Consider the following 461,373-nt stretch of genomic DNA (forward strand, 5'->3'; position numbering starts at 1 on the left):
CAAGCAACTGCACGACTGGGCGCAACAGCGTGACAGGGCTCACTGGAAGATATCGGTCAACGTCAGCGCGCGCCAGATCCATGGCGATGACTTTGTCGACCAGGTCAAGGCGGTGCTGCTGCGCACCGGCGCACCCGCACAGAAGTTGATGCTGGAGCTCACCGAGAGCCTGCTGGTCACCAACATCGAGGCCACCATCGCCAAGATGACGGCCATCAAGGCCCTGGGCGTGAGCTTCTCGCTGGATGACTTCGGCACGGGCTTTTCATCGTTGTCCTACCTCAAGCGCTTGCCGCTGGACGAGCTCAAGATCGACCGCAGCTTTGTGCGCGACATCCTGATCGATCCCAATGACACGGCGATCGCACGGATGGTGGTGGCACTGGGCAACAGCCTGGGCCTGGCGGTGATCGCAGAAGGGGTGGAGACGGCCGCCCAGCGCGATGCACTGGCCTCGCTGGGCTGCCTGCGGTACCAGGGCTACTACTTCAGCAAGCCGCTGCCGCTCGCGCAGCTGGAGGCCCTGGAAACCGGTCGGGTGTGAACCAGCGGCACGGGGCTCACGCCCAACGGCTGCCCAGCCAGTAGGCCAGCACGATGGCCGCCAGCACCAGACCCAACCAGCCCAGCATCAGGCGCCGCCACAGCGCGGGCGCATGGCGCAGCTCCATGAAGTCCAGGATGACCAGCAGGCCCTTGCCGCCGGCGAGCGCGAACATCAGCAGCACCGCCCCCATGCCAGCACGGCCGGCCAGGCCGCTTTCACCCAGGCCGAAGGTGATGAGCGTGGCCACCACCAGGGCCAGCCAGATGCGGTTGATCTTGTTGTTCAGCATGGCTTGGGCCTGTTTTCAGCGCATCACATAGACCAGCGGGAACAGGACGATCCACAGCAGGTCGACCATGTGCCAGAAGGCCGCGCCGGTTTCCAGCGAGTGGCTGTCATGCCGCCCGTAAGCCCCCTGCCGCGTGCGCACCAGCAGGATCGCCAGGATCACCATGCCCGCCACCACATGCAGGAAGTGGAAGGCCGTGAGCATGAAGTACAGCATGTAGAAGTCGTTGGTCGACAGGTCGATGCCGGCCTGGATCTTGGCTGCGAACTCGCTGACCTTCATGAACACGAAGCCGCTGCCACACAGCAGCGAACCGATCAACCATCGTGCGCCCTGCTGGCTGTCGTCACGGCGCACGGCCTGCACCGCACGGGCCACGCACCAGCTGCCAGAGATCAGCAACAAGGTGTTGAGCACGCCCGAGTGCAGATCCAGCGTGCGCTGGGACTCATTGAACAAGGCCACGTGCCGCGCCCGCGTGAAGGCATACGCCAGGAAGAGGATGCCGAAGGTGAGCAGCTCGGCCAGGATCACCAACCAGATGGCCAGATCGCCCACCAGACGGGGCTCTTGGGGAACATCGTGTGCAAGCGCGGGTGGCGTGGCGGCCAGCATGGGCAAGGTGAGGGCAAACGGCTAAGGTCACATCCTAGCGCGCCGTGGCGCCTCGGTGGGGCAAGCCCATCCCCGTGAAGGGGCTGCGCCTTGCGCCCGCCCATGCAGATGTGCTCAGCCCTCGCGGGCAAGCTGCACAAAGGCCTGCAGGTAGTCGATGTCGGCATCGGCCTCGCGCCAGCCCAGGTAGATCTGCTTGGCAATGCCCTTGCGCCCCAGTTTCACCGGCGTGATGGGCATGCTGCGCGCATAGTCCTGCACCAGCCAGCGCGGCAAGGCGGCCACGCCACGGCCACTGGCCACCATCTGCAACATGATGTCGGTGGTCTCGATGGTCTTGTGGCGCCGGGGCGCAATGCCCGCGGGCGTGAGGAACTGGTTGAACACGTCCAGCCGGTCGGTCGCCACCGGGTAGGTGATCAGCACCTCGTCGGCCAGTTGCCTGGGCTCGACGTGACGCACGCCTTGCAAAGGGTGCCCCGGCCCTACCACCAGCACCTGCTCGTAATCGAACACCGCTTCAAAACACAGGCCGGGCTTGTACAGCGGGTCGGGCGTCACCAGCAGATCGATCTCGTAGGCGAACAGCGCCCCGATGCCGCCAAACTGGAACTTCTGCTTGACGTCCACATCCACATCGGGCCATTGCGCCAGATACGGTGAAACGACCTTGAGCAGCCATTGATAACAAGGGTGGCACTCCATGCCGATGCGCAAGGTGCCGCGCTCGCCTTGCGCAAACTGATGCAGGCGATCCTGGGCTTGCTCCAGTTGCGGCAGCACACGGTTGGCCACGGCCAGCAGGTACTGCCCGGCTTGCGTGAGGCGCAGGCTGCGGCCCTCGCGCAACCAGATGTCGGTGCCCAGTTGCTGCTCCAGCTTGCGCATGGTGTGGCTCAGTGCGGACTGGGTCAGGCACAGCACCTCGGCAGCAGCCGTCAAAGAGCCTTGGCGGTCCACCTCGCGGACGATGTTCAGGTGGATGCGTTCAATCATGGCAAATCATGAATGAAATTAATGGATTTCTGAATTAATACCATTTTACTTCATGAGTCTCGATCCATACCATCGCCTTCGTTTTGAACAAGATCCACAGAAAGACGAAGCATGGTCACGACACACAACCTGGGTTTTCCTCGCATCGGCGCCAAGCGTGAACTCAAGTTCGCGCTGGAGGCCTACTGGAAGGGGCAAACCTCACGCGAGGACTTGCTCGCCGTCGGCGCACGATTGCGCCAGCAGCACTGGCAGGCGCAAAGCGGCCTGAGCCAGGTGCCCGTGGGTGACTTCGCTTTTTACGACCAGGTGCTCGACATGAGCTTCACCCTGGGCAACCTGCCCGAACGGGTGCAGGGCTTCCATGGCGACGCGCTGGACAACGCGTTTCGCGTGGCGCGTGGCCGCACGGCCGGGCACAGTGAATGCTGCGGTGGCAGCGGCGTGCAGGCCGGCGAGATGACCAAGTGGTTCGACACCAACTACCACTACATCGTGCCCGAGTTCGCGGCCGACACCACCTTCAAGCTGGATGCCTCGCGCCTGCTGGCGCAGCTTGATGAAGCCCGCAGCCAAGGTGTCAAGGCCCGGCCCGTGTTGATCGGCCCGGTCACCTACCTGTGGCTGGGCAAGGCCAAGGATGCATCCAACAAGCTGGCCCTGCTGGAGCGCTTGCTGCCCGTCTACGCCGAGCTGCTGGACCAGCTGGCCGCACATGGCGCCGAGTGGGTGCAGATCGACGAGCCGGTACTGGTGACCGAACTGGACACCGATTGGCGCCACGCCCTGAGCCTGGCCTACCACCAGCTCAAGGCCTGCCGCGTCAAGCTGCTGCTGACCACCTACTTCGGGCCCTTGGGCGACAACCTGCACCTGGCCTGCACGCTGCCTGTGGCCGGCCTGCACCTGGACGCCATCCACGCACGCGAAGAGCTGATGCCAGTACTGAACCTGCTGCCCTCGCACAAGGTGCTGTCGCTGGGCGTGATCAACGGGCGCAACATCTGGCGCACCGACTTGCAAGCCACGCTGGCTTGGCTGGAGCGTGTGCATGCGAGGCTGGGGGATCGCCTGTGGCTGGCGCCTTCGTGCTCGCTGCTGCATGTACCGGTGGATCTGAACAACGAGCAGCAACTGGACACCGAGCTGCGCTCGTGGCTGGCCTTTGCCTTGCAAAAGCTCGATGAGCTGCGCTGCCTGGCCAAGGCCTTGACCCATGGCCGCGAAGCCGTCAAGGACGAGCTGGCGGCCAACGCCGCGGCCATGGCTTCACGCCACGCCTCACCGCGTGTGCACAAGCCCGCCGTGCAGGCCGCCTTGGCCCGCATCACGCCGGAACTCGGCCGCCGCCACAGCCCCTATGCCGCACGTGCCCGCCAGCAAGCGGCCTTGCTGAAGCTGCCGCCCTACCCGACCACCACCATCGGCTCCTTCCCGCAAACGCCGGAGATCCGCCAGGCGCGCAGCCAGTACAAGGCTGGTGCGCTGGATGAAGCCGGCTACCAGGCCGCCATGCACGCCGAGATCGCCCGCAGCGTCAAGGAGCAGGAAGACCTGGGCCTGGATGTGCTGGTGCACGGCGAAGCCGAGCGCAATGACATGGTCGAGTACTTCGGCGAGCAGCTGGAGGGCTACGCCTTCAGCCAGTTTGGCTGGGTGCAGTCCTATGGCTCGCGCTGCGTGAAACCGCCCATCCTGTTTGGCGACATCAGCCGACCCCAGGCCATGACCGTGGCCTGGACGCGCTATGCGCAATCGCTCACCACCAAGCTCATGAAAGGCATGCTGACCGGCCCGGTGACCATGCTGAACTGGTCTTTCGTGCGCGACGACCAGCCACGCGCCGACACCTGCCTGCAACTGGCCCTGGCCATCCGCCAGGAGGTGCTGGACCTGGAGCAGGCCGGCGTGCGCGTCATCCAGATCGACGAGGCCGCCTTGCGCGAGGGCCTGCCGCTGCGCCGCTCGCAATGGCAGACCTATCTGGACTGGGCGGTGCAGGCCTTCCGCATCTCGGCCAATGGCGTGCAGGACGATACCCAGATCCACACGCACATGTGCTATTCGGAGTTCAATGACATCATCGCGGCCATTGCCGACATGGACGCCGACGTGATCACCATCGAGACCTCGCGCTCGGACATGGAGCTGCTCGATGCCTTCGAGCATTTCCACTACCCCAACGAGATCGGGCCCGGTGTGTACGACATCCACTCGCCCAACATCCCCACGCAGGCGCACATCGTGCAGCTGATGCGCAAGGCCGCCGAGCGCATCCCGGCCGAGCGGCTGTGGGTGAACCCGGATTGCGGGCTCAAGACACGCCAGTGGGCCGAGGTGATCCCGGCGCTGCGCAACATGGTGGAGGCGGCCCGCACGCTGCGCGCAGCCTGATGAAGTCGGCGATCAGGCCTGCAGCGGGATGGGCGCCACCTTGCGTGGCGTCTCACTGAGCCGCACCGTGTGGCGCCCGGCCTGTTTGGCCTGGTACATGGCACCATCGGCCTGCCTGAGGCAGTCGTCTTCGGTGCCCGGCTCGCCCAGGAACAGCGCCACGCCGATGCTGGCACTGCAGTGGTGGCTGATGGCCTCATGCGCCCCATCGGGCCTGAGCAGGCACAGGTTGTAAGGCTCTGACAGCGTGGCCAGGATCTTGTCGGCCACGCTCAGGGCATGGGTGCGGGCGGCATCCTCGCCCACGCCCAGGTCACCCAGGATCACCACGAATTCATCACCACCAAACCGGGCCACAGTGTCGGACTCGCGCACCAGACCCTTGAGGCGGTGCGCCACCTCGGCCAGCAACAGGTCGCCCGCGTCGTGCCCATGGCGGTCATTGAGCGGCTTGAAGTTATCCAGATCCAGGAACATCAAGGCGCCATATTGGCCAGTGCGTTTGTGGCGCGCCATGGCCAGGCCCAGGCGGTCCATCAGCAGGCGGCGATTGGGCAGCCCGGTGAGCGCGTCGTGGTAGGCGAACTGCCGCACGCGTTCTTCCATCTGAACACGGTCGGTGATGTCGTTGAGGAAGTTCAGCGTGGCGGGCTGGCCTTCCCATTCGAAGCTCGTGCCGCTCAGCTCGAACCAGCGCACCCCATGCTCGTGCGTCAGCACACGTATGGGGTACTTGAAGTCGCCTTCGACGCCAGCCAGGCGTTTGCGCCGGTTGCGCACCACCAGCTCGCAGTCGTCCTCGTGGACGAAGTCCAGGAAGGACCGGCCCAGGATCACGTTTTCGGGGTAACCGGCCAGCTCGCACAGCTTGGGGTTGGCAAAGCGGATGAGATCGCCCTGCACCACGCAGATGCCTTCGTTGGCCGAGTTGATCAGGCAGCGGTAGCGCGCCTCGCTTTGCTTGAGCTCCAGCGCCTCTCGGCTGCGTTCGATGGCGATGCTGGCCAGCGCGGCCGATTGCTCGATGACCCGGATGTCGGACACCGAGGGCGTCTGGGGCTCGCGGTGGTAGATGCCGAAGGTGCCCAGCACCTTGCCCCCTGATGACAGGATGGGTTGCGACCAGCAGGCACCCAGGCGCGCACGCGCGGCCAGGTCCTTGTAGGCGGCCCAGTAGGGGTGGTGTGCGATGTCTTCGACCACCACCCGCTGGCCCGTGAACGCGGCCGTGCCGCAAGAGCCCACGCCCTCGCCGACCTCCAGGCCGTTGATGGCCGCACTGTAGAAGTCGGGCAGGCTGGGCGACACGCTCTCACCCAGGTGGCGGCCTTGCCGGTCCAGCAGCACCACGCTGCACAACATGCCCGGGTTCAAGCGCTCGATGCCCTGCACCATCGCCATCAACACCTGGCGCAAGGGCAGGCCACTGGTGAGCAACTCCAGCACATGGCTGCGGAACTGCTCGGCCTCGCGCTCGCGCTGCAGCGCCTGCTCGGCGTGCTCCTGGTTCATCATCACCAGGCCGATGGCCAGCATCAGCAAGCCGATCAGCGAGATCACGAAGGTGGCACTTTGCACGGGGTGGGATGCCCCCACCGACGGGATGTCAACCGTGCCCAGGACCAGGCCCTGCACACGAAACAACATGACCCCCAGGGCCATGAACAGGCCCGTCGCCAGGATGTATTGCCCGCGCCCCGGTGTGCGGCGCCGGTGCTGCCACAAGGCCACCAGCAGGATCAGCGACTGGGCGCTGACGGTCAGGCCGGCCAGCATGAAGCGCGCGCGTTGATCGTGCAGGAGCACGCTGAAGCCCACCGCGCTCCAGAGCACCGGCAGCCACATCAGCCATCGAACAGGCTGGCGCGCCTGGAACCGGTACAAGCCCTCACCGAACAGCGAAAACGCGGCGGCGATGGCCACATTGGCCACCACGATCGACAGGACGTCAGGTACCTGGCCGCGCAGGCTGTACAGCGCATAACCCAGGCCATGCAGGGCCAGGGCCGTCGACCACAGCAGCAGATCAGGGTGGCGCCGATACGCGATCACGGCGATGGCCGCACCCGTGACGGCGCTGACCACCATGATCATCAGGAGCATCGTCGGGGTGTGAAGGGCCATGTGCAAGAAGGGAAGGGATCAGCCCATTTCGGCATTTTGGCGCCAGGACTAAAGCCAGATAAGCACGAACAAACACCGTTTTGAGCGGCGACTGCGCCACGACCGCCCTGACTAAAGTTCGGCTTCCCGTGATGCGCCATCCTGCATGGTGCAACGGTGTTCAAACCGCCCTTTCGAGGAGAGCCCCATGCCGAACCCACGCCTGACCGCCCCGCGCGCCGTCCTGAGCGCCACCGCCCTTGGTGGCCTGATGGCCGGCATGGTGGCCCTGTCGGCTCAGGCGGGCGAGTCCTACGTGAGCGTGGGCCTGCCGGGTGTGGTGGCCGGTTACGCGATCACCGTCAACGAGAAGCTGGGCCTGCGCGCCGATGCCGGCACCATGGGCAATGTGCGGCGCACGCATTCCGTCTCGGGCGTGGGCTTTGACACCAAGGCGCAATACAACCGCTTCGGCCTGTTTGCCGACTATTTCCCCTTTGGTGGGCGCTTTCGGCTCACCGGCGGGCTGACCTTCAACAAGGCCCAGCTGGATCTGAACTCGCGCTTTGATGGCAGTTCGTCCATCAACATCAACGGGCAGACCATCACCCCCTCGGCCGCTGACTATTTCAACCTGCAGATGAAGTTCCCTTCGACCATGCCCTACGTGGGCCTGGGCTGGGGCCACCAGCCGCGCGCAGCCGGCATGGGCTTCATCGCGGACCTGGGCGTGTCGATCGGGCGGGCCAAGCTCAACACCGACACCAACATCGTGGGCAAGACCTACAGCGGCTACACCGTGACCCAGGCGGACGTGGACGCCAAGACCGCCGAGATCCACGACGCGGTCGGGCACATCACCTTCCTGCCCAGCGCCAACATCGGCCTGAACTACCGCTACTGATTGTTTTTTTGAGGCTTGGTCGCTGCCGCAGGTCGCCTCGGCAGGGCAAACGCAAGTCCTGGGCCAGTGCCCCGAATGCCGGTACCGTTTCACGACGGTGTCGGCATTTGTCTTTGTGCGTGCACGCGCCTCTTGCCACCTGGGTACAGATGTTGACAATCGGACATGCTGCAGCTCCTCGAGCCCCCATGACCGACCTTCTCTCCACGCGCCTGCTGACCCGTCTGGCCCTGTTGCTGGGCCTGTTGCTCCTGGGCTTTGCCGGCCTGTTTGGCTGGCACTCGTGGCAGGCGACCCGGATGGAGCAGCTCCGCCAGATGCAATCGGTCCTGCATATTTCCGAAACGGCGCTGGACCGTTATTTCACCCAGGTGGAAGCCGGTCTCGCAGGGCTCGCGCAGGATCTGGTCACCCCCAAGGGCCTGCAGCACGGCAAGGAGGCTCAGCAGCTGTTGCTGCGCTTCCACGGGCTCCACCCCGAAACCCTGGCCGTCCACCTGGTGGCACCCGATGGGCAGTTGCTGGCCACCTCGCCCCCACAGCCCGCCCCCCTGCCCTCGCTGACCAATGAGCCGGCGTTCCGGCATTTCCTCGGCAACCTGAAGGCGTCCACCCACATGGACCTGGGGCGCCCCGTGCAAGGGGCCGTGACCCAGGCGTGGGTGTTCCCGATTCGCTATGTGCTGCGCGACGACCAGGGGCAGGTTCTGGGCTTCATCGTGTCGGCCATGCCGGTGGACTTCATGCAGGCCTTCTGGCGCGGCGCGCCCGTGACCCCCAACGCCACCATCGGCCTGCTGCGTGACGACCGCTACCTGCTCACCCGTTACCCGATTCCCGCCAGTGCGCCGCTGGACACCGTGTATGGCGAACCCCGGGATGGCGCCTTGACACGCCACCTGTTGCAGAACCAGTTCCCCGCAGACGGCAAGGTGGAAGGGTTCAACCAGCTGGCAGGCGGCCGGTTCAGCAATGTGTTCAAGCGCATGGCGCACTTCCCGGTCACCGTGTTCGTGGCCATGCCGGTGGCCGACATCCAGCGCCTGTGGTGGCAACAGGCGCGCGTGCCCTTTGCCCTGGTGGGCCTGCTGTTTCTCGGCGGCTTTGGGGGCTACCGCTACACGCTCAGGCGCCAGCGCCAGTGGAGCGCCGAGACCCAACGCGCGGCGCAAATCCTCCAGGAGGCGGAAGCGGAGCAGCGCTTCCTCATCGACCACCTGATGGCCGGGGTGGTGGTGCATGCCCCGGATGGCAAGGTGCTGCGCAGCAACCCCCAGGCCTGCCGGCTGCTGGGCCTGAGCGAGGCGCAGATGCAGGGCCGTGCCGCCATCGACCCGGCCTGGTGCTTCCTGCACGAAGACGGCACGACCATGGCGATCGACGAGTACCCGGTTGCGCAGGTCATCCGCTCAGGAGAAGCGCTCAGTGACTTGGTGGCGGGCGTGCGACAGCCAGGCCAGCAGGAGCCCGAATGGGTGCTGTGCAACGCCTACCCCGAATTCACGGCCGACCATGCCTTGCGACAGGTGGTGGTGACCTTTGTCGACATCACGGCCCGCAAACGCATGGCCCAGACGCTGGCCCGCAGCGAGAACCGCTACCGCATGCTGTACGAAAACAGCATGAACGGCGTGATGATCTCCGTGCTCGATGGCCCCATCCTCGCCGCCAACCCGGCCGCCTGCGCCATCTTCGGTCTCAGTGAAGCGGAACTCTGCCAGCGCCAGCGTCGCGATCTGACCGACGAACAGGACCCCCGGGTGGCCGCCTTGATGCAACAGCGCAGGCAAAACGGCCATGCGCAAGGCGAGGTCACCATGCGGCGCGGCGATGGCAGCACCTTCGACGCGGAAGTCTCCACCGTGACCTACTCGGACGCCTCGGGCGAGACCCTGTCCAGCGTGGTGGTGCGTGACATCACCGATCGCCGGCGCGCCGAAGCCGCGCTGGTGGCCAAGGACCTGGCCGAGCGGGCCAACCTGGCCAAGAGCGAGTTCGTGGCCCGCATGAGCCACGAGCTGCGCACCCCGCTCAATGCCATCCTGGGCTTTTCGCAGATCCTGCAACTCGACCGGCAGCAGCCGCTGGCGGGCCGGCAACGCGAATGGCTGCAGCACATCATGCAGGCGGGCAACCACCTGCTGGCCCTCATCGATGACTTGCTGGACGTGTCGCGCCTGGAGTCCGGCAGCCTCAAGATCCAGCCCAGCGATGTGGACGCCTGTGACGTGGCCCGCGAGGCGGTGCGCGAGACCCGGGTGCAGGCGGCCGCCGCCAGCGTGATCCTGAGCATCGACCTGCCTGAAACCCCACTGCCCTGCATCCGCGGGGACCGCACGCGGCTCAAGCAGGTGCTGCTCAACCTGATCTCCAACGCCATCAAGTACAACCGGCCGGGCGGCCTGGTCAGCGTGCGGGCCGAAGTCAAGGGCCCCCTGCTGGGCCTGATCGTGCAGGACTCCGGGCTGGGCATGAGCCCGCAGCAGCTCGCCCAGTTGTTCGAGCCCTTCAATCGACTCGGGCGCGAGCAATCGGCCATCGAAGGCACCGGCATCGGCCTGGTCATCACGCGCAGCCTGATCGAACTGATGGGCGGGCAGCTCAGCGTGCAAAGCCAGGAAGGCCTGGGCAGCGCCTTCCGCATCGACCTGCCCCTGAGCGAGGTGCCTGTTGATGCCGAACCGGTGCCCCCCGCAGATGCCGCCCCCGCCTTACCTGACACCACAGGCCAGCCCGCCGAAACGGCCTCCGAAGCGCACGCCGCCACGCCCCCGAGCACACGCGTGCTCTACATCGACGACGAGGCCGCCAACCGCGCCTTGTTGCTGGCTTATGGGCAGCTGCGCCCCGACCTGCAGCTGAGCGTGAACGAAGACGGCCTTGGCGGCCTGGAGCAGGCCAGGCAGATGCGCCCTCATGTGCTGCTGATCGACATGATGATGCCCGGCCTGGATGGCCTGCGCGTCCTGCAGCGGGTGCGCGCCGACCCGCTGCTGTGCCACACCCCGTGCGTGGCCGTGTCCGCCAACGCGATGCAGACGCAGATCGACGAGGCGCTGGAGGCCGGCTTTGACGGCTACCTCACCAAACCGCTGGCCGCGGACGATCTGTTCCGCGAGATCGACCGCATCGTGCAAAACCGCATCACCGGCGGGCAGGCCCGGCAAGCCACTTGATCCACCGCTTGATACGCCTCAAGCCCGGTACGGTTATCACGTGATCCCGCGCGTACAAATGGCGATGATGGTTCTGTGTTCACAGCCAGCATCACCCCATGGGCCAGGAGATCAGCACGACCCGATTCAGCGAGCAGGATCTGCGCCGGTTCAGCCTGCGTCTGGCTGAAGAAACCCGCCTGGCGCAGGACACGTATGCACGAGCTGGTTTTGCCAACGAGGGCCGCACCGCCGGCTTCGAGCTGGAGGCCTGGCTGCTGGACCGCCACTTCTACCCCATCCCCTGCAACCAGGCCTTCCTGGCACGCATGGCCGACCCGCAAGTGGTGGCCGAGCTCTCGCGCTTCAACATCGAGCTCAATGGCGAGCCGCAGCCGCTGAGCGGCCTGGCCCTGTCCCGGCTGGAGCGCGGCCTGGGCCAGACCTGGGCACGTTGCCTGCAAACGGCACACGAAGAAGAAGCCACGGCGGTGGCCATCGGGACGCTGCCCACGCTGCGCGAAGCCGACCTGAACCTGTCGACCATGACGCCGTCGAAGCGCTATGTGGCGCTCAACCAGCAGGTGTTCAAGGCGCGCCAGGGGCGCCCGATCACGCTGGACATCGCCTCGCCCGCGCCTGGTGGGCCCCACCTGCGCACCCACCATGCCGACGTCATGCTGGAGGCCGCCACGACCTCGTTCCAGGTTCACCTGCAGGTGCCGGCCACGCAGATCAGCCGGCACATGAACGCCTCCATGATCCTCAGCGGCCCCTTGATCGCGCTGTCGGCCAACTCGCCCTTCCTGTTCGGGCACAGCCTGTGGCACGAGACGCGCGTGCCGCTGTTCGAGCAGGCCGTGGACTGCGGCAGCGAGGCGCCTGCATCAGGCCAGCCTGAACCTGGCACACAGGCACCCGGCCGACGCGTCGGCTTTGGCGAGGCCTATCTGGGCGATGACCCCACCGCCTACTTTGCCGACCACGCCCGCCGCTACCCGGTGCTCTTGCCCATCTGCAGCGATGCCCCTGCCAGCGCCTTCGCCCACTTGCGGCTGCACAACGGCACGGTGTGGAGCTGGAACCGGCTGCTGATCGGCTTCGATGCGCAGCGCCAGCCCCATCTGCGCATCGAGCAACGCGTGATGCCAGCCGGCCCCAGCCTCATCGACATGATCGCCAACGCCGCCTTCTATTACGGTGCGGTGCACATGCTGGCCACCGCCGCCACGCCGCCGGAGGCAACCTTGCCTTTCGAGCAGGCGCGCGACAACTTCTACCGCGCGGCGCGCGAAGGCCTGGATGCCCCGCTGCATGGGCTAGATGGCCGCACGCGTTGCGCCGCCGACATCCTGCTCGACCTGCTGCCGCTGGCCCGGGAAGGCCTGCAGCAACAAGGCCTGGCCGCACCCGACATCGACCGCTATCTGGACGTGCTGGCCGTGCGCCTGCGCACCCGCCGCAATGGCGCGGCCTGGCAGCTGGCCCACCACGCCCGGCATGGCGACCTGTTCAAACTCACCGCCGATTACGTGGCCAACCAGCGCAGCGGCATGCCTGTGCATGAATGGCCTCTTTAAGCTCATGAAACTCACCCGCCTCACCGCCCTGCCCGATGGTTTCCTGGAGGCCACCGCGCGCGACCTGCACCAGCTCATCGACGGCCCCACCCTGGTCCACCTGCCCGGCCGGCGCACGCCCGAGCTCTTCGTGTCCGTGCTGCTGCATGGCAACGAGGACGTGGGCCTGGTCGCCATCCAGCAGGTGCTCAAGGCCCATGCCGGGCGTGAACTGCCGCGTGCCATGAGCCTGTTCATCGGCAATGTCTCGGCCGCGCAGACGGGCCTGCGGCGCCTGGACACCCAGCCCGACTACAACCGCATCTGGCCGGGCACCGTGCTGCATGCGGGCACGCCGGAGGCCGCGCTGGCGCAGGAGGTGCAGCGCATCATGGTGCACCGCGGCCTGTTCGCCAGCATCGACATCCACAACAACACCGGCCTGAACCCGCACTACAGCGTGGTCTGCCAGCTCGATGCCGCCACGCTGCACCTGGCCTTGCTGCTGACGCGCACGGTGGTGTGGTTCCGCGGGCCGCAGGGTTCGCAGACGGCGGCCTTTGCACCGCTGTGCCCCTCTGTGGCGGTGGAGTGCGGCAAGCCCGGCAACCCGGCCAATGAAGCCGAGGCGGCCCGCTTCATCGACGCCTGCCTGCATCTGGCCGCCTTCCCCGAGCAGGGCGTGCGCGAGACCGACATCGACCTGTACCACACCGTGGCGCTGGTCAAGGTGCCCGCCGAGGTGGACTTCGGCTTTGGCACACCGCAGCGCCCGCTCAACCTGCTGCCCCAGCTCGACCACCTCAACTTCGTGGAGTTGGAGGCCGGCGCAGCCTTTGGCCAGACCACGCTGCCCATGCCGCTGGATGTGCGTGACGAAGCCGGCCAGGATGTGGCCCACACCTTCTTCGACACACGCGACGGCACGCTGCGCCTCAAGCGCCCCGCCATGCCCGCCATGCTCACCCTGGACGACAAGGTCGTGCGGCAGGACTGCCTGTGCTACCTGATGGACCGGGTGCCGTTTGATCAGGTGCAACCATGAGGGCCTTGCATCCAGCCCCGCGCGACCAGCGTATGAAGAGGGTTGCCCTCTTGTCGAACGCTTTTGCATGTCCCCGACCCGCTTTGTGCTCATCAGCCGCTGGCGCCTGCATTGCCCCGCGCCGCAGGTGTGGGCTTTGCTCACCCACCTGGAAGGCTGGCCGCAATGGTGGCCGCATGTGCGCGAGGTGAACATCATCAAGCGCTCGCTCCCAGGCCAGACGGGCACGCACGCACAGCTCACCTGGCAGACCGCACTGGGCTACCAGTTGACCATTGACGCGCTCAACACCCGAACGGAGCGCCACCCCGATGGCCATGGCGAAATCGAGGGCCAGTCCAACGGCGACCTGCGCGGGCATGGCCTGTGGCTGATCGACCCTGTCTCGCCCGATGTGGTGGACGTGACCTACCGCTATCAGGTTGAGCTCACCCGCCCGTGGATGCGCCGCTTTGCCCCCGTGCTGCGCGGCCTGTTTGCGTGGAACCACTTCACGGTGATGCGCGCAGGCGCCATCGGCATGGCCAGGCGCTTGCGCTGCGAAGTCTCGGAGATCGCCAACTGGCGAGGCGGCACGGCCTGATCAGGCCAGACCAGCCTGCTGGCTCAACCCGGGCGGCGCACGCTGGGGTCCACCACCGCCGGGTCAATGGCGCCGTGGAAGTACAGCACGCAGCCCACATCCGACTGCAACGCGCCGTGGCCCGTGCCACTGGGTGCGAACTGGAAATCGCCTTCGCGCAGCAGCACATCCCCCAGGAAGAGGTCGCCGGCCACCATCAGGCATTCTTCACCATGGCCATGGCCGTGTGCCGGCACGCTGGCACCGGGCTCGAACTGCACCAGCATGGAGATGCGCTCACCCTCGGCGTACAAAGGCTTGATCTGCACGCCCCGGCGCAAAGGCTCCCAGGCCATGTCGTTGGCGCGCGCCAGGTGCGGCGCCGCGGTGTGCCCGAAGGCTTGCGCGCCCGGCTCGATGCAGCGCCAGTACAGGCGGGCACCGGCGCTGGCCTGCAGGTGCAAGGGCTGGTCGTGCGCCATCAACAGGTAGTCGTGCGGGTGCAGGGCCTGCCCATTGACGAAGACCTCGCCCTGCAGCACCAGGCATTCATGCGCCTGGCCACCGGCGGGCACATGCCACTCGGCAGGCGACTGCCATTGCAGCAGGCTGCTGTGGGCCTGGGCATCGGCATGCAGCGAGCGCTGCTGCAGGCCAGGCGTCAAGCTCACCCACGTGCCATCGTGTACCCGCGTGGTGACGAAGGCGCGGTTGGCTTCGGCACTGCGGGCCACACGCGCCAGCAGCCGCTCACGCAAGCGCGCTTCCTGATGGGCCGCTGGCTCGATCGGGCTGAGCGCCGTGGCCAAAGCGGGAGCCAGGCCAAGCGCGGCCAGTGGCGCCACACCGGGCAGGGTCTGGGGCTCCAGCTCCGCCGGGTCGATCACGGCATGGCCGGCGTTGTCGGACATGATGGACGAGGGTGTCAAGGGTTTCATGTCGTGGTCCTCACACCGCATCATACGGATTGGCCACGTGGTCGCAGCCTGGGGTCAACCACTTGCGCAGGACCGTCAAGGCGCGTCGGATGTGGGACTTGACCGTGCCCAGCGGCAGGCCGGTCTGCCCGGCGATTTCTTCATGCGTCAGGCCTTTGAAAAAGGCCAGGGCCACGAGCTGACGCGGCACGGCCTCCAGCTGGCGCAAGGCACCGTGCAGTTGTTCGTTGCTTTGCACGGACTCCAGCAAGTCGTGCGGGTTATCGGCGTGTTCCGTGTGCAGGCGCTGCGCATCCAGCGCATCACCCAGGGCATCGGCAGACACGGTGTCGGCCTGCGCACGGGTGCGGGCGCGCACGGCGTCCAGCGCGCGGCTGCGGGCAATGGTCAAGACCCAGGCCAGGGCTGTGCCACGCTGGGGGTCAAACCGCGGGGCCTGCCGCCACACTTGCCAGAAGGTGTCTTCGGCCACCTCTTCGGCCAGGGCGGGGTTGCTCAGGATGCGCAAGGCCAGGCCGTAGACGCGGCCGATCGTGGCGCGGTACAGGTCGGCCAGCGCGGCCTCGTCCTGGCGCACCACGCGCGCCAGCCACACCTGAAGCTGCACCTCGTTGGCCGTCGGAGGGGGGCGCAAGGGGCTGAGGTCCGGGCCTGACTCAGGCAGGGCCTCGTCCGGCGCCTCGTCCAGGCACGCGTCGAGGGGGTCCACGCAGGCGTTCAGATCGGAAAGATCGGTCATGGAAGGGTCCCGACAAAGCTGGGCTTGGGCAGGGCGGGTTCGGCCAGTCTGGATTGAATCATGGGCGCGCCTGGCTGTGTGTGGCAAATGCCTCCACTGCTTACGTTCATCGAGAACAGCTGGATGCGGGCAGACCCTTTGCCACACAGGGTCTTATCACCTGACGAGAGAACGCCCCCTCGCTCAACCCGGCACCCAGCCCAAGCTCACGTCAGCCACGCGCTGGTAAAGCCACAACAGGGCCAGCACGGCGATGGCCAGCGAGCCCGGCAGGACCACGGCCTGGCGGTACAAAGCCGTGCGGCGCAAGATGAAGGCCAGTGGCAGCACCGCCGCCACCAGCATCAACTGCCCCAGCTCCACCCCGAGGTTGAAGCCCAGCAGCGGCCAGGCCAGGTCCTGGCGAGACAAGCCCAGGTCCTGCATGGCGCCCGCAAAACCGAAACCATGGACCAGGCCGAAACCGAACACCACGATCCAGCGCGGCGCGCGCAACAGCGGCCAGAGGTTGTCCAGCGCGGCCACCAGCACGCTGAGCGCAATGAGGGATTCAACCCAGCGCGAAGGGGGCGACACCACGCCGAACGCTGCCAGGGCGAGCGTCAGCGAATGGGCCAGCGTGAAGGCCGTGACCAGACGCAGGACTTCACCCAGTGCGCTGCGCCATTGCTCGCGCGGCAACCAGGCATGCGGCCCGACCGCAGGGTCACGGGCATCCGCGCGGCGCCAGACCGACACCAGCAGCAAGGACACGAGAAAGAGGATGTGGTCCATGCCCGCGGCGATGTGCTCGATGCCATCGTGCACGTAGCGCAGCAGGAGGGCGCCATGGGACTCGGTTGAGGACTCGGCTGAAGACTCGGTTGCGGATTCAATAGCGGCGTCGGTTGGGCGTGCCGCTGGCGGCGCGGCCTGGGGCCTGGCTGGCGACCTGCCCCCCGCTTGAGCCGCGTCCGCACGCGACGAAGCGGCAACCAGCAAGGCAGCATCCGCGGGCCCAGGCGAAGGTGCCCCGCCCTGCAGGCCCGTCCAGCGCAGATGGTGCTGCGGGCGTGTCACGCCCAGCACCACGCTGCTGAGCTCGCGTGCCGTGGCCATGCCCGCGCCCTGCATGCGCCAGCGCACGATGCCGCGGTGCGTGGGGTCGGTCAGGGCAAAGAGGCTGTAGTCCACATTCACATCGGCCCAGGGCTGCCCGGCTGACAAGGGGCATTGAACGGCCCAGTTGAACACCGCGTACTGGCCATCCGTGTGCTCGATCACCGCTGGGGGCTGGTCGCTGTGGGCCACCATGTCGCAAGCCACGCCGGCATGCGTGAGGCGCAGGTGCGGGCGCACGTAAGCGCGCATGTCGGCCCAGCGGGTGCGCACCTCGCCCCAGGTGAGCCGGCCGTCCTCGTTGGCATCGAGGTAGAGCTCGCCATCCAGGTCGCGCAAGGCCACGTGCCAGCTCAGCTCGACCAGGCCACCATCTCGCGCGGTCAGGCTCAGGTAGCTGTCGCTGGGTTTGTGGGCCCAGGCGGTGCTGGCGCTGCAGACCAGCGCGCACAGCATGGCCTGCATGACCGTGCGCCCGTGCTTGAACCATGACTTGGCGAAAGATGTCACAACCAGGCCTCCAGGCGTTTGTCGGCCCAGCCCCAACGGCGCATGAAGGCGCGTGCGGCATCGGCGGCTTCAGGCTGGCCAGCCGCCTGGGCGGCTTCCAGCAGGATGCGGGCATCCGCGGGTTCTTTCTGCACCTGCCAGTTCAGCTGGGCCAGCTTCAAGGCTTCGGCGGGGCGCTTGAGCAGGTGCAGCGTGAAGCGCGCCTCCTCGCGCCGGTGCACGCTGTCACCCCGCTCATGCGCTGCGGCAAAACGGGCACGCAAGGCCTGCACGCTGCGGCCCAACTCGGCATCACCCGTGGCGGCATAAGCCTGGGCCAGGCGCAGCAGCAAGGCATCGTTGCGCTCGTGCCCCTTGAGCAGGGTCACCACGGCTGCGGCTCGCCCTTGGTCCAGCAGCAGGTCGGCGTAGGCACCTTGTGCGTAGACATCGTCCTCACTGGCCAGCACGCTCTGGTAAAGCGCGGCGGCCTGATCCGGCTGGCCTTGACGCTGGGCCAGCTCGGCGCGGATGAGGTTGATGTAACCCGACAGCTCGCGCGGCGCACGCACCACCAGCACGGCCAGGCCACGCTGGGCCACATCGGCCTCGCCGCGCAGGCTGCGCAACTCCAGGGCGCAGGCCTGGGCATGCCAGGGTGCACCGGCGGCTTGCAGCGCCGAGCAGGCGCGCTGGGCTTCGTCGTACTGGCCCGTCACCTGCAGCACGGAGGCCAGCGTCAACCAGGCTTGTGCCAGGTCCGGGCGGGCCTGCACCAGGGCCCGCAGATCACGCAGGGCCGCATCGAAGTCATGCGTGCTTTGCAAGATGGTGGCGCGCAGCAGGCGCACGTCATCAGGCGGGTCGGGCTGTGACCACCATGGCGCCAAGGCCGCCTGAGCCTGGCCCAGCCAGCGAGGGTCCCCATCCTGGCGGGCCCAGCGCAAGGCCTGCCAGGCCACTTGCGTGGCCAGCTTGACATCTGCGGGGTGAGCCCGGGCCTGGGCGCGCAAGGCCCGCCAGGCCTTCTCTTGCTCGGACAAGGGCCGCTCGCGCAGCACCTCGACCACCTCGCTGTCCTGCACGGGCACACGGGGTTGCGCGGCTTGGGCAGGCAAGGGCCCAACCGTGCCGCACAAGGCAAGCAGCAGTGGGGCCGTGGCCAGCCGGCTTGCCCGTATCACCCAAGCCCTGCGCATGCTGCCCTCCCTTTGCATGGGCTCAGACCGGCTCGGCCGTGTCGTCCGTGGCCAGTGAGGCCGGCACAGGCAAAGGCTCCAGCGTGTCGGTCGTGGCCGGCGGGGTCGAAGCCAGGCTGCTGGTGTAGCTGGTGGCAACGGCCGCATCGGTGGCCGCTGCAGGGGCCACTTGCACGGTGGGGTCCGCACTGGCACTGGCACCCGCCTGGGCGTCGTGCCCACCACCGCCGCAGGCGGACAGCAGGATCACACCCAGCGCGGCGCAGGCCACACGCAGTCTGCTCAAGCTTGATCGGACTTGCATGCTGGTCTCCTTACTGCTTGGGCGTCGAACCGGAGTTCGGCGTGTTCAGGTAAGGAAAGCGCGACAGGAAGGGCACCTGCGCCTGGTCCACCCCATCGTGCACATTGGCCGCATTGGGCAAGCCGTTGGTGCCCGTGGCCTTGGCCGTGGCTGTCAGCGAAGCCGTCGTGCAGTTCGAGGTGAGCGTGCCCACCTTGGGCACCACCACGGAGCTCAGCCCCAGGTCCACGCTTTCATTGATGGCGCACAAGCCGCCCACCATGGCCACCAGCGCGATGTCGACCACATCGTCCTTGGGCCGACGACCATTGGGGAAGCCTGCCAAGTCGCTGGCACCCGCCACCGAGCCCGCCGCCAGGATGGAGCCGGCCGCGCCCAGGCGGTTCTGGCCACCTTCGGCGACTGGTGCCACGGCCGTGTTCAGGCGCAGCTCATCGGCCGCGGCCGTCAGGTTGGCCGGGCGGTTCAAGCCATTGATGCCGGTGAGGAAAGCCGAGACCAGGTCCGTGCGAGGCAAGTTGGTGGGCGCCAGGCCGGCGGTGTCATTGACCAGCACCAGGCCCAGCAAGGCCGGCAAGGTCGGGTTGGTCACGTACGTGGCGAACTGCAGGTCGTCCTTGGGCTTGGAGGCGTTGAACTTGTCCTTGTCGCGCAGGCCGATCACCACTTCGTTGACCAGCGGGTTGCCCAGACGCGAGACTTGCACCCAGGCACCGCCCTCCTTGTCGGATGTCTGGTGCCCGGCTTGGGGTGCGCCATCGAGCAGACGCGCCTGGCGCATGCTGGCCGTGGTCCACGCGCCGATGACGGGGTCGCTGCCCGAGGTCAGGCAGGACTTGTGCACCTCCAGCGCCAGTGTGGTCACGTTCTTGTCCTGGATGGAGTTGGCCGCGAAGGCGTTCTTCAGATCCGGGTTGAGGATCTGTGCCGGCGTGGCGTTGACCAGGTCGAAGATCGGGCCCAGGTTGACGGCGAAGCCATCCTGACGCTGCCCCACGAAGACCTTGGCCGGCATGCTGCAACCGGGGATGGTGACGGTGTGGATGTGCTGCTGGGCGTAGCTCTCGTACGCGGCGCTGTTGCCCAGGGTCTTGTCGCCAATGTAGTCCACCGGCTTCTCGAAGGTGGTGGTGCTGGTGCCGGCCTTGGTCAGCATACCCACGGTGCCTTTGCGCCGGTCACCGCGCACCACTTTCACGGAGTAGGTCTCGGCCACATTGAGGTGCGGGTCGGCCACGATGCTGACGGCACCCGCCTGTGTCAGCGGGATCGCGACACTGGCATTGCCGATCGGCAGCTCGACACCCTTGCCACCATTGGCCAGCGTGTTGTTGAAGCGGAACTGGAAGGTGATGTCCTCCATCGCGTCGCCGTTGTTGTCCACATGGATCTCATACAGCGCGTTGGGGTCCATCTTGAAGTAGTTGGGCCCGCCGTACGCATCCTGTAGTGGCTGGTAGTTGGCGATGAGCGTGACATAACCCGATCGGCCGGGCTCGTAGCTCATGAACATGTAGAAATCGGTGCCATCCACCTTGGGGGCGGTGGCAATGAAAGGCGCTTCACGGTGGCTGGAGGCCAGGGCGTCCAGGCTGGTGAGCCCGGCACAGGCGGCCAGGGTGCAGACAAACAGCCGGCGCAAGGCCGGTCGACGGGCGTGTGGCATGAGAGGCTCCTGAAGGTGCGAAGAAGAAGGTCAGGTGTCGCGACCTGTTCACTACGCACACGCGCCGCGGATGGATGCAGCCTTGTGACCCGCGTGGCGGCACGAACTAAACTGAAGCCCCTCGCCGCTGCTTACCGCCGCTTACCGCCGACTACGCCCGATGTCTTCCTCCCCCGCCAAGGTTCACCTCGCCTGCCAGCACCCCACCCGCCGCCAAGCCCTGGCCGCCTTGACCGCCTTGGCCGGCTCGGTCGCAGCAGGGCGTGCGCAGGCCTGGGGTGAGCCCCCTGCCGTGTCGATCAAAGGGCCCTTGCTCGACGGCCAGGCGTTTGCCAGCGAGGCCCTCAAAGGCCAGGTGCTGCTGGTGAACTTCTGGGCCTCGTGGTGCCCGCTGTGCCGTGCCGAGATGCCGGAGATCGAGGCCTATTACCGCGCCCACCGCGCGCAAGGGCTGACGGTGCTGGCGCTCAGCATGGACGAGCCTGAAGACGAAGCCAAGGTGCGCGAACTGGCCAAGGGCTGGAGCTTCCCCGTGGCCATGATGCAGCAGATCAAGCTCAGCGGCTTCGACCGCATCTGGCGCATGCCCGTGTCGGCCGTGATCGACCGCCAGGGCAAGCTGGTGCGGCAGGACTGGTTCGTGCAGACCGGGCTCAACGCGGCCCTGCTGGATGCCGTCATCAAGCCCTTGTTGTGAGGGCTCGCCTCAATAGTTGTAGTGCGCGCCCAGCGAGAAGCTGCTGCGCGGCTCGATCTGCAGGCCGTTGACGCGCTGGTACACCGGCACCTGGAAGAAGCCATACAGCTTGAACTGCTGGGTGATGTTCACGGTGGCTCCGGGGCTCAGGTAGACCAGCGTGGCGCCCGAGTTGGCCACATCGGCGTTGTCGCCAGATTCACGTTGTTCGATGCGCGCATTGAGCTGCAACTGCGGCACCACCATGCCCGCTGACACATAACGCACCCCGGCCGACAGGTTCATACCCAAACCGGGCTTGAACTCGTCCTTGGCCGTGACAGGCACTTGCAGCAGGCCTTGCGCGAAGTAATCAAAGTGCTGGTTGAGCGGGCCGAAGCGGTACAGGCCCAGCAAGAGGTCGGTCGAGCCGGTGCCCGGCTGCAGGCCACGGTCCAGCGCCTCGCCGGCCTGCGGGCCGCCATTGAAGCGCTCGCTCGTCTTGCCTGTGGGCAGCTTCAGGCCGAACTGCACGCCCCAGTTGCGCTCGGGCGAAAAACCCTGGTAGCGGCCCAGCACGCGCGCATCCCCCCAGGCGCTGGAGCGCGAGGTGGACACGTCTGTGTCGCCGTCCACGATGGTCTCGTGGTAACGGTTGATGTAGGGCAGTTGCAGGCTGATGCCCCAGTCGGCATTGAGGCCGTAATCCAGCGTCAGGGTCGTGTTGCGGTTGGCGGTCTTTTGCTGGATCTCCTGGTCGGCCGGGTAACTCACCTGCGCCGCATCAAAACGGCCTGTGCCCGTGCGCAACTCATCCTGCTTGAAGTAGTCGTAACGCAGGTCCACGCTCAGGCCGGTGCGCGTGGTCAGGCCCTGGCTGGCCCAGTCGGCGTTCAGGGTACAGCCGCAGCTGGAACAAGCCAGCGCCAGGGAAGGGCAGGCGGCCAGCAAGGCCATCGCAGCGTTCAGCGGGAAACGGGATTTCATAGGGTGCTTGGGCAGACATCAGCGAAGCGGCGATGTTACCCGCCCACCCTGCGCCATCCTCGCTCATCCTTGATCTATGGGGCTTGATTCGTTGCCGTTCTGCTGCGACGATGAAAACTTGACCCGCATCACGTCAAGCACCATGACGACCAAACCAGGAGAAGGCCCCATGAACCCGCCCACCACAGAGGGCCAGGACCTGCCCGACGAGGACAGCGAAGCCACGGTCATCGTGCCGGCCTCGCAACAGGCGCGCTACTTTGCAGCTGCGGCCGCCACCACCAAGGCAGCCGAGCCTGTACCGGCTTCACCCGCCGGGCAGCCCCAGGAGCCCGCATCGGGCAGTCATGGCCATACCCTGCCCGGCACCCTGCCACCCGGCTCCCTGCCAGGCACCACGCAGCACCAGGGCGACCTGGTCACCCGCCAGGTGGGCCGCTACGAAGTGCGTGACTGCCTGGGCCGCGGCGGCATGGCCACCGTCTACCGCGCACACGACCCCGGCATCGGGCGCGATGTGGCCCTCAAGTTCCTGCATGCCTCGCTGTGCGCCGACACCGACTGCCGTGAGCGCTTCCTGCGCGAAGCACGCGCGGCCGGCGGCCTGTCTCACCCCAATATCGTGATCGTGCACGACGTGGGCGAAATCGAAGACCGCCCCTACATGGCCATGGAGCTGCTGGATGGTGCCTCGCTGGCCGACATCCTCAGTGAAGGCAAGGCCCTGCCCATCCGCGACACCGTGGTCATGGGCATCCAGCTGGCCCGCGCGCTGGACTACGCACACAAACACGGCATCGTCCACCGCGACATCAAGCCCGGCAACATCGTGCGCCTGAAAGACGACCACACCATCAAGGTGACCGACTTCGGCATCGCCCACGTCGAGAACACCAAGGGCGAGCAGCACACGCGTTCGGGCGAGGTGCTGGGCACGCCGCAATACATGTCACCCGAGCAGACCGTGGGCGGCAAGATCGACGGGCGGTCCGACCTGTTCTCGGCCGGCGTGGTGCTCTACCAGATGCTCACGGGGCAGCGGCCGTTCCAGGGCGACAGCATCGTGTCCATCGCATTGAAGATCGCCAAGGACCAACCCGCCCCGCTGGACAAGCTGCGCCCCGACGTGCCCACCGCCCTGCGCCGCATCGTGGACCGCTGCATGGCCAAGCCGCCCGAGCAACGCTTCCAGTCCGGCAAGGAGCTGGCCGATGCGCTGGTCAAGGTGCTCGCCGAGATCGACGAGGCCGCGCTGGCCCGCAACCGCCCGCGCATCATCCCGCTGCGCGTGAAATGGGCGCTGACCATGGGCCTGATCGTGGCCGTGGTCATGGGCCTGACCGCCACGGTCACCACCAAGCGGCAATACACCGCCATGCTCAATCAGGTGACCGACAACGGCGCCGCCCTGTCGCGCTTCATCGCCGCGCAGAACGCCTTGGCCGTGCTGTCCGATGACTGGGTGTCGGTGGACGTGGCCCTGCAGGAGATCATGAAGACCAAGGACTTCGACAGCGTCACCGTCATCGACCGCGCCGGCATGGTGCGGGCAGCCAGCAACGGCGCACTGGTGGGCAAGGCCTACCAGCCGCCGGCCAGCGAAGCCCTGGGCGAGAAGGCCGGGCAGATCAAGACCTGGCGTTACACCATGCCAGGCAAGGGCAGCACCGCCATTGGCTTTGAAGCACCCATCACCTTTGCGGGCAAGAGCCTGGGGCGCGTCGTGCTGGGCCTGCCCGAGGCCCCGCTGACGCAGGTGGCGCGCCTGTCCATGACGCTGATGGCCGTGTTGGTGCTCGTCACTGTGCTGGCCGTGGCCCTGGCCATGTACTTCGTGGCCAACTGGTTTGCCCGCCCGATCAAGCTGGTGGCCGAATCCATGGAGCAGATCGCCAAGGGTCGTTTCGACCACCGCATCGCCGAGCACCGCAAGGACGAGTTTGGCGAGCTGTACGTGTCCTTCGACCAGATGGCCCAGGCCCTGCAAGACCGAGCCGCCGGCGCCGCGGCCACCACCATGCCACCGCACAAGGCTGCGGCCTGAACCAGTGAGGTTGCACATGGGGCGCTTCGCTCAGGCCTTGCGCAGCATGCGGATCACGCTGAGCATGCTGGCGCTGGCGGTGCTGGCCTCGTGTGCCCATGCACCCCCGTCCGGCACCGCCACATCCACGGCGGGCGCGGCCACACCAGGCAAGGTGCTGGGCCGCAGCGACAAGCTGGTGATCTACCAGCGCGCCCCGGGCGAAACGCTGCGCCAGGTCGCGGCCCGCTTTCTGGGCTCGCCCGAACGCGACTGGGAGATCGAGGATTTCAACCGGTCCTTCAACCCATCTTTCAACCCACAGCCCACGCCCCCCGATGGGCCACAAGCCCAGCAGACACTGGTGATCCCGCTCACGCAACGCAACCCCTTGGGCGTGTACAGCGACCGCTACCAGACCGTCCCCATCCTCTGCTACCACCGCTTTGGCCGCACCAGCAACGGCAAGATGACGGTCTCGGCCACGGCCTTCGCAAACCAGCTGGACTGGCTGGTTCGCAACCGCTATCACGTGCTCAAGCTGGCCGACCTGCGGGCCTGGCTGGACGGCCAGCGCGCCCTGCCCCTGCGCTCTGTGGTCATCACGGCCGACGATGGCTATGCGTCCTTCTACCACCATGCCTTCCCGCTGCTCAAGCAATACGGCCCGCCGGCCACCTTGTTCGTCTACACCGATTTCATCGGCGCGGGCGATGCGGTCGACTGGGCGGAGCTGCAGGAGATGAGCCGATCGGGCCTCATCGATGTGGCGGCCCACTCGCGCACGCACCGCAACCTGATCGAGCGCGCCAGCAATGAAAGCGACGAGGCCTACCAGCAGGTGCTGCTCAACGAAATCCGCACACCGCAAACGCTGCTGTCGCAAAAACTCGGCATCCCCATCGAGCACTTTGCCTACCCCTATGGCGATGCCAACGAGGCCGTGCTCACCATCATGGCGCGCCAGCGCTACCGGCTCGCGGCCACCGTGAACCCTGGCGGCAACGCCTTCTTCTCCGATCCGCTGATGCTGCGTCGAACCATGATCTACGGCGACATGAGCCTGGACGACTTCAAAGCGCGCCTGCAGATCAGCCGCCCGACGGTAGGACGATGATGGTGCGCACGATCGGCGCCTCGCGCTCGGCACGACCCTGGCCCTTGGCTATGGACCAGGCCGTGGCATGGAGCCTGGTCGCCTCGCTGCTCTTGCTGAGTGCCTGCGCCAGTGTGTCGCCTTCCAGCGGCACACTCACCGCCGGGCAACCCGCCACACCCTTTGAGCAACAACAACTGGTGCAGGCGCGCGCGCAGGCTGCACAAGGGCACCTGGCCGAAGCCGCCACCCACTGGGAGGTGCTCAGCGTGCTGCGCCCCAACGAGCCCAGCTACGCCCGACAACTGGCCCAGGTGCGCGCCCAGATCGAACGCGAAGCCAGCACCGAACTGGCAGCAGCCAGGGCGGCCCGCCAACGCGGCGCCATCGATGAAGCCAGCCAGCATGACCTGGCGGTGCTGGCCTTGCAGCCGGACAACGAAGCCGCTGCCGACGCGCTGCGCGCCATCGAGCGCGAGCACAACAAGCGCGAGCATCTGGGGCGCTATGCCCGAGTGACCCTGGGCAGCCGTTCGAACAAGGACAGCCTGCAGACGGGCGGCCAGGCAGCCACCGCCTTGTCGGCCCAACGCAATGACCTGGAGCACGCCGCCTTGCTGGCGGGCCAGGGTGAATTCGATGACGCCATCAGCCTGCTGAACCAGCGCCTGAAGGCCCGCCCGCAAGACGCCGCAGCCAAGGAGCAACTGGCCGACATCTACTTTGCCCAGGCCGAAGCCCTGGCGCCACGTGACAAGGAAGGGGCCATCGCGGCATTGAGGAAGTGCCTGCAATTGCAGCCCCGCTACGCCGCGGCCCGCAGCCGCCTGGCGCAGCTCACTGCAAAGCCTTGACCTTTTCCTTCAAGGCGATGGCCTTTTGCCGCTCCAGCCGGGCGGTGTCATTGCCCGGGTCCAGCTCCAGCACCTTGCTCCAGTTGGCGATGGCACCATCCAGATCCTGGCGTGCCAGCGAGGCCCGCGCCTTCTGGGTGTGTTGCTCGATCAACTTCTTGCGTTGCGCCTCGGCCTTGGCTTTGGCCGCCGCAGCCGTGTCCACCGACGGGGCGGGCTCGGCCACGGCAGGCGCAGGCACTGGGGCGGGCACGGACGCCGCCGCAGCCGGTGCGGGTGCCGGGGGGGCCACGGGCACAATGGGAGCAGCAGGCACCACCACCGGCGCAGGTGCCGCCGCAGCGGGTGGTGCCTGCCGGGCCGGCCTGGGCGCCGGCTTGGCCACCGGGCGGGCCGGTTCGCGCTCCTCCACCGCAGGCGCGCGGCCTGGCACCCGGATCACCTGCCCACCTGCCAGCTGTTTCGGCACCTTGATGTCGTTGTAGCGCGCCAGGCCGTAGAACAGGTAGATGTCACCCATGTAGTGCCCGGCGATCCTCGACAGGGACTCGCCCGGCTTGACCGTATAGCTGAAGGATTCGCGCCCGAACAGGGTCAGGGGGTCCAGGTTCAGCTGCCGCAGCAGGCTCAAAGCCAGCTTGTTGTTCGGGTCCAGGCCCATGGCCTTGCGCAACAAGGCACGGGCCTCGTCCTCATGGCCATCCTCCAGTTCCTCGACCGCGGCCTGGGCCTCCTTCTGGGCCTGCACCTGCGCAGCTGCGCTGGGCGGGGCACTGGGCGCGGCGGGCTCAGGCGGCCCCATCTGCGCCCCGGCGGGCGGCGCCTGCAACACCGGCTCGGCCGCCGGTTTGTGAGACGCGCAGGCAACGACCAGCCCGGCCAGACCGATGACGGCGGCCCGTGCTCCCCAGGCCCGCCAGATTGATGGAGTTGCTTGCATAGTGCTGTCCATTTTGCAGCGATTCCGTCAAATTCATGCGCTACGCTTTGAGCGCGATCAGATGGTCGCCTGCAAAAAAGCCTTGACCTTCCCCCCGTGTCAGGGTTCATAGTAGCCAAATACCTTCGATCCGACACCTCTGTTGCACCACGCCATGCCGTTTCGCCCCAGCCTTCACCACCAGCGCCGCTTCTGCGGCCTGATGCTGTTGCTGTGGCTGTTCGCGGTGCTCAGTGGCACGGTCAACGCCTGCGTGCTGGCACAAACCGCCCAGCCCGCCCACCATGAACATGCAGGGCACGCGCTTGCCCATGACGCCGTCGCGGGCATGGCCCACGAGCATGCGGATGACGCGGTGGACGAGCACGCGGATGAGCATGCGGCTGACCACGCAGATGCGCAGGCGGCCCACCACCACGCCGACGCGCACCTGGCGTGCCACAAGTTCTGCCAGGACGAAGCCCGCACCCTGCCCCCCAACAAGCACCTGGATGGCGCCGACTTCACGCCCATCCTGCTGCTGTACGGCAGCCCCCTGCTGCCCGAGGTGACGGCCCCCCAGCCTGTCGCCCAAGCGCCGCAACGGCCCCCCGCCCACGGCCCGCCCCTGGTCATACGCCTTCTGCGTCTGGCCCTATGACACCACCCGGCAACTGATCTGGTGCGAGTTCGTTCGCGCCAGCGGTTGCCTTTTGCATGGCTCCTCGCGGTCTGACCGCGACCGGGGCCATTCGCCGTGCCCCTGGTGCCCCTCCCGTCCTGCTGATGCCCGCATGCCCTGCCGTGCGCTCCACCGCCTCGCCATCATGAGCAACCGCCCGTTGAACCCCCTACCGCGCCAGACTGCCCGGCTGTGGTGGCCCCTGCTGACCCTGCTGTTGACCCTGGGTGGCCAGCGCGCGCACGCCCAGGATGCGCCCTCCAACGTGACCAGTGCGCAAGCCACCGACCTGGCCAGTGCCCTGAGCCGGGCCAGCGCACGCGACCCCCAGGCCGCCCAGTTGAGCGCACGACTGAACCAGGCCCAGGCCGCGCTCGACATCGCGCACAACCTCACCCCCGGCCCCGCCGCCGTGTCGCTCAACCACCTGAGCGACCGCCTGCAACGTGACCAGGGCCGCCGCGAGTGGGAGGTCGAGCTCGCCACCCCGCTGTGGCTGCCGGGCCAGCAAGGCGCCAGCCAGCGCCAGGCCGAACGCGCCCTGGCTGAGCTGCAAGCCCGCCTGGCCCTGCGCCAGCTGGAACTGGCCGGCGAGCTGCGCAACAGCTGGTGGCAACTCGCGTCAGCCCGCGCCGCACGCGAACTGGCCCAGCAACGCCTGCAAACCGCCACCGCCCTGGAACAAACCGTGCAGCGCCGCTACCAAAGCGGCGACGTGGCCCGCGTGGACGCCAACCTCGCCCGCACCGAACGCCTGAGCGCGCAAGCCGAGGCGCTGGAGGCGGACACCACCTTGCTGCAAGCGCAGCAGGCCTACAGCGGCCTCACCGGCCTGCCCCCGCCAACGGCCCTGCCACCCGAAGCCGCGCCCACCCTGCCCTCAGCCGGCCAAACTGCCCCCGAAACCCGCGCTGATCACCCCCAATGGCTCGCCCTGCAAAGCGCCGTGGCACTGGCCAACAGCCGGCTGGCCCTGGTGGACAGCAGCCGCCGTGACGCGCCCGAACTGGCGCTGCGCTGGACCACACAACGCAGCGACGCCTTCAGCCCGTCTGATCAGGCCATCGGCGTCAAACTCACCGTGCCACTGTCATCGGGCGACCGCGTGCGCCAGGAGAGCGCTGGCGCGCGCGCCGACCTGGCTCAAGCCGAACGTGAGCTGGCCATGCTCGGCACCCAGCTGGACCAAGCCCTGCAACGCGCCAGGAGCGAACTGGCCACCGCCCAGACCCAGCTCGAGCTGGCCACCACGCGCTGCGAGCTGACCACAGACAACCTGAAGCTCGCCCAACGCGCCTTCGACCTGGGCGAGCAAGACCTGCCCACCCTGCTGCGCGCCCGCAGCGCCGACCACGAGGCGCAAGCCTGGCTCACCCGCCAGCGCATCGCCTACCAGGCCGCCGTGTCGCACCTTCAACAAGCCCGAGGCCTGCTGCCGCAACCGGCCACCGCCGAGCCCGCCCAGGCACAGCCCACCCCGTCTCAGCCGAACACGCCTCAACCATGAAGCCCCTTGCACACACGCCCTCCACCGCCATCGCGGCGCCCACCCTGCGCATGTGGCCGCATCCTGGCTGGCCCGCCCAGGCTGCGCTGCTGGCCCTGATCGTGGCCCTGAGCCTGACCTTGACCAGTGCCCCAGCCTGGTCCCATGGCGGCGAAGACCACGGTGATGCGCCCGCCCTCAGCACACCCACCCAGCAAGCCCCCCGTGCCAGTGCCCAGACCGACAGCTTCGAGCTGGTGGCCGTGCTGAACCAGGGCGATGCACCTCAAGCCCCCACCTTGACCATCTACCTGGACAAGGTCGACACCAACGAGCCTGTGGACCAGGCCAGCATCGACGTGGAAAGCGGGGCATTCAAGGCCAGCGCCAAGCCCGTGGCGCCCGGTGTCTACAGCGTGCCCGCCGCCGCGCTGGCCAAGCCCGGCCGCTACCCGCTGACCTTCACCGTGCAAAGCGCCGATAACGCCGACCTGCTGGATGCCACGCTGGTCACCACGCCGCATGGGGCCACGGCAGGCCATGAAGCCGATGAAGCCCATGACCACGCCCCCCAGGCCAGCGCCCTCTCCGCCCTCCGCGCACGCTGGCCCTGGCTGGCTGCTGGCGCCACCTTGCTGATTGCAGCCGCGTGGCTGGGTCGCCGACTGAAAGAAAGCCGCACATGAACAAGCTGCGCCCCCGCCCCCACCAAACTGGTGCCCTGGCCTTGCTCGCCCTGGCCGCTTTCATCTGGACGCCGCTCGCCCAAGCCCACGGCGACGAGCCCCACGACGATCAGCCCCCACCCAGGGCCGCCGCCCCTTTATCGAATGCCGCGTTGAAAGACAGCACCGCCCCGCAACGCCTGCCCGATGGCAGCCTGTGGGTGCCCAAACCCGCCCAGCACCAGCTCGGCCTGCGCACCCAAGCCGCCCAGGTGCAGCGCCATGCCATCGCGCTCGAACTCAATGGCAAGGTGCTGCCCGACCCCAATGCCGGCGGCCGTGTGCAAGCCACCCAGGCCGGCCGCATCGAAGCCGGCCCATCAGGCCTGCCCATGCTGGGCGCCACCGTGCGCAAAGGCCAGGTGCTGGCTTATCTGCGGCCCGTCGCCAGCAGCCTGGAGCGCGGCAACCAGCAAGCCACCCTGGCTGACCTGGAGGCGCAATACGCCGTGGCCGAGCGCAAGCTGGCCCGTTATGCGCAGCTGGAAGGCAGCATCCCGCAAAAGGACATCGATGCCGCCCGCATCGAGCGCGACGCCTTGCGCCAACGCCGCGAGGCCGTGCGCAACAGCGTCAGCCAACCCGAAGCGCTGACCGCACCGGTCAACGGCGTGCTCGCGGCCAGCCACGTGGTGCTCGGCCAGGTGGTCGACGCCCGCGAGCTGCTGTTCGACATCGTCGACCCCACGCGCCTGATGGTCGAAGCCCTGGTCTACGACCCCGCGCAGACCACAGGCCTGAGCGAGGCCAGTGCCGTGGTACCCGGCGGCGAGGTCGCCCTGCGCTTTGCCGGCGGCGGCCAGCAATTGCGTGACCAGGCCATGCCCGTGCTGTTTCGCGTGATGCGCAGCACCGCCCCGCTGGCCGTGGGCCAGACGCTGGCCATCACGGCACGCGGCCAGCAGACCGTGGAAGGTGTGGCCATCCCGCGCAGTGCCCTGGTACGCCGCCCCAGTGGCGACACCATCGTGTGGCGCCATGACGCACCCGAACGTTTTAGCGCACGCGTGGTCCGTTTCGTGCCGCTGGATGCCGAGCGCGTGGTAGTGACCCAAGGCCTGCAAGCCCATGACCGCGTCGTGACCCAGGGCGCCAGCCTGCTGGCCCAGGTGCGTTGAGCATTGAGGACACCCCATGTTTGACGCCCTCATCCACACCAGCCTGCGCCAGCGCCTGATCGTGCTGGCCCTGGCCTTGCTGCTGGTGCTCTACGGCAGCTTCACGGCCAGCCAGATGCCCGTTGACGTCTTTCCGGACCTCAACAAACCCACCGTCACGCTGATGACCGAAGCCGGCGGCATGGCCCCGGAAGAAGTCGAGCAACTCGTCACCCTGCCGATTGAGACCAGCCTCAACGGCATGCCCGGCGTGACACGGGTGCGCTCGGTCTCGGGCATTGGCCTGTCTGTGATCAACGTCGAGTTCGACTGGGGCTCGGACATCTACCTCAACCGCCAGCAGGTCAACGAACGGCTCGGCCTGGTGCGCGAGCAACTGCCCGCCGGCATCACGCCGCAACTGGGCCCCATCTCGTCCATCATGGGCGAGGTCCTGCTGATCGCCCTGCCCGCCGACCCGGCCAAGCTCAGCCCGATGCAGGCACGCGAGTACGCCGACTGGGTCATGCGCCCACGCTTGCTGACCGTGCCCGGCGTGGCCCAGGTCATCCCCATTGGCGGCGAGGTGCGCCAGTACCGCGTCGAGGTCAAGCCCGAGCAGCTGCGTGCCCTGGGCATCCAGCGCGAACAGGTGACCGCTGCGCTGCAGGCTTTTGGCACCAACACCAGCGGTGGCTTCCTGCCCTCGCAAGGCCGCGAATACCTGGTGCGCCAGCTGGGCCACACCAGCCGCATCGAAGACCTGCAACGCGTCGTGGTGGGCTCGCACAATGGCCAGCCCATCTTGCTGATGCAGGTGGCCGACGTGCGCATCGCCGCCGCCACCAAACGCGGCGATGCCAGCTACCAGGGCAAGCCCGCCGTGATCCTGTCGGTGCAAAAGCAACCCGGCGCCGACAGCGTGCGCGTCACACACGATGTCGAGCAGGCTTTGAAGGACCTGGCCCGCTCGCGCCCTGCCGGCGTGGCCGAGCCGCGCTTCCTGTTCAAGCAGGCCGACTTCATCACCCACTCGGTCAACAACGTGGAAGAAGCCTTGCGCGATGGCGCCGTGCTGGTGGCCATCGTGCTGTTCATGTTCCTGCTCAATGTGCGCACCACGCTGATCTCGCTGAGTGCGATCCCGCTGTCGCTGCTGGTCACCGCGCTGGTCTTCCACTTCATGGGCCTGTCGATCAACACCATGACGCTGGGCGGCCTGGCCATTGCCATTGGCGAGCTGGTGGACGACGCGGTGGTGGGCGTGGAAAACGTGCTGCGCCGCCTGCAGCTCAACCGCCAGGCCACCGAGCCCAAGCCCGTGGCCGAGGTGATCGCGCAAGCCACGCTGGAAGTGCGCTCGGCCATCGTCTACGCCACGCTGATCATCGTGCTGGTGTTCGTGCCGCTGTTCGCGCTGCCGGGCATCGAGGGGCGCTTCTTCTCGCCGCTGGGCGTGGCCTACATCGTGTCCATCCTGGCCAGCATGCTGGTGTCGCTCACGGTCACACCCGTGCTGGCGTATTACCTCTTGCCCAAGCTGCTCAAAGGGCCAGGCCAGGACACCCACGACACGCCACTCGTGCGCCAGCTCAAGCGCCTCAACACCCGCGTGCTGCACTGGGCCTTTGCGCATGGCCGCACGCTGCTGGCCTTGTCCGCCCTGGCCGCCATCACGGCCGTGGCCTCGCTGGCCTGGATGCCGCGCGCCTTTCTGCCGCCTTTCAACGAAGGCACGCTGACCATCAGCCTGCTGCTCAACCCCGGCACCTCGCTGGCCGAATCCGATCAGGTTGGCACCCTGGCCGAGCAGTTGATCGCCAGCGTGCCCGAGGTCGTGCAAGTGGGCCGCCGCACCGGCCGTGCCGAGCAGGACGAACACGCAGAAGGTGTGCATTCTTCCGAGATCGAAGCGGACCTCAAGCACTCTGATCGTTCACGCGAGCAGATCATGGCCGACCTGCGCGCCCGCCTGGCCGCGCTGCCTGCCGTGGTCAGCATTGGCCAGCCCATCTCGCACCGGCTGGATCACCTGCTCTCTGGCGTGCGCGCGCAGATCGCGCTGAAGGTCTATGGCGATGACCTGGACACCTTGCGTGGCCTGGCCGCCGATCTGCAAGCCCGCCTGCAAGCCGTGCCGGGCCTGACGGACCTACAAACCGAAAAGCAGGTGCTGATCCCGCAACTCAAGATCCGCATCGACTACGACGCGGCCTCGCGCCTGGGTGTGGCGCCCGGGCCCTTGCTGCGCGCGCTGCAAGAGCTGATCGAGGGTGAGCGCATCGGGCAGATCACACAAGGCGCGCGCCGCTTCGACCTGGTGATGCGCCTGCCCGATGCAGGGCGTGAAGCCAGCAGGCTGGATCAGTTGCTGATCGAGACGCCCACCGGCCACGTACCCCTGTCGCAACTGGCCAGTGTGGAAGAGGGCGACGGCCCCAACCAGATCAGCCGCGAGAACGCACGCCGGCGCATCGTGGTCTCGGCCAACACGAACGGGCGCGACCTGTCTGCCGTGGTGGCCGACATCCGCGCGGTCCTGGCCGCACAGCATCTGCCTGAGGGCTACAGCACCGCGCTGGAAGGCCAGTTCCAGGCGCAGGAGCAGGCCTCACAGCGCATGCGCTGGCTGAGCCTGATCTCGCTGAGCCTGATCTTCATGGTGCTCTACAGCCGTTACCGCTCGGCGGTGCTGGCCGCCATCATCATGGCCAACATCCCGCTGGCCCTGGTGGGCAGCGTGATCGCCTTGTGGTGGTCCGGCCAGCCCTTGTCGGTGGCCGCACTGGTGGGCTTCATCACGCTCACGGGTGTGGCCACCCGCAACGGCATCCTCAAGGTCAGCCATTACATCAACCTGTGCCGTGACGAAGGCGAAACCTTTGGCCAGGCCCTGATCGTGCGCGGCTCGCTGGAACGCCTCACCCCGGTGTGGATGACGGCCCTGGTGGCGGCCTTTGCCTTGTTGCCGCTGTTGATGTCAGCCAATGCGCCGGGCAAAGAGATCCTGCACCCGGTCGCCGTGGTGATCTTCGGCGGCCTGATCAGCGCCACGCTGCTGGACACGGTGCTCACGCCGGTGATGTTCTGGCTGTGGGGGCGCCAACCCCTTGAGCGCTTGCTGCAGGCTCGTCAGGACGAGGCCTTCTGACGCCTGCTTCTCAACGCCTTTGTCACCTCACCTTGTTCAACAGGAGAACCACGATGACCTCATCGACCGCACGCGCACAGCAACCACAGCACGCACCGCGCCGCCAGTGGCTGGCCCACGCCCTGATCGGCCTGACCGGACTGCTGGGCCTGATCGCCCACACCCCCAGCCTGGCGCATGACGACGCCTACCTCGACACCCTCACCGCCCCGCATGGTGGGCAGATCCGCATGGCGGGCATGTGGCACCTGGAGCTGGTGCTGGACAAGACCGCCAAGGGCGACAAGCCGCAGGCAGTGGACGTGTACGTGACCGACCATGCCGGCACCAAGCAGGAGGTGAAGGGCGCCGTGGGCTCGGCCACGCTGCTGTCGGCGGGGCACAAGCTCACCGTGCCGCTCAAGCCCGTGGGGGACAACCACCTGCATGGCGAAGCGCCTTACACCGCCAGCCCCGACCTCAAGGCCATCGTGAGCGTGACCATGCCCGGCGAGGATGCGCAGCAGGCGCGCTTCACGCCGCTGGCACCGCGCGCCAAGTAACGGCGAGCGTGAGCTGAGCGCTCAAGCCGAGCGCTTGAGCCAGGGCCGCACCATGCCCTCCTGCATCACCGAGGCCACCAGCTGGCCCTCGCGTGTGTAGAAGCGGCCCTGGCACAAGCCACGTGCACCGCCCGCGCTGGGTGAGTCAAAGACATACAGCAGCCAGTCATCGAGGCGGAAGTCTCGGTGGAACCACATGGCGTGGTCCAGGCTGGCCATGCGCACCTCGCCCTTGAACAGGCTCAGGCCGTGCGGCGCAATGGCCGCGAGCAGCAAGCCGTGGTCGGAACCATAAGCCAGCAGGGCGCGGTGCACGCTGGGGTCGTCCGGCAAGCCGGCCATGGCGCGCACCCAGATGGCGGTGGGGCCTTCGCGCTTGGGTGGGTTCAACAGGTCCACGGGCTCGACGGGGCGGTACTCCAGCCCGCGTGGCGCCAGGGTCTTGTCATGGAAATAAGGCGGCAGATGCGGGATGAGCGCCTGGCGCAATGCATGTTCGCTTTGCAGCCCCTCGGGGCCGGCCACCTGCGGCATGGGCGCCTGGTGCTCGATGCCATCGGACACGGTCTGGAACGAGGCGTTCATCTCGAAGATGATGTTCTCGCCCTGGCGCGCCACCACGCGGCGCATGCTGAAGCTGCGGCCATCGCGCACGCGGGTCACTTCATAGTCGATCGGGGCGTGTTCACCGGGCAGCAGGAAGTAGCCATGCAGCGAATGCACAGGCCGATCCGGCGCCACGGTCAGGTAAGCCGCACGCAAGGCTTGTCCCAAAACCTGACCACCAAACACCGCGGGCGTGCCGATGTTGTCGCTCTGGGCGCGGAAGTGATCCCCGCCCACGGCATCCAGTTGCATCAAGGCCAGCAGTTGGTCAACTTGTTGACGATCGTGGGTGGAATCGGTCATGGGCACAGCAAACAAGGAAGACAGACACAGCCTGGCAGTATGCAGGCATTGCCCATGCCGTCTGCGATGTCGTCATCCTCGGCCCCATGAAAAAAGGCCGGGGCATGCCCGGCCTTTTGGCGCAAACCAGCGAAGGCTTACTTGCTGGCAGCAGGTGCAGCAGCTTCAGTCTTGGCAGCAGCCTTGGCCTTGTGGTGCTTGACCTTGTGGTGCTTGGCAGCAGGAGCCGAAGCAGCAGCCGGGGCGCTGGCAGCGGCAGCAGGTGCCTGAGCGAAGGAAGCGGCAGCGAACAGACCCAGAGCGGCGGCGATGATGAGCGACTTTTTCATGATGAACCTTTCAGTACAGAACCAGTTTGGTGGTTTGGAAGTGGCTGATGTGTTCAGCCATGGTTCCTTAACGGGGCCTTGGCACCACCGGTTGACAGGCTGCCAAAAAGATTTCGCCGCCTCGGGTTCGGTCAACGAGCCCGGTCCCGCAGGGCCTCCAGCGCATCCAGCGCCAGGCGCACCCGCGGTGGCACCAGGCGTGACGAAGGCATGACCGCGCTGATGGGCATGGGCGCAGGGCGGCACGCTGGCAGAACCTCGACCAGCTGGCCAGACGCCAGTTCATCGCGCGCCATGTAATCGGGGATCTGCGCCAGGCCCAAGCCCCCTACCGCGGCGGCCACCATGCCCTCACCATCGTTGACCAGGGCCCGGGGCTCCGGGTGCAGCTCCACCTGCCTTCGCGCTTGCCGCAATTGCCAGGGCCGGTTGCGCCCCGACGAGGGCTGGCGAAACAGGACAGTCGCGTGCCCCGACACCTCTTCGATGCGCGATGGCGTGCCGTGTTGTTCAAGATAGTGGGGGCTGGCCACCACGATGAGTTGCTGCGAATCGATGCGCCGGGCGATCAACGTGGAGTCGCGCAGGCTGCCTGCCCGGATGGCCAGGTCCAGCCCATCGCGCACGATGTCCGAGTAGCTGTCCTGCAGGCGCACATCGAGTTGCAGCGTGGGGTGTTCGCTCACCAGGCGGGCCAGCAAGGGCAGGACAAAACGGCGGCCATAGGTGATGGGCACATCGATGCGCAAGGTGCCCGTGGGCTGGGCACGCGCGCCTGCGGCTTCGGCTTGCAGATCGTCCACCTCGGCCAGCACACGCTCGCAACGCTTGAACAGGCGCTCGCCGTCCGGCGTCAGGGTGACGCGCCGCGTGGTGCGGTGAAACAGCTTCACGCCCAAGCCTTCTTCCAGCCGGGCCACGCTCTTGGCAATGGTGGAAGGTGAGCTGCCCAGGTCACGCGCGGCCTCGGCAAAGCTGCTGCGGCGCGCGGTTTGCGCAAAGGCCAGGAATTGCTGCAGTCCGCTGCTCATGGTGTGCCCCCAATTGATTGCCGAATATTTGTCGGCAATGTTATGACACTGAAGCCTCTTCTCATCAAGGCCCGCCATCCAGATACTGCGTGCAGTCCCAGGCGCCTTTGGACATTCATCCACCCGACACGGAGTCACCATGAAAGTCAACGACGATGCCCGCCCGAAGGCGAGCCCCCTTCCCGGTATTGCCCACATCACCCTGGCCAGCCATGTTGATGGCCTGAGCGAGTTGTCCGTCTGGCGCCAGAGCATGAGCCCCGGCGCCGCCACGCCGCCCCACCACCATGATTGCGACGAGGTGGTGCTGTGCCTGGCCGGTTGGGGCGAGGTCCACAGCGATGGCCAGGTGCAACGCTTTGGGGCCGATGCCACCCTGGTCCTGCCCGCCGGGCGCGATCACCAGATCTTCAACGTCGGCCCCACGCCGCTGGAAACCATCGGCATCCTGGCCGCCACCCCGGTGGTGACGCGCCAGCCCGATGGCGTCGAGCTGGCGCTGCCTTGGGTCAGTTGAAGCAGCCAGGAGAACCGATCATGAAACATCGCGCTTTCTGGCTGGCACTGGGCCTCACGGCCAGCCTCTCTGCCGGCCTGGTGTGCCCACCGGCCCACGCCACCGAGACGACGCCGCTGGCTCGGGGCGCCTACCTGGTCAACGGCATCGGCTGTGCCGACTGCCACACCCCGCTCAAGATGGGCGCGCAAGGGCCCGAGCCTGATTTCTCACGCGGCCTGTCCGGCCATCCGCAAGACATGAAGCTGGCGCCGCCACCCAAGGCGCGCGGCGGCTGGCTGTGGGGTGGTTCGGCCACGAACACGGCTTTCCATGGGCCCTGGGGCATCAGTTATGCCGCCAACCTCACACCGGACAAGGAGACCGGCCTGGGCGCCTGGACGGCCGAGCAGTTCGTGGCCGCCATCCGCCAAGGCAAGCACGCGGGCTCAGGGCGCCCGATTGCACCGCCCATGCCCTGGCAATCCTTTGCCCGGCTGGACGACAACGATCTGCGTGCCATCTATGCCTACCTCATGGCACAACAGCCCGTGCACAACCTGGTGCCCGAGCCCAGCCCGCCGGCGCCGCATGGACCGATTGGGCCGCGTGGCGCGCGTGATGGCACACCTGCGCGCCTCAAGTGACCGTGACCCGCGTCCCGCTGCTGGGCGCGGGGTGTACCGCTTGATCGGGCTTGTGGGGCAGCACCTTGTTGTCCAGCAACAAGGCTTCGAAGTCCACCGAAGGCAGGGGCTTGGCGAACAGGAAGCCCTGCTGCTGCGCACACCCATGCGCCAGCAGGAACGTGGACTGCCCCATGGTCTCGACGCCTTCGGCCACCACCTGCAGGCCAAAGGCCCGGCCCAGCGCGATGACGGACACCGCGATGGCCCCATCGCGCCCACCCCGCCAGGCATCGGTCACGAAGGAACGGTCGATCTTCAACTCGTCGATCGGGAAGCGCTTGAGATAACCCAGCGATGAATACCCCGTGCCGAAGTCGTCGAGCGACACGCGAAAGCCCAGCTCGCGCAATTCCTGCAGGCGCGCCACAGCCCGCTCCACATCGGACATCAGCAGCGACTCGGTCACCTCCAGCACCAGGCAGGATGGGTCCAGGCGGTATTGCTTGAGCAGCGCCTCCAGCTGCGCCCGCAGGCCATCGTCGGCAAAGCTCGGGCTCGACAGGTTGACGGACACGGGCACCATGCGCAGGCCCATGTCGGCGCGCCGGCGCAGGTCGGCGCAAGCGGTCTCGAGCACCCAGTCGGTCAGCGGCAGGATCAGGCCGGACTCTTCGGCCAGGGGGATGAACTCACCCGGCGAGACCATGCCGCGCTCCGGGTGCTGCCAGCGTACCAGCGCTTCGGCCCCCGTGATCAGGCCACTGCCCGCATCCACCTTGGCCTGGTAATGCAGGCGCAACTGGCCATCGGTGATGGCATGGCGCAAGTCGGTTTCACGTGCCAGGCGTGCACTGGCCCGCACGTTCATGGCCTCGTCAAAGAAGCGGTGCTGGGCACGGCCTGCGGACTTGGCAGCATAAGCGGCCTGCTCCGCGCAGCGCGTGAGGCCTTCCGCGTCGGTTGCATCACGCGGGTACAGGGCGATGCCGATGCTGGCAGTCAGCACCAGCTCGCGGTCCTCGAAGGCAATCGGCTCGGCGATGGCCTGCAACAGGCGATCGGCCACCAGCGCGGCCTGCTTGTCATCGGCGATGTCGACCAGCAAGAGCGTGAAGGCATTGGCCCCCACACGCGACACCATCGATTCCTGGCTGGGCGCACGCGCGTCCATGGCCAGGTCCGAGGTGCGAATTGACGCCTTCAGGCGCCCGGAGATCAGGCGCAGCACGCTGTCGCCCTGGGCGTACCCAATGGCGTCGTTCACGCTCTTGAAGCGGTCCATGTCGATGTACAACATGGCGCAACCCGCGCTCAAGCGGGCCGAGCGGTCGAGCGTGGGGCCCACCATCTCGCTGAAGAACTGGCGGTTGGGCAAGCCGGTGAGCACGTCGTAATGCGCCAGGCGCTTGATGCGCTCTTCGGCTTCCACGCGGTCGGTGATGTCCTGCGTGATGCCTTCCACCGACACCTGACGCCCGTTGTGGTCGATGACGGCCGCGGCCTGCTCGAACACGGTGCGCACCTCGCCGTCAAAGCGGCGGATGGCGAAGGTCAGCTGATAGGGCTCGCCTTCGACCAGGGCGGCCAGGCGCAGCGCGCGCACAGTCTCACGATCCGTATCGGCGATGAGGGCCAGGAAATCATCAGGGCGCGCCTGCATCACAACCTCAGGCGGCGCCGCCAGCACGCGGGCCAGCTCGGGCGAGCAGACAAAACGCTGCCCATCGGCGCCCCACTCCCAGCTGCCCATGTTGGCGATGTGGTGCGCGCGCTCCAGGCGTTCGCGGCTGCGGGTGGCCGACTCGATGGCCACACCCGCACGCAAGGAGTAACGCACACGGTGTGTCAGCAGCGTCCAGTTGATGGGCTTGGAGATGAAGTCGGTGGCACCGGCTTCATACGCGAGCTCGACGGAGGCACTGTCATTGAGGCCCGTGAGCATGAGCACCGGCACGCGGCTGCCATAGCGCGTCTGGCGCAGGCGCTTGCAGACCTCGTAACCATCGAGGTGCGGCATCATCACATCGAGCAACAGCAGGTCAAACGGAGCCTGCTCGATCAGGGCCAGGCCCTGCACGCCGTCTTCAGCCTCGTTGACATCAAAGCCGGCGTGGCGCAGGGTGTGGGCGGCCATGCCCCGCAACAGCGGGTCGTCATCGATGATGAGCAGGCGAGGGCCGGTGTCATCCAGTTTCAGCATGATCGCACCGCGCTTTCTGGCAGGAGGGCATGGGGTCGTCCGAGCATCGTGCACAGCCTTTCGTATTCCATGTCGAACCGGCTCGGCCAGCGCGACATATCAGGGTTGCCTTTTCTCAGCTGCAGTTCGGCATCGGCCGCGCAGGCAGCCATGGCCATGGCCCCGACAGACGCGCTGGAGGACTTCAGGCTGTGCGCCGTGCGTTGCACCGTCTGGGCATCCCCGCTGGAAGCCGCCGACAGGATCGTGCCCAGCAGCGTCGGCAGGGACTTGAAGTACAGGTCCAGCACGACCTGGCCATACGCGGGCTGGGAGCCATCGGCCACCATGGGCAAGGCCGCCAGCACCGAGGCGTCGAACACCTTGGGGGCGGCGCCTGGCTGGCAGCAGGGGCCGGCATCAGCGTGAGGCGGGCAGACGTGCTGGCCTGTGCGCGGGCGTCGGCCCCATCGCTCAATGGCCAGGGCAAGGTGGTCGATGTCCACCGGCTTGGTCAGGAAATCATTCATGCCCACCGCCAGGCAGGCATCGCGGTCCACGGCAAAGGCCTGGGCCGTCAGCGCGATGATGGGGACGCCGATGCCACCGGGGCCGGCTTCACCCGCGCGCAGGCGGCGCGTGGTTTCCAGGCCGTCCATGTCGTGCATGCGGCAGTCCATCACCACGACGTCGTAATGTGCGTCGCGCACGGCATTCAGCGCGGCCAGGCCGCTGTCCACCGCGTTCACCTGGTGCCCGAAATAATTCAATATCTGACAGACCACGTCGCGGTTCACGACCTCGTCTTCGACAACCAGCACGTGAAGCGGCGCCTGCTGCATAGATCCCCCCACTCCCATTTGGACAAATCTGAATCTCAGTATTCGGCACGACAGGCACCGGACTTGAGATATTGGCCATGATGCAACGGGCTGCGTGGGGATGATTCACGCCAGACCGGCGATCGAGGTATTAGGAACGGCTGAATCAGCGCATAAAAAATACCCAGGCGGCATATATGACTGAATTCAATTTTCGGGTTTGGCCGAAATACCGAATGGCAGGCCAGCAGGCCCGCCCCCTCCTGAATCGCCAGTGACACAGGGGGCTTGCTTTATCCAACATTTCAACTATCATTGAATCATGGAAGAACAAGACGTCATCAAGTCCCTGGCCGCCCTGGCCCAAGCCGTGCGCCTGCGCGTGTTCCGTGCGCTGGTGGTGGCCGGGTTCGACGGCCTCACGCCCAGCGCCTTGTCCGAACAGCTGGCGGTACCCGCTACCTCGCTGTCGTTTCACCTCAAGGAGTTGATGCACGCCGGCCTGGTCTCGCAAGAGCGTGACGGCCGCCACCTGATCTACCGCGCGTCGTTCGAGCACATGAACGGCTTGCTGCACTACCTCACCGAGCACTGCTGCCAGGGGCAGGCGTGCTCACCCACCGACACCACCGCCAGCCACACGCGTGGCTGCACGACCTGCTGAAGGAGACCCACCATGAAGCGCTTTCACGTCCATGTGCATGTTGATGACCTGGCCCGCAACATCGACTTCTACTCGAAGATGTTCGGCACCGCACCGGCACGCGTCGAAACCGACTACGCCAAGTGGATGCTGGACGACCCGGCCGTCAACTTCGCCATCTCCACACGCGGCCACGGCCACACCGGTGTGGACCACCTGGGCATCCAGGTCGACAACGACGCGGACCTGCTGGCGCTGAAGACGCAAGCCCAGGCGGCAGACCTCTCCTTGATCGACGAAGGGGCGACCACCTGCTGCTATGCGCGCAGCGACAAGCACTGGGTGATCGACCCGCAGGGCCTGCCCTGGGAGCACTTCCAGACGCTGGGCAGCATCCCCGTGTTCCGTGAAGAAGCGCCTGCAGGCCAGGTCGCCGTGGGCGCCACCGTCGAGGCCGAGCAAGCGGCGCAAGCCAATGCCTGCTGCACACCCAAGGTCAGCGGCAAGCCCATTGGCATCCCGGTCAAATCCACGCCCTCCAAATGCTGCTGAGCCCTCGCATGACCACCCATGTTCTGATCCTGTGCACGCACAACTCGGCCCGCAGCGTGCTCTCCGAAGGCATGCTCAACCATCTGGCGGCCAAGCTGGGCAAAGACGTCAAGGCGCACAGTGCGGGCAGCGCGCCCAGTGGTCGCCTCAACCCCTTTGCCATCGAAGCCTTGAACAAGGCCGGCATCGACACGTCGGCCTACCGCAGCAAAAGCTGGGACGAGTTCACCACGCCCGACGCACCGCCCCTGTCCATCGTCATCACGGTGTGCGACAGCGCGGCAGCCGAGGCCTGCCCGGTGTTCTTCGGTGGCCAGGGGCAGCCCGTCAAGGTGCACTGGGGCTACCCCGATCCGTCCAACGCCGAAGGCGGGGACGAAGGCAAGCGTCGGGCGTTCGAGCTGACGCGCCAGGCCATTGGCTACAAGCTGCTGCAGCTGCTGGCCTTGCCACTGGCCACCATGGATCGGGATGCCTTGCTGGCAGCCCTCAATGACATCGCCCGCTCCTGAGGACATTGCCCGATGAATACCGCCACCGCCATGGCGCCGCTCAAGCCGGCCCCAGCCCCCATGAGCGTCTTCGAACGCTACCTGACCGTCTGGGTCTTCCTGTGCATCGTGGCCGGCATCGCGCTGGGCCAGGTGCTGCCTGGCGTCTTTCAGGCCATCGGCCACATGGAAGTCGCCAAGGTCAACCTGCCGGTGGGCTTGCTCATCTGGGTGATGATCATCCCCATGCTGGTCAAGGTGGACTTCGGCAGCCTGTCCCAGGTCAAGCAGCACTGGCGGGGCATTGGCGTCACCTTGTTTGTCAACTGGGCTGTCAAACCGTTTTCGATGGCGCTGCTGGGCTGGCTCTTCGTGCGCCAGCTGTTTGCGCCTTACCTGCCTGCCGGGCAGCTCGACAGCTACATCGCCGGCCTGATCCTGCTGGCCGCCGCGCCGTGCACGGCCATGGTGTTCGTGTGGAGCCGGCTGACCGGTGGCAACCCGCTGTTCACGTTGTCGCAAGTGGCGCTGAACGACACCATCATGGTGTTTGCGTTTGCCCCCATCGTGGCGCTGCTGCTGGGCTTGTCGTCCATCGTCGTGCCGTGGGACACCCTGGTGACCTCGGTCGTGCTGTACATCGTGATCCCGGTGGCCCTGGCGCAAGCGATGCGCAAGGTCTTGCTCCAGCGCGGCCAGGCTGCTTTTGATGCCGCACTCGCGAGGATCGGCCCGTGGTCCATCACCGCCTTGCTGGCCACCCTCGTGCTGCTGTTTGCCTTCCAGGGTGAGGCCATCATCAAGCAGCCACTGGTGATCGCCATGCTGGCCGTGCCCATCCTCATCCAGGTCTTCTTCAACTCGGCGCTGGCTTACTGGCTCAACCGCCGCCTGGGCGAAACGCATGACGTGGCCTGCCCCTCGGCCCTGATCGGCGCCAGCAACTTCTTCGAGCTGGCCGTGGCGGCGGCCATCAGCCTGTTTGGATTCGAGTCGGGCGCGGCGCTCGCCACCGTGGTCGGTGTGCTGATCGAAGTGCCCGTGATGCTGCTGGTCGTCCGCGTGGTCAACCAGAGCAAGGGCTGGTACAAGCAAGGACAATGCAAGGCATGAACTCCGTCACCATCTATCACAACCCGAAGTGCGGCACCTCCCGCAACACCCTGGCCCTGATCCGCAATGCGGGCATCGAACCCCTGGTGGTTCACTACCTGGACACGCCGCCCACGCGTGCGCAACTGGTCCAGCTGATCACAGCCTGCGGCCTGTCGGTGCGTGAAGTGCTGCGCAGCAAGGGCGAGGTCTATGAGGAACTCAAGCTGGATGACAGCAAGTGGACCGACGACGAGCTGCTGGACTTCATGGTCGCGCACCCGATCCTGATCAACCGGCCCATCGTGGTCACGCCCCAGGGCACGCGCCTGTGCCGCCCCTCCGAGCTGGTGCTCGACATCCTGCCGCAAGCGCAGCAAGGCCCCTTCACCAAAGAAGACGGCGAAGTGGTGATTGACGCGCAAGGCCGCCGCCTTGTCTGAACAGGCCGACATGCCGGCATCGCCAGAACAGCCTTGCCTGATGGCCGCATGGCACGCGCATGAGCGCGAGCTGAGGCGCTGGCTGATCGGCCATGTAGAAGACCCGCACACGGCGCAAGACCTGCTGCAAGACATCTTCATGAAGGCCTTGCGCCAAGGGCAGGGCTTTTGCGACATCACCAATGCACGCGCCTGGCTGTACGAGGTCGCGCGTAACACCGTGACCGACCACATGCGTCGTCGCCGGGCATGGGTTGAATTGCCCGATGACCTGCCTGCCGCCGAAGACAACCCGATGCCCGCGGTGGACAGCCTGGCTTCCTGCCTGCCCCGCGTGCTGGGTGAATTGAGCGCCGAAGACCGCGAGGCCATCACCGAATGCGACCTCAAGGGCATGAGCCAGGAAGACTACGCCCGCAAGCTGGGCCTGAGCTTGCCGGGTGCCAAGTCACGCATCCAGAGGGCCCGCAAGCGGCTGCGGGCGCAATTGACGCTGTCTTGCCAGGTGACACTTGATCCGCAGGGCCAGGTTTGCTGCTTTGTGCCCCGCGCTTGACGCCAGCGCGTGCCATACCTGCATCTTTTTGATGGCAGTGGCGTCTCCTTGATTGACAGGCTTGACCTGCCGCCCCAGAGGAACACACTGCTGTCATGAACACCACCACCTCCCCCGCCGCCGCCCAGACGACGCCCTTGCTTCGCTGGCTTCTCGGCCTGGCCGTGGTGGCGCCCTTGTGGTTCTGGGCTTACGCGCACCTCACCGACCTGGCCGACGCCGTTCTGAGCCTGATCGGCCTGACGCGCCAGACGGCCCTGGGTGAAGCCTTGCATTTCTTCTTTTACGACACGCCCAAGGTCTTGCTCTTGCTCACGGGCATCGTGTTTGTGATGGGCATCGTGCAGACCTTTTTTGCGCCCGAGCGCACCCGTGCCTTGCTGGCGGGCAAGCGGACCGGTGTGGGCAATGTGCTGGCGGCCCTGCTGGGCATCGTCACCCCGTTTTGCTCCTGCTCGGCCGTGCCCTTGTTCATTGGCCTGCTCTCGGCTGGCGTGCCGCTGGGCGTGACCTTCTCATTTCTGATCTCGGCGCCCATGGTCAATGAGGTGGCCCTGGCGCTCCTGTTCGGCATGTTTGGCTGGAAGGTGGCGGGGCTCTACCTTGGAATGGGCCTGCTGGTGGCCATCGTCGCGGGCCTGGTGATCGGCAGGCTGCGCATGGAGCGCCACCTGGAAGACTGGGTACAGGTCATCGCCCGGGGTGAAGCCGTGCATGTGCAGGCAGAGCGCCTGAACTGGGTGCAACGCTTTGAAGCGGGTTGGCGCCATGTGCGCGAGATCGTCGGCAAGGTCTGGCCCTATGTGATCGCTGGCATTGCACTGGGCGCGGGCATCCACGGTTATGTGCCGCAAGACTTCATGGCATCCATCATGGGGCGCGAAGCCTGGTGGTCGGTGCCGGTGGCCGTGCTCCTGGGTGTGCCCATGTACACCAATGCCGCCGGCATCATCCCCATCGTCGAAGCCCTGATCGGCAAGGGGGCCGCCCTGGGCACCGTGCTGGCTTTCATGATGAGCGTGATCGCCCTGTCTGCGCCAGAAATGATCATCTTGCGCAAGGCGCTCAAGCCACGCCTGATCGCCACCTTTGCGGGCATCGTGGCCGCTGGCATTTTGCTGGTGGGTTACGTGTTCAATCTCGTTCTGTAAAGCCATCTCCCATTGATTCAAGGGCAACATCATGAAAGACATCAAGGTTCTGGGCTCGGGCTGCGCCAACTGCAAGACCACCATCGCACTGATCGAACAAGTCGCTCAGGAAAAGCGCGTTGAGATCAAGATGGACAAGGTGCAGGACATGCAGGCCATCATCGGTTACGGCGTCATGTCCACCCCAGGGGTGGTGGTGGATGGCAAGGTGGTGCATGCCGGTGGCGTGCCCAGTCGGGACAAGATAGCGCAGTGGTTGGCATGAACGCAGCTCGCCAGCCCGTGAGCGCGACATCACTGAGCACCGCCGAAGCGCTCAACCTGGGCTGCTACTGCCGCACGCTCAACCCGATGCGGCTTCAACAGGAGCTGGAGGCCGACAGCAGCCTGGCTGGCATGACACTGGACACCACCACATCTTTGAGCGAGCATGGCTTGCACGCATCAAGACACCCCAGCCTGGCGCGCTCGCCAGCATCTGCATCCACATTGATTCGTTTGGTGTTTGACCTACACAAGGAGTGAACATGAGCCAGCCTGAAGTCGTCATCTGCAACCCTGTCCGCACCGCCATCGGCACCTATGGCGGCAGCCTCAAAGACGTGCTGGCCCCTGATCTGGGCGCCGCCGTCATCCGTGAAAGCCTCAAACGCTCGGGCTTGCCCGCCGACCAGATCGAATCGCTCATCATGGGCAACGTCATCCAGGCAGGCGTGAAGATGAACCCCGCGCGGCAGGCCGGCATCGGTGCGGGTCTGCCCGTCGAGGTGCCTGCCATGACCGTGAACCGCGTGTGCGGCTCTGGCGCCCAGGCCATTGCCAGTGCGGCCCTGGAGATCTGGTCGGGCATGAGCCAGGTCGCCATCGCTGGCGGCATGGAGAACATGGACCGCGCCCCCTACCTGCTGCCGCAAGGGCGCTGGGGCGCGCGCATGGGCGATGTCACGCTGCTCGACAGCATGCTCTACGACGGCCTGAACGACGCCTTCAGCGGCAAGCATTCTGGCTGGCACACCGAGGACCTGGTGGCACTGAAGGCCATCAGCCGAGAGGATCAGGACCGTTGGGCCTTGCGCTCGCAGCAGCGCTTCTCGGTCGCCCAGGCTGAAGGCAAGTTCGACGCCGAAATCGTGACGATCGAAGTGCCGGGTCGCAAGGGCCCCACGCTCTTTGCCCGCGATGAGCACAACCGCCCCGAGACCACGGCCGAATCGCTGACCAAACTCAAGCCCGCCTTCCGCAAAGAAGGCACGATCACGGCGGGCAATGCGCCTGGCCTCAACACCGGGGCGGCGGCCATGATCGTGGCCGAGCGCAAATGGGCCGACAGCCATGGCTTGAAGCCCATGGCACGCCTGGTGAGTTACGGCGTGGGCGCCGTTGAGCCAGGCATGTTCGGGTTGGGGCCCGTGCCGGCCGTGCGACAAGCGCTGGCGCGAGCCAAGTGGGCCGTGGGTGATGTGCAGCGTGTCGAGATCAACGAGGCCTTTGCGGCCATCGCCCTGGCTTGCCTGCGCGAACTGGGCCTGCCCGAAGACAGGGTCAATGTGGAGGGCGGCGCCATTGCGCACGGCCATCCGATTGGCGCCTCTGGCGCGGTGCTGACCACGCGCTTGCTGCATTCGATGCAACGCGATGGGCTCCAACGCGGCGTGGTGACCCTGTGCATCGGGGGCGGTCAAGGCATTGCCCTGGCACTTGAAATGATCTGATGGATTGGGCGCATCTTTTTGCCATGGTCTGCGTCTCCTTTCATGAGACCAAACTCAATGGAGCCAGATCATGTGCATGGGATACGCCAAAGACATCGCGGCCTGGGCCTGCCAAGGGGAGTTGAACCGACGTGAGGCGGCCTTGCTCGCTTGGGGTGAGACCTGGCTTGCGCAAAGGCTTGATCCCGCCGAACAGGGGCCACAGGCAGGGCCAGCGCGTGGTGATTCGGGCGCGCCAGCGCAGGTTCGTGACATGGCGCCGACCCGCGCCATCGCCCTGCCAAACCGGTAGGCTGCCTTGGGGTGGGCGTGGCGCCGCTCATTGCGGTTTGCGGACGCAGGTGCCCGACGGGCTGGGTAAACTGGCTCGCGGTGAATCGGCGTTCAAACCAAGGAGCATCTTCATGGCCATCAACGTGCCGGACTTTCTGAACCATCCAACCCGGCACCTGTTCTTCACCGGCAAGGGCGGCGTGGGCAAGACCTCGCTGTCGACTGCCACGGCCATTGCCCTGGCCGACTCGGGCCTGCGCGTGCTGCTGGTCAGCACCGACGCCGCCTCCAACCTTGATGAGATGCTGGGCGCCCCCTTGCGCAACACGCCCACGCCCGTGCCTGGTGTGCCGGGCCTGTCGATGCTCAACATCGACCCGGACGTGGCGGCCGAGACCTATCGCCAACGTGTCATCGCGCAAATGGCCGGCAGCAGCACCGAGGATGAACGCGCCACCGTGCGCGAGCAGTTGTCGGGTGCCTGCACCACCGAGATCGCCTCGTTCGACGAGTTCTCCAACCTGCTGGCCGGTGGCGCGGGGGACTACGACCACATCGTGTTCGACACGGCCCCGACCGGCCACACCCTGCGCCTGCTGAGCCTGCCCAAGGCCTGGAGCGGCTTCCTCAAGGGCAATGACCGCGGCGCCTCCTGCCTGGGCCCCCATTCCGGCTTGAAGATGCAGGAGGCCCGATCAAGGCGCCCTGGCCGAAGCGGCCCGCACCAGCGCCGAGCTGCGCACCCTGGGCCTGGGCAACCAGCACCTGGCCGTCAACGGCGTGTTCCAAGCCAGCAACCCGCATGACGATGTGGCCCGTGCCCTTGAATCGCTGGGCGCGCAGGCCATGGCCCACATGCCCGAGGCCCTCCGGGCCTTGCCGCAACATCGCGTGCCGCTGCGCCCCTTCGACACGGTCGGCCTGCCTGCCCTGCGCGCGCTCTTGTCGGATCAACCCACGCCCGCGGACCTGATACCCGCGCCGCAGGTCGATGCGCCCCTGTCGGCGGAGCGGCTGGACAAACTGGTAGACGAGCTGGCCGCAACCGGCAAGGGCCTGATCATGGTGATGGGCAAAGGCGGCGTCGGCAAGACCACGATCGCAGCAGCCCTGGCCATTGGCCTGGTGCGGCGCGGCCTGGCCGTGCACCTGAGCACGACCGACCCGGCGGCCCACCTGGCCATGACGCTCGATGGGCAACTGCCCGGCCTGAGCGTGGACCGCATCGACCCCAAGGTCGAGACCCAGCGCTACATCGACAAGATCATGGCCGCCAAAGGCAGCCAGCTCGATGAGCAGGAGAAGGCCCTGATGCTGGAGGACCTGCAATCGCCCTGCACCGAAGAGGTCGCCGTCTTCCACGCGTTTTCCAAGACCGTGGCCTCGGCCCGCAGTGCCTTCGTGGTGCTGGACACCGCGCCGACCGGCCACTCGCTGCTGCTGATGGACGCCACCGGGGCTTACCACCGCCAGATGGTGCGCGCTTTCGAGAGCCAGGCCACCACGCACATCGTCACGCCGCTGATGCGCCTGCAAGACCCGGACTACACCCGCATCGTGCTGGTCACGCTGCCCGAGACCACGCCGGCTTCACAAGCCGCGGCCTTGCAGGATGACCTGCGGCGTGCGCACATCGAGCCTTATGCCTGGGTGGTCAACAAATCGATCCTGGCCACCGGCACGCAAGACCCCACCCTGCTGGCCAGGCTGGAGGGCGAGCGCCGCCAGATGGCCCGCATCGCCTCTGGCCTGGCCCAGCGCACCTTCGTGCTGCCCTGGACACCACAGCCGCCCGTAGGCGTGGCGGCGCTCACGCACCTGCTGGACACCTGAAGCGCCCCGTCAGTTCAACACATAGCCCACGGGCTGCGGCACGGCCGGCAGCTCGCGGTCGCCCAGCATTTCCAGCAAGGCCGCTTCGATGTTGATGGCCATGGCGTCCAGCGCCAGGTCATTGGGCATGGTGCCAAAGGGCTCTTCGATCTCGTCGCTCAGGGCTTCGATGGCAAAGAAGGTATAGGCCACGAAACACACCATGAGCGGGGTCATGATGCCGATGGCATCCAGCAGGCCGAAGGGCAGCATCAGGCAATAGATGTAGACCGTGCGGTGCAGGATGACCGAATACGTGAAAGGCAGCGGCGTGTAGGCGATGCGTTCGCAACCGCCGTAGGCATCGTTGAGGCCTGCAAGCGAGCGATCCAGCTCGGCGGCCAGGATGGGCGACAGCTCGCCCGACTCGCGCTGCTGGCGCAACTGGTCCGCCAGCCAAGTCATGATCTGCAGCGGCGGCGAACGGCGGCCTGCCACTTGAGGCAGCAGCGATGCGGGCAGGAGGCGACGCATGTCCGCCTGGTTGTCCGAATTGCGCAGCTGGTGCCGCACCGCATGCACGAATGCGGCCACGCCCATCACGAAGGGCCGCGGGTCACCACCGGCAAACGACAGGCGCTGGCGGGCGGCATTGCGGCTGTCGGTCAGCAGCTTGCCCCACAGCTTGCGGGCCTCCCAGTAGCGGTCGTAGCTGGCGTTGTTGCGAAAGCCCAGGAAGATCGCCAGGGCCACGCCCACCAGCGAAAACGGCACCGTGGTCAGCGTGATCTTGCGGTGCAACAGCTCGCCGTGGAAGATCACCACGATGAGCGACACCAAGGCCGTGACACCCAGTTGCGGCAGGATCTTGTTGAGGACCGAACCACGCCACACGAACAACATGCGCAGCCAATTGGGGCGGGGACGAACGATCACTCAGCAGCTCCGGGGCGGGGCAGCGCCCCAAATCGAGTCGTCATTCTGGCATGGCTGGTCACACAAGGCCCCGCAATGTAAAGAAATGCGATCCTCATGCGGGCGCCAGTCAGTGTCACAAGACCTACTTACGGGCTTCCTAGAGTGATCGGGTACAGGACTCCCCCTGGAACACTTCACCCCATCAGCAGGTGCCCCATGACACTGAAACACGCTTTTGTCTCGACCTCGTTGGCTGCCGCATGCCTGGTTTCAACCCAGGTGCAAGCCGCCGAAGGCGCGGTTCCCCATGGCATCCCTCACCTCGACCACGTCTTTGTGGTGGTGATGGAGAACCACGGCTACAGCCAGCTCCTGAACAACCCCAACGCCCCCTTCATCAATGCCTACGCGAAGTCGGCCAACCTGGCCAGCAACTACTTTGCGGTCGGGCACCCGAGCCTCACCAACTACCTGGAGATCGTGGGCGGCTCCAACTTCGGCGTGCAAAGCGACAACTTCCCTGACTGGCACAACAGCAACTGCGTCCCCAACCTGATCTCGGGCCAGGCCAATACCGACAACCCGGCCAGCGGCAAGGTCTGCCCGATCACAGGCATGGGCTCGGACGCCGCCACCCCGGCACTGGACACCACGAACGAAGTGCAAGGCGGCCCGGGTGAAGCCAATATCGATGGCATCCGGTCGGTCCCGGCTGACCACCGCACGGTGGGCATGACCATCGCGGATCAACTGGTGCGCACCGGCCAGAGCTGGAAGAGCTACCAGGAGAGCCTGCCGCCCCAAGGTGCCGATACCGTGAACATCAGCGACGGCTACTTCACCAACAACACGGACTTCAGCAAGATCAAGCCCACCTTGAGCCCTGCCTTGTCTCAAAGTGATGTGGTGGCGCTGTATGCCGCCAAGCACAACCCCTTTGCCTACTTCCAGAGCGTGCAGGAAGGCCGTGAGCCGCACAACAGCCTGCGCAACACGGTGGGCTTCGATGGGGCAAAGGGCCTGTACGCAGACCTGGCTTCGGGCCATGTCCCTTCGCTGTCGTTCATCGCGCCCAACCAGTGCAATGACCAGCATGGCCGCGGCAACGCCGGCGCCTTCTGCAACTACGACCCCAGTGACAATGGCTCGCAGGCAGGCCTGAACCCCGCCCTGATCCAACGTGGTGATCAGACCGTCCAGCAAATCGTCTCGGCCATCAAGCACTCGCCCACATGGCGGTCGGGCCGCAATGCCATCGTGGTGGTCTGGGACGAAAACGACTACAGCACCGCCCCCAACACCAACCAGGTCATGCTGATCGTCGACACCAACTACGGTGCGCACAAGGTGAACAGCAGCAAGAGCTACACCCACTTCTCCCTGCTGCGCACGCTGGAAGCGGGTTTCAACCTGCCTTGCCTGAACCACGCATGCGACAAGGCCTCGGAGACCATGTCCGACCTGTTCGCGGAAGGGCGGTATCCGTTCACGATGGACGACGAGCAGTGACTTGACTGATGGATGGCGCTTGCCGGCCCCTGCGCATTTCGCTACAACAGCGCATGGAGAGCCATATGGACATCGTGAGCGCCATCCGTCAGTTCAACCAGGGGCGAGAGCCCGAGCGCTTGCAGTTGAAGTACCGCAAGATGCGCAGCGACCCCTTCAGTTTTCTGAGGGGCTCGTGTCACCTCTTTTATGAACAGCTCCCCAGGTCCGGGGTCTTCAAGAACGCGCCACCGGTCTGGTCGTGTGGCGACCTGCACCTGGAGAACTTCGGCAGCTACAAGGGTGACAACCGGCTCGCCTATTTCGACGTCAACGATTTCGACGAGGGCATCCTGGCCCCCGCCAGCTGGGATGTCGTGCGCATGTTGACCAGCCTGCGCGTTGGCGCGCACAGCATCGGCCTGAAACAACAGGATGCGCAAGCGCTGTGTGACGCCTTCCTCGCTGGTTATGGCGGCGCGCTTGCACAAGGCAAGGCTTATTGGGTCGAGCACCGGACGGCGCACGGCCTGATCCGGCATCTGCTGGACAGCCTGCAGGACCGGCAGCGCAAGGACTGGCTGGACGCCCGCACCGAGTTCAAAGGCGGCAACAAAAGCCGAGTGCGCCGCCTGAAGGTGGATGGCCAGAAGGCTTTGCCCGTGTCGGACGCGCAGCGCAACAGCGTGATGAATTTCATGGCCGGCTTTGCGAAGCAACAAGACAAGCCCGGCTTCTTCAAGGTGCTGGATGTGGCCCGGCGTGTGGCCGGCACAGGCAGCCTGGGCGTGAACCGCTACGTGGTGCTGGTGCAGGGCAAGGGCGCACCAGATGGCCATTACCTGCTGGATCTCAAGGCTGCACAAGCCTCTTCACTGGCAGGCCGGGTGAAGCTCAAACAGCCTAGATGGGCCTCCGAGGCGCACCGCATTGTGGAAGTGCAGCGGCGTGTTCAAGCGGTGTCGATGGCCTTCCTGCAAGCCGTCGAGATGGACGGCAGGCCTTATGTGCTCAGGGGCTTGCAGCCCGTGGAAGACCGCGTGAGCCTGAACGGCGCCCGGCAGCCTCGCGCGGAGATTGCGCATGTCATCCATGGCATGGGCAAGCTGGTGGCCTGGGGGCAGTTGCGCAGCGGCGGGCGGCAGGGCTCGGCCACCGCGGACGAACTGATCGACTTCGCCCAGGGCAAGAAGTGGCAGCCAAAGTTGCTGGAGGCAGCCGACACCTGTGCGCGCCAGACCCTGGCGGACGCCGCCACCTTTGCCCAGGCGTTTGACGATGGCGCGTTTCGCTGAGGCCCGCCTGCGTCAGGTCTGATCAAAGTGCAACCGGGGCGCGGCACCGGCAGAAGGCGCCGCCAACTGCCCGATCACGGCCGCCTCGGCAAACCCTGCACCGCGAAACTCGGCCAGCACCGCGTCCACCGCGTCGAGCTGGCAGCTCACCAGCAGGCCACCGCTGGTCTGCGGGTCAGAGGCCAGGGCCTGCATCCACGCGGGCGCTTCGGCGGGCCAAGCCACCTCGGCCCCATAGGCCGCCCAGTTGCGCGCCGAGGCCCCAGTGACGATGCCTTCGCGGGCAAACGTCACCGCCTCCTCGATCAAGGGCAACTGATCCAGCGCGACCTGGGCATCCAGGCGCGAGCCACGGCAGATTTCCAGCAGGTGCCCCGCCAGGCCGAAGCCCGTGACATCGGTCATCGCGTGCACGCCGCTCAAGGCGCCCAGCGCGATGCCCACGCGGTTGAGCTGGGTCGTGTGACGCAACATCTGCGCATAACCCTGCTCGGTCAGCAGGCCCTTCTTGAGCGCAGCCGACAGGATGCCCACGCCCAGCGGCTTGCCCAGCACCAGCACATCACCGGCCTGGCCATCGGCATTGCGGTGCACGCGGTCGGGGTGCACCAGGCCCAGCGCCACCAGGCCATAGATCGGCTCCAGCAGGTCGATGGAGTGGCCGCCCGCGATCGGGATGCCCGCATCGCGACAGACCTCGGCACCACCGGCGAGGATCTGGCCGATCACCTCGGGCGGCAGCTTCGCAATGGGCATGCCCACCAGGGCCAGCGCCATGATGGGCGTGCCACCCATGGCGTAAATGTCGGACAACGCATTGGTAGCCGCGATGCGGCCGAAGTCACGCGGGTCATCGACGATGGGCGTGAAGAAATCGGTCGTGGCCACCAGGGCCTGCGTGTCATTGAGGCGGTACACCGCCGCGTCGTCGCTGGTCTCCAGGCCCACCATCAGCTCTGGGGGCACGAGGCCTTGTGGCGCACGTGACAGAATCTCGGCCAGCAAGCCCGGCGCGATCTTGCAACCGCAGCCGCCGCCGTGCGAAAACTGAGTAAGGGCAATGGAAGTCATGGTGCAACAGAAGTTCAAGGCGATTGTGCCAGTCGGGGCGGCCCGATGAGCACTCGCGGCCCGATCCAGGTGGCCGATCGCCATCTGTTTGACTGCATCATCGATGCCCGCTCGCCTGCCGAGTTTGCGCTCGACCACATCCCCGGGGCCATCAACTGCCCTGTGCTGGATGACGATGAGCGCCGCATCGTGGGCACCATCTACAAGCAGCAAGGCGCGTTCGAGGCACGCCGCGTGGGTGGCGCCATGGTGGCGGCCAACCTGGCCAAACACCTGCAAGGCCGCTTCGCCCACATGCCACACGACTGGAAGCCACTGGTCTATTGCTGGCGCGGTGGGCTGCGCAGCGGCTCCATGGTGGCCTGGTGGCGCCTGGTGGGCTGGGATGCGCAACAGCTGGCCGGCGGCTACAAACGCTGGCGCCAGCATGTGATCGCCGTGCTCGACGCCCTGTGCCCGCAACTGCCCTTGCGCGTGGTGTGCGGCGCCACCGGCAGCGCCAAGACCCGGGTGCTGCACGCCCTGGCCGAACAAGGCGCCCAGGTGCTGGACCTGGAAGGCCTGGCCTGCCACAAAGGCTCCTTGCTGGGTGCCGTGCCCGGTGTGGACCAGCCTTCGCAAAAGGCCTTCGAGACGCAACTGGCCACCGTGCTCGAAAGCTTTGACCTGAGCCAGCCCGTGTTCGTGGAGGCCGAGAGCCGCAAGATCGGCCGCATCTCGCTGCCCACGAGCCTGATCGAGCGCATGCGCGCCAGCCCCTGCCTGGAGATCGCCGCGCCTGCCGAAGCCCGCCAGGCCTTCCTGCTGCGCGACTACGCCTACCTGGGCGACGATGGCGACACCCTGGCCCAGCGCCTGGATGCGCTGCGCCCCCTGCATGGCAAGGACACCATCGCCCGCTGGCAGGACTGGGCGCGGCACGCCCAGCTGGCCCCCTTGTTCGCCGAGCTGGCCGAGTTGCACTACGACCCGCTGTATGCCCGCTCGCAGGCCGCCCACTTCCACCAATGGGCGCAACGCCAGGCCGTGCACACCGATGCGCTGGACGAGCCCGCGATCGCACAACTGGCCCGGCGTCTGCGGGCGCTGGTCTGACATGACGCACGCATCCGTTCCCACCGTGCCCACGGTCCAGTTGTCGCACGTCAGCCGCCACTGGGGTGGCCAGCCTGTGCTCGACGACATCAACCTGCGTTTGGGTCCGGGCGAGCGCATCGCCCTGATCGGCCCCAGCGGCGCGGGCAAATCCACCTTGATCAGGCTGATCGCCGGTGCCCTGCGCGCCACATCGGGCCAGATCGACATCGATGGCCGCCCCCTGGCAGGCATGAGCTGGCGCGCCCTGCAACGCTACCGGTCCGGCTGCCGCATCGTGGAGCAACAGAACCTGCTGGTGCCGCAAGCCAGCGTGCACCGCAACGTGGTGTCCGGCCTGCTGCCCACCTGGCCCTGGTACAAGACCCTGCAAGCCGCCTTGATGCCCGTCGAGGTGGCGCGCGTGGCCACGCTGCTGCAATCGCTGGGCATGGCCGATCACCAGTGGGACAAGGCCGGCGAGCTCAGCGGCGGGCAGATGCAGCGTGTCGCCATTGCGCGGGCGCTGATCGCCAACCCCGGCTTGCTGCTGGCCGACGAACCCACCGCCTCGCTGGACCCGCACACCGCCAAGGCCGTGACCCGGCTCATCGTCGAGCAGGCCCGCCACCGCGCCATGTCGCTGGTGTTCTGCACACACTGGTTCGACATCGTGCGGCAGGACTGCACCCGCGTGATCGGCCTGCGTGCCGGCCACGTGCTGTTTGATTGCGCCCCCGCAGACGTCACCGAGGACCGGCTGGCGCAGCTGTATGCCGGCAGCCATGAGCGACTCTGAGCAAGCCCCCTCGCCCGCATCTACGCGGGCCGGCCAGGCCTGGCGCGCCGAGCGCCACGCCCACTGGCGCCGGTACGCGCTGTGGCTGCTCATCGGCCTGTCGGGCTGGCTGTGCCTGGCCCTCACGGGCGCCCAACCCACCAAGCTGTTCGACCAGGACGGCCTGCGCAATGCGGGCGAGATCCTCACCGGCATGGCCCACCCGGATGTCTCGCGCGACTTCCTGGCCCGCGTGTTCGAGCTGTCGGTCGAGAGCCTGCTGATCGGCATCCTCGGCACGGTGATGGCCGTGGTGCTGGGCATCAGCCTGGCCTTCTTCGCCATCCGCGTGCCGGAGCTGCCCGACCCGCCGCGCCGCGCGCCAGCCTGGGTGCGCCATAGCCTCGCGCTCACACGCTGGCTGGCGCGCCTGCTGTTGAGCGTGCTGCGCGCCATCCCCGAGATCGTGTGGGCCTACCTCTTCGTGCGCCTCATCGGCCTGGGCCCGGGCGCGGCCGTGCTGGCCATCGGGCTCACCGTGGGCGGCAACATCGGCAAGCTGTATGCCGAACTGGCCGAGGCCGTCGAGCCGCGCTCGCTGCAGGCCTTGCGCGCCGCGGGCGCTTCGCGCTGGGCCATCTTCCTGCACGCCGTGCTGCCCCAGGTCAGCCGGCAGTGGACGGGCTACGCGCTCTTCTGCCTGGAGTGCAACATCCGCATCGGCACCATCCTGGGCGTGGTGGGCGCGGGCGGCCTGGGCAGTGAAATCGCGCTGAGCCTGCGCTACTTCCAGTACGACAAGCTGGCCACCACCCTGCTGGCCGTGCTGGCCTTCGTGGTGGCGCTGGAGCTGGTCAGCGCGCAGCTGCGCCGGCGTGATGTGCGCTGGTCGCTGAGCCTGGCCGTCATCGGCGCGGCCTGGGCCCTGCACCAGCTGGACATCCCCTGGGCCGACCTGCTGAACAGCCAGGCCCCACCGCTGCTCAGCTTCGACCACCTGGTGCTGGACGCTGCCTTCATGCAGACCGTGGCCACCCAGATCGGCGAGACCCTGATGATGGCCTGGGTCGCCACCCTGGTCTCGGCCGGCCTGGCTTTCATACTGGCCCCCATGGCCGCTTCGCACCTGATGACGGGCAGCTACCTGATTGATCCGCCGCGCACCGCCGCCCTGTCTCGCACCTGGCGCCAGGTGCTGAAGTGGGCCAGCCGTGCCGTGCTGCAAGGCACCCGCGTGATCCCCGAGCTGACGCTGGCGCTCGTGTTCGTGGTGTGGGTGGGTGGCGGCCCGCTGGCCGGCATCATGGCCATCGCGGTGCACAACATCGGCGTCATGGGGCGCCTGTTTGCCGACGTGTTCGAAGAGGTCGAAGCCGGCCCGCCTGCCGTGATGCAGGCCCAGGGCGCCGGCACCCTGGCCACCTTCCTCTTTGGCGTGCTGCCGCAGGTGCAGGCGCGCCTGGCCGCTTTCACGCTCTACCGCTTCGAGGTGAACGTGCGCGCCACCGCCATGGTCGGCTTCGTGGGCGCAGGCGGCATCGGTGACGCGCTCAACACCGCCATCAGCCTGTTCCACATGCAGGACCTCAGCCTGCTGCTGCTGACCATGCTGGCACTCGTGGCCATCGTGGATGCGCTGGGCGACAAGGTCCGTGCCCGTATCCTGTCTGCACCACGATCCGCCCCCTTTTCCAAGCCGCTGCTGGTGCTTGACGTTTGAGCCCATTCAAGCGCGTCACCCCCTCACCCCCTCCACCCCACCAAACCAAGGACACCACCTCATGACCACCTCCCGCCTGATCCGCCGCGCCATCTTGCTCAGCCCCCTGCTCGCCCTGGCCACACAGGCCGTGCATGCGGAAGACGTCATCCGCGTCTCGGGCATCCCCGATGAAAACCCCACCGAACTGGCGCGCAAGTACCAGCCGCTGGTCGAGCACCTGCAAAAGCACCTGGGCGTCAAGGTCGTGTACGTGCCGGTGATCGACTACGGTGCGGCCGTGTCCGCCCTGGGCGCCGGCAAGATCGACTTTGCCTGGCTGGGCGGCTTCACCTTCGTGCAGGCCAAGGTGATGTCGGGCGCCAAGCCCGTGGTCATGCGCGACATCGACCGCGAGTTCCACAGCGTGTTCATCGCCAACACGGCCGCGGGCATCAACAAGCCTGAAGACATGCGCGGCAAGAGCTTCGCCTTCGGCGCCAAGAGCTCGACCTCGGGCCACCTTTTCCCGCGCTACTTCCTGAGCACGCAATTCAAGATCGATGCCGACAAGGACTTTGCCGGCGCCCCCATCTACAGCGGCGCGCATGACGCCACCGTGAAGATGGTGGAATCGGGCAAGGTGCAGTCCGGTGCGCTGAACATCGAGGTCTGGCAGCGCCTGGTGGCCGGTGACAAGTTCGACAAGAACAAGGTCAAGGCCATCTGGACCACGCCCGCCTTTGTGGACTACGTGTGGGCCGCCCGCAAGGACCTGCCCCCCGCCACCGTGCAGAAGTTCGCCCAGGCCTTCCTGAGCCTGGATGCGAGCAAGCCCGAAGACAAGGCCGTGCTGGACCTGCAAGGCGCGAAAAAGTTCGTGCCCGCCAAGGCGGAGGACTTCACCGTGATCGAGCAAGTTGGCCGCTCGACCGGTTTGCTGAAGTAAATCAAAGTCTTGCGCTGGCAGGCCCTTGCAGCGCCGCCAAAACCGCCGCAAGATGGCGGTATCGGTGTTGCGGCAGGAGGGCCATGCCATGAAAGCGCACAAGCAAGTTGAGAAGGTCAACCCCGCGTTCTCTGCGGCCGGCACCATGGTGGCCGACGCCATGCTGTTCTGGGCCGACCAGTTCATGGCCCAGCAACGCCTGGCCGGTGCCATGCTGGACTCGTACATGCAATGGGGCAAGGAAGTGGAAGCCGGGCTGGCGGAGATGATGATGCTGCCCGGTAGCCAGGACATGCACATCACGCCCGATTCGGCCGGGGTGGCCTTGAGTTCAATCGACCCCTCCCCCAAGGGGATCGTGGACGCCTTCGCGGGCACGGCCAATGCCATGTTCCAGGCCTGGGCCAACGCCATCGAACACGAGGTGCAGGACGCCCAGGGCCAGGCGCCCGAACCCGCCCAGCGGCATTGACCGCCCTCCCGTTTGCAGAGATCATGTGAGCGCGCCGCCTGGCGCGCGGGCATCACGATCAGGAGGCTGCGATGAGCGAACGTCTGAGCGTTGGGGAAATCTGCACGCGTGAGGTGACCATCGCCTTTCGCGACACCGATCTGGTCGCTGCGGCCAGGCTGATGCGCGAGGCGCATGTCGGCGCGCTGGTCGTGGTCGACGAGATGCCGGGCAAACGCATGGTGGCCGGCCTCATCACCGACCGTGACATCGTCACCGCCGTCATCGCACCGGGGCTGGACCCGCGCACCCTCAATGTCGAGGATGTGATGACCGAGCCCGTGCTGACCATGGACGAGGACGACTCCCTGATCGACCTGTTGCGCATGATGCGCGACAAGGGCGTGCGCCGCGTGCCCGTGCTGGGCGCGCAACGCGAACTGGTCGGCCTGGTGACGCTGGACGACGCCCTGGAGATCCTGGCCGAAGAGCTCGACTTGCTGGTCGGCGCCATCGGCAGCGAGGCCCGGCGCGAACGCATGAGGCGGCCCGCCGCTTGAGCAGCACGCCCGCGCGCAAGGGCCCCCTTCGCGCCCCTTACGCGCCGCCGCGCTCGACCGCCAGCCCTTGCTGCTGCCACATCAGCATGCCGCCGCGCATATTGGCCACGCGCTGAAAGCCGCCCTGGCGCAGGATCACCGTGGCCTGGCCCGAGCGCATGCCGGCATGGCACACCGTGATCACCGGCTTGTCCTGCGGGATCTCGGCCAGCCGGCCCTTCAGCTCGCTCAGCGGCAGGATCCGTGCCCCCGGGATGCGACCCAGGCGCTCGTCCACTTCCTCGGGCTGGCGCACATCCAGGATCAGCACCTCGCCCAGGTGCTCGGACACCCACTCCGGCTCGATCTCGATCAAGCCCGCATACGTCTGGCGCACCGGCCCCCAGTCCGCCAGCTTGGGCACCTGGCCATCCTGCGTCCGCCCCGAGCGCAAGTTGGCCGGCAAGGCCACCGCCAGTTGCTTGGGGTGCGGCAGGTGCAGGTTCTCCATGAAGCCCACGAAGTCGCGTTCCTCCGCCTGCCCGCCAATGCGCGGGTTGTGCGCACGCTCCTCGCTCACGGACGACATGGTGCGCCCGTTGTAGTCATGCCCAGGCAGGACCATGCAGTCATCCGGCAGCGAAAAAATCTGCTCGGTGATGGAGTGGTAAAGCGTGCGGGCATTGCCCTGCTGGAAGTCGCAACGGCCCGCCCCGCGGATCAGCAGGCAGTCACCCGTGAAGGCCATGCGCTGGTCATCGCTCACAAAGGTCAGGCAGCCATCGGTGTGCCCGGGCGTGGCGCGCACCTCCAGGTGGCGCTGGCCGAACGCGACGCGGTCACCGTGATCCAGCAAGAGCGTGGCACCTTGCAAGGCCTCGCCATAGCGCTTCGAGATGCCGATCTGGCAGCCGGTGGCCTGCTGCATCAGCCAGGCCCCGGTGACGTGGTCGGCGTGGCAATGCGTATCCAGCGCGGCGACCAGCTGGAGCCCGAGCTCCTCGATGAGTGCCAGATCCCGCAGGTGCTGCTCGAAAACGGTGTCGATGATCACGGCCTGCCGAGTGGCCGGGCAGGCCAGCAGGTACGTGTACGTGGATGATGCGGCGTCAAACAGTTGGCGAAAGATCAGCTTGCCGAACATGGGGCTCTCCAATGGCGATACCCGCCATTGTGCGGCTGGCCTGTGCCCCTGGTCTATGCTGCCGCCATGAGCCAACTCAAGTCCCTGTTGATCATCTACCACTCCCAGACCGGTGGCACCCACCAGATGGCCGAGGCGGCCCGTGCAGGCGCCGAGACCGAACCGGGTGTGACCGTGCGCCTGCTGCATGCCGCGCTGGCCGGCCCCGACGAGGTGCTGGCCGCAGACGGCTTCATCTTCGCCACACCGGAGAACCTGGCCGCCATCAGCGGGCAGCTCAAGGATTTTTTTGACCGCAGCTACTACGCTGCGCTGGACCGCATCAACGGCCGCCCTTATGCCAGCCTGATCTGCGCCGGCAGCGACGGGCACAACGCGGCCCGCCAGATCGAGCGCATCGCAACTGGCTGGCGACTCAAGCCCATCGCCGAGCCGCTGATCGTGTGCACGCACGCGCAGACCACGCAGGCCATCCTGGCGCCCAAGCACATCGATGCCGATGAGCTGGAACGCTGTCAGGCGCTGGGCGAGGCCATGGCGGCGGGCCTGGTGCTGGGGGTGTTCTGAGCAGGCGGGCCTGAGCCTGCGGGCAGGCAGCCCGACCGTCAACCCAACAAGTGCGGCCCGATGATCAGCCACAGGGCGGTCGCCGCCAGCATCATGGCGAACGCCGTGCGCATGGGCCGCTCGGGCAAGCGGTGAGCCAGGGCCACGCCCGCCGACACGGTCAGCACACCGCCCAGGGCCATGGGCACGCCGAGTGTCCAGTCCACGCGCTGAGCCTGCGCATACGTGGCCAGGGCCACCACCGAACTGGGCGCCACCAGGGCCAGGGACAGGCCCTGCGCCGTGGTCTGGCGCTGGCCCAACCAGCCCGACAGCAAGGGCCCGGCCAGCAGACCACCACCGATGCCCAGCAGGCCCATGCTGCTGCCGCCGACCATGCCCACCAGGGGCAGCACGCGCAGGTCCAGGCGCTGCTCCTGTGGCGGGGTCGACTGCCGCGCCGTGCTCAACAAACGCAAGGCCAACAGCCCCATGAACCCGCTGAACAGCCAGCGCAACATGTGCGGGTCCATGCGCGTGGCCACGCGGGCAATCAACCAGGTCGTCAAGGTGGCCGACACCCCGATGGCCGCCATGGCACGCCAGGGCATGGGGTGGCGTTGCTGGTAGCGCCACCAGCCCACCAGCAGATTGGGCACCATCAGCACCAGGGCCGTGCCCTGCGCAAAAGGCTGGTCCATGCCAAAACCCAGCACGAACATCGGCACGGCCACGATGCCCCCGCCAATGCCAAACAACCCGCCCAGAAAACCCAGGCCGGCGCCCATCAGCAAAGCGGTGAACAAGTGGATTGCAAGCAGCATGAGGTGGCATCATATTGATGCGACAAATCAGCGCAATCAGCAAGCTCGCACTCCGTTATTGCGATCAACGCACGAATGAACACCCTTGCCGATCTCGCCTTCTTCGTGGTCCTGGCCCGCCAGCCCAGCCTGGCGGCGGCGGCCCAGGAGCTGGGCATCACCCCACCCAATGTCAGCCGGCGCCTGGCCGCGCTGGAAAAGCGCCTCGGCCTGCGCCTGCTCAACCGCACCACCCGCCGCCTGAGCCTCACGGCCGAAGGGCAGCGCTACCTGCAGGAAGGCGAGCAGATCCTGCAGGACCTGGAAGGGCTGGAAGCCTCGCTGGTGGCGGACCGCAAGGCCCCCAAAGGCCTGCTCAAGCTCAACGCCACCTTCGGCTTTGGCCGTCGCCACCTGGCCCCGCTGATCTCCGACTTCGCCCTGCGCTACCCAGAGGTCGAGGTGATCCTGGAATTGACGGACCGCCCGCTGGACCTGATCGACCACGCCATCGACGTCGGCATCCAGTTCGGCCCGCCGCCCGATGCACGTGTGCTGGCACGCCGCATCGCACGCAACCGCCGCCTGCTGTGCGCCTCGCCCGCCTACCTGGCCGAGGCCGGTGTGCCCGTCACCCCGCAGGACCTGAGCCGGCACCGCTGCATCGTCATCCGCGAGAACACCGCGGCCTTCAACAACTGGCAACTCGTCAATGGGCCAGACAAAGTGATGGTGAAAGTGCGCGGCCCCTTGAGCAGCAACCATGGCGAGATCGCCGTGGACTGGGCCCTGGCCGGCCATGGCATCGTGCTGCGCTCGGAATGGGACGTGGCCGGCTACCTGCGCAGCGGCCGCCTGCAACGCGTGCTGGCACCCTGGGCGGGCGACATGGCCGACATCCACGCCGTGTATCCCCAGCGGCACCATTTGTCCGCCAAGGTGCGCGTGTTCCTGGACTTCCTGGTCGAGCGCTTTGCCGACTTCCGCGATGACCAGGCCGCCATGCCGGACGCATCAGCAGCCCCACGCTGGTAGCGCGGGCCAGACAGCGCGACTCAGACCTCCAGCGTGTAGACGTCTGCCGCCTGACGCTCCTGGGTGCTGTGGCCTTGCAAGGCCGCATCCCACTCCGGGCCGTTGGCGCTTTTGACGGGCTGGAGGCCCTGGATCATCTGCGCCACCTCGGGCACCCCGCCATCGTACTCATCGACCTGATGGCGCGTGGCGAGAAACAGCCGCGACACCGCCGCCCCGCCAGAGTCGATGACGACCACATAACGCACAGGCTGGCGCTGAGGCCGCTCAATGTGGCCTTGGGGTTTTTCAATGCCGTAGGTCTGGCTCATGGGTTGATGGTGCCACGCCCACCTGCAGACAGGGAGGTTTCCCCCTGCTGGCTTGATGAGTTTGCCCCCGGTAAAACAGCGCGCTGCGAGTCAAGCAAATTAGCAAAGCTAATAAGCCTAACATATTAGCCAAATCAATTATTGCAAAATATTGCTTTTACTAATACAGTAACTTTATTGAAATAGCTAATACGACCATCACCTGAGAGGACTGAGATGGAGCGAGTCATCAGCCAGGCAGAGCAGCTCTCCGCCATCATCAAAACGATGCGCAAGGATCAAGGCTTGGGTCAGGCCGAGGCCGCCAGCCTGCTGGCCCTGACCCAAGGGCGTTACTCGCAGCTGGAAAACGACATCGGCAAACTCACCCTGGAGCGAGCCCTCGTGCTGCTGCGCCAGCTGGGCCTGGAGCTCGTGGTGCGCGAACGCCCCGCATCGACCAGCCCCATGGGCGACGCGATCAAGGCCACACCACGTGTTGGCGAGGCGATCAAGGCATGGCCGCGCATGGGCCCGCTCACCCCGCAGAAGGGTGCCGCCCAGGCCGCAGCCAAACCCGCGGCTCCAGCACAACCCAAGCAGAAGGCCTTGCCGCCAGGCCAACGCAAGCCAGGCAAAGGGGCGTGGTGATGCATCAAGACCACCGCCGCCACGGCCTGAACGTCTGGATGAACGGCGAACACGTTGCCCACTGGCTGCCGGGCTTGCACGCCCCATCGCAACTGCGCTACGAGGACAGCTGGCTGGCCAGCGACCGGGCTCGCCCGCTGTCGCTCTCATTGCCCCTGCCGCTGAGCCCTGGCCATCAGCGCGCCCACCACGCGGGGGCAAAGGTCGAAAACTATTTCGAAAACCTGCTGCCAGACAACCCCACCATCCGTGATCGGCTGAAAGAGCGGTTTCGCGTGCGCAACACCAGCGCATTCAGCCTGTTGAGCGAGATTGGCCGCGATTGTGTCGGCGCCATCCAGTTGCTGCCCCTTGAGCAGCAACCAGCAGACCCGGCCGACATCCAGGCACAGCCCTTGTCAGAGGGCGACATTGAACGCATCTTGCTCGACACCGTGTCCGCGCCAGGGCCAGGTGCCAGGGATGAGATCGACGAGTTCCGCATCTCGATTGCCGGCGCCCAGGAAAAAACCGCGCTGCTGTGGCACCAGGGCCGTTGGTGCCGGCCCATGGGCTCGACGCCCACCACGCACATCCTCAAGCTGCCGCTGGGCATCATCGGCGGCAACCAGCGTGACATGCGTGAATCCGTCGAGAACGAATGGCTGTGCGCCCAGATCATGGGCGCCTTCGGCATCGAGATGCCCTACTGCGAGATCGCCACCTTCGGGCAACAGAAGGTGCTGGTCGTCGAACGCTTTGACCGCCGCTGGGACGAGGGCGCCCTGCTGAGGCTGCCCCAGGAAGACTGCTGCCAGGCACTCGGCCTGCCGCCGCACAAGAAGTACGAAGCCGACGGTGGCCCCGGCATGGAGGCCATCGCCGGGCTGCTGGCCACCTCTGACGACGGCATGGACGCGGTCGGCGTGTTCCTGCGCGCCCAGGTGATCTTCTACCTGCTGGCCGCCACGGACGGCCACGCCAAGAACTTCAGCATCCGCCTGCTGCCTGGTGGCCGCTACCAGCTCACGCCCCTGTATGACGTGCTGTCGATCTGGCCCATCGTGGGCAAAGGCCCCCGGCATGTGCCATACCAGAACGTCAAGCTGGCCATGGGGTTCAAGGCCAGCAAAGGCACCAAGCGCGAGCTCGACAGGATCATGCCCAGGCACATGGCTGCCACGGCCAAGGCCTGCGGCTACCCCGCACTGTCCGAGGACATCACCGCGATCATGGACGTCTTCGATGAGCGCATGGACGGCGTAGGCCGGGCCCTGCCGCCCGGCTTCCCGCAACGGATCTACGACAGCATCCGCAAAGGCATGCGCACCATGCGCGATCGCTACCGCAACACGGCCTGATCGCGCCTGGCCTGGCCTTGGTCTGCCAGATCAGATGACCGTGCCGATGTCGTTCTGCACGATGACATCCAGTGCGCGCTCCACGATGGCCGCGATCGTCATCGACGGGTTGCAGGCACAAGTGGCACCAGGCATCAGCGCGCCATCGAGCACATACAGCCCGCGCTGGCCCTTGACGCGCCCTTCCGTGTCGCACACCACGCCCATGCAAGCGCCGCCCAGCGAGTGCCAGGTGGAGTTGACCAGGCTGTTGGTGTTGATCAGCGTGTCGTCCGGCCCCACGATGGTTCTGAGGCGATCCTTGATGCGCGCGGCCACCGCTGCATCACCCTTGGAAGGCCAGGTCAGCTCGACCTTGTCGGTGAGGTAGTTGTAGACGAACTTGCCGCGGCCATCGCTCATGCCGTAGCCCACCAGCATGGTGGCGTGCGTGTCTGACGAGGAGGTCGGCACCGCGCTGCCCACCGGCAACAGCGCCGACGACATCGCATCGGTGCCCGAGGCACTGGTGCCTTTGGAAGAAGGCGGCAGCGAAGCCTGGATCACCGTGTTGGCGGGCAGGCCCGGCGTCGCCCATTCCTTGCTGCCAAAGACCACCGGCCCGCCTTGCAAGGCACCGAAGGTCTCGGTCTTGCTCGACCACACGTAGATCTGGTCGCCGTTGGTGCCATAGCCCTCGCCCACACCGGCCGGCAGGCCCGGAATGTCGCCACGCGCCTTGGCACGCACCAGCAGCTTGGAGGTGTTGACCGTCCCTGCGGACAGGATCAGCGTCCTGGTGGTGATGACCTTGCGCTCCAGCACGGTGCCGGTTTCATCGGTGCGATCGGCGTACACCACCCATTGCCCATTGGAGGCGCGCACGATGCGGGTCACGTTGTGCTGCGCGGCCACCGTGGCATTGCCCGTGGCGATGGCCTGCGCCAGGTAGGTCACGTCCACCGAGTGCTTGCCGCCGTTGTTCACGCCCAGCGAGGCGTCGCCATTGGTGTACGAGGCCTTCATCTCGCCGCGCAGCTCGGCCAGTGCGTAGTTCCAGTCGATCGGCATCGGGATCTTTTCCAGATTGAAGCCGGCGGCCTGCACCTTCTGCGCGAACACGCGCGGCGCCTTGTAGTTCGGGCTGTTGATGAGCTCGTCTGGCGCGGTGGCCACTTGCAGCATCTGCGCCACCCGCGGGTAGTAGATGCTGCGCATCGGCTCCCAGTCGATCTGCGGGAAGCAGGCCTTGAACAGGCTTTCCGTGGGCTGCAGCGTCATGCCCTGGTAGATGAGCGAGCCACCGCCCACGCAGGCCGGGGTGACGGCGACGATGCCCTTGCCCATGACGGGCTCCAGCAGACCCACATACGGGTTGAGGCCAATGCGCTTGCCATTGACCTCGGGCCAGATGCTGTAGAACAGGTCGCGCTTGTCCAGCGTCGTGGCATGCGGGAAGGTCTCGGCATTGGGGCCGGTGGGCCACCACTTGCCGCGCTCCAGCACCAGCACCTTGATACCCGCCTGCGCCAGCCGCAAGGCTGACACACCGCCACCAAAGCCCGAGCCAATGATCACCACACGCTCTTGCGAATGGGTGGTGGGGATCGCGGCCTGCGCGGCACCAGGCAGGGCGGCCCCGACGGTGGCGCCTGCGCTGGCAACGGTGGCGGCACTGCTGCCAAGGAATTTGCGTCGGGTCATGCGGCTCATGCGGGTCTCCTCAAAGATCAAAGTGATGCAAACAAAAATGCCTGGTGGACGAAGTCCATTCAGTCGCATTCTTGTCAGCCGATCACCTCGCTTCAATAGCAGGACTGACCAAGCTATTAACTGGCAAGACCCAAATCAGGGAAAGTCCTGGGCTCGTCAAACAGCGCGCGCATCGCCACAGCGCCACTGTCGAGTTGGTCAACATGCAGGAGACCGAGACGGCCCGCCACCGTCAGGTCTGTTCGATCGCGCCCGCCCCCCGCAATCCAGTGGCACATAGTTGACATTGTCAACCATGCCATCGACAATGGTGACACCGTCAACCTTGAACCGCTTGTTCGTGCGCTGCACGACCGATTTGGCGAATTTTGAGCTGACTGGTGGGCCGTTCTGAGCGTCTAAGGAATCGCAGCATGAGTGGGACTGTCATTGCCGCCCCTGGGTCTGGGCAGCGCATGCGAATTGCGCTGGTCGAAAACAATCTGGCCCTCCGGGAGCAGCTTGGGCGAGCCATCGCCGAGAACGGCCGGTTTGAACTCTGGTTCGAAACGAGCAGCGCGGTAAGCGCGATGGAATGGACTCAGACCTGCTCTGTCGACAATTGGCCAGAGATCTGGCTGGTCGGCCTCCATCTGCAGGACGGGCGTGGCCTGTCAGTGATCCGTCATGCCATTGGCTATAGAGCCGACACGCTCGCATTGGTCATTTCGGCATCGCTTGACGAGCAGGCCATCGTCGACGCGGTCCAGGCTGGTGCGACGGGCTTCATCCAGACGGGCATGGGCGACAAGCAGTTCGCGAAAGACCTCGAACACGCCGTTGATGGCAACGTCCCCCTGTCACCCAAGATCGCCACGCGCTTTCTCAGCTCGTTCCGGCGCGCCATCACCACTGGCGGACACGCGGCGGCTTTGGATGCGGCCATGCCACTCAGGAAGGCCTCGTCAACGCAGGGCGACAATGCGCCCCCTCAGTTGACCGCACGCGAGAAGGCCATCCTGGACTGGCTGTCGAGAGGCTGTACGTATGGGGGCGCCGCTCAGCGCCTGCATATATCCGTGAACACCGTCAGGCACTGCATACGAGGCATCTATACCAAGCTGGGCGTCCACTCCAAGACGGATGCCATTGAAGAGGCCTGCAAGAGAAGGTGGCTGCAAGCGTCATGAAGCCGTGTCCTCAACCAGCATCACAGACCGCGCTGCGGCATGGCGGGGATGCCACGCATCGATTCGGGCGCGGAGGCTAGGCTGTGAGGCCAAGGCGCTTTTTGATGCCACCCCGAGATGCAGCCAGGAGCTGCTCGGCCAGCGCGGCATGAGGCACGGCTCGAGACAAAGCCACGGCGCCCACCATTTCGGATACGACCGAGGCCGCCAGTGTTTCAGCGTCGGTTTGCCCCATGGCCATCAGCACCTCCGCGATGGCATCGACGAGGCGGGCCACGCCCGCTTCGAATCGCTTGCGCGCCAACAGCGGCAGACGGGCCACGTCCCCCGACAAGCTGACCAGCGGACAGCCCTTGTCACGGCGATCACGGTGGCGTGTGCTGAGGTACAACTCGATGTACTGGCCCATCCCTTCTGCCGGCGTCACGCCCTCGAAGCACTTTCGAAAGGTCTCATAGCGCTCATCGAACATGTGGTCAATGGCCTCGGCAATCAATTCATCCTTCGATTTGAAGTGCGCGTAAAAGCCACCGTGTGTCAGCCCCACCTTGGACATCAGGCCAGCCACGCCGATTTTGTCTGGCCCGTGCAAGCGGATGGCATCGGCCGCGGCCTTGACCACCTTGTCATGCGTGCGTTGTTTGTGTTCAGCTCCGTATCGCATGCTTCGCTCGTGTCCCAAGAAGTGGTCTTCATCATATCAATTGAGCAACCACCACCTCGAAGTTCGCGGGGCATCAAAAAGGAGGCTGAAAAGCGCCACGACATCGGTCGATCGGCCCAGCCAGGAATGGGCATCCCTGGTTCATGCGTCGTGTGCACTTTTTTTGCCGAGATAGTATGATGATCATAATTCAATATAACGGGTGCAGGCCATGCCAGCAAAGCCCCCAGTCGTGATGAGCACACTTTCACAAATCATTCAGTCATTCTCTGTGGCGGAGGGTTTCAACACGCCCCCCAACTGGCGCCAGGGCCGCACGATCTATGGCGGCCTCTCTGTTGCGCTGGCACTCCAGGCTGCCCTGCAGGCTGGCCCGGCTGATCTGCCACCACTCAAATCTGCGCAGATTCTTTTTGTGGGCCCTGGCGTTGATGGCCTCAGCTTCAAGGCGCAGGTCTTGCGGCAAGGCAAGTCGGCCACCATGATCGCCGTGGATGGGATGGAAGACGACAAGCTCATGCTGCGGGTGTGCTTCCTGTTCGCCCACCCGCGCGACAGTGCGGTGCAGCACGACCTGAGCGCCCACCCCGTCGTCAAGCCGCCCGCTGGTTGCCCCCGCCTTCAGGAGACCGCGCAGACCCCCAGTCACCTGAGCAATTTCGAAATCCGGTGGGCCGGCCCGAATCTCCCCGTCTCGGGCAGCGAGCACCCTGAGTTCCTGGCGTGGGTTCGCCACCATGATGCTTCGAGCGTAGACCCCGCCGTTGCATTGCTCGCCTTGGGAGACTGCCTGCCGCCCGGTGCCATGGCCTGCTTCAAGTCCTTTGCGCCCATCAGTTCCATCACCTGGAATCTGGATCTGGCCATGCCCGCCCCTTCCGGTGATTGGTTCTTGCTGCGCTCGACCAGCCAACGTGCGCGTAACGGCTACTCATTCCAGACCATGGACATGTGGGACGCACACGACCAACTGATATTGGCTGGCAGCCAGACCGTGGCCATCTTCGCCTAGCTGTGCCCGGTCTGCGGTGACGCAGCAAGACGCCGACGGCCGCCTGAATCGCCACCACCATTCAAGGATCGCCCATGCCGCACTCACCGCAAGCACCGTCGAGTCACCCCCCGCTGTGGCGCCGCATGGTTCAACATGTGAAAGCCCTTCTTGCCGCTAGCGCAGACACCATGATCGACGTGGACGAGGGGCCTTACGCCAGCCTGGAAAGACGCGTCCGCGCCCTGGAAGCCGCGCAAAGGCAGGTACGCCGCGAAACGACCGCAAAGCCCGACACAGACGCCGCGTCGGGCTGAGCAGCGCCTTCTGCATTGCCCCTATCAGGACTCGATTGGTCAGCGTGGTGAAACCCGACTCAAAGGGCTTCACCAGATGGGGGGGGCGTGCTGGTCGGACATGACGCTCACGCCATGACAGGGTGGATGACCAGTCCTGGCGCTTCAAGCAAAGCGACATAAGGCCTCATCTCGCGCCACGAGTTGACACTGTCAACACAAATGAGCAAAATTGTAGACAGTGTCAACCTACGCCACTTGTCTACCTGTATGAAGAAGGTGCCAGACCGTTGTCTGCGTGACTTCCTTGCTGCGTTGCATGTGGCGCTCGATCGGTATGCCGCACAGGCATGGCGCTGCCGAAATAAGCAGCCGAGCGAGCATCTGTACTGCAGAAGGAATCGCGAATGAACAGCCCCGCCTGTGTAGAAGCCAAGGCAGATCGGCGCCTGCGCGTTGCGCTGATTGAGGATGAACTGGAAGTGCGGCACAGGTTGGCCAAGGCCATCTCCGCGACAGACCGCTTCGAACTCTGGTTTGAATCGGGCTCGGTGAGAGGCGCACAGGAATGGATATCGTCATGTCCCTTTTCACAGTGGCCTGACGTCTGGCTGGTGGACATCGGGCTACCCGATGGCTCCGGCTTGACCGTGATCAAGGAGGTGATGTTCGCGCAGCCGAGCTCCCTCGCGCTGGTGATGTCGCCCATTGCCGATGATGCGTCCATCATCGCGGCCATTCGAGCAGGCGCGATGGGGTTTGTGAACAAGCACGCCGGCGACGCGCGGCTGCTGGAGCACCTGGAACAAGCAGCTGATGGTGGCGCCCTGATCCCCCCTCATATCGCGGGTCGTCTGCTTGACTGCTTCAAGCGAAGCATGTCGGGCGACACGACCGTTACAGCGCATGGGTCGAGCACCTTGACCACACCGGATCTCTGGGGCCAGGCGAATGCTGGTGCCACGCTGACCATCAGAGAGAAAGCCGTGCTGGATGGGTTGGCGCACGGTTATGGCTATGAGGAGGCCGCGCAACGACTTCAGATTTCCCTGAACACCTTGCGCAACCACGTGCGTGGCATCTACACAAAGCTGGGTGTTCACTCGAAGGTCGACGCCATCAACGAGGCGCGCAAACGGCGCTGGCTGGAACCGACCTAGATCCATGCCGCATGCCGGCTTCGAGCACGACCCGCTTCGTCATCCGGCCGCGTCACCGCGGTCGTCAATGCCTATTGAATGAAGGCACGCATCGCGCCCTGTGGAGCCACTCGAAAAGGGGGACATGAGCATGCCACGCATACGACCCGATGCGCGGCAAGACAAGCCTGGGCACCATGACATCACTGCAGATGCAATGAGGCCAACAGCCCCAAGCACTGCAAGTCACTCAACCACCTTGACCTTCAAAGGAAGACACATGCGATACACGTCGTTCAAACCACTCCTCGCTGCGTTTGCAGCTGCACTGAGCTGCGCAGCACATGCGTCCGGCCCTGCTTATACCTTCACCGATGGCAGCGGCATCCTGACCTTCACGTCGAACTCGCTGGCCGCCCTCAATACAGCTGGCGTGACGGTGACGGCCGCTGCACCCGCCTCCTTCGATGGCAGCAAGATCACGATGACATCCGACGATGCGCACGTGGTCTGGAACGACAAGTTCGACATCCAGTCGATGACGGGCTACGGTGGTTTCACGCTGACATCGTCCACCACCAAGGGCGCGCAGGTCGTGCTGACCAACATCCAGCTGGACCCCACTGCGGCCATTGTCTATGCCGACGCGGTCACCTCGTCCTTCTCGAACTCCTTCGGGGCATACCAAGGCAAGACCATCTCGCACATGGCCCTGTTCTCGGGCAACCTGGTCGGCAGCAGCAACATCGTGGCCTCTGGCGGGAACGTGAACACGGCCATCCAGAACCTCGCGCTGTCCAGCGTGTCCATCCCTGAACTCGGCAACGCGCTGGGTGTCCCGACCTTTATCCAGCAGGCCCTGTTCCCCAGCATCAACTTCGGTCAGATTGCTTTGGTAGGCACGTTCAAACCCACGGTGGCCGTGCCTGAACCATCGACCTATGCCTTGATGGGCATCGGCCTCGTGGGCTTGACCTTGACCCAACGTCGGCGCGCACGCAAGTAACGCCCCCCTGCTCTTTCTGTTCTCGACTCCACTTTATTTGGCCGCTTCGCGCGGCCGCTTTTTTTCGAGGTGACGCATGGCTCGTTCTATCCGCCCCGCAGCACTGCTGGTTCTCACGGCCGCCACTTTCCATATTCAGGCCTGGTCCACGCCTTTGACATTGAACACAAGCTGGCTTGACGCCAACGCCATGTTGTACATGAGCAGAGACGTCCAACAAGCCTTGGCCGTATCGGGCATTGAGGTGTCTGCCAGCGGCAAGGCCACCGAAGTCGGGACGGGTGTGTTCAATTTGCAGGTGACCCAAAGCACCATGGACATCAAGCTCCTGCCACCCGCGCTCAGCCTTCTGGGCGCAGAGGTGGCCGGTTCATCCCTGGACTTCTACAACACGCTGTCGCACACCAAAGCCAGCCTGGCCAACTTGGGGATCGACTTCAACACGCATATCGTGAGCGGGGACATCATCAGTGCGGCGGGCACAAGCCGAGCCGACTTGCTCACCTTCTCGGTCACGCAACCCCTGACCTTCAGCCTGAAAGATGGCATCTCGTTCAGACTGGGCCTGGGCGACATCCATTTCACACAGGATGCGGCCCAGCGGTTTGCCACCGCGATGAGCCTGCCTGACTTCATGGTGCCGGTGCTCACGCAGATTGACTTCGGCACCATCGACAACAAAGTTGTCCCATGGTTCAGGACGCCCGTCGCGGCTGTGCCCGAGCCGACCACAGCTTGCATGCTGCTCATCGGCTGCGCGGGCATCGCCGCCACCATCGGCCGGCGAAAGCATGCGCTTGGCATGGCCACGGGCAAGGCAGGGAGCGTCTGATGTCGAGGCTGCGTCACCTTGCGTTGCTGGCAACACTGACCTGCCTCGGCGCAGGCACCACGCGTGCGGAGACCATCGAAGAGGCGCTCGCGGGGATCAGCCTCAAACCCACACGCACCCTGTATTGGCGAGCGGGCTACACCACCTTGAAGCCCAATAACCACAACAAGGACGTCAAAGAGGTCGGCCCCCGCGTCGTCCAGTATGGCGATGAGTTCACGCCGGGCCTGGATCCGCAATACGCCCAAGCGTTGCAGCTTCTTTCCAATGGCATCCGTGCCGACCACCCCGACGCCTATGCGGGTCAGGGTCTTGGCATACCGGACGGTTTGAGCGTCAAGGCGCGGCGCACCAGTGGCTTCACAGTCACCATGGGCCACTACCTCAGCGACGATCACAAGTGGGCCGTTGAGGCTTACGTGCTGGGCCAACCCTTCCAGATCGCCGCATACGGAACCGGACGCATCGGTGGGCAAGGCAGTGACGGCGTCGACCTGGGCCGCGTCATCACGACCAAGGCCCTTGGGCCGATTGCGTACCTCAAATACACGGCCGGCCATGCGGACGCCTGGCTTCGGCCATCCATTGGCGTCGGGGGGTACTACATCGCCTTCTTCGATACGCGCGCGTCCAGGACGCTGGAGGACTACTCCGGGGGCGATACCCGCGTTCACATCAAGAACGCGTATGGCCCGGCCAGCTTCATTGGAGCCGATCTCAAGATGCCGGAAGGCTGGACCTTGAACGCGACCTTGGGCTATCTGTGGCTCAAGACGGAAGCCACGTCGACCACGCAGACCGATCCCGCCAAGATCGCGGTCAGCCCCGCGTTGACGCAATCTGCCAAGGACCTCGGCCCCAATACGCTGACGGCCATTCAAATCATCAACGGCACGACCTTCAACACGGCCAACCTCGTCCCGGCCATCACGGCACAGCTGGCGTCTGCACGCACGCCACCAGGTCAGACACCCACACTGGGAAGCTATACACGCTCCATCGTCACCCAACTCAATCCGTGGCTTCTCACGGTGAGCATCGGGCGCGACTTCTAGCGGCGCCAAGCTCCTGCGGTGTGGGGTGCCTGCCCATGCGTTCAGATCGAGTGAATGGGCCGATAATGTCGGCAACGGGCCATGCCCATGTTCAGCCCCTCGACCAACTGGGGCCCAAGCTCGAATCGACGCACATGACACGCCACACTGATGACGAGTTGACCATCAAGGCCGCCTGCCTTCAGGCAGCACGAGAGGCCATCGCTGAAGAGGGTGTCGAGAAGCTGAGCCTGAGAGAGGTTGCCAGGCGGATAGGCGTCTCCCATCAGGCGCCTTACAAGCACTTCCCTTCGCGCGACCACCTGCTGGCCGAAGTGATTCGGCTGTGCTTTCAGGATTTCTCAGCCTATCTGGACAACAGGGAACTGGGCCCAGACCCCCGCCAGAATCTGGACAACCTGGGAACGCGTTATCTTGAATTTGCGCTGGATAGGCCTCTGGAGTACCGGCTCATGTTCAACACGCCCTGGCCTGCGCCTGCCGAGGAGGTGGGCCTGGTACGAGACGCACAGCACACGCTGGATATCCTTCGACGTAATCTCAAGGACATCTATGGGGATGGCAAAGGAACACGCGTCAAGATCGACCTGGACGCCATGATGATCTGGTCTGTCATGCATGGCCTGGCATCCATTCTGCAATCCAATGTGGTGCAACATCTCGACATGCCGGCTTCCACCAAAGCCAAGGTACCCGCTCACATTTTCGATCGGGTCCGCGCCATCATCGGCCAACAGATGTGACCAGGCCCCTTCAAGGCGGGCCTTGTCTTCACCACGGCTGACAGCACGACCGACGTCACGCGTTGGATCATGGTCTTACTGCTTCGGTGACGGGTTGACCTTGAACCAGGCTGAATACAGCGCGGGCACCACCACCAGCGTCAAGGCGGTGGCGACCACCAGGCCGCCCATGATGGCGATCGCCATGGGCCCCCAAAAGACGCTGCGGGTCAAAGGGATCATGGCCAGGATGGCGGCTGCCGACGTCAACACGACCGGTCGTGCGCGTCGCACGGTGGCCTCGACGATGGCGGTCACCGCGGCCACACCTTCCTTGATGTCCTGATCGATCTGGTCCACCAGAATGACCGCGTTGCGCATGATCATGCCGCCCAGCGCGATGACACCCAGCAGGGCCACAAAGCCAAATGGCGCATGAAAGACCAGCAAGGCCGGCACCACGCCGATCAGGCCAAGCGGGGCCGTCAGGAACACGAGCCACATCCGCGCAAAGCTCTGCAGTTGCACCATCAGGAAGAAGAGCGTGGTGAGGAACATGATCGGGAAGATGGCGAACAAGGCCGTATTGGCTTTGTCGCTTTCCTCCACGGAGCCGCCCACTTCAATGCGGTAGCCCAGCGGCAGCTGCGCCCGAATCTCAGCCAGCATGGGCTCGATGTGCCCCGACGCGTAGGGCGCCTGCACCCCATCGGCCACGTCGGCGCGCACCGTGATCGTGGTCTCTCTGTTGCGACGCTGCAGGACGGGGTCCTCAAAGTCGGCCTTCACCTCGGCCACCTGGCTGAGCGAAACGGATTGCCCATTGGCCGCTACCAGCTGAATGTCCTTGAGGCGCTCCAGCGTCCGGCGTTCGGTGGGCTCGGCACGAACCACGATATCGACCAACTCCTCACCACGGCGCATCTGCGTGACGGGTGCCCCTTGCAGCGTGGCCTGGACAATCTGTGCGACGTCCGTGCTGGACAAGCCCAGTCGGGCGAGCTTGACCTGGTCGACCACGACGCGCTGAACACGCACCTTCTCGGACCAGTCCAGCTGCACATCGCGGACCAGATCGCTTTGCGCCACGCGTGCACGAACCTTTTCGGCGATCACGCGCACGGTGTCAGTGTCAGGCCCGACCACGCGGAACTGCACGGGAAAACCAACCGGTGGGCCGAACTCCAGGCGAACCACCCGGCCGCGCAGGGTCGGGAACTGCTCGTTGGACTCAAAGAGCTTGAGCAAGCGATGGCGCACGGCTTCCCGCGCATCCAGGTCGCGTGTGAGCACGACCACCTGCGCATAAGCCGGGTTGGGCAACTCGGGCGACAGCGACAGGTAAAAGCGAGGGCTGCCCGCGCCGGTGTAGGCCGTGAAGTGACGGATGTCCGCGTCCTTGGCCAGGATGGCTTCGAGCTTGCGCACTTCAGCCTCGGTGGCCGCAAACGACGCACCTTCCCGCAGGCGCAACTCCACCAGCAGTTCCGGACGAGATGCTGTCGGGAAGAACTGCTGCTGAACCAGGCCCATGGCCGCCGCTGCGCCCAGAAAAGCCGCCAAGGTGGCCAGCAGGACTTTCCAGCGATGGGCAACCGCCGTGAGCACCCATCGACGCAGCCGCGCATACACAGGCCCGTCATACAGCGCGTGATGGGCATGCCCCTTTTGATCCGGCAGCAGCTTGAAACCGAGATAGGGCGTGAACAGCACCGCCACCACCCAGGAGACGATCAAGGCCAGGCCCACGATCCAGAAGATGCCGCCTGCATACTCGCCTGCGACCGACTTGGCAAAACCCACGGGCATGAAGCCCGCCACGGTCACCAGCGTCCCTGTCAGCATGGGGAAGGCGGTGGAGGTGTAGGCGTGGGTGGCCGCGCGCCAGCGATCCCAGCCCTGCTCCATCTTCACGACCATCATCTCGACCGCGATGATCGCGTCATCGACCAGCAAGCCCAGCGCAATGATCAGGGCGCCCAGCGAGATGCGGTCCAGGCTCCAGTCCATGGCGTACATGACGATGGCCACCAAACCCAGCACCAATGGGATCGACGCGGCCACCACGATGCCCGTTCGCCAGCCCAGAAAGACGAAGCAAACAGCCAGCACAATGGTCAAGGCCTCCAGGAAGGCGCGCTCGAACTCCCAGACGGAAGCGTGCACCACGCTGGGCTGATCCGCGTACTGCTTGACCGTCACGCCCAGCGGCAACTCCTTGCGAACCTCGGCCAGCTTCTTTTCAAGGGCGTCGCCAAACTTCTGGATGTTGGCGTTGCGAACCATCGTGACGCCGATGGCCAGGGCCGGCTGCCCCTGATGACGGATGGTGAAACCGGGGGGATCTTCGTAGCCCGCGCTCACGCTGGCCACATCACCCAGTCGAACGATCCGGTTGCCCACGTTCAGGCGCACGTCCTGCACGTCCTCCAGGCGCTGGAAGCCGCCGCTGACCAGCACGTGCACACGGTCATCGGCCGTTTCCTGAAAGCCTGCCGGCGTGACACGATTTTGTTTGCTGAGCGCGTCAATGAGCAGTTGCGGCGAGACGCCCAATGCAGCAAGGCGCTGGCTCGAAAAAGTGACGAAGACCTGAGCCTTCTGCTTGCCCAGCACATTGACTTTGGCCGCCTCGGGCACCGTTTGCAGGCGCCGCTTGACGAGCTCGGTGACTTCCTGCAATTCAGCCGGACTCAGGTCTTTCGATTGGACGGCGTACAAGGTGGTGTACACGTCGGTGTACTCATCATTGAAGAAGGGGCCCAGGATGCCTGCGGGCAGTTGGCCACGGATGTCGCCCACCTTCTTGCGCGCCATGTACCAGACGGCATCCAGCTCGGCCTTGGACAAGCGCCCCTTCATGGCCACGGTCACCCCACCGTAACCCTGTCGCGCAAAGCTTCGGATGTTGTCAACGCCGCCAATGTCCTGAATCGCTTGCTCGATCGGGTTGATGACGTGGTCGTTGACCTCACGCGTGGTCGCCCCTGGCCAGGCCACCACAATGGTCATGACCGGTACGTTGAACTGAGGGTCTTCCGATTGCCCCAGCTTGAAGAAGGCGACCACACCGCTGAGCAAGGTCGCCGCGATCAGGAAGAGAATCATCGAAGAATGGCGCAGCGACCAATCCGAGAGGTTGAACGAGCGCATCAACGTTCTCCTGCTCGCGGTGTATTCAGATCCAGGTGTGTGCCCGTTCTTTCGCGCGCGACGACATGGGCGCCGTCCGTCAGCAAGTGCGCGCCGACCGACACCACCTGTGTCCCGGCCGTGATACCGGCGACGATGACACCATCCGTGGTGTAGGCCTGCACCACGACCTTCTGGCGCTGGACTTGATCCTGATGCGCACTCAAGCGCCAGACGAATGCATCGCCCTCACGCTTGACCACCGCACCAGAAGGCACGGCCACGGCCGATGCGGGCGAGCTGATGTCCCAGCGCACCTCTGCGGCCTGGCCCCAGTGCATCTTCGAGCGCCACGCGTCTTGCATGGCCTTCAGCGTGTAACGCACGCGCACCTGGTGAGCAGGCCCGGAAGCCACAGGCGAGACCTCTCGCACCTCCAGCGGCATGGCGGGCAGGCTCGGTTGGCCGGGGATGACCAACACGGCACGAGTTTGCGCCACGCTGGAGGCCAACTCCTGGGGCAGGAAGACCTCTGCCTCGATCTCACCGGCCCGTGCCAGGCTCAGCAAGGGCTGCCCTTCCGGCAACACCTGGCCCACGTCTGCGAGCACCTGCGTGACCACACCGTCGAACGGTGCCTTGAGCAGGGCATGGTCGACCCTGTTGCGCGCCAGCTGCTCGGCCTGACGCAAGGCATCAAGCCGCGCCTGCATGGCCCTGACTCGGGTGCCTTGACGCTCCAGCTCCGCGGAGGGCACGGAGCCATCCGCACTCAGACGCGCCAACCTGGCCTCATCCAGACGAAACTGCTGAAGCTCCGCCTCGGCAGCCACCACTTGTTGCCGGGCTGATTGCGAACCCGTCATGAGGTCGTCCTGGGCGAGTTGCCCCAGCGTCTGGCCGGCGCGCACGTGCTGGCCGACTTCAACCAGACGCAACGCGACGCGCCCACCCGCCTGGAAGCCGATCAGGCTTTCCACGCGAGGCTGCAACAAGGCGGGAAAGACCCTGGCAGCCTGCTGGGCCAAGGGTTGTGCCGCGCTGGTCCAGACCAAGGGCCTGGTCGGCTCTTCCTTGTCCTGATGCGAGCAGGCTGAAGTGAGCGCGATCGCGGGAATCATCCATCCCAACTGAACAGCACGAAGTAGAGAGTGATTCATGGCTGAGCCCCTTTCTGATCAATCGCTTCGGCGGAAGCGGTCGCGGCCCGCCAGCCGCCGCCAAGCGCCACTTGCGCCTGAATGTGAGAGAGCTGAAGCGCCTCCAGCGATTCAGCCTGGCCCAGGCTGGCCGACAGGTAGGCCTGCTCCAGCTGCAAAGCGTCGAGCAAGGCGATCTGCCCCTCGCGAAGGAGGTGTGCGCCCCTTTGGGCAGCTTGCTGGCGCTCTTGAGCAGCACGTGCCAACTCGCTGGTTCGTGCGCGCGCCTGTTCCAGGTCGGACAAGGCCGACTCCACGTCATCGACGGCCTGCCGGACGGCCTGTTCGTAACGCAGCTCTGCACGTTGAGCCTGGGCGGACTGCGCCTTGATGCCGGCGTCTATGCGACCGGCATTGAACAGCGGCAGCGCAAAGAGCAGCGAGGTCTGATGAAAGCCAACGGGCGCCAGATCCATGCCGTTGAGCCGCAGGTCTTCGCGCCCCGTGAGCAGGCTCAGGAAGAAGCGCGGCAGCTTGTCCGCCTTGGCGGAATCCAGGCGGCCGTATTCAGCCTGCCACGTGGCCTTGGCAGCCATGATGTCGGGGCGGCGCCCCAGCAGCTCCACCGGCTGCCCCGCTGGCGCAGACGGGGGCAAGCTCATGCTTGACGCACGCGCGCGCTCGGCCGCCAACATCTGCCTGACCTCATCGGGGAACAGGCCTGTCAACCTGGCCAGATGCGAACAGGTGACGGCCTGCAGCGTGAGCAGGCCATGGCGTTGCGCCCTCATTTGCGCCAGTTGCGCATTGGCCTCCGTGACAGCCAGGATCGATGATTCGCCTTCATCGAACCGATGCCCGTTGATGGCGAGGATCTTCTCCTGTTTCGCCATGAGCTCGTCCAGCAAGGCCAGGCGTCGCGAAGCACCCTGGTTCAAGACGTATTGCCGGGTGACTTCGCCAATGAGCATCAGGCGGGCACCGGCGACGCCGGCTTCGCTCGCCTGGACGTCGTGTTGCGCCGCCGAGGCGAGTGCACGATTTCGGCCGAACACATCGATGTCCCAGTCCAGCCCGATCGACACCTGCCCCATTCGCGTGTCAGGCAACCCCTGCTTCACCGGTGCAGGCAAGCCTGAGCGCTTGTTGAGATAGCCCGCATTGGCCGTGACCGAGGGCGCCAACAGGGCCTCGTTGGCCTGCAAGCCTGCCCTTGCTTCCTGTACCCGCGTCAACGCGATACGGACATCCGTGCTGGATTGAAGCCCGGCCATGACCAACTTGTCCAGGACCGGACCACCCACATCGTTCCACCAGGCGCGTTCCTCGTAGGCGCCACCTGTGGCCATGCGCGCCTGCACCGGTGCCATGCGCGCGTCGGACAACAACGGTGACACGGCATCCGTGGGTGCAGTATGCGTACAGGCCGCGAGAGATAAAAGCACGCTGCCTTGCAGGCAACGCAGCAAAGGCGTCCATGTCATGACTGACCCCGATCCATCTTGTCTGAGGGGTTTGAAAAGCGGGGCGCCTTGACGGCTGCATGCGGCGCCACGGCCAGTGCCATGCTGCGCATCACGCTACCCATGATGTAGACGCGCAAGCTGCGCGGCGCCATCGCCAACGACCAACCGAGCACCTTGGACACCCAGCCTGGCCGAACCGTGGCCTGAATGCCCAATGCCATGAGGCTTTCTTGCGCCACCACATCGGGCTCGATGGCGACCTGCATGCGCATGTTGGCGCGCTTGGAAAAGCCCGTGCGAACAGGCCCTGGCGCACAGGCCAGCACGTCGATGCCGAACAGACGCCACTCCCATCGAAGCGCCTCGGCCAGAGACTGAACATAGGCCTTGGTGGCGGCGTAATTGGCTGAGAGCGGCACACCTTGAAAGCCCAGCACGGAGCCAAACAGGATCATCGCGCCGCCGCCTCTCGCCTTGAAACAGTGCCCGTAGTACCAGGCCTGCTCAAGCACGGCCTTGCAGTTGACGTCCACCATCTCCATTTCTTCGACCAGACCCTGCGTCAGGAATCGCCCCGAGGAGCCGTACCCGGCTGCCGCGACCAGCAGGCCGACGTCGAGATCCTGGGTGGCCTCAAACAGAGGCAAGTTGCCCTGGGGGCTGGACAGATCGCTGGCGACGACACGCGTCTTGATGCCGTGCTCCTGCTGCAACCTGGTAGCAAGCCCTTCCAGGGCCTCACTGCGACGCCCCAACAGCACCAGGTTCAAGCCCAGTTCCGCCAGCTGCCATGCGAAGGCATGGCCAATGCCGCTGGACGCGCCAGTGATGACCGCCCACGGGCCCCAGATTCGAATCTTCGCCTTGTTCATGGGGCACACCCTCGACGCAAGTTGACAACGTCAACCATTGTGATCAAAGGTGTTGACAGTGTCAACCCCTGTCCTGCGCGAGACGATGCCCTCGTTCCTGCATGGACGGCAAAGTGTTTTGGATTGTGGAAGGTGGCGTAACGCTCGGGCTTGCGTTCGATGCTCGCCCCAAGGAAAAGCTGCTTAGGCGCTGGTGCGCTCCACCATGATGGTCACAGCACGGTCCGAACCGCCAGGCAAGCTATAGCGAGCGATACGCTGCAACACAGAAAGCAACTTGGGAACGAAGTAGCCCACGTTGTAGGGCACGTTGTACTTCTTGCAAACCGCTTGAACCTGGGGCGCGATCTCCTTGTAGCGGTGCGCAGGCAGATCAGGAAAGAGGTGATGCTCGACCTGGTGGCTCAAGTTGCCACTCAGGAAGTGCATGAGCTTTCCGCCCTTGATGTTGCTGGAGCCCAGGATCTGGCGCAGATACCACTGGCCACGCGTCTCGTTCACGATCGCATCGCGGCTGAACGTGTAGATCTCATCGGTGAAATGCCCGCAGAAGATGATGGCCCACGCCCACACATTGCGAATCAGGTTGGCCACGACATTGCCCCACAACACGGCCAGGGCCACGTCGCGCCCGGCGCCAAAGAGGCTGCCGACTACCAGCCCCACCAGAGGCCACATCACGTAGTCCTTGCCGATCTGGCGCGCCATCTTCTTGCGCACGAGTGTCCACTGGGGTTGCAGATCCGACCACTTCCTTCGGCCAATGACCACCTTGTCGATCTGCATGTCATGGATGGCCACCAGCCACTCGAAGAGGCCGGCCAGCACCGCGGTCAAGGGCAACTGGAAGGGATGCAGCCAGCTCCAGCGCAGGTCTGCGCTCAGGCGCAACAAGCCGTAGCCGAAGTCCCTGTCTTTACCAATCACATTCGTGAACTGGTGATGCAGGTAATTGTGTGAATGTCGCCATTCTTCCTTCGGGCAGGTGTTGTCCCAGTCGTAAACATCACCATGGAAGCGTGGGTCATTCATCCAGTTGAACTGGCCGTGCATGACGTTGTGACCCAGCTCCATGTTCTCGACGATTTTGCTGAGGCCCAGCAGGCAGGCGCCCAAGAGCCAGGTGGGCGGAAACCAGCCAAACATCAGCAGGGCACGCCCCAGCGTTTCCGTGATGCGCACAAAGTGGAGCACGCGTGTGATGTAGCGGGCGTCTTCAGCCCCTACGCGAGCGCGCGCCTCGTCGGCGATGCCCGTCAGCGCTTGCTCGAAGGCATGGAGTTCCGCCATGCTGCGCGGGCCCATGATCATGGTTCTGGTCGACCTCATCGCCTGTCTTTCTGGATGGTCGATCGCGCAGGAAGGGTATTCAGGCCCTTAAAAGGCGACCCGATAGAGCAGATAAATCCCTGCCAGCGCAAGGCCGCCGTGCATGAGCGCCAACACCAATGGGCGTGACTTGGGCCGCAGCACACGGAACATCACGACCCCGCCACACCACGCCATGCCCAGCACGCCCGCCGCCCACCATGTGGCCGATGAAATGGGCGAGGTGGATTGCGACACGGCGTAAGCCAGGACAGCCAAGGCGGAGAGCCCCAACAGGCCGTGGCCTGAACCGAACCAGCGCGGGTATCGCTTGTTCAGGACGATGAGCGTGGTGAAAAGCAAGCCACCGCCGGCACCGGCGGCGAACATGGCGAAAGCGATTTGCAACATTGACATGGGGTATCCGTTGAACATTGAAAGGAAGCGAGTGAGGTCACCAAGGTCAATTGGCGCTCACCGAGTCTGGAAAGAACTTGCGCATGAGCGCAGCACGCTTGCCACCCAGAAAGTTGATGCGCTTCGTGTCACCGTTCACGGCCTGAATCAGCCGGCGGTCCATGACGGCAAACCAGGCTGGCGGCACCAAAGCCAGGATGAACATGGCGAAGTAACCAGCGGGCAAAGTCGGCAGATCCGGGAAGTTGCGAAGCGACTGGTAGCTGCGTGTGGGGTTCGCGTGGTGATCAGAATGCCGCTGCAAGTGAAACATGACCAGATTGGAGACAATGTGGTTGCTGTTCCAAGAATGATGTGGCTCGCAACGCTCGTAGCGCCCGCCGGGCACCTTCTGGCGCGTCAGCCCGTAGTGCTCGACATAGTTGGCGAGTGTCAGCTGGAAGGCCCCCCACAAGGCGACGACAGCAAGGACCGGCACCATCGACCCACCGTAAACGTAGATCAGCGTGCCGTACACCACGGCGGTGACCAACCACCCCTGGAGGATCTCGTTCCCCCAGCTCCAGGCCGACTTGCCCATGCGGGCCAGGCGCTCCTCTTCCAGGTCCCATGCGCGAAAGAAGCAACCCGGCAACTCGCGGAATGCAAATCTGTAAACGCTCTCGCCCATCTGTGACGAGGCCGGATCCTCAGGCGTGGCAACATGCCGGTGGTGCCCGCGATTGTGTTCAATGGAGAAGTGACCGTATGCGCACAGCGCAGAGTTGATCAGGCCGACTTTGCGCGGGAGCCATTCTTTTTTGTGCCCAAGCTCATGGCTCACCGTCAGCGTAAGCCCCATGACCGTGCCGGTGCTCAAGGCAGTGACCAGCCACTCGTACCACCTGACGTCATGCGTGGCGAGGAACATCGCGTTGAAGATGGTGACGCCCCACAGCACAGGCACGATCATGTACACGACGAATCTGTAGTAGCGATCTTGCTCAAGCCTCGGGACTGCTGCCTCAGGAGGGTTGTTCGTGTCCTCGCCCAAGAAGTAGTCACCAAGCGGGATCATCACGTAGATCATCAGCGGCGCGACAAAGTACCAAAACGAGCTTTGGTAACCCCATGTGGAGGCCAAGGGGCCGATGCATGGTGAAAGCGCCCCCAGCATCGCAAAGGTCCAAAGCGCCTTCTTGCGATCACGGTATGAGTCGGCATCCAGATGAGTCGCTAAAGTGTTCATGGCCTGATTGCTCCATTGATGAGAAACACACTGACGACCTATCGCCATCCGGTATCGCTCGGGCTGAACCGTGTTAACCGTGCCAAGCGCCGTGCGCGCAGTGTGTTGCCTAATTACATTACTGAACTGTACAGTAAAGATAAACGGAAGCGGCTAGTATTGACCCTATGGCACCAGATCGCAGCACGCCACATGCTTGACCCCATCACCCCAGCCCCACGCCGTGGGCGCCCTCGCAGCAATGCCCGCGTACAGCGCGTGCTGGAGGCGGCGACGGCGCAATTTCTGAAACACGGCTACGAGCGGACCAGCATGGAGTCCGTCGCCCAGGAAGCGGGCGTGTCCAAGGTGACCGTCTACAGCTACTACCCTTCCAAGGACGATCTCTTTGCCGCCGTGGTCAGCACGCTCAGCGACCTTGTCGCGGGCGTCAGCGTCAGCGAAGAACTTGATCCGAACAAGCCCAGAGAGGCCCTGACGAAACTGGGGAGCCAGTTCTTGTTTCTGATGCGCAATGAGCAAGTGGTTGCCCAGCAGCGGGTGCTCTTCACCCTGGCTGGCCAGCAGAACACCGCCTGCAGGACTTTTTATGAGCAAGGGCCTCAGCGCGTCATCACGGGCGTCGCGTCGTATCTGCGATCTGCACATCAAGCGCAATCGCTGCACGTCACCGACCCCGTCACCGCCGCAGAACAGTTCCTGTCCATGCTGCTGGGCGCGCAGAACTTCAAGGTCTTGCTCGGCATCGCGGATCATGCCCCTGAGACCGAGCGAAAGCACATCGCCGCCTGCGTGGAGACGATGTTGCAGGCCTTCAGGGCTCACCGCGCGTCATGAGGTGCGCGTGAGCCCCGTGGACGGCCCCTGGGGATCAAGCACCTCGAATGTCATCTGACCGTGCTGGTTCAATCGGTCAATCAGCTTGTCCGAGAAGATGCTGGCCGTGGTCCAGAAGCCGCCGGGCTTGTCGGCCTTGCTGATGTCCTGCGCCAGGCAAATGCCCGATTCAGCCAGCATGCGCGACGTGGCATAACAAGCCGGGTCACCCTGGCCTGCCAGACGCACCCTGACGGTCTCGCCCTTGGCAGTCTCACCCGTCAGGCGCACATCAAAGCTGCACTTTTTGAGTGAGGCCAGGTTCGAGCCTTGACCGGGCTTGGGCACCAGGAAGCGTTGCAGCAAAGACCTGGTCCAGCTTGCAGCGGCCAGCGCAACGAAGGTGAACATGAACGCTGTCACGACATACGCCCCGACAAGACCCCACACACTGCGGCCGACCAGGATGGCCTCGTCGTATTTGAATTCGGCGCCATAGCGCTTGCCCAACAGCGCATGGCTGCGGTGCACCACGCGCGTGTTGATGGCCGCCATGACAAAGGCCGCCGTCCATTGCTTGAAGTCCTTGTCAAACATGGGCAGGTAAGCCTCGTTCTGGCTTTGCGTCAACCCATGGCCAGGCGGGCACAGCAGGTAGGGGTCGGACAGGGCTTGCCGATAGGTTTTGTCCTGCGCCGCCTTGCCGATGCCATCAAGGAGTGTGGCGTAAGTGCCGCCGGGCGGATTGCCGCGTGCATGGAACACGCGCAGCCGCACCTGCGTGCAGGGCGCGTTGAATAGACGCTGAGACGCTTGCTGCAGAAAGTGCACACCCATGTCGGATGGGATCGAATCAAAACCACAGAAATTGACCAGCCTGGCGCCTGTGCGCTGCGCCGTCTTTTCGTGGCGCTTCATCATCTCGGCCACCCACACGGTTTCACCGGTGATGTCGCAGTAGTCGGTGCCCGTTTCGGCGCAGGCCTGGATCAGCTTGTCACCGTACAGCGAAAAGGGGCCGGCTGTGGTGATGACCACCTTGGTCTGCTCACACATGCGCTTGAGCTGATCAAGGTCTTCGGCATCGGCCATCAAGACGGGGACATCAGCCGCGGAAGGCACACAACGGTCTTTGAGCGCCTGCAGCTTCGATGCCGAGCGCCCGGCCATGGCCCAGTTGACCGATCGCCCGACACCATGCACCTCCAGCATGTGCTGGACGACCAGCTTGCCGACGAAACTGGTGGCGCCAAAAATGACAATGTCAAATGGTTTCATGGTGTTGGATCAAGATCGAGCTTGCTGGAAAGACGGCGCAGCGCTGAGACGAGGTTGGACCTGTGACGAGGTGCCGGCATCCGTTGATCCTGCCTTGGCTTGCTTCGCCCTGAGCCGCATGAACAAAGGCAGCAGCGTGGACGCACAACGGCGACGTGGCCCTTCCTTCTGACCCGCACACGCACACACAGCACGGGTCCCGCCCATCCTAAGGACAGGTGCTTTGCCTTGCTCGCCAATCCCATACCGCAAGCGCCAAGCTGCAGTCAATAGTGGGGCGCGAGCGACAAGCAGCGGCTCAGGCCCTGGCTAAGCTTGGCGTGTACCCGACGGTTGCCCCGTCAGGGAGTGCAACAAGCGGCGCTCTGACTCGGACAGGCCGGCGGCATCGGCCAAGGCATCTTCATCCAGGACCTCAAGCGCCCCGACGCTCACACGGATGATCCCTCTCGATTGCAGGGTCATGAGCACCTTGTTGGCCGTCTGTCGAGACATGGACAACATCAGCGCCAGATTGGACTGATTGATGCCCAGGCGCACCCGCCCATCGCGGGTCACACCGCCAGCCGTGCGCATCATCCACACCAGGCGCCGGGCCAGGCGCCCCTCAGGTGGCAACACGGCCAGGTCCTCCAGCCCCAGGAAGGCCAGACGGGTCTTCAATGCCATCAAGCGACCAAAGAATCGCCAGTAGCGAGGCTGCGCCTCCAGCAACGCTTCGAGCTTCTCCCGGCCAATATGCAGCAGGGTTGCCGCCGTGTCTGCGGCCGTATCGTGCGTGCGGGGCAATTGATCAAACAAGGCAATTTCACCGAACCAGGTGGGCGCCTCCAGGAAGGACAGCACCGATTCCTTGCCAGCTTCCGTGACACTGGCCACGCGCAGCACGCCCGTCAGCACCGCATAGAGGCCATCCCAAGGATCACCCCGAAAGTACAGATGCTGCCCGGGGAGCAAGGTCTTGACGGCCCCCTGCGCCACCAGCCAGCTGGCCAAGTCCGCAGGCAGGCTGGCAAACCATGCATCGGCACGCAAGCTGTTCAGTTCATCGGGTGTCAGGTCCGCCATGGATGCCGTTCTTGTAAAGTGACCAGCCAAGCCAGGGGGATCACATGATCACTTTGCCGGCCGGGCACGGGATGGGGCATCGCCCTTCCTGCGGGGGCGAGGGGCCGCCTCAGGCTGACCAAGCTCAGCCAGCAGGGCATGGCGGCAGGCCGTCAGGATTTCGTCGGCCAGCGGCGAGTCGTCGGGGCAGGCCCTGGACATGACGATGGCGCCCACGGCGTGCGCCAACACATCGAGGCTCTTCGCCCGTGCTTGAGCGGGATCGGCGCCAGCGAGGCTGCCCTGTTGGCTCAAGTCGGCCACCAGGCTCTCGATGCCGCTCACAAAAGCGGCCCGGACATGGTCTGGCTGCCGCGCCGCATCACCACCCAAGGCGGCCATCGTGCAACCGGTCGCGCGGCCATCGCGGTGCGCTCGGGACACGTACTGCTGGACGAACGACACCGGGTCCACCCCGTCAGCCAGCGCGACCGTCTGACCGATGCCGCACGCGGTCGCCTCTGCGATCAGATCCGTCTTGGAGCCGAACTGCTTGTAGAAGCCGCCATGGGTGAAGCCGGCGGCGGCCATCAAGTCGGCCACACCAACGCCATCGAAGCCACGCTCGCGAAACAGCTGGGAAGCAGTTTCAACAACGTGCGCCCGGTTCGCCTGCGCCTGCGCCTTGGTGACTTTCATGCTCGTTCGCGGTGGATTTCGCGCTTTCCTGGCTGGCGATCATACATTGATTACAACCATCATCAAAGTCTTGACTTTTTTGATTATGTACGTAATCATTATTCACATCGACCAAACGGCATCCCCTGCCAAGGAGCAATTCGACATGAGCCACCTTCCTGCCGTCCTCATCACAGGCGCATCCAGCGGCATCGGCGCCGTTTACGCAGATCGCTTTGCGCAGCGCGGCCACGACCTCGTGCTGGTTGCACGCGACAAGACCCGCCTCGACGCCATCGCCGCACGCTTGCGCTCAAGCTACGGTGTGGCCGTCGACGTGCGCCAGGCCGACCTGACGCTTCAGCCGGACCTCGCTTCTGTCGAGGCACTGCTGCGCGAAGACGCCCGCATCGGGATCCTCATCAACAACGCCGGCATCGCGCAGTCCGGCGATTTCCTTCAGCAAAACGGGCAGCGCATCGAGCAACTGATCGCGCTCAACGTCACCGCACCCACACGCCTGGCCGCGGCCATGGCCCCGCGGCTCGCCCAGGCCGGCACAGGCGCCATCGTGAACCTCGGTTCGGTCGTGGGGCTGGCCCCTGAGCTCGGCATGTCGGTCTATGGCGCCAGCAAGTCCTTCGTCCTGTTCCTGTCGCAGGGGCTGAGCCTGGAGCTGGGCCCCAAGGGCGTCTACGTGCAGGCCGTGCTGCCGGCGGCCACGCGCACGGAAATCTGGGAGCGCTCGGGCGTGGACGTCAACACGCTCCCCGAAGTCATGGAGGTGGACGAACTCGTCGACGCGGCCCTGATCGGGTTCGATCGCCGCGAACTGGTCACGATCCCGCCTCTCCACGTGGCCGAGCGCTGGGACGCGCTCAATGGCGCGCGCCAAGGCTTGCTGTCAGACGTCCGCCAGGCGCACGCGGCTGAGCGTTATCGCCTGCCAGCCTGACACGCCACCGCGCACGCGTATCACATCAGGAAACCGCCAAGATGATCACCCCCATCACCCACATCACCGCGCCCACGCGCTTCCTTGAAGTCGACGGTGTGCAGCTGGCCTACCGCCGCTGGGGCAACACCGATTCCTCGCAACCGCCCTTGCTGTTCCTGCAGCACTTTCGTGGTGGCATGGACCACTGGGACCCATTGATGACGGACGGGCTCGCAGAGGACCGCGAGGTCATCCTGTACAACGGGCGTGGCATCTCCTCCTCAGGCGGTCAACCGCGCACGCGCATCGAAGACATGGCGGACGACGCAGCCGCCTTCGTCCGCGCGCTGGGGCTCAAGCAGGTTGACGTCCTGGGCTTTTCGCTGGGTGGCTTCCAGGCCCTGGACATGACCTGGCGGCACCCTGCGCTGGTGCGCAAGCTGATGCTGCTGGGCACAGGCCCTCGTGGCGGCGACCCCGACATGGAATCACGCGTGTTGAGCACGGCCGTCAATCCCGTGCCGACGTTCGATGACTTCCTCTACCTGTTCTTTGGGCGATCTGCGCAGGCCGAACAGGCCGCCAGAGCGTTCTGGGACAGGCGGCATCTGCGTGCCGATCAAGATCCGCCCTCTTCGCCCGAAGTGGCGAATGCCCAGATCGAGGCCAACATGCTGTACCTGCCTCGGCTGTCCGAGGACGATCCCTTCGCCTACCTGCGCGGTATCCACCAGCCCACGTTCATCCTCAATGGCGTGAACGACGTGATGATCCCCACGATCAATTCGTTCTACATGGCGCGCAACCTGCCCAACGCGCAGTTGTTCATCTACCCGGACGCAGGCCATGCGGCGCAGTTCCAGTACCCGCAACGGTTTCTGCAACACGTGCGTCAGTTCTTGAAGGAGTGACACGCGATGACCGGCACCACCCTGACCGCTGACTTCTCTACCCCCTGAGGTTGCCCCCATGCTCAAGTTCAAATTTTTGTTGTGGGCGTTTGCCCAGATGCTGAAGCGACAAGTCAAGAAGAACCCGGACTTCGCGCGCTACATCCAGGCCAAACGACTGGTCTTTCAGATCCGCACAGCATCAGGATCCGGCCGCTACTTTGTCATTGAAGAGGGCGCCATCCGCAGTCATGCCGGGCTGACGGCGAACCCCCAGTTCACGCTGTGCTTCAAAGATGCCGGGGCCGGTTTCGCCACCCTGTCAGCAAAGGACAGCCAGGCCGCCTTCCTCCAGAGCCTGGCCAGCAAAGACTTGACCATCAGCGGTGACTTCCGAGAAGTGATGTGGTTCCAAGGTCTGACGGCCTTTCTGCAGCCACCCAAGGTCATCCAGCCCTACAACCGCACTGCATTCTGAACACACCATGAAAGCACTGACATTCAAACGCTACGGCAAGTCCCCCGACGTCGGGTTCACAGACGTGCCCACGCCCACTCTCCAGCCCGATGAGATGCTGGTGCAGGTTCACGCGGTGGGCCTGAACCCGATCGACAACATGATTCTCACGGGGATGTTCAAGCCCGTGCTCAAGTTCCAGTTGCCGGCCACGATCGGCAGCGACGTCGCCGGTGTGGTGACCAAGGTCGGCAGCCGTGTCACCCGCTTCAAGCCAGGCGATGCGATCTTCGCCAGCGTCTTCGACCTCGAACGCGGCACCCTCGCCGAATTCGCGACGGTACCTGAAAGCGCGGCCGCCTTGAAACCCGCCAATCTGGACTTTGTTCAGGCTGCGTCCATCCCCATGGTGGCACTCACCGCCTGGCAGGCCTTGAAGGACAGGGCTGGCCTGCGTGCTGGTCAGAAGGTCTTCATCCCCGCGGGCGCGGGCGGCATTGGCACGATGGCGATCCAGCTGGCAAAGCACTTTGGCGCACGGGTGGGCACCACGACCAGCACGGGCAACGTGCCACTGGTCAGCGGCCTGGGTGCGCAAGAGGTCATCGACTATCGGAAGCAGGCGTTCGAAAAGGTCCTCGAGGGTTATGACGTGGTGCTCGGCACGCTGCGCGACGAAGAGATCGAGAAAGCCATCAAGATTCTCAAGCCGGGCGGCAAGCTCGTCTCGCTCGTCGGCCCATTGGACGCTGCCTTCGCGCGAGCCCGGGGCATGAACTTCTTCTTTGCCTTCGTGTTCAGCTTGATGAGCCGCAAGGTCTCCCGCCTGGCAAGCCAGCAAGGGGCGACCTACTCCTTCTTCTTCGTGCAGGCGAACGGCGCGCAGCTCGCGCAGATCGGCGACTTGCTGGCGTCGGAACGCATCCGCCCCGTGATTGACAAGGTGTTCCCGTTCGACAAGGCCAAAGAGGCCCTGGCCTATCTGGCCGAAGGCCGGGCAAAGGGCAAGGTGGTGGTGCAGGTCAAGCCCTAGCGCGCGTGAAGATCGTGGGAAGCGTTGGCCACGGCCTTCTACAATCGCAGGCATGCCATCGAACGCCCATGCTGACGCTGCCGCAAGCCACAAGCGAGGCAAAGGCCGCCCGCCGCGCAACGCCACCGAAACAGAACTCATGCGCCGCCAGATCCTGCAAGGGGCGGCGCAAGTCTTTGCCGACCATGGCTCACACGGTGTGTCCGTGGAGTTGATCACGCAGGCGTGCGAGATTTCCCGTCCCACCTTCTACCGCTATTTCAAGAATACCGATGAGGTGCTGGAGCTGATCCTCAAGGAGGCCAACGATCGCTTGATCTCCTTGGTGGTCACCGCCATTCGCGAGGCCGATGGCCCTATGCAGAAGGTGGAGGCGGGCCTGCAGGCCTGGCGAGCCTGGGGCGAGCAAACGGGCCCGGTGGTGCGCGCCATTTTTGCCGAGATGCAAGATGTCAGGTCACCGGCGTACGCGCACCGCCAGCGTGTGCTGGAGGCCATCGCGGCCGAGCTGAACCAGATGGCCGTCGGGCTGGGCCGCGCATCGTTTGATCCGCTCCAGATCGAGTCCTTTGTGATCGGGGTCGAGTACCTGGGCTACCGCTTCCACTTTGGCCCGGAGGCGCCAACAGAAGCCCTTTGGCAGCGCACGCGCCAGGCCATGCTGCGCCTGGCCATCGGTCTGCTTGGTGGCTCGCTGGAATGGGCGCACGCCCCGCAACTGGCAGGGGTGCTGGGCATCACGCTGGATTGAGGCTGGCCCGAGTCAGCCAGGACCTGGCCTCACCAGGACACCGCCTCATTTCGAGGGCGACGTGAGCACAAAAGGGAACACCAGGTGCTTGAGCAAGGGCGCATCCACAAACGTCATGCCCAGGATGCAGCCGTCATCCATGCGCCGGAGTTCATCGGTCACCCAGCACCAAGGTGCACGTGCGTCCGCCGGATAGTTCAGCACCAGCGTGTCGATGCCATCCAGGCGCGAGGGCGCACGATCCAGGGTCATGGGAAATCGAAGCTCGATGCCCGCCTTCGCCTGAAACTGGTTGGCCGCGCGCCCTTCCCCCAGGAATTGTTTGCCCATCCAGCCGCCAAAGCCGGTCATGCGCATGATGGGCCCGCTGCCCAGGCGAAACCACCAGGGGCCAGCGGGTACGCCCGCGTAAAAGCCCTTGAGTTCGGCCGCGGCCACGGGTCGCCCCTGGCGAAAAGCCTGCTTGAGCCCAGCAATGCCGCGTTGCGACAAGTCGGTGTGGAACTGCATGGTTGTCGTCCTCTTATTTTACGTTACACTAATGTAATGATTAATGTTTGGCCGCGCAAGCCATGACGCCCTGTGCTTCGTGGCATGCGTCACGCCTGGCGCGTGATCCCAGCACCACCTCATGACCCAAGGCGACAACACATGGCAGAGCCAACATTGAACGTGACCGTGATCGGCGGCGGCCTCATTGGCGCCTCCTGGGTCGCCTTGTTCCTGGCCCACGGGCATCACGTTTGCGTCCATGACGTGGCACCGGACGTGGCCGACCGCGTGCGCGCCGAGCTGCACCGCATCCAGCCCATGATGGCGCAATTGGGGATGCCGATCTCACCGCATGCGCCCACCCTGACGTTCGAGGCCGACCTTGGCCGCAGTGTCGAGAAGGCCGATGTGGTGCAGGAGTGCGGTCCCGAGCGGCTGGCATTCAAGCAATCGCTCTGGGCGCGTGTGGAGGCGCATTGCAAGGCAGACGCCCTGTTGCTGTCTTCCAGCTCCGGCATCACGGCCAGCATGCAGTCGCGCAAGATGAAGACGCCGCAGCGCATGCTGGTGGGGCACCCGTTCAACCCCCCTCACCTCATCCCCTTGGTAGAAGTGGTGCCAGGCTGCAAGACCAGTCAAACGGCTGTCACGCGTGCGCGTGACTTCTACCTCTCCTTGGGCAAGCAGGCTGTTGTGCTCAACAAGGAGATCCCGGGCTTCGTGGCCAACCGCATCCAGGCCGCGGTGATCCGCGAAAGCGTGTCGCTGGTCAAGCAGGGGGTGGTGTCGGTTGAAGATCTGGACGTGGCGGTGCAGTCCTCACTGGGCTTGCGCTGGGCCACAGGCGGCCCCTTTCTGTCTGCCCATCTAGGCGGGGGCGCGGGGGGCATCCGGGCGTTCTGGCGACAGTTTGCCGGAGGCTTGCAACTGCTGTGGCTGCACATGCGCCTGCGCCCCGTCCTGCTTACCACCAGGACGCAGGCTGATCTGGCTGACGAAGTCCTGAAACGATACGGTGGGCAGTCGATTGATCAACTGGCCTCGCTGCGCGACCAGCAGCAGATCGCGCTCTTGCAGACCTTGCAGGCCCCTCACACCAACGAGAACACCCTCCCATGACACGTCCACATCTTGATGACATCGTGCTGATCACCGGCTGCAGTTCGGGCATCGGCAAGGCACTGGCACTGGCTTTTCATCGGCAGGGACACAAGGTGGTGGCCACGGCGAGGCGCCTGCAAGCCATGCAGGACCTGGCCGAGGCGGGCATCCGCACACTGGCGCTGGACGTCACCCAGGCATCGGACATCCAGCGGGTGCTGGACCAGTTGCGGGACGCCGGGTGCACGGTAGGCACGCTGGTCAACAACGCGGGCTACGGTGCCATGGGCCCCTTGCTGGATCTGCCGCACGCCGAATGGCAAAAGCAGTTTGATGTCAACGTTTTTGCCCCCATGGCGCTGACCCGCGCCGTGGTCTCCGAGATGATCAAGCGGCGCAGCGGCCAGATCGTGAACATCAGCAGCGTCTCCGGTGTCATGCCCACCCCGTTTGCAGGTGCCTATTGCGCCAGCAAGGCCGCCTTGAATGCCGCCACGGATTCGCTGCGCATGGAGCTTCGCCCCTTCGGCATCAGCGTGGTGACGGTTCAGCCTGGTGGCATCGAGTCGGCCTTTGGCGAACGTGCGGCAGACCAGGTCAGCATGGCACCCGATTCGCCCTACCAGCCCATCCGCGCAGGCGTGTTGTCTCGTGCCAATGAGAGCCAGGCGGGCGCCACACCGGCCGACGTCTTTGCCAGCGCCTTGGTGGCCCAGCTTGATCGGCCCTACCCACCTGCCGTGATCAGGCTGGGCCAGAAGAGCACCTTGATGCCGCTGATGAGGTGGTTGCTGCCCATCGCCTGGATCGATCGCATCCTCAGCAAGCGCTTCTCGCTGAACCGCCTGCGCTGACACCCCAAGGTTGACAACATGAATCGACGAACATGGTTGCGTCGCACCGCAGGTGCGTCTGCCGGCCTGGTGGCGGCCGGCACGCTGGGCTCGCTCGCGCACATCTGGGTCTTGCGAGGCGCCGATGCCGAAGGGCTGACGCCCGCGGGCAAGGCCGTCCTGACGCACATGTCGCGTGGTGTGCTGGCGGGCTTTCTGGCCAGCCATGCGTCAGATCGCGAGCGCATCCTGCATCAAGCCATGAACAGCATTGCTGCGGGCGCCGCCCGGCTCCCCAAGCTGGTGAAGCTGCAACTGGGGGGGCTGCTGGCTGCCGTCGACAGCCCAGCCAGCCGCTACCTGCTGACGGGTGTCTCCCACGCCTGGGACAAGTTGAGCGATGCCGAGGTGGCCCAGGCACTGGATCGCATGCGCCTGTCTTCCGACCTCCCCACCTTGGTGGCCTACAAGGCCTTGCGCAATCTGGTGTGCCTGCAGGTGTTCTCTGACCGGGACCTGCAGGCCATGACCACCTACCCTGGCCCCCTCGACATCTGATCCGCCATGAGCAAGCTACCCGACCCCTTCGTTCAAGGCCTGGCCAGTGGCTGGAAGGTCCATGACGCGCGCACCATCTCGTCCCCCACGCTCACCTGCGATGTCGTCATCATTGGCTCAGGCGCAGGCGGTGGCATCACGGCAGAGATGCTGACGCAGGCAGGCCTGGACGTGCTCATCGTGGAAGAAGGCCCGCTCAAGACCAGCACCGACTTCCGTCAAAACGAGGCCGAGGCCTATGCCACGCTTTACCAGGAGGGGGGCGCCCGCCAGTCGATGGACCGTGCCATCTCCATCTTGCAGGGACGATGCGTTGGCGGCTCCACGGTGGTGAACTACACGACCAGCTTTCGCACGCCGGCCGACACCCTGGCCCATTGGCGCGATGAACTGGGCCTGAAGGACATCACGTCGCCCGCGCTGCAGGACAGCTTTGCCCACGTGGAGCAGCGCCTGCACATCACGCCGTGGGACGTACCGCTCAACCGCAACAACAGCTTGCTGGAAGAAGGCCTCAAAGCCTCTGGGCGCCAGGCACACCGTATTCAACGCAACGTCAAGGGGTGCTGGAACCTGGGCTCTTGCGGCATGGGCTGCCCCACCAACGCCAAGCAGTCCATGCTGGTCACCACCCTGCCCGCCGCCTTGCAAGGCGGCGCGCGGCTGGTGCACAACCTGCGCGCGGAACGCTTCGAGTATGGCCAGGGCAAGGTGCAGCGCCTCATCGCCCAGCCGGTGGCCTTGTCGGGGGACCCGGCCGGCACACCGATCACGATCCAGGCCAGACACTATGTGCTGGCCGCCGGCGGCATCAACGCACCGGCGCTGCTGCTGCGCTCCGACACGCCTGATGGCCCCGGCCTGATCGGGCGCCGAACCTTTCTGCACCCCGTTGCCTTCTCGGCCGCGCGCTTTGACGAGAAGGTCGAACCCTGGGCCGGCGCGCCGCAGACGGTGTACACCGATGACTTCGTGCGTCGTTCGGCCTTGAACCCCGGCATCGGTTTCAAGATCGAGGCCATCCCCTTGCATCCGGGCCTGGCGTCCGTTCTTTTTGGCGGTGTCGGCCAGGCCCTGCTCCAACGCTTCCAGGGCTATGGCCACACACAGATGCTGCACGGCTTGCTGCGCGACGGCTTCGAGCCGGAGTCGCAAGGCGGGCGCGTGCACCTCAACCTGGATGGCTCGGCCCTGCTGCATTACCCTTTGACCGATCACGTGAAAGCGGGTTTCAAGCGCGCCTGGCAAGCCATGGCCGACATCCAGTTTGCGTCGGGGGCCCGCGAGGTGCTGCCCCTGCACGAACAGGCCAGGCCTTACACCAGTCGCGCGGAGGCCAGGCAGGCCATCCCGTCACTCAGCGATGTCTCGCACCACCTGGGCGCCGGCTCAGCGCATGTCATGGGGGGATGCCCCATGGGCGCCACGCCAGACAAGGGCGTGGTGGATCAACTGGGCCGGCACTGGACCATCGGCAACCTGTCCATCCACGACGGCTCGGTGCTGCCGACCAGCGTGGGCGCCAATCCGCAGTTGAGCATTTACGGTTTGGCGCATCGCTTCTCCGTCGGCCTGGTGCAGCGACTCACGCAGCACGGCTAGGCATCTTTCCTTGAGGCCGCCGTTGCCCCCTGCAGGGCACCCACGCACACCTCGATCAGCGCTTGCCGGTCGACCATCGCGCCGCGGTCCAGCCAATCCAGGACAGCCTGGACAAGGAATGCCAGCCAGGCACGGACGGCCAGATAACTCAGCGAATGGGGTTCACCCCCCTCTCCCATCCCCGCCAGGATGCGCTTCGCCTGCAAGTCCAGGTTGCGGTTGACCACGTCCTGAACGGTTGGCTCCAGGCTGGCCGCACTGCGGAAGATGGCCCGATACATGTGCGGGTGGCTTTCGACATAGTCGAAATAGGCCTCCAGGCTGGCCTGCAATTGCGCCCTCGGTGGCAACGACGGATCGGGCTGCGTCGCGTTCAGGATCTCGTCATAACCGCCCTGGACGATGGCCGCAAAAAAGACCCGCTTGCTGGGGAAGTAGTGATACAGCAAGCCCCGTGACACGCCCGCCTGTTGGGCGATCTGGTCAATCTGAACGTCGTCGTAAGCCTTGGTGCCGAACACGGCAGCCCCGACAGCCAGCAAGTGGGCCCGGCGGGCATCGGGCTCCAGGCGCGGCCCGACGCCCCCCTTTGGCTGGTCTTGCATTGCCACGCACACCCCTTATTTGACACGTAGTCAATAGTGTATTCACAATCGCACTATTGAACATACGTTCAACAGCAATTGAACTTTGCAGAAAAGGAAACGGCATGCCCCACATCAAGGACACCCTGCGGCGTGTGTTCATCACCACGTGCATGCTGACCAGAACGACCGAACTGGCCACACGACGCTTGGGAACGGGCTTTTTTCTGCCCGCGCTGTTCGTGCTGCGCTATGCGTCCATGGGTGGACTGGACCCGACACGCTTTGCGGCGCAACTCAAGGGCGTGCGCTCCTTCAGGGATGAAGCCTGGTGCGCATACTGGAATGCATTGGCGCGGCAAGAACTGGACGCCATCACGACCGTGTTGCCCGGCTTTGATGCAAGCGCGCCGGACTGGAACGCGCTGCGTGAAGCACTGGCCCCCTTGGGCAAACGGGTGGTGGCCTTGATGACCTTGAGCGAGGCCGATGACATGCACGCCTCCCCAGCGAGTGAGCGTGCCATGACGGCCCTGCGGCACCTGATCAAGGCCATCACCTACTACCAGGTCAGTGCGTTCCCGGGCGGGTCTGCGGCCCGCATGGAGGCCTACGCGCTATCGCGATCGCTTTTCAACGAGTTGACATGCATCGTGGGCCCGCTGGTGGGCATCGTGATCGAGAAGCGCCGCATCGAGGTGGACGGTGACGTCATCGAGGGCTACTTGATGACGCCCAGCGGAACCCAACGCCACCCACTGGCCATCATCACCAACGGCCTGGAAGGCACGGCTCAAGAGCTGGCGATACCCTTGCTCAAGTACCACGACTCGGGCATGGCGGTGTTCGTCATGGAGATGCCCGGCACCTACGCCTACCGCAAGCCCATGACCCCGGCCTCCGAGGCCGTCTATCACGCCGTGATCGACCATCTGTCTCGCGACCCCCGCATCGATTCACAACGCATGGGTTTCGTTGGCGTGAGCTTCGGTGCGTATTGGGCGGCACGGATGGCAGGCACCAACCCGCATTTGCGATGCGCGGTGGCTTGCGGCGCGCCCACTCATCATTCTTTCCAGATCAAGGGCGCGATCGGGATGCCCGACATCATCATCAAGGCGCTGCTGAACACCACCGGCGCCAAGACGCTGATGAGCCTCGGCCTGAAGCTGCAAGCCCTGTCGCTGCACCACTTCTACCGTCAAATCAAGATCCCCTTGCTGGTCATCAATGGTGACCGCGACACCCTGCTCAGCACCCAGGACTCCATTGACCTGGCGTCTGGTGCCGTGCAAGGCACGCTCAAGCTCTACCCCAATGACGACCATTGCGCCATGGCGCATTACAGGGAATGGCTGGACTTGTCACAGGCGTGGTTGCGCCAGCAGTTGGTGCCGGGTGCGGGCTGAAAAGTGCATTGCGAAGGGGGGCAGCCAGCCCTTGAATGTTGAGCGCTGGCCAGACTCAATCTCGCAGCGCCATGGCGCGCAGCAGCGCGTCGATCTGCCCGAATGCATCCTGTTGCCACTGTTCAGGCGTGCGGTCCCCCAGCGCATGCGTGTCCTGGACGAAGCGCCGCACACAGGTCGGACCGTATCCATCGAAGGTGTCGAACTTCTCGGCGATGTGCCGAAAGCCGCGTTCACCACTTGCATGTTCGAGCAACGCCCGACACTCCTGCGCCAGCGCCTCGATCCCGTCGGGGTAGTTGCGCACGCAGTAGTAGATGTCGTAGGCGTCCTTCTGCTTGTAACGCCCTGCCAGCGCATGGCCCTTCATCGCAAGCAAAGCGGGTATGGAGCACACCGCGATCTCCACACGGTTCGTCCCCCCGTCCGGCATCGGCCCGGCCACCGCCACGAGTTGATAGAACCGCATCGCCAGATCAGCGCCGTCGGCCCGTTGCACGGCGAAGTCGCGGATCAATGGTGGATCGTTCTTGACGATATCGGCATCGCGCGGCATCAAGAAATCGACCACCACATCGATCGCTTCTCCGCCATCTTGCGCGGAAACCTGGCGAACCAGCTGGAAGCGCCGAAGCCCTTCGCGCTGGGCGTATCCATGCCCTTGAAGCGCGCCGATCAAGGTGGCGTATTCGCCATCGCCGAGTGCTTGTGCGTCCAGCCCGACGTCCACGTCGAGCGTGCCGACATGGGGCATGTCTTCGTTGGCCAGCAGCAGCCAGGGGACTGCGCCTCCGATGATGGTGAACTTGCCCTTGAAGCTGCCAAGGATCTGGCCGATCTCGATCAGCACGGACTTGACGGCTACGGTCGTGCGGTCGTCGTACTCTGCCGCTGACTGCGGCTCCTGCGGGGGTGCTATTGGGGCCATGAGAGTCGTTCCTGTCGCAGGTGATCCGCGGCCTCGGCGCCGCGTTCACCCGCAATGGAGAGGTCGAGGTAGGTTTGAACCGGGCTCGTACAGACCGCGCCTGGCGCAGGTTCAACGGTGTCGGCGAGCAGTCCCGAGTCCTTCGGCACGGTGATGATCACGTTCTCGCCCTTCGAGCTGGGTGAGAGCTTCAGTGCTGCCTGAAGCTTGCGCAAGCCTTCGTCGTCGGCGAAGAAGTAGTGCGTTCCGGTGCGAGCGTAAGGAGAAAGCCACTGCGCCGCCGAAAACGATGCGAAGGCTGCACGCCCGGGACCGCTGTCGGCGCGCAGCGCGCTTCGAGCTGCGGTTTCGAGTGTGCTGCCATGCAGCGGCGTGTAGAAGCCCAGCCTCTCGCCTGTTGGCGTGGTGTAGCTGTCTCGCCATGCGTCCAGCAGTGCATTGGGCGCTGAGAGAACCAGGCCATCGCCTGATGTGTGCGCCCATTCCCGATCAATCAAGCCGGTGCGCACATTGCTCACGTGTCCAAGGCTGACTCCAGAGGTTTCCGATAACTCGGTGACACGCCATGCACGGCCGGGCTCACGCAGCATGGCGCGCAGTACCTGAGCAGATTTCGGCCGAAATAACGACTTGAGTTCGCGTTGTTGGGCTGCAGGCTTGTCAGCCACCATGCGCTCGATGAACACGCCGCCGAAGGCGATCCGGGCGTTTCCCGCCAAGTCGAGATAACCAACGCCCTTCTCTTCGCACAACTGCCTCACTGCAGGTGAGATGTAGGGCGCGATGAAGACCGGTGTTGCCCGAGGGGCTCGGTGCGCAACGTAGTTCAGCAGTTCCAGCAGCGCGGACCGCGCGTACCGCGGTTGCCCGTTCGACTTGTACTCGCAGACGAGCTGGTGCGGCCGACCGTCCACGAGCAGTTGAACGATCAAGTCCGGCGCCCAATCGCTGGACACGGCTTCGGTGTCGATGCCTTTCACCTGAAGGATCGGAATCTTCTCAAGCAGTCCACGCAGGGCCTCACCAGCATGAGTTTCTGCGTTTTTCATTGGATTAGCATCTTTCAGCATGCGCTGAAAATAGCACAATTTCTGAAATTCATCAGCGCAATTTCACTCCAATGGTTAATTTCAGCGTCCGCTGAAACCATGCCTGAAATTGAAACTCCATGGACCGAGATCGGTCCCTCGAATGTCTCTTCGGGGTCGTCAGCGCGAGTTCGCCGCTTTCAGATGCAGCCATCCGGAGACACAGGCGTAACTGCTTGGCATGCCGATATGGATGGCCGCCAACCAATGTCAGGCTACAGGGTAGACCAGCCTTACGCCAGCAGAGGCCATCCAGTTCAGCGATTGGTCGGCACCGACGTTCAGCGTCGAACCTCATGCGAGCTGCAAGCAGCCTGGGCCGGAGCAGCACGTTTGCCTGGGATACAAAGCCCACAGAGTGCTACGCTCCCAACAGTCGTTTCAATTCAAGGCGTTTTGCGCCCATGTCTTGAATTTTGAAACCTTGTTATCCGACACCTTGAAGCCATGTTCCAACGCCTCACCATCCCCGTCACATCCTTCGAGCAAAACTGCTCCCTGGTCTGGTGCACCGACACCAAGGAGGCCGCGCTGATCGACCCGGGCGGGGACGCCGGCACGCTGCTCGAAGCCGTCGAAGCGCGTGGCCTGACGCTCAAGGCCTTGTGGCTGACCCACGCGCACATCGACCACGCGGGCGCCACAGGGCACCTGGCCAACACCCTGGGCCTGCCCATCATCGGGCCGCACACCGGGGACCAGTTCTGGATCGACGCCCTGCCCCAGCAAAGCCAGATGTTCGGCTTCCCGCAGGCCGAGCCTTTCACGCCCACGCAATGGCTCAAGGAGGGCGACACGGTGCAGATCGGTCTGTGCAAGCTGCAGGTGCTGCACTGCCCGGGCCACACGCCCGGCCACGTGGTGTTCTATGAGCCCAGCACGCGCCATGCTTTTGTGGGCGATGTGCTGTTTGCCGGCAGCATTGGCCGCACGGATTTCCCTGGCGGCAACCACGCCGATCTGATCAACGCGATCAAGACCAAGCTGCTGCCCCTGGGCGACGACATCACCTTCACGCCCGGGCACGGCCCGGAGAGCACCTTCGGCGAAGAGCGCGTGGGCAACCCTTATCTGTGATCAGGCCCGTGCCCCGACTCAACGGGGCGAGTCCGCCACGCCCCAATAGGCCAGGGGCTCGGTGCTCAGGTGCGCCGCGCCGATCTTGCGGGGTGCATCAAAGCGGTGATCCGGCTTGGGTGCCCGCTCGTACAGGGGCATGACCTTGGGCAGGTTGGCCTGGATCTCTTCGATGCGGGTCGAGCTCGACGGGTGGGTGGACATCCACTGCGGTGGCGCGCCCTTGGCCGCCGCCGACATCTTCTGCCACAGGCTGATGCCGGCACGCGGGTCGTAGCCGGCGCGCGCGGCCAGCTCCATGCCCACCAGGTCCGCTTCGGACTCGTTGCCACGGCTGAACTTCAGGGTCAGCAACTGGCCGCCCATGTTGAGCAGCGCATCCCCCATATTGCCCAGGCCGAACAGGCTGGAGATCAAGCCCGCGCCCATGCGGGTGGCCGAGGTCTTGCCCATCTGCTCGCGGGCGTGCTCGCGCAAGGCGTGTGCCATCTCGTGCCCCATCACCATGGCCACTTCGTCATCCGTGAGCTTGAGCTGGTCCAGGATGCCGGTGTAGAAGGCGATCTTGCCGCCGGGCATGCAGAAGGCGTTGAGCTCTTTGGAGTTGAGCACGATGACCTGCCAGCGCCACTGCCGGGCACGCGGGTTCCAATCCATCGCGAAGGGGATGATGCGGCTGGCGATGGCACGCAGCCTGAGCACCTGCGGGTGGTTGTCAGGCAGCAGTGCGCCTTGCGACCTGGCCTCGGTGGCCAGTTGCAGGTATTGCTGCTGGGCCGCCGCCTCCACCTGCTCGGCGGGCACCAGGCGCGCCAGCACGGACGTGCCCCGCTCGACGTCCACGCCTTCGCGGGCCATGGCCACCGGCGCCACGGCCGCCAGCGACAGCACGCAGGCCGACACGAGGCGCGAGACCTGGCCACGGGCCATTCGATTCAAACCAGACAGACTCATCACAACACCAGGGAAAGAGATAAGGGCTTAACGCAGCCCGGCCTTGTCCAGCATACGCCGGACGGATGGCAACAGCACATAAGCTGGGAACGACAACCAGAAAGTCAAGAAGAAGAACACGGCGTAGCCCATCTGCTCCACGCCCAGCCCCCCGGCCCAGCCCGCCACCGCCCGCGAAAACGCGAAGATGGACGAGAGGATGGCGTACTCGGTGGTGGCCCGCTCCTTGTCGACGATGCCCATCAGGAAGGCCATGAAGGCGCCGGTGCCCAGGCCGCTGGTGAAGCTCTCCAGGCCACTGGCGCCATAAACCGCGACCTGATAGTGAATGCTCACTTGCATGCCAGGCTCGGTGTGGGGCACATACCAGGCCGCCGCCGCATACGCCAGGTTGGACAGCGCCTGGGCCAGGCCCAGCACCCACAGGCCCTTGAAGATGCCGACACGGTCCACATACCAGCCGCCCACCAGGCCGCCGGCAATCGACAGGCCCAGGCCCACGTTCACGCTGACCAGGCCGATCTGGGCGGGGGTGAAGCCCGCGTCCACCCAGAAGGGTTTGACCATGAAGCCCATGGCGGCATCACCCAGCTTGAACAGCAGGATGAACAGCAACACGGGCAACATGCCCGGCCGGGCGAGCAAGCCCACCCAGGCGCCAAACACGGGGCCGTCGGCCATGGCATGGGCCTGCGGGCCGTGCGCCGCCCGCACCATCATCCCGGCCCCGGCAAACATCAGCCCGACGGGCACGGCCCCCTTGAACCACCAGGTGCCGCTGACGGCCTGCACGGCCCCCCAGCCCACGGCCTTGGCGATCGGGCCCAGCACGGGCCACAGCAGGCCGGCCAGCACCAGCCCCAGAGCAAACAGCCACAGGGGTTGCTCGCGCACGGCCGCCCACTCGCGCGCCGAGGCGCCTTCGACCCGCGCCACGCGCAGCGGCTGGGCCGGCGCCATCAGGATGGATGCGCCGTTGATCAGCATGAGCACGGCGCCCAGGCCATAGGCCGCCGCCCAGTTGGGGTGCCCGGGCTCGCCCAGGCTGCCCGCCACCACCAGCAAGCCGCCCGCTGCCAGCATGCCCACGCGGTAAAAGCCGATGCGCAGGCCGTTGGCCACGCCGTACTGCCCCTTGGACAAGAGCTCGATCGTGTAGCCGTCGGTGGCGATGTCATTGGTCGCCGACAACATGGTGAACGCGGCCAGCAAGGCCCAGGGCCAGGTGGCGCCCTGCCCCAGCGCCTGCGGGTGCAGCGCCAGCGTGGCCAGCACCAGCGCCATGCCGCCATTGGCGCCGGCGATCCACCAGCGGTGCCCGCGCCAGGCGTCGATCAGCGGCGCCCACAGGAATTTCACCGTCCAGGCCAGGCCCAGCAGGCTGAGCAGGCCGATCTCGGCCGGGCCCACGCCCGCCTGGCGCAGGTTGACCGGAAACAGGTCATAAAACAGGCCCAGCGGCAGCCCTTCCGAGAAGTACAGCAGGGCCACCCAGGCCATCAGGGCGCGGGGGCTGGACAGGGGCGACAAGGGTGATGGAGCCGAAGGTTGCATCCCGGGATTGTAGGAAGCCCCTGACAAGGCCATTAAAGGGCCGGCGAAGGCGGACTTTTTACGCCTTTACCGGACACGGCCAGCGAGATGATCCAGCTAGCTTCGGCACGCAGTTTGTCGCCGTCGCTTTGCGCTGTTCGCCCAGGAGGCCTCATGAACTTTCGTACCCGGATCCGTGCCCTGCCCCTCAGCGCCGCCGCCGTGTTTGTCATTGGCGTGTCGGTCAGCTTCTTTGTGGGCGAGCGCACCTCCAGCGTGCTGGCCCACCTGCACGAGGTCGACAACCCGCACATGGCTTATGTGACCGCCATCGACCGCAGCACCGAACAACTGCGCCTGACCTTGCAGACAGCCGCGGCCGAAGGCGACAGCGAGCGCCTCAAGGAAACCGATGCCATGGTGGCCTCGGCCCGCGAAGCCCTGGCCGGCATGCAGAAGTTGCCCGAGAAAGCCGCCACGGCCAAGGAGCTGGACGGTGTTTTCGACGCTTACCAGAGCGCGGCCATCGGGGCCACGCGCGCCCTGGTCAGCAAGCAGAACCCGGGTGAGCAACTGGGCAAGATGCAAAGCGCGCAAGCCGATCTGCAAAAGCTGCTGGCGCAACACAAACAAGCCGCCAAGGCCGCCATTGAAGAGGCCCAGGCCAGCGCGACGCAAGGCGTCAACAACAACCTGTGGGTGACCGTGCTGACTGGCGTACTGGTACTGACGGTGCTGGGCGTGGCCTCGCAGGCCATCGTCACCTCGGTGTGGCGCGACCTGGGTGGCGAGCCCGCCGACCTGCGCGACCTGGTGGGCCGCATCGCCGAGGGCGACCTGAACCTGGAACTGCAGCACAACCCCAAGGACACCCGCTCGCTCAAGGCCTCGGTAATCACGATGACGCACCGCTTGCGCGACACCATCGGTGTGATCCGCCACGCGACGGACTCGATCAGCACGGCCTCATCCGAGATCGCATCGGGCAACCAGGATTTGTCGCAGCGCACGGAGCACACCGCCTCCAACCTGCAGCAGACCGCCAGCTCGATGACCGACCTGACCAACACCGTGCGCCAGAGCGCCGATGCAGCCCGTCAGGCCAACCAGATGGCCACTGGTGCGGCCACGGCGGCGCACCGCGGTGAAGAGATCGTGTCGCAGGTGGTGGCCAACATGGCCGAGATCAACGACGCCAGCCGCAAGATCAACGACATCATCACCGTGATCGATGGCATCGCCTTCCAGACCAACATCCTGGCGCTGAACGCGGCGGTGGAAGCCGCCCGCGCCGGTGAGCAAGGCCGAGGCTTTGCCGTGGTCGCTGGCGAGGTGCGCACCCTGGCCCAGCGCAGCGCCCAAGCAGCCAAGGAGATCAAGACGCTGATCCATTCTTCAAGCGAGAAGGTGGAGTCGGGCTCGAAGCTGGTGCAGGACGCGGGCCAATCGATGAGCGAGATCCTGGGCAGCGTGCAGCGGGTGTCGGACATCATCGGCGAGATCACCGCCGCGGCGGGCGAGCAGAGCCAGGGCATCGGGCACGTGAACCAGTCAGTCAACCAGCTGGACCAGATGACGCAGCAAAACGCGGCGCTGGTGGAGCAGTCGGCAGCCGCAGCGGAAAGCCTCAAGGACCAGGCGGCCAAGCTGGCGCAAGCCGTGGCCGCGTTCAAGCTGGGCCAGACGCAGGCCGGGGCCATGGGCCATGACACCCGTGTGCTCAAGGCCACACCGGTGATCAAGGCGAGGCCTGTGGCCAGCGTCACGCCGGTCAAGCCTGTGGCGGTGGCGGCAGTTGCGACGGTTACGCCGGCTCCGCGGGTGAGCTTGCCCGCGCCGGTTGTGGCCGCTGCGCCCCCCAAGTCGGACGACGATTGGGAAACGTTCTGAATGCGACACCTTTTGGGCTACCCTAACGCCTTCTTGCAGCCCGCCTGCAACATCGCGTTATCAAGCCCATGCCCGCCACTGCTGCCAGCACCTCCCCACCGCTGAAGTTCGCCGCCAACCTTTCGTGGCTCTACACCGACCTGCCCTTCCTGGACCGGTTCGAGGCGGCGGCACGTGATGGCTTCCAAGGCGTGGAATGCCTCTTCCCCCACGAACACCCGCAAGCCGAAGTGGCCGCCCGCCTGCGCGACACCGGCCTGCAACTGGTGCTGTTCAACGCCGCGCCCGGCAACTGGGCCGAGGGCGAACGCGGCCTGGCCAGCCTGGACGGCCGCGAGCCCGAGTTCCAGGCCAGCATCCTGTCCGCCCTGGATCTGGCCGGTGAGCTGAACTGCCCACGCATCCACGTCATGGCCGGCCTGTGCACCGCCGAGCAACGCGATGCCGCCTGGGCCCGCTATACCCAGCGCCTGCAATGGGCCGCCCACCAGGCCCAGTCCCACGGCCGCACGTTGATGATCGAGCCCATCAACCCGCGTGACATGCCCGGTTACCTGCTCACGCACCAGGCCCACGCCCACAAGCTGGTCCAGGCCATCGGCTCACCCCACCTGCAGGTGCAGATGGACCTTTACCACTGCCAGATCGTGGAAGGCGACGTGACCATGAGCTTGCGCGGCTACCTGCCCACGGGCCGCGTGGGCCACCTGCAGATCGCCGCCGTGCCCGATCGCGGTGAGCCTGATCAAGGCGAGCTGAACTACCCCTGGGTCTTTGACGAACTGCGCCGACTCAACTGGCAAGGCTGGATCGGCTGCGAATACCGCCCACGCGCGAGCACCACCGCTGGCCTGGGCTGGCTGCACGCCGCCAGCCACTGACGCCCCGCCTCACACCACTCCAAGCAACCCAGCGAGCCCCATCCATGAGCGCCTCCACCGCCTTCCCCGCCACCGTTCGCACCCGTGACGGGCTGGACCTCGTCACCCAACACTGGCCCCTGGCCGCCGGGCAGCTCAGCCACGGCGTGGCGGTGATCGTGCACGGCCTGGGTGAGCACTGCTTGCGTTATGCCCACGTGGCCGCCTACCTCAACGAACACGGCTGGGCCGCTGTCGGTTATGACCACCGCGGCCACGGCCGCTCGCCCGGCTCGCGTGGTGGCCTGAAACAAGGTGACGACTTCCTGCACGACCTGGCCCACGTGGTGGACGCCACCCGCGCCGCCTACCCCGGCCAGCGCCTGATCATCGTCGGACACAGCCTGGGCGGCGCCATCGCCGGGCGCTTCGTGGCCGCCCTGGCCCAACCCGCCGAAGCCGCGGCCTGGTCGCGCCCGGTGGATGCCCTGGTGCTGTCCTCACCCGCGCTGGACGTGCCCATCAGCGCCATCCAGAAGGGCCTGCTGGCCACCGTGGGCAAGCTCACGCCCGACGTGCCCGTGGGCAACGGCCTCAAGCCCGAATGGGTGTGCAACAACCCAGCCACGGTCAAGGCCTACATGGCCGACCCGCTGGTGCATGACCGCATCACCGGCCGCCTGACCATGTTCATCCTGGCCGCCGGCGAGAACGTGCGCGCCCGTGCGCCGCAATGGGCGGTGCCCACCCTCATCATGTGGGGCGGGCAGGACCGCTGCGTCAAACCCGAAGGCTCGGTGGCCTTTGCCACCACGGCGCCCAGCGCGCTGGTGAGCAGCCAGCCCTTCCCCACGCTGTCGCACGAAATCTTCAATGAAGTCGAGCAGGCCGAGGTGCTCGCGGTGATGGGCGATTGGCTGGGCCGCGTTTTTGGGGGATGATCGCAGTCTTTGCTGTTTTCCGTTAGATCGACATCATGGCGCTCAAAGCCACCATCTTCAAAGCCCAGCTGCAGCTGGCCGACATGGACCGCAACGTCTATGGCGACATCGCCGTGACCATCGCGCGGCACCCCTCCGAAGCCGACGAGCGCATGATGATCCGCGTGCTGGCCCTGGCCCTGAACTGGCCGGCCGACACCAAGGAAGGCACGCTGGAACTCGCCAAGGACATGTGGGAGCCGGACGAGCCCGCGCTGTGGCACAAGAGCTTCTCGGACGAGATCCTGCACTGGGTTGAAGTGGGCCAGCCTGATGACAAGCGCATCATGAAAGCCTGCGGCCGCGCCCGCCAGGTCAGCGTCTACGCCTTCCAGAGCAGCACCAACGTCTGGTGGAACAACATCGCCACCAAGCTCACACGGCCTCAGAACCTCACCGTCTGGCAGATCCCCACCGAACAAAGCCAGGCCCTGGCAACGCTGGCCAAGCGCAGCATGCAGCTGCAGTTCACCGTGCAGGATGGCACCGCCTGGATCAACGATGGCGAGCAGACCGTCGAGGTCACGCCCCTCAAGCTGATGGGGCCTCAGTGACCTCTTTGGCGGCCTGCTCGGATGGGGATGCAACCGCCGCTGCGGCGCCCTCCGCAGTCAGCTCGGCATCCCGCAGCGCGCGGCGCAACACCTTGCCGATGGCCGTCTTGGGCAGGTCCTGCGTGAACACCACCACGCGCGGGCGCTTGTAGCCCGTGAGCACCTGCGCGCAGTACTCGCGCACGGCCTGCTCGGTCAGGCCCGGCCGCTCGGGCACGATGTAGAGCTTGACGGCTTCGCCCGAGTGTTCATCGGGGATGCCGATGGCCGCGCACTCGCGCACACCGGGCATCAGCGAGACCATGTCCTCGATCTCGTTGGGGTACACATTGAAGCCCGAGACCTTGATCATGTCCTTCTTGCGGTCGATGAGCTTGATGTAGCCGCGCTCGTCCATCACGCAGATGTCGCCGGTGCGCATGAAGCCATCGGGCGTCATGACCTTGGCGGTTTCATCGGGCCGCTGCCAGTAACCCGCCATGACCTGCGGCCCCCGCACGGCCAGCTCGCCTGCCGCCCCCGTTGGCAACTCGCGCCCCGCGTCGTCCAGGATGACGACATCGGTTGAGGGCAAGGGCAGGCCGATGGTGCCCGTGAAAGTGGGTTGCTGGCCGGGGTTGCAGGTCACGCCCGCGGTGGTCTCGGACAGGCCATACCCCTCGCAGATGACCAGCCCGGTGCGGTCACGCCAGAGCTTGGCCGTGGCCTGCTGCACCGCCATGCCGCCCCCCACCGCCTGGCGCATCGCGCTCCAGTCCACCATGTTGAAATCGGGGTGGCGGGCCATGGCCGCAAACAGCGTGTTGACGGCCGGGAAGCTGTGAAAGCGCTGCCCCGCCAGGGCCCGGAACAAGGCCGGCAGGTCGCGCGGGTTGGGGATCAGGATGTTGCAGGCGCCCAGGCGCAGGCCCAGCATCAGGTTCACTGAAAAACCGAAGATGTGATAGAGCGGCAAGGCCGCCACGAAGGTGAACTGCTCGCGCTGCGACACCTGCTTGAACAGGTGCTCATTCCAGGCCTCGGCCAGGAGCATGGCCGCGATCACGTTGCGATGCAGCAGCATCGCACCCTTGCTCACACCCGTGGTGCCGCCGGTGTACTGCAGCACGGCCACATCGTCCGGCCCCGGTGAAGCAGGCCGGAAGGTTTGCCGGCTGCCCCGGTGCAGCGCCTTGTTGAAGCGCACGGCGCCCGGCAGCGCATAAGCAGGCACCAGCTTGCGCACATGGCGCACCACCAGGTTGACCAGGCCGCCCTTGAGCGGCCCCAGCATGTCCCCCAGGCCCGTGATCACGATGTGGCGCACAGGCGTGGCAGCCAACACCGCCTGCAGGGTGTGGGCGAAGTTCTCCAGGATGACGATGGCCTTGGCACCCGAATCCTTGAGCTGGTGCTCCAGCTCGCGCGGCGTGTACAGCGGGTTGACGTTGACCACAACGAAGCCCGCCCGCAGGATGGCCGCCACCGCCACGGGGTACTGCGGCACATTGGGCAGCATCACGGCCACCCGGTCCCCCGGCTGCAGCCCCAGGCCTTGCAGGTAGGCCGCCAGGTAACGCGAGGCCACGCCGATGTCGGCGAACGTCCAGGCCTGGTCCATGAAACGGTAGGCCGGCAGACATGCGTGCTGCTTCAAACCCTCGTCGAGCAATTCGACCAGGGAACGGTAGGCCGAGGTGTCGATCGTGTGAGGGACGCCCGCCGGATAGTGCCTCAGCCAGATCTTGTCCATAACCTGTTGATGTGTTGAGGTTTTTCGAAATCAAGCACGACCTTGACAACATCACCAGCACAATGTGCGGCGCGGCCGGGCAGACAGGTTCTGGCCACATCCTGACACTGATCCGAACGGACCTCTACCGGGGTTCCCTGGGGTTGAAATGTCGGCGCGACATCAGACGAATTTCTTCTGGCAGGCCAGCGCCACGGCGGCCAGCACGGCCACCACGCACAGGGCCCAGTAGTAATCCAGACACGCCATCAGGGTGGCCTGCTGCGCCATCAGGCTGGACAGATTCGCCAGCGCCTCCGGCAGCGGGTTGGCGCCCAGGGCCATCGGGTCCACCACCCCGTTGCCATACAGGGGGCTCAAGGCGGCGGTGCTTTCGGCCAGGCGCTCGTAATGCAGGGTGCCCCGCATCTGCAACACCACGGTGGCCATGGACACGCCGCTGGCATTGGCCACCTCGCGCAGGGCGTTCTTGACCTGGTAGGCGTGCGAGAACACTTTCTCGTCCACATGCCGGAAGGTGCCCATGGCCGCCGTGCCCTGCGCCACGGCCAGGAACACCCCGCTGTTGAGCAACAAGGGCCAGAACAAGGCCTCTTGCGTGACCTCGCCCGTCATGCCGCTCATCCACCAGCCGTGCACGAACAGCACGGCCAGCGCAAACCACAGGTAGTGCTTGAGCTGGGCGTGGCGCTGTGCCAGCCGGAAGTGGACCAGCATGGTCAACAAGCCGAACAAGGAGGTGGCGCTCAAGAGCCAGCCGCTGGAGGTGACCGTGAAGCCCAGCCCCTGGACCAGGAAGACCGGCGTCATGTAGCTGCTCACCGCGCTCACGAGGTAACAAAAGAAGTAGACGGACAAGCCCACCAGGAAGCGCGCATCCACGAAGTGGCGGTAGGGGATCAGCCCATCGTGGCGCGACCAGTCATGCCAGATGAAGGCGCCCAACGCGAGCATGGCGACGATGGCCAGCTCCCACAGGCCGAAGGCGCCGCTGAACACGTCGTACTGGACGCGCTCCAGCGCAAACTGCAGCAGGAAGATCCCCGCCACCAGCACCAGCGTGCCGCCGGCATGCACCTGGCCGGGGTTGTCGTGCTCGACGGGCTCGTGATCGGGCATCGCGTACTCGACCAGCCAGGCCACCACGGCCGTCAGGGGCACCATGACCAGGAACACGGCGCGCCAGCCCCAGGCATCCAGCAGGTGGGCAGCCAGCAGCGGGGCCAGGCTGGCGCCCAGGAAGATGCCCACCGCAAAACGCTGCAAGGCCCCCAGGCGCGCCGCGCCCCGGTAGTGGTTGACCTGCACGCGCCCGCCAGTGAAAAAGGCCGAGCCGCCCACGGCCTGCACCATGCGCCCGGCGATGTACATGGGCACGTCATTGGCCAGGCCGGTCATCAAGGCGCCCAGGGCGAACACCAGCAAGGAAAAGCGGATGAAGCGCCGGTAACCCCAGCGCTGCACCAGCACCCGGTGCTTGAACAACATCACCACGGCCACGCCGGCATACGCGGCGGCGGCCAGGCTGAACTCCTCGGGCGCGGCCTCGATGCCGCCCATGATGTAGCGCGACGAAAACGAGGCCATCACGCTTTGCAGGTACTCCAGGAAGACCAGCGCCGTCACCGAGAGCAAATGGGCCTGGCGCTGGCGGGGCGGGATGTCGTTCATGGGGCACTGGGAGTCGGTTGCGCCTGATTTTCCGGCGCCCCCTAAAATCAATCCAATCGATTGATTTGATTCCACTCATGCCTGACATCGATATCAGCTACGCCGCGCTGCGCAAACTGGACCTGAACCTGCTGGTGGCCTTTGACGCCATGCTGCAAGAGCGCCACGTCGGGCGGGCTGCGGCCAGGCTGTTCATTGGCCAGCCGGCGATGAGCCATGCCCTGGCACGCCTGCGCGCGGTGCTGGACGACGAGCTGTTCGTGCGCACCGGCCAGGGCATGGTGCCCACCGCTCGGGCCCTGGCCCTGGGCCCGCGTGTGCGCGCCTGGCTGGGCGAGGGGGCGGGCCTGTTGCTGAAGCACGAGGGCTTTGACCCGGGCGCCGCCGAGGGCCTGGTGCGGCTGTCCATCCCCGACGGGCTGGAAGGCCTGATCCTGCCGCGCCTGATGGCCACGCTGCGCGCCCAGGCCCCCGGCATCCGCCTGCGCACGCAACTGCTGGAGGTGGAGCAGCTGCAGCGCGCGCTCGATGACGACGAGCTGGATCTGGCCATCGTGGGGGTGGACCTGCCCTGGCGCAGCTGGCACCAACGCGTGCACCTGCTGCGTTGCGGTTTCCACTACATCCATTCACCCGAGCAGATCAGCCTGCCGCGCTCGGCCGGCCTGGCGCATCTGGCCCGGCTGGACCACGTGGTCAGCAGCCACCGCGGCGAGGCCGCCAGCGTGGTGGACCAGTGCTTTGCGGCGCAAGGCCTGAGCCGGCGCGTGGTGGCCTCGCTCGCCAGCATGACGGCCATCCTGCACACGCTCAAGCAAGCGCCGCTGGTGTCCATCCAGCCGGCCCTGTATGCCGAGCTGTTCCAGGTGCCCGGGCTGGTCACGCGCCCCCTGCGCACCGACCCGCCCCTGCAGATTCCCATCGACATGGCCTGGCACAAGCGCAACGACCAGCAGCCCCTGCACCACTACGTGCGCGCGCAGATCATGTCGATCACAAAGCACTGATTACCCCCTCATTTCTCATCACCAGGTGAAGACCCTTTCCGTGAAGATGATTTGACTGGGCGGCCATTTACCGCCCAGCAGCCGCCCGGAGATCCAGCATTTCTCAGGCGGAGATGCGATCCCCTTGGCACCAAGCAGTCCTTTCACCAACGGGTTCTCATGATGTTCAATTGGTTCAGACAATTCAGCGTCGCATCGCGGCTGCGGGCCATGGCCCTGCTGGCCGTGGCGGGCGTGATCGGCGTGGCCTGCGCGCTGATGTGGTCCAGCTACACACAACAACTCGCCGCCCGGCAGACCGCCGTGCGACAGGCCGTGGAGGTCGCGTACTCGATGCTGCAGTCGGTGCATGCACGGCAGGAAGCTGGCGAGCTCACCGAGCTGCAGGCGCAAAAGACGGCGCTGGCCGCGCTGGACAAGCTGCGCTACAGCGGCAGCGAATACTTCTGGGTCAACGACATGGGCCCGCGCATCATCCACCACCCCATCAAGCCCCAGCTCGACGGGCAGGACGCCAGCAACATCAAGGACCCCAATGGCGTCTACCTGTTCAAGGCCTTTGTGGACACGGTGCGCACGCAGGGCGAAGGCTTTGTGCGCTACCAGTGGCCCAAGCCGGGCATGGACCAGCCGCAGGACAAGGTCTCTTACGTCAAGGGTTTTGCGCCCTGGGGTTGGGTGCTGGGCTCGGGCCTGTACCTCGATGACGTGGAGGCGGCCTTCAAGGCACAGGCGTTCAAGGCCATCGGCATGGTGCTGCTCACGGCCCTGATGCTGTGGGGGCTGATCGAGATCACCGCGCGCGACCTGAGCAGAGGCGTGCAGGTGGCCGTCAAGCGCGCCGAAGCGATCGCAGCAGGCGACCTGGCCACCGGTCAATCGCCCCACATGCTGGCGCGGGGCCGCGACGAGATCGCCCGCCTGCTCAAGGCCATGCAGCACATGTGCGAAGGCCTGGGCCGCACGGTGGGCGAGGTGCGCAACAGCGTGGACAACGTGGCCATGGCCAGCCAGCAGATCGCGGCGGGCAACATCGACCTGAGCGTGCGCACCGAACAGGCCTCGGCGCGGCTGCAGCACACGGCCTCGTCGATGGAGCAGTTCTCCAGCACGGTGCAGCACAACGCGCAGTCATCGACCTCGGCACAGGAGATGGCGGCCGAAGCCTCCAGCCAGGCCCAGCGCGGCGGCGAGGTGGTGTCTCAGGTGGTGCACACGATGGAAGCGATTCATGCCAGCGCGCGCAAGATTTCCGACATCATCGGTGTGATCGATGGCATCGCCTTCCAGACCAACATCCTGGCCTTGAATGCCGCTGTGGAAGCCGCCCGTGCGGGTGAGCAGGGTCGCGGCTTTGCCGTGGTGGCCGGCGAGGTGCGCACCCTGGCGCAACGCAGCGCCCAGGCGGCCCGCGAGATCAAGTCACTCATTCAGGCTTCGACCGAACAGGTCGAGTCTGGCGCCAGCCTGGTGCAGGATGCCGGGCAGACCATGCAGTCCATCGTGGCCTCGGTCGAGAAGGTGGCCTCGCTGATCCATGAGATCGCGCACGCCACCACCGAGCAGACACAAGGCGTGAGCACCATCCACACGGCCGTGTCCGAGCTGGACCAGATGACGCAGCAGAACGCCTCGCTGGTGGAAGAGTCTGCGGCGGCAGCAGGCAGCCTGAAGGACCAGGCCGATGCGCTGGCCCAGGTCGTCAGCCGCTTCAGGGTGGCGGGCGCGTTCTAAGGCCCGCGCCTGGCTTACAACACGGCTGCCAGGGCCTCGGCCACGCGGTCCACGTTGTTGTTGTTCAGGCCGGCCACGCACATGCGGCCCGAGCGCAGCACGTACACACCGTGCTGCTCGCGCAGGATGTCGGCCTGCTCGGCGCTCAGGCCGGTGTAGCTGAACATGCCGCGCTGCTTGATGAAGTAGCTGAAGTCGCGGCCAGGCACGCGCTGCACCAGGCCGTCATACAGGCGCTGGCGCATCAGCTGGATGCGGCTGCGCATGGCGCCCAGCTCATCGGCCCACAGCTTGTGCAGGGCCGGTGTCTGCAGCACACGGGCCACGATCTGGCCACCGTGCGTGGGCGGGCTCGAATAGTTGCGGCGCACCGCCGACATCAACTGGCCAAACACGCGGCCGGCCTGGTCCTTGTCCGGGCAGACCACGCTCAGGCCGCCCACGCGCTCGCCGTACAGCGAGAAGCTCTTGGAAAACGAGTTGGCCACGAAGAAGGGCACGCCGGCATCGGCCAGGGCGCGGATGGCGTGGGCGTCTTCGTCGATGCCGTCACCAAAGCCCTGGTAGGCGATATCCAGATACGGCAGCAGCTGGCGGTCACGCAGCACGGGGATCAGCTCGGCCCATTGCGCCACGCTCAGGTCCACGCCAGTGGGGTTGTGGCAGCAGGCATGCAGCAGCACGATGCTGTGCTTGGGCAGCGCCTTGATCGTGTCCAGCATGGCGTCAAACAGCAGGCCGCCTGTGGCCGGGTCGTAATACGGGTAGGTGTTGACCACGAAGCCCGCGCCTTCGAACATGGCGCGGTGGTTGTCCCAGGTGGGGTCGCTCACCCACACCTGCGAATCAGGGAAGTAGCGCTTGAGGAAATCGCCGCCCACCTTCAGGCCACCCGAGCCACCCAGGGTCTGCAAGGTGGCGATGCGGCCGCTCTTGACGGCTTCATGGTCGGCGCCGAACAGCAGGTGCTGCACGGCCTCACGGTAGTTTGCCGCACCCGCCATGGGCTGGTAGGGCTTGGGGCCGATGGTGGCCAGCATGGCGGACTCGGCCTCGCGCACGGCGGCCATCACGGGCAGGCGGCCTTCTTCGTCGAAGTAGATGCCGATGCTCAGGTTGATCTTGCCCTGACGGGGGTCTTTCTGGAAGTCCTCGTTGAGCGTGAGGATGGGGTCGCCTGGGTAGGCATCAACGTGCTTGAACATGGGTCGCCTTGTGGGGAATGCAGGTAAGTGCAGAGGGATGGACCGCATTATCGCCACGCCCCGGCCCCGTCCGGATTCCTGAATCACGAAAAAGCGCCCAAACGCCCTTGTTCATGGCAGATCGCGATCGGGCGCTTCGCGGCATCGTGTGTGCTGCCGCTGGCCTGCGCCTGGAGCTTTCTCATGCACACACCATTTCGCCCTGTTCAACCCTCTTTTTCTCTGACCCAACGTGCAGTCTGGCGTGGTCTGGCAACCGCCTCCCTGGCGGCCGTTTCCTTGCTGAGCGCCTGTGGCGGCGGCGGGGGCGGTGGGGGTGGCAGCGAGGCGGCCGGCAGCGCCAACGCCGGCTCGGTGGCGACCTCGCCCTGGCCTTTCCCCATCGGCATGTCCGTGGGTTCGCCTGCCGCGCTGGCCAACAGCAGTGCCGTGGTCAGTGGGGCCATGGGCGTGGACAACCTGGGCCTGCACACCGCCATGACCACCCAGCAAGCCGTGGTGGCCAGCCAGGCCGACGCCGTGGCCACCGGCCGCCTGGGCCTGTCGGGCTCCGGCCTGGTCAACGTGGCGGCGCTGTTTGACACCTCGGCGCGCAGCCATGCCGCCTGTTATGGCCAGACCGTGGCCTACCTCAACCATGACAACGCCAGCGGCACCAACGGCACGCTGCCGCTGGGTGAAGTCGCCATCTGGCGCGACACCGACCCCAGCACCAGCCAGGCCTGCGCCGCGGCTGAACTGGCTGCCCAGACCCAGGGCGTGAGCGCCCAGGCGCACCAGGCCACGCTGCTGATGGCCGCCCTGCGCCAGGCTGTGGCCGCCGACACCAACGTGCTGCTGCCTGCAGCGGGCTCGTCGGTCGATCTGAGCAGCAAGGCCAGCACCTTGCTGACGCCCCTGCTGAGTGGCGCCAGCGTGCAGGCTGCCAGCGTGGCCCTGAACACGGATAGCAGCGAATACACCTACCGCCTGGTCTTGCAACGTGGCAGCGGCGCCAGCGCCCAGACGCTGGAGATCACCGTGCTGCACACGCCGGCCGATACCGATGCCCACTATGCGGGCGTGCTGCGCCTGGCCTTGTCCTACCTGAGCACGGATGCCAGCATCGGCTGCGTGGACCAGACAGACAGCAGCGCGCGCTACAAGGTCGCCCGCCTGGTCTCGCTGGGCTACAACCGCCAGGACCAATGGCTGAGCCTGCGCCTGCGCGCCGGGCAATACTGCGGCAACGGCAGCAGCAACACCAACCAGTTCGAGGAGCTGGCCGCCACCGCCATGTCTGGTGAGCTGGACCCGGCCGTGTTCCTGGCCAGCAACCTGCGCGGCAGCACGCTGGGCTGGCGCCAAGGCTTCATGCGCATGGCCAATGACGTGCTCGTGTCGGCCCAGACCAGTGACTTTGCCTACGCCTGGCAAGACCTGCCCCTGAGCGGCCTGAGCCGCGCACGCATGTTCGCGGGCCACGGCACCCTGGACACCAGCACCCAGGCCCGCACGCTGGCGCTGTTCCATGGCTACACCGACGACATCAGCAACACGGACGGCACCATGCGCGGCATGGTCTGCAACTGGAGCGGCCCCGGCGCCACCAAGACCGTGCAGAACGCCTACCAGTACCAGCAGTTGACCCTGGGCAGCAGCGCCACGGACTGGGCACTGGGCACCTCGCGAGTGCACTACGCGCCGACCAACAGCTGCAGCGCCAGCAGCACCATGCGCTTTGATGCCAATGGGGACGGCAGCCTGGGCAGCAGCGAAGGCCAGAGCTTCAGCTCGGACCTGGCGGTGCCCTCTGGCAGCAACGATGTGCACGACGAGCTGATCCAGCAGGGCTACCTGTCGCCCGTGTTGTTGATGTGACGCCGTGCCTGCCGGCTGCGCAAAATATCTTTACGCACCGGCGTATCAAAACGTAACGATCCTGTATCGGGCATTCATCACAGCCCGGTCACAAGCTCGGTCTGCTGCCTCAGGACACGCCAGACAGCACAACGGCCCGCCCTCCAATGGCGGGCCGTTTCAATCCGATACAACCATAAAAAGGCTGCCTCACGATAGTTCGTTCGTACCCGATCGAACCGGGCCATGAGCCCACCACCGCATGAGGACAACCATGAAAAGCAGTACCCCCCTCTTCAAGCTCTCGGCCCTGGCCGTTGCCGTGGTCACCACGCTCACGCTCGTTGCCTGTGGCGGCGGCGGAGGCTCCAGCAGCAGCGCCAGTTCCGGTGGCACAGCGGGCACCAGCAGCTACAGCGGCTCGATCAGCGGCCTGGGCTCGATTGTCGTGAACGGGGTGCGTTTCAGCACAACGGGCGCCACGACAGCCGACGAAGACAACCCTGATCAGCCCTTCACCAAGGCCTTTGGCCTGGGTACCACCGTGACGGTGACCGGTACGGTCAACAGCGACGGCGTCACCGGCACGGCCACCTCGGTCGTGGTGCATGGCGGCGTGCGTGGCCAGGTGACGGCGGTCGACGCGGTCAACAACACCTTCACCGTGGCGGGTCAGACCATCACCGTGGACAACAACACCGTGTTCGATGGCACGACGGCGGGCTTCGGCCTGAGCACCCTGGTGGCCAACACGACCTTCGTCGAGGTCTATGGCGTGTACGACAGCGCCACCGGCACCGTGAAGGCCTCTCGCGTGGAAGAGGAAACCAATGCGGGCGTGGCCGCACTGGGCTTTGCGGTGAAGGGCCTGATCAGCAACATCGATACCAGCGCCCACACATTCGACCTGACGCTGCGTTCCGGTGTCGTGGCCCACGTGTCCTACACCTCGGACGCCAACGTCAAGCCCACCGGCACCACGCTGGTCAATGGCGCCGACGTGCGCATCCTGATGGACCAGGCCAATGCCAATGCCCTGGCAGCCGCCAGCAGTGGCACCGTCAACGTGACGGCCACCAAGGTGCTGGTCAAGCGCAACAAGCAGGCGGATGGCTCGGTCGCCAAGCTGCAAGGCGCCATCCTCACCATCAGCGGCGATCGCAACACCTGGACCATCGGCGACGCCACCATCGACGTGTCGCAAAGCCCCGAACTGGAAGGCGTGAACCTCGCCACCATTACCGCAGGCACGGTGGTGAAGGTCAAGGGCACCTTCGTCAATGGCGTGCTGGTGGCCAGGTCAATCGAGTCCGACGGCTTCGAACGCAGCCAGGCTGACGGCGGCGTCAAGCTGTATGGTGCCGTCAGCGCCGTGGACAGCACCAGCACCCCCAACACCTTCGTGGTGCAAGGCGTGACCGTGACGATGGGCGGCAGCACGATCGGCAGCCTGCCCGTGGCGGGCACCTATGTGGAAGTCCTCGCGCGCCCCGACAGCAATGGCGTGTTGACGGCCGTGCGCATCGGCACCCAGACCGGTGGCGAAGCACCGCGCAGCTTCGAGCTGTTCGGCACCGCCCCCTGCACGGCTGGCCAGTCCGACCTGGCGGGCACGTTCACGCTGGCCCTGCGCGATGGCAGCCTGCCGGTGGACGGCAGCACGGCCACCTTCGACGTGGGCAGCCAGGTCGACATGACGGCCTCCAACACCACCGAGATGTGCGTGCTGGAAGTCAAGGGCTCGATGACCACGGTCAACAACGTGAAGACGCTCAAGGCCTCGGTGATCGAGGTGCTCAAGCGCGCTGCCAGCGTCTCCTTGCGCTGAACCGCGTCACGCTGGATGCAAGGCCGCCTTCGGGCGGCCTTTTTCTTGCCGGCCGCGCCGAGCCTTTCAAGCTGTGGAATAGTGCGAGCTTCACCGATCACACTCGCCTGGAGCCCCCACATGAAGACCAAAGCCGCAGTCGCCTGGAAAGCCGGCGCCCCTTTGACCATTGAAGAACTCGATCTGCAAGGCCCGCGTGAAGGCGAAGTGCTCGTCGAGATCAAGGCCACCGGCATCTGCCACACCGATTACTACACCCTCTCCGGCGCCGACCCTGAAGGCCTGTTCCCCGCCGTGCTCGGCCACGAAGGCGCCGGCGTGGTGGTCGATGTGGGCCCGGGCGTCAAATCCCTGCGCAAGAACGACCACGTCATCCCGCTGTACACGCCCGAATGCCGCGAGTGCAAGTTCTGCCTGAGCCGCAAGACCAACCTGTGCCAGAAGATCCGCGCCACGCAGGGCAAGGGCCTGATGCCCGATGGCAGCTCGCGCTTCTCGCTCAACGGCCAGCCCATCCTGCACTACATGGGCACCTCCACCTTCAGCAACTACATCGTGGTGCCCGAGATCGCCCTGGCCAAGGTGCGTGAAGACGCCCCCTTCGAGACCATCTGCTACATCGGCTGCGGCGTGACCACCGGCGTGGGCGCCGTGCTGTTCACCGCCAAGGTCGAGGCGGGCGCCAACGTGGTCGTGTTCGGCCTGGGCGGCATCGGCCTGAACGTGATCCAGGGCGCCAAGATGGTGGGCGCCGACAAGATCATCGGCGTGGACCTGAACCCGGACCGCGAAGCCATGGGCCGCGCGTTCGGCATGACCCACTTCCTCAACCCCAAGGACATCGAGGCCGCCGGCGGCAACATCGTGGACGCCATCGTGCAGCTGACCGATGGCGGCGCCGACTACAGCTTCGAGTGCATCGGCAACACCAAGGTGATGCGCCAGGCCCTGGAGTGCACGCACAAGGGCTGGGGCCGCTCCATCATCATCGGCGTGGCCGAGGCCGGTGCCGAGATCGCCACGCGCCCCTTCCAGCTGGTCACCGGCCGCAAGTGGGAAGGCTCAGCCTTCGGTGGCGCACGCGGCCGCACCGACGTGCCCAAGATCGTGGACTGGTACATGGACGGCAAGCTCAAGATCGACAGCCTGATCACGCACAAGCTGCGCCTGGACCAGATCAACGAGGGCTTTGACCTGATGAAGCGCGGCGAATCGATCCGCTCTGTTGTGGTGTATTGACCCACCCCCTACGCGCTGCGCGCGCCCCCTCAAGGGGGCAACGCCAGCAGCCCGGCCAAGCCGGATCTGCGGCGTTCGCTTGGTTGAACCTGTCGTTGAAGGACCGTACATGACTCTGGAACTGATCAGCGCGCACGGCTGCTTTGGCGGCGTGCAGCGCTTTTATCGCCACGCCTCGGCGGCCATCGGCCTGCCCATGCAGTTCGGCGTGTACCTGCCGCCGCAGGCCCTGGAGCCTGGCGCCAAGGTGCCCGTGCTGTTCTACCTCGCGGGCCTGACCTGCAACGAAGAGACGTTCGCCATCAAGGCCGGCGCACAAGCGCACGCGGCGCGGCTGGGCCTGGCCATCGTCACGCCCGACACCAGCCCGCGCGGCGCCGAGATCGAAGGCGAAGCCGATGAATGGGACTTCGGCGTGGGCGCGGGCTTCTACCTCAACGCCACCCAAGCCCCATGGGACGCCAACTGGCAGATGGAAACCTACATCACGCAGGAGCTGCACGCGCTGGTCGAGCACCACCTGCCGGTGGACATGGACCGTGTGGGCATCTTCGGCCACTCGATGGGTGGCCACGGCGCCTTGACGCTGGCCCTGCGCAACCCCGGCCTGTACCGCTCGGTATCGGCCTTTGCGCCCATTGCCGCGCCCTCACAGTGCCCTTGGGGCCACAAGGCCTTCACCGGCTACCTGGGGCCCGACCGCGGCCCATGGAGCGCACACGACGCCAGCGCGCTGATGATCGAGTACCCCATGCCGCCGTATCCAGAAGGCATCCTCATCGACCAGGGCCTGGCCGACAAGTTCCTGCCCACGCAGCTGCACCCCGAGCAGTTCGAAGCGGCCTGCGCCCAGATCGGCCAGCCGCTCACCCTGCGTCGCCACGAGGGTTATGACCACGGCTATTACTTCATCCAGAGCTTCGTGGCCGACCACCTGGCCCACCACGCCCGCTGCCTGGCTTGATCGGGCGCCAATCTCAGAAGCGCAGGCCGATCGAGGCCCAGACGCGCGGCTGGCGGTCCACCGTGTCGGACTGCGGGGCGCCGCCGCGATCACGCCAGGCCAGGCTGACATCCACACTCCAGCGGCCTTGTGAGGCACGCACGCCGATGCCGGCGCCGCTGATGCTGCGGCCACGGTCGCCATCGGCCCAGGGATGGCGGTTGATCGTGACGCCGCCGGCATCGTAGAAGACATAGGGCACGGCCGGGCCCACGGTGTAGCGGGCTTCGAGCTGGGCCAGCCAGCCCTCGTCGCCAAAGCCTTCACCACCGGGGTAGGCGCGCACACCTGATACGCCGCCCACGCCAAAGTCTTCCGAAGAGTCGAGGTTCTTGCCCGCCCACTGCGCCGACACACGGCCATACAGGCTCAGGTTCGGCAGCGCCGTGGCCTGCACCCGGGCGAGGTCCAGGTTCCATTTGTCAAAGCTGCCGCGGCCATGGGCCGTCACGGCATCGCTGGCCTGCAAGGCGGCATCCAGGTGCAAGCGGCCGTTCGCATAAGCCAGGCTGCCATAACTGAGGCCACCGCCGCCCAGGCCATCACGCACGTCGAACTGCATCGAGATGGGCAGGGACTGGCTTTGTTTGTCGTTGTGCATATCGGCCGCGCCTTGCTGGTCCTTCAAGGACTTGTACTGGTAGCTGAGCCCCACGGTGACATTGGCCTGCTGCGAGCGCAGCCAGGGGTAGGTCACGCCCACGGACGTGATGTCGGCCGAGCCGGTGGCCTCCAGGGCGGCGAACTGCTGGCCCAGCTCGTAGTAGGTGTGCGCATGGCTGATCTGCCCGCGCAAGCCGGAGGTGCCCAGCGGCAGGCTGTAGCCCAGCTGGCCCAGCCATTGCCCGGCATCGCTGTAGGTGCTGCGCAGCGTGAACTGGTCGCCGAACAGGAAGGGGCTGTCGAACTGCAGGTTCAGCCGTGCGCGGTACTCGCCCGTGTAGCGGTTGCCCTGGTTGTCCAGGCCGACCTCGCCCGACCAGCGCCGCTCGGTGGAGACCGGCACGACCAGGTCGCCCGTCCCGACGCTCTGGCCCGGGCGCATGATCGGCGCCGCCACCAGGCCGGGCTGGTCGGACAGGATGAGCGTGGCGCGCTCCAGCGAGGCCGCGTCGATCACGGCGCCAGGCTGCAGAGCACGGAGGAAGCCTTGCGCGGCCGCCGCCAGACGGGCATCACCCGTGGCGCGGATCTGGCCATAACGACCTTCGACGATCGCGATGGTGACTTGCCCATCGGCCAGCGCTTGAGCCGGCAGGTAGGCGCGCGCAAAGGGGTAGCCCTGGCCGCGGTAGTACGCCGAGATGCGCTGCGCCAGCGCTTGCAGCCCGGCCAGGTCATAACGTTGCCCCCGCACCTCGCCCAGCACGCTGGACAACTGCTCGCTGGTGAAAACCGTGTGCCCTTCGAAGCGCACGGCCTCCAGGACCACGGTCTGGCCACCGGGCAAGGCCGCATCGGGGGCGGGCGGCGTGATCGTCAGCCCTTGGGCAGGGCGAGGCGGCGTGGGTGCGGCACGTTCCTGCTGAAGCAGGCGGCCCGCGTCGGGCAGGGTCTGAGCCTGTGCGCTCAAGGCGGCCGTGGCCAGAGCCAAGAACCAGGTGCAAGGACGGATGGCGATCATGACAAAGCTCTCTGCGTGATGGTGGCAAACGGGCAGGTGCCCCGTGGATCAGGACGAACTGGTCCGAACCGGTCAGCGGCGGGGCGTCGGCAAGGCGGCGTACGCGGCGGGTTGCCGGATGCCGCCGTTGACGACAAACACGCGCATGAAGCCCTGGCGATCGGGGCCCGCGCCCGCTGCCGATGAAGCAAGCGACGCGGACGGATCCTCGGCGACCACGTCGACGAAGGTCAGGCCCTGGCTGCCTTGGGAGCCGTTGTCGCGCCGCATCCCGCCCGCACTGCCCAGTTGCGTGGTCGAGCCTGGCGTCCCCACCGCGGTGCCGGCCTCGGGCAGGCTCGGTGGCATCGGCGTGTTCAGCGCCTGCACGACGGGCCAGCGCCAGGCTTCGGTCACCGCAGCGCCTGCGGGGGTGTTGGCGTCCACGCCCACCGTGCGGATGAGGAAGGTGCCGCCTACAAAGCTGATCTCATAGTTGTCGTTGAGCGCGCTGGTCAAGGTGCCTTGCGTGATGGCGTAAGAGCCCGCGCCTTCGCCGGGCTCGCGCACCAGCGCCCCCACCAGGCTGTCGCCCGTCAGCAAGCCACATGGGCCGCTGGCGGCACCACAGTCGCTCGTGTAGCCCAGCACCGGGTCCGCCTGGCCCAGCAGCTTGCTCTGGTTCTGTGCCCCCACCGAGACGGGGCGGCGCGAGATCGTCAGCGTGCCGTTGCTGGCCGTGACGACGTAGTTGCTGTTGCTCAGCGCCGAGGCGTCGATGGTGTAGCTGCCCACGTTCTCGCCGGCCGTGCGCGTCAGGGCCCCGCTCAGGCTGTCACCGGACAGCAAGCCACCACTGGTCACCGTGTAGCTCAGGCCCGGGTCGCTGTCGCCGTACACCTTGGACTGGTTGTCCGCCGTGATGCTGATCGGCCGCGCATCGATCGTCAGCGTGCCGTTGCTGGCCGTGACGACGTAGTTGCGGTTGTTCAGCGCCGAAGCGTCGATGGTGTAGCTGCCCACATTCTCGCCGGCCGTGCGCGTCAGGGCCCCGCTCAGGCTGTCACCGGACAGCAAGCCACCACTGGTCACCGTGTAGCTCAGGCCCGGGTCGCTGTCGCCGTACACCTTGGACTGGTTGTCTGCCGTGATGCTGATCGGCCGCGCATCGATCGTCAGGCCATTTGGTGCCGTGCGTGTGCCGCTCAGGTCATAGCCGTTCTGGGTGGAGTACAGCGCCAGGGTATAGGTGCCGGCATCCACGGCGTTGCCCGCTGTGCCGCCCAACAGGATCTTGCTGGCGTCCGCGCTGCCGCTGACGGTGTAGCCCGCGCCACCGCTGTAGACCTGCTGGTCGTAGGTCTTCGTCGCATCGCTCACGGAGCTCACGGTCAAGGGCGTCAGGAAGGCGCGCAACAGCGGGTAGCTGTCACCTTCGTACAGGCGCCAGACCTTGCCGGTGCCGCCCGCATCGTCGATGTCCCAGCCGGTGAAGGTGGCGAGCTGGCGCATCTCTGCGGCCGTCTTGCCCGTGCCCCCGAACGACGTCGCGGGGCCGGCCGTCTCGTTGTTCCAGAAGCTGTTGATCACCGGGGCGCTGGCGTCCAGCGAGCTGCCGCCCACCAGCGCCTTGCCCGCCGAGGTACCGGTCACGGGGCTGACGCTGTAGCTGTTCTCAATGCTGCTGAGGTACTGGTGTGCCCCGACCAGCCCACCCACTTGCCCGGCATTACCCTGAAGGCTGTGCACCGTGCCCGACGAATAGCTGTTGAGGATCTGGCTGTGATCCAGATTCAGGCCCACGAGCCCACCCATGATGTTGCCCCCCGTGACCGAGGCGCTCGAGTACGAGCCACTGATGACGCTGTATTGCTCGTTGCGCGCGATCAGCCCGCCCACATACAGGCTGGTGCCCGGCCCGGTGACCGAGCCCTCCGCGTACGCATTGCTCACCGTGCCCTGCACGTTGAAGCCGATCAGCCCACCCAGCCAGTTGGAGCCGTTGACCCCGACGACGTTGCCGGAGAAGTAGCTGTTGCTCACCGTGGTGCCATTGGCATAGCCGATCAGCCCGCCGCAGTAGTTGCCGCAGGTGACCGACGCGGTGCTCAACCCGAGGTTGCTGATGGCCGCATTCGTCGTTTGGGCGAACAGCCCGCCAGCGAAGTTCTGAGCCAGGTAGACCGACAGGTTGCTGACCACATGCCCCTGCCCGTCGAGGGTGCCGGTGAAGTTATCCATGGGCGCGAAGCTGCCCGCGAAGTTACCCGAGGCATTGGCCCCGGTTCCGCGCCACAGCTCGCTCTGGTTGTTCAGGTCGCCACTGAAGCTCACGTCCTGACGCAGCTTGTAGCTCGCCCCCTGGTCCAGCGTCATCAGTTGCAGCTGGTGGGCATTGCCGATGCTGTGGGCCCACTCCATGCGCAGGAAGGGGCGGGTCTGCCCTTCGCGGATGTACCAGGTTTGGCCGAAATCAAAGCCGCTGTAGCTGGCCTGACTGTAGGCATCGATGCTGCCGGTGCTGCTGTGCAGGCCCGTGGCTGTCGACACGCCCGAGCCACCGCTGGCCAGCGTCGTGCTGTCGATGTCCCAGTAGCTGTCCGTGATCACACCGCCGTTGGCCCCGACCAGGCCGCCTCGGTTGTTGTTGAACACATTCATGTTGCCCGTGGCATAACTGCGCGCGATGCTGCCGACGTTGACGCCCACGAGCCCGCCGAAATTGTCCTGGCTGGCGTACTCGCTCAGGCTCACGGTGCTGTAGGCATCGGCGATCGCCCCCTCGTTGACCCCGACCAGGCCGCCCAGGCGGTTGCCGCCTCGCACCGTGCCGCTGGCGTAGCTCTCCTGCACGGTGCCGGTGGCGAAGTTGTCGCCGGCCAGGGCGCCCGCATGGGTGCCGCCGCTCACGTCCGCGCGCTCGACGTAGCTGCGGCTCACGAGGCCGCCGTTGGCGCCGACCAGTGCCCCCACCCGTGCGTTACCCCGGATGGTCGCATTCTCGAGCCCCACGTGACGGATGCTCGCCGCCGATGAGGTCGCCCCGAACAGGCCCACCCAGGACTGACTTGGCCGTGCGATCGTCAGGCCGCTGATCACATGCCCCAGCCCGTCGAACTGGCCCGAGAACGCCACCGTCCCATCACCCACGGGCGAAAAGCCGCCGGACCAGCCGGAAGTCGCGCTGGCGTCGATATCGGCCCCCAGCACATAGCGCCCACCCAGATCGCCCTGCATGCCCTGCAGATCGGCGCCGGTGGTCGAGCCCTGCGCCCCCAGGCCCGTGATGACCTGCCAGCTGTTCAGGCTGCCATCGCTGCCCAGCCGGGTCAGGAAGTTGGCCCCCGCCTGCAGGTTGATGCGCCCGCCGCCCAGCGTGTAGTAGGCCGTGTTGCCCGCCGCGACGCCGCCCTGGCCATACGCCAGTTCGAGCTGCCCGTTGGCATGGCTGGCCGTGATGTCCGCGTTGATGCCGATGTGGCGGTAGGCCGACAAGGTCAGGCGGGTGGCCGCCCCCCAGCTGATCGCATCGTTGACAAAGATGTCGCCGTTGCCCGAGGCGTTGCCCGCGCCGCAGCTGGCGTTGCTGCAGTTGACGCCGCCACCGGTTGTCTCGATGGTGACATTGGCGTTGGCCAGTGCGGCCGACAGCGCCGCGCCGGTGATGTCGCCCCCACTGGCTGCGATGGTGAAGTCATAGGGGTCGATCAGCCACTGGCCCGCTTTCACCACGGCGCCATCGGCCACCTTGACCCTGGCGGCGCTGGTTTCGACGAAGCCGCCCGAGCCCCCCTGCGGGGCCGAAGCATCGAGCCGGCCCGCGACACGCACCACGCCGTGCTGCATGTCGCCCATGAGCACGATCTCGCCCTTCTCGCCCGTGGCCAGGGTGCGCGCCTCGGTGATGCCGGTGTGGTTGATCACGCTGGAGGCCAGATCGCCTGCGGCCTTGGCGGTCAGGTACACGGTGCCGCCATCGGCCCGGATGCCGCCGCCCTGCTCGATGACGGCTTGCAGGCTGCCCTCCTCGACCTCGATCTTCACCGGCCCGCCCAGATCCAGGCGCACCGTGCGGCCTGCGGCCATGAACACATGCCCTTGCGGCGCCACGATCTGGCCGGTGTTCTCGACGCGTGCCGCAATGAGGGCGACCGTGCCGCCCTTGGCCACCTGGAGCTGGCCTTCGTTGCGCACGGTGGCGGTGCTGCTGCCGCTGAAGCGATAGCGACCCGCCATGAAATCCTCGGTCGACAGGTTCAGCGTGGAGGCCAGCAGGCCGCCGGTATTGACCTGCGCCGTCGGGCTGAACAGCACGCCGTTGGGGTTCACCAGGAACACCCGGCCATTCGCGTCCAGCGCCCCCTGGATGACGGAGACATTGGCGCCCAGCACCCGGTTGAGCGCCACCGCCGTGGATGAGGGTTGCACAAACCGGACGCGTTGCCCGGCCCCGATGTCAAAGCTCTGCCAGTCGGCCGCCATGGACGCGCTGCGCTGCTGCACGGTCAGCGTCGAACCGGATTGGCTGATGCTGCCTTCGCCCGCCGTGATGATGCCGCCTGTGGGCAGCGCACCGGCCTGCACCGTGGCACTGGCCAGCACGAGCGGCGCGGCCAGCACGCCCTCCCCGCAGCGTTTGCCGCTTGCACGCGCGCACTCGGCGACGACAACAAAGGCTTGGCGGACGTCACTCCAGACGTGGCGATAGGCACGGTTCATGGCTTCCCCGAAATGTCAATGATCCGGTTGGAGACTAAAACCCTGCAAGGCCGCGAAGCGGCCGTAATTACGGGGCGCGACGGCCTGTTATCGCGGCATGGTCACGAGGCCAATCGAAAAACGGATACCGCCTGCACCAGTTGTTGCGCCTGCAGCTTGAGGCTTTCGGCCGCCGCCGCGCTCTCTTCCACCAGCGCGGCGTTCTGCTGCGTGGTCTGGTCCATCTGGCTGACCGCCTCGCTGACCTGCGACACGCCCGAGCTTTGCTCGGTGCTGGCGCTGCTGATCTCGCCCACGATGTCGTTGACGCGGCGGATGGCGGTCACCACCTCCTGCATGGTGGCACCGGCCTGGTCCACCAGGGCCGAACCCCGCTCGACGCGCTCCACGCTGGCGTTGATCAGCGACTTGATCTCCTTGGCGGCCTCGGCGGAGCGTTGCGCCAGGTTGCGCACCTCACCAGCCACCACGGCAAAGCCGCGCCCCTGCTCGCCCGCACGGGCGGCTTCCACCGCCGCATTCAAGGCCAGGATGTTGGTCTGGAAGGCGATGCCGTCGATCACGGTGATGATGTCCGAGATCTTGCGCGAGCTCTCGTTGATGTCCTTCATGGTCTCGACCACCTGGCTCACCACCTCGCCACCCTGCACCGCCACCGTCGACGCCCCATTGGCCAGTTGGCTGGCCTGCCGCGCGCTGTCAGCGTTCTGGTTGACGGTCGAGCCCAACTGCTCCATGGAGGCCGCAGTCTGCTGCAGCGCCGAGGCCTGCTCCTCCGTGCGCTGGCTCAAATCCTGGTTGCCCTGGGCAATCTGCGCGCTGGCCGTGGCCACGCTCTCGGCGCCCTGGCGCACCCCGCCGACCATCTGCACCAGGTTGTCCCGCATGTCAGACAAGGCCTGCAGCAACAAGCCGACCTCATCACGGCCACCGGTCGAAAGGCGGGCGCTCAGGTCCCCATCGGCGATGCGGCGCGCCACCTCGGCGGCGGCCACCATGGGCCGCGTCACCATGCGGGTGATCCACACAGCCAGGAAGCTCGCCAGCGCCACCACGCCCAGCACCATGGCCACCACCCAGGCGCGTGCCTGCACATAAGTGGCATGCGCTTGCGTCGTGGCGGCACTGGCCCCCTTGCTGTTCAAGGCCAGCAAGTCGTCGCTGGCCGCCAGCAAGGCCCGGAAGGCCACGCGCGACTGCTGCCGGTAGAACTGCTGGGCCTCGGCCTGTTTGGCCGCCCCCTGGTTGGACAAGGCGATCAACTGCTCATGCGCCTGCAGGTACGCCGCCTCCCTGGCCTTCAGCGACTCATACAGCTGGCGTTCTTGCGGCGACTCGATCGTCGGCTCATATTGGCGCGTCAACTCCGCGATGCGCGCCATGGTCCTGGCCAACTCCTGCTCCTCGCCGCGCCGCTCATCGGCGCTCAGTGCCATCAGATGCAGCGCTTCATTGCGGCGGTACTGGTTGACCATGCTCTTCAAGTCACCCAGCATCTGCAGGCTGGGCACCCAGTTGCTGGCCATCTCTTCCGTATTCGCATTGATGCGCGACAGCTGCGCCACGGCAAAACCGCCCACCAGGGCCGTCAGCAAGACCACCACGGCAAAGGCCGCGCCCAGCTTCTTGCCCAGCTTGATGTCAGACAGGTCCATGAGACTCCTCGTTACTTCAAAACACTCGCTGTCGTGTTTTCGGAAAGACCTGATCACACTTAAGGGTAATTTGTTGCCAATGCAGCGAATAACTCCTTTCGCACCCACCCCTAGAAGCATCACCACGGCTCGACACCCCCCGCCCCTTGCGGTAGAACCCGGTTCATCACATGGTGAAAAGGAGCGCGCGATGGGGGCCAGATGGCTGTGGGTGGCTCTGCTGACGAGCCTGATGCTGACGCCGCCGGTGCACGCCCAGACCTGCGCGCAAAAAGCCGAACTGCTCAGCAGCGCCGAGGTCTACCGCGATCTGCCCCGCTACGTGACCGGCCTGGGCTGGCAGGGCGCACGCACCGACCGCCTGCCCGCCAACAGCGTGGTCTGGGTCTGCCAGGACCGTGCGGTGGACTTCGGCTTCTCTAGCAAGACCTGGTCACAGGTCGGCTACCGGGCCCCGCGCCCCACCGACCCCTGGCGTTTTGGCTGGATCCTCAAGGAGCAATGGCGCCCGGTGGCACGCAAGCCGACGCGGCAATCCCTGGCAGCAGGCGGGATCCAGCTCGCGGCCTACCCGGCCAGGCCAGGCAACACGAACAGCGCGCCCACCAAGGCCACGCCCACCGAGGTACCACCCGAGGTGCCTCCCCATGCGCCAGCTGACACGCCGCCTGATGTAGCGCCCGATGCGCCGCCTGACGCACCACCGAACCAGCCCCCCGGCACGGCCAGCACGGACAACGCCGACACGCCGCCCACCCTGCCTGCCAGCAAATCCGGCAGCGGTGCCGTGCTCGACACCCCACCCGAGAGCGCCAGCCTGGGCGAGCAGATCGTGCTGTACGGCCCCCTGTTCCTGGCGATGCTGCTGGGCATGCTGGCCAAGGCCCTGTTCGACCTGCTGGACGACAGCAAGCCCTCCTGGCGCGAACACCTGCGCCACGGCGCCATGGCCATCGTGATCTCGCCCATCGTGTTCCTGGGCTTCATCACCGCCGGCCAGTTCAACAGCTCCTCACAGACCTTCCTGGTGCTGGCGCTGTTTGCCTTCCAGAACGGCTTTTTCTGGCAGACCGTGCTCAAGCGCAACCCGCCCGCGCCCGAGCAACCCGCCTGATCCGGCACCGGTTGACGGCCGCCTCCGGGGGCCATGCTGGTGGTCGCTCTTTGCAGCTTCTTTACACAAGGGCCAGACGTGGCGGCGTATGCTCGCTTTCTCCTGCATCGCTCCTGGTTGACTCATGATCAAGCATGTCATTCGCGGCGTGGCCCTGGTGGGCGCCTGTGTGCTGTCCTTCCTGTTGTGGACGGCCTTTCACATCCCCAACACCCAGGACATCGACATCGCCAACGCCCTGGCCGACGAGGTCAGCACCCACTATGGGCAATTCCACCCCCGCCCGGAGGTGAACAAGACCAGCCTGGGCAAGGTGCTGTACCCCCACCCCGGCCCCGGCGGCACGCCCACCTTCGTGATCTACGAAGTCACCGACCCCATCGAGCGCGCCAGCATCGTGGCGGCCACGCGCCAGGCCCTGGGCAAGGCCCACGCCCGCACCGCCACCCTGAAGTTCTACGAACGCCAGAACGTGACGCACTTTGAAGGCGGCGGCATCCGCCGTGGCCCCGAGCACCTGCTGGAAACCGACATGGTCACCGCTGGCTGAGCCGGTTGACGCCAGGCCTCACATCAAGGCAAAGCGCCGGCGCAACCAGCGCGTGAGCAGCGTGGTCAAGGCCAGGTAACCCACCAGGATGGCCGCGAGCGCTGGCCAGTAGCCCCAAGGCAGCGCCACCAGGCCCAATGAAGACGCCAGCGGCGAATACGGCAACACCACACCCAGCGCACACACGCCCAGCGTCGTGCCCAGCAAGGCCTTGCTCGCACGGCTTTGCACAAAGGGCAGGCGCCCGGTGCGGATGATGTGGATGATCAGCGTCTGCGACAGCAGCGACTCCACGAACCAGCCCGTGTGGAACAGCGCCGCCTGCTCGGGCGCCTGCGCCTTGAACACATAGAACATCAGCGCAAACGTGGCGTAGTCGAACACCGAACTGATGGGCCCCACCAGCACCATGAAGCGGGCGATGTTGCCGATCTCCCAGCGGCGCGGCTGCATCAGCTCTTCACGGTCCACCTCGTCACTGGGAATGGCCGACTGCGAGATGTCGTACAGCAGGTTGTTGGTCAGCACCTGGATCGGCGCCATCGGCAGGAAGGGCAACCACGCGCTCGCCCCCAGCACGCTGAACATGTTGCCGAAGTTGGAGCTGGCGCCCATGCGGATGTACTTGAGCAGGTTGCCAAACACCTTGCGGCCCTCGATCACCCCGTCGTTGAGCACCATCAGGCTCTTCTTGAGCAGGATGATGTCGGCCGACTCCTTGGCGATGTCCACCGCCGTGTCCACCGACACGCCCACATCGGCCGCCTTCAGTGCCGGCCCGTCGTTGATGCCATCGCCCAGGTAACCCACCACATGGCCACGTGCGCGCAAGGCCCCGATCACACGGGCCTTCTGCGCGGGGGACAACTTGGCAAACACCCGCGTCTGGTTGACTGCCTGCTGCAGTTGCGGGTCATCCATGGCCTCGATCTCGGCGCCCAGCAGCGTGTGCTCCACAGGCAGCGCCACCTCGCGGCAAATCTTGTTGGTGACGATCTCGTTGTCGCCTGTCAGGATCTTCACCGTCACCCCATGGCGGGACAAGGCCGACAAGGCTTCGCGCACGCCCTCCTTGGGTGGGTCCAGAAAGGCGATGAAGCCCAGCAGCACCAGATCGGCCTCGTCGGCCACGCTCACGGGTGGCTGGCCTTCGGGCAGCGGTTTGTAGGCAATGGCGATCACGCGAAAGCCATCTTCATTGAGCGCACGGCTGGTGGCCTGCACACGCGCGAGGTGGCTGTCGTCCAGCGCAAAGCGCAAGCCACTGGACTCTGCCTGCGTGCAGGCGGCAAACACCTCTTCCACAGCCCCCTTGCAGATCAGCAGGCGCTGGCCCTGGCCTTCCACCACCACGGACATGCGCCGGCGCTGGAAGTCGAACGGGATCTCGTCGACCTTCTGATACTGCCCCTGCTCATGCAACTTTTCATGCACCTCGGTGTACTTGAGCACGGCCTGGTCCAGCTGGCTGCGCAGCCCCGACTGGTAGTAGCTGTTGAGGTAGGCGAAGTCCAGCACCCAGTCGCTGGGCTGGCCATCCAGGTCCACGTACTTTTCCAGGATGATGCGGTCCTGCGTGAGCGTGCCGGTCTTGTCGGTGCACAACACGTCCATCGCACCGAAGTTCTGGATGGCCTGCAGGCGCTTGACGATCACCTTCTTGCGCGACATGGTCAGCGCGCCCTTGGCCAGGTTCACCGTGACCAGCATGGGCAGCATCTCGGGCGTCAGGCCCACGGCCACGGCGGTGGCGAACAACAAGGCCTCCAGCCAGTCGCCCTTGGTCAGGCCGTTGATCACGAACACCAGCGGCACCATCACGGCCATGAAGCGCAGCATCAACCAGGTGAAGCGGTTCAGGCCGGTGTCAAAGCTGCTGGGGCCGCGCTCGCCCGTCATGGCCTGCGCGATGCCACCGAACACAGCACGCGCGCCGGTGTGCACCACCACGGCCGTGGCCGAGCCGCTGGCCACGTGGGTGCCCATGTAGCAGGCATTGCGCAGCGCCATGGCGTCCACGCCGGGTGACTCGACCAGCGCGTATTTCTCCACCGGCAGGGACTCGCCCGTCAAGGCCGCCTCGTTGACGAAGAAGTCGCGGGCGCTGAGCAGCAGCACATCCGCGGGGATCAGGTCACCGGCGGACAGGTGCACCACGTCGCCAGGCACCAGCTGCGCGATGGGCAGCTCCTGCAGCCCCCCGACCTGCGTCCCAACGGCATTTGCGTTGCCGCTGGTGCTGGCCTCCTGATGCCGCAACACGGTGGCGGTGGTGTGCACCATGGCGCGCAAAGCCGCGGCCGCGCGGTCAGAGCGGCGCTCCTGCACAAAGCCCAGGCTGATGCTGAGCACCACCATCAGGAAGATGATGATGGCCGATTCGCTGTTGCCCGTCAGCAGCGACACCAATGACAGGCCGAACAACAGGAAGTTCAGCGGGTTGGCGACCTTGTGCAGCAACTGCACCAGCAGGCTGCGTGTGCCGGGCGGGCTGGCCTGGTTGGGGCCGAACTGGGCCAGTCTCTGCCTGGCCTGCACCGGGCTCAGGCCCTCTACGCGCGTGTCCAGCGCCGCCAGCACCTGCTCGGCAGGCAAGGCAGCCAGTGCGCTCAGGCCTGGCCCCGTTTCAACAGGTGTCGCGGCGGCATGGTTCATGGCGGGCATCATGGCCCATTCTCATGCCTGGGCCGTGACACCCGGCCGTCACCCGGTTCAGTTGATGGTCAGCTTCTTGCCATTGGAAGCGGCCTTCTTGGGCAAGGTCAGCTCCAGCACACCGTTGTTGAACGAAGCGCTGGCCTTGCTCTCATCGATGTCGTGCGCCAGCTGGAAGGAGCGCGACACCTGGCCGTAATAGCGCTCGGAACGCAGCACACGCTCACCTTCCTTGACTTCCTTTTCCTGCTTGACCTCGCTGCTGATCGACACCTGGTTGCCTTCGATCTCGACGTGGATGTCTTCCTTCTTGGCACCGGGCATTTCCGCGTGCACGAGGTAGGCGCCCTCCTGCTCCTTCACGTCCATCTTGATCTGCTGCGGCGGCACGTTGGAGGGCAGGTCCATCGGCTTGACGAAGAAGCCGCGGAACAGTTCATCCATGGGGTTGTAACGGCTGATTTGGCTCATGACGATCTCCTGCAAGTGGGTTGGTATCGGGGCATGCACATGCCGATGAGGCCTAGATAAGTGGCGGGCTCATTTTTTCAAGAGCCCGCCCGACCCCGCCTTGACCTTGATCAAGGTCGATCAGCCAAGGCCCCTGACGCACAATCCAGGGCATTGCCAATTGCCTTGATGCCTGATGCCCTTTGCCACCGCCCAGGACGGTACCCGCCTGTACTACGACACCCTGGGCGACGGCCCGCCACTGGTCTTGATCAGCGGGCAGGCTTTCGACCACCACATGTGGGACGGTGTGCGCGAGGACTTCGCCGCGCACTGGCAGGTCATCGTGTACGACCAGCGGGGCACGGGCCAAAGCGACAAACCCAGGCAGGCCGCGTGGTCGACACGCGGCTTTGCGCACGATGTGATCAGCATCCTCGATGAACTGGGCGTCGCCCGGGCCCATGCCTATATGGCTTTTCCATGGGCGGGCGCATCGCGCAATGGCTGGGCATCGACCACGCGGCACGCGTGGGGGCACTGGTCCTGGGCGCCACCACGCCCGGCAACGCCCATGGCGTGCCGCGCTCACCCGAAGCCGATGCCGTGCTGCTCAGCGGCAACCAGACGGCGATGATGGACCTGCTGGTGCCACCCGACTGGCGCGCACAACACCCCGAGTGGCTCGCGATGATGGCCCACCGCGCCCACCACCCGATGCCCGGGCACGCGCAGCGCCTGCACTATCTGGCCAGCGAAGGGCACGATGCCTGGGCGCACTTGCCCGCCATCCAGGCGCCCACGCTGGTCATCCACGGGGATGCCGATGACATCAACCCCAGCGCCAACGGGGCCTTGCTCGCCCAACGGATCTCGGGCGCGCAGTTGCATCTGCTACCTGGCGCCCGGCACGGCTACTTCTGGCAAGCGCGGGCCGAGGCCAGTCAGGTCGTGATCGACTTCCTGAAAACCAAGGCGCCGCAGCCCTTTTCGGTGGTTTGAATGGTGCTCGGGGGCGCTATCGTCACCCCATGCAACAGCCAGAACGGACCGCAGGATCAGCCCTACCCGGCATGGGTGGAGCCCTGGTCCTGTCCATCCTGGCGCATGCGCTGGTGCTGGCCGGCTGGTTGTATGGCCAGCGCGCCCACGAGGCCCCCTCCAGCGTGGGGCAGAGGCGCGGCAGCCTGACTGTCACGCTGCTCGCGCCCGTGCCACCCTCGGCCAGACCGGCGCAGGCGACAGTGGCCGCCGACCTGCCAACGAGCCACCGCACCGCCAGGGCACAAGCACCCACCACGCATCACGCCGTCTCGCAGCAAACCGCCGCACGGCAGCTCCCCACACCGGCCTTACCCACACCCCTTGCCCCAACACCGGAGGCGCCCGCCGCCCCCTCGCCCGAGGCAATCGTGCCAGCCCTTGCCCAGGCCAACGCCGATGCGGCCTCCGCGCCTTCGGCAACCGCCCCTCCAGCCACCAGGGCCACGGCAGCGACATCAGCCGAACAGCCTGGTGCGCGTTTTGCCAACCTGTTTGCCCCCATCATCAGCCGCCCGCTGGGACACGGGCGCTGGAACGCGCCACAACCCCTGGTGCCCGCGCAGGCGGAGGCCGCCATGCAGCGGGAGCAGGCCATCCAGGGCACCCGCCAGGCGCTGACCAGCCGCGTCGAGGCCTTGAGGGCTCAACTGAGGGCCACCGCACTGACGGGCGCCTGCCAGATCCAGGTGTCGCTTGAGCGACAGGTCGCGCAACTCGATTGCACCGATGCCGGCGACCGGCAAAGGCTGGCGAGCCTTCTGCAGGGCATCGTCACCCTGCAAGCCGCGGCCACGGGTCTCGCCTATGACGCGTGCCTGAAGGTCTCCGCCACGGACATCCAATGGGCCACCTGCCCCACAGGCGAATCTGCCTCATGAAAAACGGCCCCGAAGGGCCGCTTGAACATACCCGCAGGGGCTGCTTTACTGCACGATGCCGTCGATCACCGATGGCTTGGTGCTGGCAGGCGTCGCTTCGGTACCCAGCGCGGTGCGGGCGTTGACATCCACCAAGGCACTGGTCGGCAGCGTCAGGCCGCTGGCGGCCGTCAAGGTCAGCGTATTGGACACCGTGCCGCAATTGACCTTGCCCAGGCGCAGTTCGCGCTCCAGGTACTTCACGTAGAAAGTGCTGGGCGTGCTGTCGGTGACCGAGGTGCCATCGATCATGTCGAAGGCCGGCACCCAACGTGCCGAGGGGCCACACTGCGTGGGCAGGTTCGTGTCGGGGCTCACGCAACTGCCTGGGATGCCCTGCAACTCACCAAAGCCGCTGAATTGCAGCTGCACCTTGTTGCCGTTGTAGTTGTCGGCCTGCGCGCCCTTGATGTTGTTCAGGCCACCCGTGTTGCCGGGCGTGTGCACGGCATTGAGCGTCAGCACCTTGGGTGGGTCGATCGTCACGCCGGCAGCGCCGAAGAACTTGTTCCACTGGTTCGGGCCGGTCTCCCATTGGTAGATGGTGCTGGCCTGCTCGATCAGGGACGAGCAATAGAAGTTGCCAGACGGATTGGCCACGCCGTTCGAATCGCACTTCACGCTGCTCAGATCGGCATCGGCCACCATGGAGCCGCTGTTGAGGCCCCACTGGTTGGCGCCCATGCCCGCCTTGCTGGCCACGGAGGCATCCGCATCGGCCGTGCCGTCATTGAGCATGCCCGCGTGGTAGGTGTAGGTGTAGCTGTTGGCACTGGGGCCCCAGGCGCCACTGTCCTTGAACGGTGCGCTGGCCAGCGTGGCCACGGGCGGGCTGCCCACGTCACTGACCAGGTTGCTGCCGGTCTTGGGGCACATGGTCACGCAGTTGAGCCCGATGTCGGCGGCGCCGGGGTCCACCACCTCGCGGGTACGGTAAGACACCGTGTCGGTCCCCACGAAGGCATGGCCCGTGGGCACGTTGATGCCGCCGTTGCCCCCACCCGATGGGAAGAAGATGGGCAGTGACATCACATGGTTGGCCGACAAGGCCGCTGCGTCCAGTGCAACCGGCGTGAACAAGGCGTGTGGCGCGCAACCGTTCTGGTCGCATTGCTGGTAGCCGATCGCGTTGAGCTGGCTACCGTCCCACTGCAATTCGTAAGACGTGTTGGCGGGCGCGGGGGTGCTGTTGGCATCGATCACACCGATCGCATTGGGCGACCAGTACATCATCGACACGTTCTTGAAGTCATCAAGCGTGCCATCGTGGCGCGTGAGCTTCCACAACTTGCCACCCTTTTGCACCGGCGTGATGGCCACATCCGACTCGCCCACGCGGCGCGTCAGGCTGCCGTGGCCGAGTGCGATTTCCGACATGGCCGAGTCAGGCAGCCACAGGCCCCAGAAACTCCAGAAGCCGTAGTAGGTGTCGCTGCCGTTCACGTACTTCACGGGGAAGCCGGGGTTGCCGATGTCCAGGCGGCTGCCGTCGCTGTTGTACGTGCCATAGCGCCAGGTGGACGAATGGCCATTGAGCTTGTTGCGGTCGAAGCAGACATCGGCGTTGCTGTCTTCCTTGCGGCGGAAGTTCGCCGAGTCAAAAGCGAACAGGTAGCTGTAGGCGCTGCCGTTTTCAGAACCGCTGATGGCGCCCGATCCCGCATCATTGGCCGGGTCGCTTTGCAACTTCAACTGCGTCAACGAGGGGCCGCCACCGCCGCCACCGTTGGACTCTTCCTGGTAGAAGCTCAGCCCGCTGGCATCCGACTTCAAGGAGCCTTTGAACATGCAGGTGCCAGGCATGCCCTCGGGCTCGCCGCAAAAGTACATCGAGAACAAGCCATTGGGGTTGGTGTCCGACTTGCCCGCCGTGGCCACCACGTAGGCGTAGATGGTCATCTTCTGGGGTGAGCCACCGTTTTCCTGCTCGTCATGCAACCAGGCCTTGATGATCAGCGGGTCATCCACCGATGCCTGGGTGGACTCCACCACGCTGGACATGTAGTTGGTGGCGTTCGAGGCGCCGGCACTGGTGCTGGTGGACTTGCTGCTGTCACCGCGGCCCTCGCACTTGCCCTGGTCGATCAGGGCCACATACGGCCCCTGGTTGACCATCGCATCACCCCGCATGCTGCCGATGATGCACATGATCATGTTGACGGTGCCAATGCGGTCACCCACCCTGTCCTGCACCCAGGTGTTCTGCTTGTCGGTGACATAAGCACCACTGCTGGGTGGCGTGGCGGCCGCGATCTGGGCCGCACCAGCGGCCAGCAGGCTCAAGGCAAAGGGCGCGCCCTTGCGAAATAGCGTCATGGTGAACTCCCTGGATCAGTGCGCGGAAACCACCTGCACCGAGGAGGGCAGGGTGATGTTGGAGGTGGTCACGGTTGCGCCGCCCCCACCGCCGGAAGACGCCGAAGTGTCGCCACCACCGCCACCACCGCATGCCGACAACAACACGGCTGTCAGAACCACCCCCAGACCCAGGAAAAAACGACGCATAAACCCTCCAGGCGCGGACACGCGCAACCAATCGTTCTGGCTATTTCGTCCAGACGTTTGTCCGCTTTAGTGGGTGCCACCGAATTGGCACGGTCGTTCGTGAACTACGGGCGTAATCCCCTGCAGGTGGCTTGCCTCAACGCTGCCCCACCCCGAAGCTGCGCGTCCAACTGATGTCCAGCACCCGGCTGTTGAGCCCGGCATGCTGGCCCCGGATGCGGCCCGCCCCCAGCTGCCACTCGCTGCCCGGGTCAAGCGACAGGCCCAGGTAGGCCATGCCCTGCGCCACCGCGCCGCCCTGGTTGGCGACACCACCGCCGCCAGCGGCACCCGCCAGCAACTCGGCCGACAGGCGCCAGCCTGAGTCGCTCAGGTCGGTCTGCACCCCGGCCCCCGCCAGCCCCACGGAATAGGCGCCAGCCTGGCCAGCCACCGCGCTGTGCGCCTGCCCGGTCACGTAGACATTCGACCCCACCAGGCGCTTGAGCTTGATGCCCACGGTGTCCAGATCCAGTTGGCGCCCATCCTTGCGCGCGGCTTTGCGCACGTGCTGCACGCTGCCCGACCAGGCCAGGCCGACCACGGGCGCGTCCTGGGGTGCGCCTGGGTGGTCCAGCTGCAGGCCCACTTGCCACTGGGCGTAACGGGCGTTGTAGGCACCGCTGCCGGAACGCACGGCCCCGGCTTCGAAGCCGACAAAGGCATCGCGCCCCAGCTCCCAGCGCAGCACCCCGGCCGCCTTGCCAAGCGTGCCGCCGCCGGTTTCCACCGCGCCGCCCCCGCCCAGCCCCAGGGCCACGCGGGCCCCCAGGTACAGATCGCTCAAACCGATGGCCGAAGCCGAGGTTTCCCAACCGCCCGTTCCCAGGATCTCCATGTAGCCGTCGGCCCCGCCATGCGTGGCGGCCGCTGTCTCGACACCCCAATACATATTGGGCCCCAGGCGGCGCTCCGCACGCACGCCCACCAGCCGCACCGTGCTGGCCGGCACGCTCTGGCGCGCCCTCACATGCAGCTGCGCGCTGTCCAGCATCAGCCGGTCAAAACCCAGGCCGGTGTGCTCGGCGGTGGACAGCTTGTGGCCCACCTCGCCCACATCAAAGTAGCGGAAGCGCCCGTCCCAGCTGAGCACCAGCCCGATCTGGCGGCTGCTGATGCGCCCACTGGGCATGTTCACGCTGGACACGCTCAGCCCGGTCTGCACACCGCCCCAGTCATACGACAGGCTGGCCGAGGGCATCAGCATCAAGCCGCCGCCAACCGGCGCGCCACCACCACCGCCACCGCCCATCAGCAAACCCAGTTGCGCCACCCAGTTGTCGGTGGAATGCCAGCGCCGTGCCACCTGAGCACCGAGCACGAAGAAGCCGCCGCGCTGCCCCGTGGCCGCCCCCACCACCGCCGGCCCGACCCACCAGTCATAGGCGGGCTCGAACAGGAGGCTGGTCGTGACCAGGCCCAGCCGCTCGCGGCCTCCACCCGCCCTGTCGATGTGGGCGGGATCGAGCCGCATCTCCAGCGACATCTTCAGCTGCTCGGTTTGCGCGCACGCGGCACCGGCCGCCAGCAACAAGGACAAGGACAAGGCGGTGAGCCTGGAGGCAGAACAAGGCATCGTGATCAAGGGCCGTGTCTCAGGTTGTCGATGGCGGGGCGGACCTGGGCACCCACCAGGCCATCAGCACAGCCGACAACCCCGCGCACGCCGCCCCGAATTCAAAGGCCGCGGTGGCCGACCAACCCTGGTAGAGCCAGCCGAAACACCAGGAGGCGGGCAGCAGCATGATGCCCGCGGCCAGGTTGAACCAGCCGTAGGCCGTGCCCTGTTGCCCCGGCTCGGCCAGGTCGGCCACCAGGGCCTTTTCCACGCCTTCGGTGGCGGCCAGGAACAGGCCGTACAAGGCGAACAACAGCCACAGGGACCAGTCCGCGCGCGCCTGCCAGGCCAGTGCCAGGTAGACCAGGCCATACGCCGCGTACCCCCCTACCAGCAGGCGGTGACGCCCGACCTTGTCCGACCAGGCTGACAGCGGAGCCGCCCCCAGCATGGCCACCACCGACACCAGGCCCCACAACAAGGGCACGTGCGCCTGGGCCACGCCCAGCTCGCGGGCGCGCAGCAGCAGGAACATATTGGACGAATTGCCCAGCGTGAACAGCGCCACCACCAGCAGGTAACGTTTGAACCCGCCAGACAGCCCCCGCCAGTGCCAGCTGCGGCGGCTGGGCGCCGGGCGCCCGTCTGGCGCCTCTTTCAGGCCAAACGTCATGACCAGGCAGATCAGGGCGGGCAACAGGGCCCAGGCAAACACCTGCTGCAAAGGCATGCCGGCACCCAGCATCGCGGCCGCCACCAGCGGGCCGATCACGGCGCCCGCGTTGTCCAGCGCCCGCTGTACCCCAAAGGCCAGCCCGCGGTGTTCGGCCACCACGCTGCCAGCCAACAGCGCATCACGCGGTGAGGTGCGCAAGCCCTTGCCAATGCGGTCGCTCAAGCGGATGAGCAGCACCCACAACCAGCTGCCGGCCAGGGCCAGCAAGGGTCGCCCGAAACCGGCCAGGCCGTAACCCACCATCACCCAGGGCCTGGCGCGCCGGGTGCGGTCCACCAGCACGCCCGAAAACAGCTTGAGCAGGGCCGCCGTGGCTTCGGCCAGCCCTTCGATCAGCCCCAGCGCACGCGGCCCGGCCATCAGCACCGAAGCCAGGTACAGCGGCACCAGCGGGTAGACCATGTCGCTGGCACTGTCGTTGACCAGCGAGATCAGCCCGATCAACCAGACCGTGCGTGGCAGCTTGAACAGGGCGGCCCACATGCGCGGGGGTCAGCTCGCGGCCAGCGCTTTGTCGATGTCGGCCATCAAGGCCTTGGGCGTGTCGGTGGGGGCATAACGCCCGAGCACCCGGCCATCACGGCCGATGAGGAACTTGGTGAAGTTCCATTTGATGGACTTGGTGCCCAGGATGCCCGGCGCTTCCTTGACCAGGTACTGGTAGAGCGGGTGGGCGTTGGGGCCGTTGACGTCGATCTTGGCCATCATCGGGAAGCTCACCCCGTAGTTGAGCTGGCAGAAGGACGCGATCTCGCTGTTGTCGCCCGGGTCCTGCCCGCCAAACTGGTTGCACGGGAAGCCCACGACGGCCAGGCCCTTGGGGCCCAGCTCCTTCCACAACTTTTCCAGGCCTTCGAACTGCGGCGTGAAACCGCACTTGCTGGCCGTGTTGACGATCAGCAGCACCTTGCCCCGGTACTGATCCAGCTTCACGGCTTCACCGGTGATGGTCTGCGCTTCAAAGTCGTAAACAGAGGTCATGTCAGAAAGGCCCAGGTTGGAGGATGCGGCAGGTTAGCGCAAGGCGCGTCCGTCGGCCCGCCAGGGGTCAACGGGAAATCAGCGCACCGGCCGCTTCACCCGCAGGCTGCAGCGGCCCCAGCGGGTTGGACTGGCGCTCCGTCTGCTTGATCTGAGGCTCGCCACCATAGTTGCGAAACAGCACCACGCCATCGCGCACGACCACCAGGCCCTGGAAACGCCAGCCGGTGATCTCGGTGCGGCGGCGGAAGTTGAGGAAGTCGGCCCAGAAGCTGCCCTCGCGGTGGCTGACCTGGCGCCCGAAACTGAACTCATACGCGCGACAGGCCTGGCGCGATTCGATGCAATCGCGGATGCCAGGGTCCAGCATGTCCAGCGGCACACTGGGGTTGGGGGCCAGGCGGGCAATCACCTCCGGATACGGGATCTGGCGCACATTGGCCGTGTCGTGCACGTCAAAGCCCAGGTCTTTGAGCTGACTGGTGGTGGTCTGATACGGCTTGACCCGCTCGATGGCATCACGGGCGTCCTCAAAGCTGCCAAAACCCGACAACACGTCGGTGCTGCCACGCGGCAACAAACTGCTACAGGCGGTGAGCAGCAGCATCAGGATCGACAAAAGGCAAACGCGCAAACTGGCCATGGCACCCATCTACAAATGACCGACACGGCGACCCACGCCATGCATGGGGCAATGTAGCGCATGGGGCCGCCATCTTGCCCGTGCGGGGCCCCGGGCGGCATTCCGCTTAATGCGTCGTGCAAGTCACAACGGCCGAGTAAACACCGAGCGAAACACGTGGTCAAATCGGTCAGAAGTCCCTACACTGGAACGCCCCAGGCGCTGAAATCCGGTTGGTTGTGGTCTTCGGCGCAGGCTTGTTTAAAGCCCATGAAAGCTGTCAAGACGATGGGCCACAAACAGAGGAGCACGCCATGCCAGACATCCGCTCTGCGTCCCCTGACGACACACCTACCCCACCCCCTGCCGGACTGGCCGACTCGGCCACATGGCGCCCCGCCAACGTACGCCGCTCACTACCCGTGGGCGTTTCCGACACCATGGCCGACGACGCACAACGCCTTCTCGACGAACTCCAGCTCCGCCACGACGCATTCGAACAACAAGGCCAGGTGATGCGCCAGTTGCAGGCTGCCCTGCAACGCGCCCAGGCCACCAACCAGGAACTGGCCCTGGTGGCCGACCGCGTCACCGACGCCATCCTGATCTGCGACGCGCAACGCTGCATCAGCTGGGTCAACCCGGCTTTCACCCGCCTGACCGGTTTCGCGCTGACCGAATGCCACGGGCAGTTGCCCGAAGAGCTGCTCAGCGGCCCGCACACCGACCCGGCCACCATCACCCGCATCAACCAGGTGCTGGCGCAAGGCGGCAGCATCGAGAAGCTGGAGGTCTGCCACCACCGCAAGGATGGCGAGCCCTTCTGGGTGGCGCGCTCGGTGCAGCCCGTGCACGGGCCTGAGGGCCAGATCAACCGCTACATCGAGGTGCTGACCGACATCAGCGACAAGCGCCGCGCCGATGTGGAACACGCCAAGCGCCTGGAAGCCGAAGTGGCCCTGGCCACCAAGGTCGAGTTCCTCTCGCGCATGAGCCACAGCATGCGTTCGCCGCTCAACGCCATCCTGGGCTTCACGCAGTTGCTCGACATGGCCGATGACTCGCAACTGCCCGAGGCGCAACGCCGCCAGATCGGCCACATCCACACCGCCGGGCAGCAACTGCTGTCGCTGCTGGACCAGGCCCTGGAGTACGCCAAGCTGGACGACAAGCCCCTTGGCATCCGCCCGCAGCGCGTCGAGTTGTCGGTGCTGCTGCGCGAAGTGCGCGCTGCCCTGGAAGACGACGCCCTGGCGCACGACATCACCGTGGTGGTGGACAGCCAGTGCCCGGCCGTCTGGGCCGACCCGCAGCACACCCGCGCCATCTTGATGAACCTGATGAGCAATGCCATCAAGTTCAGCCCGCAGGGCTCCACCATCTGGCTGCAAGGCCGCGTGGGCCAGGAAGAGCGCGTGGGCATCATCGAGGTGCGTGACCAGGGCTTTGGCATCGAGCAAAACGACCTGCCGCGCCTGTTCCAGCCCTTCACACGCCTGGACACCGCACCGGGCAAGCCCTCGGGCAACGGCCTGGGTCTGGCCGTGTCGCAACGCCTGGCCGAGCTGATGCACGGCCGCATCGACGTGACCAGCACCCTGGGCAAGGGCAGCGTGTTTGCTTTGCGCCTGCCACTGGCCGAGGGCCCGGGCAGCCTGCGCTCCAACGTGAACCGGGGCAGCAATGAACCCGCCGTGATGCTGCCGCCGCTGCGTGTGGTGCACATCGAGGACAACGCCTTGAACCGCAGCCTGGTGGAAGCCATGTTCGCGGCCTACCCGCAGGTGCGGCTGTATTCGGCCGAAACAGCGGCCGAAGGGCTGGCCAGCATCGAGGCCACGCACCCGGATGTGGCGCTGGTGGACATCAACTTGCCGGATGGCTCAGGGCTGGACTTGTGCCGGCGCCTGCGCACGCAGCCCGACTTCAAGAAACTGCCGCTGATCGCACTTAGCGCGGATGCCCTGCCTGACCACATTGCCAAGGCGCTGCAGACGGGCTTCAGCCATTACCTGGTCAAACCGCTGCAGATCAACCGGTTGTTGCAGATCCTGGCGGCACTGCCGAGTGCGCAGGCTTCAGGGCCGACGCGTTGAGCGCACTGGGCTGATGCTGGTCCGCGTGGGTGGAGGCGCAAACCTCAACCCGCCCCCAGCCGCTCCGCCGTCCAGCGCAAGAGATCCAGCCACATCTGCCGGATCTCCGCTTCCTGAGGCGTGCGCAAGGCACTGGGCAGCTCGATGGTCACCACCGGCACCTTCTTGTGCACCCCGCCATAGTTACCCAGGCTGCCCGGGAAGATGCCGACCTGATCCAGGTACAGCCGCCCCAGGCGCTGAGGGGGCACCGTCGGGCCGTCAAAGTCCAGCACCCCATAGGGCGCATGCACCGACACGATCAGGTTGGGCTTCCAGCGCTCCATCTCGTCGAACAACCACTTCGACTCCGGCTCAGACAAGGGCTTGGGCCCCGGGTAGCGGCGCGGGTCCTTTTGCGTGCGCTGGTTCCAGTAGACCGGCGCCTCCTTGTCCCAGTTGGGCGTGGGGAAGTTGCGGTTGAGGTCCACCCCACGGGCGTTGGTGCGCGTGGGCCTGTCCAGCAGCATGCCGTCCGGGTTCATCAAGGGCACAAAACGCCAGTGGATGTTGGAAGGCGTCTCCGTGGCGGCCTTGATCCAGTGCATCACCAGCGAGGTGGACGAGAGTTCGTCCCCATGGATACCGCCGATCACCAGCACGCGCAAATGCGCGTTGGCCGAGATCACGTCACGCTGAAACAAGGGGCGCCCCTGCGCCGACCTGGCGTTGATGGGGACCAACTGGGCCTTGGCGCACACCGCAGCAGGCAGATTGGGCAGACGCCGCGTCATGTCCTGGCAGAACGCCTGCGGCGTCGCGTGCACCGGCACCATCTTGGCCGGCGGCCTGGAGGGCGCCTTGACCGAGGTCATCGCCCAGGCGGGCGCAGGCGACATGAGCGGCATCACCGCGCACAAGCCCGCCAGCCACCAAGCGGGCTGCCGGGCCGATCGCCACACGGCGCGCGCTCGCGCACCCTTCACAAGTCGGGAAAACATGCCGTCCAAACCAGGGAAATCACAAGGCTGCATAAGCTGCCTATCATGCCCTGAAACGGGGCGTGCCCCGCGTGAACAGCGCCTCAACGCGCCAGGGATTTCAACGCTTGCTTGATCCCGTCGCTCACCGACACATCCGCCGGCAGGGCCTTGAGCGCCAGTTGCGCCTCCTTGTCGGAGTAACCCAGCGCGATCAAGGCCTGCAGGATGTCGGCCTGGTTGTCGCTGGTGGCGGCAAAACCCGGCGTGGCCAGCACCGGTGCCAGCTTGCCCTTGAGTTCGAGCAGCAGGCGCTCGGCGGTTTTTTTGCCGATGCCTGGCACCTTGACCAGGCGGCTGGTGTCCTGCGCGGCCACGGCCTGGGCCAGCTCGTTGGAGTTCAGGCCTGAGAGCAGCGCCAGCGCGATGCGCGGGCCCACGCCGCTGATCTTGATCAGCTCGCGGAAGGACTCGCGCTCCATGGCCGTGAGGAAGCCATACAGCAGCTGCGCGTCCTCGCGCACGATGAACTGGGTCAGCAAGGTGACCTTGGCGCCCAGCTCAGGCAGGTTGTAGAAGGTGCTCATGGGCACCTGCACTTCGTAGCCGACGCCATTGACGTCGACCAGCACAAAGGGCGGCTGCTTCTCGGCGAGCAGCCCCGTCAGACGAGCGATCATGAACAGCTACTCAGCGACGGAACAGCCCCAGGCGCTGCGCTTCCAGTGCGGCTTCGGCGCGCGAAGACACATTGAGCTTGCGGTAGATCTGCTTCACATAGTCGGCAATCGTGTGGCGCGACAGGTTCAGCTGCTGGCCGATCTCGGGCAGCGTGAAGCCCTTGGCCACGCGCAGCAGCACCTCGTTTTCACGGTCGGTGAGCTGCACGTGCGGCGTCACCGTGTCAGGCTGGATCGGTTGCTGGCGCGCTTGCGCGGTGAAGTACTGGATCACGCGGCGCGCGATCGAGGGCGACAGCGGCGGCTCGCCCTGGCTGATGCGGTGCAGCTGCTCGGCCAGTTGCTCGCGCGACTGCTCTTTGAGCAGGTAGCCGAAAGCCCCTGCCTGCAGTGCAGGGAAGAGGTGGTCGTCATCGTCATGGATGGTCACCACCACGGACTGCACATCGGGCTGCTTTTCGCGCAAGGCCTGCACCACCTCGACGCCGGAGCCATCAGGCAGCCCCAGATCGACCATGGCCACGTCAAAGCGCACGGCGTTGACCAGCTCCAGTGCGTCATGGATGCGCGAAGCTTCGCTGATCTGCGCGCCTGGAAACACCTGAAGCGCCAGGGTCTTGAGCCAGACGCGGATTTCGGGCAGGTCTTCAAGTAAGAGGATTTGCTTCATGGTGGACGGGCCTCACTTCAAATAGGGATGCTGGGATCAATGTCCACGTGCAATATGCCGCATGCTAGCAGTGCCGGGGCTTCCCGGCAGCGCAGCAGGCAACACTTGTTGCATGGTGGCGATTTCAAGCGGCAGCGTCAGCCGGATCACGGTGCCAAAGCCCGGACCGGATTCCACCAGACACTGCCCACTCAACTGTTTGGCACGGTGCTTCATGCTGGTCATGCCGTGGCCGCGATCCAGGCGGCCATCAAGCTCCAGCGGGATGCCCTTGCCGTTGTCCTGGATGACGAGCACGAAGTCGTGGTGCTCCAGGTGCACCTCGGCTGAGATGACCACGTGCGACGCACCGCTGTGCTTGATCACGTTGCTGACGGCTTCCCTCAGGATACGCGTGGTCTGCACATAAGTCCGTGACGAAAGTGGTTCTTCGATCACATCGTTGGGGTTGCGCCATTCGCATTCGATGCCGGCCTGGCCCAGGCGGGACACCACCTCGGCACGCCAGTCAGCCAGCGCATCGGACAACACCATGGGCTTGCCCGTGAGGCCGCGCACCGACAGGCGCATCTCTTCCAGCGCCTCGCGTGCGAGCGTCGAGATGCGGTCGTTGTCGGACGTGTGCACGATGGTCAGCAGCTTGGCGCCCAGGTCGTCGTGCAGGTCGGCGGCGATGCGCTTGCGCTCCTTCTCGGCGATCTGCTCGACGCGCAGCTCGGCAATCTGGTTGAAGTTGCGCTCGATCTCGCCGGAGATCTCCTGCACGCGGCGCTCCAGCTGCTTGCGCGCGCCTTCGGCGGTCTGCAGGGCCTTGGCATACACCTGGATCAGGCGCACGGCCACCGCGGCGTACAGCAGCGGCATCACGAAGTGGGTCACGTGCACGCCCCACATCTTGACCAGCCCGCTCTGGAAGCTCAGCTCGATGCCCAGCACGGCCGCCACCACACCCAGCGCGGCACTCATCAGCCAGAACTCGGTGCGGCGGTTCTTGCCCGCCACCCACAGGAAGAAGCCGATGGTGATGAACAGCTCGATGGCAAACAGCACGTACCAGATGCGCGCGCCGATGAACAGCCGGTCCGTGCCCATCAACAGCAGGCTCACGGGCAGCAGCACACATTGCGCCCACAGCACGGCATTGAGCTGGCGGCGGCGCGCCCCACGGTTGACCGCGCCCATGCTCTGCCCGGCATAACCCAGCAGGAACTTGATGGCGCAGGCCGTCATGGGTGCGAACATCATCGCGATCAGCACCTCGACGCCGGCATTGGGGATGAGCACCTCGCTGAGCCACATGCGCCCGGTCATCATCGACCAGCCGATGGTCAGCAGACCAAAGTACAGCAGGTAATCCAGGCGGCGCACCCAGGCCAGGCCCAGCGCAAAAATGCCCAGCACGGCCAGGATGCCACCCAGCACCTGCGAGACGGTGGTCGTCCAGAACTCCTGCTGCTCATACAGCTCGCGGATTTCTTGCAGCGGCCCGATGCGCACGGCGCTCAGCCCACCCGCGCGCTGGCGCGCCGTCACCCGGTTGATCGGGTAGCCCACCACCTTGAGGTCCAGTTCATTGCCATGCTCGCGCAGCAGGTGCGAAGGCAGGGTCACCACGTGCGAACGGTAGCAGTTGCGCGCATACGGCTCACTCATGCGCCCACCGCGGTACAGCAACTGCCCGTTGAGGAAGACCTCGACATTGGAGCAGGCCCGCTCGATCTGCACGGCCATGATCTGGTCCGGCCCCGGCAGCGTGCCCGTGTCGAAGTTGAAGCGGTACCAGATCGCGCCCTGGTAACCCGGCTGGCTCTTGGACCACTCGTCCGGCAGCGTCATCAACTGCCCGGCCTGCCCGGCGGGGAAGCGCGAGGCGTTGCTGCGCACGGCCCAGGCCTGGTCCAGCGATTGCACCTCGTTGTCGGCCGACATGGCCGCCACGATGGTCGAGGGATGGCTCAGGCGCACGGTTTCGCGGTTGAGCGCCACCATGACATAGGCCACCACCACGGCCAGCACCAGGCCGAGGCCCAACAACAGCCACAAACGGCGCACCTGGGCCGCCTGCACGCCCACCGAGCCGGAGGGCACACCCTCGGAACCGGTATCGGTATCAGCAGACCTCGACCTTTGGGCCCAGGATTGCCACCAGCGATGCAACTTGCTCAAGGAAGACTCCAAAGCCCATCGCGCACACCATGTGCGCGAAGACCTGGCGATTTTCGCAAGATATGTCACATGGTGAAGCCTCCGGCAGGAGACAATTTGCATGCTTTCTCTCCATTCCGGGGCTTTCATGCAACTGCGGCACAGCTTTTCTCCCCCTGACAACACCCGCCTGGCCCACTTGTGCGGCCCGCTGGACGAACACCTGCGCACCATCGAGGCGGCCTTCGGCGTGACCATGACGCGGCGTGGCGAGCAATTCCGCATCGAAGGCGCACGCGGCGTGCCCCAGCAGGTGGTCGAGTTGCTGGATTCGCTGTACGCGCGCAGCGCCAAGCCCATCAGCGCCGAGCTGGTGCAGCTGGCCATCACCTCCAGCCTGGCGGCCCAGCAGCGCGCCCGCCACCCTCAAGCGGCCGGCGCGGAGCACGCAGAGCCCCTGCCCGACGAAGAAGCCGACGGCCCCACCCTGCACACCCGCCGTGCCGACCTGCATGGCCGCACGCCCAACCAGGTGCAGTACCTGCGCCAGATCCTGTCGCACGACCTGAGCTTCGGCATCGGCCCAGCCGGCACCGGCAAGACCTTCCTGGCGGTGGCCTGCGCGGTCGATGCCCTGGAGCGCAGCGCCGTGCAGCGCATCGTGCTGACTCGCCCGGCGGTGGAGGCCGGTGAACGCCTGGGCTTCCTGCCCGGGGACCTGACCCAGAAGGTGGACCCGTACCTGCGCCCACTGTACGACGCGCTGTATGACCTGATGGGTTTTGACCGCGTCACCAAGGCCTTCGAGAAAGGCCTCATCGAGATCGCCCCGCTGGCCTTCATGCGCGGGCGCACGCTCAACCACGCCTTCGTGATCCTGGACGAAGCCCAGAACACCACGCCCGAGCAGATGAAGATGTTCCTCACCCGCATCGGCTTTGGCGCGCGCGCCGTGGTGACCGGTGACGTGAGCCAGATCGACCTGCCCCGTGGCGCCAAAAGCGGCCTGATCGACGCCGAACGCATCCTCAAGCGGGTCAAGGGCGTGGCCTTCACGCGCTTCACCTCGGCCGACGTGGTGCGCCACCCGCTGGTGGCCCGCATCGTGGAGGCCTACGATGCAGCCCAGTCTGCCGAACCCGACCCGGGCAGCACCAGCCGCCAAGGCCGCCCAGGCACCAAGCCCCCGACCGAACCTTCTGCCGACGACCACGCATGAAACCGACCCTGAGCCTGAGCCTGCAATTTGCCGACAAGCGCCACCGCGACACCCTGCCCCGCCACAAGGTGGCCCGCTGGCTCAAGGCGGCGCTGGACACCGATGCCGAGTTCGCCGTGCGCCTGGTGGACGAAGAAGAGGGCCGCGCCCTCAACAAGGACTTCCGCAAGAAGGACTACGCCACCAATGTGCTGACCTTCGATTACGCACAGGAGCCCGTGGTCATGGCCGACCTCATCATCTGCGCACCGGTGATCGAGCGCGAAGCCGATGAACAGGGCAAGACACTGGAGGCCCACTACGCCCACATGCTGGTGCACGGTGCCCTGCACGCGCAGGGTTGGGACCACATGAAGAAGAAGGAGGCCGAAGCCATGGAGGCACGTGAACGCGAGATCATGGCCGCCCTGGGCTTCGACGACCCGTATGGCGACTGACACCCCACCGCTGCCGCAGCCCCTGCCTCCCATCGACCCCGAGGACGTCAACCGGCACATGCGTCGGGTGGTCGACCACCTGCCGTCCATGCTGGCCTACTGGGACAAGGAGCTGCGCTGCCGCTTCGCCAACAAGGCCTACAAGACCTGGTTCGGCCTGTCACCCGAGCAGATCATCGGCATCCACATGCCCGACCTGCTCGGCCCGCGCCTGTTCCCCCTCAACGAGCGCTACGTCCGCGGTGTGCTGGGCGGCCAGGAACAGGTCTTCGAACGCGTGGTGCCGGGCCCCGACGGCGTGCAGCGCCACAGCCTGGCGCACTACATCCCCGACATCGTCGATGGCGTGGTGCAAGGTTTCATGGTGCAGGTCACCGAGATCACGCACATCAAGGCCGTGGAGATGGCCTTGCGCGACAGCGAGGCCTTCCTGGACCGCACGGGGCGCGTCGCCTGCGTGGGCGGCTGGGAGGTCGACCTGCTCACCAGCACGCACAAGTGGTCGGACCAGGTTTGCCGCATTTACGAGGTGCCGCTGGGGCATCAGCCCTCCCGCACGGAGGCGATGGCGTTTGTCGCGCCGGAGGCCCGCGAGGAAGCGAGCAAGCTGGTCGAGCACACCATCGCCACCGGCCAGCCCTGGGACACGGTGCTGCCCGTGATCACGGCCAAAGGGCGCCCGATCTGGGTGCGCAGCTTCGGTGAGGTCGCGTACACGGATGGCAAACCCGTGCGGTTGTTTGGCGCCGTACAGGACATCACCGAGTTGCGCCAGCGCGAGGCCGAGCTGCACCAGGAGCAGACGCTGCGCAAGCGCATCGAGCAGCAGGTGCAGGAGCTCGACCGCCTGCTCAAGGAGCGCAGCGAGATGCTGGATGTGCTGGCCCATGAGGTCAGGCAGCCGCTGAACAATGCTTCAGCCGCCCTGCAAAGCGCACAGGCGGCGCTGGCGGCCGTGAGCGACCACGCCGCCGCACAACGTGTCACTCGGGCCCAGAACGTGATGCGCCAGGTGATGGCCAACATCGACAACACCCTGGCGGTGGCCGCCCTGCTGGCACGCGCCACCCCGGCCAGTTGCCAGGACACCGACATCGACACGCTGCTGGCCGTGGCCATCGCCGACATGCCCCTCGAGCAACAGGCCCGCGTCCACATCGTCCGCGAGACCAGCACGCGCACCGCCATGATGGACATGAGCCTGATGCGGCTGGCGCTGCGCAACCTGCTGTCCAACGCCTTGAAGTTCAGCCCGGCCGACAGACCGGTCACGATCCGGATCAGCGACTCGGACGAGCCACTGGCCCTGGTCATCGATGTGAAAGACGAAGGCCCCGGGGTGGAGGCCACCGTGCTGCCGGCCTTGTTTGAACGGGGCGCGCACGGCCACCACGCCCACCAGACCGGCCACGGCCTGGGGCTGTACATCGTCAAGCGGGTGATGGAGTTGCACGGCGGCCAGGTCAGCCTGCTCGACAACGGGCCGCAAGGTGCGACCCTGCGCCTGATGCTGATCCAGACGCCCGGGCACTGAGGCCGAGCGGGCTCAGCCGGCCAGGCTGCGTCAGACCGCCGTCAGGGGCGCGCGGAACACATAACCGACGCGCGAGCGGGACTGCAGGGGCACCAGCAGCGGTGTGGCACGCTCGATGCGCCGGCGCAGGCGGTAGATGGTGGCGTTGAGGCCGTCGGAGGCGTCCTGGTCATCGGGGCGGCCGATGCGCTGGCGCAAGGTCTCGCGGCTGACGACTTCACCTTGCGCTTCGATGAAGCACTCCATGAGCGCCTGGTCGATGTCGCTGAGGTCAACCCGTGCGCCATCAGGCGCCACGAGCTGGCCGGTGCGGCGCTCCAGGCGCCACTCGCCCTGGGTGTGGCTGATGGCGCCCACGCGCCGGTGCACGGCCTTGATGGCCAGCACCACCTGCTCGAACTGAACAGGCTTGGTCAGGTACATGTCGGCGCCGGCGCTGATGACGTCCTTGAAGACATCGGGCGCCAGGCGGCCCGACACCACCAGCAGGCCGGCACTGGTACGGCGGCGCAGCAACTTGATGAGGTCCACCCCGTCGATGCCCGGCAGCATCAGGTCCACCAGGTAGAACTGGTAGCCGTAGGGATCGGCGTGCACCAACAGGTCGTTGCTGTCGGAAAAGACGTCGACACGCACGCCCTGCTCCTGAAGGTACTGCGCCAGGAACTCTGCGTACTCCTTGTCGTCGTCAATCAGAGCAAGTGATTTGGGAAGCATGACTGCATGGAAATAGCTGATCCATGGGATTAAAGCACAGGCTTATTCACCAGAAAGTCGCAATATTCACGACAAATACCCCGCCAATAATGGCTTTCAACACAAAGCGCCAAGTCAATCACTTATTACTATCGGCAATCTTTTGTCACCGCGCCAGACACAGTTGTAGCCAAAACCGTGCGAAATGCACCATGCATGGCCGTTGGCATTGGGGTTTTACAAGCCGCCAGACGCGCCATATTGCACGCAGCTTGAAATATTGCTGAAAAGCGGCAATCAGCCCTTCAAGACCCTCGCGCTTTTGACGAATAGCACCTACGCCTATTCGCAGGAGCATCAATATGGGACTGACAGCTGCGGCGGTCGCACCAGTCGGTGAGGACAAATCGCACACGTCACCCTTGTGGCAAGGGCTGTCCATCGCCACACTGGGAACGCTGAGTATTCACCTGTCACTGGCCACGCCTTCCATGGCCTGGCCCATCACGCTGGTCTTTGCCGCACTCAGCTTGCTGTTGTGCGGCGCTTTGCCTGGCATGAAGCGGCGCGTGCGCCGCGAGGCGGCCAGCCCGTCGCAGGCCGCGGCGTCGGCACCCGATGCACCCGTCAAGGCCTTGTGCACGGCCGTGCTGCCGATCTGGTCACGGCAAATGCATGCCGCGCGTCAGCAACTGACGCATGCGATGGACGTGCTGACGCAGCGCTTTGCGGGCATGTCGCAGCGCCTGTGCTCCACCATCGACCAGTCCACCCAAGGCGGCCAGGACGGCGACCTGGTGCAGGCCCTGTCGGACGCGCAAAGCCAGCTGACCGGCCTGCTGCACGACCTGCGCGCCGCGCTGGAGCTACGCGGCCAGTTGCTGCACGAGGTGGTGGCCGTCACCCAGTTTGTCGGCCAGTTGCAGGACATGGCCACCGAGGTGGGCGCCATCGCCCGCCAGACCAATCTGCTGTCCATCAACGCGGCCATCGAGGCCGCTCGCGCGGGTGAAAGTGGCCGCGGTTTCGCCGTGGTGGCCAAGGAGGTGCGCCTGCTGTCGCACGAGTCGGGCCAGACGGGTGAGCGCATCAGCCAGGTCATCGGCCAGGTCAGCGAGGCCATCAACCGCGCCCGCAACAGCTACGACACGTTCACCGAGCACGACAAGGCCCTGATGGGCAAGGCCAGCACGACCATCGAAGGCGTCGTGCAGCGCATCAATGCCACCGCCAGCGATGTGATCGCCAGCACGCAAAGCCTGATGCAGGAAAGCCAGACCATCCGAGAAGAGATCAACGAGGTGCTGGTGGCCGTGCAGTCCCAGGACCGCATCAGCCAGATGCTGCAGCACACCTGCGCGAACCAGGAGCTGCTGCTGACGGCGATCAACACGGGGCGTGACCTGCGCGCCACCGAGTGGCTGGATCAGCTGCGCGCGACCTACACCACCCCTGAAGAGCAGGCCGCGCACGACGGCCGTCCCATCGAGCTACCGCAATTGATGAGCGCCGCCAGTGCGGCCGACGATTCCACCACTTTCTTTTAAAGGGATGTCCAGATCATGAGCAAAACCATTCTTGTTGTGGATGACTCCTCGTCGCTGCGCACGGCCGTGCGCATCGCCCTGACCGGCGCGGGCTTCGATGTGGTCGAGGCCGAAGACGGCAAACAGGCCCTGACCAAGCTGGACGGCCGCAAGTACCACCTGGTCATCAGCGACGTGAACATGCCCAATCTGGACGGCTTCGGCTTTGTCACGGCGATGAAGCAGATGGCGGCCTACAAGTACACCCCGGTGGTGATGCTGACCACCGAGACCGGCGACGACAAGAAGGAAAAGGGCAAGGCCGCTGGCGCCAAGGCCTGGATCGTCAAGCCCTTCATGCCGCCTCAGCTGCTGAGCGTGGTCTCCAAGCTGGTGATGCCATGAGCGCGCCGCTGAAGATCGAGGGCGAGCTCACGGTGTTCACCGTGCACGAGCTCAAGACCCGCCTGCTGGCCGCCCTGGGCGAAGGGCAAGCGCTGCAGATTGACCTGGGTGGCGTGTCGGAAGTCGATGGCGCGGGCATCCAGCTGCTGCTGGCCGCGCAACGCGAGGCACGCAAGCACGGCTCGGCCATCACGCTGCTGGCCGCCCCACCCCAGGTCGAAGAGGCGCTGAAGCTGACCGACCTGACCCATGAGTTTGACGCCTGCGGCGCCGAGCAGCTGGAGCACACAGCATGAAAATGGACGAAGCCCTGCAGGCCTTCATCACCGAAAGCCGCGAACTGCTGGAACGCATGGAAGAGGCCTTGCTGCACATCGAGCAGCAACCCGATGATGCGGAAACCATCAACGCGATCTTCCGCGCGGCCCACACGATCAAAGGCTCGGCCGGCATCTTCGGCCTCAACGACATCGTGGCCTTCACGCATGTGGCCGAGAACGTGCTCGATGACGTGCGCAAAGGGCGCATCCGCTTTGATGGCGCGCTGGCCAACCTCTTCCTGGCGGTGGCCGACCACATCCACGCGCTGGTCGAGCTCATCGCCAATGAGCTGGAGGCCGACGAGGCCTGCACCCGCGCGGGCGCCAGCCTGACGGCGCGCATGGAAGCCGTGCTGCGCGCCGCCGGCTCCCCCGGCGCGAGCGCCCACCAGCCAGAGGCCACGCCCGCTGCCCCGCATGACGCGCCAGCACAGGCTGCAGGCGCCGAGCCCGGTCGTGTCGACACCGACAACTGGCACATCTCGATCCGCTTTGGCCGCGACACCATGCGCGAGGGCTTCGACCCCTTGAGCTTCGTGCGCTTCCTGACCACGCTGGGCGAGATCGTGCACATCGTCACCCTGGTGGAGAACGTGCCGCCGCTGTCCGAGCTGGACCCCGATGAATGCCACCTGGGCTTCGAGATCGGCTTTCGCAGCCAGGCCGACAAGGCCAGCATCGAAGGCGCCTTCGAGTTCGTGCGCGAGGACAGCCAGATCCGCATCCTGCCGCCGCGCAGCCGGATCAGCGAGTACACCGACCTGATCGCCGCGCTGCCCGAGTCCGACCTGCGCCTGGGCGAGATCCTGATCCGCTGCGGCACGCTGACCCGTGCCGAGCTGGACGCAGCCCTGGATGAACAGACCGTGTCCGGCCACGAAGGCCGCCCCGTCGAGCCGCTGGGCCAGATGCTGATCGAGCGCGCGCAGGTGCACCCCGATGTGGTGGACGCCGCCCTGGTCAAGCAAAGCAAGGCGCGTGAATCCCGCCAGAGCGACACCAACCTGTTGCGCGTGGACGCAGCCAAGCTGGACCACCTGATCGACCTGGTCGGTGAGCTGATCATCGCGGGCGCCGGTGCCCACCTGATCGCGCGCAAGCACAAGATCAAGGACCTCACGCAAGCCACCTCGGCCGTCAGCCGCCTGATGGAAGAGGTGCGCGACTCGGCCCTGAACCTGCGCATGGTGCAGATCGCTGGCACCTTCAACCGCTTCCAGCGTGTGGTGCGTGACGTCAGCCAGGAACTGAACAAGGACATCGCCCTGAAGATCAGCGGCGCCGAGACCGAACTCGACAAGACCGTGGTGGAAAAGCTGGCCGACCCGCTGACCCACCTGGTGCGCAACGCCATGGACCATGGCATCGAATCGGCCGAGCGTCGTGCAGCAGCAGGCAAGCCTGCCCAAGGCACGGTCAGCCTGCATGCGCAGCACGAGGCCGGCCAGGTGGTCATCGAAGTCAGCGACGACGGGGGTGGCCTGGCCAAGGAACGCATCCTCAAGAAGGGCATCGAGCGTGGCCTGGTGGCCCCGGACGCGGTGCTCAGCGACAAGGACATCTTCAACCTGGTGTTCCAGCCGGGCTTCTCCACGGCCGAACAGGTCAGCAACCTCTCGGGCCGCGGTGTGGGCATGGACGTGGTCAAGCGCAGCATCAATGCCTTGCGCGGCACCATCGACCTGCGCAGCACCGAGGGCGTGGGCACCACCGTGTGCATCCGCCTGCCGCTGACGCTGGCCATCATCGACGGCTTCTTGCTGGGTGTGGGCAAGTCCTCTTACGTGGTGCCTTTGAGCATGGTGGTGGAGTGCATCGAGATGTCGCGCCAGCAAGCCACCGACAAGGACTGGCTGGACCTGCGCGGCGAGGTGCTGCCCCTGGTGCGCCTGCGCGAGCTGTACGAGATCGAAGGCGAGCCCGGCCGCCGCCAGAACGTGGTGGTGGTGCAAGGTGGTGGCAAGCGCGTGGGCCTGGTCGTGGACCAGCTCATGGGCGAGTTGCAGACCGTCATCAAGCCGCTGGGCAAAGTGTTCCAGCACGTGCGCGGCGTGGGCGGCTTCACCATCCTGGGCAGTGGCGCCGTGGCGCTGCTGCTCGACGTGCCCAACCTGGTCAACCAGGTCACCCAACAGAGCGAGGCGGGGTTCCACCCCAGGCAGCTGCCCGCTCGTCGAGCGGCCCTGCAAGACGCTGAATAAGCCAGCGCGCCACCCGATGCCCTTTGGTTCGAAGGGCTGCCCACACATTGCATCCCTGTCCATAGGATTGAAACCATGAGGTCGCTGACCGTCGCCCAAAAGTTTGTTCTGCTTGTGCTGTCTGCCCTGATCGGCATTGCGGCCCTGTCCGGCGTGGCCATCTTGCAAATGCAGAAGGTGTATGACGCAGCCAGCTTCGGCACGGTCAACACCGTACCCGCCTTCAAGGCGCTGGACAAGGCCAATGATGTCCTCACGACCATCCGCCTGCGCAGCTGGCAGATGATGGCCTACACCGACAAGAGCCGCGTGGAGCAGGCCAACCAGGACATCAGCGCCATGGTGCCGAAGTTCGATGCGGCCATGAAGGAGTACGAGGCCACGCTGGCCAACGACAAGGACAAGGCACTCTTTGAGGCCGACAAGGCCGCCATGCGTGACTACCTGTCGGCCCGCGATGAACTGGCCGCACTGGCACTGGCAGGCAAGCGCGAAGAAGCCATGGGGGTGGCCGTCGCGAAACGCGCCATCTTCAACCGTGTGGCCGAAGTCATCAACGAACATCGCCAGTTCAATGCGGACCTGGGCCAGGCCGGTGCCGATGAGGCCGTCAAGATCCAGCACGTGGCGTTCAACACCGCGTTGGCGGTGTCCACGCTCACCCTGGTGGTGATCAGCGTGATCGGCTTCGTCATTGCACGCAGCCTGATCAAGCAACTGGGGGGCGAGCCTGCCTATGCGGCCGACGTGGTGAGCCGCATCGCCCAGGGTGACCTGTCGGTGCAGGTGCAGGTCAAGCCGGGCGACAGCAGCAGCATGCTGGCCGCCATCAAGGGCATGGCCGAACGCCTGTCGCAGATCATCGGCGAGGTCCGCTCGTCGTCGGACGCGCTGTCAGCCGCCGCAGAGCAGGTGTCATCCACCGCACAGAGCATCAGCATGGGCGCCAGCCAGCAAGCCGCGAGTGTGGAAGAGACCTCGTCGGCGATGGAAGAGATGGCCAGCTCTGTGCAGCAGAACGCCGAGAACGCCCGCGTCACCGAAGGCATGTCCAGCAAGGCTTCCAAGGAAGCGGTGGACGGCGGCCAGGCCGTGAAGGAAACCGTGCAGGCCATGAAGCTGATCGCCGACAAGATCACCATCGTGGACGACATTGCCTACCAGACCAACCTGCTGGCCTTGAATGCGGCCATTGAAGCGGCCCGTGCCGGTGAACATGGCAAGGGCTTTGCCGTGGTGGCCGACGAGGTGCGCAAGCTGGCCGAGCGCAGCCAGGAGGCTGCACAGGAGATCGGCCAGGTCGCCAAGAACAGCGTGCACCTGGCCGAGCGCGCGGGGCAACTGCTCGACACCATTGTGCCCTCGATCGCCAAGACCTCGGACCTGGTGCAGGAGATCGCCTCGGCCTCCGATGAACAGTCCTCGGGCATCGGCCAGATCAACACCGCCATCACCCAGCTGTCGCAACTCACGCAGGAAAACTCCAGCGCCTCGGAAGAGCTGGCAGCCACAGCCGAAGAGATGAGCGGCCAGGCCGAGCAGCTGCAGGAGCTGATGACCTTCTTCACCACCTCTGCATCCGCTTCGCACGCCAGCCACGCGCAGCAGGCCATTGTTCGCGCCACGCAGACGGCACGCCTGGCATCGCAGAGCAGATCCCGCCACAGCAACCACCACCATCGCAACGGGCGCGTCCTGGAAGGCGCCCCCGCCGACCCGCAGGAGTTCGTCAGATTCGACGGCTGATGCCGTCTTCGTCAAGCAGCATCTCAGCAGTCCCCAGCACGAGCACGGCGGGCCTTCAGGCCCAGGGCATTTCCGGGCTCCCCAAACGGTGTGAAACCAGCCACAAGGCCAACACACCCGATCAACGAGCATCACAACTGGAAGGGCTTTCGTCATGAGCCAACTCTCACTCAAAGCCAAGCTGATCAGCTTGCTGTCCATGGCCTTGCTGTCGCTGGCCATCGTGGGCGCCATCGGCTGGTTCGGGCTGGTCGGGACGTCCAATGCGCTGGCCGAGGTCGGCAAGGTCCGCCTGCCATCGGTGCTGGGCCTGGAGATGGTCAATGAAGGCTCGGCCTCCATCCTGGCCAGCACCCGCCGCGTGGCCTTCTACGAAAACGACTTCCACGCGCAGGACAAGTTTGCCGCCGAGATCAAGGAAAAGGCCGACATCTGGAAGCGCGTCAACGAGGGCTGGAAGCTGTATGAACCCTTGCCGCAAACGGCCGAGGAAGAGCAGCTCTGGAAGCTGTACATCAAGCAGTTCGAAGACTGGAAGGCCGCTGAAGCCAAGGTGGACGACACCATGGCCGCACTGAGCACCAACACCGACGAGAAGCGTCAGAAGGAGCTGTTCGTCGACTTCTACAAGCGCGCCAACGCCGTGGAAGGCCTCTACAAGGCCAGCAACGACACGCTGGACAAGATCGTGGCGCTGAACGTGAGGGTGGGCGATGAGGCGGTCAAGGATGGTGACCACGAGGTCGCCTCCGCCAAGGCCAAGATGGTGGGCGGCGGTGTGGCCATGCTGGTGGCCTTGTTGCTGGCCGGCGCCTGGATCACACGCAGCATCCTCAAGCAGCTGGGCGGTGAACCCGCTTACGTGAGCGACATCGTCAACCGCGTGGCAGACGGCGACCTGACCGTCGAGGTGCAGCTGGCCGCCAACGACGAGACCAGCATGCTGGCTGCGATCAAGCGCATGCGGGACCGCCTGTCGCAGATCATCGGTGATGTGCGCACCTCGTCGGACGCGCTGTCCGTGGCGGCCGAGCAGGTTTCGGCCACGGCGCAGAGCATCAGCCAGGGCGCCAGCGAGCAGGCCTCCAGTGTGGAAGAGACATCGGCTTCGATCGAGCAGATGACCAGCTCGGTGCAGCAGAACGCCGAGAACGCCAAGGTCACCGAAGGCATGTCCAGCAAGGCTTCCAAGGAAGCCGACGAGGGCGGGCAAGCCGTCAAGGACACGGTGGTGGCCATGAAGACGATTGCCGACAAGATCGGCATCGTGGATGACATCGCCTACCAGACCAATCTGCTGGCTTTGAACGCCGCCATCGAAGCGGCCCGCGCCGGCGAGCACGGCAAGGGCTTTGCGGTGGTGGCCGACGAGGTGCGCAAGCTGGCCGAGCGCAGCCAGGAAGCCGCACAGGAGATTGGCGAGGTCGCCAAGTCCAGCGTGGCGCTGGCCGAGCGCGCGGGTGTGCTGCTCGACGCCATCGTGCCCACGATCGCCAAGACATCGGACCTGGTGCAGGAAATCGCCTCGGCATCCGATGAACAGTCGTCGGGCATTGGCCAGATCAACACCGCGGTGACCCAGCTGTCGCAGCTCACGCAAGAGAACTCCAGTTCATCGGAAGAGCTGGCGGCCACGGCCGAAGAGATGAGCAGCCAGGCCGAGCAACTGCAAGAGCTGATGGGCTACTTCAAGACCGACACACACCACAGCAGTGGCGCAGCGGCGGCGCACACGATCAAGCGCGTCGCCCGTTCGGCCGCTGTGTCAGCGCCACAGGCGCGCCCGCCGCGCACGGGCAAACGCAAGCACGACAACGCCCCCGTGAACACCCAAGATTTCGTCAAGTTCGAGGACTGATGCCATGAGCCAAGCCACCCTGACCCCCACCACCAAGCCTGGCATGGTCAGCCAGTACCTGATCTTCAGCCTGGGCGGCGAGCTTTTCGCCGTGGGCACCTTGCGCGTGCGAGAGATCATCGAGTACGGCAACCTGACCTCCGTCCCGATGATGCCGTCCTTCATCCGCGGCGTGATCAACCTGCGCGGCGCCGTGGTGCCCGTGATCGACCTCAACGCCCGCTTCGGGCGTGCCCGCACAGAAACCTCGCGGCGCACCTGCATCGTGATCCTGGAGGTGCAGTCTGAAGAAGACACGCATGTGCTGGGCATCGTGGTGGACGCCGTCAGCGCCGTGCGCCAGATCGACAGCGCCCACATCGAACCGCCGCCCAGCTTCGGCACGCGCATCCGCGCCGATTTCATCGACGGCATGGCCAAGGTCAACAACAACTTCGTGATCCTGCTGGACCTGGGCAAGGTGCTGTCGGTCGACGAGATCTCGATGCTCAATGGCATGGGCGCCGGCCACGAGCCGCAACACAGCGACGCGTGAGGGCCGCATGACACCGACCTTGACCGACAAGGAGTTCAAGAGCTTCAGCCAGATGATGTTCGACATGGCGGGCATCAACCTCACCGAGGCCAAGAAGCCGCTGGTGAGCGGGCGCCTGGCCAAGCGCCTGGCGCAGCACGCGCTGGACAGTTATGGCGATTACTTCAAGCTGATCCAGGCCGACAAGGGCGAACGCCAGATGGCCCTGGACTTGTTGACCACCAACGAGACCTACTTCTTTCGCGAGCCCAAGCACTTCGAGTTCCTGGCGCACACCGTGGCCCCGGCCATGCGCACACAGTCGCCCCTGCGGGTCTGGTGCGGCGCCAGCTCGACCGGTGAAGAGCCCTACACCATCGCCATGACGCTGGCCGAGTCACTGGGCCACATGCGTTTCGACATCCTGGCCTCCGACATCAGCTCGCGTGTACTGCAAACGGCGCAACAGGCGCTCTACCCGATGGAGGATGCCGAGAACATCCCGCGTGCCCTGCGTGCCAAGTACTGCCTCAAGGGCGTGGGCAGCCAGCAAGGCCGCTTCATGATAGACAAGCCCATTCGCGAACGGGTGCGCTTCGAGTCCATCAACCTGTGCGCGCCGCTGCCGGATCTGGGCAGCTTCGACATCATCTTCCTGCGCAACGTGATGATCTACTTCACGATGGAAACCAAGCGCCAGGTGGTGGCCCGCCTGCTGCCGCTGTTGCGCCCGGGCGGCTACTTCTTCATCAGCCATTCGGAGAGCCTGCATGGCGTCACCGACCAGCTGCAACTGGTCAAGCCCTCGATCTACTTCAAGCGCCAGGAGTGAGCCTGCTCATCACATGACGCGCACGGCGCGAACAAATCACTCAAGAAGCCTGACGGGCTGCCGTCCATCGGCGGCCCGTTTCTGCTTTTAAAGCCCTGTTTGCGACGTGGATGTGCATTAGTCGTCAAGGGGCGCTTGTGCCACATCAAGCCGCCCCATTTTTGTGCCGAAGACCTTCACACGCCTACCCGTATGGGTTTCCCTCACGCACAAGAAGTCCCTGGAAGGAAAGTCGACATGAAGTCTTTGACCGTTGCCCAGAAGTTCATCCTGCTTGTTCTGTCCGCCGTGATCGGCATTGCCGTGCTGGCGGGTGTCGCCAGGGTCCAGATGAACAAGGTGTATGACGGCGCCAACTATGCCAACGTCAATGTGGTGCCCAGCCTGCTCTTGATTGCAGAGGCCTCGGACGCGTCCGCCAACATCCGCGTGCGCACGTGGCGCCGCATTGCCGATAGCGACCCGGCGCACAACGTCGAGAACGACAAGGTGGTCGCGGCCAGCCTGGCCAAGGTCGAAGACACCTTGAAAAAGTACGAAGCGCTCCTGGCCGACGACAAGGACAAGGCTTTGCTGGCTGCTGATCGCGCAGCGGTGGCTGACTTCATGACCGTTCGCGCGACGGCCGTCAAGCTGGACGATGAAGGCAAGAATGCCGCTGCCGTGGAACACCTGAACGCCAACCAGGCCGCCATTGCCAAGATGATCGCCGTCTTCGACGAGCACCGGCAGTACAACAAGGAAATCGGTACGCGGGCAGCCGATGAGGCCGCCGCCACCCAGCAAGCGGCCAACACCATCTCGCTGGCCGTCTCGGCCGCCACCCTGGCCGTCATCACCCTGATCGGCTGGACCATCGCCCGCAGCCTGATCAAGCAACTCGGTGGTGAACCCGCTTATGCCGCCGATGTGGTGAGCCGCGTGGCGCAGGGCGACCTGACCGTGAAGGTCGAGGTCAAGCCCGGCGACAGCACCAGCATGCTGGCGGCCATCAAGGGCATGACCGAGCGCCTGTCGCAGATCATTGGCGATGTGCGCAGCTCGTCCAACGCGCTGTCGGCCGCGGCCGAGCAGGTGTCGGCCACCGCGCAGAGCATCAGCCAGGGCGCCGCCGAGCAGGCCTCCAGCGTGGAAGAAACCTCCGCCACGATCGAACAGGCCGCCAGCTCGGTTCAACAGAACGCCGAGAACGCCCAGGTGACCGAAGGCCTGTCCAGCAAGGCCGCCAAGGAAGCCGTGGAAGGTGGCCAGGCTGTCAAGGACACCGTGGTGGCCATGAAGACGATTGCCGACAAGATCAGCATCGTCGACGACATCGCCTACCAGACCAACCTGCTGGCGCTCAATGCCGCCATCGAAGCCGCCCGTGCGGGCGAGCACGGCAAGGGCTTTGCCGTCGTGGCCGACGAGGTGCGCAAGCTGGCCGAACGCAGCCAGGAGGCCGCACAAGAGATCGGCGAGGTGGCCAAGTCCAGCGTGTCGCTGGCCGAACGCGCCGGGCAGCTGCTGGACACCATCGTGCCCTCGATCGCCAAGACCTCGGACCTGGTGCAGGAAATCGCCTCGGCGTCCAATGAGCAGGCCACCGGCATCAACCAGATCAACACGGCCGTGACCCAGTTGTCACAACTTACACAAGAAAACTCCAGCTCCTCTGAAGAACTGGCCGCAACAGCCGAAGAAATGAGCGGGCAGGCCGAGCAATTGCAGGAACTGATGAACTTCTTCACCACCGAAACCCTCCAGCGACCTGCCGCGGCTGTCGCGACACAGGCGTTCGCGCGCATGGCCCGGCCTGCCGCGGGCCGGCAGGTGCCAGGCAAGCGCAAACATGACCCGGCCCCCGTCGTGAACGCCCAAGAGTTCGTCAAGTTCGAGGACTGAGGCCATGAGCACTGCCACCCTTTCTCCGGTCGCCACCCCCCACAGCACGCCAGCCACCGGCGCGAAGTCGGGCATGGTCAGCCAGTACCTGATCTTTGGTCTCGGCAACGAGCAATTTGCCGTGGGCACCCTGCGCGTGCGCGAGATCATCGAATACGGCAACCTCACCGCCGTGCCGATGATGCCGGCCTTCATCCGCGGCGTGATCAACCTGCGTGGCGCCGTCGTGCCCGTGATCGACCTCAACGCCCGCTTTGGCCGCGCGCGCACCGAAACGTCCCGGCGCACCTGCATCGTGATACTGGAAGTGCAGGTCGAGGACCAAACCCAGGTGCTGGGCATCATCGTGGACGCGGTCAGCGCGGTGCGCCAGATCGACGCGGCCCACATCGAACCCACCCCCAGCTTTGGCACGCGCATCCGGGCGGATTTCATCAGCGGCATGGCCAAGGTCAACAACGGCTTCGTGATCCTGCTGGAGCTGGGCAAAGTCCTGTCTGTTGACGAGATCTCGGCGCTCCACGGCATGTCACCATCCGAAAAAGACTCCCCTGCAGACGGACCATGAACAAACCCATCCGTGTCCTGATCGTTGATGACTCGGCCGTTGTGCGGCAGGTGTTGACGCAACGCCTGGCCGCCGACCGTGCCATCGAGGTCATGGGCACGGCGGCCGACCCGGTCTTTGCCATGGACAAGATGGCCAAGGAGTGGCCGGACGTGATCGTGCTGGATGTGGAGATGCCGCGCATGGACGGGCTGACCTTCCTGCGCAAGATCATGGCCGAGCGCCCCACGCCGGTGGTGATCTGCTCGACGCTGACCACCAAAGGCGCCGAGACCACCATGCAGGCCATGGGCGCCGGTGCCGTGAGCATCGTGGCCAAGCCCAAGGCCAACCTCAAGCAGTACCTGCTGGAAGAGTCCGACGACCTGGTGGCCGTGGTCAAGGCCGCGGCGCAGGCGCGCGTGCGGCGCATGGCCGGTGGCCCCAAGCTGGCGCCCGCACCCGCCAAGTTATCGGCCGATGCCATCCTGCCTTCGGCCACGGGCAGCCAGCGCGCGATGAGCGAAACCACCGACCGAGTGGTGGCCCTGGGCACCTCCACCGGCGGCACACAGGCCCTGGAGGCCGTGCTCAGCGCCCTGCCGGTGGACAGCCCCGGCCTGGTCATCGTGCAGCACATGCCCGAGGCCTTCACCGCGGCCTTTGCGCAGCGCCTCAACACGGTGTGCGACATCGAAGTGCGCGAAGCCGTGCACGGCGACCGCGTGCACACCGGCCTGGCCCTGATCGCCCCTGGTGGGCGCCACCTGGTGCTGGAGCGCAATGGCGCACAGTACCGTGTGGCCGTGGTCGATGGCCCGCCTGTGAGCCGCCACCGCCCCTCGGTGGACGTGCTGTTTCGCTCCGTGGCGCGCGCCGCTGGCCGCAATGCCCTGGGCGTGATCATGACCGGCATGGGCGATGACGGCGCCCGCGGCCTCAAGGAAATGCGCGAGGCCGGTGCCCGCACCCTGGGCCAGGACGAAGAAAGCTGCGTGGTCTACGGCATGCCCAAGGAAGCCATGAAGCTCGGTGGGGTGGAGCGCGAACTGCCGCTGCACGCCATCCCGGCCGCCATCGTCAACGGCCGCTGACCCCTCTCCTCTATCCCTCTCTTTGTCGAAAGCTGCCCCGTGCGCAAGAACCTGCCCGTGACCGATGTGGAGCGCCATCTGGAAGATGGGCAATACATCGTCTCCAAGACGGACCTCAAAGGCCGCATCACCTACATCAACCGCCCCTTCATGGAGATCAGCGGCTTTGATGAGAACGACCTGCTGGGCAAGGCCCACAACGTCATCCGCCACCCGGACATGCCCCCCGAGGCCTTTGCCGACCTGTGGCAGACGCTGCAGCGCGGCAAGCCCTGGCGCGGCATGGTCAAGAACCGTTGCAAGAACGGCGACTTCTACTGGGTCGAAGCCAATGCCAACCCGATCTGGGAGGGCGATGAGATCGTGGGCTACATGTCCTTGCGCACCAAGGCTTCACGCGCGCAGGTGGAAGAGGCGGAACAGGTGTACCGCGAAATGCGTGAAGGACGCGCCAAGGGCCTGACCATCAAGGAAGGCAGCGTGGTTCGTGCGGGCCTGCCGGGCTGGCTGATCCGCCTGGGCCAGCCGAGCCTGCAGGCGCGCATCTTCGCCCTGTTCGGCCTGCTGGCGCTGTGCCTGCTGGGCCTCTACACCAGGACGACGGCCGTGCCTCAACCAGCATGGCTGGGCGCCGGACTGGCTGCCACGCTGTACCTGGGCTACCTGGTGCGCTCGGCCATCTTCCGCCCGCTGGAGCAAGCCGTGCGCGTCTGCCAGGTGGTCGCTGCCGGTGATGTGCGCCTGCAGCGCATCGACAACTGGCACACGGAAACGGGCCGCCTGCTGCACGCGGTGCACACCATGACGGGCAACGTGGCCAGCATCGTGGCCGATGTGCACCAGGCCTCGGCCTCACTGTCGCTGGCCGCGTCCGACGTGGCCCGCACGGCCCAGAGCCTCAGCACGGCCACGGCCGAGCAGACACAAGGCGTGGCCGCCACCAGCAGCTCGATCGAGCAGATCCGTGCGGCCATCGAGCAGAACGCCGCCAACGCGCAGCAGACCGACAGCGTGGCCGCGCAATCATCGGCCGATGCCGCCCAAGGCGGTGAAGCCGTCAAGGACACGGTGAACGCGATGAAGCGCATCGCCGACTCGATCAGCATCATCGACGACATCGCCTACCGCACCAACCTGCTGGCGCTCAACGCCGCATTGGAAGCCGCCCGCGCCGGCGAGCACGGCAAGGGCTTTGGCGTGGTGGCCGACGAGGTGCGCAAGCTGGCCGAACGCGCACAGGAAGCGGCCATGGAGATCAGCCAGGTGGCCGACAGCAGCGTGAACCTGGCCGAGCACGCCGGCAAGCTGCTGGGCGACATCGTGCCGGCCATCCAGCAGACCTCCACCCTGGTTCAAGCGATCGCGACCAGCTCGGCCGAGCAATCGCAAGGCGTGACGCAGCTCAACACCGTCATCGTGCGGCTGCACGAGATCGCCGGGCAGAACAACGCGACGTCGCAGAAGCTGGCCAGCACCGCCGACACCATGAACGCCCAGTCCGCCCAGCTGGGGAACCTGCTGGGTTTCTTCAAGGCGGCCTGAGTTCAGGCTGCCTGCAAGCCGCTCAAGAAGCCCGTGTTGCCTTCATGCAGGCAACGTGGCTTGTACGCGCTCACGCGCTTGGCGATCGCCGCGATGTGGTCGGGCGTGGTGCCACAGCAGCCCCCTGCGATGTTGAGGAAGCCCGACTTGGCAAACTCCTCGACCAGGCCGCCGGTGATCTCGGGCGTTTCATCAAAGCCCGTGTCGCTCATCGGGTTGGGCAGGCCGGCGTTGGGGTAGCAGCTGATGAAGGTGTCGCCCGCGATCTTGGCGAGTTCCTCGATGTAGGGGCGCATCAGCGTGGCACCCAGGGCGCAGTTCAGGCCGATGGCCAGCGGGTGGGCGTGGCGCACCGAGTGCCAGAAGGCGCTCACCGTCTGGCCCGAGAGGATGCGGCCGGAGGCGTCCGTCACCGTGCCGGAGATGATGATGGGCAGGCGCTCACCGGTGTCTTCGAACAGCTGGTCCACCGCGAAGATGGCGGCCTTGGCGTTGAGCGTGTCGAAGATGGTCTCGATCAGGATGACGTCGCAGCCGCCTTCCAGCAAGGCCTTGGCCTGCTCGTAGTAGGCCTGGCGCAGGGTGTCGAAATCGACGTTGCGGGCACCGGGGTCGTTCACGTCCGGGCTGATGCTGGCCGTCTTGGGGGTCGGGCCAATGGCGCCGGCCACGAAGCGGGGCTTGTCGGGCGTGCTGTACTTGTCGCAGGCGGCGCGGGCCAGTTTGGCGGCGGCCACGTTCATCTCGTAGGCCAGCTCGGGCAGGTCGTAGTCTTCCTGGGCCACGGTGGTGGCGCCAAAGGTATTGGTCTCGATCAGGTCGGCCCCGGCCTTGAGGTAGTTCTCGTGGATCTCGCTGATCACCTCGGGCTTGGTCAGCTGCAGCAGTTCGTTGTTGCCCTTGAGGTCCTTGCCGTGCTCGGCAAAGCGCGTGCCCCGGTAATCGGCCTCGCCCAGCTTGTAGCGCTGGATCATGGTGCCCATGGCGCCGTCCAGCACCACGATGCGCTGGCGCATGATCTCTGGCAGCTGGGCTGCGCGGGTGTAGGGGCGGCGGGCGACGGGCGCGAGGGTGGCGGGGGTGTTCATCCCGCCATTTTAAGGACTTGCCGGGATCATGTCTGGATCCTGCCGACCTGACGTATAACCACCCCATGAACAAGGACCACCTGGACAAGCCCTTGCGTGGCTGGCGCCTGCGCCTGTACACCATCATCTTCGAGGCCGATACCCGCGAAGGGCGGGCCTTTGACAAGACCCTGATCGCCCTGATCCTGCTGAGCGTGGGCGTGGTCACGCTCGACAGCGTGGCCCGCATCCAGGCGCGCTGGGGCCTGGCCTTCGACGTGCTGGAGTGGGTCTTCACCGGCCTGTTCACGCTGGAGTACCTGCTGCGCCTGCTGTGCGTGCGCCGCCCGCTGGCCTACGCCCTGAGCTTCTTCGGGCTGATCGACCTGCTGTCCATCCTGCCCACCTACTTCGCGCTGTTGATGCCCGAAGCCAGCGCCCTCATGGACGTGCGCATCCTGCGCCTGCTGCGCATCTTCCGGGTGCTCAAGCTGGGCAGCTATGTCGCCGAGTACACGGCCCTGGCCGTGGCGCTGCGGGCCAGCCGCCGCAAGATCATGGTCTTTCTGACCTTCGTGATGATGGTGGTGCTCATCATGGGCACGGTGATGTACGTGGTCGAGGGCTCGGCCAATGGCTTCACCAGCATCCCCACGGCCATGTACTGGGCTGTGACCACCATGACCACGGTGGGCTTTGGCGACATCACCCCCAGGACGGACTTCGGGCGCTTGATATCGGCCTTGATGATGCTGCTGGGCTGGAGCGTGCTGGCCGTGCCCACCGGCATCGTGACGGCCGAGATGGCGGCGCAGCGCGAGCATGGCGGGGCGCGCCCCACCACCCGCACCTGCCCGCACTGCCTGACCGAAGGCCACACCGCCGAGGCCCAGTTCTGCTGGCACTGCGGCGCCGCCCTGCCCCCTTATCAACAAGACCAGGACCTCTGAGCCCATGCCCCATGACGTCAGCCTGATCTCGACCATCGCCACCGGCTTCGGCCTGGCCCTGGTGATGGGCCTCATCGCCACGCGCCTGCGCATGCCGCCGCTGGTGGGCTACCTGATGGCCGGCGTGGTGATCGGGCCGACCACACCGGGCTTCGTGGCCGATGTGCACCTGGCCGCGCAACTGGCCGAGATCGGCGTGATGCTGCTGATGTTCGGCGTGGGCCTGCACTTCTCGGTGGCCGACCTGCTGGCCGTGCGGCGCATCGCCATCCCCGGGGCGGTCGTGCAGATCCTGGTGGCCGTGGCCCTGGGCGCTGTCACGGCGCATGCCTGGGGCTGGGCCTGGGGCGGCGCGCTGGTGTTCGGCCTGTGCCTGTCGGTGGCCAGCACCGTGGTGCTGCTGCGGGCACTGGAGGCACGCGGCCTGATCGACTCGGTCAACGGTCGCATCGCGGTGGGCTGGCTGGTGGTGGAAGACCTGGTCATGGTGCTGGTGCTGGTGCTGCTGCCGGCCTTTGCCGCCATGATGCAACCGGGCTCGACTGCGGCCACAGCAACGGGCCAAGCCGCGGCCTCACCCCAGGCCCCGGCGCTTTGGCTGACCATTGCGATCACACTGGCCAAGGTCATGGGTTTTGTCGCCACCATGCTGCTGGTGGGCCGCAAGGTCTTCCCCAAGGTGCTGTGGTGGGTGGCCAGCTCGGGCTCGCGCGAGCTGTTCACGCTGTGCGTGGTGGCCACCGCCGTGGGCGTGGCTTTTGGGGCGGCCAAGCTGTTCGATGTGTCCTTCGCGCTGGGTGCTTTTTTTGCCGGCATGATGATGCAGGCCTCGCCCTTCAGCCACCGCGCCGCCGACGAATCCCTGCCCTTGCGTGACGCCTTCGCCGTGCTGTTCTTCGTGTCCGTGGGCATGCTGTTCGACCCCTCCGTGCTGTGGCAGTCACCGGGCAAGCTGCTGCTGACGGTGACCATCATCCTGGTGGGCAAGACGCTGGCCGCCGTGGGCCTGGTGCTGCTGTTCCGTTACCCGCTCAACACCGCGCTCACCGTGGGCGCCAGCCTGGCGCAGATCGGCGAGTTTTCTTTCATCCTGGCCGGCCTGGGCGTGTCGCTGGGCCTGCTGCAAAAGGAAGGGCAGGACCTGATCCTGGCCGGCGCCCTGGTGTCGATCGCCGTCAACAGCGCGCTCTTCGGGGCGCTGGAGCCCGCGCTGAACTGGATCCGTGAACGCTCGGCCTTCGCGCGCCGGCTGGAAGCGCGCGACGACCCACTGGCGCAATTGCCCACCACGGTGGACCCGGCCCGCCTGACCGGCCAGGTGGTGCTGGTGGGCTACGGCAGCATCGGCCAGCAGATCGCCGAGCGCCTGCAAGCCGAGCAGGTGCACTTCGTCGTGGCCGAAGAAAACCGCGACACGGTGGACAAGCTGCGCCAGGCCCATGTGGCCGCCGTGACTGGCGACCTGCGCGACCCGGCCACCCTGATCCAGGCCCACATCGCGCGGGCGGCGGCCCTGATCATCACCACACCCGACAGCCTGCTGATCCGGCAGCTGGTGGACATGAGCCGCCAGCTCAATGACACGGTGCGCATCCTGGTGCACGCGGCCAGCGAAGAAGAAGCGCGCCTGCTGCGCCAGGACCTCGCCATCGAGGCCTTCGTGCAGGAGCAGGAACTGGCGCACGGCATGAGCCGGCAGGTGCTGGCCGCGCTGCAACCGGCATCTGCCCCGCCCCCTGAACACACCCCCTGAACACACCCACTGAACACACGCACTGATCCCCCCCACGATGGAGCACCACGTCCCCCTGCCCTTCCTGCGCGAAACCCTGTTGTTCCTCACGCTCACGGGCATCCTCATCCCGCTGCTGCAGCGCTTTCGCATCAACCAGGTCATCGGCTTCCTGTGCATCGGCGTGGTGGTGGGGCCTTTCGGCGTGGGCAGCCTGGTGGACAGCTGGCCCTGGTTGTCCTGGGTCACCATCCCCCGGCGGCAAGGCGTGCAGGCACTGGCCGAGCTGGGTGTCATCTTCCTGATGTTCCTCATCGGGCTGGAGCTGTCGCTGCAGCGCGTGTGGGCCATGCGGCGCTGGGTGTTCGGCACGGGCAATGCGCAGGTGCTGCTCAGTGCGGCAGCCATTGGCTCGCTGGCCTGGGCCTTTGGCAACAGCCTGGAGGTGTCGCTGGTGCTGGGCCTGGTGCTGTCGCTGTCGTCCACCGCCGTGGTCATGCAACTGTTGTCGCAACAGCGCACGCTGGCCACGCCCATGGGGCAGGCCTGCTTTGCCGTGCTGATGATGCAGGACTTCGCCGTGGTGCCCCTGCTGATCATCGTGGACCTGCTGGCCAAGGACAACTCACACGGGATGTTTGCGCAACTGGCCACCACGGCAGCCTTGTCGGTGGCGGTGGTGGGGGTGATCCTGGTGGCGGGCCGCAAGCTGATCGCACCCTTGTTTCGCACCTTTGCGCAGCAACGCCAGTCCGAGGTCTTCATGGCCTTGACGCTGCTGGTGACGCTCAGCATCGCCGGTGCCACAGCTGCTGCGGGCCTGTCCATGGCGCTGGGCGCCTTCCTGGCGGGCCTGCTGCTGGCCGAGACCGAATACCGCCATGAGGTGGAGGTGACCATCGAGCCCTTCAAAGGCCTGCTCATGGGCCTGTTCTTCATGTCGGTGGGCATGGGCATTGATGTGCGCGAGATCCTGCGTGACCCGGTGTGGATCGCGTCATCGGTGCTGGGCCTGCTGCTCATCAAGGCGCTGATCGCCGCTGGCCTGCTCAAGCTCAGCGGCCTGAGCTGGGGCCAGGCGCTGGAGGGCGGCACCCTGCTGGGGCAAGGCGGCGAGTTCGCCTTCATCGTCATCGGCTCGGCCTTGAGCACGGGCCTGCTGGCGCCAAACACGGGCCAGTTCATGCTGCTGGTCGTCAGCCTGAGCCTGCTGGTGACGCCCTTGTTCGCGCGGCTGGGCCAGCACGGGGGCCAACGCTGGGATGCGGCCCGGCGCCCCCAAGCCACGGCCGGCAGCCACAGCCTGGCCATCCCGGACACCAGCGGCCACGTGGTGGTGATCGGCTTTGGCCGGGTCGGGCTGCTGCTGGGCCAGGTGTTTGCGCAACAACACGTACCCTACCTGGCGCTGGAGCACAACGTCGAGCGCGTGGGGCGGCTGCGGGCGCAAGGCCTGCCCATCTACTTCGGCAACGCGGCCCGCCCGGAGCTGCTGCACAAGCTGGGCCTGGACAAGGCTGCCAGCCTGGTCGTGACCATGGACGAGCCCGCCGCCGCGCGGCGCGTGGTGCACAACGCGCGCCAGCAATACCCCAAGCTGAAGATCTTCGCGCGCTCGCATGACGAGCGGCATGCACGGGAGCTGCTGCAAGCCGGCGCCACCGTCGTGGTGCCCGAGATGCTGGAAGCCGGCCTGCTGCTGACCGCCCATGCGCTCACTTCCCTGGGCCTGCCCGATGGCGATGTGCATGCCATCGTGGCGGCAGAACGCCAGCGCCGTGCGGACTACGCGGTGTGAGGCTCAGCCCTGGTCGGCCGGGTCGCCCTGGTTGAACAGCGAGGCGCGAAAGCCTGCACGCCGGGCCGGCACCTGGTCACCTGCCAACCAGGTCCGCAGCTGCGCCGCCGGCATGGGCCTGGCAAACAGATAACCCTGCATCTGGTCGCAGCCCCAGCGCATCAACAAAGTCTGCTCGGCTTCGGACGCCACACCCACCGCCACCACCGCCCTGTCCAGGGCATGGGCCAGCTGGATGGCCGCCCGCACGATGGCACGGGCGTCGTCATCCTCATCGAGGCCTTGCACCAGGCTGCGGTCGATCTTCAGGCGATGCACCGGCCATTTGCGCAGGTGGCTCAGGTTGGCGTAACCGGTGCCGAACGCATCGATGGACAGCTGCACGCCGATCTGCGCGAGCTGCGCGAAGATGCGCCCTGATGCCTTGGCATCCTCCATCGCGGCGGACTCGCTCACCTCGAAGCTGATCAGCTCGGGCGGCACAGCGTGGGTGCTCAGCGCAGCCTGGATGCCCGCCACCAGATCCGGCTGGCGCAGCTGGTGTGCCGACAGGTTGAGGGCCACCTGCATGCGCAAGCCCGCATCCAGCCAGGCACGCACCTGGCGGCAGGCCTCGTCCATCACCCAGTCGCCCAGGGCCGCGATGAGGCCGAAGCGCTCGGCGATCGGGATGAACTCGGCCGGCTCCAGCAAGCCACGCTCGGGGTGCAACCAGCGCACCAGGGTTTCTGCACCCGTGACCTGGCCGGTGCGCCCATCGATCTGCGCCTGGTAGTACAGGGCCAGGCCCTCACGCGTTTCAATCGCGCTGCGCAGGTCACGGTGCAGATCGAAGGTGCGATCGGCGTCCTGGTCCATGCGGGCTTCGTAGAAGCAATGCATATTGCCCCCGGCCCGTTTGGCCGCCATCATCGCGGCGTCCGCGCGGGCAATCAGCTTGGCGCGGGGGCCATGCTCCGGGTAGAGCACGATGCCGATCGAGCACGACAGGCGCACGTCCTGGCCATCGACCTGATAAGGCTGTTGCAGCTTGTGGCGGACGCGGTCGGCCACCAGGGCGGCCGAGGCACTGTCCGGGTCGCCATCGAGCAGCATCAGGAACTCGTCGCCGCCCAGGCGGGCCACGGTGTCGGTGGCGCGGCCCATGCTGGCCAGGCGCTGGCCGACTTCGCGCAACAGCGTGTCACCACAGGCATGGCCAAAGGCCTCGTTGATGGGCCGAAAGCCATCCAGGTCAATGTAGAGCAGCGCCAGGCGGCGCTTGCGGGCCTCGGCACGCATCGCGGCGGCGGCCAGCTGGTCCTCCAGCAAGAGCCGCGTGGCCAGGCCGGTGACCGGGTCTTGCACATCCGGCGTCAGCCGCACGGGCAGGTCCACCACGGGCGGCGCGCGGGTGCTGCCTTGCTCATCGAGCGCGCGGTCACGCTCGCGCGAGGCCAGCCAGGCCCGCAGCACCGACATGATCATGGCCACACCCAGCAGGGCAATCAGCAACCACCACCAGGGCGACAGGGAACTGGGCGCCGCACTCATACTGAACGGGCCAGCTCCTGCTCACCGCAGACATGCCAGTCTTCTTCGTCCACGGCGGCGTGCACGGGCGCCGGGTGCGAGGGCTGCACCTGCACACCGTGCTGCAGCAACCAGACCAGCAGGGCCGACTCGGGCATGGGCAGGGCATACAGGAAGCCTTGCAGCTCATCGCATTGCAACCGGGTCAAGATCGCGGCCTGGTCCAGCGTTTCCACGCCTTCGGCCACCACTTCCAGCCCGAGCGCATGCGACAGGTTCACCACGGCCGCCACGATGGCCTGGGCGTCCAGGCTGGAGGCCAGGTCCTTCACAAAGCTGCGATCGATCTTGAGCTGACGGGCCGGCAGGCGGCGCAGGTAGCTCAGGCTGGAGTAACCCGTTCCGAAGTCGTCGATGGACAGGCGCACCCCGATGGCATCGAGCATGTCGAACACGCGCAGCGAGGCGTCGATGTCGTCCATGGCCGTGGACTCGGTGATCTCCATGATCAGCATGCGGGCGGGCACGCGGTGGCGCTTGAGCGCGTCACGCACGCGCAGCTCCAGATCAGGTTGCCGCAACTGGTGCGCCGACAGGTTGATGGCCACCGGCACGTTGAGCCCGGCGTCATGCCACATGCGGATGTGTCGGCAGGCCTCGTTGAGCACCCACAGGCCCAGCTCGCCGATCAGGCCAAAACGTTCGGCCACGGGGATGAAGTCCACCGGGCTGACCATGCCGCGTTGCGGATGCATCCAGCGCAGCAGGGCCTCCACGCCGGCCAGGGTCTTGTCTCGGGCATACAGCTTGGGCTGGAAGTAAAGCTGCAATTCGTTGCGGGCAATGGCGTGGCGCAGGTCGCGCTGCATCTCGACTTGCTCGGCGCCGGTGCGGTCCATGCCGCGCTCGTACAGGCAGTGCACGCCGCCACCGGCCTTGCGGGCGGTCAGCATGGCGTCCAGCGAATGAGCGAGCAACTGGTCTGCGTTGTTGCTGGCCGGGAAGCAGGCGATGCCGATGGAGCAGCTCAACACCACATCCTGATCGCGGATCAGGCAAGGCTCGTGGATGGCCTCGCTCAGACGCTGGGCCAGATGGGCCATCACATGCTCGTCCGACAGGTCGTTGCACAGCAGGAGGTATTCGTCCGTGTCCGACCTGGCCAGCACATCGCCTTCGCGCACCAGGCTCTTGAGCCGCCCGGCGAGATGGCGCACGATGGCGTCGCCCATGTCCTGGCCATAACCCTCGACGTGGGACTTGAAGCCGTCGAGGCTCAGCCGGAACACGCACAGCGACTTCACGTCGCGGCCGTGGTCTTCGAGCAGGGTGCGCAGGTGCTTCTCGAAGCCCTGGCGGTTGAACAAGCCGGTGGACGGGTCCTGCTGGGCGGCTTCTTCCAATGCGGCCTGGGCCTGTTGCAGCGAGGCCTTCAAGGCCTCCTGGCGGCGCATGGCGCGGTCGTCCAGCACCGTGCCCCAGTGCACCACGGCCAGCAACAGCAAGACGGGTGCAGTCAACAGGAACTGCAGGTAGTCGCCCGACATCTGGTCCCCGGTGACGCTGACGGCGCCGACCGGCACGTTCACACCGGCAATCAGCAGCATCTGCCCGCCACGCAGCAAGAGGGCGACGAGGGCCGCCACCGCCAGCGTGCGCCCATGGCCGAGAGGCGCGTTGAGCGCATGGCGGATCAGCACCGACCCGATTGCGCTGGCCAGCAACATCACGGCCACCGCCGCGCCCACGTAACGCGGGTCCCACTGCAACGAGGGCTTGAGCACCACGGACGAGACGACGATGAGGTTCAGCAGGCAGATGGCCGCACAGATGACCAGGCCGCCCATCACGCGCATGTGCAAGGCCAGCCTGGCCTGGCCATACATGCGGATGGCGCCCGCGGCCAGCACGACGGCAGGCAGCCAGGCCGCCAGCACGATGGCACGCGCGTAGCCCACCTGCATGGGCAGCTTCAGGGCGATCAAGCCCAGCAGGCACTCGGCCCAGATGGCGGTGCCCACGCTGAGCGCGCCGCCCAGCAACCAGGTGAAGGCGGTTTCCCTGTCATGGGCACGCGCGCGGCGTACCACCAGGCTTTGCAAATAGAGCGCGTACACCGCGATCACGCAGGCTGCCAGCAGCAGCACCGCGTCGTAGTGCGGCTCCATCCATGGTTGTGACATGCGCATTTCCCCTGAAAGGCCTCCCTTGGCAGGCAGACCTCGCGCCAGACCCGATCAAACTTTTTGACGTAATCGGTTTTCGGCGCGGATGGGGATGCACTTGAGCCCGTTCAGGCTCGCCAGCCGTGCAATGTGTTCAATGCATCACGACTGGTTGCTGCGCCATGCCGGCGAAGCGTTCCAGATAGGCATCGAATTCTTCGACGCTGGGCGAGGTTTCGATCAAGGCTTCGACGCCTTCCTTGAAGGATTCGGCCAGCGCCCCTTCAATGAAGAGTTCCTTGCGGGCGAACTTGTCCACGATTTCATAGCCGCCCCGCTTGAGGCTGGCTGCCGGGTCCACCGACAGCAGAACTTCCGTGGCCGGCAGCTCGATCTGGACGACCGCATAGCTGTCCGAGTTGTAAAGCATGTGCATGAACGATACTCCGTGGTCCTTCAGGCTTGCCTTGTAGATAAGGTCAATTGCTTGGACCTCAAGGCCATCATGACTTGTCCATCGGTGCCGTCATCCCCCAACTTGAGGGTCAGCCAGTCCATGAGCGGCGCGCACGTGCCTTTGTGCACAAGCACCCCCTCATTTAAGTGGGGTGCAGGTACGGCATGCCCCTACGCCCCCAGGGGAATCGACTTGAGCGATCCGGCTGGGGAGCCGCCTACCCCCTACGGAGGGATGAGGATCGTGTCGGTTCCCTCTACATTTTTGTATCGTGCTGTCACACGGTTCGAGGGAGAGGGACAACACATGGTTCGCGCCAGCTGGCGACGGGCCCATACACAACATCACAGGGTTTGCGCAGCCCCGCCTTCGTGGCGGGGTTTTTTTTGCCTGCTGCCAGGCGGTCTCAGCTCATCACCCGGCGCTTGAGCCAGCGCATCAGGCTGCCCAGCACCGGCAGCTTCTCGTACAGCTCTTCGGCGGCATCCCAGTAGTCGCGGTGCTCGACCACCAGGCCCTGGGCATCAAACTGCAGGCGCGTGGCACCGTGGATCAGCTGCCAGTTCGGCTGCCCTTTGAAACGGAAGCGGAAGTCCCAGGTCAGGAAGGCCTGCTGCCCTTGCGCCATGCGCTCCTTGACCACGAAATGCGGCAGGTCCAGCGTGCGGAACATGTGCTGGAAGATGGCTTCGATGGCCAGGAGGCCCTGCACCTCGTTGAACGGGTCCTTGAAGTGGGCCTCGCGTGCATAGAAACGCGCCAGTTCCGGCAGGCCCTGTTCCTGCAGATTCTCGAAAAAGGCCACGAACAGCGGCATGGCCTGATGGGCCACGTCGGTACGGCTGGAAGGCATGGGGGTCACGCTCATGGTGGTCTCCTTCAGCTCATTGGCCGGTGACCCGGCGCACCGCAGGGAAGTACAGCGCATGGGGCAGGTGCCGCAGCAGCTTGAGCCACAGCGTGAAGCGCCGCGGGAAATGGATCTCGAAGGCGCCCGCCTCCCAGCCGGCGATCATTTCCTGCGCGGCCTGCTCGGGGGTCAACAAGGCCGGCATGCTGAAGTCATTGTGCGCCGTCATGGGCGTGGCCACAAAGCCCGGGTTGATGACCGAGATACCGATGCCTTGGGGGTGCAGGTCCAGATACAGCGTTTCGGCCAGCGAGTTGAGCGCGGCCTTGGTCGGCCCGTAGGCCAAGGCCTTGGGCAAGCCCCGAAAGCCCGCCACGCTGGCCACCAGGCTGAGGTGGCCACCACGCTGCGCCAGCAGGATGGGCAGCACGGTGTCCAGCACGTGCAGCGCGCCGTCGTAGTTGATGTGCTGGTGGCGCATGGCCTCGTGCAGGTCGAACTCCTGCGCGCGCATGGCCTTGTAGTAGCCGGCGCAGTACAGCACCATGTCCAGCCGGCCCTGCCGCGCGAGCTCGCGCACACGCTGGCCGGCCAGCCTGACTGAATGGGCGTCCACCACATCCAGGGCGACCGCCGCACTGCCCGGGTGTTGGGCCACGAAGGCCTGCAAGGCCGCTTCGTTTCGGGCCGAGACGATGACCTGCGCGCCCAGCGCATGCAGCTTCGACGCCGTGGCGCGACCGATGCCGGTGGACGCGCCGATCAACCAGACCGTGTGGCCAGACCATTGGGTGACAGGAGGATTGAGAGACATGATGCGGACCCGGCTCGTTTGCTCAAGGCTTGCTGAAACTCAGGGTGACTTCACCCAGCGTGAAACCGAACTTGCTCATCACGGCCTTGTTGAGCATGGTGCGGCCGTCCATGAGGTACATCCAGTCGTTGAACTGCACCTCATAGGTCTTGCCATCAACGGGCAGGCGCAGCGTGTAGTGCCAGTTCAGCGCATTGCCGGCCACCTCGCCCACCGCGTCGCCCACCACGTCGTCCGCCTGACCGCGCCAGCGGCCCTGGCCCAGGTCGGTGAGGCGCCACACGCGGCGCTGCTTGCTGCCATCGCTGTAGTTGAAGTCTTCTTCCAGCACGCCATTGCCGCCTTGCCAGCGGCCCACCATTTGCACGGTGAAGCGCTTGACCACCCGTCCCGACCGGTCCGTGAAGATGCCGTGTGCGGTCAAGGGGCCGTTGAAGTACTCGCGCAGATCCAGCCGGGGCTGCTCCTTGGCGTAGTCAGCCGGCACGGGCCCACCCGCGCACCCCGCCAGCGAACAAGCCAGCAAGGTGGTGAACATGGTGGTGAGATGGGGTCGTGCGGTGGTCATGGGTGACGCGTCCTTTTCAAGCAAACACCAGTTGGTTGCGCCACCGCCAGCACCAGGCCAGCGACAGCAGTTTGAACAGGCAAGGCAAGGCCCCATACACCAGCGTGAGGGACAACAAGGCCTGCGCATCACGGGCACCCGGCACGTAACCCAGGTACTGCAGCGCCGGCAAGGCCAGGCCGGCGGCCAGGGCCAGGTTGAGCTTGGTGGCCCATTGCCACCAGCCGGCGTACACGCCCTCGGCCTGCTCCGCGTGCCCGGCCTGCTGCACCACGCCCGTCAACAAGGTGCCTGGTGCGGTGAGATCGGCGCCCAGTGCCCAGCCACTGCAGGCACAGATCAGCAGGTAGGCCATCACATCGCCTGCCCCCAGGCCCAACACGCCCGCGAAGCTCAGCACGCTCAGGGCCATGCCCAATGACCAGGCCCGCATGGGCCCCAGGCGCGCCACCGCCTTCGCCCACCAGGGCATGCTCACGGCCGCCATGAGGAAGTAGACGCCGAGGCACGCTGCCGTCCAGGCCTGGGCCTGCAGGCGGTCCTGGATGAAGAACAAGACCAGGGTGGCCGGAATGGCACTGGCCACGCCATTGAGCAGGAACAAGCCCAGCAGTCTGCGGAAGGCCGCGCCTTGCCAGGGCAGGCGCAGGTCTTGCCCGCTGAGCTGCGACCCGCCAGCCTGCGACTGCGCCGATGGCCTGGGCCCCTTCACGAGGCCGCCCACACCGAGCAGCAAGCTCAGGAACAAGGCCAGCGCCGTCCAGCCAAGGCCAGCCTGCACGGCCAGCAGGTTGGCCAGCACCACGCCCAGCAGCCCAAAGCCCTCGCGCCAGGCCACGATGCGTGCGCGCTGGGCCACGTTGCCGCCCAAGCGGCTGCCCCAGGCCAGGTACAGCACACTGCCCAGGCTGTAGGCCAGAAAGGTCCACATCATGGTGGCGGCGCACCACCACAACAAGGCCGCCTCACCGCGTATCAAGGGAAAGAACAGCGCCGCAAAGCCCAGCGACAGCACGGCGGCCATCACCCACATGGCGCGCGCGGCCCGAGCCGGTTGATTCAGCAGCCGGTCGACCCAACGGCCAATCAAAGGGTCGACCAGGGCATCGGCCAGGCGCGCGCCCAGCAGCACCGCACCCAGCAGCCCCAGCGGCACCCCCAAGGTCTGCCCGTAGTGGGCAGGCAGCACCACATACAAAGGCAAGGCCACAAAGGCCAGCGGCAAGCCCAGCAGGCCATAACGCGCACAGGCGGCGTGGGGCAGGTCGGCTTGGTTCATGATGATGAGGGCGCCAGGTCGGCCGCTCAGCGCGGCTTGCGCAAGGTGTACTGAACCACGTTGGTGTTGCCCATGTCGAACGCGGCTTCGCAGTACGCCAGGTAGAACTCCCAGATGCGCTGGAAGCGCTCGTCGAAGCCCAGGCCCTGGATCTGGCGGATGTGGCGATGGAAATCAGCGCGCCAGCGGCGCAGGGTCTCGGCGTAATCGGGCCCGAAGGCCATCGCGTTGACGACTTCCAGACCGGCACGCTGCGCTTCTTCGCGGAAGGCCTTGTCGCTGGGCAGCAGGCCGCCGGGGAAGATGTACTGCTGGATGAAGTCGGTGGACTTCACATAGCGATCAAACAGGTCGTCGTGGATGGTGATGGTCTGCAGGCAGGCCTGGCCACCGGGTTTGAGGCAACGCTTGATGGTGTCGAAGTAACCCGCCCAGTATTCGCGGCCCACGGCCTCGAACATCTCGATGGACACGATGGCATCAAAGGGCTCTTCGCGGATGTCGCGGTAGTCCTGCAGGCGCAGATCGGCCCGATCGGACAAGCCGGCCTTGGCCATGCGTTCCATCGCCCAGGTCAGTTGCTCGGTGGACAAGGTCACGCCCGTGACATGCGCGCCGTGTTCGGCTGCCGCGATCTCGGCCAGGCCACCCCAGCCGCAGCCGATCTCCAGTACACGCTGGCCAGACCGGTCAGCGGACACCCCGGCTTCATTCAATGCACGCTTGACCTTGGCGCGCTGCGCATCGACCATGCTGCGGCTGTGATCGCCCTCGAACCAGGCGCTGGAATAGCTCATGGTCGGGTCCAGCCAGAGGCGGTAGAAGGCATTGCCCAGGTCATAGTGGGCCTGGATGTTCTTGCGGCTGTTGGCCTTGGAGTTGTGGTTGAGCAGGTGGCGGATGCGGTAGAGCAGGCGCCCCCACCAGTTGCCGTAGATCGCGTCTTCGATCTGGTTGCGGTTGGCGATGAAGAGCTTGAGCAAGGCCGTCAAATCTGACGTGGACCAGTCGCCGTTGATGTAGCCCTCGGCAAAGCCGATGTCACCGGACTTCATGGCCGCTGTGCACACCTGCCAGTTGTGCAGGTGCAGGGTGGCACGCGGCGTCTGGCCGCCTGACTCCAGGGCATGCCCGAAGCGCGCGGTGCTGCCATCGGGGTATTGCACATCCAGCGAGCCGACCTGCAGCCGCTGCAGCAAGCGCAGGGCCAGCCGGGCAGCCGCCGGTGCGTGCTCAGGCAGGTGCAAGCCGGAGGATGAAGATGATGAGATCGTCATGCGGTTCATGGTGTGGTGCGGGCACGTGGGCCGGTGGCGAACTGGGTGGGCGGCTCGGGCTTGCTGAAAAACGGCACGCGCTTGAGCCACAGTTGCAGCGCCTGCCAATGGATGCGCGCCAGCACGCCGAAGGTCATGAGCGGCCAGCCCCAGAAGGCTTTGCGCGCGCTGCCCGCATCCAGTGTCTGCAATACGCCGCTGATGGCGGTCTGGATCAAAGGGCCGCCTTCGTCGTCGTGGTCCACGCGCGCGATCAGGCGCTGCGCGGTGCGCATGAAGCGAAAGCGGTAGCGCCCCTGCGTGTCGCAGAACGGCGAGACGTGGAAGACCTTGTCGGATTCGATCTCGCGCCCCCAACCCAGTTGCGCGCCGCTGAGCACGTAACAGTGGCGTTCGCCAAAGGTGTTGTTGACCTCAGCGACGATGGCATGCAAGTGGCCATCGGGCCGGTGCACGTACCAGAAGCTCACCGGCTTGAAGGCATAACCCATCACGCGCGGGTAGGTCTGCAACCAGACCTCGCCCTCGGCCAGATCGGCTTGCCACAGGCCCTGCGCGTGCAACAGGCCATCCAGCCAGACCAGCGCGTTGCCGCCCCCGTCACCATGGTCGGCATCATGAAAGCTCAAGGCACCACGCTGGTTGCGGCGCACGATGGCCTGCGGCTCGCGGGCCAGCGCGCGCATGGGCAGGAGCCAGAAGTAGTTGCCGTAACGAAAGGCATGGCGAGCGGGCTTGAGCCGCGTGTGGCGCACCTCGCCAAAGCCGATCAGGGCGCGCGGGCTCATGCCGCCATCTCCTGGCCGGCCTGGCCGTGCTGGCGCAGGTAGTCGGCCGCCAGGTCACCCGCGTCGGCAGGCAACAAGATGCCTTGACGCGCCAGCATGGCAGACGCCGCGGCCAGGCCGGACTTGAGGCCGTCTTCATGGAAGCCGTAGCCGGCCCAGGCCCCCGCGAACCAGATGTGCCGGCGGCCCTGGATCGTGTGCAGTTGCCCCTGCGCCTCGATGGCGGCCTGGTCGAAGATGGGGTGGGCGTAATCGAATTCGGCCAGCACTTGGTCACGCGCCGGCTCGCGCAGCGGGTTGAGCGACACCACCACGGGCTGAGACCAGGGCACGGGCTGCAATCGGTTGATGAGGTAGTGCAGGCACACGGCACGGTCTTCCTGGTCGGGCCTGGCCGCACGTTCGTAGTTCCAGGCCGCCCACGCCAGGCGCTTGCCGGGCAGCATGGCCTCGTCGGTGTGCAGCACGGCGCGGTTGTGGTGGTAGCGAATGGCCCCCAGCACCTGCTGCTCTGCCGGTGTGGCGCCCGTGCCCAGCAAGGCCAGCGCCTGATCGGAGTGCGTGGCCAGCACGACGTCGTCGAACCGCTCGGCGCCCACCGCGCTGTGCACCATCACGCCGGCGCTGCCCTCATCGCCCAGCGGGATCAGGCCGTGTACGGGGGTGTTGAGACGCGCATCCGGCAAGGCGGCCATGAGGCGGCGCACGTACTCGCGCGAGCCACCGGCCACGGTGTACCACTGGGGGCGGTTCGCCACTTGAAGCAGGCCATGGTTGTGGCAGAAGCGGATCAGCGTGGCCATGGGGAAACGCATCATCTGCTGCACGGGGCAGGACCAGATGCAGGCCACCATGGGCAGCAGGTAGCCCTCGCGAAACGCGTCGCTGAAGCCTTCACGCTGCAGGAAGTCGCCAATGGGTTCGCGCAACTGCGCTTCAGAACCCGCCAGGGCCAGGCGCGTCGTGAGCGCGTTGAAACGCACCAGGTCGGCCAGCATGCGCCAGAAGGGGCGCGAGATCAGGTTGCGCCGCTGGGCGAACACGCTGTTGAGGCTGGAGCCGCACCACTGCAGGCCCGCCGGCAAGCCCGACAGCCCTTGCGCCTGGGCCGGCACCTGCACCGAAAACGACATCTCGGACTTGGCCGTGGGCACGTCCAGCTCGGCAAACAGGCGGATGAGCTGCGGGTAGGTGCGCTCGTTGAACACCAGGAAGCCCGTGTCCACGCCATGCGTGACGGGCTGGCCCTGCGCATCAGGCAAGGTCACGTCCACCGTGTTGGCATGGCCCCCAAAGTGCCCGCCCGCCTCGAACAAGGTCACGTGGCGCTCACCCGGCGAGGTGGCCAGCCTGTAGGCGGCGCCCAGGCCGGCGATACCCGCTCCGATCACGGCAATGCGTTTCATGCGCAACTCCTGTCGAGGGCCGACCGGTGTTCACGCTGCGGGCCATCGTGGCCGTGGCCAATCAGGGTGAAGCGCCGGTCAAGTGCCGATCAAGTCAAAAAATACCGAACAGTTCATACTGTAACTCATCAGTCACTTTTTTGCAGCCAGCTGCTTTTCAATGTCCTCGATGAGATCACGGTCATCCGGCGAGGTCATGCTGCTGTAGGCCTTGACGGCCTGCCCGTCGCGCCCGATCAGGTACTTGTAGAAGTTCCACTTGGGGCGGGTGCCGGTGGCCTTGCGCAGCTCGGCGTGCAGCGGGTTGGCCTCATCGCCCACCACATGGCTCTTGGCGAACATGGGGAATTTCACGCCATAGGTGTTGGCGCAGAAATCGGCGATCTCCTTGGCGGTGCCGGGCTCCTGGCTGCCAAAGTCATTGGAAGGGAAGCCCAGCACGACCAGGCCCTGGTCCTTGTATTTGGCGTACAGCGCTTCGAGGCCCTTGTACTGCTTGGTGAAGCCGCAGTAGCTCGCCGTGTTGACCACCAGCAGCACCTGGCCGCTGTACTGGCAAAGGGATTGCGGCTTCTCGTCTTGCAGGCGCGGGAAGGTCTTGTTGAGCAAGGCCGGGCAGGCGGCGGCTGGCGCAGGTACAGACGCTGCAGCCGTGGGCATCGCTTGAGCCGGCTGGGCGGCAGGCGCACACTGGACGTTCAGGGAGACACCGCCCAGGCACAAGGGCAGCAGCAGTGACAGACGGCAAAGTGGCATCGGCAAACGAGGGCTCATGGGGTTTCCTTCAGCAATGGCGCAATGCGCGCAGTGTGCACCCAGCTCAATACGCCTGTGGCGACAAAGCCGATGCACGCGCCGCATAAAAACCGGGCCTGTCATGGGTTTGACTGCATCCATTCGCTCAAACGTCACGAAACTACATTAGGCTGTCGCCGACCTGCCGCGTGGCGCCCTCCAGGTGAGGCCACTCGTCCCAGGTCCGCGGTTCATTGATCTGGAGAACGCCATGCTTTACCCCGAACTGTTCAAGCAACTCGAAGCCGTCCGCTGGAACATGGACACCGACATCCCCTGGGATCGCTTCGACGCCAGCCAGCTCAGTGACGAGCAGGCCCAGACGATCAAGATGAACGCCATCACGGAATGGGCCGCCTTGCCCGCCACCGAGATGTTCCTGCGCGACAACCGCGATGACAGCGACTTCTCTGCCTTCATGAGCGTGTGGTTCTTCGAGGAACAGAAGCACTCGCTGGTGCTGATGGAGTACCTGCGCCGCTTCCGCCCGGACCTGGTCCCCACCGAAGAAGAACTGCACGAGGTGCGTTTCGAGTTCGACCCGGCCCCGGCGCTGGAGACCCTGATGCTGCACTTCTGCGGCGAGGTGCGCCTGCACCACTGGTACCGCCGCGCGGCCGAATGGCACACCGAGCCGGTGATCAAGGCCATCTACGAGACCCTGTCGCGCGACGAGGCCCGCCATGGCGGCGCCTACCTGCGTTACATGAAGAAGGCGCTGAACCGCTTTGGCGACGAGGCGCGTGCGGCCTTCACCAAGGTGGGCGTGCTGATGGCCAGTGCGCGCCGCACGGCCCAGGCCCTGCACCCGACCAATCTGCATGTGAGCAGCAAGCTGTTTCCGCGCGACACCATCCAGTCGCGGCTGCCCAATCCGGAATGGCTGGAGACCTGGCTGGACAAGCAGATCCAGTTTGATGCGGTGTGGGAAGGCAAGGTGGTGGAGCGCATCCTGTTCAACCTCAGCTCGCTGATGGACCGCAGCTTTGCCAGCGTGCAGGAGCTCAACCGCTTCCGCAAGGAGATGGTCCGGGCGCTGGACAATGCCAAAGCGGTGCACGGCTGAGCACCGTCAACGCCCGCAAGCCAGCTGCACCAAACCGCACAGCCAGCAGGGCAGTTGAGCACGCTTTAGACTGGCGCTCCTGAGGCTGGTTTGCGCCACCCCAAGATCTAGGGGCCAAGCGAGGCACTTCTCTTGCTTTCTTGCTACAGCCCGCCAGGAAATACTCAGGTACGCGGGTGTGTGCACTCCACCACGGCCAAGCCGCCGGCATCGAGCCGCGGGGTTGACAGGGCCAGGAGGGGCGCGCAACCTATGACTGCGGTCTAACCTTGATTTCCGGTTAAGCCCCTACATCTGAGCACCGCTCATTTGATCAGGCCCCGGGGGAGCACCCTCTATGAACCGTATGGCAGGTTTCCAAAGCCAAGGCCTCGCGCAAGGCGGGTCTCAGGCAGCCAAGGCCGCACAGGTGAATGGCGAGATTCGCTACGTCACTGGCGTCAAGACCCATGCCCGCATTGGATGCGTGGATGGTCTGGCGGTGGCCATCGTCGAGGAGGGCGCGCCTTATCTGGCGGTCTGGCAAGATTTGATGGCCTGGAGAGCGCGCCTTCAGATCCCCAGTGGCAAGCTGCTTTTTACTCAACGAAATTCGTCTGCCTTGAGCGATGAGGCGCTGGACCAACTGGCCAGTTGTGCCGTCAGTGTCGCTGATGCCGGCACCCGCAAGCCTGAAGAGGTTCAAGCCGAGTTGCTTGATGAGTTTGCTCAAAGGCAGGCCAAGGCCATGAAGGTCTTCAAACGGGCCTGATCAACACCTGGCCTTTTCCCGCCAGGCAGAAAACTGCTTTCTCCCGAACGCCTCTTCGGACAAAATAGTTCGCAAGAGAGCGAATTCATCGGGGGACAGCATGCCAAACCAGGCTCTGGGCTTACATCGCGTGGCACCACGGGTCTACGACCTGACGGGGACACGCACTGGCAGCATTCGTGACCAGCTGCTTCGAGCCGGCCTGGTTGCCAACGGCCTGATCGACACCAACGAAATCTCAAGTGCGGACCACCTGCTGGTGATTGGTGCAGGGGCCGCCGGCATGTGCGCAGCCATGAACGCCGCGTACTGGGGCGTCCACGTGACCGTTGTTGAACTTGATCAGGTCCCCTTCGCCACCTTCTTTCGCGCACGCTGGCGTCGCGTTGACCCCTGCGAATACGACTGGCCTCATCCGCACTGTCAGCAAGGGCTGTTCCCGCAATCGAACGGCTGGTTTCCTTTGCCTCAGACCACAGGAACCGGCGCGGACCTCGCCCACTCCTGGACGCACTTGTGGCAACAGTGGCAAGCACTGTATGACGGCAAGGGCAAACGTGGTCACATTGAACTGTTGACCTCGCTTGATGGTCGCCCCATGGTGAACCCGGCCAACCACCGCTATCCAGCCGGGGCGAATCACGTCGAGGTGAGTGCGCCGTGGCAGACGGGGGACACCCCCTCCGTGCGCCCGTTCGGGGCCATCATCAACGCGGCCGGCTTCGGCGTGGAGTGCACGGACAGCGATGGGCAATGCCCCGACCCTTGGAATGGCTTCCAAGGCCCCGCGTTCTGGAAAGACGACGACCAGATTCCCAACGACCCCAAGGAACACATTCCCCACACCAATGTCGTCATTTCAGGTGGCGGCGACGGTGCCATGCAGGACTTCCAGCGCGTCGTGACAGGTCATTTCGGCCTGACCTTGCTCAAGGCGTTGCAAGACGCCATCGACCATCACCGCCCAGGCTTTCAGCTTGATGCCGATGGCCTGATCCGCAGCCTATTGAGTGCAGAAGAATCGGCCCGACGCATGCACGCATGGCAACGTCAGGCCCACCCCGCCAAACAGATGACGGCGGCATGGCACGCGGCCTTCGAGCAAGCCATCGTCCCCCACATCAAGCGCCTGGGCCAGGCCGCGCTGGACGCGGTCGCCCATGATGTCTTGCGTGGCAGCCTGAAAAATGGTCAGTTGAAAGTGACATGGGCACACCGGCTGAGCACGCCCGAGTACGCTTATGCACTCAACCGTTTTCTCTGCCTGGTGCTCAATACCCTGTGTAGCGAAGCTTCATCAAACATGATCAAGCACAGCGTGCAGCTACTGCCTCGGCACGAGATCACGGCCATCTCGCCCAGTGCCAAGGCAAACCATCATCCTTGCGTCAGCGCCAAAGGCTGCATTGGTGTCCTGCATGACGTGACCCTGACCTCGCACACAGGCTTGCCCCACCCCATCAAGGACGTCGATCTGATCATCGTGCGCCATGGCGCCGATCGCAGCACGACACCCGGCCGAGGCCCCTATGCACCAGAACAGATGACCCCCTATGACATCCCCGTCTGAACGCCGGGACTCATGCTGTCTGGCCAAAAAATACGGGCCTGGCGCCAAAGCTCACCAGGCCCGTACCCGTCTGACCCCCCGGTCAGTCTCAAAACATCGATCGGCTCATCAAGCCACCTGCGACCAGGGCTGCACCAGCGCCTGCCCCGCAAACAGCGGGTGGGCCTGCGCCTCGGCCAGCGTGAGCACCGGCGTCACACAGGCATCGGCCTGCTCGAAGCGTTCGGCCCAATAGGCCAGGGGCTGGGACGCGACCAGCGCGGCCACGTCCTGGCGCAGCGCCACGCAATCGGGCGAGCCCGGCAACTGGCCGCGTTGCCAGTGGCGGTTCACCCAGTCCGGCCGCTCGAACACCTCGCACGCGGCCTTCCAGAACTTGAACTCCAGCGAGCCCACCGCCAAATGGCGGCCGTCGGCCGTGGCGTACAGGTTGTAGCAAGGCAGCACGCCATTGAGCAGGTCTTCACCGGCGCGCGGCATGCGCCCGCCCAGCATCGGTGCCAGCAAGGCTCCGGTGGACTTGGGCATCACCAGGTGCGCATGCAGGCCATGGGTCATGCTCACGTCGATGTGGCGCCCCTGCCCCCGCTTGCCAGCGTCGTACACCGCCGACAGGATGGCGATGCAGGCCATGGACGAGCCCGCGGCCAGATCCCCCCACTGCACATTGGACAAGGCCAGCTCGCCCGTGGGCGCCCTCACCTGGTCCAGCACACCGGAAACCGCCATGAAGTTCAGGTCATGGCCAGCGCGTTGTGCCCATGCCCCTTGCTGACCATAGCCCGTGATGGACACCATGACCAGCTTCGGGTTGATGAGCTTGAGCGCCTCCCAGTCCAGGCCCATGGCCTTGAGCACGCCAGGCCGGAAGCTGTCGACCATCACGTCCGCCGTCGCGATCCAGTCGCGCAGCTGATTCAAGTCAGCGGCGTTCTTGAAGTCGATCTTGCGGCACTCTTTGCCATGGTTGAGCGCCTCGAACAGGCTGCCCAGCGGGCGGGCGGGGTCGCCTTCCGGCGGCTCCACCTTGATGATCTCGGCACCCAGGTCGGCCAGCATGCGCGTGCCAAAAGGCCCTGGCAGGTTGCGCGTGAGGTCGATCACGCGCAGGCCTGACAGGAGGCCAGACAGCGGTCCGGCCTCAACGCTCACAGCTTGTCCTCGAAGCGGCCGCCCTCGGCGGCCATCTTCACCACGATGGCAGCGGGCTCGAAGCGCGGGCCATATTGCTTGGCCAGCTCACGTGCACGCTCGACGAACTGCTTGGGGCCCACCGCATTGATGAACTGCAGTGCACCGCCCTGGTTGGGCGCGAAGCCCCAGCCGAAGATCGAGCCGATGTTGGTATCAGCCACGGAGCGCACCACGTTTTCTTCATAGCAGCGTGCGGCTTCATTGGCCTGGGCGTACAGCATGCGGTCCACCAGCTCTTGCTGAGAGGGCTGCACGGCCTTGGGCGGGTAGACCTCGGTGAGGCCCGGCCACAGGCTCTTGTCCTTGCCGCTGTAGTCGTAGAAGCCCTTGGAGGCCTTCTTGCCGATGCGGTTGAGCTCGCCACCCACCTTCTGCACCACGGCAAAGCCGGGGTGGATGGCTGGCAACGGGCCGCCTTCGGCGATCAGGTCCTTCTTGGTGGTTTCGGCGATGTACAGCGACAGGCTCAGCGAGACCTCATCCTGCAGGGCCAGCGGCGGCATCGGCATGCCGGCCTTCAGGCCAGCGACCTCGATGGAACGCGGGTGGATGCCCTCGCCCAGCATGGCCATGCCTTCCATGATGTAGGTCGTGAACACGCGCGAGGTGTAGAAACCGCGCTTGTCATTGACCACGATCGGGGTCTTGCCGATCTGCAGCACGTAGTCAAAGCCGCGTGCCAGCGTCTCGTCGCTCGTGTCCTTGCCCACGATGATCTCGACCAGCGGCATCTTGTCCACGGGCGAGAAGAAGTGCAAGCCGATGAAATTGGCAGGGCGGGAAGAGGCCTTGGCCAGGCCGGTGATGGGCAGCGTCGAGGTGTTCGATGCATACACGGCCGTCGCGGGGATCACGGCCTCGGTCTTCTGCGTGCAGACGGCCTTGATCTCGCGGTCTTCGAACACGGCTTCGATCACCAGGTCGCAACCTTCCAGGTCGTCATAAGACGTGGTCGGCTTGATGCGGGCCAGCAGCGCATCGCGCTTGTCGGGCGTGCTGCGACCACGGGCCACGGCCTTGTCCAGCAGGCCTTGCGAATAGGCCTTGCCCTTTTCGGCGTTGTCGATGGTCGTGTCCAGCAGCACCACGTCGATGCCAACCTTGGCCGACACATAGGCAATGCCCGCGCCCATCATGCCGGCACCCAGGATGCCCAGCTTCTTGACCTTGGACTCGGCCGGGCCCTTGGGGCGCGACTGGCCCTTCTTGATGGCGTTGAGCTGGTGCCACAAGGTGTTGATCATGTTCTTGCTGGTCTGCGACACGACGCAGGCCGCGAAGTAACGCGACTCCACTTGCGAAGCGGCATCGAAGTCCAGCAGGCAGCCTTCGAACAGGCAGCTCATGATGTGCGTGAGCGCAGGGTAGTTGCCGTGCGCCTTGGCGTTGGCCATCGAAGGCGCAATCGCCAGCACCTGCACCACGGCCGGGCTCTTGCTGTCGCCACCGGGGATGCGGAAGCCCTTGGTGTCCCAAGGTGCAGAAGGCTTGGGGTTGGCCGCACACCAGGCCTTGGCCTTGGCCAGCAGCTCGTCGCGCGTGGTGGCCAGATCGGTGATCAGGCCCATTTCCTTGGCCTTGGCCGCGGTCAGTTCCTTGCCTTGGGTGATCAGGTCCATGGCTTTCTGGATGCCGATCAGGCGGGGCACACGTTGCGTGCCGCCGCCACCGGGCAGCAGGCCCAGCTTGACTTCAGGCAGACCGAACTTGGCCTTGGGGTCGTCCAGCGCGATGCGGGCGTGGCAGGCCAGGGCCAGCTCCAGGCCGCCGCCAAGTGCCGTGCCGTTCAGCGCAGCGACCACAGGCTTGCCGCACTTTTCCATGCGGCGCATCATGCCCTTGAGGTCTTCGCACAGCTTGAAGGCTTCTTCGGCGCTGGTGATCTGCGTGAGCTGGTCGATGTCGGCGCCCACGATGAAGGTGGACTTGCCGGAGGTGATGACCAGGCCCTTGAGCGAGGCGTCGGTTTCCAGCTTGTTGACCAGCTCGGCGAACGGCTCGACCAGCGTGGGGTTGAGCACGTTCATGGCCCGGCCGGGCATGTCGATGGTGACGAGGCCGATGCCGTTGGCGTCAACGTCAAAGGTGAAGGCTTGGTTAGTCATGTTTGTGGCCTCCTGATCAGACGCGTTCGATGATGGTGGCGATGCCCATGCCGGCACCGATGCACAGGGTGGCCAAAGCGGTGGCCTTGCCGGTGCGCTCCAGTTCGTCCAGGGCCGTGCCCAGGATGATGGCGCCCGTGGCACCCAGCGGGTGGCCCATGGCGATGGCACCACCGTTGACGTTCACGCGGTCCAGCGAGATGCCCAGGTCCTTGGCGGTCTTCATGGGCACGGTGGCAAAGGCCTCGTTGATTTCCCACAGGTCGATGTCGCCCGGGGTCATGCCCAGCTTGTTGAGCGCCTTCTGGCAGGCCGGCGTCGGGCCGGTCAGCATGATGGTCGGCTCGGAGCCGATCACCGCGCACATGCGCACCTTGGCGCGGGGCTTCAGGCCCGCCTTGATGCCGGCTTCCTTGCTGCCCAGCAGCACCAGCGCGGCACCGTCCACGATGCCCGACGAGTTGCCGGCGTGGTGCGTGTGGATGATCTTCTCGATGGTGGTGTACTTGTCCAGCGCGGTGCCGTCAAAGCCCATGGTGCCCATCATCTCGAACGAGGGCATCAGCTTGGACAGCGTCTCGACCGAAGTACCGGGGCGCACGGTTTCATCGCGGTCCAGCATGACCATGCCGTTGATGTCCTTCACGGGCACGACGGACTTGGCAAAGCGGCCTTCGGCTTGCGCCACAGCGGCACGGCGGTGCGACTCGGCGGCGAACGCGTCCAGGTCCGTGCGGCTGAAGCCTTCCAGCGTGGCGATCAGGTCGGCGCTGATGCCTTGCGGCACGAAGGCGGTGCCACTGTTGATACGGGGGTCCATGACCCAGGCGCCACCGTCAGAGCCCATGGGCCAGCGGCTCATGGATTCCACGCCACCGGCCACGATCATGTCTTCCATGCCCGAGCCAATGCGTTGTGCCGCCTGGTTGATGGCTTCCAGACCGGAGGCGCAGAAGCGCGACAGCGTCACGCCCGAGACGGTCTCGGCCCAGCCGGCGTCCAGGATGGCGGTGCGCGCGATGTCGGCACCTTGCTCGCCCACCGGCGTCACGCAGCCCAGCACCAGGTCATCGACCAGGCGGGTGTCCAGCTTGTTGCGCTCGGCCAGCGCTTGCAGCAGCGTGCGCAGCAGCCACACGGGCGTAGCCTGGTGCAGGCTGCCGTCTTTCTTGCCCTTGCCGCGCGGGGTGCGCACGGTATCAAAAATGTAGGCTTCGGTCATGAGAAGCTCCTTCTATGTATTGAATCGATTACTCGGTGTATCGGGCGTGTGCAGCCGCCTGAGCGAGCGGGAGTGAGCCTGCGTTGAGAAGCGCAGCCGTACTAGCGGTACGGCGAGCATCGCCAACGCGGGATCGCCCCGCGCAGCTGGCGGATGCGCCGCCACTCACAGGAAGCGGCTTGCCAGCTCCTTCATGATTTCGTTGGTGCCGCCATAGATGCGCTGCACACGCGAATCGGCCCACAGGCGGGCAATCGGGTATTCCTTCATGTAGCCATAGCCACCGAAGAGCTGCAGGCATTCGTCGACCAGCTTGCACTGGTTGTCGGTGATCCAGTACTTGATCAGCGCCGCGCGGTCCACGCCCAGCTCACCCTTGAGGTGCGCCACCATGGCCGCGTCCACCAGGGCACGCGAAGCCAGCAACAGGGCCTGGCACTCGGCCAGCTTGAAGCGGGTGTTCTGGAACGAGAAAATGGGCTTGCCAAAAGCCTTGCGCTCCTTCGTGTACTCCAGCGTGATCTTCATGGCGTATTCCATGGCGGCGATACCGGCCAGCGCGACCAGCATGCGTTCCTGCGGCAGTTCCTGCATCAGCTGGAAGAAGCCCATGCCTTCGTTCTCGCCGATCAGGTTGTGCTTGCTCACCACAACATCGTCAAAGAACAGCTCGGAGGTGTCTTGCGCCTCCATGCCGATCTTGTCGAGGTTGCGGCCACGGCGGAAGCCGGGGGCCTCGTCGGTCTCGACCACGAACAGGGAGATGCCTTGCGCGCCCTTGTCCTTGTCGGTCTTGCACACGACGATGATCAGGTTGGCCAGTTGACCGTTGGTGATGAAGGTCTTGCTGCCGTTGATCTTGTAGGTCTGGCCGTCTTCGGACTTCAAAGCCAGCGTGCGCACGCCTTGCAGGTCAGAGCCCGTGCCGGGTTCGGTCATGGCGATGGCGCCAATCAGTTCGCCCGTGGCCAGCTTGGGCAGCCAGCGCTTCTTCTGCTCTTCGGTGCCGTAATGCAGGATGTAAGGGGCGACGATGCCCGAGTGCAGCGAACCACCGAAACCACCGATGCCGGCTTCACCTTGGGCCAGCACCAGTGCGGCTTCGTGGCCGAAGTCGCCACCGCCACCACCGTACTGCTCGGGCATCGAAGCGCACAGGAAACCATTGGCGCCCGCGTCTTCCCAGGCCTGGCGGTCCATCATGCCCTGGGCACGCCAGGCTTCATCCTTGGGTTGCCACTGCTCGGTCATGAAGCGTTTGGCAGAGTCGAACACCATCTGGTGCTCTTCGGTCATCCATGCGGGCGCGAAATTCTGAATAGCCATTTGGCAAAGTCTCCTCGGTACACACAAAACGACGACTACGTCACATCTCATGACCTTTCATGATCGGTAATTTAAATTACCGTCAGTAGAAACCCGCGGAATGGGCATCTTCGGCGACAGGTTTGGGGCTTTTGTCGCCCTTGCACCCTCTGTGAGATGACGCATGCGTCAACCAGCGAATCTTGGCGTCACGCCGCTCAGTTGGCAAGCGGATTTGGTCAATTGGCGCCATCCTGGCTGCATTTGGTAATATGGATTTCCATACCGGAATGCCCCCTTCCCGACACCGCCCATGCCCTCGTCCACCGCCCGCCGCCACCAGCCCAGCACCGTCGATGACCGCCGCGCGGCGCTCAGCACCATGCGCGCCGACACGCTGGGCCGCATCGAAAAAGCCGTGCTGGAGCTGTTCTCCAACCAGGATTTCCATGAAGTGAGCCTGCTGGACGTGGCCAAGGCCGCCAACGTGTCGCTGCAGACCATCTACAAGTACTTCGGCAGCAAGGAGGTGCTGGTCTACGCCATGCTGGACGTGATGCTGGGCCGCCTGGCCGAGCGCATGCTCGACCACCTGCAAGGCATCGACGACGCGCGCGAGCGCCTGCGCAAGACCTTCTGGGTCACGCTGGACTACATGGACAAGCACCCCGCCGTGATGATGTTGCTGTTCACCGCGGTGCCCGTGTCCAAGCACAAGAACATCCGCATCTATGAAAGCCCCGAGTTGATGACCGCCTTCCTGGGCGTGTTCAAGGACGGGCAGGCGCGTGGCGTGCTCAACAAGCAGGTCTCGCACAAGATCCTGCTGGACGTGTTCATGGGCATCATCGGCCGCGTAGTGCTGATGCACATCGTGCGTGGCGAAAAGCGCCCGCTGATCGACCAGTTCGACGAGTTGTTCCACATCGTGTGGCGGGCGATGTCGGCAGATTGAGGCCCTCTGGATTACCCCAGCCCATTGATGCACAACTGTGCAAGGACTAACCCGGGGTTCGCGTGAGAGCGCAAAAGTGCCGCACGGGCCGGCAATACCTTCATCGACCACGAACGAATACTGAACGGTATCCGATCACACACAAAGGACGATGACGATGACCATGCCAAAGACAAGCCCCGCTTCTGCTGCCATCTTGCTGCTTGGCCTGGCCGGCACCCTCCACGGCGCCAGCGCCCAACAGGCCTACCCCATGGCCAGCGCCGCCGTGCAACCGGTCAATGACAGCTTCTATGTCGCGCCTTCGGCGGCGGTGCTGGCTGGTGCGCAACCCGGCACCGTGCTGCGGTACCGCGCGATCCCCAACACCACGTACTCGGCCCGCGTCAACGCGGCCTACCAGTTGATGTACCGCTCGACCGACAGCCATGGCGTGCCCGTGGCCGCCGTCACCACGGTGCTGATCCCCAAGACTGCACCGGCCACAGGCCGCAAGCTGCTGTCCTACCAGGCCATGTACGACAGCCTGCAACTCAACTGCACGCCCTCGGGCCTGACCGTCAGTGGCAAGCTGTTCGAGAAGGGCTATGTGAACACCGCGCTGGACCAGGGCGTACTGGTAGTCATGAGCGACTATGAGGGCCTGCAATCGCAATGGATGGCCGGACTCAACACCGCGCACAGCGTGCTGGATGGCATCCGTGCCGCCGAGCGGTTCAGCCAGAGCGGCCTGAGCAGCGCCACACCGGTGGCCCTGATGGGTTACTCGGGCGGCGGGCATGCCACGGCATGGGCCAATGAAGTCGCGCTCGAGTACGCACCCGAATTGAACATCGTGGGGGCGGCCATGGGTGGCCTGCCGGTCAAGCCACTCAACGTGGCCAGGAAGGTGGACGGCACCCTGTTTGCGGGCGTCTACTTTGGCGCGGTGCTGGGCTTGTCACGAGCCAACCCCCAGATCAATCCCATTGACTACGCCACCCCTGCCGGGCTGACCATGCTCAAGGACATGGCCAACCGCTGCCTGCTGGGCACCCTGGAGGGGCAACCCGAGATGCTCACGCCTTACATCTTCAAAAAGGGCAGCCAGTACCTGAAGGACCCCAACTTCCTGGATCTGCCTGAAATGCAGGCCATTGGGGCGGCCAACAACCTGGGCAACCGCCTGCCCAAAGCCCCGATGTACATCTTCGAAGGCGTGCTCGATGAAGTCATGCCGCTTGCCGACGTCGATCAGCTGGTCAAGACCTACTGCGAGCAAGGCCAGAAGGTGCAGTACAAGCGCGTCCCCTTGGGCGATCACATCAGCCTGGCACTCTCGCCCAGCGCCTCCATGAACTACGTGCTCGATCGCCTCAACGGCAAGGCCGCCCCCAATACCTGCAACTGAGCTGCAGCGCCCGCTGTCTCGCGCGTGTTGCGCCCCATGTCACCGTGGGGCGCTAAGCTTGCGCGATGTACCTCTCTCTTCAGGCTTGCCGCGCCCTGGCTGCGCTCATGGTGGTGTGCCTCCACGTGGGTGCCACGCTCAATCGCGATACCTATCTGGGGCCGGCCGCTGACCTGTTCCGGCAACTGAGCTCGTTCGGCGACGCCGGCGTGTCCTTCTTCTTCGTGCTCAGTGGCTTCATCGTCACGCGGGTGCACCTGCCCGACTTCAACCAGCCCGCGCGCCTCCCGGCCTACCTGCTCAAGCGCGTGGCGCGCATCTACCCGATGTACTGGCTGGTGTTTGCGATGACCTGCCTGTCCATCTGGCTGCTGCCCACCTCGCGCAACCCCCTGCCCGCTGATGCCGCCACGCTGATCAAGGCCTTGCTGCTGATCCCGCAAGACCCCGCCGTGGTGGGCGGCACCGGTGCCCCGGTGGTGTTCGTCGCCTGGACGCTGCAGTATGAGATGGTGTTCTACCTCGCCATGGCGCTGGCGCTGATCCAGCGCTGGTTGCTGCTGTTGCCACTGGGCCTGATCCTGCTCAACAGCCTGACCCATTCCGCCGGCGATCACTTCATTCGGAACTTTCTTTCCAACGACCACATTTATCTGTTCGTCATGGGTGCGGGGCTGGCCATGCTGGGCAGCCGGTCATGGCGGCTGTCTGCCACGCAGGCCCGCATGGCCATCACCGCCGCCGCGCTGGCCTTCGTCGCCCTGGCTGCCTGGGAGGACCTGACCTTTCCGGCCAACAACCGCGGCCTGAGCGTGCTGCTGTTTGGTGGCATCAGCACCGTGGGCGTCCTGGGGCTTACCCATCTGGAAGACGCGGGCTGGCGCCCTCGCCCCGACCACCTGCTGGTCCGACTGGGCCATGCCTCCTACACGCTCTACCTCATCCATGTGGCCGTCATGTCGGTGCTGGGCAAGATGGTCTCGTTGCTGGCACAGCATGCAAGACCCTTCGGGCCGGCCGCAGCCACGACCTCGGCGATACTGATCGTCGCAGCTTGCGCCTTGGTCGCCCTGGTTGTTCACCGCCATGTCGAACAACCCATCATGCGAAAGCTGAATCAGGCCATCTCCCGCTGGACGGACACCACTGCTCACAGGACCTAAGCCATGCCCGCATTGCGCACCATCGTTTACGTGAGTTCTGCCACCCACAAGCTGAACGAAGCGGAAATGGAGGCGCTGCTGATGGACGCCCGGGAGCACAACCAGCGCCACGGCATCACCGGCATCCTGTTGTATGGCGAGGGCAACTTCATGCAGTGCATCGAAGGCCTGCCCGATGGTGTCGAATTGATCTACGCGCGCATCTGCGCCAGCCGGCAACACCGCGACGTGATCAAGTTGATGGACGAGCCCACCGTTGAACGCTGCTTTCCTGACTGGTACATGGGCGTGGCGCCGGCGTCGCACTCGGCGCAGCTCCAGCTCTCGTCCGCACAGTGGCAGCGCCTGAGCCACGAGGCCGGCACGACAGCGCCGCCGGGCATGCAGTTGCTGCAACGCTTCTGGCAGAAACTGGCACGCTGAATCTGCGTGCCACACCGGCCTGGCCGATGCGCAGCGCTTAGGGGCGGCCGCCCCTGTTCGCCGCGTCATGGGCTGCGTCACGGGCTGCGGCTTCGCGCAGCTTGTCCTTCTTGCTCTTGCGCTTGCCCTTGATGCCCCCATTGGGGTCCAGGCCCTTGGGGCCGGTGGGCTCGCCCTGCTCGTCCACGGGTGCCGTGTCGGTGGGCTCGAAACCGGGGATCTGCTCGCGCGGCACACGCTGGCCCTGGCGGTTTTCGATCAGGCGGAAATGGCTTTCAGCCTGTGGTGTGACAAAGCTCACTGCCAGGCCGCTGGCCCCCGCCCGGCCCGTGCGGCCGATGCGGTGGATGTAGTCGGCCGGGGCGCGGGGCAGGTCGAAGTTGACCACCACGGGCAGGTCGGCAATGTGGATGCCGCGCGCAGCCACATCGGTGGCCACCACCACCTGCAGCTCGCCGGCCTTGAAGGCATCGAGCACCTGCTTGCGTGCGCCCTGGCTGAGGTCACCATGAAAAGCCGCCGAGTGAATGCCGGCGCGGTGCAGCTTGTGCGCCACCAGTTCGGTGCCGTATTTGGTGGCGGCAAACACCAGCACGCGTGACCATTGATCCTGCTTGATCAAGGTCTTGAGCAATTGCGCCCGCTTGTCGGCATCGACCTCGATGGCGCGCTGCGTGATGTCGGGGGCGTGCTCGGGCGCATCGGGCACCTCGATGAGCACGGGGTCTTGCAGCAGGGTGTGCGCCAGCTCCTGCACATCCTCGGGGAAGGTGGCCGAGAAGAACAGGTTCTGGCGCTGCGCGGGCAGCATCTCCAGGATCTGCGAGAGCTCGTCGGCAAAGCCCATGTCGAGCAGGCGATCGGCTTCGTCCAGCACGAGTGCGCCCACGCTGGTCAGACTCAGCGCGTTGTGGTCGATGAGGTCGAGCAAGCGGCCAGGCGTGGCCACGACGATGTCGGCACCGCCCCGCAAGCTCATCATCTGCGGGTTGATGGACACGCCCCCAAAAGCAACGACGGTCTTGATGCCACCAGGCAGGTCGTGGGCCAGGTCACGCATCACCTCGCCCACCTGCATGGCCAGCTCGCGCGTGGGCACGAGCACCAGCACACGCAGGCGGCGGCTCGGGCCTTGACGCTCGTTGAGCAGGTGGTGCAGCACCGGCAGGGCAAAGGCCGCGGTCTTGCCCGAGCCGGTCTGTGCGAGGCCCAATACATCGTGCCCTTGCAGGATGGCGGGGATGGCCGCCTCCTGGATGGGTGTGGGCGTTTCGAAACCCCGATCAGCGGCGATGCGAACGAGGCTGGCCTTCAGGCCCAATGCAGCAAATGACATCGGCGCAGTGTAAGCGGCCTGGGCGGCCTGGTCTCACACCGGCGCGATATGAAAAATCAGACCCAGATGTCGTGTTCGTCGTAGCAGGTCAGCTCTTCTTCCACGGCATCCTGCGCAGCCCAGCCCAGCTTGGGCCAGCCACCGGCGTGCATGCAGGCACCGAAGAGTTGATCAGGTTGGGCGCATTGGGATGGGTTCATGGTGTGGACTCCTTGGAAGTGGCTCAAACAGACCTGAACATCAGGTGGATTCATGGTGCCGCCGGGTGCGCGTGCCGTGTGCAGGGCAATCCCGATACAAAGGTGCACACCACCGCCGGACGTGAGCCAGATCACGTTTGACGGGCCCCTTGAACACGGGGTGGTAGCCCGGCAGGCATGGGTGATCTCCCTCGGTGTGGGCTGGCGCGGCCTCACGCCCTGCAGCATCCCTGCTGGCCTTGGGCTTTTTTTTGCGCCCCGCCCGCCGATAACGGTGCAAACGCTCTTGGTGAAGTCATGTCAAACAGCGAAAAATCCTGCCCCATACCCATGCCGATCAACGAGGAACAGCGCCTGCAGTCCGTGCGCGCTTACGAGATCCTCGACACCCCGCCCGAGGTGGAGTTCGATGCGCTGACCCGCATCGCTGCCCACACCTTCAACACGCCCATGGCCGTGGTGGCCTTGATGGACACGGATCGGCTCTGGTTCAAGTCCCGCATCGGGCTGGATGTGCCGCAACTGGATCGCCAGATCGCTTTTTGTTCACACACCATCGTGCACCCCGAGGCGGTGCTGGTGATGCCCGACTTGAAGCAGGACCCGCGCTTTGAAGAACACGTGCTGGTGCGCAATGCGCCCAAGCTGCGTTTTTATGCGGGCGCGCCCATCGTGGACGCGCGTGGCCTGGTGCTGGGCACCATGGCGGTGCTGGACACGCAGCCCCGACCGTTCAGCGTGGAGCAGCAACTGGCTTTGCAGGACCTGGCCACGCTGGTCATGACCGCGCTGGACAGCCGCAAGCGCGCGCTGCAGCTGGCGCACATGGCGATGACGGATCACTTGACGGGCTTGAGCAACCGCGTCCAATTCGACCGGGCGCTGGAAGCCGAGATGGCACACGCGATGCGCAATGGCGAGCCGTTCACGGTGCTGTGCATGGACCTCGATGGCTTCAAGGAAGTCAACGATGGCTTCGGGCACGCGGCGGGCGACGAGGTGCTCTGCGAGGTGTCGCGGCGCCTGGCGCAGCAGGTGCGTGTGGGGGATGTGCTGGCGCGTTTTGGTGGCGATGAGTTCGGCATCGTGATGCGCCATGGCGCGAAGGATTCGGCTCAGGTGCTGGCCAAGCGCATCGTGCGGGCGGTGTCGGCGCCGATCACGCTGTCCACGGGTGATGAGATTGGCGTGGGCATTTCGGTGGGCATGGCGGCTTACTCCGATGAGGTGGAGTCGGTGCGCAAGTTGCTGGCGCAGGCGGATCAGGCGCTGTATCAGGCCAAGAAGCAGAACGAGAAGCGCTGGAAGATGTTTGTGGGGATTCGCTGAGTAGGCTTTTGCCTCTTTGGCTTTTGGCTTGCTTGCGTTGGGCTGAGCGTTTTGTCGGTGCAGCGCGAGGCGGGGGCTGAGCCAGCATCCGTCCAGGCTTCATGTTGGTGGCCCCGCACAGCGGGGCTGCCTTGCGATGCTCGTGTCAAGGTGGGGCCCTCTAACTCGCTACGCGGCTACGCCGCTGCGCTCAAACAGATCGGGCCAGTCAGTTGAACGAAGCGCGCTGCGCGCGCCCCCCTCGCCCCTGCGCTTCTCAGCACCAACAAGGCGCCCGGCCAGATGCCGGCTCAGCCCTTTTCCCGCCTCGCTGGTGGCATGCACAGATCGCTAGGTCGAGTGAAGGCGCGAGTCAGGTTTCAACGCTTCAACGTCTCAAGCCTCAACGCAGCATTGCTGTTGCTGTTGCTGTTGCTGTTGCTGTTGCTGTTGCCGTTGCCGTTGCCGTTGCCGTTGCCGTTGCTGCAACGAGCATGGCTTTACTTCGCTGCCACCCATCACGATGCGGCGCCAACACCCGTGGCGGCAAGCAAGCGGGGCGACAAAAGGCTGAGAAGGCATACGGCGGGGCGCCTTGTTGACGCCGAGACGCGCAGGGGCGAGGTGGGCGCGCGCAGCGCGCTTCGTTCAACTGACTGGCCCGATATGTTTGAGCGCAGCGGCGCAGCCGCGTAGCGAGTTAGAGGGCCCCACCTCGTCACGAGCATCGCAGGGCAGTCCTGCCAAAGGCAGGACCGTCAACAATGAAGCCCGGCCGCATGCCTTCTCAGCCGCGCCCCGCGCTCTCCGTTCAAGGCTTCTTACGCACCACGAACCGCGCCAAGAACGAGAGCCTCAAACCCCACTCTCTTCCATCGTCATCGTCGGCGACCACACGCCCTCATCGAAGTCGTTGTCACCTTCCTGCAGCCTCAGCCAGCTGATCAACTGCGAGTGGTTCATGGGCCGAGAGTACAGATCACCCTGCATCATCTGGCAACCCGCCTGACGCAGCCAGACCACCTGGTCCACGTTCTCCACACCTTCGGCCACGCTCTTGATCCCCATGCGCTTGGCCAGCGAAATCATCAGCTCCAGCAAGGCCGGGTCGAAGTTGGGCTTGGTGATGGCTGCCACGAACACACGGTCGATCTTGAGCTTGTCCACCTTCAGGTCCAGCAGGCGCCCCAGCGATGAATAGCCTGTGCCAAAGTCGTCAATGGCCAGACGGAAGCCCATCTCGGACAGACGCTTGAGCGTGGCCGTTTCCTTGGCCGCCTGCCCCACCATCGCCGTGCTCTCCGTGATCTCGAACTCCAGGTCCGTCGGGCTCAGGCCGTGGCGCTTGAGCGCCTCCTGCACTTCGTCCACGAAGGCCGGGTCGGCCAGTTGGCGCAGCGACAGGTTCACGCTCACATAAGGCAGCGCCAGGCGCTGTGCGCGCAAGGCCACCAGGTCGGCGCACACCAGGTCGATGATCATCTTGCCCAAGGGCACGATCAGGCCGGTCTGCTCGGCAATCGAGATGAACTCGTCCGGTGACACCAACCCGCGCTTGGGGTGGCGCCAGCGCACCAGCGACTCCACTCCGCGGATGCTGTCAAACGCATCCACCTGAGGCTGGTAGACCATGAACATCTCGCGGTTCTCGATCGCCTTGCTCAGGTCGATCTGAATCTGGGCCCGGCTGCGCGAGGCCGCGTCCATGGCCTCCTCGAAGAACATCATGCGGCCACGCCCGCCACGCTTGGCTTCGTACATGGCCAGGTCGGCACGGTGCAGGATGTCGCCCACGGCCAGCTCGCCACGCTTGAGCATGAAGGCGCCAATGCTCAAACCGACCGAGTCGGTCAGGCCGCCCATTTGAATGGGCTTGGACACCTGCTCGATCAGCACGCGCCCCATCTGCTGGATGGTGGCCTGGGTCGATGCATCGGTCAGCAACGCGGCAAACTCGTCACCACCCAGGCGGCCGATCAAGGCGCCATTGCCCAGGGTGTAGCGCAGCCGACCGGCCACGGCCTTGAGCACCAGGTCCCCGGCGATGTGGCCATGCGTGTCGTTGATGGCCTTGAAGCGGTCCAGGTCAAAGTACATCAGGCAGCCATCAGCCTCGCCGGACGCCGTGGCCGCACCTGTTTCGTTGTGGCGCTTGACCGCAGCTTCGAAAGCCACGCGGTTGAGCAAGCCGGTGAGCGGGTCGCGCTCTGCGCCCGCAGCCAGCGGGGCGGCCGGCGAGCCGGGTTTGCCGTTGCCACTTCCACTGCTACTCCCTGCGGCCTGGGGTGCAGCCTGTTTGCCGCGCCACGCCAGCAGCACACCGGCGCCCAGCACCAGGGTCACGCCCAGGTCCAGCAGGGCCGACCACAAATAGGGTTGCAGGTCATACCCGACCTTCAGGGTGTCGCCAATGTTCACGCGCGAGGGCACGGCCACGCACAAGGCCGGCCAGGCCAGCCCGGACTCACAAGGCGCGGCGCCAGCACGCGAGTAGGCCATGCGGCACTGCGGGCCCTGGCACAGCGCCAGTGACAACACGCCATTGCGGGGCGTGAAAACCGTGGCCAGCGAAGCCTGCAGGCCAATGGGCAGCGGGCCAGAAGGTGGCACCGCCGTTGCGGGCTGCTGCTCGATCAGCGCCAGGGCGGCTGCACCTTCGATCTCGCCATGAGCGCGGGCATCGCTCACACGAAAGAAGAGTTGCAGCGCGCACAACAAAAGCACAGCCGCCAGTACAACGCGGGCCGGCGTCAGCCATGCCCCGCTGGGTTGTACCTCGCCCTTGACGGATGCCTGAGAGGTGTTGGAAACGGATGCCATACGACCTTATCGGCAGGTCGCCGGCCGAGATTTAGGGGCGCCGATCCCTTAGCCGCGCGCGTGACGGATGTCACACCAAGGCGTCCACCTGGAACACGCTGACCGCCTGCGCCAGCCGCGCCGCCTGGTGCTTCATGCTGTCGGCCGCTGCCGCCGCTTCCTCGACCAGCGCGGCATTTTGCTGCGTGACCTGGTCGAGCTGTGCCACCGCCTGCCCCACCTGCGAAATGCCGGTGGACTGCTCCTGGCTGGCCAGGCTGATCTGTGCCATCAGTTCCTCCACACGCTTGACCTCGGCGACGATGTCATCCATGGTCTTGCCCGCCTGCGTGACCAGGCCGGCACCTTGTTCGACCTTGTCCACGCTGCAGCCGATCAGCTGCTTGATCTCCTTGGCGGCCTGGCCACTGCGTTGTGCCAGGGTGCGCACCTCGCCGGCCACCACGGCAAAACCCCGCCCTTGCTCGCCGGCACGGGCCGCCTCCACGGCCGCGTTCAAGGCCAGGATATTGGTCTGAAAGGCGATGCTGTCGATCACGCCGATGATGTCGTAGATCTGACGCGAGCTGTTGGAGATGTCGTTCATGGTGAGCACCACGTCGCCCACGGCCTTGCCGCCCTGGCGCGCCACCGCCGCCGTGCGCGCCACCAGGTCATTGGCCTGGGATGCGGCCGACGCGTTCTGCGCCACGATGGAGGTCAATTGCTCCATGGATGCGGCCGTCTGCTGCAGATTGGAGGCCTGCTCTTCCGTGCGCTGGCTGAGGTCGGCGTTGCCCATGGCGATCTGCGACGACGCGGTGCTGACCGACTCCACCCCGGTGCGCACTTCGCTGACCACCTGACGCAGCTGCGCCACCATTTCACCCAGGGCATGCTGCAGGCGCGCCACCTCGTCCTGGCCCTCTGACTGGATCTGCACCGTCAGGTTGCCTGCCGCGACCTGGCTGGCCACATCCACCGCCTGCTGCAGTGGCTGCACGATGGCACGCGTGATCGTCCAGCACAGCAGTCCAGCCAGGCCCATGGCCCCGGCCAGCAGCAAGCCAGATGTCAACATGCCACGGCGATACAGCGCGCCCACATCCGCCCCATCGGCCTGGGCCATTTTGTCGTTGTAGCTGGCCAGGGCCTTGAGCGAGGCCGCCACGCGGTCAAAGGACTGGAGGCCTTGCGTGCTGACCCAGGCCTGGGTCTTGCCCATGCTGCCCGTCTGCGCGATGGCCACCCCTTCGTCAGACACCTTCACGTAGTCGGCCCAGTCCCGCATGGCCTGCTCGTACAGGGCGCGTTCCTTGTCGTCGGCGATCGAATCCGCGTAACTCTTGCGGTACTTCTCGAACTCGTCCTTGCTCTTTTGCAGCCTGGCGACGGCGGCGGGCAATTCGTCGGGCATGGTGATGGACACGCGGTAATCGCGGGTGCGCATGCGGGTGGCGGCCTCGGCCATCAACAGGCTGTCGCGCACGCCGGCCAGACGGATGTCGATCAGGGTACGTGTCTTCTCGTGGACATGGGCGCCGCCAAGGGCCGCGTTGAGCGCCAGCGCCCCCATCAGCACCAGCACCACGCAAAAAGCCATCGTCAGCTTGCCACGCACGGAAAACTGCCTGAGAAACGTCGTCTTCATACCGAGCCCTTTCGTGAAAACACAGCGCACGAACCAGGCTGCCGGCGCAGATGCCGCGGTGTTCGTGATGCGCTCAGTATCGGGATTCCCGGACGCTGGTGAACACCAGGATAGCGGGCATTTGCACGCTTAATTTACTTGTAAACATACACATAAGCTTATGCGTAAGATTTATGATGGACCCCTATGGCCACCCAACGCATAAATCAGCGCACGCGCACCGCCACCCCCAGCAGGGTCCGGCGCGGCAATGTGGCAGACCAACAAGCCTTGCGACAGGCTGCGCTGGATGCGGCGATGAAGCTGTTCCAGACCCAGGGCCTGACGGGTGTCACCATGCGGGCCGTGGCCACGGAGGTGGGCGTGTCGGCCATGGCGCTGTACCGCTACTTCCCCAACAAGGCCGGGCTGCTGCGTGGGCTGTGGGAGTTCGCCATCACCGAGTTGCATGGCGTCATCAACGCCGCCATCAACCAACCGGGCCTCACGGCGCGGCAACGCCTGCGTGCAGGTGTGGACGCTTTCCTGGGCTACTACGAAGCCCGGCCTGATTACTACCGCCTGATCTTCATGACCGAGCAGACCTATGTCGAATCGGTCGAATCAAAGTGGAGCGAGGCCCCAATCTACCAGGAGGTCATGCAGACCTCGCAAGCCCTGACCCGGGACGTGGCCCAGGAAATCGGCGGCGACCCGAGCCGTGCGCGCCTGGCCAGCGACCTGCGTTTCGCCTTGAGCACAGGCTACCTGCATGCGCGCCTGATCAACATCCGCTACCCGTGGGAAAGTCTGGATGCGCTGCGCGCGCAGGCCGTCGAGCAGATCGCCACGGCGGCGGAGAACTGTCTGCTGGCGAAGAGCTGAGCCCCTTTAATTGCCCTTGCGCTTGTCTTCCAGCGTCTTGCGGCTGCGCGCATTGATCATGCGCAACTCGGCCAGCGAGGCGTCGATCTGCGCGCGCTTGGCCTCCAGCTCGGCAATGGCCTTGTCGGTCTTCTCGACCACATATGTCAGCTGCTGGATGCGGCCTTCGCCGTGCTGGCCGTACATGTCCAGGTAATGCTTGATCTCGGACAGCGGCGAGCCCAGTGACTTGGCGCGCAGGATGCGCTTGAGGCGCGCCCGGTCGATCTTGCTGTAGACCCGCGTGCCGTTGATGCGGCGCGGCGCCAGCAGGCCCTTGGTCTCGTAGAAACGCAGCGCGCGCGGCGACACGCCATAACGCTCGCAGACCTCGGCGATGCCCATCAGCGAATCAGCGGCATGCTCGTCTTCGTCCGCCTCGAACGCCCAGCTGGGCACCGGCCCGGTGTCGTCACCGTACTCGTCCAGCATTTCTTCTTGGGGTTTGGCTTTCACTTGGGACACGGCAGCACCAGCAGGCTAGATAAGGGAGGGGAGGAGCCGGACACGACACGTGCCTGACCACAGGCCGCATTATCGCCGAACGCTGACGTTTGTCATAGGGGATTCACCCATGCATCATTCAGTTGACGTTAACGTCAAGCAGGATTACATTGCGTGCACTGGCCTCATGGCCGACGTGTCCAAGGATCTGACCCAAGATGCCCGCTCTGCGCACTGCCCTCAACACCAAATCCGAGTCTTACCGCGCCGCCGTGGCGCGCATGACCGAGCGCCTGGACCAGGTACGCGCCCTCGAAAAACAGGTGCGCGACGGCTCCGCCGACAAGCGCGACAAATTCGAAAAACGCGGCCAGTTGCTGCCGCGTGAACGCGTGGCCCGCCTGCTCGACCGCGACTCGCCCTTCCTCGAGCTCAGCACCCTCGCCGGCTTGGGCATGCACGACGACGACGGCAAGAAGAGCGTGCTGGGCGGCGGCACCATCATCGGCATTGGCCTGGTGGCTGGCAAGCGCTGCCTGGTCACCGCCAGCGACAGCGCGCTCAAGGGCGGCACCATCTCGCCCATGGGCCTCAAGAAGGGCCTGCGCGCCCAAGAGATCGCCCGCGACAACAAGCTGCCCCTGATCTGCCTGGTGGAATCGGGCGGCGCCAACCTGATGTACCAGGCCGAGATCTTCGTGGACGGCGGCAAGAGCTTCGCCAACCAGGCGCGCCTCTCGGCCATGGGCATCCCGCAGATCGCCGTGGTGCATGGTTCGTCCACCGCGGGTGGCGCCTACCTGCCCGGCCTGTCCGACTACGTGATCCTGGTGAAGGGCCGCTCCAGCATCTACCTGGCTGGCCCCCCGCTCGTGAAGGCCGCCATCGGCGAAGACGCCACCGACGAGGACCTGGGTGGCGCCGAGATGCACGCCAGCGTGACCGGCCTGGGCGAGTACCTGTCGGACAACGACGCACACGCCATCGCCATGTGCCGCGACCTGCTGGACAAGCTGCAATGGGACACGGTCGAGGTTGAGGGCCGCAAGCCCGTCATCGCCCCGCTGTTCAACGAAGAAGAACTGCTGGGCTGCGTGCCGGCCGATGACCGCGAGCCCTTTGACAGCCGCGAGGTCATCGCCCGCATCGTCGACGGCTCGGACTTCCTCGAATTCAAGGCCAACTACGGCAGCGAGACCCTGTGCGGCCACGCCCGCATCAACGGCCACCTGGTCGGCATCCTGGGCAACAACGGCCCCATCCAGCCGCAAGGCTCGACCAAGGCCGCGCAGTTCATCCAGCTGTGTGATCAATCGGGCACGCCGCTGGTCTTCCTGCAGAACACGACCGGCTACATGGTGGGCTCGGCCGCTGAACACGGCGGCGCCATCAAGCATGGCTCCAAGATGATCCAGGCCGTGGCCAACGCCCGTGTGCCCAAGTTCACCATCACGCTCAATGGCTCATTCGGCGCCGGCAACTACGGCATGTGCGGCCGCGGTTTCGACCCGCGCTTCATCTTCAGCTGGCCTTCTGCCCGCACCGCCGTGATGGGTGGCGCGCAAGCCGCCAAGGTGATGGAGATCGTCACGCGCGGCAAGATGGAACGCGCCGGCATGCCGGTGAACGACGCCATGCTCGAAGGCATGTCCGCCGAGATCCGCAAGCGCCTGGATGCCGAATCCAACGTGCTGTTCGGCACCGCCCGCCTGTGGGACGACGGTGTCATCGACCCGCGCGACACCCGCCGTGTGCTGGCCCTGTGCCTGGACATGGCCCTCGAAGCCGACAAGCGCCAGCTGCGCGGCAACACCTTTGGCGTGGCGCGCCTGTAAGGCCGCCGCGCACCCACACCAGACACCACATCACACCATCGCCCCGCCGCGACAGACCCGAGGAGACCACCATGCAATTCACCGCTGAACACAAGCAGATCGCCGAAACCGTCAAGCGCTTTTGCGAAGCCGAGATCAACCCCTACGTGAAGGAATGGGAAGCCGCCGAGACCTTCCCCGCCCATGAAGTCTTCAAGAAGATGGGCAACCTGGGCCTGCTGGGCGTGAAGTACGACACCGAGTACGGTGGCCTGGGCCTGGACTTCTCCTACTCGATGGTGGTGGCCGAAGAGCTGGGCGCCATCCCCTGCGGCGGCGTGCCCATGGCCATTGGCGTGCAGACCGACATGTGCACCCCCGCCCTGCACCGCTTCGGCTCGCACGAGCTGAAGAAGGAATACCTGGCCCCGGCCATCGCCGGCGACATGGTCGGTTGCATCGGCGTGTCGGAAACCGGTGGCGGCTCCGACGTGGCCGCGCTCAAGACCTCGGCCCGCGTGGAAGGCGATGACTACGTCATCAACGGCTCCAAGATGTGGATCACCAATGCCACGCAAGCGGACTGGTGCTGCCTGCTGGCCAACACGTCCGACGGCCCGGTGCACAGCAACAAGTCCATGATCATCGTGCCGATGGATGCCAAGGGCATCACCACGCAGAAGATCAAGAAGATCGGCATGAACTCGTCGGACACGGCGCAGATCTTCTTCGACAACGTGCGCGTGCCCCGTCGCAACCTGGTCGGCACCGAAGGCGCCGGCTTCATGATGCAGATGATCCAGTTCCAGGAAGAGCGCCTGTACGGTGCGGCCAACTCCCTGAAGATGCTCGACAAGCTGATCGACCTGACCATCGAGTACTGCAAGGAACGCCACACCTTCGGCCAGCCCCTGATCAACAACCAGGTCATCCACTTCCGCCTGGCCGAGCTGCGCACCGAAGTCGAGCTGCTGCGCTCGCTGGTCTACCGTGCCGTCGACGGGTATGTGCAAGGCCAGGACGTGACCCGCATGGCCTCGATGGCCAAGCTCAAGTGCGGCCGTCTGATCCGCGAAGTGGCCGACAGCTGCCTGCAGTACTGGGGCGGCATGGGCTTCACGTATGACAACCCCATCTCGCAGGCTTACCGCGATGGCCGCCTGGTCTCCATCGGTGGCGGCGCCGACGAAATCATGCTGGGCATCATCTGCAAGTTCGAGGGCACGCTGCCCAAGAAGGTCCGCAAGTAATCAGCCAGGGCGCCATACGCGATGACCACCTCCACCATCCAGGTCCAGCTCGACAAGGGCATCTGCACCATCACGCTCAATCGGCCTGAAGTGCGCAATGCCATGTCCCTGACCATGATCAACGAGTTGCTGACCACGCTGCGTCAGGCCGAAGAAGACGCCAGCGTGCGCGTCATCGTGCTGCGCGGCGCAGGCGGCCACTTCTGTGCCGGCGGCGACATCGGCGACATGGCCCAGGCCCGCATGAAGCTGGCCGCCGTGCAGGCCGAAGAAGCCAAGACCGGCGTGAAGGCATCGGGCCCCAGCCCGGTGGCCCAGGTCAACGCACAATTCGGGCGCCTGTGCCTGGCCTTTGCGCGCACCACACTGCCCGTGGTCACCGTGCTGGAAGGCACCGTGATGGGCGGTGGCTTCGGCCTGGCCTGCGTGTCCGACGTCACCCTGGCGCTGGACAACGTGAGCTTTCGCCTGCCCGAAACTTCGCTGGGCATCATCCCCGCGCAGATCGCACCCTTCCTGGTCGAGCGCCTGGGTTATGCCGAAGCCAAGCGCCTGTCGGTCACTGGGGCCAAGATCAATGCGCAAGACGCCCTGACCATCCGCCTGGTGCACGAAGTGCATGGCAGCGCAGACGCGCTCAACGACGCCCTGGCCAACACCATCGCCAGCATCATGGCCTGCGGCCCGCAAGCCATCGCCACCACCAAGAACCTGCTGGCCCGTGCGCGCAGCACGCCCGCAGAAGACCTCATCGACGATGCGGCCGAGTTGTTCGCACAAGCCGTGCTCAGCGACGAAGGCCAGGAAGGCACCAGCGCTTTCATGCAAAAGCGCAAGCCCTCGTGGGTACAGACATGAACCACCCCCTACGCGCTTCGCGCGCCCCCTCAAGGGGGCAACACCAATGGACCGGCGAAGCCGGATCCATGGTGTTCGCTGGATGAGAACGAGTACTGGCAAGTTCACTGCGAAACATCATGTTGAAAAAAATCCTGATTGCGAACCGCGGCGAGATCGCCTGCCGCGTGATCCGCACGGCCCGCAAGCTGGGCTACCGCACCGTGGCCGTGTTCAGCGAAGCCGATGCGCAGGCCCCGCACGTCAGCCTGGCTGACGAAGCCGTGTGCATCGGCCCCGCGCCCGCCGCCGAGTCCTACCTCAAGGTCGACGCCTTGCTGGAGGCCTGCCGCAAGACCGGCGCCAACGCCATCCACCCCGGCTACGGCTTCCTGTCGGAAAACGCGGGCTTTGCACAAGCCTGTGCGGATGCCGGCGTGATCTTCATCGGCCCCTCGCCTGAAGCCATCCGCGTGATGGGCGACAAGGCCGGTGCCAAGAAGGAAATGATCCGCGCCGGCGTGCCCACCGCACCGGGCTACCTGGGCGCCGACCAGAACGACGAGACCCTGATCGCCGAAGGCAAACGCCTGGGCTTCCCGCTGCTGGTCAAGGCCGTGAGCGGCGGTGGTGGCCGTGGCATGCGCCTGGTGCATCAGGCCGACGAACTGCAGCAGGCCATCACCAGCGCCCGCCGCGAAGCCCAAAGCGCCTTTGGCGACGGCACGCTGATGCTGGAGCGCCTGGTGCTCGACGGCCGCCACATCGAGATCCAGGTCTTCGCCGACAGCCATGGCAACGCCGTCTACATCGGCGAGCGCGACTGCACGGCCCAGCGCCGCCGCCAGAAGGTGATTGAAGAATCGCCCTCGCCCGTGGTCAGCCCCGCCATGCGCGAAGCCATGGGCCGCGACGCGGTGCTGGCCGCCAAGGCCATCAACTACTGCGGCGCCGGCACCATCGAGTACATCGTCGACCAGGACCTGAACTACTACTTCCTGGAGATGAACACCCGCCTGCAGGTGGAGCACCCGGTCACCGAAATGATCTCGGGCCTCGATCTGGTCGAGTGGCAACTGCGCGTGGCCGCCGGCCAGCCGCTGCCCTTGAAGCAGGAAGAGATCAAGCTGCAAGGCCACGCCATCGAAGCGCGCCTGTACACCGAAGACCCGTATGCCGGCTTTGCACCGCAGACCGGTGACATCGCCTGGTGGCGCCCCACCCAGGCCCTGTACGACGGCGTGCGCATCGACGACGGCATCGTCGAAGGCGGCACCGTGACGCCACACTACGACCCCATGGTGGCCAAGCTCATCGTGCACGGCCGTGACCGTGACGACGCCATCCGCCGCCTGATCACCACGCTGGACGATGCGCCGCTGCTGGGCCTCAAGCACAACGCGCGCTTCCTGCGTGACCTGATCGACCACCCACGCTTCCGTGCCGGCACGATGACGACCACGCTCATCGACCAATGGCAGACCGACAACGAAGCCATCCTGCAGCGCCCCGTCGCCACGGATGAAGCCTGGCTCGTGGCCGCCGCCGTGATCGCCGCACGCACCCAGCACAAGGCGGTGGGCACCCACGCTCCTGCCCTGCGTGCCGACAGCGTCAGTGGCTTTGATGTGCCCCTGGCTTGCGATGGCGCCAAACGCACGCTGCGTGTGCAGGGCCAGCGCAATGGCCGCTTCCTGGTCAGCCTCACGCCCACCGATACGCCACACGATCTGCGCCTGATCAACCACGACACGAGCGCGCGTGGCGGCGTGCTGCGCTATGAGCTCGACGGCGTGCAGCGCAGCCTGCTGGCCGTGTGGTGCGAAGGCTCGGCCGGCGACGAACTGCACGTGGTGCAACAAGCTTCGACCTTCGTGTTCAACGAGGTCTCGGCCTGGCCTGATGCCGGCAATGCGGCGGACCCCAGCCGTGCGCTGTCCCCAGTGGCCGGCACCGTGGCCCAGGTCCTGGTCAAGGCCGGTGACACCGTGGTGGCCGACCAGCCACTGCTGAGCATCGAAGCCATGAAGATGGAAATGTGGTTGTCCGCCCAGGCCCCGGGCGTGATCAAGGCCGTGTACGTGCAAGCGGGCGAACAAGTGCAGGCCAAGACCCTGCTGATCGACATCGAACTCACAACGAAGGAATCGTGATCATGGACAAGGCCATTCTGACCTGCGCCCTCACCGGCGTGCTCACCGACCCGGCGCAACACCCCGTGCCGGTCACGGCTGCCCAGATGGCGGCCGCCGCGCGCGAAGCCTTCGATGCCGGCGCATCCATCATGCACGTGCACCTGCGCCGCCAGGAACCCGGCATGGGCCGCTTCCCCAGCTGGGACCCGGCCGTGGCCGCCGAGATCGACACGGCCATCCGTGCCGCCTGCCCCGGCGTCATCATCAACCTGACCACGGGTGTGGTGGGCCCGGACATCTCCGGCCCGGCCGCCTGCATCCGCGCCGTGCGCCCCGAGATTGCCGCCTGCAACGCCGGCAGCCTGAACTACCTGAAGATCAAAGAGAACGGCCAGTGGGCATGGCCCCCGATGCTGTTCGACAACCAGGTCGACAAGGTCAAGGCCATGATCGACGTCATGAACGAAACCGGCACGCGCCCCGAGTTCGAATGCTTCGACGTGGGCATCGTGCGCTCGGTGGAGATGTACCAGAAGGCCGGCATGGCCGACTACCTGGAGTACAACTTCGTGATGGGCGTGGCCTCGGGCATGCCGGTGGATGCCGACCTGCTCAAGCTGCTGGTGAAGTACCGCAAGCAAGGCACGACTTGGCAGACCACCTTGATCGGCCGCGAAGAGATCTGGGCCGTGCACCAGGCCACGGCAGACCTGGGCGGCATGCTGCGCACCGGCGTGGAAGACACCTTCTACCTGCCAGGTGGCGAGCGCACATCGGGCAATGGCCAGCTGATCGAAGCCCTGGCACAGTGCGCGCGCAATGCGGGGCGTGAGGTGGCATCACCCGCTGAAGCCCGTCAGATGCTGGGCTTGAAGCCTGCGGCGGAGCATGGCGTGAAGGCTTGAGTCAAAGCCTACTACGCCACACTCGCGCTGGCTACGCGACGTTGCCAGCGCACACCACTCACGCCCAAGGCACCGTTTCGACCATGAAGGGTACCGTTGCGGCCTGGGTAATTTGGAACGGATATCTGGCGAAGGTATTGCTTTTTGGCATCACCTTAGCTGCGTCCGTTGGATAAAAAACCAGGCCGTTGAACGTCAACAGAAATGATCCAGTCGTGATGCCATTTGCATCGACGCTCGTGCTCATTCCCGACAGGACGACATTGCCGCTTGACCTCATCTCGTAGTCGAGATGGAATGATCGGCTATCCAGGTCGTTGGGGTTGACCATCACTTGCCCCAACGTCAATCCGGCCCCTGGCGCAAACGTAGAAGGGGCCAAGCCAAGAGCGACGTTAATCAGCTTGAGATGAATCAGGCGAGTCCATTTGATGCCGGTCGTGTCGAGAACCGTATTCTGCAGACTCACCCACATGGTCGATCCGTTCAAGACGGCCTGTCTTCCCGCATCTGGCGCAATGGAGGGGCCACCAAAATCGGCAGTGAAGATGTTGTCTATGGAGCTGGTAGCCGTTGGATACGGCGAGAACAGCGCTTGCGGACTGGTTGTGGTTCCTTGAGCGTAGGCGCGCCCATCGGTGCCACCTTGCCCACTGGAACCGGCGGTACTCGCGGGCGAGTCGCCGCCGCCACCGCATCCAGCCAGCGGCAGCAAGGTCAAGGCCGGTGCACCAATGACGATCGATCGTCTGATTTTGTCCATGAATTCCTCCAATTCGTTTAGTTCGAAGCTGCGATGTGTCCTGGATCAGGCGCGGCGTGGCAACTGCCTGCCCATGGCCGCTTGCATCAAGACGTCACTCATGTCCCCACCAGGAGTCCAGCCGATAAATCCCAATGACCAGCCGTAGGCGTGATATGCCCACGAAAAGTGGTACTTCTGCGCCACGCAAAGGATGTCCTGAATGTAGGCTGCACGCGACTTCTCCATGTCATCGCCCGATGTCGCCGAGAAAAACGACGCGATGGCGATAGGCGCATAGTAGGGATAGAAAGGACTTGCCGTGTCCCTGGCCGCTCTATAGAAACCCTGCGCAATGGCCTGATTTGGCGCCTTGTATTCGACCCAGTACCGGTCGGCCTGGATCTGAACCTTGGCCTTGGTCACGAAGAATGCCTCTGTTCCGGGCTCTCCTGCCGAGATGGTCATCAGCACATCGTTCGTAAAGTTTGATGCGGCCCACTTCCTGGGGTCCGGATCCGTTGGAGGTGTACGGGTGGCGGGTACAGCAAACCCCATCGCGTAGTCTTCGGCACGGATCACGGGACAATCTGCAACGCCTCGCTTGGTCGGTGTCTTGCCGTTCGTAGGTGGCACTGGAGGCAGCGGAATACCTGTTACGCCCGACAGTGAGGGTCGCCCAAAACTCCAGCGATTGATGTTATCGAAATACGCCCGCACATACGTACCGTCTGGCCCCTGGAATACATCGAATTCCGTGATCCATCTGGACCTGGGATGCAAGGAAACGTCGGCCCACTGAGGCAGGTATTTCCTTTGCTCCGCCGCATCACTCGTCACCGATGCGGCGAGGAACTTCTGATTGTCTACCCAGACCAACTTGACTCTGTCAGGATTTGGCGGACTCACCGACTCGAGTACGGGTTGAACAAACGAAAACTCGCCAACAAAAATGGGCTGCACGTTGCCGCCTGCCTGAGCGGCAGCTTGTAGTGCGATAGGCTCCCGCCATTGCGTGGCCACGTCGTCCATGTTGTTCATGGGTTCGACCTTTCCACCCCAGTCTTCGCAGATCACGTTTGCTGAGTCGTCAACCCAATTGCCGGCCGAGTCCCAATTGCGAGCGATACGCCTGAGGGAGCCTGAAGGGTAAGTCCACCCCAATGCCGGCCACAGCCCCGCACTGACGCCTTGAGACGTGATGCTGATGGATTGATAGGCATGAAATTGATAGACGATCCAGCCGCTTGCCCCGGCCGATGACACCTGGCTGCTCCAGCGTGACATGCCCAGTGCACTGTCATACAGGTAGGTGGGACTGCCGCCCGTCGTGGATGGTGCATTGAACAGCTTGATGTGCAAGGGCTCACCGGTCGGGCAGCAGATGACGATTGGTGTGGGACTGACCAAAGACGTCAAACTGAGCTCTTGCGTGCGAATGCCATCGATGATCTTCTGTGCAATCTGCGGCCAGCCATAGATGGCCTCACGAGCCCGCTTGATACTCAACACCACTCCCGCAGGCGCAGGCGTCTTGATGGGCGGCTCATTGAGCGGATCTATGCCGATCAGAGCGACTTCAGCACCGAACTCCTGGATGCATTGCTTCCAGAAGCCGACCAGTGTGTCGCAATTAGCTTGGGTGCTTGCATTACTGACTTCGCCATAGGTCACGAGGTCCGTGCCCCCGGGATAACCGCACACCAGAATGACGCCCATATTCAGAGCTTCACAGGTCTTCAGAATGCCTCGAACACGATCGCGGTATGCATAAATGGTTTGGAGATCATCGATGGCGTTAACCAGATTGATGTCTGCAGACGGACTCCAACCCTTGTCCTTGATCAGCGCGATGTTGTTGAAATCTGGCGTCTCTCCGCCCAGCCACAGCCGTATAGCGTTGTAGCTTTGCTTGTTGGCGAGATTGGCCAAGGTGCGATGCGCAAAGTTGTACGTCGACGTATCTCCTGTAAAAGCATTGACGAGCGGCACCGACTGATCGGGTTTTGCGATTTCAAGATGGACGTTTGCCCCTGCGACCTTGCCATTCATCCAGGCGGTCCAGGCGTTGGTTCTGTTAAGTGGATTTGCAGGCATATTGCCCTCCGTGATTTTTAATAAATAGAGTCGCGCAGACACGACCGCGCAATGTCGTGGCGCGTGCTGTAACGAGCAGGCGTCGCCTCCCCCTTCCCGGCTTACTTGTTGTGCCCGCATGATGGCACTGCGTAGCTCCTCGATCGGAGGTGGCCTACGTTACAGTGTGAAACAACACTGATCAAAATGTTCACCACTGCGACAGTAAGTCCACAGGCCTGCATATAGACACAGTTCGTCCGCAATCGCACCGGGTTATATAGGCTGCTCAGGCAACCATTTGAAGGCTGAGACGCATCTCCTTACCCACGCTTACGGACGTGCTGCCCGCCCCGATCAACACTGCCCTCCCTTGAATCCCTTCATGCAGCAGGAGCAGCAAGATGAACGACGTTCGCCCCGTGATTTACGCCGGCCACGATTCCGTGATCGTGCGCCTGCCGGTCGGCCTGCGCCTGGTGCGCGCCATCATTTCCCGCGAGGCGCTCGAAACCCGCTTCCAGGCCGGGCACAACCGGCAGGACTGGGTCGACACCTACCTGGCCAATGCAAGTCAGATCGAAGCCGTGGTGCAGGACAAGATCGCCAAAGCCTGCCCCGAACCCATCGTCGTCTCCAAATACGACTTCTGATGCGCCACGGCCACTCAGCTCACCCCCATCACCTGCGCTGAATACGCTTCGGCCGCCATCACCGGGTCGCCCGTGCGTTCGTAAGCATTCAGCCAGGTCTCGTAGTGCCCCATCTCGGTGTGCTGCCAGGGGTGGAACCCGGGCTTGTAGTACGACAGGTAATAGCCCAGTGCCGGCAGGAAGACGCCACCGGGCTTGTACAACCACCAGGCGCCTTTGAGCAGCATCTTCGCGCGCTGCAAGAAGCCGAATCCATCGTCCTTGAGCAGGCGGTTGACCATGAACCAGTTGCCGATCGGGTACTCGATGCTGAAATAGATCAGCCCCGCAATGCGCGTGAAGTAGTTCGCCTTGGCCACCTTGGTCAGCACATCGAAGCAGACGGCCTTGTGCTCCACCTCTTCGATCGAATGCCAGGTGTAGACCGCCCGCATGCGCGTATCGAAAGGCTTGATGATGTCGGGCCGCTCCATGAAGGTCGTGCACATCATGGCCGTCATGTGTTCGGCTGCCGCCGTGTAAGACAGGTTGAAGGCCTTGGACCACGTCGACAGCTGCCACTTGAACTTGGCATCCAGAAAGCGCTGCGTCCAGCCCACGTTCAGGCCTTGGCCTTCCAGCATGGCGTTGAACTCGGTGTGCACCATGCCGTGCTGCGCTTCCTGGCGCGTGAAGTCCTTGACCTCCTGCAGCAGGTGCGGGTCCGCGATCTGGTCTCGGTAGGCGCGCACGGTGCTGATGAAGTAGCGCTCGCCGATCGGGAAGGTCAGCGACATCGCGTCGAAAAAGCGCGTCTTGAACGGGTCGCCGCCATTCCAGAAACGCGGGATGCCGCTGCCCAGCTTGAAATCGAGCTTCTCTCGCGGCTGGATCGGGCGAACTTGTGGGTCTTGTGTCATGGGCTTGTCTCCTCGGTGGATCGCAGGGGCGATTGCATACAGACTGGCTTGATCCGTGCCGCCAAAGCTGTGCCTGACAGGCCAATTCGGCGAGCTGTCGCATTAGGTTCCCGGCGAGGGCTGTTGGCGCGAGGTGACACTTCACGCAGGCCCGCCCAAGCCACACAAATCCTCAGCATGGGCTTGAGGCCGGCTGATATGCTGGCGCGCATGGGAAAGCCTGCGCGTCAAGACGGGGCGTCATCGCTCACACCTTCCATTGCCAGCGACTCGTTCAAGTTGCTGCTCAGCAGCGGCTGCCTACTGGCAGGTATCACGCACATGGCCTTTGGCTTGCTGTTCTACCAGGCCAAGGTGCTGCCCATGGCCCAGGTCAACATTGCCAGCGTGCTGACCTATCTGCTGGCGGCCTTGCTGCTGCGCCACAACAAGGTGGCCCTGGCCATGTTCATGATGATCGCGGAGGTGGCGGCACACGCCATCCTGGCCGTGATCGCCGTCGGTTGGGAGAGCGGCTTTCATTACTACCTGCTCATCGTCATCCCGGTCTTCCTGGCCAACCAGCTCAACAAGTGGCCCTTCAAGATCGGCTTTGCCACCTTGATCGGCGGCGCCTACGTCGCACTGGACTGGTACTGGCGCAAGGCCGCGCCCGCCTACCAGATGGACCTGGGCACACTGGCCTACCTGCACCGCTTCAACCTGGTCACCACGATCGCCATCCTCAGCGGGCTGACGGTGCTGTACGTGCACCTCATCACCCAGGCTGAAGAACGCCTGCACGAGCTGGCCACCACCGACAGCCTCACCGGCCTGATGAACCGACGCAGCATGCTGGCCGCGCTGGAGCACGAACAGGCCGTGCGTCAACGCCAGCCCCACGACACCTGCGTGCTGCTGGTCGACATCGACCACTTCAAGAAGCTCAACGACACCTTTGGCCACAACATGGGTGACTGGGCCCTCAAGGCCGTGGCCGACGTGCTCGAATCCGGCGTGAGGGAGATGGACTTCGTGGCCCGCTGGGGCGGCGAGGAGTTCCTCATCGTGCTGCCCTTCGCGAACAAGGCGACCGCCCTGCCGGTGGCAGAACGCCTGCGCCTGGCCATCTCCGAGCTGCGCTTCCCGTCCTCGGGGCACGCCTTGCGCGTGAGCGCCACCCTGGGGCTGGCCGAGCTGCGTGCTGACGAGCGGGTCGACCAGGCCATCCAGCGCGCCGATGCGGCGCTCTACAAAGGCAAGGACGAGGGCCGCAACCAGGTGGTGGTCAGCGCAGGTTGATCCTGCGATGCAGAGACTAGGGGCTTCCCCCGCCCCTCACATCGGGTAACGAACAGGGTCTGTCCTCCCCCTCTCAAGCGGGAGGGCCCGCAAAATACGCCTGTCCCATAATGCCCGGCATTCATTCAAGGCCAGGGTTCGCATGTCTTCCTCACTCGCCCACGAAGGGGCGGATAGCCCTATTCCGCCCACGCCCGCCTCACCGCAGCCGCCCCAACCCTGGAAAGCGCTGTGCCTGCTGGCACGCCTGCACCACATCGCCGCCGACCCTGAATCGCTGGTGCACACGCGCGGCCTGAGCCCCAACGTGCCGGCCACCGACGACGAGCTGCTGGGCGCCGCCAAGGAACTAGGCCTCAAGGCCAAGATCAGCCGCACCGCCGTTGACCGCCTCTCGCTGGCCCCTCTGCCTGCCCTGGCTCGCCTGCATGGTGTGGGCGAACAGGCAGACGGCAGCACCCGCTGGGTCCTGCTGGCCCAATGCGATGGCCAACGCGTGCTGTTCCAGGACCCGAACGCCGAAGGCGGCGGGCGTCCCACCATCGAGCCCATCGAGGTCTTCACCCAACAATGGGCCCCATCTGGTACGGGCGAGCTGCTGCTGGCCACCAGCCGTGCCAGCCTGGCCGGTGCGCTGGCCAAGTTCGACTTCACCTGGTTCATCCCCAGCATCGTCAAGCACCGCAAGCTGCTGGGCGAGGTGCTGATGGTCTCGCTGTTCCTGCAGATCTTTGCGCTGGTCAGCCCGCTGTTCTTCCAGGTCGTGATGGACAAGGTGCTGGTGCACCGCGGCCTGACCACGCTGGACGTGCTGGTCATGGGCCTCACGGTGGTCGTCATCTTCGAGAGCCTGCTCACCGGCTTACGCGCCTATGTGTTCAGCCACACCACCAGCCGCATGGACGTGGAACTCGGCGCGCGCCTGTTCCGGCACCTGGTGCAACTGCCGCTGGCCTACTTCCAGGCCCGCCGTGTGGGCGACTCGGTGGCCCGCGTGCGCGAGCTGGAAAACATCCGCAGCTTCCTCACCGGCCAGGCGCTCACGCTGGTGCTCGATGTGGTCTTCTCGGTGCTGTTCATCGGCGTGATGCTGCTCTACAGCGTGCCGCTCACGCTCATCGTGCTGATCAGCCTGCCGCTGTACGCCGCACTGATCCTGGGCGTGGTGCCCGTGCTGCGCGGGCGCTTGAACGAGAAGTTCGCGCGCGGCGCCGAGAACCAGGCCATGCTGGTGGAGACCATCACCGGCATCCAGACCGTGAAGGCCAATGCCCTGGAGCCCGCCATGGCCCGCCGCTGGGACAACCAGCTCGCCGCCTACGTGTCCGCCAGCTTCAAGACGCAGACCCTGGCCACCTGGGCCAACGAAGGCATCAACCTGATCGGCAAGCTCATCAACGCCGCCACGCTGTGGTTCGGCGCCAAGCTGGTGATGGACCATGAGCTGTCGGTGGGCCAGTTCGTGGCCTTCAACATGTTCGCCGGGCGTGTGTCCCAACCCATCATGCGCATGGCCCAGATGTGGACCGAGTTCCAGCAGACCGGCATCGCCATGGAGCGCCTGGGCGACATCCTCAACACCCGCACCGAGGTGCCCCCGAGCACCGCTGCGCAACTGCCGCCCATCAAGGGCCGCATCACGCTGGACAAGGTCACCTTCCGCTACCGGCCCGAGGCCGCGCCCGTGCTGCATGACGTGGGTTTCGACATCCGCCCCGGCGAAATCATCGGCATCGTGGGCCGCTCGGGCTCGGGCAAGAGCACGCTGACCAAACTGGTGCAGCGCCTGTACACGCCCGAGCAAGGCCGCGTGCTGATCGACGGCATCGACATCAGCCTGGTGGACGCCGCCCAGTTGCGCCGCCAGATCGGCGTCGTGCTGCAAGACAACTTCCTGTTCAACCGCAGCGTGCGCGAGAACATCGCCATTGCCGACCCGGCCGCGCCCATCGAAGCCGTGATGCACGCCGCCCGCCTGGCTGGCGCGCACGACTTCATCAGCGAACTGCCCGAGGGCTACGACACCATCGTGGGCGAGCAGGGCTCGTCGCTGTCGGGTGGGCAGCGCCAGCGCGTGGCCATTGCCCGCGCCCTGTTCACCAACCCGCGCGTGCTGATCTTCGACGAGGCCACCTCGGCGCTCGACTACGAATCTGAGGCCATCATCCAGCGCAACATGGCCGCCATCTGCAAGGGCCGCACCGTGATCATCATTGCCCACCGCCTGAGCGCCGTGCGCCACGCCCACCGCATCGTCGCCATGGAGCGTGGCCGCATCGTCGAAGCCGGCCCGCATGACGAGCTGGTGCAGCGCCCCAAGGGCCTGTACGCCTACCTGTGGCGCATGCAGCAAGGCAGCCAGCCGCTCGATGGCCCACATGATGGTCCACGCGCAGGCCATGCAGGCGCGCCGCCAACCGCTGCGCAAGCTGGCCCGATGCCCGGGGTGGAGGGCCAACCATGAGCCACGCCGCCAACCAGGCCACTGCGCCACGCCACCCGCTGGCCGACCTGCTGCGTCACTACAAGGCCGTGTTCCAGGCCGCCTGGCAGCACCGCCACGAACTGGCCGGCCCGGCCCGCCTGGCCGATGAGGCCGCCTTCCTGCCCGCGGCCTTGAGCCTGCAGGCCACACCGCCCCACCCCGCACCACGGCGCGCCATCTGGGCCATCTGCGCCCTGTTCACCATCACGCTGACCTGGGCCTGCTTCGGTCAGGTCGACATCGTGGCCGTGGCACCTGGCCGCATCGTCGTGAGTGAGGGCACCAAGCTCATCCAGCCGCTGGAAGCCAGCGTGGTCAAAACCATCCGCGTGCAAGACGGTGACAAGGTCAAGGCCGGCCAGGTGCTGATCGAACTCGACCCCACCGCCGCCGCCGCTGACAACACCCGCGTGATGCAGGAGCGAGCCGGCGCCTTGTCTGAAGCCTGGCGCACACAGGCGCTGCTCGATGCGCTGGACAAGCACCACAAACATCACGGCAAGCCCCCGGTGCTGCCCGCCGAAGCCCAGGGCCCCGGCAGTGGCCTGGACGAGACCGAACTGCGCCTGGCCCGCAACCAGCTGGACGCCGAATGGCAGAACATCCAGGCCCAGCAAGCCAAGTTGCAAGCCGACATCGACACCAAGAAGGCCGACCTGGAAACCGTGCGCGAGCAAGTCGCCAAGCTCAAGGCCACCCTGCCCATGGCGCAAAAGCGTGAAGACGACTTCGCCAAGCTGGCCAAGGAAGGCTTCGTGGCCCAGCACGCTGGTGAGGACCGCACCCGCGCCCGCGTCGAGATGGAGCAGGACCTGGCCGCCTACCGCGCCCGCCGTGAAGAAACCAAGGCCGAGATCACCCAGGCCGAACAGACCTTGCTCGCCTTCAGGGCCGACACGCTCAAGACCCTGAACGAACGCCACGCCAAGGCCGACCTGCAAGCCCGCCAGCTGGTGGCCGAAGGCGCCAAGGCCAGCCAGCGCGAAAAGCTCACCACGCTCACCGCCCCGGTGGACGGCACCGTGCAGCAGCTCGCCATCCACACCACGGGCGGCGTCGTCACGCCCGCGCAAGTGCTGCTGGTGGTCGTCCCCGACCAGGCGCAAGTCACGGCCGAAGTCACCCTGGAGAACAAGGACGTGGGCTTCGTCACCCTCGGGCAGGAAGCCGAGATCAAGCTCGAGACCTTCCCCTACACACGCTACGGCACCGTGCCCGCCAAGGTCACCACCATCACGGCCGACGCGGTGATGCAGGATCCGGATCCGGCCAAGGCCGCCGCACAGCAGGACAAGGAAGGCGAAAAAGCCCCGCCTCCCGGAGGCGCCGTCTTCCCCGCCACGCTCACGCTGGCGCAGCACACCATCAACGTGGACGGCAAACCCATCCGCCTGACACCCGGCATGAACGTCACCGCCGAGATCAAGACTGGCAAGCGCCGCGTGATCGAGTACCTGCTCAGCCCGGTGCAGAGTTACGCCAAGGAAAGCTTGCGGGAGAGGTAATTTAATGGGCCTACATGCAACGCAAGCAGCGCACCTTATTGAGCGCCTACAATATTCCAAAAATATTGCGGAACTTAATTTACAGGCCCCACCAAAAACCAACCCTCAACACATTAAAGAAAATGATCGCCACCCTTCTAGCGGCAACTAGGCACACATCATTAATCATAGCAGCGCTATTATGCGCGTGCACAGATAAGCAACCAAGGATGACTGACACAACAATATTCACGCTATCAGGAAGAGGTGTCGAGCAGAAGTTGGAAATACCCACACCCTATCTTGAAGACAAAAAAGAAGTAGAAAACCACTATGTAGTCCTTACCTGCCTCTACCCTTCCATGAAGCCTGCTGGCGAACTGCATTCATCTCCGCAGAAGGAACACATTCGAATTACGATAAAACGAGCAGAAAAAATCTCATCCGCCGATCTTTTTCTACGAGAATACACACGATTGAAAGATTCCCCAAAACCAATAAAAACCAAATACATTGGCTCAGATGGCGAATTTGATATATACAAAACACCTATTTCACGCACCTCACCAGAGGCTTCAACAACATATATAAAGAAAAATGCTGATGGCAGCTTGATTATAATGGAAGACCCAGGCAATTGGTCGGGAAGTTACCATGTGAGTCATCGATTAAGCGAGGAAATAGAGATCGAATACCAATTCGACAAGGAATTGAAACCCCACTTCAATGAAGTTGACTCCGCCGTTATAAAACTCACAAAATCATTCATACCACGACAAGAAATCAAACCAAGCCCCTAACAGCAAGCTCAGCACCTGAAAAAACAGGTCGCCGCATTTCTATTAAAAACCTCAGGAGGATGCCCATGACAGACAATGTAATAGATCTGACCATACCGCAATATCAAGATCTTCAGAATTTGCAGGCAGAAGGCAAATATGCGGAAGCATATCAATACATGAGAGATATTGTCCGCGATGCACAAACACATACAGACACATTGGATAGAGCAGTTGAGTTGCAGAGATTGGAGAACTGGTTAGATCGGGCGGGCAGCATTAATGGAAATGATGGTTCATGGTCAAGTGAATTCGTACGCGGGGCCACAGAGGCAATTAGTGAGCGCCTAGGCAAACCCTTGTCTGAGAATGAATTCCAATCCGCCTCCGACAAATTAGCAAGAGACGTCATCCAGGATGTTCTGAATGGAAATGGGATCCCATCCGCCAAGGAGATCATTGCAAAAGATGTGCAATCTGCAGTACGAGATCTCCAGTTACCCCCATGGGCATGGGCGGGTACATGGGGCGATATATTTCCGCCACCTCTTGGATTGGGCAAGGATTACCAAACACTACCGACCGAGAGTTGGCGAGAGTGGGCTAAAGCTTGGGCAGAGACGTTCACTGCCAATATGGCGGGCATCGGACGAACGCTCAACCATCTAGTTACAGATTGGTGGCAAAACGCCGTATCTTGGCGCCCCCGCGACCCCCTCGCCATCGATCTCGCAGGCGACGGGATCAAGACGGTCGCCATCAACCCCAACGCCCCGATCCTCTTCGACCACAACGGCGATGGCGCCAAATCCGCCACGGGTTGGCTGGATGGCAGTGATGCTTGGCTGGTTCGTGACGTCAACGGCAACAGCACCATCGACGCGGGGTTGGAATTGTTTGGTATTGACACTGACATCACCGTCAACGGCGTTACCCGCAAGGCCACAAATGGCTTTGAGGCGCTGGCAGCGCTTGACGGAAACGGCGACAACGTCTTCAATGCCAACGATGCTGCCTTCACGCAAGTGCGCCTGTGGCAAGACTTGAACCAAAACGGCGTATCCGATGCCGGCGAACTCAGCACGCTAACTGATAAAGGCATCGTCAGCATCGCGCTAAATTTCACCTCGACCAATACCAACCTGGGTAACGGCAACACGGTAACGGGCAAGGCCGTGGTCACCCGCACCACCGGCACCAGCGAAATTGACAGTGTGTCCGTGGCCGCAGACAGCGCTGCGTACAACCTGAACCTGGCGGACAACCCGTTCTACAGTTCCTTTACCACCCCGATCGCGCTGACCAGCACCGCCATCGCCTTGCCCGAAATGCATGGCAGCGGTGCAGTGCGGGATTTGCGCGAAGCCATGAGCCTGGGAACCAATCAAGCAGCCACACTGGCCACGACCGTCACGCAGTTCGCTGCAGCCACGACGCGCGACGCCCAGATGGCCATAGTTGATCAACTGGTGCAGCAATGGGGGGCCACCGCTGCATTGACGACCAGCAGCCCCTTCGTACCAGGCGCCGCCGATGAATTCACGCTGGTCAACCCGAGCGACCCACAGGCTCAGAAAATTCAGACCTTTGCAAAGCAGAACCCAGCGCTGTATCACAAGATCATTGCGCTGGAGCAGTTCAACGGCACCACCGGTCTGGCGCAGTTGATCACGCGCTGGGGAAGCACCTTGCCTACTCAGGTTGTTTCTTCAATGGAGAGCGCTTACGCAGCCTTGCGCGAGTCAACCTACGGGGCGCTGGCTTTGCAAACGCGGTTGAAGCCCTATATCGACTCAGTCAACCTGGTTGTTGATGAAAATGGCGTCCACTTCGACAATGCTGCATTAGCCGCCAAGCTCGATAGCTACAAGAGCGCCAGCCCAGAAAATGCGCTGAAAGACTTGGTCGATTTAAATCGTTATGCGCAAGGCACATTGAATGCGGTCGGCTGGAACGCCCTTGGCGAGTTGAGCAGTTGGGTAGACAGTCTTGCCGCCAACTCGCCACTGCGAGCAACGCTCACCGCCCTCGGGGTCTTGATGGGATCGACAGCTACAGCCAGTGCCGATGATGACCTCTACCTGGGAAATGCAAGCGCAAATACATTTTCTGCCGGGGACGGTGCCGATTTATTAGCCGGCAGTGCTGGCAACGATGTGCTGTACGGTCAATCAGGCAATGATGTTCTGGATGGCGGTGCGGACAGCGACTACCTTGAGGGCGGCAACGGCTCAGACACGTACCTGTTTGGCAGAGGCTCCGGCCAAGACACCATTGGCAACTTGGACAGCGACGCCGTCGGCGTCAACTCAGACACCATCCTGCTTACAACAGGCATCAACCCCGCTGATGTCACCCTGACTCGCTCCAGCGACGATCTCATCATTGCCATCAACGGTACAAATGACAACTTGCGCGTACGGAGCTACTTCAATAGCGATGGAACAACAGCAAATGTTATTGAAACCATCAAGTTTGCCGACGACAGCACGATGTGGGATATCGCCACGGTCAAGACCAAGGTCCTGCGCTCATCTAAAGGCAACGACATCCTGCTAGGTTATGCGTCCAATGACACCCTGGACGGCGGCGCGGGCAACGACTACCTGAGTGGCGACAACGGCGCTGATACCTACCTGTTTGGCAAAGGATACGGTCAGGACACCATCAGCGACTATGACAGCAATGTCGCTCACGTCGATGCCGACGCCATCATGCTTGGCGACGGCATCACAACTTCTGACGTCACACTGATCCGCATCGAAGACGATCTCCTGATTTCCGTTAATGGTACCGATGACAGCCTGCGTGTATCGAGCTACTTCAACACGGACAACGCCGCAGCCTATGTTGTCGAAAACATCCGATTCACCGATAACACCGTCTGGGATGTCGCTACCGTCAAGGCCAAGGTACAGCTCCCTTCTGGCGGCAACGACACACTGTATGGCTATGCCACCAATGACACGCTGCCAGGGGATGAGGGCAACGACACCATCTATGGCAATGCTGGCAACGACCGGCTTGATGGCGAAAACGGCAACGATTCCCTGCAAGGTGGTGATGACACCGACACGCTTTTTGGCGGCGCAGGAAACGACAGGCTATATGGCGGCAATGGCGACGACAGCCTGCAGGGCAACGACAACAAGGACATCCTCTTCGGGGACGCGGGCAACGACACGCTGGATGGTGGAACTGGCGACGACTCGCTGAGCGGCGGCAATGGCGCCGACACTTATCTGTTTGGAATCAGCTCTGGTCAGGACACCATCAACAATGACGACAGCGATGCCGTTGGCGTCAATGTCGACACTATTTTGCTGGGTGCTGGCGTCACCACCGCGGACGTGACACTGACCCGATCGGACACCGATCTCATCGTGGCGATTAAAGGCAAGGACGCCAGGTTGCGCGTATCAAGCTATTTCCAAGCTGACGGTGCAACAACCTATGCAGTAGAGAACATCAGGTTTGCCGATGACACCGTCTGGGATGTCGCCACGGTCAAAGCCAAGGTGCAAACTGGCACGGACGGCAATGACGGCTTGTTAGGTTATGCCACTGACGACACCCTCTACGCTGGAGTCGGTAATGATGGCCTCGTTGGTTATGCAGGCAACGACCAACTCTATGGCGGCGACGGCAACGACTATCTGTCGGGGGGCGATAACGCTGATGCCCTCTATGGTGGCATCGGAAACGACGAACTGCGGGGCGACGATGGGGAGGACCACCTACTGGGCAACGAAAACAACGACACGCTTTATGGTGGCACCGGAAACGACACACTCGATGGCGGCTCGGGCGACGACAGGCTAATAGGTGGCGATGGTGCTGACACTTACCTGTTTGGCAAGGGCTCTGGTCAGGACTCCATCAGCAACTACGACGGTGATGCGATTGGCACCAACGCTGATACTGTCTTACTGGGCGCAGGCATCACCACCGCCGACGTCAGCCTTATCCGCGCCGGCGACGATCTCCTCATCTCCATCAACGGCACAGATGACAGTCTTCGCATATCGAGCTACTTCAACGCTGACGGCGCAGCGGCCGACGTTGTGGAAAAAATCCAGTTCGCCGACGACACCGTCTGGAATGTAGCTACCGTCAAGGCCAAGGTGCTAGCCTCTACTGCAGGCAACGACACACTGTATGGCTACGCCACTGATGACGCCCTGTCCGGGGACGAGGGCAACGACACCATCTATGGCAATGCTGGGAACGATCGTCTCTATGGCGACTATGGTAACGATTCTCTGGAAGGAGGAACTGATACCGACACGCTCTATGGCGGAGCTGGCAACGACACGCTGTACGGTGGAAATGGTGATGACAGCCTGCAGGGCAACGACGACAAGGACACCATATCTGGCGATGCAGGCAACGACACACTGGATGGCGGAACAGGGAATGACTCCCTGAGCGGTGGCGACGGAGCCGACAGATACTTGTTTGGCATTGGATCCGGCCAAGACACGATCAACAACAAGGACAGCGATGCCGTTGGCGTCAATGCAGACACCATCCTGCTAGGAAGTGGCATCACCGCCGCAAACATCACCCTGACCCGCATCGACGACGATCTCCTCATCGCGGTCAACGGCAAGGATGACAGGTTGCAGGTGTCGAGCTACTTCAAAACCGATGGCACAACAGCCTATGTTGTAGAGAACATCAAGTTCGCCGATGACACCATCTGGGGATATGCGGCTGTCAAGAGTCGGCTGAGCACAACTGAGCCACTTCCAATATATCGGTTGAATGGCACCGAAAATGGTGAACTGCTTACCGGAACCTCGGGCAGCGACGCGCTTGAGGGCAATGGTGGTGACGATACTCTGAATGGCGATGCAGGCAACGACTACCTCAGTGGCGGCACGGGCAACGACACCTTCTTTTTTGCCAAGGGCAATGGCAAAGACACCATCAACGCCTACGACACCACCTCAGGTAAACAAGACGTCGTTTTGTTTGGTGCTGGCATATCCGCCGCGGACGTCACCGCCACCCGCAGCTATGCGGATCTAGTGCTCAGCGTCAACAACGCCTCCGACAGACTGCTGATCAGCAACTATTTCTATGGTGACTACTATGGCGACTACTTTGGTGAAGGCACCAGCGACGACTATCAGATCGATCAGATCAAATTCGCTGACAACACCATCTGGGACGTCAACACAATCAAAGCAAAGGTCTTGAGCCCCACAGCAGGCAACGACTTCATCTTCGGCTTCACCACGGGCGACACCATCATCGGTCTGTCTGGCGATGACACTGTTACGGCTCTAGATGGCAACGATGATATCGACGGCGGCTTGGGCTGCGACAGTATGGAGGGCGACGGCGGTGACGACACCATCCATGGCGGCGCACAAGACGACTATCTCTTTGGCGGCGCCGGGGCAGACTCCCTGCTTGGCGATGCGGGAAATGACTCCCTCGATGGCGGCACCGAGAACGATACGCTTGATGGCGGAACAGGTAACGACTCGCTCTACGGTGGCACCGGTAATGACACATTCGTTTTTGCCAAGGGCAATGGCAAAGACACCGTCTATGCCAATGACAGCACTCTGGGCAAAAACGACGTCGTTCTATTTGGTACAGGCATATCCGTCGCGGACGTCACCGCCATCCGCAAGTACTCCGACCTGCTGCTGAGTATCAAGGGGTCCTCTGACAGCCTTCGAGTCAGCAACTATTTCAAGGACGACGCAACCAGTGGCGACCAAATAGAGCAGATCAAGTTCGCTGACGACACCATCTGGGACGTCAACATGATCAAGGCCAAGGTCATGAGCGTCACAGCGGGCAACGACTTCCTCTTCGGTTATGCGACGGGCGACACCATCACTGGCTTGGCGGGCGATGACCGCATCGACGGTCTGAGTGGCAACGACGACATTGACGGTGGCCTGGGCAGTGACGCCCTCAATGGTGACGACGGCGACGACACCATCCATGGCGGCGCGCAAAACGACTACATTTCCGGAGACATCGGCGCTGATTCACTGCTGGGCGATGCCGGCGACGACGACCTCTACGGCGGCACAGGAAACGACACCCTAGATGGCGGCACGGGCAACGATGGGCTCAAGGGTGGCGCAGGCAACGACACCTTTGTCTTTGCCAGGGGCGGTGGCAAAGACACCGTTGATGCCTACGACACCACCGTTGGCAAGAGCGACGTCGTATTGTTTGGTGCCGGCATTGCCGTCACGGACGTCACCGCCACCAGCAACGGGGGTGATCTGCTGCTGACCATCAAGGACTCCTCCGACAGCTTGAAGATCAACGGCTTCTTCAGCGGCGAATACGCTGGCCCCAACACAAGCCAGGTAGAGCAGATCAAGTTCGCCGACCACACCATCTGGGACGTCAGCACGGTCAAGGTAATGGTCCTGCGCCCCACTGAGGGTAACGACACCCTCACCGGCTATGCGACGAATGACACCATCAATGGCCTAGCTGGCGATGACAACATTCGCGGCATGAGTGGCAAAGATATTATCGATGCGGGCCTGGGCAGTGACACCATCAGCGGTGACGACGGTGACGATACCCTTCATGGAGGGGCGCAAAATGACTTTCTTACCGGTGATACCGGGGCAGACTTGCTGTTTGGCGACGCGGGGGATGACTCCCTTTATGGTGGCCTCGAAAACGACACTCTCGATGGCGGTACAGGCAACGACTACCTGGATGGGGCCGCCGGCAGCGACACCTACGTCTTCACCATGGGTGGAGGCAAAGACACCATTGCCTTCGAATATGACACGTCCATCAACAAACTCGATGTTCTACAGATTTCCACAGGCATCAGCGCAGGTGATCTACGCTTTGACCGCTCAAGCAACGACTTGCTGATCACCAGAACCGGTACATCTGACAGCATCACCGTCAACCGGTTCTTCTACAACAATGATTCCGGGAATACCTATAACCCCATTCAGAAAACCCAGCTTGATGAGGATGGAATCATCTGGGCCAATAGCACGGTCCAGCGACTCGTCAATGCGACGCTGATCAGCGATGGAGCCGCGACGGGGGGAGCCACCTCAGACAAGATCTATGGCCTTGCGGGTGCGGACACACTCACCGGGCTTGATGGGGCTGATTTCCTGTTTGGCGATTCCGGAGACGACTCGCTTTCAGGAAATGCAGACACAGACTGGCTGTTCGGTGGAAGCGGTGCCGACACCTTGAATGGTGGCATTGGTGCCGACACCATGGTTGGCGGCAGAAATGACGATTACTACTACGTCGACAGTGTGGATGACGTCGTGATCGAACAGGCATACGCCGATGATTTCAACAGCTACGATCAAATCGAATCCTCGGTGAGCTACACCGTTCCGGATAACGTCGAAGCGATCACCCTCACAGGAGCTGCTGACATCAACGCAACCGCCAACAACAATGGCTGTGACATCAGTGGCAACACCGGCAACAACTATCTCAAAGGTGGCGACGGACTGGACTTCATCTTCGGCGATGAAGGCATCGACACACTGGAAGGCGGCGCTGGCGATGACTATTACTACCTGAGCAGTGACGAAGACACCATCATCGAACAAGCTGGCGGTGGCCTTGATCAGATCTGGGCATATGGTGATGGCATCCATATGGCTGACAACGTCGAGCGCCTCTACATGCAAAGCTATCTGGCTCGAACAGCTTATGGCAACAATGGCAACAACGTCATGGGCGGTAATAACCGAGCCAATACGCTTTACGGTAACGGTGGTAATGACCGGCTGTTTGGCTACAACGGCGATGACACGCTCTACGGTGGCCTGGGTAATGACAGCCTGTACGGTTCAGTCGGCAATGACGTCTATCATTTCCAACAAGGCGATGGTCAGGATTTGATCAGCGACTTTGATATGACGGTGGGCGCCGCAGACCGGTTGATTTTTGACGGAGCAGTGGATTCATCCCAAGTCTGGCTGACACGTTCCGGCAATGACTTGGTGCTCAGCATCATAGGCACGTCAGACAAGGTCACCATCGGCAGTTGGTACATTGGCAACGAGAGCAAGGTCGAGTCCATTACGGCAATGGGCAATGGCAAGACACTGGACTACACCAAGGTGGATGCTCTGGTCAATGCCATGGCGGGCTTCACGCCTCCTGCGGCTGGGCAAACCACCTTGCCTCAGGCCTACCAGGATCAACTGGCCGGTGTCATGGCTTCCAGCTGGAGTTAATGGGAACCCATGCGCATCCTCCTCATCCACCAGAACTTCCCGGGCCAGTTCCGCCGCATCGGCCACACCTGGGCGCAGCAGCCGGGCTGGGAAGTGATCGGGCTGGGGCGGCGCACGGCGCCGGGCATGAGCTCGGTGCGCTGGATCCCCTACGATCTGGCGCGCCAGCCGCACAAGCTGCAGCACCCGTATCTGCGGCAGATGGAAGACGCCGTGCTGCACGGGCAGGCGGCGGCACGCGTGCTGCTCAAGCTCAAGCAGCAGGGCTACCGGCCTGATGCCATCCTGGCCCACCCGGGCTGGGGTGAAACGCTGTACGCGCGAGACGTCTTCCCCGACGCCCGCCTGATCCACTTCTGCGAGTGGTACTACGGCACACCCGGCAGTGATGTGGGCTTCGACCCCGAGTTCCCCGCCAACTTCGACACCCTGGCCAAGCTGCGCACCTGGAACGCGCTGCACACGCTGAACCTGGACAACTGCGATGTGGGCGTGAGCCCCACGCAATGGCAGCGCAGCCGCCACCCCACGATCTACCTGCCCAAGATCCACCTGGCGCACGAGGGCATCGACACCGAGCTGCTGCGGCCCGACCCCGGCGCACAACTCAAGCTGCCCAGCGGCCACATCGTCAAGGCCGGTGACCCGGTGATCACGTATGTGGCGCGCAACCTGGAGCCCTATCGGGGCTTTCACACCTTCATGCGCATGCTGGAGAAGGTGCAGAAGGCCCACCCGCATTGCCACACCGTCATCGTCGGCGGGGACGAGGTCAGCTATGGCCAGAAGCCCGCGGACGCGCCCAACTGGCGCGAGAAGATGCAACGCGAGGTGCAGCTGGATGCCACGCGCACGCACTTCATGGGCAAGCTGCCGTATGACCAGTACCGCAAGGTGCTGCAGGTCTCCAGCGCGCACGTGTACCTGACCTATCCCTTCGTGTTGTCGTGGTCCATGCTGGAGGCCATGGCCTCGGGCTGCCTGGTGATCGGCTCGCGCACAGGGCCGGTGCAGGAGGTGATCACCGACCGCGAAAACGGCCTGCTGGTGGACTTCTTCGATACCGGGGCGATGGCCGACCGCGTGGTCGAAGCGCTGGACAACCAGGCTGCCATGCGGCCATTGCGCGAGGCCGCCATGCGCTGCGCGCGCGAAGGCTACAGCCTCACGGAAGGCGAAAAGGCGTTCAGGCGGCTGCTGACACCCGAAGCGTCGAGCTGAATGGCCCTCGTTTCAACGCCACGCTTTCGCCATCAAATCACATCAAAATCAGAAACAATGTACGCATAAGTCATTGACTTCAAATGACTTTCGGAAAGAGAATTGAATCAAAACCTGATTCAATCATGCGCCCCCAGAACCAAGCTGCCCGCGATCGCCTGCCCGCCTTGCTGGGGCGGCTTGGCCCTGTGAGCGCCCCCGACCTGGCCGAGGCCCTCCACAGTGCGGCGCATGCTGGCGGAACTGGGGCCCGACGTAGTGGGGGCCGGCCAGGCCAGGCGGCGGCGCTATGCCTTGCGACGCGCTTTGCGCGGGCGCCTGGCACCCTTGAACGTGTATGCCCTGAACGAGGCCGATGGCGCCATCCAGCCACTGGGGGAGCTGGCCTTGCGCCAGCCTCAAGGTTGCCATTTCCATGCACCCTCAGCCACCTGGCCCAGCACACCGGGTGAGCACGCCGATGGCTGGTGGGAGGGCCTGCCCTACATGCTGCAGGACATGCGCCCGCAGGGTTACATGGGGCGCCAGTTCGCGCGTCAGCACCACACCGCCCTTGAGCTGGACCCAGACCCGAACCGCTGGTCGGACGACGACACGCTGGTGGCCCTGTCACGCGCCGGCACCGATCTGCCCGGCAACCTGATCGTGGGGGATGTGGCACTGGCGCAATGGCAGGCCCTGCGCACGCAAGGCCTGAGCCTGGTCCCCGCCAGGCAACTGGGCGAGCGCTATGTGCAACTGGCCGAGCAGGCCATCGCCTCGGGTTTTGCGGGCTCCAGCGCGGCCGGTGAGTTCCCGAAGTTCACGGCACCGCGTGAGCTGGCGGGGGCCCGCACACCGCATGTCATCGTGAAGTTTTCTGGTGCCGACCGCTCGCCCGCGGTTCAGCGCTGGGCCGATCTGCTGGTGTGTGAGCATCTGGCCTTGCAGGCCCTGGGCGCGCTGACGGGCATCTCCGTCGCGTCCAGCCGCATCGTGCAACACGCGGGCCGCACCTTCCTGGAAAGCGAGCGCTTTGATCGGCACGGCCACTGGGGCCGCAGCGCGGTGGTGAGCCTGTCCACGCTGGACGCCTGCTTCATCGGGACCAGGCATCCGGACTGGCCCGAGCTGGCCCGACGCCTGTCAGAGCTGGGTTGGCTGCATGCGCAGCAGGTGCAGCAAGTCAGCCTGATCTGGTGGTTCGGACGCCTGATCGGGAACACCGACATGCACACGGGCAACCTGAGTTTCGTGCCGCATCAAGGCCGGTTGCAACTCGCGCCGGCCTACGACATGTTGCCCATGATGTACGCCCCCCTGCCCGGCGGCGAACTGGCGCAACGGACCCTCGATCCACCGTGGGCCCCACCCGGTCAGCAGGATGCATGGCGGCCTGCCGGTGAGGCCGCCCTGTCGTTCTGGCAGGCAGCCGCCCATGATGGCCGCATCAGCGAGGCCTTCCGGGCGCATTGCGCCGTGAATGCCTCACGCTTGATGGCACTCTTGTCGAGTGCGATCTGAGTGCGCTGACGCCTGGGCCAAGGGCATTCAGGCGGCTGCTGACGCCCGACGGCGGCGCGTGACGCCGATCAAGCCCGCGCCGCCCAGCAGCATCAGGCTCAGCGTGCTGGCTTCAGGCACGGCCGTGGGTGTGGCGATCAGGTCGAAGCTCAGGAAGTAGTTGTTGACGTTGACCGTGGCCGTCTTGAACTCCATGCACGACAGCGAGGAACACATCACGTCCGTGTTCGAGGGGTAGGCCCAGCGTGCGCCGTCGAGCTGTGTGGAGAACATCCACGTCATGCCATCGTCCGGCCACACCCGGCCCGACTCATCCAGCATGGAGCGGCCAGACGAACCCGGGCCCACGCTCACCTGGCCAGCCTGCGTCAGACCCAGCACAGTCGTTTCCTTGACGCGTCCGGGGCTAACTGACGGAAAGTTGCCACTCCAGGATGGCAACACACCCGTGGTGCGCGCCGTGTAGGAAAACTGCCCATAAGCCGTGGCGAATTGCGGATCACCTGCTTGCGGCACTTGTGAGGCGATGTCCACGCCAATGGTCCACTTGCCATGGTCGGCAGACACCACCCCCCAGTTGTTGCCCAGCGGGTCCACGATGTTGTCGACCGTCTTGGGCATCACCGTCAAATTGAATCTCAAGGCCTGGGACGTCGTGGCCTCGGGCGATCCGTTGGGTGTACTGAACACCACCGCCGCACTCAGCGGCCCGGTCAAGGCACACGACACATCGCTGCACGCCCAGTTCAGCGCCGACTCACGCAGCTGCACATTGCCGAAGCCGGCCGGCAGCAAGGTGTCGTCATAGATAACTTGCAGATACTGCCCATCCAGCGTGTGCTCGGTGGCGTGGGCAGTGCCCGCAGCCAGACCCAGCACGGCCGCGACGGCCAGCACAACATGACGATGACGCAACAACATGACGCTCTCCCTGATGAACCTGTTTCGCCTCGGCTCATGACACAAGCCGGGCCGCTGTTGGCCGCATTATCCGGGTCAACCCGTGTCTTGAGCACCCCGCCAACAAGGGGCGACGCCATGAAACCACGCCCTGTTCTGCGCCCATAAAACAAAACCGGACACAAGGCCCGGTTTTGCAGGTCGACCGTGATCCTTTCAGATCACGCCAGATCAGAACGCAGCGATCACTCCACCGCCTTGACCATGTCTTCCACGACCTTCTTGGCGTCGCCGAAGACCATCATGGTCTTGTCCATGTAGAACAGCTCGTTGTCCAGGCCGGCGTAACCGCTGGCCATGGAGCGCTTGTTCACGATCACGGTCTTGGCCTTGTAGGCTTCCAGGATCGGCATGCCGTAGATCGGGCTGCCCTTCACGTGCGCGGCGGGGTTCACCACGTCGTTGGCGCCCAGGATGATGGCCACGTCGGCCTGGCCGAATTCGCCGTTGATGTCTTCCATCTCAAACACCTGGTCGTACGGCACTTCGGCTTCGGCCAGCAGCACGTTCATGTGACCGGGCATGCGGCCGGCCACCGGGTGGATCGCGTACTTGACGGTGATGCCCTTCTCGGTGAGCTTGGCAGCCAGTTCCTTGACGGCGTGCTGGGCGCGGGCCACAGCCAGGCCGTAACCGGGCACGATGACCACGGTTTCGGCGTTGCCCAGGATGAAGGCCGCGTCGTCCGCCGAGCCGCTCTTGACCGGGCGCTGCTGCTGCGCGCCACCCGCGGCGGCTGCACCGGCCTCGCCACCGAAGCCACCCAGGATCACGTTGAAGAACGAGCGGTTCATGGCCTTGCACATGATGTAGCTCAGGATCGCGCCCGAGCTGCCCACCAGCGAACCGGCAATGATCAGCATGGAGTTGTTCAACGAGAAGCCGATACCGGCAGCCGCCCAGCCCGAGTAGCTGTTGAGCATCGACACCACCACGGGCATGTCTGCGCCGCCGATGGGGATGATGATCAGCACGCCCAACACGAAGGCCAGCCCGATCAGGGCCACGAACACGTCCATGCGCTGCGTGGCCATGAAGGTGCCGATCAGGCCGATCAGGGCCAGGCCCAGCACCAGGTTCAGCATGTGCTGGCCGGCGAAGTTCACCGGCGCGCCCTGGAACAGGCGGAACTTGTACTTGCCAGACAGCTTGCCGAAGGCAATGACCGAGCCCGAGAAGGTGATAGCACCAATGGCCGCGCCCAGCGACAGCTCCAGGCGGTTGCCCACCGGGATCTGCGCGATGACGTCACCGATCGGCTTGGCCACGATCTGGAAGGCATACGGCTCGGCCACCACGGCCACGGCGATGAACACCGCGGCCAGGCCGATCATGCTGTGCATGAAGGCGACCAGCTCGGGCATCTTGGTCATCTCGACGCGCTTGGCCATGATGGCGCCAGCGCCGCCGCCCACCACCAGGGCGCCCAGCACATAGGCCAGGCCCGTGCCGAAGTCGATGCCCAGCGAGGCAGCCTGCCCGTGGATCAGGCCCACGGTGGTCAGCACGGCGATCGTCATGCCGGTCATGCCGAACATGTTGCCGCGGATGGAGGTGGTCGGGTGGCTCAGGCCCTTCAAGGCCTGGATGAAGCAGACCGACGCGACCAGGTACAGCAGTGCAATCAGATTCATGCTCATTTACTTGGCCCCCGCCTTCTTGTCCTTCTTCTTGAACATCTCCAGCATGCGGCGTGTCACCAGGAAGCCGCCGAAGACGTTCACGGCCGCGAGGGCCACGGCCAGCAGGCCCATGATCTTGCCCAGCGGGGTCACGGTCAGCGCGGCGGCCAGCATGGCGCCCACGATGACGATGGCGGACACGGCATTGGTCACGGCCATCAGGGGGGTGTGCAGAGCAGGGGTCACCGTCCAGACCACGTGGTAGCCAACATAGATGGCCAGCACGAAGATGCTCAGGTTGATGACGACATGGCTGACGGGCTCTAAAGCTTCCATCGTTGTCTCCAGAAATTAAGGATCAATCAGTCGAACTTGCGGATTTCTTTGATCGCATTGCGCTCATCGAGCAGCACCACCTTGGGCTTGTAGCTGGCCACTTCTTCCTCGTTCATCGGCGCGTAGGTGCAGATGATCAGCAGGTCGCCCACATGGGCTCGGCGGGCGGCCGCGCCATTGAGCGAGATCGTGCCGGTGCCACGCGGCGCCTTGATGATGTAGGTGGCAAAACGCTCGCCGTTGTTGACGTTGTAGAGCTCGATGTACTCGAACTCTTTCATGTCGGCCGCGTCCATCAGGTCTTCATCGATGCCACAGGACCCTTCGTAGTCCAGGATGGCTTCGGTGACGGTGGCGCGGTGCAGTTTCGCGCGCAGCATGTTGCGTTGCATGGCTTTCTCCTCAGGGCTCACTGAAGCGCGCGTCAGGCGCGCAGCAGCTGGCCGTCTCGACACATCAGGCAAGCCTTGACGATGTCGTCTTCCAGATCGATGTTGAACTGGCCTTCCTTGTTGAAGACCAGCTTCAGGAAGTCGATCACGTTGCGGGCGTACAAGGCAGACGCGTCGGCAGCCACCAGCGCGGGCAGGTTGGTTTCACCCACCAGCGTCACGCCGTGCTTGACCACGGTCTTGTTGGCTTCGGTCAGGGGGCAGTTGCCACCTTGGGCCGCAGCCAGGTCGACGATGACGGAGCCGGGCTTCATGGCCTTGACCATGTCCTCGGTGACCAGCACGGGGGCGGCACGGCCGGGGATCAGGGCGGTGGTGATGACGATGTCGGCCTGGGCCACGCGCTTGGCGACTTCGGCCTTCTGGCGGTCCAGCCAGGATTGCGGCATCGGGCGGGCGTAACCACCCACGCCTTCAGCGGCTTCCTTCTCTTCGGCGGTCTCGTAAGGCACGTCGATGAACTTGGCACCCAGCGACTCGACCTGCTCCTTCACGGAGGGGCGCACGTCGGAGGCTTCGATCACGGCGCCCAGGCGCTTGGCGGTGGCAATGGCCTGCAGGCCGGCCACGCCCACACCCAGGATCACCACGCGGGCGGCCTTGACGGTGCCGGCAGCGGTCATCAGCATGGGGAAGATGCGCTGGTACTTGTCAGCCGCGATCATCACGGCCTTGTAGCCTGCCAGGTTGGCCTGCGAGGACAGCACGTCCATGCTCTGGGCACGGGTGGTGCGCGGCGCGGCTTCGAGGGCGAAAGCGGTGAGCCTGGCGTCGGTCATGGCCTGCAAGCCGTCCTTGTCGAACGGGTTGAGCATGCCGATCAGCACGGCGCCAGGCTTCATCTGGGCGCGCTCGTCCGCCTGGGGCGCACGCACCTTGAGCACCATGTCGGCACCCAGGGCGCCGGCTGCATCGGTGATCTCGGCGCCGGCGGCCACATAGGCTTCGTCGGTCACGCTGGCGGCGATGCCGGCACCAGACTGCACACGCAGGGTGTGGCCTTGAGCCTTCAATTTCTTGACGGTCTCCGGGGTCACGGCCACGCGGGTTTCGCCCGCGAGGGTCTCCAAGGGAATGCCTATCAGCATCCGAGTCTCCTACACATGTGGATGATGCAGCCGCTGTGCGTTCGAACGCGTGCGGCTGGCGTGAACTTTGACTAACCCACCAGCATACACAAAGTTCACGTCTTTCCTAGGGTTTCAACCGACCAGGCGGACGTTTTGGCCTGTCCGGAAGGCCCAAACCCCCTCGATTTGAGGTCCCATGTTGTCAAAATTGTCATCTACGGCGCATGCGCGGCGCAAAAAAAGGGCCCGTAGGCCCTTCTGGTATTCGCGCTGCGGGCAGCGCTGGCTCAACGGCGCAATTCCGCCGAGTTCTCCAGCGCTTTGACGAGGTTGTCGACGGCCGCCCGCGAGGCACGGCGCGCGGCCAAAGAAAAGTCGCTCTTGAACTCGTCGAAAGTCGCCTGGCCCGATCCGGAGCCCTGCACCTGCGTCACGGCTTGGCCCTTGGGGTCCACCACCGTGCACACCAGGTTGACGGTGAACTGGGTTGGGGGCCAAGTCAGCATGCTGTCGGACGAAGAGGTGGTCGTCACGGAAGGGGTGATGACCAGCGCAACGCCCTTCGCCTCGGAGGGCGTGCTCACCTTGGTCACGTCGGCAAACACAGCGGAAAACGCCTGATACAAGGCAGCGTCCAGATCCTTGTAGGGCTGGTACTTGACCTTGTCACCGCCGCCGCCGGGCGTTTGCACTTCCTTGGCCATGTCGGCAGGGGAGATCACATAGGCGACCTGCTTGTTGATCTTGCTGGACACCGACGCCGTCTTGCTGGCATCGGGGGACATCGAAATCTGGTGGGCACAACCCGTCATCATCACCAGCGCAGTGGCGGCAACGAATCCCAGAACGATGCGGTGAATACCTTTGAAAGCCATCTCAAACACTCCTGAAAATTGACGCTGATTACTTCAATGCATTTTGGAAATCCTGATCGGCATACAAATCAGCCAACAGGTTCTGCACCACTTGCGGGTAGCTCTTTTGGGCAGCGGGGACCGCGATGGCGCCCACGAAGGAAGATTCCCAGGTGGCCTCGCCACGCTTGGTCTTGTCAAACTTGACCGAGCCGTCTTTCTTGACCACGAAGCGCGCTTCGATATAGCCCTTGCCGGTGGACATGCCCGCATCGATGTCCGTACCCAACAGCGTGCCCATCACCTCCAGAGAGGACGCGGGGTTCAGGCGTTTGGCCATGTCCAGCTCCGTCTTGAGCGCCTCCGCGAGGTACGCCGCATAGGTGGCGCCGGTGGGGGAGCTCATCGAACCACCACGGATGCCAATCGAGGTTGCGCCTTGGGCATTGGCTGCCACGTTGAACTCGCCGAGTCGCACGGGCGACTGCCCTGCACGCTTGAGCGTCGAAACGTTGGCAATCGAGGCTTCGTAAGGCGGCGCCTTGAGCGCGCAGCCCGCCATGGACATGACCAAGGCAGCGATCACCACCCCCCTGAATGCAAATATCTTTTTCAAAATCACTCCTTCGTATTGTGAAAGGCCCTGACAACGTGGGCAGCCAATTATCGGGTCTCGTTACAAAAGGCAGGACGATGACGATATGTTGATGACCCCACGCGACACTGGCCCCGGGTATTGACTGAACCTATTGGGGAGCGTTTCAGGGATAATGCTGCGCTCATGAAGACCGCCGATATGCTCCTTGAGCCCGCGCCACAGCCTGAAGCTCTCCAGGCCCCCAAGGTGCGCTGGAAGCCCAATGTCACTGTCGCCGCGCTGATCGAGCGCGACGGGCGCTTTTTGCTGGTCGAGGAGCAAACCTCGGACGGTCTCTTGCTGAACAACCCCGCCGGCCACCTGGACCCGGGCGAATCGCCCATCCAGGGCGTGATCCGCGAGACCCTGGAAGAAACGGCCTGCGCGTTCCAGCCCGAAGGCTTCCTGGGCATGTTCATGTCGCGCTTCCGTCGCACCCGCACCGGTGAAGACATCACCTACCTGCGCCTGGCCTTCTTTGGCTCGGTGGGCGAGGCGGACCCTGAGCTGGAGCTGGACGAAGGCATCGTGCGCGCCGTGTGGATGACGGCCGACGAGATCCGCGCCTGCCCCGAGCGCCACCGCAGCCCGCTGGTGCTGGAGTGCCTGGAGGCCTATCTGGCCGGCGAGCGCTACCCCCTGTCCATCCTGACCGTGCACGAAAGCGTGTTCTCGGCCCCGGCTTACAACCGTGCGTCCTGAGCGCTGCGCATCCTGATTTTTTGATCGATACCGATATGTCTCAACGCCAACGCGTGGTCGTGGGCCTCAGTGGCGGCGTGGATTCGGCCGTGACGGCCTGGTTGCTCAAGCAGCAGGGCCACGAGGTCATCGGCATCTTCATGAAGAACTGGGAAGATGACGACGACAGCGAGTACTGCTCGTCGCGTCAGGACTTTCTGGATGCCGCCTCGGTGGCCGACGTGATCGGCATCGAGATCGAGCACGTGAACTTCGCGGCCAACTACAAGGACCGCGTCTTCGCCGAGTTCCTGCGCGAGTACCAGGCCGGCCGCACGCCCAACCCCGATGTGCTGTGCAATGCCGAGATCAAGTTCAAGGCTTTTCTGGACCACGCCATGCGCCTGGGCGCCGAGAAGATCGCCACGGGCCACTACGCCCGCGTGCGCGCGGTGGCCGATGCGGCGTATGAAAACGGCCAGCGCTTCGAGCTGTTGAAGGGCCTGGACCCGTTGAAGGACCAGAGCTACTTCCTGCACCGCCTGAACCAGGCGCAGCTGAGCAAGACCATGTTCCCCGTGGGCGAGCTGCCCAAGACCGAGGTGCGCCGCATCGCCGCCGAGATCAAACTGCCCAACGCCAAGAAGAAGGACTCGACGGGCATCTGCTTCATCGGCGAGCGCCCCTTCCGCGAGTTCCTCAACCGCTATCTGGCCAACGAACCCGGCCCGATCAAGGATGACCGCGGCCGCAAGCTGGGCGAGCACGTGGGCCTGAGCTTCTACACGCTGGGCCAGCGCAAGGGCATCGGCATCGGCGGCGTGAAAGAAAAAGGCGCCCCCCGCGGCGGCGGCGAGCACGACCCCTGGTTCGTGGCCCGCAAGGACATGGCCACCAACACCCTGTATGTGGTGCAAGGCCACGACCACCCCTGGCTGCAGCAGCACACCCTGGTGGCCGACGACCTCAGCTGGGTGGATGGCAAGGGCCCGGCGGCGGGCCAGCCCGGTGTGGGCGCCAAGACGCGCTACCGCCAGGCCGACGCGCCCTGTGTCGTGGAAGCGGCTGACGCGAAAACCATCAGCCTGCGCTTCCCCGATGCGCAGTGGGCCGTGACGCCTGGCCAATCGGCCGTGCTGTACCAAGGCGACGTGTGCCTGGGCGGTGGCGTGATCGCCAGCGCCGAATGAACGAGGCACTTCAGGCGGCGCCCCCTGGCGACGTCCCCATCGTCATCCTTGACACCAACGCCCTGCTGGACTGGCGGGTGTTCAAGGACCCGGCCGCCCAACCCATCGCCGATGCCATCCTGAGCGGCCGCATGCGCTGGATCGCCTGCCCGTCGATGGAGCAGGAGTGGCACCAGGTCTGGCCACGCAGCTACCTCAAGGCCTGGTTGCCTGACCCGATGCTGACGCTGACCGTGTTTCAGCATGCCGAGTTCGTGGACGAACCGCCGCGTGGCCCCTACCGCTGCAAGGACCCGGATGATCAGGTGTTCATTGACCTGGCGCTGCATGTGGGTGCGCGCTGGTTGTTCAGCAAGGATGCGGCACTGCTCAAGCTGGCAAGGCGCGCCCGGCCGCATGACCTGCAGATCATGAGCTTGCAGGCCTTTGTGGCCGGTCAGGCCACGCTGTCGGCGCCAGAAGGCAATGCCAATTCGGCGAGCGCCTGAGCCACCCGCTCGATCACCGGCGCCCACTGGCCGGCGTGTAGCCCGCCGGCATCCTGCCGGAACAGGCGCATCACACCGGGGTACCAGGGCGAATCGCTGCGCGCGTTGAGCCAGCGCCAGTCGGTCTTGTAGTCGCTCAGCAGCACCCACACGGGCTTGCCCAAGGCCCCCGCCACATGGACCATGGACGTGTCCACGCCGATGAGCAGGTCCAGATTGGCCACCACGGCTGCGGTGTGCGCGAAGTCGCCCAGCGGCTCGGGCAGGGCTTCCAGCGGCTGGCCCGCTGGCGGGTGCAAGGCCTCGTCGCTGCCGGCGCCACTTTGCAGACTGAAGAAGCGCACGCCGGGCACACGCCACAGCGGCGCCAGCGCGGCCAGGGATGGCAGGGAGCGCTGTGCGTCGTTTTCATGCAGGGGGTTGCCGCGCCAGACCAGGCCCACACGCAAGGCCGCATCGGCATCGCGCGCCATGCCTTGCGCCGCGCGGCGAGCCACCAGCGGCGGTGCAGCCTGCAGGTAGGGCAGCCCGGCCGGGATGGTGTCCAGCGTGCTGCCACACAAAAAGGGCAGGCTCATCAAGGGGGCCCAGCAGTCCCATTCGGCGGGTGCAAAGGGTTCGTCAAACGCGATGTAGGCATCCAGGCCCTCGGCGGTGGCCAACCAGCTCTTCAAGGCCGGTTGCCCCCAGATGGCCACGCGGCTCGCGCCCATGGCCTTGAGCAGCGGCACATAACGCACCATGTGGATCAGGTCGCCGTGTGCCGCGTCGGTGGCGATGAGCAGGGAGCGCCCTGCCAGCGGCTCGCCGCTCCAGCGGGTGAGGCCCAGCTTGGCTTGCAGCACGGCCGGGAAGTCGCGGCCTTCGTTGCACAGGAAGCCCTCGGCCCAGCGCCCTTGCCGCATCCACAGGTAGCCCAGGTTGAAGCGGGCCTTGTCGTAGTCGGGGCTCAGGTGCAGGGCATGGCTCAAGCAGGCCAGGGCGTCGTCCTCGCGGCGCATGCAGGTGAGCATGGCGCCCAGGTTGGACCAGGCCGCAGGGTCATCCGGGCGCAAGCTGATGGCGCGTCGGTAGCTGGCTTCAGCGGCTTCGAACTGCTGCAGCTGCGCCAGCAAGGTGGCCAGGTTCATCTGCGCGGCGTACAAGGTGGCATCGCAACGCAGCGCCTTCTGGTAGCAGGCCAGGGCCTCGTCCATCAGGCCATCTTCTTCCATCAGCAAGCCCAGGTTGGACCAGGCCTCGGCCAGATCCGGCTGAAGCACCAGCGCCCGCCGAAAGCTCATCTGGGCCGCGCGCCGGTCACCCTCGCTTTGCTGTTGCACACCCAGCAGGAAGGCCGATTGCGCCTGGCCGAAACGATCATCGGTCAGCGCAGCCGGGCGGCTTGGGGCGTGTGTGGCGAGGTTCATCTCTGCTTGATCTCAAGGTCCGCAGGAAAACACGGCAGGGCCGCGGGCGGCGATGCCGCAGCGCTTTTCCGAGCTTACCGACCGGCCCCACAGTCCCAAGCGAGAAATAACGCTGCCCGACAGGCGCATACTGCAGGCTTCAAGGATGGATCAGCACACGCCATGCCCCGTATCACCACGCCCTCCCCCGAAGCCTTGCGCAGACGCACCCTGTTCATGGGCATGGCCGCAGCCGCACTGGTGGCGGCCTGCGCCTCCTTGCTGGGCCCGCGCACGGTGGAGATCTCCCGCGACGAACTGCAGGCCAGGCTGGGCAAGCAGTTCCCGGTGACCAAGCGCGTCATGAAGTTGCTGGACGTGAGCGCCGGCGTGCCGCGACTGGATCTGCAGGGCGACAAGAACCGCGTGGCGCTGGGCTTTGACCTGACAGCCAAGGAGCTGATCATGGGCGGGGAACACAAGGGCGAGGTTGCCCTGAGCTTTGGCCTGCGTTTCGAGCCCAAGGACCTGACCATCCGCCTGACGCAGCCCAAGGTCGAGCAGGTGATGGTGGAAGGCCTGCCGCCGGTGTACCAGCGCGCACTGAGCACCATGGGTGCCCAGCTGGTGCAAGACAGCCTCAACGACTACCCGGTGCACCAGCTCAAGCCGGAAGACCTGCGCGCGACCGACCGCATGGGTTATGAGGTCAAGGACATCCAGATCACGGCCACCGGCCTGGCTGTGCACCTCGTGCCTCGCCACTGAGCAGGCGGGCTCGCTCAGGGCCGCCATGGCATCTTTCAGCCCGAGGGGCTGAAGAATCGCGCGTTCCGTCCGATATCACCGGGACCGTACGCATTGCGAAGAAGAACCATGGCCGGAGCATTCACCCTCAGAAAGAAGTTCGTCGCGGGCTTGTGCACCGTGGTCGTCGTGTCCCTGCTGGTGCTGCTGGGGGTGCGGCTGCTGGGCAAGAGCGCGCGCTTTCATTACCTGGAGCGCCAGCACCTGGCGCTGGTGATGCGCATGTCCAATGCGCTGCAGCTGAGCGCCGCGGCACCACAGGCGAGCACGCTCACCCGGGAGGCGCTGCTGCAGACCATTGGCGAAGCACGCGCCATCGCCGCGCATGTCGATGTCGAGCTGTTCACGGTCGAGCAGTGGGCATTCCGGCTGATCGGCTTCGGCCCGGTGATCGACCTGCCGAACAAGGATGTGGTGGACCTGGACCACATGCGCGGCATCGTCGAAGCCGGCAGCGGCCCGGTCACGCCCGAGCTCGTCAAGCAGGTGCAGCCCGATATGGAACAGGTGATGGCCAACTCCGACCAGTTCGGCCCGATGGTCGAAGAGGCCGTGGACGTCATCAAGGTGATCGTGGTGGTGGTGAACCTGCTGGGCATTGGTGCGCTGTGCGCCAGCTTCTGGCTGATCCGCCAGGCCACCCTCAAGCCTCTGGAAATCGCCCTGCAGGCTGCCCAGCGCATCCAGAGCGGCGACCTCTCCAGCCCGGTGCCCGTGCACGCGCAAGACGAGATGGGCCAGCTGATGCAGGCCCTGGCCGACATGAAGGACAGCCTGGCCCGCGTGGTCGGTGATGTGCGCCAGCGCTCGCAAACGGTGGCGCACGCGATGAACGAGGTGGCCCATGGGCATGGTGACCTGTCGCAGCGCACCGAAGAGCAGGCCTCCACCATCCAGCAGACGGCCTCCAGCGTGGTGCAGCTGACGGCGTCCGTGCAGCAAAGCGTGAACAACGCGCAGACGGCTGACCAGCAGGCCTCGTCGGCCGCGCAGATCGCCACGCAGGGCGGGCAGACGGTGGACGAAGTCGTGTCCAGCATGTCGCAGATCCTGGCTTCGTCCAAGAAGATCTCGGACATCACCAGCGTGATCGACGGCATCGCCTTCCAGACCAACATCCTGGCGCTCAATGCGGCCGTGGAAGCGGCCCGTGCCGGCGAGCAGGGCCGTGGTTTTGCCGTGGTGGCCGGCGAGGTCCGCAGCCTGGCGCAGCGCAGCGCTTCGGCCGCCAAGGAAATCGCCGCGCTCATCCGTGCTTCGGTGGAGCAGGTGGAGTCGGGCTCGCACCTGGTGACGCAGGCGGGCCAGACCATGAGCGAAGTGGTGTCGGCCGTGCGCCAGGTCTCGGGTCTGATCTCCGAAGTCAGCAGCTCGCTGGGTGAGCAGGCCTCGGGCATCAGCCTGATCGACCAGGCCATGAGCCAGCTGGACCAGGCCACGCAGCAGAACGCCGCCCTGGCCGAGCAATCGGCCGCCGCGGTGGACGCCGTGCGCCAGGAAACCAGCTCGCTGGTGCAGACGGTGGGGCAGTTCAGGCTGGCGTGATGGCCGGGTGGTGCCTGGGTGGTGCCCGCGCGATGCGGGGCTGGTGTGCGGGCTGGCGCCAAGCTGGTTCGGCCCGCGCTGGCCACAAGCGGGCGAAGTGGCGGACAATGGCGCTTCTCCGCGTTTCTACCTAGTCCACCTCGCCTCAGTCAGGTTTCCGCATCATGAGTATTTTTTCCGGCGACACCCGCCAGACCTGGGCCGACGCCTTCATCTCCGGCATCCCCTACGCCGCGGCCTCGGGCATGAAAGTGACCGAGCTGGGCAAGGGCACGGTGAGCCTGTTCCAGCCCGCGCGCGACACGTGGACCGGTGATGCCGAGCTGCAGATGATCCACACCGGCTGCCTGAGCGTGCTGGCCGACACCGCCTGCGGCCTGGCCGTGGGCGCGGCCATGGACACGCCCGAGCCCATCGCCACGCTGGACTTGCGCATGGACTACCTGCGCCCGGCCATGGCCATGACCGATCTGGTGTGCAAGGCCGAGTGCTACCGCCTGTCGCGCAGCATTGCGTTTGTGCGTGGCCAGGTGTTTCAGGTGGGCCAGGATGAGCCGGTGGCCACGGTGAACGCGACCTTCATGCGCGCCACGGCCAACACCCGCCGCAAGGACATGGGCACGGCAGCGGCACCAGCCCCGGTCTCGTTGACCCCGGCACAGGCGGCGTCCAGCCTGAGTGCACCGGCCAGCATCGAGCCCAGCCCGGTCATCGTCAGCCAGCGGGCCGATGTGCCCGAAGCGCTGGCCCTGCCACCCGGCCGCTCGCCGTATGTGGACTTCCTCGACATCCGCCAGCAGGCGCAGATCGAAGCCGGCCCCGTGTTCCGCCTGCCCTTCAAGCGCGAACTGATCGGCAACCCGGTGCTGCCGGCGCTGCATGGCGGCGTGCTGGCGGGTTTGGGCGAAACGGCCATGATCCTGCACCTGACCAACACCAACCCGGCCATCAAGGGTGTGCCGCGTGGCATCGACTTCGCGATCGCCTACATGCGCTCGGCCAAGCCGGTGGACACCTTCGTGCAAGGCACCACCGTGCGCCAGGGCAACCGGGTGGCCCTGGTGCAGGTCTCGATCTGGCAGGACGATCCACAGCGGCCCGTGGCGCAAGCCCGCGGCCATTGCCTGATGCCACGCGACGAGGCCTGATCCGGGCCGGCTCGGTTACAGGCCACGCGCCTGGATGTCCTGGCCCAGCGCCCGCAGCATCTGCTCGTAAGACACTTTGGGTGCCCAGCCCAGTGCACGGGCCTTGGCGGTGGGGAAATGGCTGTCCCAGGCGATGAGGTTGAGCGCCTCGCGCGTGACCGGTGGGCGCTGACGCTGGAAGAAGCGCCGAAACAGCGGCTCGACCACGCTGGCCCCCAGGTAGGCCAGCCCGCGCGGGATCGAGCGCGGCAAGGGTGCCCCCATCAAGCGGGCCAGATCGCTGAAGTAACGCGCCCAGGTCACCGGCAAATCATCCTCGATGTTGAAGGCCTGGCCATAAGCGGCCGGGGTCTGCGCCGCCAGCAACAGGAAGTCGGCCACGTTATCGACCACCGTGAGCGCGGCATGGCCCTGCCCCCCGCCAATGAGCGCGGGCAGGCGCTGGCGCAAGGCATGGGCCGCATCCAGCAACCACGGGCCCGAACCCGGGCCGACGATGTTGGCCGGCCGCACCACGCACACCCGCCCACCCTGTGACTTGAAGCGCCAGGCCAGGGCTTCCTGCCCTTGCTTGGCCTTGCCGTATGGCCCTTGGGCCACGCCCAAAGGCGTGTCCTCTGCGCACACCTGGCGCTGGATCGCATCCCCATACGCGCAGATGCTGGTCGTCAGCACCACGATGGCCTGGTGCCGCAAGGCGGCGTCGAACACATGGGCCGTGCCCCCCACCGTGACGCGATCGTGCGCGGCATAAGTACCTGCATCCCCCACCAGCGCAGCCAGATGGAAGACACGCGCGCAACCCTGAACGGCGCGCTCCACATCGTCAGGCCGCGTGATGTCGCCGCGCACGACTTCCACACGTGCTGTCCAGTTCGAGGGCACGGCCTCCTGCGGCAAGGCCAGCACGCGTACAGACCAGCGCGTGTGCTGAAGCATCAGGCCCACCAGGGCACGGCCCAGAAAACCGCAACCGCCGGTGACCAGCACCATCTCATCTGGCTTGTCCATGTTCGCGCTCACTTGACTTGCCTCTGCACCTGGCCGAAATGCGCCTCGCCAAACAGGTGGCTGGCCACATCGCCCGGAAACGCCCAGAAAGGCGTGCGCTCGCTGGACGTGGCGCAGTTCGGGTAGTCCGGGTTGGCCGATCGCCCGGCCAGGGTCTTTTCCAGCACCATGGAGATGTACTGGTCGTTGCTGCCCTCCAGCGTGTTGCCGTTGAGGATGACCTCGACCCCCGTGTGCTGCGCATAGCGCCGCACCGCGTTGATCCGCGAGTTCAAGGGCTCATACGCGTCGACGCCCACGCCGTTTTCACTGGTCACGCGGATGCCATCGGGCACACGCGCCGCCATGGAGTGGTTGCCTTCGGTGTGGCCGGGCGTGTGGACCAGCGCCAGGCCGGGGCCCAGGCTGAGGCTGCCCTCGAAGGTGATGACACGATCGGGCGCGATGCCGTCGATGCCATGCGGGCAATACCAATCGGCCTGGATGGGCAGCAAGGCCTGCGTGGACGCCCATTCCTGACGGTGCACCAGCAGCTTGGCTTTCGGGAAGTAGCTGGGCTTGCCGTTCGAGCCCAGCCACTTGCGCACGTCATGGGTGTGCAGGTGGTCGTAGCTGATGTAGTCGACCTGATCCGGCGTGATGCCGCACTCGGCCAGCGCGCCTTCCACGGTGTTGTACTGCGGGGCCACCACATTGATCAGGCTGCGCGGCACGCCCTGGGCCAGGCGCTTGAAGAAAGGCGTCTCGCGGTTGGCCTCGTGGTCCGTGGGGGACAGCATCAAGGTGCGCAGCACTTTGTCGTGGTCCCGGTACTGCACCACGAACAGCTTGTTGAACAGGTGGATCAGGGGGAACTTGAAGCCGCGGTGCGCGAACACGCCGGAGAACGCGTAGTAGGTCGGGTAGGGCGCGCGGATCAGGTTGAAGCTGCGGTAGAACAGCACCTCGGGCTCGGCCATCATGCGCTCGTGCAAGGCCTGTGCGCGCTGGCGCACCTCCTCGAGGCGGACCTGAGGGCTGCTGGAAGTACGCGCATGGTCGAAGTCGGCCAGCGCCTGCATGCCAGCCGGCATGGGCGTCATCATCATGTTCATGGAAACTCGCTGAAGAGGTCGGTGAGGAAGCGGCGTTGAACGCGCTCAAGAAGGGCTCAATGCCCGGCCATGCGCGCCGTCACGAAGCGGTTGATGGCATCGGGCGAGAGCTTGGAGAGCAAGGCGAAGAACCGCGTCTGCAGGCCCACGGGCGTGTGCACGGGCAGGCGCGCCGGCGCGCCCTGCGACAGGCGCCAGATGCAATGCGCCACGTCGTCGGCGCTCAGGCGCACGCCCAGCGTCTGCACGGTCTTCATCTTGCTGACGTCATTGGCCACCATGGCCGTGTTGACGAACAGGGGCAGCACGTCCACCACGCGGATGCCGAAGCGCTGCCATTCGATGTCCAGCGCCTCGGTGAAGCTGCGCACCGCCGCCTTGGTGGCCGAGTAGGTTGACAGCATGGGCTGGCCATACAGGGCCGAGGCCGAGCACAGGTTGATCACGCGCGCACCGGGTGTGCTGCGCAGATAAGGCAGGGCCGTGTGGCAGCCATTGACCACGCCCTTGAGGTTGATGTCGATGAGGCGGTGGTGACGGACCAGTTCGGCCTCTTCAAATGGGCTGGTCACCGAGATACCGGCATTGTTGACCAGCACGTCCAGGCGCTCGCCGGCGGCCTGGTGAAACGCCCGCAACTGCATGGCCCAGTCCTCGGGGCTGCTCACATCCAGGCGGCCAGCGTGGCAGTTGGTCTCGCCCAGTTGCCGGCGCAAGGCCATCACACCGGCCTCGTCCACGTCATACAGGCCCACGAACCAGCCTGCTTTGGCAAAACGCTCGGCCACGGCGCGGCCAATGCCTGCGGCCGCGCCGGTGATGAAGATGCTCTTGCGTGATGTCTGGCGTGCGGTGCTGGCCATGGATGCTCCTGTCGTGATCGCCAGCATAGAAGATCAGGGTTGTCCGGTCTTGACTACATCGACCGTGTTTTTGACAATTTCGTCCATGCCCATTCCCCCCCAGGCGTCCTCATCGCCATCCCTCCCCGCCTTGCCAGCCCGGCTGTACGAGCGGGATGCCATCCAGGGCATGGTGCCCTTGAGCTTTGTGCGCGTGCTGGCGGACTACCTGCAGGCCAAGGGCGTGGCGCCGCACGAGCTCATCCCGCGCCGCTACAGCGTGGACGCCGCGCAGCTGGCTGGCCGCATGCCCGCCGAGGCCTATTGCCAGTTGCTGATCAAGGCGGCCGAGCGCTTGCACGACCCGTTGCTGGGCCTGCACCTGGGGCAGTTCATGAAGCCCAGCCAGCTCGGTGCGCTGGGTTATGTGCTGCTGGCTTGTGAAAACCTGGGCGCCGCGCTCATGCGCATCCAGCGCTACCACCGGCTGGTGCATGACATCAACCCCATCGAGCACGAGCTGCGCGACGGGCAGCTCATCCTGCGCTGGGGCGTGGCCCATGGCAAGCCTGGGGCCTTGTTCGACGAGGTGGGCATCACCGGCATCGTGCAGTTCGGGCGCGACCTGTGCGGGCAGAGCCTGGCGCTGCACGCGGTGGACTTCGTCAACCCACCGCCACCGGACATCCGCCCCTATGCCGCCTACTTCGGCTGCCCGGTGCGCTTTGCCCAGCCCGTGACCCGGCTGGTGATCCCGCTTGAAGCGCTGGCCGCCCCTTTGCGCCAGCCTGATCCCACGCTGCTCAAGCTGATGGAGGCCCAGGTGGACGCCGCCATGGCCGAGCTGCCGCAAGCAGGTGACCTGGCCGAGACCACACGCCGCGTGGTCGCCCACCTGGCGCCGCAAGGCCTGCCTGAGCTGGAGCAGGTGGCGCATGAATTGCGCCTGTCACCACGCGTGTTCTACCGGCGCCTGGCCGAGCAGGGGCTGAACTTCCGCGAGCTGCGTGAAGCCGCCTTGCAGCAGGTGGCCGAGCTGCACCTGCGTGACCCGCGCCTCACGCTGGCCGAGGTCAGCGCGCTGCTGGGGTATGCCGAGCAAAGCGCGTTTTCACGCGCGTTCAAGCGCTGGACGGGCACGGCGCCGCTGCAGTGGCGACAACAGCACGCCCCCGCCTGATCGGGCACTTGATCGGGTACGTGATCGGGGCGGGAGCCGGAGCCGGCAACCGCTCAGCGGCTCATCGCACTGTGGTGATAGCCCTGCTGCCCCACCTTGGTCTGCGCCACGAACCAGTCCACCACGGCCTGGCGTTGCTCGGCGCTGTAGTGCAGGCCCAGCTTGCTGCGGCGCCACAGCACGTCGTCGGCCGTCATGGCCCACTCATGGCGCTTGAGGTAGAACAGCTCGGCCTCGTACAGGTCCGGCGCGATCTCGGCGCCCAGGTCGCTGCGTGAACGCACGCCATCGAGCAGGCGCAGCACCCGGCCGCCATAAGCGCGCGTCCAGCGGCGCATCAGGCCCAGGTCCATCCAGGGGTGGCGGCGGCGCAGGCGCGACTGGAACTCGGCCATGTCGGCCATCGGGTTGCTGGTCTCCTCGATCAGGTCACCCAGGAAGCCGCCAGGCAACGTGGCATCCCCCGTCCAGTGGTGGCGCTCGTCGCCCAGCATCTTGCCGACCTCGTCGGCCGCCTCTTCAGACAACAAACGGAAGGTCGTGAGCTTGCCGCCCCACACGGTCAGCCAGGGCGCAGGCCGCATTTGCGCCTGCAAGCGGTAGTCACGCGTCACGGCCGAGGCCTTGCCGCTGGCATCGTCCAGCAAAGGGCGCACGCCGGCGTAGCTCCACACCACATCACCGGGCTGCACGGGGCGGCGCAGGTAGCGGCTGAGTTCCTGGCACAGGTAGATCACCTCTTCGGTGTCGATCTGCACATGGCCAGGCGGGGCCTTGTGTTCGATGTCGGTGGTGCCGATCAGGGTGAAGTCGCGCTCGTAGGGGATCGCGAAGATGATGCGTTTGTCGCGGCCCTGGAAGATGTAGGCGTGGTCGTGGTTGAAGATGCGCGGCACGACGATGTGGCTGCCCTTGACCAGGCGCAGCTTCTCGTGCGCATCACCGCCTTTGCCGGGGGTGGTGGGTACGGCCATGACCTGACGCAGCATCTGCTCGGCCCAGGGGCCCGCGGCGTTGACCACCAGGCGGGTCTGCACCGTCAGGCGGTGGGTGGCCGCTTGCGTGGCCGGGTCCAGGTGGGCCAGCGTGGCACGCCAGCCGCCGGCATGCGCGCGCATGGCTTCGCAACGCGTGCGCGTGAGCACCTGGGCGCCCTGCTCGGCGGCATCCTGCGCGCACAAGGCCACCAGGCGGGCGTCGTCCACCCAGCCATCTGAATACACAAAGCCCTTGGTCCAGCCCGGTTTGAGCGGCTCGCCCAGGGGCGACTTGTTGAGCGCCACCGATTCACATCCGGGCAGGAACTCGCGCGGCGCCAGGTTGTCGTACAGCCACAGGCCCAGGCGGATCATCCAGGCCGGGCGCATGGAGGCATCGTGCGGCAACACGAATCGCAGCGGCCACATGATGTGCGGGGCCGAGCGCAGCAGCAGCTCGCGCTCCATCAGCGCCTTGCGCACCAGGCCGAACTCGCCATACTCCAGATACCGCAGCCCACCGTGGATCAACTTGGTGGACGATGAGGAGGTGTGGCTCGCCAGGTCCTCCTGCTCGCACAGCACCACGCGCCAGCCGCGCCCGGCCAGGTCGCGGGCGATGCCCACGCCGTTGATGCCGCCACCAATCACCAGCACGTCACAGTGGTAGTCCGCTTCGCTGGTGTGATCGTCGGCTTTCTGCGGGGTGGGGGGGCTTGCGGGCTGCAAACAGGGCTCCTTCAGTGGTGCAATGTCATGTTTTACGACACGAGAGCGTACAACACAAGCGCGTTTGTATTCTTTTGTGTTTGTTTTTTTTCGTATACGCTTCGCATATCCCGGAAATTTGCGCGAAAACAGTCAATGGAGACCCGGTATGAACCCTGATTCGGCATGGAGCCCCAACCCGCGCCAGCTGGCTTTGCTGGAAGAAGTGCGCGCGCGCGGCGCGGTGTCCGTCGAACGCCTGGCCCAGCGCCTGGACGTGACCATGCAGACCGTGCGCCGTGACGTGCAGCGCCTGGCCGACGCCGGCCTGCTGCAGCGCTTCCACGGTGGCGTGAGCCTGCCGCGCGTCGCCCCGCAAGTCGGCGCCTGGAAAGAACGCCAGGCCCTGCGTGCGGACGCCAAGGCCCGCATCGCCCGCTCGGTGGCTGCCGCCATCCCCGATGGCAGCTCGCTGATGATGGGCATCGGCACCACGGTGGAAGCCGTTGCGCGCGAGCTTCTCAAGAAATCCGGCCTGCGCGTGATCACGCACAACCTGCACGTGGCCAGTTTGCTCAGCGAGCACCCCAATTGCAAGGTCCACGTGGCCGGCGGCGTGCTGCGCTCGCGTGACAGCGCGCTGGAAGGCGACAGCACCGTGGCCTTCCTCAAGCAGTTCAAGGTGGACTACACCATCATGAGCACCATGGGCATCGACGAGGACGGCACCCTGCGTGACCGCGACCTGCGCGAGTTGCCCGTGGCCCAGACCCTGGTCGAACAGGCCCGCGAGACCTGGCTGGTGGCCGACGTCAGCAAGTTCAGCGAAGCCGAGCTGGCCAAGGTGGGCCACCTGCAGACCATGAAGCGTGTGTTCACCGACGCGCTGCCCCCGGCGCCGTATCCCAAGATGCTGCAGGAATGGGATGTGGGCCTGACGATCGCGTCCTGACCTTCACCCCGCATCTCTCCCACGCTCATTCATCACAAGAAAAACCATGGCCCTGATCCTCGCGCTCGACCAAGGCACCTCCAGCTCACGCAGCGTCGTCTTCGACGAGCAAGGCCAGATCCTGGCCAGCGCGCAACTGGAGATCCGCCAGCACTACCCGCAACCCGGCTGGGTCGAGCACGACCCGCTGGAGCTGTGGGCCACGCAGCGCGACACGGCGCACGCGGCCTTGGCACAGCTGCATCAGGCCGGCCACGACCTGCGCCAGCTCAAGGGCATCGGCATCACCAACCAGCGCGAGACCACGCTGCTGTGGCGCCGCGACACCGGCCTGCCCGTGCACCGCGCCATCGTCTGGCAGGACCGCCGCACCGAGGCGCAATGCGCCCGCTGGCGCGAGCAAGGCCTGGGCGACACCATCCGCGCCAAGACCGGCCTGGTCATCGACCCCTACTTCTCGGGCAGCAAGCTGCAATGGCTGCTGGACAACGTGGACGGCGCCCGCGAGGCCGCGCAAAAAGGCGAGCTGGCCTTCGGCACCGTGGACAGCTGGCTGCTGTGGAACCTCACGGGCGGGCGCGTGCACGCCACCGATGTCAGCAATGCCTCGCGCACCATGCTGTTCAACATCCACACCAATGACTGGGATGACGAGCTGCTGGCGCTGATGGGCATCCCGCGCGAGGTGCTGCCGCAAGTGCACCCATCCAGCCACCTGTTTGGTGAGGCTGCGGCCACCGTGTGGGGGCCGGACAAAGCCGCCTTGCCGGGGCTGCCCACCTTGCCCGTGGGCGGCATCGCCGGTGACCAGCAAGCGGCGCTCTTCGGCCAGGCGGGCTTTGAAGCGGGCCTGGCCAAGAACACCTATGGCACCGGCTGCTTCATGCTCATGCACACCGGCAGCGATGTGCGCACCTCGGCCAACGGCCTGTTGAGCACGGCCGCTGCGCAATTGCCCGGCCAGCGCGCGTATGCGCTGGAGGGCAGCGTGTTCATCGGTGGTGCGGTGGTGCAGTGGCTGCGCGACGGCCTGCACGCCATCAAGGCCGCCAGCGAGGTGCAGTCCCTCGCTGAAAGCGTGCCGGATTCAGGTGGCGTGATGTTCGTGCCCGCCTTCACCGGCCTGGGTGCCCCCTATTGGCAAAGCGATGCACGTGGCGCCATCGTGGGGCTGACACGCGGCAGCACCGTGGCGCACATTGCGCGCGCTGCGCTCGAATCGATTGCCTTCCAGAGCGCCGCCCTGCTGCAGGCCATGAGCCGCGATGCCGTGGCCGCTGGTGGCCGCCCCGTGAGCGAGCTGCGCGTGGACGGCGGCGCCTGCGTCAACAACCTCTTGATGCAGTTCCAGGCCGACCTGCTGGGCATCCCCGTGGTGCGCCCCGAGGTGGTCGAGACCACGGCCCTGGGCGCGGCCTACCTGGCCGGGCTGGCCACCGGTGTCTACGCCGACACCACCACCATCGCCCGCCTGTGGCGCGCCGAGCGCACCTTCTACCCCACGCTGTCGCGCGAGCGTGCCGACGAGCTCATGGCCCATTGGGAGCAAGCCGTGCGGCAGGCCTGCCAGCACTGACGCCCCCACATTGACACCGCAACTGGGAGGGTTGCCAGTTGACGCTCTGAGCAGACAAGCCGCACTCTCGCCCAAGGCGCACATCTTTGCGCCACGCGGGGTCCACGTTCGGTCCTCATCACAACACATGAGGGTGTCATGGCCTCCACGCACACAGAGGCAGTAACAGGTCCCACGCCGGACCTGCTGGCTCGTGCATTCAATGCCGCGCCCAACGGCTTCGTGCTGGTCAACGAGGCGGGCGCCATCGTCGCGGCCAACGAGGCCCTGTGCCAGATGTTTGGCTACCCCGCCGAGCAGTTGCTGAAGACCTCGGTGGACCACCTGCTGCCGGATGCGCTTCGCACCGGGCACGCCGCGCTGCGTGCCAGCTTCCATGAACGGCCCGAACCACGGCCCATGGGGGCCGGCCGCGTGCTGTTCGCCCGGCACGCCGATGGCCATGGCTTCCCGGTGGAGATCGGCCTCAACCCGCTGCCAGGCGCACAGGGCCTGCTCGTGCTCGCCTCGGTGGTGGACATCAGCGAGCGCATCGGGCTGGAGTCCGCCTTCAAAGGCATGTTCGATGGTTCACCGTATGGCCAGCTCATCATCAACGACGCGGGCCGCATCATGATGGCCAACCGCGTGCTGGCCGAGTCACTGGGCTATACCCCATCGGCCCTGAAGGGCCAGGCGCTGGACATGCTGCTGCCCGAACGTTACCGTCAGCGCCACGGCGCCCTGATGGCCAGCTACCGGCGCACCGGCGAGTCCCGCATGATGGGCCAGGGCCGCGACCTGACCGCGCTGCATGCCGATGGCACCGAGCTGCCCGTGGAAATCGGGCTCAGCCGGGTGCGCTGGGAAAAGCAGCTGTCGACCCTGGTCGTCATCACCGACATCAGCGTGCGCAAACGGCTGGAGCTGGAGCTGCGGCAAGTCAACGCCGACCTGCAGGAGTTCACCTACGTGGCCTCGCATGACCTGCGCTCGCCCCTGCGCGGCATCGCCGACCTGATCGAGTGGGTCGAAGCCGATCTCGGCCCCGAGCAGCCCGCCGATGTGCAACGCAACCTGGGCCGCATCAAGCAGCGCATCCAGCGCATGGACCGCCTCATCGACGACCTGCTGCGTTATGCCCGCGCAGGCCGTGCCGACACCGAGTTCCGCCAGGTGAAGCTGCAAGCGCTGGTCTCCGACATCCTGGAGCTGCAACCGCCGCCCGAGGGCTTCATCGTCACGCTGGACCTGGATGTCCCCCCCATGCAGGCCGCCCGCACCCCGCTTGAAACCGTGTTGCGCAACCTGCTGAGCAATGCCGTCAAGCACCATGATCGCCCGCCTGGCCACATCCACGTGCGCGCCAGCATCGATGACAACCACTGCCGCATCGAGGTCGAAGACGACGGCCCCGGCATCCCGACGCAGGCCCGTGAGCGCGTCTTCAAGCTGTTCCAGACGCTCACCGCCACCGAGCGCGGTGGCTCCGGCATCGGCCTGGCCCTGACCAAACGCCTGGTGGAAGTGCATGGCGGCGACATCGAGGTGATCTCGCCCGTGCGGAACGGCCGCGGCGCCTGCTTCAGCTTCCGTTGGCCACGCTTTCAAAGGAGAACCAGCGATGAACAAGCCTGAGCCTTTGAGCATCCTGCTGGTCGAGGACGACGATGTGGCGGCCGAGTCCGTCACGCGCAGCATCGGCAAGAGCGGCCTGAGCATCCCGGTGGTGTGGGCCGAAGACGGTCTGGCCGCTCTCAACATCCTGCGCAGCAGCGGCCGCCCCGGCCAGGCCCCTCGGCCCCGGGTCATCCTGCTGGACCTGAACATGCCCCGCATGAACGGGTTCGAGTTCTTGCAAACCGTGCGCACCGACCCCGACCTCAAGGACGAAATCATCTTCGTGCTGACCACCTCGGACGACGAATCCGACCGCACACGCGCCTACCACGAGAACATCGCCGGCTACATGGTGAAGTCCGCCGTGGGCCCCCAGTTCTCCAAATTGGTTGCCTTGCTGCAAAGCTACCAGGGCGCCGTCAAGCTACCGTGATCCAGGACACCTCCGTGAACGCCCGCGTCAACCCCGTGCACCTGCTGGTCGTCGATGACGACGAGGTCGACCGCGAGCGCGTGCAGCGCTTCATGCGGCACTCGCCGGTGAAGGTGATCACGCACGAGGCCGCCTCTGGCGAAGAGGCCTTGCGCCTGGTGCGCAGCCAGGCCTTCGATTGCGTGGTGCTCGACAACCAGCTGGGTGACACCACCGGCTCGGACCTGCTGCAACGCCTGCGCAAGGAAGCCTGCCAGGACTGCCCCGTCATCATGGTGACCGGCGCAGGCAACGAGGCCCTGGTCGTGCAGGCCCTGCAAGACGGTGCGGCCGACTACCTCTCCAAGATCCACCTCAGTGCCGACAACCTCGTGCGGGCGGTGATGCGCAGCCTGGAGCACCACCAGTTGCGCCGCGAGCTGGATGACATGCACAACCAGCTGGAGCGGCGCGTCGAGGAACAGGCCGCCATCATCCGCCAGCGCGAGCGGGACCTGCAAGACATCCTGGACCATGCCTCCAGCCTGATCGGCTACTGGGATGACGCGCAACGCGTGCGTTTCGGCAACCGCGCCCACCAGGCCTGGTTCGGCATCGAGGCCGATCAGTTGCCCGGCATGCGCGTGCGCGAGGCCATCGGCGAGCACATGTATGCGCTGCACGAGCCCCATATCCGGCTGGCACTGGCGGGTGTGCCCCAGCTGTTCGAACACACGCTGCCGGGCACCAATGGCATCAAGACCCGCCATGTGCAGGCCGAATACCGCCCCGACGTGGGCGCGGCCGGGCAGGTGCTGGGCTTTTACGTCACCATCACCGACATCACGCTGATCAAGGCCGCCCAGGCTGGCGTTGAAGAGCTGCTGCACTTCGTAGAAGCCGTCATCGGCAACTCGCCTGTGGGCATGGCCGTGTACGGTGCGGACGGCCTTTGCGTGCTGAGCAACCACGAGATGGCCACCGTCACCGGCCTGAGCGAAACACAGCTGCGCGCGCAAGCCTTGTCGGCCCTGTCTGCCAGCCAGCCTGTCGGCTTGATCGAAGCCGCCCAGGCCACGCTGCACGACGGCCGCACCCGGCACATCGACGTGGCCTTGCCGCGCGCAACAGGCCAGGAGGCCCAGATCGCCTGGTCGCTGGCACGCATCGAACGCGGTGAAGAACCGCATTTGCTGGCCATCGCCCGCGACATCACCGAACAGAAGACCTTGCACGAATCCCTGGTCAATGCACGCAACGCCGCGCAGGAAGCCGCCCGCATCACCAGCGCCTTCCTGGCCAACATGAGCCACGAAATCCGCACGCCGATGAACGCCATCGTCGGGCTGTCCCGGCTGGCGCTGGAAGAAACGCTCTCGCCCTCGGCACAAGGCTACATCGAACGTGTGCACAACTCGGCCCTGGCCTTGATGGGCATCCTCGACGATGTGCTGGACTACGCCAAGGTGGAAGCCGGCCAGATGCGCCTGGAGCACACCGAGGTGGTGGTCGAGGACATGCTGCAGCGGGTCGTGGACCTGTTCTCCGGGCGCATGACCCAGAAGCGCCTGCACTTCACGGTGGACCTGGCACCCGAGGTGCCGGCGCGCATCATGGGCGACCCCTTGCGCCTGTCCCAGGTCCTCAACAACCTGGTGGGCAACGCCGTCAAGTTCACCGACCACGGTGGCGTGCACCTCACCGTGACGCGGCTGATCGAGCAAGGCATCGACACGCTGCGCTTTGCCGTGCGCGACTCCGGCATCGGCATCGACACCCAGCACCAGGACGCGCTGTTTGCCGCCTTTGCACAAGGCGATGCCTCCATCACCCGGCGCTTTGGCGGCACCGGCCTGGGCCTGGCCATCTGCAAACGCCTGGTCGACATGATGGGCGGGCGCATCGGCGTCGACAGCCTGCTGGGCCAGGGCAGCACCTTCTGGTTCACCTTGCCGCTGAGCGCGGCCGTGGGAGGCGAAGGCCAGCCGCTTGACCAGGCGCACGACGAGCCCCCCCGCTACCGCGTCCTGCTGGTGGGCCCCGACCCGCACAGCACGCAACAACTGGCCCGGCAACTGGCGCCGCGCTGCAGCCACCTGGTGGTGGCCACGCACGCAGATGCGGCCTGCGCCCTGCTCGCCCAGGCTGCGCAGACGCAGCAGCCGATCGATGCCGTGCTCATCGACTGGCCTCAGCTGGACGCCCATGCCGAGGCCTTGATCCAGCGAACCCGCGCACAGTGCCAGCAACACGGTGCGCCCGACACACCACACATCGCCCTGGTGCCGGGCTTCGAGCCGCACCGCTCGCTGCAGGTCGAGCCAGATCTGCGGCTGTTCAAGCCCGTGCTGCCCTCGGCCCTGCTCCAGGCCTTGCACCGCGCCTGCACCCACAAGCAGGCAGGCGCACCGCAACAGGCCTCCCCGGCCCATCTGCTGCAACAACGTGGCCAGCCTCTGCACGGCAGCCGCATCCTGCTGGTGGAAGACAACGCCCTCAACCAGATGGTCGCCCAGGCCTTTCTGCAGCAAGCCGGCATGGAGGTGTCCACCTTGGGCAATGGCGAGGAGGCCGTGCAACTGATGGCGCGTGTGCCTGCCGGCCACTTTGCCGCCATCCTCATGGACATGCACATGCCCGTGATGGACGGACTGGAAGCCTCGCGGCGCATCCGCCTGATGGCCCAGGCCCAGGGCACCCCCATCATCGCCATGACCGCCGCCGTGCTGCCCGCCGATCGTGAACGCTGCCAGGAAGCCGGCATGGTCGACATGGTGACCAAGCCCATCGTCCCCGAAACCCTGGTGGACACCCTGCTGAAATGGGCCCGGCCCACGCTGCCTCCGAAGGCCCCCTAGCTCCTGCTACCCTTGCGCCCCATGCAAGGCCCCAAGCGCAAGATCTTCCACGCCACCCTGTATGAGCTCATCGCCATCGTCGTCGTGACACTGGCCATGCGCTGGCTGTCCGATAAAGGCACAGCCGAGGCCGGTGGCCTGGCCTTGTCGACCTCGGTGGTCGCCCTGTTGTGGAACATGGTGTTCAACACCCTGTTCGAACGCTGGGAGCGCCGCCAGCTCCAGCACGAACGCACCCTGGCCCGTCGCGTGGCCCACGCCATCGGTTTCGAAGGTGGCCTGGTGCTGATGACCGTGCCCATGATCGCCTGGTGGCTGGAGATGAGCTGGTGGCAGGCCCTGGTCACCGACCTGGGCCTGGTGGTGTTCTTTCTGTTCTACACCTTCGCATTCAACTGGCTGTTCGACCACGTGTTCGGCTTACCCGATTCCACGCGACGCACACCCCCTTGAACGCGGGCCATCTGCAACGACAGGTAAGCACGGTCAATGCCGTTACCAGTTTGAATCAAACTGCCCCGCGTGGCAGGCATCATGGCCGCGCCCCTCAATACACAGGGTGGTTGGGAGCGACCACCCCGGACCCTGCCCATGAACGTTCAGCCCCTGCGCACCTGGCGTCAGGCCAGCCTGCTGGCCACCGCCCTGTTCACCGCTTTGCTGTTGAGCGCCTGCGGTGGCGGCCAGACCGACACGTCCGGCCCCACGTACAGTGACCCACCCTCGCTGCCACAAAGCCTGCAAGACATCGTCCCCGACGATGCACAAGCGGCGCGCTTCCTGACCCAGGCCACCTTCGGGCCCGATATGGAGGGCATCGCCGAGCTCAGGCAGATCGGTTATGGCAACTGGCTGAACCGGCAGTTCGCCCGCCCTCGCCTCGACACCCACTGGGATTACGCCCAGCGCATGGGCCCGCCCGGCTGTGATGTGTGCGACGCCTCCCCCACGGACGCCCCGATGGAGAGCTTCTGGTTCCAGGCCGTGCTGGGCACCGACCAGTTGCGCCAGCGCGTGGCCCTCGCCTTGTCCGAGATCTTCGTGATCAGCGCGGTCAACAGCAACATCGACGACCCGGTCGCTTATGCCGCCTACCTGGACATGCTGTCGCGCAACGCCTTCGGCAATTTCCGCAACCTGATCGAAGACGTCACCCGCCAGCCGGCGATGGGCTACTACCTCTCGCACATCGTCAACATGAAGGAGGACAGCAACCCCAAGAGCGCCACTTATGGCCGCACGCCGGACGAGAACTACGCGCGGGAGGTGATGCAGCTGTTCACCATCGGCCTGTGGCAGATCGATGACTATGGCCACCGCAAGCAGGACGCCAACCACCAGGACATCCCGACCTATGGCCTGGACGACGTCATGGGCCTGGCCCGCGTGATGACGGGCCTGAGCTGGAACGGCCCCGATCAGAGCAACAACACCTGGTGGGGCAAATCCGGCAAGACCTGGAACCAGCCCATGCAGATGTACCCGCAGTACCACTCCAGCGGCGACAAGGTCTTCCTGAGTGTGCACATCCCGGCCACCACCGACCAGATGACGCAGGCCATGGCCGACGCCGACCTCAAGATGGCCCTGGACACCCTGTTCAGGCACCCCAATGTGCCGGCCTTCTTTGGCAGACAGCTCATCAAGCGCCTGGTCACAAGCAACCCCAGCGACGCCTACGTCTACCGCGTGGCCCAGGCTTTCAAGGACAACGGCAACGGCGTGCGCGGTGACATGAAGGCCGTGGTGCGCGCCGTCCTGCTGGACCCGGAAGCCCGCGACCCGAGCAAACTCGATGATCCCAACTGGGGCAAGCTGCGCGAACCCATGATCCGCTGGGCCAACTACCTGCGGGCGTTTCATGTGCGATCGGGCACCAACCAGTACCGCAACCAATACCTGGAAGACCCGGCCTTCGGCCTGGCCCAGAGCCCGCTGCATGCGCCCTCGGTGTTCAACTGGTACAGCCCGGACTACAGCCCACCGGGTGAGTTGCTGGACGCCGGCCTGACCGCCCCCGAGTTCCAGATCACCCATGAGACCTCGCTGACCGGCTACGACAACTTCATGGAAAACAAGATCCGCGCCACCACGGCCGCGTATGTCAGCAAGACGCTTGGCAAGGCCGATGCCATGGTGGCCGACTACAGCGCCGAAATCGCCCTGGCCAATGACCCGGACAAGCTGCTGGACAGGCTCAACATCCTGCTGATGAACGGCCAGATGAGCCCGGCCACGCACGACCTCATCAAGGACACGCTCAACCGCATCACCGCCAAAGCCTGGATCTGGCCGAAGGAGGACACGCGCGTGCACATGGCCATCCGCCTGCTGATGGCCTCCCCCGAGTACCTGGTCCAGAAATAAGGCGAGCGCCGCATGAGCTTCATCCACACCCACGCCGACCGCCGCCTGTTCCTGCGCCAGAGCGCCGCCCTGGGCGCCCTGGCCGGCTCGTCACTGGCCAGCAACCTGGCGCTGATCGGCGCTGCGGCGGCCCAGAGCACCGGTGGCTACCGTGCGCTCGTCTGCATCAACCTGGCCGGCGGCAACGACAACGCCAACACCGTGGTGCCCGTCAGCCCCACCGAGTACGCCGCGTATGCCGCGGCGCGCCAGTCCCTGGCCTTGCCCACCAGCGCCCTGCTGCGGCTCAGCCCCACGGGCTACAACGGCCCCTCGCTGGCCCTGCACCCCTCGCTGGCCAGGCTGCAAGGCCTGTTCAACAGCGGCAAGGCCGCCGTGATGGCCAATGTGGGCACCCTGGCCCAGCCCATCACCAAAGACCAATGGGACAAGCGCACCCCTGCCATCCGCCTGCCCTACCAGCTGTTCTCGCATTCAGACCAGAGCCGCGAATGGCAGACCGGCGTCCCGGACGCCATCTCGCGTACCGGCATCACGGACACCACCTCGCGCACCGGTTGGCTGGGCCGCGCTGGGGATTTGCTGGACACGCTCAACAGCAGCCCGGTGTCGATCTGCATGTCCCTGGGGGGCAACAACATGCTGCAAGTGGGCAACAGGATCGTCCAGTACCAGCTCACAGCACAAGGCCCTGTTGCGCTGCGCGAGCTGGACAGCCCCTATGGCATCAACACGCCGGCGCTGCGCATCCTGCTGACCGACAACGCCCGCGTCAACAAGCTGGAGCGCGAGCTGACCGCCGTGGCACGGCGCGCCATCTCGACCGAAGCCGCCGTGAGCTACGCCATCGCGCCCTCGGACCCACCAGATGGCAAGGACAAGCGCAAAGGCACCCTGAAGATCCCCGACTTCGGCGGCGGCAACCTGGGCGCCCAGTTGCGCATGGTCGCCCGCATGATCGCCGCACGCCAGGACCTGGGCCACACCCGCCAGATCTTCTACGTCTCGCATGGCGGCTACGACATGCACTCGGACCTGCTCACCAACCACGCCAGGCGCCTGGCCGAGCTGGACACCGCCATCGCGGACTTCTACCTGGAGACGGTCGCCCTGGGTGTCAGCGACCAGGTCACCACCTTCACGGCCTCCGAATTCGGCCGGGCCCTGCAATCCAACGGCGACGGCTCGGACCACGGCTGGGGTGCGCACCACTTCGTCGTGGGTGGCGCGGTGCATGGCCAGCGCATCTTCGGCCAATGGCCCACGGTGGCGCTCAAGAGCAATGACGACGCGGGCAACGGCCGCCTGATCCCCACCACCGCGGTGGACCAGTACGCCGCCACCCTGGCCACCTGGCTGGGCGTGGACGCCAGCCTGCTGAGCAGCGTGCTGCCCAATATCGGGCGCTTCGCCAGCAGCGACCTGGGCTTCTTCAGCGCCTGAGCGCTGGCCGGCCGGCCGCCTGACCGCGTGAAAACACCGAGGCGGGCTGTCGCCCCACGTTCCTTGCTGTCGTGATTTATTCTGGTCACCCGGGCCCGGTCGCCCTAGCATGCGAGACCCCCATCGCACGAACCGCATGCAGTACCGATGACACCCAAGCCCTCGACCTCTTTTGTTGTCCACGGCCCGCATGGCCCGCTGGCCGTTCAACGCTGGGGCCACGCCTCCTTGCCCGTCGTCATCCTGGTGCACGGCTACCCGGACAACCGCAGCAAGTGGGAGCCCATCGCCCGTCAGCTGAGCGACCGCTACCAGGTCATCGCGTATGACGTGCGCGGCGCAGGCGACTCGTTCAAGCCCGCGCGTCGGCGCGACTACCGGCTCGAACACCTCACCGCCGATTTCAAGGCCGTGCTGCAAGCCGTCAGCCCCAAGCGCCCGGTGCACCTGGTGGCGCACGACTGGGGCTCGGTGCAAAGCTGGGAGTTCGTGACCGACCCGGCGCTCAAGGGCCGCATCGCCTCGTTCACCTCGTGCTCCGGCCCCTGCCTGGACCACTTCGGCCACTGGCTGCGCGACAGCCTCAAGCGCCCCACGCCCACCAACCTCGGCCGGGTGACGCTGCAGATGCTCAAGTCCTGGTACGTCTACATGTTCCAGCTGCCCTTGCTGCCTGAAGCCCTGTGGCGCACCGTCATCGGCCCCAACTGGCCCGGCCTGATGCGCCTGCTCGAGCGCACCGAGATCACCCCCCGCGCCTCGCAGACCTCGGATGGCGTGCACGGCGTGGGCCTGTACCGCGCCAATGTCTTTCAGCGCATGCTCAAGCCGCAGCAGCGTTTTGCGCATGCACCCGTGCAAGTGCTGGTGCCGACCAAGGACCACTTCGTCAGCCCCTGGTTGAGCGAAAACCTGTCGCGCTGGGTGCCGCAACTGACCCGCCGCGAAATCCCTGCGGGCCACTGGGTCACGCTCAAGCAGCCTGAGCTGTTCACGCAACACGTGCGATCCTTCATCGACAGCATCCCCATCCCCGCCACGAGGTAAACCCATGCGCAAGACGGTTGTGATCACAGGTGGCAATTCGGGCATCGGCCTGGCCATTGCCCATGAACTGGCCCAACGCGGCGCCACCGTGTGCCTGGCCTGCCGCGACCAGCGCAAGGCCGCTGCCGCGCGCAGCGAAATCCTGCAACGCACACCGGGTGCCAGCGTCGAGTTGTACGAGCTGGACCTGGCCTCGTTCGATGCCATCCACCGCTTCGTGCAGACCTTCTCGTCAAGGCACGACAAGCTGCACGCCCTGATCAACAACGCCGGTGCCGTGCCCACGCGCCAGCAGTTCACCGCCGAAGGCTTCGAGCTGCAGTTCGGCGGCAACTACCTGGGCCCCTTCCTGCTCACGCACCGCCTGATGCCCTTGCTGCAAGCGGTGGCCGACGAAGGCGGTGTGGGCCAGGGGGACGCGCGCATCGTCAACCTGTCGTCCATCGCGCACACGATTGGCCGCATCGACCTGGACACCGCCAAGGGCCGCAAGCCTTACCGCGTGCTGCCCGCGTATGCGCAATCCAAGCTGGGTAACCTGTTGTTCAGCAACGCCCTGGCGCGCAAGCTGCCCGCCGGCGTCAGCTCGCAGGCCATGCATCCCGGTGGCGTGGCCTCGCCGCTGTACCGCGATATTCCCGGTTGGCAGTACGCCGTGATGAAGCCCTTCCTGATCGGGCCCGAGCGTGCGGGCCAGCTGGCTGCCGAGCTGGCGCTGGATGCGGCACGGCGTGGCGAGACGGGCGGCTACTTCTCCATCCAGCACCCGCGCATCGTGTCGCGCGCGGCCCGAGACGAGTTACTGCAAGACACGCTCTATGCCCAGAGCTGTGTGTGGGCCGGTGTGACGCCGCTGGGTGGCTCGGTGCGTGCGCAGATGGCGGCGTAAAGAGCCGCGCGAGGGGCGCTAAATCGGTGGGATTAGACCACCTTGAGCGATACCTAACCCAAATCAGACAGCCTGCAATAGCAGGCTGTTTTGCTGATAGGCACAAAACGAACCTGATTCCAAAAACAAACTTAGAAAGGCTGGGCCGTAAGCTGCTCCAGAGCTCGCTTAGCTTTCGCGATATCAATCTCTATCTGTTTGATCGTAGATAAAAGCTTATCTCTACCCTCACCGCCCTTTTCCGCAAGAGCAGAAAGCCGAGCATACACATTATCCAACCGATGAAGTTGAGCCAACATTGCCTCTATCAACTGGGTAACGGACTGCCTGTAACTGACAACTGTAGGCTCGTTCAAATCCAACAACTTGACCGTGAACTCACCAGCAGTCGATTTACCCTCAACAACATCATCCTTAAATCGCAGATGCTTATACATCTCATGATCACATGGATTGGGAACAAATAATTTTGTCTCGTCACCCTTAGCCGGCCAATAGCTCCTCTTGCGACTATTGCACGAATTGCAGCAGTAGAACAAATTCTCATATACGGTAGCCAACTCAGGAAATACTGACTTAGGCCGATAGTGATCCACACCAAAGCCATCTCGACGGGGCGCATTCGTATCCGGCACCCTACAATAGACACACTTACGGTGGAACTCAATCCGCAGAACGTCTTTATATGACCTGTAGTCCGCGTATTGCCTCGGCTTCTGAGTCCTCGTATGCTTCGCCTTTGGATAGACAAATGGATTCATTTTAAACCGTATTCAGCCTCAATATCATCCAAGCTCGCCGAAATACCCTCCAACTCGCCAACCAGATTATCCAAATGATTAATCTCTTCTGCTGTGATCCGAGGAGACAACTTTCGCAATCTGCTAGTAAGTATCTGAAGACGAGCGTCGTCTTCATTGGAAGCGTTGCCACTAAAAGACCGTACTAACAAGTCAATTCGCCGATCACTGGCAGCAGTAATGGCAGCAATCGCATCAGCTTGCTGCTGAATACTTCTAACCTCTTTATGCGCCCCAGTAGAGAATTCATCCGTAGTAAAGGTTTGATCCCCTACGCGATGAATGGCACCCACAGAAACGATCAACGGCGTACCAACCTCGACATATCGAGTATCAATAGTTTTGGTAGGCGACACCTTATACTCTTGAACAGCATCAGGCCAAATCACCGACGACTCAAGCAAGTGCAAGTTATCCATAGCCACCCCATTCACGTTTTCTTATTTTCACCGAGAAACTTCTTGCCACCATCGCCAAGAGACCACATAAACATAGAGAACTCTAATTTATGCAACCGATCGAGCGACGCCATACACGCACCGACCTCGACATTCTCAGCAGAGAAATCAAAATCAAGAACATATTCTTGACGATTACCTCTAGTGCCAAGCCCGTGTTGAAATAAAAAATTGCCAAATTCGGTGGGGCCACTTACCCGCTGAGAATGCTCAGCAACGTCTCCAAATAGGCCTGAGCTTAAGGTGCCGACCAAATCAGGGTTGACCCATTTACTCAAATCTGCGCGATTGTAGGGAACACTATTTATGTACCGAAGCCCAATCCGCGTAAAAAACTCACTGTCAATCACCTTCGCAGCGGCATCAACAACTTGCTGCACCTTTGAGCGAAGCTCGTCATAAGATAAGTACTGATGCGTTTCTATGGAGATAGTGGACGCACGCAGAGCGACCGTCCATCTATTGGACCTAAAAGTATGTACAGTGGGATGTACGACGCTGCCTACGCCGACATTAAGGTCGTTGCCCGATTCCTGATGAGGATAGTCTTTTCTAAGAGCCTTCGCAAAAGACATCGGAGGACGCGCATCCTCCAGCTCATACAGCGTAGGAAACCTAAGTTCGCAGACAACCTGCCGAATGAGGTTCCGTTCAAAGTGAGCAGAGTCCACCAAGGGTAAGGATAGAGGCTTAACGACGGGCGTCGGAGTAGTCATCTCTTCACCTTGGCAATCACAAAAAAGCCGCGCAGCATCACGCAACCTAGCTCTTAGCGAGCCTACCACGCATAGGAGAATCGCTACGACTTTGCTCCCCCCTAAAACGGGGTTAGTTGCTCCCTTTGGAACAAACAGTACACATCAAGGCCAAGGCGCAGCGACTCAACCATAAGCACACGCGGCTCTCGCAATTGAAGGCCGAGGCCGCTGCCGCAGGCGCACAATCGGGTCGCTTTTGTTGAAGGACGACCTGAGGACAACCGCCCATGCCCAGCCTGCCCGCCTTGATGACCGAGATCACCATCACCCAGCCGGGTGGCCCGGAGGTGCTGCAGGCCCGCCAGGCCCCGCTGCCGGAGCCCGGCCCGGGGCAGTTGCTGGTCAAGGTCGAGGCCGCAGGTGTCAACCGCCCCGACGTGCTGCAGCGACGCGGCCTCTACCCCATGCCCCCCGGCGTCAACCCCACCCCGGGCCTGGAGGTCGCCGGTGAAGTCGTGGCCCTGGGTGAAGGCGTGCAGGGCTTCAGCGTGGGCAACCCCGTCTGCGGGCTGACGGACGGTGGCGGGTACGCCCAGTACGCGGTGCTGCCCGCCTCCCAGGCCCTGCTGCGCCCACGCGGCATGGACGCCATCCACGCCGCCGCCATCCCCGAGACCTTCTTCACCGTCTGGGCCAACCTGTTCATGATGGGCCGCGCCAAGGCCGGCGAGACCCTGCTGGTGCATGGCGGCACCAGCGGCATCGGCTCCACGGCCTTGATGCTGGCCAAGGAAATGGGCCTGCACGCCGTCTCCACAGATGGCGGCCCCGAGAAGGGCGCCGCCGCCGTGCAACTGGGCGCCGAGTTCAGCATCGACTACCGCACCCAGGCCTTCGTGCCCGAGCTCATGCGCTGGACCAGCGGCCGCGGGGTGGACCTCATCCTCGACATCATGGGCGCCGGCTACTTCGAGCAGAACCTGGGCGCCCTGGCCAAGGACGGGCGCCTGCTGCTGATCGGCTTCATGGCGGGCGACACGGTCGACAAGTTCAGCCTGCTGCCCATCATGCTCAAGCGCCTGACGGTGACCGGCTCCACCATGCGCGCACGCACCACCGAAGAGAAGGCGGCCATCGCCCGCGAACTGCACGCGCTCGTGTGGCCGGCGCTGTCGGCGGGCCGCTGCGTGCCCCACGTCCATCAGGTGTTCGATCTGGACCAGGCCGCCGACGCGCACCGCCTGATGGAAAGCCGCGGCCACATCGGCAAGATCGTGCTCAAGGTGTGAGGATTGTTGGATGAGCCCATGTGAAGGCGCCCTTGTGCGGGTTCATTGACCCAGGTCAGTGCCCGGACTTGATGGCCGCCAGCCCCCTTCTGGAAAGCCCGCAACACCGAGCATGGCACGCTCACTATATTGGACCGGTACCTGTTGTATGACGCTTCGATCAGGCGTCACTAAACAAGATGGGACCGTCGCCATGACCGCCTCCAAGCTGATTCCACTGAACCGATCCGAACACCTCTACTGGGCCGCAGAAGGCTACCTGGGCCCCATCAACCAGGCCTACATCCTGTGCTTCGACAGGCCGGTGGACACCGAACTGATCCGCCAGACGCTGCGTGAGCTGGTCTCGGCCTACCCGCGCATGCGCGGCATCATCGAGCTCACGGGCCTGCACTTCCAGCTGCGCATCCTGGACGACGACCTGTATGTGGACCAGCTGTTCGCCGACACCTTCCGCGTGCTGCCCCACATCGACGCGTCCTCGCGCCCCGCGCTGGCCGCCTTCCACAACGAGTTCATCAACGAGCCGATTTCGCTGGAGCGTGGCCTGCCCTGGCGCGCACGCTTCATCCCGCACCCGACGCGCCCTGCGCTGATGTTCTCGGTGCACCACATCGTGGGCGATGGCCGCTCCATGGTGCAGATGCTCAGCGCCATCATGGCCCGCCTCAGTGGCCAGCCCATCACCCCGTGCAAGATCGACTCGCCCAGCATGCTGCCCGCCGTGATGTTGCAGAAGTGGTGGCAGTGGCCCGCCAGCATCGCCCGCTGGTGGCGCCTGTCCCAAGCCGAGGCCACCATGCGCAAGGGCATGCACATCGTCACCCTGGCGAGGCGCAAGAGCCCGCGCTACACGACCTCGGCCATCCGCTACCACGAGCTGCCCTGCTCGGCGGACGCGATGAAGGCACAGGCCAAGGCCCACGGCACCACGGTCAACACCTTGCTCGCGGCCCTGGTGGCCAATGCCTTTCTGGCCATGGCGGCGGACGACCCCAAGGCCATGGCCGCCATCCGCCTGTCGGTGGACCTGCGCCGTTACTACCCCAAGGGCACCGCCCCCGAGTTCGGCAACTACGTGCATTCCTTCACCGTGCTGGCCCAGCGGCAAGCCAATCTGCAAGCCCAGGTCAACGCGCTGGAGGCCCAGGTCAAGGAGCACCTGCTGGGTTACGAGCGGCGCGACTACGCCCTGCCCGTGCTGCTCTACGAATGCCTGCCCTGGCTGGGCCGCGCGCTGTTTGGCCGCCTGATCGTGCGCTCCAAGGCCAAAGGCAAGCTGCCCCCGTTGAGCTGCCACCTGAGCAACCTGGGCCCGGCCGACGCCATCAACCCGCCGAATGCCCAGGTGCGCCTGGCCGAGCTGTGGCCCATGACCATCAACCCCGTGTTCATGCTGGGTGCGCTCAGCCTCAATGGCCGGCAGTTCCTCACGCTCATCTCACAGAATGACGAGATCCCGCAGGAGGCCGTGGCCGCCTTCCAGGCCGAACTCGACCGCCAGTTTCATGCGTTGATGCCAGCGCGGCCCCAAGCTCAACACACGACTGATACCCACATGGCCAAAGCCTGCTGACAGGACGCTGTCAGCAGCCCCTGCGCACCATGGAGGCTCTTTCAACACAAGGAGCCTTCCATGAGCCAAGCCCCCATCAACCATGCCGTCCACTGGTTCGAAATCCCCGTCAGCAACATGGCCCGCAGCGTGGCCTTCTACGAACGCCTGCTGGGCGTCACCCTGCGCCCTGAAGTCATCGCCGGCATGGAACTGGCCATCTTCCCTGCCACCGACCCCAACGCCGTCAAGGGCTGCCTGATGGCCGTCGAGAAGGTGTCACCCCACACCGATGGCGTGCTCATCTACCTCAACGCCGGCCCCTCACTCAACGCCGTGCTGGCCCGGCTGGAAGCCTGCGGCGGCACGCTGCTGACACCCCGCGTGGTGCTGCCCGGCGGCATGGGCTGCTTTGCGCACATCACCGACCCTGACGGCCAGCGCATCGGCCTGCACGCGCTGGACTGACACAAGCACCGCGTCGACTGCTGTCACACTGCGCCCATGCGCCGAGCCGATCGCCTCTTCCAGCTGCTGCAACTGATACGCGGACGCCGCCTGTCCACCGCGGCCTGGCTGGCCGAGCGCATGGAAGTCTCGGTGCGCACGGTCTACCGCGATGTGGCCGCCTTGCAGGCGCAGGGTGTGCCCATCGAAGGCGAGGCCGGCGTGGGCTACCGCGTGGCCCGTGACTACAGCCTGCCACCGCTCATGTTCACCCCCGAACAAGCCCAGGCCCTGGTCGCCTCGGTGCGCATTGCGGTCAACATGATTAAGGACTGATTTAGTACGAATGCATGCTTTCATGGAAGAATGCAAAGCCCTTTTATTTAAATGGAGAGGTCTGTGCATTCAAATTTAATTACCCCAATCCGCCTGAAAGCCCTTACTTGCAAAATATTCATAGGGATTTTCTCGGCCGCCATTACTGGCTATGCGTTGGCTGATGTGTCGTCGTGGGTTTCGACCACAGCACCGGATATCACACCCGATCCAGGTGCGGCAGGCACCTTGAGCACTTACGGACTCGAATACTCGGTCGGAGCCAACAGTTCCACCATTGGTCAGCATGGTATTTTGGTGGGGCCGACAGATGCCTTTGGGGCACAAGAGGCGATCAAAAGGCCGCTGGTTGTCTTTGTCCATGGCGACCACGCACGTTGCCTGATCGATGGCGTTCCTTCAGACCCCAATCCATACGTCAGTTGCCCACCGGCAAACCGGGTCCCCAGCTACAAAGGATATCTGGGCCTTCAGCGGCGTCTGGCAACGCGCGGCTATATTTCGATTTCCATTGATGCCAATGAAATCGCGCGCAACGCCACAGCCCTGCAAGCCGCGCCCGATGCACACATATCTCTGCTGAAAAGCTGGACTGATTCACGGCTGGCGCCCAATCTGTTCTTGTTTGGTGCCGCTCAAAATACAGACTTCAGCAAGGTTGTATTGGTGGGTCACTCTGTAGGCGCCGTTGCCGTCAACGATGCGGCCTTTCAAAACAAGATTCAGCAAGCAAGCGGGACGTCCATGCCCGTCTGGAATCCTGTGGGGCAGATACTGATCTCGGGCGGAGGCTCGGAGCAGCAGGCCGCAACCCTCGGGGTTCACACATTGAATTGGCTGTCCGAATGCGACAATGTCAATGTAGCTGCACAAGGGATGCTGGATAAAGATATTCATCACGATTACGTGACATTGCGCTCCTCCATTTTGGTTCGGGGGGCCAATCACAATTATTCAAACAGCGTCTGGACAGACGACGATGATGACTACGGTCAAGTTACAAACAAAATTCAAAAAGGCTTGGAATGCGGCTTCGTGGATGCGAACGGGCAACCCATCACCAATACTGTCAGGCTATCGTTGAATGATCAGCAAACCATCACAAAGTCCTATTTCACTGCCGCAGTGGCTGCGTTCGTTTCGAACGACGTCAATGCCTGGAAAGCCATTGACGGTACGCCCGGGCATTTGCCCTCCTCTGGTGTGGCAGGCGCCACGGGCCCTGAAATCAGGGTGTCTGGAAAGGGTCGGCGGCGAAATGATTTCGTTCAAATTTCGCTCGATACCTTAAATGTCGCGGCATCGAACCCTGACGTCATGACGGCCAATTTGTGCGACTCCAGCTCATGCACCTCCGCCGCCGGCATCTCAGGGGCGCAGAGGTCGCAATTTTGGATCGCGGGCAGTTCTTCTGCGGTTTCCGTGAAATGGACGGGGCTAGGCAGCAAGGTATCGCTGGCACACAAATCCACAGTCGATGGTGGGCTCTTGGGCGTTATGCCTGCACACCGTCAATTGGGCTTGCGCATTGCACAATTACCTTCAACCGGCGCGTTGACGCAATCGCCTATTTCTCTGAACGTCACCATACGCGACATTGGCAGCCATACGCTTGATCTTGGAACAGTCACGGTCAATCCGTTGGTCAGCTTGGCCAATACAGGGCCAATATGGGCTCAGGAAGTCCGCGTTCCCGTTCCTGCTGCCAAGGGATTTGATTTCACTTCGATCGTCAGCCTTGATTTGACGCCGCTGTCGCCCTCCACGGGTCAAATTTGGGTGTCCGATGCATTCGGTTACCTTCCAAATTAAATGAAGTTTCAGCGGGCCCATATGGGCCTGCTTTGTCATTTCCTTTCTCGTCTGGCCACGCCCATTTACATGGGCAATACCAAGATCAGTGCCCGCGCGCCAACTTCGCCGACAGCCCCTGCGAGAATCTGCGTCATGGCATCGAGGTAGCGGCCCAAGGTGGCCTGCCTTTGACTGCACCGGCCTATGACGCCACCCTCACAAAGGCGAGGCGAGCACTCGCTTGTTGGTGCAAAAACGTGTCCCAGTCCTGCATCCAACGGGTCGCCCAGCAACCGATCCGAGCACGGGCGCGCCCCTTTCGCCCCTTTCAATAATCAAGCAATTGACTCATCTCCGCCCGACGCTTTTCCCAGGCGGCGGGCCTCTTGTTTTTCTGGCGCTCCATGACCTCTTCCACACGTCAAACGCCGACCAGCAGGCCTATGACCCACAATCGGTCGAAGCCTGAGCGCAGTCGCACGGGAAGGAGCGCGACGCCTACCGCGTCACCGAATTCAAGGACAAAAAAGCCTTCTACGCCTGCTCCAGGCCGCCCTACCCTCGGGCAAGCTGCACATGGGCCACGTGCGCAACTACACGATCAACGACATGCTCACGCGCTGCCCGCGCATGAAGGTCACAACGTGCTGATGCCCACGGGCTGGACGCCTTCGGCCTGCCTGCCGAGAACGCCGCGCTGAAGAACAAGGTGCCGCCGGCCGCCTGGACCTACGACAACATCGCCTGAAGAAGCATATGAAAGCGATGGCCTGGCGATGGCGTGGCGATCGACTGGTCGCGCGAGATCGCCACCTGCAAGCCGTCGTACTACAAATGGAACCAGTGGCTGTTCCTCAAGATGCTGGAAGCAGGCGTCTGCGAGCGCCGCACACAGGCCTTGAACTGGGACCCGGTGGACCAGGCCGTGCTGGCCAACGAGCAGGTGATTGACGGCAGAGGCTGGCGGCGCTCTGGCGCACCGGTTGAAAAGCGCAAAATCCCCGGCTATTACTTCAACATCACGAAGTACGCCGACGAGCTGCTCAGCGCTGTGGCCAACCCCGAAGACTCAAACTATCTGAGTGGTCGGCCCGGACGCGTGCGCCTGATGCAGGAGAGCTGGATCGGCAAGTCCGAGGGCATCCGTTTCGCCTTTGCATGACATCAAGGGCGCCGATGGCCAGCTGATCAACCAGGTCAGCCGTGGGTGTTCACCACCCGCGCCGACACCATAATGAGCGTGACCTTCTGCGCCGTGGCGCCGGAGCACCCCCTGGCCGTGCATGCCGCGGCCGGTAACGCCAAGCTGCAAGCCTTCATCGAAGAATGCAAGACTGGCGGCACGACCAAAGCCGAGCTGGCCGCGCAAGAAAAGAAGGGCGTGCCCACCGGCCTGTTCGTCACCCACCCCATCACCGGCGACAAAGTCGAGGTCTGGGTCGGCAACTACGTGCCGATGTCGTATGGCGACGGCGCCCTGATGGGCGTGCCCGCGCCCTGTTTGGCCGCCTCATCGTGCGCTCCAAGGCCCAAGGCCGGCTGCCCCGCTTGAGTTGCCATCTGAGCAACCTCGGCAACGCCGATGCCATCAACCCGCCCGGTGCCAAGGTGCGCCTGGCCGAACTGTGGCCCATGACCATCAACCCCGTGTTCATGCTCGGCGCGCTCAGCCTCAATGGCCGGCAGTTCCTGACACTGATCTCGCAGAACGATGAGATCCCACCAGAAGCCGTGGCCGCCTTCCAGGCCAAGCTGGACCGCCAATTTCACAGCTTGATGCAAGCCTGCTGACAGGACGCTGTCAGCAGGGGGGCCGCACCATGAAGGCTCTTTCAACACAAGGAGCCTTCCATGAGCCAAGCCCCCATCGACCATGCCGTCCACTGGTTCGAAATCCCCGTCAGCAACATGGCCCGCAGCGTGGCCTTCTACGAACGCCTGCTGGGCGTCACCCTGCGCCCTGAAGTCATCGCCGGCATGGAACTGGCCATCTTCCCTGCCACCGACCCCAACGCCGTCAAGGGCTGCCTGATGGCCGTCGAGAAGGTGTCACCACACACCGATGGCGTGCTCATCTACCTCAACGCGGGCAAGTCACTCAACGCCGTGCTGGCCCGGCTGGAGGCCTGTGGTGGCAAGCTGCTGACGCCGCGCGTGGTGCTGCCCGGCGGCATGGGCTGCTTTGCGCACATCACCGACCCGGACGGCCAGCGCATCGGCCTGCACGCGCTGGACTGACACAAGCACCGCGTCGACTGCTGTCACACTGCGCCCATGCGCCGAGCCGATCGCCTCTTCCAGCTGCTGCAACTGATACGCGGACGCCGCCTGTCCACCGCGGCCTGGCTGGCCGAGCGCATGGAAGTCTCGGTGCGCACGGTCTACCGCGATGTGGCCGCCTTGCAGGCGCAGGGTGTGCCCATCGAAGGCGAGGCCGGCGTGGGTTACCGTGTGGCGCGCGACTACAGCCTGCCACCGCTCATGTTCACGCCCGAACAAGCTCAGGCCCTGGTGGCCTCGGTGCGCATCGCCCGCAGCCGGCTGGACCCGGCCCTGGCCGCGCAGGCCGAAGACGCGCTCAGCAAGATCCTCAGTGTGCTGCCGCTGGACAGCCGGGCCGCCGCGGACAGCCTGCCGCTGCATGCGCCCTCGCGCCCGCATGACGAGCTCGTGCTCGATCGGCTGGGCCAGCTGCGCCGCGCCATCGAAGCACGCCGCCTGGTCCACCTGGACTATGCCGATGCCGAAGGCAAACCCAGCCAGCGCACCCTGCGCCCCCTGGTCTGCCTGTACTGGGATTCGGCCTGGACGCTGTCGGCCTGGTGCGAGTTGCGGCAGGACTTTCGCCAGTTTCGGCTGGATCGCATCCAGCAACTGGCCGTTGACGAACAGACCTTCGCCGATGAGCCGGGCAAGACCCTGGCCGACCTGCTGCGCCGGATCAAGCTGCCTGATGCCACATCCTGACGCCACCTGAGTGTGGCCACGCCCCCGCAGCCAACCGATCCACAACGGCGGGCACCCGCCACCCGCTCCGTCCAAGCCCGACTAGGCAGCGTGCCTGGACACTGCTAGGCTGCACGCCGTAGTCCAAGCAGTCCAAGAAGCAGTCCCGCAGTAAACGGCGTGCGCCCCATGCTCCCACCCAGGAGGCCTGTGGCGCACATGTGCAAGCGTTGAACTCGCCTAGGAGGGCACATGGGTTTGCTACGCGAATCAGTCAAAGCCGCCATCGATCACCTCGCCCCTGGGTGGATGGCACAGCGGTACCTGCGCCGCATCGAAGCAGCCACCCTGGCTGAAAAAGAGATCTCGCTGTTGCCCCTGCTGTGCCGGGCCGACAGCCTCGCCGTGGACGTGGGCGCCAACCAGGGCCTGTACGTGCACCACCTGCTGCCCCTGGTCAAACAGGTGATCGCGTTTGAGCCGCTGCCCGGCATGCAGGCCCAGCTGCAGCGCTTTTACGCCGACAAGATCCGGCTGGAGCCCGTGGCCTTGTCACGCGCGCCAGGCCGTGCCCAGCTGCGCATGCCGGCCGGCAACCCGTCGTGGGCCACCATGGCGCAGACCAACCAGCTGGAGCTGGCGCAAGCCGGCCAGGCCATCGAGACGGTTGACGCCGAAGTCCGCACGCTCGACAGCTACGCGTTGCACAACGTCAGCCTCATCAAGATCGACGTGGAAGGCAATGAGGAGGCCGTGCTCGAGGGCGCCGCGGCCACCCTGGCACGTGAGCGGCCCAACCTGGTCATCGAGGTGGAAGAGCGGCACAACACCGGCTCGGTGCTGCGCGTGGCCCGCTTCCTGGGCAACCTGAGCTACGAGGGCTTCTACCTGCTGGACGGCGATCTCAAGCCCATCAGCAGTTTTGATGCCGCCCATGACCAGGACATCCACAACGTGGGCCTGCAAGGCAAGGTCGGGCGCTACATCAACAACTTCATCTACGTGCCGCGTGAGCGGGTCGGCACCTTGTTGAGTGCCTGCCACCCCACGCAGCCAACCCAATAGCGCCGGGGCAAGGGGGCATGCGCCCCCTCCCATCAAGCCCGACGCCGACGCGCCGCCACGCCCACGATGCCCAGGCCAGCCAGCAGCATGGCCACCGAGGAAGGCTCCGGCACGGCCGCGGCAGGCACATTGCCCTGCACCACGGCCTGCGCGTTGTTCAACACGGTCAACTGCACCTTGGTGTCGTAGCTCAAGGTGGACGGCGCATCGCCCATGTTGCCCGAACCACCGTTGTACAGGGCGAGCAAGTAAAAGGTCTGCCCATATTGGAAGCTGAAGTCCCCCGACTGATGTTCTGTCAGCGCGCCCAGACCGCTCACATGCGCGTGGTAAGCGTCCAGGACAGGTGCCACACCAAACGGATTGTTGGCCGTTCCTTGCCCCTGGTAGGCGCTCAACTCGCTTGGTGTCAGCATGTGATCGAACAAGAACAAGGTCACGCCCGCATCACCCGCCACGCCCTGCTCTTGCAGCACGCTGTCAACCGTCAGCCGCGCCTGGCCGGCGCCCACGCCGCCGGTGATCTGCACAGCGTCCTGCCAGACAAAGCTCATGCCCACCGTGCCGTAATCGTTGTTGCTGCGCTGGATCTCCAGGTGGTCAGCCGCACCGAATGTGGATGAGAACGCGGCGGCGGCATACCCGGTCTTGGCCTGCGCCTGCACGGTCAGCGGGCCCAGCGCGTAACCCCCCTTGCCTGGCGTGCCATCGTCAAACCCGATGCCACCCCACGAACTGCCAGCCGCACTCGCCGCGCCAGCACACGCCATCAAAGCCACGGCGCTCCATTGCTTCATGCTCATTTCAACTCCTTTGTTTGCATGTGTGTAAGAACCGCTTACATCCTACAAATTCGGGGGTGATGCACGCTGGTCACGGCGCCGTCAACGCATGGGTAAACCGGAGGCCTTTGGCATAGATCAACTCGCCGCGCCTTCCGCAAGCCAGGGCACCCGGCTTATCGGACACCGGGTAAGGCATCTCGAGCAAACCGACGGCCTGAGCGCCTTCCTCTGCCCCTTCCTATAATCCTCGGATTCCACCTTTCACAGGCTGGCGCGGTTTTCGCACCCCGAAAGCCGCTGCCAGCCTGCATTCGTCTTTGCGGTGACCGATCTCATGAGCGCTACACAAGAAAACCAGACCTACGACCCACGTGCCGTCGAGGCCCGTGCCCAACAGCACTGGAATGACCGCGACGCCTACCGCGTCACCGAAAGCAAGGACAAAAAGGCCTTCTACGCCTGCTCGATGCTGCCCTACCCCTCGGGCAAGCTGCACATGGGCCACGTGCGCAACTACACGATCAACGACATGCTCACGCGCTACCTGCGCATGAACGGTCACAACGTGCTGATGCCCATGGGCTGGGACGCCTTCGGCCTGCCGGCTGAAAACGCCGCCTTGAAGAACAAGGTGCCGCCCGCCGCCTGGACGTACGACAACATCGCCTACATGAAGAAGCAGATGAAGGCGATGGGCCTGGCGATCGACTGGTCGCGCGAGATCGCCACCTGCCAGCCCGAGTACTACAAGTGGAACCAGTGGCTGTTCATCAAGATGCTGGAAGCCGGCGTGTGCGAGCGCCGCACCCAGACCGTGAACTGGGACCCGGTGGACCAGACCGTGCTGGCCAACGAGCAGGTGATCGACGGCAAGGGCTGGCGCTCGGGCGCCCCGGTTGAAAAACGCGAGATCCCCGGCTACTACCTGAACATCACCAAGTACGCCGACGAGCTGCTGAGTGCCGTGGCGAATCCCGAAGACCCGAACTACCTGAGCGGCTGGCCCGAGCGCGTGCGCCTGATGCAGGAGAACTGGATCGGCAAGTCCGAGGGCGTCCGTTTTGCCTTTGCCCATGACATCAAGGGCGCCGATGGCCAGCTGATCAACGGCGGCCAGCTGTGGGTCTTCACCACCCGCGCCGACACCATCATGGGCGTGACCTTCTGCGCCGTGGCGCCGGAGCACCCATTGGCTGTGCACGCGGCGGCGGGTAACGCCAAGCTGCAAGCCTTCATCGAAGAGTGCAAGACCGGCGGCACCACCGAAGCCGAACTGGCCACGCAAGAGAAGAAGGGCGTGCCCACTGGTCTGTTTGTCACGCACCCGATCACCGGCGAGCAGGTCGAGGTCTGGGTCGGCAACTACGTGCTGATGTCGTATGGCGATGGCGCCGTGATGGGCGTGCCTGCGCATGACGAGCGTGACTTTGCGTTTGCGAAGAAGTACGGCATCGCCATCAAGCAAGTGATCGGCGTGGAAGGCGAAACCTTCAGCACCGACGCCTGGGCCGAGTGGTATGGCGACAAGCAAAAGGGCGCCTGCGTCAACTCCGGCGAACTCAACGGCCTGGCCTACAAGGACGCCGTCAACAAGGTCGCCGACCTCCTCATCGCCAAGGGCGTGGGCGAGAAGAAGACCACCTGGCGCCTGCGCGACTGGGGCATCAGCCGCCAGCGCTACTGGGGCACCCCCATCCCCATCATCCATTGCGACAGCTGCGGCCCCGTGCCCGTGCCCGAGAAGGACCTGCCCGTGGTCCTGCCCGAAGACGTGGTGCCCGATGGCAGCGGCAACCCGCTGAAACTCCGTCCCGACTTCCTCAACGTCGGCTGCCCCCAATGCGGTAAACCAGCAAAACGCGAAACCGACACGATGGACACCTTCGTGGATTCGAGCTGGTACTTCATGCGCTACACCTGCGCCGACAACGCGCAAGCCATGGTCGACGAGCGCACCAACTACTGGATGGGCGCCAGCAATGCCGCAGGCAACCGCGGCATGGACCAGTACATCGGTGGCATCGAGCACGCCATCCTGCACCTGCTGTATGCGCGCTTCTGGACCAAGGTCATGCGCGACCTGGGCCTGGTCAAGATCGACGAGCCCTTCAAGAAGCTGCTCACACAGGGCATGGTGCTCAACCACATCTACTCGCGCCGCACGGCGCAAGGCGGCATCGAATACTTCTGGCCGCACGAGGTCGAAAACACCTTTGACGCCAACGGCAAGATCAACGGTGCCAAGCTCAAGGCCGACGGCTCGGCCATCGAGTACGGTGGCGTGGGCACCATGTCCAAGTCCAAGAACAACGGCGTGGACCCGCAGGAGCTGATCGACACCATGGGCGCCGACACGGCCCGCCTGTTCACCATGTTCGCCTCGCCCCCCGAGCAAACGCTGGAGTGGAGCGCCGCAGGCGTGGAAGGCGCGCACCGCTTCGTCAAGCGCGTGTGGAACTTCGGTGCCAAGAACGCCGAGGCGCTGAAAACCGCTGGCACCGTGGTGCAGGCCGAACTGAGCGCCGAGGCCAAGGCCCTGCGCCGCGAGGTCTACGTCATCCTCAAGCAGATCAGCTACGACTACGAGCGCATGCAGTACAACACCGTGGCCTCCGGCGCGATGAAGCTGCTCAATGCACTCGAAGCGCACAAGGGCGACACGCCGGCTGACCTGGCTGTGCTGCGCGAAGGCTACAGCGTGCTGCTGCGCGGCCTGTACCCCGCCTGCCCGCACCTCACGCACGTGCTGTGGGAAGACCTGGGCTATGCCGCCCAGGACGGCCAAGGCGACCTGCTGGACGCACCCTGGCCCACCGTGGTCGAAGCCGCCCTGGTGCAAGACGAGATCGAGCTGATGCTGCAGGTCAACGGCAAGCTGCGCGGCTCGATCAAGGTCAGCCCCAACGCCGACAAAGCCGCCATCGAGGCCGCCGCCCTGGCCAGCGAGGACTTCGCCAAGTTTGCCGAAGGCAAGCCGGCCAAGAAGGTCATCGTGGTACCGGGCCGCCTGGTCAACGTGGTGGTGTGAAGCGCATGAACCACGCACGCCGCCACTGGCTGAGCCAGACCCGCCGCCTGACCCTTGCCGTGGCCGCCGTCACGGCCATGGGCGTGCTGGGCGCCACCAGCGGCTGCGGCTTCAAGCTGCGCCGCAACTACGACATGGCCTTCAAGACCATCCAGCTCACCGGCTTTGCGGGCAACTCGCCCATGGCCGCCGAGCTGGCCCGCGCACTCGAAGCCTCCGGCGTGTCCGTGGTCGACAGCACCCTGGCGGCCGCACAGGCAGCTTCTTCGGCCACCGTGCCCAGCAGCCACATCGTGTTCGAGGCCCTGCTGGACAAGCGCGACATGGCGGTATCCACCACCACGGCCTACGGCCAGATCCGTGACGTGACCGCCCGCAACACCCTGCGCTTCCAGATCAAGCGCGGAGATGGCAGCACCCTGCTGCCCGCCGCCGACATCGCACTGGCGCGCGACATGACCTACAACGAAAAGGACGCCCTGGCCAAGCAGGACGAACTGGCCGCGCTGCACAAGGCCATGCAGTCCGACATCGTCAACCAGTTGCTGCGCCGCTTGGCGGCCATCCGGCCTGATCAGCTGATCACACCCAGCGAGCCGCAGCTGCCATCGGTGGTGCACGCCCCCTCGGCGCCATCGGCCCCTGACGCCGCCGCGTCACGCTGAGCCGCCCCGAACCGAGCACCCCAAGGCCCCATGCAACTGCGCCTGGATCAACTCGCCGCCCACCTGCAGAAAGCTGCCGGTGCGCTCAAGCCCATCTACACCCTGTATGGCGACGAGCCCCTGCTGGTGCAGGAAGGTGGCGATACGGTGCGCCAGGCCGCACGCGCCGCTGGCTACACCGAGCGCCAGGTGCACACCGTCACCGGCGCCTACTTCGACTGGTCCAGCCTGCTGGGTGCGGCCAGCGAGATGTCGCTCTTCGGGGACAAGCAGTTCATCGAGATCCGCATCCCCTCGGGCAAGCCCGGCAAGGACGGCTCGCAGGCCCTGCAGCAATACTGCGAAGCCGCACAAGGCAACGATGGGGTGATCACCCTGGTCACCCTGCCCCGCCTGGACAAGACCCAGCAAGGCAGCGCCTGGTTCACCGCGCTGGACGGCATCGGCATGACCCTGCGCTGCGACCCCATCGAGCGGCAGCAGCTGCCCCTGTGGATCGCGCAGCGCCTGGCCGCACAAGGCCAGCAGGTCGAGCCCGGTGAGGCCGGCCAGCGCACCCTGGCCTTCTTCGCCGACCGCGTGGAAGGCAACCTGCTGGCGGCGCACCAGGAAATCGTCAAGCTCGGCCTGCTGCACCCACCCGGCACGCTCACCATCGAGCAGATCGAAGAAGCCGTGGTCGACGTGGCCCGCTTCAATGTGTTCAAGCTCAGCGAAGCGGTGCTGTCCGGCCAGATCGAGCGCACGCTGCGCATGATCGACGGCCTGGAGGCCGAAGGCGAGGCCGCCGTGCTGGTGCACTGGGCCCTGGCCGAAGACATCCTGGCCCTGCACCGCGCCCGCGCCGCCCTGGATGGCGGCAAGCCTCTGCCCATGGTGCTGCGAGAGCAACGCGTCTGGGGCCCGCGCGAGCGCCTGTTCGAACGCATCCTGCCGCGCACCCGCGGCCCCGCCCTGGCCCGCCTGGTGGCCTCGGCCAGCACGGTGGACGGCATCGTCAAGGGCCTGCGCCACCCGCAATGGCCCGAAGACCCGTGGGAAGCCTTGCGCCGCCTGGCGCTGCAACTGGCCAAGGTCGCCAGCGCCTGATCTCGTCAGGCGCCCCTGAAGCGCCCTTAACGCGCCCCTGACGCCCCCCTGACTCAGGGCCATCCTGCGCTGGAAAGCCCGCACAGGCCGCCGCCAAGGCGGTTGTTATAGTGCCCCGGCACCTGTTGGATGGCGCCCGATCAATCTTGTTCACACGGCGCCGAACCCGAGCTGGAACCCTGTTGTGGCCGCCCCTGATCTGATCCCGCTGAACCGATCCGAACACATGTACTGGGCCGCCGAAGGCTACCTCGGCCCCATCAACATCCCCTTCGTCCTGCGCTTCGATGCGCCCGTGAGCACCGAGCTCATGCGCCAGACCATGCGCGAGCTGGCCACGGCCTTCCCGCGCATGCGCGGCGTCATCGAACCCACGGCCTTCAGCTACAAGCTGCGCATCCTCAGCGACGAGCGCCAGATCGACCAGCTGTTCGACAACGCCTTTCGCGTGCAGCCAGGTGTGGACGCGTCCTCGCGTGAAGCCCTGCGGGCCCTGCACGACGAGTTCATGAACCACAGCATCTGCATGGAGCGTGGCTTGCCCTGGGTGGCGCGCTTCGTGCCGCACCCCACGCAACCCGCCCTGCTGTTTGCCATCAACCACATCATTGGCGACGGCCGCTCGATGGTGCAGATGCTGTGCGCCATCATGGCCCGTCTCAGCGGCCAGCCGATGACCGCCTGCCAGGTCGACAACCCCACCATGCTGCCGGCCGTGATGCCGCCCAAGTGGTGGCAATGGCCCGCCAACATCGCCCGCTGGTGGCGCAACAGCCGTGCCGACAAGGCCGCGGCCCATGGGCGCCACATCGTCACGCTCAACCGCCAGCCCAGCACGCGCTACACCACCACGGGGATCTGCTACCACGACATCCCCTGCCCGGCCGACACCATGAAGGCCCTGGCCAAGCGGTACGGCACCACGGTCAACACCCTGCTCACGGCCATCGTGGGCAACACCTTCCTGGCCCTGGCCGAGCAGGACCCCCAGGCCACCGCCGCCATCCGCATCTCGGTGGATTTGCGCCGCTACTTCCCAAAACGCACGGCGCCCGAGTTCGGCAACTTCGTGCACTCGTTCACGATCCTGGCCAACCGGCAGGCCTCCATGGGCGAGCAGATCAACGACCTGGAAAACCAGGTCAAGACCCACCTGGCACGCTACAGCTCGCGCGACTACGCCCTGCCCCTGCTGTTCTACGAGCTGCTGCCCTTGCTGGGCCGCCGCCTGTTCAGCTACCTGATCTTCAACAGCAAGGTCAAAGGCAGCCTGCCCACCTTGAGCTGCCACTTCAGCAACCTGGGCGCCTGCGAGTTCATCAACCCCAAGGACGCCAGCGTCCGCCTGCATGAACTCTGGCCGGCCACCCTCAGCACCGTCTTCCTGATCGGGGCCGTGATCCTCAACGGCAAACAGTTCCTGTGCCTCGTCCACCAGAAAGACGAAATACCGCACGAAGCGGTGGAGGCTTTCCGCGCCGAGTTCGACCGGCAGATTCAACGCGTCATGCAGGAGTCGCAGGCCACGTGAAGTCCCACACGAAATAGGGTGTTTTTGTGGCCCTCATGGGCACGCCCCACCCTTCACCCCCGCGCCAAGATAGCCGATAGACAGAGGTCAGACAAAAGTGACCCACGTTTCTAAAGGCTGTATATGGAACGGATCGAGCAACAACAAACCAGTACAAAGACGATTCCGGCAAAATGTGAACCTCAGGCCCAGGCGCGGCCAGACCATGTGACCGGAACATCCGCATGCAGTTGGCTGGATTCCGCCATGGCCATCTGGTTGCGCGACGATGACGCCCGGCGCCTGATGCGCCCGGATCACGCCCCGGGCACCTGCTGATCGCCGAGGTCTACCCGCCCCTCCATGCTGCCTGCCCTCTTCAACCCGGAAAAGCTGCAGACGCGGATCGTTGCCGTGTACCTGGGCCTGCTGCTGGTCATCCAGGCCGTCAGCTACTGGTTCATTCAGGACAGCATCGACCACAACGCCCGCACCGCCATCCGCGCGGAGCTGACCACCAGCGAGCGCGTCTTCCTGCGCCTGCTCGGGCAGAACAACGCCAACCTGGACCAGGCCACCCGGGTGCTGTCGGCCGACTACGGCTTTCGCTCGGCCGTGGCCAGCGGCGACCAGGAAACGGTGCAGTCTGCCCTGGTCAACAACAGTGACCGCATCCACGCCAACCTGGCGCTGTTCACCGACAACGACTTCCAGCTCAAGGCCAGCACCATCCCCCAGGCCGATCACTTCCTGGCCGCCGTTCGCCGTTACGCCAGCCAGATGCAGGCCGGCGGCGCGCAGCAGTACCAGGTCGAGGTGATCGACGGCCAGCCCTACCAGATCGTGGCCGTGCCTGTGCGGGCGCCTGCCACCATTGGCTGGGTGGGCATGGGCTTCAAGATCGACCGCCAGTTGCTGCAGGACATGAACAGCCTGTCCGGCATGGAAGTGGCGCTCATGCTGCGCGAAAACAGTGGCGACTGGCGCGTGGTCGTGGCCACGATGGACACCGCCAGGTGGCCCGACGTGGCCGCCGCCTGGGAAAAACCCATCAACGACGGCGATGCCCAGGGCGTGGCCATGCGCGTGGGCGGCACCGAATACAGCGCCTTGCCCGTGACGCTGCCCGGCGCCCCCGGCCAGTCGCCCACCACGGCCTTGCTGATGCGTTCGGTGGACAAGGCCCTGGAGCCGTTCAACCAGCTCAAGTTCAAGCTGCTGCTGCTCACGGCCGTGGGCCTGGCGGTGTTTGCCATGGGCAGCCTGGTCACGGCGCGGCGCATCACCACGCCGCTGCGCGTGCTGTCCAGCTCGGCGCGCCGCCTGGAGCGCGGCGACTACGGTGCCGAAGTGCGCACTGTGTTCAAGGGCGAGATCGGCGAGCTGGCCCAGTCCTTCGAGACCATGCGCCAGGCCATCCAGGCCCGTGAAGGCGAGATCCGCCGTCTGGCTTACCAGGATGCCCTGACCGACCTGCCCAACCGCGAGCAGTTCCGCCATGACCTGCGCCAGGCCATCCAGAAGGCCGACGAAGACGGCACGCCTTGCGCCGTGCTGCTGCTGGACATGGACCGCTTCAAGCACGTCAACGACGTGCTGGGCCACCGCTTTGGCGACCGCCTGCTGCGCGCCGTGGCCGAGCGCCTGCGCAACGACGCCCTGACCGAGCGCGACGTACTGGCGCGCCTGAGCGGCGACGAGTTCGCCATCCTGCTGCAAGCCACCGATGCCAAGGCCGCCTTCCCGGTGGCCCAGCGCATTCTGGCCGCCTTCGAACGCCCCATCACCCTGGACGACCACACCGTGGACCTGGGCGCGGGCATCGGCGTGGCCAGCAGTCCCGAACATGGCGTGGACGCCGACACCCTGCTCAGCCGCGCCGAAGTGGCCATGTACGCCGCCAAGCAGAACCAGTCCGGCACGGTGACCTACCACCCCGGCCTGGACTCGACCAGCGAAGAGTCGCTGACCATGCTCAGCGAGCTGCGCTCGGCCGTGGACCAGCAGCAGCTGCGCCTGTTCCTGCAGCCCAAGATCAACCTGCGCACCGGCGAAGTGCTGGGCGCCGAAGCCCTGGTGCGCTGGGAGCACCCGGTGCGCGGCATGGTGCCGCCCATGCGCTTCATTCCCTTCGCCGAGCAGACGGGCTTTGTGCGCGTGCTGACCATGTGGATGATCGAGCAGGTCGCCCAGATGAGCCACGCGCTCACCGAGCAGGGCATGCGCATGAAGCTGGCGGTCAACCTGTCCACACGCGACCTGATGGACCAGGAGTTGCCGGTCAAGCTCGAAAAGGTGCTCGAGCGCTACAGCATCGACCCCGGCCTGCTCGTGCTGGAGATCACCGAAAGCGCCATCATGGACGACCCCCAGCGCGCGCTGCAGACGCTCAACCGCCTGCACACCATGGGCCTGAAACTCTCCATCGACGACTTCGGCACCGGCTACTCCTCCCTGGCTTACCTGAAGCGCCTGCCCGTGGACGAACTCAAGATCGACAAGTCCTTCGTGATGAACATGGAAAGCGACCTGCAGGACGCCAAGATCGTGCGCTCCACGGTGGACCTGGCCCACAACCTGGGCCTGACCGTGGTGGCCGAAGGCGTGGAAAGCGCCAAGTCCTGGAAGCTGCTCGACAGCCTGTCGTGCGACGAGGTGCAGGGCTACTTCATCGCCAAGCCCATGCCCGGGGCGCAGTTCGCCAACTGGGTCAAGCAGTGGGTGCCACCGGACACCACACACGAGCACCTGCCCAGCGAGTTTGCGGACATGTTCTGAGGCGGGGCAGCCCGCTCACAGCGCCTTGGCCAAGGTCTTGTACGCCTCGATCTGATCGGCCGGCAAGCCCAACAAGGCCGCGCTCGGCACCGCACCTTGCGCCGCCTGATGCTGCTGCACCTCGATCAGGCGCTGTGCATCGCCCAGGCGCGGCAGCACCGGCCCGGCGAACATCACCTGGCCCTGGTAGGCCACCAGCAGCGTCGGGAAGGTCTCGATGTCCACGTCACCCACAAAATCGGCTTCGTCTTCGATGTCGATCCAGCGGTAGCGGTGCCCGGGCTTCATCTGCTGCAATTGAGCGAAGGTGGCCTCGTACTCGCGGCAGGTGCCGCACCAGGCGGCGCACAGGCAGACAACATCCAACACGACGTCAGGAATGGGCTCAGACATGATCGGATTGTGTCACCAGCCGGGCCAGGGCATCGAGCGCCACTCGCACCTTGGGCGTGCCGGCGCTGCGCGGCTGCATGACCGCGTACATGTCCAGCGCGGGGGCTTCCCATTGCGGCAGCACCCGCTGCAGACGCCCTTGGGCCAAGGCCTCGCGCGCGTCCCATTCCGCCAGCAAGGCCACGCCCAGCCCCGCTTCGCACATGTGCTGCACCCAGGCCTGGTTGTTGCCGCTCACACGCACCGGCCACGACGGCTGCAGCTCGGGCCCCTGCCCTTGGCGCTGCAGGCCCACGCGCTGCACGCCCTTGCCCGTGTCCAGCGCCACCCACTCGAATGCGCTCGCCTCATCAGGGTGCTCGGGCAGCGGCCCGCAACGCGCCAGGTAGGCCGGCGAGGCGCACAGGATCATGGCCATGCGGCCCAGCTTGCGCGCCACCCAGTTGCTGTCGGGCAGGTGCCCGAAGCGCACCGCCACGTCGATGCGCTGGCCCACCAGGTCACTCATGGCGTCGTCGGCCAGCACGTGCAACTGCAGGCCGGGGTGGCGCAGCAGCACCGGCGCCAGAGCCCGGCTCAAGTGGGCCAGAAAGCCCGCGGGCGCCGTCAGGCGCAACTCGCCCGAGGGCGCGTCCTGGATGGTCTGCAAGGCCTGCTCGGCGCGGCGTGCAGCCTCCACCATGGCCACGCACTCGCGGTGAAACGAGGCGCCCGCCGTGGTCAGGCGCACCTGGCGTGTGGTGCGCGCCAACAGTGGCAAGCCCAGGCTCTGTTCCAGCGCACGCACCTGCTGGCTGACGGCCGAGGTGGTGGTGCCCAGCGCCCGCGCCGCCGCGCCGAACGAGCCCTGCTCCACCACCGTCACCAGCGTGGCCATGCGTTTGAGTTGATCAAACATGAAGTTTTTCTAAACAATGATTGCTGATTGTGGGGACTTCCGCGCTGATTGTGAAGCCCGTATCGTTCAGGCATCGGCTCACGGCCTCACTTCAGACAAGGACAGCACCATGCACATCGCACTCATCGGCGCCACGGGTTTCGTCGGCTCGGCCATCCTCGCCGAACTCCTGCAACGCGGCCACCAGGTCACCGCCCTGGCGCGTGACCCCGCCAAGGTCGCCCCCCAAGCCGGCCTCACCGTGGTGCAGGCCGACGTTCAACAGGCCAGCCAGGTCGCCCAGGCCGTGAAGGGCCACGATGCCGTCATCAGCGCCTACAACGCCGGCTGGGCCAACCCGAACCTGTACGACGACTTCATGGCCGGCAGCCGCGCCATCACCGCGGGGGTGAAGGCAGCGGACGTGCCCCGCCTGCTGGTCGTGGGCGGCGCGGGCAGCCTGTACGTGGCCCCCGGCGTGCAACTGGTGGACACGCCCGAGTTCCCCGCGCAATGGAAGGTGGGCGCCACCGCCGCGCGCGACGCGCTCAAGCTGCTGCAGGCCGAACAGGATCTGGCCTGGACCTTCGTCTCGCCCCCTGTGATGCTGCACCCCGGTGAGCGCACGGGCACCTTCCGCCTGGGTGGCGACGATGTCTTGATGACGGACAAGGGCCCCGCCGAGATCTCGACACCCGACCTGGCCGTGGCCATCGTCAACGAGATCGAGCAGCCGCAGCACCTGCGCCGCCGCTTCACCGCCGGTTATTGAGGATTGATGCGGATCCAGATGGTCTTCAACTCGGTGTACTTGTCCAGCGCATGCAGGGACTTGTCCCGCCCGTTGCCTGACTGCTTGTAGCCGCCGAAAGGCACGGTGATGTCGTCTTCATCGTACTGGTTGACGTGCACCGTGCCTGCCTTCAAGGCCCGCGCCACGCGGTGCGCCCGGTCGATGTGCTGGCTCCACACGCTGGCCTGCAGCCCATAAGGCGTGCCATTGGCGATGCGGATGGCCTCGGCCTCGTCCTTGAAGCGGATCACGCTGAGCACGGGCCCGAAGATCTCTTCCTGCGCGATCTTCATCTCGTGGCGCACACCATCGAACACCGTGGGCTGCACATACTGCCCGCCCGCCTCGGCCAGCGCCTGCGCACCACCGGCCACGCAACGCGCGCCTTCTTGCCGGCCTGCGTCGATGTAGCCCAGCACCGTGCGCAACTGGCCTTCGTCCACCAAGGCGCCCATCACCGTGGATGGGTCCAGCGGGTCGGCCGGCTGGTAGCGCGTGGTCTGCGCCACGATGCGCGCCACCATCTCGTCGGCCACGGCTTCATGCACCAGCAGGCGTGACGGCGCGTTGCAGGATTCGCCCTGGTTGAAAAACAGCGAACCCGCCACCGTGTCCGCCGCACGCTCGATGCTGTCGGCATCGTCAAACACGATGAAGGCCGACTTGCCACCCAGCTCATTGAACACGCGCTTGAGGTTGCTCTGCGCCGAATAGGCCAGCATCTGGCGGCCCACGCGCGTCGAGCCCGTGAAGCCCAGGGCGTCCACGTCCATGTGCAGGGCCAGTGCCTGGCCCGCCTCGTGGCCATAACCCGGCACCACGTTGAACACGCCCTCGGGCAAGCCCGCCTTGATCGCCAGCTCGGCCAGCTTCAAGGCGCTCAAAGGTGATTTTTCAGAAGGCTTGAGGACGACGCTGTTGCCGCAAGCCAGCGCCGGCCCCAGCTTCCAGGCCGCCATCAGCATGGGGTAGTTCCAGGGGACGATGGCGCCCACCACGCCCACCGGCTCACGCTGGATCAGGGCCAGCGCGGTGTGGGCTGTGGGCGCGATCTCGTCGTACACCTTGTCGATGGCCTCGCCAAACCAGTTGATGCAACGCGCCGCCAGGGGCACGTCCACGCTCAGGCTGTATTGAATGGGCTTGCCCATGTCCAGCGTTTCCAGCAAGGCGAGTTCGTCCTTGTGCTGAACCATCAACTCGGCAAAACGCTGCAGCACGCGCTTGCGCTCGGCCGGCGCCTGGCGGGCCCAGCGGCCGTCTTCAAAAGCGCGGCGGGCCGACTGCACGGCGGCGTCCACATCGGCCGCATCGCACCGCGCCACCGCCGTGAGCACCCGCCCATCGATGGGCGAGCCGCTGTCAAAACTGGCACCACTGAGGGCGGCCACACGCTGCCCCTCGATGAAGGCGCGGCCATCCAGGCGGTGCTCGTTGATCAAGGCATCGGCGCGGTCTCGCCAGATACGGGCTTGCGGGCTGGCGGCTGGGAAGGCGGTCATGGCGAAACTCCTGCAATCTGTGCGAGGTCTTTGCGCTTAGTCTAGCCATCTGCCTGCACGGCCGCATCAAACTCGCAGACAATGGACCACATGTGCCGGAATGATTTGACATGCGCCTGACCGTCTACACGGACTACACGCTCAGGGTGATGATGTTCCTGGCGATCAAGCATCGCTCGGGTGAACTTTCGCGCATCGACGACATCGCCCAGGCTTACGCCATCTCGCGCAGCCACCTGACCAAGATCGTGCATGAGCTGGGCCACAGCGGCCTGGTGGTCACCGTGCGGGGCCGCAGTGGCGGCATGCAACTGGCGCGCCCACCCGAGCAGATCACGGTGGGCGAGATCGTGCGCCTGGCCGAGAAGGACTTTGCCGTGGTGGCCTGCCATGACCCTGACACCCTGGACATCTGCGCCATCCAGCCCGCCTGCAATCTGCAGCGGGTGCTGCGACGCGCCATGGCCGCCTTCATGCGCGAGCTCGACGAACTGACGCTGGCTGGTGCCATCACGGCCCCGTCGGCCGCAGCCAGCCTGCTGGGCCTGGCCACCGAGACGCCCGTCGCGATGCCCGTCAAAGGCAGCGGCCGCGTCAAGCCACGCGGTTGACCGTCAAGGCCAGGATCACGAGCCCGAGCGGGCCGTAGGCCATGAAGATGTTGATCGCCCACTGAAAGGTCGGGCTGGCATGGCCCAGTTCCAGAAAGCGGCGCGCCACGATCTGGGCCTTGATCCACACCAGCGCCGCCACGATCAAGGCAGACGCCGACACCCCGCTGCCCCGGTGCGTCAGCAGCAGGCTGGCGGCAGACAGCACGACCAGCGCCAGCCAGGCCAGCGCCGCGCCCTTGTTTGATGCAAGCTTGTGGTTCATGTCGGCCTCACACAAAGGCGTAGAAGAACGAGAAGATCATCAGCCACACGATGTCGGTCGCGTGCCAGTACACCGCCAGCGCCTCCACGCTGCGCCGGTTGAAGCGGTTCAGCCAGATGCAGGTGGTCAACCACGTCATGCCCATGATCCCCCACGAGGCGTGGATCAGGTGGTTGAGCGTGAGGTAGTAGTACACGGTGACGAACACATTGCCCGCCGCGCTCAGGTGGTGCGCGTTGTTGGACTGGATCTCCAGGTACTTGATGACGGGGTACAGGCAGGCGCACAACAAGGCCGCCAGGATCCACCAGCGTGCTGACTTCTGGTCATCGGCACGCAAGGCATCCACCGTGCGCGACATGAAGAACCCGGCGCTGACCATCACCAGCGTGATGGCCATGCCAGCCAGCGCCGACAAGCGCCCCGCGCCATCGCGGAAGGCGGCCGGGTCCAGCACGCGGGCGCCAAAGTACACCGAGAACAATACCGAGAACTCGAAGAACTCCAGGCAGATGCCGACCCACATGCCGGTGTAGCCCAAGGCCGGGCCGCGCGCCGCACGCGGCGGGGCGGGCAAGGGGGCAGCTGCTGCAATGGCCATGGTCAACTCACGCGGCGACGCGCGCCTGGTCGAACAGCACGTTGTTTTCCAGATGGATGTGGGCCATCAGGTCCTTGCGGAAGGCGCGCAGCCCCAGGTAGAGCGCCTGCCAGGTGTTGCAGGCGCCGGGTGGCGGCGTCATGTCCTGGGTCAAGGCTTCGACGCGCTCAAGGTTCTCGCCATGGTGGTTGTGCTCGGTCAGCATCACCTGGATCGGCCCTTGCGAGGCGTTGTACTCGTGCGCCTTGAGCAGCGGGAAGAGGATGCTTTCCTCGCGCTCCATGTGGCTGGCCAGCTCCGAATTCATCTCGGTCAGCAGCTTCGTCAGGCCCAGTGGGCAGGCCGGGTGTTCACGGTGAACGGCCTCGACACGCTTGGCCAGGCGAGCCAGTTCGGGCAATTGCTCACGGTGGCGCGCGTGGAAGTAGGACTGGATGTGGTCCACCAGCTCGGGCATGTCCTCGTCCGCCCACTGGCGCGGGGCCACCTCCGCCTGCGACACCAGTTGCGCCAGCCGCGCCGCAATCGGTGCCGCATCCAGCCCCTTCTTGGCGGCAGCCTCCTGCAGGGTGTGGGCACCGCCGCAACAGAAGTCGAGCTTGTAGTCATGGAACACATCGGTGGCACCCGGCACCTCCCGTGCGATCTGCCCCAGGGATTGCTGCATGAATGTCATGGTCGGATCTCTCTCTCGCTAAAACATTCATGAATGATATATGTTTTGATAAAGAAGTGCACTACTCCCTTCGAACGAGGGGCCGAGGGGCAGACTGTGACCTTTATCATGCTCGCGCGCGGCATGAGACCGTGTCCGAAGAACCTTGAACAAATCTACACAGGGAGTGTGTCGTCATGGACCAGTCACGTCCGAACAATGGCCTGCGCGTTGCAGGCATCGCGCTTTTGAGCGCCCTTGCGCTTACCGCATGTGGAGGCGGAGGTGGGGCGCCGGCTCCAGCGGACAACGGATCGCTGCCAAGCAACACGGGCGGCGGTTCAGGTACCGGCTCGGGCGGATCGAACACCCCTTCGACGTCAACATCTCAAAGCGTTTTCAGGGTCAGCGAAACCAGCCAGAGCACCAGCACGGGCAGCACGCGTCAATTGGTGGTGGTTGACTCGCGCAACCACACCGCCGTACTGAAGCTCGACCTGCCCGCACACAGCGCCGCAGGAGCGGACTGGTATGTGAGCGACCGCTACACCGCCGCCAGCGATGGCGCATCCGCCCACATTGATGGGGCCAGCCAGCTCTACGTCATTCAGAACCGCCATGTCGCCCGCGTCGATCTGCGGGGCACCACGGTGGGCACGCCTCAAACCGTTTCCAACATCAGTGACGCATGCGGCTTCGCACGAACGGGCTTCATCGAGCTCGGCCTGGACGGCACGCAATCCTGGCTGGAGGTGGTCACCGCCGGCCCTGACGGCCAATGTGACCAGACCAGCGACAACGGCGTCACCCTCGTGGACTCGAACGCCGGCCCCACACAAGCAGGTATCCAGGGGGGCAGCAACGGTCTCGAATTGATCGAAACCATCCAGGACAATCTCTCGAGCCCCGCTACCGGCATCCTCGCACTTGACCGCAGCACCGCCAAGCTAGGGGTGTACAGCACCGACCTCAAGACCGTGCTCTACCCGGTGGCGGTTTCAGATCACGTGGTTCAAAAGAATGAGCGCGCACAGTCCATCGGGCACCTGCCATCAGCGCCCTTCCAGGGGCTGGTCCAGCTGGGCTCATCCCTTTATGTCAGCAGCATCAGCAACGGCCAGATGGTGCTGGGTAGCCCGGTCCTGCAATTGGCCACACCGGAAAGCTACCCGCGCACAACCGCAGACAGCCAGAACCTCTACCTCGCCAATGGCACCGACCTGATCGTGATTTCACCCACTGGCTCCATGAGCAAGCTGGGCAACCTGGCTGCAGCGGCTGGCAGGGTGAGCGGCATGTGGGTGTCTCAGAGCTCGGTGCTTGTCCAGCAAACGCTGGACACGACCCAGCCGGGCACCAACGCAACACTGACCGCCTTCAGCAAAAGCAATGGCACCGCGACGGTATTGGCGCAAGGTGCATCGCCGTCAGACGGTCAGGTGGTCGGCGTGGTGAACGACACGGTGTTCTTCAGACAGACCGGCACCAACCCCAACGCCTCTTGGCTCTCGGACATCTTCAAGACGACGGCACAAGGCGGCACACCGACTCCCGTCGCGACAGGGGTCTACATCTCCGCCTACATGTGGTCGCCGCAAATCCGCCTGAGTGGCATTGACGTGCTGCAGGTGGTGTGGTGTGAACCGCTGTCGGGCGCGACCGATTGCAGCAACGCACCGCTGCTGAGCTACAACTTGAGCACGGGGCAGAAACTCACCTTGGGCACGGTCCCATTGGACGCCGGTTGGGCCAACGTCGTGGCTTACGCGAGCAACGAGCCCTTTGCGGCACGGACCAATCTGATGGAGTTGTGGCGCTATGGCGGTCCGCCTGCTTATGGCCGGGACGTGGTCCTCTGGACCTACAACGCCGACACCGCGAACTCGCTCACCAAGGTCACCACACCTTGAGTCACAATGTCCTCCTCGGATGCCAATGAGGAGGACACCATGCCGGTGATCGTGGTCGCCAATCCAAAGGGCGGCGTGGGCAAATCCACGCTGTCCAGCAACATCGCGGGCTACTTCGCCCGCCAGGGTCATGCCGTGATGCTGGGCGATGTCGATCGCCAGCAATCCTCGCGCTTGTGGCTCAAGCTGCGCCCCGACAACCTCCCCCAGATCCAGAGCTGGGACATCACTGACGACCACATCGCGCGCCCGCCCAAAGGCACCACGCACATCGTGCTGGACACACCCGCAGGCCTGCATGGCCCTGGGCTGGACGCCGTGATGAAGCTGGCCGACAAGGTCATTGTGCCCCTGCAGGCCAGCGTGTTCGACATCTATGCCACGCAGGATTTCCTGGCCGAGCTGGCCAGGCGCAAGAAGAGCGACAAAGCCCAATTGGCCGTGGTCGGCAACCGCATCAAGGACCACACCAAGGCCACCGAGCACCTCAAGGAGTTCCTGCAGACGCTGGACATCCCCTTGCTCGGCCTGTTGCGCGACACCCAGAACTACGCCCACCTGGCCGCGCATGGCCTGAGCTTGTGGGACGTGGCCGCCACCAAGGTCGAGAAAGACCTGGATCAATGGGCCCCCATCCTCAAGTGGCTCAAGGACTGAGCTGATCGCCGTCGGCCTGGCCCACCGTCCGGCACTGGAGGGTGTGGCGGCCCGCCGCCTTGGCGGCGTACAAGGCGGCATCGGCCTCATCGGTCAGGCTCTGCGCACTCGTGGCGCCCAGCGGCACGCACACCGACACGCCGATGCTGACCGTGACATGGGGCGCCGTCAGTGAGGCCTCGTGTGGCAGCCGCAAGGCATCGACCTTGTGGATCAAGCGTGCTGCCAGTTCACAAGCACCCTCCGCATTCGTCCCCGGCAGCAGGATGACGAACTCCTCGCCGCCGTACCGCGCGGCCACGTCGCCCGGGCGGCGCACCACCCCGCCGATGGCCCCGGCGATCTCGACCAGGCAGTGGTCGCCTGCAGGGTGGCCGTAACGGTCGTTGTAGCGCTTGAAGTGGTCCACGTCGATCATCAGCAAGGCCAGGCTGGCGCGGTGGCGCCGCGCACGGTCCCACTCGCTGCGCAGGGCCTCGTCGAACACACGCCGGTTGGGCAGGCCGGTGAGCGCGTCCTTGCGCGCCAGCTCGGCCAGCTCCACATTGAGGCGCTGCACCTCCTGGCGCTCGTGGCTCAGCTGCATGGACTGCAGGAACATCATGCGGTCCTTGTCCTCGCGCATGGCCACCACCGACATCACCACCGTGGTCGTCAGCACGTAATGCCCGAAGAACAGCAGGCCGTAATGGAGGTTGGCCACCCAGGGCAGGGCCAGAAAGGGCAGCCCGCCAAGCACGCAACCCTTGAGGCAAGCCCGGATGGGCAGCTGCAGCGACAAGGTGCCGATCAGCACCACCAGCAAGGTGATGTAGACCTGATTGATCGCCAGGAATGCACTCGCCAGATTGAAGCCCGCCACCACCTTGATGGCGAGGATCAGCCCCAGCACCCAGGGTATCCACTTTTCGTAAGACAGGCGCCACGCCGGCTGGTGCGCCACCAGCAAGCCCAGCAGGATCGCCACCACCACCACGCCTTCGGTCGAGAACAGCAGGGTCAGGTCCGGCCCGTGCAGCTCGGCGGTGTAGAAGATCAGCGTGAAGGCCTGAAAGGCGATGAAGCTGATGGGCAGCAAGGGACCCCACAACTTCACCAGGCGGTTGAACTCCTCCAGGCGCTGCGCGCGGTAAGCTCGCTGGAGCTCCAGCGGGATCGGGTCCAACCAGCGCCGCTGCTGCAGCAACTGGTCGAAGTCATGGCGCGGATCGCCCATACAGCACTCCTCAAGCCATCACGCGCCATGGCGGGCGGCGAACAGCCCGATGGTTGCGCATCCATCAGAAGCTGACCACCACGGCGGTGCTCAACAACTGGTTGTTCTTCTTGTACGTATTGGACTTGGTGTCCAGGAACACCGGGCCGCTGGCCCAATCGTAGCGGTACTCCACCTTGAACACGGTACTCAGGTTGAAGGCGTAGTTCATGCCCAAGGTCAAAGCCGTGCGATCCACGCCCTTGTTCGGGTTGTCGATGTTGCCATCACCGTCGGCATCCACCTGAGCGGGGCCGATGCCATTGTGGTCATCAAAGGCCGAGTAGGTCAGCAAGCCCCCACCATTCTTGCTGTTGAAGATGCGATCCAGGCGGACCACCCCCTCCAGGCGAGGCTCGAACTTGTAGGCGACCAGGCCAGACAGGCCGGACCAGATGGCGTTGCGCAGCTCACCCGTGTTGGGATCAGCGGTGATAGATGCATGCTTCTGGCGCCCCCAGCTGGCCTGGCCTTGCACGGTCCAATCGCCACGGATGAAGTAGGCATCGAACTCGAACAAGTCGACACGGGAGCTGCCCGGATAAGCCACACCACTGCTCGGATCGGTGATGGCGTTCCCGTTGGCATCAAACGCCGCACCGTTGTGCGCCTTCCCATGCACCCCTGCAAACCCGAAGCCCTGGAACTCGCCCTTGGCATAGTCCACGCGGTAGGCCAGCACCGGCGTCTTTTCGTTGGCGTTGCGCTTGCTGGCGTTCATGTTGGCCACCACGCCCTTGACGATCCACTTGTCGCGCGTGAGCTCCATGCCGGCGCCCGTATACGCGGCGGGCAGCGTCAGATCGAACAGCAGGTTGTGCGTGATCAGCTTGTTGAGCGTGGGCTGCAGGTATTCATAACCGGACCAGTCCGGGATGTGGCCGGCAATGAAGCGGGTCTGCAGGTCGGTCAGCGGGATGGACACCGAGGCTTCGTGCAGGATCGAGGCACTGCCTTCCGACACGGCCTGGGTGCTGCGTTGCGGCGACAGCGTCAGGCGCCAGCGCGAGCCGCCTTCGGTCTCCTTGATGAAATCGATGGCCGCCGAACCAATGTAGGAATTGTCATAGGTGTAGCCACCATCACCCACCGAGTTCAGGAACTGGAAGCCCGCCTGGTGCTGGCGCTGGTTGAAGACAAAGGTCGGGTCCATGTAGCCGCTGACCTTCAGGCCCTTGAAGCCCAGCATGTCGCGCGAGTCTTCCAGGGCCTCCGTCTTGACGGCGATGCGGTTGAAGTCCTGCAGCTGATCCGGCGTCATGCCGGGCGCGGGGGCTTCGGCTGGCGGGCTGGCTTCCTTGCTCGCCTGCCTGGCCGTCTGCGCCTCCAGCTTCTTTTCCAGCTCGCCCACACGGGCCTTCAGGGCGCGCAGCTCGTTGAGCAGGTCCTGGGTCGTGTCAGCATGTGCAGGTGCGGCGGCGCTGGCCAGGCAGGCTGCCAGGGCCACGGGCATCAGGGACCAGGTTGTCTTGTGCTTCATCTTGCTGTGCTCCTTGTTTGATTCACGATACAAGCGGCAAGCCGAAGGTGTGCTGAAGGCCCGGACCAGGCCTTGAACTCAGCCCCTTGTGGCCTGCGCGATTTCCTGTGCGCGCCGCCGCTCGGCACGGGCCAGCGCATAACTGCCCCCCACCACGGCCAGCGACACCACGGCGATCACCACCGTGGCCACCGCATTGATGCTGGGGTCCAGCCCCAGGCGCGCACGCGAAAAGATCACCAGCGGCAGGGTGGACGAACCCGGCCCGGACAAGAAGGCAGCCAGCACCACATCGTCCAGCGACAGGGTGAAGGTCAGCAGCCAGGCCGAAGCCAGGGACTGCGCAATCATGGGCAGCGTCACCAGGAAGAAGACCTGCAGCGGGCGGGCACCGAGATCCTGCGCGGCCTCTTCCAGCTGCGGGTTGAGGTCTTGCAGGCGCGCCTGGATCACCACCGTGGCGTAGGCCATGCCCACCAGCAGATGGCCCAGCCAGATCGTGAGCATGCCGCGCTCGGGGTAGCCCAGCGCCCGCTGCACGGACACCAGCATCAGCAGCAGGGACAGGCCGATGATGACTTCGGGCATCACCAGTGGCGCATTGATCATGCCCACCATCAAGGTGCGGCCGCCAAAGCGCTTGAACTTCGCCAGCCCCCAGGCGGCCAGCATGCCCAGCACCACGGCCGAAGAGGCGGTACAAAAAGCAATCTGCAGCGACAACCACAGGCCACCAAGTATCTCGGTGTCTTCCAGCAGCTTGGTGAACCACTGCAGCGTGAAGCCGCCCCACACCGTGGGCAAGGGCGAGTTGTTGAACGAGTAGACCACCAGCGCCACGATGGGCAGGTACAGGAAGACAAAACCCGCCGTCAACCAGGCCCGCGCGATCCATTGCCCGCGCCGCTGGTAAGCCGGTATGGCCGCGGGCTTGCTCATCGGTGCGCCTCCTGGTCGGCCTGCGCCTTGTTGAACAGCGCCAGTGGCACCAGGATCAGCAGGATCATCACCACCGCCACGCTCGAGGCCATGGGCCAGTCATTGTTGGCGAAGAACTCGTCCCACAGCACGCGGCCGATCATCAGCGTCTGCGGGCCGCCCAGCAATTCAGGGATCACGAACTCGCCCACGCAGGGGATGAAGACCAGCATGGAACCCGCCACGATGCCCGCGCGGGACAGCGGCACCGTCACCTTCCAGAAGGCCACCCACGGCGTGGCGCCCAGGTCGGACGCAGCCTCCAGCAAACGCATGTCCATCTTCGACAGGTTGGCGTACAAGGGCAGGATCATGAAGGGCAGGTAGGTGTAGACCATGCCCAGCACCAGCGAGAACGGCGTGTTCATGTACTGCCCCGGCCCCGGGATCAGGTTGGTGGCGATCAAGAGGCGATCGATGTGCAAGGCATCCAGCACCGTGGCCACCCAGCCGCCTTCGGTCAGCAGGCCCTTCCAGGCGTACACACGCAGCAGGAAGGAGGTCCAGAAAGGCAGCATCACCATCATGAGCAAGGCGGGCTGCACGGCCTTGGCGGCACGCGCCATGAAGTAGGCAAAGGGGTAGCCCACCATCAGGCACAAGGCGGTCGTGATGCCGGCGTACTTCAGGCTGGCCAGGTAGGTCTTGAAATACAGGTCGTCCTGCGTGATGAACAGGTAGTTGCTCAGCTTGACGCGCACCTGCAAGACGCCATCCACCCAGGTGATCAGGTCCTTGAAGGCCACCGTCTCCATCTCGGAAATGCTGATCTTCAGGACGATCAGGAAGGGCAGCATGAAGCACAGCAGCAGCCACAGATAAGGCACGCCGATCACGCTGCGGCCGGCCCAGGTGAGCTTGGGGTTGCGGATGCTGCTCATGCCCGGCCCGCCTTATTGCGTCAGCACCACGTGGGCGCTGGGCAACCACCAGGCATAGGCCTCGTCATCCCAGCTCAGGGTGTCGTCCGGGTGGCGCTCGGTGTTGCTCTGCGTGACCTTGAGGATGGCGCCGCTGGGCAGCTGCAGGTGGTAGAGCGTGTCGCTGCCAAAGTAGACCATGTCCTTCACGCGGCCCTTGACCTGGTTGTAGGGCGCGGGGGCCATGCCCTCTTCCTGTTCGGGCGGCCTGCGCGAGATGCGGATCTTTTCAGGGCGCAGCGCCACCGTGACCGGCATGCCGGTGTGGCCGGTGATGCCGTGGCCCACCCAGTGGCGCACGTCCGGGCAGGTGATCTCGACGTGGGCGGCTTCATCCACTTCCAGCGAGCCGTCCATCAGGTTGACGTTGCCGATGAAGTCCGCCACGAAGCGGGTGGCCGGCGTTTCGTAGATCTCGCGCGGCGAGCCCACCTGCAGGATGCAGCCCTCGCTCATGACGCCGATGCGACTGGCCATGGCCATGGCCTCTTCCTGGTCGTGCGTCACCATCACGCAGGTCACGCCCACGGTCTCGATGATGTTGACCAGCTCGATCTGGGTTTCCTCGCGCAGCTTCTTGTCGAGCGCGCCCAGGGGCTCGTCCAGCAACAAGAGCTTGGGCTGCTTGGCCAGGCTGCGCGCCAGCGCCACGCGCTGCTGCTGCCCGCCCGAGAGCTGATGCGGCTTGCGGTGCGCGAACTTGCCCAGCTGCACCAGCTTGAGCATGGCCTCCACACGTTCGCTGATCTGCGCCTTGGGCAGCCCTTCGCGCTTCAAGCCAAACGCGATGTTGTCCCACACGCTGAGGTGCGGGAACAGCGCATACGACTGGAACATCATGTTGATGGGCCGCTGGTACGGTGCCAGTTGGGCCAGGTCCTGCCCACCCAAGGTGATGCGGCCCGAGGTGGGCAGATCGAAGCCGCCCAGCATGCGCAGCAGCGAGGTCTTGCCGCAACCGGATGGCCCCAGCAAGGCGAAGATCTCGCCCTTGACGATGTCCAGCGACACGCCATCGACAGCGCGGAACACGCTGCCGTCTTGCGCACCAAAATCCTTGATCAGCTTGTCGATGCGCAAGAAGGCCTCAGCCTGATCGCCAACGCTCATGGCAGGGCCCCTTTGGTGATCGCTTACAGGCCGGTCTTGAACGAGGTGTAGATGCGCGTCATCTGGCGACGGATGTCGTTGTTGAGCGCGTCCGGCTGGGCCATCTTCTTCATCTCGGACTCGGGCGGGAACACGGCCGGGTCGTTGGCGATCTCGGGCTTGACGAACTTGCGCGCCGCCAGGTTGGGGTTGGCGTAGAACACCTTGTTGGTGAGCGAGGCATGCACCTCGGGGCGCATGATGTAGTTCATCCACAGGTGCGCGTTCTCGGGGTGAGGCGCATCCGCCGGGATCACCATGGTGTCCATGAAGATCACGCCGCCCGTCTTGGGCGTCAGCGTCTTGATGTTCTGGCCCGTCTTGCCTTCCAGGGCGCGGTTCTTGGCGATGTTGATGTCGCCCGAGTAACCAAAGGCGGCACAGATCGAGCCATTGGCCAGGTCATTGATGTAGCCCGTCGAGCTGAACAGCGTCACATAGGGGCGGATGGCCTTGAGCACGGGCGGCACGGCCTGGTAATCGGCGATGTTCTTGCTGTAGGCGGGCTTGCCCAGGTAATGCAAGGCAGCGGGCACCACTTCAGTGGCCGAATCCAGGAAGGACACACCGCAGCTCTTGAGGCGGCTGATGTACTCGGGCTTGAACACCAGGTCCCAGGCGTTGTCCGGCATGGGCAGGTCACCCAGTGCGGCCTTGACCTTGTCCACATTGATGCCCACCGTGGTGTAGCCCCACATCCAGTTGACCATGTACTGGTTGCCAGGGTCCAGGCGGGCCAGCTGGGCCATGATGGCCGGGTCGATGTTCTTCAGGTTGGGCAGCTTGGACTTGTCCAGCTTCTGCAGCAAGCCGCCATCAGCCTGCATCTTGGCCCAGTAGGACGAGGGCACCACGATGTCGTAGCCCGTCTTGCCGGCCACCAGCTTGGCGTGCACGATCTCGTTGGAGTCGAACACGTCATAACGCACCTTGATGCCGTACTCCTTCTCGAAGTTGGCCACCGTGTCAGGCGCGATGTAGTTGGACCAGTTGTAGACGTTGAGCACCTTTTCCTCTTCGGCGTGGGCACCGCCCAGGGCCGTCAACGCCAGCAAGGCTGCGGCGCTCAGAGGTTTCAAAAAGGTCGTCACAGTCATCCTTGCGGTCATGGTGTCCAGCTCCTTGAAGTCCTTGGTATTGTGGGCGCATCCGGGGTCCAAGTCCAAGCCGATCGCAGCAGTGGACCAGCCTCACGGCACAAAGCGCCAAGCAATTGTTGCGCCAAAAGAACGCCCAGATCCCCCACAGGTAGGAGCCGTCGCGATCAGCTCAAACCCTAGAATTTCGGCCGCGCCTGGCGCTCCAAAAACCACATTCAGGGACCCTCCAATGAAAACGATTCGTCGTGCCCGCCCATGCCTGGGCGCTGCTCTGGTCATGCTTTTGAGCACAGGCGCCAGCGAAGCGCTGGCCCAGATGGGGCCGGTATCGCCGTCCACCGCGGTCTCCGTGCTCCCCTCGTTCGAGGCCGGGCAACTCAACCATTGGTATGTGTCGCAGTCCAGCACGCTGGCTGCCGTGTCAGGCGAATCGGCGGGCGATGACGCCGGCACGGACGCGGCCATCTTGCTGGGCCTCGCCAAGCCCATCCTCAAAGGTGTCGCGGGCGAATATGACACCGCCTCGGCCTATGCCGCCGTGTTGCCCAACAAACTGAGCGTGGCCGCCTCGACCAGCACCGGGCAGAGTTTTTCTGACTTGCATGCCATGGGTTTGGCCATGGCGGGCATCAGCTACTTCACCATCTCGGACCAACCCGGCACCATCAAGATGAATTTGCATTTGTCGGGCACCCTGACCTCGCTCACCATGGGCTCCAAAGCAGCCATGAGCCTGGTCGCCTTTGGTTCCGGCGTGGATGAAGGCACCTTGAACGCGCTCAATTTGGCCGGCAATGGGGACGACGTCGACCCGCTGCAAGCCATGGATCTGCTGCCCCAGATCCGTACGGACCACGCCCGCATCCTCAGTGCCCGACACACCAACGGCACTGGCGGCACCGACACCTTTGACCAGGATTTCTCCGTCTCCGCTGACAGCGTGGCGTTCGGCTGCCCCGAGTCCGGCGCCGGGCAGGCCTATTGCGGCAAATACTTCTATGGCTTCAGCCTCGGCATCCATGCCGCCAGCTTGAACAATGCCCACGCAGATTTCGCGCACACGTTAACAGTCACCGGGCTTGAACTCCCTCAAGGCGCGACGCTCACATTCGACGCAGGCGCGGCCATCCCGACCGCCACCAGCGCCGTACCGGAGCCCTCTGCCGGCGCACTGAGCATGCTCGGGCTGAGCATGGTCACCGCCCTCGTGGCTCGACGCCGTCAACGCCATTGAGCCCTTGAGGCGGCCTTTGGCGCACGGCTGGCGCCCAGCCGCTCGCGTCAATACCAACCGCGCTCCTGCAGATCGGCCAGCGTCAGATCCAGGCAATGCCGGATCAGCGCCATCAACTCGTCCACCTGGGCGCGTGTCATCACGAGCGGCGGCGCGATGATCATGCGGTCACCCACGGCCCGCATGATCAAACCATTGCCGAAGCAATGCCCGCGGCAGACCATGCCCACGGACTGGTCCGCAGCAAACGCTTCGGCCGGCTGATCACCCTGCGCCTTGCGCCGCACCAGCCGGATCGCGCCCATCAGCCCGCAGGTCTCGGCCTCACCCACCAAGGGGTGCGCCGCCAGCGCTGCAAACTGCGCCGCCAGATACGGGCCGGTGTCATCGTGCACGCGCTGCACCAGGCCTTGCTCTTCGATCAATTGCAGATTGGCCAGCGCCACCGCGCAGGCCACCGGGTGGCCGCTGTAGGTGTAGCCGTGCGCAAACTCGCCGCCCTGCTCGATCAAGACCTTGGCCACGCGCTCGCCCACCAGCACCCCACCCAGCGGGATGTAGCCAGAGGTCACGCCCTTGGCAAAGGTGATGAGGTCGGGCTTGTAGCCAAATCGCTCGCAGCCGAACCAATGCCCCGTGCGCCCGAAGCCGCAGATCACCTCGTCGGACACCAGCAAGATGCCGTATTGATCGCAGATGCGCTGGATCTCGGGCCAGTAGGTGTCGGGCGGGATGATGACGCCACCCGCGCCCTGCACGGGCTCGCCGATGAAAGCCGCCACCTTGTCGGGCCCAACCTCCAGGATCTTGGCCTCCAGCCAGGACGCCGCCCGCTTGCCGAAGTCGTCCTTGCTCTCGCCTGGCCGGCCGTGCTGCACGTAGTAAGGCTGGTCGATGTGGACGATGCCGGGAATGGGCAGGCCACCTTGCGCATGCATGTCAGTCATGCCACCCAGTGAGGCGCCGGCCATGGTCGAGCCGTGGTACGCGTTGAAGCGGCTGATGATGGTGTGGCGTTGCGGCTGCCCCAGCAGATCCCAATAACGGCGCACCAGGCGCACGATGGTGTCATTGCCTTCTGATCCGGAGCCGCTGAAGAACACATGCTCGAAGCCCGGCGGGCTCAGCTGCGACAGCTTGTGCGCCAGCGCGATGGCCGGCATCGTCGTGGTCTGGAAGAAGGAGTTGTAGAACGGCAGCGTCTTGAGTTGCGCGGTGGCCGCGTCGATCAGCGCCTGCTGGCCATAACCCACGTTCACGCACCACAGGCCGCTCATCGCATCAAACAGCTTGTGGCCCTCGCTGTCCCACAGGTAGATGTTGTCGGCCTTGGTGATGACGCGTGTGCCCTTGGCCGCCAGCGCCTTGAAATCGGTGAAAGGGTGCAGGAAGTGGGCGGCATCCAGCGCCTGCCATTCGGCTGTGCTGTGTTCGAAAGTGGGGCTCATGGTGGGGTCCTCTTTGTCGTTATCAATGGTGCAGCGCCATCACACATGCAGCAGCAGGTGTTCACGCTCCCATGGTGAGATCACTTTCATGAACTCGGCGTGCTCGACTTCCTTGATCTCGGTGTAGATGGTGATGAAGTCCTGCCCCAGCACTTCGGCCAGGTCCGTCTCGTCACGCAGAAGGTTGACGGCCTCGCCCAGGCTGCGCGGCAACTGGTAATCGCCCAGATAAGCATCCCCCCGGCACTCCGGCGTCGGCTCGATCTGCTTGGTGACGCCCAGATAGCCGCAAGCCAGCGTGGCCGCCATGGCCACATAGGGGTTGGCGTCCGAGCCCACCACGCGGTTCTCGATGCGGCGCGCAGCAGGCGTGGCCACTGGCGAGCGGATGCCCACCGTGCGGTTGTCCGTGCCCCACTGGATGTTGATCGGCGCCGCATTGGATCGCACCAGCCGGCGGTAGCTGTTCACATATGGCGCGAACAAGGCCATGGCAGCCGGGATGTAGCGCTGCAGCCCGCCGATGAACCAGTAGAACGCCTGCGAGGGTGAGCCATCCGGGTTGCTGAAGATGTTCTGCCCAGTGACCTTGTCGACCACGCTCTGGTGGATGTGCATGGCACTGCCAGGCTCATTGGCCATGGGCTTGGCCATGAAGGTGGCGTACATCTCATGGCGCAGCGCCGCCTCGCGAATCGTGCGCTTGAAGAAGAACACCTCATCGGCAAGCCCCAGTGGGTGATCGTGAAAGAAGTTGATCTCCATCTGCCCGGCGCCCACTTCGTGGATCAGGGTGTCCACGTTGAGCTCCATCTTCTCGCAGTAATCGTAGATGTCTTCAAACAGCGGGTCGAACTCGTTGACCGCGTCGATCGAGTAAGCCTGGCGCGAGGTCTCGGCGCGGCCACTGCGGCCCTTGGGCGGTTTGAGCGGCATGTTCGGGTCCACGCTGCGCTCGATCAGGTAGAACTCCAGCTCGGGCGCCACCACAGGCGACCAGCCCTGGTCGTCATACAACTGGCACACGCGCTTGAGCACCGAGCGCGGCGCATACGGGATCAGCTTGCCCTCGCGGTCATAACAATCGTGGATGACCTGCGCGGTCGGGTCCGTGGCCCAGGGCACGATGCGCACGGTGGCCGGATCGGGCTGCAGGTGCATGTCCCGGTCGGTCGGCGTGATCACATCGTAATACGGGCCACTGGCCGGGAACTCGCCGGTTACCCCGATGGCCACGATGCCCTCGGGCAGGCGCATGCCGCGGTCTTCGGTGAACTTCTCACGCGGCAGGATCTTGCCGCGCGCCACGCCGGTCAGGTCCGGTACGAGGCATTCGATCTCGGTGACACGCCGCTCGTTGAGCCATTGCTCCAGATCGCTGAAGCTGCCGGGTAACTTGCTTTGCATGTCATCACCTAAGTTCTGGGTTGTGGGCTGGAGAGAACTACCGTCTTTCAGGATGCTGCACACGCTCAACATGGTCTGAGGCCGCGCCCGAAGGCGACAAGCGCGCAGACTGGTAAGCGGCACACGCCGACCCGAAAGCCTTGAAGATGCGTTGGGAAACCGGGTTGCTGGCGGCCTGCCATTCCGGGTGCCACTGCAGGCACAAGTTGAAGCCGCCGTGCACCGCCTCGGTGTCATCGGCCGCGGGGTGCCACGAGAAGGCCTCGACCACGCCATCGGGCGCGAGCGCCTCGATGCGGGCACCATCGGCCAGGCGCTTCACGCCTTGGCCGTGCAGGCTGTTGACCATGAACTCGCCGCCCTGGATGACCGGCTCGGCCATGCCTTGCAAAGCCTGGTCCAGCAAACCACCGTGGATCAGCTTGACGGGGTGGGACTCGCCATATTCCTCTTCCACCGGTTTGCTGCTGTCACCCCGATGGTCCATCAGCCCGGTCTCATCGTGCACGGCTTGGTACAAGGAGCCCCCCAAGGCGACGTTCACCTCCTGAAAGCCTCTGCAAATGCCGAGCAGCGGCATGCCACAGCGCAGTGCCAGCCGGATCAGCGGCAGCGTCCACGCGTCACGTTCAGGGTCCAGCGGCAGGGATTCATCCAGCACCTCTTCGCCAAAATGGCTGGGGTGGACATTGGAAGGCGAACCTGTCAGCAGGATGCCGCTGGCCATGCTCAGCAGGGCGGGCAACTCATCTGCTTGCGCAGCGGGCACCACCAAGGGTACACAACCGGCCAGGCGCACCGCATCGATGTACTTTTTGCCCGCGACATGGAAGGGATGACGCCCGAGGATGCGCTGACACGCGGGCACCAGCACAAGGGGCGGGTGAATCTGGTTTGCACTCATGATGCCACTCGCTGCAAACAGTGTGCCAAAGCCGTTACAACTGTCAACCGGGGTGCAACGCAGGGTGTTGTCAATGCCGTGAAATCAGGCCGAAGGCGCCAACTCCGAGGCACTGAGGCGCTGCCTAACATTTGCTTGCACATTGATGGTGCCAAGCAGGCCCCCAAGCGGGGGTAGGCCCGGCCCGGGCGGGCGCTTTTGCGCTAACTTCCCAGCCTCAGGCGACGTGGGTTTCCCTTGATTCGCCCTATAAGAAATCTGGGATGGAAGCATGACCGACCTCTCCGGCATCCAATCTGCGTTGGCCGGCGCCGTACACGACCTGGTTGATGGCCTGCTGGGCGACCTGCTCGGCTCCGGCCCCAACCAGCACACCCGCCTGTTGCGGCTGCACACGCCGCTGGGGCCCGACGTGCTGCTGGCCGAGCGCGCCCGCATCACCGAAGGCATCGGCCCGCGCCAGGCCGAGCCGGCTTTCGCCATCGAACTGCTGGCCCTGAGCACCAACGCCGGCATCCGGCCTGTTGACCTCATCGGCCAGCCCGTGCTGCTGGAGCTGCTCACCGCGCACAGCACCACCACCCTGCGACCCTTCCACGGCCACGTGCTGGGCTTCGAGCTGCTGGGCTCGGATGGCGGTTACGCCCGCTACCGCCTGCAGATTGGCGCCTGGCTGGATTTCCTGCGCCACCGCACCGACGCCTGGATCTTCCAGGACCAGAGCGTGGTCGAGATCACCGAAGCCGTGTTTGCCGACTACGCCGCGCAAGGCACGCTGCAGCCCAAGTGGCGCTGGGACCTGAAGGACCAGGCCGTCTACCCCCGCTTGAGCACCCTCAGCCAGCACGACGAAACCGATTTCGACTTCCTGCAGCGCCTGTGGGCCGCCAGTGGTCTGTTCTGCTGGTTCGAACACACGGGCGACGCCTCCGACGCCGCCACACTGGGCAACCACACCCTGGTGATCGCCGACCACAATGGCGCGTTCCACGCCAACCAACAAGGCCGCATCCGCTTCACGCAAGCGGGCGCGGTGATGAAGGAAGACAGCATCACCCGCTGGCACGGCAAGCGCCGCATCGGGGCCACCACGCTGAACACCGCCAGCTTCGACTACCGCTCGGTGGCCAACCATGCCGCCAGCGCCGAGGTCGACGCTGCCCATGAGCAGCCCATGCCCCTGGTCCACACCGACCAGCCCGGCGCCTACGCCTACGAGACCCCAGCCGAGGCCGAACGCCTGGCCACCGTCTACCTGCAATCGCTGCAAGCCCAGCGCAAGCAGTTCGATGGCCGCGCCACTGTGCGCACCCTGGCGCCCGCCACCACGTTCACGTTGCTCGACCACGCCGAGCACGACACCGACCTGCTGCAGGGCGGCGACGATGCCGCCCGCTTCGTGGTGCTGGGCGTGGTGCACGCCGCCCGCAACAACATGAGCGCCGATGCCAAGGCCGGCCTGCAGCACCTGCTGGGCCACGCCTTGCTGGGCGGCGAACATGCGCCCGCCAAAGAGGCCGCCGCCAACAACGCCAGCACCGAGCCCCTGTACGAAGCCCGCTTCGAGGCCCAGCGTGCCAGCGTGCCCGTGCGCCCGGCCCTCACCGATGGCCAAGGCGCCCTGCTCCACCCCAAGCCCACGGTCTGGGGCACCCAGACTGCATTGGTGGTGGGCCTGGATGGCCCCATCCACACCGACCGCGACGGCCGCGTGAAGGTGCAGTTCCACTGGCAGCGCGGCGCGGGCAGCAGTCACCGGCTCAGCACAAACGGCGGTGACGGCGGCGGCGGCAACGCCCCGGCATCCGACGCCTCCGGCACCTGGGTGCGCGTGGCGCAGGACTGGGCTGGCGCCAACTGGGGTGGCGTGTTCATCCCCCGCCTGGGCCAGGAAGTGGTCGTCGCCTTCGTGGAAGGTGACATCGACCGCCCCGTGGTGATCGGCGCCGCCTACAACGGCCAGGGCAGCGACAACGCCCAGGGCAATGCCGTGGCCGGTGGTGCCGCCAACGCGACCGGCAACGCCTCGGCCTGGTTCCCCGGCTCGGCACGGCAAGGCGAGCAAGAAGGCCACGCCCACACCGCCAGCTTGAGCGGCTTCAAGAGCCAGAGCCTGGACGCCTCCCAGGCCGGTGGTGGCGCCTACAACCAGCTGGTGCTGGACGACACCCCTGGCCAGGGCCGCGTGCTGGCCCACACCACCCAGAGCCAGACCTGGCTGCAGATCGGCCACCTGCTCCAGCAAAACGACAACCAGCGCCTGGCCCAGCGTGGCCACGGCCTGGAGCTGCACACCCAGGCCCAAGGCGCGCTGCGCGCCGGCAGCGGCCTGCACATCAGCACCCACGCGCGCCACAACGGCACCGCGGGCCCACAAGGCCAGCCCACCAATACCCGCGAAGCCCAGGCTCAACTCCAAAGCCATGCCGAGCTGGTCAAGGCCCTGAGCGAGAACGCGCAGACGCACCTGGCCAAGCTGCCCAATGAGGTCACTCCCGACAAGCTGCCATCGCAGCTGGCCATGCAGGCCACGCTGACCAGCTTGAAGGGCGTGCAATCGGCGGGCGATCAAGCTGCGTCGCCTGAATCCGGCGCAGACTCAGGCAGCGACATACGCACCATCGACGGCGGCCACGGCAGCATCCCCGTGACGGACCGCCCTGACCTGGTCCTGAGCGCCGCCGCGGACATCAGCAGTGCCACGCCCGCCCACAGCCTCCTCAGCGTGGGTCAGCACACCACCGTGAGTGCCGGCCAGGACACCAACCTGCTGAGCCAGCGCCACGCCGCCTGGGCTGTGAAAGACGGCATCAGCCTGTTCACCCGCGGCGAAGCCAAGGATGGCCAACGCGCCGTGCAGGACGTGGGCATGAAGCTGCATGCGGCCAGCGGCAATGTCAACGTGCAGGCGCAAAGTGATGCCTTCACGCTGACGGCAGAGAAGGCCGTGGACCTGCAAAGCACCGCGGCCAGCATCACCATCAGCGCGCCCGAGAAGATCCTGCTCAATGGCGGCGGGGGCTACATCAAGATCGAAGGCGGCAACATCGAGATCGGGACGAGCGGGAATGCGAGCTTCCTGGCGTCGATGAAGGAGTTGACTTCGGGTGGAAGCGCGTCGACACCCGGCATGAGCTTTGCCCAATCTGCGCTACCGATGTTCAAGCGCCCGCTACAAGTGAGTTTGCTCAACGCGGACGGTGACCAACCGGCTTCTGAACTCTTGACACTGCGTGATGGCGCGAGCGTGGAGCATGCTGTCACTGTTGCGGGATGCGCCGCACATATCACAGACTTCAAGCCTGGGCTCTCCAAGAGCACACAACCCAACCGCAAGAGCTGATTCACCGCTGTCGCAATCACCGACAACACGAGATTGAACATGTCCATCCTTGCCGCCGCAGCTGAATCCAGAAGTCCAAAAAACAAGCCACGCGTCATTCCAGCTGACACACAGCAGGTGTGTATCGACCTTCCTGGCGAAGATGTTCGATGCGTCATCCACAAGCCCAAGCTGGAAATCATGCTTCGCAAGCATCGTGACGTGATTTTTGAGATCCAGCTTTTCAAGGGTATGTCTTACACCGTCGAAGCTGATCAAAGTGATTTCTACAATGCAAGGGACAAGAAAATTGTTCAGCACACAAAGAGGCAAACCGTCACATTCAAGGATGGCGAGCGGCTGCACCTCTGGATTGCGCGGAACTTTAAAGGTAGCCTGATCCTGAAAGCAAATGGCAAGGTGCTTGGGCGTTATGCCCCGTCAACGCTTGATCAGACCCGCTACGATGCCGAGCCGACGACCAAGCCCGCTCCGATGGTGATCGTGTTGAAGAACGAGGCCACTCCAGCATCAACAAGCCTAGCCAGTGACAACACCTGTAAGGCGACTGACCCTCTGGGCATTAATCAGTGGACGCTTCACCCGGTCCCCACTGCCTTTGGGCTTGATGCATTGACCATGTATAGCCGCAATCGCCCTGCGACCCCTGTAGCCGAACAACACCCCACCGTCGCGGTAGTCGATGGCGACGGCAAGGGCATGCCCCAGAAGCTGAAGGACTACTTTGCAGCAGGTGGTGGAAAATCGGGCTTGGCCGACGTCGACCCCAACGAAGTCGTGACACGCAACTGGCTGATTGGGCAACTCGCAGGCGCTGCTGCCTATGCGGGCGACAACTGGAATTGGCTCCGGCACAGCATCAACAAACAGGCGGATGGCGCATTCAAGCTGGTTAGTGCAAAAATTGCATACGTCCGAGGCAAGGTTCGCATCTACTTCACCGGCTACAGCGCAAAGAACCCCGTGTTTGGCCCAGGCGGACATGGTCCAGGCAATGCAAAGATCCTGCAAGTCTATGCAGGCATAGGCAAGGCTGGCAGCGTCTTCAAATCAACGGCGATGGCCGTGGGCGGCACGTTCAAGGGTAATGCGTTAGTGAGCTTCATATTTGGCTCGGCGACCTCGTGGGCGGAATGGCAAGCGGATTCCCAGAAGGATGGATATGACTTGGCAGCAGCGCTGGTGACCAGCTTGGTCAAGGCTGTGGTGGCTGCGGTATTGACCGTCGCTTTGGTTGCGGCCATTTTGTTTCTCTTGATGATCGCGGCTGAAATCGCCGTTGCCGCGATGCTCGTTGGCGCGCTAACCCTGGGTATCGGGTGGGCAGTTGGTTACGGCATCGAGTCATTGGATAAACAAGCTGGCAAGGCTTGGAAGGGACAGGGCAATGGGGACGGCACTGCAGCAGGGATTGCGCCTTGGCTTCGTAGCGCTGGAAAATGGCTTGGTGAATCCTGGGATCATCTCAACGCCAAATTTCCCAATGACTACCAACCTTGGGCCGCGCTATGAATGACGCGTCTGAATCCGTGCTCGAAAGTCGGGAAGCCATCGGACCGTGGAACTACTCGGCACGTATCCCTGATAGCGCCAGTTCTGCAAACTATGCGCTTATCCCATTGTTGGTAGCCGTAATTTGCGGCGGCATGGGCATGTTCTTGGGCAACGACGTCGCTGGCAGCGTGCCCTTCTGGTCTAACGCAGCTGTATGGGGTGCGCTGGGACTGTCAGCGATGAGCATTCTGGTTAGCATTTGGATGCTCCTGGGGCGCTGGGTTTGGACCGCCCCTCAAATGGCCATATTTAGCCTTGCAGGGTTTGCGCCAATTTTTTGGGCGTTTCAAGGCGCTTCACTTTCTGCATTCTTTCTCTATAGCAGTGCTCCGCTCTTGGCGAAGGCAAGCATCCTACTGACCTTCATTGCTTGGCACGGGTGGTGGATGCATCAAACGGCGACGCGATGCATGGCCATTTGGGCGAACGTCGCTTTGCGCGAAATGGTTTGGATACCTTACGAATGTGCAACGGTGTATCGACGCTCTCAGGCCAAAATTGCCATGGATAAAGCAGGGATCGCGTGGCACCCTGGCCCAATTGGCCTCTTACTGCCCATATTCCTTTGCATTCCCTTGTACCTATACCGGCATGAGGTCGTCAGATATCTAGACGTGCCGTGGGTCCCGATGATTGGTTTCGTGCTTTGCTTCTCCAGTTTTGTTCTGATTACAACTGCACTTACAGCCATTGTCGTCGCCATGCTTGTCATACCCGCACGCATCGTGGCAAGCACAGGCAAGCCGGTTCTCGTTGACATGATGACACCGGCCAACGCCCCCAGGTAGCTGATGCTGGAAGCAAGAATTCGCGCTCTTTCTACGAACCGCACGCAGAAGGGGGTGCCCAAGAAAAAAGCGACAGGCATCAACCTGTCGCTTCACATGCATGCTCTGCGCTTATCCAATAAGCCCCAGCCTGCTGCACCAGCGGGTGCGCCCCCCCGGTGCCTTCTTCCTTCTTGTCAAACGTCAGCCGCGTGCGCGACGTCGAGCGGCCATCCCACCGACCACCGCCAGACCAGCCAAGACCATGGCATAGGACTCAGGCTCGGGCACCGCTGTGGTCACCAGCTTTTCGCTGCGGCCACCCGGCAGAGCCTGGATGTGCAGCCCAAACTTGAACGAACCATTCTGGAGGTCAGCCAGCGACACACCACCCAGGTTGAAGGCCAGCGATTCACCGGCGTTGATGCCATTGGTGGTGGGCTTGCGGTCAGGCTGGAAGTTGAAGTCCACCGTCCAGTTCAGGCTGGCGGGCAAGTGGGCGCCACCACCCGTGGTGTACAGCACACCTGTACTCTGCGTGGCAGCCAGCGCCACGGTGTCGCCCAGGCTGCTGTCGAAGCTGATGCCGGTGATGACCGAGCCATTGCCCGCACCCGCCGCGTTCTGGATGGTCAGCACATGGCCCACCAAGCTCCAACTGGCCAGACTGTTACCAGCTGTGGTGCAGCCCACGGCATTGCTGCCGGGCGTCACGTCACCCGCCACGCACGAAAAACTGTAGGCATGTGCAGCCCCAACTGATGCGGCCACCGCCATGGCGACGGCGGCTTTTGCGCTGCGCTTGATCCAGGTACTCATTCTCAAACTCCATGTCGGCTCAACAACGTCGACATCAGCCATGGTGCCCAATCCTGCGGGTCTGCACCACGCCGCGTTTGGAGGGGTTGGGCTGCGCAAGCATGAAAAAAGGCCGCTAATTGCGGCCTCGTTGATGCAGGGCAAAGGTCTGCGCTCAGTGCGACGAACGCTGCGGAGCCTGGTAACCACCGCGCTCGATATGGCGGAAGGTGATGCGGCCCTTGGTCAGGTCGTAAGGCGAGAGCTCCAGCGACACTTTGTCGCCCGCCAGGATGCGGATGTGGTGCTTCTTCATCTTGCCGGAGGTGTACGCGACCAGTTGGTGGCCGTTGTCCAGCGTCACGCGGAAACGCGAGTCCGGCAGGACTTCGTTGACCACGCCGTTCATTTCGATCAGTTCTTCCTTGGCCATGGGCCAGTCTCCAGCAGGTTGAGTCAGGTACGATGCCGTCCTTCCTCAGTGTGGACGATACCGGGATGCCAGGCAAGGTCAGGAAGACTGACGTTGCCGATCTGCAAAACAGGATACTGTAACACGCGGACCGGAAAACCGTCTAGCAGGGAAGCTGCCCGGTCAGACGCCCCCCGGCCTGCGGGTCATGGCGTTGCACAGGTTGCGGCCGATTTCCGTGAGACGCAAACCGCCACCTGCCCACTCCAGCCAGTCGAGGGTCACGTAGTCCTCGATCAGGTCGTCGCCGATCAGGTTCGCCTGACGGGCTTTGAGGCATTCCATGGTGTGGGGCAGCATGGTGCGCAACATTTCTGCGCGAGAGGCAGGCATCGCTTGACCAGGTCGGGTGGCCGCGTAGTCAAGCGACGGAGACGGGGTGCTGGGCATGATCGCTCCTTGGCGTCGTGCCTCACCAGGGCAAGGTGTCCACGCTGGACAGCTGTTCGGTGCGGCACTCCAGCCTACCACCACCAGCGATTCCCCGGGCCTATTTATGACGCGGGAACAGGGGGTGTGGCACAGTCGCACGATGTCTATGTCGCCCTCCATGCCTCTGCCTGACGCCTCGGCCAAGCGTCAGGATGCCGCCACGATTGGTCTGATCGGCCTGGCCCACGGGACATCCCATTTTCATCATTTGCTGCTGGCGCCGCTTTTTCCCGTCTTCATGCGGGAATTCGGGCTGAATTACGCCGAAATGGGCCTGCTGGTGAGCGTGTTCTTCGTGATTTCCGGCGTGGGGCAGGCCCTGGCGGGCTTCGTGGTGGACCGCATTGGCGCGCGCCCGGTGCTGTTTGCCGCCCTGGCGTGTTTCGTGTCGGCGGCGCTGGCTGCGGCCTCGGCGCATGGTTACGGCGGGCTGATGCTGGCCTCGGCGTTGGCGGGTCTGGGCAATGCCCCGTTTCACCCGGCGGATTTCACGATCCTGAACAAGCGGGTGTCGATGGCGCGCCTGGGCCATGCGTTCTCCATCCACGGCATCAGCGGCAACCTGGGTTGGGCGGCCGCACCGGTGTTCCTGATCGGCATCCACCATGCCTCTGGCAGTTGGCGAGTGGCTTACCTGTGCGCCGCGCTGGTCGGGCTGACGGTGATCACGCTGCTGGCCTTGAACCGCGAGGCCATTGACGACCATCACCAGGCGCATGCACCGCACGCCCCTTCGCAGCACGCCCCAGTGGAACACCCGATGGCGTTCTTGAAGCTGCCCTCGGTGTGGTTGTGCTTCTCGTTTTTCTTCTTCAGCACGGCCGCGCTGAGCGCCATCCAGGGCTTTGCCAGCCCGGCGCTGAGCAAGCTGTATGGTCTGCCGATTTCGGCCACGGCCTTTGTGGTGACCGGCTACATGATCTGCGGCGCGGTGGGCATGGTGCTGGGGGGCTTTCTGGTGGCGCGCGTGGAACGGCTGGAGCGCACGATTGGCGTGGCCATGGTGCTGGCCGCCGCCTTGTTGACGCTGGGTGGCCTGGGCGTGATGCCAGGGGTGGCCGCCGCGGTGGTGGTGTCGCTGGCAGGCTTTGGCACCGGCCTGGCCGGCCCTTCGCGCGACATGCTGATCAAGCGAGCAGCCCCGCCGGGTGCCACGGGCCGCGTGTACGGCACGGTGTATTCAGGCCTGGATCTGGGCTTTGCGCTGGCCGCACCGATCTTCGGCTCACTGATGGACCATGGCTCGCCATCGAGCGTGTTCTACGGCGCGGCGATCACCCTGATCATGGGCGTGATGTCAGCGGGGATGGTGGGCCAAGGCATCGCGACGCGGCAGCTGCGCCAGGCACTGGCCCGGTAGGAAGCATGGCGCCGGGGCCTTGAGGGCGCCCGTGGAAGAGAGCGGGACAAGCGCTCAGTGCGGCTTGCGGCGCTCTCGGCGTTCTTTTTCCTTGAAGGCTTCGGGCGTGAGCACATTGCCTTCCTTTTCGACACGGTGGCGCACCCGGTTGATGACATCCTGCGCCGCCTGTTTGGCCTGGGCGGCCGAACGGCGCTTGCGGCGCCAGTGCCAGATGCGCAGCACCTGGTAGCGCAGACGCCCCCAGGCCATGAGGGCCGCACGATCCAGGCGGGCACGCCGTGCGTCGCCCAGGGCGAGCCGGATGAGCATGACCACGCAGATGGCGGCCACGAAAACAGAGAACAGCTTGTCGACGCCCATGGCGAAGTGTCCGGGAACACAGGGTTGAGGTACTGGCTACGATGGTAGCCCTGAGACCCCCTGCTTGTCTCGCCCAAAGTCAAGCAAATGGCCACCCATTCAGAGGAGCGCGCCGCAAATGCACACGTATTCACCCGTTTTCCTGCCCATGGCCATCCTGGCCTTGTGGACGATGCATGTGCTGTTGATGATCCCGTTTGCGCGCTTCAAGGCGGGCCGACAAGGCCAGGTCACGGCGGAGGATTTTCGTTATGGGGAATCCGAGCGGGTACCCGATGCGGTGCGCCTGCCCAATCGCCATTTCATGAACCTGCTGGAAGTGCCGGTGCTGTTTTATGTCGCCGGCTTCATGGCCTTCCTGACACACAACGTGGACAGCCTGATCCTGGGGCTGTCGTGGGCGTATGTGGCGCTGCGCCTGGGGCACTCCATCGTGCACCTGGGGCACAACAACGTGATGCACCGCCTCACGCTGTTCGCCATCAGCAATGTGGTGGTGTCCTTGATCTGGTGGGTGCTGCTGTACCGCCTGGTGACGGCGTGAGCCGCCAGCCTTGGCGGCCCCGCGCTTCGCTTACTTGCGCAGCACCACGTTCATCGAGGCCGGCACATCGGCCTCATCCAGATACGCCACGGCACCCGGTGTGCTTTGCACATAGCTGATCACATCGGCCACGGAGGGCAACTCGCGCGGTGGCACGCCCTTGCCCACGTAGCGACGCACCGTCCAGTAGGCCACGTAGGCGTCGTCGGTCTGCTGCAGGTAATCCGCCAGGAAGCGCTGGCGCAAGGGTTGGCCAGCCTTGAAGTTGATGGGCGCCACGGACACGCCACCCACCTCGATCACCTTGCCGGTGTAGATGCGTTGCAGGGTGGGCAGATCCAGCTTGTGCATGTTGGCGTGCGCCACCACGACCACGCCGGCCATGGCCGGTGCGGCCAGCAGGGCCAGGCACAGCAGCCAGGCAGCACAGAGAAAACGTTGAAGTCGTTTCATGTGGTGCCCCTCAGAAGACAAAGCTGTAGTTGAGGGACAGCACATTGATGCGCTGCCTGCGGACCACGTCCTCACCGGGTGGTGAATCGACCGTGGCCGAGCGGTTGCCGATGCGGGTGCGTGCCCACTCGGCCTTGAGCTTGCTTTGCGGGGTCAGGGCATACGAGCTGCCGATGGCCAGGGTGTCCTGGTCGTAGACCATGATGGCGTCGGAGGCGGCACGCTGCGAGGGGTTGAACGCGGGATTGGGCGTCGATGACTGCGCGGCATTGAGGCTGTCTGCCACGCGCACGGACACGCCCATGGAACGCAGCCTCGCGTAGCTGACATACGGCGTGAGCGCGCCCATCTTGTGCAGGACGGCGACGTAGCCACCTGCGGTGTTGGCGCCGTTCTCCGTGCGCATCTGGATGTTGCGAGCCAGCTCGCTCACCAGGCGCCAGTTGGGTGCGACCTCGATGTCACCGCCCAGCGTGATCACATCGTTCACGATGCTGGGGGTCGTGCCGATGGGCTCGGTGCCCACCATCGGGGGTTGCACCGCGTAATAGCCCACGCCAGGCCCCGCTGACACGTAGGGGTAATGGCTGGAGAAGTCCTGCCCATCGCGTCGGCGCGTGACGGTGTGATGCAGGCCCGCGCGCCAAACGGAGCCGTCCTGCCTCAGGGTCAGCACGGCCCCGGAAATGGTTGTGCACACCGGCATGAAGATGGCGCCCATATCCCGCAAGTGGGCGCGAGCCTGCAAATCGGCCTCGCCGTGGAACACATCCAGCGTGGTTTCACCCAGCTCGGGCATCCAGGTGCGCGACACGTACAGGCCCTTGAAATCATTCGAGGGCGAGATGCCGTACATCTCGAAGGGCAGGCGCGCGAAGTCATAGGTCTGCCCCACGTCCATGTTCTCGGAGTTGAGGTACATGGGCACGCGCTGCTTGCCCAGGCGCAGCAGCCAGTCATTGCCCGGGCGCCAGGACACGAAGGCCCAGGAGGCCGTGAGCGACCAGTCTTCGTCGTTGTTCAGCGAAGGGGCGACCTTGGCCTGCACGGTGGCCGACCACTCGGGGCTGAACTTGGCGTCCAGCTGCCCGCCCAGCACGGTGTCACGCTTGAAGGTGCCGCCTTCGTCGACAAAGCGCTGGTAGTTGTAGGGCTGGTCAGAGACGGCATAACCCAGCGTGCCAAAACCCGAGGCACTCAAGTCCACCGCACGAGCCGGTACGGTGGCCAGTGCACATGCCAGACCAGTGATGAGCCAGACAGCTTGCAAGCGCTTCATCTTGTGGTGTTCCTCTTGGCTTTTTACTTGGCGTTGATCGTTTGCGTTTGGAGACAGGGTCCGCGCGCTATTCGTCAGACCAGGTGGCCGCGATGCGCACGAACTGGTCCAGGGTGTCGTCAAAGGCCTGCACGATTTCGGGGTCGAAATGCGAACCGCAGCCGTCGTGGATGAAGGCCACGGCGCGGTCGTGCGACATGGGCTCTTTGTAAGGGCGGCGGCTGATGAGCGCGTCGTAGACGTCGGCCACGGCCATCAGACGCGCCGACAGCGGGATGGCTTCGCCCGCGAGCTTGTCGGGGTAGCCGCTGCCGTTCCACTTCTCATGGTGGTAGCGGGCGATGTCCATGGCGTGACGCAGGAAGCCGTCGTCATCGCCCATGCGGCTGGCCGCGCGTTTGAGCATCTCCCAGCCGTGCATGGCGTGCTCGCGCATGATGACCAGCTCGTCGTCATTGAGCCGGCCGGGCTTGAGCAGGATGTGGTCGGGGATGGCGACCTTGCCCACGTCATGCAAGGGGGCGGACTTGGCGATGTGGTCGATGCTCTCGGGGTTGAGCACGTCCAGGTGAGCGCCCTGCTTGTACAGGTGCGTGGCCAGGGTGCGCACGTATTCCTGCGTGCGCTTGACGTGGTTGCCGGTTTCTTCGTCACGGAATTCGGCGAAGGACACCATCACGTGCAAGGTGGCCTCGCGCAACTGGTCGACCTGGGCCATGCGCTGCTCCAGCTGGGATTGCAGCCAGGCGTTGTCGCGGTTGAGCTGATCTTGATAAGCCTTGATCTGCAGGTGCGTGCGCACGCGGGCCTGCACGATGGCCGGGCTGATGGGCTTCTGGATGAAATCTGCGGCCCCGACTTCGAAACCTCGGGCCTCGTCCTCGGGCTGGCTCATGGCGGTCAGGAACAGCACCGGGATGTGGCGGGTGACGACGTCGGCCTTGAGGCGCCGGCAGACTTCGTAGCCGTCCATCTCGGGCATCATCACGTCGAGCAGGATGAGGTCGGGTGCACCACGACGGGCCAGTTCCAGCGCCTTGGCACCCGATGGCGCCAGCTTGACCCGGTAGAGCTTGTTGAGCAGACCGGCGAGCAAGCTCAGGTTGGCGGGGGCATCGTCCACCACCAATACCGTGGGCAAGGTCTCCTTGTCTGCGTTCATTGTGGTTTGGCCTCCAGGTCCAATTCATCCAGCAGCCCGAAAGCGGAATCGAAATCGCAGCGTGCCAGCGCCGCTTGGAGGCGGGCGGTGGTGACGGCAGGCAGCCAGGTCGCAAACGTGTTGCGGTGCTGTTGCCACAAGGCCAGGGCCTCGCTGTCGCACTCACCGGCCAGCTGCTTGAGGCGCTGCGCCAGCACGAGGTCTCGCTCACTGGCTGCTTGCGCTGAGGCCTGCTCGCTTGACGTAACTTCGATTTCGGTCAAGTAGTTTTGCAGAGTTTTGACCAGCGGCGCCAGCGCTTGAACGAGGGTTTCGGTAGCTTGTTGCACTGCGGCCGCATCCTCGTGTCGGGCGGCTTGTTCCAATGCAAGGGCATACCCCCGCAGCGGCGCCGACCCGATGGTGCCGCCCAGGCCTTTGAGCGTATGGCCCTCCCGCATCAAGGCCGGCCAGTCGGAGCGGGCCAGGGCATCGGGCAACCAGGCCAGGATGTGCCGGACATGGTCGACAAAGGCATTCAAGGTGAGCTTGAACAAAGGCAGGTCGCCCTCGAAATGGGCCAGGGCGGCCTCCACATCCAGGCCGTCGATCTGGGGCAACTCCCGCGCAGGGCGCCTCGCCTTGCTTGCCGCGTATTGGTCGGCCACCACCTTGGCCGCCAGGCCGCAAAACGGCGCCAGCGCCGCGTACAGCGCCGCAGGATCGAGTGGCTTGGCAATGTGGTCGACCATGCCGAGCGCCAGGCAGCGCGCGCGTTCTTCGGCCATGGCATGGGCGGTCATGGCGATCACGGGCAAGTGGCTCAAGGACGGATCGTTACGGATTTCACGTGTGGTTTCATACCCATCCATGATGGGCATCTGCAGGTCCATGAGCACCACGTCATAAGCGTGCCCCCCACCTTGGCGCAAGCGTTCCAGGGCTTCCATGCCGTTGGCCGCCACGTCCACGCGGGCCCCGCGTCGGCACAGCAGTTCGGTGGCCAGTTGCTGGTTGAGCAGGTTGTCTTCGACCAGCAGCAGACGCAGGCCATCGAGCTGGATCACTTCTTCCGACGGGTTGACCGGAGCGGGCGCTGCGGCGCCGCTGCCCTGGAGCCGATGCAGCAGGGCGCGCAGAGCCTCCGGCATGATGGGCTTGGTCAGGAAGGTGTGGGCACCGCCCTTGATGGCCTCGGCGCGCAGGCTGTCAGAGCCATAAGCCGACATCACGACCACCATGATGTCGGGCTGGATCTCGCGCAGGCGGGCGAGTGTGTCTGCGCCGCTGAGGCCTGGCATGACCCAGTCGAGCAACACGAGGTCATGGCTTTGTGCCGCGCTGACCGCCTGCTGCACGGCCTGGACCGCCTCCTCGCCGTTGGACACGGTGCTGATGAAGCCGCCATCAGACTGGCCCACGCCTAAAGCGCCCAGCAAGCCGCTGAGGGTCTGGCAGGTTTCAGCCTGGTCATCCACCACGAGCACGCGCATGCCGCCGACCTTGCGCGGCAGGGTCTGCAGGCCGCTGGCCTCGGCCACGCGCAGGGGCACGGTGAAGGTGAAGCACGAGCCGGCACCCAGCTTGCTGGCCACGACGATGTCCCCACCCATCAGGCGCGCCAGGCGTTTGCTGATGCTCAGGCCCAGGCCGGTGCCACCGTATTTGCGGGTGGTGGAACCATCGGCCTGCGTGAACTCCATGAAGAGGCGATCCACCTGGGACTCGCTCATGCCGATGCCGGTGTCGCGCACTTCAAAGCGCAGCATGAGGCGCTCACCCACGCGGCTGATCAAGCCGACCGTGAGCTTGACGTGCCCGTAGTGCGTGAACTTGACCGCGTTGGAGATGAGGTTGGTGAGCACCTGCCCGACGCGCAAGGCATCGCCATACACGGTGCCCGCTTCGGCCAGCAAGGTGGGGTCCTCGAAGGCACACAGCAGTTCGATGTCCTTTTCCTGGGCGCGCTGGCGCAGCAGGCTCATGGCGTTGCCCACCACGTCTTCGATGCAGAAGGGGGCGGATTCCAGCTCCAGCTTGCCGGCCTCGATCTTGGAGAAGTCCAGGATGTCGTTGATCACGCCCAGCAGGATCGATGAGGCCGACTGCACCTTGTTGAGGTAGTCGCGTTGCTGCTCGTCGAGCGAGGTCTGCAAGGCCAGGTGCGTCATGCCCAGGATGGCGTTCATGGGCGTGCGGATTTCGTGGCTCATGTTGGCCAGGAACATGGACTTGGCCCGGGTGGCGGCCTCGGCCTGGTCACGCGCCTCGCGCAATTCGGCCTGCACGCGGGCGCGCTGGCTGATGTCGTCCTGCACGGCGTGCGCCATGGTGTTGAGCGTGGTGGCCAGGGTGTCGAGCTCTTCGGCCCATTTCTGGCGGCCACCGGCGCGGGCGTCGTAATTGCCGCGGGCCAGTTGGTGCGCGACCTGGTCCAGCCGGGTGATGGGCTGCAGCAGGCGGCTTTGCATGGCGTAGAGGCCCAGCAGCAAGGCGGGCAGCAGGGCGAGGTCCACGCCCAGCGTCATGATGATGTAGCGCTCCAGCTGGGTGGCGGCTTGAACGCGCGCCGCCGCCGTGCGGGCATCGGTGGCCAGGCTGAGGTTGGCCACGGCGCGGGCCAGGTCGGCGGATTGGGCTTCGTAGCGGGGCGAGTGCACCAGCTCGCCGGCGAATTTGAGATCGGGTACCCCATCGGAGACATAGGTCTGGTGCACGCGGTCGTACAGACCTTGCGTCGCTGCAAAAGCCACTTGCTCGGTCTTCTTGAGGCGCTCGCTGGCATCCAGCACCCTGCGCAGGCCTTGCAGCTCGTCTTCGCTGATGTCCAGAGCCTGCATGCGCTGGATCAGCGACACGCCCTTCTGGCCTGTGGGCAGCTGGTGCTGGCGCCGCCCGGCAATCACGTCTTCCCAATACAGGCTGTGGTCGTCCACCGCGGGCGGGGGTTTGCTGCCTTCGCGGATGGCCAGCACATCGTAGTAGTACAGCAGGTAGCGCGGGTCGGCGGTGGCCGTGTAGGCGCTCACCAGGCGGCGCAGCAAGGCGGTTTCATGCTGCAGGCCCGAGACCAGCTTCATCGTGTCGGTGCGGCGCTGCACGGCCTGCTCGGCCGACAGGTAGGCTTGCCGGATCAGCATCAGGAAGATGAAGTTGGCCAGCAGGGCCATCACCACCATCAGGAAGAACCAGCGCGAAACGGTCTTGAGTTTCATGGGTGCGCGTTGCCTGGATGGTGCTCAGGCGTGTCCCAGCTCTTCGGCAAAGGCCATCGAGGCGACGATGCGGTCGCGCCCGGCCCGCTTGGCCTGATAGAGGTTGCGGTCAGCCACCTTGAGTGCCCAGCCGGTGTCACCTTCGACCACCTGGGCGATGCCCACGCTTTGCGTGACCGTGAAGGTCTGGCCGTCCACGGTGAATGCATGCTCGCGCAAGCGGGCTGAAATTTTCTCCGCCACATGCTGGGCCCCTGTCAAATCTGTTTCTGGCAACAGCAGGACGAATTCTTCGCCGCCGTAACGGGCTGCAGTATCCACCTGCTCGCGGGTGTGGAAACGCAGGATCTCCCCCACCTTGGCGAGCACTTCGTCACCAACGGGGTGCCCCCACGTGTCATTGACACGCTTGAAATGGTCCACGTCGAACAGCACGACGGACAGCGGGCGGCCACTGCGGGCCTGGCGGTGGGCCTCACGCTCCAGGCGGGTCATGAACTCGCGGCGGTTGGCCAGGCCGGTGAGCATGTCGGTGCGCACCAGGGTTTCCAGCTCATGGCGATGGCGGTGCAAGGTGGCCGCCAGGAAGAACATCACGCCAGACAGGGGCAAGGCCGCGGCACTGAAGACCACGCGCACCCACCATGCCCACCAGGGCAGCAGCGCCCCACCAGGGTAGATGGGCGCCGCCAGCAGCGGGGCATACGCGGCCCAATGCTGCGCGGTGCCGACCTCGGCCAGCACCACGGCCATCAGGCTCAACAAGAATGCCCAACGCAACTGCTGCAGTGAAAACAGCGCGCGCGCAAACACGAGCTGCTCCAGCATCACCATGGTCATGGGCGAGTCCTTGATGCCGTGGGCCAGCGCCAGCACCACCACACCCAGCACAGCCGGCACGGCGCTCATCTGAACCAGCCAGGGCATGCGATCGGACACATGCCTGCGCTGCCATGCCAGCACACCCATGCCCATGAGCCAGACAATCAGGACACCCTGGAACCACAACGAAGGCAAGAGCCAGACCGGGTCATACAGCGCGCGCACCCCATCGTCATGGATGCCACCCCATTGCAGCGCGAACAACAGCAGCAAGATAGGCAGGGTCACCTGGACCAGCAGCAGGCTGCTGGTGCTGTCCTGCCTGTCCACGATACGGGCCTCCAGCTGCTGCGACCAGCGCTTGACGGTGGTGTTCATGCCCCCCCCATCACCAGGCTGGCCACGCACACGCGGTCACGCCCCGTTGACTTGGCCATATAAAGTTGATGATCGGCCTGCTTGAGCAACGCTTCCACGCCCTGCCCGCTGCTCTCGATCACACCCATGCTGAGCGTGACCTTGAAGGCGGTCTCGCCTGCACCAAAGGTTTGCCGGCTCAGTTGTTCACGTAAACGGGCACAGATGGCCTCGGCCTGCTCCCGGCCGGTATCGGGCAGGATGAGCGCGAATTCTTCGCCGCCCAGCCTGCAAGCCACATCCGTGGGGCTGCGCACGCAGGACATGAGCAGACGCCCCAGGGCGCGCAGCACGTTGTCACCCATGTCATGGCCAAACTGATCGTTGACCTGCTTGAAATGGTCAGCGTCGATCAGCACCAGCGACATGGGCTGCCCTGTGCGGGCCTGTCGTGCCGCTTCGTTGTGCAGCACCTCCATGGCGCGACGGCGGTTGGCCAGGCCAGTCAGGCCATCGGTATACGACAAACGGCGCAGCTTGGCATGCAGCTCGTCCAGCCGCTCGAACAGGATGAGCAAGAGCCCCAGCAGCACGACGCTGCCCGCAATCAGCACGAACTGGCGCCAGACGCCGAACCACCAGACCGGGTCACGCCCCGACATCACCTTGCTGGTCAGCGCCGGTGCGTAAGGCCAGAAATCCAGCATCACGCCGAGGTCGTAGCCCGACATCATCGATACGCAGACCGCGTAACAGATCAGCATGGGCTGACGCTCGAACAGCAACAGCCCGACGGCCAGCACGCCCAGCAGCACGAGGTTGGTGCCCGCAGTGAACATACCTGCCAGGATCGTCACCCCCGTGTAGGTGGCGCCGATGGACAGGCACACGAACAAGGTCGCGCGCGGGACAGGATCAGGCAGATGGCGCCTGGGCCACAACCACAGGGCGGCCAGTATGTTGACCGCCGTGGCGATGACCAGCTCGCCCTGGAACAGCCACATGACCCCCATGTTCAGCGCCGAGCGCATCTCGGGGGTCGCCAGCGCCACGCCATGCGCGGCCAGCTCGATCAGGAAAAACGGGGTCGAGGCGAACACCGCCAGCAGCACCCGCCAGGCAGGCGTGGAACTGATGATGAGGCGCTCCAACAACTCACGCATCCAGGACAACCTTCGGGCTACAACCCGTGAAATATGAACGCCGCCACTCGGGCTGGCGCCGCCCATGAAAGAATATGACACCCCCATTGACGAGGGGCAAAGTCTGGGGAATATCGGCTGACTCGAAGGCGTTCTGAAGGGCGCTGCGCTAAGCTAGCCACATGAAACTGATCATTCGTTGGCTGTTGCTGGCCTGTGCCCTGGTTTTGCTGACCCAGCTTGACCCGGGCATCCAGGTCCGCAGCTTCGGTTCGGCCCTGTGGGCGGCCTTTGTCATCGGCCTGCTCAACGCCTTTGTGCGCCCCCTGCTGATCGTGCTGACCTTGCCCGTGACCGTGCTCAGCATGGGGCTGTTCCTGTTCGTGATCAATGCCCTGACTTTCCAGATGGCCTCGGGGCTGTTGGACGGCTTTCACGTGCAGGGCTTCTGGCATGCGCTGCTGGGATCGGTGCTCTACAGCGTGTGCAGCCTGGTCATTGATGTGGCGCTGGAGCGGGTGATGGGGCCGAGGATGATGCAGCCGCCGCAGTGAGGCATGCCGACGATCAAGCCAGCCTGTCCATCAAGCCGGCTAATGCGGCCTGACAGGTCTGCGCGCGCACAGCGGCACGATCCCCCTTGAACAAGCAGCAACGCGCGGTGCTTGGTTCACCGCGCGCAGCCCAGGCGATCCAGACCGTGCCCACGGGTTTGTCAACCGAGCCACCAGTGGGGCCCGCGACGCCGGTCACCGAGACCGCCACCTGCACAGCAGCGCGCTGCAAAGCGCCTTCAGCCATGGCGCGGGCCACCTCTTCGCTGACCGCACCATGGCGCTCGATCAACGCAGGCGAGACCCCCAAGAGCTCCGTCTTGGCCTGGTTGCTGTAAGTCACAAAGCCCCGCTCGAACCAGGCGCTGGAGCCGGCCAGCTCGGTGCAGGCCGCGGCAATCAAGCCGCCCGTGCACGATTCGGCCGTGGCCATCATGGCGCCACGTGCCAGCAGGCGCTCGGCCAGACTTTGCACCAGGGTCAGCGTGTCTTGCGTGTTCATGTTCGCGCCTCAGCTCAACAGCCCGGCGCTGACGCCACCTTGGCGCACGGCCACGGCCAGCGCCAGCACCAGCAAGGCACACAAGGCCGCCACCAGGTCGTCGAACATGATGCCCAGGCCCTGCGCCCAACCGATGGATTGACCCGGCTTGAGCTTGAACAGCTGATCGGCCCAGCCCACCGGCCCGGGTTTGGCCGCATCAAAAAAGCGGAAGGTGACAAAGGCCAGCAACTGGCCGCGCCAGTCCACCGGGCTGATCAGCCACAGCATCAACCAGAAGGCCCAGACCTCGTCCCACACCACCGAACCAGGGTCGGCCACGCGCAGGCTGCGTGCCGTGTGGGTGCAGGCCCAGCAACCCACCAGCCAGCCCAGGGCCAGGATCGCGGCCCAGATGACATCGGCATGCCGGCCGGTGCCCACCGCATGCTGGATGGCCAGGAAGCTCACCCAGCCCCACAGGGTGCCGACCGTCCCGGGCGCCTTCGGGCTCAGGCCGCTGCCCCCGCCCAAGGCGATGAAATGGGCGGGATGGCTCAACAGCAAACCCACGGTGGCGCGCCGGGGTGCGCCGCTCTCGACCTTGTTCACGGCCTCGCTCATGGCGCCACCTTGAAATGGTCGAACGAGGACCACTGGTTGGGCACGGCCTGCCTGGCGGGGTCGTCCGGCCAGAGGTCCAGCTCACCGCGCCACAAACGCAACCCGGGCTCGGCCTCGATGCGGCCGATGCGGCTGAGCACCAGCCCCAGGCTGGCACCCAAGGCCTGCACCTTGGCGCGTTGCACTGGCGGCGCCGTGAACACCAGTTCGTAATCGTCACCGCCCGCGAGGATGCAATCGAGCTGCAGTTCGGTGGTGCGCTCGGCCAGCCAGGGGCTCACCGGCAAGGCGTCCAGGCACAAGGCCGCACCCACGCGGCTGCGGCGCAGCACATGGCCCAGGTCGCCCAGCAGGCCATCGGAGACATCAATGGCTGCGTTGGCCACACCACGCAAGCCGACGCCCAGCGCCACACGCGGGTCAGGCCGCTCCATCGCCAGGCGGGCCGCCTCGAAGGCGTCGCCACTCAAGGCCGGATGCAGGCTGCCCCGGAAGGCCTCCAGCGCCAGTCGGGCCAGGCCGGGAAAACCACTGACCCAGATGTCATCCCCGGCTTGTGCAGCACTGCGCAACAGCGCCTGGCCCGTTGGCACCTCGCCCATGACGGTGATGCCGATGGCCAGTGGGCCGGATGTGGTGTCGCCACCGATGAGCTCGCAATCGTGCTCGTCGGCCAGATCGAACAAGCCCTTGGCAAAGCCCTGGAGCCAGGCTTCGTCCACACGCGGCAAGGTCAAGGCCAGCGTGAAAGCCAGGGGCTGGGCCCCACAGGCCGCCAGGTCCGACAGGTTGACGGCCAGCGCCTTGTGCCCCAGCCGCGCCGGGCTGACGGTGGACAGAAAGTGCCGCCCCTCCACCAGGGTGTCGGTCGAGACCGCCAGCTGCATGCCGGCCGCCGGCGCGATGACCGCGCAGTCATCGCCATTGCCGATCACGGACCGATGCGGCCCCACGCCCCGAGGACGCTGGAAAAACGTTTCGATGAGATCAAATTCACCCAGGCTCATGGCGTGATTGTCGCGCCCAAACTGGCTCGGCTCGACTCACACCAACCTGCATTGCGGCCTTCCACACGGCGGCTGGCACACAACTTCCTACAATGTGAGGTCTGGCGGGCCCCAATGACGGGCCCCGCCCGCGAAAGGCCCCCCTCGATGACCACCCCAGAAGAGAAACGCGCCGAGCTGAAAAAAGCCGCGCTTGAGTACCACGAGCTGCCCACGCCGGGCAAGGTCGCCATCTCGGCCACCAAGCAGCTCACCAACCAGCGCGACCTCGCCCTGGCCTACTCCCCCGGTGTCGCCGCGCCCTGCGAGGAAATCGTCGAGAACCCGGCGGCCGCTTTCAAGTACACCAGCCGCGGCAACCTCGTGGCCGTGATCACCAACGGCACGGCCGTGCTGGGCCTGGGCGACATCGGCCCCCTGGCCGCCAAGCCGGTGATGGAGGGCAAGGCCGTCCTGTTCAAGAAGTTCTCCGACATCGATGTGTTCGACATCGAGATCAACGAGAAGGACCCCGAAAAGCTGGTCGAGATCATCGCCTCGCTGGAGCCCACCTTCGGCGGCATCAACCTCGAAGACATCAAGGCCCCGGACTGCTTCTACGTCGAGCGCAAGCTGCGCGAGCGCATGAAGATCCCCGTCTTCCACGATGACCAGCACGGCACGGCCATCGTGGTGGGCGCCGCCATCCTCAACGCACTGAAAGTCGTCGGCAAGGACATCAAGACCGCCAAGCTGGTGACTTCCGGCGCCGGCGCCGCCGCCCTGGCCTGCCTGCAACTGCTGGTCAAGCTGGGTGTGCCGCGTGAAAACATCTGGGTGACCGACCTGGCCGGCCTGGTGTACGAAGGCCGCGTCGAGCTGATGGACCCCGACAAGGCCGCCTTCGCGCAAAAAACCGACCAGCGCAAGCTCAGCGAAGCCATTGAAGGCGCCGACATCTTCCTGGGCCTGAGCGCCGGCGGCGTCCTGAAAAAGGACATGGTGGCCAAGATGGCCGCCAATCCCATCATCTTCGCCCTGGCCAACCCCACGCCCGAGATCCTGCCCGACGAGGTCAAATCGGTGCGCGACGACGCCATCATGGCCACCGGCCGCTCGGACTTCCCCAACCAGGTCAACAACGTCCTGTGCTTCCCCTACATCTTCCGGGGTGCACTGGACTCGGGTGCGACCACCATCACCGATGAGATGGAAATCGCGGCCGTGCACGCCATTGCCGAGCTGGCCCAGGCCGAGCAGAACGAGGTCGTGGCCGCCGCCTATTCCGGCGAATCGCTGAGCTTCGGGCCCGAGTACCTGATCCCCAAGCCTTTCGACCCGCGCCTGATGATGAAGATCGCGCCGGCCGTGGCCAAAGCCGCGGCTGACTCCGGCGTCGCCTCCCGGCCCGTGAAGGACTTTGTTGCGTATGGCGAAAAGCTGCAGAGCTTCGTTTACGCCTCCGGGCACACCATGAAGCCCATCTTCAGCGTGGCCAAGCGCGCCAAGAACAAGCGCATCTGCTACGCCGAAGGTGAGAACGAAGGCGTGATGCGCGCCGCCCAGATCGTGGTGGACGAAAACATCGCCCGCCCCACGCTGATCGGCCGCCCCGCCGTGATCGAGCAGCGCCTGGAGCGCTTCGGCCTGCGCCTCAAGCCCGGCCGCGACTTCGACATCGTCAGCGTCGAGTCCGACCCGCGCTACCGCGAGTACTGGCAGAGCTACCACCGCCTGGCCGAACGCAAGGGCGTGACCGAGCAGATGGCCAAGATCGAAATGCGCCGCCGCCTGACGCTGATCGGCTCGATGCTGCTGCACAAGGGCGAAGTGGACGGCCTGATCTGCGGCACCTGGGGCTCCACGGCCCTGCACCTGCACTACATCGACCAGGTGATCGGCAAACGCGCCGGCGTCAAGACCTACGCGGCCATGACGGGCCTGATCCTGCCGGGCCGCACCGTCAACCTGCTGGACACGCACATCAACTACGACCCGACGGCCGAGCAGCTCGCCGAGATCACCATCATGGCCGCCGAGGAAATGATGCGCTTCGGCCAGCGCCCCAAGGCCGCGCTGCTGTCGCACTCGAATTTCGGATCGAGCAACCAGCCCTCGGCCGTGAAGATGCGCGAGGCCCTGGCCTTGATCCAGCAGCAGGCGCCCTGGCTGGAGATCGACGGCGAGATGCACGGTGACACCGCGCTGGACGCGGACTACCGGGGGCAGTTGATGCCACGCAGCACCCTCACGGGCGAAGCCAACCTGCTGGTCTGCCCGAACATCGACGCGGCCAACATCGCCTACAACCTGCTCAAGGTTGCGGCGGGCAACAACATCGCGCTGGGCCCGGTGCTGCTGGGCGCGGCCAAGCCCGTAACCATCCTGACGCCCTCGGCCACCGTGCGCCGCATCGTCAACATGACCGCCATGACCGTGGCCGACGCCAACGCCGTGCGTTAAAAGCGCGCCGCTTATAGCACAATCTGTCAACCCCCCACGCAAAGGCCCCGTCTACCCGTTTTACGGTAGCTGGGGCCTTGAGCTTTTTAGCGCTTTTCTATAGAGTCACGTCTTTAACGAAGAGCTGCATTGCTGACAGATCAAGGCTGGAAACACAGCATCATGGTGCCCCGCACAGTCAATAGGGAAACCTCGTCAGGCGGTTGTGGCTTGACACCCGCGGCCCCCGCCGCAGTCGCCAGAACCCCCCGCTCGTGGTCTGCCGCTTTCCTGACTGGTCTTGCCCTGAGTTGTGTGACTGCGTGGCTTCCCGCTGAAGCCCTTGCCCGTCGCCATGCACCACAAGAGACAGGCACCACCGCCGAATCGGTGGCCTTGTCTGCCCTTCCTGCGCAAGCCCAAGACGTCCACCGCCGTATTTTCTCGGGTGGGCCCTTTCGTTATGCCAAGGACGGTGTGGTGTTCGGCAACCGGGAACGCATCCTGCCCCGTCGGCCACGCGGTTTCTATCACGAGTACACCGTACCCACCCCAGGCGAAGGTGACCGCGGCGCGCGGCGCATCGTTTGCGGAGGTAAAGAAGTTCGACAGCCTGAAACTTGTTTCTACACTGCGGATCACTACCAGAGCTTTCAGTTGATTGATCCCCAGCGTTGAAGCCTCACAGGCCGTCATCGCATCCGTTTTTTCCGTTCTTTTCTTAGACCTTCAACTTTTGCTCGTAAGGACATGAAGCTCTCCTCCATGCACCCCGGGCCACAAGCGATCATGTTGTTGCAATCCGTTCGACCCAACATCGTTCAATCCATCCGTGCTTTCCGCCCGGAAGACTTGCAACAGGCCGCCAATGCCGCTGGCCAGCACTTCCTTTACACCAATCTGAGCGCCGCTCAGAACAAACAGGACGTGCTGGACATCATTGCCCGCGACTTCCTGTTCCCGGACCACTTCGGCAAGAACCTCGACGCCCTGTACGACTGCATGACCGACCTGGTCCACAAGTCGGGCCCGCAGCCGGGTTTCGTCGTGGTGCTCGAGCTCATCCCCGATGGCAACAAGTGCGACCGCGAAACCCGCGAGCAGCTGCTGGACGCCTTCCGTGATGCCGCCGACTTCTGGTCCGAGCGCAAGGTGGCTTTCCGCGTGTTCTACTCGATCGCCGTGTCGGGCAAGGAATCCGTGGGCAACTGGGACAAGGCCGAGGTCGCCCAGAACGACCCCAACGTCAAGCCTGCCAAGGTCTCCAAGAACGCCCCGCAGCCCATGATCATGAACCTGCCCCCGATGAGCAGCGTGTTCGACACCTCGGCCCTGCTGGTCGCCGCCTGATTCAATTCAGACCGGTTTCAAACCGACATCTCGCCCCGGCACGGTCTGCCCAGACCCTGCCGGGGTTTGTCTTTTCAGGGCAGGTCATCCTCAGATGGCGGCGCCGAGTCGGCACGGGGCCCCACCGTCGAACCCAGGCGGCTGCGCACCGACAGGGCCTTGCCGTTGATCAGGTGGGCGTACACCGTGGCGTTGGACAGCACCTTCTTGACGTAATCACGCGTTTCATTGAAGGGGATGTTCTCGACCCAGGCCGCCGCGTCGATGCGCGGCCCGTCACGCCAGCGCCGTGGCCTTGAAGGGCCGGCGTTGTAAGCCGCGGCTGCCAAGGCTTGCGCCCCCTGGAAGTCATCCAGCACCAGCTTGAGGTAACCCGCGCCGATGCGCAGGTTGGTGCCGCGGTCGGTGATGTTGTCCGGGTGGTAGTCGATGGACAGCTTGCGCGCCGTCCAGGCGGCCGTGGCCGGCATCACCTGCATCAGACCCGAGGCACCGACGTTGGACTTGGCCGCCTGCTGGAAGCGGGATTCCTGGCGGATCAGGCCATACATGTAAGCCGGGTCCAGCCCGACCTCACGTGCGGCGGACAGCACCTCCTGCTTGAAGGGCATGGGGTAACGCTGCTCCAGGTTGATCTCCTGGCGCGTGCGTTCGCTGGAGTTGATGCAGCGGTCCCAGATCTCGCGCCGGCAGGCCTCTTCGGACACGGCCAGCAGTTCGCGGTCGCTCAAGCCCCCCACCTTGCCGTACGACAAGGTGAAGTTCCACTCGCGCAGCGCCTCGCCGCGCCAGCCCAGCTCGAGCATGCGCAAAGCCCGGTCGATGCCGGGCATGGCGCGCGCGTCGGCCAGCTCGGCCTCGGTCACCGCCACGGGCTTGGCAGGCGGGCGCGCCGAGGTGCCATGCAGATCCTGCGCGGCCAATTGCCCGTAGAAGCTCACCGGGTTGGCCACGCGGGTCAGCAGCTCACGGGCCTGCTGCTTGAGCGCTTCAGCGGCCGCACCACTGGTCGTGCGTGCACGCCCCTGCAGGGCCCTGGCCTTCCAGTACACCCAGGTCGCGTCCTGCTGTTGATCGGGCGCCATGGCGTCCACGGCCTGCTCGACCAGGGCCCAGCGCTCGGCCTGCCCCGCCGACGCCGCACGCAGGCCGGCACGCGCCATCCAGGCCAGGGTCTCAGCGGACCAGGCCGTGGCCAGGCGAGACCCACCTGGCCGCAGTTCGCCGGCGCCGGCCGCCAAGGCACGGTCGGTCAGCGCGCGCTCGAAATAAGCAGGCGCATCGGGTGAGAGGCGCCAGGCCGCAGCCCGGCCCAGTTGCGCCCACGCCCAGGCGGTTTCTTCCGCATTCCAGCGCCAGCGGTTGCGGTTGGCCGGCTCCCCGATGGCGGCGGCGGCCGCCACCGGGTCCATGCCCGCCCAGCGGATGAAAGCCAGCAGCGTCAACGGCCCTTCGGCCTCGGCCGGCACGGCCAGCGGCATCGGCGTCAGATCCGGCTTGGCCTTGGCCTTGCCCTTGCGTTTGGGCTTGCCCTTGTGCTTGACCCGCGCGTCGGGGCCGATGGACGCCCCCGGCGCGTGGCGCCGGTTGTCGCTGGCCCCACCCAGGGCGCCCGAACGCGCGGGCGGCATCAGCAGGGCCTGAGGTTGCCCCATCAACTTGGCCACGGCCTGCGAGACCGCATCACCCAGCAGCTTGGCGCTTTGCTGGACGGCACGGGGTTTGTCCGCTTCTATCGCCAGGCGCAACTTGCGCCACACGTCCACGGGCTCCAGCACGCGGCTGTTGAGCAGCGCCTGCGCCATCGCATCACAGCCAAAATCGGCATCCTTCTGGTTCCACCAGAACTGGCGGGCCTGCTCACGCCAGTCCCCCGGCGCTTCCATGGGGGTGTTGGTCTGCTGACGCGCCAGCACCCCGAGGCAGCTGACTTCGCGGTCGTCGTTCATGCGGAAGGTGGGCTGGATGCGCAAGAAGGTGCGCCAGTCACGGCGGTGCCCCAGCTCCAGCAGCCAATCGTTGCGGGCCCGATCGGCCACATAACTGTCTGGCCAACGCGAGAGAAACTCGTCCACCTCGGCGGGGCCGGCCTCCATCAGGCGCAGCTGGAAATACCAGTAGCCCGCCCACGGGGCCAGGGGGTGCTGCGCTTCGATCAGCGCATCGCGCGCCGCCAGCAGGCGCACCTTGTCGCGCACACGCAGGGCCTCCCGGGCCTCCTGCACGGTGCTGTCATCGGCGGCCGCGCGCGAGGCAGGCGCCAGCGCCATCCCGGCCACCAGCGTCAGGGCGGACAAAGCCGTCGCGCCCCAGGACGCATACTTGTACGTGATTCGCAATTGAGTAACCTTCTGTTATGGCCATGAACAACCCTCCCCGCTCGCGCGCGGACTGGCGCCGACACCTGCTGGAAGCCCGCAAGGCATGGGTCGCCACGCCCCCGGCTCAACAAGCGCAAGCCGCGCTGCACGAGCGGGTGATGTCCATCCTGGCCGAACTGGAGCCGGACTGCCTGGGTTTGTACTGGCCTATGCAGGGTGAATTTAACCCAATGGACGTGGCCGCGGCGGCCCAGGCGACGCTGGCTTGCCGATTGGCCCTGCCCTGCGCTCAAAAAAGCCCGCCACAGATGCACTTTCGGCTCTGGAACGGGCAGCCACCCGCCAGCAAGGACGAACATGGCATCCCTTGCCCGGACGGCGCGCCGGTGCTGCCCGATGTGGTGCTGGTGCCCTGCGTCGGGTTCACGCCGGAAGGCTGGCGGCTGGGCTACGGCGGCGGTTACTTCGACCGCTTCATGGCCGCCCACCCTGAGGTCACCGCGTTGGGCGTCGCCTGGGAATCAGGCCGAATGACCCAGGCCGAGCTGCAGCCCGAACCCCATGACATACCCTTGATGGCCGTCCTTACAGAAAGCAACACCTGGGGGGGGTAATGCCCCCCAGTTTCGGGGGGACCTCGCGGGAACCCTATGCGTTAATCGCGAAACAACGGTCAAGATCATGTCCATGGTCCATACAGGCCACCTTAGAGGGCGACAAAAGCAGCGCCCCTTCTCAACCGAAACAAGGACGTGAACATGAAGTTTTTCAAGCAGTTCAGTATGTCGTTCCTGGCCGTTGCTGCCACCGCTGCCTCTGCCGCCACGACTCAACCTTTCACCGCCACCACTGCCACCGTCACGCTGGACACCAGCTACCTGACGGCCAATGGCTATACGGTCAGCGGTGTGGGTTCCTCGACCTACAACGCCACCACCGGTGTGCTGACCGACCCGGTTCAGGCCATCTCCCTGACCACCAACCCCGGCCCGCTGACCATCGACTTCAGCGACACCTCGGGCATGGCGCTCAAGAAGGGCCTGAGCACCGTCAAGCTGCTGAACTTCACGTATGACGTGGCCACCAACAGCCTGTTCGGCGACATCAACGCAGGTCTTCTGTTCAATCTGAACAACCAATCGCTGCTGACCGCCACGACCGTGGCCGGCGACTTCGGTGGCAGCGCTCTGGACAATGTGTCCAGCTCGGCCAGCACCCGCACCCTGAACCTGGCCGCCAGCGACTTCGTGCTGTCCGATGCCTTCAAGACCTTCCTGACGGACAACGGCGCTGACCCCGCCAGCATGGCTTTCGTGGCCAGCATGGTGAAGTCGGTGAACATCGGTACCGTGACATCGATTCCTGCGATCCCCGAGCCCTCGACCTACGCCCTGATGGGCCTGGGCCTGGTCGGCATCGCCTTCACGGCTCGCCGCAAGATGGCCGCCTGATCTCTTTCAGCGCGACCAGACAAAAGGCTCCCCGCGGGGAGCCTTTTTCTTGCCTGTGCGGATCCTGGTAAGGCAACCGGCACCGCCATGAAAAAAGGGGCCGAAGCCCCTTTTCATTTTGCTCGATCGGTGACCGATCAGAAGCGATAACCGATGCCGATACCGAACAGCACAGGGTCCACCTTGACGGTGCCCACATTGCCCAGTGTCGGGTGAGTCACATCAGTGCGGATGTCGATCTTCTTGAAGTCCACGTTGAGGGACAGCTTGTCCGTGATGGGGAAGTCCGCACCAATCTGGATGGCCGTACCCCAGCTATTGCGGTCGATTTCCAGGGGCGTGCCACCCAGATCCAGCTTCACAGCGGAGAAGTGGGTGTAGTTCACGCCAAAGCCCACGTAGGGACGCACGGTCGGGTTCGTCGGCGCGAAGTGGTACTGCGCGGTCAGGGTAGGAGGCAGGTGACGCAGCGTACCGATCTTGTTGCCGTTGAGGGAAACGGTTTGCTTTTGCGGTGTGGTGGCGATCAGCTCGAACGCCACATTGGGCGTCACGAAGTAGGACGCGTCGATTTCCCAGATGTACTTCGTGTTGACCGAGGTGCCGCCCAAGGCATCAAGGGTACCGGTGCTTTCGTTCGCAGGGTCCAGTTGCAGGACACGGGCGCGCACCATGAAGTCGCCGGCGTAGGCGGGTGCGGCAGCAGCGCAAGCCAGCGCAGCAGCGGCGATCAGGCGAGTGCGGGTAGAGATGGCGTTCATGAGTGGTCCTTGTTGTGGCTAGGTTGCAGGGACCGCGTGTTGGCGCGTCCCATGGCATCCATTGCAACAAGGTCAAACCTCGCCAAACTTGTGCTGCATCAACTCGGAAGGCTCCCAGCCAGGGCCACCCAGGTGAAACCCTGGCTGATTTGCGCCAGATCAGATGAACGCGATGCGTTTGAGCAACGCATCTGACACGAGGTGGTGTCTGAAGTCTAGACGCCCAGGCGCTGGCAGATGGCCAGCACGGTGGCCGACTGGTTCATCGTGTAGAAGTGCAGGCCCGGCACGCCGGCCGCACGCAGTTGCTCGCACAAGGCGGTGACCACGTCCAGGCCAAAAGCCTGGATCGAGGCCTTGTCGTCGCCGAAGCCTTCCAGGCGGGTGCGGATCCAGCGGGGGATCTCGGCCCCGCAAGCGTCCGAAAAACGCATGAGCTGGGTCGAGTTGGTGATGGGCATGATGCCGGGGATCACCGGGATGGTGGCGCCCGCAGCGGTCGCGTCATCGACAAAGCGGAAATAGGCGTCGGCGTTGAAAAAGTACTGCGTCAGGGCCACGTCGGCACCGGCCTTGACCTTGGCGACATAGGCCTGCAGGTCGGCTTGCGGGTTGCGGGCCTGGGGGTGCATCTCGGGGTAGGCGCCCACTTCGATGTGGAAGTGCGAGCCCGTTTCTTCGCGGATGAAGGCCACCAGCTCGCTGGCGTAGCGGAACTCGCCGAAGCCGCCATAGCCGCTGGGCAGGTCACCGCGCAGGGCCACGAGGCGCTTGATGCCATCGGCCTTGAACTGGGCCAGTTGTGCACGCACCGAATCCTTGCTGGCGCCGATGCACGAGAAGTGCGGCGCGGCGTCAAAACCTTCGCGGAGGATGGCGCGCACGGTCTGGATGGTGCCGTCCTGAGTGGAGCCGCCTGCGCCATAGGTCACCGAGCAGTACTCGGGCTTGAGCGGGTAGAGCTGCTGGCGCACGGCGGCCAGCTTGTCCACGCCCTCGGGGGTCTTGGGCGGGAAGAACTCCAGGCTGATGGGCAGACGCTGAGGGGTCGTCATGGGAGGGCTTTCGTTGTCGGTTCAAGCAAGCAGGGCGGCGATCACGCGGCCTTGCGCGCCCGAACGAAGAATTCACGGTTGCCGTCGCCGCCGGCGATCGGGCTGTTGAAGTAGGCGCTCACTTTGAGGCCAAGGTCCTTGCAGGCTTGGCGGATGCGGGCCTCCACTTCGGCATAACTGGCGGGGTCCTTGACCAGGCCGCGCTTGCCGATGTGCTCGGGTTGCAGTTCAAACTGCGGTTTGACCAGCATGAGCAGCTCGCCGTCGTCGGCCAGGAAGGGCACCAGGGCGGGCAGCACCAGGGTCATCGAGATGAAGGACAAGTCCCCCACGATGACATCAAAACCGCCTTCGGGCGCGGCCTCACCCAGGTCTTCTTCCGTGAGGTGGCGGGCGTTGACGCCCTCGATCACGGTGACCTGCGGGTGCTCGGCGATGCTGTGATGCACCTGGCCATGGCCGACATCCACCCCGACCACCTGCGCCGCGCCATGCGACAGCAGCACCTCGGTGAAACCGCCGGTGCTCTGGCCCACATCCAGGCAGACCTTGTCTTTCAGGTCCACGGGGTGCTTGCAGAACGCGCAATGCTTGAGCGCGCCCTCGAGCTTCAGGCCAGCGCGGGACACCCAGCGGGTTTCCGAATCGTCCAGGATCTGGAAGTCGCACTCGATGGGCAATTGCTCACCCGCCTTGCGCACGGTGGTCCAGCCCTTGGGGCCGCTCCACTGCACGGCGCCTTGTTCGACCAGGCGCTGGGCAGCCGAGCGCGTGGGCGCCAGGCCCTTTTCCAGGATGAGTTGGTCAGCGCGGGCGAGGAGGATGTTGGTCATGAGCAGGTAGCAAAAAGAAAACGGTCCGCGCAAGGCGAACAGGCCTTCAGCCAAGGCACCGAACGCCGCGCACCCCGCGCGTTACCCCAAAAGGTGCCAAAAGGCACCAATGAAGCGCCACCGCAGGTGCGCGACAAATCCAGCGACCGCCGCGGATCCGGCTACGCCGGTCCGCCAGCGGTGCCCCCCTGGGGGGCTGAGTCCGGACTTGGACAGTCCTTGAGGACTGTCCAAGCCTGGCGAAGGGCCGACCCGTCTCCGGGTCGGCGCGGGCTGCAAGCCGCCGCAGGCCGTAGGGGGGGTTAGTAGCGGTAGCTATCAGGCTTGTAAGGGCCGTTCTTGTTCACGCCGATGTAAGCCGCCTGCTCTTCGGTCAGCTCGGTGAGCTGGGCGTTGAGCGTGGTCAGCTGCAGGCGGGCGACCTTCTCGTCCAGGTGCTTGGGCAGCACGTAGACCTTGCCCACGTCGTAAGCGTCGCTGTGGGCGAACAGCTCGATCTGGGCGATGGTCTGGTTGGCGAAGCTCGACGACATCACGTAGCTGGGGTGGCCGGTGCCGCAACCCAGGTTCACCAGGCGGCCCTTGGCTAGCAGGATGATGCGCTTGCCGTCCTTGAAGATGACGTGGTCAACCTGCGGCTTGATCTCTTCCCACTCGCAGTTCTCTTCCAGCTTGGCGACCTGGATTTCGTTGTCGAAGTGGCCGATGTTGCAGACGATGGCGTTGTTCTTCATCGCGGCCATGTGCTCATAGGTGATCACGTCGCGGTTGCCGGTGGTGGTCACGAAGATGTCGGCCTTGTCGGCGGCCCAGTCCATCGTGACGACGCGGTAGCCTTCCATGGCGGCTTGCAGGGCGTTGATCGGGTCGATCTCGGTCACCCACACCTGGGCGCTCAAGGCGCGCAAGGCTTGAGCGGAACCCTTGCCCACGTCACCGTAACCAGCGACCACGGCGACCTTGCCGGCGATCATCACGTCGGTGGCGCGCTTGATGCCGTCCACCAGGGATTCACGGCAGCCGTACAGGTTGTCGAACTTGGACTTGGTGACCGAATCGTTCACGTTGATGGCGCGGAACAGCAGGCTGCCCTTGGCGCTCATCTCGTTGAGGCGGTGCACGCCGGTCGTGGTTTCTTCGGTCACGCCGATGATCTGGGCGGCCTTGCGGCTGTACCAGGTGCTGTCCACAGCCAGCTTGGCTTTGATCGAGGCGTAGAGGATGCGCTCTTCTTCGCTGGTGGGGTTGTTCAGGACGCTGATGTCCTTCTCGGCGCGCTTGCCCAGGTGCATCAGCAGCGTGGCGTCACCACCGTCGTCCAGGATCATGTTGGGGCCTTCGCCTTCCGAACCCTTCGGGCCAAAGTCGAAGATGCGGTGGGTGTAGTCCCAGTAGTCTTCCAGCGACTCGCCCTTGTAGGCGAACACGGGGGTGCCGGCTTCCACCAGGGCGGCAGCAGCGTGGTCCTGCGTCGAGAAGATGTTGCAGCTGGCCCAGCGCACTTGCGCTCCAAGAGCTTGCAGCGTTTCAACCAGCACGGCGGTCTGGATGGTCATGTGCAGCGAGCCGGTGATGCGCGCGCCCTTGAGGATCTGCTTGGGGGCGTATTCGGCGCGGATGGCCATCAACGCGGGCATTTCGCTTTCGGCGATCTTGATTTCGCGGCGGCCCCAGGCGGCCAGGGACATGTCGGCGACGATGCACTCGACGCCTTTGTGTTCGGTAATCAGCTTGTTGGTAACAGCGGTCATGGAGAGCTCCTAAGGGTTCAGAAGCCGCCGTGCGCTACCGTGGGGGGACGTGACAGATACAACTCACCCAGCGGGACACATGCGGGTGAGCGCGGTTGCACATCACATGAGGGTTCACGTGTCTTTCGAGCCTGGGGGCAACTCGCCTGATCAACAGGGGGCCCTTGCAACGCTCCTCGAAAGCCTGCGCAGTATAAATGTTTCAGGCCTCGTGTCCAGCCAGAATCACACGGTTTCGCCCGGCTGTTTTGCCTTTGTAGAGGGCCTGGTCGGCACGCGCCAGGGCCTGCTCGACGCTTTCGCCCCTGGCCAGCAGGCTCACCCCCAGCGTGATGCTGATGGGCACCAGCTGGTGGTGGTGGACCAGGTCGATCTGCGCAATGGCCTCGCGCACGCGCTCGGACACCTGCAGGGCTTCTTCCTCGTCGGTCGAGGGCAGCAGCATCAGGAACTCCTCGCCGCCCCAGCGGGCCACGTGGTCGACTTCGCGCACACCTTCGCGCAGGGCCTGGGCCACGGCCTTGAGGGCGGTGTCGCCGGTCTCGTGGCCATGCAGGTCGTTGATGCGTTTGAAGTGGTCGATGTCACCCAGCACCAGGGCCAGCGGGCGGCCGCCGCGCTCGAACACGGCGGCTTCGTGCTGGGCCACTTCCATGGCGAAGCGCCGGTTCTGCAGCTGGGTCAGGGGGTCGGTGCAGGCCTGCTGACGCAAGCTCGCCTCGGCATTGGCCACCAGGCGGTAGTAGGCCATGGCCAACATCGCCAGGATGACCAGGGTGCTGGCCTGGTTGAAGTAGTGCAGGCCTTGCAGCATGGGCTGAGGGATCACGTCCAGCGGCGTGGCGTTGCGAAAGATGAAATCGAGGGCCATGTACAGCACCCCGACGCCGGTCGCCACCACGGCCTTGAACCAACTCGCGTGGAAGTTGCTCAGGATGGTCACCGGCATGATGAGGATGATGTAGTAGTGAAAGCCGCTGTCCCAGCCGATGACGGCCACGGCCAGGATGCCGTGCAGCAGGATCTCACCGACGATCAGCACCATGGCGATCATGTGCCGCCCGTTCTGGATCAGCAGCGCCGACAGCACGTACACCAGCACGCTGGCCACGTTGGCGCGCGCCATCCAGGGCACGCCCACCGAGTCGAACAGGAAGATGAAGCTCAGGTGGGCCACGGCCGCGATGACGGTGACCAGCGTCAGCAAGCCCAGGAAAACACCCTTCGTGTTGGTGCCGCCCTGCAGGGTCTTGACGAGGTCCTGGATGTACTTCACGGAAACGCCCGGCCGCAGCCCGAAGAGGTGATATCGGGTTTTATCGGCAGACGAAATGGCGACTTGAGGCGGTCGCCAGCGCTTTATCGGGCGCTGTCGTCGTCAGGGCTGGCGCTGTCGCTGTCGCAGAAGGCTTCGTCGTCGATCAGGCATTCGGGCTGGGCTGCGTCGGGTTTGCCGCCGCGGGTGACCAGCTTGCTAGACAGCAGCGTCTCAACTTCGGCGTGGGGCACCAGCACCCACATGCGCCCCTTGTGCCTGGTGCGGCGGGCCTGCTTGCCCGCATCGGCGCCAAAGCCCCAGAAGTAGTCGGCACGCACGGCGCCCCGGATGGCCCCGCCCGTGTCCTGCGCGAACATCAGGCGCTGCATCTGGGGCTGGCGGCGGTCACCGCCTGCGGCATCCAGGAAGACGGGGTAGCCCAGGGGCAGCACGCGTGGGTCGACCGCCAGGGATCGGCCCGCGGTGAGCGGCACGCCCAGCGCGCCCACGGGGCCGGCCTGCATGGACTGGTCCGGCGCGGGGCGGAAGAAGACGTAGCTGGGGTCGCTGTCGAGCGCGCGGCTGCGTTGCTGCAGCAGCTTGCTGGTCAGGGGGTTGGCGCCCGGGATGGCGGGCATGCTCGACGGCGCCTGGGTGCCAGGCGGGCTTGACCGGGCGGGCTTCGGCGCACGGCCCTTGCTGGCCTGTGCCTGGGTCAACAAGTCATCCACCAGTTGCTGGGAGCCACCGCTTGCTTGGGACGACGTGGGCGCCGCGCCCGGTGTGGCCGAGGTGGCGCCGCTGGATGTGCCCAAGGCTTTGGTGCGCGCCACTGGCTTGGGCACGGTTTTGTGCGAGCCGGGGGGCGGCAAGAGGGCATCAACCGTGTCGGTCACGGCGGCATCGGTCGAGGCGGGGGCGGCAACCGGTGTGGGCGAGGCCTTGCGGGCGCCGCGTGTCAAAGGTTCGTCGGGCGTGGGTGAGGACGAGAATGAGGGCGCATCGGTTGGGCCTGCGGCATCGGCATCCGCATCGGCCTGCGCGCCACCCGCATCGGCCAGGTCGAAATGCTCGATCTCGTCGGCGATATCCGCTGCACCATCGGTGCGGGCGCCGCGGGTCTGCACGCGCTCATTGCCCGAGGCCGACAGCTGCATGGGCTTGAAGGGATGGCCGTTCTGATCGGCATAAGCCAGGCGCAGGATGCTGCCGTCGGCCATGCGGATGCGGCCCGCGCCCTGAATCTGCATGGCATACAGGGCGATGGGGTCGTCCACCCAGGCCAGCACGGGGGCATCCAGCGCGGCGCTGCGGTTGATGTCGGCGCGGGTGTAGTAAGGCAGGCCCTGCTTGCCCTGCACGCGCACACGCAGGCGGCGGTCCAGGGTGTCGAGCGTGAAGGCGCGCAGGTCCACGGCGATGGCACCGGGCTGACCAGCCTGGGTCGGCGTCAGCAGGCGGCCATTGGCGCGCACATAGGTCAGGCCCTTGCGCTGGCTGACGGGCACCGTCTTCCAATCCAGGAAGTACAGGTCATTGGGGATGCCGTAGACGGGCACGGCGAACCGGGCATCACGCTGGGCGCGGCCTTGCAGCAGGGGCTCGTAGTAGCCGGTGATCTCGCCTTCGCGTGTGCGGTCGGTGTTCTGCACGGTGAGCAAGGCGAACTCGCGCTCCATGAACTGGCGGCCGGCCTTGGGGTCCTTGATGGTCTTGACCTTGGCGCACAGCGGCTTCCAGGTGGGCTTGCGCTCCAGGGCCTTGCACGACTCCTTGAAGGCGGCCCAGGCTTCGCCCAGGTTGTCCTGCTGCCAGCCGGGCAGGCTGTCGAACGCACTGACCTTGAAGAGGGCGTGTTTGGTGGCGATGGACTGGCCTTGCGACCTTGCCGGAACGGGCGCCGCATCGGCCTGCACATCGGTTGCCCTGCCTGCAGCGATCTCAGGTGGCACCGCTGCCGCCTGATCCACCTTGGCCGGACCACTGGCACACCCCACCAGCGCCAGCAGCAACACACCCGCCGACAGCACACCGGGCCGGATCACGGGGGGAAACAGGTCAAACGGTTTGCGCAACATGCGCCGCATCTTGAAACCCCGCTCACACCACGGCAACTGACCTTGGTCAAAACGCCCGGCTTGTTACCTAAGTCACCGCGTCTCGCACGGGGGGGCCAGTATTCTCGACCGTTACTCATCCTTATGGTCATCTACCCCTCGTCTGGCATGCGCTTTCATCTGCCCTCACTCCCCCGCTGCTTGTCTGCTGCCGTGATCGGCGTGATGCTGGCCGGTTGCGCTGACGTTCCCATCCCCTTCATGAAGCCGGACCCCACCGTGGTCGAGGCCAAGGTGGTGGCGTCGCCGCAGGCCAACCCGGATGCCCGCAAGCGCCCCTCGCCGGTGGTGGTGCGCGTGTACGAACTCAAGGGCCGTGCGCAGTTCGATTCGGCCGACTTCATCTCGCTGTACGAGCGTGACAAGGACGTGCTGGGCAGTGACCTGGTCGTGCGTGACGAGTTCGTGCTCAAGCCCGGCGAGACCAAGGACCTCAACCGCAAGACGCAGCCCGACACCAAGTTCCTGGCGGTGCTGGTGGGCTTCCGTGACCTGGAGAAATCCCGCTCGCGCGCCATCGCCGCGGTGGAAGCCAACAAGACCAACCGTTGGGTGATCAAGATCGAGCCGCTGACCGTGGCCATCCTGCCCGCCCCGGCGAAGTGAAGCCGGGAATGAAGGCCCACGTGAAGCCCCAAGCAAAGCCCTTCAAGCAATACAAGGCAACTACATGAGCTGGCGCAACAAAGTCGTCTGGTCGCAGGGCATGTTCCTGCAACCGCACCATTTCCAGCAGGAGGCCCGCTACACCGAGCGCCTGATCGACAGCCGCGTGCGCGCCCTGTCACCGTTCGCCTGGGGCTTCACCGAGCTGCAGCTCGACGACAGCCTGCTCGCGCTGGGTCGCCTGGGCATCGCCCGCGCCAGCGGCATCTGGCCGGACGGCACGCCCTTTGCCATTCCCCAGCTGGACCCGGCCCCGGCCCCGCTGGACATCCCCGCCGACCTGAAGAACGAGGTGGTCTACCTGGCCCTGCCGGTGCAGCGCGAAGGCCTCAACGAGGCGGACTTCGGTGGTGATGCCGGCACGGGCGACGAACTGGCCCGCTTCGAAGCCCTGATCGAAGGCGTGCGCGACAACACCGACGCCACCGCCGAACCCGAAGAGATCCAGACCGGCCGCCTGCGCCTGCGCCTGCTGCGCGCCAAGGAGCTGACCGACGCCTACACCGTGCTGGGCTGCGCCCTGGTGGCCGAGCGCCGCAGCGACAACGCCGTGCTGCTGGACCGCGGCTACATCCCGCCCCAGGTGGTGTGTGATGCCAGCGGGCACCTGTCGTCGAGCCTGACGCTGCTGCACGGCCTGGTGCGCCAGCGCTCGCACGCCCTGGCCGGAAAAATGGGGCAGCTGGGGCATGGCGTGTCCGAGGTAGCGCAGTTCCTGCGGCTCCAACTGCTCAACCGCCATGAGCCGCTGCTGCGCCAGTACGCCAGCGCGCCCAATGTGCACCCGCACACGCTGTTCACCACCTGCCTGCAACTGGCCGGCGAGCTGTCCACCTTCCACACGGCGGCGCGCCGCTCGCCCGACTTCCCGCTGTACCAGCACGAGGACCTGCGCGGCTGCTTCACGCCCGTGTTCGAGGCCATCCGCGACATGCTCTCGGCGGTCGAGGAAGACAACGCCGTGCAAATCGAGCTGGTGGACCGCAAGTTCGGTGTGCGCACCGCCGTCGTGCCCGATCTGGAGATGGTGCGCACCGCCACCTTCGTGCTGGCCGTCAACGCCCAGATCCCCGGCGAGCAGTTGCGCACGCGCTTCCCGGCGCAGACCAAGGTCGGCCCGGTGGAAAGCATCAAGGAGCTCGTCAACTTCAACCTGGCCGGCATCACCTTGCGCGCGCTGCCTGTGGCGCCACGCCAGCTGCCCTTCCACGCCGGCTTCTTCTATTTCGAACTGGAGCGCGGTGGCGAGCTGTGGCAGAAGTTCGAAGCCAGCGGCAACCTGGCCCTGCATGTGGCCGGTGACTTCCCCGGCCTGGAGCTGGCCTTGTGGGCCATCCGCCGCTGACAGGCCGCTGCGACGCCGTTGAAACGCCACTGAGAAGCCGCTGACCCTGCGCCATTGAAAGACCGGCATGACCCAGCCACCCAACCAACCCCCGATCGACCCCTTTGCCTCGATCGACACTGGGCGCACCTTCGTGATGCCCACGCCGGGCCAGCGGCCAGCCGGCTCGCCCGCGCCCTTTGACAACCTGGCGCGCGGCGCCGATGTGGCCGCCGACCTGGCCGCCCCCGACACCGGCCTGAACCCGCTGGTGGCCCTGGCCAACCCGCTGCTGGCCCTGGTGCCGCAGATCCGCTCGACCACGCACCTGGCCGACCCGGCCGCGCTGAAGGAGTCCATGGCCGCCGGCCTGCGCGACTTCGAAGCCAAGGCCCGCGCCGCCGGCATCGCCAGCGAACGCGTGCTGGCGGCCCGCTACATCCTGTGCACGCTGCTGGACGAAGCCGCGGCCTCCACCCCCTGGGGCGGTTCGGGCCAGTGGGCGCGCCACAACCTGCTGGTCACCTTCCACAACGAGGCGTATGGCGGCGAAAAGGTCTTCCAGCTGATGGCCAAGCTGGCCGAAGACGTGCCCGCCAACCGCGACCTGCTCGAACTCATCTATGCCGTGATCACCATGGGCTTCGAGGGCCGCTACCGCGTGATCGAAGGCGGCAAGACCCAGCTGGACACCGTGCGCGACCGCCTGGCCCAGCTGCTCAAGCAAGCCCGTGGCGACTATGCCCAGCCGCTGGCGCAGAACTGGCAAGGCGCACCGCAGGCCCGCCGCCTGATGCTGTCGTGGCTGCCCCTGTGGGTGACGGGCGCCGTGAGCGCCCTGCTGCTGCTGGCCCTCTACCTGGGCCTGAGCTTTGCCCTGAGCGGCCACTCCGACCCGGTGTTTGGCGCCATCCAGAGCCTGCGCCTGGCCCCGCCTGTGCCGCCCACGCCCATCCCCGCGGCCAAGCCCCGCCTGGCGCAGTTCCTCCAGGCCGACATCCGCTCGGGCCTGGTGGCCGTCCGCGACGAGATCGACCGCAGCGTGATCACCCTGCGTGGCGACGGCCTGTTCGAGGCCGGCAGTGCCTCGCTGAGCGAGAACCGCGAAGCCATCATGAAGCGCATTGCCCAGGCCCTGGTCAACGTGCAAGGCAACATCCTCGTCACCGGCCACACGGACAACCAGCCCATCCGCTCGATGCGCTTCCCCTCCAACTGGCACCTGTCGCAAGAACGGGCCGACACCGTGCGGGACCTGCTGCAGGCCAATGGTGTGGCCAAGGAACGCATCCGCGCCGAAGGCCGGGCCGATGGCGAGCCCGTGGTGGACAACACCACGCCGGCCAACCGCGCCCTCAACCGCCGCGTGGAGGTGATCCTGTTCGTGGCCCGTGAGAACGCGGCAGCCAACGGCAACGCAGCCCAAGAGACCCAACCATGAAGAAGCTGCTGTCCTTCCTGTTCAACGGCACGGTGCTGGCCATCATCGGCCTGCTGGCCCTGTCGCTCGTCATCTGGATCGTGGGGCCGCTGATCGCGATTGGCACCGTGCGCCCGCTGGAATCGGTCTGGTCCCGCCTGATCCTGATCGGCCTGATCGTGGGCATCTACGTGCTGGTCAAGGTCATCGGTGCCATCCGCGCCAAAAAGGCCAACCAGGCCGTTGTCAACCAGCTGATGGAGCCCGCCCCCAAAGGCGCCGATGCCCCGCCCGAAGCGCCTGAAGTCAAGCTGCTGCGCGAGCGTTTCGAGAAGGGCATGGAGACGCTCAAGAACGCCCGCTTCGAAACGCACAAAGGGGTGTGGGCGGGCATGAAAGCCCGCGCCGGCAAGCGCTACCTGTACGAGCTGCCCTGGTACATCATCATCGGCGCGCCGGGTTCGGGCAAGACCACGGCGCTGCTGAACTCGGGCCTGCGCTTCCCGCTGGCGACACCTGGCAGCGGCGCACAAGGCCTGCCCGGCGTGGCCGGCACGCGCAACTGCGACTGGTGGTTCACCGACCAGGCCGTGCTGCTGGACACCGCCGGCCGCTACACCACGCAAGACAGCGACCACCAGGCCGACCAGACCGCGTGGAACGGCTTCCTGGGCCTGCTCAAGCGCGCCCGCCCACGCCAGCCCGTCAACGGCGTGCTGGTGACCGTGTCCGTGCCCGATCTGCTGACCAAGTCTGCCGCCGAACGCCAGGCCCAGGCCGCCGCCGTGCGCACCCGCCTGCAGGAGCTGCACGAGCAGCTGGGCGTGCGCTTCCCCATCTACCTGATGGTGACCAAGTGCGACCTGCTGTCCGGCTTCATGGACACCCTGGGCGAGCTGGACCGCGACACGCGCGCCACGCCCTGGGGCTTCACCTTCAAGCTCGATGAGCAGCAACACAGTGACGCATCGGCCTTCCTGCCCGAGTTCGACGCGCTTGAAAAGCGCCTGACCGACGGCCTGATCGACCGCCTGCAGCTGGAGCACGACCCGGCCCGCCGCGCCCGCATCTACGCCTTCCCGCAGCAGTTCGGCGGCCTGCGCAATGTGCTCAAGTCCTTTGTGGACGATGTGTTCTCGCCGTCGCAGTTCGAAGCCAACCCGCTGATCCGCGGTGTGTACTTCATCAGCGGCACGCAGGAAGGCACGCCGCTGGACCGCATGCTGGGCAGCATCGCCCGCAGCTACCGGCTGGAGCGCACCGTGCTGCCGCCCAACAAGGCCAGCGGCAAGGCCTTCTTCCTGGAGCGCCTGCTCAATGACGTGGTGTTCGCCGAAAGCGAACTGGGTGGCACCAACCTGAAGTGGGAGCGCCGCCGCGGCCTGATGGCCCTGGCTGGTTACGCCACCATCGGCGTGCTGGCCACGGCCCTGCTGGTGGCCTGGGGCGTGAGCTTCTTCAACAACCGCGCTTACGTGAACGCGGTGAGCCAGCGTGAACAGGCGGTGCGTTCACTGCTGCAGACCACGCCCAACCGCGCCTCGTCCGACATCCTGGTGCTGATGCCCGCGCTCAAGGCCACGCGTGACCTGGCCGTGGGCGACAGCGACCGTGAGGTGCCCTGGTCGCTCGGCTGGGGCCTGTACCAAGGCAAGAAGCTGGACTCGGCCTCGCGCCAGGCCTATGAGCGCATGCTGGTGGACGCCCTGCTGCCGCGCATCGCCCTGCGCGTGGAAGACCAGGTCAAGACCAGCATCGACAACCCCGAGTTGCAGTACGAGGCCCTCAAGGCTTACGTGATGCTGCATGACCCTGACCACTTCGACCCCAAGGCGCTGAAGTCCTACTTCATGGCCGACTGGGATCAGAACCTGCCGCGCAGCGTCACCACCGAGCAGCGGGCCGAGCTCAATGGCTATCTGGATGACCTGCTGGCCCAGGGCCCGGCCGTGTCGCCCCTGCCGGAAGACCGCAAGCTGGTGGACAGCACCCGGGCCCGCCTGGTGGCCATCCCCCTGGCGCAACGCGTGTACTACCGATTGAAGCAGCAAGGCGTGGGGGAAGACATCCCCGAGTTCACCGTGGCCAAGGCCGCGGGCAACAGCGCGGCCCTCGTGTTCATGCGGGCCAGCGGCGCACCACTGACCAAGGGCGTGCCCGGCCTGTTCACGTTTGACGGCTATCACAAGGGCTTCCAGCCGCAGGTGGAGCAAGCCACCAAGCAACTGAGCGAGGAAGAGACCTGGGTGCTGGGCGTGCAGGACAGCGCCCGTTCGCAATCCCTGCGTGACCCGACCGCGCTGCGCCGCCTGACCGACGACGTGCGCCAGATCTACCTCACCGAGTACGCCACGATCTGGGAAGGCTTCATCGCCGACATCCGCATGCTGCCCTCCGACAGCCTGCCCAAGGCCGTGCAGATGGCGCGTGTGCTGTCCAGCCCTGAATCGCCTTTGAAGCCCTTGCTGACGGCGCTGTCGCACGAGACCACGCTGAGCTTGTCCGAGAGCAAGTCGCTCATCGACAAGGCGCAGGACAAGGCCGAAAGCACGCTGGACAAGTCCCGCGCCGAGATCGCCAAGCTCTTTGGTGACAAGCCTGCGCCCAACGCCGTGGCCGATGGCCGGCGCATCGAGTCCATCGTGGACGACCGCTTCGTGGCCCTGCGCGAGATGGTCACCAGCCCCGATGGCAAGAGCCCCGCGCCCATCGACGGCACGATCGGCCTGATCAACGAGGTCTACACCTTGCTGACCGCCACCGAGACGGCCGTGCAAGGCGGCAATGTGCCCCCACCCAGCGACGTGCCCAACAAGGTCAAGGCCGAAGCCGCCCGCCTGCCCGAGCCCATCCGTTCGTTGCTCAACACCTTGTCGGTCAGTGGCACTGCGGCCGCGCTGGACGCCACCCGCGCCAACCTGGGGCAGGCCATCAAGTCGCAGATCGGCGAGTTCTGCCAGCAGGCGATTGCGGGCCGCTACCCGTTTGCGCGCGGCAGCAGCCGCGATGTCACGCAGGATGACTTCGCCCGCATGTTCGCGCCCGGCGGCCTGATTGACAGCTTCTTCCAGCAGCAGCTCGCCCGCTTCGTGGACACGTCCACGCGGCCATGGAGCTTCCGCAAGCTCGAAGGCGCCACCATGGGCACGGACAGCGGCACGCTGGCGCAGTTCCAGCGCGCGGCCGCCATCCGCGACACCTTCTTCCGTGCGGGTGGCAACCAGCCGGGCCTGCGCCTGGACTTCCGCCCCTTCGAGATGGACGCCACCATCACCCAGTTCACGCTGGACGTGGACGGCCAACTGGTGAAATACGCCCACGGCCCGCAGATCCCGGCCACCGTGCAATGGCCCGGCCCGCGTGGCAGCTCGCTGGTGCGCGTCTCGCTGGCCCCGCCCGGCCCCGGTGACAACGCCATCGTGACCGAAGGCCCATGGGCGCTGTTCCGCCTGTTCGACCGCATGAGCCTGAGCCCCGCGGGCGCGCCCGAGCGCTTCAACGTGGTGTTCAATGTGGGCGGGCGCAAGGCCACGTTCACGGTCACGTCCAGCAGCGTGCAGAACCCCTTCCGCCTGCCGGAGCTGAGCAGCTTCTCCTGCCCTGGAGGCCTGTGATGATGTCGGCGGGTGGTTCGGCCGTGGGTTCGACATGTGGCTGGTTCGGCAAGATCGCCTCGCTGGGTGACTTCAGCGCCCGGCGCCTGCCGCCCGAGTTCGTGCAGCGCTGCGATGACTGGTTGTCGCGCGGCGTGCAGACCAGCCGCGCGCAACTGGGCGAACGCTGGCTCAACACCTACCTGACCGCCCCCATCTGGCGCTTCGCCTGGAGCCCCGGTATCGCAGGCCCCCACTGGTGGATGGGCGTGATGATGCCCAGCGTGGACAGCGTGGGCCGCTACTTCCCCCTGGTCGTGGCCCAGGCCAGCGCCTACGCACCAGACTCCGGCCAGGACCACACCGCCTTGCAGCGCTGGATGGACCACGTGGCCCAGGCCGCCATGAGCACCCTGCATGCAGGCGCCCAGGTCGACGCCTTCGAGGCCCGGCTGATGGACGCCCCCACCTGGCAGGCCGCGCCCCCCGTTGGCGCGCCCAATCTGCAACGCCTGGTCGGGCGCGACCGCTACCAGGGCGCGCCGCACCCCTCGCTCAGCCATTGGCTGGAAGGCGTGGCGGGCATGAGCCTGCATCAGCAGGTGCAAGGCCAGAGCCTGTGGTGGCTGCCCGATTCGGGCCATGGCAGTGGTAGCCTGAGCCTGGGCCCGGGCTTGCCCGGCCAAGACCATTTCGTCGAACTGCTGCAAGGCAGCTGGTAACCCGTTTCAGCGCTGCCTGCGTTGCCCTCGCCCCATGAGCCAAGCCGAATCCGCCCAACCCCAGCCCGCCACGCCCTCTTCCAGCAGTCCCAGGCCGGCCGCTGGCGGCCACAGCGGCAACGCCCTGCCCATCGGCCACCGCCTGCACGAGTTCGAGATCACCGGCCTGGTGGGTGAAGGCGGCTTCGGCATCGTCTACCTGGCGCACGACACGCAACTCGAACGCGTGGTCGCCATCAAGGAGTACATGCCCGGCTCGCTGGCCACACGTGCGGGTGACCTGTCCGTCACCGTCAAGTCCGAGCGCCAGCGCGACACCTTCACGCTGGGCATGCGCAGCTTCGTCAACGAAGCCAAGCTGCTGGCCTCGTTCGACCACCCCGCGCTGATCAAGGTCTATCGCTTCTGGGAAGAAAACGGCACCGCCTACATGGTGATGCCCTACTACCAGGGCCCCACCTTCAAGACCTGGTTGCGCGAGCAGCAGCAGCCGCCCGACGAGGCCTGGCTCAAGGGCATGCTCGGCCCCCTGATCGACGCGCTGGAAGTGATCCACGCCGACCACTGCTACCACCGCGACATCGCGCCCGACAACATCCTGCTGCTGGGCCTCAACAAGCCCTTGCTGCTGGACTTCGGCGCCGCCCGCCGCGTGATCGGCGACGCCACGCAGGCCCTGACCGTCATCCTCAAGCCGGGCTACGCGCCCATCGAGCAGTACGCCGAAGTGCCCTCGATGAAGCAGGGCCCGTGGACCGACGTCTACGCCCTGTGCGCGGTGCTGTATGCCGCCATCCTGGGCAAGGCGCCGCCGCCCTCGGTGGGCCGCATGATGAAGGACGACATGACGCCGATCTCGCAAGCTGCGCTCGGCCGTTATTCCGCGCCCTTCCTCGCTGCCATCGACGCCGGCCTGACCGTGCACCCCGAGCAGCGCCTGCAGAACATGGCCGCCTTGCGCGAGCGCCTGTTTGCCACCGAGCTGCCACCTGGCGCCACGCCACCCGCCCCCGCCAATGAGGACGACGAGCGCACGGTGATGATGCCCGCTGGCATGGACGCGGCCACCCTGGTGACGCAGGCCAAGCAGCAGACACAGATGACGGCGATGGCCGCCACGGCGACCGGCTTCCCGGCCACGCAGGTGGCGCAGGCGTCCAACGCCGCCACACCGGCGACCACGGGGGCCCCCACGGCCACATCGAGCCCGTCATCGGCAAGCACATCGACCACCGCCCCCGGCGGCGGCCTCAACAAGCTCTGGATCGCGCTGGCCGCGCTCGGCCTGGCCGGTGGTGGTGGCGCCTGGTTCATGACCCGCTCGCACCAGGCTGGCCCGGCCACGGCAGGCGACAGCGCCTCACAAGTGGCACAGGCGGCATCCAACACCGCCAGCGACACCTCGGCCAGCACGGCCACCAGCACATCGGCCAACACCGCCTCCGCCACGCCCCCCGCGATGCCCGCCCAGCGCGACCCCTTCACCATCGTGGCCGCGCTGGAAGACATCGTGCGCAACGCCGACCCGCTGATGGCCGTCAACACCTTGACCGACAAGTCACAGCTGCTCATCGGCAAGGACAAGCTGCTGTTCCAGGTCAAGTCCAGTGTGCCCGGCTACCTGTATGTCTACCTGGCCGGCACGGACCAGAACCACTTCTACCTGCTCTTCCCCAACGCGCTGGACAAGAACAACCGCATCGAGGCCGACAAGCTGGTGGAGCTGCCCCGCAAGGGCTGGCACATCACCGCCGGCGGCCCGCCCGGCGTAGACCACATCGTGACCATGGTCTCGCCCTACCCGCGCGACCTGAGCGCGCTGCACCTCAACACCACGGACACCATCCCCGAGTTCGACATGGCCCAGGCCGCCCAAGCCTGGGCCGAGCACAAGGGCCCGGGCAGCCCCTTCGTGCCACCGGCCTTGTGCGAAGGCACCACCACGCCCCCCACGCCTTGCGATCAACGTTATGGCGCCACACTGGTCCACATCGAGGAAGTGGCCACACGCTGACCACAGCCATCACGAATCTGCTGACACGGCGCCCGGACAGGCACACAATCGGCAAATAACCGGTGACAAGACGGCTGTATCCCCGCATCCCGGGGCAGTTCACAAGGAGACAATCCCACCGGGCAGGTCCACCCCGCCCGGCCCCGCTTCTTGAGCCCACCCGCACCGCTTGATGACCCAACCTGCGCCTCTGCCCGCCAACGAAGTACAGCGTCTGTCGCGTTTGCGCGAGCTGGCCGTTCTGGACAGCGCGCCCGAACCCCTGTTCGACACGCTCACGCAGCTGGCTGCCAGCACCTGTGGTGTGCCCATCGCCCTGGTCAGCCTCATTGACACGGGCCGGCAATGGTTCAAGGCCCGCGTGGGCCTGCCAGCGGTCACCGAGACCCCGCGCGACATCTCCTTTTGCGCCCATGCCATCCTGGAAGATGACGTGATGGAAGTGGCCGATGCCACGCGCGACCCGCGCTTTGTGCACAACCCGCTGGTCACCGGCGAGCCCGGCATCCGCTTCTACGCCGGCGCCCCCATCAAGCTGCCCGATGGCTCGCGCATCGGCACGCTGTGCGTGATCGACCGGCAGCCCCGCATCCTGTCGAGCAAACAGCGCCAGACCCTGCAGCACCTGGCCCAGATCGCCGCCGACGCCCTGCTCCTGCGCGAACGCACGCTGAACCGTGCCCTGCAAGCCAGCCAGGGTCTGGCCGCCGAGATCGCCAACAACGAAGCCTTGTACCGCGCCATTGTCGAAGACCAGACCGAGCTGATCTCGCTGGCCGACACCCAAGGCCGGCTGACCTTTGTGAACGCGGCCTACAGCCGCCAGTACGGCAAGCCCACGCAGGCCCTCATCGGCACCAGCTTCTACGACTACATCCCCGAAGACGAGCGCGAGGCAGTGCGAGCCCACATCCAGCGCCTGCTGGACACCCGCGAGCCCCTGCAAGACGAAAACCGCACCGTGGCCGCCAATGGCGAACTGCGCTGGATGGCCTGGACCAACCGCGTGATCTGCGACGAGCACGGCCAGGTCACCGGCATCCACTCTGTGGGCCGCGACATCACCGAGCGCAAGCTGGCCGAATACTCGCTGCAGGAGAGCAAGGCCCGTCTGCGTTCGCTGTACGAGTCCACGCCGGCCATGCTGCACTCCATCGACAGCCACGGCATCTTGCTCACGGTGAGCGATACCTGGCTGGCCAAGATGGGCTACACGCGCGAAGAGGTCATCGGGCGCTCATCGGCGGATTTCCTCGTGCCCTCGTCCTATGAGTACGCGCGCAACGTGGTGCTGCCGCGCTACCTGCTCACCGGCCGCTGCGACAACGTCGAGTACCAGATGGTGCGCAAGGACGGCAGCCTCATCGACGTGCGCCTGTCGGCCATCATGGAGCGCGAGGCCGATGGCCAGCCTGGCCGCTCGCTGGCCATCCTGGAAGACATCACCGAAAAGCACGCCGTGGAGGCCGCGCTGCATGCCAACCAGGAACGCCTGACCCTGGCCACGCAGGCCAATGAAATCGGCATCTGGGAGCTGACCTTGCCCGATGGCAGGCTCACCTGGAGCGACATGATGTTCACCATCTTCGGCCTGCCACGCGAGCACTTCACCGGCCGCATCGAAGACTGGGCGCAATGCATCCACCCCGATGACCTGGAGTACACCAGCCGGGAGCTGACCGCCGCCATCAAGGGCCACAAGGCGATGGACTTCGACTTCCGCGTGCGCCACCCCAATGGCAATGTGCGTTATGTGTACGGGCGCGCCACCGTGTTCCGCGACGGCAAGGGCCGCGCCACACGCGTGCTGGGCACCAACTACGACGTCACCGAGCGCAAGCGCATGGAGCGCGAACTCGCCGAAAAGCACGAGCTGCTGCGCGTGACCCTGCACTCCATCGGCGACGCCGTGATCACCACCGATGCCCATGGCCGCGTGCAATGGCTCAACCCCGTGGCCGAGCGCATGACGGGCTGGCCCAATGAGGCCGCGCGTGACCAGCCCCTGGGCCAGGTCTTTCACATCGTCAACGAACTCACGCGCGAGCCCGAGGTCAACCCCTTCGAGCGCTGCCTGGCCGAAGACCTGCACATCGGCCAGCTGGACCAGACCCTGCTGATTTCGCGCACTGGCGTCGAATACGGCATCGAGGACTCGGCCGCGCCCATCCGCGATGAAGACGGCACCATGCTGGGCGTGGTCCTGGTCTTCCATGACGTGACCGAGCAGCGCCGCATGGGCCACGAGATGAACTTCCGCGCCACGCACGATGAGCTGACCGGGCTGGTCAACCGTGCAGAGTTCGACAAGCGCCTCACCCGCGTGCTGAGCGAGGCCCATGAACACGACAGCGCGCACGCGCTCATGTACATCGACCTGGACCAGTTCAAGCTCGTCAACGACGCCTGCGGCCACAGCGTGGGCGACCAGTTGCTGTGCCAGGTCACCAGCCTGCTGCAAGGCTGCGTGCGCGCACGTGACACGCTGGCGCGCCTGGGTGGCGATGAATTCGGCGTGATCCTGGAGCACTGCAATGTGGACCAGGCCCACCGCGTGGCGCAAGACATCTGCGACCAGATGAGCGAGTTCCGCTTCATCCACGATGGGCGGCGTTTCCGCATTGGCACCAGCATCGGCCTGGTGCCGCTGGACAAACGCTGGGCCACCACCGCCTCCGTGCTGCAGGCGGCCGACACCTCGTGTTATGCCGCCAAAGAGGCCGGCCGCAACCGCGTGCACGCCTGGTACGACACCGACCAGGCCATGCGTGCCCGCAAAGGCGAGATGCAGTGGGCCAGCCGGCTGGAGCAGGCGCTCGACGAGAACCGCTTCATCCTCTACGGCCAGCGCATCGCGCCCATCCACCACGATGCCCGGGGCCTGCACTGCGAAGTGCTGCTGCGCCTGAAAGACACCGATGGCAGCATCATCCCGCCCGGCGCCTTCCTGCCCGCGGCCGAGCGCTTCCACATGGCTTCACGCATCGACCGCTGGGTGGTGCGCCACGTTTTCGAGTGGCTGGCCAGCCAGGGCGAGGCGCTCGACCAGATCGACACCATCGCCGTCAACCTGTCGGGCCAGTCCATCAGCGACCCGAGCTTCCACCACTTCATGCAGGAGCTGATCACCGAAACCTCGGTGGACGTGCGCAAGCTCTGCCTGGAGATCACCGAGACCTCGGCCATCACCAACCTGGCCGATGCGGGCGCCTTCATCGAAGGCATGCGCCAGCGCGGCGTGCGCATGGCGCTGGATGACTTCGGCTCGGGTGCCTCGTCCTTTGGCTACCTCAAGAACCTGCCGGTGGACTACCTCAAGATCGACGGCCAGTTCATCAAAGCCCTGGTACATGACCCGCTCGACCAGGCCACCGTGCGCTGCTTTTGCGAAGTGGCGCGTGTGCTGGGCATCAAGACCATCGCCGAGTTCGTGGAAACCGAAGCCACGCTGCATGAGTTGCGCAAACTCGGCGTGGACCATGCCCAGGGCTACCTGATCCACAAGCCGCAACCGCTGGTTGAATTGCTGAGCCGCGTCACCTGCACCACGGGCTGAGCGCTTGCACGCACACGGCCAGCCGCGCGCAGCCCCTCAGAGGAAGCGGCCGCTGACCAGGCCCTTGACCACCCGCAAGCCCAGGCGTCGGGCATAAGCCCCATAGCTGATCTCGTCGGCCATCAAATCCAGGTGCATGCGCGTGACCTGCGTGCTGCGTGGCAAGGCTTTGACCAGCAGGCGCTCGCAGGCTTGAGGGAAGATCAGGTAACGCAGGCGGTTGGCGTGGTCCAGCACCTGCGTGATGGCCTTGTGGCGGCGCTGGTAAGCCGCCAGCGCGGGCACGCGGCCACCCGAGGCTTGCGCCTCCAGCACGGCCTGTGCGGCGAGGTAGCCGCTCTGCATCGCAAACGCAATGCCTTCGCCGGTGATGGGCTCGACCAGGCCGGCGGCATCCCCGGCGAGCAGCACCTGGCCGGCACCCGGCGTGGGCTTGTAATCGCCAAAGGGGATGTGGTGGCCCTTGATCTTGCCCGGCGGCATGCGGCCGAACACGCTGACCAGAAAGGCCTCGAAGTCCTGCTTCATCTGCGGGTTGCGGGCCTGGATGCCGCCCACGCCGACCGTGACCGTGTCCCGCTTGGGGAACACCCAGCCGTAGCCCCACTTCACCACGCCGAAGTAGATCTCCGGGCGGTTGACATCGCGGGGCAGCAAGGCACGGTCCACGTCCATCTCCAGCGCGAACGCGATCTTGTCGCGGTTGTATGAAGCACCGTACAGCGTGCGCGCCACGGTGCTGTTGACCCCGTCTGCACCAATCAGGTAGTCGTAGCTGATCTCTTGGCCGGACTGCAGGCGGCACACCTGCCGATCCAGGTCGACCGAGGCCAGGCCATCACCCTGGTAGAGGGTGGCGCCCTGCTCGCGCGCCAGGCCCAGCAGGTAGTGGTCAAAGTGATGGCGGGCCGTGAAGTACAGCGCGCTGTGGCCACCCACCTCGCTCAGGCAACGCTCGCGGTGAAACAGGCGGATGCCATCGGCCTCGTACTCGAAGGCCTGCGCCCAGGCCGCGTCACCGAAGATCTGGGCAAACAGCTTGCGGCTTCGCAGCGTCAGCAGGCCGCCGCACAGCTTGGGTCGGGGGAACACCGCCTTGTCGACGAGGGCGACGTCCACGCCCTGACTGGCCAGGGTACGGGCGGCAGACGACCCGGCCGGGCCGCCACCGATCACGATGACTGCATGGTGTTTTCTCACGCTGCTTGCTGGAATCAACTTGAACAGCCGCGCAGCGTATCACCACCCCCGCGCCGATACCGCGCGGGTGCCAGACAGATCAGTCCTTCGAGACGTCGGTCACGATGGTGACGCGGCGGTTCTCGGCGGCAGCCGGGTCCTTGGCGTTGAGCACCTCGGCATCCCCCTTGCCCACGGCCTTCAGGCGCTTGGGGTCGATCGAATGCGCCGTGACCAGGTAGTTGCGCACGCTCTCGGCGCGCTGCTGCGACAGGGTCAGGTTCATGTCGTGGGTGCCGCGCGGGTCGGCATGGCCTTCGACGTTGAAACCATAGTCGGCCAGCTTGTTGTTGCGCAGGGCCGCGGCCACCACGTCCAGCTGCTTCTTGGCCTGCGGGGTCAGCTCGGCGGAGTTGGTCTCGAAGGTGATCAGCAGCGAGGCGCTGGGCTTGCGGGCGGCCTGCTGGCCGGGGGTGTCGCGCTGCACGCGCAGGGAGCGGGTGACCACGGGCTCTTCGGGTGTGAGCGCGTCGATGAGGTTGCCCTCGGTCACGGCCTTGCCCTTGAGCACGGTGGTGGGGGTGGGGTCATCGGCATGGGCCAGGCCCACGCTGACCAGCAAGGCGGCGGCGCTCAAGGCGCGGATCAGGAAGGAGCGGGAAGACGTGTTCATGGACAAGTCCTTGAAGGGGTGACGGCCGTCACTGTAGGGCGATGGCCTGGAGGTGAAAAGCGACTTTTGTCATCGACAGGGTCATGGGCGGCAAGGCGGGCCAGGTCATGCCCCATCAAGGCCCGATGCGCGTGACCTCGGCCGGGTTGCCCACCCAGACGGCCACCGCAGTGTAGTTGTCCTGGTTGGGCACCTGGCGCTGCGCCACCAGCTCGGCCATCTGGTCCAGCCACTGGCCGGGGTTGCCTGCCTGCAGCAGGGTGCGCTCGATGTCGGCGGGTTCGAGCTGGTCCCACCAGCCATCCGAGCACAGCAAGAAGGCGTCGCCTTCGATCAGCGCCTGCGGCTCGCGCGTGAGGTGCACGTGCGGCGTCTCCTCGCTGCCCATGGCGGCCAGCAACTGGTTCTTGCGCGGGTGGTGGCGGGCCTCTTCGGGCTTGATGAAACCAGCGTCCACCATGTGCTGCACCACGCTGTCATCCACGGTGAGCTGTTGCGCCACGCCCTGGCGGACGCGGTACAGGCGCGAGTCGCCCACATGGCCCCACATGGCCAGGCCTTCTTGCGCCTCCAGCCACAGGACCACCACGGTGGCGTGCATGCGCTGGTGGCTCTTGAAGCCCTCCTGGCCGGCGTTGAGCACCTCGTTGGCCTCTTCGATCGAGGCCTCCAGCACGGCGGGGTTGTAGACGGTGGCGCGCTGCAACAGCAAGGTGGCGGTGCGCACGACGATGTCCGAGGCCATGGCGCCATTGCTGTGGCCGCCGGCGCCGTCAGACAGCACGGCATAGACGTGGGTGCCCGAGGTGCCGTGGCGAAAGTCGTCTTCGTTGTGCGAACGCTGGCCGACTTCGCTGCGGCTGGCTACTTCTATGTGCATCATGCAGGTTTGGCTGGGTCACGGCCGGTCTGGCGGCGTTCGGCGTCCAGGCGGTCCAGTTGTTCTTCGTAGGCTTGCAGGAAGGCGCGGCCAAAGAGGTTGTGGAAGTCGTCCTGCGCCTCGGCCTTGACGGCTTCGTAGTGCTGCAGATACAGCTCCCACAGCTTGGCGCGGCGGTTCATGGGCAGCAGGCTGTCGAGCATGCTGCGGCCCACGAGCTTGGCCTCCAGTGCATCGGGCTCGAAGCGGGCCAGCACGCCCTCCAGCGCGGCGCGCATGCCCACCATGGTGCCGATGGTGTGGCCCAGCAGGTCGTCCATGGCGTCGGCCACAGCTTCAGGGCCGGACATGAAGCCACGCAGCGGCGGTTGCAGCAGCTGCTCCATGGCCGAGACCGTATCCGGCGAGAACTTCAGCGGGTTGTTGCGCCGCGCCTGGATCACGGTGACCTCGGCGCGCATCTCCTGCTTGGTGGCGGCGCGCGCGGCCACCAGCTTGAGGCTGCCGTCCACCGTGTGGTGCAGCAGCTGGCCGATGACGCGCATCAGATCCGGGTTGAGGCCTTGGGGTGGCGTGAAGTGGATGCCGGCGCCCTCACAGAAGGCGGCCCAGAGCGCTCGGGTATCGGCTGGTGTGTCCGATGAAGCTCCGGTACGGGTGGCGGCCTGAGCGGAGGCGACGGCCGCCGCTGTTGATGCTGCGGGCGCGGCCACAGGTGCGGACACCGGCGCCGGGGCCACCACAGGCTCGGGCGCCTGGACCTCGACATGCGGCACGGCCGTCTGCGGAATGGGCAACTGGGTCTGCAAAGGCTCGGCCAGCGGCTCGTGGCCCACCGGGGCGCTCACGTCGATGGTTTGTTTGACGTGCACGGCCGGCACGGTCTGCGGCGACAGGTCCAGGTCGTCCAGCAAGCCGCCTGAGCGGGCTGGTGTGCCCAGGCCCAGATCGGCAAAAGGTGAGCTCCCTGCGGGCTCGGCAGGGGCCGCCCCTTTGTCCGCCCCCTTGTCCGCCCCCTTGTCCGCCGGCTTGGGCGGCGGCATGAAGGAGAAGGAGGCCTCCATCGGTTCACGCGTGGGCCTGGCCTGGGATGCAGCAGGTGCGGCAAGGGGGGGCTCGGCCGGCACGGGCGCGGGGATGGGTGCAGGCATGGGTGCCGGCGTGGGCGTCGCCACGGGCGGCAACGGCATGGCCGCCTGCAGCTCGGGCACGTCGTCGGGCAAGGCCGGGCCGGCCTCGACCGGTGGCTTGTCGGATGCCAGGATGCCGATGTCTGCACGCGGCTTGATCAGCGAGAGCGGGTCCACGCTGATGGGCGTACCGGCCGCGGCCTCGGCGGGTGCAGCCGGCTCCGTCTTCTTCAGGAAAGAGGCCAGTGGGTCGGACGAGGTGCCGCCGCCCAGACCGAACATCTGGTCGAGGGACTGGGCGCCAGGAGGGGCCACCGAGCCCATGAGATCGAGGTCACCCGGCAGAGGCTTGGCGCCGCCGGACAGGTCGAACGGCGAGGCGCTGGCCGGCGGTGTGGGCGCTTGCGGCAAGTCCCAGCTGCTGGCGGCCGGGGCCGGCCGGCCCGTCGGGCTCGGGGCGGCCTGGAAATCGGCAAACGGGTCGAAGTCATCGGGCAAGCGTGCCGGTGCAGCGGGTGCCGCGACGGGCGCAGCAGCGGGCGCAAACGATGCTGGCGAGGGCGAGCCAAATCCACCGAGCAGATCGGCGAACGGCGAAGCCGGGGACGGCGCCGGCGCGGGCACGAAGGCCGGCGACACCGAGGCCCCCGCCGAAGCCGAGGACGAGCCGCTCAAGCCGCCCAGCAGATCGGCAAAGGGCGAGGCGCTGGAGGCCTGTGGGGCAGGTGCAGGTGCGGGAGCGAAAGCCTGTGCCGGCGCCATGGCCGGTACGGCAGCAGCAGCCGGCATGGGCACACCCGTGCCATGCTCGGCCGAGCGCATCAGGCTCGGATCCGTGCGGGGCTCCTGCCCAGACCCGACGATGACGGTACGCGAATCCACCGCCGCACGGCCCTTGGTGATGGTGCGGGCCGTGGCATCGTTTTGCGAATACGTGACCAGCAGGGCATAGGTGCCGATCTGCAGCTCGTCGTTTTCATCCAGCAGCACGCCCTCGCCCGGCGGCACCGGCTTGTTGTTGTGCCAGATGGGGTTGGCGTTGCCCACATTGAGGATGCGCCAGCCTTCGGGGCCGCGGCTGACCTCGGCCTGCAGGCGCGAGATGCGGCGCTCCGGATCGGGCAGCGCCAGGGTGTTCGTGTCGGAGCGGCCGATGGTGCCGCCGCGCTCGTCGAAGTATGCGGAAATCGCCTGCGTCAAAGGCTGGCCAGCCAGGCTGACGGCGCGGATGAGCAAGTGCATGAAGGAGGCTCCAGACTGCCCCTGTTATAGAAATGGCTTGGGGCGATGATCCGAATGGTGTCGGCGTGACTGACCTTGGTCAATCAACGAAAGTCATGCGGCCGCATGCGCCAGGCTGCGGTGCATCAAGGCTGGTGCTGCCAGGCTTGCCAGGCCAGCACGGCGGCGAAGATCAAGGCCACCATCAAGCGACCCTTGGCGGCTGGCGTGATGCGTTTGTGCTTGATCACGTCGCGCATGCCCAGCACGAAGAGGAGGCCGCCGACCAAGGCCAGCACGACTTGCGGGTTGAGCTGCATGCCTCAGCCCCTCGCATTCAACCAGCGGCTTTGCCGCCAGGCAGGCGCCGCCACCGGCAGCATCACGCTGCCCGGGTTCAGCAGGCACAGGTATTCGGCGGCCATGATGCGCTGGCGTTGCCCGGCGGTTTGCAGCACCACCAGGGCGTGCCCTGCGCTGGGTGGCTCACCCACGAAATAGCGTTGCCCGACCTTGAAGCGTGCGGCCTGCGCCTGCCACCAGGCCTGGACCTTGGCTTGATCGGGCCAGGGCAGGCTGTCGTCTTCGTCCATGGCCACGTCGTGGTCCTCGGGGTTGTCGTTGGGACCAGGCTCCAGGCCTTCAGGTGGCTTGCGCTCCAGCCCGCATGCTGCCAGGTCGGCGCCCGAGATCAGGCTGAACGCCTCGCCCGCCAGGCGCGCCCAGTTGTCGTCGGCCATGTGGTGAATCAACCAGGGCATGACCTGCACATCGCCCACCCAGGCGGCCATGCGCATCATGCGGCGTTTGGCCGGGGCACTGTTTTCGGCCAGGGGGGCCAGCTTGCGCACCTGCTCACGGCCCCAGTCCATCGGTGCGGCCATGGTGGCCAGACGATGGGCGTCCTGTTGCGGCCAGGTCTGACCGGGCGGCACAGCCAGCAGCGCCTGGCGCACCAGGTCGTTCTGGCCCTGACCCCACAGCGTGAGCGCCCAGGCCGCCGCGCGCCGGTCAGCGAGGGCATCCGCCGGCGAACCGCCTGCCCCCAGCACCACCGTGGCGTGCTCGTCGTGCACCGGCCCGGCTTGTGCGGACACGGCCAGACGCGCTGCATCAGCCAGATCACGGCGCCCCAGTTGCCCGGCCACCCGCCAGGCCCGTGCGCGCACGCCGGCATCCGCATCCTGCACGGCCTGAGCCAGCACGGCACCCGGATCGACACGGTGCATGGCACAAGCGGCCAGGGCCCAGGCCCGGTGTACCGGCACGGTGCTGCCCAACAGGGCTCGCACCGTGCCTTGCAGGTCTTCGGACGACACCCAGCCCAAGGCGGACAGGAAGCCACGCTCGGCCTCCGGCAAGCTTGCCGCCAGCTTGACCAGGCGCTGCAGCACCGCGGCATCGCGACCTTGCAGGGCGCACACGGCCAGCGCAAACACCACACCCGCACCAGGCGAGGCCAGCCCGGCTTGCAGCATCGCCAGGCCCTCGGGCCCGGCCACGGCCACGCCGTCGAGGTGCGCCGCAATGCGCTCGTCCAGTCGACGCAGGCGATGCAGTTGCACATGCGGCGCACGCAGCAACACCGAGCGAACCTGGCGCAGGCTCACCGCATCATCGACATGCTGTTGCAACACCAGCGGGATGCTCACCTTGCAAGCCCTTTACACGTTGTCCGGGCACTGGAAGTACTGCCAGCCCTTCGGCCCCAGCCTGTAGGCATGCTCGTCGCCCGTGACCCACAGGTAATCGCCTGCGGCGTTGACGCTGTGGAACTCGGAGCCGGCCTTGAACGGCGCCTTCACCTTGTCAGGCGCCTGGCCGGGGGCCCACACGAGCAACTCGTTGAAAGCCGTCACGTACAAGGCACCCTGGTAAAGGGCCAGGCAGTCAAAGCTGCGCTTGCTCAGCTCGGGTGCACTGCAATCCTGTACCGAAGCCAGGTCCGCTGCGATCTTGAGCAAGGTGCCACCATCCCCGCTGACCCAGGCCGAGCCATCGCCTGCGGCCAGGGCGCAATGCAGATCGAGGTTGGTCCCCGAGTCCAGCGTTTTCCAGGCACCGCCGTTGACGCGGCAGGCCATGAAGCCCTTGCCGCCCACCACGAGCAGGCGCCCAGGCGCGAGTTCGGCCACGGAGAACAGCGAACAATCGTTGCTGCCGTCAAATTTCTCGAACAAGCCCTGATCGACGGACTGCCACTGGTCATCGGCGAAGCGCAACACCTCGCGCTGCCCGCCGCAAACGTACAGGCCATCGCTGGCCGCACACAGGCCCTCGAACACGGCTGACTTGTCCTTGCGCGGGATGTCGATGTCCGCAGGCTGCTGGCCGGGCTTGTACAGGCGCAAAGGCCCGTCGCGGCCCAGCACGGCGATCCAGGGGCGGGGGGACTGCGGCACCGGCACCGCGATGGCGCCATAGGCCACGGCGCCCAGGTCGCCCAGGTGCACCCAGCCGGCGTCACCCGCCTTGACGAAACGCGTGAAAGTAGGGTCCTGGCCCTGGTCCTGCACATGGCCAGCCAGGAAGGCGTCGCCCGTGCTGGTGGCCACGGCCTTCGTGAAGTAGATGCGTGCGTTCTTTGCCATAGGTGTTCTTGCCTGTTGGTGTTTGCTTACCAGGTGCCGGCGCTCATGGATGTCTTGTAGGCTTCATAGTCATCATTGACCTTGCCCGGCGCACCCGACGCGGTCAGTTTGGTGTCGGCGGTACAACCGGGGCCATCGGGCGGCTTTTGCGAATAGTAGGCGTCCAGCTGCGCCTTGACACAGGCCTTCTCGTTGTCGTTCAGATCACGGGGCGGGTCCATGGCGCCACCGGCCGAGCCTGCGGCCGTGTCCAGTGCCGTGCCGTACTTGAAGTCCTTGCCTTCTTCAAAGTGGTAGCGCTCGACCTTGTCAAAACGCCGGTGGCAAGCCTTGTGGCTGCCGGTGTGCTGGTTCTTGCCCAGGGTACAGATGCACGGCGCCTTGTCGTAGTTGAAGCCGCTCATGCCCTTGGTACAGCGCCCCGGGATGAGGTGGTGCGGCGTCTGGTGCTCGCCGTTTTTCTTGGGGCAACCCGGCACCTTGGGCAACAACATCACGTGCTCCATGCCATGGCACACACCGCCCGGCGCCGACATGGCGGGCTTGTCGAGATAAGGCCAGGTCGGCGAGTTGCCAGGCACCGAACCGTGGTTGTGCGTGGTGAGGTCCAGCATGCGCACGACGTTCTCGCCTTCGACCTTGACGTCCATCGACCAGGCATTGAAGAACACCTTGCCCATGTTCTTGTGCGTCACGACCCCCTTCATGGGCGCTGAACCGGCCTCGTCCCCTGAACTCTTGCTGAAGCTGCTCTTGTTCTTGAGCATCACTTCCTGGTTGGAGATCTTGACGGAACTCGACCCATCTGTCGTGTCCGACGCCATGCCGGTGTTCGGATACGGGATGGGCACGCCGGGTGGCGTGGCCGGCGTCTGGGGTGGGGTCATGCAGACATCGGGGAAGGCGCAGATGGACTTGCCATCGGCGGCCTTGCAAGCCACCTCCATGTTGTTGGCATAGACCTCGTTGCTCATCGCGCCACCCGGTATTGCAGCGACAGGGCCGCACGCTGCCCCGCATCATTGGCCATGTGCGCAAGGACGTTCGGCCCCGGCGCATAACCTTTGCGACAGGCGGCCTGAGCCAGGGCCACGACCGCCACCCCCGCGGCCGCGCCGGCTTCGCCCATGCACTCGGCCGGGTGCCAGATATCGAATGCCTCCTTGAGGACCCGCATGGTGCGCGACAAGGCCAGCGCAGCCTCCTTGAAGTAGTACTGCTCGCCGGACACGTCGGTGATGCGGAAGTCCATGTCGTGGATCTGGCGGCCTGCCTCGTTCATGGCGGCCTTGATCGCCTGCGACAGCCCATCGGCCCGCAAAGGGGCCTCGCTGTCCAGATGCGCGGGCTCACGGCTGAAACCCAGACCCGTGCACACCAGCTCGCCAGCCTGGCCTTGCGCCTGGCCCACGAGCAAGGCGCCTGCGCCCTCGCCCGGCATGAAGCCATTGGTATTTTGAGAGGTCAGCAGACGCCCGACCCGCTCGTAGTGCCCCATGGTCGGCCAGTTCAGCAGGCTGTCTGCCGCGACCACGAGCACATGCTTGCAATGCCCTTGCGTGATCAGGGCTCGCGCCTGCGCCAGCGCCACCGCCACCGCCACGCGGCCTTGGGTGATGACCATCGAGCGCGCTGCAAACGTCACCCCCAGTTCGGCCTGGATCAGGTTGAACAGCGCCTCGTCCAGCCCCTCCATGCGCCCGGGGCGCTCGGCCTCGGCCACGCACAGCAGCATGGGCAGGGTGCCCCATTCCTTGCGAGGCAGGTCGCGCAGCGCCTCTTCCATGCTCATCGCGGCCATCTTGGCCAGACGGGTCGGCCCGACCCAAGGCTGCGCCAAGGGCACCTGGTGCGCCATGATGGGCTCACCCGCGCTGTCGATGTAGCGTGTCTGGGTGGGGTTGCCGATCTTGCCGCGAAAGGCTGCGCAACTGGCCGGAGCGTCCAGGCCCACCGAGGTGACAAGCCCCAGGCCCTGAATGGCGATGTGAGGCGTGTTCATGCAGGTTCAGCCTCTTGCGGCGACATCGGCACCATCACGACCTTGATCGGGAAGGCGACACGCTCGCGCTGCTGCCACCACTCGGGTCCCTTCTTGCCGACCAGCACATGCGAGATCTCGTGCAGGCTTTTCTTCAAAGGCCGCGTCACCCGCCAGGTCATGGAGAAGCGCTCCTCATCGGGCTCGAACACGATGGTGTCGAGCTGGGCAATGAAGTCCTCGCGTTCGCCCTGCTTGGGAAACACATGCACGGGCGCCTCGAAATACGGCAAGGTGAACTGCCTGAGGCCATCCGGCGTGAAGTTGACCAGGCGCACATCCAGTGCCTGCTGGGGAATCGGGATCTGCTGGTCCAGCGGTGCGGCCTGGTAGTAGCGCTCGTCGAAGTCCTTGGGCAGGAAGGGGAAGCCCTCGTCGAGCCACTGCTGGTCATAGGTGCCTGCATGACAGGCGCGCTGCTGCCACCCGCGCCCGACCGGCCCGAATGCCATGGGCTTGTAGCTGCTGGCCGGCCAGCTCACAGGCTCGCCCGGCTCTTCGGTGCAAGGCAGGGGCTGGCCATCCACCCAGGTGTTCTTGAGCTGCTTGTGAAAACCGCGCCCAACGGGGTTGAGCATGAAGGCCTCGTGCTCGGACGGGTCACCGGAGGCATCGTCGACACCCCCGAATGCCAGGTCATACGAGATGGGCAGGCGCGTGAAGGCCTGTGGCTGCGAAGCGCGGATGCCCGTGACGCCCGCCTCCCAGACACGCGGGCCGACCACATCGCAGCTTTTGCTCATCGCGCCCACGCTCAGGCTGACCTGCGTGCGCGTGACCGACTGCCCTGCAGGGGCATACGCGCTGCCCATCAGCAGCACATCACATTGCCGCTTGCGTGGTGCGAAATCGATCTCGTGCACCGGTGCGCTGCGGCCCGGCTCACCCGTGAACGTGTCGGCCATCACCAGCGGCAGCTGCACCTCATGCAGCCGCACCTGCTCACCGGGCTTGGGCAGCACAAAGGTGCCCTTGATGACCACGACCAGCAGCTCGCGCCCACTGGGCTCCAGGCCCATGTTGAACCCCACGACCATGCGGGTGGCGTTGATGATGTTCATGGCGGTACGACGCGATCAGTTGAGCTGAACCGAGCCGCCCTTGACACGGTTGACCCCGCTCGATCGACTCACGACATAGCTGCCATCGATCAGCACCTTGCCGGATTTGGTCAAGGTGATGCTGGCCTTGCCGCAACGCAGCACCAGCTGCTCCTTGGCCGACACGGTCATGCGCTCGCCGTCCGCATCAACGTCCACCGTGGCAGGCTGCGCCGCCAGCGGCCAGGCGCCCTGGGTGCGCAACACCCCCATGACAATGGGCTTGTGCGCATCGCCCTGCTCGAACATCAGCACCACGCCCTGCCCGATGTGCGCACCATGCAGGTCCACCGTGCTGCGAGCCGGCAAGGCGGCGTGGCCAGGCTGGCCGGCAAAGCTGACCAAGGGGGTCTGGCCATCGTCCGTCAGGGCGAGCAAGGTGCCCACCACCACGCCCGGCACCGGGCGCTGCAAAGGCACCGCTTGCGGCAACAGCCCGGCAGCAGGGCCGTTCAACAAAGGCGACAGCAGGTCATCGGCTTCGGCAGATGCCGTCGGCGAGTGCTCAGGGAGGTCATTTGGCTTCATGTCTTCACGCCTTGCTGGCTCGTCAGTTCTGCAGGATCTTGGAGCCCTTGAGCACCATGTCGCTGCTGGCCTTGACGTTGATCTTGCCCGAGCCTTCCACCGTCACGTCCTTGCCCTTGATGATGATCGTGCCGTCCTTCTTCATCGTGATGCTGGCGCTGCCGGTCGTGATCGAGATGGAATCGGCCGCTTCGATGATCAGGTTCTTGCCCACCTTGACGGCCTCGTTGCCGCTGACCTGCAGCGTGCGGTCCTTGCCCACCGTCACGCTCTGTGCGCCACCCACCTGGAGGCTGTGGTCCGCGCCCACCGAGATGGCCTGGCCCGAGCCCACATTGATCGACTGGCTGGCACCCACATTGGTCGACTGGTTGGCGCCCACGTTGATGGACTGCGCCGCCCCAATGGCCACTTCCTGCGCGGCACCAATGGCAATGGTCTCGTTGACGCCCACCGTGTGGGTGCGCTGCATGGCCACCGTGGCGGTTTCGCTGGCACCCACCGAGATGCTGCGGTTGGCGCCGATGGTGACGCTTTCATTGGCGCCCACGTTCTCGGTTCGGTTGGCCCCGATCGTGATGTCTTCGTTGGCGCCCACGTCTTCGGTGCGGTTCACGCCGATGCTGATCTTCTCGTTGTTGCCCACCTTCTCGGTGCGGTCCACGCCAATGGTGATCGTCTCGTTGTTGTCCACCGTCTCGGTGCGGTCGTGCTTGACGTGCACGGTTTCGTCGTGGTCGATCGTCTTGGTGCGGTCATGCCCGACCCACTTGACCTCGTCGTTCTCGACCTCGGTGAGCTGGTTCTTTTCGGCGTGCAGCCACAGCTCTTCGCTGCCCTTCTTGTCCTCGAAGCGGATGGCGTTGGCGTTGGCATAAGCCCCACCCTTGGACGAGCGCGTGAGCACGCCGGACTGGGTGGCATTGGCCGGCAGGTCCCACGGCGGCATCTGCTGCGCGTTGTAGACGCGGCCGGTGATCAGCGGCTGGTCCGGGTCCCCTTCGAGGAAGTCGACCACCACTTCCTGGCCGATGCGCGGGATGTGCATGAAGCCGAAGTTCTGGCCTGCCCAGGGTTGCGACACGCGCACCCAGCAGGAGCTTTTGTCGTCCTTCTTGCCCAGGCGGTCCCAGTGGAACTGCACTTTGACGCGGCCGTACTTGTCGGTGAAGATTTCTTCGCCGCCGGGACCGACCACCACCGCCGTCTGCGGGCCCTGCACGAAAGGCTTGGGCGTGAGGCGCGGCGGGCGGAACTGCTGCGTGGCCGGGATGGCCTCGAAACTGACCTTGTACTGGCTGCCGCTTTCGCCGGCATCGAACACGGCGACCTGGGCCTGGATCTTCACGCTGGTCAGCAGGTACTGGGCGTTCTGGTCCTCACGCGGGTGCTTGGCCAGCGTGAAGGTGCGGCCGGCCTCCAGGCCCATGGCATTGCCCGCCCCATCCAGGCGGTGATGGCGTGCCTGCACCTCGTCGAGCCAGTCTTCGGCAAACTGCTTGCCGTCGGCCGACTGGATGTAGTCGCCCTGGAAATCAAAACGCTCGGCCGAGGCCTGGTCGTGCGAGCGGCTCAGGCTGGCGTCCACCAGCAGCGAGGTCGAGGGGCGCTCGAAGTCGTAGCTCGTGAGCACCATCTTGCCGGTCTTGACCTCCTGGCTGAAGGTCCATTGCGAGATGTACTCCTGGTCCGGCGGCGCGTTGCTGGGGTCTTCGATGTAGCGGATGGTGCTCTGGCCCGTGATGGGGTCGTGCGCACTCAGCGAATCCATCAGCACCAGCTCGTGCTTGCCGTCGGTGTGTTCGAAATACCAGTAGATGCCCTCGCGCTCCAGCAGCCGGGTGACAAACTGGAAGTCGCTTTCGCGGTACTGCACGCAATACGTCCAGGGGCGGTAGCTGCGAAACAGCTTGAGCTTGACCTGGGCCACGCTGGCGTGGTCGTCGAACACCTTCTTGACGATGTCCGGGACGGACATCTCCTGAAAGATGCGGCAGTCGCTGGTGCGGGTGAGGAACCACAGCCAGGGGCGGACCTCGGCCTGGTAGGCGAAGTAGCGGCCCCGAGGCGTGCCCAGGCCGAAGCGGGTGACGTAGCCGTGGAAAAAGCGCTTTTCGTCATCCTGCAGGTGCAGGGTGAGCGTGACCGGCTTGCCCAGCAGGTCCTTGGGCGCCAGGTCGGGCTTTTCGCTCAGCAGGTTGAGCTGCATGCCGCCGAGCTGGCTCAAGCCCTCCGACACGTTCATCGATTCGAGGAACAGGTCGGCAGCAGGCAGCGGCGAGCTGAGCGTGATGGGTGCTTGGTTGGCCATGGTGCCTTAGTGGACCTCAGTCGGGCATGCCGGCAAAGCGACCAAAGTCACCCGCCGACCGAGCCTTGAACGCGCCTGACTCTCAGGCCAGTTGACGCGCCGCCACCAGCCAGCCATTCACCGGCTTGCCGCCCTCTTCCCGCAGGATGACGCCTTCCATGTCCAGCAGGCTCAGGCCCGCGGCGCTCAGCACCTCGACAATGTGCTGCTGGTGGTGGGCATAGCGGCCATGCGGCTGGATCTGGTGGGCCAGCTCAGCCTCATCGGGCAGGGCTTCGACGGTGAAGACCAGGGTGCCGCCCGGCTTGAGCGAATTGGCCGACTCCTGGATGACCTTGCCCAGGTCACCGAAGTAGCACAGGGTGTCAGCCGACAGCACCACGTCCCACTGGCGGGGCGAGAGGTGCAGGAACTCGGTGAGCTCGGCCTTGTACAGGTCGCTGTAGACGCCCTTGGTCTGGGCGCGGTCGAGCATGCCTTTGGACAGGTCTACGCCGGCCAGCGCACGGGCCCAGGGCGCCATCAAGGGGCCACACAGGCCGGTGCCGCAACCGGCGTCGAGCATCACGAACTGGTGCTGGGGGGGCGGCAGGTGGCGGGCCAGCATGTCGGCGCACAGCTGCGGGGCCTGGTAGTTCAGGCGCTCGTTGAGCACCGACTCGAAGCTCTCGGCAAAGTGGTCGAAGGCCTGCTCGACGTAGTCGTCCGGGGCGCGCTCAGGCACGCCCTGGCCGGTGCAGGCCGCATACATGTGGCGCGCGGTGGGGTGCTCGGGCTCCTGTTCCAGCCACTGGCGGTAGACCTCGCCGGCGTCGGCGATGCGGCCCATGGCGTAGTAGGTGGTGCCCAGCAAGCGGCGCGCGGATGAATCACCCGGCAGCAGCTCCAGCGCCTTGATGTAGTAGGTGATGGCGCCTGGGCGGTCGCCCTTTTCGGCATACAGCAGGCCCATGTTGTTGTGGGCGCTGACGTGGCGCGGGTCGAGCTGCATGGCACGCTCGTACGACGCGTGGGCCTGGTCGAACTGGCGCTGCGCCTTGTAGAGGGCACCCAGGTTGTTGTGCAGGTCGGCATTGCCCTGGTCAAGCTCGACAGCCTGCTGGTAGGCGCCCAGCGCCTTGGCCACCTCGCCGCGGGCCATGTAGATGTTGCCCAGGTTGTTGAAGTAGCCAGCGTAGTTGGGCTCGGCCTCGATGGCGCGCTCGATGAGGCTCACGCCTTCGTCGGACTGGCCCATCTGGTGGCGCGCCATGCCCATGAGGTGCAGCACATCGGGGTGGCCGGGCACGGCTTCCAGCAGGCGCTGGTAGAGCTGCACGGCACCTTCGAGCTGGTTGTTGCGGTGCAGCTGGACGGCCATCTGCAAGGCGTCATCGAAAGTGACTTCCTGGGGCTGGTCAGGCTGGGCGGCGGCGGTGTTCATGGCTGCAAACTCCTCTGGCGGGGGCTGGTCCATCCCAACCCGGATCATCCCGCCAGTGGAGCGCATGGCCTTCAAACGGCCAAGCGACCAAAGTCACGCCGAGGCCACCCCCAAATTGTGCTCACCGGCCGCCGGATTCAAACTAGCCGCGCCCACCACGCTGGCGGACATTGCGCTGCAACTGCGCGTAATTGGCCTGCAACTGCTGAATTTCATCGTCCAGTGCCCGGGCAGCATCGGTCAGGGCGGTGGCGGCCACGTGGTTGAGTTCGTAGATCGTCTTGCACTTGGTGTCATCGGCAAAGTCGATCATCACGATGTTGGGCATGAAGGCCTTGAGCACATTGCCAAAGGCGTGCGAGGTCGGGTCCACATGGTGGGCGATGCGTTCGTCGATCGCGTCCGACAGGCCCTTTTTCCACATGCGGCGCAAGGCGGCCACATTGGAGCCATTCCACATGGTGTCATTGCGGTTCTCGATGCTTTCGAGCAGGCCGGTGCTCGTCCAGTACATCATGCCCATGACCTCGGGGTTGCCATGGCCGCCGCGTTGCATCAGCTTGGCCTGCTTGCGCTCGTTCTGCCCGACCTTGCCAAAAGGCTTGGCCACCGAGGTACCGCCCTTGCCGAAATACTGCAGGCCGTCGTAGGCCGGGAAGTAGGTCTTGTCGCCAGACTTGTCGTACAGGTTGCGGATGCCCAGGATGCCACTGTTGACCGGGAACTGCTTGCGCACGGCCACCACGCCCTCCGAGGTGAACAGCACGATGACCTTGCCTCGCAGGTCGCGCAGGGTCCTGGTGTTGAGGTTGCCGGTGCCTTTGTAGATGAAGGCGCCCAGGTCGTTGACACAGGTCTCGGCGATCAGCGCCCAGTTGCTGCACTTGTCGAACTTCAGGATGAGGAACTCGTCGGGGTGCGCCTGCACGAAACCGCGGGCCTCGGCCAGCATGCGCGTCAGCCCCAGGCCAAAAGCACCGCCGCGCAGTTTGGTGCGGGTGATGGTTTCCTGGCGGCCCACGTCCATCACGAAGCGGGACTTGGTTTCATCCTTCTTGAGCATGCCGTCGGCGTGGAAGGCGCGCAGCATGGCGTCCTTGCCACCGATGCCATCGATGGTCTGCGCGGCGATGCGCAGGTCGAACACACGCACACCGGCTTCAGCCTGCTGGCGGATGTCCAGATCCTGCGTCTGCACATTCGAGGCGCCGCCGGTGATGCCCGCATCGTGGCTGCCTGCCATGACGATTTCATTGAGCTGCTTGTCGGCGCCCAGTTGGTAATAGCTGATCATGCTGCGTGACAGGGTTGGGGTGGCAGGCCAGGTGCTCAGGCTGGCATCTTGTACCAGACCGTGCCCTTGGGTTCCTTGTACTTGTAGATGTGGGCCATCGTGACCGAGGTGAGGAAAGCCACCTCTTCGGGGTCGATGGCCACGGCGATGACGTTGGCGTCCTGCAGCCGGGTCGAGTCCATGACCAGCTTGGTGTTGACACGGCTGATGCTCTGGAAGTTGGCCGGCGAGGAATTGCCCACCTTGTCGACCATGTAGAGCGTCTTGAAGCGCATGGCATACACATAGCCGCTGTCGTAACCGCCGCACGCATCACTGGGGTCGGTGGAGATGTGGAAGGTGTCACCCGCTTTCTCCAGCTTGATCTGCCGGGCCAGCGTCAGCAAGGTCAGGCTCTGGCACTTGTCGCTGTTGAACAGGTCCTGCAGGCGCTTGGCCTTGGTGGGCAGCGTGATGGCGAAGTTCTGCCCCATGCCGCGACGCACCACCTGGCGCGCGCCCTCGACGTCCAGCGGCACCCACGCGGTGAAGCCGCCAAAGCCCTTGAGCTGGGCGGGGCTGCGTGTATCGCCTCGGTAGAGGATGTGGTGCCCCGCCTCGAGCTGGTTCATTTCGGTGTCGAGCAAAGCCTCGCCGGCCGCCTCGGGCAGGGCCACGGGTGCCATCGGGCTGGAGGCGGTGCTCTTGAGCCTGATTTCCTGCAATGGCTGCTTGGGCTGTTCAACCGGCTTGGGCTGGGTCAAGCTGGGCAAGGGACGGGGTTTGGCCGTGGTCGCCACCAGCACGGGAGCCTTGGTAACGGGGTGCACGGGTGCGGTTGCGATGCGGTTGGTGCGCGAACGGTCTGCCGCGCCGCAGCCCGCGTTGGTGCAACCGCCCTGCGAGCTTTCATACCACTTGCCGCAACTGCTGCATTTCAGGTAAGCCATGGCGTACTCCCGTCAGAAGTTGTACTGGAAGGCCCCATCCACCACGGCCACTTCGACCTTCTCGATGGGCTTGCCGCCGAGCATGTGGTTGAGGAAGGCGCGCGAGACATCGGGCAACATCGTGTTGGTCAGGATGGCGTCGATCATGCGGCCACCGGATTCGGTCTCGGTGCAACGCGACAAGATGAGCTTGATGACGTCGTCCGTGTAGGTGAAGGGCACCTTGTAGCGCTGCTCGACGCGCTTCTTGATGCGGCCGATCTGCAGCTTGGCGATCAGGCCCAGCACCTCGTCGCTCAGCGGGTAGTAGGGGATGGTCACGATGCGGCCCAGCAGCGCAGGCGGGAAGACCTTGAGCAGCGGCGCGCGCAGGGCCTTGGCCATGCCCTCGTGGTCGGGGCGCAGTTCGGGGTCGGCGCACAGGGCATCGATGGTCTCGGTGCCCACGTTGGTGGTCAGCAGGATCAGGGTGTTCTTGAAGTCGATGACGCGGCCTTCGCCGTCTTCCATCCAGCCCTTGTCGAAGACCTGGAAGAAGATCTCGTGCACATCGTGGTGGGCCTTTTCGACTTCGTCGAGCAGCACCACGCTGTAGGGCTTGCGGCGCACGGCTTCGGTCAGCACACCGCCCTCGCCATAACCCACATAACCCGGAGGCGCGCCCTTGAGCGTGGACACCGTGTGGGCCTCCTGGTACTCGCTCATGTTGATGGTGATGAGGTTCTGCTCACCGCCGTACAAGGCTTCGGCCAGGGCCAGCGCGGTTTCCGTCTTGCCCACACCCGAGGTGCCGGCCAGCATGAACACGCCGATGGGCTTGTTGGGGTTGTCCAGGCCGGCACGCGAGGTCTGGATGCGCTTGGCGATCATTTCCATGGCGTGGTCCTGGCCGATCACGCGCTGGGCCAGGGCCTTGGGCAGGTTGAGGATGGTCTCGATCTCGTTGGCGGCCATGCGGCCCACGGGGATGCCCGTCCAGTCGCCCACGACGCTGGCCACGGCCTGGTAATCAACCGTGGGCAGGATCAGCGGGTGTTCGCCTTGCAAGGCGGTGAGTTCGGCCTGCACCTGCTTGAGTTCGGCCAGCGCATCGGCGCGCTCGGCTTCGGTCAGGGTGGGGTGCAACTCGGCCGCGGCGGCCGTGGCGGCAGCGGCCTCGACCTTCTCTTCCAGCTTGCTGCTGGTGCCTTCCACCGGGGCGATGACGCCGCGCAGCTTGGCACGCAGGCCCAGCAAGCGGTCCACCAGGGTCTTCTCGGCTTCCCAGCGCTTGTCCAGCTCGGCCAGGCGGGCGTGCTCGTCGGCCAGCTGGGCCTTGACATCGGCCTCGCGGGCGGCCGTGTCCACGCCGATGGCGGTTTCGCGGCCGATGATGGCCAGCTCGGTTTCCAGGGCCTCGATGCGCTTGCGGCTGTCGTCCACTTCAGCGGGCGTGGCATGCAGGCTCACGGCCACGCGGGCACAAGCCGTGTCCAGCAGGCTGACGGATTTGTCGGGCAGCTGGCGTGCGGGGATGTAGCGGTGGCTGAGCTTGACGGCGCCTTCGAGCGCCTCGTCCAGGATCTGCACCTTGTGGTGCTTCTCCATGGTGGAGGCCACGCCGCGCATCATCAGCAGGGCCTTGGGCTCGTCGGGCTCGTCGACCGTGATGCTCTGGAAGCGGCGGGTCAAGGCCGGGTCCTTCTCGATGTGCTTCTTGTACTCGGCAAAGGTCGTGGCACCGACGGTGCGCAGCTGCCCACGCGCCAGGGCCGGCTTGAGCAGGTTGGCGGCATCACCCGTGCCGGCGGCGCCGCCCGCACCCACCAGCGTGTGGGTCTCGTCAATGAAGAGGATGATGGGCTTGGGGCTGGCCTGCACCTCGTCGATGACCGAGCGCAGGCGCTGCTCGAACTCGCCCTTCATGCTGGCACCGGCTTGCAGCAGGCCTACGTCCAGCGCCAGCAGGGACACGTCCTGCAGTGAGGGCGGCACGTCACCACGGGCGATGCGCTGGGCAAAGCCTTCGACCACGGCGGTCTTGCCCACGCCGGCTTCGCCGATCAGGATGGGGTTGTTCTGGCGGCGGCGCATCAGGATGTCGACCACCTGGCGGATCTCGTCGTCGCGGCCCACGATGGGGTCCATCTTGCCGCTGCGGGCCTGCTCGGTCAGGTCGGTGGTGAAGCGCTTGAGGGCTTCCTGCTTGCCCATGGCCGCGGGCGCGATGGCATCACTGGCTTCACCGGGTACACCGCCGGATTCGGTGGCGCCTTGGGCGGCTTCGGGTGAGGCGGCCAGGAAGCTGGCGAAGTTGTCGATCAGGTCATCGAGCTTGATGCGCTCGAACTGCCTGGAGATCGCCATCAGGGCATTGCGCAAGGTCGGTGTCTTGAGCATGCCGATGATGAGGTAACCCGTGCGCACCTGGCGGTCGTTGAACATCAGCGAGCCATATACCCAGCCGCGCTCGACGGCGTTCTCGACAAAGGTGGACAAGTCGGTGATGGACGAGGCGCCACGCGGCAGACGGTCCAGCGAGGCGGTCAGGTCCGAGGTCAGGGCCGAGGTGTCCAGCTCGTACTGACGGATGATGCGGTGCAGGTCGGAGTCCTGGTTGTTGAGGATCTGCGCGAACCAGTGCTGCAGCTCGACATACGGGTTGCCGCGCAGCTTGCAAAACACCGTGGCGCCTTCGATGGCCTTGTAGGCCAGCGGGTTGAGTTTGCCGAACAGGGCGGTGCGACTGATTTCTGCCATGGGGTTCTCCTTGAAATTCAATGGGTTGGGGCTTCAAGCCGCAAGCGCAGGTCGGCGCGGTCAGGGTGGGGGCCACGGCGGCCCAGCCAGGTATTGAGGCCGAGTCGCCCGCCGGGAGCACTCGGCTGAGCTGGCTGGGCGCGCGGCGCAGCCGACGTGACGGGTGCGGCCTTGCGGCCCGCTTGCAGCGCAGGCACCTGGCTGCCTTGCAGCACCAGTTGCACCTCGCACGACAGGCTCATGCCCAGATACTGGCGCAACCAGTCGCGCAGGGCCTTGCGCGCAGGCTGGCCCGGCAGGAAGCGCTGGTACTGCTCGTAACTCAGCGGCCCGATGCGCAAGCGGAAGTTGGACTGCCTGTCCCACACCCGCTTGCCCAGCACGGCGCGTTGCCCCAGTGCGGTGTTGCGGCCCGGCGCCGTGCTGGGCAGCAGGCGGCTGCGGTCTTCGTCCTGCAAGTCCAGCCAGTGGCCGACGGCCGACTCCAGCGCCACCTTGACGCCGAAGTAACTTTGCAGGATCTTGATCAGGCCCTCGGCATTGCGTGGCCCACGTGACAAGGCCGCCGCATGCAGGCGCTTGGCGTCATCGGGCAGCACGTCGCGTTGCGCAAAGGGCTTGCCAGCCTGACCGAACAGGGCGCTGACCCAGCGCGAGAAGTCGTCGTCCCAGGGGCGGTCACGGTGCACCACCGGGCGGGACTGCGCCCAGGCCTTGAAGAACAGCAACACCGCACGATGGTGGAAGACATCGGCAAAGCGCATCAGGGTCGCGTCGCCATGACCACGGGCGCGCTCGCGCACGTACTCGGTCAGGTGCAGCGGCATCGGGCCCATGGGGCCGAACAGGCCAAAGCCCAGTTGCCCGATGCGCGGTGCCCCGCCCTCGCCTGCCGCCGTGAACGAGTGGAGGTTGGCCGGGGCAAAGGCCAGCTCGGCATCCTGCCCCAGGCGCACGGCTTCGTCGCGTGGGCGCAGGGCATCTCCCAGCCTGGGCACGTTCGGGCTGTGGGCCTGGATGCGGCGCAGCACCTCGAACAGGTCGTGCGCATAAGGCGCCTGGGCCAGTTCGGCCCACAGCTGCTGCAAGGCCGCGTGGTCACGCGCGCTGGCCTGTGTGGGTGAACGCGAAGGCAGCATCACCGAAGGCGGGGCCAGGTCGTCCACCGGCTCGCTGGACGAGCCGCTCAAGTGGGCATTCGACGGGATGTTCGACGGGGTGCTCATGGCCCTGCTGCGCCTCAGAGGATGGCGGCCTGCCCCATGCGGGGCGCCCACTGCATGACCTGCCCGCGTGATGCCGTGCGCAAGCGCGTTTCGGTGAAGCTGTTGATGGCCGCATGGCGTGCAAAGAAGTGCTCCAGCACGCTGCCCAGCAAGACGGTGCTGGTGCCTTGCAGGCCCATGTCATCGAGCTCAAGGTCGATCTGCACGCCCGAGCCAAACGCCAGGCGCCCGGGCCCCGGCAGGCGGCGCGCCACTTGGCGGGCCGTGACCGCGCGGATGCTGTCCACCTGCTTGCGCCAACCCGCATCACCCTCGGGCCCGTGCAGGCTCAGCAGGCTGCGCAAGGCGGCTGCGGCCTTCTGCGGGTCCTCGCCCGCGATGGACAGATAGTTGAGCGTGAGCTGGCTGATGAGCGACCAGCCCACATCCCCGCGCACCAGGCGCTGCACCACGGGCGTGGGCCCGCGCAGGCACTGCACGCCTTTGACAGGCCCGGTGGCATCCAGCGCCCAGGCTTGTGAGCCCGTGCTGGCATCACGCTGGCCGGCGCCCGGCAGCAACATGGGCAAGTCCCGGTTGCTGACCATGGCCGAGACGGCCAGCTGGCGCAGCTCTTCGGGGTAAGGCGCATTGGCCGGGTCCACCAGGGACACGAAGACCTCGCTGCCGATGTAGGACGAGCGCGTGCCCTGCTCCCGCTGGCGTTGCGACAGCATGCGGGGCTCGCGGCGCACCGTGTAGTAGGCCGGGTGCTCGCTGCTTTCGGTGTGGAAGGCCGCGTACAAGGGATGAAAGCCCTGCTCGGCCACACGGCCGGTGCCATAACCCGTGATGGCCTCGATGCTGTAGACCTCGAAGTCCTGCGGGCGGGTGCGGTCGGGCACCACGTGGTGCTCCACCTGCGACGAGGTCAAGGCGATGCGGTCCAGCCGCTTGGGGAAGAGGTTGATGGCCGGAGTGCAGTACAGCGACAGGCTGCTGGCGTCCACCAGCGACTCCAGCGACGCATCCCCCTTGGACAGCAGGATGACGATCTCGAACTCGTTGCCCTTGATGCGCTGGATGCGGTGCCGCAGTTGCGACAGCTCCACGAACATCAGGCGCTGCGGCATGGCCGCGAACTCCTGCAGCACGCGGTGGCCGGAGAAACCGCGCAAGGTCTCGGGCAACAAGGCCTGGTCGTCATCGAAGCCCTGCTGCTGCAGGCTGTCGGCGTGCGCCCACTGCGCACGGGCCTGTGCCGCATCCACGGGCAACCAGGTGCCCAGGGCGGCCGTGGTCAGCAATTCATGCAGGCGCAGCGCCGTTTCATCGGGTGCGCTGATGTAGAAGGACAGCGCATCCACCGGCAGCTGATGCGCCATCAGGCCGCCCTGCACACGCAGGCGCAGGCGCAGGCCACCGCGCACCTGGCGCGCCACCGGCAGCTGTGCCAGCGGCAGATCAGGTGCATGGCTGAAGTACTGGACGTTGACCAGCTCCAGCGGCCACACCGTGACCTCGTGCGCCGTGCGGAAGGTGCAGCGTGTGCCCTGCCCGCGCGCCACCTCGCTGGTGAGCACCGAATGGCGCGGCACCGTGAAGCCTTTGGCCAGTGCCGGGTCGGCCAGATCGGGCTGCAGACGCGCCACCATCATCGACGGCACGGGCGACAGGAAGTTGGGGTAGACCGTCTCCAGCAGATGCTGGATGAAACGCGGGTACTCGGCGTCCAGCTTGAGCTGGGTGCGCGCGGCCATGAAGGCAAAACCTTCGAGCAGGCGCTCCACATACGGGTCGGCCACTTCCAGGCCGTCCATGGTCAGCCGGGAGGCGATCTTGGGGAACTCGCGCGCGAACTCGGCGCCCACTTCGCGCAGGTGCGCCAGTTCCTGGTTGTACAGCTTGAGCAGCCCGGGATCCATCAGCGACGGCCTCCATCAATGGTGGACGGGCTGCCATCACGCACCTTGACCTGCCCGGCCTCCAGGTCCAGCTGGGTGCGCAGCAGCAGCTCCAGCGGGATGGGTTGCGCCCACAGGAAGCCACGGATCTCGAACTCGATGATGTTATGGGCGTCCAGCATGGCGCCCCCGTCCACGGCCTTCACGCTCAGCGAATGTTCGAGGATGCGGGGCTCATAACGCAGGATGGCCTCGCGCAGAGATTGCTCGACGCTGGGCACGTCCACCTTGGAGGCCAGCTGGCCTGACAAGGGCGGCAAGCCATAGTTCAGCACCGACTCGGCCGCATAAGGCGCATCGGCGCCCTGCTTGCCCAGCGGCTGCACGGCATTGAGCAACCAGCTCAGGTCGCGCAGCACCGCCTGGCGCAACTGGTTCTTGTTGAGCACGCGCTTGTCGTCCGCATCGTGCTTGTCGTCGGGGTGCTCGTCGGTCAGGCGGTCCAGCAGCGCAGGCTGCAGACGGTCACGCAGGTCGGTCGTGGCCATGGACTGCTGCTCGCGTGTTCAGATCGTGGATCAGGCTGCGGCCTGGCCGGGGGCCTTGTCGGCGCCCTCGCCCTCAGCGCTGGCCACATGGAGGATGAGCGTGCGCACATCCAGCAGGCCGAGCTCGGTCTGGTCCGTGGTCAACAAGCGCTGGCCCACGCCGCGGTACTGGCCGGGCGACAGCTCGATCCAGTCGGTGCGGCGCGACAGGCGCACCAGGTTGTCCGAGCCTTCGGGCATGGGTGCGTAACGCGTGGGCACCAGGGCCACGGTGCCGCCGCCATTGGGGAACTCGATCGCCGCCGGCAGCCAGACCATGTCACGCAGGTCACTGGGTGGCTCGAAGGTGATCGAACTCACCGACGAGAAGGGCAACCAGCCGTACTTGCCGTTGATGATGACTTCCAGCACCGGCCCCAAGCGCGAGTCGGCATCGGCCACCCACTCAAAGGCTTCGCCATTGAGCGCGCCGCTCACGGTAGGCGCGGCTTCCAGCGCCTGCTCGCGCAGGTGCTGGGCCAGGGCGTGGTCCCCACGGGCATCGGCCTGCACGGCCTCCACCAGGTGCGCCACCCAGGCCTGGGGCTGGCCGAACACCATGGGCGTGGTCTGGCCGTTGAAAACGGCATCCCGCAGGGCTTCGCACTTGATGGCCTCGCGGTAGGTGTTGACCATGGCCAGCGTGCCGGCATCGAGCTCACCGCACACACCCAGCTGGGTCATGGCCCGCGTCCACTGCCCGTCCACCGCCAGCAGCTGGAACAGGAAGATGCGCAGCTTGGGGTGCGAAGGTTGCGCGCGCACACCCTCTTGCAGGTACTGCAAGGCCTGCGTCAGGTCGCCCTGTTTGAGTGCCTGTTCAGCTGCTTCAACCGTGTTCATGGCTTGGGTTCCTGGGGCGATCAGCCCGGGGTGATTTCGGTTTCGAAGGTGCTGGCGCCGCCGCTGCCGCCAGCGGCCGTCTGCACCTGGTATTCAACGCACACCTTGAAAAAGGCAATGTGCAGCTCTTCGTGGATTTCAGGCAGCTCGTCGCCCACGGAGGCGATCCGGTGCGACATCAGCCGCGCCTTTTCCATCTTGATCTTGAGGTAGTCCACCGCGGCCGTGCCACCCGCCTTGCGCACGCTGAGCGTGACCGCCTTGAGGGGCTCGTTGTTGCGCAGCGCGGACATCAGCCCGGTCGACGAGCGGTCGACCCGCTTGCGCACCACCATCTCTTTCATGGTGGTGCGGGCCGAGCCGCCACCGAAAGACGCGGCGGACACGTCCATGCCCCAGTTCCAGCCGATCACCTCGATCTCGTCGAGGTGACCTGCCACGGTCGAATCCCCCTTGATCGGGCCCTGTTTGGTGCCCTCGATCTTGAGGAACATGTCGGATAGGGACATGGTGTGCTCCTGCGTCTGTCGGTCGCCTGCTCAGCGCGCAATAAGCGCAATCAACCTTGCGGCTTGTTGGCAGGGATGTCCCATGCAGCCGTGGAAGTGGCGCCAGCGCCGCCTTCCTTGGACTGGATGGTGTACTCGACCTTGAACTTGGCGAAGTTCAGCACGACGTTTTCCGTCAGACGGTCTTCACCACCGGAGCCACCGGTCTGCACCGAGGACACCAGCACGTCGGTCAGGGTGATCTTGATGTACTCGAGGGGCTTGTCGCCGGCCTTGCGCACGGTCAGCTTGGCTTCCTTGATGTGGGTGCCCTTGCAGGCGGCCACGATCAGGGCGGTCGAGCTGGCGTCCACCCACTTGGTCAGCGACAGATCCTGCACATTGACCTTGCCGGCGCCGGCGCCCGTGCCCGAGTGAGCGGTGCCCGACTGGGACAGGCCCCAGCTCCAGGCCAGCACGTCGATTTCGTCGGCGTGCTTGTCGTCTTTCGACTCGCCCTTGATATCACCAATCTTGATGAACATGTCCACTGCCATGATGCTTCTCCAGTTAAGTTGAGCGACCCGAATTGAAATGAATGAACCGGTTGGATCTGGTGCAGAGATGGGTCAGGACCCCACACCACCGGCGTGTTGAAGCCGGGCCAGGTTGCCCCCGGCCCGATGGAACGCTTGTTTCTGGCGCCCAGGTCAGTTGGCCTGACTGATCAGGCTGCCTTTTGTGAAGGCAGTTTCGAAACCAGACGCAGCGACACGGTCAGCCCTTCCAGCTGGTAATGCGGGCGCAGGAAGAACTTCGATGTGTAGTAACCGGGGTTGCCTTCCACGTCTTCCACCACCACTTCAGCAGCAGCCAACGGACGACGGGCCTTGGTTTCCTCGGAAGAGTGGGCGGGGTCCCCGTCCACGTAGTTCATGATCCAGTCCTGCAGCCAGCGCTGGACTTCACCGCGCTCCTTGAAGGAGCCGATCTTGTCGCGCACGATGCACTTGAGGTAGTGCGCGAAGCGGCAGGTGGCGAACAGGTAAGGCAGGCGCGCGGCCAGGTTGGCGTTGGCCGTGGCATCCGGATCGTCGTACTCGGCGGGCTTTTGCAGCGACTGGGCACCGATGAAGGCGGCGAAGTCCGAGTTCTTCTTGTGCACCAGGGGCATGAAGCCGTTCTTGGCCAGCTCGGCCTCGCGGCGGTCGCTGATGGCGATCTCGGTGGGGCACTTCATGTCGACGCCACCATCATCGGTCGGGAAGGTGTGCGTGGGCAAACCCTCGACGGCACCGCCGGACTCGATGCCGCGGATGCGCGAGCACCAGCCGTACATCTTGAACGAGCGGTTGATGTTCACGGCCATGGCATAGGCCGAGTTCACCCAGGTGTACTTGGTGTGGTCGGCACCGGCCGTGTCTTCTTCGAAGTCGAAGGCTTCCACGGGGTTGGTCTTGGCACCATAAGGCTGGCGGCCCAGGAAGCGAGGCATGGCCAGGCCGATGTAGCGGGCATCGTCCGACTCGCGCAGCGAGCGCCAGGCGGCGTACTCGGGCGTGGTGAAGATCTTGGTCAGATCACGCGGGTTGGCCAGCTCTTGCCAGGACTCCATGCCCATCAGGCCGGGGCCAGGCGCGGCGATGAAGGGCGTGTGGGCTGCCGCGCAGACCTTGGCCATTTCACCCAGCCATTCCACATCGGGCGGCGTGTGGTCGAAGAAGTAATCACCCACCAGGCAACCGAAGGGCTCGCCACCGAACTGGCCGTATTCCTCTTCGTACACCTTCTTGAACAGCGGGCTTTGGTCCCAGGCCGTGCCCTTGAACTTCTTGAGCGTCTTGCCCACATCGTTCTTCGAGATGTTGAAGACGCGGATCTTCAGCATTTCGTCGGTTTCGGTGTTGTTGACCAGGTAGCTCAGGCCGCGCCAGGCGGATTCGAGCTGCTGGAACTCGGGGTGGTGCAGGATCTTGTTGACCTGCTCGGACATCTTCTGGTCCAGCGCGGCGATCATGGCTTCGATCGAGCCAATGACGTCGCTGCTGATCAGCTTGGTCTGGGACAGCGCTTGCTGGGCCAGGGTCAGAACGGCTTGTTCAACGGCCGACTTGGCGTTGTCGTTCTGGGGCTTGAATTCCTTGTTCAGCAGGGAGGCGAAATCACCGCCTTCGTATTGAACGCCCTGCAGGGCCGCGCTTTGAACTTGTGCTTCGGACATGTCGTCAACTCCTAGCTAGGGCTTTTGTTATTGAGCGCCGTCTTCAGGCTTCTTGGCGGACGCCAGGGACTTGAGCAGGGCCTCGTCCTTGAGGACCTTGGCCAGCAGCTCTTCGGCACCGGTCTTGCCATCCATGTAGGTGACCAGGTTGGCCAGCTGCTGACGCGCTTCGAGCAGCTGCTTGAGGCCATCGACCTTGGCGGCCACGGCGGCAGGCGAGAAGTCGTCCATGCTCTCGAAGGTCAGGTCGATGGCGAGGTTGCCTTCACCGGTCAGGGTGTTGGGCACCTGGAAGGCCACGCGGGGCTTCATGGACTTCATGCGGGCGTCGAAGTTGTCGACGTCGAAGTCCAGGAACTTGCGATCGGCCACGGGGGCCAGGGGCTCGGCCGGCTTGCCCGACAGGTCGGACAGCACGCCCATCACGAAGGGCAGTTGAACCTTCTTCTCAGCGCCGTAGAGCTCGACGTCGTACTCGATCTGCACGCGGGGTGCACGGTTGCGGGCAATGAATTTTTGACTACTGGTGGCCATGCTTCGCTCCTGGGTCGTTGGGTTTCAATGGCGTTGAGAATCAGTACTGGTCGTTGGGCACGCCAGCCAGCTTGGAAATCGTGTCGACACCGTCCGGGACCAGGTCGCGGATGATGTCCATGAAGTTCTTGCTCATCAGGCGCTGCGCGCGGCGAATCAGCAGGGGCGCGGGGTTGGAGGGCTCGTTAAGCTCGATCCACTCGCACACCTTTTCAAGCGCCTGCACCGCGTCGTCGCGGGTGCGCAGCACGCCAGCGGCCACCGCCACGTGGGCGGCACCACCTGTCGCCGAGGCGGGATCACCGCCCACGTCGGCTGCCGCCGCATTGTCTGCACCCGCTGCCGCACCCGAAGCCTGTTTGGCGACATCGCCAATGACCTGCAGGAGCAGGCGCAAAGGGCGGAACTCGGGGCCGGAGATGGTGGCCTTTTCAGTGACCAGGGCGTCGATGGCGGCCACGGTGTCGGCCATGCCGGCCAGCGCGGTGAGCAGGCCAGCTTGCTGGCCTTCAGCATCTTGCAGGGCGGCGACCACACCGGCCAGCGGAGTGACGCTTTCGCCTTCGTAAGGCTGGGCCTTGCCCGCGGCCAGTTCGAAATCACGGCCGGTGATGCTGCTGCGGCCGGCACCCAGGCCAGACTTGCGCACATCGGCCAGGAAACCGGCGCCATCCACCAGCGGGGCCAGCGCATTGAGGCGCATGGTGGGGTCGTTGTCGTCGTCCGCGTCCAGCATGGGGTGGACGTGGTCCCAGTATTGGGTCAGCAGGCCGTGGATAAGGCGCAGGCCATCGGCGGCGGCGGCCAGGCCTTGCAGGCGGGTGGACGAACGCAGCAGGTGAACCGCCACGCGCACGTCCTTGGTGCGGGTCAGCAACTCGCTGGACAGGGCCTGGACCTTGCGCCAGTCAGGCTCCTCGGCGGGGATGATGGTGTCACCGAACTGCTGCTCGGGCTTGCCACGCGAGGCTTCGTCCAGGGCCAGGAAGGCGCTGTCGTATTCCAGATCCGGGCCACAGGGTTCGCTTTCGCCAACCGGTGCCAGGAGGGTATCGACATCAATCAGGGCCATGGTGTGTTCCGACTCTTCACAGCGTTATCAGAGGATGACAAGCACTGTAGGTTCGAGAAGAGGGCCTCACACCTGCCAAAAGTCATGTGAAGCTGAAGGGCGGCTGAAACCAGGGGGTTGCGTTGCGCCGGGCACCACACCCCCTGTTTCTTGACCCGCGTCAGAAGGCCGCGCAGTTGCCGTCGGCCTGCACGCCCGAGCAGTTGCTCAGCTGGGCACCACGGCGCACCTTGGTCCACTCCAGCGACAGCGGCTCGGCCTCACCCGAACCCGTGGTGACCGCGGCCAGTGTGTTGGCTGGCGTGCACAACTGCGGCCGTGAGAACTGGCCGTGCAGGTAGACGTCGGTGCGCAACTCGTTGAGGGCGTCAACGGACTCGAAGGGCAGCTTGGGGCGCTGATCGGGCGGGATATAGGGCTGCTCGTTGCGGTTGAACGTGTAGTTGATCGCCAGCGGCACGAAGGCATTGGTGGCGGTGTCGCCCGTGTTCACGCTGTAGCCCATGGCCGTGGCCGACGTCGTCGACTGCGGCAGGGACTGCGCGTTGATCTGCGGCGCCAGCACCCCGTTGTTGTAGATGGCACTGCCAATCTGGTTGCCCGGGTTGTTCAACTGCACATTGCTGCCGGGCGCCCCGATCACCTGCAGCGCCGCCACGTTGATCGGGCCGCTCTGGGTGATGTCGCCGGCCGTGGCCAGGGTCAGGTTCAGCGCCGGGTTCGCGCCCGTCTGGGCGCCCAGGTCGATGCCGCCAGGTGCCGGCGCCACAGCCGCGGCGGTCTTGTTGCCAGCGGCACTGCCACTGGCCGAGGCGCTGGATGGCTCGTTCTGGTTCTGCAGTGTCACCTTGCCCGCACCGTTAAGGGCGCCGTCTTCCACGCTGATCTGGCCAGCGTGGGCGTTCGAGCCGATCACGGTGATGGCCCCCGCCGAGACGCCGGGATTGACGCTGGCGTTGAACCAGGCCGGGTTCACGATGAAGTTGGTCGGGATGCTGCCTGCACCCGTGCCCACACGGATGGCGGTGGCCGTGGCCTCGGTGAGCTTGCCGTCCGCGCTCACGCCGGCCGGCCGGAAGTTGAGTCGGCCAATGGTGTTGAAGGTGGGGGTTCCCAGGTTCAGGGCCCGCGTGGCGCTCGCATCGGCGCTGGCGCCAATCACGATATCGGCGCTCGATGTGATCGGGTCGATGCCGCCCGGCCCGAGGCCATACACCTGGATGCCAGGCTGGCCGCTGTCAACCTGGATGCCCGCCCCCGCCGAACCACCGGACTGGCCCACGATGGTGATCTGCTGCCCGGGGTTGGCCTCGCTGGTGGTGATCAGCAGGTCGTTGGCGCGCACACCATAGGCGTCGACACCGGTCACGGCGGCACCGGCATCACGCACACCACGCCCCAGAATGCGCACGGAGCCCTGGCCGGCATTGAGGGTCACCCCCGCACCAATGTCCACGCCAATGGGTTGCTCCCTGAACGGGACCGTGCGGCCACCTTCGGACACCCCGCGGATGTCGATGATGCCCTTGTCGGTGCTGATGGTGGTGTTGGCCAGGCTCACGCCGGCCACCGAGGTGCTGTTGCCCAAAATGGTGACGTTGCCGGCATCGATGGTGGTCCCGCCGCCAATGGCCACGCCGATCTGGCTGGCCACGGTGGTGTCGGCGCTGACGCTGTCACCCGCCACACCGCCCGAGCCCTTGACGAGCACATCACCCCGCACGGTCTTGCCTGTGCTGTCCGTGCCGATGGTGCTGATCACCGTGCCATTGATGGACACGCCCGGGTTGTCATTGACGAGTGTTGTCCCGGCTGTGGCCGGACTCACGGCGCCCATCAGGTTGAGGTTGCCACCGTTGGTCTGGATGGCGATGCCGCCTTCGGGCGCCACCTCCAGGCCCTGCCTGGTGTCCGCGGCCCGGCTCGCGCCATCGAGGATCACGCTGCCCTTGCCCACGCCATAGGCGTCGGCCACCAGCGATACGTCGAGCTTGCCGGCGGTCGACGTCACCGTCGCGCCCCCTTGCACGACCAGGTCACTGCCCGACTGCAGGTAGAGGCGGTTGCCACCCAGGCCTTCGCTTTGCACGATCCGCGCGCCGGATCGAACGGTCAGGGTATCGCTGACCACCGTTTTGCGCGCTTGCGTCTGAGACGAGAGTTCGGGCGGATAGCTGGTCGAAATGCCCACGCTGCCACCGCTGTTGAGCACCGCGTTGATGTCGGTATCGGCGATGTAGGTCTCGGACGCCGCACTGCCATTGCCGCGGCCAATGGTCAGCGAGGGCGAATACACGGACCAGATGCCGCCCACGGCACCCGCCGCACGCGCCCCCACCAGAATGTTGGCGCCGCCCAGATCCGCGTCGCGCACACTCACATAGGTGCCCGAGGTCTCCACGGCGCCGCCGTCGCCGCCATTGAGACCACCGCGTGCTTGCAAGGTGCCATACACGCGCAGCTCGCCACGGTGCAAGTTGCTGTTGATCTCGTCAACGGTGAAGCCATCCAGCGTGGACAGCTTGATGGTGCCGCCCTTGCCATCGTCCGTGGCGTCTGCGGACAGCGTTGCACCGCGCCGAACCTGAATCTGGTTCGGGGACTGGCTTTCGGTGGCCCCCACATTGTTGAGCGTGATGGTGCCGCCGCCTGACGGACCTTCCGCCAGCAACTGCGTGGCAGGCAGCGGCTCATCCGGGTTCAGGTTGGTGGAGATGTTGGGGCCCACGATCACATTGGCCGCCGACATCACGATGCTGCCGGCCGTCGAGCGCGCATCCTTGGCGCTGACGTCGATGGTGCCAGAGTTGAAAGCACCAGCGCGGTCGCCTTCGGCCTTGAGCGTGACCGTGCCCTGACCACCGTTGCTGCCATTGGCGCGGATCGTGCCCGCATTCATGACGCCCGCCACGGGGAAATCCGTGACCAGCGTGCTGAGCCCTGTCGGGTCACCAAACACATTGCCGCCCTGCCCATTGCCCTTGGTCTGCAAGGTCACGGTGCCGTTGGGCGCATCGATCGTGCCGCTCACGGCGTTGACCACCGAGCGGCCCGTGGCGTCCTGGAACTGGTCGGGCACCGAGGCGTCGGCCACAGAGGCGAGCTTGATGTAGCCACTGTCGCCGATGTCAGCCTCGACCGTGGCACCAGCCACAAGGGTGATGTCGCCACCCGAGCCCACCGAGATGCCGCCGGCATTGCGCACACCACGGTCACCGATCAGCATCACGCCGCCGCCATCCGTGGCGGTGAGCGTGGCGCCTTTCTCGATCTCAACCACCGGGCTGCCGTACGAACCATAGCCATAACCGGATGCACCCGCGGAGAACACCACGTGGGTGTCGGCAAACAGCTTGGCGTAGTTGTTCTCGACGTAATCGGAGCGCAGGTCCAGGGCTGACATGACCAGGCTGGATGCGCTCACGCTGCCTGTGGCGCCCACGTAGATGCCGTTGGAATTGATCACGAACAGGCGGTCATTGGCCGTGATGCGGCCGTAGATGTAGCTCGGGTCCTGGCCCAGGGAGCGCAACACCGTCAGCGAGCTGGCATTGGGCGCAACCACATCGACCCAGGCGTTGCTGCCCACGCTCAGGCTGGACGTCTGAAACTGGCCGTTGGCGCTGCTCGACCCGACCTCGACCACACCCCTGGCACTGGTCTGGTTGATCGTGAGCTTGGCCACACCGCTGGCCGTGGTGGACACGCTGGAAGTGATGTCACCGTAGGTGTTGCCCACATTGGGCAAGGTGTTGGCGTCGATGGTGCGCGAGGGCAACGCCACCTGCGCCAGCGTCGCGGACGCGTAGCCCGCTGCGCACAAGGCGATCATCAGAGGACGCAGGCGAACAAGGGCCCGGCTGCGGTGCTTGGAAGAAGAAAGAGTCTGCATCACGAGCCTCATGGATCAGAAGGCGTGCTGGGCTTGCACGAACACACGAACCTTGTCGTTGCCCGGCTCGGTTTCAACGGGGCGCGTGCCGCGCCAGGCCACGGTGGCCTTGATGGTGGCGATGTCGGGATAAGTGAGCGCGACACCCAGGCCCGAACCACGCAGCTGGATATCGTTGCTGCTGAAGTTGACCGGTGTGGTGTCGCGTTCGCGGCGGCCCTTGGCCCAGTCATACAAGGCGAACACCGTCCAGTTGGGATTCAGCCAGTAACGCAATTCGCTGGTGAACAAGGTGGCTTCGTCAGACGCGCCTTCCGAGCCCGGATAGGCGCGCACGCCACGCGGCCCACCCAGGGACATCTTCTCGGCCGGGTCCAGGTTGCGCGAAGCGAGTTGCTGGCTCACGCTGGCATACAGCGACACCTTGCGGGCCAGGGCCTGCAGGCGCGAGTACTGCAGCTCGACCTTGCCAAAGGCGCCGGCATGGCCCAGGTCACCCAGGTCTGCGTCGTTCTGCTGGTCTTCTACGGAGTTCAGGCGCAGACGGCCCCAGTGGAACTGGGCCGAAGCACCGTTGAAGCCACCGCCCATGAAGCCGTCACGGGACTCCATGTTCAAGCCGGCCACGGCGCTGCGCACATGCTTGCTGTACACCTGATCGCCCAGTGGGTCCAATGTGAGGTGATCGCGCATGTACTTTTCGTCATAGCCCAGGCGGGCCATCACGGTGCGGTTACGCGCACGCACCAGGGGGTAGCTGAGGTTGACCTCGGCCACATCGGCCTCGCCATAAGGGTTCAGGTACGCGAACTCGCCGCGCAGCGCGTAGTTGACCTGCGCATACGCCACCGACAGACGCGCGGGCGTGTAGCCCACGGGCAGCTCATACGCGATGCGCCCGACCTTGACACCCCCACCCGAGCTCTGGATCGTCTGCAGGTCGATGTTGTCGCCGATCTTCAAGGGGTTGTTGAAGCGCAGCAGGCCCGTGACACGCCAGCGACCGGCGTAGGTCACGCCCTGGTTGTCCACGGCCAGGGAGGCATCCCAGCTGCGGCGCGGCGTCACCTGGATGGCCAGGTTGTAGGCGCCTTCGTCACCCGAGGGCGACAAGGTGGCCTTGGCCTGCACGCCGGGGCTGTCGTTGAGCGCGAACATGACGCGCTCCAGCGACTGGGTGTTGAGCAGACGGCCCGAGCCCAGGCAGAAGGTGTTGAGCAGGCCACGCACACGCGCTTCGCTCAGCGGCGCATCGGGGCCCAGCGGCACCTGGATGCGGGCCAGCCTGGGCTCGACCACCTCGACCTTGAGCACGCCCTGGCTGACGTCCTGCGTGGGGAAACCGATGGAGGCCAGACCCAGGCCGGCGTCTTCATAACGTTTGCGCAGGGCCCCGATCAAGGCAGACAGATCGGCCTCGCCCAGGGTCTTGCCCACATAAGGATCGGCCAGCTGCGACAACTGCTGCGGCGTGAAGGCCGTGGCGCCATGGACTTCGAAGCGGCGCAGCACGAAGCTGACCGCAGGCGCCTTGTCGACCGGTGCGGCGGCGTCCAGCGGGGCCACATTGGGCAGGGCCGGCATGGCGCTGGGCTCGGTGGGCACATCACGCAGGATGTCGCCTGCGCGGGGTGCCGGGGCGGCCGAAGCCACCTGGGCCTGCGCGCTACCCAGGGGCATCAGCGCGGCCAGCAGGGCCAGCGGGACAAGAGATACGGCTGCACGTGACATCTCAGCTTCCTAGTTGCATGCGGCCATTGCCGATCACGTTGAAGGGGGCCCAGAAGAAGGGATGGGCAAAGCGGCTGCGCTTTTGCACCTCGACCTGCGCGGTACGCATGGCGTCCATCAGGTCGGCGCCTTCGCTCATGGATTGGTACATGCGCGTCATCAGCGCTTCGGTGGAGTCGTCGGCCACCGGCCACAGCGAGGCGACCATGCTGCTGGCCCCGGCGGACAGGAAGGAGCGGGTGAAGCCCACGATCTCGTCGCCCTTGAGCACTTTGCCCAGGCCGCTTTCGCAGGCCGACAGGGTGACCAGGCTCACGCTGTGCATGTCCAGGCCGTAGACCTCGCGCGCTTCGAGCAGGCCGCGGTCCTGGCCATCATTGGCCAGCAGGATCTTGGAAAACAGCGGGTCCACGTCGTCGACCTCGGCGTGCGCCGCCACGTGCAGCACGGCCGACTGGTTGGCGCGCAGCTTGAAGGTCATCTTGGTGGCATCACGCTGCACATAGACCTGCTTTTGCTTGAACAGCGCAGACACCTCGTTGACCTCGCGCTCGGCACCCGGCAGGGGCACGTTTTCTTGCGTGGCGGGGTTGCCGAAGGCCAGCAAGGCGCTGACCGTCTTGCTGGGGCGCGACCAGAGCTGACCGCCCACCGAGGCCGAGGGCCACACGGCCACGGCGGTGCGGGCGATCAGGTAACCCTGGCCGTCATACAAGGCCTGGAAAGGCAGGTAGTGCAGCGGCCCGTGGGGTACGACGAACAGGCGCGTGGTGGCGTTGGGGCCTTCACCCAGCTTCACGCCGCCCATCAGCTGCTTGTAGAGCAGCTGGCCCTGCGCCTCGACATCGCGCTTGCGCTCGATGATGCTGCGGCGGAAGTCGTCCACCTCGCGGGCCAGGGTGGCCTGCGGCAGCGCGAGCACATGGCCTTCGAAGCTGTTGGCCCGGATCATCCAGACCACGAGCTGGTCGCCCACGGCATGGAATTCGAGCACGCCTTCATCGGGGCGCAGCAGGCCTTGCAGCTGAGACAGCGACAGGCGGCCGCCCAGGGCGTCATTGGCACGGCCCCGCACCGAGTCCAGCAACTGGCGCGAGCGCGAGTCTTCAGACAGGTTCCAGGCGGTGACGAAGTCCTTCTGCTCGACCGCCAGGGCCAGCGCCTGGTCGTAGACGGCCTGCATGTCACCAAACAGGCCGGTGCGGAACTCCTCGCTGCGGAATTTGGCGCGCAGGCCGTTGGCCAGGGTGGTGGCCTTCAGGAAGGCGGCCAGCGCCTGGGGCTTGTCACCGCGCTTGAGCTGCACCCGGCCCACGCCCACCAGGGCCCACAGGCGCTGGTATTCGGAGTCGGCCGTCTGGTCGCCGGTGGCGATCTGGTCGTACACCGCCAGGGCGGCTTCAGGCTGGTCGTCAGCCAGCAGGGCGGCGGCGCGGCTGCGCAGGTAGAAGCTGCCCAGCGCGGTGCGGGCCTCTGGGCCGATGGCGTCGAGCTGCTGCAAGGCCGGCTTGGGCTGGCCGGATGCGTTGAGCGCGTTGGCCAGGGACACCAGCACCTGCGGGCGATAGCGCTCGCTGGCCGTTTTCAAGGCGTCGTGGTACTCGGTGATGGCCTGAGCCTGGTTGCCACGGCTCGCGGCCACATCACCCAGGATCTTGTGCGCGGGCGCCAGCACCTGCTCGGGGCTGGCACCAGGGAACAACAGGGCACTGCGGGCGTACTGCTCGGCTTCATCGATCTTGCCGGCGTACAGGTAGGCCATGGCCAGATCGCGGTGGGCCAGGGCCTGCAACTCAGGTTTCTTGTCGCGCTCGCCCAGGAACAGGGCCTTGCTCGCCGCGCGGATGCTCTGGCGGAATTCGCCTTGCTCGGCCAGGCTGGTAGCCTGCCCACAGTAGGCATAACCGTCGAGCTTGATGACATCGCGGTCCAGCAGGGCCTGGCCTTCGTTGACGAGGGTACGCGGCTGGGTGGCCTCGCGCACGCGCTGCAGGGCCAGGGCCGTCTGGCGGCCTTCGGCGTCCGTGCCGGGCTGGGCGCTGGCAACCCCGCCGGCCAGTGTCATCACAGCCAGCATCAGGGTGGACAGGAGGCCTGCGGGCCGCCTGGCAGATTCAAACAGTGTTCGCCGCGGCATCCGGGCTCCCCTCAAAAACACAGCAAATGGCGCAGACTATGAAATAGTTCACACCCCGGCAAGTGACCTAGGTGACGATCCCCCAAGCCCTAGGGGTGGGCCACCCCGGGACCACGGGGTCGCGGCTCATGACAGCTGCCGCAACATGGAAAACAGCTCTTTGGGCAGCACAGGCTTGAACAGCACGCGGTGGCCGCTGTCGTGCACGCGCTTGACCTGCTCCGGCGAGGTGTCGCCCGTGACCAGCACGGCCGGGATCTGGTAGCCCAGCACATGGCGGATGGCGTTGATGGCCTGCAGGCCGTCCTCGCCATTGCGCAACCTCAGGTCCGACAGCACGGCGTGGATGGGCTCGGGGTGGTTGGCCGCCAGCAGGCAGGCCTCGTTGATGTTGCTGGCCACCAGCACCTCGTAGTCCCACTCGCGCAGCAACAGGGCCATGGAGTCGCGGATGGCTTCCTCGTCATCGATGAACAGCAGGGTGCGGGCGTTGCCAATGGGCGAAGGCACCGTTTCGGCTTCCAGGTTCATGCCGTGCAGCGCGTTCAGGTCGGTCTGCGGCACGGACAGGCGGATCATCGTGCCCTTGCCCACGGTGGAGGCCACGGTCAGCGGATGATCGAGCAGCAGGGCCAGGCGCTTGACGATGGCCAGGCCCATGCCCAGGCCGCGGTTGCGGTCGCGCTCCGGGTTGTGCAGCTGGTAGAACTCGTCGAACACGCGAGGCAGCTCGGCCTCGGGGATGCCGATGCCCGTGTCCCAGACCTCGATGTTGACGTTGGGGCCCGAGTTGCGCGCCACCACCACGATGCCGCCGTCGCGGGTGTACTTGATGGCGTTCTGGATCAGGTTGCTGAGGATGCGCTCCAGCAGCTGCGGGTCACTGGTGACGTGCTTGCCGCCGGGTTTGAAGCGCAGGTGCAGGCCGGCGCCCTCGGCCTGGCCGGCGAAGTGCATGTGCAGGCGGCGGAACACATCGCGGATCGGGAAGGACTGCAGCTGCGGCTCCACCACCCCGGCGTCCAGCTTGGAGATGTCCAGCATGGCGTTGAAGGAGCGGTCCAGCGACTCGATGCAGCGGTTGAGGTTGCTGACCAGCGGCGCCTCGGAGGTGCCGGCCAGGCGCTTTTCCAGCGCGCTGGCAAACAGGCCCAGCGCGTGCATGGGCTGGCGCAGGTCATGGCTGGCCGAGGCCACGAAGCGGCTCTTTTCCTTGTCGGCCTGGGCGGCCAGCGTCATCTGGTGGCGCAGCTGGGCCACGAGCTCGGCGTTGTCGAACTGGGCTTTCAGCGCCCGAACCAGCAGGTCGTTCTGCCCGAAGGCAAAAGCCAGGTTCACCCCCAGGTAAGCCAGCGAGAAGATGGCCAGGGCGTTGTGCAAGGGGGCCTGGTACCACAGCAGCAGCACCGGCAGGGGCAGCAGCAAGGCCAGCAACCAGGCCCACACCGCCGGGCGATACGCAACGATCGCACCGATGCCGCCCGAGCCCATGCCCAGCATCACCAGCATCATCAGGCAGATGGTGGCCAGGTCATGTGTGGGCAAGACGAACAGCGGCGCCGACCCCCAGACCAGGCCCGAGGCCAGCAAACCCGCCATGAAGCGCTGGCGCCACACCGGCATGCGCTGCCAGGCGCGCTCGTCGCGCTGATAGGCCCAGCCATTGAAAATGCGCGCAGCCTGGATGAGGTGAACCAGGGCCGCCCAGATCAGCACGCGACCATCCCCGGTGTAGGCCAGGTAGGCCACCCAGAAGGTCATGGCGGTGACGATGGCGCCCGCCGAGGTGAACCAGTTCGTGCTGTAGAGCGCGTGGATCTGCGCCAGCAGCAGGTCATTACGCTGCTGGCTGTTGCTCTCGGCGATGAGTTCGGACGCGCTCTGGCCCGCGTCCTGGGCAATGCGGTAGGTCACGCGGGGGCCGCCGTGGTCAGCAAGACATCAGCGCTGCTTCAGCACCACATCAGCGGAAGAGGCTGATCAGGTGCGAGCGCGACTTCACATCCAGCGCCAGCAGGATCGTGGACACGTAGTTCTTGACCGTGCCCAGCGACAGCTTGGTGGAGTTGCTGATTTCCTGGTTGGAACAGCCCGACAGCACCAGCTCGAGGATTTCAAGGTGACGCGGGCCCAGTTCGGCCACACGGTCATAACTGGATGCCGAGGGCGCGCGGGGAAAACGCACGGCCGAGGCGCCAGCCGGGGCCGCCACGGCTGCCGCATACGAGTATTCGGTCAGCAGGCCGACGATGCTGGAGCGGGTCAGCGAGGGGGAGTAAGCCTTGGGCAGGTAACCCACGGCACCCAGCCCCTTGGCCTGGCCGATCACGAATTCATCCTGGGTGCCGCTCATGACGGCCACGCGCGCCTGCGGGTAGGCCTCGATGAACTGGCGCAGCCCCTGCAGGCCCTTGCAGTCGGCCATGTTCAGGTCCAGCAGGACCAGGGCCACATCGGGCTCGGCGCCGTACAACCGCATGGCGTCATGCAGGTTGTCGGCTTCCAGCCATTGGATCTGCATGTCCTCGACCTCGTTGAGGACGGTGCGCAGGCCGACCCGCACCAGATCGTGGTCGTCCACCAGAAGGACTTTGAACGTGCCCAGAGGCGGAGGTTGAACAGATCCCATGGTTTGGTCGTGACTACGCTGATCGGACATGGCAGCCTTTGAGTCTCTCGGATGTTCCACAGCGGAACAATCCCTAACTTGTCACGGTCATTTTGCATCATGAAAAACAACAGCCGGATGATGCCACCCTGCCCCCTGCCTCGGGCGGCCCTCGGCGCGGCCGAATCAGCTAGCATGTCGGGTTCGCCCGGAGCCCCTTGTCGTGTCTACCTCTGCATCCTCGTCTTCGCCGTTTGCGCCTGAAACCGGCCGTCGTCGCACGTTCGCCATCATTTCCCACCCTGACGCCGGTAAAACCACGCTGACGGAAAAGCTGCTGCTGTTCTCGGGCGCCATCCACATCGCCGGTGCCGTGAAGGGCCGCAAGGCCTCGCGCCACGCCACGTCGGACTGGATGGAGATCGAAAAGCAGCGCGGGATCTCGGTGGCCTCCTCGGTGATGCAGATGCTGTACCGCGAGCACGTGGTCAACCTGCTGGACACCCCGGGCCACAAGGACTTCTCGGAAGACACCTACCGCGTGCTGACGGCCGTGGACTCGGCCCTGATGGTGATCGACGCGGCCAACGGTGTGGAAGCGCAGACCAAGCGCCTGATCGAGGTGTGCCGCCAGCGCGACACGCCCATCATCACGTTCGTGAACAAGATGGACCGCGAAGGCCGCGACCCGCTCGAATTGCTCGATGAGGTCGAGCAGGAGCTGGGCATGCCCTGCGTGCCTATGACATGGCCGGTGGGCCAGGGCAAGCAGTTTGGCGGCATCGTCAACCTGCGCACCCAGAGCATGCGCCTGTTTGACGCGGGCGCCGACAAACGCGGCGATGACGATGAGGTGGTGCCCCTGAGCGAGCGCGACAAGCTGCACGCCCGCTTTGGCCACGACTGGGAACTGGCCGAAGCCAATATGGAGCTGATGGCCGAAGCCGCCCCTGCGTTTGACCTGGAGCTGTTCCTCGCCGCCAAGCAGACCCCGGTGTTCTTCGGCTCGGCCGTGAACAACTTCGGTGTGCAGGAAGTGCTGGACGCCCTGGTGGACCTGGCCCCCTCGCCCCGCCCGCGCCTGTCAACCGAAAAGGATGGCTCGCACAAAGAGATCCTGCCCGAGATGGAAAACTTCTCGGGTGTGGTGTTCAAGGTGCAGGCCAATATGGACCCCTCACACCGTGACCGCATCGCGTTTGTGCGCGTGTGTTCAGGCAAGTACACCCCGGGCATGAAGCTCAAGGTGCAGCGTTCGGCCAAGGAGCTGCGCCCCACCTCGGTGGTGACCTTCCTGTCGCAGCGCCGTGAAGCGGTGGACGAGGCTTATGCCGGCGACATCATCGGCTTCACCACGCACGGTGGCGTGCAGCTGGGCGACACCATCACCGATGGCATCAGCCTGCAGTACACCGGCCTGCCCTTCTTCGCGCCCGAGCTGTTCCAGACGGTCGAACTGGCCAACCCCATGAAGAGCAAGCAGCTGCAAGCCGGCCTGATGCAACTGGGTGAAGAAGGCGCCATCCAGGTCTTCCGCCCTGAGGTGGGTGGCTCGATGCTGCTGGGTGCCGTCGGCCAGCTGCAGTTCGAAGTGGTGCAGCACCGCCTGAAAGCCGAGTACAGCGTGGACATCCGCCTGATGCCCTGCCGCTTCGTGGGCGCACGCTGGATCACGGCGGACACGCCCGAGGCCATGAAGAAGTTCTGCGACGAAAACGCCAGCAAGCTGGCGCTGGACGCCGCCGACACCCTGGCCTACATGATGACCTCGGCGTATGACCTGCGCCTGACGGCCGAGCGCCACCCGCAGGTGCACTTCCACCCGCTGCGTGAGCATGCGGGTTTGAGCTTGTCGACGCAATAAGTTAAGCCCCCCCCCTACGGCCTCACGGCCGCCCCCCAGGGGGCACCGCCTGCGGACTGGCAAAGCCAGATCCGTGGCGGTTGCTGGGTCAGCGGGCGCTCAGCTTCTCAGCCCTGCTTGTTGAACAGCCCACCCAGCATGCCGATGGCCGACTGCAAGGCATCACCGCCTTGCGGCACCGTGCCATCGGGCGTGACCTTGTCCACCACCTGGGGCAGCAGTTGCGACAGATGGCTGCTGATGTCCTGCGGCGACAGGCCCAACTTCTGTGCCATGGCCTGCACCTGTTCGTTGCCCAGCACCGATTGCAGTTGCTCGGCCGAAATCGGCAGGTTCTGCCCGGTGCCGACCCATGACGAGATCACATGGCCCAGGCCCTGCTGCTCGAAGCTCTGGATCAGGCCCTGCAGGCCGCCCGTCTGCGGGTTGTTGATCAGGCCCGTCACGGCCTCCAGCAGACCACCTTGCTGACCAGCGGCACCGCCGCCCAGCGAACCGGCCACCTGGCCGACGATTGAATCCAGAAGGCCCATGATGTGCTCCAGAAATGGTGAGGGACAGGCCTGCAAGATACACAAGCCTGCCCTCGATCGCAATCAACCCATCAGATCCATGCGGCGTCTTGCTGGACCAGGGTGATCACCACGCCACCGTTGGGTGTCTGCACCTGCAGGTTGGTGCTGCTCGCCTGGTTGTCCACCGAGGCCACCGTCGAGCCACTGAGCACCTGATTGGTCGCCGGAGCGCCATACAGGTCTTTCAGCGTCAGCACATACTGGTTGCCTGTGCCGACCTGAACCAAGCCCACCGAGCCGTTGGACAAGGTGTACTGCTTGTAGCTGGCCGGGCTGCCCAGCATGACGGAGGTCAGCAAGCCCGCGTTGCCCGCATTGGTCAATGAGTAGGTGGTGCCGTTGGTGGTCGTCGGCACCGACAAGCGCATCCACAGCGAACGCGAGTAGGTGATGCCATTGACAACGATGACGTCGTTGATTTCCACGTACTGTGCGCCGCCGTTGGCTCGCACAGCGTGAGTCCGGTTGGCGGGTGGCACCATGTAGCGGAACGGATTGGGGCTCGGGAAAATGTTGTACTGCCAATCACCGCTGTTCAAGCCCAACCCTTGGGCTGAAACCTCAATGTATGGGCCGCTGCCGGGCCTGACCGACGCAGCCGTGGCCATGCCCTGATGGCTCGCGGTCGTGCCTGCATCTTCTTCTGCCCCTCCGCATCCACTCAGGCTCAGGCCCAATGGCAGTGCTGAAGCACCGATCAATAGCTTTCTACGTTGCTCGTCCATGATGTATTCCTACCTGTTCGGTTGAGTTCGACTTAGCTGGTGCGCTTGGCAACGTGACGGCCGCTGGCGGCCACGCTCAACAGCTCGCCAATGGCCTTCGAAGGGCGCCACATGACGGCCGCGACAGGGCCACCGCTGTCCTCGCCATGCCATGCCCAAGAGAAGCCCTTTTGCTGCCAGACGTAGAGCGCATCCTGTGCCCACTTCAGGCGTGCCTGATCAATCTGTGTGCCTGAACTCGGCGAGTCCAGCCACAGCAAGGCCACGGGCATTTGGACAGCTGCAGTCTTGGTCGGATCATCGGCATTCGTAGGCAAGTTGACCACCGCGCCTACATATTTGGTGCCAGCCACGGCGCCGGCGGGCGCGGCAAATTCAATGGTGGTGGCATGACGGGTCAAGGTCACCTGCTGCGACGTGGTCATGTTCAGCGCGCTGGCCCTGGTATTGATGGTTTGCACAGGGTTCGTGCCGTCTGTCCACGAGTACACGCCGACCACCTTGGCCATGGGCTGCGAAGTGAACTTGGTGGCGAACTGGGTACCGTTCGAAGGCACGGCCTGCTCGTTGACGCTGGCGGCATAGCTCGCCAGCTGCGCAGCCGTCAGCGGGCTGGTCCACACACGGAAGCCGTAGTTGAACCCACCCGAATCCACATCCGCCGGATCTGCGGTGTGCCCCAACGTGGCAATCATCTTCGTGCCGTCGGCGCTGATTTCCAGTTGCGTGATCCAGCGGCGCTTGGTGGTGCCGAAGATATCGGTATACAGCCGTGCGCCATTGCCTGCACCTTGGGCCAACACCAGTGCATCGGCATCGGCCTGGGTTGCCACACTCGCCATTTGCGCGAGCAGGGGTGCTTGCCAGGTCACGGTATTTTGTATTTCCGACACCCGCATATTGGGTGAATTCGTCACACGGTTGGGGTCAGGTGGGTAGACCTGCGTGATGGAGGGCTGGCAGCAAGAAAACTCGCCCACAAAGACGGGGGCTTCAGGGTGCCTTTGCTTGAATGTGATGGCGCGCCCTACGTCCCGAAGCACGTCATCGGTGCTGGCATGCGTGTTGAACTCTCCGTAAGGCGTGCCGTCATACCAGTAGGGATCGTAGGAAACGCCGGGCATGGGGTAAGGCGTTCCCATGTTTTCATAGTTCCATTGGTCCACCCCTTGTGACGTCACGCACCCAGGTCCGTAGTAGTGGAAGGAATAGACAATGCGGGGCGAGGCACCGTCCGTCAGGAACAGGGTGCCACTGCTGCCCGATGGCACGTCGAACAGCATCAACCCGTTGGGGCCACCGGCATAAATGCCCTCCACGATCAAAGGCAGCGGTGTTGTCAAACCCAACTGGCTTTCCTTCGTACGGATGGCGTTGATGATGGTTTGCGCGAGTTGCGGCCAACCATTGGACAAGGCTCGGTGCGATGCCAGCGTGGCATCGAATACCACCGCGCCATTGCCGTCCGTTTGCGGTGAGTCGAAGGGATTGGGCTCGTTGACCAGATCAAACCCGATCAAGGCCGCATGACTCTTCCATTTGGTCAGCGTATTGACCCAGAACATCTTGAGGATGTCTCGGTAGGTATAACTCGTCTGATTACCGGAAACAGGATCCTTCACAAGATCAGCGCTGTTGGTGCTCCACAAAAGTCCCGTTGGCCCCTGGTTGAAATCCGTGACCATGAATATACCTGCGCCCAATTTCTGGGCAGAGTCCAGAATATTGGTCACTTGCACGGCAACTCCGGCAATCGTATTGCCACCCGACGTGGCTATCGTCGAATCCCAGCCGTACAGGGCGATCGCCACGATGTCTTTGGAATAGATCGAGAATCGATCAGCATACCCAAACCAGAGTCTGAAGGCGTTGTAGTTGCGCTTCAACGTCAGATTCGCCAGAATACTCCTTGAGTATCCGTTGGGATCATTAGGGTCAGCTGCACTAAAAGATTCAACCGTCAGATCAATATTGGCGGCAGCGATCAGGCCACGCGACCAGTAATCCCACGCGGTATCCCGTGTGATGGGCATGGAAGGCATTTCAAAGCTCCTTGATATCTATTTGCCGTTGCAACGGCGCCCTTGCCTGCGCAGACCTTCTCCCTGTGATGGTGCGCAGAAAAGCCTGCGTATTCTGGCGAGCCACACCCCCTGATCGGCAATCGTTTACCCTTGTCCGGCAGGCGTCACATTGCTGACATATGAATCTTGATCAGCCGGCGCGGCCGCGCCTTCAAGACTGCGGCAGCCAGAACTGGTCGGTGTGCTTGAAGCCCCACGCGGCGGGTGATTCGCGCGAGACGATCTGGTCGGTGGTGCTGCCATCGCCCAGATCCAGCAGTTGCGGCGTGATGGGCTCGTTGGATTTGGTGGAGAAGAACACCCGCACCACAGGGCTGAGCAGGGACTTGCCGCCCTGCTCCACCACCACGCCCAGCCGGCCCGATTTGAGCTTGACCAGCGAGCCCGTGGGGTAGATGCCCACGCTCTTGACGAAGGCCTGGAAGATGCGTTCGTCGAAGTGGCCTTCCTTGGCCCATTGCGCCATCTTCTGGACGGAATCGGCCGGGTCCCAGCCTGCCTTGTACGGCCGGTTGGAGGTGATGGCGTCATACACATCACACACGGCGCCCATGCGGGCATACAGGCTGATCTCCTCGCCCTTGAGGCCGTGCGGGTAGCCTTTGCCGTTGACCTTCTCGTGGTGGTGCAGGCAGACGTCCAGGGCGATGGGGCCCACGCCATTGCCTTCCACCAGCATCTGGTGCCCGGCCTCGGGGTGCCCCTTCATGATGGCGAACTCGGCCGGGGTCAGAGCGCCGGGTTTGTTGAGCACTTCGAGCGGCATCTGGGCCTTGCCCAGGTCGTGCACCAGGCCGGCCAGCCCCGCCTCGCGGGTGTCCGCTTCATTGAGGCCCAGCTGCTTGGCCAGGGCCACCATCAGGGCGCACACGGCCACCGAGTGCATGTAGGTGTAGTCGTCGCTGGTCTTCAAGCGCGCCAGGCTGACGATGGCGCCCGGGTTGCGCGACACCGACTGGGTGATGTCGTCCACCAGGGGCAGGCAGTGTTCGGTGTCCACGGCCTTGCCCATGCGGGCGTCGTTGAACATGGACTTCATGGCGCCACGCGACTGCTCGACGATGCGCGAGGCCCGCACGAGCTCCTGCTGGAAGCTCACGCTCATGGCCAGCGGGGCCTCGTCTTCGTCCAGGGGCACGGTCTGGGTCACCGGATCGGTGGACGAGACCTCGATGTCGTCCATCAGCGCCATGGGGGCGCCGGGCACCTCCACATCCAGGCCCTTGCTGGTGTCGATGATCACTTCCTTGACGACGGCCAGCTGCTTGAGCTGGCGCGCATCGGCGATCTTGAAGGAGGAACGCCAGAAAGGGTGATCCAGCCACGAGCCGCACACCTCGTGGACAAACATGCCTACTCGCACTTGCTGGATCGGGATCTTCCTGAGCATGACGTGGTTCTGGGCTGGCCCTGCATGGACCCTTTTTTGGCATTCAACCCGGATCCTATGCGCGGCCCAGAGGCCTCGGTCGGTCAAAAAGGCCGGACTTGCGGCATTTTGTCGATTCCACTACAGATCGCGTGGGTACTGACGATAAGGAACGACGATACCGCCCTGTGTATCGGTGCGAGCTGAGCCCGGTCGCTGCTTGCAAGCCTCCCTTTTCATGAACCGGGAACGCAGCAAGGTGAGCGACATGTTCAAACAAATGGGTATCGCGGGTAAGTTGTGGGCGACAGTCATTGCACTGATCGTGGCCCTGACCAGCATCGTGGGCGTGGCCGCCTGGCGCGCCGTGGTGCAGCAAAAGGCCATGGACATCGAACTCAAGACCAACGATGCCAAGTTGCACGCCGCCCACGACTGGGCAGGCATGAGCACCGTGGCCATCACCCGCGTGGTGGCCTCTGCACTCAGTTCGGACCCCTTCGTGGCACAGACCTTCGCCAAGCCCATTTCGGAGGCCGTGGCCCAGATCACCGAGATCCACAAGGGGCTCAAGGCCATGCCGCTGACCGATGCGGACAAACAGCAACTCGACAAGATCGGCGAACTGCGCAAGACCGTGCTGGCCACGGACAAGGAGATCAAGGCGCTCAAGGCCGAAGGCAAGCTCGATGAGGCCCGCGCCAAAGCGCTGGGCGAGTTTGTGCCGGCTGCCAACCGCTACGCGGACGCGCTCAACGCCTTTGCGGGCATGCAGGAAAAGAATGCGACCGAACTGCGCGAACAACTGGCCGCAGACCGCCGCGCGACCACGGCCATGGCCGCCGTCATGGTGTTGTGCGTGCTGGTGGGCATTGCGGTGGGCGCGCACTTCCTGATCCGCTCGATCAAGACGCCGCTGCAGGAAGCCGTCACGGTGGCCTCGCACATTGCCCAGGGCGACCTGTCGGTGCGCATCAACACGGGCTACCACGACGAGTTCGGCGAGCTGATGCACGCCCTGCAAGGCATGACCCAGTCGCTGTCGACCCTGGTGCACGATGTGCGCGAGAGCACCGAGGGCATCACGACCGCATCGGCCGAGATCGCCACGGGCAACCAGGACCTGTCCAACCGCACGGAGCAGACGGCCTCCAGCCTGCAGGAAACGGCTTCGTCCATGGAGCAGCTGACCGGCACGGTGCAGCAGTCCGCCCAGGCGGCGCAGCAGGCCAATCAACTGGCCAGCACGGCCAGCGAGGCGGCGCAGCGTGGCGGGCAGGTGGTGGGCCAGGTGGTGTCCACCATGGAGGACATCGCCGCCTCGTCGCGCAAGATCAACGACATCATCGGCGTGATCGATGGCATCGCCTTCCAGACCAACATCCTGGCGCTGAACGCGGCCGTGGAAGCCGCCCGCGCGGGCGAACAAGGCCGTGGTTTTGCCGTGGTGGCCAGCGAAGTGCGCAGCCTGGCGCAGCGCTCGGCCAATGCGGCCCGCGAGATCAAGAGCCTGATCGCCGCCTCGGGCGAGCGCGTGGATTCGGGCGCTCGCCTGGTCAACGAGGCCGGTGAAGCCATGGGCGAGATCGTCAGCGCCATCCAGCGCGTGACCGACATGATGAGCGACATCAGCGCTTCGGCCTCCGAGCAGAGCGATGGCATCAGCCAGGTCAACCAGGCGGTGGTGCACCTCGACCAGATGACACAGCAGAACGCCGCGCTGGTGGAGCAGTCTGCCGCAGCAGCAGCCAGCATGCGCGATCAGGCGCAGAAGCTGTCCGAGGCGGTCAATGTGTTCCGCATGGGTGGTGTACGGGGCTGATCACCTTCGCACCGGCGTCACCACATCAACGCCACCTGAGGCCGGCCAGTTGCCGGTCATGCCAGCGTGCCAGCAGCAGCTGGGCCAGGAAGGACCCGATCCAGGCCATCAGCATGTCGGACTGGGTGTCGAACGGGTCGCCCTGGGTGGCCAGGAACTCGTCGGCGCCCTGCCCCAGCGCCACCGCCGCGCCCCATTCGATGAACTCGTACATGGCGCTGATGGCCAGGCACACGCAGGTCACCAGGAAGAACAGCCAGCCACCGCGCTGCAAGGGCGTCTTGCGCAGCAGGATCTCGCGCGCAATCATCGCGGGGATGAAGCCTTGCGCCAGGTGGCCGATGCGGTCGTAGTGGTTGCGGGTGAAGTGAAAGACGTCCTGCATCCAGAAGCCCAGGGGCACGCGCGCATAGGTGTAGTGGCCGCCGATCATCAGCACCCAGGCGTGGATGGCGATCAGCACATAGACCAGGGTGGTCAGCCGAAAGCTCGAACGGGTGAAGGCCAGCAAGGGCAAGGCGATGAAGATGGGGAAGACCTCCATCACCCACACGCCCCGGTCATAGGCGCCCACAAAGGACCAGATCAGGCCGACCATGATGGTGGCCAGCCACAGCTGCGGGCCCATGGAGAGCCGGGTTGAAAGCCTGTTGATCATGCGGGCAAAGAAAAAAGGCGTACCCGGTGAGGATACGCCTTTGTTGCAGAGGGGGCCTGCCCCGTCTGGCCTTTAGCCTTTCAGCTTAGCCCTTCAGGCCAGCTGCGTCGCGCAGCACCTGGGCCTTGTCCGTGCGCTCCCAGCTGAACTCCGGCTCTTCACGACCGAAGTGGCCGTAAGCCGCCGTCTTCTGGTAGATCGGGCGCAGCAGGTCCAGCATCTGGATGATGCCCTTGGGCCGCAGGTCGAAGTGCTCGTTGACGAGCTTGGCGATCTGGTCGTCAGGGATCACGCCCGTGCCTTCGGTGTAGACCGTCACGTTCATGGGCTTGGCCACGCCGATGGCGTACGCCACCTGCACCTGGCACTGCTTGGCCAGGCCGGCTGCCACCACGTTCTTGGCGACGTAGCGGGCAGCGTAGGCGGCCGAGCGGTCCACCTTCGTGGGATCCTTGCCCGAGAAGGCGCCACCGCCGTGGGGGCAGGCACCGCCGTAGGTGTCCACGATGATCTTGCGGCCGGTCAGGCCACAGTCACCTTGCGGGCCACCGATCACGAAACGGCCGGTCGGGTTGATCAGGAAGCGGGTTTCCTTCAGCCACTCTTTGGGCAGCACCGGCTTGATGATCTCTTCGATGATGGCTTCGGTGAACGAGGCCTTCATCTTGGTGGCCGACTCGGACTGGTCCGGGCTGTGCTGGGTGGACAGCACCACGGTGTCGATGCTGTGGGGCTTGCCGTCCACATAACGCATCGTGACCTGGCTCTTGGCGTCCGGGCGCAGGAAAGGCAGGCGGCCATCCTTGCGCAACTGGGCCTGGCGCTCCACGAGGCGGTGGGCGTAGTAGATCGGCGCGGGCATCAGCTCGGGCGTTTCGTCGCAGGCGTAGCCGAACATCAGGCCCTGGTCGCCAGCGCCGATGTTGAGGTAGTCGTCGGAGGCGCGGTCCACGCCCTGGGCGATGTCGTTGGACTGCTTGTCGTACGCGACCAGCACGGCACAACCCTTGTAGTCGATGCCGTACTCGGTGTTGTCGTAGCCGATGCGCTTGATGGTGTCACGCGCCACCTGGATGTAGTCCACGTTGGCTTGCGTCGTGATTTCGCCTGCGAGAACAACCAGACCGGTGTTGGTCAGGGTTTCGGCGGCCACGCGGGAGACGGGGTCCTGGGCCAGGATGGCGTCCAGGATGGCATCGGAGATCTGGTCAGCCACCTTGTCGGGGTGACCTTCCGATACGGATTCAGAGGTGAAAAGGAAATCGTTCGCCACGATATGTTGCTCCAAAAAAGACAAAAGACCCTCGGCGTCGCCGGGGCTGGTGAGTTGTCCTGGTGGGGCTCTTCGCAGCGGCGAACGCTTTAGCGGCATTTGTGAATCGCCCCGCAAGTTGTCCTGTTAACTCGGCGATGGATGCAAGTGTAGTGGATTCGTTCGGGCTGGAAAGGCCGTAAACCCGGGAAAAGGCGCGGGATATCCCGCAACTGCTCATTCGCGCGCGACGTCGCCAGCGCCGCCACCGTGACCGTCACGCTGGGCCATACTGTCTACAAGGGCCACACGCTGTCGGGCAGCGAAGTGCTGACCTTCGGTGCCGACTTCAATGCCTGGCTCGACACGATCAAGGGCACCGTTGCGGCCAACGGTGCCAGCACGGTCGTTGCGACTCAGGACACCGATGGCTTCTACACGAGCATCACCCTGACGGCGCCTGTCCTGCGCTCCATTTCCTCCGGCGGCTCCGTCACGCTGACGGACCTGAACGTGGACCTCAATGCCAAGAAGGTCTATGCGACCGTGATCGGCGCCAATGGCGTGGGCACGGTGACCAATGTGGCGCTGTGGGACATCGACACGGTGCTGGGCCCGACCAACATCGCCTTGCCAGCCAACGGCAGCGGGACATTCAACCTGGCCGTGCAGGGCCTGCACCTCACGGCTGATGGCTCTGCCAAGGTCGTGAGCTCGCTGGGCCTCGTCACCCTCGGCAAGGCGACACTGGCCGCCGTCAGCGACTTCGGTGGCCTCTCGATGACCCTGAACTCGACGGCCGTGCCACCGCAAGCAAGCTGCTCGGTGAGCTTCAAGACCAGCAACAAGAACGCGCAGCTGTTCAACACCGAGGTGACGATCAACAACCCCAGCAGCAATGCCGCCACCGGCTGGCAGGTGAACTGGCACTACGCCAAGCCCACCCTGCTGCTCAAGGTGAAGAACGCCAAGCTCAGCAACAAGGGCCTGACGAACTACACGGCGGCCCCCACGGCGACCAACGCCACCATTGCCGCCGGTGCTTCGACCTCGTTCAGCTTCCGCGGCCACGCCAATGGCGGCGCCCCCGCGGTCAGCGACCTGTCGGCCACTTTGGGCGACCAGGCCTGTGCGGTGAACCAGCAGTAACTCGCCAACAGCCAGGCCTGTCGCCTGGCTTGTCTCTCGACGGTTCAGCCCGGCCCTGGTGGCCGGGCTTTTTCATGCGCGAACGGCATCGGGCAGAATCCGCCACCATGTCGCGCCTGTTTTTCATGCTGTCTCGCTGGCCGCTGGCCGTGCTGCACCCGCTGGGCAGCCTGCTGGGCTGGCTGGCTTACCTGCTGTCCCCGTCTTACCGCCGGCGCCTGAAGGCGCACACACGCGCCGTGGGCATGGGCACCTGGCAGCGCTGGGCGGCCGTGGCGCACGCGGGCAAGATGGTGGGCGAATTGCCTCGCCTGTGGGGCCGCCCGCGTGAGCAGGCCCTGGGCAGCACGGTGCAGTGGGCTCAGCCCGAAGCCGTGTCCCAGGCCTTGTCCGAAGGCCGTGGGCTCTTGTTGCTGACCCCGCACCTGGGTTGCTTCGAGATCACGGCACAAGCCTATGCCGAGCGCTTTGGCGCGCTCAAGCCGATCACCGCCTTGTACCGCCCGGCCAAGCAGGCCTGGCTGGCCGAGATGATGCGCGACTCGCGCAACCGCCCCGGCATGCTGACCAGCCCGGCCACGCTCAGCGGCGTGCGCAACATGCTGCGCGCGTTGAAGAAGGGCGAGACCGTGGGCCTGCTGCCCGATCAGGTGCCGCCCGAGGGCATGGGCGTGTGGACCAACTTCTTCGGCCGCCCCGCCTACACCATGACCATGGCCGCCAAGCTGGTCGCCCAGACCCGCTGCGCCGTGGTGCTGCTGCGCGGTGAGCGCCTGGGGCTGCTGGCGCGTTGGCGCCAGGGCTGCGACTACATCGTGCACGCCACCCGTGTCCCCCCTGATGTCGAGCAAGTGCTGGCATCCGGGGATGCGGCACAATCCGCCGCCGCCGTGAACCGGCTGATGGAAGACATGATCATGCAAGCACCCGAGCAGTACCTGTGGGGCTACAACCGCTACAAGCAGCCTCGCGCCGAGATCCTGACCTCGGCCGCGGGCGGTGAAGCGCCAACCTGATGATGATCAAGCAAGCGCTGTCTCAAGCGGGCATCCGCCTCGCGCTGGGCCTCCTGTGGCTGCTGCACTGGCTGCCGCTGCCGGTGCTGGCCGCCATCGCGCGTGGCATGGGTGCCCTGCTCTACAAGCTGGCCAAGTCGCGCCGCCGTGTGGGCCTGCGCAACCTGGCGCTGTGCTTCCCCGAGATGCCTCTGGCCGAACGTGAAGCCTTGCTGCGTGCGCACTTTGGCTGGCTCACGCAAAGCCTGCTGGATCGCGCCGTGTTGTGGTGGGCCTCGCCCACGCGCATCAAGCGCCTCATCCAGGTCGAGGGCGACATCGAGCTGGCCGAACGCGAGATGCAGACCACCGGCCGCCCCACCATGTGGTTGTGCCCGCACTTTGTCGGCCTGGACGTGGCGGGTGCTGCCATCCTGCTGTGCCAGAAGCGGCCCGGGGCTTCGATCTACCAGACGCAGAGCAACCCGCTGATGGACAAGCTGATGAAGCGCGGCCGCCTGCGTTTCGGCAACGCCGAGATCTTCCCGCGCAGCGACTCGGTCAAGCCCCTGCTGCGCGCCATCAAGGACGGGCGCGGTTTCTTCAACCTGCCGGACATGGACTTCGGCGCCAAGGACGCGGCCTTCGTGCCCTTCTTCGGCGTGCAGGCGGCCACCTTGCTCGCGCCTTCTCGCATGGCCCGCATGATGAACATGGTCGTGCAGCCCGTGATTGCGGAACTATTGCCGAAAGGACGCGGTTGGCGCGTGCATTTCATGCCGCCGCTGCCCGACTTCCCGACAAAAGATGCAGAATCTGACGCAACGCGAATGAATCACTTCATCGAGTCAGAAATTCTCAAACAGCCTGCCCAATACCTCTGGGTGCACAAGCGATTCAAGACCCGGCCCGAGGGCGAAGCCCCCTTGTATTGAGTCGGCCTGATCTGACGCAAGGATTACCCTGTGTCACCTCAAGTTGAGCCCTCCGCGAACCGATACAAGCCGAAGCTTGTAATGGTTTGAGGAGTGCCAGCTCATGGCTTGGATCGCGTGGCTTCGTGGTTTTTCTATTCGCTCGCGTCTGCTGGCGTGCATGGCCTTGGTGGTGGGCATTGGCTGCACCATCGGGGGCGCGATGAGCTGGCAATTGCTGTCCCTCAAAGGCGAGCTGGATTCGTTTGCCAGCCAGGAGTTTGCTGCCACGCAGCGCATGGCCACACTGGCGCTGAGCCTGGGTGATCTGCGCGGACGTGAAAAGACCACCATCATCGCCACGGGTGACTCCGTGAGCGCCGCCGAACAATTCAAGGCCTGGAAGAGCGCCCTGGCCGCCACCGTGCAGGCCACCAAGGCACTGGCCGACGCCGCCCCCACACCCGAGATCAAGCAACAGGCCCAGGCCCTGGAAGGCAAGCTCAACAGCTATGGCAAGGGCCTGGAGCCCACCCTGGAGTTGATCACCTCTTCAGCGCTGACCTCGGCTGCGGAGGCTTACCAGTCCAGCGAGCCGGCACGCGCCGAGGCCGATGCGGTCGAAGCCATCACGGCCAAGCTCAATGACGCGGTCACCAAGGTGGCCGAAGCGCGCCGCGCCAATGCGGGCAAGGCGGCCAACCACGCCATCATGTGGCTGTGGGGCCTGCTGATGTCGCCCGGCATCGTGTTCCTGCCGCTGATGGGCCTGACCATCCTGTCGATCACGGCGCCGCTGCGCCGGGCCGAAGCCATCACGCAGGCCATCTCGCACGGTGACCTGACCCAGCAGATCGACACCCATGGCCAGGACGAGATCAGCCGCCTGCTGAGTTCGATGGCGCACATGCAAAATGGGCTGCGCGAGATGGTGGCTTCGGTGCGCGAGTCCTCCGAGAACATGCTCACGGCCTCCACCGAGATCGCAGCCGGCAATCAGGACCTGTCGCAACGCACCGAACAAACGGCCGCCAACCTGCAGGACACCGCCTCGTCCATGGACGAGCTGAGCAAGACGGTGGAGCACTCGGCTGAATCGGCCCATGTGGCCAACTCGCTGGCCGACACAGCGAGCCAGCGTGCCGAGCAAGGCGGCCAGGTGGTCGAAAGCGTGGTCACGCAGATGCAGGACATCAGCGCCGCCTCGCGCCAGATCGTCGACATCATCGGCGTGATCGATGGCATCGCCTTCCAGACCAACATCCTGGCACTGAACGCGGCGGTGGAAGCCGCGCGGGCCGGCGAGCAAGGCCGCGGTTTTGCCGTGGTGGCCGGCGAGGTGCGCTCCCTGGCGCAACGCAGCGCCGAGGCCGCCAAGGAGATCAAGTCCTTGATCGGCAAGTCCTCCGAGCGCGTGGAGCAAGGCTCGCAGAAGGTGCGCGAGGCCGGCGAGGTCATGAACGAGATCGTGGACGCGATCCGCCGCGTGACCCAGGCCATGAGCGAGATCGCCGGTGCCACGCGCCAGCAATCCGCGGGCATCGGCCAGGTCAGCCAGTCGGTGACCCAGCTGGACCACATGACGCAGCAGAACGCCGCCCTGGTCGAGCAATCGGCCGCCGCCGCGGACAGCCTGCGTCAACAGGCCATCGACCTGTCCAAGTCGGTGCAGCGCTTCCAGCTGGAAGGCTGAGTCACCCGCGCCACGCCGGCGCGGTGACCATCAATACAGCCGGATGGTGGCGGGCACATTGGGGTCCGCCGCCATGCTTTGGGCCACGGCGTGCAGCCTGGCTGCGGCCTGCGGCGTGCGCGCATACAGCTGCACGCTCGATTCGCCCGCGCTGACCTTGGGCCCCAGCAGTTCCACGCTGGCCACCAGGATCCAGTCCCTGGACCATTGCGGGAACCACTTGTCGTAGATGAAGGCCACCTCCACGCCCTTGCGCGCCGCGAGCTCGTCGATCCACGGCCCGGTCATCTGTCCATGACGCCGCACTTCCAGCACCTCGGGTGAAGCCAGGCCCGCGAGATCGAGCACGTACTGCCCTGATCGCAGGGCCACCAGGCCCAGGTCATTGACCGCCACGCGCATGCCCAGCTCACGGGCGATGCGCGCCGTCACCATCTGCTGCTGTGCCACGTTCTGGCAGCCACCCGGGGTGTCCAGCGTGACCTGCCACAGGGTCGGAAACGCCAGGGCCAGCGCCGTGCTGCTCAGGGCCATGGCCCATGCAGCGCGCGCGGCGCCCTCAGCAGCTTTCAAAACCATGTCGCCCACCGAGGCCAGCACGAACACGGCCAGCCACGCCAGGATGAAGACCTCATAGCGCCCGAACCAGCCCACACGGCCCTCCAGCATGAAGGCCAGCGTGGGCAAGCCGATGAGCATGACCCATTGCCCGAGCCGATCACGCCAGGCATAAGCCAGCCAGGCCAGCATCAGCACGATGGTGGGGTGCGTGGTGTAGTTGGTCATGAAGGGCGGCTCCAGCGTCTTGGCCAGCACCGACGAAGGCAGCAGGGGCAAGCCCACCGCATGCAGAAAGGCCGAGAAAGCCACCACGATGGCCAGCGACACGCCCACGGCCACCGCGGGGCGGACCTTGTCCTGCGTGAACCACAGGTAGGCCCCCACCGGCAGGCTGATGGCCAGGCATTCATAACGGATCAGTGGCATCAAGCCCAGCGCCACATAGAACCAGGCATCGCGGCGCTGCTCGATCAGGCGCATCGCCACGAACACCACCAGCAACACCTGCAGCGAGTGCTCCATGCCGGTCATCACCAGGCCAAACAGGTTGAGCCCGAAGGCCACGGCCATCGCCCCGAGCGTGGGCAACCAGGCGGGCACGCCCGCGCGCCGGATCACCCGCGCCAGGCACCATACGGTCAGCACACAAGCCGCCCCGTTGATGATCAAGGGCAACCATTCAGCCACACGCGCAGGTGCCAGCGCCATCAGAAAAGGCCAGGCAATGCTGGACGAAGGGGATGCCCACTCGCCAGGGTTGATACCGTATGATCCTTGCTGAATGTTCTTCGCGAGCGCCAGGTGGATGTAAGGGTCATCCAGCGAATACACGAGCATGCCGCCCGTCTGCCTCATGCACGCGACAACCAAAGCCCACAAGGCCAGCAAAGCGGCGACTGGTGCCATACACGCTACTCCCAGTTGAACAGTTTTCACCAGGACCACTCTATATGAAGCTGCGCTTCACCAAGATGCACGGCGCCGGCAACGACTTTGTTGTGCTCGACGCCACACGCGGGCCCCTGCCATTGAGCGAGGCCCAGTACCGCTTTCTGGCTGACCGCCGTTTTGGTATCGGCGCAGACCAGATCCTGATCGTCGAGCCCGGCAACCCGGCCAATGCCACCGACTTCACTTACCGCATCATGAACGCCGACGGCGGCGAGGTGGAGCAATGCGGCAACGGCGCGCGCTGCTTCGCCCGTTTCGTGCACGACACCGGCCTGAGCGACAAGGACACCATCCGTGTGCAGACCATGAAGGCCATCATCGAGCCGCACCTGCAGCCCGATGGCCGCGTGACCGTGGACATGGGTGAGCCCTTCCTGGTGCCCGCCGAGGTGCCCTTTGATGGCCAGGGCCTGACGCCCAAGCTGCTCAATGGCTGCGAGCTGTGGCCCATCCAGCTGGCGAACCACCCGGTCGACGTGGCCGTGGTGTCCATGGGCAACCCGCACGCCGTGATGCGTGTGGACAGCGTCGAGCACGCCCCCGTGGAAGAGCTCGGCCCGCAGGTTGAAAGCCATGTGCGCTTCCCGCGCCGCGTGAACGCCGGCTTCATGGAAGTGGTGGACCGCAGCCACATCCGCCTGCGCGTGTACGAGCGTGGCACGGGCGAGACCCTGGCCTGCGGCTCGGGTGCCTGCGCCGCCGTGGTGGCCGGCATCCGCCTGGGCTGGCTGGATGAGACCGTGCACGTGGACATGCCCGGCGGCCGCCTGAGCATCAGCTGGGAAGGCCCCGGCACGCACGTGCTGATGACCGGCCCGGCCGTCAAGGTGTTTGACGGCGAAATCGACGTTCCCGAACTCTGAACCAAGTACCCCCCATGACCCTGCAAGGCATCACCGAAGACGAGATCGTCAACTACCTGGTGCACACGCCCGGTTTCTTCGAGCGCAACGCCCAGGTGCTGGCCTCCATCCAGCTGACCAGCCCGCACGGCCAGCGCGCCGTCTCGCTGCAAGAGCGCCAGATGGAGATGCTGCGCGACCGCATCAAGGGCCTGGAGCGCCGGATCATGGACATGATCCGCCACGGCCAGGAAAACGAAGCCATCGCCGAGCGCCTGCACCGCTGGGTGCGCGCCGTGCTGCTCACGCATGACGACACCCTGCTGGCCGAGGTCATGATCGACCGCCTGCGCCACGAGTTCATGATCCCGCAAGCGGCCGTGCGTGTCTGGGGCACACCCAGCCAGGCGCTGCGCGAAGGCCTGGGCGAGTTGGCCATCACCCAGCCCGTGAGCGACGACGCCCGCAGCTTTGCCGGCAGCCTCAACGTGCCCTACTGCGGCCTGAACGCCGGCTTCGAGGCCGGCAAGTGGCTGGAAGACAGCGCCACCATCACGTCTCTGGCCCTGCTGCCCCTTCACCACCAGGGCGAAACCTTCGGCCTGCTGGTACTGGGCTCGCCCGACCCCACCCGCTACACCGCCGACATGGGCGTGGACTTCCTGCACCAGGTCAGCGACATCGCGAGTGCGGCGCTGGCGCGGCTGCTGAGCTGATCGGCGTCAACAACGAGCGCGACCATGGCCATCCCATCGCCCTGACCAGGGGGGGATGGCCGCGTCGCGTTTTGTGCAAGGTCAATACCTGCCACGATCGCGACTGGCCAAATGGCATGGCGCATCCAGCGCAGGCCTGATGGTGGGCCACCTTGAACATCGGTGACGAGGTCGGTGTCCTCTCGAACCAGTCGAGGAGCCACCGCGACCATGGCCACCCCATTTGCAGGCAGAGCGCTGCCCACCCAGGATGAAGCCTGGCTTGCCAGCATGGCCCGGCGGCTGCACCGGGAACAACAGCTGGCCCACCTGGATGAAGACCCGACCTCGGCCTTGCTGGTGCCCAACAGCCAGCACCCTGCCCGGCTGGTCCCCCTGGCCCACAACGAAACGCACGAGCCGCTGGACCTGGTCTGGGATGCCCAGGCGCAACTGGACCTGCTGGCCCGGGGCCTGGCCGCGCAAAAGCGGCCCGCCTTGCTGCCCCGCGTGCCCGGCGACTCCCCCACCATCGCCGCACTCAGAAAGGCCTTCGCCGGCCGCGGCCTGGTGATCGTGCGCCCGGCTTTGGGCACCCCCACCATCGCGCTGGATGCCTCCTGGGCCGAGCCGCAGATGAAGTTCAACGCGGGCCACCGCTCTGACTTTCGCCGGGCCGAACGCCACGCCGCCAAGCTGGGCGAACTGCGCTTCGAGATCCACACGCAGCCCAGCGAGCAGGCGCTGGATCAGCTGCTGGACGAAGCCTTCGACGTGGAAGCCCACAACTGGAAGGGCGACGCGGGCACGGCCTTGCTGCACGACCAGACACTGGGCAGCTTCTTTCGGCACTACGCCCATGGCGCCCGCCGCGAAGGCATCCTGCGCCTGGCTTTCATGCGCATAGGCGGGCAGGCCGTGGGCATGCAGCTGGCCGTCGAGTGGCAACAAAGCTGGTGGCTGCTCAAGATCGGATACGACAGCCGCTTCGCCCGCTGCTCGCCGGGCACCTTGCTGATGCTGCACACCGTGGCCGATGCCGCACGCCGCGGCCTGCGCAGCTACGAGTTCCTGGGCAACCCGGCCCCCTGGACCGACATGTGGACCCAGACCTTGAAGCCCCATGTGGACGTGCGCCTCTACCCCTTCTCCGTCGCCGGGCAAGTGGCCCTGCTGCAAGACATCAGCACCATGGTCCAGGCCCGCGTGAGGGCCACGCTGCAAAGCGGCCGGATCCAATCCACCGTGAAGCGCCACCTGCTCACGCCCGTCAAGCGCCTGGTGTCAAGCCTGGCGGCACCCGTGCTGAACCTGGCCAGTCGAGCCTATGTGCCCGGCCCCCGGCTGGAAGACGCCGTGCGCATGGCCCGCCGCGTGGAGGCCGATGGCATGGCCGTCACCATCGGCTACTTCAATGCCGACAGCGATTCACCCGATCTGATCGAAGACCAGGGCCGCGCCGCCGTGGACGCCGCCGCCCGGCTGAACAAGCCCGCCTACGTGTCGGTCAAGGTGCCGCCACTGGCTTATGCCCTGCACCGCGCGCGCGAGATCGCCAGCCACGCCGCGCGCCACCACCAGTTGCTGCACTTCGACTCGCATGGCCCGGACACCGCGCAACCCACCCTCCAGCTGCTGGATGCCTTGCGCAACCAGCAGGCGCCCTTGAGCCTGACCGTGCCCGGTCGCTGGCGGCGCAGCCTGCAGGATTGCGACTGGGCCGTTCAGCGCGGCATCCGCGTGCGGGTGGTGAAGGGCCAATGGGCCTGCCCACTTGAGCCCGACATGGACCTGCGCGCCGGCTTTCTCGCCGTCATCGACAGGCTGGCGGGGCGCGCCACCGAAGTGGCCGTGGCCACCCACGATGCCCCGCTGGCCCGTGAGGCCTTGCGCCGCTTGCAGCAGGCGGGGACCCCGTGCGAACTGGAGTTGTTGTGTGGCCTGCCGCGGCGCGAGGTGATGGCCGTGGCCCGCGAGTTGAACGTGCCCGTGCGCTTTTACATCCCCTATGGCACCGCCTGGTTGCCTTATGCGCTGGGCCAGCTCGTACGCAAGCCGCAGCTGTGGGGCTGGATGTTGCGCGATGTGGCAAACAAGCTGCTGCACCGGTGACGCCAGGGTGCGGCAACGTAAAGTTATTTTGCTGGGCGTAAGGAGGTGCGATCTTGCTAGGTATTGCGGCCATTTGGCGCGCATGATGAGGCGCTTCGTCTTTCAAGCAGTACGCCGCAGGCAGCAGTCATGGCTCGCGAAATCAAAGAGGGCATCTGGCCCTGCGTCCGCATGGATGTCGCCCGCTACGGCGGGTGGCTGGCCCTGTTGCATGAACAATCGCTGTGGGCCGTGCTCTGGTTCCGCCTGGGCAGCGCCATCCTGCTGATCCAGCCTCGCCTGCTGCGGCGCTTGTGCCTGGTGCCCTGGTACGCGGGCTACAAACTGATCGAATCCATCCTGGGCATCAGCCTGCCCCTGGGCCTGCAAGCCGGTGGGGGCCTGCGGATCTGGCACTTTGGCGGCATCTTCATCAACCGCGGCGCGGTCATCGGGCGCAACTGCACCTTGCGCCAGGGTGTGACGCTGGGCAGCCGCCATGACGACGGCCCCTCGCCTGTGCTGGGTGACGACGTCGACCTGGGCACGTATGCACAGGTGCTGGGCGCGGTGAAAATCGGCGACCACGCCCGCATCGGCAGCCTGTCCGTGGTCCTGGTGGATGTGCCTGCCGGGTGCACCGCGGTGGGCGTGCCCGCCCGGGTGCTGCAGGCTTCGGCCTCGCGCCAGGTGGCAAACCGGGCCACGCCCGCCGCCGGCCACCCTGCAGCAGGCGATACGGCTGACAATATGGCGCCATGCACGCCCCCGGAACACAGCCCGCTGCGCTCGGCTCGCCAACCCTCGACCAGCACCTGAGCTACCTGCGCGTCCAGCGCCGGCTGGCCGACCGCACCCTGGCCATGTATGGCGACGCCTTCAAGCGCCTGCTCAAGCTGTGCGACAAGGCACAACTGCCCCTGACCGACGTGCGCCCGCACCATGTGCGCGGCTGGACGGCGCGCCTGCATGCGCAGGGCCTGGGCCCGCGCAGCATCGCCATCACACTGGCAGCCTGGCGAGGCCTGTACAAGTGGATGGGCCGCGAGGGCCTGGTGCAGCTCAACCCGGTGGACGGCATCAAGCCCCCGAAAGCGGCCAAGCCCCTGCCCAAGGCCTTGTCGGTAGACCAGGCCGTGGCGCTGGCTGTGCATGAACCCGCCGATGACGAAGCCGCTTCACCCGCCGCGGCCACGCGTCAGGCCCGGGAAGCGCCCTGGCTGCACGCGCGTGACCACGCCATGATCGAGCTGCTCTACAGCAGCGGCCTGCGCAGTGCCGAGTTGCTGGGCCTGGACGTGGACGCCAGCGGCGACGCGCAAGGCTGGCTCGATCTGCAAACGGGTGAGGCCCATGTGCTGGGCAAAGGCAGCAAACGGCGCATCGTGCCGGTGGGCCAGGCCGCCTTGCAGGCCTTGCGCGCCTGGCTGGATGTGCGCGCGTTGCTCACGCCCCCCACCTCACCCGCCCTGTTCATCAGCCGGCTGGGCACGCGCCTGACGCCCATGCAATTGCGCAACCGGCTCAAGCAACTGGCCCAACAGGCGGGCTTGCCCACCCATGTGCACCCGCACATGCTGCGCCACAGCTTTGCCAGCCACCTGCTGCAGTCCAGCGGCGATCTGCGCGCCGTTCAGGAGCTGCTGGGCCACGCCCACATCAGCACCACGCAGGTCTATACCAAGCTGGATTTTCAGCACCTGGCCAAGGTGTATGACGCGGCGCATCCGCGCGCCAAACGTCAGGGCGGCAAGGACAGCAAGTAGGCCGGCAAGCCGCTTCAGGCCGCGCGGCGCGCGTGCCGCGCCATCAGGCGCATCAGCTCGTCGTGCACAAAGGGCTTGACCAGGTAGTCCACCATGCCGGCGCGCAGGCCCTTGGCGCGGGCCTCTTCGAAGGCATGGGCGGTCAGACCCAGCACGGGCAGGCCCGGGTCCAGCTGCAGGATCTGCTCGGTGGCCTGGTAGCCGTCCATCAAGGGCATCTCGATGTCGCACAGCAGCAGGTCGAAGGCACCCTGGCCCGCCTGCTTGACCGCATCCACCGCCTCCACGCCGTTGTTGACCATGGTGAGGCACACGCCCACGCTTTGCAGCAATTGCTCCAGCAGCAACTGGTTGACGCGGTGGTCTTCGGCCACCAGCACGCGCGCACCATCCAGGCCATGCGTCTCCCAACGCGTGGCCTCGGCAGGCGGCGGCACTTGGGGCGCGGGTTCGGGCAACAAGGCCAGCGGCAGGCGCACTTCAAAACGTGAACCCAGGCCGGGTGTGCTGTGCACGAGGATGCGACCGTCCATCATGTCCACCAGGCGCTTGCAGATGGACAGGCCCAGGCCCGTGCCACCGGCGCGCCGTGTCGAACTGCCATCACCCCGCACAAAGGGCTTGAACAGCTGGGACTGCATCTGCGCGTCCATGCCCGGCCCGGTGTCGTGCACGGCCAGGCTCAGCCCGGCGTCGTCGGCACCGATGCTCAGGCGCACTTCGCCATGCTGGGTGAACTTCACCGCATTGGTCAGCAGGTTGCTCAGGATCTGGCCCACGCGCTGGGCATCGGCACGCCAGCGCTCGGGCACACCGGGCGCACGCGCCACGGTCAGCGTCAACCCTTTGCCCCTGGCCTGCTCGCGCACCGGCGCAATCGCCTGCTCGATGCAGTCGCTCAACGCCATCTCGCCGATGTGGATGTCGAGCTTGCCCGCCTCGATGCGCGAAAAGTCCAGGATGTCGTTGATCAGGCCCAGCAGGTGCTGGCCCGCTTGCAGGATGTGGCCGAAGTGGGCCGCGGCCGCGTGGTCCGGGTAGCGCAAGGCCCCCACCTGGGCAAAACCCAGCACCGCATTGAGCGGGGTGCGGATCTCGTGGCTCACGCCCGAGAGGAACTCGCTCTTGGCTTTGCCGGCCTCTTCGGCCACGGCCCGGGCGGCCTTGAGCTCGGTGACGTCCATGGCCAGCACCACAAAGCCCTTGACCTCGCCGTCGACCAGATCCGGCGTGAAGCTGACCTGGGCATACAGGCCATTGCGCTCCTGGTGCTCGCCGGTGGTCTCCTGGCCTTGCAGCACGGCCTGCACGAAAGGCATGGTGCGCTGGAAGCCTTCGGGCGAGAGCAGCTCGGCCATGTGGCGCCCCACCAGGGACTCCGACTTGTGGCGCCAGTGCTGGCGCAGGCGACGGTTGCAGTAGCGCAGCACCAGGCCCGCGTCCCAGTAAGCGACGGCGCCGGGCATGGCGTCCAGGATGCTTTCGAGCCGGCGGTCCGGCGGGCACACGCGTGCGGCGATCAGGCCGGACTCGGCTTCCAGGCAACGTTGCTGCAGGCGCTCGTTTTGCGCCTGCTGCTCCAGCAACTGGGCTTTGAGGCGAGCGAGTTCGGCGCGCAAGGCGGCCTCGTCGCCTTCGCACGGGGAAGAGCCCATGCTCGGCAAGGCCGAATCCAGCTGCAAGACAGAAGACGAATCACGCGACATCACTAACCTCATGGACGCGTCATGCAACGCCGGCGCGTGACCGGTTGACCAATCTTGCACAAACTGTTCACACCCCATGTTTACTGCATTGCGAAAGAACCGGGCGCAACGCCGCTTTGTGCCTGCCACGCCGGTTCACGGCGCACAGGTACGACAATGTTGCCTTCGCTCGACCACCTTGCCTCTTAAATAATCATGAAAGTCATCACCCTGCGCGAAGGCAAAGAACGCTCCCTGCTGCGCCGTCATCCCTGGGTGTTCCAGGGCAGCGTGGCCAAAGGCGGCGGCGACGCCGGTGAGACCGTGCGCGTGCAGTCCCACGACGGCAAATTCCTGGCCTGGGCGGCCTTCAGCCCCAGCTCGCAGATCCGCGTGCGCGCCTGGAGCTTTGACGAGGCCGAACGCATCGACGACGCCTTCTTCCAGCAACGCGTGGCCGCCGCCGTGGCCCTGCGCAAACGCCTGGCCATCGACTCCGACGGCATCCGCCTGATCCATGGTGAAGCCGACGGCCTGCCCGGCCTGATCGTGGACCAGTACGGTGACCTGCTGAGCGCCCAGTTCCTGAGCGCCGGCACCGAGCGCTGGAAGGACGTGATCGCCGATGCGCTGGTGGCAGCCACCGGCTGCCCCTATCTGTACGAACGCTCGGACTCCGGTGTGCGGGGCCTCGAAGGCCTGACGCCGGTCACCGGCTGGTTGCGCCATCCGGAAACGGCCGACGGCGCGCGCCGCTCGACCGAGGTCACCATCCACGAAAACGGCTGGAAGCTCACGCTGGACGTGGCCGAGGGCCACAAGACCGGCTACTACCTGGACCAGCGCGACAACCGCGGCCTGTTCGCCAAACTCGTCAAACAGTTCAACTGCAAGACGGTGCTCAACTGCTACAGCTACACCGGCGGCTTCAGCGTGGCCGCGCTGGAAGGCGGTGCCACCGAGGTGACCAGCGTGGACTCCTCTGGCCCGGCCCTGGCCCGCGCCAGCGCCCACGTCACACTCAACGGTTACGACGCCAGCGCCCACACGGCCCTGGATGCCGACGTGAACGGCAGCCTGCGCGCCTTCATCAAGGGGGGCCGAACGTTTGACGCCATCGTGCTGGACCCGCCCAAGTTCGCGCCCAGCGCCGCCCACGCAGACCGCGCCTCGCGCGCTTACAAGGACATCAATCGCCTGGCTTTCAAGCTGCTCAACCCGGGCGGCCTGCTGCTGACCTTCTCGTGCTCGGGCGGCATCGGCGGTGAGCTGTTCCACAAGATCGTGGCCGGCGCCGGCATGGACGCGGGCGTGGACGGTTACCTGCTCAAGCGCCTGGAAGCCACCCCTGACCACCCCACGACCATCACCTTCCCGGAGGGCGAGTACCTCAAGGGCCTGGTCATTGTCCGGAAATAACATCCCTAGTTTGAAATAATGTCATAGTGGGTGACAGTTTTGAGGACACACATGTAACCAATAGCGACATAATCTCTTGTCAAATCGCGCAGGGAGCGTGGGAAACATCATGAGCGCCAGAGCATCCGCCAAATCCATCTGGGACTTCAGGCGAGGCATTGCCACCGCCCGGGTCCTGACTCAGCTTGGTTTCGATCACGGCGTCAGCGTGGACAACATGCTGCGTCACACCGGCATCACCCGCACCCTGCTGGACGACCCCAAGGGCGAGATCGAGGCTCACCAGGAGGTGCAGCTGATCCGCAACCTGATCCACGCGCTGCCCCACATCCCCACGCTGGGCCTGCAGGCCGGCACCCGCTACCACGTCACCACCTACGGCCTGTGGGGTTACGCGGTGATGAGCAGCCCCACGCTGGGGTCCGCCGTCGGCATGGCCTCGCGCATGCTGAACCTGACCTTCTCGCTGACGATCAGTGAGGTCGAGCAGATTGGTGACCTGATCCAGTCCTCCTTCCAGAGCGACCACCTGCCGCCGGACGTGCGCCAGTTCATCCTGGACCGCGACCGCGCCGCCGTGATCACGCTGCAGCGCGAGATCCTGGGCCACCCCCTGCCCTACCGCGCGGTGCACATGCGCCGTGCCGAGCCCTCTGCCGACATCGTCGAGGCCTACACCAGCCTGTTCGGCATCCGCCCGACCTTTGGCCAGGCCCGCGACTGCGCCCTGTTCGACGCCGCCCTGATGCACGAGCGCCTGCCCCAGGCCGACCCGCACACCGCCGCCCTGTGCGAGCAGATGTGCCGCAAGCTGGTGGACGCCCGCAAGACCCGCACCGGCGTGGCCGCCTCCGTGCGCGACCGCCTGCTGCGCACGCCCGGCCACATCCCCGACATGGAAGAGATCGCGGCCGAGATGAAGATCACCTCGCGCACGCTGCGCCGCCACCTGACGGCCGAAGGCGCCACCTTCCGCGCCCTGCTCGAAGAGGTGCGCTCGACCCTGGCCGAAGAGCTGATGGCCTCGGCCAGCCTGACACACGGCGAGATCGCCGAGCGCCTGGGTTATGCCGACGTGACCACCTTCATCGAAGCCTTCCGCCGCTGGAAGGGCATGCCGCCCAGCGAGTTCCGCCGCAGCAATGGCCTGACCGCGCAGGCCGCCCGCATCCCGCGCCGACGCTTTGCGGTGCGCTGAAGCAGGCCAAGGGCCCACGAGGCCAAAGCGGCAATCCTTCACGGGCAAAACCCGGTAAAGCCTCGGCTTCACGAGGCTCTTCCACTGTTCCCTGGCGGGGCAAAAGCCTAGACTGGCCTGGCATCATTGGATGAGAGCCCGTCATGACCATCGCCCCCCAGCTTCGCAACCTCAACATCGACCTGCCGGCCTGCCCCAGCACGCTGGTCAAGCTGTCCTTGCTGATGGCCGAGGAAGACAGCTCCATCGACCAGCTGTCCTCGCTGATCGAAACCGACATGGCCTTGTCTTCGGCCGTGGTCCGCACCGTGAACTCCGCGCTGTTCGGCCTGCTCAAGCGCGTGGAAACCGTGCACGAAGGCATCCGTTATCTGGGCATGGCCCAGGTCGCCGGCCTGACCTACGAGATCGGCCTGCGTGGCGCCTTCCCGCCCAGCCCCTTGCTGCAACAGATCTGGGACCGCGCCGGCATCCGTGGCCTGGCCATGGGCCGCATCGCCCGCCAGCTCGACGTGGACCCCTGGCAGGCGCACACCTCGGGCCTGTTTGCCGAAACCGGCCGTGCCGTGCTGTACGCCTATGACCGCCAGCGCTACCAGGCCCTGGAAGTGAGCGGCAACGACGAAGCCCTGTTGTGCGCCGCCGAGATCGAAGCCTTTGGCGTGAGCCACTCGGCGCTGGGCGCGGCCCTGTGCCAGTCCTGGGGCCTGTCGCGCGACGTGTCTGACAGCGTGCGTGCCCGCCCCAATGCGCCCAGCCAGTGGTCGCAGGAGCGCCCCGCCGTGCAAAAGCTCCTGACCATCGGCGCGGCCGTGGACGCCCTGCTGCTCAACACCGACCAATCGGCCGACCCGCAGGCCGTGTGGGCCGAACTCGAGCCCATCGCCCACCAGGTCGGCCTGCATTTCGACGCCTTCAAGCTGGCCACGATGCGCGTGTGCGAACGGCTGAACCTGTCGCAAGGCGAAGGCTGACACACGGCCCGCACCCCGGCGGCGGTATTGCCCGCATCTAACGAGGCCCGCTCATGCGGGCCTCAAGTCTTTCAGGGCCTCAGACGATAAGAACCGGATGCGGTTCCAATGCCAAGCCCTCATGCTGCCCGATCCGGATCGGTCACGGGTCTCGCCGGACGACCCCGAGTTGTCCCGGCTGATCCGCGCCGAGCGCATCCGCATGCTGTTTGCCTCCACCGTACCGGTGGCCTTGTTCAGCGGCATCTTCGCGGTGGCACTGGCCCTGCTCGTGGCGCCGCAGATGGGCCGCACACTCACCACCGTCTGGGCCGCCGTGTGCGTGCTGGGCTCCATCATGCGGGTGGTGCACCTGAGCGCCTACCACGGCTCAAGCAACCGCGCCAGCCCCGGCTGGCTCACCAGCCTGAATGTGGTGTGTGCCGTGCATGGCGCCATGTGGGGCCTGGCCGGTGTCTTCCTGCCCGTGCAGGACATGGTCACCACCGTCATGATCGTGGCCACGCTGATCGGGGCCTGCGCGGTGTGCACCTTCACGCTGCAGGCGCACATCGTGCCCAGCATGCTGATGAACCTGCCCCTGCTGCTGCCCGCCAGCCTCAAGCTGTTCACACGCATGGACGCCTATGGCCTCTACGGCGGCGCGGGCCTGCTGTCCCTGCTGGCGCTGATGATGTTCGAAAGCCGCCGCGTGGAGCGGCGCACCACCGAGCTGCTGTGGCTGCGCTTCACCACCGACCGCATCGCGCGCGAGCGGGCCGAAGCGCTCAAGCTCGCGCAACGCCACAGCGCCGTCAAGGACCAGTTCCTGGCCACCATGAGCCACGAGATGCGCACGCCGCTGCACGGCATCCTGGGCCTGGCGCGGCTGGTGCACAACCGCCTGCCCAACAAGCTGGGCCCGCTCACCGAAACACGCCAGCAAGTCGAGCTGATCGAGCGCACGGGCGAGCACCTGCTGGGCATCATCAACGATGTGCTGGACTTCTCCCGCATCGAAGCCGGCAAGCTGCAGATCAACCCCGGCGCCTTCGAGCTGCATGGCGTCATCAACGAGGTGCTGTCGGTGCTCCATGTGTCGGCCGCGGAAAAAGGCCTGAGGCTGCGCACCACGCTGGAGCTGCCCTCGCCCTGCTGGGTCCGGGGTGACGCCGCCCGCGTGCGGCAAGTCCTGCTCAACCTGCTGGGCAATGCCATCAAGTTCACCGAGCAAGGCGAAGTACGGCTGCATGTGGCCGGCCAGCCTGAGCCGGACGCCGATGGCAAGCCGGTGATGCGCTTTCAGATCGAAGACACCGGCGCGGGCATTTCAGCCCAGCACCTGCCCCTGATCTTCGAGGCCTTCCATCAGGTGGATGGCACCTTTGCCCGCAAGCAAAAGGGCACGGGCCTGGGCCTGACGATTTCACGCGAGATCGCCCGCGCCATGGGCGGCGACATCGTGTGCAGCAGCGCGCTGGGCAAAGGCTCGACCTTCACGCTCACCGTGCCCTTGCCCAGCGCCCAGGTCGAGCAGGTGGATGTGGACTTGTCCGAGCCATTGCTGCCTTTGCCGGAAGCCGCCTCACCCGGCCTGAAGGTGCGTGGCCATGTGCTGCTGGCCGAAGACAACCCGGTCAACGCCATCGTGGCCGAAGCGACCCTGGCCAACCTGGCCGTGGCCGTGACCCGCGTGGAAAACGGCGTACAGGCCCTGGCCGAGCTGCAACGCCCGGACCACCCGTATGACATCGTGCTGATGGACTGCCAGATGCCCGAACTCGACGGCATCGAGGCCACCCGGCGCCTGCGGGCCTGGGAGCACCACCATGGCCGCCCGCCCGTGCCCGTGGTGGCCCTCACAGCCAATGCCATGAGCAGTGACCGCGAGCGTTGCCTGGCGGTGGGCATGAACGAGCACCTCGCCAAGCCCTTCAAGCAAGATGAGCTGCGCGCCGTGCTGGTGCGCCATCTGCAAGGGCTGCAGCTTGAGCCGCTGGCCCAGGCCAGCAACCCGGCTTGAACCCGCGGCACCAGCCAGCTGTTTACTGCTTGACGGCTTCGATCTGGATGACCAGGTGCACGTTGTCGGGGATGAAAGGCAGGCCGTAGTTCATGCCGAATTCGCTGCGGGTGATGGTGGTGTCGAAGTCACCGCCGCACACTTCGCGCTTGAGCATGGGGTTCTGGTAGCAGCCATAGTTGTTGGCCTTGAGGGTCACCGTCTGGCTCTTGCCCAGCAGGGTCAGCGTGCCGACCACGGCCGAGATCTTGTCGCCTTCAAAGATCACCTTGTCGCTCACGAAGGTCGACTTGGGGAAGGCTTCCACGTTGAAGAAGTCCTTGCTCTTGAGGTGATTGTTGAAAGCCTCGGTGCCGCTGTTGATCGAGGCCATATCGATGCTGATGTCCACCTTGCCGGTCTTGGCGGCGGTGTCGATGGTGACCGAGCCGCTCTTCTTGTCGAAGCGGCCCCGGTTGGTCGAGGTGCCGAAGTGCTTGGCTTCGAAGGTCACGAAGGTGTGGGTCGGGTCCACAGCGTAAGTGACCGGCTCGGCGTGGGCGATGCCCGCGCTCAGGGCGGCGGTGGCGAACAGGGAAACAAGTGCGGTACGGTTCATGGAAGGGCTCCTGGGTAAGGTGGGCACCAAAGGGCGCCCTGTCAAAAAAGGTGAAAAGAAAGGGATCACAAGGCCGGCACGCCTTGCAGCACCAGCTTGAACTTGACCTGAACATCGTTGGCCACCACGGAGGTGTCGGCCCAATCGCCTTCACCCACCTTGAAGTCCAGCCGCTTGAGGGCGAACGTGCCCGTGGCGGTGCTCAGGCCGCCGGCCTGCGTCAGTTGCACCGGCACCACCAGGTCACGGGCGTTGCCCTTGATGGCCAGCTTGCCGGCCACCTCGAAGCGCCCTGCCCCCAGCGCCTTGATGGCGGTGGACTGGAAGCTCGCTTTCGGGAATTTGCCGATGTTGAACCACTCGGGCTTGGCCAGTTCGGTATCGGCATCCGGGTTCAGTGCCACGCTGCCCAGGTCCACCGTGAAGGCGATCTTGCTGGTCTGCGGGGCCTTGGGGTCAAACGCGGTCTGCGCGCTGAAGGTCTTGAAGCGGCCGTCCAGCGGCACGCCCAGCTGCTTGGCCACGAACGTGACTTCGCTTTTGGCGGCCACCAGGCTCTGAGGCTCGGCCGCCAGGGCCGGCAAGGAGAACGCCGTGCCTGACAGCGCCATGGTCAGCAAGAGGCGGCGAGACAAAGTGGAAGCAGACATGATGTTGCCTTTCAGCGTGAAAGTGAGAGCAGCCCGGGATCAATGGCCAGGGCGCATGCGCTCCAGCAGGCCGTCCTTGTCGATGAACTGGTGCTTGAGCGCTGCCGCCACATGCAGGGCCACCAGGCCGATCAGGCCGAACGCGGCGGCACCGTGCAGCTCCTTGATGCTGTCGGCCAGCTCCTTGTTGACCGGCATCAGGTCCGGCAGGGGCAGCACGCCGAACCACACGATGGGGTAACCCTTGGCCGAGCTGTAGGCCCAGCCCAGCAGCGGCACCACGAAGAACAGCGCATACATCAGGTGGTGGGTGGCGTGGTAGGCCTTGGTCTGCCAGCCGGGCATGGTTTGCTGGATGCGATCAGGCAAGGCAGGCGGGCGGTGCGTCAGGCGCCAGACCAGGCGCAGCACCGACAGGAAGAGGATGCCGATGCCGGCCCACTTGTGCCAGTTGATCAGCTTGATCTTGCTGGGGCTCAGGGGCATGTCGTCCACCGTCACCCCGACCACGAAGGCGGTCAGGATGGCCAGCGCCAGCACCCAGTGCAAAACAATGGCCACCGTGCTGTAACGCTGGATTGGGGGGTTTTGTCCGGTTTTCATGGTGGATTGCTCCTGCTGCATTGCGCAATAGTGAAATGGTGGATGAACTGTGCACCGAGTTGGGTGAAGTGGCTTGATGCAACAGTTCAAAAATTTCGAACGCATAAATGCGCCGAACGTCCCGCCACCGGGGGCGAGATGGCGACAAATCCCTCAAGCTGCCGGCGCAAAACGCCGAAAGCCCTGGTGAAGCCGTGACCACACCATGTACGCCCCCTTCATTTCACGCCTCAACGACCTGCTGCTGACCACAGACCGCAAACAGCGTCTGCGCATCACGCGCTCGCTGATGGCGGCCAATGTGTTCATCGCCTGCTGCTTCCTGCAGGTCTACGCCTGGTCGATTGGCTACATGGAGCTGGAAGACGTCAAGCGCCTGTCTGGCGTCATCGTGCTCAACATCCTGCTGTGGTACGTGGTGCTGCGCACCGGCCTGAACCAGCGCTTTGAAGACCCGGCCATGACGCTGCCGCAGATCCTGTCGGCGCTGACCATCATCGTGGGCGCCTACTCGGTCACGGGCCCCGTGCACGGCTCGACCATGATGCTGCTGGCCCTGGTGCTGGTGTTCGGCATCTTCAACATGAAGCAAAAGGGGGCCATCGTGGCGGGCGCCTACACCGTCGTGCTGATGGGCATCGCCATCCTGATCAAGATCCGCACCGACCCGCACAACTACCCCTTCAAGCTGGAGATCGCGCACTTCGTGCTGACGGCGGCCATCGTGCCCACCATCTCCGGCCTGGCCGCCCAGCTCAGCAGCCTGCGCGCCAAGCTGCAGGCCCAGAAGGACGAACTGGCCAACGCCCTGGTGCGCATCCAGATCCTGGCCACGCGTGACGAGCTCACCGGCCTGGTCAACCGCCGCCACATGATGGAGGTGCTGGGCCAGCACAAGAAACGCCTGGAGCGCTCGGGCCACCACCGCTTCTGCCTGGCCCTGCTGGACATCGACCACTTCAAGCGCATCAACGACACCCATGGCCACGCCGTGGGCGACGAGGTGCTGCGCAACTTTGCCAAGGTGGTGCAAAGCGGCCTGCGCGACACCGATGTGCTGGCGCGCTGGGGTGGCGAAGAATTCCTCGTGCTGCTCAACGACACCTCGCCCGAGCTGGCCAATGTGGGCCTGGAGCGTGCCCGCATGCTGCTGGCCGAGGCGGTGCTGGTACCCTCGCTGCCCGAGCTGAAGCCGACCTTCTCGGCCGGCCTGACGGCCTACAACATGAACGAGGCACTGGACGTCTGCATCGAACGCGCTGACCGAGCCCTGTACAAGGCCAAGGACGGCGGTAGAAACTGCACGGTGATCCGCATGGGCCTGACGCCCGCCGATGCCACCTACCGCAGCCCGACCGAACCGAGCACGCTACAAGAATGAGCAAATTGAGCGACCTTGTCCTGGGAACGGAACCCAAGCTGCGCGCCCGCGTCACCATGACCTTGCTGGCGCTTTACGGCTATGCGGCCTGCACCGGCATCCTGCTCTACCTCGTGCACATCCGGGAGGTGCCCGCGCGCACCGCCATGCCGCTGGTGGCTTTCATGTGGACGGGCGTGCCGCTGTTTTACCTGCTGGTGCGCACCGGCATCTCCAAGCGGCTGGGCAGCCCCGGCATGGACCTGCCGCAGTGCCTGTTCGCCATGGCCTCCATCCTGATCGCCTATGTGATCGTGGGGCCCATGCGCAATGCGGTGCTGCTGCTGATCGCGCTGGTCATGGTGTTCAGCATGATCACGCTCACGCCACGCCAGGTGCGCATCATGGGCGTGACCACCTTCGGTTTCCTCGGCCTGGCCATGGCCTGGCTGACGCTGCACGAGCCCGGCCAGGTTGATGCGCGCATGGAGTTGATGAAGTTCGTGCTGGCTGCCTGCACCCTGCCGGTGATCTCGACGGTGGCCTCGCACGTGGCCAAGCTGCGCACCAGGCTGGTCGACCAGAAGCAGGAGCTGCAGCACGCCTTGTCGATGCTGCACGAAGTCGCCACCCGCGATGAGCTCACGGGCCTGCACAACCGCCGCCACATGCACCAGTTGCTGGAGCAGCAGTACAAGCGCCAGTTGCGCAGCGGCGAGGGCTTCTGCCTGGCCCTGATGGACCTGGACCACTTCAAGCATGTCAACGACCAGTTCGGCCACCAGATGGGCGACATGGTGCTCAAGGCCTTTGCCGAAGCCATCGGCAAGGAGCTGCGCCAGACCGACGTGCTGGCACGCTGGGGTGGCGAAGAGTTCCTGCTGATGCTGACCGCGCCGGACCCGGGCCTGCATGGGGCACAGGCCTCGCTGGCCCGTTTCCAGGCGGCGTTGCAGCAAGTGGTGGTGGGCAACGGTGTGCGCGTCACCTTCTCGGCTGGCCTGACCGAACACCCGCCGGGCGAGCCCCTGCACGAGACGCTGGAGCGCGCCGACCGTGGCCTCTACCAGGCCAAGGCGCATGGCCGCAACCGGGTGGAGTTGATGTTGCCTCCGCCAATCGACCAAAGTCACACGACCCGCACACCGCTGGCCGAGGACGACCAAGTGTGAGACAGTTACCGGTATGGCACCGGAAGTCACCACCGTCCGGTCCATATCGAGGAGGAGCCGGGGTTGAGCCGCACCATGAGCGGCCTGCCTCGAGGGGTGGTGTCCGATTGACGCTGTCCCCATGTCCAGCCCAACCTACGGTGCTTCCAACGCCTTGCCACCCGGTGATCTGAGCCAGGCGCCCGATATCGACGCCCTCTCGGGTGACCAGCATTACCGCGCCATGTTCGAGGCCGCCGGTGTGGGCATCGCCCGCCTGACGCCGAGTGGTCACTTCGTCGAGGTCAACCAGCGTTTTGCGGACATCACCGGCCGCAGCCGCGACAACCTCATCGGCCTGCACTACCAGGACATCTCCCACCCCGATGACGCGGCAGGCAGCGCCGCCGCCATGGAGGGCATCCTCACAGGCCAAAAGGACCGCATGGCGCGCGAGAAGCGCTATGTGCGCCCGGACGGCCAGGTCGTCTACGCCATGCTCAACAGCGTCATGCTGCGCGATGCCAAGGGCCACCCAGTGCAGATGGTGTCGGTGATCGAGGACATCACCGAGCGCGTGCGCATGCAGGAGGCGCTGAGCTCGGCGCGGGCGGCCGAGCGCGCCAGCAAGGCCAAGACCGAGTTCCTCTCGCGCATGAGTCATGAGTTGCGCACCCCGCTCAATGCCATGCTGGGCTTTGCGCAACTGCTGCGCGTGGACCCGCGCAACCCGCTCAACGAGGCCCAGCGCCAGAAGGTCGAGCACATCGAGAAAGCCGGTGCCCACCTGCTGGCCATGATGACCGACGTGCTGGACCTCTCCCGCATCGAAGCGGGCAGCCTGCCCATGTCCATCGAGACCCTGGCCGTCAGCAAGGTCATGGAAGAGACCCTGGCGCTGGTGAGCAACCAGGCGGCCGATGCCGGTCTCAAGCTGATCCAGCACCTGCCGGATGCCGGCGTGTACGTGAAGGCCGACCGGGTGCGCCTGCGCCAGGTGCTCAGCAACCTGCTGTCCAACGCCATCAAGTACAACCGCGCCGGCGGGCAGGTGATGGTCGAGGCCATGGCGCTCAACGAGCAGGTGCTGATTACCGTCAGCGACACAGGCCAGGGCATGACGCCCGAGCAGATGCAGCACCTGTTCGAGCCCTTCAACCGCCTGGGGGCAGAGCGCACGTCCATCGAGGGCACGGGCATCGGCCTGGTCATCGTCAAGCGCCTGCTGGACCTGATGGACGGCCGCATCGAAGCCAGCAGCACACCCGGCAATGGCACGAGCTTTCGGGTCTGGCTGCCGCTGGCACGGCCCCTCGCCCTGGACACCGATGGCGCCGAGCTGGGCTCGCGCTCGGGCTTTGGGGCGCTCGATGAACTCGGCGCGGCCCAGCGCACCGTGCTGTACGCCGAGGACAACGTGATCAATGTGGAGCTGCTGCGCCAGGTCATGCGCATGCGGCCTCAGTGGCACCTGGAAGTGGCCCACAGCGGCCAGCAGGCCATCACCATGGCGCAATCCAGCCCACCTGATTTGTTGCTGCTGGACATGCACCTGGGCGACATGAGCGGGCTGGACGTGTCCGACGCACTGACGCAGACCGCCGCCACCGCCAGCATCCCGCGGGTGGCGCTGTCTGCCGATGCCATGCCCGACCAGATCAGCCAGGCGCGCGAGCGGGGGTTTGTGGAGTACCTGACCAAGCCCCTGGACGTGGCCCGTTTCCTCAAGCTGCTGGACCGCTGCGCGGCACCGGACCTGGGCTGAGGACCGCCCCCCGCCAGGCCTCAGATCGGCAGGTCGGTGAAGAAGCGGCCGCCGTGGAACACCAGCGGCGCGGCGCCCAGGCGGCGGCGGCAATGCTCGACCTGCCCGACGAAGATGATGTGATCGCCTTCGTCGTACTGGCTGCGGTGCGTGCACTCGAACACCGCCACGGCCCCGTCGATCACGGGTGCGCCGGTGAGCCCGGCGTGCCAGGGTGCGCCCTCGAAACGGTCGATGCCGCGGCGGGCAAAGCGCTCGGCCAAGGGGCGCTGGTCGGCGGCCAGCACATTGATGGCGTAGTGCCGTGCGCTCAGGAAGCCGGCCATGGTGCTCGAATGCCGCGCCAGGCTCCACAGCACCAGCGGCGGCGTCAGCGACACCGAGTTGAAGGAATTCGCCGTGAGCCCCACCAGACGGCCTTCATCGTCCCGCGCGGTCACGATCGTCACGCCGGTGGCAAACTGCCCCAGAGCGGAACGAAGGTCGTCGGTGGTGAAGGGCAGCGTCTCGTGTTCAGACACCGTGTCGAGCGGCAAAGTCATTCAGGGCTTTCACTGAGATGCCTCACAGTGTAGTCGGGCGTCCCGTGCCATGGGAAACGATTCGATACACCCATATAGGGCGTCCCCCCCCTGCCTGAAGGCGTGCGTGCGGTTTCAACGACAGGCCCTGGGCATCGCGCGCCTCGAACTCCAGGCTCACCAGCCAGCTGCCCGGGCGCATCTCGCGCAGGGCTTTCTCAAGGGCACGAGGCATGGTCTCGGGCCGCTGGAACAGGTAGACCAGGTCGAAGCCGGCCCAGCTCTGAGCCCACATGTCGCCCTGGCGCACGCGGGCCCAGGGGCAGCGCAGGCCCGCCACCACGCGCCACAACCAGCTCCACTCGATGCCGTGGAGGCGCGCCTGCGGGTAGGCCGCATGCAGCTCGACCAGCGCGTCGCCCATGCCGCAGCCGGCGTCCAGGATCTGCACATTGGCCTGATCGGCCGCAGCCACCAGTGGCGCATGAAGGGGCAGCTCACGCAGGGCGCCACGCGGGGTGGGGAACACGGGCGCATCGCGCCAGGCATGCACCGGGTAGGCCAGCAGCAACAAGGCAAGCGGCGCCAGCCACAACCAGGCGGGCAAGCCCGCGCCCTGCCCCAGCGCCAGCACGCTCAGCGGGAAGCCGGCGGCCACGAACACGCGCCGCCAGGTGGTGCTCGCCACCAAGGGCAGCCAGGTGGCGCACACACCCAGGGCCGTGGGCAGCATCAGCACGGCCCACAGAGGCGCCTGCACGGCCCGCAAGGCCAGCGCCAGGCCCCAGGCCAGGGCCCAGGTCAGCAAGGCCGGCAAAGGCCAGGTCAGCATGCCTGATGGGGCTCCGTGGTCATGTGGGTGGGTGGTGGTGGACGGCGGTGTCCGAGCGGGGCTTAGCCGGGCCTCACTCGGCCGCGCCGCCGCGCAGCTTGTCGATCAGGCCATTGAGCTCGTCCAGGCTGCCGAACTGGATGGTGATCTCGCCCTGCTCGCCGCGCTTGGTCTTGCGCTTGACGTTGATCTCGACCTGGGCCGTGAGGATGTCCGACAGTTCTTCTTCCAGGCGCACCACATCGCGCGACTTCTCGGACTTCACGCGCAGCAGCGGCGTCTGGCGGCCGGCGCCCTGCACCTTGGCCACGAGCTTTTCAGCTTCGCGCACATTGAGCTTGCGGGCCACGACCTCATTGGCCGTGGTGATCTGCACGGCCTTGTCCAGCGGCAGCAGCGCGCGGGCATGGCCCATGTCGATGTCACCGGCCATCAGCATGCCCTGCACGGGCTCGGCCAGGTTCAGCAGGCGCAGCAGGTTGGAGGCCGCACTGCGTGAGCGCCCCACGGCCTGTGCGGCCTGCTCGTGCGTCAGGCCGAACTCGACCGTCAGGCGCTGCAGGCCTTGGGCCTCTTCCAGCGGGTTGAGGTCCTCGCGCTGGATGTTCTCGATCAGCGCCATGGCGGCGGCGGCTTCGTCCGGCACCTCCTTGACCAGCACCGGCACCTCGGTGAGGCCGGCCAGCTTGGCGGCACGCGAGCGGCGTTCACCCGCGATGATCTCGTACTTGCCACCGCCCACAGGCCGCACCAGGATGGGCTGCATGATGCCCTGCGCCTTGATGCTCTCGGCCAGCTCGTACAGGGAGCCTTCGTCCATGCGCGTGCGCGGCTGGTACTTGCCCGCCTGCATCAGGTCCAGACGCAGCACGGACGGTGCACCGCCCTCCGGCGTGGCCGCAGGTTGATCGCTGATTTTGGGGCCCAGCAGGGCCTCCAGGCCCATGCCCAGGCCTTTGGATTTTTTGGTCGCCATGGGCGCCATTGTCCGATGTTTCTACAATCCATTGAACACCTGGATGGAGACGATCGGCATGGCCCGCTTTTTACTGGCCTGGGAATTGGGCGACGGGCTGGGCCATGCCAGCCGCTTCAGGCCCCTGGCGCAAGGCCTGCGCGCGCACGGCCACGAGGTCGACCTCATGCTGCGCGAGATCGTGCATGCCCGCAGCGTGCTGGGTGACCTGGGCCTGCGCTTGCTGCAAGCGCCCTTCTGGATGCACCAGACCGTCGGCGGCCCCAACCCCACCATCAGCCTCACCGAGATCCTGGTGGGCAACGGCTATTTGCAGCCTGATCACCTGGACGGCCTGGTGCAAGGCTGGCTGGCCGCGCTCGACCTGATCCGCCCCGATGTGCTGGTGGCCGACTACGCACCCACCGCCACCATCGCCGCGCGCATCAAGGGCATCCCGGTGGCCACGGTGGGCGGCGGCTTCTACCTGCCGCCCGACGCCAGCCCCCTGCCCCCGTTTCGCACCTGGGAGCCCATCGAGCCCGGGCGTGTGGCCTATTGGGAGCAGCGTGTCACGCAAACCGTCAACACCGTGCTGGCCCGTCATGGGGTGCCCGCCGTGCCCCGCCTGAGCACCATCTTGCGAGGTGAGCAGGCCCTGCTGTGCTGCTGGCCCGAGCTGGACCCCTATCAGCGTCATGACCAACGCCACACCCTGCCCACGGCATCTGATCACATCGACGCAGGCCTGGGCCCCACCTTCCTGAACGAAGGCGGTGAGGCCCCGATCTGGCCCGATGGCGACGGCCCCTGCGTGTTTGCCTATGTGCGCAGCACCCATGGCGACCTGCTGCCGCTCTTGCAGGCGCTGGACCAGGCCGGCTGCCGCACGCTGTGCTACCTGCCCGAAGTGGCCGCCGGCCGCCCTGCCCCGCTGGCCTCGCCGCGCATCCGTTATGCCGGCCGCCCGGTGGACCTGGCCCAGGCCTTGCCGCAAGCCAGCCTGTTGATCAGCCATGCCGGCGAAGCCACCCTGGCCCAAGCTCTGCTGGCGGGCGTGCCCATGCTGCTGCTGCCCACCCAGGCCGAACAGTTCCTCAACGCCCAGCGCGTGGTGCAACTGGGTGCCGGCCTGAACGCGGCCGCGCATGGCCAGCCCGCGCCCTACGCCCAGCTGCTGCAAACCTTGCTGCACACGGCCAGCTACCGGGCCGCCGCGCAGGCCATGGCCCATCGTTATCGTGACTTCCGTCCGGACTCCTTGAACCAGACTTTGACAGCCGCCTGCGAGTCGCTGTTGAATGGGCATTGAGCCCCACAACGCCAGGGTCAACCAGCCACACACTCACTACACCCGATTGCCGGCCAGTCGATAACGCACACATGGATGCCTCGCCGCCCACCCCGACGCCCGATGGTGACGACGCGCTTGCTGCACTGCAACAAGAGCTCGCCCAGACACGCGCCCAACTGGCCAAGGCCGAAAAACGCCTGAAAGCGCGAGAGGGCCTGCTGGCGGGCCTGAGCCAACACGTGCCCGGCGTACTGTTCAAGGTGGTGGTGCCACCCGGCGGTGAGGCCCAGCTGCACTACATCAGCGAACGAGCCGCCGAACTGTATGAGCTGGACGCCCAAGCCACCGGCCTGGACTGGAGCGCCCATTACCACCGCATCCACCCCGACGACCTGCCCCTGGTGCAGCAACTGAGCCGTGAAATCGCGGACCAGGAAGGCAAGCTGCAGCAGTTCGAATACCGCACCATCCTGCCCAAGAAGGGCCAACGCTGGATGGCCGGCCAGGCCATGGCCGCACGCGAAGGGCCGGACGGCAGCACCGCCTGGTACGGTTACACGCAGGACGTGACCGAGCAGAAGCTGTATGCCCAGGCGCTGATCGACGCCCGGACGGCCGACCAGGCCAACCACGCCAAGAGCGAGTTCCTCTCGCGCATGAGCCACGAGTTGCGCACCCCGCTCAACGCCATCATCGGTTTTGCCCAACTGCTGCAGATGGACCGCAGCAGCGTGTTCGGCGACGAGCACCGCCGCCGCGTCAACCTCATCGAAAAGGCCGGCCAGCACCTGTTGTCGATGCTGGGGGATGTGCTGGACCTCTCACGCATCGAGGCCGGTGACCTGCCCCTGTCCATCGAGTCTCAGGACGTGGACCTGGTGGCCGACGACGCACTCAGCATGGTCGGCGCCCTGGCCCGCCACAGCCAGATCCGCATCGACACGCACGGCGTGGGCAGCCATGTGTACGCGCTGGCCGACCGGGTGCGCCTGCGTCAGGTACTGGTCAACCTGCTGAGCAATGCCATCAAGTACAACCGCGCGGGTGGCACCGTGCAGCTGCGTGCGCGGCGCGCCGGCAGCGAGGTGCTCATCGAGGTGCAGGACAGCGGCATCGGCATGAGCCCGGAGCAACAGGCCCAGCTGTTCCAGCCCTTCAACCGCCTGGGCGTGGAGCAAAGCGGCATCGAAGGCACCGGCATCGGCCTGGTCATCGTGCACAAGCTGGTGTCGCTCATGGGCGGGCGCATCGAGGTGGAAAGCCAGGCCGGCGAAGGCAGCTGCTTTCGCATCACCCTGCCTGCGGCCGACAGCGAACCCGAAGTCACGGACCAGATCCCGCTGTCCGACGGCGACCTGTTCGCCCGTCCCGCCACCATCCTGTACGCCGAAGACAACGAGGTCAACGTGGCCCTGGTCCACCAGGTCATCAAGCTGCGCCCGCACTGGCGCCTGCTGGTGGCCATGAACGGCAAGCGCGCGCTGGAGGTGGCCCGCCGGCACCGGCCGGACCTGATGCTGATCGACATGCACCTGGGCGACATGACCGGGCTGGACCTGGCCACCGCGCTGGACGCCGAAGACGCCACACGCGACATCCCCCGCGTGGCGCTGTCGGCCGACGCCATGCCCGACCGCATCCACGCGGCCAGGGCCCATGGCTTCAAGGCCTACCTGACCAAACCGCTGGACGTGATGGCGCTGCTGCGCTGCCTGGAAGAGGCCCTGCCCCTGGACGGGCCGGCCCCACCGTCAAGCTGAGTTCAGGCCGAGGCCGTGCCCGCGTTGGCCGCAGCGGCCTTCTTGGGCTTGCTGATCTTGATGTTGGGTGCCACCCGCTTGACCAGCTCGTGGGCAAAGCCGATAAAGGCCTGCGCACCCTTGCTGGACGGGTCGAACACCACACCGGGCACGCCATAACTGGGCGCTTCGGCCAGGCGTACATTGCGCGGGATCACGGCATCGAACACCTTGTCGCCGAAGTGCGACTTGAGCTGTTCGCTGACCTGCTGCTGCAGGGTGATGCGCGGGTCGAACATCACGCGCAACAAGCCGATGAGCTGCAGCTCGCGGTTCAGGTTGGCGTGCACCTGCTTGACCGTGTTGACCAGATCGGTGAGGCCTTCGAGCGCGAAGTACTCGCACTGCATGGGCACGATCACGCCATGGGCGCAAGTCAGCCCGTTCAGCGTCAGCAGGCTCAGGGACGGCGGGCAATCGATCAGCACGAAGTCGTAGTCATCGGCGGCCGCCTCGATGGCCGACTTCAGGCGGCGGTCACGCCGCTCCAGCGTCACCAGCTCGATCTCGGCGCCGGCCAGCTCGCGGTTGGCCCCCAGCACGTCGTAGCCGCCCTTGGGGCTGCGCGCGCGCGCCTCGGCGATCGACACCTCTTCGAGCAACACCTCGTACACGCTGTGGGGCAAGGTGCGCTTGTCCACACCTGAACCCATGGTGGCATTGCCCTGCGGGTCCAGGTCGACGATCAGCACGCGCTGGCCGATCTGGGCCAGGCCGGCAGCCAGGTTGACCGTGGTGGTGGTTTTGCCCACCCCGCCCTTTTGGTTAGCGATACAGAAGATGTGCGGCATGGCTTGATTATCTCAGCCGGGATCCGGGATCAGGCACTGCGGTGCTTGTGGTGCACGGGCTTTTTGGCCACAGGCGCGGAGGCCTTGGCCGCCGCCGCATGGGCGTGGCGGGCCTTGCCGCTGGTGCCGGCGTGCTTCACGTGGGCAGGCTGCCCGGCATGAGGCCGTGGTGCACCAGCCCGCTGGCCGTGCGCCACGGAGGATGGGTGCTGCGCCCCACCCTGGCGCTCGCCCGCCTGCGTGGCCGCCTGCGTGGCCGCTTTGTGCGCCGCTTTGTGCGCCGCCTTGTGCGTACCCGCCCGCTTCACGTGGTGCGGGGCCGCGCCGCCAGCAGGCTGGGCGTGCTGCGGGCTCAGCGCCGCGACGTGTCGGCCCGATTTGCCCGGCTTGCCCGGTGCCAGGCTGCCCCGTTTGCCACCGTGGTGTCGCTCGTCCTTGGGTTCAACCGACGAGGCCTTCTGGCCGGCATGGTGCGGCTTGCCCTTGACCCTGCGCTCATGCGGACGAGGCTGGGTCTCGTTCGTCTTCTTCACGCCCCGCGTGCGGTCCACGTGTTGGCGGGCCGGCGTCGTCACTGGCGCGGCGGCCTCCTGGCCGGCGACCGGGGCATGCTGGGCGTGGCGCGCACTGGGTGCGGCCTTCACCTGCTCGGACTCCGGCATCAACAGGGGCTCATTCGGGTTGGCCGGTGGGGGCACCTGCCGGGCGCTTGAGGTGACGGGCTGCTGAGCGGCCGGGCGCAAGGCCACGGCGGTGGGGTCGGGGGCCACACGGCCCGTCACCGGTGCCGGCCGGACCTGAGGCACCGCGCCCTGCCCGCTCGTGGGGCTCGGGCTCACGCCGACGCCCGCTGCACTGCCCTTCGTTGTCTGAGCCTGGCTCGCTGCCCCCCAAACCAACAAGGCGGCCGTCAGCGCGATCCGCTTCCAAACTCGAACGCTCATCTGTCTGTCTCCTGCACAAAGGCCATTTTGAAATGGTGTTCCATGCCGAAGCATCTCATGTGCCCGACAAGAGATGCGTGGCAGGCATCAAGAAAGTTGCGGTTGCTGTGGCTGGAATTCAACCCGCCACGGTGGCGGTCTGGGCTGTTCGGCCTCGGTTGCCCTGCCTCAGTTCCTGGGCCGCATCCACACCAGGCAGCGGTCGGCATCCAGCCCGGGCACCTGCAGTTGTTCCACGTGAAACACATCCACATCGGCCGGCAACACCGCCAGCTCATCATCCGGCTGCTTGCCCTTCATGGCCATCCACACGCCCCCCTTCGCCAGGATGGCCCGCGTCAGGGAGACGAAATCCAGCAAGGACGCAAACGCCCGCGAGGTGATCAGCTCATACTGGCCCTTGAGTTGCTCCACCCGCGCGTGCTCCCCACGCAGATTGGGCAGGCGCAACTCGGCTGCCACCTGGCGGATGAAGGCCGCCTTCTTGCCCACCGTGTCCACGCAACTCACCTGGACATCCGGGCAGCAGATCGCCAGCACCACGCCGGGCAGCCCCCCGCCACTGCCCACATCCAGCAACCTGATCGGGCCGGCCTCCGCCGCCCTGCCCGCGCGCACCGCGTCCAGGTGACGGTTCAAGGGTGCCAGCACCGTCAGGCAATCCGTCAGGTGATGGGTGAGCATGTCCGGCGCATCACGCAAGGCGGTGAGGTTGAAGGTGCTGTTCCAGTGCGCCAGCATCACCATATAGGCAGCCAGCTTCTGCACCTGTTCGGCATCCACCGGCAAGGCCAACCCGGCCAGCACCGGAGGCAGCGCCGCCTCCCACTGCGCCTGAGACCAGACCACGGCAGGCTTGGCTGGCGCCTTGTGCACCGGATGGCTGGCCGGCTTGCTCGCCGGTTTGGCCCCCGCTTTGGCCCCACCAGGCTTGCCGTTCAGCGCCTCGCGCAACAGGTACAGGCCCGACGAAGAGGCCCCACGTTGCGAGCCCCGCTTGCGATGAGATGACATCCCCACTCCAGAAAAACAGCAGTGGCCGTACACCCCAGGCATACAGCCACCGATTCAAAAACGCGTTGCGGCCAGCAGCCGAGACACCCGGTTGTTGCCCGCGCCCGCCGATGGCAGGCCAAGCAAACCAACAGACCAATACCAGAGGACCAACATCGGGCCCCGACCAGGCCCCGATCAGGCAGCCTCGTTCCCAGCCCCTGCATTGTCGTTGGCCGCAAAGCCCTTGAAGCGCCCCTTTTTCAGGTGGATCAGCAAGAGCGAGATGGCCGCTGGCGTGATGCCCGAAATGCGAGAGGCCTGGCCCAAGGTCTCGGGCCGATGCTTGCTCAGCTTCTGGCGCGCCTCGATGCTCAGCGCTGACACCTGCATATAGTCCAGCTCCGCCGGGAGCTTCAGGCTCTCGTAGTAGGCGGCCCGCTCGACTTCGTCATTCTGCTTGTCGATGTAGCCGGCGTACTTGATGCTGATCTCCACCTGCTCGACCACCGCCTCGGCCAGGGCCTCACCCAGTTCGGCATGCATGCCCGCGCGATCGACCGGGCCACTTGTTTCACGTGAAACAGCACCCTCCGTGCTGGCGGTTTTACCCGCCTCGGCACGGATGGCCGCCTGGCGTTCGGCGGCAATCACCCCCGCCTCGCACACCTTGTCATAGTCCACACCCGGCCGGCGCAGCAGCTCAGCCAGGTTGTACTCGCGCTCCAAGGCCTTGCCCAGCAGGCGCTCCGCATCTGCAGCAGGCAGCGTCGCCGGCCGCACCCAGGTCGAGCGCAGTCGCTCTGTTTCACGTGAAACAGCGTCGCGCTTGCGATTGAAGGCAACCCAGCGGGCATCATCCACCAGCCCCAGCTCACGGCCGATCTCGGTCAGGCGCATGTCGGCGTTGTCCTCTCGCAGCTGCAGGCGAAACTCGGCCCGGCTGGTGAACATGCGGTAGGGCTCGGTCACCCCCTTGGTGATCAGGTCGTCGACCAGCACACCCAGGTAGGCCTGGTCGCGGCGCGGCGCCCAGGCTTCGCGCCCTTGCGCCTGCAGCGCGGCGTTCAAGCCGGCGAACAGCCCTTGGGCCGCCGCCTCTTCATAACCCGTCGTGCCATTGATCTGCCCGGCAAAGAACAGCCCCTGGATCGCCTTGGTCTCGAAGGTGGACTTCAGCTCACGCGGGTCAAAGTAGTCGTACTCGATCGCGTAACCGGGGCGCAGGATGTAGGCGTTCTCCAGGCCCGGCATGGTGCGCAGGGCTGCCAGCTGGATGTCGAACGGCAGCGAGGTGCTGATCCCGTTGGGGTAGAACTCGTTGGTCGTCAGGCCTTCGGGCTCCAGGAAAATCTGGTGCGAATCCTTGTCCGCAAAGCGGTTGATCTTGTCTTCGATGCTGGGGCAATAACGCGGCCCCACCCCTTCGATCACGCCGGTGAACATCGGGCTGCGGTCGAAGCCGGATCGGATGATGTCGTGCGTCTGCTGGTTGGTGTGCGTGATCCAGCAGGGCAGCTGGCGGGGGTGCTGATCGGGTGTGCCCAAAAAGCTGAACACCGGCACCTTCGGGCCGGTCGGGGCAGACTCACCCCAAGTGCCGACCAGACCCACGCCGTCACCTGGCTGCTCGGCCAGTTTGCTGAAGTCGATGCTGCGGCCGTCGATGCGCGGTGGGGTGCCGGTTTTCAGGCGCCCTTGCGGCAGCTTCAACTCTTTCAACCGCGCTGACAGCGACACGGCAGGCGGGTCCCCTGCCCGGCCGGCACTGTAGTTGTTCAGGCCCACGTGGATCTTGCCGTCCAGGAAGGTGCCGGCCGTCAGCACCACGGTGCGTGCCCGAAACCGGATGCCCACCTGCGTGACGGCACCCACCACCCGGTCGCCTTCCACCATCAAGTCGTCCACCGCCTGCTGGAACAGCCACAGATTGGGCTGGTTCTCCAGACGCTTGCGGATGGCAGCCTTGTACAGGATGCGGTCGGCCTGCGCACGGGTGGCCCGCACAGCCGGGCCCTTGCTGGAATTGAGGATGCGGAACTGGATGCCGCCTTCATCGGTGGCCGCCGCCATGGCACCACCCAGCGCATCGACCTCCTTGACCAGGTGGCCCTTGCCGATCCCGCCGATGGACGGGTTGCAACTCATCTGCCCCAGGGTCTCGATGTTGTGGGTCAGCAGCAAGGTGGCGCAACCCATGCGGGCAGCGGCCAGCGCGGCCTCGGTTCCTGCGTGGCCACCGCCGACCACGATCACGTCAAATTCTTGGGGATAAAGCATGGCCTGGGCCTCGGGTGGCAGCGCCCCGGCAGCAAGGTGCACCGGCTACGTTTGCCTCATTTTTAAGCAACCTTCCATTGTACTGAAAGGCGGGGTTTTGCGGTGCCTGTATGGGTCATTTGGCAGAGTCGACCGTACATGCCCCCATCACACGACGAGGTCAAAGTCGACATCAGACCAATCACAACCCCGGGGACCCCACATGCAAAGATCTGGATTCAAGCGCTGGTTGCTGCCAACCCTGGTGCTCATCGTTGGCGCCACCCAGGCTCAAGCCAATGTGGCCTCAGGCCAGTTCGCACTCTTGCCCGACGGCGGTTCGACAAGTTGGCAACTGCAAATCAACCAGACTCCCGCGGGCGACTACACAGGCCAGTTCTTCACGTTCCAACAAGGCGTGATCACCGGCATCACCTACAACACAGACGAAGGTTCTGACCTGTTTGTGGTCACCCCGGGCGCCACATTCACCAACACCAACGTCGATGCCGGGGCGTTTCCGTATCTGATGGGGAGTTCCAAATACAGCCTGGGCATGCGCACCCAAGCCGTACAAGTCGGCACCGACTTCTGGCTAGGCGCCCGAACCCGCAGTTACATGGACCCAGGCTATAACTGGCTCTAACCCGATCCCAGATTCTTCGATTCTTTTGGCTGGGCCCACATCCAGGTGGATGACCAGGGCGGGCTGCATCTGCTGGACAGCGCGATGGCGTTTCGTGAGGCGGGCATCATCGTGGGCAGCCTGCAACCCGTGCCCGAACCCTCGTCGCTGATCATCGCCTTGGTCGGTCTGACCTTGGTCGGCCTGAGCCGCTTGCACGCCAGACATCCAGACTGATACCGAGACATCCTTCACGGTCCAGACCCGTACCATGCGCCCATTTAAAAGTTAGGGATGGCGCCCGCAACCCGGCTTGTCTAGAGTCGATCCATTCGCTGTCGTCACCAAAATCAAAACAGGGTTTCTCTTTTCCCGGACGACAGCGCCACGGTCTGCATCCGACAACACGCGGAATTCCACGCGACAATCAGGCCCCTCCTTGCAGGTGCCCCATGAATTGCAGACCCGGCTGCGCGGCTTGTTGTACCGCGCCCTCCATTTCGTCCCCCATGCCTGGCTTGCCTCACGGCAAACCCGCCGGCATGCCCTGCCCGCATCTGGACGAAACCTTGCGTTGCCGCCTGTTTGGCCGGCCTGAGCGCCCTGCCGTGTGCGGCTCGCTGCAACCCAGCCAGGAGATGTGCGGCGACAGCCGCGAGCAGGCGATGCGCTGGCTCAGCGAACTGGAGCAGGCGACCCGTTGAGCGCCTGGTCGTCCTTGGGGACACCCGCCCAGTTGTCCAGCAGCTCGACCGGTGGCGCACCAGTGGCCGAGCCCGTCAGGCGCTTCATCTGCGCCCGCAACTGGTCGGTCGTCAGGCCCTGGCCATTGGGCGCCCAGCCCGGTGGGCCGAACATATAGCCCAGCGCATCCAGGGGGTGGCCGCCCTTCAAGGCACGGCCCACGTCCTTGAAGATATTGCCCCACTCGAACAGGCAGGTCTTGAGCGCGCTGTAGGTGGTCAGGGTCTTGACCAGGCCGTAGCGAATCGGTACGCCGTCCTTCTCGGGCACATAGGTGCCAAACAGGCGGTCGAACAACAGAATGGTGCCGCCGTAATTGCAGTCCAGGTACTCGACGTTGGCGGCGTGGTGCACACGGTGCGCCGAGGGCGTGTTGAAGATGCCCTCCATGAACGGGATCTTGCCGATCAGGTCGGTGTGGATCCAGAACTGGTAGACCAGGTTCACGCCGTAGGACATCAGCACCGCGTCCGGCGAAAAACCGAACAGGCACTGCGGCGCGAAGAACACGAAGCCACCCGAGATCTTGCCGGTGATGGACTGGCGGAAGGCCGCCGCCAGGTTGTACTGGTTGCCCGTGTGGTGGATGGCGTGCGAGGCCCAGTACCAGCGGATGCGGTGGCCGGCACGGTGCAGCCAGTAATAGAAGAACTCGGTGCAGAAGAACATGGCCACCCAGCCCCACCAGGTGTCCATGGGCACCGTCCAGAAGCGGTGCTCGTACATCCAGGCGCCAAACGGCAGGGCCACGCCCATCACCGCGCCCATGGGGATGGCCTCGACCAGCACGCGCAAAAGGTTGATGCGGACGGTGGTCCAGAAAGCCCGCCAGTCGTAAGCCTCGCGGTCGGTGCGCTTGCTGATCATCACGCCTTCGATGGCCGTGATGACCACGGCCGAGGCCCCCATGAGCCCCATCATGATCTGGATGGGGTTGAGCTGTGCGAGATCGAACGACATGATGAACTTCGTTACATGCATTGACAATGGGCTCAACCATAGAGGCTTAACCCGAACTTGTCGCCCGGGGAAGCCCTTTCGGAAGCCGTTAAACCCCTTGCCTGAGGGGGCGTGCGCCACGGCCGTCTGCGGCGCGCTTGCGTCAGGTCAAACCTGCGCCCTCAGGTAAAACCAGCGCCCACCTTCACGCACGAACGCGCTGATTTCATGCAGGCGGTGGGCGCGCCCACCCAGCTTGCTGCGGGCCACGAATTCCACCAGGCCGTGGTCCGGGCCCTGCAGCTCGGCACGTTTCACGTCCAGCCCCAGCCACTGCAGACCGGGTTCGGGCGGCTCGATCACCGCCGGGCGCGCCGAGGGGTACCAGGTGGCCAGCAGGTAGGCCCGCTCGTCCTTGACGAAGGCGCTGTAGCGCGAACGCATGAGCGACTCGGGATCGGGCGCCATCAAGGCCAGCGGCCCATGGTGATAGCGCCCACAGCAATCGGCATACGTGGCGGGGCGCCCGCAGGGGCAGGCGTCAGGCAGGGGGGCGGGGGCGCGTCGGCTCATGAGGGGCACAATGATGACATGAGCATGCACCCCTTCCAGCTCGACGGCCGCGTGGCCCTGGTGACCGGCGCCACCCGTGGCCTGGGTTTCGAGATCGCCCAGGCCCTGGCCTTGGCGGGCGCGCAGGTCTGGCTCAACGGGCGCGACGCCGCGGCGCTGGCAGAGGCGGTGGCGCGCATCCGGGCGCAGTTGAGGTCGCACACCGAGGCGCACCCCACGACGCACGTCGAGCCACAGCCGTCGGCATCATCGACACGGCCCGCCACCCCGCTGGCCGCAGCGTCATCGTCGCCGCAGGTCCACGCCCTGCCCTTCGACATCGCCGATGACCAGGCCCGGCAAACCGCCCTGGCCCACTTGCACGCCCAAACCGGGCAGCTCGACATCCTGGTCAACAACGTGGGCCAGCGCAACCGCCGCGCCCTGGACGACTTCCCGCTCGACGAGATCCGCCAGCTGCTGGACGTCAACCTGGTCGCACCGCTGGCCCTGGCCCGCGAGGCCGCGCAGCTGATGCTGGAAACGGGCGCCACGGCGGCCGGGCGCGCGCGCATCATCAACATCACCTCGATCGCCGGGCCCATTTCGCGTGCGGGCGACGTGGCCTACACCGTGGCCAAGGGCGGGCTGGATGCCGCCACACGCGCTCTGGCCGCCGAGCTGGGCCCGCGCGGCATCACGGTCAACGCCGTGGCGCCGGGCTATTTCGCCACCGAGGCCAATGAGGAGATGGTGCACAACCCCGAGGTGGCCGACTGGCTGGCGCGCCGCACCTCACTGGGCCGCTGGGGGCGTCCGCCCGAGATCGCCGGGGCCGTGGTCTTCCTGGCCAGCAGCGCCGCCAGTTATGTCACCGGCCAGACCCTGGCGGTCGACGGCGGCTACCTGTCGCACTTCTAATCTAATCAGACAAAGCCCCGCTCAGGCCTCGTCCAGCTTGTCGGCGGCCATCAGGGCCAGGTAGACCTCGCACACCCCACGCAGGTAGACCAGGGTCGGCATCACCAGGGCCAGGGCGAACACCACGCCGCCGCCCACCGTGGCCGCCGAGATATAGGGGTAGGCTTCTTTGGGGATGCCCGTCGCGTTGATGCTGTGCAGGCCGTAGCCGAACAGGCCGGCCATCAGCACTTCCGGGTTGACCTGTACGCCCAGCACGAACACCGAGGCCTCGGCCATCACCCGGCCGCCCACCATCACGAACACGCTGGTGGCCGCACCGACCAGGCCGGTGGCCACGCTCAGCCCCCCGATCAGCACGCCGGCCTGCAGCAGTCGCTCGCGGATCAGGCGCGTCATCAAGCGCACGCCCTCCCAGGATGTGGCCCCCGCCCAGACGATGGGGCCGGTCAGGGGCGCCACCACGGCCACGCCGGCCATCAGCGCCAGCCCGATCACCAGCACCGTGAGGGGCACCACCAGCACGAACAACCAGGGCCCGATCTTGGGCAGGCCGCTCAGCCAGTACAGGCCCAGAAGCCCGCCGGCCAAGGCGGCAGCACCCAATCCCATCACCAGCAGGATGGCCAGCACCCGGTGCCCGATGCCCAGCGCGTCTTGAACGGCCTGGCCCACGTCGCGGCTGGGGCGGCCCATGGCGCGGTCCATCAGCAGCAGGCCCGCTGCGCTGGAACCATAAAAGGCAATGAACAAGGCGGCCGCGCCCTGCCCGATCGCCCAGTTCATCTGGCCGCGCCCGAAGGAGGCCTGGGCCATGGCCAGCGTCAGGCCCGCACCCGAAAACGCCGCCAGCAGCACGTACATGGCCCGCCCGTCGCGCACGGCCTCGATGCTGGAGAGCACCCGCACCAGGGCCTGCCACCAGTCAAATCGCGCGCCCACGCCTGGAAGAGCCCGACTTTCGCGGGGATTCTCGGCATCGGAAGTCGGAAAACTCGGCTGATCGGGCATCTTGAAAGTCCATGGGCACGACGTGCCATCTTGCGCTGAATGTCCGCTGATCATAGGGGCTAGCCCCTAGGTAAATTTGAGGAAAGCGTGCAACACCGCATGCGGACGGTTGACAGCAGCGCTTAAATAAGGGTTGAAAACGCTGGATGAATGTGGCTGCTTCACCCATAATGTTCTCGTCTGTGTCTGGAAGCGGCACCGTCGTTGGAATGGGTCCTGATGGGTTGAAGCTCCACATGGTTACTTTGAAAGGGGCTCTCTCGTGGGCAACAAACTTTACGTGGGCAATCTCGCCTACAGCGTGCGCGATCAGGATCTGCAGGATGCTTTCTCGCAATATGGGGCCGTGAGCTCCGCCAAGGTCATGATGGACCGCGAAACCGGCCGCTCCAAGGGCTTCGGTTTTGTTGAAATGAGCAACGACGCAGAAGCGCAAGCTGCGATCAACGGCCTCAATGGTCAGCCTGTGGCTGGTCGCGCCGTGGTCGTGAACGAGGCTCGCCCCCGTGAAGAGCGTCCTGCTGGTTTCCGCAGCCCTTACGGCGGCGGTAACGGCGGTGGCGGCAATGGTGGCGGCGGCTTCGGCGGCGGTCGTCGCGAAGGCGGCGGCGGTGGCTACGGTGGTGGCGGCGGCCGTCGTGAAGGCGGCGGCGGTGGCTACGGCGGCGGTGGCCGTCGTGAAGGCGGTGGCGGCTACGGCGGTGGCCGTGGTGGCGACGGCGGCGGCTACGGCGGCGGCTACTGATCGGACATCAGCAGGCCTGAACCCCCAGGCCTGACAAATCCGAAGTACCAAGGAAGGCGATGCCACACGGCGTCGCCTTTTTTCATGGCCGGATCTCATGGCCAACATGGCAGACACAAGTGGACACGCCCGGCCGCCCCGGTGCGGGCACAATGTAAAGATGCGTGGGCGCTTTTCCAGCCCACCCTTTGCAGGACCTTGAACATGTCATCGCATTCCTTCTCTTTTCGCCGCGCGCTGTGTGCGCTCGGTCTGCTTGCGCTGAGCGCACAAGCCGCTCTGGCCGGCTCCACCAACGTGGGCGTCAGCGTCAGCGTCGCGCAGCCCGGCTTCTACGGCCGTGTCGACATCGGCGACCAACCGCCCGCGCTGATCTACCCGCAGCCGGTTGTCATCCAGCAGGCGCCGGTGGCCGTGTACCAACGGCCCATTTACATGCATGTGCCCCCCGGCCATTACAAGAACTGGGCGCGTTATTGCGGCCGCTACCGCGCGTGTGGCCAGCCGGTGTACTTCGTGCGCGACAACGATCGCCGCGACGGTGGCTGGAGCCACGGTGGCCGTGATGAACGCCGCGACGACCGCCGTGACTGGGACCGTCGAGGTGACGATCGCGATGGCCGATGGGACCGCGGTGGCCGCGACGATGACCATGGCCGAGGCCACGGCCGTGGGCATGGCCACTGACCCTCGCGCCTGAGCAGGCAGATTCCGGCCGAACGCCGCACTCAGGTGCGGCGTTGCTTTTTGCGGTGCTGCTGCGAGCCTGCGATGGCGTCAAAGAGCCAGCGCGGCATCCAGCGCAGGAGGGTGGTCACCACCCCCATCTGCCAGGGAATGACCCGCCAGCGCACACCGTGCTCGATGGCGCTGAACGCCTGATCGGCAAAGTCCTCGGCCTTCATCAGGAAGGGCATGGGGTAGGTGTTGGCGCGCGTCATCGGCGTGTCGATGTAACCCGGCGCCAGGGTCACGACCCGGATGCCATGGCCGCGCAACTCGCCCCGCAAGGTCTCGCACATCTGCACGACGGCGGCCTTGGCGGCGCAATAACCGGCGTGCCCGGGCATGCCCCGGATGGCGGCCACGCTGGCCACCCCCACCAGGATGCCGTGCCCGCGCCGCTTCATCGGCTCGATGAAGGGCTGGAAGGTGGCGGCCAGCCCGATGACGTTGGTGTCCATCAGGTCGCGCAGCACGGCCAGGTCTTCGGCCAGGCTCAAGTCCACCCCCACGCTGATGCCGGCATTGGCCACCACCACATCGGGCAGGCCTTGTGACTGCAAGCAGGCCTGCGCGGCAGCGGCCACGGTGGCCTCCTGCCGCACGTCGGCCTCGTACACCGCCCATTGCGTGGCGGGCCAGCCTTGTGCCATGGCCCACTGCCGCATGTCGGCCACGCGCCGCGCCACCAGGGCCACACGCCAGCCGGCCGCGATGTAACGCGCTGCCAGTGCCTGGCCAATGCCGCTGGAGGCCCCCGTGATGAACACCAGCCGGGTGCCGGGCTCCATCATCGTGCCGGCACCTCGTACTGGCCGCGCACACGGCCGCCCAGGTCGGTGATGCCGGTGCGGTCGTCATAACGCATGTTCTGCGCACGCACCTCGCTGCCTTGCTGTTGCAGCAGCACGGGTTGGTCCGACGAGACCACGCGGGTGCGGGTGTCGATGCGCAAGCCCTCGCCCGTGAAATGGGCAGGGGCGGCGCGCAAGCCGGTACCGGGGTCGGTGGCCGGCAGCGCGGTGACCTTGGCGCCACCGCTGAGCGTCACCACTTCGGCCTTGCGATCGGCCTCGCCGCGTTGCGACACGGCGCGCAAGCCCAGCCCTTTGTCATCGCGCGCCGACAAGGTCAGCTGGTCGATCTGCAGGCGATCGGTATCGGGGTAGTGGCGCATGGTCTGGCCATCGAGCACGGCTTCGATGCGGCCCTGGGCATCAAAGCGGGCCACGCGGGCCTGGTTCAATTCGAAGTCCGGCACGGAGGCGGCCAGGGCGGGCCGCGCCGCACTGCCCTCCTTGGGCGAGGATTGCACCAGCCACCAGGTGAAGCCGGCCAGGCCGGCGGCCGCCAGCAGGGGCAAGGCAGCCTGGGCGCGTTCCAGCAACAACCACCAGCGCTGGTTCATCGGCGCGCTCCAGGGGCGGTGGTGTCCAGGGTCTGCAGATGGCCATGCAGCAGGCCATCGTATTTGCCGGTGGCCCACAGCAGCAGGTCACAGCATTCGCGGGCAGCACCCTCGCCGCCGCGCAAGGCACTCACGTGGTGGGCAATGGCCTTGACCTCGGCATGCGCGTTGGCCGGCGCCACCGCCAAGCCCGCACGCACCATCAGGGGCAGGTCGGGCCAGTCGTCGCCCATCACGGCCACCTGGTCCCAGCGCAGGCCCATGGCTTCACGCAGCGGTTCGGCAGCGGCCAGCTTGTCATGCGCGCCAAACACAGCGTTGTTCACGCCCAGGTCTTTCAGGCGGCGGCGCACGGCCGGTGAGTCGCGCCCGGTGATGACGATGGGGGTGATGCCGCCTTGGGCCAGCAGCTTCAGGCCATGGCCGTCCAGCGCATGAAAGGCTTTGAGCGTTTCACCCGCCTCGCTGATGTAGAGCGTGCCATCGGTCAGCACACCGTCCACATCGAAGATGGCGGCACGCACGCCCATGGCATGGTGGCGCAAGGCGGCAGAGAAGGTCAGGGTCGAAACAAGTGCTCGCATCAGATCACCTTGGCTCGCATCAGGTCGTTCGTGTTGACGGCGCCCACCAGCACGCCACCGGCGTCGACCACCAGCAAGGTGGTGATGCGATGGGCTTCCATCAGGGACACGGCTTCGGCGGCCAGCACGTCATCGCGGATGGTACGCGGCTTGGGCGTCATCAACTGCGATGCGCTCATCGCCCTCAGGTCCACCCCCGCTTCGATCTTGCGCCGCAGGTCACCGTCGGTGAACACGCCCAGGATGCGGCCGGCGGCGTCCACCACGGCGGTGGAACCCAGGCCCTTGGCGCTCATCTCGCGCATGACCTCGCCAAACGGCGCATCGGGTTGCACGCGCGGCACGGCCTCACCCGCGCGCATCACATCACGCAGGTGCGTCAGCAGCTTGCGGCCCAGCGCACCGCCGGGGTGGGAGCGGGCAAAGTCCTCGGCCTTGAAGCCACGCAGCTCCAGCAGCACCACGGCCAGCGCATCACCCAGGGCCATCTGGGCCGTGGTGGACGCGGTGGGCGCGAGGTTGAGCGGGCAGGCCTCCTGGGCCACGGCGCAGTCGAGCACGATGTCGGCATGGCGAGCCAGCGACGAACCGGGGCGCCCCGTCATGGCCAGCAGGCGCACGCCCAGGCGCTTGATGACGGGCAGCAAGGCCGTGAGTTCTTCGCTTTCACCGGAGTTGGAGATGGCCAGCACCACGTCACCCGGCTGCACCATGCCCAGGTCCCCGTGGTGGGCTTCGGCCGGGTGCACGAACATGGCCGGCGTGCCGGTCGAGGCCAGCGTGGCCGTGATCTTGCGGCCCACATGGCCGCTCTTGCCCATGCCCATGACCACCACACGGCCCTTGCAGGCGAGCATGGCGTCGATGGCTTGCGTGAAAGCCGCGCCGGCCTCGCCTTGCAGGCGCTCGCGCAAGTCCATCAGCGCGCGCGCCTCGATGTCAAAGGCCTGGCGGGCCAGCGCGACGACGGCCTCTTGTTGAACGGCGTCTTGTTGAGTGGATGAGGCGGGCATGAACAGGTCAGAAGTCGACAGAGTACGATCGGGTGATTCTAGGGACTCTATGGCCACCACGCTCGATCTGACGCTCTTGTATCTGTTTGCCGCCGTGGTCGGCGTGGTTTTGTGCCGGCTGATGAAATTGCCCCCCATGCTGGGTTACCTGGCGGTGGGCGTGGTGATCGGGCCCAATGCACTGGCCCTGGCCAAGGACTCGGCAGGCGTGCAGTACCTGGCCGAGTTCGGCGTGGTCTTCCTGATGTTCGTGATCGGGCTGGAGTTCAACCTGCCCAAGCTCAAGAGCATGCGCTCGCTGGTGTTCGGGCTGGGCTTCAGCCAGGTGGGCCTGACGATCCTCGCCACCCTGGTCGGCCACGTGGCGCTGAGTGCCTTCCTGGCCTGGCTGGGCCACCACGGCGGCCTGCTGGGCTGGGGCATCAACTGGCAAAGTGCCGTGGCCCTGGGCGGGGCGCTGGCCATGAGCAGCACGGCCATCGTGGTCAAGATGATGGCCGACCGGCTGGAGCTGGAGAGCGAGCACGGGCGCCGCGTGATCGGCATCCTGCTGTTCCAGGACTTGGCCGTGGTGCCGCTGCTGGTGCTCATCCCCGCCCTGGGGGATTCGGCCTCCGAGATGACGCGCACCCTGGGCCTGGCCGCGCTCAAGGCCGGCGCCCTGCTGACCGTGCTGCTGGCCGGTGGCCAGAAGGTGATGCACTGGTGGCTGGACATGGTCGCGCGCCGCAAGAGCGAAGAGCTGTTCATGCTCAACCTGCTGCTGGTCACCCTGGGCCTGGCCTGGTTGACCGAGCACTTCGGCCTGTCGCTGGCGCTCGGTGCCTTCGTGGCCGGCATGCTGATCGCCGAGACCGAATACAAGCACCAGGTGGAGACCGACATCCGCCCCTTCCATGACGTGCTGCTGGGCCTGTTCTTCATCACCATCGGCATGAAGCTGGACTGGCACAGCCTGTACGAACAATGGGCCCTGGTGCTGATGCTGGCCACCGGCCCACTGCTGTTCAAGCTCGGCCTGATCACCACGCTGGCCAAGCTGTTTGGCGCCAGCACCGGCGTGGCGCTGCGCACCGGCCTGTACCTGGCGCAGGCGGGCGAGTTCGGCTTCGTGCTGCTGTCGCTGGCCACAGCCGAACACCTCATCCCGCGCCATGTCGAAAGCCCCCTGCTGGCGGCCATGGTGCTGTCCATGCTGGCCACGCCGCTGATCATCATGTACAGCAACCGCATCGTGATGCGCGTGTCGTCATCGGACTGGTTGATGCAGTCGCTGGCCATGACGAAGATCGCCACCAAGTCCATCAACACCGAGCGCCACGTGATCATCTGCGGCTTCGGTCGCAGTGGCCAGAACCTGGCCCGCCTGCTGGAGCAGGAGCACATCCCCTACATGGCGCTGGACCTGGACCCCGACCGCGTGCAACAAGCCGCCGCCGCCGGGCAGAACGTGTCTTTCGGGGATGCCACCCGGCTGCAAAGCCTGATGGCCGCCGGCCTGTCGCGGGCCTCGGCCCTGGTGGTCACCTACCCGGACACGCCCTCGGCCAAGAAGATCCTCAGCCTGGTGCGCGAGCATGCGCCCACGATGCCGGTGGCCGTGCGCACCATCGACGATGCGCGGCTGGATGCTTTGCAAGCGGCCGGGGCCACGGTGGTGGTGCCCGAAGCCATCGAGGGCTCGCTGATGCTGGCCTCGCAGACCCTGGCCCTGATGGGCGTGCCCATCCGCCGCGTGATCCGCCTGGTGCAGGACCAGCGGGTGGCGCGCTACGGCCTGCTGCGCGGTTACTTCCATGGCGCCGACGATGACAGCGTCGACGAGCTGGAACTGCAACGCCTGGTGTCGGTCACGCTCACAGCCGATTCAGGCTGCATCGGCCGCCCCTTGAGCGCCTGCCTGAACCAGCACGACAGCGGCGTGGCGGTGGTCTCGGTGCGGCGCGCCGGGGGCAAGGTGGTCAACCCGGACGGGGCCATCATCCTGCACGTGGGCGACACGCTCGTGCTGTCCGGACGCCCCCAGGACCTCTCCAGGGCCGAAAGCCTGTTGCTCAAAGGCTGAAAACCGCACGGATGACCGCATTGCCCCCCTAGGCTGAAGCCCCAAGACCGTGCAAACTCGGTGGCCGTTGCTTGCCTGGGTAGGGTCCCGGGTATCTGCCACAGAGGAGATTGCCTGCATGGACCTCGCGTCCGCCGAGCCTCACCCATCGCGCGATCAGCCCACCGGCTATCTGGCCAGCCTTCGCGGCAACCCCCGTTTGTGGCGGGCTGCGGTGATCTGGACCGTGGTCGTCGGTGGCCTGGGCGCCTGGATGATCCAGCGGGAACTCACCGAGCACCGCCTGGACCAGCTCGACGCCGCCCAGTTGCGCCTCAACAGCCTGCACGAGACGCTCAACGTCAGCTTCCAGCAATACGCCGCCCTGCCCCTGGCCCTGAGCCGCCAGACCGATGTCGTGCGCTTCCTCAATGAGGTCAAGGTCCCCGGCAGCGAGGGCCTGACCGAAGCCAGCCGGGCGCGCGTGCGCGACGAACTCAGCCGCCTGCCGGCCGTGCGCAAGACCAGCCAGACCCTGCTGGACACCACCCACGACTTCCGGCTCGACCACCTGTTCATGATGGACCGCTACGGCACCGTCCTGGCGGACGCCGGCATCGACACCACGAACAGCGCCATCGGCGGCAACTTCCGCACCCGCCGCTACTACATCGATGCCATCGAGAACGGCCACGGCTCGCAGTTCGCCGTGGGCCGCATCAACAAGATCCCCGGCTTTTATTTCTCCGCGCGGGTCGACGGCCCCGAAGGCGCGGTTGGCGCCATCGTGGTGGCACAGGAATCGGCCTCGCTGGCCCGGCTGTTCAAGGACACCACCTACCAGCTCTTTGTCACCGACGAACACGGCGTGATGCTGATCGGCAACCAGGTCGACCAGTTGCTGGGCCGCACCATGCTGCAGGGCCCCGTCAGCCTGGACGACGACAGCCAGCGGCGCAACTACCAGCGCATCCCCGCCGATCTGGGCTGGCGCATCGGCACACTGCATGTGGGCAACCGCAGCATCACCGAGGTGCAGCGCCCGGACGGCCGCTTCATGGCCCTGTCCAACCCGCTGAACTACGGCAACCTCACGGCCTGGTCACTGGTGCCCATCAGTGGCGAAGCGCCCATCATCGCCGGCTGGGGCACCGCCGCCGCGCTGGCCCTGATCACCGGCTACTGGCTGATCACCATGCGGGCACAGCGCCTGCAACGCCAGGCCACCTTGCTGCAGGCCAAGCAAGAACTCCACGACATGGCCCACGCCCTGCCGTTGACCGTGTTCCGCTACCGGCAACCCGCACGCGGCCTGCCCTACTTCAGCTTCATCGGCGAGGGGGCCGAGCGCCTGTTGGGCCAATCGCGCGAGACCCTGATGGAGGACCCTCATCTGCCCTGGCGGCTGATGAACCAGGCCAGCGACCAGGCCGCACCCAATCGCCCCCCGCTGACCGCGGTTGAGTTTCCGCTGAATCTCCACGGCGTGCGCCGCTGGTTGCGTTGCGACAGCCAGTGCGTCACGCACGACGATGGCAGCCGCACCTACAACGGCTACTGGGCCGACGTCACCGCCCGCAAGGAAGTTGAAGCGCGCTCGCAGGCCGTGTTCACGCACGCGCCCTTTGCCTTCATCTTCTTCAATGACGACCAGGGCATCACGCGCTGCAACCCCAGCGCCGTGCAGCTGTTCGGTGGCGAAAGCGAACAGGCCCTCAAAGGCCTGCAGCCCAACAAGCCCCCGCTGTCACCGGCCGGTTATGTGCAGGACGCCGAGGTGCGGGGCATCCCTCAGGACGCGGTGGCCAAGGGCCACCCCGTCACGATGGAATGGCGTCACACACGACTTGACGGCGATGTCTTCGACGCCGAAGTCGTGCTCATCCCTTTTGAGCACGATGGCCGACGCCAGCTGTGCGCCATCATCCAGGACATCACCGCGCGCAAGCAGACCGAAGCCGCCCTGCGCAACGCCCAGCAGGCATCGGAGGCCGCCACCCAGGCCAAGAGCCGCTTCCTGGCCAATATGTCGCACGAGATCCGCACGCCCATGAACGCCATCATGGGCATGACCCACCTGGCCTTGATGGACGAGCTGCCCGCCAAGGCCCGCAACTATGTGGAGAAGGCGCACCGCTCGGCCAGCAACCTGCTGCAGATCCTCAACGACGTGCTGGACGTCTCCAAGATCGAATCCGGCAAGCTCGAGCTCGAATACACCGACTTCCAGCTCGAACACGTCATCAGCAACATGGCCGACGTGCTGGGCATGCGCGCCGAGGAAAAGAGCCTCGAGCTGCTGTTCACCGCCCCGCCCGACATCCCCACCAGCCTGATCGGCGACCCCATCCGCCTGGGCCAGATCCTCATCAACCTGGGCACCAACGCCATCAAGTTCACCAGCAAGGGCGAGGTGCTCATCGGCTGCGAAGTCCAGCGCATGGACCCGGCCGACGTGGTGCTGCACTTCTGGGTGCGCGACAGCGGCATCGGCATGAGCCCCGAACAGATCGAGCGCCTGTTCCAGCCCTTCACCCAGGCCGACAACTCCACCACACGCCAGTACGGCGGCACCGGCCTGGGCCTGACCATCTCGCGCCAGCTCGTCGAGATGATGAACGGCCGCATCTGGGTCAACAGCCAGCCCGGCAAAGGCTCGACCTTCCACTTCACCGCGCGCTTCGGCCTGCAAAGCCAGCCCGGCACGCACCGCGCGCTCACCGCCGGCGAGCTGCAGGGCAAGCGCCTGCTGCTGGTCGATGACAACGCCACCGCGCGCGAGGTGCTGGGCGACATGGCCCGCCGCCTCGGCCTGGAAGTAGACACGGCCGACAGCGGCGAAGCGGCCCTGGCCCACATGCACAAAGGCCTGGCCGATGGGCAGCCCCACCACATCCTGCTGACCGACTGGAAGATGCCCGGCATGGACGGCCTGACCTTCGCGCGCCACGCCCTGTCCATCCCGCCCGAGCACCGCCCCTGCGTGCTGCTGGTCACCGCCTTCGCGCGCGAAGAAGCCCTCAAGGCTTCAGACGGCATCGGCCTGGCGGGCGTGATCAACAAACCCGTCACCCCCTCGACCCTGCTGGACAGCCTCTCGCGCGCCATGGGCCACAACAACGCCGCCCCGACTGCGCAGAGTGGCACCAGCCGCGTCATCAAACAGGCGCAGCGCCAACTGGCTGGTGCCCGCGTGCTGCTGGTGGAAGACCAGCCCATGAACCAGGAGCTGGCCTGCGACCTGCTGCAACGCGCCGGCATGAGCGTGGTCACCGCGGCCAATGGCCAGGAATGCCTGGACAAGCTCGCCAACGACGGCCCGTTTGACGGCGTGCTGATGGACTGCCAGATGCCCGTGATGGACGGCTACACCGCCACCGAGCGCATCCGCGCCCGGCCGGAATGGCACGGCATGCCCGTCATCGCCATGACCGCCAGCGCCATGGCCGCCGACCGCGAGCGCGTGCTGGGCTGCGGCATGAACGACCACATCACCAAGCCCCTGGAACTGGGCCACATGTTCACCATCATGGCGCGCTGGATCAGCCCCTCGGCACCGGCCAGCGCGGCGGCGTCGGCCTCCACCGCCCCGATCCACACGGCCCCCGCGCCAGCCCCCAGGCCCACGGCCAGCGAAGCCTCCCACAAGCTGCCCACCCTGGACACCGCCGACGGCTTGTCGCGCTGCATGGGCAACATGGACCTCTACCTGCGCCTGCTCAAAGGCTTTGCCAAGACCCAGCATGACTTTGCCGAGCAATTCGCCGCCGCACCCGATGAAGACGCGGCCCTGCTGATCACCCACACCCTCAAAGGCCTGGCTGGCAATATCGGCGCCACCGGGCTCCTTCAAGCCGTCACCCAACTGGAAGCCCTCATGCAGACCAAGATTGCGGATGAAACGACTGAACAGCATCGCGCCGATACACACGCCCAGGTGCACACCCAGCTCGCCAAGACGCTGGATGCCCTGCAAGCCGTGCTCGCCGATATCGACCGGCTCAACAAGCCACGCGCGGAGGTCACCGACCAGCAGCAAGCCAGCCTGGATGACGCCAGCCTGCACCCCTTGTGGATCAGGCTGGGCCAGCTGGTCGAAGACAACGACGCCCAATCACGCGACATGCTGCACGACATGATGCAGGCCCGCACTGCCCTGCGCCAGCACCCGCAGATCCAGGCGCTGCAAAAGGCCCTGGAACGCTACGACTTCGAAGAAGCCGCCACGGTGCTGCAAGGCCTCATGGCCTCGCGCTGAACCGGCCCAAGAAGCTCAAGCAGTCAAATCAGGCGATCAGCTCGCCATCTCGGCGACCGTGCCCCGCTCATCGGCGTACAAGTCCATGATGCGCAGGATCTCGAACTGCTGCTGGAAGAAGCAGTCCAGCAAGGTCGGGTCAAACGCCCCACCCCGCTCTTCGGCCATCACGGCCAGGGCCTGCGAGGCGCTCATCGCCTCCTTGTAGGGCCGGCGGTTCATCAAGGCATCGAACACATCCGCGATGGCCACGATGCGGCCAAACAGCGGGATCTGCTCGCCCTTGAGGCCTTGCGGGTAACCCGCGCCGTCCCAGCGCTCATGGTGGGTCAGCGCGATCGTGCGCGCCGTGGCCAGCAACTCGTTGTCGTGCTTGCCGATGATGTCGGCGCCGATCTGCGGGTGCTGGCGCACGATCTTGCGCTCCTCCGGGTTCAGCGGGCCCGGCTTGAGCAGGATCTGATCGGGCACCCCGATCTTGCCCACATCGTGCATGGCCGCCGTCTGGAACAGCAGCTGCACCGACTCGGGCCCCAGGCCAGCTTGCTGCGCCACCAGGCGGGCAATGTGGCTCATGCGGATCACGTGGTTGCCCGTCTCGTTGTCCTTGAACTCGGCGGCACGGCCCAGGCGGCGGATGATCTGCTGGCGCGTGGCCACCAGCTCGCTGGTGCGCTGCGCCACCATGCGCTCCAGCTCGCGCGCCTGGTCATACAGCGCCAGGTGCGTGCGCACGCGGGCCTGCACCAGCGGCGGGCTGATCGGCTTGGTGATGTAGTCGACCGCGCCCAGGCTCAGGCCCAGGCTCTCGTCTTCGACCGTGCTCATGGCCGTCACGAAGATCACGGGGATGCGGCGCCGGTCCGGGTTGGCCTTGATGCGGCGGCACACCTCGTGCCCGCTCAGGTCGGGCATCATGATGTCCAGCAGGATCAGGTCGGGGGGATCTTCCGAATACGCGATGGCCAGAGCCTTGTCGCCCGAGGTGGCCACCTTGATGCGGTAATCCTGCCCAAGCACCTTGGACAACAACTCGATGTTCTGTGGCGAATCGTCCGCCACGAGTATGGTGGGCCTACGCAAACCCAGGCTTGCTGACATCCTGCACTACTCCGCTGGTCAATGTTCTTTTTATAGCTGGCACGGTAACCGTGGCAAGCCAGAAGCCTTCAGGCCTCAAGCTGACGGAATCTGACGGGTCATGTTCGCGCGCATGCGCTGGGCCATGACCGAGCCCGCTGCCCTCACCACCTCCACGGCCACGGAGGGCACGCGGGCGGCTAGTTCTTCAAAACGTGGCAGGCGCAAGGCGTAGATCACACACGGGGTCATGGCCTCGACATTGGCCATGCGCGGGCCATCGGCAAACAGCCCCGGCTCGCCGCAAATGGAACCTGGCCGCAGGATCGCGATGCGTGACGCCCCGGGCGTGCCGCCAGTCACGAATACCTGCAAGGAGCCCTGCCCCAGAAAATAGACCGTGCGGTCGTGGTCGCCCTGTTTGACCAGCAGATCACCCGAACGCAGTTCATGGCGTGTCAGGTACTGGCAAAACGTCCGCCATTGCTGAGGATCCAGACGCGGACGG

Annotated in this window: 386 protein-coding genes, 7 pseudogenes and 1 riboswitch (2 of these 394 only partly in view); of the genes and pseudogenes, 201 read left to right on the plus strand and 192 right to left on the minus strand. The window is 65.4% G+C overall.

Translation table 11 applies throughout. The features are described from left to right. Positions 1-544, plus strand: partial view of an EAL domain-containing protein gene (locus tag JY96_RS22140; RefSeq protein WP_052162316.1) — the end only. It extends 2,234 nt beyond the left edge of the window; only the last 544 of its 2,778 coding nucleotides appear in the window; its start codon lies beyond the left edge, outside the window; its stop codon occupies positions 542-544. Positions 545-560: 16 nt separating this feature from the next. Here the strand turns inward: JY96_RS22140 and JY96_RS09125 are convergent, their stop codons facing one another. From JY96_RS09125 to JY96_RS09135, 3 genes are all read right to left on the minus strand, one after another. Next, entirely contained in the window at positions 561-836 is a 276-nt protein-coding gene (locus tag JY96_RS09125; RefSeq protein ID WP_035036808.1) for a cytochrome C oxidase subunit IV family protein, read from the minus strand. 15 nt (positions 837-851) lie between these two features. After that, positions 852-1,451 carry a cytochrome c oxidase subunit 3 family protein gene (locus JY96_RS09130; RefSeq protein ID WP_035036811.1) on the minus strand — a complete coding sequence of 200 codons (600 nt, stop codon included), beginning with the start codon at positions 1,449-1,451 and terminating at the stop codon, positions 852-854. Between the two features lie 114 nt (positions 1,452-1,565). Next, positions 1,566-2,447, minus strand: coding sequence for a LysR family transcriptional regulator (locus JY96_RS09135; RefSeq protein WP_035036813.1), 882 nt, complete (start codon positions 2,445-2,447; stop codon positions 1,566-1,568). Between the two features lie 111 nt (positions 2,448-2,558). Here JY96_RS09135 and metE point away from each other — a divergent pair, with 111 nt between their 5' ends. Next, the gene (gene metE, locus JY96_RS09140) at positions 2,559-4,841 is read left to right on the plus strand and encodes a 5-methyltetrahydropteroyltriglutamate--homocysteine S-methyltransferase (RefSeq protein WP_035036815.1); all 2,283 of its coding nucleotides are present in this window, start codon (positions 2,559-2,561) and stop codon (positions 4,839-4,841) included. A gap of 12 nt (positions 4,842-4,853) precedes the next feature. On the opposite strand, the gene JY96_RS09145 is transcribed toward metE, so the two are convergent. Continuing rightward, the gene (locus JY96_RS09145) at positions 4,854-6,944 is read right to left on the minus strand and encodes a diguanylate cyclase domain-containing protein (protein WP_052162317.1); all 2,091 of its coding nucleotides are present in this window, start codon (positions 6,942-6,944) and stop codon (positions 4,854-4,856) included. 208 nt (positions 6,945-7,152) lie between these two features. On the opposite strand from JY96_RS09145, the gene JY96_RS09150 reads away from it, so the two are divergent. From JY96_RS09150 to JY96_RS09170, 5 genes are all read left to right on the plus strand, one after another. After that, on the plus strand, positions 7,153-7,848 hold the full coding sequence (locus JY96_RS09150) for a hypothetical protein (protein ID WP_052162318.1): 696 nt from the start codon (positions 7,153-7,155) through the stop codon (positions 7,846-7,848). A 188-nt stretch (positions 7,849-8,036) separates the two neighbouring features. Then, the gene (locus tag JY96_RS22145; RefSeq protein ID WP_052162319.1) at positions 8,037-11,024 is read left to right on the plus strand and encodes a PAS domain S-box protein; all 2,988 of its coding nucleotides are present in this window, start codon (positions 8,037-8,039) and stop codon (positions 11,022-11,024) included. Between the two features lie 98 nt (positions 11,025-11,122). After that, positions 11,123-12,583, plus strand: coding sequence for a glutamate-cysteine ligase family protein (locus JY96_RS09160; protein ID WP_035036817.1), 1,461 nt, complete (start codon positions 11,123-11,125; stop codon positions 12,581-12,583). Between the two features lie 4 nt (positions 12,584-12,587). Then, positions 12,588-13,607, plus strand: coding sequence for a M14 family metallopeptidase (locus tag JY96_RS09165; protein WP_035036819.1), 1,020 nt, complete (start codon positions 12,588-12,590; stop codon positions 13,605-13,607). A gap of 67 nt (positions 13,608-13,674) precedes the next feature. After that, on the plus strand, positions 13,675-14,190 hold the full coding sequence (locus JY96_RS09170; RefSeq protein ID WP_035036820.1) for an SRPBCC family protein: 516 nt from the start codon (positions 13,675-13,677) through the stop codon (positions 14,188-14,190). A gap of 23 nt (positions 14,191-14,213) precedes the next feature. On the opposite strand, the gene JY96_RS22150 is transcribed toward JY96_RS09170, so the two are convergent. The 6 genes from JY96_RS22150 to JY96_RS09200 all read right to left on the minus strand — a co-directional run bounded on the left by JY96_RS22150 (position 14,214) and on the right by JY96_RS09200 (position 20,602). Beyond that, positions 14,214-15,107: a cupin domain-containing protein gene (locus tag JY96_RS22150; RefSeq protein WP_052162321.1), complete on the minus strand. Its 894-nt coding sequence runs from the start codon at positions 15,105-15,107 to the stop codon at positions 14,214-14,216. 10 nt (positions 15,108-15,117) lie between these two features. After that, the gene (locus JY96_RS09180) at positions 15,118-15,846 is read right to left on the minus strand and encodes a sigma-70 family RNA polymerase sigma factor (RefSeq protein WP_081961151.1); all 729 of its coding nucleotides are present in this window, start codon (positions 15,844-15,846) and stop codon (positions 15,118-15,120) included. A gap of 183 nt (positions 15,847-16,029) precedes the next feature. Further along, a complete protein-coding gene (locus JY96_RS09185; protein ID WP_152606419.1) occupies positions 16,030-17,454 on the minus strand; it encodes a HupE/UreJ family protein in 1,425 nt (474 codons plus the stop codon). Further along, positions 17,451-18,551 carry a tetratricopeptide repeat protein gene (locus tag JY96_RS09190; RefSeq protein ID WP_052162323.1) on the minus strand — a complete coding sequence of 367 codons (1,101 nt, stop codon included), beginning with the start codon at positions 18,549-18,551 and terminating at the stop codon, positions 17,451-17,453. Before JY96_RS09190 ends, JY96_RS09185 begins: the two co-directional genes overlap by 4 nt. Before the next feature lie 103 nt (positions 18,552-18,654). Then, positions 18,655-18,936 (minus strand): hypothetical protein, encoded by a 282-nt coding sequence (locus JY96_RS09195; RefSeq protein ID WP_152606421.1) that lies wholly within the window; start codon positions 18,934-18,936, stop codon positions 18,655-18,657. A 10-nt stretch (positions 18,937-18,946) separates the two neighbouring features. Next, positions 18,947-20,602 (minus strand): DUF4331 domain-containing protein, encoded by a 1,656-nt coding sequence (locus JY96_RS09200; RefSeq protein ID WP_052162324.1) that lies wholly within the window; start codon positions 20,600-20,602, stop codon positions 18,947-18,949. 160 nt (positions 20,603-20,762) lie between these two features. Here JY96_RS09200 and JY96_RS09205 point away from each other — a divergent pair, with 160 nt between their 5' ends. Continuing rightward, the gene (locus JY96_RS09205) at positions 20,763-21,299 is read left to right on the plus strand and encodes a TlpA disulfide reductase family protein (protein WP_052162325.1); all 537 of its coding nucleotides are present in this window, start codon (positions 20,763-20,765) and stop codon (positions 21,297-21,299) included. Positions 21,300-21,308: 9 nt separating this feature from the next. Here the strand turns inward: JY96_RS09205 and JY96_RS09210 are convergent, their stop codons facing one another. Next, on the minus strand, positions 21,309-22,265 hold the full coding sequence (locus JY96_RS09210) for a hypothetical protein (protein WP_035036822.1): 957 nt from the start codon (positions 22,263-22,265) through the stop codon (positions 21,309-21,311). 169 nt (positions 22,266-22,434) lie between these two features. On the opposite strand from JY96_RS09210, the gene JY96_RS09215 reads away from it, so the two are divergent. From JY96_RS09215 to JY96_RS09225, 3 genes are all read left to right on the plus strand, one after another. After that, a complete protein-coding gene (locus JY96_RS09215; RefSeq protein ID WP_161784276.1) occupies positions 22,435-24,309 on the plus strand; it encodes a protein kinase in 1,875 nt (624 codons plus the stop codon). A 16-nt stretch (positions 24,310-24,325) separates the two neighbouring features. Next, on the plus strand, positions 24,326-25,405 hold the full coding sequence (locus tag JY96_RS09220; RefSeq protein WP_035036825.1) for a polysaccharide deacetylase family protein: 1,080 nt from the start codon (positions 24,326-24,328) through the stop codon (positions 25,403-25,405). A gap of 62 nt (positions 25,406-25,467) precedes the next feature. After that, the gene (locus JY96_RS09225; RefSeq protein WP_152606422.1) at positions 25,468-26,238 is read left to right on the plus strand and encodes a hypothetical protein; all 771 of its coding nucleotides are present in this window, start codon (positions 25,468-25,470) and stop codon (positions 26,236-26,238) included. Here JY96_RS09225 and JY96_RS09230 read toward each other — a convergent pair. Beyond that, positions 26,222-27,178, minus strand: coding sequence for a LysM peptidoglycan-binding domain-containing protein (locus JY96_RS09230; protein WP_161784277.1), 957 nt, complete (start codon positions 27,176-27,178; stop codon positions 26,222-26,224). The genes JY96_RS09225 and JY96_RS09230 overlap by 17 nt on opposite strands. 154 nt (positions 27,179-27,332) lie before the next feature. On the opposite strand from JY96_RS09230, the gene JY96_RS22155 reads away from it, so the two are divergent. The 6 genes from JY96_RS22155 (at position 27,333) to JY96_RS09265 (ending at position 34,840) form a co-directional block, all read left to right on the plus strand. Continuing rightward, on the plus strand, positions 27,333-27,818 hold the full coding sequence (locus JY96_RS22155) for a hypothetical protein (RefSeq protein WP_152606424.1): 486 nt from the start codon (positions 27,333-27,335) through the stop codon (positions 27,816-27,818). Between the two features lie 166 nt (positions 27,819-27,984). Beyond that, the gene (locus JY96_RS09245) at positions 27,985-29,346 is read left to right on the plus strand and encodes a TolC family protein (protein WP_161784278.1); all 1,362 of its coding nucleotides are present in this window, start codon (positions 27,985-27,987) and stop codon (positions 29,344-29,346) included. After that, positions 29,343-30,011 carry a hypothetical protein gene (locus JY96_RS09250; protein WP_052162327.1) on the plus strand — a complete coding sequence of 223 codons (669 nt, stop codon included), beginning with the start codon at positions 29,343-29,345 and terminating at the stop codon, positions 30,009-30,011. The genes JY96_RS09245 and JY96_RS09250 overlap by 4 nt, the downstream gene beginning before the upstream one ends. Beyond that, positions 30,008-31,168 carry an efflux RND transporter periplasmic adaptor subunit gene (locus JY96_RS09255; RefSeq protein WP_052162328.1) on the plus strand — a complete coding sequence of 387 codons (1,161 nt, stop codon included), beginning with the start codon at positions 30,008-30,010 and terminating at the stop codon, positions 31,166-31,168. The genes JY96_RS09250 and JY96_RS09255 overlap by 4 nt, the downstream gene beginning before the upstream one ends. A gap of 16 nt (positions 31,169-31,184) precedes the next feature. Continuing rightward, on the plus strand, positions 31,185-34,298 hold the full coding sequence (locus JY96_RS09260) for an efflux RND transporter permease subunit (protein ID WP_035036838.1): 3,114 nt from the start codon (positions 31,185-31,187) through the stop codon (positions 34,296-34,298). Positions 34,299-34,351: 53 nt separating this feature from the next. Then, entirely contained in the window at positions 34,352-34,840 is a 489-nt protein-coding gene (locus JY96_RS09265; RefSeq protein ID WP_200883471.1) for a hypothetical protein, read from the plus strand. A 21-nt stretch (positions 34,841-34,861) separates the two neighbouring features. Here the strand turns inward: JY96_RS09265 and JY96_RS09270 are convergent, their stop codons facing one another. From JY96_RS09270 to JY96_RS09280, 3 genes are all read right to left on the minus strand, one after another. Next, complete coding sequence (locus JY96_RS09270; RefSeq protein WP_035036840.1) at positions 34,862-35,749, minus strand: acyl-CoA thioesterase II; 888 nt, start codon at positions 35,747-35,749, stop codon at positions 34,862-34,864. 137 nt (positions 35,750-35,886) lie between these two features. Further along, entirely contained in the window at positions 35,887-36,078 is a 192-nt protein-coding gene (locus JY96_RS09275; RefSeq protein ID WP_035036842.1) for a hypothetical protein, read from the minus strand. 131 nt (positions 36,079-36,209) lie between these two features. Then, the gene (locus JY96_RS09280; RefSeq protein WP_052162329.1) at positions 36,210-37,109 is read right to left on the minus strand and encodes a LysR family transcriptional regulator; all 900 of its coding nucleotides are present in this window, start codon (positions 37,107-37,109) and stop codon (positions 36,210-36,212) included. Positions 37,110-37,248: 139 nt separating this feature from the next. On the opposite strand from JY96_RS09280, the gene JY96_RS09285 reads away from it, so the two are divergent. Continuing rightward, positions 37,249-37,626, plus strand: coding sequence for a cupin domain-containing protein (locus JY96_RS09285; protein WP_035036844.1), 378 nt, complete (start codon positions 37,249-37,251; stop codon positions 37,624-37,626). Positions 37,627-37,646: 20 nt separating this feature from the next. Further along, positions 37,647-38,252 (plus strand): c-type cytochrome, encoded by a 606-nt coding sequence (locus tag JY96_RS09290; RefSeq protein ID WP_052162330.1) that lies wholly within the window; start codon positions 37,647-37,649, stop codon positions 38,250-38,252. On the opposite strand, the gene JY96_RS09295 is transcribed toward JY96_RS09290, so the two are convergent. Then, positions 38,245-40,434, minus strand: coding sequence for a bifunctional diguanylate cyclase/phosphodiesterase (locus JY96_RS09295; RefSeq protein WP_052162331.1), 2,190 nt, complete (start codon positions 40,432-40,434; stop codon positions 38,245-38,247). The genes JY96_RS09290 and JY96_RS09295 overlap by 8 nt on opposite strands. After that, the gene (locus JY96_RS09300; RefSeq protein ID WP_161784279.1) at positions 40,428-41,234 is read right to left on the minus strand and encodes a response regulator; all 807 of its coding nucleotides are present in this window, start codon (positions 41,232-41,234) and stop codon (positions 40,428-40,430) included. The genes JY96_RS09295 and JY96_RS09300 overlap by 7 nt, the downstream gene beginning before the upstream one ends. A gap of 322 nt (positions 41,235-41,556) precedes the next feature. On the opposite strand from JY96_RS09300, the gene JY96_RS09305 reads away from it, so the two are divergent. The 11 genes and pseudogenes from JY96_RS09305 (at position 41,557) to JY96_RS09360 (ending at position 49,980) form a co-directional block, all read left to right on the plus strand. Next, the gene (locus JY96_RS09305; RefSeq protein WP_035036847.1) at positions 41,557-41,898 is read left to right on the plus strand and encodes a helix-turn-helix transcriptional regulator; all 342 of its coding nucleotides are present in this window, start codon (positions 41,557-41,559) and stop codon (positions 41,896-41,898) included. Between the two features lie 12 nt (positions 41,899-41,910). After that, the gene (locus JY96_RS09310; RefSeq protein ID WP_035036849.1) at positions 41,911-42,429 is read left to right on the plus strand and encodes an ArsI/CadI family heavy metal resistance metalloenzyme; all 519 of its coding nucleotides are present in this window, start codon (positions 41,911-41,913) and stop codon (positions 42,427-42,429) included. Positions 42,430-42,437: 8 nt separating this feature from the next. After that, the gene (locus tag JY96_RS09315) at positions 42,438-42,941 is read left to right on the plus strand and encodes an arsenate reductase ArsC (RefSeq protein WP_035041981.1); all 504 of its coding nucleotides are present in this window, start codon (positions 42,438-42,440) and stop codon (positions 42,939-42,941) included. A gap of 12 nt (positions 42,942-42,953) precedes the next feature. Further along, entirely contained in the window at positions 42,954-44,033 is a 1,080-nt protein-coding gene (gene arsB, locus JY96_RS09320) for an ACR3 family arsenite efflux transporter (protein WP_035036851.1), read from the plus strand. Beyond that, a complete protein-coding gene (arsC, locus tag JY96_RS09325; protein WP_035036854.1) occupies positions 44,030-44,455 on the plus strand; it encodes an arsenate reductase (glutaredoxin) in 426 nt (141 codons plus the stop codon). Before arsB ends, arsC begins: the two co-directional genes overlap by 4 nt. Next, entirely contained in the window at positions 44,427-45,011 is a 585-nt protein-coding gene (gene sigZ, locus JY96_RS09330; RefSeq protein ID WP_235333889.1) for an RNA polymerase sigma factor SigZ, read from the plus strand. The genes arsC and sigZ overlap by 29 nt, the downstream gene beginning before the upstream one ends. 95 nt (positions 45,012-45,106) lie before the next feature. Further along, positions 45,107-46,162, plus strand: coding sequence for a permease (locus JY96_RS09335; RefSeq protein ID WP_035036857.1), 1,056 nt, complete (start codon positions 45,107-45,109; stop codon positions 46,160-46,162). Between the two features lie 31 nt (positions 46,163-46,193). Then, entirely contained in the window at positions 46,194-46,427 is a 234-nt protein-coding gene (locus tag JY96_RS09340) for a thioredoxin family protein (protein WP_035036858.1), read from the plus strand. Next, the gene (locus JY96_RS09345) at positions 46,424-46,687 is read left to right on the plus strand and encodes a hypothetical protein (RefSeq protein ID WP_035036861.1); all 264 of its coding nucleotides are present in this window, start codon (positions 46,424-46,426) and stop codon (positions 46,685-46,687) included. Before JY96_RS09340 ends, JY96_RS09345 begins: the two co-directional genes overlap by 4 nt. A gap of 2 nt (positions 46,688-46,689) precedes the next feature. Continuing rightward, entirely contained in the window at positions 46,690-47,874 is a 1,185-nt protein-coding gene (locus JY96_RS09350; protein ID WP_035036864.1) for an acetyl-CoA C-acetyltransferase, read from the plus strand. 404 nt (positions 47,875-48,278) lie between these two features. Then, positions 48,279-49,980, plus strand: a pseudogene (locus tag JY96_RS09360) (TRC40/GET3/ArsA family transport-energizing ATPase). Positions 49,981-49,989: 9 nt separating this feature from the next. On the opposite strand, the gene JY96_RS09365 reads toward JY96_RS09360, so the two are convergent. Then, complete coding sequence (locus JY96_RS09365; RefSeq protein WP_035036870.1) at positions 49,990-50,895, minus strand: bestrophin family protein; 906 nt, start codon at positions 50,893-50,895, stop codon at positions 49,990-49,992. 198 nt (positions 50,896-51,093) lie between these two features. Between JY96_RS09365 and JY96_RS09370 the strand changes: the two genes are divergently transcribed. Together JY96_RS09370 and JY96_RS09375 are read left to right on the plus strand one after the other, a co-directional pair. After that, a complete protein-coding gene (locus JY96_RS09370; RefSeq protein ID WP_052162332.1) occupies positions 51,094-52,386 on the plus strand; it encodes an alkaline phosphatase family protein in 1,293 nt (430 codons plus the stop codon). Between the two features lie 65 nt (positions 52,387-52,451). Then, positions 52,452-53,660, plus strand: a complete 1,209-nt coding sequence (locus tag JY96_RS09375) for a DUF2252 domain-containing protein (protein ID WP_035036873.1) — start codon at positions 52,452-52,454, stop codon at positions 53,658-53,660. Between the two features lie 12 nt (positions 53,661-53,672). Here the strand turns inward: JY96_RS09375 and selD are convergent, their stop codons facing one another. Continuing rightward, a complete protein-coding gene (gene selD / locus JY96_RS09380; protein WP_035036875.1) occupies positions 53,673-54,731 on the minus strand; it encodes a selenide, water dikinase SelD in 1,059 nt (352 codons plus the stop codon). A 45-nt stretch (positions 54,732-54,776) separates the two neighbouring features. Here selD and mnmH point away from each other — a divergent pair, with 45 nt between their 5' ends. From mnmH to JY96_RS09410, 6 genes are all read left to right on the plus strand, one after another. Next, positions 54,777-55,826: a tRNA 2-selenouridine(34) synthase MnmH gene (mnmH, locus tag JY96_RS09385; protein WP_035036877.1), complete on the plus strand. Its 1,050-nt coding sequence runs from the start codon at positions 54,777-54,779 to the stop codon at positions 55,824-55,826. A gap of 1 nt (position 55,827) precedes the next feature. Further along, positions 55,828-56,604, plus strand: a complete 777-nt coding sequence (locus tag JY96_RS09390) for a phosphonate ABC transporter ATP-binding protein (protein ID WP_035036879.1) — start codon at positions 55,828-55,830, stop codon at positions 56,602-56,604. Next, complete coding sequence (locus tag JY96_RS09395) at positions 56,591-58,303, plus strand: ABC transporter permease subunit (protein WP_035036881.1); 1,713 nt, start codon at positions 56,591-56,593, stop codon at positions 58,301-58,303. The genes JY96_RS09390 and JY96_RS09395 overlap by 14 nt, the downstream gene beginning before the upstream one ends. A gap of 61 nt (positions 58,304-58,364) precedes the next feature. After that, the gene (locus tag JY96_RS09400) at positions 58,365-59,231 is read left to right on the plus strand and encodes a putative selenate ABC transporter substrate-binding protein (RefSeq protein ID WP_081961154.1); all 867 of its coding nucleotides are present in this window, start codon (positions 58,365-58,367) and stop codon (positions 59,229-59,231) included. A gap of 88 nt (positions 59,232-59,319) precedes the next feature. Beyond that, positions 59,320-59,703, plus strand: a complete 384-nt coding sequence (locus JY96_RS09405) for a hypothetical protein (protein WP_152606426.1) — start codon at positions 59,320-59,322, stop codon at positions 59,701-59,703. Between the two features lie 71 nt (positions 59,704-59,774). Continuing rightward, the gene (locus tag JY96_RS09410) at positions 59,775-60,242 is read left to right on the plus strand and encodes a CBS domain-containing protein (protein ID WP_052162333.1); all 468 of its coding nucleotides are present in this window, start codon (positions 59,775-59,777) and stop codon (positions 60,240-60,242) included. Between the two features lie 37 nt (positions 60,243-60,279). Here the strand turns inward: JY96_RS09410 and JY96_RS09415 are convergent, their stop codons facing one another. Then, positions 60,280-61,353, minus strand: a complete 1,074-nt coding sequence (locus tag JY96_RS09415; protein WP_200883552.1) for an MBL fold metallo-hydrolase — start codon at positions 61,351-61,353, stop codon at positions 60,280-60,282. 78 nt (positions 61,354-61,431) lie between these two features. Between JY96_RS09415 and JY96_RS09420 the strand changes: the two genes are divergently transcribed. Then, entirely contained in the window at positions 61,432-61,932 is a 501-nt protein-coding gene (locus JY96_RS09420; protein WP_035041991.1) for a flavodoxin family protein, read from the plus strand. Between the two features lie 38 nt (positions 61,933-61,970). Here the strand turns inward: JY96_RS09420 and JY96_RS09425 are convergent, their stop codons facing one another. Continuing rightward, positions 61,971-62,735 carry a sulfite exporter TauE/SafE family protein gene (locus tag JY96_RS09425; protein WP_035036887.1) on the minus strand — a complete coding sequence of 255 codons (765 nt, stop codon included), beginning with the start codon at positions 62,733-62,735 and terminating at the stop codon, positions 61,971-61,973. 75 nt (positions 62,736-62,810) lie between these two features. On the opposite strand from JY96_RS09425, the gene JY96_RS09430 reads away from it, so the two are divergent. After that, the gene (locus JY96_RS09430) at positions 62,811-63,749 is read left to right on the plus strand and encodes a LysR family transcriptional regulator (RefSeq protein WP_035036889.1); all 939 of its coding nucleotides are present in this window, start codon (positions 62,811-62,813) and stop codon (positions 63,747-63,749) included. A 20-nt stretch (positions 63,750-63,769) separates the two neighbouring features. On the opposite strand, the gene JY96_RS09435 is transcribed toward JY96_RS09430, so the two are convergent. After that, a complete protein-coding gene (locus JY96_RS09435; RefSeq protein WP_052162334.1) occupies positions 63,770-64,060 on the minus strand; it encodes a hypothetical protein in 291 nt (96 codons plus the stop codon). 216 nt (positions 64,061-64,276) lie between these two features. Between JY96_RS09435 and JY96_RS22160 the strand changes: the two genes are divergently transcribed. Both JY96_RS22160 and JY96_RS09445 read left to right on the plus strand, forming a co-directional pair. After that, positions 64,277-64,690: a helix-turn-helix domain-containing protein gene (locus JY96_RS22160; RefSeq protein ID WP_052162335.1), complete on the plus strand. Its 414-nt coding sequence runs from the start codon at positions 64,277-64,279 to the stop codon at positions 64,688-64,690. Further along, positions 64,690-66,030, plus strand: coding sequence for a type II toxin-antitoxin system HipA family toxin (locus tag JY96_RS09445; RefSeq protein WP_035042020.1), 1,341 nt, complete (start codon positions 64,690-64,692; stop codon positions 66,028-66,030). Before JY96_RS22160 ends, JY96_RS09445 begins: the two co-directional genes overlap by 1 nt. Positions 66,031-66,060: 30 nt before the next feature. Here JY96_RS09445 and JY96_RS09450 read toward each other — a convergent pair whose 3' ends face one another. Further along, positions 66,061-67,722: a GMC oxidoreductase gene (locus tag JY96_RS09450; protein ID WP_035036891.1), complete on the minus strand. Its 1,662-nt coding sequence runs from the start codon at positions 67,720-67,722 to the stop codon at positions 66,061-66,063. Between the two features lie 413 nt (positions 67,723-68,135). On the opposite strand from JY96_RS09450, the gene JY96_RS09460 reads away from it, so the two are divergent. After that, positions 68,136-68,891: a response regulator transcription factor gene (locus tag JY96_RS09460; RefSeq protein WP_081961155.1), complete on the plus strand. Its 756-nt coding sequence runs from the start codon at positions 68,136-68,138 to the stop codon at positions 68,889-68,891. A gap of 76 nt (positions 68,892-68,967) precedes the next feature. Here the strand turns inward: JY96_RS09460 and JY96_RS09465 are convergent, their stop codons facing one another. Continuing rightward, positions 68,968-69,555, minus strand: a complete 588-nt coding sequence (locus tag JY96_RS09465) for a TetR/AcrR family transcriptional regulator (RefSeq protein ID WP_035036896.1) — start codon at positions 69,553-69,555, stop codon at positions 68,968-68,970. A gap of 235 nt (positions 69,556-69,790) precedes the next feature. Between JY96_RS09465 and JY96_RS09470 the strand changes: the two genes are divergently transcribed. The 7 genes from JY96_RS09470 to JY96_RS09495 all read left to right on the plus strand — a co-directional run bounded on the left by JY96_RS09470 (position 69,791) and on the right by JY96_RS09495 (position 75,617). Further along, the gene (locus JY96_RS09470) at positions 69,791-70,567 is read left to right on the plus strand and encodes a thioesterase family protein (protein WP_035036899.1); all 777 of its coding nucleotides are present in this window, start codon (positions 69,791-69,793) and stop codon (positions 70,565-70,567) included. Between the two features lie 137 nt (positions 70,568-70,704). Continuing rightward, the gene (locus tag JY96_RS23540) at positions 70,705-70,863 is read left to right on the plus strand and encodes a hypothetical protein (RefSeq protein WP_161784280.1); all 159 of its coding nucleotides are present in this window, start codon (positions 70,705-70,707) and stop codon (positions 70,861-70,863) included. Positions 70,864-71,249: 386 nt separating this feature from the next. Further along, entirely contained in the window at positions 71,250-72,002 is a 753-nt protein-coding gene (locus tag JY96_RS09475; protein ID WP_035036901.1) for a response regulator transcription factor, read from the plus strand. A 259-nt stretch (positions 72,003-72,261) separates the two neighbouring features. Next, entirely contained in the window at positions 72,262-72,987 is a 726-nt protein-coding gene (locus JY96_RS09480; protein ID WP_035036903.1) for a PEP-CTERM sorting domain-containing protein, read from the plus strand. Between the two features lie 199 nt (positions 72,988-73,186). Next, positions 73,187-73,819 carry a PEP-CTERM sorting domain-containing protein gene (locus JY96_RS23545; protein ID WP_161784281.1) on the plus strand — a complete coding sequence of 211 codons (633 nt, stop codon included), beginning with the start codon at positions 73,187-73,189 and terminating at the stop codon, positions 73,817-73,819. Then, positions 73,819-74,874, plus strand: coding sequence for an OmpW family protein (locus JY96_RS09490; RefSeq protein ID WP_161784282.1), 1,056 nt, complete (start codon positions 73,819-73,821; stop codon positions 74,872-74,874). Before JY96_RS23545 ends, JY96_RS09490 begins: the two co-directional genes overlap by 1 nt. Positions 74,875-75,032: 158 nt before the next feature. Further along, complete coding sequence (locus JY96_RS09495) at positions 75,033-75,617, plus strand: TetR/AcrR family transcriptional regulator (RefSeq protein ID WP_161784283.1); 585 nt, start codon at positions 75,033-75,035, stop codon at positions 75,615-75,617. 75 nt (positions 75,618-75,692) lie between these two features. Here JY96_RS09495 and JY96_RS09500 read toward each other — a convergent pair whose 3' ends face one another. The 7 genes from JY96_RS09500 to JY96_RS09530 all read right to left on the minus strand — a co-directional run bounded on the left by JY96_RS09500 (position 75,693) and on the right by JY96_RS09530 (position 85,158). Beyond that, positions 75,693-78,749: an efflux RND transporter permease subunit gene (locus JY96_RS09500; RefSeq protein ID WP_035036911.1), complete on the minus strand. Its 3,057-nt coding sequence runs from the start codon at positions 78,747-78,749 to the stop codon at positions 75,693-75,695. Continuing rightward, positions 78,749-79,849, minus strand: a complete 1,101-nt coding sequence (locus tag JY96_RS09505) for an efflux RND transporter periplasmic adaptor subunit (protein ID WP_035036914.1) — start codon at positions 79,847-79,849, stop codon at positions 78,749-78,751. Before JY96_RS09505 ends, JY96_RS09500 begins: the two co-directional genes overlap by 1 nt. A gap of 35 nt (positions 79,850-79,884) precedes the next feature. Continuing rightward, positions 79,885-81,351, minus strand: a complete 1,467-nt coding sequence (locus JY96_RS09510) for a TolC family protein (protein WP_035036917.1) — start codon at positions 81,349-81,351, stop codon at positions 79,885-79,887. After that, positions 81,348-82,205, minus strand: a complete 858-nt coding sequence (locus tag JY96_RS09515) for an SDR family oxidoreductase (RefSeq protein WP_081961160.1) — start codon at positions 82,203-82,205, stop codon at positions 81,348-81,350. Before JY96_RS09515 ends, JY96_RS09510 begins: the two co-directional genes overlap by 4 nt. Positions 82,206-82,388: 183 nt before the next feature. Continuing rightward, the gene (locus JY96_RS09520; RefSeq protein ID WP_035036919.1) at positions 82,389-83,534 is read right to left on the minus strand and encodes an acyl-CoA desaturase; all 1,146 of its coding nucleotides are present in this window, start codon (positions 83,532-83,534) and stop codon (positions 82,389-82,391) included. A gap of 48 nt (positions 83,535-83,582) precedes the next feature. After that, entirely contained in the window at positions 83,583-83,930 is a 348-nt protein-coding gene (locus JY96_RS09525; RefSeq protein WP_035036920.1) for a hypothetical protein, read from the minus strand. Between the two features lie 46 nt (positions 83,931-83,976). Continuing rightward, entirely contained in the window at positions 83,977-85,158 is a 1,182-nt protein-coding gene (locus JY96_RS09530; RefSeq protein WP_035036921.1) for an alkane 1-monooxygenase, read from the minus strand. 18 nt (positions 85,159-85,176) lie between these two features. Here JY96_RS09530 and JY96_RS09535 point away from each other — a divergent pair, with 18 nt between their 5' ends. After that, positions 85,177-85,995, plus strand: coding sequence for a TetR/AcrR family transcriptional regulator (locus JY96_RS09535; RefSeq protein ID WP_081961161.1), 819 nt, complete (start codon positions 85,177-85,179; stop codon positions 85,993-85,995). On the opposite strand, the gene JY96_RS09540 is transcribed toward JY96_RS09535, so the two are convergent. From JY96_RS09540 to JY96_RS09550, 3 genes are all read right to left on the minus strand, one after another. Then, the gene (locus JY96_RS09540) at positions 85,990-87,252 is read right to left on the minus strand and encodes a trans-acting enoyl reductase family protein (protein WP_035036923.1); all 1,263 of its coding nucleotides are present in this window, start codon (positions 87,250-87,252) and stop codon (positions 85,990-85,992) included. The two genes, JY96_RS09535 and JY96_RS09540, sit on opposite strands and share 6 nt — an antisense overlap. Before the next feature lie 309 nt (positions 87,253-87,561). Beyond that, complete coding sequence (locus JY96_RS09545) at positions 87,562-88,320, minus strand: Crp/Fnr family transcriptional regulator (protein WP_081961162.1); 759 nt, start codon at positions 88,318-88,320, stop codon at positions 87,562-87,564. Positions 88,321-88,368: 48 nt separating this feature from the next. Then, entirely contained in the window at positions 88,369-88,998 is a 630-nt protein-coding gene (locus JY96_RS09550) for a TetR/AcrR family transcriptional regulator (RefSeq protein ID WP_052162339.1), read from the minus strand. 145 nt (positions 88,999-89,143) lie between these two features. Between JY96_RS09550 and JY96_RS09555 the strand changes: the two genes are divergently transcribed. The 5 genes from JY96_RS09555 (at position 89,144) to JY96_RS09575 (ending at position 93,045) form a co-directional block, all read left to right on the plus strand. Continuing rightward, complete coding sequence (locus JY96_RS09555; RefSeq protein ID WP_035042050.1) at positions 89,144-89,932, plus strand: SDR family oxidoreductase; 789 nt, start codon at positions 89,144-89,146, stop codon at positions 89,930-89,932. Positions 89,933-89,973: 41 nt separating this feature from the next. Continuing rightward, complete coding sequence (locus tag JY96_RS09560; RefSeq protein WP_200883473.1) at positions 89,974-90,825, plus strand: alpha/beta fold hydrolase; 852 nt, start codon at positions 89,974-89,976, stop codon at positions 90,823-90,825. Positions 90,826-90,883: 58 nt separating this feature from the next. After that, on the plus strand, positions 90,884-91,282 hold the full coding sequence (locus tag JY96_RS09565; RefSeq protein ID WP_035036925.1) for a hypothetical protein: 399 nt from the start codon (positions 90,884-90,886) through the stop codon (positions 91,280-91,282). 7 nt (positions 91,283-91,289) lie between these two features. Continuing rightward, complete coding sequence (locus JY96_RS09570) at positions 91,290-92,294, plus strand: NADP-dependent oxidoreductase (protein WP_035036928.1); 1,005 nt, start codon at positions 91,290-91,292, stop codon at positions 92,292-92,294. A 139-nt stretch (positions 92,295-92,433) separates the two neighbouring features. Further along, entirely contained in the window at positions 92,434-93,045 is a 612-nt protein-coding gene (locus JY96_RS09575; protein WP_161784284.1) for a TetR/AcrR family transcriptional regulator, read from the plus strand. 45 nt (positions 93,046-93,090) lie between these two features. Here the strand turns inward: JY96_RS09575 and JY96_RS22165 are convergent, their stop codons facing one another. Beyond that, complete coding sequence (locus tag JY96_RS22165) at positions 93,091-93,555, minus strand: hypothetical protein (RefSeq protein ID WP_052162340.1); 465 nt, start codon at positions 93,553-93,555, stop codon at positions 93,091-93,093. A gap of 141 nt (positions 93,556-93,696) precedes the next feature. On the opposite strand from JY96_RS22165, the gene JY96_RS09585 reads away from it, so the two are divergent. Genes JY96_RS09585 through JY96_RS09600 form a run of 4 tightly spaced genes read left to right on the plus strand, consistent with a single transcriptional unit; the run spans position 93,697 to position 97,631 of the window. Continuing rightward, the gene (locus tag JY96_RS09585) at positions 93,697-94,656 is read left to right on the plus strand and encodes a 3-hydroxyacyl-CoA dehydrogenase NAD-binding domain-containing protein (protein ID WP_035036932.1); all 960 of its coding nucleotides are present in this window, start codon (positions 93,697-93,699) and stop codon (positions 94,654-94,656) included. Then, positions 94,653-95,492: an SDR family oxidoreductase gene (locus tag JY96_RS09590; protein ID WP_035036934.1), complete on the plus strand. Its 840-nt coding sequence runs from the start codon at positions 94,653-94,655 to the stop codon at positions 95,490-95,492. The genes JY96_RS09585 and JY96_RS09590 overlap by 4 nt, the downstream gene beginning before the upstream one ends. Positions 95,493-95,510: 18 nt before the next feature. After that, positions 95,511-96,029, plus strand: coding sequence for a hypothetical protein (locus JY96_RS09595; RefSeq protein WP_152606429.1), 519 nt, complete (start codon positions 95,511-95,513; stop codon positions 96,027-96,029). Positions 96,030-96,035: 6 nt separating this feature from the next. Then, the gene (locus JY96_RS09600) at positions 96,036-97,631 is read left to right on the plus strand and encodes a GMC family oxidoreductase (protein ID WP_035036937.1); all 1,596 of its coding nucleotides are present in this window, start codon (positions 96,036-96,038) and stop codon (positions 97,629-97,631) included. Here the strand turns inward: JY96_RS09600 and JY96_RS09605 are convergent. Next, entirely contained in the window at positions 97,628-98,236 is a 609-nt protein-coding gene (locus tag JY96_RS09605; protein WP_035036939.1) for a TetR/AcrR family transcriptional regulator, read from the minus strand. The genes JY96_RS09600 and JY96_RS09605 overlap by 4 nt on opposite strands. 104 nt (positions 98,237-98,340) lie before the next feature. On the opposite strand from JY96_RS09605, the gene JY96_RS09610 reads away from it, so the two are divergent. Then, the gene (locus JY96_RS09610) at positions 98,341-99,624 is read left to right on the plus strand and encodes a S9 family peptidase (RefSeq protein WP_035036941.1); all 1,284 of its coding nucleotides are present in this window, start codon (positions 98,341-98,343) and stop codon (positions 99,622-99,624) included. A gap of 55 nt (positions 99,625-99,679) precedes the next feature. On the opposite strand, the gene JY96_RS09615 is transcribed toward JY96_RS09610, so the two are convergent. Continuing rightward, a complete protein-coding gene (locus tag JY96_RS09615; protein WP_035036942.1) occupies positions 99,680-100,552 on the minus strand; it encodes a nucleotidyl transferase AbiEii/AbiGii toxin family protein in 873 nt (290 codons plus the stop codon). Beyond that, positions 100,540-101,622 (minus strand): type IV toxin-antitoxin system AbiEi family antitoxin, encoded by a 1,083-nt coding sequence (locus tag JY96_RS09620; RefSeq protein ID WP_035036945.1) that lies wholly within the window; start codon positions 101,620-101,622, stop codon positions 100,540-100,542. The genes JY96_RS09615 and JY96_RS09620 overlap by 13 nt, the downstream gene beginning before the upstream one ends. Before the next feature lie 465 nt (positions 101,623-102,087). On the opposite strand from JY96_RS09620, the gene JY96_RS09625 reads away from it, so the two are divergent. Then, entirely contained in the window at positions 102,088-102,717 is a 630-nt protein-coding gene (locus JY96_RS09625; RefSeq protein ID WP_035036948.1) for an MBL fold metallo-hydrolase, read from the plus strand. Between the two features lie 18 nt (positions 102,718-102,735). Here JY96_RS09625 and JY96_RS09630 read toward each other — a convergent pair whose 3' ends face one another. Then, entirely contained in the window at positions 102,736-103,671 is a 936-nt protein-coding gene (locus tag JY96_RS09630; RefSeq protein ID WP_152606430.1) for a M48 family metallopeptidase, read from the minus strand. Positions 103,672-103,698: 27 nt separating this feature from the next. After that, positions 103,699-105,225, minus strand: coding sequence for a hypothetical protein (locus JY96_RS09635; RefSeq protein ID WP_035036951.1), 1,527 nt, complete (start codon positions 105,223-105,225; stop codon positions 103,699-103,701). Positions 105,226-105,378: 153 nt separating this feature from the next. On the opposite strand from JY96_RS09635, the gene JY96_RS24200 reads away from it, so the two are divergent. The 4 genes from JY96_RS24200 to JY96_RS09655 all read left to right on the plus strand — a co-directional run bounded on the left by JY96_RS24200 (position 105,379) and on the right by JY96_RS09655 (position 109,488). Further along, complete coding sequence (locus tag JY96_RS24200) at positions 105,379-107,094, plus strand: methyl-accepting chemotaxis protein (RefSeq protein WP_081961164.1); 1,716 nt, start codon at positions 105,379-105,381, stop codon at positions 107,092-107,094. Between the two features lie 68 nt (positions 107,095-107,162). Continuing rightward, positions 107,163-107,975, plus strand: a complete 813-nt coding sequence (gene otnI / locus JY96_RS09645; protein WP_052162342.1) for a 2-oxo-tetronate isomerase — start codon at positions 107,163-107,165, stop codon at positions 107,973-107,975. A gap of 44 nt (positions 107,976-108,019) precedes the next feature. Continuing rightward, on the plus strand, positions 108,020-108,895 hold the full coding sequence (locus JY96_RS09650) for an alpha/beta hydrolase (protein ID WP_035036954.1): 876 nt from the start codon (positions 108,020-108,022) through the stop codon (positions 108,893-108,895). A 35-nt stretch (positions 108,896-108,930) separates the two neighbouring features. Continuing rightward, positions 108,931-109,488, plus strand: a complete 558-nt coding sequence (locus JY96_RS09655) for a YaeQ family protein (RefSeq protein WP_035036957.1) — start codon at positions 108,931-108,933, stop codon at positions 109,486-109,488. Here the strand turns inward: JY96_RS09655 and JY96_RS09660 are convergent. Then, positions 109,466-111,220 (minus strand): AMP-binding protein, encoded by a 1,755-nt coding sequence (locus JY96_RS09660; RefSeq protein ID WP_081961165.1) that lies wholly within the window; start codon positions 111,218-111,220, stop codon positions 109,466-109,468. The genes JY96_RS09655 and JY96_RS09660 overlap by 23 nt on opposite strands. Before the next feature lie 162 nt (positions 111,221-111,382). Continuing rightward, positions 111,383-112,891 (minus strand): MFS transporter, encoded by a 1,509-nt coding sequence (locus JY96_RS09665; RefSeq protein ID WP_035036959.1) that lies wholly within the window; start codon positions 112,889-112,891, stop codon positions 111,383-111,385. Positions 112,892-112,968: 77 nt separating this feature from the next. Here JY96_RS09665 and JY96_RS09670 point away from each other — a divergent pair, with 77 nt between their 5' ends. Together JY96_RS09670 and JY96_RS24205 are read left to right on the plus strand one after the other, a co-directional pair. Next, on the plus strand, positions 112,969-113,898 hold the full coding sequence (locus JY96_RS09670; RefSeq protein WP_035036962.1) for a LysR family transcriptional regulator: 930 nt from the start codon (positions 112,969-112,971) through the stop codon (positions 113,896-113,898). A gap of 210 nt (positions 113,899-114,108) precedes the next feature. Next, positions 114,109-115,632, plus strand: a complete 1,524-nt coding sequence (locus JY96_RS24205; protein WP_200883482.1) for a methyl-accepting chemotaxis protein — start codon at positions 114,109-114,111, stop codon at positions 115,630-115,632. 14 nt (positions 115,633-115,646) lie between these two features. On the opposite strand, the gene JY96_RS09680 is transcribed toward JY96_RS24205, so the two are convergent. Next, positions 115,647-116,837: an amino acid aminotransferase gene (locus tag JY96_RS09680; protein WP_035036967.1), complete on the minus strand. Its 1,191-nt coding sequence runs from the start codon at positions 116,835-116,837 to the stop codon at positions 115,647-115,649. 183 nt (positions 116,838-117,020) lie between these two features. Here JY96_RS09680 and JY96_RS09685 point away from each other — a divergent pair, with 183 nt between their 5' ends. The 4 genes from JY96_RS09685 (at position 117,021) to fghA (ending at position 122,707) form a co-directional block, all read left to right on the plus strand. Beyond that, on the plus strand, positions 117,021-118,697 hold the full coding sequence (locus tag JY96_RS09685) for a hypothetical protein (RefSeq protein WP_152606431.1): 1,677 nt from the start codon (positions 117,021-117,023) through the stop codon (positions 118,695-118,697). Between the two features lie 253 nt (positions 118,698-118,950). Next, the gene (locus JY96_RS09690) at positions 118,951-120,504 is read left to right on the plus strand and encodes a DUF5666 domain-containing protein (RefSeq protein WP_035036972.1); all 1,554 of its coding nucleotides are present in this window, start codon (positions 118,951-118,953) and stop codon (positions 120,502-120,504) included. Positions 120,505-120,624: 120 nt separating this feature from the next. Then, entirely contained in the window at positions 120,625-121,743 is a 1,119-nt protein-coding gene (locus JY96_RS09695) for an S-(hydroxymethyl)glutathione dehydrogenase/class III alcohol dehydrogenase (protein ID WP_035036974.1), read from the plus strand. A gap of 109 nt (positions 121,744-121,852) precedes the next feature. Continuing rightward, positions 121,853-122,707, plus strand: a complete 855-nt coding sequence (fghA, locus tag JY96_RS09700; protein WP_035036976.1) for an S-formylglutathione hydrolase — start codon at positions 121,853-121,855, stop codon at positions 122,705-122,707. A 13-nt stretch (positions 122,708-122,720) separates the two neighbouring features. On the opposite strand, the gene JY96_RS09705 is transcribed toward fghA, so the two are convergent. The 3 genes from JY96_RS09705 to JY96_RS09715 all read right to left on the minus strand — a co-directional run bounded on the left by JY96_RS09705 (position 122,721) and on the right by JY96_RS09715 (position 130,723). Then, the gene (locus JY96_RS09705) at positions 122,721-124,370 is read right to left on the minus strand and encodes a ShlB/FhaC/HecB family hemolysin secretion/activation protein (RefSeq protein ID WP_035036978.1); all 1,650 of its coding nucleotides are present in this window, start codon (positions 124,368-124,370) and stop codon (positions 122,721-122,723) included. Between the two features lie 72 nt (positions 124,371-124,442). Continuing rightward, positions 124,443-129,068: an MBG domain-containing protein gene (locus tag JY96_RS09710; protein WP_052162343.1), complete on the minus strand. Its 4,626-nt coding sequence runs from the start codon at positions 129,066-129,068 to the stop codon at positions 124,443-124,445. Positions 129,069-129,169: 101 nt separating this feature from the next. Continuing rightward, entirely contained in the window at positions 129,170-130,723 is a 1,554-nt protein-coding gene (locus tag JY96_RS09715) for a methyl-accepting chemotaxis protein (RefSeq protein WP_052162344.1), read from the minus strand. A 190-nt stretch (positions 130,724-130,913) separates the two neighbouring features. Between JY96_RS09715 and JY96_RS09720 the strand changes: the two genes are divergently transcribed. Both JY96_RS09720 and JY96_RS09725 read left to right on the plus strand, forming a co-directional pair. Then, positions 130,914-131,837: a hypothetical protein gene (locus tag JY96_RS09720; protein ID WP_035036980.1), complete on the plus strand. Its 924-nt coding sequence runs from the start codon at positions 130,914-130,916 to the stop codon at positions 131,835-131,837. Positions 131,838-131,961: 124 nt separating this feature from the next. Then, positions 131,962-132,387 carry a hypothetical protein gene (locus tag JY96_RS09725; protein ID WP_035036982.1) on the plus strand — a complete coding sequence of 142 codons (426 nt, stop codon included), beginning with the start codon at positions 131,962-131,964 and terminating at the stop codon, positions 132,385-132,387. Positions 132,388-132,405: 18 nt separating this feature from the next. Here the strand turns inward: JY96_RS09725 and mgtA are convergent, their stop codons facing one another. Both mgtA and JY96_RS09735 read right to left on the minus strand, forming a co-directional pair. After that, positions 132,406-135,042, minus strand: coding sequence for a magnesium-translocating P-type ATPase (gene mgtA / locus JY96_RS09730; RefSeq protein WP_235333891.1), 2,637 nt, complete (start codon positions 135,040-135,042; stop codon positions 132,406-132,408). A 57-nt stretch (positions 135,043-135,099) separates the two neighbouring features. Then, a complete protein-coding gene (locus JY96_RS09735) occupies positions 135,100-135,513 on the minus strand; it encodes an Hsp20/alpha crystallin family protein (protein ID WP_035042068.1) in 414 nt (137 codons plus the stop codon). Positions 135,514-135,790: 277 nt separating this feature from the next. Here JY96_RS09735 and JY96_RS23730 point away from each other — a divergent pair. Then, positions 135,791-136,494 (plus strand): annotated as a pseudogene (locus tag JY96_RS23730) (alpha/beta fold hydrolase). Between the two features lie 71 nt (positions 136,495-136,565). After that, complete coding sequence (locus JY96_RS23550; RefSeq protein WP_035036987.1) at positions 136,566-137,414, plus strand: hypothetical protein; 849 nt, start codon at positions 136,566-136,568, stop codon at positions 137,412-137,414. A gap of 45 nt (positions 137,415-137,459) precedes the next feature. Here JY96_RS23550 and JY96_RS09750 read toward each other — a convergent pair whose 3' ends face one another. The 6 genes from JY96_RS09750 to JY96_RS09770 all read right to left on the minus strand — a co-directional run bounded on the left by JY96_RS09750 (position 137,460) and on the right by JY96_RS09770 (position 143,915). Then, the gene (locus JY96_RS09750; RefSeq protein ID WP_035036988.1) at positions 137,460-139,769 is read right to left on the minus strand and encodes a hypothetical protein; all 2,310 of its coding nucleotides are present in this window, start codon (positions 139,767-139,769) and stop codon (positions 137,460-137,462) included. A gap of 15 nt (positions 139,770-139,784) precedes the next feature. Next, positions 139,785-139,958 carry a hypothetical protein gene (locus JY96_RS23555; protein WP_161784285.1) on the minus strand — a complete coding sequence of 58 codons (174 nt, stop codon included), beginning with the start codon at positions 139,956-139,958 and terminating at the stop codon, positions 139,785-139,787. A gap of 136 nt (positions 139,959-140,094) precedes the next feature. Continuing rightward, on the minus strand, positions 140,095-141,573 hold the full coding sequence (locus JY96_RS09755; RefSeq protein WP_035036989.1) for a hypothetical protein: 1,479 nt from the start codon (positions 141,571-141,573) through the stop codon (positions 140,095-140,097). Positions 141,574-141,592: 19 nt separating this feature from the next. Then, entirely contained in the window at positions 141,593-142,774 is a 1,182-nt protein-coding gene (locus JY96_RS09760; protein WP_035036992.1) for an MFS transporter, read from the minus strand. A gap of 9 nt (positions 142,775-142,783) precedes the next feature. Then, the gene (locus JY96_RS09765; RefSeq protein ID WP_035036995.1) at positions 142,784-143,272 is read right to left on the minus strand and encodes a glutathione peroxidase; all 489 of its coding nucleotides are present in this window, start codon (positions 143,270-143,272) and stop codon (positions 142,784-142,786) included. A 67-nt stretch (positions 143,273-143,339) separates the two neighbouring features. Beyond that, on the minus strand, positions 143,340-143,915 hold the full coding sequence (locus JY96_RS09770) for a hypothetical protein (RefSeq protein ID WP_152606435.1): 576 nt from the start codon (positions 143,913-143,915) through the stop codon (positions 143,340-143,342). 293 nt (positions 143,916-144,208) lie between these two features. Here JY96_RS09770 and JY96_RS09775 point away from each other — a divergent pair, with 293 nt between their 5' ends. Continuing rightward, complete coding sequence (locus JY96_RS09775; RefSeq protein WP_081961167.1) at positions 144,209-145,990, plus strand: ATP-binding protein; 1,782 nt, start codon at positions 144,209-144,211, stop codon at positions 145,988-145,990. Between the two features lie 44 nt (positions 145,991-146,034). Here the strand turns inward: JY96_RS09775 and JY96_RS09780 are convergent, their stop codons facing one another. The 4 genes from JY96_RS09780 to JY96_RS09795 all read right to left on the minus strand — a co-directional run bounded on the left by JY96_RS09780 (position 146,035) and on the right by JY96_RS09795 (position 150,465). Further along, positions 146,035-146,970: a M14 family murein peptide amidase A gene (locus JY96_RS09780; protein WP_235333892.1), complete on the minus strand. Its 936-nt coding sequence runs from the start codon at positions 146,968-146,970 to the stop codon at positions 146,035-146,037. A gap of 83 nt (positions 146,971-147,053) precedes the next feature. Further along, positions 147,054-147,629 carry a Holliday junction branch migration protein RuvA gene (gene ruvA / locus JY96_RS09785; protein WP_035036998.1) on the minus strand — a complete coding sequence of 192 codons (576 nt, stop codon included), beginning with the start codon at positions 147,627-147,629 and terminating at the stop codon, positions 147,054-147,056. A gap of 10 nt (positions 147,630-147,639) precedes the next feature. After that, positions 147,640-148,299, minus strand: a complete 660-nt coding sequence (locus tag JY96_RS09790; RefSeq protein WP_035037001.1) for a response regulator transcription factor — start codon at positions 148,297-148,299, stop codon at positions 147,640-147,642. Positions 148,300-148,335: 36 nt separating this feature from the next. Continuing rightward, on the minus strand, positions 148,336-150,465 hold the full coding sequence (locus JY96_RS09795) for an ATP-binding protein (protein ID WP_161784286.1): 2,130 nt from the start codon (positions 150,463-150,465) through the stop codon (positions 148,336-148,338). 100 nt (positions 150,466-150,565) lie between these two features. Between JY96_RS09795 and JY96_RS09800 the strand changes: the two genes are divergently transcribed. The 3 genes from JY96_RS09800 to JY96_RS22170 are packed head-to-tail and all read left to right on the plus strand — an operon-like array spanning position 150,566 to position 153,634. Next, a complete protein-coding gene (locus JY96_RS09800; RefSeq protein ID WP_369796139.1) occupies positions 150,566-151,663 on the plus strand; it encodes a PhoH family protein in 1,098 nt (365 codons plus the stop codon). After that, a complete protein-coding gene (ybeY, locus tag JY96_RS09805; RefSeq protein WP_035037003.1) occupies positions 151,660-152,100 on the plus strand; it encodes an rRNA maturation RNase YbeY in 441 nt (146 codons plus the stop codon). The genes JY96_RS09800 and ybeY overlap by 4 nt, the downstream gene beginning before the upstream one ends. Continuing rightward, complete coding sequence (locus tag JY96_RS22170) at positions 152,090-153,634, plus strand: PAS domain-containing protein (protein ID WP_052162350.1); 1,545 nt, start codon at positions 152,090-152,092, stop codon at positions 153,632-153,634. Before ybeY ends, JY96_RS22170 begins: the two co-directional genes overlap by 11 nt. Positions 153,635-153,664: 30 nt before the next feature. Here JY96_RS22170 and JY96_RS09815 read toward each other — a convergent pair whose 3' ends face one another. Continuing rightward, positions 153,665-154,351 carry a response regulator transcription factor gene (locus JY96_RS09815; RefSeq protein ID WP_035037005.1) on the minus strand — a complete coding sequence of 229 codons (687 nt, stop codon included), beginning with the start codon at positions 154,349-154,351 and terminating at the stop codon, positions 153,665-153,667. A 341-nt stretch (positions 154,352-154,692) separates the two neighbouring features. Between JY96_RS09815 and JY96_RS09820 the strand changes: the two genes are divergently transcribed. The 12 genes and pseudogenes from JY96_RS09820 (at position 154,693) to JY96_RS09875 (ending at position 168,799) form a co-directional block, all read left to right on the plus strand. Then, on the plus strand, positions 154,693-155,877 hold the full coding sequence (locus JY96_RS09820) for a methyl-accepting chemotaxis protein (protein ID WP_052162351.1): 1,185 nt from the start codon (positions 154,693-154,695) through the stop codon (positions 155,875-155,877). A 15-nt stretch (positions 155,878-155,892) separates the two neighbouring features. Then, positions 155,893-156,261: a response regulator gene (locus JY96_RS09825; protein WP_035037008.1), complete on the plus strand. Its 369-nt coding sequence runs from the start codon at positions 155,893-155,895 to the stop codon at positions 156,259-156,261. Further along, the gene (locus JY96_RS09830; RefSeq protein WP_035037011.1) at positions 156,258-156,557 is read left to right on the plus strand and encodes a lipid asymmetry maintenance protein MlaB; all 300 of its coding nucleotides are present in this window, start codon (positions 156,258-156,260) and stop codon (positions 156,555-156,557) included. The genes JY96_RS09825 and JY96_RS09830 overlap by 4 nt, the downstream gene beginning before the upstream one ends. Next, entirely contained in the window at positions 156,554-158,782 is a 2,229-nt protein-coding gene (locus JY96_RS09835; RefSeq protein ID WP_035037013.1) for a chemotaxis protein CheA, read from the plus strand. The genes JY96_RS09830 and JY96_RS09835 overlap by 4 nt, the downstream gene beginning before the upstream one ends. Before the next feature lie 75 nt (positions 158,783-158,857). Further along, positions 158,858-160,528, plus strand: a complete 1,671-nt coding sequence (locus tag JY96_RS09840; protein ID WP_081961168.1) for a methyl-accepting chemotaxis protein — start codon at positions 158,858-158,860, stop codon at positions 160,526-160,528. A 154-nt stretch (positions 160,529-160,682) separates the two neighbouring features. Beyond that, a complete protein-coding gene (locus JY96_RS22175) occupies positions 160,683-162,386 on the plus strand; it encodes a methyl-accepting chemotaxis protein (RefSeq protein ID WP_152606437.1) in 1,704 nt (567 codons plus the stop codon). 4 nt (positions 162,387-162,390) lie between these two features. After that, entirely contained in the window at positions 162,391-162,921 is a 531-nt protein-coding gene (locus JY96_RS09850) for a chemotaxis protein CheW (protein ID WP_035037014.1), read from the plus strand. A 7-nt stretch (positions 162,922-162,928) separates the two neighbouring features. Continuing rightward, the gene (locus tag JY96_RS09855; RefSeq protein ID WP_035042104.1) at positions 162,929-163,732 is read left to right on the plus strand and encodes a protein-glutamate O-methyltransferase CheR; all 804 of its coding nucleotides are present in this window, start codon (positions 162,929-162,931) and stop codon (positions 163,730-163,732) included. 258 nt (positions 163,733-163,990) lie between these two features. Beyond that, a pseudogene (locus JY96_RS09860) lies at positions 163,991-165,355 on the plus strand (methyl-accepting chemotaxis protein); the annotation flags it as partial. A gap of 265 nt (positions 165,356-165,620) precedes the next feature. Then, positions 165,621-166,184, plus strand: a complete 564-nt coding sequence (locus JY96_RS09865) for a chemotaxis protein CheW (RefSeq protein ID WP_035037017.1) — start codon at positions 165,621-165,623, stop codon at positions 166,182-166,184. After that, positions 166,181-167,257: a chemotaxis response regulator protein-glutamate methylesterase gene (locus tag JY96_RS09870; RefSeq protein WP_035037020.1), complete on the plus strand. Its 1,077-nt coding sequence runs from the start codon at positions 166,181-166,183 to the stop codon at positions 167,255-167,257. The genes JY96_RS09865 and JY96_RS09870 overlap by 4 nt, the downstream gene beginning before the upstream one ends. 39 nt (positions 167,258-167,296) lie before the next feature. Then, the gene (locus tag JY96_RS09875; RefSeq protein ID WP_035037023.1) at positions 167,297-168,799 is read left to right on the plus strand and encodes a methyl-accepting chemotaxis protein; all 1,503 of its coding nucleotides are present in this window, start codon (positions 167,297-167,299) and stop codon (positions 168,797-168,799) included. A gap of 2 nt (positions 168,800-168,801) precedes the next feature. Here the strand turns inward: JY96_RS09875 and JY96_RS09880 are convergent, their stop codons facing one another. Beyond that, positions 168,802-169,887 carry a homocysteine S-methyltransferase family protein gene (locus JY96_RS09880; protein WP_052162352.1) on the minus strand — a complete coding sequence of 362 codons (1,086 nt, stop codon included), beginning with the start codon at positions 169,885-169,887 and terminating at the stop codon, positions 168,802-168,804. Between the two features lie 65 nt (positions 169,888-169,952). Here JY96_RS09880 and JY96_RS09885 point away from each other — a divergent pair, with 65 nt between their 5' ends. Genes JY96_RS09885 through JY96_RS09895 form a run of 3 tightly spaced genes read left to right on the plus strand, consistent with a single transcriptional unit; the run spans position 169,953 to position 174,346 of the window. After that, on the plus strand, positions 169,953-170,816 hold the full coding sequence (locus tag JY96_RS09885) for an ion transporter (RefSeq protein WP_035037026.1): 864 nt from the start codon (positions 169,953-169,955) through the stop codon (positions 170,814-170,816). Positions 170,817-170,820: 4 nt separating this feature from the next. Beyond that, a complete protein-coding gene (locus JY96_RS09890) occupies positions 170,821-172,569 on the plus strand; it encodes a cation:proton antiporter (protein WP_035037029.1) in 1,749 nt (582 codons plus the stop codon). 37 nt (positions 172,570-172,606) lie between these two features. Beyond that, on the plus strand, positions 172,607-174,346 hold the full coding sequence (locus tag JY96_RS09895) for a cation:proton antiporter (RefSeq protein ID WP_035037032.1): 1,740 nt from the start codon (positions 172,607-172,609) through the stop codon (positions 174,344-174,346). 3 nt (positions 174,347-174,349) lie between these two features. On the opposite strand, the gene JY96_RS09900 is transcribed toward JY96_RS09895, so the two are convergent. From JY96_RS09900 to JY96_RS09950, 11 genes are all read right to left on the minus strand, one after another. Continuing rightward, a complete protein-coding gene (locus tag JY96_RS09900; RefSeq protein ID WP_052162353.1) occupies positions 174,350-175,879 on the minus strand; it encodes a bifunctional diguanylate cyclase/phosphodiesterase in 1,530 nt (509 codons plus the stop codon). Further along, entirely contained in the window at positions 175,876-178,041 is a 2,166-nt protein-coding gene (locus JY96_RS23560; RefSeq protein ID WP_161784287.1) for a bifunctional diguanylate cyclase/phosphodiesterase, read from the minus strand. The genes JY96_RS09900 and JY96_RS23560 overlap by 4 nt, the downstream gene beginning before the upstream one ends. Positions 178,042-178,177: 136 nt before the next feature. Further along, the gene (locus JY96_RS09910) at positions 178,178-178,459 is read right to left on the minus strand and encodes a DUF3567 domain-containing protein (protein WP_035037034.1); all 282 of its coding nucleotides are present in this window, start codon (positions 178,457-178,459) and stop codon (positions 178,178-178,180) included. A gap of 427 nt (positions 178,460-178,886) precedes the next feature. Then, the gene (locus JY96_RS09915; protein ID WP_081961615.1) at positions 178,887-179,348 is read right to left on the minus strand and encodes a nuclear transport factor 2 family protein; all 462 of its coding nucleotides are present in this window, start codon (positions 179,346-179,348) and stop codon (positions 178,887-178,889) included. 16 nt (positions 179,349-179,364) lie between these two features. Continuing rightward, a complete protein-coding gene (locus JY96_RS09920; protein ID WP_035037037.1) occupies positions 179,365-180,144 on the minus strand; it encodes an SDR family NAD(P)-dependent oxidoreductase in 780 nt (259 codons plus the stop codon). Between the two features lie 22 nt (positions 180,145-180,166). Further along, positions 180,167-180,712: a DUF3833 domain-containing protein gene (locus tag JY96_RS09925; protein ID WP_152606438.1), complete on the minus strand. Its 546-nt coding sequence runs from the start codon at positions 180,710-180,712 to the stop codon at positions 180,167-180,169. A 16-nt stretch (positions 180,713-180,728) separates the two neighbouring features. Continuing rightward, complete coding sequence (locus JY96_RS09930; protein ID WP_052162355.1) at positions 180,729-181,991, minus strand: MFS transporter; 1,263 nt, start codon at positions 181,989-181,991, stop codon at positions 180,729-180,731. Positions 181,992-182,017: 26 nt separating this feature from the next. Further along, positions 182,018-183,268 (minus strand): cyclopropane-fatty-acyl-phospholipid synthase family protein, encoded by a 1,251-nt coding sequence (locus tag JY96_RS09935; RefSeq protein WP_235333893.1) that lies wholly within the window; start codon positions 183,266-183,268, stop codon positions 182,018-182,020. Positions 183,269-183,273: 5 nt separating this feature from the next. Beyond that, positions 183,274-184,056, minus strand: coding sequence for a DUF1365 domain-containing protein (locus JY96_RS09940; RefSeq protein WP_035037041.1), 783 nt, complete (start codon positions 184,054-184,056; stop codon positions 183,274-183,276). Next, positions 184,053-185,462 carry an NAD(P)/FAD-dependent oxidoreductase gene (locus JY96_RS09945; RefSeq protein WP_081961170.1) on the minus strand — a complete coding sequence of 470 codons (1,410 nt, stop codon included), beginning with the start codon at positions 185,460-185,462 and terminating at the stop codon, positions 184,053-184,055. Before JY96_RS09945 ends, JY96_RS09940 begins: the two co-directional genes overlap by 4 nt. A 132-nt stretch (positions 185,463-185,594) precedes the next feature. Then, positions 185,595-186,236, minus strand: coding sequence for a glutathione peroxidase (locus JY96_RS09950; RefSeq protein ID WP_081961171.1), 642 nt, complete (start codon positions 186,234-186,236; stop codon positions 185,595-185,597). Positions 186,237-186,468: 232 nt separating this feature from the next. Here JY96_RS09950 and JY96_RS09955 point away from each other — a divergent pair, with 232 nt between their 5' ends. The 3 genes from JY96_RS09955 (at position 186,469) to JY96_RS09965 (ending at position 189,644) form a co-directional block, all read left to right on the plus strand. After that, the gene (locus JY96_RS09955; protein WP_035037044.1) at positions 186,469-187,323 is read left to right on the plus strand and encodes a ferritin; all 855 of its coding nucleotides are present in this window, start codon (positions 186,469-186,471) and stop codon (positions 187,321-187,323) included. Positions 187,324-187,669: 346 nt separating this feature from the next. Then, positions 187,670-188,074, plus strand: coding sequence for a hypothetical protein (locus JY96_RS09960; RefSeq protein WP_035037046.1), 405 nt, complete (start codon positions 187,670-187,672; stop codon positions 188,072-188,074). 100 nt (positions 188,075-188,174) lie between these two features. After that, positions 188,175-189,644, plus strand: a complete 1,470-nt coding sequence (locus JY96_RS09965) for an FAD-binding protein (RefSeq protein ID WP_035037049.1) — start codon at positions 188,175-188,177, stop codon at positions 189,642-189,644. Positions 189,645-189,752: 108 nt separating this feature from the next. Here the strand turns inward: JY96_RS09965 and JY96_RS09970 are convergent, their stop codons facing one another. The 4 genes from JY96_RS09970 to JY96_RS09985 form a co-directional block, all read right to left on the minus strand. Continuing rightward, positions 189,753-190,796, minus strand: coding sequence for a CaiB/BaiF CoA-transferase family protein (locus JY96_RS09970; protein ID WP_035037052.1), 1,044 nt, complete (start codon positions 190,794-190,796; stop codon positions 189,753-189,755). Next, the gene (locus JY96_RS09975; RefSeq protein WP_035037059.1) at positions 190,793-192,943 is read right to left on the minus strand and encodes a 3-hydroxyacyl-CoA dehydrogenase NAD-binding domain-containing protein; all 2,151 of its coding nucleotides are present in this window, start codon (positions 192,941-192,943) and stop codon (positions 190,793-190,795) included. The genes JY96_RS09970 and JY96_RS09975 overlap by 4 nt, the downstream gene beginning before the upstream one ends. 16 nt (positions 192,944-192,959) lie before the next feature. After that, positions 192,960-194,165, minus strand: a complete 1,206-nt coding sequence (locus JY96_RS09980) for an acetyl-CoA C-acetyltransferase (RefSeq protein WP_035037062.1) — start codon at positions 194,163-194,165, stop codon at positions 192,960-192,962. A gap of 165 nt (positions 194,166-194,330) precedes the next feature. After that, positions 194,331-195,491 carry an acyl-CoA dehydrogenase family protein gene (locus JY96_RS09985; protein WP_035037064.1) on the minus strand — a complete coding sequence of 387 codons (1,161 nt, stop codon included), beginning with the start codon at positions 195,489-195,491 and terminating at the stop codon, positions 194,331-194,333. 292 nt (positions 195,492-195,783) lie between these two features. Between JY96_RS09985 and JY96_RS09990 the strand changes: the two genes are divergently transcribed. The 4 genes from JY96_RS09990 to JY96_RS10005 all read left to right on the plus strand — a co-directional run bounded on the left by JY96_RS09990 (position 195,784) and on the right by JY96_RS10005 (position 199,401). Then, the gene (locus tag JY96_RS09990) at positions 195,784-196,425 is read left to right on the plus strand and encodes a TetR/AcrR family transcriptional regulator (protein ID WP_035037066.1); all 642 of its coding nucleotides are present in this window, start codon (positions 195,784-195,786) and stop codon (positions 196,423-196,425) included. Positions 196,426-196,588: 163 nt separating this feature from the next. Beyond that, complete coding sequence (locus JY96_RS22180) at positions 196,589-197,815, plus strand: lipase family protein (RefSeq protein ID WP_161784288.1); 1,227 nt, start codon at positions 196,589-196,591, stop codon at positions 197,813-197,815. Between the two features lie 65 nt (positions 197,816-197,880). Continuing rightward, positions 197,881-198,978: an acyltransferase gene (locus tag JY96_RS10000; RefSeq protein WP_081961172.1), complete on the plus strand. Its 1,098-nt coding sequence runs from the start codon at positions 197,881-197,883 to the stop codon at positions 198,976-198,978. A gap of 3 nt (positions 198,979-198,981) precedes the next feature. Then, complete coding sequence (locus JY96_RS10005) at positions 198,982-199,401, plus strand: BLUF domain-containing protein (protein ID WP_052162358.1); 420 nt, start codon at positions 198,982-198,984, stop codon at positions 199,399-199,401. Positions 199,402-199,438: 37 nt separating this feature from the next. Here JY96_RS10005 and JY96_RS10010 read toward each other — a convergent pair whose 3' ends face one another. Together JY96_RS10010 and JY96_RS23565 are read right to left on the minus strand one after the other, a co-directional pair. After that, positions 199,439-200,737, minus strand: coding sequence for a DEAD/DEAH box helicase (locus JY96_RS10010; RefSeq protein WP_035037071.1), 1,299 nt, complete (start codon positions 200,735-200,737; stop codon positions 199,439-199,441). A 56-nt stretch (positions 200,738-200,793) separates the two neighbouring features. Further along, entirely contained in the window at positions 200,794-200,937 is a 144-nt protein-coding gene (locus JY96_RS23565) for a hypothetical protein (protein ID WP_161784289.1), read from the minus strand. Between the two features lie 297 nt (positions 200,938-201,234). Between JY96_RS23565 and JY96_RS10015 the strand changes: the two genes are divergently transcribed. Together JY96_RS10015 and JY96_RS23125 are read left to right on the plus strand one after the other, a co-directional pair. After that, positions 201,235-202,266 carry a sensor domain-containing diguanylate cyclase gene (locus JY96_RS10015; protein WP_052162359.1) on the plus strand — a complete coding sequence of 344 codons (1,032 nt, stop codon included), beginning with the start codon at positions 201,235-201,237 and terminating at the stop codon, positions 202,264-202,266. Between the two features lie 282 nt (positions 202,267-202,548). Next, positions 202,549-202,941, plus strand: a complete 393-nt coding sequence (locus JY96_RS23125) for a hypothetical protein (RefSeq protein WP_161784290.1) — start codon at positions 202,549-202,551, stop codon at positions 202,939-202,941. Between the two features lie 159 nt (positions 202,942-203,100). On the opposite strand, the gene JY96_RS22185 is transcribed toward JY96_RS23125, so the two are convergent. Beyond that, positions 203,101-205,065 carry a bifunctional diguanylate cyclase/phosphodiesterase gene (locus tag JY96_RS22185; RefSeq protein WP_052162360.1) on the minus strand — a complete coding sequence of 655 codons (1,965 nt, stop codon included), beginning with the start codon at positions 205,063-205,065 and terminating at the stop codon, positions 203,101-203,103. A gap of 70 nt (positions 205,066-205,135) precedes the next feature. Then, positions 205,136-206,695 carry a methyl-accepting chemotaxis protein gene (locus tag JY96_RS10030; RefSeq protein ID WP_052162361.1) on the minus strand — a complete coding sequence of 520 codons (1,560 nt, stop codon included), beginning with the start codon at positions 206,693-206,695 and terminating at the stop codon, positions 205,136-205,138. Between the two features lie 186 nt (positions 206,696-206,881). Between JY96_RS10030 and JY96_RS22190 the strand changes: the two genes are divergently transcribed. Next, positions 206,882-207,559, plus strand: coding sequence for a TetR/AcrR family transcriptional regulator (locus JY96_RS22190; RefSeq protein WP_052162362.1), 678 nt, complete (start codon positions 206,882-206,884; stop codon positions 207,557-207,559). Between the two features lie 6 nt (positions 207,560-207,565). Here JY96_RS22190 and JY96_RS10040 read toward each other — a convergent pair whose 3' ends face one another. Beyond that, positions 207,566-208,063, minus strand: a complete 498-nt coding sequence (locus JY96_RS10040; RefSeq protein WP_235333895.1) for a MerR family DNA-binding transcriptional regulator — start codon at positions 208,061-208,063, stop codon at positions 207,566-207,568. Between the two features lie 197 nt (positions 208,064-208,260). Between JY96_RS10040 and JY96_RS10045 the strand changes: the two genes are divergently transcribed. The 5 genes from JY96_RS10045 (at position 208,261) to JY96_RS10065 (ending at position 214,983) form a co-directional block, all read left to right on the plus strand. Further along, on the plus strand, positions 208,261-209,877 hold the full coding sequence (locus JY96_RS10045) for an acyl-CoA carboxylase subunit beta (RefSeq protein WP_035037077.1): 1,617 nt from the start codon (positions 208,261-208,263) through the stop codon (positions 209,875-209,877). A gap of 71 nt (positions 209,878-209,948) precedes the next feature. Further along, positions 209,949-211,106: an acyl-CoA dehydrogenase family protein gene (locus tag JY96_RS10050; RefSeq protein ID WP_035037079.1), complete on the plus strand. Its 1,158-nt coding sequence runs from the start codon at positions 209,949-209,951 to the stop codon at positions 211,104-211,106. A gap of 21 nt (positions 211,107-211,127) precedes the next feature. Beyond that, positions 211,128-211,964, plus strand: a complete 837-nt coding sequence (locus JY96_RS10055; protein WP_035037082.1) for an enoyl-CoA hydratase/isomerase family protein — start codon at positions 211,128-211,130, stop codon at positions 211,962-211,964. Positions 211,965-212,083: 119 nt separating this feature from the next. After that, positions 212,084-214,096: an acetyl/propionyl/methylcrotonyl-CoA carboxylase subunit alpha gene (locus JY96_RS10060; RefSeq protein WP_035037085.1), complete on the plus strand. Its 2,013-nt coding sequence runs from the start codon at positions 212,084-212,086 to the stop codon at positions 214,094-214,096. 2 nt (positions 214,097-214,098) lie between these two features. Next, positions 214,099-214,983 carry a 3-keto-5-aminohexanoate cleavage protein gene (locus JY96_RS10065; protein WP_200883486.1) on the plus strand — a complete coding sequence of 295 codons (885 nt, stop codon included), beginning with the start codon at positions 214,099-214,101 and terminating at the stop codon, positions 214,981-214,983. Between the two features lie 58 nt (positions 214,984-215,041). On the opposite strand, the gene JY96_RS23130 is transcribed toward JY96_RS10065, so the two are convergent. Both JY96_RS23130 and JY96_RS10075 read right to left on the minus strand, forming a co-directional pair. Next, positions 215,042-215,746 (minus strand): hypothetical protein, encoded by a 705-nt coding sequence (locus JY96_RS23130; RefSeq protein ID WP_152606440.1) that lies wholly within the window; start codon positions 215,744-215,746, stop codon positions 215,042-215,044. A gap of 45 nt (positions 215,747-215,791) precedes the next feature. Next, entirely contained in the window at positions 215,792-217,864 is a 2,073-nt protein-coding gene (locus JY96_RS10075) for a cellulase family glycosylhydrolase (RefSeq protein WP_161784291.1), read from the minus strand. Between the two features lie 341 nt (positions 217,865-218,205). Between JY96_RS10075 and JY96_RS10080 the strand changes: the two genes are divergently transcribed. Further along, positions 218,206-218,454, plus strand: coding sequence for a DUF1488 family protein (locus JY96_RS10080; RefSeq protein WP_035037097.1), 249 nt, complete (start codon positions 218,206-218,208; stop codon positions 218,452-218,454). A 14-nt stretch (positions 218,455-218,468) separates the two neighbouring features. Here the strand turns inward: JY96_RS10080 and JY96_RS10085 are convergent, their stop codons facing one another. Beyond that, the gene (locus JY96_RS10085; protein WP_035037099.1) at positions 218,469-219,353 is read right to left on the minus strand and encodes a metal-dependent hydrolase; all 885 of its coding nucleotides are present in this window, start codon (positions 219,351-219,353) and stop codon (positions 218,469-218,471) included. A 210-nt stretch (positions 219,354-219,563) separates the two neighbouring features. Between JY96_RS10085 and JY96_RS10090 the strand changes: the two genes are divergently transcribed. The 7 genes from JY96_RS10090 to yjjJ all read left to right on the plus strand — a co-directional run bounded on the left by JY96_RS10090 (position 219,564) and on the right by yjjJ (position 236,322). After that, positions 219,564-220,634 (plus strand): GGDEF domain-containing protein, encoded by a 1,071-nt coding sequence (locus JY96_RS10090; RefSeq protein ID WP_161784292.1) that lies wholly within the window; start codon positions 219,564-219,566, stop codon positions 220,632-220,634. Positions 220,635-220,776: 142 nt separating this feature from the next. Then, on the plus strand, positions 220,777-223,098 hold the full coding sequence (locus tag JY96_RS10095) for a type I secretion system permease/ATPase (protein ID WP_081961175.1): 2,322 nt from the start codon (positions 220,777-220,779) through the stop codon (positions 223,096-223,098). Next, complete coding sequence (locus tag JY96_RS10100; RefSeq protein ID WP_035037102.1) at positions 223,095-224,624, plus strand: HlyD family type I secretion periplasmic adaptor subunit; 1,530 nt, start codon at positions 223,095-223,097, stop codon at positions 224,622-224,624. Before JY96_RS10095 ends, JY96_RS10100 begins: the two co-directional genes overlap by 4 nt. 14 nt (positions 224,625-224,638) lie before the next feature. Then, the gene (locus JY96_RS23135) at positions 224,639-225,403 is read left to right on the plus strand and encodes a hypothetical protein (protein ID WP_152606441.1); all 765 of its coding nucleotides are present in this window, start codon (positions 224,639-224,641) and stop codon (positions 225,401-225,403) included. A gap of 65 nt (positions 225,404-225,468) precedes the next feature. Then, positions 225,469-233,598, plus strand: a complete 8,130-nt coding sequence (locus JY96_RS10105) for an S-layer family protein (RefSeq protein WP_161784293.1) — start codon at positions 225,469-225,471, stop codon at positions 233,596-233,598. A gap of 9 nt (positions 233,599-233,607) precedes the next feature. After that, positions 233,608-234,819: a glycosyltransferase family 4 protein gene (locus JY96_RS10110; protein ID WP_035037105.1), complete on the plus strand. Its 1,212-nt coding sequence runs from the start codon at positions 233,608-233,610 to the stop codon at positions 234,817-234,819. Positions 234,820-235,041: 222 nt separating this feature from the next. Further along, positions 235,042-236,322: a type II toxin-antitoxin system HipA family toxin YjjJ gene (gene yjjJ / locus JY96_RS10115; RefSeq protein WP_255352679.1), complete on the plus strand. Its 1,281-nt coding sequence runs from the start codon at positions 235,042-235,044 to the stop codon at positions 236,320-236,322. A gap of 27 nt (positions 236,323-236,349) precedes the next feature. On the opposite strand, the gene JY96_RS10120 is transcribed toward yjjJ, so the two are convergent. The 7 genes from JY96_RS10120 to JY96_RS10150 form a co-directional block, all read right to left on the minus strand. Beyond that, the gene (locus JY96_RS10120) at positions 236,350-237,243 is read right to left on the minus strand and encodes a PEP-CTERM sorting domain-containing protein (protein WP_035037108.1); all 894 of its coding nucleotides are present in this window, start codon (positions 237,241-237,243) and stop codon (positions 236,350-236,352) included. A 224-nt stretch (positions 237,244-237,467) separates the two neighbouring features. After that, positions 237,468-238,922, minus strand: a complete 1,455-nt coding sequence (locus tag JY96_RS10125) for an NAD(P)(+) transhydrogenase (Re/Si-specific) subunit beta (protein ID WP_035037111.1) — start codon at positions 238,920-238,922, stop codon at positions 237,468-237,470. Continuing rightward, positions 238,923-239,240, minus strand: coding sequence for an NAD(P) transhydrogenase subunit alpha (locus JY96_RS10130; protein ID WP_035037113.1), 318 nt, complete (start codon positions 239,238-239,240; stop codon positions 238,923-238,925). It lies immediately after the preceding gene. Between the two features lie 26 nt (positions 239,241-239,266). Beyond that, a complete protein-coding gene (panD, locus tag JY96_RS10135) occupies positions 239,267-239,632 on the minus strand; it encodes an aspartate 1-decarboxylase (protein ID WP_035037116.1) in 366 nt (121 codons plus the stop codon). A 32-nt stretch (positions 239,633-239,664) separates the two neighbouring features. Continuing rightward, positions 239,665-240,780, minus strand: a complete 1,116-nt coding sequence (locus tag JY96_RS10140) for a Re/Si-specific NAD(P)(+) transhydrogenase subunit alpha (RefSeq protein ID WP_035037118.1) — start codon at positions 240,778-240,780, stop codon at positions 239,665-239,667. Between the two features lie 269 nt (positions 240,781-241,049). Next, positions 241,050-241,637: a hypothetical protein gene (locus tag JY96_RS10145; protein ID WP_052162365.1), complete on the minus strand. Its 588-nt coding sequence runs from the start codon at positions 241,635-241,637 to the stop codon at positions 241,050-241,052. Positions 241,638-241,665: 28 nt separating this feature from the next. Then, on the minus strand, positions 241,666-242,202 hold the full coding sequence (locus tag JY96_RS10150) for a hypothetical protein (protein WP_235333896.1): 537 nt from the start codon (positions 242,200-242,202) through the stop codon (positions 241,666-241,668). Between the two features lie 210 nt (positions 242,203-242,412). On the opposite strand from JY96_RS10150, the gene JY96_RS10155 reads away from it, so the two are divergent. The 3 genes from JY96_RS10155 to JY96_RS10165 are packed head-to-tail and all read left to right on the plus strand — an operon-like array spanning position 242,413 to position 244,612. After that, positions 242,413-242,955 (plus strand): NUDIX hydrolase, encoded by a 543-nt coding sequence (locus JY96_RS10155; protein WP_052162927.1) that lies wholly within the window; start codon positions 242,413-242,415, stop codon positions 242,953-242,955. Positions 242,956-242,990: 35 nt separating this feature from the next. Further along, positions 242,991-244,124 (plus strand): tRNA 2-thiouridine(34) synthase MnmA, encoded by a 1,134-nt coding sequence (gene mnmA / locus JY96_RS10160; RefSeq protein WP_035037121.1) that lies wholly within the window; start codon positions 242,991-242,993, stop codon positions 244,122-244,124. Continuing rightward, positions 244,121-244,612 carry a putative toxin-antitoxin system toxin component, PIN family gene (locus tag JY96_RS10165; RefSeq protein WP_052162367.1) on the plus strand — a complete coding sequence of 164 codons (492 nt, stop codon included), beginning with the start codon at positions 244,121-244,123 and terminating at the stop codon, positions 244,610-244,612. Before mnmA ends, JY96_RS10165 begins: the two co-directional genes overlap by 4 nt. Here JY96_RS10165 and JY96_RS10170 read toward each other — a convergent pair. Further along, positions 244,561-246,021 (minus strand): tetratricopeptide repeat protein, encoded by a 1,461-nt coding sequence (locus JY96_RS10170; RefSeq protein WP_052162368.1) that lies wholly within the window; start codon positions 246,019-246,021, stop codon positions 244,561-244,563. The genes JY96_RS10165 and JY96_RS10170 overlap by 52 nt on opposite strands. Positions 246,022-246,183: 162 nt before the next feature. Here JY96_RS10170 and JY96_RS10175 point away from each other — a divergent pair, with 162 nt between their 5' ends. The 3 genes from JY96_RS10175 to JY96_RS10185 all read left to right on the plus strand — a co-directional run bounded on the left by JY96_RS10175 (position 246,184) and on the right by JY96_RS10185 (position 249,500). After that, positions 246,184-246,768 carry a DUF1439 domain-containing protein gene (locus JY96_RS10175; RefSeq protein ID WP_035037126.1) on the plus strand — a complete coding sequence of 195 codons (585 nt, stop codon included), beginning with the start codon at positions 246,184-246,186 and terminating at the stop codon, positions 246,766-246,768. A 108-nt stretch (positions 246,769-246,876) separates the two neighbouring features. Further along, on the plus strand, positions 246,877-248,352 hold the full coding sequence (locus JY96_RS10180; RefSeq protein WP_081961177.1) for a methyl-accepting chemotaxis protein: 1,476 nt from the start codon (positions 246,877-246,879) through the stop codon (positions 248,350-248,352). A 164-nt stretch (positions 248,353-248,516) separates the two neighbouring features. Then, positions 248,517-249,500 (plus strand): PaaI family thioesterase, encoded by a 984-nt coding sequence (locus tag JY96_RS10185; protein ID WP_035037130.1) that lies wholly within the window; start codon positions 248,517-248,519, stop codon positions 249,498-249,500. Between the two features lie 15 nt (positions 249,501-249,515). Here the strand turns inward: JY96_RS10185 and JY96_RS10190 are convergent, their stop codons facing one another. From JY96_RS10190 to JY96_RS10200, 3 genes are read right to left on the minus strand one after another with little or no spacing between them, the layout of a single operon-like run. Then, positions 249,516-250,511 carry an NAD(P)-dependent oxidoreductase gene (locus JY96_RS10190; RefSeq protein ID WP_035037134.1) on the minus strand — a complete coding sequence of 332 codons (996 nt, stop codon included), beginning with the start codon at positions 250,509-250,511 and terminating at the stop codon, positions 249,516-249,518. Between the two features lie 8 nt (positions 250,512-250,519). Next, a complete protein-coding gene (locus JY96_RS10195; RefSeq protein WP_035037135.1) occupies positions 250,520-251,605 on the minus strand; it encodes a hypothetical protein in 1,086 nt (361 codons plus the stop codon). 56 nt (positions 251,606-251,661) lie between these two features. Continuing rightward, positions 251,662-252,468, minus strand: a complete 807-nt coding sequence (locus tag JY96_RS10200; RefSeq protein WP_035037136.1) for an SDR family oxidoreductase — start codon at positions 252,466-252,468, stop codon at positions 251,662-251,664. A gap of 85 nt (positions 252,469-252,553) precedes the next feature. Between JY96_RS10200 and JY96_RS10205 the strand changes: the two genes are divergently transcribed. Next, positions 252,554-253,627: an AraC family transcriptional regulator gene (locus JY96_RS10205; RefSeq protein ID WP_161784294.1), complete on the plus strand. Its 1,074-nt coding sequence runs from the start codon at positions 252,554-252,556 to the stop codon at positions 253,625-253,627. A gap of 53 nt (positions 253,628-253,680) precedes the next feature. Here the strand turns inward: JY96_RS10205 and glpD are convergent, their stop codons facing one another. Continuing rightward, entirely contained in the window at positions 253,681-255,333 is a 1,653-nt protein-coding gene (gene glpD / locus JY96_RS10210) for a glycerol-3-phosphate dehydrogenase (protein WP_200883488.1), read from the minus strand. Positions 255,334-255,481: 148 nt separating this feature from the next. Between glpD and JY96_RS10215 the strand changes: the two genes are divergently transcribed. From JY96_RS10215 to JY96_RS10260, 10 genes are all read left to right on the plus strand, one after another. Further along, complete coding sequence (locus JY96_RS10215) at positions 255,482-256,264, plus strand: DeoR/GlpR family DNA-binding transcription regulator (protein ID WP_035037137.1); 783 nt, start codon at positions 255,482-255,484, stop codon at positions 256,262-256,264. A gap of 46 nt (positions 256,265-256,310) precedes the next feature. Beyond that, complete coding sequence (glpK, locus tag JY96_RS10220; protein ID WP_035037138.1) at positions 256,311-257,840, plus strand: glycerol kinase GlpK; 1,530 nt, start codon at positions 256,311-256,313, stop codon at positions 257,838-257,840. Between the two features lie 138 nt (positions 257,841-257,978). Beyond that, positions 257,979-259,457, plus strand: a complete 1,479-nt coding sequence (locus tag JY96_RS10225; RefSeq protein WP_035037139.1) for a PAS domain-containing sensor histidine kinase — start codon at positions 257,979-257,981, stop codon at positions 259,455-259,457. Next, complete coding sequence (locus JY96_RS23570; protein ID WP_035037140.1) at positions 259,444-259,872, plus strand: response regulator; 429 nt, start codon at positions 259,444-259,446, stop codon at positions 259,870-259,872. The genes JY96_RS10225 and JY96_RS23570 overlap by 14 nt, the downstream gene beginning before the upstream one ends. A 14-nt stretch (positions 259,873-259,886) precedes the next feature. Next, positions 259,887-262,709, plus strand: a complete 2,823-nt coding sequence (locus JY96_RS22195; RefSeq protein ID WP_161784295.1) for a response regulator — start codon at positions 259,887-259,889, stop codon at positions 262,707-262,709. A 21-nt stretch (positions 262,710-262,730) separates the two neighbouring features. Then, the gene (locus tag JY96_RS10240; RefSeq protein ID WP_035037141.1) at positions 262,731-263,162 is read left to right on the plus strand and encodes a PACE efflux transporter; all 432 of its coding nucleotides are present in this window, start codon (positions 262,731-262,733) and stop codon (positions 263,160-263,162) included. 138 nt (positions 263,163-263,300) lie between these two features. Then, the gene (locus tag JY96_RS10245; RefSeq protein WP_081961621.1) at positions 263,301-265,076 is read left to right on the plus strand and encodes a DUF1800 family protein; all 1,776 of its coding nucleotides are present in this window, start codon (positions 263,301-263,303) and stop codon (positions 265,074-265,076) included. Between the two features lie 12 nt (positions 265,077-265,088). Beyond that, positions 265,089-266,519, plus strand: a complete 1,431-nt coding sequence (locus JY96_RS10250; RefSeq protein ID WP_035037144.1) for a DUF1501 domain-containing protein — start codon at positions 265,089-265,091, stop codon at positions 266,517-266,519. Positions 266,520-266,666: 147 nt separating this feature from the next. After that, positions 266,667-267,566, plus strand: a complete 900-nt coding sequence (locus JY96_RS10255) for an alpha/beta fold hydrolase (protein WP_052162373.1) — start codon at positions 266,667-266,669, stop codon at positions 267,564-267,566. A 4-nt stretch (positions 267,567-267,570) separates the two neighbouring features. Continuing rightward, positions 267,571-268,455: an SDR family oxidoreductase gene (locus JY96_RS10260; protein WP_035042192.1), complete on the plus strand. Its 885-nt coding sequence runs from the start codon at positions 267,571-267,573 to the stop codon at positions 268,453-268,455. A gap of 131 nt (positions 268,456-268,586) precedes the next feature. Here the strand turns inward: JY96_RS10260 and JY96_RS23895 are convergent, their stop codons facing one another. From JY96_RS23895 to JY96_RS22815, 4 genes and pseudogenes are all read right to left on the minus strand, one after another. Beyond that, positions 268,587-268,892 carry a hypothetical protein gene (locus tag JY96_RS23895; RefSeq protein ID WP_035037146.1) on the minus strand — a complete coding sequence of 102 codons (306 nt, stop codon included), beginning with the start codon at positions 268,890-268,892 and terminating at the stop codon, positions 268,587-268,589. Between the two features lie 78 nt (positions 268,893-268,970). Continuing rightward, positions 268,971-269,216 (minus strand): annotated as a pseudogene (locus JY96_RS24265) (hypothetical protein); the annotation flags it as partial. Further along, the gene (locus JY96_RS23145; RefSeq protein WP_152606444.1) at positions 269,213-269,674 is read right to left on the minus strand and encodes a hypothetical protein; all 462 of its coding nucleotides are present in this window, start codon (positions 269,672-269,674) and stop codon (positions 269,213-269,215) included. The pseudogene JY96_RS24265 and the gene JY96_RS23145, both read right to left, overlap by 4 nt. An 11-nt stretch (positions 269,675-269,685) precedes the next feature. Next, a complete protein-coding gene (locus JY96_RS22815) occupies positions 269,686-270,429 on the minus strand; it encodes a TIGR04255 family protein (protein WP_081961181.1) in 744 nt (247 codons plus the stop codon). A gap of 269 nt (positions 270,430-270,698) precedes the next feature. Here JY96_RS22815 and JY96_RS10275 point away from each other — a divergent pair, with 269 nt between their 5' ends. The 10 genes and pseudogenes from JY96_RS10275 (at position 270,699) to JY96_RS22200 (ending at position 279,843) form a co-directional block, all read left to right on the plus strand. Beyond that, positions 270,699-271,700 (plus strand): NAD(P)H-quinone oxidoreductase, encoded by a 1,002-nt coding sequence (locus JY96_RS10275; protein WP_035037153.1) that lies wholly within the window; start codon positions 270,699-270,701, stop codon positions 271,698-271,700. Positions 271,701-271,893: 193 nt separating this feature from the next. Next, a complete protein-coding gene (locus JY96_RS10280) occupies positions 271,894-273,276 on the plus strand; it encodes a condensation domain-containing protein (protein ID WP_035037155.1) in 1,383 nt (460 codons plus the stop codon). A gap of 60 nt (positions 273,277-273,336) precedes the next feature. Further along, positions 273,337-273,723 (plus strand): VOC family protein, encoded by a 387-nt coding sequence (locus tag JY96_RS10285; protein ID WP_052162374.1) that lies wholly within the window; start codon positions 273,337-273,339, stop codon positions 273,721-273,723. A 36-nt stretch (positions 273,724-273,759) separates the two neighbouring features. Further along, a pseudogene (locus JY96_RS10290) lies at positions 273,760-274,017 on the plus strand (helix-turn-helix transcriptional regulator); the annotation flags it as partial. An 84-nt stretch (positions 274,018-274,101) separates the two neighbouring features. Further along, the gene (locus JY96_RS23150) at positions 274,102-275,850 is read left to right on the plus strand and encodes a hypothetical protein (protein WP_152606446.1); all 1,749 of its coding nucleotides are present in this window, start codon (positions 274,102-274,104) and stop codon (positions 275,848-275,850) included. Positions 275,851-276,319: 469 nt separating this feature from the next. After that, positions 276,320-277,327, plus strand: a pseudogene (locus JY96_RS10300) (class I tRNA ligase family protein); the annotation flags it as partial. A gap of 53 nt (positions 277,328-277,380) precedes the next feature. Beyond that, on the plus strand, positions 277,381-277,623 hold the full coding sequence (locus JY96_RS10305) for a hypothetical protein (protein WP_152606447.1): 243 nt from the start codon (positions 277,381-277,383) through the stop codon (positions 277,621-277,623). Between the two features lie 60 nt (positions 277,624-277,683). Then, on the plus strand, positions 277,684-278,070 hold the full coding sequence (locus JY96_RS10310; RefSeq protein WP_052162375.1) for a VOC family protein: 387 nt from the start codon (positions 277,684-277,686) through the stop codon (positions 278,068-278,070). 36 nt (positions 278,071-278,106) lie between these two features. Beyond that, entirely contained in the window at positions 278,107-278,799 is a 693-nt protein-coding gene (locus JY96_RS10315) for a YafY family protein (protein ID WP_035037161.1), read from the plus strand. 231 nt (positions 278,800-279,030) lie between these two features. Further along, positions 279,031-279,843, plus strand: coding sequence for an FkbM family methyltransferase (locus JY96_RS22200; RefSeq protein ID WP_052162376.1), 813 nt, complete (start codon positions 279,031-279,033; stop codon positions 279,841-279,843). Positions 279,844-279,875: 32 nt separating this feature from the next. Here the strand turns inward: JY96_RS22200 and JY96_RS10325 are convergent, their stop codons facing one another. Then, positions 279,876-280,646, minus strand: a complete 771-nt coding sequence (locus tag JY96_RS10325; protein WP_035037163.1) for a PEP-CTERM sorting domain-containing protein — start codon at positions 280,644-280,646, stop codon at positions 279,876-279,878. 316 nt (positions 280,647-280,962) lie between these two features. On the opposite strand from JY96_RS10325, the gene leuS reads away from it, so the two are divergent. The 5 genes from leuS (at position 280,963) to JY96_RS10350 (ending at position 289,698) form a co-directional block, all read left to right on the plus strand. Next, the gene (gene leuS, locus JY96_RS10330) at positions 280,963-283,656 is read left to right on the plus strand and encodes a leucine--tRNA ligase (protein WP_035037165.1); all 2,694 of its coding nucleotides are present in this window, start codon (positions 280,963-280,965) and stop codon (positions 283,654-283,656) included. A gap of 5 nt (positions 283,657-283,661) precedes the next feature. After that, complete coding sequence (lptE, locus tag JY96_RS10335; RefSeq protein ID WP_152606448.1) at positions 283,662-284,321, plus strand: LPS assembly lipoprotein LptE; 660 nt, start codon at positions 283,662-283,664, stop codon at positions 284,319-284,321. A 30-nt stretch (positions 284,322-284,351) separates the two neighbouring features. After that, entirely contained in the window at positions 284,352-285,410 is a 1,059-nt protein-coding gene (holA, locus tag JY96_RS10340; RefSeq protein WP_035037168.1) for a DNA polymerase III subunit delta, read from the plus strand. 184 nt (positions 285,411-285,594) lie between these two features. Next, a complete protein-coding gene (locus JY96_RS10345; RefSeq protein ID WP_035037171.1) occupies positions 285,595-286,941 on the plus strand; it encodes a hypothetical protein in 1,347 nt (448 codons plus the stop codon). Between the two features lie 342 nt (positions 286,942-287,283). Then, positions 287,284-289,698 (plus strand): bifunctional diguanylate cyclase/phosphodiesterase, encoded by a 2,415-nt coding sequence (locus tag JY96_RS10350; protein WP_035037173.1) that lies wholly within the window; start codon positions 287,284-287,286, stop codon positions 289,696-289,698. A gap of 15 nt (positions 289,699-289,713) precedes the next feature. On the opposite strand, the gene JY96_RS22205 is transcribed toward JY96_RS10350, so the two are convergent. Beyond that, the gene (locus tag JY96_RS22205) at positions 289,714-290,091 is read right to left on the minus strand and encodes a thioredoxin family protein (RefSeq protein WP_052162378.1); all 378 of its coding nucleotides are present in this window, start codon (positions 290,089-290,091) and stop codon (positions 289,714-289,716) included. After that, positions 290,084-290,989 (minus strand): LysR family transcriptional regulator, encoded by a 906-nt coding sequence (locus JY96_RS10360; RefSeq protein ID WP_035037175.1) that lies wholly within the window; start codon positions 290,987-290,989, stop codon positions 290,084-290,086. The genes JY96_RS22205 and JY96_RS10360 overlap by 8 nt, the downstream gene beginning before the upstream one ends. Positions 290,990-291,098: 109 nt before the next feature. Here JY96_RS10360 and JY96_RS10365 point away from each other — a divergent pair, with 109 nt between their 5' ends. After that, the gene (locus tag JY96_RS10365) at positions 291,099-291,740 is read left to right on the plus strand and encodes an NAD(P)-dependent oxidoreductase (RefSeq protein WP_035037177.1); all 642 of its coding nucleotides are present in this window, start codon (positions 291,099-291,101) and stop codon (positions 291,738-291,740) included. Here JY96_RS10365 and JY96_RS10370 read toward each other — a convergent pair. Then, on the minus strand, positions 291,734-293,263 hold the full coding sequence (locus JY96_RS10370; RefSeq protein ID WP_035037180.1) for an aldehyde dehydrogenase: 1,530 nt from the start codon (positions 293,261-293,263) through the stop codon (positions 291,734-291,736). The genes JY96_RS10365 and JY96_RS10370 overlap by 7 nt on opposite strands. A gap of 110 nt (positions 293,264-293,373) precedes the next feature. Between JY96_RS10370 and JY96_RS10375 the strand changes: the two genes are divergently transcribed. Further along, positions 293,374-293,874, plus strand: a complete 501-nt coding sequence (locus JY96_RS10375; protein WP_052162379.1) for an Rrf2 family transcriptional regulator — start codon at positions 293,374-293,376, stop codon at positions 293,872-293,874. On the opposite strand, the gene JY96_RS10380 is transcribed toward JY96_RS10375, so the two are convergent. The 3 genes from JY96_RS10380 to ytfE are packed head-to-tail and all read right to left on the minus strand — an operon-like array spanning position 293,858 to position 295,416. Further along, positions 293,858-294,139: a cytochrome C oxidase subunit IV family protein gene (locus tag JY96_RS10380; RefSeq protein ID WP_052162380.1), complete on the minus strand. Its 282-nt coding sequence runs from the start codon at positions 294,137-294,139 to the stop codon at positions 293,858-293,860. The genes JY96_RS10375 and JY96_RS10380 overlap by 17 nt on opposite strands. A 7-nt stretch (positions 294,140-294,146) precedes the next feature. Then, a complete protein-coding gene (locus tag JY96_RS10385) occupies positions 294,147-294,740 on the minus strand; it encodes a hypothetical protein (protein ID WP_035037183.1) in 594 nt (197 codons plus the stop codon). 7 nt (positions 294,741-294,747) lie between these two features. After that, positions 294,748-295,416, minus strand: a complete 669-nt coding sequence (ytfE, locus tag JY96_RS10390) for an iron-sulfur cluster repair protein YtfE (protein WP_035037185.1) — start codon at positions 295,414-295,416, stop codon at positions 294,748-294,750. 176 nt (positions 295,417-295,592) lie between these two features. Between ytfE and JY96_RS10395 the strand changes: the two genes are divergently transcribed. Then, positions 295,593-297,305, plus strand: a complete 1,713-nt coding sequence (locus JY96_RS10395; RefSeq protein ID WP_152606449.1) for a hypothetical protein — start codon at positions 295,593-295,595, stop codon at positions 297,303-297,305. A 39-nt stretch (positions 297,306-297,344) separates the two neighbouring features. Next, positions 297,345-297,962, plus strand: a complete 618-nt coding sequence (locus JY96_RS10400) for a ParA family protein (RefSeq protein WP_035042214.1) — start codon at positions 297,345-297,347, stop codon at positions 297,960-297,962. Here JY96_RS10400 and JY96_RS22210 read toward each other — a convergent pair. The 6 genes from JY96_RS22210 to JY96_RS10430 form a co-directional block, all read right to left on the minus strand. Further along, complete coding sequence (locus JY96_RS22210; RefSeq protein ID WP_052162381.1) at positions 297,952-299,178, minus strand: GGDEF domain-containing protein; 1,227 nt, start codon at positions 299,176-299,178, stop codon at positions 297,952-297,954. The genes JY96_RS10400 and JY96_RS22210 overlap by 11 nt on opposite strands. A 64-nt stretch (positions 299,179-299,242) precedes the next feature. Then, positions 299,243-300,697: a DUF3138 family protein gene (locus JY96_RS10410; RefSeq protein ID WP_081961623.1), complete on the minus strand. Its 1,455-nt coding sequence runs from the start codon at positions 300,695-300,697 to the stop codon at positions 299,243-299,245. Between the two features lie 78 nt (positions 300,698-300,775). Next, positions 300,776-301,636: an ABC transporter permease gene (locus JY96_RS10415; protein ID WP_052162382.1), complete on the minus strand. Its 861-nt coding sequence runs from the start codon at positions 301,634-301,636 to the stop codon at positions 300,776-300,778. Further along, entirely contained in the window at positions 301,633-302,556 is a 924-nt protein-coding gene (locus JY96_RS10420) for an ABC transporter permease subunit (protein ID WP_035037189.1), read from the minus strand. Before JY96_RS10420 ends, JY96_RS10415 begins: the two co-directional genes overlap by 4 nt. 12 nt (positions 302,557-302,568) lie before the next feature. Continuing rightward, a complete protein-coding gene (locus JY96_RS10425) occupies positions 302,569-303,705 on the minus strand; it encodes an ABC transporter ATP-binding protein (RefSeq protein ID WP_035037192.1) in 1,137 nt (378 codons plus the stop codon). A 23-nt stretch (positions 303,706-303,728) separates the two neighbouring features. Continuing rightward, positions 303,729-304,853: a polyamine ABC transporter substrate-binding protein gene (locus JY96_RS10430; protein ID WP_052162929.1), complete on the minus strand. Its 1,125-nt coding sequence runs from the start codon at positions 304,851-304,853 to the stop codon at positions 303,729-303,731. 220 nt (positions 304,854-305,073) lie between these two features. Between JY96_RS10430 and JY96_RS10435 the strand changes: the two genes are divergently transcribed. Next, a complete protein-coding gene (locus tag JY96_RS10435) occupies positions 305,074-306,078 on the plus strand; it encodes a PEP-CTERM sorting domain-containing protein (RefSeq protein WP_161784297.1) in 1,005 nt (334 codons plus the stop codon). 47 nt (positions 306,079-306,125) lie between these two features. Here the strand turns inward: JY96_RS10435 and JY96_RS10440 are convergent, their stop codons facing one another. Genes JY96_RS10440 through JY96_RS10450 form a run of 3 tightly spaced genes read right to left on the minus strand, consistent with a single transcriptional unit; the run spans position 306,126 to position 309,837 of the window. Next, positions 306,126-307,526: an aspartate aminotransferase family protein gene (locus JY96_RS10440; RefSeq protein ID WP_035037203.1), complete on the minus strand. Its 1,401-nt coding sequence runs from the start codon at positions 307,524-307,526 to the stop codon at positions 306,126-306,128. 39 nt (positions 307,527-307,565) lie between these two features. Continuing rightward, entirely contained in the window at positions 307,566-308,933 is a 1,368-nt protein-coding gene (locus JY96_RS10445) for a glutamine synthetase family protein (protein WP_035037206.1), read from the minus strand. Between the two features lie 37 nt (positions 308,934-308,970). Further along, on the minus strand, positions 308,971-309,837 hold the full coding sequence (locus JY96_RS10450; RefSeq protein ID WP_052162383.1) for a gamma-glutamyl-gamma-aminobutyrate hydrolase family protein: 867 nt from the start codon (positions 309,835-309,837) through the stop codon (positions 308,971-308,973). A 271-nt stretch (positions 309,838-310,108) separates the two neighbouring features. On the opposite strand from JY96_RS10450, the gene JY96_RS10455 reads away from it, so the two are divergent. From JY96_RS10455 to JY96_RS10465, 3 genes are read left to right on the plus strand one after another with little or no spacing between them, the layout of a single operon-like run. Then, positions 310,109-313,180: a type VI secretion system Vgr family protein gene (locus JY96_RS10455; RefSeq protein WP_052162384.1), complete on the plus strand. Its 3,072-nt coding sequence runs from the start codon at positions 310,109-310,111 to the stop codon at positions 313,178-313,180. Between the two features lie 39 nt (positions 313,181-313,219). Continuing rightward, positions 313,220-314,692 (plus strand): hypothetical protein, encoded by a 1,473-nt coding sequence (locus JY96_RS10460; protein WP_035037209.1) that lies wholly within the window; start codon positions 313,220-313,222, stop codon positions 314,690-314,692. Beyond that, entirely contained in the window at positions 314,689-315,522 is an 834-nt protein-coding gene (locus JY96_RS10465) for a hypothetical protein (RefSeq protein ID WP_152606451.1), read from the plus strand. The genes JY96_RS10460 and JY96_RS10465 overlap by 4 nt, the downstream gene beginning before the upstream one ends. A 183-nt stretch (positions 315,523-315,705) precedes the next feature. Here the strand turns inward: JY96_RS10465 and JY96_RS10470 are convergent, their stop codons facing one another. The 3 genes from JY96_RS10470 to JY96_RS10480 form a co-directional block, all read right to left on the minus strand. After that, the gene (locus JY96_RS10470) at positions 315,706-316,320 is read right to left on the minus strand and encodes a PEP-CTERM sorting domain-containing protein (protein WP_035037215.1); all 615 of its coding nucleotides are present in this window, start codon (positions 316,318-316,320) and stop codon (positions 315,706-315,708) included. 154 nt (positions 316,321-316,474) lie between these two features. Next, complete coding sequence (gene infA, locus JY96_RS10475) at positions 316,475-316,732, minus strand: translation initiation factor IF-1 (protein ID WP_035037217.1); 258 nt, start codon at positions 316,730-316,732, stop codon at positions 316,475-316,477. A gap of 162 nt (positions 316,733-316,894) precedes the next feature. After that, positions 316,895-317,071 (minus strand): hypothetical protein, encoded by a 177-nt coding sequence (locus JY96_RS10480; RefSeq protein WP_235333897.1) that lies wholly within the window; start codon positions 317,069-317,071, stop codon positions 316,895-316,897. 250 nt (positions 317,072-317,321) lie between these two features. Here JY96_RS10480 and JY96_RS10485 point away from each other — a divergent pair, with 250 nt between their 5' ends. Next, positions 317,322-318,563, plus strand: coding sequence for an MFS transporter (locus JY96_RS10485; protein WP_235333898.1), 1,242 nt, complete (start codon positions 317,322-317,324; stop codon positions 318,561-318,563). Between the two features lie 54 nt (positions 318,564-318,617). Here JY96_RS10485 and JY96_RS10490 read toward each other — a convergent pair whose 3' ends face one another. Next, the gene (locus tag JY96_RS10490) at positions 318,618-318,926 is read right to left on the minus strand and encodes a hypothetical protein (protein WP_035037224.1); all 309 of its coding nucleotides are present in this window, start codon (positions 318,924-318,926) and stop codon (positions 318,618-318,620) included. A gap of 118 nt (positions 318,927-319,044) precedes the next feature. Here JY96_RS10490 and JY96_RS10495 point away from each other — a divergent pair, with 118 nt between their 5' ends. Further along, on the plus strand, positions 319,045-319,470 hold the full coding sequence (locus JY96_RS10495) for an MAPEG family protein (protein ID WP_052162386.1): 426 nt from the start codon (positions 319,045-319,047) through the stop codon (positions 319,468-319,470). A 30-nt stretch (positions 319,471-319,500) separates the two neighbouring features. On the opposite strand, the gene JY96_RS10500 is transcribed toward JY96_RS10495, so the two are convergent. The 6 genes from JY96_RS10500 to JY96_RS22220 form a co-directional block, all read right to left on the minus strand. Continuing rightward, the gene (locus JY96_RS10500) at positions 319,501-319,923 is read right to left on the minus strand and encodes a hypothetical protein (protein ID WP_035037227.1); all 423 of its coding nucleotides are present in this window, start codon (positions 319,921-319,923) and stop codon (positions 319,501-319,503) included. 10 nt (positions 319,924-319,933) lie between these two features. Continuing rightward, on the minus strand, positions 319,934-321,202 hold the full coding sequence (locus JY96_RS10505; protein ID WP_035037228.1) for a hypothetical protein: 1,269 nt from the start codon (positions 321,200-321,202) through the stop codon (positions 319,934-319,936). A 67-nt stretch (positions 321,203-321,269) separates the two neighbouring features. Further along, positions 321,270-322,364, minus strand: coding sequence for an HD-GYP domain-containing protein (locus tag JY96_RS10510; RefSeq protein ID WP_035037230.1), 1,095 nt, complete (start codon positions 322,362-322,364; stop codon positions 321,270-321,272). Further along, positions 322,361-325,558, minus strand: coding sequence for a hybrid sensor histidine kinase/response regulator (locus JY96_RS10515; RefSeq protein ID WP_035037232.1), 3,198 nt, complete (start codon positions 325,556-325,558; stop codon positions 322,361-322,363). The genes JY96_RS10510 and JY96_RS10515 overlap by 4 nt, the downstream gene beginning before the upstream one ends. A 24-nt stretch (positions 325,559-325,582) precedes the next feature. Further along, positions 325,583-326,758 (minus strand): GGDEF domain-containing protein, encoded by a 1,176-nt coding sequence (locus JY96_RS22215; RefSeq protein ID WP_152606452.1) that lies wholly within the window; start codon positions 326,756-326,758, stop codon positions 325,583-325,585. After that, positions 326,755-327,900 carry a GGDEF domain-containing protein gene (locus tag JY96_RS22220; RefSeq protein ID WP_052162388.1) on the minus strand — a complete coding sequence of 382 codons (1,146 nt, stop codon included), beginning with the start codon at positions 327,898-327,900 and terminating at the stop codon, positions 326,755-326,757. Before JY96_RS22220 ends, JY96_RS22215 begins: the two co-directional genes overlap by 4 nt. Positions 327,901-328,061: 161 nt before the next feature. Here JY96_RS22220 and JY96_RS10530 point away from each other — a divergent pair, with 161 nt between their 5' ends. Further along, complete coding sequence (locus JY96_RS10530) at positions 328,062-328,433, plus strand: phage holin family protein (protein WP_035037234.1); 372 nt, start codon at positions 328,062-328,064, stop codon at positions 328,431-328,433. A 13-nt stretch (positions 328,434-328,446) separates the two neighbouring features. Here the strand turns inward: JY96_RS10530 and JY96_RS10535 are convergent, their stop codons facing one another. The 3 genes from JY96_RS10535 to thiL are packed head-to-tail and all read right to left on the minus strand — an operon-like array spanning position 328,447 to position 330,539. Beyond that, positions 328,447-328,935 (minus strand): CinA family protein, encoded by a 489-nt coding sequence (locus JY96_RS10535; protein WP_035037237.1) that lies wholly within the window; start codon positions 328,933-328,935, stop codon positions 328,447-328,449. A gap of 9 nt (positions 328,936-328,944) precedes the next feature. Beyond that, positions 328,945-329,538 (minus strand): phosphatidylglycerophosphatase A, encoded by a 594-nt coding sequence (locus JY96_RS10540; protein WP_035037239.1) that lies wholly within the window; start codon positions 329,536-329,538, stop codon positions 328,945-328,947. Continuing rightward, entirely contained in the window at positions 329,535-330,539 is a 1,005-nt protein-coding gene (gene thiL, locus JY96_RS10545) for a thiamine-phosphate kinase (RefSeq protein ID WP_035042235.1), read from the minus strand. Before thiL ends, JY96_RS10540 begins: the two co-directional genes overlap by 4 nt. A gap of 153 nt (positions 330,540-330,692) precedes the next feature. Between thiL and JY96_RS10550 the strand changes: the two genes are divergently transcribed. The 3 genes and pseudogenes from JY96_RS10550 to JY96_RS10560 form a co-directional block, all read left to right on the plus strand. Next, on the plus strand, positions 330,693-332,987 hold the full coding sequence (locus tag JY96_RS10550) for an NADP-dependent malic enzyme (RefSeq protein ID WP_035037241.1): 2,295 nt from the start codon (positions 330,693-330,695) through the stop codon (positions 332,985-332,987). A 285-nt stretch (positions 332,988-333,272) separates the two neighbouring features. Beyond that, on the plus strand, positions 333,273-333,644 hold the full coding sequence (locus tag JY96_RS22820; protein WP_369796196.1) for a ribonuclease domain-containing protein: 372 nt from the start codon (positions 333,273-333,275) through the stop codon (positions 333,642-333,644). Positions 333,645-333,755: 111 nt separating this feature from the next. Further along, positions 333,756-334,142, plus strand: a pseudogene (locus JY96_RS10560) (barstar family protein); the annotation flags it as partial. A gap of 248 nt (positions 334,143-334,390) precedes the next feature. Here the strand turns inward: JY96_RS10560 and JY96_RS10565 are convergent. After that, positions 334,391-336,655 carry a lytic transglycosylase domain-containing protein gene (locus JY96_RS10565; RefSeq protein ID WP_052162389.1) on the minus strand — a complete coding sequence of 755 codons (2,265 nt, stop codon included), beginning with the start codon at positions 336,653-336,655 and terminating at the stop codon, positions 334,391-334,393. 23 nt (positions 336,656-336,678) lie between these two features. Between JY96_RS10565 and JY96_RS10570 the strand changes: the two genes are divergently transcribed. Further along, on the plus strand, positions 336,679-337,251 hold the full coding sequence (locus tag JY96_RS10570) for a 5-formyltetrahydrofolate cyclo-ligase (protein WP_161784298.1): 573 nt from the start codon (positions 336,679-336,681) through the stop codon (positions 337,249-337,251). Between the two features lie 144 nt (positions 337,252-337,395). Continuing rightward, positions 337,396-338,088 carry a PEP-CTERM sorting domain-containing protein gene (locus tag JY96_RS10575; RefSeq protein ID WP_035037248.1) on the plus strand — a complete coding sequence of 231 codons (693 nt, stop codon included), beginning with the start codon at positions 337,396-337,398 and terminating at the stop codon, positions 338,086-338,088. Positions 338,089-338,225: 137 nt separating this feature from the next. Here the strand turns inward: JY96_RS10575 and JY96_RS10580 are convergent, their stop codons facing one another. From JY96_RS10580 to JY96_RS23900, 6 genes are all read right to left on the minus strand, one after another. Next, complete coding sequence (locus JY96_RS10580; protein ID WP_035037251.1) at positions 338,226-338,849, minus strand: OmpW family protein; 624 nt, start codon at positions 338,847-338,849, stop codon at positions 338,226-338,228. Between the two features lie 215 nt (positions 338,850-339,064). After that, positions 339,065-339,904 (minus strand): methylenetetrahydrofolate reductase [NAD(P)H], encoded by an 840-nt coding sequence (gene metF, locus JY96_RS10585; protein ID WP_035037253.1) that lies wholly within the window; start codon positions 339,902-339,904, stop codon positions 339,065-339,067. Between the two features lie 41 nt (positions 339,905-339,945). After that, entirely contained in the window at positions 339,946-340,737 is a 792-nt protein-coding gene (locus tag JY96_RS10590) for a TlyA family RNA methyltransferase (protein ID WP_035037255.1), read from the minus strand. Between the two features lie 302 nt (positions 340,738-341,039). Next, positions 341,040-342,488 carry an adenosylhomocysteinase gene (gene ahcY / locus JY96_RS10595; RefSeq protein ID WP_035037257.1) on the minus strand — a complete coding sequence of 483 codons (1,449 nt, stop codon included), beginning with the start codon at positions 342,486-342,488 and terminating at the stop codon, positions 341,040-341,042. A gap of 80 nt (positions 342,489-342,568) precedes the next feature. Beyond that, positions 342,569-342,672: riboswitch (S-adenosyl-L-homocysteine riboswitch) on the minus strand. Between the two features lie 18 nt (positions 342,673-342,690). After that, a complete protein-coding gene (locus tag JY96_RS10600; RefSeq protein ID WP_052162390.1) occupies positions 342,691-343,764 on the minus strand; it encodes a diguanylate cyclase in 1,074 nt (357 codons plus the stop codon). Positions 343,765-343,847: 83 nt separating this feature from the next. Then, a complete protein-coding gene (locus JY96_RS23900) occupies positions 343,848-345,824 on the minus strand; it encodes an MltA domain-containing protein (RefSeq protein ID WP_161784299.1) in 1,977 nt (658 codons plus the stop codon). 123 nt (positions 345,825-345,947) lie between these two features. Here JY96_RS23900 and tssJ point away from each other — a divergent pair, with 123 nt between their 5' ends. The 7 genes from tssJ (at position 345,948) to JY96_RS22830 (ending at position 359,158) form a co-directional block, all read left to right on the plus strand. Then, positions 345,948-346,469 carry a type VI secretion system lipoprotein TssJ gene (tssJ, locus tag JY96_RS10610; protein WP_081961184.1) on the plus strand — a complete coding sequence of 174 codons (522 nt, stop codon included), beginning with the start codon at positions 345,948-345,950 and terminating at the stop codon, positions 346,467-346,469. A 64-nt stretch (positions 346,470-346,533) separates the two neighbouring features. Next, positions 346,534-347,874, plus strand: coding sequence for a type VI secretion system baseplate subunit TssK (gene tssK, locus JY96_RS10615; protein ID WP_035037260.1), 1,341 nt, complete (start codon positions 346,534-346,536; stop codon positions 347,872-347,874). Between the two features lie 67 nt (positions 347,875-347,941). Further along, positions 347,942-349,294, plus strand: a complete 1,353-nt coding sequence (locus JY96_RS10620; protein ID WP_035037263.1) for a DotU family type VI secretion system protein — start codon at positions 347,942-347,944, stop codon at positions 349,292-349,294. Continuing rightward, positions 349,291-352,887: a type VI secretion system membrane subunit TssM gene (gene tssM / locus JY96_RS10625; RefSeq protein WP_035037264.1), complete on the plus strand. Its 3,597-nt coding sequence runs from the start codon at positions 349,291-349,293 to the stop codon at positions 352,885-352,887. Before JY96_RS10620 ends, tssM begins: the two co-directional genes overlap by 4 nt. Then, complete coding sequence (gene tagF / locus JY96_RS22230) at positions 352,887-353,588, plus strand: type VI secretion system-associated protein TagF (protein ID WP_052162392.1); 702 nt, start codon at positions 352,887-352,889, stop codon at positions 353,586-353,588. The genes tssM and tagF overlap by 1 nt, the downstream gene beginning before the upstream one ends. A gap of 34 nt (positions 353,589-353,622) precedes the next feature. Further along, the gene (locus JY96_RS23580) at positions 353,623-355,602 is read left to right on the plus strand and encodes a serine/threonine-protein kinase (RefSeq protein WP_052162393.1); all 1,980 of its coding nucleotides are present in this window, start codon (positions 353,623-353,625) and stop codon (positions 355,600-355,602) included. A gap of 172 nt (positions 355,603-355,774) precedes the next feature. Next, positions 355,775-359,158 carry a PAS domain S-box protein gene (locus JY96_RS22830; protein WP_081961185.1) on the plus strand — a complete coding sequence of 1,128 codons (3,384 nt, stop codon included), beginning with the start codon at positions 355,775-355,777 and terminating at the stop codon, positions 359,156-359,158. 36 nt (positions 359,159-359,194) lie between these two features. On the opposite strand, the gene JY96_RS10645 is transcribed toward JY96_RS22830, so the two are convergent. The 30 genes from JY96_RS10645 to JY96_RS10785 form a co-directional block, all read right to left on the minus strand. Continuing rightward, positions 359,195-360,358: a geranylgeranyl reductase family protein gene (locus JY96_RS10645; RefSeq protein WP_035037265.1), complete on the minus strand. Its 1,164-nt coding sequence runs from the start codon at positions 360,356-360,358 to the stop codon at positions 359,195-359,197. Between the two features lie 79 nt (positions 360,359-360,437). After that, positions 360,438-361,010, minus strand: coding sequence for an OmpA family protein (locus tag JY96_RS10650; protein WP_035037266.1), 573 nt, complete (start codon positions 361,008-361,010; stop codon positions 360,438-360,440). Positions 361,011-361,125: 115 nt separating this feature from the next. Beyond that, complete coding sequence (locus JY96_RS10655; RefSeq protein WP_081961187.1) at positions 361,126-361,893, minus strand: PP2C family serine/threonine-protein phosphatase; 768 nt, start codon at positions 361,891-361,893, stop codon at positions 361,126-361,128. Beyond that, positions 361,890-364,262 (minus strand): type VI secretion system-associated FHA domain protein TagH, encoded by a 2,373-nt coding sequence (gene tagH / locus JY96_RS24210; protein WP_052162394.1) that lies wholly within the window; start codon positions 364,260-364,262, stop codon positions 361,890-361,892. Before tagH ends, JY96_RS10655 begins: the two co-directional genes overlap by 4 nt. A 125-nt stretch (positions 364,263-364,387) precedes the next feature. After that, a complete protein-coding gene (locus tag JY96_RS23585) occupies positions 364,388-364,561 on the minus strand; it encodes a hypothetical protein (protein WP_161784301.1) in 174 nt (57 codons plus the stop codon). A 3-nt stretch (positions 364,562-364,564) separates the two neighbouring features. Continuing rightward, entirely contained in the window at positions 364,565-365,893 is a 1,329-nt protein-coding gene (locus tag JY96_RS10665; protein WP_035037270.1) for a TIGR02270 family protein, read from the minus strand. Positions 365,894-365,905: 12 nt separating this feature from the next. Further along, positions 365,906-366,832, minus strand: coding sequence for a hypothetical protein (locus JY96_RS10670; RefSeq protein WP_035037271.1), 927 nt, complete (start codon positions 366,830-366,832; stop codon positions 365,906-365,908). Between the two features lie 26 nt (positions 366,833-366,858). Next, positions 366,859-367,806, minus strand: a complete 948-nt coding sequence (locus JY96_RS24215) for a PAAR-like domain-containing protein (RefSeq protein WP_052162395.1) — start codon at positions 367,804-367,806, stop codon at positions 366,859-366,861. Then, positions 367,803-368,834, minus strand: a complete 1,032-nt coding sequence (locus tag JY96_RS10680; protein WP_035037273.1) for a beta-ketoacyl synthase N-terminal-like domain-containing protein — start codon at positions 368,832-368,834, stop codon at positions 367,803-367,805. Before JY96_RS10680 ends, JY96_RS24215 begins: the two co-directional genes overlap by 4 nt. Next, a complete protein-coding gene (locus JY96_RS10685; protein WP_035037276.1) occupies positions 368,831-369,934 on the minus strand; it encodes a DUF2169 domain-containing protein in 1,104 nt (367 codons plus the stop codon). Before JY96_RS10685 ends, JY96_RS10680 begins: the two co-directional genes overlap by 4 nt. Before the next feature lie 15 nt (positions 369,935-369,949). Continuing rightward, entirely contained in the window at positions 369,950-370,501 is a 552-nt protein-coding gene (locus JY96_RS10690) for a DUF6484 domain-containing protein (protein ID WP_235333901.1), read from the minus strand. Between the two features lie 22 nt (positions 370,502-370,523). Continuing rightward, positions 370,524-372,812: a type VI secretion system Vgr family protein gene (locus JY96_RS10695; RefSeq protein ID WP_035037278.1), complete on the minus strand. Its 2,289-nt coding sequence runs from the start codon at positions 372,810-372,812 to the stop codon at positions 370,524-370,526. Positions 372,813-372,894: 82 nt separating this feature from the next. Then, positions 372,895-374,235: a tetratricopeptide repeat protein gene (locus JY96_RS10700; protein WP_052162932.1), complete on the minus strand. Its 1,341-nt coding sequence runs from the start codon at positions 374,233-374,235 to the stop codon at positions 372,895-372,897. Positions 374,236-374,377: 142 nt separating this feature from the next. Continuing rightward, positions 374,378-375,529, minus strand: a complete 1,152-nt coding sequence (locus JY96_RS10705; RefSeq protein WP_035037281.1) for a hypothetical protein — start codon at positions 375,527-375,529, stop codon at positions 374,378-374,380. A gap of 35 nt (positions 375,530-375,564) precedes the next feature. After that, positions 375,565-376,458, minus strand: coding sequence for a hypothetical protein (locus tag JY96_RS10710; RefSeq protein ID WP_035037284.1), 894 nt, complete (start codon positions 376,456-376,458; stop codon positions 375,565-375,567). 12 nt (positions 376,459-376,470) lie between these two features. After that, the gene (tssH, locus tag JY96_RS10715) at positions 376,471-379,197 is read right to left on the minus strand and encodes a type VI secretion system ATPase TssH (protein WP_035042264.1); all 2,727 of its coding nucleotides are present in this window, start codon (positions 379,195-379,197) and stop codon (positions 376,471-376,473) included. A 17-nt stretch (positions 379,198-379,214) separates the two neighbouring features. Continuing rightward, on the minus strand, positions 379,215-380,423 hold the full coding sequence (tssG, locus tag JY96_RS10720; protein WP_052162396.1) for a type VI secretion system baseplate subunit TssG: 1,209 nt from the start codon (positions 380,421-380,423) through the stop codon (positions 379,215-379,217). Positions 380,424-380,437: 14 nt separating this feature from the next. Continuing rightward, the gene (gene tssF / locus JY96_RS10725; RefSeq protein ID WP_035037287.1) at positions 380,438-382,327 is read right to left on the minus strand and encodes a type VI secretion system baseplate subunit TssF; all 1,890 of its coding nucleotides are present in this window, start codon (positions 382,325-382,327) and stop codon (positions 380,438-380,440) included. Continuing rightward, a complete protein-coding gene (gene tssE / locus JY96_RS10730) occupies positions 382,327-382,854 on the minus strand; it encodes a type VI secretion system baseplate subunit TssE (protein WP_035037293.1) in 528 nt (175 codons plus the stop codon). Before tssE ends, tssF begins: the two co-directional genes overlap by 1 nt. 30 nt (positions 382,855-382,884) lie before the next feature. Next, positions 382,885-383,736 (minus strand): type VI secretion system accessory protein TagJ, encoded by an 852-nt coding sequence (locus JY96_RS10735; RefSeq protein WP_035037296.1) that lies wholly within the window; start codon positions 383,734-383,736, stop codon positions 382,885-382,887. Positions 383,737-383,756: 20 nt separating this feature from the next. Continuing rightward, complete coding sequence (locus JY96_RS10740) at positions 383,757-384,245, minus strand: type VI secretion system tube protein Hcp (protein ID WP_035037301.1); 489 nt, start codon at positions 384,243-384,245, stop codon at positions 383,757-383,759. Positions 384,246-384,295: 50 nt separating this feature from the next. Further along, positions 384,296-384,781 (minus strand): type VI secretion system tube protein Hcp, encoded by a 486-nt coding sequence (locus JY96_RS10745; RefSeq protein ID WP_035037303.1) that lies wholly within the window; start codon positions 384,779-384,781, stop codon positions 384,296-384,298. Between the two features lie 170 nt (positions 384,782-384,951). Next, the gene (tssC, locus tag JY96_RS10750; protein WP_035037305.1) at positions 384,952-386,445 is read right to left on the minus strand and encodes a type VI secretion system contractile sheath large subunit; all 1,494 of its coding nucleotides are present in this window, start codon (positions 386,443-386,445) and stop codon (positions 384,952-384,954) included. Between the two features lie 27 nt (positions 386,446-386,472). Next, positions 386,473-386,979 carry a type VI secretion system contractile sheath small subunit gene (gene tssB / locus JY96_RS10755; protein WP_035037307.1) on the minus strand — a complete coding sequence of 169 codons (507 nt, stop codon included), beginning with the start codon at positions 386,977-386,979 and terminating at the stop codon, positions 386,473-386,475. A 40-nt stretch (positions 386,980-387,019) separates the two neighbouring features. Beyond that, the gene (gene tssA / locus JY96_RS10760) at positions 387,020-388,051 is read right to left on the minus strand and encodes a type VI secretion system protein TssA (RefSeq protein WP_035037308.1); all 1,032 of its coding nucleotides are present in this window, start codon (positions 388,049-388,051) and stop codon (positions 387,020-387,022) included. Between the two features lie 160 nt (positions 388,052-388,211). Further along, positions 388,212-391,943, minus strand: coding sequence for a filamentous hemagglutinin N-terminal domain-containing protein (locus tag JY96_RS10765; protein ID WP_161784302.1), 3,732 nt, complete (start codon positions 391,941-391,943; stop codon positions 388,212-388,214). A 15-nt stretch (positions 391,944-391,958) separates the two neighbouring features. Beyond that, positions 391,959-393,674 carry a ShlB/FhaC/HecB family hemolysin secretion/activation protein gene (locus JY96_RS10770; RefSeq protein WP_035037313.1) on the minus strand — a complete coding sequence of 572 codons (1,716 nt, stop codon included), beginning with the start codon at positions 393,672-393,674 and terminating at the stop codon, positions 391,959-391,961. 1 nt (position 393,675) lies between these two features. Further along, positions 393,676-395,811 carry a CHAT domain-containing protein gene (locus JY96_RS10775; protein WP_035037315.1) on the minus strand — a complete coding sequence of 712 codons (2,136 nt, stop codon included), beginning with the start codon at positions 395,809-395,811 and terminating at the stop codon, positions 393,676-393,678. Positions 395,812-395,937: 126 nt separating this feature from the next. Further along, on the minus strand, positions 395,938-397,725 hold the full coding sequence (locus JY96_RS10780; RefSeq protein WP_052162398.1) for a hybrid sensor histidine kinase/response regulator: 1,788 nt from the start codon (positions 397,723-397,725) through the stop codon (positions 395,938-395,940). 49 nt (positions 397,726-397,774) lie between these two features. Continuing rightward, positions 397,775-398,440: a response regulator transcription factor gene (locus JY96_RS10785; protein ID WP_161784303.1), complete on the minus strand. Its 666-nt coding sequence runs from the start codon at positions 398,438-398,440 to the stop codon at positions 397,775-397,777. 202 nt (positions 398,441-398,642) lie between these two features. Between JY96_RS10785 and JY96_RS10790 the strand changes: the two genes are divergently transcribed. Beyond that, entirely contained in the window at positions 398,643-400,283 is a 1,641-nt protein-coding gene (locus tag JY96_RS10790; RefSeq protein ID WP_035037317.1) for a peptide chain release factor 3, read from the plus strand. Between the two features lie 107 nt (positions 400,284-400,390). Here the strand turns inward: JY96_RS10790 and JY96_RS10795 are convergent, their stop codons facing one another. From JY96_RS10795 to JY96_RS10810, 4 genes are all read right to left on the minus strand, one after another. Next, the gene (locus tag JY96_RS10795; RefSeq protein WP_035037319.1) at positions 400,391-400,816 is read right to left on the minus strand and encodes a YidB family protein; all 426 of its coding nucleotides are present in this window, start codon (positions 400,814-400,816) and stop codon (positions 400,391-400,393) included. A 71-nt stretch (positions 400,817-400,887) separates the two neighbouring features. After that, a complete protein-coding gene (locus tag JY96_RS10800; protein ID WP_152606453.1) occupies positions 400,888-401,397 on the minus strand; it encodes a hypothetical protein in 510 nt (169 codons plus the stop codon). 218 nt (positions 401,398-401,615) lie between these two features. After that, a complete protein-coding gene (locus JY96_RS10805; protein ID WP_081961191.1) occupies positions 401,616-403,625 on the minus strand; it encodes a cellulase family glycosylhydrolase in 2,010 nt (669 codons plus the stop codon). Positions 403,626-403,818: 193 nt separating this feature from the next. Next, positions 403,819-405,057 carry an HD-GYP domain-containing protein gene (locus tag JY96_RS10810; RefSeq protein ID WP_035037326.1) on the minus strand — a complete coding sequence of 413 codons (1,239 nt, stop codon included), beginning with the start codon at positions 405,055-405,057 and terminating at the stop codon, positions 403,819-403,821. A gap of 247 nt (positions 405,058-405,304) precedes the next feature. On the opposite strand from JY96_RS10810, the gene JY96_RS24220 reads away from it, so the two are divergent. Beyond that, the gene (locus JY96_RS24220; RefSeq protein WP_035042276.1) at positions 405,305-406,858 is read left to right on the plus strand and encodes a methyl-accepting chemotaxis protein; all 1,554 of its coding nucleotides are present in this window, start codon (positions 405,305-405,307) and stop codon (positions 406,856-406,858) included. A gap of 25 nt (positions 406,859-406,883) precedes the next feature. Here JY96_RS24220 and JY96_RS10820 read toward each other — a convergent pair whose 3' ends face one another. After that, on the minus strand, positions 406,884-407,486 hold the full coding sequence (locus JY96_RS10820) for a DUF2238 domain-containing protein (RefSeq protein WP_035037330.1): 603 nt from the start codon (positions 407,484-407,486) through the stop codon (positions 406,884-406,886). 115 nt (positions 407,487-407,601) lie between these two features. Further along, a complete protein-coding gene (metK, locus tag JY96_RS10825) occupies positions 407,602-408,789 on the minus strand; it encodes a methionine adenosyltransferase (protein ID WP_035042279.1) in 1,188 nt (395 codons plus the stop codon). Positions 408,790-409,038: 249 nt separating this feature from the next. Between metK and JY96_RS10830 the strand changes: the two genes are divergently transcribed. The 4 genes from JY96_RS10830 to JY96_RS24225 all read left to right on the plus strand — a co-directional run bounded on the left by JY96_RS10830 (position 409,039) and on the right by JY96_RS24225 (position 413,519). Further along, positions 409,039-409,917 (plus strand): cellulose binding domain-containing protein, encoded by an 879-nt coding sequence (locus JY96_RS10830; RefSeq protein ID WP_035037332.1) that lies wholly within the window; start codon positions 409,039-409,041, stop codon positions 409,915-409,917. A gap of 107 nt (positions 409,918-410,024) precedes the next feature. Continuing rightward, a complete protein-coding gene (locus JY96_RS10835) occupies positions 410,025-410,933 on the plus strand; it encodes a lysophospholipid acyltransferase family protein (RefSeq protein WP_035037334.1) in 909 nt (302 codons plus the stop codon). After that, complete coding sequence (locus tag JY96_RS10840; protein ID WP_235333902.1) at positions 410,933-411,847, plus strand: lysophospholipid acyltransferase family protein; 915 nt, start codon at positions 410,933-410,935, stop codon at positions 411,845-411,847. Before JY96_RS10835 ends, JY96_RS10840 begins: the two co-directional genes overlap by 1 nt. Before the next feature lie 103 nt (positions 411,848-411,950). After that, positions 411,951-413,519, plus strand: coding sequence for a methyl-accepting chemotaxis protein (locus JY96_RS24225; protein ID WP_081961192.1), 1,569 nt, complete (start codon positions 411,951-411,953; stop codon positions 413,517-413,519). A gap of 30 nt (positions 413,520-413,549) precedes the next feature. Here the strand turns inward: JY96_RS24225 and JY96_RS10850 are convergent, their stop codons facing one another. Continuing rightward, complete coding sequence (locus JY96_RS10850) at positions 413,550-414,986, minus strand: hypothetical protein (RefSeq protein WP_035037336.1); 1,437 nt, start codon at positions 414,984-414,986, stop codon at positions 413,550-413,552. 44 nt (positions 414,987-415,030) lie between these two features. On the opposite strand from JY96_RS10850, the gene dapF reads away from it, so the two are divergent. The 5 genes from dapF to JY96_RS10880 all read left to right on the plus strand — a co-directional run bounded on the left by dapF (position 415,031) and on the right by JY96_RS10880 (position 420,425). Next, a complete protein-coding gene (gene dapF / locus JY96_RS10855) occupies positions 415,031-415,894 on the plus strand; it encodes a diaminopimelate epimerase (RefSeq protein ID WP_035037339.1) in 864 nt (287 codons plus the stop codon). Positions 415,895-415,908: 14 nt separating this feature from the next. After that, positions 415,909-416,589, plus strand: coding sequence for a DUF484 family protein (locus JY96_RS10860; RefSeq protein WP_035037341.1), 681 nt, complete (start codon positions 415,909-415,911; stop codon positions 416,587-416,589). 210 nt (positions 416,590-416,799) lie between these two features. Further along, positions 416,800-418,680, plus strand: a complete 1,881-nt coding sequence (locus JY96_RS22240; protein WP_052162402.1) for a GNAT family N-acetyltransferase — start codon at positions 416,800-416,802, stop codon at positions 418,678-418,680. 129 nt (positions 418,681-418,809) lie between these two features. After that, positions 418,810-419,478, plus strand: coding sequence for a serine O-acetyltransferase (locus tag JY96_RS10875; RefSeq protein WP_081961193.1), 669 nt, complete (start codon positions 418,810-418,812; stop codon positions 419,476-419,478). Next, entirely contained in the window at positions 419,418-420,425 is a 1,008-nt protein-coding gene (locus JY96_RS10880) for a tyrosine recombinase XerC (RefSeq protein ID WP_035037343.1), read from the plus strand. Before JY96_RS10875 ends, JY96_RS10880 begins: the two co-directional genes overlap by 61 nt. Positions 420,426-420,439: 14 nt before the next feature. On the opposite strand, the gene JY96_RS10885 is transcribed toward JY96_RS10880, so the two are convergent. Continuing rightward, positions 420,440-422,131, minus strand: a complete 1,692-nt coding sequence (locus JY96_RS10885; RefSeq protein ID WP_052162403.1) for a PAS domain-containing sensor histidine kinase — start codon at positions 422,129-422,131, stop codon at positions 420,440-420,442. A 195-nt stretch (positions 422,132-422,326) separates the two neighbouring features. Here JY96_RS10885 and JY96_RS10890 point away from each other — a divergent pair, with 195 nt between their 5' ends. From JY96_RS10890 to JY96_RS10905, 4 genes are all read left to right on the plus strand, one after another. Then, positions 422,327-423,529: a class I SAM-dependent rRNA methyltransferase gene (locus JY96_RS10890; protein WP_035037345.1), complete on the plus strand. Its 1,203-nt coding sequence runs from the start codon at positions 422,327-422,329 to the stop codon at positions 423,527-423,529. Positions 423,530-423,638: 109 nt separating this feature from the next. Further along, the gene (locus tag JY96_RS10895; RefSeq protein ID WP_052162404.1) at positions 423,639-424,727 is read left to right on the plus strand and encodes an AraC family transcriptional regulator; all 1,089 of its coding nucleotides are present in this window, start codon (positions 423,639-423,641) and stop codon (positions 424,725-424,727) included. A gap of 143 nt (positions 424,728-424,870) precedes the next feature. Continuing rightward, positions 424,871-425,701: an HDOD domain-containing protein gene (locus JY96_RS10900; RefSeq protein WP_052162405.1), complete on the plus strand. Its 831-nt coding sequence runs from the start codon at positions 424,871-424,873 to the stop codon at positions 425,699-425,701. Positions 425,702-425,822: 121 nt separating this feature from the next. Beyond that, positions 425,823-427,703 (plus strand): ATP-binding protein, encoded by a 1,881-nt coding sequence (locus JY96_RS10905; protein WP_161784305.1) that lies wholly within the window; start codon positions 425,823-425,825, stop codon positions 427,701-427,703. A gap of 22 nt (positions 427,704-427,725) precedes the next feature. Here the strand turns inward: JY96_RS10905 and JY96_RS10910 are convergent, their stop codons facing one another. From JY96_RS10910 to JY96_RS10920, 3 genes are all read right to left on the minus strand, one after another. Then, positions 427,726-428,301 (minus strand): YceI family protein, encoded by a 576-nt coding sequence (locus tag JY96_RS10910; RefSeq protein ID WP_035037346.1) that lies wholly within the window; start codon positions 428,299-428,301, stop codon positions 427,726-427,728. Positions 428,302-428,366: 65 nt separating this feature from the next. After that, positions 428,367-428,951 carry a YceI family protein gene (locus JY96_RS10915; protein WP_052162407.1) on the minus strand — a complete coding sequence of 195 codons (585 nt, stop codon included), beginning with the start codon at positions 428,949-428,951 and terminating at the stop codon, positions 428,367-428,369. A 39-nt stretch (positions 428,952-428,990) separates the two neighbouring features. Next, positions 428,991-429,554, minus strand: a complete 564-nt coding sequence (locus tag JY96_RS10920; protein WP_035042299.1) for a cytochrome b — start codon at positions 429,552-429,554, stop codon at positions 428,991-428,993. 205 nt (positions 429,555-429,759) lie between these two features. On the opposite strand from JY96_RS10920, the gene JY96_RS10925 reads away from it, so the two are divergent. From JY96_RS10925 to JY96_RS10935, 3 genes are all read left to right on the plus strand, one after another. Beyond that, complete coding sequence (locus JY96_RS10925; RefSeq protein ID WP_052162408.1) at positions 429,760-430,935, plus strand: GGDEF domain-containing protein; 1,176 nt, start codon at positions 429,760-429,762, stop codon at positions 430,933-430,935. Positions 430,936-430,940: 5 nt separating this feature from the next. Then, positions 430,941-432,086, plus strand: coding sequence for a GGDEF domain-containing protein (locus tag JY96_RS10930; protein ID WP_035037351.1), 1,146 nt, complete (start codon positions 430,941-430,943; stop codon positions 432,084-432,086). Positions 432,087-432,207: 121 nt separating this feature from the next. Next, complete coding sequence (locus tag JY96_RS10935; protein WP_052162409.1) at positions 432,208-433,830, plus strand: PAS domain-containing hybrid sensor histidine kinase/response regulator; 1,623 nt, start codon at positions 432,208-432,210, stop codon at positions 433,828-433,830. 20 nt (positions 433,831-433,850) lie between these two features. Here the strand turns inward: JY96_RS10935 and JY96_RS10940 are convergent, their stop codons facing one another. From JY96_RS10940 to JY96_RS10950, 3 genes are all read right to left on the minus strand, one after another. Beyond that, positions 433,851-434,372 (minus strand): flavin reductase family protein, encoded by a 522-nt coding sequence (locus JY96_RS10940; protein ID WP_035037354.1) that lies wholly within the window; start codon positions 434,370-434,372, stop codon positions 433,851-433,853. Positions 434,373-434,394: 22 nt separating this feature from the next. Next, positions 434,395-435,183, minus strand: coding sequence for a trans-aconitate 2-methyltransferase (locus JY96_RS10945; protein WP_035037356.1), 789 nt, complete (start codon positions 435,181-435,183; stop codon positions 434,395-434,397). Positions 435,184-435,256: 73 nt separating this feature from the next. After that, on the minus strand, positions 435,257-436,159 hold the full coding sequence (locus tag JY96_RS10950) for a ParB/RepB/Spo0J family partition protein (protein ID WP_035042305.1): 903 nt from the start codon (positions 436,157-436,159) through the stop codon (positions 435,257-435,259). A gap of 58 nt (positions 436,160-436,217) precedes the next feature. On the opposite strand from JY96_RS10950, the gene JY96_RS10955 reads away from it, so the two are divergent. Together JY96_RS10955 and JY96_RS10960 are read left to right on the plus strand one after the other, a co-directional pair. Continuing rightward, the gene (locus JY96_RS10955) at positions 436,218-437,450 is read left to right on the plus strand and encodes a glycosyltransferase (protein ID WP_161784306.1); all 1,233 of its coding nucleotides are present in this window, start codon (positions 436,218-436,220) and stop codon (positions 437,448-437,450) included. 71 nt (positions 437,451-437,521) lie between these two features. Continuing rightward, entirely contained in the window at positions 437,522-439,192 is a 1,671-nt protein-coding gene (locus tag JY96_RS10960) for an ATP-binding protein (protein WP_052162410.1), read from the plus strand. A gap of 2 nt (positions 439,193-439,194) precedes the next feature. Here JY96_RS10960 and JY96_RS10965 read toward each other — a convergent pair whose 3' ends face one another. The 4 genes from JY96_RS10965 to mnmG form a co-directional block, all read right to left on the minus strand. Further along, entirely contained in the window at positions 439,195-440,022 is an 828-nt protein-coding gene (locus JY96_RS10965; protein WP_052162411.1) for a ParA family protein, read from the minus strand. Between the two features lie 29 nt (positions 440,023-440,051). Next, a complete protein-coding gene (locus tag JY96_RS10970; RefSeq protein ID WP_152606454.1) occupies positions 440,052-440,966 on the minus strand; it encodes a hypothetical protein in 915 nt (304 codons plus the stop codon). 168 nt (positions 440,967-441,134) lie between these two features. After that, positions 441,135-441,815: a 16S rRNA (guanine(527)-N(7))-methyltransferase RsmG gene (gene rsmG, locus JY96_RS10975; RefSeq protein WP_035042321.1), complete on the minus strand. Its 681-nt coding sequence runs from the start codon at positions 441,813-441,815 to the stop codon at positions 441,135-441,137. 342 nt (positions 441,816-442,157) lie between these two features. Beyond that, positions 442,158-444,239 carry a tRNA uridine-5-carboxymethylaminomethyl(34) synthesis enzyme MnmG gene (mnmG, locus tag JY96_RS10980; RefSeq protein ID WP_035037365.1) on the minus strand — a complete coding sequence of 694 codons (2,082 nt, stop codon included), beginning with the start codon at positions 444,237-444,239 and terminating at the stop codon, positions 442,158-442,160. A gap of 202 nt (positions 444,240-444,441) precedes the next feature. On the opposite strand from mnmG, the gene JY96_RS10985 reads away from it, so the two are divergent. The 3 genes from JY96_RS10985 to JY96_RS10990 all read left to right on the plus strand — a co-directional run bounded on the left by JY96_RS10985 (position 444,442) and on the right by JY96_RS10990 (position 445,547). Further along, entirely contained in the window at positions 444,442-444,864 is a 423-nt protein-coding gene (locus JY96_RS10985; RefSeq protein ID WP_152606455.1) for a hypothetical protein, read from the plus strand. Between the two features lie 84 nt (positions 444,865-444,948). Next, positions 444,949-445,080, plus strand: coding sequence for a PEP-CTERM sorting domain-containing protein (locus tag JY96_RS23170; protein ID WP_152606456.1), 132 nt, complete (start codon positions 444,949-444,951; stop codon positions 445,078-445,080). Positions 445,081-445,295: 215 nt separating this feature from the next. Beyond that, positions 445,296-445,547: a YkgJ family cysteine cluster protein gene (locus tag JY96_RS10990; protein ID WP_035037368.1), complete on the plus strand. Its 252-nt coding sequence runs from the start codon at positions 445,296-445,298 to the stop codon at positions 445,545-445,547. On the opposite strand, the gene JY96_RS10995 is transcribed toward JY96_RS10990, so the two are convergent. Both JY96_RS10995 and JY96_RS11000 read right to left on the minus strand, forming a co-directional pair. Then, positions 445,519-446,547 (minus strand): sterol desaturase family protein, encoded by a 1,029-nt coding sequence (locus JY96_RS10995; RefSeq protein ID WP_161784307.1) that lies wholly within the window; start codon positions 446,545-446,547, stop codon positions 445,519-445,521. The genes JY96_RS10990 and JY96_RS10995 overlap by 29 nt on opposite strands. A 147-nt stretch (positions 446,548-446,694) precedes the next feature. Beyond that, on the minus strand, positions 446,695-447,099 hold the full coding sequence (locus JY96_RS11000; RefSeq protein ID WP_035037370.1) for a YchJ family protein: 405 nt from the start codon (positions 447,097-447,099) through the stop codon (positions 446,695-446,697). Between the two features lie 18 nt (positions 447,100-447,117). Here JY96_RS11000 and JY96_RS11005 point away from each other — a divergent pair, with 18 nt between their 5' ends. After that, positions 447,118-447,999, plus strand: coding sequence for an SDR family oxidoreductase (locus JY96_RS11005; RefSeq protein ID WP_035037373.1), 882 nt, complete (start codon positions 447,118-447,120; stop codon positions 447,997-447,999). Between the two features lie 21 nt (positions 448,000-448,020). Here JY96_RS11005 and JY96_RS11010 read toward each other — a convergent pair whose 3' ends face one another. Continuing rightward, the gene (locus JY96_RS11010) at positions 448,021-449,010 is read right to left on the minus strand and encodes a hypothetical protein (protein ID WP_152606457.1); all 990 of its coding nucleotides are present in this window, start codon (positions 449,008-449,010) and stop codon (positions 448,021-448,023) included. 262 nt (positions 449,011-449,272) lie between these two features. Between JY96_RS11010 and JY96_RS11015 the strand changes: the two genes are divergently transcribed. Both JY96_RS11015 and JY96_RS11020 read left to right on the plus strand, forming a co-directional pair. Continuing rightward, the gene (locus JY96_RS11015; protein ID WP_035037377.1) at positions 449,273-449,755 is read left to right on the plus strand and encodes an RNA-binding protein; all 483 of its coding nucleotides are present in this window, start codon (positions 449,273-449,275) and stop codon (positions 449,753-449,755) included. 204 nt (positions 449,756-449,959) lie between these two features. Next, positions 449,960-450,442 (plus strand): hypothetical protein, encoded by a 483-nt coding sequence (locus JY96_RS11020; RefSeq protein WP_035037379.1) that lies wholly within the window; start codon positions 449,960-449,962, stop codon positions 450,440-450,442. Positions 450,443-450,483: 41 nt separating this feature from the next. On the opposite strand, the gene JY96_RS11025 is transcribed toward JY96_RS11020, so the two are convergent. Genes JY96_RS11025 through JY96_RS11040 form a run of 4 tightly spaced genes read right to left on the minus strand, consistent with a single transcriptional unit; the run spans position 450,484 to position 453,483 of the window. Further along, positions 450,484-451,269, minus strand: coding sequence for an SDR family oxidoreductase (locus JY96_RS11025; RefSeq protein ID WP_035042327.1), 786 nt, complete (start codon positions 451,267-451,269; stop codon positions 450,484-450,486). Beyond that, positions 451,269-451,886 carry an LPS export ABC transporter periplasmic protein LptC gene (gene lptC / locus JY96_RS11030; RefSeq protein ID WP_035037382.1) on the minus strand — a complete coding sequence of 206 codons (618 nt, stop codon included), beginning with the start codon at positions 451,884-451,886 and terminating at the stop codon, positions 451,269-451,271. Before lptC ends, JY96_RS11025 begins: the two co-directional genes overlap by 1 nt. Beyond that, on the minus strand, positions 451,883-452,470 hold the full coding sequence (locus JY96_RS11035) for an HAD family hydrolase (RefSeq protein ID WP_035037383.1): 588 nt from the start codon (positions 452,468-452,470) through the stop codon (positions 451,883-451,885). Before JY96_RS11035 ends, lptC begins: the two co-directional genes overlap by 4 nt. Next, on the minus strand, positions 452,470-453,483 hold the full coding sequence (locus JY96_RS11040; protein WP_035037386.1) for an SIS domain-containing protein: 1,014 nt from the start codon (positions 453,481-453,483) through the stop codon (positions 452,470-452,472). The genes JY96_RS11035 and JY96_RS11040 overlap by 1 nt, the downstream gene beginning before the upstream one ends. Positions 453,484-453,532: 49 nt before the next feature. Here JY96_RS11040 and JY96_RS11045 point away from each other — a divergent pair, with 49 nt between their 5' ends. After that, positions 453,533-455,548, plus strand: coding sequence for a monovalent cation:proton antiporter family protein (locus JY96_RS11045; protein ID WP_035037388.1), 2,016 nt, complete (start codon positions 453,533-453,535; stop codon positions 455,546-455,548). Positions 455,549-455,666: 118 nt separating this feature from the next. Next, complete coding sequence (locus tag JY96_RS11050) at positions 455,667-459,785, plus strand: response regulator (protein WP_052162413.1); 4,119 nt, start codon at positions 455,667-455,669, stop codon at positions 459,783-459,785. Between the two features lie 36 nt (positions 459,786-459,821). Here the strand turns inward: JY96_RS11050 and JY96_RS11055 are convergent, their stop codons facing one another. Further along, on the minus strand, positions 459,822-460,886 hold the full coding sequence (locus JY96_RS11055; protein ID WP_035037390.1) for an HD-GYP domain-containing protein: 1,065 nt from the start codon (positions 460,884-460,886) through the stop codon (positions 459,822-459,824). 75 nt (positions 460,887-460,961) lie between these two features. Then, positions 460,962-461,373: the 3' portion of a cyclic nucleotide-binding domain-containing protein gene (locus tag JY96_RS11060; RefSeq protein ID WP_035037393.1), read on the minus strand. The gene runs 56 nt beyond the window's last position; the window shows 412 of its 468 coding nt (coding positions 57-468); its start codon lies off the right edge, out of view; it ends in the stop codon at positions 460,962-460,964.

Source organism: Aquabacterium sp. NJ1, from assembly GCF_000768065.1.
GTDB lineage: Bacteria > Pseudomonadota > Gammaproteobacteria > Burkholderiales > Burkholderiaceae_C > Aquabacterium.

What these genes read in the sequence shown, in the direction of transcription:
- JY96_RS09125 (WP_035036808.1), bottom strand. Translation starts at nt 836, where the DNA reads ATGCTGAACAACAAGATCAACCGCATCTGGCTGGCCCTGGTGGTGGCC.
- JY96_RS09130 (WP_035036811.1), bottom strand. Translation starts at nt 1,451, where the DNA reads ATGCTGGCCGCCACGCCACCCGCGCTTGCACACGATGTTCCCCAAGAG.
- JY96_RS09135 (WP_035036813.1), bottom strand. Translation starts at nt 2,447, where the DNA reads ATGATTGAACGCATCCACCTGAACATCGTCCGCGAGGTGGACCGCCAA.
- metE (WP_035036815.1), top strand. Translation starts at nt 2,559, where the DNA reads ATGGTCACGACACACAACCTGGGTTTTCCTCGCATCGGCGCCAAGCGT.
- JY96_RS09145 (WP_052162317.1), bottom strand. Translation starts at nt 6,944, where the DNA reads ATGCTCCTGATGATCATGGTGGTCAGCGCCGTCACGGGTGCGGCCATC.
- JY96_RS09150 (WP_052162318.1), top strand. Translation starts at nt 7,153, where the DNA reads ATGCCGAACCCACGCCTGACCGCCCCGCGCGCCGTCCTGAGCGCCACC.
- JY96_RS22145 (WP_052162319.1), top strand. Translation starts at nt 8,037, where the DNA reads ATGACCGACCTTCTCTCCACGCGCCTGCTGACCCGTCTGGCCCTGTTG.
- JY96_RS09160 (WP_035036817.1), top strand. Translation starts at nt 11,123, where the DNA reads ATGGGCCAGGAGATCAGCACGACCCGATTCAGCGAGCAGGATCTGCGC.
- JY96_RS09165 (WP_035036819.1), top strand. Translation starts at nt 12,588, where the DNA reads ATGAAACTCACCCGCCTCACCGCCCTGCCCGATGGTTTCCTGGAGGCC.
- JY96_RS09170 (WP_035036820.1), top strand. Translation starts at nt 13,675, where the DNA reads ATGTCCCCGACCCGCTTTGTGCTCATCAGCCGCTGGCGCCTGCATTGC.
- JY96_RS22150 (WP_052162321.1), bottom strand. Translation starts at nt 15,107, where the DNA reads ATGAAACCCTTGACACCCTCGTCCATCATGTCCGACAACGCCGGCCAT.
- JY96_RS09180 (WP_081961151.1), bottom strand. Translation starts at nt 15,846, where the DNA reads ATGACCGATCTTTCCGATCTGAACGCCTGCGTGGACCCCCTCGACGCG.
- JY96_RS09195 (WP_152606421.1), bottom strand. Translation starts at nt 18,936, where the DNA reads ATGCAAGTCCGATCAAGCTTGAGCAGACTGCGTGTGGCCTGCGCCGCG.
- JY96_RS09200 (WP_052162324.1), bottom strand. Translation starts at nt 20,602, where the DNA reads ATGCCACACGCCCGTCGACCGGCCTTGCGCCGGCTGTTTGTCTGCACC.
- JY96_RS09205 (WP_052162325.1), top strand. Translation starts at nt 20,763, where the DNA reads ATGTCTTCCTCCCCCGCCAAGGTTCACCTCGCCTGCCAGCACCCCACC.
- JY96_RS09210 (WP_035036822.1), bottom strand. Translation starts at nt 22,265, where the DNA reads ATGAAATCCCGTTTCCCGCTGAACGCTGCGATGGCCTTGCTGGCCGCC.
- JY96_RS09215 (WP_161784276.1), top strand. Translation starts at nt 22,435, where the DNA reads ATGAACCCGCCCACCACAGAGGGCCAGGACCTGCCCGACGAGGACAGC.
- JY96_RS09220 (WP_035036825.1), top strand. Translation starts at nt 24,326, where the DNA reads ATGGGGCGCTTCGCTCAGGCCTTGCGCAGCATGCGGATCACGCTGAGC.
- JY96_RS09230 (WP_161784277.1), bottom strand. Translation starts at nt 27,178, where the DNA reads ATGCAAGCAACTCCATCAATCTGGCGGGCCTGGGGAGCACGGGCCGCC.
- JY96_RS22155 (WP_152606424.1), top strand. Translation starts at nt 27,333, where the DNA reads ATGCCGTTTCGCCCCAGCCTTCACCACCAGCGCCGCTTCTGCGGCCTG.
- JY96_RS09245 (WP_161784278.1), top strand. Translation starts at nt 27,985, where the DNA reads ATGAGCAACCGCCCGTTGAACCCCCTACCGCGCCAGACTGCCCGGCTG.
- JY96_RS09250 (WP_052162327.1), top strand. Translation starts at nt 29,343, where the DNA reads ATGAAGCCCCTTGCACACACGCCCTCCACCGCCATCGCGGCGCCCACC.
- JY96_RS09255 (WP_052162328.1), top strand. Translation starts at nt 30,008, where the DNA reads ATGAACAAGCTGCGCCCCCGCCCCCACCAAACTGGTGCCCTGGCCTTG.
- JY96_RS09260 (WP_035036838.1), top strand. Translation starts at nt 31,185, where the DNA reads ATGTTTGACGCCCTCATCCACACCAGCCTGCGCCAGCGCCTGATCGTG.
- JY96_RS09265 (WP_200883471.1), top strand. Translation starts at nt 34,352, where the DNA reads ATGACCTCATCGACCGCACGCGCACAGCAACCACAGCACGCACCGCGC.
- JY96_RS09270 (WP_035036840.1), bottom strand. Translation starts at nt 35,749, where the DNA reads ATGACCGATTCCACCCACGATCGTCAACAAGTTGACCAACTGCTGGCC.
- JY96_RS09275 (WP_035036842.1), bottom strand. Translation starts at nt 36,078, where the DNA reads ATGAAAAAGTCGCTCATCATCGCCGCCGCTCTGGGTCTGTTCGCTGCC.
- JY96_RS09280 (WP_052162329.1), bottom strand. Translation starts at nt 37,109, where the DNA reads ATGAGCAGCGGACTGCAGCAATTCCTGGCCTTTGCGCAAACCGCGCGC.
- JY96_RS09285 (WP_035036844.1), top strand. Translation starts at nt 37,249, where the DNA reads ATGAAAGTCAACGACGATGCCCGCCCGAAGGCGAGCCCCCTTCCCGGT.
- JY96_RS09290 (WP_052162330.1), top strand. Translation starts at nt 37,647, where the DNA reads ATGAAACATCGCGCTTTCTGGCTGGCACTGGGCCTCACGGCCAGCCTC.
- JY96_RS09295 (WP_052162331.1), bottom strand. Translation starts at nt 40,434, where the DNA reads ATGCTGAAACTGGATGACACCGGCCCTCGCCTGCTCATCATCGATGAC.
- JY96_RS09305 (WP_035036847.1), top strand. Translation starts at nt 41,557, where the DNA reads ATGGAAGAACAAGACGTCATCAAGTCCCTGGCCGCCCTGGCCCAAGCC.
- JY96_RS09310 (WP_035036849.1), top strand. Translation starts at nt 41,911, where the DNA reads ATGAAGCGCTTTCACGTCCATGTGCATGTTGATGACCTGGCCCGCAAC.
- JY96_RS09315 (WP_035041981.1), top strand. Translation starts at nt 42,438, where the DNA reads ATGACCACCCATGTTCTGATCCTGTGCACGCACAACTCGGCCCGCAGC.
- arsB (WP_035036851.1), top strand. Translation starts at nt 42,954, where the DNA reads ATGAATACCGCCACCGCCATGGCGCCGCTCAAGCCGGCCCCAGCCCCC.
- arsC (WP_035036854.1), top strand. Translation starts at nt 44,030, where the DNA reads ATGAACTCCGTCACCATCTATCACAACCCGAAGTGCGGCACCTCCCGC.
- JY96_RS09335 (WP_035036857.1), top strand. Translation starts at nt 45,107, where the DNA reads ATGAACACCACCACCTCCCCCGCCGCCGCCCAGACGACGCCCTTGCTT.
- JY96_RS09340 (WP_035036858.1), top strand. Translation starts at nt 46,194, where the DNA reads ATGAAAGACATCAAGGTTCTGGGCTCGGGCTGCGCCAACTGCAAGACC.
- JY96_RS09345 (WP_035036861.1), top strand. Translation starts at nt 46,424, where the DNA reads ATGAACGCAGCTCGCCAGCCCGTGAGCGCGACATCACTGAGCACCGCC.
- JY96_RS09350 (WP_035036864.1), top strand. Translation starts at nt 46,690, where the DNA reads ATGAGCCAGCCTGAAGTCGTCATCTGCAACCCTGTCCGCACCGCCATC.
- JY96_RS09370 (WP_052162332.1), top strand. Translation starts at nt 51,094, where the DNA reads ATGACACTGAAACACGCTTTTGTCTCGACCTCGTTGGCTGCCGCATGC.
- JY96_RS09375 (WP_035036873.1), top strand. Translation starts at nt 52,452, where the DNA reads ATGGACATCGTGAGCGCCATCCGTCAGTTCAACCAGGGGCGAGAGCCC.
- selD (WP_035036875.1), bottom strand. Translation starts at nt 54,731, where the DNA reads ATGACTTCCATTGCCCTTACTCAGTTTTCGCACGGCGGCGGCTGCGGT.
- mnmH (WP_035036877.1), top strand. Translation starts at nt 54,777, where the DNA reads ATGAGCACTCGCGGCCCGATCCAGGTGGCCGATCGCCATCTGTTTGAC.
- JY96_RS09390 (WP_035036879.1), top strand. Translation starts at nt 55,828, where the DNA reads ATGACGCACGCATCCGTTCCCACCGTGCCCACGGTCCAGTTGTCGCAC.
- JY96_RS09395 (WP_035036881.1), top strand. Translation starts at nt 56,591, where the DNA reads ATGAGCGACTCTGAGCAAGCCCCCTCGCCCGCATCTACGCGGGCCGGC.
- JY96_RS09400 (WP_081961154.1), top strand. Translation starts at nt 58,365, where the DNA reads ATGACCACCTCCCGCCTGATCCGCCGCGCCATCTTGCTCAGCCCCCTG.
- JY96_RS09405 (WP_152606426.1), top strand. Translation starts at nt 59,320, where the DNA reads ATGAAAGCGCACAAGCAAGTTGAGAAGGTCAACCCCGCGTTCTCTGCG.
- JY96_RS09410 (WP_052162333.1), top strand. Translation starts at nt 59,775, where the DNA reads ATGAGCGAACGTCTGAGCGTTGGGGAAATCTGCACGCGTGAGGTGACC.
- JY96_RS09420 (WP_035041991.1), top strand. Translation starts at nt 61,432, where the DNA reads ATGAGCCAACTCAAGTCCCTGTTGATCATCTACCACTCCCAGACCGGT.
- JY96_RS09425 (WP_035036887.1), bottom strand. Translation starts at nt 62,735, where the DNA reads ATGCTGCTTGCAATCCACTTGTTCACCGCTTTGCTGATGGGCGCCGGC.
- JY96_RS09430 (WP_035036889.1), top strand. Translation starts at nt 62,811, where the DNA reads ATGAACACCCTTGCCGATCTCGCCTTCTTCGTGGTCCTGGCCCGCCAG.
- JY96_RS09435 (WP_052162334.1), bottom strand. Translation starts at nt 64,060, where the DNA reads ATGAGCCAGACCTACGGCATTGAAAAACCCCAAGGCCACATTGAGCGG.
- JY96_RS22160 (WP_052162335.1), top strand. Translation starts at nt 64,277, where the DNA reads ATGGAGCGAGTCATCAGCCAGGCAGAGCAGCTCTCCGCCATCATCAAA.
- JY96_RS09445 (WP_035042020.1), top strand. Translation starts at nt 64,690, where the DNA reads ATGCATCAAGACCACCGCCGCCACGGCCTGAACGTCTGGATGAACGGC.
- JY96_RS09450 (WP_035036891.1), bottom strand. Translation starts at nt 67,722, where the DNA reads ATGAGCCGCATGACCCGACGCAAATTCCTTGGCAGCAGTGCCGCCACC.
- JY96_RS09460 (WP_081961155.1), top strand. Translation starts at nt 68,136, where the DNA reads ATGAGTGGGACTGTCATTGCCGCCCCTGGGTCTGGGCAGCGCATGCGA.
- JY96_RS09465 (WP_035036896.1), bottom strand. Translation starts at nt 69,555, where the DNA reads ATGCGATACGGAGCTGAACACAAACAACGCACGCATGACAAGGTGGTC.
- JY96_RS09470 (WP_035036899.1), top strand. Translation starts at nt 69,791, where the DNA reads ATGAGCACACTTTCACAAATCATTCAGTCATTCTCTGTGGCGGAGGGT.
- JY96_RS09475 (WP_035036901.1), top strand. Translation starts at nt 71,250, where the DNA reads ATGAACAGCCCCGCCTGTGTAGAAGCCAAGGCAGATCGGCGCCTGCGC.
- JY96_RS09480 (WP_035036903.1), top strand. Translation starts at nt 72,262, where the DNA reads ATGCGATACACGTCGTTCAAACCACTCCTCGCTGCGTTTGCAGCTGCA.
- JY96_RS23545 (WP_161784281.1), top strand. Translation starts at nt 73,187, where the DNA reads ATGAGCAGAGACGTCCAACAAGCCTTGGCCGTATCGGGCATTGAGGTG.
- JY96_RS09490 (WP_161784282.1), top strand. Translation starts at nt 73,819, where the DNA reads ATGTCGAGGCTGCGTCACCTTGCGTTGCTGGCAACACTGACCTGCCTC.
- JY96_RS09500 (WP_035036911.1), bottom strand. Translation starts at nt 78,749, where the DNA reads ATGCGCTCGTTCAACCTCTCGGATTGGTCGCTGCGCCATTCTTCGATG.
- JY96_RS09505 (WP_035036914.1), bottom strand. Translation starts at nt 79,849, where the DNA reads ATGATTCCCGCGATCGCGCTCACTTCAGCCTGCTCGCATCAGGACAAG.
- JY96_RS09510 (WP_035036917.1), bottom strand. Translation starts at nt 81,351, where the DNA reads ATGACATGGACGCCTTTGCTGCGTTGCCTGCAAGGCAGCGTGCTTTTA.
- JY96_RS09515 (WP_081961160.1), bottom strand. Translation starts at nt 82,205, where the DNA reads ATGAACAAGGCGAAGATTCGAATCTGGGGCCCGTGGGCGGTCATCACT.
- JY96_RS09520 (WP_035036919.1), bottom strand. Translation starts at nt 83,534, where the DNA reads ATGAGGTCGACCAGAACCATGATCATGGGCCCGCGCAGCATGGCGGAA.
- JY96_RS09525 (WP_035036920.1), bottom strand. Translation starts at nt 83,930, where the DNA reads ATGTCAATGTTGCAAATCGCTTTCGCCATGTTCGCCGCCGGTGCCGGC.
- JY96_RS09530 (WP_035036921.1), bottom strand. Translation starts at nt 85,158, where the DNA reads ATGAACACTTTAGCGACTCATCTGGATGCCGACTCATACCGTGATCGC.
- JY96_RS09535 (WP_081961161.1), top strand. Translation starts at nt 85,177, where the DNA reads ATGAGAAACACACTGACGACCTATCGCCATCCGGTATCGCTCGGGCTG.
- JY96_RS09540 (WP_035036923.1), bottom strand. Translation starts at nt 87,252, where the DNA reads ATGAAACCATTTGACATTGTCATTTTTGGCGCCACCAGTTTCGTCGGC.
- JY96_RS09545 (WP_081961162.1), bottom strand. Translation starts at nt 88,320, where the DNA reads ATGGCGGACCTGACACCCGATGAACTGAACAGCTTGCGTGCCGATGCA.
- JY96_RS09550 (WP_052162339.1), bottom strand. Translation starts at nt 88,998, where the DNA reads ATGAAAGTCACCAAGGCGCAGGCGCAGGCGAACCGGGCGCACGTTGTT.
- JY96_RS09555 (WP_035042050.1), top strand. Translation starts at nt 89,144, where the DNA reads ATGAGCCACCTTCCTGCCGTCCTCATCACAGGCGCATCCAGCGGCATC.
- JY96_RS09560 (WP_200883473.1), top strand. Translation starts at nt 89,974, where the DNA reads ATGATCACCCCCATCACCCACATCACCGCGCCCACGCGCTTCCTTGAA.
- JY96_RS09565 (WP_035036925.1), top strand. Translation starts at nt 90,884, where the DNA reads ATGCTCAAGTTCAAATTTTTGTTGTGGGCGTTTGCCCAGATGCTGAAG.
- JY96_RS09570 (WP_035036928.1), top strand. Translation starts at nt 91,290, where the DNA reads ATGAAAGCACTGACATTCAAACGCTACGGCAAGTCCCCCGACGTCGGG.
- JY96_RS09575 (WP_161784284.1), top strand. Translation starts at nt 92,434, where the DNA reads ATGCGCCGCCAGATCCTGCAAGGGGCGGCGCAAGTCTTTGCCGACCAT.
- JY96_RS22165 (WP_052162340.1), bottom strand. Translation starts at nt 93,555, where the DNA reads ATGCAGTTCCACACCGACTTGTCGCAACGCGGCATTGCTGGGCTCAAG.
- JY96_RS09585 (WP_035036932.1), top strand. Translation starts at nt 93,697, where the DNA reads ATGGCAGAGCCAACATTGAACGTGACCGTGATCGGCGGCGGCCTCATT.
- JY96_RS09590 (WP_035036934.1), top strand. Translation starts at nt 94,653, where the DNA reads ATGACACGTCCACATCTTGATGACATCGTGCTGATCACCGGCTGCAGT.
- JY96_RS09595 (WP_152606429.1), top strand. Translation starts at nt 95,511, where the DNA reads ATGAATCGACGAACATGGTTGCGTCGCACCGCAGGTGCGTCTGCCGGC.
- JY96_RS09600 (WP_035036937.1), top strand. Translation starts at nt 96,036, where the DNA reads ATGAGCAAGCTACCCGACCCCTTCGTTCAAGGCCTGGCCAGTGGCTGG.
- JY96_RS09605 (WP_035036939.1), bottom strand. Translation starts at nt 98,236, where the DNA reads ATGCAAGACCAGCCAAAGGGGGGCGTCGGGCCGCGCCTGGAGCCCGAT.
- JY96_RS09610 (WP_035036941.1), top strand. Translation starts at nt 98,341, where the DNA reads ATGCCCCACATCAAGGACACCCTGCGGCGTGTGTTCATCACCACGTGC.
- JY96_RS09615 (WP_035036942.1), bottom strand. Translation starts at nt 100,552, where the DNA reads ATGGCCCCAATAGCACCCCCGCAGGAGCCGCAGTCAGCGGCAGAGTAC.
- JY96_RS09620 (WP_035036945.1), bottom strand. Translation starts at nt 101,622, where the DNA reads ATGCTGAAAGATGCTAATCCAATGAAAAACGCAGAAACTCATGCTGGT.
- JY96_RS09625 (WP_035036948.1), top strand. Translation starts at nt 102,088, where the DNA reads ATGTTCCAACGCCTCACCATCCCCGTCACATCCTTCGAGCAAAACTGC.
- JY96_RS09630 (WP_152606430.1), bottom strand. Translation starts at nt 103,671, where the DNA reads ATGAGTCTGTCTGGTTTGAATCGAATGGCCCGTGGCCAGGTCTCGCGC.
- JY96_RS09635 (WP_035036951.1), bottom strand. Translation starts at nt 105,225, where the DNA reads ATGCAACCTTCGGCTCCATCACCCTTGTCGCCCCTGTCCAGCCCCCGC.
- JY96_RS24200 (WP_081961164.1), top strand. Translation starts at nt 105,379, where the DNA reads ATGAACTTTCGTACCCGGATCCGTGCCCTGCCCCTCAGCGCCGCCGCC.
- otnI (WP_052162342.1), top strand. Translation starts at nt 107,163, where the DNA reads ATGCCCGCCACTGCTGCCAGCACCTCCCCACCGCTGAAGTTCGCCGCC.
- JY96_RS09650 (WP_035036954.1), top strand. Translation starts at nt 108,020, where the DNA reads ATGAGCGCCTCCACCGCCTTCCCCGCCACCGTTCGCACCCGTGACGGG.
- JY96_RS09655 (WP_035036957.1), top strand. Translation starts at nt 108,931, where the DNA reads ATGGCGCTCAAAGCCACCATCTTCAAAGCCCAGCTGCAGCTGGCCGAC.
- JY96_RS09660 (WP_081961165.1), bottom strand. Translation starts at nt 111,220, where the DNA reads ATGGACAAGATCTGGCTGAGGCACTATCCGGCGGGCGTCCCTCACACG.
- JY96_RS09665 (WP_035036959.1), bottom strand. Translation starts at nt 112,891, where the DNA reads ATGAACGACATCCCGCCCCGCCAGCGCCAGGCCCATTTGCTCTCGGTG.
- JY96_RS09670 (WP_035036962.1), top strand. Translation starts at nt 112,969, where the DNA reads ATGCCTGACATCGATATCAGCTACGCCGCGCTGCGCAAACTGGACCTG.
- JY96_RS24205 (WP_200883482.1), top strand. Translation starts at nt 114,109, where the DNA reads ATGGCCCTGCTGGCCGTGGCGGGCGTGATCGGCGTGGCCTGCGCGCTG.
- JY96_RS09680 (WP_035036967.1), bottom strand. Translation starts at nt 116,837, where the DNA reads ATGTTCAAGCACGTTGATGCCTACCCAGGCGACCCCATCCTCACGCTC.
- JY96_RS09685 (WP_152606431.1), top strand. Translation starts at nt 117,021, where the DNA reads ATGCACACACCATTTCGCCCTGTTCAACCCTCTTTTTCTCTGACCCAA.
- JY96_RS09690 (WP_035036972.1), top strand. Translation starts at nt 118,951, where the DNA reads ATGAAAAGCAGTACCCCCCTCTTCAAGCTCTCGGCCCTGGCCGTTGCC.
- JY96_RS09695 (WP_035036974.1), top strand. Translation starts at nt 120,625, where the DNA reads ATGAAGACCAAAGCCGCAGTCGCCTGGAAAGCCGGCGCCCCTTTGACC.
- fghA (WP_035036976.1), top strand. Translation starts at nt 121,853, where the DNA reads ATGACTCTGGAACTGATCAGCGCGCACGGCTGCTTTGGCGGCGTGCAG.
- JY96_RS09705 (WP_035036978.1), bottom strand. Translation starts at nt 124,370, where the DNA reads ATGATCGCCATCCGTCCTTGCACCTGGTTCTTGGCTCTGGCCACGGCC.
- JY96_RS09710 (WP_052162343.1), bottom strand. Translation starts at nt 129,068, where the DNA reads ATGAACCGTGCCTATCGCCACGTCTGGAGTGACGTCCGCCAAGCCTTT.
- JY96_RS09715 (WP_052162344.1), bottom strand. Translation starts at nt 130,723, where the DNA reads ATGGACCTGTCTGACATCAAGCTGGGCAAGAAGCTGGGCGCGGCCTTT.
- JY96_RS09720 (WP_035036980.1), top strand. Translation starts at nt 130,914, where the DNA reads ATGGGGGCCAGATGGCTGTGGGTGGCTCTGCTGACGAGCCTGATGCTG.
- JY96_RS09725 (WP_035036982.1), top strand. Translation starts at nt 131,962, where the DNA reads ATGATCAAGCATGTCATTCGCGGCGTGGCCCTGGTGGGCGCCTGTGTG.
- mgtA (WP_235333891.1), bottom strand. Translation starts at nt 135,042, where the DNA reads ATGAACCATGCCGCCGCGACACCTGTTGAAACGGGGCCAGGCCTGAGC.
- JY96_RS09735 (WP_035042068.1), bottom strand. Translation starts at nt 135,513, where the DNA reads ATGAGCCAAATCAGCCGTTACAACCCCATGGATGAACTGTTCCGCGGC.
- JY96_RS23550 (WP_035036987.1), top strand. Translation starts at nt 136,566, where the DNA reads ATGGGTGGAGCCCTGGTCCTGTCCATCCTGGCGCATGCGCTGGTGCTG.
- JY96_RS09750 (WP_035036988.1), bottom strand. Translation starts at nt 139,769, where the DNA reads ATGACGCTATTTCGCAAGGGCGCGCCCTTTGCCTTGAGCCTGCTGGCC.
- JY96_RS23555 (WP_161784285.1), bottom strand. Translation starts at nt 139,958, where the DNA reads ATGCGTCGTTTTTTCCTGGGTCTGGGGGTGGTTCTGACAGCCGTGTTG.
- JY96_RS09755 (WP_035036989.1), bottom strand. Translation starts at nt 141,573, where the DNA reads ATGCCTTGTTCTGCCTCCAGGCTCACCGCCTTGTCCTTGTCCTTGTTG.
- JY96_RS09760 (WP_035036992.1), bottom strand. Translation starts at nt 142,774, where the DNA reads ATGTGGGCCGCCCTGTTCAAGCTGCCACGCACGGTCTGGTTGATCGGG.
- JY96_RS09765 (WP_035036995.1), bottom strand. Translation starts at nt 143,272, where the DNA reads ATGACCTCTGTTTACGACTTTGAAGCGCAGACCATCACCGGTGAAGCC.
- JY96_RS09770 (WP_152606435.1), bottom strand. Translation starts at nt 143,915, where the DNA reads ATGGCCAGTTTGCGCGTTTGCCTTTTGTCGATCCTGATGCTGCTGCTC.
- JY96_RS09775 (WP_081961167.1), top strand. Translation starts at nt 144,209, where the DNA reads ATGCCAGACATCCGCTCTGCGTCCCCTGACGACACACCTACCCCACCC.
- JY96_RS09780 (WP_235333892.1), bottom strand. Translation starts at nt 146,970, where the DNA reads ATGTTTTCCCGACTTGTGAAGGGTGCGCGAGCGCGCGCCGTGTGGCGA.
- ruvA (WP_035036998.1), bottom strand. Translation starts at nt 147,629, where the DNA reads ATGATCGCTCGTCTGACGGGGCTGCTCGCCGAGAAGCAGCCGCCCTTT.
- JY96_RS09790 (WP_035037001.1), bottom strand. Translation starts at nt 148,299, where the DNA reads ATGAAGCAAATCCTCTTACTTGAAGACCTGCCCGAAATCCGCGTCTGG.
- JY96_RS09800 (WP_369796139.1), top strand. Translation starts at nt 150,566, where the DNA reads ATGCTTTCTCTCCATTCCGGGGCTTTCATGCAACTGCGGCACAGCTTT.
- ybeY (WP_035037003.1), top strand. Translation starts at nt 151,660, where the DNA reads ATGAAACCGACCCTGAGCCTGAGCCTGCAATTTGCCGACAAGCGCCAC.
- JY96_RS22170 (WP_052162350.1), top strand. Translation starts at nt 152,090, where the DNA reads ATGGCGACTGACACCCCACCGCTGCCGCAGCCCCTGCCTCCCATCGAC.
- JY96_RS09815 (WP_035037005.1), bottom strand. Translation starts at nt 154,351, where the DNA reads ATGCTTCCCAAATCACTTGCTCTGATTGACGACGACAAGGAGTACGCA.
- JY96_RS09820 (WP_052162351.1), top strand. Translation starts at nt 154,693, where the DNA reads ATGGGACTGACAGCTGCGGCGGTCGCACCAGTCGGTGAGGACAAATCG.
- JY96_RS09825 (WP_035037008.1), top strand. Translation starts at nt 155,893, where the DNA reads ATGAGCAAAACCATTCTTGTTGTGGATGACTCCTCGTCGCTGCGCACG.
- JY96_RS09830 (WP_035037011.1), top strand. Translation starts at nt 156,258, where the DNA reads ATGAGCGCGCCGCTGAAGATCGAGGGCGAGCTCACGGTGTTCACCGTG.
- JY96_RS09835 (WP_035037013.1), top strand. Translation starts at nt 156,554, where the DNA reads ATGAAAATGGACGAAGCCCTGCAGGCCTTCATCACCGAAAGCCGCGAA.
- JY96_RS09840 (WP_081961168.1), top strand. Translation starts at nt 158,858, where the DNA reads ATGAGGTCGCTGACCGTCGCCCAAAAGTTTGTTCTGCTTGTGCTGTCT.
- JY96_RS22175 (WP_152606437.1), top strand. Translation starts at nt 160,683, where the DNA reads ATGAGCCAACTCTCACTCAAAGCCAAGCTGATCAGCTTGCTGTCCATG.
- JY96_RS09850 (WP_035037014.1), top strand. Translation starts at nt 162,391, where the DNA reads ATGAGCCAAGCCACCCTGACCCCCACCACCAAGCCTGGCATGGTCAGC.
- JY96_RS09855 (WP_035042104.1), top strand. Translation starts at nt 162,929, where the DNA reads ATGACACCGACCTTGACCGACAAGGAGTTCAAGAGCTTCAGCCAGATG.
- JY96_RS09865 (WP_035037017.1), top strand. Translation starts at nt 165,621, where the DNA reads ATGAGCACTGCCACCCTTTCTCCGGTCGCCACCCCCCACAGCACGCCA.
- JY96_RS09870 (WP_035037020.1), top strand. Translation starts at nt 166,181, where the DNA reads ATGAACAAACCCATCCGTGTCCTGATCGTTGATGACTCGGCCGTTGTG.
- JY96_RS09880 (WP_052162352.1), bottom strand. Translation starts at nt 169,887, where the DNA reads ATGAACACCCCCGCCACCCTCGCGCCCGTCGCCCGCCGCCCCTACACC.
- JY96_RS09885 (WP_035037026.1), top strand. Translation starts at nt 169,953, where the DNA reads ATGAACAAGGACCACCTGGACAAGCCCTTGCGTGGCTGGCGCCTGCGC.
- JY96_RS09890 (WP_035037029.1), top strand. Translation starts at nt 170,821, where the DNA reads ATGCCCCATGACGTCAGCCTGATCTCGACCATCGCCACCGGCTTCGGC.
- JY96_RS09895 (WP_035037032.1), top strand. Translation starts at nt 172,607, where the DNA reads ATGGAGCACCACGTCCCCCTGCCCTTCCTGCGCGAAACCCTGTTGTTC.
- JY96_RS09900 (WP_052162353.1), bottom strand. Translation starts at nt 175,879, where the DNA reads ATGAGTGCGGCGCCCAGTTCCCTGTCGCCCTGGTGGTGGTTGCTGATT.
- JY96_RS23560 (WP_161784287.1), bottom strand. Translation starts at nt 178,041, where the DNA reads ATGTCACAACCATGGATGGAGCCGCACTACGACGCGGTGCTGCTGCTG.
- JY96_RS09910 (WP_035037034.1), bottom strand. Translation starts at nt 178,459, where the DNA reads ATGCACATGCTTTACAACTCGGACAGCTATGCGGTCGTCCAGATCGAG.
- JY96_RS09915 (WP_081961615.1), bottom strand. Translation starts at nt 179,348, where the DNA reads ATGAGCGTGACCCCCATGCCTTCCAGCCGTACCGACGTGGCCCATCAG.
- JY96_RS09920 (WP_035037037.1), bottom strand. Translation starts at nt 180,144, where the DNA reads ATGTCTCTCAATCCTCCTGTCACCCAATGGTCTGGCCACACGGTCTGG.
- JY96_RS09925 (WP_152606438.1), bottom strand. Translation starts at nt 180,712, where the DNA reads ATGACCACCGCACGACCCCATCTCACCACCATGTTCACCACCTTGCTG.
- JY96_RS09930 (WP_052162355.1), bottom strand. Translation starts at nt 181,991, where the DNA reads ATGAACCAAGCCGACCTGCCCCACGCCGCCTGTGCGCGTTATGGCCTG.
- JY96_RS09935 (WP_235333893.1), bottom strand. Translation starts at nt 183,268, where the DNA reads ATGACGATCTCATCATCTTCATCCTCCGGCTTGCACCTGCCTGAGCAC.
- JY96_RS09940 (WP_035037041.1), bottom strand. Translation starts at nt 184,056, where the DNA reads ATGAGCCCGCGCGCCCTGATCGGCTTTGGCGAGGTGCGCCACACGCGG.
- JY96_RS09945 (WP_081961170.1), bottom strand. Translation starts at nt 185,462, where the DNA reads ATGAAACGCATTGCCGTGATCGGAGCGGGTATCGCCGGCCTGGGCGCC.
- JY96_RS09950 (WP_081961171.1), bottom strand. Translation starts at nt 186,236, where the DNA reads ATGAGCCCTCGTTTGCCGATGCCACTTTGCCGTCTGTCACTGCTGCTG.
- JY96_RS09955 (WP_035037044.1), top strand. Translation starts at nt 186,469, where the DNA reads ATGCTTTACCCCGAACTGTTCAAGCAACTCGAAGCCGTCCGCTGGAAC.
- JY96_RS09960 (WP_035037046.1), top strand. Translation starts at nt 187,670, where the DNA reads ATGGCAGGTTTCCAAAGCCAAGGCCTCGCGCAAGGCGGGTCTCAGGCA.
- JY96_RS09965 (WP_035037049.1), top strand. Translation starts at nt 188,175, where the DNA reads ATGCCAAACCAGGCTCTGGGCTTACATCGCGTGGCACCACGGGTCTAC.
- JY96_RS09975 (WP_035037059.1), bottom strand. Translation starts at nt 192,943, where the DNA reads ATGACTAACCAAGCCTTCACCTTTGACGTTGACGCCAACGGCATCGGC.
- JY96_RS09980 (WP_035037062.1), bottom strand. Translation starts at nt 194,165, where the DNA reads ATGACCGAAGCCTACATTTTTGATACCGTGCGCACCCCGCGCGGCAAG.
- JY96_RS09985 (WP_035037064.1), bottom strand. Translation starts at nt 195,491, where the DNA reads ATGGCTATTCAGAATTTCGCGCCCGCATGGATGACCGAAGAGCACCAG.
- JY96_RS09990 (WP_035037066.1), top strand. Translation starts at nt 195,784, where the DNA reads ATGCCCTCGTCCACCGCCCGCCGCCACCAGCCCAGCACCGTCGATGAC.
- JY96_RS22180 (WP_161784288.1), top strand. Translation starts at nt 196,589, where the DNA reads ATGCCAAAGACAAGCCCCGCTTCTGCTGCCATCTTGCTGCTTGGCCTG.
- JY96_RS10000 (WP_081961172.1), top strand. Translation starts at nt 197,881, where the DNA reads ATGTACCTCTCTCTTCAGGCTTGCCGCGCCCTGGCTGCGCTCATGGTG.
- JY96_RS10005 (WP_052162358.1), top strand. Translation starts at nt 198,982, where the DNA reads ATGCCCGCATTGCGCACCATCGTTTACGTGAGTTCTGCCACCCACAAG.
- JY96_RS10010 (WP_035037071.1), bottom strand. Translation starts at nt 200,737, where the DNA reads ATGTCATTTGCTGCATTGGGCCTGAAGGCCAGCCTCGTTCGCATCGCC.
- JY96_RS23565 (WP_161784289.1), bottom strand. Translation starts at nt 200,937, where the DNA reads ATGAACCCATCCCAATGCGCCCAACCTGATCAACTCTTCGGTGCCTGC.
- JY96_RS10015 (WP_052162359.1), top strand. Translation starts at nt 201,235, where the DNA reads ATGTCAAACAGCGAAAAATCCTGCCCCATACCCATGCCGATCAACGAG.
- JY96_RS23125 (WP_161784290.1), top strand. Translation starts at nt 202,549, where the DNA reads ATGCCGGCTCAGCCCTTTTCCCGCCTCGCTGGTGGCATGCACAGATCG.
- JY96_RS22185 (WP_052162360.1), bottom strand. Translation starts at nt 205,065, where the DNA reads ATGGCATCCGTTTCCAACACCTCTCAGGCATCCGTCAAGGGCGAGGTA.
- JY96_RS10030 (WP_052162361.1), bottom strand. Translation starts at nt 206,695, where the DNA reads ATGAAGACGACGTTTCTCAGGCAGTTTTCCGTGCGTGGCAAGCTGACG.
- JY96_RS22190 (WP_052162362.1), top strand. Translation starts at nt 206,882, where the DNA reads ATGGCCACCCAACGCATAAATCAGCGCACGCGCACCGCCACCCCCAGC.
- JY96_RS10045 (WP_035037077.1), top strand. Translation starts at nt 208,261, where the DNA reads ATGCCCGCTCTGCGCACTGCCCTCAACACCAAATCCGAGTCTTACCGC.
- JY96_RS10050 (WP_035037079.1), top strand. Translation starts at nt 209,949, where the DNA reads ATGCAATTCACCGCTGAACACAAGCAGATCGCCGAAACCGTCAAGCGC.
- JY96_RS10055 (WP_035037082.1), top strand. Translation starts at nt 211,128, where the DNA reads ATGACCACCTCCACCATCCAGGTCCAGCTCGACAAGGGCATCTGCACC.
- JY96_RS10060 (WP_035037085.1), top strand. Translation starts at nt 212,084, where the DNA reads ATGTTGAAAAAAATCCTGATTGCGAACCGCGGCGAGATCGCCTGCCGC.
- JY96_RS10065 (WP_200883486.1), top strand. Translation starts at nt 214,099, where the DNA reads ATGGACAAGGCCATTCTGACCTGCGCCCTCACCGGCGTGCTCACCGAC.
- JY96_RS23130 (WP_152606440.1), bottom strand. Translation starts at nt 215,746, where the DNA reads ATGGACAAAATCAGACGATCGATCGTCATTGGTGCACCGGCCTTGACC.
- JY96_RS10080 (WP_035037097.1), top strand. Translation starts at nt 218,206, where the DNA reads ATGAACGACGTTCGCCCCGTGATTTACGCCGGCCACGATTCCGTGATC.
- JY96_RS10085 (WP_035037099.1), bottom strand. Translation starts at nt 219,353, where the DNA reads ATGACACAAGACCCACAAGTTCGCCCGATCCAGCCGCGAGAGAAGCTC.
- JY96_RS10090 (WP_161784292.1), top strand. Translation starts at nt 219,564, where the DNA reads ATGGGAAAGCCTGCGCGTCAAGACGGGGCGTCATCGCTCACACCTTCC.
- JY96_RS10095 (WP_081961175.1), top strand. Translation starts at nt 220,777, where the DNA reads ATGTCTTCCTCACTCGCCCACGAAGGGGCGGATAGCCCTATTCCGCCC.
- JY96_RS10100 (WP_035037102.1), top strand. Translation starts at nt 223,095, where the DNA reads ATGAGCCACGCCGCCAACCAGGCCACTGCGCCACGCCACCCGCTGGCC.
- JY96_RS23135 (WP_152606441.1), top strand. Translation starts at nt 224,639, where the DNA reads ATGCAACGCAAGCAGCGCACCTTATTGAGCGCCTACAATATTCCAAAA.
- JY96_RS10105 (WP_161784293.1), top strand. Translation starts at nt 225,469, where the DNA reads ATGACAGACAATGTAATAGATCTGACCATACCGCAATATCAAGATCTT.
- JY96_RS10110 (WP_035037105.1), top strand. Translation starts at nt 233,608, where the DNA reads ATGCGCATCCTCCTCATCCACCAGAACTTCCCGGGCCAGTTCCGCCGC.
- JY96_RS10120 (WP_035037108.1), bottom strand. Translation starts at nt 237,243, where the DNA reads ATGTTGTTGCGTCATCGTCATGTTGTGCTGGCCGTCGCGGCCGTGCTG.
- JY96_RS10125 (WP_035037111.1), bottom strand. Translation starts at nt 238,922, where the DNA reads ATGAGCATGAATCTGATTGCACTGCTGTACCTGGTCGCGTCGGTCTGC.
- JY96_RS10130 (WP_035037113.1), bottom strand. Translation starts at nt 239,240, where the DNA reads ATGGAAGCTTTAGAGCCCGTCAGCCATGTCGTCATCAACCTGAGCATC.
- panD (WP_035037116.1), bottom strand. Translation starts at nt 239,632, where the DNA reads ATGCAACGCAACATGCTGCGCGCGAAACTGCACCGCGCCACCGTCACC.
- JY96_RS10140 (WP_035037118.1), bottom strand. Translation starts at nt 240,780, where the DNA reads ATGCTGATAGGCATTCCCTTGGAGACCCTCGCGGGCGAAACCCGCGTG.
- JY96_RS10145 (WP_052162365.1), bottom strand. Translation starts at nt 241,637, where the DNA reads ATGGCTTTCAAAGGTATTCACCGCATCGTTCTGGGATTCGTTGCCGCC.
- JY96_RS10155 (WP_052162927.1), top strand. Translation starts at nt 242,413, where the DNA reads ATGCTCCTTGAGCCCGCGCCACAGCCTGAAGCTCTCCAGGCCCCCAAG.
- mnmA (WP_035037121.1), top strand. Translation starts at nt 242,991, where the DNA reads ATGTCTCAACGCCAACGCGTGGTCGTGGGCCTCAGTGGCGGCGTGGAT.
- JY96_RS10165 (WP_052162367.1), top strand. Translation starts at nt 244,121, where the DNA reads ATGAACGAGGCACTTCAGGCGGCGCCCCCTGGCGACGTCCCCATCGTC.
- JY96_RS10170 (WP_052162368.1), bottom strand. Translation starts at nt 246,021, where the DNA reads ATGAACCTCGCCACACACGCCCCAAGCCGCCCGGCTGCGCTGACCGAT.
- JY96_RS10175 (WP_035037126.1), top strand. Translation starts at nt 246,184, where the DNA reads ATGCCCCGTATCACCACGCCCTCCCCCGAAGCCTTGCGCAGACGCACC.
- JY96_RS10180 (WP_081961177.1), top strand. Translation starts at nt 246,877, where the DNA reads ATGGCCGGAGCATTCACCCTCAGAAAGAAGTTCGTCGCGGGCTTGTGC.
- JY96_RS10185 (WP_035037130.1), top strand. Translation starts at nt 248,517, where the DNA reads ATGAGTATTTTTTCCGGCGACACCCGCCAGACCTGGGCCGACGCCTTC.
- JY96_RS10190 (WP_035037134.1), bottom strand. Translation starts at nt 250,511, where the DNA reads ATGGACAAGCCAGATGAGATGGTGCTGGTCACCGGCGGTTGCGGTTTT.
- JY96_RS10195 (WP_035037135.1), bottom strand. Translation starts at nt 251,605, where the DNA reads ATGAACATGATGATGACGCCCATGCCGGCTGGCATGCAGGCGCTGGCC.
- JY96_RS10200 (WP_035037136.1), bottom strand. Translation starts at nt 252,468, where the DNA reads ATGGCCAGCACCGCACGCCAGACATCACGCAAGAGCATCTTCATCACC.
- JY96_RS10205 (WP_161784294.1), top strand. Translation starts at nt 252,554, where the DNA reads ATGCCCATTCCCCCCCAGGCGTCCTCATCGCCATCCCTCCCCGCCTTG.
- JY96_RS10215 (WP_035037137.1), top strand. Translation starts at nt 255,482, where the DNA reads ATGAACCCTGATTCGGCATGGAGCCCCAACCCGCGCCAGCTGGCTTTG.
- glpK (WP_035037138.1), top strand. Translation starts at nt 256,311, where the DNA reads ATGGCCCTGATCCTCGCGCTCGACCAAGGCACCTCCAGCTCACGCAGC.
- JY96_RS10225 (WP_035037139.1), top strand. Translation starts at nt 257,979, where the DNA reads ATGGCCTCCACGCACACAGAGGCAGTAACAGGTCCCACGCCGGACCTG.
- JY96_RS23570 (WP_035037140.1), top strand. Translation starts at nt 259,444, where the DNA reads ATGAACAAGCCTGAGCCTTTGAGCATCCTGCTGGTCGAGGACGACGAT.
- JY96_RS10240 (WP_035037141.1), top strand. Translation starts at nt 262,731, where the DNA reads ATGCAAGGCCCCAAGCGCAAGATCTTCCACGCCACCCTGTATGAGCTC.
- JY96_RS10245 (WP_081961621.1), top strand. Translation starts at nt 263,301, where the DNA reads ATGAACGTTCAGCCCCTGCGCACCTGGCGTCAGGCCAGCCTGCTGGCC.
- JY96_RS10250 (WP_035037144.1), top strand. Translation starts at nt 265,089, where the DNA reads ATGAGCTTCATCCACACCCACGCCGACCGCCGCCTGTTCCTGCGCCAG.
- JY96_RS10255 (WP_052162373.1), top strand. Translation starts at nt 266,667, where the DNA reads ATGACACCCAAGCCCTCGACCTCTTTTGTTGTCCACGGCCCGCATGGC.
- JY96_RS10260 (WP_035042192.1), top strand. Translation starts at nt 267,571, where the DNA reads ATGCGCAAGACGGTTGTGATCACAGGTGGCAATTCGGGCATCGGCCTG.
- JY96_RS23895 (WP_035037146.1), bottom strand. Translation starts at nt 268,892, where the DNA reads ATGTATAAGCATCTGCGATTTAAGGATGATGTTGTTGAGGGTAAATCG.
- JY96_RS23145 (WP_152606444.1), bottom strand. Translation starts at nt 269,674, where the DNA reads ATGGATAACTTGCACTTGCTTGAGTCGTCGGTGATTTGGCCTGATGCT.
- JY96_RS22815 (WP_081961181.1), bottom strand. Translation starts at nt 270,429, where the DNA reads ATGACTACTCCGACGCCCGTCGTTAAGCCTCTATCCTTACCCTTGGTG.
- JY96_RS10275 (WP_035037153.1), top strand. Translation starts at nt 270,699, where the DNA reads ATGCCCAGCCTGCCCGCCTTGATGACCGAGATCACCATCACCCAGCCG.
- JY96_RS10280 (WP_035037155.1), top strand. Translation starts at nt 271,894, where the DNA reads ATGACCGCCTCCAAGCTGATTCCACTGAACCGATCCGAACACCTCTAC.
- JY96_RS10285 (WP_052162374.1), top strand. Translation starts at nt 273,337, where the DNA reads ATGAGCCAAGCCCCCATCAACCATGCCGTCCACTGGTTCGAAATCCCC.
- JY96_RS10310 (WP_052162375.1), top strand. Translation starts at nt 277,684, where the DNA reads ATGAGCCAAGCCCCCATCGACCATGCCGTCCACTGGTTCGAAATCCCC.
- JY96_RS10315 (WP_035037161.1), top strand. Translation starts at nt 278,107, where the DNA reads ATGCGCCGAGCCGATCGCCTCTTCCAGCTGCTGCAACTGATACGCGGA.
- JY96_RS22200 (WP_052162376.1), top strand. Translation starts at nt 279,031, where the DNA reads ATGGGTTTGCTACGCGAATCAGTCAAAGCCGCCATCGATCACCTCGCC.
- JY96_RS10325 (WP_035037163.1), bottom strand. Translation starts at nt 280,646, where the DNA reads ATGAGCATGAAGCAATGGAGCGCCGTGGCTTTGATGGCGTGTGCTGGC.
- leuS (WP_035037165.1), top strand. Translation starts at nt 280,963, where the DNA reads ATGAGCGCTACACAAGAAAACCAGACCTACGACCCACGTGCCGTCGAG.
- lptE (WP_152606448.1), top strand. Translation starts at nt 283,662, where the DNA reads ATGAACCACGCACGCCGCCACTGGCTGAGCCAGACCCGCCGCCTGACC.
- holA (WP_035037168.1), top strand. Translation starts at nt 284,352, where the DNA reads ATGCAACTGCGCCTGGATCAACTCGCCGCCCACCTGCAGAAAGCTGCC.
- JY96_RS10350 (WP_035037173.1), top strand. Translation starts at nt 287,284, where the DNA reads ATGCTGCCTGCCCTCTTCAACCCGGAAAAGCTGCAGACGCGGATCGTT.
- JY96_RS22205 (WP_052162378.1), bottom strand. Translation starts at nt 290,091, where the DNA reads ATGTCTGAGCCCATTCCTGACGTCGTGTTGGATGTTGTCTGCCTGTGC.
- JY96_RS10360 (WP_035037175.1), bottom strand. Translation starts at nt 290,989, where the DNA reads ATGTTTGATCAACTCAAACGCATGGCCACGCTGGTGACGGTGGTGGAG.
- JY96_RS10365 (WP_035037177.1), top strand. Translation starts at nt 291,099, where the DNA reads ATGCACATCGCACTCATCGGCGCCACGGGTTTCGTCGGCTCGGCCATC.
- JY96_RS10370 (WP_035037180.1), bottom strand. Translation starts at nt 293,263, where the DNA reads ATGACCGCCTTCCCAGCCGCCAGCCCGCAAGCCCGTATCTGGCGAGAC.
- JY96_RS10375 (WP_052162379.1), top strand. Translation starts at nt 293,374, where the DNA reads ATGCGCCTGACCGTCTACACGGACTACACGCTCAGGGTGATGATGTTC.
- JY96_RS10380 (WP_052162380.1), bottom strand. Translation starts at nt 294,139, where the DNA reads ATGAACCACAAGCTTGCATCAAACAAGGGCGCGGCGCTGGCCTGGCTG.
- JY96_RS10385 (WP_035037183.1), bottom strand. Translation starts at nt 294,740, where the DNA reads ATGGCCATTGCAGCAGCTGCCCCCTTGCCCGCCCCGCCGCGTGCGGCG.
- ytfE (WP_035037185.1), bottom strand. Translation starts at nt 295,416, where the DNA reads ATGACATTCATGCAGCAATCCCTGGGGCAGATCGCACGGGAGGTGCCG.
- JY96_RS10395 (WP_152606449.1), top strand. Translation starts at nt 295,593, where the DNA reads ATGGACCAGTCACGTCCGAACAATGGCCTGCGCGTTGCAGGCATCGCG.
- JY96_RS10400 (WP_035042214.1), top strand. Translation starts at nt 297,345, where the DNA reads ATGCCGGTGATCGTGGTCGCCAATCCAAAGGGCGGCGTGGGCAAATCC.
- JY96_RS22210 (WP_052162381.1), bottom strand. Translation starts at nt 299,178, where the DNA reads ATGGGCGATCCGCGCCATGACTTCGACCAGTTGCTGCAGCAGCGGCGC.
- JY96_RS10410 (WP_081961623.1), bottom strand. Translation starts at nt 300,697, where the DNA reads ATGAAGCACAAGACAACCTGGTCCCTGATGCCCGTGGCCCTGGCAGCC.
- JY96_RS10415 (WP_052162382.1), bottom strand. Translation starts at nt 301,636, where the DNA reads ATGAGCAAGCCCGCGGCCATACCGGCTTACCAGCGGCGCGGGCAATGG.
- JY96_RS10420 (WP_035037189.1), bottom strand. Translation starts at nt 302,556, where the DNA reads ATGAGCAGCATCCGCAACCCCAAGCTCACCTGGGCCGGCCGCAGCGTG.
- JY96_RS10425 (WP_035037192.1), bottom strand. Translation starts at nt 303,705, where the DNA reads ATGAGCGTTGGCGATCAGGCTGAGGCCTTCTTGCGCATCGACAAGCTG.
- JY96_RS10430 (WP_052162929.1), bottom strand. Translation starts at nt 304,853, where the DNA reads ATGACCGCAAGGATGACTGTGACGACCTTTTTGAAACCTCTGAGCGCC.
- JY96_RS10435 (WP_161784297.1), top strand. Translation starts at nt 305,074, where the DNA reads ATGAAAACGATTCGTCGTGCCCGCCCATGCCTGGGCGCTGCTCTGGTC.
- JY96_RS10440 (WP_035037203.1), bottom strand. Translation starts at nt 307,526, where the DNA reads ATGAGCCCCACTTTCGAACACAGCACAGCCGAATGGCAGGCGCTGGAT.
- JY96_RS10445 (WP_035037206.1), bottom strand. Translation starts at nt 308,933, where the DNA reads ATGCAAAGCAAGTTACCCGGCAGCTTCAGCGATCTGGAGCAATGGCTC.
- JY96_RS10450 (WP_052162383.1), bottom strand. Translation starts at nt 309,837, where the DNA reads ATGAGTGCAAACCAGATTCACCCGCCCCTTGTGCTGGTGCCCGCGTGT.
- JY96_RS10455 (WP_052162384.1), top strand. Translation starts at nt 310,109, where the DNA reads ATGACCGACCTCTCCGGCATCCAATCTGCGTTGGCCGGCGCCGTACAC.
- JY96_RS10460 (WP_035037209.1), top strand. Translation starts at nt 313,220, where the DNA reads ATGTCCATCCTTGCCGCCGCAGCTGAATCCAGAAGTCCAAAAAACAAG.
- JY96_RS10465 (WP_152606451.1), top strand. Translation starts at nt 314,689, where the DNA reads ATGAATGACGCGTCTGAATCCGTGCTCGAAAGTCGGGAAGCCATCGGA.
- JY96_RS10470 (WP_035037215.1), bottom strand. Translation starts at nt 316,320, where the DNA reads ATGAGTACCTGGATCAAGCGCAGCGCAAAAGCCGCCGTCGCCATGGCG.
- infA (WP_035037217.1), bottom strand. Translation starts at nt 316,732, where the DNA reads ATGGCCAAGGAAGAACTGATCGAAATGAACGGCGTGGTCAACGAAGTC.
- JY96_RS10480 (WP_235333897.1), bottom strand. Translation starts at nt 317,071, where the DNA reads ATGCTGCCCCACACCATGGAATGCCTCAAAGCCCGTCAGGCGAACCTG.
- JY96_RS10485 (WP_235333898.1), top strand. Translation starts at nt 317,322, where the DNA reads ATGCCTCTGCCTGACGCCTCGGCCAAGCGTCAGGATGCCGCCACGATT.
- JY96_RS10490 (WP_035037224.1), bottom strand. Translation starts at nt 318,926, where the DNA reads ATGGGCGTCGACAAGCTGTTCTCTGTTTTCGTGGCCGCCATCTGCGTG.
- JY96_RS10495 (WP_052162386.1), top strand. Translation starts at nt 319,045, where the DNA reads ATGCACACGTATTCACCCGTTTTCCTGCCCATGGCCATCCTGGCCTTG.
- JY96_RS10500 (WP_035037227.1), bottom strand. Translation starts at nt 319,923, where the DNA reads ATGAAACGACTTCAACGTTTTCTCTGTGCTGCCTGGCTGCTGTGCCTG.
- JY96_RS10505 (WP_035037228.1), bottom strand. Translation starts at nt 321,202, where the DNA reads ATGAAGCGCTTGCAAGCTGTCTGGCTCATCACTGGTCTGGCATGTGCA.
- JY96_RS10510 (WP_035037230.1), bottom strand. Translation starts at nt 322,364, where the DNA reads ATGAACGCAGACAAGGAGACCTTGCCCACGGTATTGGTGGTGGACGAT.
- JY96_RS10515 (WP_035037232.1), bottom strand. Translation starts at nt 325,558, where the DNA reads ATGAAACTCAAGACCGTTTCGCGCTGGTTCTTCCTGATGGTGGTGATG.
- JY96_RS22215 (WP_152606452.1), bottom strand. Translation starts at nt 326,758, where the DNA reads ATGAACACCACCGTCAAGCGCTGGTCGCAGCAGCTGGAGGCCCGTATC.
- JY96_RS22220 (WP_052162388.1), bottom strand. Translation starts at nt 327,900, where the DNA reads ATGCGTGAGTTGTTGGAGCGCCTCATCATCAGTTCCACGCCTGCCTGG.
- JY96_RS10530 (WP_035037234.1), top strand. Translation starts at nt 328,062, where the DNA reads ATGAAACTGATCATTCGTTGGCTGTTGCTGGCCTGTGCCCTGGTTTTG.
- JY96_RS10535 (WP_035037237.1), bottom strand. Translation starts at nt 328,935, where the DNA reads ATGAACACGCAAGACACGCTGACCCTGGTGCAAAGTCTGGCCGAGCGC.
- JY96_RS10540 (WP_035037239.1), bottom strand. Translation starts at nt 329,538, where the DNA reads ATGAGCGAGGCCGTGAACAAGGTCGAGAGCGGCGCACCCCGGCGCGCC.
- JY96_RS10550 (WP_035037241.1), top strand. Translation starts at nt 330,693, where the DNA reads ATGACCACCCCAGAAGAGAAACGCGCCGAGCTGAAAAAAGCCGCGCTT.
- JY96_RS10570 (WP_161784298.1), top strand. Translation starts at nt 336,679, where the DNA reads ATGAACAACCCTCCCCGCTCGCGCGCGGACTGGCGCCGACACCTGCTG.
- JY96_RS10575 (WP_035037248.1), top strand. Translation starts at nt 337,396, where the DNA reads ATGAAGTTTTTCAAGCAGTTCAGTATGTCGTTCCTGGCCGTTGCTGCC.
- JY96_RS10580 (WP_035037251.1), bottom strand. Translation starts at nt 338,849, where the DNA reads ATGAACGCCATCTCTACCCGCACTCGCCTGATCGCCGCTGCTGCGCTG.
- metF (WP_035037253.1), bottom strand. Translation starts at nt 339,904, where the DNA reads ATGACGACCCCTCAGCGTCTGCCCATCAGCCTGGAGTTCTTCCCGCCC.
- JY96_RS10590 (WP_035037255.1), bottom strand. Translation starts at nt 340,737, where the DNA reads ATGACCAACATCCTCCTCGCCCGCGCTGACCAACTCATCCTGGAAAAG.
- ahcY (WP_035037257.1), bottom strand. Translation starts at nt 342,488, where the DNA reads ATGACCGCTGTTACCAACAAGCTGATTACCGAACACAAAGGCGTCGAG.
- JY96_RS23900 (WP_161784299.1), bottom strand. Translation starts at nt 345,824, where the DNA reads ATGTTGCGCAAACCGTTTGACCTGTTTCCCCCCGTGATCCGGCCCGGT.
- tssJ (WP_081961184.1), top strand. Translation starts at nt 345,948, where the DNA reads ATGGTCATCTACCCCTCGTCTGGCATGCGCTTTCATCTGCCCTCACTC.
- tssK (WP_035037260.1), top strand. Translation starts at nt 346,534, where the DNA reads ATGAGCTGGCGCAACAAAGTCGTCTGGTCGCAGGGCATGTTCCTGCAA.
- JY96_RS10620 (WP_035037263.1), top strand. Translation starts at nt 347,942, where the DNA reads ATGACCCAGCCACCCAACCAACCCCCGATCGACCCCTTTGCCTCGATC.
- tssM (WP_035037264.1), top strand. Translation starts at nt 349,291, where the DNA reads ATGAAGAAGCTGCTGTCCTTCCTGTTCAACGGCACGGTGCTGGCCATC.
- tagF (WP_052162392.1), top strand. Translation starts at nt 352,887, where the DNA reads ATGATGTCGGCGGGTGGTTCGGCCGTGGGTTCGACATGTGGCTGGTTC.
- JY96_RS23580 (WP_052162393.1), top strand. Translation starts at nt 353,623, where the DNA reads ATGAGCCAAGCCGAATCCGCCCAACCCCAGCCCGCCACGCCCTCTTCC.
- JY96_RS22830 (WP_081961185.1), top strand. Translation starts at nt 355,775, where the DNA reads ATGACCCAACCTGCGCCTCTGCCCGCCAACGAAGTACAGCGTCTGTCG.
- JY96_RS10650 (WP_035037266.1), bottom strand. Translation starts at nt 361,010, where the DNA reads ATGAACACGTCTTCCCGCTCCTTCCTGATCCGCGCCTTGAGCGCCGCC.
- JY96_RS10655 (WP_081961187.1), bottom strand. Translation starts at nt 361,893, where the DNA reads ATGATGCACATAGAAGTAGCCAGCCGCAGCGAAGTCGGCCAGCGTTCG.
- tagH (WP_052162394.1), bottom strand. Translation starts at nt 364,262, where the DNA reads ATGCACTTGCTCATCCGCGCCGTCAGCCTGGCTGGCCAGCCTTTGACG.
- JY96_RS23585 (WP_161784301.1), bottom strand. Translation starts at nt 364,561, where the DNA reads ATGCAGCTCAACCCGCAAGTCGTGCTGGCCTTGGTCGGCGGCCTCCTC.
- JY96_RS10670 (WP_035037271.1), bottom strand. Translation starts at nt 366,832, where the DNA reads ATGGCAAAGAACGCACGCATCTACTTCACGAAGGCCGTGGCCACCAGC.
- JY96_RS24215 (WP_052162395.1), bottom strand. Translation starts at nt 367,806, where the DNA reads ATGAGCAACGAGGTCTATGCCAACAACATGGAGGTGGCTTGCAAGGCC.
- JY96_RS10680 (WP_035037273.1), bottom strand. Translation starts at nt 368,834, where the DNA reads ATGAACACGCCTCACATCGCCATTCAGGGCCTGGGGCTTGTCACCTCG.
- JY96_RS10685 (WP_035037276.1), bottom strand. Translation starts at nt 369,934, where the DNA reads ATGAACATCATCAACGCCACCCGCATGGTCGTGGGGTTCAACATGGGC.
- JY96_RS10690 (WP_235333901.1), bottom strand. Translation starts at nt 370,501, where the DNA reads ATGAAGCCAAATGACCTCCCTGAGCACTCGCCGACGGCATCTGCCGAA.
- JY96_RS10695 (WP_035037278.1), bottom strand. Translation starts at nt 372,812, where the DNA reads ATGGCCAACCAAGCACCCATCACGCTCAGCTCGCCGCTGCCTGCTGCC.
- JY96_RS10700 (WP_052162932.1), bottom strand. Translation starts at nt 374,235, where the DNA reads ATGAACACCGCCGCCGCCCAGCCTGACCAGCCCCAGGAAGTCACTTTC.
- JY96_RS10705 (WP_035037281.1), bottom strand. Translation starts at nt 375,529, where the DNA reads ATGATCAGCTATTACCAACTGGGCGCCGACAAGCAGCTCAATGAAATC.
- JY96_RS10710 (WP_035037284.1), bottom strand. Translation starts at nt 376,458, where the DNA reads ATGGCTTACCTGAAATGCAGCAGTTGCGGCAAGTGGTATGAAAGCTCG.
- tssH (WP_035042264.1), bottom strand. Translation starts at nt 379,197, where the DNA reads ATGGCAGAAATCAGTCGCACCGCCCTGTTCGGCAAACTCAACCCGCTG.
- tssG (WP_052162396.1), bottom strand. Translation starts at nt 380,423, where the DNA reads ATGAGCACCCCGTCGAACATCCCGTCGAATGCCCACTTGAGCGGCTCG.
- tssF (WP_035037287.1), bottom strand. Translation starts at nt 382,327, where the DNA reads ATGGATCCCGGGCTGCTCAAGCTGTACAACCAGGAACTGGCGCACCTG.
- tssE (WP_035037293.1), bottom strand. Translation starts at nt 382,854, where the DNA reads ATGGCCACGACCGACCTGCGTGACCGTCTGCAGCCTGCGCTGCTGGAC.
- JY96_RS10735 (WP_035037296.1), bottom strand. Translation starts at nt 383,736, where the DNA reads ATGAACACGGTTGAAGCAGCTGAACAGGCACTCAAACAGGGCGACCTG.
- JY96_RS10740 (WP_035037301.1), bottom strand. Translation starts at nt 384,245, where the DNA reads ATGTCCCTATCCGACATGTTCCTCAAGATCGAGGGCACCAAACAGGGC.
- JY96_RS10745 (WP_035037303.1), bottom strand. Translation starts at nt 384,781, where the DNA reads ATGGCAGTGGACATGTTCATCAAGATTGGTGATATCAAGGGCGAGTCG.
- tssC (WP_035037305.1), bottom strand. Translation starts at nt 386,445, where the DNA reads ATGTCCGAAGCACAAGTTCAAAGCGCGGCCCTGCAGGGCGTTCAATAC.
- tssB (WP_035037307.1), bottom strand. Translation starts at nt 386,979, where the DNA reads ATGGCCACCAGTAGTCAAAAATTCATTGCCCGCAACCGTGCACCCCGC.
- tssA (WP_035037308.1), bottom strand. Translation starts at nt 388,051, where the DNA reads ATGGCCCTGATTGATGTCGATACCCTCCTGGCACCGGTTGGCGAAAGC.
- JY96_RS10765 (WP_161784302.1), bottom strand. Translation starts at nt 391,943, where the DNA reads ATGCAGACTCTTTCTTCTTCCAAGCACCGCAGCCGGGCCCTTGTTCGC.
- JY96_RS10770 (WP_035037313.1), bottom strand. Translation starts at nt 393,674, where the DNA reads ATGTCACGTGCAGCCGTATCTCTTGTCCCGCTGGCCCTGCTGGCCGCG.
- JY96_RS10775 (WP_035037315.1), bottom strand. Translation starts at nt 395,811, where the DNA reads ATGCCGCGGCGAACACTGTTTGAATCTGCCAGGCGGCCCGCAGGCCTC.
- JY96_RS10785 (WP_161784303.1), bottom strand. Translation starts at nt 398,440, where the DNA reads ATGGGATCTGTTCAACCTCCGCCTCTGGGCACGTTCAAAGTCCTTCTG.
- JY96_RS10795 (WP_035037319.1), bottom strand. Translation starts at nt 400,816, where the DNA reads ATGGGCCTTCTGGATTCAATCGTCGGCCAGGTGGCCGGTTCGCTGGGC.
- JY96_RS10805 (WP_081961191.1), bottom strand. Translation starts at nt 403,625, where the DNA reads ATGCCTTCCATGCCCATCACACGGGATACCGCGTGGGATTACTGGTCG.
- JY96_RS10810 (WP_035037326.1), bottom strand. Translation starts at nt 405,057, where the DNA reads ATGCTCAGGAAGATCCCGATCCAGCAAGTGCGAGTAGGCATGTTTGTC.
- JY96_RS24220 (WP_035042276.1), top strand. Translation starts at nt 405,305, where the DNA reads ATGTTCAAACAAATGGGTATCGCGGGTAAGTTGTGGGCGACAGTCATT.
- JY96_RS10820 (WP_035037330.1), bottom strand. Translation starts at nt 407,486, where the DNA reads ATGGGCCCGCAGCTGTGGCTGGCCACCATCATGGTCGGCCTGATCTGG.
- JY96_RS10835 (WP_035037334.1), top strand. Translation starts at nt 410,025, where the DNA reads ATGTCGCGCCTGTTTTTCATGCTGTCTCGCTGGCCGCTGGCCGTGCTG.
- JY96_RS10840 (WP_235333902.1), top strand. Translation starts at nt 410,933, where the DNA reads ATGATGATCAAGCAAGCGCTGTCTCAAGCGGGCATCCGCCTCGCGCTG.
- JY96_RS24225 (WP_081961192.1), top strand. Translation starts at nt 411,951, where the DNA reads ATGGCTTGGATCGCGTGGCTTCGTGGTTTTTCTATTCGCTCGCGTCTG.
- JY96_RS10850 (WP_035037336.1), bottom strand. Translation starts at nt 414,986, where the DNA reads ATGGCACCAGTCGCCGCTTTGCTGGCCTTGTGGGCTTTGGTTGTCGCG.
- dapF (WP_035037339.1), top strand. Translation starts at nt 415,031, where the DNA reads ATGAAGCTGCGCTTCACCAAGATGCACGGCGCCGGCAACGACTTTGTT.
- JY96_RS10860 (WP_035037341.1), top strand. Translation starts at nt 415,909, where the DNA reads ATGACCCTGCAAGGCATCACCGAAGACGAGATCGTCAACTACCTGGTG.
- JY96_RS22240 (WP_052162402.1), top strand. Translation starts at nt 416,800, where the DNA reads ATGGCCACCCCATTTGCAGGCAGAGCGCTGCCCACCCAGGATGAAGCC.
- JY96_RS10875 (WP_081961193.1), top strand. Translation starts at nt 418,810, where the DNA reads ATGGCTCGCGAAATCAAAGAGGGCATCTGGCCCTGCGTCCGCATGGAT.
- JY96_RS10880 (WP_035037343.1), top strand. Translation starts at nt 419,418, where the DNA reads ATGCACGCCCCCGGAACACAGCCCGCTGCGCTCGGCTCGCCAACCCTC.
- JY96_RS10885 (WP_052162403.1), bottom strand. Translation starts at nt 422,131, where the DNA reads ATGTCGCGTGATTCGTCTTCTGTCTTGCAGCTGGATTCGGCCTTGCCG.
- JY96_RS10890 (WP_035037345.1), top strand. Translation starts at nt 422,327, where the DNA reads ATGAAAGTCATCACCCTGCGCGAAGGCAAAGAACGCTCCCTGCTGCGC.
- JY96_RS10895 (WP_052162404.1), top strand. Translation starts at nt 423,639, where the DNA reads ATGAGCGCCAGAGCATCCGCCAAATCCATCTGGGACTTCAGGCGAGGC.
- JY96_RS10900 (WP_052162405.1), top strand. Translation starts at nt 424,871, where the DNA reads ATGACCATCGCCCCCCAGCTTCGCAACCTCAACATCGACCTGCCGGCC.
- JY96_RS10905 (WP_161784305.1), top strand. Translation starts at nt 425,823, where the DNA reads ATGCTGCCCGATCCGGATCGGTCACGGGTCTCGCCGGACGACCCCGAG.
- JY96_RS10910 (WP_035037346.1), bottom strand. Translation starts at nt 428,301, where the DNA reads ATGAACCGTACCGCACTTGTTTCCCTGTTCGCCACCGCCGCCCTGAGC.
- JY96_RS10915 (WP_052162407.1), bottom strand. Translation starts at nt 428,951, where the DNA reads ATGTCTGCTTCCACTTTGTCTCGCCGCCTCTTGCTGACCATGGCGCTG.
- JY96_RS10920 (WP_035042299.1), bottom strand. Translation starts at nt 429,554, where the DNA reads ATGAAAACCGGACAAAACCCCCCAATCCAGCGTTACAGCACGGTGGCC.
- JY96_RS10925 (WP_052162408.1), top strand. Translation starts at nt 429,760, where the DNA reads ATGTACGCCCCCTTCATTTCACGCCTCAACGACCTGCTGCTGACCACA.
- JY96_RS10935 (WP_052162409.1), top strand. Translation starts at nt 432,208, where the DNA reads ATGTCCAGCCCAACCTACGGTGCTTCCAACGCCTTGCCACCCGGTGAT.
- JY96_RS10940 (WP_035037354.1), bottom strand. Translation starts at nt 434,372, where the DNA reads ATGACTTTGCCGCTCGACACGGTGTCTGAACACGAGACGCTGCCCTTC.
- JY96_RS10945 (WP_035037356.1), bottom strand. Translation starts at nt 435,183, where the DNA reads ATGCTGACCTGGCCTTTGCCGGCCTTGCTGACCTGGGCCCTGGCCTGG.
- JY96_RS10950 (WP_035042305.1), bottom strand. Translation starts at nt 436,159, where the DNA reads ATGGCGACCAAAAAATCCAAAGGCCTGGGCATGGGCCTGGAGGCCCTG.
- JY96_RS10955 (WP_161784306.1), top strand. Translation starts at nt 436,218, where the DNA reads ATGGCCCGCTTTTTACTGGCCTGGGAATTGGGCGACGGGCTGGGCCAT.
- JY96_RS10960 (WP_052162410.1), top strand. Translation starts at nt 437,522, where the DNA reads ATGGATGCCTCGCCGCCCACCCCGACGCCCGATGGTGACGACGCGCTT.
- JY96_RS10965 (WP_052162411.1), bottom strand. Translation starts at nt 440,022, where the DNA reads ATGCCGCACATCTTCTGTATCGCTAACCAAAAGGGCGGGGTGGGCAAA.
- JY96_RS10970 (WP_152606454.1), bottom strand. Translation starts at nt 440,966, where the DNA reads ATGAGCGTTCGAGTTTGGAAGCGGATCGCGCTGACGGCCGCCTTGTTG.
- mnmG (WP_035037365.1), bottom strand. Translation starts at nt 444,239, where the DNA reads ATGCTTTATCCCCAAGAATTTGACGTGATCGTGGTCGGCGGTGGCCAC.
- JY96_RS10985 (WP_152606455.1), top strand. Translation starts at nt 444,442, where the DNA reads ATGCAAAGATCTGGATTCAAGCGCTGGTTGCTGCCAACCCTGGTGCTC.
- JY96_RS23170 (WP_152606456.1), top strand. Translation starts at nt 444,949, where the DNA reads ATGGCGTTTCGTGAGGCGGGCATCATCGTGGGCAGCCTGCAACCCGTG.
- JY96_RS10990 (WP_035037368.1), top strand. Translation starts at nt 445,296, where the DNA reads ATGAATTGCAGACCCGGCTGCGCGGCTTGTTGTACCGCGCCCTCCATT.
- JY96_RS10995 (WP_161784307.1), bottom strand. Translation starts at nt 446,547, where the DNA reads ATGTCGTTCGATCTCGCACAGCTCAACCCCATCCAGATCATGATGGGG.
- JY96_RS11000 (WP_035037370.1), bottom strand. Translation starts at nt 447,099, where the DNA reads ATGAGCCGACGCGCCCCCGCCCCCCTGCCTGACGCCTGCCCCTGCGGG.
- JY96_RS11005 (WP_035037373.1), top strand. Translation starts at nt 447,118, where the DNA reads ATGAGCATGCACCCCTTCCAGCTCGACGGCCGCGTGGCCCTGGTGACC.
- JY96_RS11010 (WP_152606457.1), bottom strand. Translation starts at nt 449,010, where the DNA reads ATGCCCGATCAGCCGAGTTTTCCGACTTCCGATGCCGAGAATCCCCGC.
- JY96_RS11020 (WP_035037379.1), top strand. Translation starts at nt 449,960, where the DNA reads ATGTCATCGCATTCCTTCTCTTTTCGCCGCGCGCTGTGTGCGCTCGGT.
- JY96_RS11025 (WP_035042327.1), bottom strand. Translation starts at nt 451,269, where the DNA reads ATGGAGCCCGGCACCCGGCTGGTGTTCATCACGGGGGCCTCCAGCGGC.
- lptC (WP_035037382.1), bottom strand. Translation starts at nt 451,886, where the DNA reads ATGAACCAGCGCTGGTGGTTGTTGCTGGAACGCGCCCAGGCTGCCTTG.
- JY96_RS11035 (WP_035037383.1), bottom strand. Translation starts at nt 452,470, where the DNA reads ATGCGAGCACTTGTTTCGACCCTGACCTTCTCTGCCGCCTTGCGCCAC.
- JY96_RS11040 (WP_035037386.1), bottom strand. Translation starts at nt 453,483, where the DNA reads ATGCCCGCCTCATCCACTCAACAAGACGCCGTTCAACAAGAGGCCGTC.
- JY96_RS11045 (WP_035037388.1), top strand. Translation starts at nt 453,533, where the DNA reads ATGGCCACCACGCTCGATCTGACGCTCTTGTATCTGTTTGCCGCCGTG.
- JY96_RS11050 (WP_052162413.1), top strand. Translation starts at nt 455,667, where the DNA reads ATGGACCTCGCGTCCGCCGAGCCTCACCCATCGCGCGATCAGCCCACC.
- JY96_RS11055 (WP_035037390.1), bottom strand. Translation starts at nt 460,886, where the DNA reads ATGTCAGCAAGCCTGGGTTTGCGTAGGCCCACCATACTCGTGGCGGAC.